The following is a 453243-nucleotide window of genomic DNA, read 5'->3' on the forward strand; positions in this document are numbered from 1 at the left end:
CCACCGGCAGCCACTGCGAACGCGGCAACATCAACGCCACCGTCGACTCCGGCCCCGCACCCGCCCCACGCAACACACGCGCCAACCGGTCCGACACCGCATCCAACTCCGCGTACGTCAGCCGCACATCCTCAAACACCACAGCCAACGCACCCGGACACTCCGCAACCCGCCGCGCAAACAACTCAGGCAACGACACCCACGGCACCTCCACCGCCGTGTCATTGAACCCCGAAACCAACTCCCCACGCTCACCCACCGACAGGACCTCAACCGACCCCACCCGCACATCCGGCGACGCCACGACCCCAGCCAGCAGACGAACAAACCGCTCCACCAGACACACCGCCGAAGAACGGTCAAACAAATCAGTCGCAAACTCCAAATGACAGTCCATGACCCCAACAGCCGACTCCCGCTCGGCGACTCGCAGCAGCAGATCGAACTTTGCTGTGTCCGCCTCGGCCACTTCAGCCGTGAGCGTGACGCCTGGGAGCTGGAGCTCAGCTTGGGTGTTGTTCTGGAAGGCGAGCATGACCTGGAAGAGCGGGTGCCTCGACATCGACCGCGCCGGGTTCAGCACCTCCACCAGGTACTCGAACGGCACGTCCTGATTGGCGTAAGCCGCCAGGTCCGTCTCCCGCACACGCTCCACCAACTCACGAAACGTCGGATCACCCGACACATCCGTCCGCAGCACCAACGTGTTCACAAAGAACCCGACCAGATCATCCAGCGCCTCATCCGTACGGCCCGCAATCGGCGAACCGATCGGAATGTCCGTCCCCGCACCCAACCGCGACAGGAGAGTGGCGAACGCAGCCTGGAGCACCATGAACACACTCGCGCCCGACTCCCGGGCCAGAGCGGCGAGCCCCGCGTGCAACTCCTCGTTCACCTCGAAGGCAACCCGGTCACCCTGGTAGGAGGCCACCGCAGGCCGCGGCCGATCCGTCGGCAGTTCCAACTGCTCCGGCACACCGGACAGCGTCTCGGTCCAGAACGCCAGCTGCCGGTTCAGCGCGCTGCCCGGGTCGGACTCCTCACCCAGCAAACCCCGCTGCCACAGTGCATAGTCCGCATACTGCACCGGCAGCGGTTCCCACGTCGCTGCCCGGCCTTCCACCCTCGCCTCGTACGCGGCCGCGACATCCCGCGCGAGCGGCGCCATGGACCAGCCGTCACCCGCGATGTGGTGCAACACCACCACGAGAACGTTGCTCTCCTCAGCCAGCTCGAAAAGGGCTGCGCGCAGGGGCAGTTCACGGGTCAGGTCGAAGCCCCGCCCGGTGAACTCGGCGACCAGAGCAGCCAGCGAGTCCTCCGTCGCCGGCTCTGCCTCCACCTCGATGAGATCGGCACCGGCACCACGGATGGCCTGGTAGGGAGTGCCGTCCGCCCCCTCCGGGAACACCGTCCGCAACGACTCATGCCGTACCAGCACGTCCTGCAGAGCCGCCGCCAACGCCTCGTGATCAAGCAGGCCATCCAGACGGAGCACGACCGGCATGTTGTACGTGGAGGCGTCCGTGCCTTCCAGGCGGTTGAGGAACCACATGCGCCGCTGGGCGAACGACAGCGGAATCTCCGTCGGCCGCTCAACCGCCGACAGGGCCGTACGAGCGGTGTCCGCCCGGCTAATGCGCTCAGCGAGATGAGCGACGGTGGGTGCCTCGAACAGGGCCTGCAGCGGCACCTCCACACCAAGAACCGTGCGAATCCGGCTCACCACCCGGGTGGCGAGCAGGGAATGCCCGCCCAGATCGAAGAAGCTGTCGTCGATCCCGACCGACTCCAGCCCCAGGACCTCGCCGAACACCACGCACAGCGCTTCTTCGCGTGCCGTGCGCGGCGCCCGGAATGCGGTCGTGGGGTCGTACTCAGGTGCGGGCAGGGCTCGGCGGTCCAGCTTCCCGTTCACCGTCAACGGCAGTGCGTCCAGGACGACCAGCGCCGACGGCACCATGAATTCGGGCAGACGCTTCCCCAGCGACGCGCGCAGTTCCGCTCCGTCAAGGGCGTGTCCGGGCGCCGGCACGACGTAGGCGACCAGGCGCTTGTCACCGGGCCGGTCCTCACGCCCGATCACGGCCACCTGGGCGACCTGCGGGTGAGCCGCCAGTGCCGCCTCAATCTCGCCGAGCTCAATACGGAAGCCGCGCAGCTTGACCTGGTGATCCGCACGCCCGGCGTATTCCAGGTTCCCGTCCGCACGCCAGCGCGCCAGATCGCCTGTGCGGTACATTCGCTCGCCCGCGGCAGCGAACGGATCAGCCACGAACCGCTCAGCGGTCAGCCCGGGCCGGTTCACATAGCCGCGGGCCAACTGCGCGCCTGTCACGTACAGTTCGCCCGCCACGCCGACAGGCACTGGCTGGAGCCAGGCGTCCAGCACGTAGACGCGCGAGGTCCCCTGCGGCCGACCGATCGGTACGGGGCCGTCCGGGAGGTCGGCGCCTGAAGCGATCCGGTACTCGGTGCAGTTGACGGTGGTCTCGGTGGGGCCGTAGGCGTTGAAGACCGTTGCCTTCGGGTGGCGCCGACGCCATGGGGTCAGGTCCGTTCCGGCCAGCGCCTCGCCCCCGACGACGAGCTCGGCCGACGGCGACTGATCGTCGGGGAGATCGTTGAGGAGCAGGAGGTGGCTGGGAGTCACCTTCATGAGCGTGGGCCCTGTGTGCGCCGACGCCGCTGCGGGCGCGTTCCCACCGGGGGCATCCTGATGGAACATGTCCACGATGCGTACGCATCCGCCGACGACCAGCGGCGTGTACATCGACGTGATCGCCATGTCGAAGGTGATCGGCGAGTGCAGAGCGGTGATCTCTTGCACGCTCGGATGGTTGACCGCCGCCCAGCACAGATAGGCAGCCAGTGCGCGGTGTTCGATCATCACACCCTTGGGGCGGCCCGTGGAGCCGGAGGTGTACATGACGTAGGCCCGGTGTGAGGCGAGCAGCGGCGTTGACAGCTCCTCTACCCGCAAGTCATGGGCGTGGTCGACATCCGTGGCCGCGTCAGGCGCGCCAGTATCCACCGTGACGACAGGCAGTCCCGGCGGCAGCGCGACGTCGCTGTCGGCGAGCGTGATGGCACAGACCGCGGCCGCGTCCTCGACCATGTAAGCGATGCGCTGCGCCGGGTAGTCCACGTCCAGCGGAAGGTATGCGGCGCCCGACTTCATTACCGCGATCAGGGTGACGATCCCGTCGGTCGATCTCGGCATGGCCACCGCCACCACGCGCTCCGGTCCCGCACCAAGCTCGATCAGGCGTCGCGCGAGCCGGTTGGCCCGGGCATTGAGTTCCGTGTACGTGAGGACCTCGCCGCCGCCGTCCACGGCCGGCGCGTCTGGCGTACGGGCCGCCTGCGCTTCGAACATCGCGGGGAAGGTCAGCGCGGGCGCGGTTGCCTCCCCGCTCGCCGAGCTCCACTCACCCAGCAGGCGCCGACGCTCCTGCGGGGCGAGGATCTCCGCCTGTGTCACGGGCCGGTCCGGGTCGGCGACCAGTGCGCGAAGCAGACGGACGAACCGGCTCGCCATCTCCTCGACTGTTTCGCGGTCGAAGAGGTCGGCGGCGTAACTCCACGTGCCGGTGATCCCCCCGGGATGACGTCCGGCCGTGGATGCCCCAGTAGCGGGGGTGGGGGCGAAGGTCTCGTCGAGGCTGAGGGAGAGGTCGAACTTCACTGCGCCCGAGGGTGCCTGCTCGACCGCGATATCAAGGCCGGCGAGGCTCAGGTCGGGCGGGGTGGTGTTCTGGAAGGCGAGCATGACCTGGAACAGCGGGTGCCTCGACATCGACCGCGCCGGGTTCAGCACCTCCACCAGATGCTCGATCGGCACATCCTGGTGCGCGTACGCCGCCAGGTCCGCCACACGCGCACGCTCCACCAGCTCGCGGAACGTCGGATCACCCGACACGTCCGTGCGCAGCACCAGCGTGTTCACGAAGAACCCGACCAGATCGTCCAGTGCCTCGTCCGTACGACCTGCGATCGGCGAACCGATCGGGATGTCCCTGCCCGCACCCAGCCTCGACAGCAGCACGGCCAACGCAGAGCGGACGACCATGAAGAGGCTCGCGCCCGTCTCCCGTGCCAGTTCCGTGAGACCTGCGTGGAGCTCCTCGTCGATCTCCACCGGAACACTGTCACCCCGGTACGAGGCGACGGCGGGCCTGGGGCGGTCCATCGGGAGTTCCAGCTGCTCCGGCGATCCCGCCAAGGTCTGCTTCCAGAAGGCGACCTGTCTGGCCATCAGGCTCTGCGGGTCGGATTCCTCGCCCAGCAGCTTCCGCTGCCACAGCGAGTAGTCCGAGTACTGAACCGGCAGCGAATCCCACGCCGGAGCACTACCTGCGACCCGTGCTTCGTACGCGGCAGCGACGTCCCGCGCGAGCGGTGCCATCGACCAGCCGTCACCCGCGATGTGGTGCAGGACCACGACGAGGACGTGAACGTTCTCGTTCACGGCGAACAGGTAGGCTCTCAGCGGCAGTTCGCGCGTGAGGTCGAAACCACGCGCCGCCCGGGCCGCGACGGCCGCCGCCAGCTCCTCCTCGCGTACGTGCTCGACCGGCAGCGGCACAGCGCCGGCGGCGTCGGCCACCTGCTGGAACGACGTGCCATCGGCGCCCTCCGGGAACACGGTCCGCAGGCTCTCGTGGCGCGCCACGACGTCGCCGAGAGCAGCCGCCATCGCTTGCTGATTCAGCGCTCCGGTGAGGCGGAGGGCGATCGGCATGTTGTACGCCGCCCCGGCCTCGCCCTCCAGACGGTTGAGGAACCACAGGCGCTGCTGCGCGAACGACAGGGGTACCTCGGCAGGCCGCCGTGCCGGCTCCAGAGCGGGCCGCGATGCCTCCGCCCCGCCGACGCGCTCGGCCAGCAAGGCCACGCTCGGAGCCTCGAAGAGGGCGCGCAGGGGCAGCTCCACTCCCATTTCCGTACGGATGCGGTTGACCAGGCGGGTGACCAGCAGTGAGTGCCCTCCCAGGTCGAAGAAGCTGTCCTCGATGCCCACCCGCTCCAGCCCGAGGACCTCGGCGAACAGGTCGCACAGCACCTGCTCCCGAGCGTCACGGGGCGCAGCGCCCGACACGACCGACGAGAAGTCGGGCACGGGCAGGGCCTTGCGGTCCAGCTTGCCGTTCACCGTCACCGGCAGCGCATCCAGCACGACCACCACCGCCGGGGTCATGAACTCCGGCAGTCTTTCGCCGACGAACTTCCGCACCGCGCCCGGGTCCACGCCCTCCACGCCGCCCGCGCCGCCCGCGCCCGCGACGGGAACGGCGTATGCCACCAGCCGGGCGTCGGCGTCGCCCTGGGCGTGCACCGCGACGACGGCCTGCTCCACCAAGGGGTGTGCAGCCACGGCCGATTCGACCTCGCCGAGTTCCACCCGGAACCCGCGGATCTTGACCTGGAAGTCCGTCCGCCCGAGGAACTCGATGTTCCCGTCGGCGCGCCAGCGCACCAGGTCACCGGTGCGGTACATGCGGGCGCCGGGCGGGCCGTAGGGATTGGCGACGAACCGCTCGGCGGTCAGGGCCTGCCGGTTCACGTAGCCCCGTGCGAGCTGGATACCGGACACGTACAGCTCCCCGGCGACTCCGGACGGGACGGGCCGCAGCTTCGCGTCGAGCACGTACGCGCGGGTGTTCCACACGGGGGCGCCGATCGGCACGCTGGAGGCGCCCGGCTCGTACCGGTACGGCCAGCGGGTGACGTCGATGGAGGCCTCGGTGGGGCCGTAGAGGTTGTAGAGGCGGGCCTCGGTCAGTGTCGTGCGGAACTTGTCGGCCAGCTCCAGGGACAGGGCTTCGCCGCCGAGGATGACGGTGTGCAGCGAGGAGCACGTGGCCGAGGCGGGCTCCGCCAGGAAGACGGCGAGCATCGACGGCACGAACTGGAGGGTCGTGACCCTTCGTGCCCGGATGACCTCGACCAGGTAGGCCGGGTCCCGGTGGCCGCCGGGCTTGGCGACAACGAGGGTCGCGCCGACCTGGAGGGCCCAGAAGAACTCCCACACCGACACGTCGAAGCCGGTCGGGGTCTTCTGCAGGATCCGGTCGCCCGCTCCCTGCGGGTGCTTGGCCTGCATCCACGCCAGCCGGTTCACGATCGCATCGTGCGGGATCATGACGCCCTTGGGGCGCCCCGTCGATCCGGAGGTGTAGATCACGTACGCGGGGTTCGACAGCGTCAGAGGGGCGTGCCGCTCCTCGTCGCGCACGTCGCCGTCCGGCCTGCCCGCGAGGGAGTCCTCGAAGCCCGGGGCGTCCACTACGACGGTCGACGCGTCCGCTGGCAGGAACGGCAGCGTGTCCCGCGTGGTCAGGACGCACACCGGCCGGGCGTCCTCGATCATGTAGGCGATCCGGTCGACCGGGTACTCCGGGTCGACCGGCAGGTACGCGGCGCCCGCCTTGACGGCGGCGTACACGGCGACGACCTGCTCGACAGAGCGCGGCAGCGCGAGCGCGACCAGGCCCTCGGGACCGGCGCCCCGGGCCATGAGGAGGCGGGCGAGCCGGTTCGCCCGGGAGTTCAGTTCGGCGTACGTCACCTCGACGTCGTCGTACACGACCGCGACGGCGTCCGGCGTACGCCGCACCTGCCGCTCGAAGAGGTCGGGCAGCGGGGCTTGGAGCACGTCGGCCCCCGTGTCGTTCCACTCCTCCAGGATCCGGGTGCGCTCGGCCGCGGAGAGGACGTCGAAGTCGCTGAGTGCCTGGTCGGGCCGGAGAACGGCGGCATGCAGCACGCGGACGAAGCGCGCCACCAGTTCCTCCACCGACGCACGGTCGAAGAGGTCCGTGGCGAACTCCAGTTCACCCGCGAGTCCCGCGCCCTGTTCCTGGTTCTCCGTGAGGTACATGCAGAGGTCGAAGCGGGCCGCGGGCGCCACCACGCCCAGGTCGGAACTAGTCGAGACGGTCAGGCCGGGCAGAGTGAGGTCCGCCCGGTCGTTGTTCTGCAGGACCAGCATGGTCTGGAAGAGCGGGTGGCGGGACATGGACCGCGTCGGGTTGAGCACCTCCACCAGGTGCTCGAAGGGCACGTCCTGATTAGCGTAAGCCGCCAGGTCCGTCTCCCGCACCCGCCCGATCAGCTCACGGAACGTGGGATCACCGGACAGGTCCGTGCGCAGCACCAGCGTGTTCACGAAGAACCCGACCAGATCGTCCAACGCCTCGTCCGTACGGCCCGCGACCGGCGAACCGATCGGAATGTCCGTCCCCGCACCCAGACGCGACAGAAGCGTGGCGAAGGCCGCCTGGAGCACCATGAACACGCTCGCACCCGACTCCCGCGCCAACCGGGCTAGCGAGGAACGGAGTTCGCCGTCGATCGCGAACGTAACCAGGTCGCCCCGGTAGGAGGCGACCGCCGGGCGGGGCCGGTCCGTGGGGACGGCCAGTTGCTCGGGAAGGTTGGCGAGAGCCGATGTCCAATAGCCCAGCTGGGAGTTGAGCACGCTGTCCGGGTCCGATTCGCTCCCGAGGGTCGCCTGCTGCCAGAGCGTGTAGTCGGCGTACTGGACGGGCAGCGGCTCCCAAGCCGGGAGGCGGCCCTCCGTTCGCGCCTCGTAGGCTGCGGCCACATCCCGGGCGAGCGGCGCCATGGACCAGCCGTCGCCCGCGATGTGGTGCAGTACCACCACCAGGACATGGGTTCGCTCGTCCTGTGCGTACAGGTGCGCGCGGAGGGGAAGCTCGGCGGTCAGGTCGAAGCCCCGACCGGTGGCCTCGGCGACCATGTCCACCAGGCCGTCCGGCGAGGTGGCCGTCGCCTCCAACGTGACACGTGCGCGCGTCCCGGACACCACTTCCTGGTAGGGGGTGCCGTCCGGGCCTTCCGGGAAGACCGTGCGCAGCGACTCGTGCCGCTGGACGACATCATTCAGAGCGGCTTCGAGCGCGTCACGGTTCAGGGTGCCGGTCAGTCGCAGGGCGATGGGCAGGTTGTACGTCGACGCCCCTGCCCCTTCGAGGCGGTTGAGGAACCACAGGCGCCGCTGCGCGAACGACAGCGGGATCTCTGCCGGACGCTCCATGACGACGAGTGCCGTGTGCGCCGCGTCCGCCTCGCTCAGGTGGCGGGTGAGCTGGGCGACGGTGGGCGCCTCGAACAGCGCCCGCAACGGGAGTTCGACTCCGAGGGTGGTACGGATGCGGCTCACGACACGGGTCGCGAGCAGGGAGTGGCCGCCGAGGTCGAAGAAGCTGTCGTCGATGCCGACCTTGTCCAGTCCGAGGACTTCGGCGAAGACCGCGCACACCACTTCCTCGCGTGGGTTGCGCGCAGCCCTGGAGGTCGCTGCCGACACGTACTCCGGTGCGGGCAGGGCCCGACGGTCCAGCTTGCCGTTCGCTGTCACCGGGAACGACTCCAGCACCATCACGGCCGCCGGCACCATGAACTCCGGCAGGTTCCGCTCGACGAAGCGCCGCAACTCCGCAGGGTCGACGGAGGTACCGGGGGCACTGACCACGTACCCAGCCAACCGCTTGTCGCCCGGCTGGTCCTCGCGCGCGATCACCTGCGACTGAACGACATCCGGGTGCGAGTTGAGAGCCGCTTCGACCTCGCCGAGTTCGACACGGAACCCACGGATCTTCACCTGGAAGTCCGCACGCCCCAGGAACTCCAGCGTCCCGTCCGCGTTCCAGCGCGCCAGATCACCCGTGCGATACATCCGCTCACCCGGCACGAACGGACTGGCCACGAACCGCTCAGCCGTCAGACCGGGACGATTCACATATCCACGCGCCAGCTGCACACCCGCCAGATACAACTCACCCACAACACCCACCGGAACCGGCAGCAGACCACCGTCCAGCACATACACCTGACTGTTCGCCACCGGCACACCGATCGACGGAAACACCGGCCACGACCCCGGCCCGCCGTCCAACGTCAACGCCGTGACCACATGCGACTCGGTCGGCCCGTAATAGTTGTGCAACCGCCGACCCGGCACCGAAGCAAAGAACTCCCGCACCCGCTCATGCACCGCCAGCGCCTCACCCGCCTGCGCCACATCCCGCAACCCAGACAACGACACACCCAGCTCAGCAGCCGCCTCCGCAACCGCCTCAACCATCGGCATCGGAGCAAACAGCTCACTCACCCGATGCGCCTCAAACCAGCGCACCAACTCCACCGGATTACGCCGCACCTCATCCCGCGGCACCACCAACGTCTTGCCCTGCCACAACGCCGAGAACATCTCCTGCGCCGCCGCATCAAAACTCAACGCCGCGAACTGACCCGTCCGCACCCCCACACCAGCCGGCATCACACCCGCATGCCACACCAGCAGATTCGCCAACGCACCAGCAGGAAACACCACACCCTTCGGACGACCCGTCGAACCCGACGTATAAATCACATACACCGGATGCTCAGGCCGCAGACCCACGACATCAACCGAACCACCCCCGACGCCCTCAAGCACATCCGCGAAACCAGGCTCATCGACAACGACCCGCGCGGCCCGCACACCCGACGGAACACCGTCCGCAACACCACTCGCCGTGACCACACACACCGGATCCGCATCCGCGAACATGTACGCGATCCGGTCCATCGGATACTCCGGATCCACCGGAAGATATGCCGCACCCGTCTTCACCACCGCCAGCAACGCCACCGGCAACCACTGCGAACGCGGCAACATCAACGCCACCGTCGACTCCGGCCCCGCACCCAACCCACGCAACACACGCGCCAGCCGGTTCGACACCTCGTCCAACTCCGCATACGTCAACCGCACATCCTCGAAAACCACGGCCAACACATCCGGGAACTCCGCGACCCGCCGCGCGAACAACTCCGGCAACGACACCCACGGCACCTCCACCGCCGTGTCATTGAAACCCCACACCAGCTGCCCGTACTCATCCGCCGACAGCACCTGCACAGAATGCACCCGCACATCCGGCACCACCGTGACCTGCGTCAGCAGACGAACAAAACGCTCCACCAACCGCTCGACCGACCCACGATCGAACAAATCAGTCGCGAACTCCAGGTGCCCTTCGAGCCCAAGCATCCGGCCATCCGCACCGAACCGCTCGCCCACGGAGAGCAGGAGATCGAACTTGGACGTCTGCGTGCCGAGTTGCTCGACCTTGAGGCCGAGTCCCCGGAGACGGAGGTCGGCCTGGTCGTTGTTCTGGAGGACGAGCATGACCTGGAAGAGCGGGTGGCGGGACATGGACCGCGTCGGGTTGAGCACCTCCACCAGGTGCTCGAAGGGCACGTCCTGATTAGCGTAAGCCGCCAGGTCCGTCTCCCGCACCCGCCCGATCAGCTCACGGAACGTGGGATCACCGGACAGGTCCGTGCGCAGCACCAGCGTGTTCACGAAGAACCCGACCAGATCGTCCAACGCCTCGTCCGTACGGCCCGCGACCGGCGAACCGATCGGAATGTCCGTCCCCGCACCCAGACGCGACAGAAGCGTGGCGAAGGCCGCCTGGAGCACCATGAACACGCTCGCACCCGACTCCCGCGCCAACGCAGCGAGCGACGCATGCAGCTCCGGCCCGACCTCGACCGGGACCGTGTCCCCACCGAACGTGGCCACCGCCGGCCTCGGGCGATCCGTCGGCAACTCCAACTGGTCCGGAACCCCGGCCAAGGTCTCCGTCCAGAAGGCGACCTGGCAGCTCAGCACACTCTCCGGATCAGACTCCTCCCCCAGCAACCCCCGCTGCCACAACGCGTAATCCGCGTACTGCACCGGCAACGGCTCCCACCCCGGGGCGAGCCCGCCCACCCGAGCCTCATACGCGGTCGCCACATCACGCGCCAGCGGAGCCATCGACCAACCGTCACCCGCGATGTGGTGCAGCACGAGGACCAGGACGTGTGACGTCTCGTGCCTGGTGAACAGGCAGGCACGCAGGGGCACCTCAGTGGTCAGATCGAAGCCGCGCGCGGCGAACGCGACGACGTCCCGCCGTAGAACCTCCTCGTCGCTGAGGACCGTGGTCAGGAGCGTGCCGACCTGGTGGGCGGGCAGCACGTTCTGGTACGGCTGTCCCGACGGATCCTCGGGATAGATCGTGCGGAGGGACTCGTGGCGCTCCGTGACGTCGGCGAGGGCCGCTGCCAGCACGCTGCGGTCCAGCGTGCCGTCGAGGCGCAGGGCGAAGGCGACGTTGTAGGTGGAGGCGTCGGTGCCCTCCAGCCGGTTCAGGAACCACATCCGACGCTGCGCGAACGACAACGGCACCACCGCCGGCCGCTCCACCGCCACCACACCGGCCCGCGCACCCTCCGCACGACCGATCCACTCCGCCAGCAACGCCACCGACGGCGCCTCGAACACAGCCCGCAGCGGCAACTCCACACCCAGCACCGCACGCACCCGACTCACCACACGAGTCGCCAACAGCGAATGACCACCCAGATCGAAGAAACTCTCCTCGACCCCCACCCGCTCCACACCTAGAACCTGAGCGAACACCCCGCACAACACGTCCTCACGCACCGAACGCACCGCACGCGAAACCGCACCACCACCGAACTCCGGAACCGGCAACCCCCGCCGGTCCAACTTCCCGTTCGCCGTCAACGACAGCGCCTCCAACACCACCACCACCGACGGCACCATGAACTCCGGCAGACGTTCGCCCAGTGCCCTACGCAGTTCGGCGCCGTCGGCCGCGTCACCGGGCTCCGGAACGGCGTAGGCGACGAGGTGCTGGTCGCCGTGCCGGTCATGGGTCACGACGGCGGCTCGGGCGATGCCCCGCAGTGCGGTCAGGGCTGCCTCGACGTCGCCGAGTTCGACGCGGAAGCCACGGATCTTCACCTGGGAGTCGACGCGTCCGAGGAACTCGACGGTGCCGTCGGCGCGCCAGCGGGCGAGGTCGCCCGTGCGGTACGTGCGTTCGCCGGGCGCGCCGTGGGGGTTCGCGACGAACCGCTCGGCTGTCAGGCCGGAGCGGTTCAGATAGCCGCGGGCGAGCTGGACGCCGGACAGGTAGAGCTCTCCCGCCACGCCCACGGGGACGGGCCGCAGGCGGCGGTCCAGGACGTACACGCGGGTGTTGGCCACCGGGCGGCCGATCGGCGCGCCCCCGGCTCCGGTTCCTTCCTGGTACTCCCAGGCGGTGACGTCGACCGCGGCTTCGGTGGGTCCGTAGAGGTTGACGAGACGGGTGTCGCCGAAGGTGGTGCGGAAGGCTCGGGCCAGGTGCAGGGGCAGGGCCTCGCCACTGCAGAACACACGGCGTACGGTGTCGGCGCAGCGCGCGGCGGTGGGCTCCGCCAGGAACACGGCGAGCATCGACGGCACGAAGTGGAGAGTGGTGATCCGTTCGGTGCGGATCAGGTGGGCGAGGTACGCGGGATCTTTGTGCCCACCGGGCTCGGCCAGGACGAGTGTCGCGCCGACCCGCAGCGGCCAGAAGAACTCCCACACCGACACGTCGAAGCCTGCGGGGGTCTTCTGCAGGACGCGGTCCCCGGGTCCCTGCGGATGGTCGTCCTGCATCCAGGCCAGCCGGTTGTCGATCGCCTCGTGTGTGATCAGGACGCCCTTGGGGCGCCCGGTGGAGCCGGAAGTGTGGATGACGTACGCGGGATGGGAGGGGAGCAGCGGTGCCGTGCGGTCGGCGTCGGTGAGGTCGGTGTCGGGGGCGCTGAGGAGTGCCGCCCGTGTCCCCGGGTCGTCGAGGAGGATGCGGTGGGTGTCCTCGGGGAGGAGGCCGGCCGTGGAGTCGCAGGCCAGCACGGTGACGGGCGTGGCGTCCGCGATGATGCCGTGGAGCCGGTCGAGTGGGTACTCGGGGTCCAGTGGGAGGTAGGCCGCGCCTGCCTTGACGGTCGCGTACATGGCGACGACGAGGTCCACGGATCGGGGCAGAGCGAGACCGACGGCGCTTTCGGGGCCCGCGCCGTGCGCGACGAGTAGCCGGGCGAGCCGGTTCGCGCGGCGGTTCAGCTCCGCGTAGGTGAGCCGCGTGTCCCCGTGGACGAGGGCCGTGGCGTCGGGTGTGCGCGCTGCCTGCCGCTCGAAGCGGGCGGACAGCAGGGCGCTACCGTCCGCGGGGTGGGCGGTCGCCGTGTCGTTCCATTCGTGCAGGACGCGTCGGCGGTCGTCGTCGGACAGGACGTCGACGCGGCCGGCCTGGGTCTGCGGGGCGGCGACGAGGGCGGTGAGGACACGCTCGAACCGCTCCAGGTGCTGGGCGACCTCGTCTGCCGTGTGCCGGGAGGTGTTCCCGTCGAGGTCGATCCGCAGGCCGCTCTCCCCGGTCCGGTCGTACACCGCGAACGACAGGTCGTCGACAGGGCCGTTGGCGAGGTTGTTCACCGTGGCGCGATGCCCCCCGAAGGACAGGTCGTCGTCGAAGGACATGACGTTGACCATGGGGCCGAAGAAGCGGCCGTCGCCCGGGGCCGCTCCGGTGTCGCGCAGCACGTCCTCGTGGCGGTAGCGCTGGTGGCGCAGTGCCGCCTTCATCTCGCGTGCGGTCTCGGCGACGGTCTGCCGGAACGTGTGGTGCGCGGGCACGGTCACGCGCAGGGGGACGATGTTGGAGACCATGCCGGGGGTACGGCGCGACGTCGCGCTCGTACGGGCCGTGACCGGGAAGCCGAGCTGGACGTCGGAGGAACCGGTCAGGCTCTGGAAGTAGACGGCCGTGGCGGCGGTGATGACGGCGGACCAGTGGGTCCTGGCCTCGCGCGCGACGGCGCGCAGTGCCTCCGTCGTGGCGGCCGGCAGGTGGGAGGTGATCCGTACGGTGGCCGGCGAGGGGGTCCCGTCGGGTACGGCGGTCCTGACGCGGGGCGCGGTGTGCGCGGCAGCGGCGGGCTCGTGGCCGGCGAGGCAGGCCGACCAGTGCTCACGGTCCCGTACGAAGGCGTCGGAGGCGCGATAGGCGTTCTCCTCGGCGAGGAGGTCGCCGAGGGACGCGAAGGGGGTGGCGGCGGGGGTGGCGCCGGTGATCAGTGCGTTGTATATGTCGGCGAGGCGGCGGGTGAACAGGGCGCCGCCGTAGCCGTCCATGGCGACGTGGTGGCTGCGCTGGTACCACAGGAAGCGGTCATCGGCGAGTTTCAGCAGGAGGAAGGTGTACTGGCAGTCGCCGTTCAGGAGGTCGAGGCGGCGGCCCAGGTCCGCACGGACGAGTGACTCGGCGGCCTTGTCGGGTGAGGGCTCCCCCGAGAGGTCGTGGAACACCGGGCCGGGGCCGTGCTCCGGCTCCAGGGTCTGGCGTATCTCTCCATTCTCCTCGCTGTAGGCGACCCGGAAGGTCTCCGTCTCCGCGAGGAGCTGGTCCATGGCCCGCCGGAAGACCGCCACATCGACGGGCCCGTCGATCTCGACACTCTGCGCCACGTTGTACTCAAGCTCCGTGACGCCCAGTTGATGGGCGAACCAGACACCCGACTGAGCGGCGGACAAGGGCCAGGACGAGCGAGTACCAGACACCTGAAGTCTTCCCCTGAAGTGAACGTGATTCCCCAGGGGATCTGTGGTCGGCGGCCCTGGGTGGCGGATCTGATCGTTGGGCACCGGGCCGCGACTGTGTGCAGTCCCGCAGCCTCGACGGCTGGGTTCGGTCCTCGCGCTAGGAACCGGCGGACATGGCCTCGCGCAGGTCCTTGGGCCGCATGTCCACCCAGTGGGTGTCGATGTACTCGATGCACTCCTGGCGCGGGGCTGCGTCGAGGACGATCCGCCAGCCGGCGGGCACGTCAATCGTGCCGGGCCACAGAGAGTACTGCTCCTGGTCGTTGATCAGGACCAGGTACGTTCCGTCTGCGTCCTCGAAGGGGTTGGTCATGCCGCAACCTCGTTCTGCTGAGCCGTGGATGGGTCCGACGACAGGGCGCAGCAGGAATGGCGAGCAACACCGTGGAAAGATGCCCGGTCAGACATCGATAGGGACGTGGACGCGTCCCCCTGATCCCCCGCAGCAGAAGCCCTGCCGGCGCCCTCTGTGAGGGGTTTCCGGACAGTCTTGACTACTTGACGGATGATCATAAGGATGTGTACGCGCCGCGTCAAGGGACATATGTTCGCCCCAGAAAGCGCACAGGTGTCGCTTAATTGACGAAGCGTCAAGGACAAGTGCACGTAGCCTCAAGGAGGTACCGGCGCCTTCGGGCAAGCGGGGTAGGGTGCATGCGAGAAACAGGGGGACAAGCGGGGTGGGCACGTCGAATGCAGCGCTGACCACATGTGAGAGCGGTGCCGTTTCGTACACGGTTTCGGCACGGACCGGTGTCGGGCACTCCCGGTGGTTGCGTCGTCACCGCCCCGCGGCCGTGGACCTGAAGGCACGTCTCGTCTGCTTCCCGCCGGCCGGCTCCGCCGCCAGCTTCTTCCGCTCGTGGCCCGAGTCGGTCCCGGCAGAGATCGACGTGGTGGCGGTCCAGTACCCCGGCCGGCAGGAACGGCTGGGAGAGGAGTGTGCCGGCTCCATGGACGAGCTCGCCGACGCGGTCGCCGCGGCTCTCGTGCCGCTGGCCGACCGGCCGTTGGCGATGTTCGGCCACAGCATGGGAGCCTCGGTGGCCTTCGAGGTGGCCGCCCGTCTTCAGAGCGCACACGGAATCGGTGGGATTCCGCTCTTCCTGGCCGCACGCGCGGCACCCCACCGGGTGCGGCCCCTGGACGTCGACTGCGACGACGATCAGGCCCTGATGCGGAAACTGGACGAGTTGGGGAGTCCGGACACGCACGTACTCGACGACCCGGAACTGCGTGAGCTGACCCTTCCCGCGATCCGCGGCGACTTCAGGATCTGCCGGACGTACCGTCACCCGGAGCCGCCCGCGGCACTGGACACCACCGCCGTCTTCTACCGCGGCTCCGCCGATCCGGGCACCGACGCGGACGACGTGAACGGCTGGTCCGACGTTATCCGCGGTCGCGTGCGCGAGGCGGTGCTGCCGGGTGGGCACTTCTTCGTCGTCCAGCACGAGCGCTTGCTCGTCCAGGACGTCACCCGGCATCTCTACGGCCTACTGGCCGGCTGACACCGGAAACGCGCGAAGCACCCGATCCGTAAACAGCGGTATGGGTGCCGACTCATTTCAACTCAACGATGAGGAATGAATCTGCGATGGTCACCCCAGAAGAACTCTTGGGCGCCCTGGGCAGTACAGCTGTCACTGACTCGTTTGCTCTTTATCACATAGCAACGTCTCACTCCTCCCGAGCAGCGGTCCTTCGCACGGCGGCGCTACATGGCGAGATCCGCCTCGTGGCGTCGAGCGTCGCACTGGCCGTCTCCTCCGCTATGCGCACCTGCTGGGACGACGAGTGCGACGCGGAGCACACGCAGTTGCCCGCCGGCGAGCTGCGCTCGTTCCACGAGCAAGGCGGGTTCGGCCTGCCCGTGGCTTCGGTGGCGGAGACCGTCACCGCGGGACAGTCCTACGCGAAGTGCGCCGACCACCGTCTGGTTGGTCCCGAGGTGCTCGCCTCGTGCTCCTCCAGCCTGCTCGCCGAAGCGCTGGGCGCACCGCTGCTGTCCACGGGTCGCGGCGCCTACTGTTACGGCCCCAAGTCGCCGGTCAGCGGCCGCACCGTCTACCTCGTGTGACCCTTGGCTCCCGGGGCAGCGGTTGTCAGCAGCCACACGCGCAGCTCACCGGTGCCGTGACGGGTTCGGCGTCGCAACGGGCCGGTCCCTGCCACGTCTCGTGGGTGGAGCCCTCGCGCGCAGCACTCGAAGCCGCCCGACATCTCCTCGACCTGTTCACCGAGTTCGGCCAGCGCGAGGGCGGCGCGAGTGACGCTGCAGCCTGGTCCCCCAGCAGTACATCACCATCGGCACGGACGGGTCGAGGAGCCGGGCGGCTCTAAGAGGACATCTCATTCGGCGTGTTCGATAGTCTGCGGTCGTGGACATCGTGGAGCGCCTGGTGCCGGATGAGCTGTGGGAGTTGTTCGCGCGGGTGGTGCCGCCATCCCCGACACGGCCTCAAGGTGGTGGCCGACGGCGGTACGGGGATCGCGAGGTGCTGGCCGCGATTGTGTTCGTGGCCACGTCAGGGTGCACATGGAAGCAGTTACCGCCATCCTTCGGCCCGTCGGGGCCGACCGCGCACCGCCGGTTCAGCGAATGGAGCAGGGCCCGGGTCTGGGCCAAACTCGCCGCAGACCAAGGTGCACGTCACCGCCACCGAGGTGCATCCTCCGCTGCCGCGGCCGCCACTGCTTCGCGTATTCCGCGACCGTCTGCTGACCGAGTTCCCGGCGAGCCTCGGCAACGGACGGCGCCGTCTTCTTTTTCTCCGCATAGATCTGCGTAAGGCGCTCGATCGCGTCATCCTGCGTGTCGTAGCCGACCTCTTCGCGCTGCTTGCCGAGAGCGTCCCGGAACCGACTCGTGTACGGGTGTGAGCAGCGGGTCAGCCTGGAACAACCGCACTCCTTGAAGAAGGACCCCATCCCACGAGCGAGCTGTCGAGCCACGTATCAAGCCTTCTGAGCGGGGCGCCGGGCGGCGCAGGAGGCCCCTGCCACAGGTGTAGGTCAGCATGCCGGACACCGTCCGGCCTGATGCTGACCTTTTGCTGACCCGAAGGCGGCGATCAGGGCCCTGACCTGCGGAAACACCCAAACGCTAGATCTTGGACTTGAACAGAGTACGCAGCACTTTGGACTCCTGTTTGAAGGCTCCCTGCCTGCTTTGTGCAGGTCAAGGGCGGTCTCGACTGTACACCGGGACACGCCGGTCGAGGATTGTGAGGAACATCGCTCCGCTCGGGCGAGACGGCTTCACGCCTGGGCTTTCGCGCCGCACCGGCGCCTGTTCAGGCAATCCTCTGGAAAAGCCCGGCGACTCATGCTGACCGGATGCTGACTTACCTGATGCGCCATCAAAGATGCGGAAGACCACTCTGCACACGGACGAAGTGCCTCCACGCACCCGCCTGTCGGGCACCGACATCGCTCTGGTTCGTGGAACACGGTCCCTTTGGCCATCGGCCGGTCGGCGCTCGACCGCCCCGGAAGCCGGCTCGCTGCCTGCCTCCCGCCCGAGGCGAAGACCAGGTCACGCGCCCCTGCGCACTTGCGTGCGCCGCTCCTCCCTTCCCTACGGTCCAGCCGATGGCGAACCGCGCTCGCACACCGTGAAGGAGAGCTGTTGAAGCCGACCGAGGAAGTGCTCCAAGACCTGACCCAGCCCTCGAACGTCTCCGTCCACTCGGACGACGCGCTCGTCGGGAAGGTGAAGGCCGCCATCGCGGCGGACGACGAGAAGCGCAAGGAGAATGAGGACGAGCCGCTCCGCCGGAAGCCCGCCCTCGTCCCGATCCTGCCGACGGAGCTGCCCTGGCAGTTCGAAATGACCCTCTGGGACGTGCTGCACACCCTCGCCCGGGCCACTGCCCTGTCGTGGCGTGGTGCGGGCCGGGGGCTGGCGGAACACTGGGGCGCACTCAAGTACACCCAAGCCCTGGCCGGCGGTCGTGACTCCTTCCTCGGCCTCACCGACGAAGGCCACCGCATCGCGGACCACTACAAGTCACTGCAGTCCGGCGAGCTCGGCATCGGCTTCGCGCTCACCCTCACCGAGCACATGCTGCGCAGCCGTTTCCCCGACCATTCGGTGACGATCGTCCCCGCCGACACGGCGTTACGCGCGGGCTGGGCCCTCACCAGCAGGGACAAGGGCGAGAAGGTGAAGTACCGCTACCGTCCCCAGTACTTCGCCGAGGTCTGGCAGCCGGGCGAGCCGTCTCTTGCCATCCCCCTCGCCTGCAAGGGCAACCACAGCGACTCCGCCACCTCCGCCGAGCAACTGGCCTCCGCCTCGGCCCACGCCGAAGCGGTCCACATCGGCGCGTGGAACGAGACACCTAGCCTGCTGTTCAGCACGCAGCTCCCGACGGACGGCGGCACGATGACCGTCCACGCCCTCCAGGCACCGGGCAGTGGTGGTCGGCTGTCCCCGGCAGAGGGCCGGGAAGCGAACCGGAACGCCCCGCCGTTCCAGGCGAACGTGATGCCGGACATCCACCCGCCGGCCGAGGGCCTGGTGGCACCGGAGCCCGTACGGGGCTGCCACGTGCAGCCGAAGGACTACGCCTGGTTCCAGGAGTCCCTGGCCCACACCACCGCGGCGAGCCTCATGGCCTTCACCGGCTCCGGCCACGCCACCGCCCGCCACCTGACCGACCGGCAGGGCCGCAAACGCTTCACCGGCCTCGAACACGCGGCCAGCATGAGCATCCAGGACGCCGCCCACACCCTCTTCGGCAACGAGTACGTCGGCACCGACCACGTCTTCCGCCTCAACGGCCCCCGCGTCGAGGCGTTCTCCGGCGTGGACAAGGAAGTCTTCCGACTTCTCGCCAGAGGCGATGTCGAGGAGTACCGCGCCCTCGTCCACGCGAGCCGCGGCGTCCGCCCCCGCCTCGCCTTCGACAAGAACTGGGGCGGCCCCGTCTCCGTCCACGCCGACGGCTCCGTCTTCGCCCTGCGTCTGCTGCCGGGGCAGAACGAGGAACCCTGCGCGCGCTCGTCTCGCTGACGCGCCTCTGAGACGACAGGTCCGTCCGGACGGCCTCTGGTCGGACGACCAAACCACCCGACGGCCAGGAGCGTGGGCCTCGACTCGCCGTGACGGTGTAGGCGCGGGCGATGCAGCGCATGGCCTCGCTTACCCGCCCCGAAGGACTGCTGAGTCACCCACGGCAGTGACCGAGCGGCGTACGAGCGGGCAATGGCCGGCGAGTCCACGTTGTACGCCGTATGGCCCGGGGAGTGGTCCAGCCGCCTTCTCGTGATCGACGATCTGGACGAATACGCCAAGGCTCACGGCATCAAGCACGATGTGCAGCGGACAGGACTGACCGAGCATGCACCGGTCCGGTGGACCGAGTCGGATGACAAGCGGATTCCTCGCAGCCCCTGCATCGGCAACGAGGCGTGCTGGACTGCGGGTGCAAGATCGATAGTCTCGGCGCTTTCGCCGAGCAGATGTGGGACGTCCATCGGGTGGAGCCGCTAAGGCGGACCCGAGGGCACCACGGCTCCTTCTGGGTCCGCCGCGCGAGCCTGGCCGTCTGGCCGGCCTCGGTCAGGCGCGTACAGACGGTCCGCGAAGTCCTCAGTTTCGGCGTCCGCCAAGGACAGTGGGGGTAGCCTCGCAACTCCGCCTTGCAACGATCGTAGTGCAGCTGGAACCACTCACGCCGGTCCATGTCGGCTATCTCTCGCTGCAAACGCTCCACACGTCTTGTGATGCCGACGTACACCCTGGGGGCATACCTCGAGTTGCGAAGCCTGCCTCCGGACACCTGTGATGGAGATCCATGTCGGCCACCCATCGCCGCGCGGTGCGGCCCTTCTTCCAACGATTGCAATCTTCGCAGGCCGGAACGGAGTTCCACCAGACGTCTGCCCCGGTATCGGCGATGGGCTTCTCGTGGTCAATCGTGGTAGCCGCGGAACGACCGCAGTAGACACACAAGCCCCGATGCGCCGTCAGGACCATGAGCCACTGCCGTGTCTTCTGCTTGCCTCGCTCTCCGCGACGGATCTTGTCCATCACACCCCCTCCGTTGCTGCAGGCTGATCAACGGCGATCGTAGGAGGCGGCACTGACATTCGAGAGCGAGCCGGACGTCGCGGTGGACGTCCGCGCTCCCCCGTCTCCGAGGCGGCGCGCGGGGCGACTTTTTCAAATCCAACCTCAGCACCGCCCCGACTCGATACCGTGTCGCTCCAGTCGACTGGCGGGGGCTCACATGAAGTATGGAGATGTCCACTACATGGCTGCGCGGGACGCCATGGTAGCGATTCTGAAGGGGTGGGCCCGGGAGGGCCGGACCGACACCTACAAGGCGCTGAGCGAGGCCGTGGCACCGGAGCACCGGGTGCACTATCACAGCCGGATGATGTCGCTTCTGCTGGCAGACGTCTGCCGCAGGGACAGCACCGGTCCCGAGCCGATGCTGTCAGCACTGGTAGTCAATGGATCCAGCCGGAAACCTTCCGACCAATTCTTCGAGCTGGCCGCTACCGAGTTCCACCGTCGGGACCCGGACTGGACATGGGAGTGGGAGCGGGATGCAGTGTTTGACCGTTACCGCAGCCCGGTTTCGCGGTGAGTCCACTGGGGGGTATCGCTCGGCTGCCATGCACATCCGCCGTGCAGGGCAAACACCCACCGTGCACGGCTCCAGGTTGGAACCCGCTGGCTACACCGCATCCTCTCGTGGCAACGGCGGTAAAGGAGATGGACGCGATGACCGCCTCTCAGGCGTTCTCGTCATGGATCCGTGCACCCAGATCCTCTGCCCACTCCAGCGCCCACGCCTTGAGTTCTTCGATCTGCCGGGGGGTGAGCCCGTACGCGGTGTAGTCCTCATCCTCGTACCAGTCCGCGCCGATCAGCCGGTCCCGGAGATCTTCGAGGCTGAACTCTTCGCGGGCGCGACGGCGGCCCAGGGATTCGAGGTCGGCGGTGGAGCGGTGACGGGAGGCAGCCTGGACGTCGATGAGGTCGCGGACGGTGCCGCGGTCGGCGAGGGCACGGACCTTGGTGCCGATCACGTCGTCGAGGGAAAGAACGGGGCCGTAGGGGGTCAGGGCAGGCGGAGCCCAGAACGCCTCCTTGAGGACGTCGACCTCGCACTCCTCGCCGGTGTCCGGATCGGTGACGAGGAACCGGCCGCTGAGCGGATCGGTCTGGACGTGCGTGGTTCGCCATCCGCGCGCGCTGAGGCCTGCTGTGAGTGACGCGACGATCTCCTGCATCGGAGCGGGGTTCTCGGTGGCGACGTCGAGGTCACGGCTGAAGCGTTCGACCAGGCCGTGGGCCTGAACGGCGTATCCGCCGGTAAGGACCAGTGGATAGGGGGAGCCGAGGTCGAGGATGTCGGCGAGGAGCCGCTCGTGGAGCGGAGTGAGCTTCACCCGGCGGTCGTGTCGGCCGGAGCGGTGCGGAGCAGCTCGGGGAAGGCGTCCTCCCAGACCTCGCGGATGTAGGGACTGATCAAGCGCCGCAGCACAGGCCACTGCTCGGTGAGCAGCCGGTGGTGCAGGAGGGCCACCAGGTCCTCACTCAGTCCTTCGGCGAGGACGGTCCGGTAGAGCGTCATGCGGGACTTCGGACGGTCCAGGCTGTAGCTCGTCCGCCCGGACCAGACGATGTGGAGCGGCAGATCCACGTTGCCCTCGACAGGGCCGGCCAGCTCCTGCAAGCGCTCGGGCAGTCGGCTGCGGTAGCGGTCCCGCAGCACCTCGGCGCGGGGTGCGGTGATCGTCGTGTCCATGCATCCAGTATCGCTGCTGGGAGGCGACGGCATGGCGGATACGGGCTCCCCCTGTCGTACGTACGGGTCGGGCGGCCGACCGCCCTCCCCTCGGACACCTCACCCAGTGGACGCCTAGCACATCATCGCCTACCCGCGCAAGCCCCAGGTGGCACGGCAACCGGCTGCCCCGCAGACCCGGAACCTGCCCCACTGCGGCGGCCCTCCGCGTGACCTACTCCGTCATGATCACCCGCGCCCGCGAGCGGGGACACGGCGTCACCTGGAGGGCGTGAGCGGCAGGTCGTCCGTGTAGGCGTTGACCGGCGGGGCGACGCGTTCGGCGCTTCGGACGTCGAGTGCGGCTTCCGCGGTCCTGGTGCCGAGCGCGCCGCGGGGGTGCCAGGTGCCGGTGACCGCCAGCCATGTGTTGGCGGGCGGGGCCTGGGTGCCGTACATCCGCACCTTCACGGTCTGCGAGTCGGCGGCGCAGCAAGTGAAGATGATCCGGGTCAGATACCAGCCGCCGCCGTGTCCGGCCGGGGTGGCGAAGCCGGTCATCTGGACGGTGCGTCCCTTGATGGCCCGGTCACGGTCCTGCTGGACCCGACCGGTGAAGTCGCCGAGGGTCACGGGCAGTGGTGAGGTCGCGGGCAGCGGGTCGAAGGCCTGCTGTTCCTTGACCGCCTTGTCGTTGGACCGCGCCGCCGTGTACGCGCCCAGTGCCGGCGGGGCGTAGAGGAGCAGGCTCAGCGCCGGGAAGAACAGCAGCCAGGCTACGCCGGGTACACGGGAGTGGTCGTGGTCGTGTGCATGGCCGACGTGTTCCGCTTCTTCGGCTTGTTCGGTGCGTTCCGTGTGTTCGGCGTCTTTCCCGGCCCGCACCGCGCTTGCCAGACCGAGGAGCAACAGCACAACCCCTGAGACGATCAGCAGCGGGCGCAGCCCCTCTTTCACATAGCGCAGGTAGAGATCGGTGAAGAGCGCGGCGTGCAGCAGGCCGATGCCGGTCAGGGCCAGGAGCAGTGCCTGTGCGGGGCGTTTCACAGCAGTGCCCCTCCGATCAGGGCGCTCGCGGAGATCGCCACGACGGTGGTCGCCGTGGAGAAGCGCCAGGCGAAGGCGCGGCCGAAGGTTCCCGCCTGCAGGGCGATGAGTTTCAGGTCGACCATCGGCCCGACCACCAGGAAGGCGAGCCGCGCGGTGGGCGAGAAGCCGGTGAGTGACGCCGCGACGAAGGCATCGGCTTCCGAGCAGACGGCGAGAACGACGGCGAGCCCGGCCAGGAAGAGCACCGACAGCCACGGGGAGGCGGAGAAGGTGTCCAGGACGGAACGCGGCACCATCACGTTGAAGGTCGCCGCGGCCATGGCGCCGAGGACGAGGAAGCCGCCGGCGTGCAGGAAGTCGTGCCGGCAGCCCTGCTGGAACTCCCGCCAGCGGCTGTGCCCGGGATGGTGGCCGGCGTGCCGGGCGGTGGGCCTGAGCCACTCCTCCCTGCCACGCCAGAGCCACAGCCAGCCCATCACGGCGGCGGTGGCGAGCGAGGCCAGCAAGCGGGCGGCGACCATCGCGGGGTTGCCGGGGAAGGCGACGGCGGTGGCAGTCAGCACGACCGGGTTGACCGCCGGCGCGGAGAGCAGGAAGGCGAAGGCGGCGGCCGGGGTGACACCGCGGCGGATCAGGCTGTTCGCCACGGGGACCGATGCGCACTCGCAGCCTGGCAGCACCACCCCCGCCGCGCCGGCCACCGGAACGGCGAACGCGGGCCGCTTCGGCAGCACGCGCGTGAACAGGTCGGCCGGCACGAACGCATTGATCGCGCCGGACAGTGCGGTGCCCAGCAGGAGGAAGGGAAGCGCCTGGACGGTGATGGCCAGGCACACGGTCCGCCAGGCTTGAACGGCCGGGTCGTTCAGCCGCACGGTGCCTGTGAGAAGAAGCAGAAGCGTCACGCCGACTGCGCTCGCGACGACGGCTGTGAAGGGCCACCGCGGTCGGCGGCGGGGCGCGATGGGGCCGGCGGAAGCGACTGCCACTCCTGCCACCCGGTCTACCAGTTCATCCGTTTTCTGCATGTTTACTCCGGATGTCGGTGTCTGACCGACCATAAGCCGAAGCCGAACCTCAACCCCGCCCACACGCCGCCCATGAGGAGGTAACACCAGAACGCATGAATCAACGTTCACATGGACATGGATTTCATTTTCACCTACCGTGGAGCCGTACCGACTCGGCGACGGCTCAGGGGTGATGCGCCATGGGCAGCAGGGCGACGCGGCAGCGGAAGGCGGTCCTGCACGCCCTTGCCGGGTGCCAGGACTTCGTGTCCGCCCAGGAGTTGCACGCCCTGCTGGCCGGCGCCGGCCACTCCATCGGCCTGACCACGGTCTACCGAGCCCTGCGGGACCTGGAGGCGGAGGGCGGCGTGGACGTCGTACGCGACGAAGTGGGCGGACGGCTGTACCGGCAGCGGCCGGCGGACGGCCACCGCCACTACCTGCTGTGCCGGGACTGCGGGCAGAGCCGGCCCGTCGGCTCCGACGTCGTGGAGGAGTGGGCGGCCGTGGTCGCCGCCGCGACCGGCTACGCCGCCGTCGAGCACACGGTCGAACTCACCGGCATCTGCACCGACTGCCAGCCCTCCGGAGACGAGCCGTCCGGAGACGAAGGAGAAGCGTCATGCCATGGGAGCCCCTGGGGCTGCGCCCCGGTCATCCCGCGCCGAGCCCGCAGCTGCGCGAGCTGAAGGAGTGCGTGCGCAACCTGCTGGGACTCGACGACGACACCGCCGTCATGATCCGCCAGCTGGCCTGTACCGAGCCGGGCTGCCCGCCGCTGGAGACCGTCGTCGTCGTGCTGCCGATGGAGGGTGCGGCCCGCCGCTGGACCCTGCACCAGCCCGCCGACCAGATCACCGAGCAAGACCTCCGGGCCGCCCTGCGCAACCCTGAACAGCACGACTAGGAGATCTACTTGACCACCCTGGAACCCTCCGAACCTCGCGATGAGCGGGTGCCCGTCACTGTCCTGACCGGCTTCCTCGGCTCCGGCAAGACCACCCTCCTCAACCGCATCCTCACCGAGAACCACGGCCTGAGGATCGCCGTCATCGAGAACGAGTTCGGCGAGGTCGGCATCGACGACGCCCTCGTGCTCGACGCCGAGGAAGAGATCTTCGAGATGAACAACGGCTGCATCTGCTGCACCGTGCGCGGAGATCTGATCCGCATCCTCGGCGCGCTGATGCGGCGGCGCGAGAAGTTCGACCACATCCTCATCGAGACCACCGGCCTCGCCGACCCCGCTCCCGTCGCCCAGACCTTCTTCATGGACGATGAAATCGCCTCCCAGCTGCGGCTGGACGCCATCGTCACCCTCGTCGACGCCGCGCACGTGCTCCAGCACCTCGATGAGGTGAAGCCGGACGGCGTGGAGAACGAGGCCGTCGAGCAGATCGCCTTCGCCGACCGCGTCGTCCTCAACAAGACCGACCTGGCGGACGAGAGGACGATCGCCGAGGTCGAGGCCCGCATCCGGTCGATCAATGCCCCGGTCCAGGTCCTGCGGGCCCAGCACGCCGCCATCGAGCTGCACCAGATTCTCGACGTGGGCGCGTTCGACCTGGAACGGGTGCTGGCCGACGACCCGGCCTTCCTGACCGACAGCGAGCACCAGCACGACACCACTGTCACCTCGGTGGGCATCGAGCTGAACGGCGAGCTCGACGAGGACCGGCTCAACGCCTGGCTCGGCCAGTTGCTGCGTACCAAGGGCGTGGACCTCTTCCGCTCCAAGGGCATCCTCGCCATCGCCGGAGCACCGAAGCAGTACGTCTTCCAGGGCGTGCACATGCTGCTCGACGGCACCTTCGGGCGCGACTGGCGGGAGGGCGAACCGCGCACGAACAAACTGGTGTTCATCGGCCGCGCCCTCGACCGGGAGGCCCTCGAGCGCGGTTTCGCCGACTGCCTGGCCTCGGCGGGAGCGGTCGCGTGAGTACGACGGTGCAGTCTCCGCCCACCTGGGACGTCGGCGTCGACGATGCACCCGTCGCCCTCAGCGCACGCGGCGGTCTGATCGCCGTCGCGGGCGCCGAGGGGACCGTGCAGGTTCTCGACGCCGCGCTGGGCGCCGAGGTCGGATCCTTTGGCCTTCCAGGCGGTGCGCTCAGGGTTGAGCTCGCCCCGGATGCGGGGCATGTGGTGGCGACCGGCCCCCTGGGGTACGCGCTGTGGCGCCGCTCCGACGGCCGTACGACGGTGCGGGAGTCCGGCGCCTGGTCGGCCGCCGCAGCCTGGGCCGACGACCACCGGGTCGCGGTCGCCTCCGGCCGTCGGGTGCTCGTACTCGACGCGGACGGCGACGAGTTGTGGCGGACGGAGCCCGCCGCGTCCACCGTCACCGACCTCGCCTGGATGCGGCAGGGGCGGCGCCTGGCCGTGGCCGCGTACGGGGCGGTGCGCTGCCACGAGCGGCACACCGAGACGCCGGTCGCCACCTACCCCTATGCGGGCTCGCACCTCGCGCTCGCCGTCGCGCCCACGGGGAGGTGGATCTGCAGCGGCAACCAGGACGCCTCCATCCACATCTGGCGCGCCCGCGACGGGGGCGAGCTGACCATGTCCGGCTACCCGGAGAAGGTCTCCCGCCTCGCCTTCGACGACACCGGCTGCTGGCTGGCAGCCGACGGCGCACCCGACGTGACGGTGTGGGACTTCTCCGGAAAGGGCCCGGAGGGCACGGCACCGCGCTCGCTGCGCCGCCACGAGACAGTGACGGCGCTCGCCTGGCGGCCCGGCGCTGGCGGGCACCTGGCCAGTGGCGGCACCGACGGGACCGTGGCCCTGTGGTACGCCACGTCCGGGCGGCCTCAGGCGCGTCTGCGGCCGGCTCGCGAGCTGAACGGGACCGGCGCCTCTGTCGCGGCACTGGCCTGGGCGGGACCGCACCTGCTGGCCGGCGCCTGGAGGGACGGCCGGATCCGGGCGTACGGCGTGCCGTCCCGGTCCGCGTTGTGAACCGGTCCGTGATCCGGGCGGCCGCTCCCCGGCCCTGCACGCTCGTCGTCTGCCGGGGGTGCTGCTGCGGCAACCCGCGCAGGCACCCCGGCACCGACCACGCCTGGCAACTGGATCGGCTGCGCGCCGGTGCGGCAGAAGGCGGCCTCCAGGTCCGTACGACGGACTGCCTCGGCCCCTGCGACCAGGCCAACGTCATCGTCGTCCAGCCCTCCACCACCGGCCGCCGGGCCGGCGGCCGCGCCGTGTGGGTCGGCTTCGCCATGGATGACGACAGCACCGACGACCTGCTGCGGTGGGCGCGGGCCGGCGGACCCGGAATCGCCGAACCGCCGCCCGCCCTGGCGCTCCAGCTCATCCGCCCGCCGCGCGAGTCCCGCGCCCGCGCACGCCGATGACGCCCGCGTCGGCGGCCGCGATGCCCTCGCGGCCGCCCGGCTCGACGAGCCCACCGCCACCTCCGCCGCCGCGACGCTGCAAGCCCACCGGTCACCGGAGTTCCGCGACTGCTGAGCACGTCAACAGTTGGCAACGATTTTCACTTAGGGGCGGGCAAGCGTGGTTTTGACATTCATTTTCATCTAGCGTGTGGCGTGAAAACGTCGCCCCCCCCTCTGCTGGAGGAACCATGCCCCCGTCCCCGTCCCGGTGCCTGGCGCTGATAACCGGCGCATCCCTGGCTCTTCTGGCAGGCTGCAGCAGCTCGTCGGACTCTGGAAGCGAAGGGAGCTCCGCAGCCGCCCGGACCTCCTCGTCGGCCGTCCCGGTGGTCGCCTCGACCGACGTGTACGGCGATATCGCCCGGCAGATCGGCGGCGACCACGTCGCGGTCACCTCGGTCATCACCGACCCCAGCCAGGACCCGCACTCCTACGAGGCCAGCACCCGGAACCAGCTGGCCCTGTCCAAGGCGAAAGTCGTCATCGAGAACGGCGGTGGCTACGACGAGTTCATGGACAAGATGCTCAGGAGCGGCGGCAACTCCTCCGCCCAGCTGATCAACGCGGTCAAGGTCTCCGGCAGGACCGCCCCCGAGGGCGGAGAACTCAACGAGCACGTCTGGTACGACTTCCCCGCCGTTGCGAAGATCGCCGACAGTATCGCCTCCGCCCTGGGCAAGGGCGACCCCGCGAACGCCGCCACTTTCACGAAGAACGCGAAGACGTTCAAGGCGAAGCTGAAGCCGCTGGAGGCGAAGGAAGCTCAGATCAAGCAGGAGCACGGCGGCGAGGGGGTGGCGATCACCGAACCCGTGCCGCTGTATGTGATCCAGGCGAGCGGCCTGGTCGACAAGACGCCCGAGGAGTTCAGCCAGGCTATCGAAGAGGGCGACGACGTCTCCCCCAAGGTCCTGCAGGAGACGCTGGCACTGTTCACCGGCAAGCAGGTCAAGGTGCTGGTCTACAACGAGCAGACCTCCGGCCCCCAGACGGAGAAGGCCGAGCGGGCGTCGAAGAACGCCGGCATCCCCGTCGTACCCGTGACCGAGACCCTGCCCAACGGCAAGGACTACATCGGCTGGATGACCGCCAACGTGGACGCGCTCGCGAGCGCGCTGGACAAGTGAGGCAGCCGGGCATGGCCTCCGTGCCCCGGGCCCGCTCAACAATCGGCACCACCGCCGTGATCAGCCTGCGCGGCGCCGCCTTGTCCTACGGCGAGCGCACACTGTGGCGGGGCCTTGAACTCGACGTACTCCCGGGCGAGTTCCTCGCCGTCCTGGGCCCGAACGGCGCGGGCAAGACCAGCTTCATCAGAGCCCTGCTGGGCCGGCAGCCCCTGTCCGCGGGGACACTGACCGTCCTCGGCCGGCCCGCACGCGAGGCCGCCCGGCACATCGGCTACGTCCCCCAGCAGGCCGCCCTGCCCTCCCAGGCCATGCTGCGGGCCCGCGATCTCGTCCGCTTCGGCATCGACGGACACCGCTTCGGCCCACGCCCGGGTACCAGGAAGATCCGGCACCGAGTGGACGAGATCCTCGACGCGGTCGGGGCGTCGGCGTACGCCGACGTCCCGCTCGGCCTGCTGTCCGGCGGCGAACGCCAACGCGTACGCATCGGCCAGGCTCTGGCCACCGATCCGCGCATCCTGCTGTGCGACGAACCGCTGCTCTCCCTGGACCTGCACCACCAGAGGGCCGTCACCGACCTCGTGGACGCCCGGCGCCGCTCGCACGGCACGGCGGTGGTCTTCGTGACCCACGAGATCAACCCGGTGCTCGGCCTGGTGGACCGGGTGCTCTACCTGGCCGGCGGCGGCCACCGGGTCGGCACTCCCGACCAGGTTCTGACCTCCGAGTCTCTGTCCACGCTGTACGGCACGCAGGTCGACGTCGTCCGCGTCCACGGCCGGGTCGTGGTGGTGGGAGCGCCCGACGCGCCCGCCGACCCGCACCCTCTCGAGACCGACCAGACCGACCAGACCGACGGAGTGCGCCCATGACGCTCGCCGACGGGATCTGGCACCAGGTCTTCGCCTTCGACCACTACGGCGAACTGCTGGCGCTGGTCCGCAACTCCCTCATCGCCGGCGTCGCGCTCGGCCTGGTCGGCGGCCTGGCCGGAGTCTTCGTCATCATGCGTGACCTGCCGTTCGCCGTGCACGGCATCAGCGAGCTGTCCTTCGCGGGCGCCTCGGCCGCGCTCCTGCTGGGGGCGAACCTCGTGGCCGGCTCGATCACCGGCTCGCTCCTCGCGGCCGGCGCGATCGGCGTCCTGGGCACCCGAGCCCGCGACCGCAACTCGGTGATCGGCATCATCATGCCGTTCGGCCTGGGGCTCGGTGTGCTCTTCCTCGCCCTCTACAAGGGCCGGGCGGCCAACAAGTTCGGGCTCCTCACCGGTCAGATCGTCGCCGTGGACACCCCGCAGATGACCTGGCTGCTCGGCACCTCTGCCGTCGTGCTCCTCACCCTCGCGGTCATATGGCGGCCGCTCGCCTTCACCAGCGTCGACCCCGACGTCGCCGAGGCCCGCGGGGTACCGGTGCGTGGCCTGTCGATCGCCTTCATGCTCGTACTGGGACTCGCGGTCGCCCTGTCGGTCCAGGTCGTCGGTGCACTACTGGTCCTCTCCCTGGTGGTGACACCTGCCGCGGCAGCCGCCCGCGTCACCGCCTCACCGGTCCTGCTGCCCCTGCTCAGCGTGGTCTTCGCCGTTGCCTCGATCGAGGGCGGCATCCTGCTCGCCCTGGGAAGCAGCGTCCCCATCAGCCCCTACGTCACGACCATCTCCTTCACCCTCTACGTCGTCTGCCGGCTTGTGGGCGGCTACCGCAGCCGACGGTGGGGAGCAGGGAGGCCGGCCTCCCCCGGACTCACCCACCCCGCACCCAGTTAGTAATGACTCTCATTTTCATGTAGCGTTCTGCGCGTCTACTCAGGAGGACCCCATGGCTGTTCCCAAGCGGAAGATGTCCCGCAGCAACACCCGTCACCGCCGCGCCCAGTGGAAAGCGGCCACGCCAACTCTCGTCCCGGTCACCGTCGACGGCGTCTCCTACCTGGTGCCGCAGCGCCTCGTGAAGGCGTACGAGCGCGGCCTGCTGCGCCCCGAGTGACTGATCTCTCGATGCCTTCCGAGTCTTCCGAGCCTTTCGGGCGACTGCCCGTCACCGTCCTGTCCGGCTTCCTCGGCGCGGGCAAGACCACCCTCCTCAACCATGTCCTCGGCAATCGCGAGGGCCTTCGCGTCGCGGTCATCGTCAACGACATGAGCGAGGTCAACATCGACGCCGCCCTGGTGCGCGGCGGCGAGGCGGCCCTGTCGCGTACCGAGGAACGACTGGTCGAGATGACCAACGGCTGCATCTGCTGCACCCTGCGCGACGACCTGCTTCAGGAGGTCGACCGGCTGGCGCGCGAGGGCCGTTTCGACTACCTGCTCATCGAGTCGTCCGGCATCTCCGAACCCATGCCGGTGGCCGCGACTTTCGCCTTCGCCCGCGACGACGGCGCCACCCTCGAAGAGGTGGCCCGTCTGGACACCATGGTCACGGTCGTGGACTCGGCGAACTTCCTGCGTGAGCTGACGACGGGCGACGAGCTCGTCGAGCGCGGCCTGGACCAGTACGAGGACGACGAACGCACCGTCAGCGACCTGCTCATGGACCAGGTCGAGTTCGCCGACGTCATCGTCCTCAACAAGCTCGACCTCGTCGACGAGGAGTCGGCCGGCCGGCTGCGCGCGACGCTCGCCCGCCTCAACCCGGCCGCGCGCCTCGTCCCGGCGGTCCACGGCCGGGTGAAGGCCGACGACGTACTCGGCACCCGGCTGTTCGACCTGGAACGGGCCCAGCAAGCGCCTGGCTGGGTGCGGGAGCTGAACGGCGACCACGTCCCCGAGACCGAGGAGTACGGAATCTCCTCTACCGTCTTCCGGGCCGGACTGCCTTTCCACCCCGGCCGGCTGTGGGCATTCGTGACCGAGGGACTCGACAGCGGCGCGTACGGGCGGATCCTGCGCTCCAAGGGCTTCTTCACGCTGGCCAGCCGGCCGCAGGTGACGGGCCTGTGGTCACAGGCCGGCTCGGTCGCACGTTTCGATCCCTCCGCCGCCCGTGACACCGACGGCCCCGAGTGCCAGGAACTGGTCTTCATCGGCACGCACCTGCGCGCTGACGCCCTGCACGCGGCACTGACCGACTGCCTCATGGCCGACGGTGAGACCCTGCCGCCCGGCGACCCGTTTCCCGCGTGGGACACCTACAACATCGACGGCACCTGCGAGCACGAACTCGTGTCGGCCGTCTGAGAACCCCGGGCCGGGCGGCGAACGCAGCCACGGCGCCGCCCGGCCCGGCACAGGCACTCGATGTGCCGGATCCTCACGCCGACTGCTGCACCTGCGGGCCGGGGCCCGGCCTGCGCACAGCCTCCGTCACCGGCATGCGGCTGTCCATGTGCCAGACGAAGTAGCGAGCGGCCGTCGTCGTCCAGGGCATCCCGTTCCTGTTGCTGGGCACGGTCGGTCGTCTCCGCCGCCATCGGCGCCTTCGTCCCCGAGCGGGACTTCAGCCGGCCACTCCCCCGCAATCAGGCCCTCGCCGTGCCCGTCGCGGGCGCCGCCGGTGCCGTACTGCCCGGGTGTGCGAATGCGGGTCCGTCCCGGTGGCCGGCAGCCTGATGCGGTGCGGGGTCGCCCCGGCCGCTGCCCTCTGGCCCGGCTCGTGGAGTCGCTCGCCACGGCCGTGGTGATGGGCTGGCTGTGGGCGCGCTTCGGGCGGGGAGGAGTGGCTTCGGCTGCGCTGCTGGGTGGCGTGGCGGGAGTGCGGACCGCACGGGAGGTGTCGGGCGGCGACGAGGAGGCGGGCCCACACGGCCACGGCAACGCGGACCCGCACGACGGCCACGGGCACGCGCACACCCACACGGCCGGCCCGCGCGTCGCCTGGCTGGCTGGCTGCTGGTCTCGTGGTGAGCGGCGGACGCGACGACGGTGAAGGTGCAGGTCCGCGGCGCGGATGCCCCCGGCCGGCGACAGGCGGGTAACGGTCACGGGAACCTGGCGTCCCAAGGGCGAGCTGGGCTCGGAAGGGGCCCGGCCCCCGAGTTGGACTCGAAGACGGTCGGCCAGGTCGGAGAGCCGTCGAACTCGTATGAGAGGCGGTGACGGCGCCGGGGCGATCCTTTGGGCCGTGCCGGCTACCGGGTGCCGTAGGGCAAGAGACCCATCTCCCGTGCGTTCTTGACGGCCTGTGCCATCTGCCGCTGCTGCTGACGCGTCACATGGGTCACCCTGCGGCTGCGGATCTTCCCGCGGTCGGAGATGAACTTCCGCAGCAGGTCGGTGTCCTTGTAGTCGACATAGGTGATGCCGGCGGCGTCCAGCGGGTTGACGCGCTGGCGCTTGGCGGTCTGCCGCCCGCTGCTCGTGCGTCGGGGCATGGTGGGTCGGTCCTCTCTGTCAGGTCACTGGGTCGAGCAATTCGTCGAAGGCGTGCGGGAGTTGTTGCCAGCCTTTCCTGCCGGCCGCGTACTCGTCGTCGGTGAGGAGGCACGAGTCGAGCAGGGTCAGCAGACCGTCGCGGTCCAGGCCGGGCGAGGTGAAGGTGAGGTACTGGCAGCGGTCGCCGTGTTCGGGGTGCCAGTCCAGGGAAGCGGCGAGACGGCGTTCGGCGGGCACCATCTCCCACGCGGCGTCCGGCAGAGCGGCCAGCCAGGGACCCACCGACTCCACGCACGGGGCACCTCCCGCGGCATCCCAGGACAGCAGGGTGTCGGGGCGGTCGGCCAGCCAGAAACGCCCACGGCTGCGCGCGGCGGCACAGGTCAGGTCCTCCAGAGCGGCGTACAGACGCTGCGGGTGGAAGGGCCGGGTGCGCCGCCAGACGAGGGTGGTCACGCCGTGTTCGTCGCACTCCTGCGGCAGCAGCGCGCATGCAGGGTGCAGGCGGGCCGCGGCCGCCGCCACGTCGAATCCCGCCAGCAGAGCGGACCCCAGGGCCCCGCCGTTCACGCCCACCTTTCGCGCACCCGGGGTGAGCTGGGCGAGCAGAGCACGGTCGGTGTCGTCGGCGCTCTCCCCTGACGAGCCGTCGTCGACGACGGCGATCACCGTCGGGTGCTCCAACTGCCGGGCGAAGGTGTCGGCGACGGTGCGCTGGTCGGTCGGCGCGGCGGCGAGGCCCACGTCCGCCAGATCGTCACCGCTGGCGAGGTACGGCAGGACGAGTGCCGGGTCGACCGCGGTGGCGACGCCCGTCAGCGTCAGCGTGGCCCCCGCGGCGGCGATCACCGCGGCCATCGCCTGGGGCTCGACCGAGTCCCACAGTTCCACGACCGCCAGCCGGTACCTGCCCTCGTGCGCGAGCCGCAGCAGTTCGGGAACCAGGTCCTCACGCAGGGCACAGCACGCGCAGTCGTTCACCAAGGGCGCCTCGCCGCGGCTCAGCAGACCGTCGGCGTCGCGGACCGTGCGGTGTACCGCGCTGTCGACGGCGGCCGTCAGGTCGTGGTGCAGCGCGACCGAGCCGGGGACCGTTCGCAGGATCTCCTCTACGGCGGCGCGGCGGGCGTCGGCATGCAGCCCCGCGACGATCGCGACCGGCAGCCCGCTCACCGCTCCCCCCGTCCGCGTCCGTAGCGCCGCTCGAAGCGCTCGACCCGCCCGGCGGTGTCCAGGACCCGCTGGGTGCCGGTGTAGAAGGGGTGGCTCGCCGAGGAGATCTCGACGTCGATGACCGGGTAGGTGTTGCCGTCCTCCCACTCGACGGTCCTGTCGCCGGTGGCCGTCGAGCGGGTGAGGAAGGCGAAGTCGGCGGCCCGGTCACGGAAGACGACCGGGCGGTACTCGGGGTGGATTCCGGGCTTCACAGCTCTCAGCGCTCCTCACGGAAGTCGACGTGGCGGCCGGCGACGGGGTCGTACTTGCGCAGCGTCAGCCGGTCGGGGTCGTTACGGCGGTTCTTGCGGGTCACGTACGTGTAGCCGGTGCCGGCGGTGGACCTCAGCTTGATGATCGGGCGGAGTTCGTTACGGGCCATGAACGGCACCATACACGAGATTGGTTTTCATTTTCATTTAGCTGCTAGTGTGCTGCCGTCACCGACCCACCGAGGAGGAACCCGTGTCCGCCCACTGCCAACTCACCGGCCGCCGACCCGGCTTCGGCCACCACATCTCCCACTCCCACCGGCGCAGCAAGCGCCGGTTCGACCCGAACATCCAGCGCAAGCGCTACTGGCTGCCCAGCGAGGGCCGGCACGTCCGCCTCACCCTGTCCGCCAAGGGCGTCAAGACGGTCGACCTGATCGGCGTCGAGGCAGCGGTGGCCCGCATCCGTGCCCGGGGAGGGAAGGTCTGATGGCGAAGAAGAGCAAGATCGCAAAGAACGAGCAGCGGCGCCTCGTCGTGGCGCGGTACGCCGCGCGGCGTGCCGCACTGAAGGCGATCATGGCGTCCCCCCGCAGCTCGGAGGACGAACGGACTGCCGCTCAGCGGGAGTTGCGTCGGCAGCCCCGTGACGCCAGTGCCACCCGCGTGCGCAATCGCGACGCCGTGGACGGGCGCCCCCGCGGCCACCTGCGCGCCTTCGGCCTGTCCCGCATCCGGGTACGCGAGATGGCACACGCGGTGAACTGCCCGGCGTGACCAAGAGCAGTTGGTGAGCGACGGCCACTCCGCTCACAGGGCGAGCCCCCTGAACCGCCGCAGCACCCACGCCGGCAGTGTGGGTGCTGCGGCAGGTCGGGGGGCTCGCCCACGCACAGCTGCCACTGGGAAGCCGGCGTGCTCTTCCCGGGCATCTCCACCGAGCACCTCACCACCGGCGTCTTCGCGAACAACACGGTGACCTACCCCCCGACCGGCGCCACCAGCAACGGCTCCTCCACCGACGACTTCAGCAGCGCCCGTTCGGCCTTTCACTGGTTCCAGCTCTCGTCGTACGGATCGCGCGGTGTCGGCACCGGTACCGCCTCGGTGACCCGCACATACGGGATCGGACGGTTGTTGACCGGGTCCCTGGTCCGCTTCGGGGTGTATGTGCCGGTCACCCGCAGCCAGGTGTCCGGTTGCAGGACCGGTGGGATGTCGCCCGTCAGGGCCAGCTTCACGGGCTGTGCGTCCGCGGCGCAGCAGTTCAGGGACATGCGGACCAGGAACGGTGCGCCCCGTGTGTCCAGGGCGACAAAGCCCGTGATCTGCACCTTTCGTGTGCCCAGTGACCGGCCGTGGTCGTACACCGCGCGGCCCGCGTAGTCGGCCAGGCTGATCGGGAGGGGGTCCGAGTCCGGAAGTTTCGCGTAGCCGTACGGCTGCTGCAACGCCGTACCGGCACGCATCGCGCTGAAGGAGCCGAGTGCCGGCGGCGCCACCAGGATCAGTGCGAGGAGGGGGATCAGGAGAAGCCACGCGACGCGTGGTTCTCGGTGCCCGTGACCGTGACCGTCCTCCGCACGATGGTCGTGCTGCTGGGCTTGCCCCCTCCGGCCTGTGAACTCGTACCACACCGTCGCCGCCGCTCCGGCTACGAGCACGGCCCCCGCCGCCAGCAGCAGCGGCCGCAACCCGGCCTTCACGTACCGCAGATACAGGTCCGTGCACCCGGAATGCAGGAGTACCGCGCCGACCAGGAACATGACCACCGCCTGGGCCTGCCTGTTCACCAGAGCACCACCCCGGTCAGGACCCCTCCCGCGACCGCCAGCACGAAAGTGGCCGGGGCGAAGCGGAACGCGAAACCGCGGCCGAAGGTACCCGCCTGCATCGCGAACAGCTTCAGGTCGATCATGGGGCCGACCACCAGGAACACCAGCTTCGCCGTCAGCGAGAACTGCGTCAGCGACGCCGCCACGAACGCGTCCGCCTCCGAGCAGATCGACAGCAGCACGGCCAGGACCGCCAACGCACCCACAGCGGCAAGGGGGTTGCCCGCCGCCGTGCGCAACCAGTCCGCCGGGACCACCGCCTTGAGCGTCGCAGCCGCCATCGCCCCCAGAACCAGGAAACCGCCCGCGTGCATCACGTCGTGCCGGACCGAGTCCCAGAACGCCGCGCCCTTCCTCTGCCCGTCGTATCTCGCGTGGGCCGGCGGACGCAGCCACTCCGTGCGGCCGAGTCGCTGCCACAGCCAGCCCATGGCGCACGCGACGAGCAGGCCGGCCGCGAAACGCCCCAGCACCATTTCCGGATGGCGCGGGAAAGCGACCGCCGTCGCCGTCAGCACAACCGGGTTGATCGCCGGCGCGGACAGCAGGAACGCGATGGCCGCGGCGGGCGTCACCCCACGACGCACCAGCGCACCCGCCACCGGGACCGACGCACACTCGCAGCCGGGCAGCACCGCGCCCGCCAGGCCCGCGACCGGCACGGCGAGCCCGGGGCGGCCGGGCAGTGCGCGGGCGAAGAACGAGGGAGGGACGAAGACCGCGAGCGCCGCGGACAGCAGGACGCCCAACACCAGGAAGGGCAGGGCCTGGAGCACCACCGCCACGAACACCGTCATCCAGCTCTGCATCACCGGAGCGGCGAGAGCCCTGCGAATCGGGCCCTGCCCCATGACGATGAGGAGCAGGACCGTGACCAGGACGACGGAGGAGTTCACATGCCGGCCGTCACCGGCCGTACGTTCCCCGCCGGCACGCTCACCCGCGGTGTCCGCCGGCCGGCCCCGGCCATCTGGCTCCTGCGTCATCGCGTCCCGGTCGTCCGTCCCGATGGTGGGGGCTGATCTCGTGGTGGCCACGGGTACGGCACCTCCGGCGGGCAGCGTTTGCGGGAATACCTCACCCTGACTACGGCGGCCACAGCACAGGCGTTCAACCGCGCTCATCATCGTGTGCACCGTGCGCTCGCGTGAACTCTGGATGAAGCGTCACCCGGGTTCCGTCAAGCCACGGTCGGGGCGAATTTCGGCCACGACTCCCCCAGCAGCAGCATATGAACGCCCCAGGAAAGGCAAAGGAACGTTCCGGTTTCAATTGCCGTCTTGTTGTCGTGGCCCCGACATTCATACGGTCTGCGCGGCCACGGTGCACACCCCGCGCCGAGGTCGTATCGCGCACCCCCCACAGCCCTTCCCGGTTCACCCACCATGCGGAGGACGTACGTTGCGCAGAACCGTTTCCCTCACCGCCGTGGCCACGCTCGCCACGGCCGCTCTGGCCCTGGCCGCCCCCGCCGGCCAGGCAGCCCAGTCCACCACCTCCCCGTCCCACGGGGTCACCGTCGCCCACGCCTGCGCCGCCCCGACGAAGAAGGGCGAGATGGCCTGCAACGCCCTGCAGGTCACCGCGGGCACCCCGAAATCGGCCCACGCCGAGAGCGCCCTGACCGCGGCCGCCGCTCCCTCCGGCTACGGCCCCGCCTCGCTGCAGGCGGCGTACAAACTGCCGTCCGCGAGCGCGGGTTCGGGCCAGACGGTGGCGATCGTCGACGCCTACGACGACCCGAACGCCGAGGCCGACCTCGCCGTCTACCGCTCCCAGTACGGCCTGCCCTCCTGCACCACCGCCAACGGCTGCTTCAAGAAGGTGAACCAGAACGGCAGCACCAGTTACCCGCGCGGCGACTCCGGCTGGGCCGAGGAGATCTCCCTCGACCTCGACATGGTCAGCGCGGCCTGCCCGAACTGCAAGATCCTGCTGGTCGAGAGCAGTTCGGCCAGCATGACCAACCTGGGCACGGCCGTGAACACCGCGGTGCGACTGGGTGCGAAGTTCGTCTCCAACAGCTACGGCGGCTCGGAGTCGTCGAGCGACGCGACGTACGACTCCTCGTACTTCAACCACCCGGGCGTCGCCATCACCGTGTCCTCCGGCGACAACGGCTACGGCGTGGAATACCCGGCCGCGTCCAAGTATGTGACGGCGGTGGGCGGCACGTCCCTGACGACCGCCTCGAACACGCGCGGCTGGACCGACACCGTGTGGAGCGGAGCCGGCTCCGGCTGCTCCGCCTACGACGCCAAGCCCAGCTGGCAGAAGGACACCGGCTGCGCCAACCGCACCGTGGCGGACGTGTCCGCGGTCGCCGACCCGAACACCGGCGTCGCGGTCTACGACAGCTACCGCTCGGCCACCGGCTGGATGGTCTTCGGCGGCACCAGCGCCTCGTCCCCGCTGATCGCGGCGACCTACGCCCTGGGCGGCGCCCCGTCCGCCGGCTCCACCCCGGCCTCCTTCCCCTACGCGCACACCTCGGCGCTGTACGACGTCACCAGCGGCTCCAACGGCAGCTGCGGCGGCTCCTACCTGTGCACCGGCACCACCGGCTACGACGGCCCGTCCGGGCTCGGCGTCCCCAACGGCACCGCCGCCTTCACCGGCTGAACGGCGCTGTGAACTGAGCCGGTCGGCAGTTCGCAGCATGCGGGGGACCAGGACCGCCGCCACCCTTTGGCGGCGTTTCTGGTCCTCCGCGACCGGGTCCGGAGTCGGCGACAGCGTCGGCGCGGGCCGCCGGCGCATCCAGTGGGATACCTGCGAGGAAAGCTGGGCCCGGGCGCGGACGTGACCTGCTCGCGGCGTCTGGCCGCTCGGGACGAAGCCGGGGTCGTGCCCAGTCCGGCGGCGGTCGGACCGGGACCACGGCAGGACCGTTCCCGTACCCTTCCCCAGAGCCGCCGCGCAGGAGCGGCTCCGGAGGGGGGACTGGCGACCGCGAGGGAGACGGCATGGGAACCGCTGACCGGCAGAGTGCTGGAGACTGGAACCGGGTCGGCGACCCGCCTCACCCCGGAGACGGCCGTGCGAGCGAGCAGAGCCACGCCTACGGGTACGGGTACGGGTACGGGTACGGGAATCCTCCTGAGCCGATACCTCACGCCGGCCACGGACCCGGCGCAGGCACGGGCCACCTCCCCTCCCAGGCGATTGACCACGGGCACGCACCAGTGACCGGCGCCGGACATGGCTCCGCTCACGGACACGGTCTGGACGCCGGCAGTCGGGCAGGGGCGCACACCCACGGACACAGCCACAGCCATGGCCCTGCCGCGCCCGTCTCCCGGCACCTGCGCAAGGTCATCGCGGCGATCCTGATCCCCTTCACCGCCGCGGTAGTGGTGGGGCTCGTGGTGCTGTGGCCGGGCGACGCCCCGCCGCACAAGCGCACTGGTGTCGGTTTCGACCAGCAGACCCAGCAGGCGACGGTCACCAAGGTCGTCGAAGTGAGCTGCAAGTCGGTGAACGCCTCCGCCGAGACCCCCACCGGCGACACCTCCACCGCCGAGGGCAACTCGGCACAGCAACAGGCGAACGGCACCTGCCACAAAGCCACGATCCAGGTCGACACCGGCAAGGACAAGGGCCGTACCTTCACCGAAATCGTGCAGCCCGACCAGCCGCGACAACTGCACCAGGGCGAGAAGGTCGTCGCCGCATACGAACCCTCCGCGCCCAAGGACCTGCAGTACTCGGTCGCCGACGTCAACCGGCGCTTCCCGATGGGCCTGCTGGCCGGCATCTTCGCCCTCGCCGTCGTCGTGGTCGGCCGGCTGCGCGGCGTGATGGCTCTGGTCGCGCTGGCCATCAGCTTCCTGGTACTGAACTTCTTCGTCCTGCCGGCGGTCCTGCAGGGCTCGAACCCGCTCCTGGTGGCGGTGATCGGGTCGAGCGCCATCATGCTGATCGCCCTGTACATGTGCCACGGCCTGTCGGCCCGCACCTCCGTGGCGGTGCTCGGCACGCTGCTCTCGCTGGCACTGATCGGCGTCCTGGGCTCGGCGTTCATCGGCTGGGCCGCCCTCACCGGCAACACCGACGACAGCACCGGCCTGATCCATGGCCTGTACCCGAAGCTCGACATGAGCGGTCTGCTGCTCGCCGGCGTCATCATCGGCTCGCTCGGTGTGCTCGACGACGTCACCGTGACGCAGACCTCAGCCGTCTGGGAGCTGCACGCCGCCAACCCTTCGATGGGCTGGCGCGGCCTGTACCGAGCGGGCATCCGTATCGGCCGCGATCACATCGCCTCCGTGGTCAACACGCTCGTCCTCGCCTACGCGGGAGCCGCCCTCCCCCTGCTGCTCCTCTTCTCCATCGCGCAGAGCGGCGTGGGCACGGTCGCCAACAGCGAGCTGGTGGCCGAGGAGATCGTGCGCACGCTGGTGGGCTCGATCGGCCTGGTCGCCTCGGTGCCGGTCACGACCGCGCTCGCCGCGCTGGTGGTGGCGGCCGACCGGCCCGGCCCGCAGGCGGAAGCGGTCACCGCCGGGGCTGGGGCGGCCGGCGGAGCGACTGCCGGCCGGCGCGGGCGTCGGCGGAAGCGTTGAGAGTACTTTCCTCAAGGGGGGTCCCGGCCAGGTGATCCAGTGCCTGGTCGGCCGCAGGATCGAGATCCATCCGGGATATCGAGTTGGGGGGCCGCCTCCATGAACGCCGGTTCGGCCGGCCCGAGGGCGACCGGATACAGTGCGCGAGACGGCAGCCCGGCCGGGGAGGGAAAGCGTGACCGACACCAGCAGCACCCAGCCCGCCGAGGGTCAAGCACAAACACCGCGGCCGAACCGACTACGCCGCCTGATGCGCTACATCCCCCTGATCGCGCCCGTCCTGCTGTGGGCCGTGCCCTGTTGCGTGCTCCTGTACACCGGCCAGCACTGGCCGCTGCCCGTCACGCTGGCCGGCACCCTCGTGTTCGCCCTCGGCCTGATCGGTATGCCGCTCGCGATGGCGCGTGGCCACGGCCGACGCCAGCAGGACCGGGCGGCGATCATCGGTGACACCCTGCTGGGCACGAGCTGGGTCCTGTTCACCTGGTCCGTTCTGCTCGGCGTCCTGTTGCGGCTCGCGCTGACCGTGGCCGGCGTCGGCGAGAGCCAGGACCGGGCCCGCATCGTCACCTGGGCCGTCCTCGGCGTGACCGCCGTACTGCTCGCCTGGGGGTACGCCGAGGCCCGCCGCGTGCCACGCGTGCGCCGACTCGACGTGCGACTCCCGCGACTCGGCGTGGGGCTGGACGGCACCCGCGTCGTCCTCATCACCGACACCCACTACGGCCCACTCGATCGCGCCCGCTGGTCGGCACGGGTGTGCGAGACGGTGAACACTCTGGAAGCCGACCTGGTCTGCCACACCGGCGACATCGCGGACGGCACCGCCGAACGCCGCCGCGCCCAGGCCACCCCGCTCGGCACCGTGCGGGCCACCCGGGCCCGGGTCTACGTCACCGGCAACCACGAGTACTACAGCGAGGCCCAGGGATGGGTCGACCTGATGGACGAGCTGGGCTGGGAGCCGCTGCGCAACCGCCACCTGCTCCTCGAACGCGGAGGCGACACCCTCGTGGTCGCCGGCGTGGATGACGTCACCGCCGAGTCCTCCGGCCTGGCAGGCCACCGTGCCCACCTCGCCGGAGCCCTGAACGGCGCCGACCCCGACCTGCCCGTCCTGCTCCTGGCACACCAGCCCAAGTTCATCGACCGGGCGGCAGCCGCCGGCATCGACCTCCAGCTCTCCGGCCACACCCACGGCGGCCAGATCTGGCCCTTCCACCACCTGGTCCGCATCGACCAGCCCGTCCTCGCCGGCCTCAGCCACCACGGAGCCCGCACCCTCCTCTACACCAGCCGCGGCACCGGTTTCTGGGGCCCGCCGTTCCGCGTCTTCGCCCCCAGCGAGATCACCCTGCTCGTCCTCCGCTCCCCGCACCTGCCCACGTCGCCGTAGCACGGGGCGGAACAACACATCCGCTTGGCGGTGCTCTCGAGCTGAGGGGGCGGCGTCGACAGATGACCAGGCTCGCCCGGTGGTGGAGCAGGCCCTGGGTGATCTACGAGTGTGAGGCGGGCACATCGGCGTTCTACGCGCTCACCCCCGGCCGACTGGGCGGTGAACCACCCCCACGGCCTCTGACCGGCAGCGACCCGGGACGGCGAAGCGCAGCATGCTCGCCGTCCCGTCGTCGTTCGCGCACGGTGCCGGCACCTGGCGATTCGTCCGAGCCGTGTCGGCGCCTCGCGACGGGACCGCCGCAAGGCTCCAAGGTCCCTCCGGCGAAACGAGGGACCGGTCGGCTCAGCCGCCGCTCTTGCGCCTGAACGACCGCTGGCTCGCAGCCGGGCCGTGCGCCGCGCGCACCTTCGACGCATCCGGGTTGGCGGCGACATCGGCCGCGTCCGCCTGCGCACCGCGCTTGCGCGCCAGGGCCTCACGGAACTTGCGCTTGAGGTCGTAGTTGCCGTCGCTGTCCGGCGCCAGAGGGGACGTCTCGGGGGCGGCCGGCTCCGAACCTTCCGGGGATACGGGTTCTGCGGTCATGGTGACCTCCTGGGTTCGGGGGTGAGCAAGCACAGCTTGTCATGCCGGGCGCGGTGCGGGGCGCCGGCAACATCATTCGGCTGTGTTCCGGCGGGTGTCAGGACAGTGGCCCTCAGCCGTTGCGGCGCACGAGGGCGGCCTTGCGGGCCTCGGCGAGCTTGCGGGCCTCGCCGGACTTTCGCGACTTGCCGCCGGCGCCCCGGGAGAGGTCCTTGCTGGTGCCGAGGCCTCGGAAGGGAGCGTTGGTGTTCTTGGGCCGGGGGACGGCGGGCCCGCCGTCGAGCGGGGTGCCGGAGGGAGCCTTGGCGCCGGTGATCCGGCTCAGCTCCGCCTCGCCCGAGCGCACCTTGGTGACGGTCGGCTCGATGCCGGCGCCGGCCAGCACCTGGCTCGTCTCACGCCGCTGGCCCGACAGCACGAGCGTGACCACTCTGCCGGACTCACCGGCGCGGGCGGTGCGGCCGGCCCGGTGCACATAGTCCTTGGGGTCGGTGGGCGGGTCGACATTGACCACGAGGTCGAGGTCGTCGACGTGCAGGCCACGGGCCGCGACATTGGTCGCCACCAGAACGGTGATCTGGCCGTTCTTGAACTGCGCCAGGGTCCGTGTGCGCTGCGGCTGGGACTTGCCGCTGTGCAGTGCTCCGGCGTGCACCCCGCTGGCCCGCAGATGCCGGGTGAGCAGGTCGACGCCGTGCTTGGTGTCGAGGAAGAGCAGTACGCGGCCGTCACGGGCGGCGATCTCCGTGGTGACGGCGTAGCGGTCGGGGCCGTGGACGACCAGAACGTGGTGTTCCATCGTCGAGACCGTGCCCGCGGACGGGTCGACCGAGTGGATGACGGGGTCGTGGAGATAGCGGTGGACCAGCTGATCGACGTCGCGATCCAGAGTGGCGGAGAACAGCATCCGCTGGCCGTCGGGGTGCACCTGGTCGAGCACATCGACCACCTGCGGCAGAAATCCCAGGTCGCACATCTGGTCGGCCTCGTCCAGCACGGTGATCCTCACCCGTCCCAGGCGGCAGGCGTTGCGCTCGATGAGGTCGTGCAGGCGTCCGGGGGTCGCGACGACGACCTCGGCTCCTTCACGCAGCGCGGCGACCTGCCGGCCGATGGACATGCCGCCGACGACGGTGGCCATCCGCAGCCGCAGCGCCTCGGCGTACGGCGCCAGCGCCGCGGTGACCTGTTGGGCCAGCTCCCGGGTGGGCACGAGGATCAGCGCGAGAGGCTGCTTCGGTTCGGCGCGCCGCCCGGCCGTACGTGTCAGCAGCGGCAGGCCGAAGGCGAGCGTCTTGCCCGATCCGGTGCGCCCACGCCCCAGGACGTCGCGCCCCTTCAGGGCATCGGGCAGTGTGGCGGCCTGGATCGGAAAGGGTTCGCGCACTCCGAGTCCGCTCAGGGTCCGCACCACCTCCACCGGCAGTTCAAGACCGGAGAAGGATGCGGCCGGGGGCAGCGCCGGAGTCGTGGCTCCGGGCTGGGCGGGACCGCCGTGAGCGATGCCGGAGTCGTCGCGATGCTTCATGAACAGCCTTCCGCAGGGGAACGTACCGAGGAAGGCCCGGCAGGCTTGAACAGCCCGCACACAAGCTGAACCGATCAGGCAGAATCGCCCACCGCGACGACCACGCAAACGCATGACACTAACACACGGCACAGCATCTCGCTGTGACGCGGATCACCGCTCCCGTGTCGATGCGGTTCGAGAGGTTGTCCCTGTCACCGCCGGACAGGGCATCGGCGTTTCGGCCAACCGTCTCCCGGCACGGCCTCTTGCGGGGCACGGGTCGGTGCATCGCGCACCTTCAGCGAACCGCTCCACCCCGGGCTGCGCAGCCCGACCGAAAGACATGTGTTCGAAACGCAGGCCACGTCGTTGGACTCGACGACCACAGCGACGAGCGTCCGACGGAGGCCTGCGTTGACATCAGCCGGATCACATCAAGGTGCGTCCCGCGACGCCGGGAAAAGGACGACAACCGACACGATCTCGAACGCGGAGCGCGAGCTGTACGGCGGACGACTCCGCTACGACCAGTCCTTCGTGCGTCACGAAGGGCCCTTGACGCGGCTGCGGTTCGGGCAGATGGCGGCCGCGCTGCCCCGCATGGTGGACATGGTGCTGCGGACCGGCCTGCACAGCGACCGGCGGGCGCTGGCCGGGGTCGTCGTGGCCCAGCTCGGGCAGGGCGTGACGGCCGCGTGGGGGCTGGTGGCGGTCAACAGCGTGCTCGCACGGCTGTTCGCCGACGGCCCGACCACGGACAAGCTGCGCGACGCTCTGCCGTCGCTGTCCGTGCTGGCCGTCACGGCAGTGGCCACGGCGCTGTTGTCGGCGTGGTCGACCGCCATGTCCGGGCGGCTGGAGCCGCAGGTGGAGCGCGCGGTCTCCGCCCGGTACTACGCGGCCGTCACGCATGTCGAGGTGGAGGCGACCGAGCGGCCGGAGATCCAGCGGGTCCTGGAGGCGGGGAGGTTCGGCACCGACTCCGCCCGCAACATGCTGCGGCTGTCGGTCGGCGTGGGCAATGTGGTGATCGGTATGGCGGCGGCCGCCGTCGTCCTGGCGTCGCTGCACTGGGCGCTGCTGCCGATGCTGCTGGCCGTCGCCCTGCCGAAGGGATGGGGAGCGGTCCGCTCGGCGCGCCGCGACTACATCTCACGCCTGAACTGGGTCGACCACCGGCGGGCGATCGCCTCCCTGCTGGCTTATCTGACCCGCCCGCACGCGGCCGGGGAGATCCGTGTGCACGCGGCGGGGACCAAGCTGCTGTCCGGCTACGAGGAGATGTCACGGCAGACGGAGGCCGAGCAGCGGCGGCTGGCCCGGGAACAGGCCGGGACGGATCTGGTCGCGGGCGCCTTCGCCGGGCTGGCGTCGCTGGCCTGCTACGGGCTGCTGTGGTGGCTGCTGGCCGGCGGTGGTCTGCCGCTGGCCGTCGGCGGGACGGCGGTGATCGCCATCCGCACCTCGACGGCACGGCTCACCTCCTTGGTGCAGCAGGTCAACCGGCTGTACGAGGAGCTGCTGTTCCTCACGGACACGGAGGACGCCATCGCGGTGGCGCGTGAGCACGCGATCCCGCTCACGGGTACGCCGTTGCCCACGCCCGTGCGGGAAGTGCGGGTGCAGGAGGTGTCGTTCACCTACCCGGGAGCCGACTCCCCTTCGCTGAAGGGGGTGAGTGTGCGGGTGCGGCGGGGTGAGGTGACGGCGCTGGTCGGGGCGAACGGCTCGGGCAAGACGACCTTGACCAAGGTGCTGGCCGGGCTGCTGCTGCCCACGGAGGGCAACGTCTGGTGGGAGGGCGAGTCGGGCGAGGCGGTCGAACTCCGTGCGGCGCACCGCGCCCAGGTCTTCGCCTCCGTCGGGATGCTGGCGCAGGACTTCCCGCGCTGGGAGATGACCGCCGCGGCGAACGTGGCCATCGGTGCCGGAGACCGCCCCCGTGACATGGACCGGGTCCGCGATGCGGCGCGGGAAGCGGAGGTGCTCGATCTGATCGAGGGCCTTCCGCACGGCTGGGACTCGATCGTGTTCAAGGGGTACGAGCGCGGCGTCCAGTTGTCGGGCGGGCAGTGGCAGAAGCTGGGGACCGCGCGCACGCGCTACCGTGACGCGCCGCTCCTGCTCGTCGACGAGCCGACGTCGGCGCTCGATCCGCACGCGGAGATCGCCGCGTTCGCCAAGCTGTGGTCCCTGGCCGCAGAAGGGCACGCGGTCGTGCTCGTCACCCACCGGCTGGCCGCGACCATGAACGCCGACCACATCTACGTCCTCGACCAGGGACGCCTCGTGGAAGACGGCACCCACGAGGAACTCATGGCCCGTGAAGGCGGCCGTTACCAGGGCATGTTCGCCGCCCAGGCCGCCCAGTACGGCCTCACCACACCAACCGCGGACGGCGTTCCGGCGCCACGGACCGGCTCGGTGCCGTAACGCGTCCCTTCGTGTCCCGCCACGCCGTCCGACGGCCCGTGCAAGCCCCCAGCGGCATCACGCCAGGGGGACCTGCCTGCCGCCACCGACCGGGCGGGCAGCCCCCGGCCCGCGGCCTTGCTGGTGTGCCGGCAGGCCGGGAAACGAACCCCTGTTCTGACCGAGTACGGTCTGGCTCGACGGGGCCGGGGGCGGTACTTTCAGCGGCGCTACGACCACGACGGGCCGTTCGGCCCGGCTCGCCACGACCCCGGCTGCCCGGCGCTCACCCCGCACTCGTACCGCCGACCACCGCCGCCGCCTGCGCGCGGTCCGCGGCCTCGGCGGCCCGCTCCAGGAGAGAAAGGTTCAGCGCCATGAGTTCCAGGATCCAGCCGACCGCCCAGGTCGACGAAGCCGCGACGATCGGGGACGGGACGACCGTCTGGGACCTCGCCCAGATCCGGGAGGACGCCCGGCTGGGCAGCGGGTGCATCGTGGGCCGGGGGGCCTACGTCGGGCCGGGTGTGCGGATCGGCGACAACGTCAAGCTGCAGAACTACGCCCTGGTCTACGAGCCCGCGGTGCTCGGCGACGGGGTGTTCGTCGGCCCGGCGGCCGTGCTCACCAACGACTGCTTCCCGCGGTCCGTGGACCCGCGGGGCCGGCTCAAGCGCGGGGACGACTGGGAGGCCGTGGCCGTGACCGTGGGCGAGGGGGCGTCGCTCGGGGCGCGTTCGGTGTGCGTCGCGCCGGTGCGCGTCGGGCGCTGGGCGCTGGTCGCCGCGGGGGCGGTGGTCACCCGGGACGTGCCGGACTTCGCGCTGGTGGCGGGCGTTCCGGCGCGCCGGATCGGCTGGGTCGGGCGGGCCGGCGTACGACTGGTGGAGCGGGACGGTGAGCCGGGCGGATGGGAGTGCCCGGAGACGGGCGCGCTGTACGACGAGAAGGACGGCGAACTTTTCGAGCGCGTGTGACTGTCTGATTTTCGCAAAACGCCAATCCTCGAACATCCGCAGGCATAACATGTGTCCGAACTGTGGAGATGGGGCACAGTGAGCACACAAACCAGCGCCCAGGGGGGGTACCGGTGGTGACCTCTGTGTCCGACGCGAGGAGCGAGCGCCGCTCCGACGCCTGACGTCCGATGATCGACATCCGTATTCGACGTCCGTAATCGATGCCCGTGATCGACGTCCGTGGCCGAGGCACGTGGTCGAGGTCCGTGATCGACGTCCTGACTCGGCGTCAGACGAACGGCGTTCGACGACGGGCGCTCGACGACCGGCGTCCGGCGTCTTCCTTCCGCCGTGCGGTCTTCTCCGTCCCGGCGATCACACGTAGGTGCACAACAGGGGGGTTGGTGTGTCCACACGATGACCACGACACGTCTCGCGGCGCTCGGTCAAGAGGAGCCGCAGCTGCTCACGCTCGCCGGGCGGCTCCTCGCCCTCGCCGAATCGGGGCTGCCGAAGATGCTGCTGCCCGGCGGTGAGGCGTTCGCCTTCACCATGGCGGGGCAGCAGCGCCCCGACGGCTCCTGGGCCCTTCAGCGGCGCGGGATCAGCACCCGGTACGCGGCCATCACCGCGCTCGGCGTCCGGTTCCTCCCGGAGGACCGCCAGCGTGCGGTGCTCGACGGCCGTACGGCGGAGGAGTTCGTCGGCCTGCTGATCGAGTCCCTGCCCGCGGTGACCAGCCTCGGTGACGCGGCGCTCATCGCGTGGGCCGCCGCCGACACCGGGCACCCCAAGCTCTCCGACGCCCTCGCCCGGGTCGAGGCCCTCGACGTAGCGGGCCGGCCGCAGTACACCGTCGAGGCGGCGTGGGTGCTGTCCGCGCTCGCCGCCGCCCGGGACACCGCCGACGTCGAGGCGCACTTCGGCGCCGCCCGCGACCGTCTGCTGCGCGCCCGCCTCGGCGACAGCCCGCTGTTCCTGCACGCCACCGGGCCCGGACTGGTGCCCTGGTACCGGGAGCACGTGAGCTGCTTCGCCGACCAGACCTACCCCGTGCAGGCCCTGGCCCGGGCGCACGCGAGCAGCGACGGCGGCGACGCCGAGGCGCTGGCCGCGTCCGAGGCGTGCGCCGCCCGCATCTGCGCGCTGCAGGGCGAGGGCGGGCAGTGGTGGTGGCACTACGACGCGCGCACCGGCCGTGTCGTGGAGGGCTACCCGGTCTACAGCGTCCATCAGCACGCGATGGCCCCGACCGCGCTGTTCGACCTCGCTGACGCCGGAGGCACCGACTTCGGCGCGGCGATCCGCAGAGGCCTGCGCTGGATGACGGACGTGCCCGAACTGGCCGGCGCCGCGCACCGGGAGCCGATGATCCTGGACGACCTCGGCGTCACCTGGCGCAAGGTCTTCCGGGGCGACCCGAAGAAGGCCGTACGCGCCGCCCGGGGGCTCGCCACCCGGGTCGCGCCGAACCTTCGGCTGACGGCCCTGGACCGGGTGTACCGGCCGCTGTCCGTGGACCGCGAGTGCCGGCCGTACGAGTTCGGCTGGATGCTGCACGCCTGGCTGGGGGGCCGTATATGAGCGCGCGTCAGTCCCTGTTCGGGATCGAGGTCGACCCGCTGACCATGGACGAGACCGTGGAGCGCTGCCTCGAGGCGGTGCGCGACGGGCGTCAGCTGGAGATCGGCGTGGTGAACGCCGCGAAGCTGGTGAACATGCGGCGCGACCCCCGGCTCGCCGACGCCGTCACCGGCTGCGATCTCGTCCTGGCCGACGGACAGGCCGTGGTGTGGGCCGGCCGGGTCCTGCGCGCCCCGCTGCCGGAACGGGTGGCCGGTATCGACCTGTTCCTGCGGCTGCTGGCCGAGGCGGAGACGGCCGGCCTCTCCGTGTACTTCCTCGGGGCGAAGGAGGAGGTGCTCGCCGAGATGCTGCGCCGGGTGGCGGTCCGCTTCCCCGGCCTGAAGGTCGCCGGCAGCCGCAACGGCTACTTCGACGACCGCGAGCAGGAGGCGATCGCGGACGGCATCGCCCGCAGCGGCGCCCGGATGCTCTTCCTCGGCATGACCTCGCCGAAGAAGGAGATCTTCACCGCCGCGCACGGCGCCCGCACCAGAGCCCGCGTCGTGCACGGCGTCGGCGGCTCCTTCGACATCCTGGCCGGCGTCACCAGGCGGGCCCCGAGGACCTGGCAGCGGTGGGGCCTGGAGTGGCTGTACCGCGCGCTGCAGGAGCCGCGCCGCCTGGGCCGGCGCTATGTCACCACCAACGCCTCCTTCCTTCTCATGACGGCGCGCGAGTTCGTCCGGCTCACCCCGTCGCCCGCTTCCGCGAACAGGAGTCACTGATGCGCGTCGTCGTGGTTGGACAGGGTTACGTCGGACTGCCGCTGGCCGTGCGGGCCGCCGAGGTCGGGCACGAGGTGATCGGCTACGACGTCGACGCCCGGCGGATCAAGAGCCTCGCCGCCGGTGAGTCCTTCGTCGAGGACGTCTCCTCGGAGCGGATCCGCGCCGCGCTGGACGACGGCAGCTACCGTCCGAGCGATCTGGCGCGTGACTGCGGCGGTTTCGACGTCGCCGTGGTCACGGTGCCGACCCCGCTGCACGAGGGCACCCCCGACCTGCGCTACATCAAGGAGTCGGCGGCCACCCTCGCCCGCTATCTGCGCCCCGGCGCCACCGTCGTGCTGGAGTCGACGACGTACCCCGGCACCACCGAGGAGCTGTTCGCGCCGATCCTGGAGGACGGCTCGGGCCTGAAGGCGGGCGCCGACTTCCACCTCGGCTACTCCCCCGAGCGGATCGACCCGGGCAACGCCGTCTGGGGCTTCCAGCAGACGCCGAAGGTGGTCTCCGGTGTCGACGCGGCGTCCCTGAAGGCGGTGCGGGACTTCTACGGGCAGCTCGTCGACACGACCGTTCCGGTGCGTTCGCCCAAGGAGGCCGAACTCGCCAAACTGCTGGAGAACACCTTCCGGCATGTGAACATCGCGCTGGTCAACGAGATCGCGATGTTCGCCCACCATCTGGACATCGACGTGTGGCAGGCCATCGACGCGGCCTCCACCAAGCCCTTCGGCTTCATGAAGTTCACGCCCGGACCGGGCGTCGGCGGCCACTGCCTGCCGATCGACCCCTCCTACCTGTCCTGGCGGGTGCAGCGCGAACTCGGCCAGTCCTTCCGGTTCGTGGAGCTGGCCAACGACATCAACAGCCACATGCCCGAGTACGTGGCGCGCCGCATCAGCGACCTGTTCAACCAAAGACGCCGGTCCGTGAACGGCTCGCGCATCCTGCTGCTGGGGCTGGCGTACAAGAAGAACACCGGTGACGCCCGGGAGTCGCCCGCGCTGCGCATCTCCCAACTGCTGCTCGACATGGGCGCCCAGGTCAGGGCGGCGGACCCGCACGTCGTGGAGGACCTGCCGGTGGACGCCCGGCTGGTGCGGGTCGAACCGGTGCCGGAGGAGCTGGCGGCCGCCGACGTGGTGGTCCTGCTCACCGACCACGACGGCTTCGACTACGAACTGATCGCCGAGTACGCCCCCTTCGTCCTCGACTGCCGTCGGCGGCTGACGGCCGGCCCCACGATCGAGGTGCTCTGAGACATGCGCGTCGTGTGTGTCGCGGGGGCGCGACCCAACTACATGAAGATCAAGCCGGTGATGGACGCGCTGGAGCGCCGGGGCGCGGAGGTCGTCCTCGTCCACACCGGTCAGCACTACGACCCGGCCATGAACGACGTGTTCTTCGCCGACCTCGGCATCCGGCCGCCCGACCGCTTCCTCGGCGTCGGCTCCGGCAGCCACGCCGAGCAGACCGGACGGGTGATGACCGCGTTCGAGCCGCTCCTGGACGAGGTGTCCCCGGACGTCGTCGTCGTGGTCGGCGACATCAACTCCACCCTGGCCTGCGCCCTGGTGACGGCGAAGGCCGGGCCGCTGCTCGCGCACGTCGAGGCCGGTCTGCGCAGCCGTGACTGGAGCATGCCGGAGGAGGTCAACCGGGTCGTCACCGACCGGGTCAGCGACTGTCTGCTGGCCCCCTCGCCGGACGCCGTGGACAACCTGCGCGCCGAAGGGTACCGGGACGACCAGGTCCACCTCGTCGGCAACGTCATGATCGACACGCTGCTGGCCAACCTGGACCGGGCCCGGACCTCCGGTGCCCTCGGCCGGTACGGGCTGACCCGGGGCGAGTACGGACTGGTCACGCTGCACCGGCCGGCCAACGTGGACGACCCGGAGGTGCTCGCCGGGCTGCTGAAGGCCCTGGGCGAGGTCGCCGGGCGCTGCCCGCTGGTGCTGCCGGTGCACCCGCGCGCGGCCGGCCGGCTGGCGGAGACCGGCGTGCCCGGGGGTGTCCGGCTGGTGCCGGCCGCCGGGTACCTGGACTTCATCGCCCTGCAGGAGGGCGCCCGGCTCGTGCTGACCGACTCCGGCGGCGTGCAGGAGGAGACCACCGCGCTCGGCGTGCCGTGCGTGACGCTGCGGGACAACACGGAACGGCCCATCACCGTCGAGCAGGGCACCAATGTGCTGGCCGGGCGGGATCCGGAGCGGATCGTGACCACCGTGCGCCGGGTGCTGGACGCCCCGCCCGCGCCGCGCCGGCCCGAGCTGTGGGACGGCCGCGCGAGCGACCGTATCGCCGAGGTCCTGCTGGAGGGAGGGACCGCGCGCACCCGGCCGCGGCCGACCGACCGGCCACTGCCCGTATGATCCGCCCGCACCCTATGCTCGGGGCACGTCGGGCCGCGAGGGGGGACCACCATGGATCTCGCTGAGATCTTCCGTGTCATGGGCAGGCGCTGGAAGGTGCTGTTGCCCGGACTGCTGCTGACCGCGGCGCTGATCGCGGCCGTGGCGCTGACGGTGCCGGTCACGTACCAGTCGCAGAGCACGGTGGTCCTGCTGAACTCGCAGAAGGCCACCGTCGCCTACGACGGCAACCCGTTCCTGAGCACGCAGACCTCGCTGACCGGCATGGCCGACAGCCTGGCCCGCAACCTGAACTCCGACGGCTCGCTGCGGGAGCTGAAGTCCCGGGGCGCGACCGGCACGTTCGAGGCGAAGCTCGCCGACAACGCGCAGGGGCCGCTGATGTGGCTCACCGTCACCGGCACCGACAAGGCCGGTGTCCTGTCCGCCGACCGTGTCCTGACGGCGTACGCCCAGGAGCGGCTGGAGCAGTTCCAGCGCCAGCAGCGGGTCGACCCGAAGGCCATGATCCGGATGACGGCGATCGTGCCGCCGCAGAACCCGGTGGCGCAGACCAAGACCCGGCTCGAGTACATGATCATGGCCGGGGTCCTGGGCCTGGTGCTGAGCCTGGTGGCCGTCTTCTTCGTGGAGGCGCGCCGCCGTCCGCGGGATGCGAGGCCCGCGCAGTCCGGGACCGGCGAGCCGGTCGTGGAGCAGACGATGGCCCTGCGGACCGCACCCAGTTGGTCCCGCTCGGCCGACAGCAGGTCCCCCGACAACAGGTCCGCCACGCAGCCGAGGGCCGGGCGGTCCGTCATGACCGCGGAGTCCGCCGCCGAGCCGCTCGACGAGGAGTCCGCGCATGGACAGCATGGACAGCGTCCGCACACCGGACAGCCGCACCGCTGAACCGGGCGGCACTCCCGCTCCCGCCTCCCTGGGCCACCAGGTCCGCTCCGCAGCCCGCTGGAGCCTGATCAACACCCTCGTCATGCGGCTGGGCAACTTCGCCACCGGCATCCTGCTGGCGCGCTTCGCGCTGGGACCGGCCGAGTGGGGTGTCTACGGCATCGCCCAGACGGTGCTGCTGGTCCTGCTGTCGGCGAACGAACTGGGCGTCAGCCTGGCCCTGGTGCGCTGGGAGGGCGATCCGCGCCGCTTCGCCCCCACCGTGCTGACCCTGGCCACCGCCTCCAGCGGCCTGCTGTACGCCGCCCTGTTCGCCGCGGCGCCGACGGTCGCGGTGCTGCTCGACTCGCCGGACGCCTCAGGTGTGCTGCGCGTGATGTGCCTGTGCCTGGTGATCGACGGCGTGGCGCAGGTGCCCGCCGCCATCCTCACCCGGGAGTTCGCCCAGGGCCGGCGGATGGTCGTCGACGCGCTCAACTTCGTCCTGAGCACCGCCGTGACCCTGGCGCTGGCGTTCGCCGGCGGGGGCGCGATGAGCTTCGCCTGGGGTGCGGTCGCCGGCAACGTCGCCGCCCTCGTCGGCTGCGCGCTGGCCGCGCCCGGCACCCTGCGGTTCGGCTGGGATCCCGTGCAGGCCCGGGCGCTGCTGAAGTTCGGGCTGCCGCTGGCCGGAGCCAGTCTGCTGGCGCTCGCCGTCGTCAACGTGGACACGCTGGTCGTCGGCTCCACCCTCGGCGGGGTGTCGCTCGGCTTCTACGTGCTGGCGTTCAACATGTCCGGCTGGCCGGTCCGGGTCATCTCCGAGGCGGCCCGGCGGGTCTCCTTCGCGGGCTTCTCCCGTCTCGCCGACTCCCCGCAGGCGCTCGCGCAGGGGTTCAGCCGCGCCCTGGGCGTCCTGGTCACCGGGACGGTCCCGCTGTGCGTGCTGCTCGGCGGCCTGGCCGCCCCGATCGTGCACCTGGTGTACGGCGGCACGTGGGTGCCCGCGGCGGCCGCGCTGCCCTGGCTGATGGCGCTGGGCCTGGTCCGCATCGGCTGCGAACTCGCCTACGACTGCCTCATCGCCGCGGGACAGCGCCGCTCGCTGATCCTGACCCAGGGCCTGTGGGTCGTCGCCCTGATCCCCGTCCTCGTCGCCGGGGCCCGTCTGAACGGCATCGTCGGCGTCTCCCAGGGCCATGTGCTGGTCGCCGCCGGTCTCGTCGTGCCCGCCTTCGCGCACGCGCTCGGCCGGGCCGGGATAGGTCTCGCTCCCCTCGCCCGTGCCTGCGCCTGGCCCTTCCTCGGGGGCGCGGTGATGACGCTGGTGGTCCTCGCCGCCAAACGGCTCCTGGGCGAGGGCCTCCTCGCCGTGTGTCTCACCGCCACGGCCGCGCTGGCGTGTTATGTGGTGTGTGTCCTGCCGAGCCGCCGTTTCCTGCTCGTCTCCCCTGCCCCGGAGACCGTATGACGAGGCTGCGCCTCCTGCTCGCCGGCCTGGCCCTCGTGCTGTGCGCCGCCTGTTCGCCGGCCGGCGACCCCGCTCCGGCCCCCTCCCCGGAGAGGGCGCAGGACGCCAAGCCGCCGCTTCCCGGGGAGGCCGGCTTCCCCGACGCCCGCACCACCGGCCCGCGCACCTCCCTCACCCCGCATTCCACGGGCGACATCAGCGTCAGGACCGACGGCACGGTCATCAGGGGCTGGGACCTCACCGGCTCCCTCGACATCTACGCCGACGACGTGACCGTCGTCGACTCGCGGATCACCTCCGCCAACTGGTGGGGGATCAACCTGCGCCCCGGGCACAGCGGCCTGAAGGTCCTGCACAGCACCATCACCGCAGTCCCCGGCAAGGGCCCGGACAACGGCGGGGTGGACTACGCCGTCTCCAACATGGGCACCAGCTCCGTCGAGGTCGGCTGGTGCGACGTCTCCGTGTTCGGCAACGCCCTGTCCATGGGCCAGGGTTACCTGCACGACAACTACGTCCACGACCTCGTGCCGTTCCGCAACACCGGCGGCGAGTGGCAGCACACCGACGCGGTGATCAGCGGCGGCGGCAACAAGGGCCGGCTGGTCGTGCGGCACAACACGCTGCTCAATGGCGTACCCGTCGACCGCGGGGCGTCCGCCGCGATCGGCCTGTTCGCCGACACCGGCCACGTCTCCCAGGTCACCGTCGACCGCAACCTGCTCGCCGGCGGCGCGTACGCGCTGTACGGGGGCGGGCCGGGCGCGACGCGGATCACCGTCACCGACAACGTCTTCTCCCGCCGCTACCACCGCAACTCCGGCGTCTACGGCGCCGTCACCGCCTGGAACGAGGGCGGGGCCGGGAACGTCTGGCGCGGCAACCGGTTCTCCGACGGCACCCCGATCGTCCCCAAGCCGGCCGGCTGAGGAAGGGGATCATGCGACACATCGTCCGCGCCCCCTGGGAGCTGCTCAAGCGCGCCTTCGGCTGGCTCGTCCTCTTCGAGCTGCGCAACAAGGTCCTGCTCGCCCCGTCCGCGCTGCGGCTGGGCCGTTTCGAGACGGCGGAGGTCCGCCGGCTCGCGGCCGCCGCCGACCCGCCCGCCGCGCTCGTCGCCACGGTCATCGCCACCCATCGCCGCCCCGACGCGCTGCGGGCGGCCGTCCGCTCCGCTCTCGCCCAGAGCGTGCGCGACCAGGTCGTGATCGTCGTCGACGACGGCGCCGGTCTCCCCGAACTACCCGACGATCCACGGCTGTTCGCGGTGTCGCTGGCCCGCAACAGCGGTGTGGCCGGCGTGGTGCGCAACGTGGGCATCCGCCTCACCCGCTCGCGGTACGTGGCGTTCCTGGACGACGACAACCTGTGGGAGCCGGACCACCTGGCGCGGGCGCTGGCCGCCCTGGAGTCCCCCGGTGGACCGGACGGCGTGTACACGGCGCTGCGCCGGGTCCTGCCGGACGGCACCGAACGCGACGTGCTGTCGGTGCCGTTCGACCGCCGCCGCTCCGCACGGGAGTCGTTCCTGGACACCAACGCGTTCGTCGCGCGCCGCACCAGGGCTCTGCGCTTCAGCCGGCTGCGGCGCACGCCGCAGGTGATGCCGCGCGAGGACTGGGAGCTCATCCACCGCTACAGCCGCGGCCACCGCGTGCGCCACGTGCCGCACGCCACCGTGCGGTACCTGGTGAATCCCGCGAGTTTCTACACGACGTGGTCCTCCTGAGGTCCCGGGGCCGCCCTCAGCGCGCCCGGGGTGAGGAGCGCGCGGGCGGCCGCGCGGCTGGCGGCGCGGCCCAGGAGGGCGCGTGAGGTCTCCCGCAGCAGCACGGCCCCACGGAAGCCGAGCGTCGCGAGCGGCCCGTGGCGTCGCCGGTACAGCCGCACCCGGTTGAGGGTGAGCAGCGTCCACAGCCAAGGCGACACCTGAGAGTCGCCGCCCAGGTGGACGGCCTCGGCGGCCGGTTCCAGCTGCGTGGCGTGTCCGAGGTCGCGTGCCCGCAGGCAGAACTCGGTCTCCTCCGAGTACAGGAAGAAGGACTCGTCCCACGGGCCGCACGCGGCGAGGCAGTCGGCCGAGACCGCCATGAGCGCGCCCGTCGCCCAGTCCGCGCGGGTGGGCCGCCGGTAGGCGCCGGGGTCGGTGACGAGTTCGCTCAGCGCCGGGAAGCGCCCGGCCCGGCGGTTGCCGATGACGGCCTCACCGAGGGCGCGCGGCACGCTCGACTCCCGGCGCAGCGAGGGGTGCGGGGTGTCGCGGCCCTCCTCGTACAGCAGGGGTACGGCGATGCCGACGCCGTCGCCGAGGCTGTCGACGAGGCGTCTGGCGCAGCCCCGCCGCATACGGATGTCCGGGTTGCAGATCAGGACGGCGTCGTGGCCGTCGGCGGCGGCCAGCGCCGCGTTGACGCCGGCGGCGTATCCGGCGTTGCGGCCGGTCTGCACGACGGTGGCGCCGGGGGCCAGGGTCTTGAGGACGTCGACGGTGTCGTCGGCGGAGTCGTTGTCGGCGACGACCAGCCGCCAGTCCAGGCCGGTCATGCCGTCCGGGAGCGCGGCGAGGAACCCGGGGAGCACCGCGGCGCTGTTCCAGGTGACGACGATGACGGCGACGCGGCTCATCGGGACTCCACGAGATCGGGAAGCCGGGCTTCGGCGGGCGTGCCGCGGTTCACGGCGGCGGCGGCAGCGGCCTCGCGCCGGATGAATCCGAGGTAGCTGCCGCCGGCGCCCAGCAGCAGGAAGAACATGCCGGCGAACATGGGGAAACTCAGCGAGTCGAAGGTGGCGCTGATGACCAGCGCGACCAGGGACGAGGCGAAGAACGCCTGCCCCAGTTCGCGGTCGGCCTCGGTGCGGGCGAGGCGCCGGATCGCGCCGCCCTGGTGGATGCCGGTGACGAACAGGGTGAGCAGGGCGAGGAGCCCGACCACGCCCATCTCGGCGAGGCCCAGCATGTACTGGTTGTCGGTGAAGAAGTACAGGTCCGGCGTGAAGGTGCCGAAGCCCCGCCCGAACAGCGGGTGTTCCTTCAGATACGGCACGATCGCGCTGTACTTGACGGTGCGGGCCTGGGTGCTGCTGTCGGAGTTGGACAGGAACGACGCGAACAGGCCCGTGATCGTGCCGATCAGCCCCGGGATGAGCACCTTGAAGACGGCGACGGACGCCGTCATCACGCCGATCGCGGCCCAGCGCCGGGCCGGCTTCCAGCGCACCACCATCACCGCGGCCACCAGCAGCAGGCCGATGATCGAGGTCCGCGACACCGACAGGGGCAGGGCGCCGGCCAGCAGCACCACCGGCGCCCAGCGGCGCCAGGCCCGCAGATGACGGCGTACCGGATCGAAGGCCTGCTGGATCGCGAAGGGCAGCAGGATCGCCAGCACCCCGGCGAACTCCAGGGGCTGGGCCGTGGTGGAGCGGGGCCGGGTGAAGGCGCCGCGGTCCATGACGGACACCTGGGCCACGCTGGTCTGCAGGCCGGGGATGTGCAGGGAGTCGGCGATGTTGGTGGCGGCGAAGAAGTCGTAGAAGCCGATCGCGGCGACGACGGACGCGAGGACCACCACCCGGCGTAGCAGCACGTCCAGCCGGCCGCGTTCCTGCACGGCCGCCGACGTCAGGACGACCAGCGACACCCACACCAGGTAGCCGATCAGCCCGCGGTCGGCGCCGAGGACCTCCTGGTGCGAGCTTTCCCGCATCGCGTCCGCGATGTACGCCAGGAGGACGGCCACCCCGAGCACGCCCACCGCGACCCGGGCGAGCCGGGTGCCCGGCGCGGGCAGGATGCGGCCGCCGAGCCAGGTCGCGAGGTACCACAACAGGCCGAGCAGGGCGAAGACGTTGGCCGGGGTGCCGACGCCGCCGAGCGCGGGCAGGGCGAGGTTGGAGGGGATGAAGAAGGCCAGCGAGAGATAGACGGTGAGGATCGCCGTGGCGTCGACGCGCCGGGCGAGCACACCCACCGGGGCGCGGGTCTCCTTCGCGCGGGGCTCCGTGCGCCGCCGGCGGCGGACCACCGCGACGCCCTCCATCAGGATCGACAGCAGGAACGCGCTGACGACGCCGAGGATGACGACGGCCGCGACGTCCTGGTAGCGGCTCTTCGCCTTCGCCACGGGCGTCTGCGGCAGCACGACGGGCGCCGTCTGCACGAGGTAGGCGGGCGGGACCTTGGCGGCTTCCTGGAGGGCGTCGAGTTGCTCACCGGCGAACGCGGTGAGGGTGTTGGTCTCCTCGAGCACCTTCGCCCGGTCGGTTCCGGTGACGCTGAGCGAGAGCAGCGGGCTCTCGCTCGCCGGCGCGAAGCCGGCCGTGTACGGATCGGTGACGCCCCGGCCGTGCAGCTCCTTCGCCGCGTCGCTGGATTCCAGGGTGCGGATCAGCACGTCGGCGGTGACGATCAGCGAACCGCCCGCGTTCGAGATGGGGTTGCCGAACGTCGGCGCCAGCCGGGCGACGGCCGAGGAGTCCAGCAGCGCGACCGAGCTCTGCGACTGGTAGGCCACGGGCACCGTCATGTACAGGTAGCCGCCGCCGAGCAGGCTGAGCAGGGTGAAGGGCACCATGAAGTACCAGCGTCTGCGCAGGATGGCCCATATCTCACCAAGGCTCACGTACCGTCCCCCCAATCGGTGGCATCGCGCCGCGCGCCCTGCCAGTATCGGGGGTGACGGAAGGATCTCCTATGTCGCCCGGGAACGTCGCCGACGCGCTGCTGCGGCGCTGGTACGTCGTGGTGGCCGCGCTGCTGCTGACGGCCGCCGGGGCCTGGCAGGTGGTACGTCCGGCGCCCCAGTACGTCGGCTCCGCGGTGGTCGTGCTCAAGCCGCCGGTGACCCGTAACCAGCCCAACCAGCTGACCAATCTGCAGCCGCCGCTCGCCCTGGTCTCCTACTCGGTGATCCAGCAGCTCCAGTCCCCCGCGGGTGACCGGGAGCTGCGCGCGGCGGGCGTCGGGGGGACCTATCACCTGGTGCCCCGCAACAGCGGCACCAGTGCCACGCCCCGCTATCTGATCCCGTCGCTCCAGGTGCAGGCGCAGGCGTCGGACTCCGGCTCCGCCGTGACGGCCGTACGCCGGGTCGTCGACGTCTACACCCGGCACGTCGAGGCGTTGCAGTCGTCCCAGGGCGTGTCCGGCGGGGCGCGGATCACCGCCTCGGTGCTGGTCTCGCCGAGCGCCGCCGAGGTGCGGGGCACGCCGAGCCGGGGTCTGGCGGGCGCCGCCCTGCTGGGTGTGGCCGGCGGTGTGGTGGGCGCGTTGTGGCTCGACCGGTATCTGATGGGCCGCCGCACGCTCACTCCCGGCCGGCACGCCGGTCCGCTTCCCGTGGCGCGGTGAGCGCGGCCGGTGGCGCGTCGGACGGCGCATCAGATGCCGCGGCGCTTCCACGACTCCCACCACAGCCGCTCCCGGCCGCGGTCGGCCACGGCCGACCACACCAGCGGCTGCAGATACGGCATCGCGGCCGGTCCGATCCGCCGTCGCAGCCGTAGCGCCCGGTACTCGGGCAGGGCCCGGTAGCCGGGCAGGCACTCCTCGGCGAACGCGACGCACGCGTCGACCGGGACGACGTCGGTACGGCCCCGGTCGTAGGCCCGGTAGGCGCGGCGCAGGGCGTAGCGGGCGAGCCGGGTGTGGACCTGCTCGGCGAGGCGGTCGCGGTGGGGCAGCCGGTCGGCGCACTTGGTGAGCACCGAGTCGAAGGCGACGAGGCGCTGCCGCAGGTCGTCGAGCTGGCCGCCGAAGTCGGTGGTGGACATGTTGTCGCCGTGGACGCGGTAGAAGGCCTGGTCGGCGCCGCGTATGTAGCCGACGTCGGCGTGCGCGGCGAGCCGCATCCACATCTCGATGTCGCCGGCGTGCGGGAGGGCCGGGTCGTAGCCGCCGACGGTGCGCTGGAGGCTGGTGCGGACGACGACCTCGGGTGAGGTGATGCAGCCGGTGCCTTCCCGGAAGCGGCGCTCCAGCCACCACTGGCCGGGGTAGACGACCGAGCCGGTGGAGCGGGAGCGGGCCTTCGGCAGGGGGCCGCCGTGCTGGAAGCGCAGCGGGCGGCCGTAGGCGAACCCGGCCTCGGGGTGGGCGTCGAGGAGGGCGGCGGCGCGGACCAGGGCGCCCGGGACGAGCCGGTCGTCGGCGGACAGCAGGGCGACGTAGTCGCCGTCGGCCCATTCCAGCAGGCCCTCGTTGTACGTGGCGATGTGGCCCTTGTTGGTCTCGTGGACGCGGACCTCGATCCGCGGGTCGGAGGCGGCCAGCTTCTGTGCGGCCTCGGCCGAGTCGTCGGGCGAGGCGTCGTCGATGATGAGGACCCGGACGTCCACGCCGTCCTGCTCGTCCAGGACGCTGCTGACGCAGTCGGCGAGGAAGTGGCCGTACTTGTAGCAGGGGATGACAACACTGACGGTGCTCATCGATGCGGCAGCCAATCCCCGGTGGTGGTCCGCGCGGCGCGGGCCACCACCGGTGCGCTCGGTCGGTCAGTTCTTCTTCTTGCGGACGGTCTTGCTGGTCAGGGTCCAGCTGTGGGACGTCACCGGGTGGCGGTGCTCGTCGCGGGCGTGGACCGTGACCGTGAACCGTGTGCCGTCCGGCAGCGGGGCCGACAGGTGGACGGACACCCGGTGCGTGGCCCGGTCGTAGGAGGTGACGGCCGTGACGTGGAGTTTCCTGGCGGCGGCTGCCGTGGGGCCCGGCAGGACGGTCACGGTCGCGGTGACGGAGGACAGGGCGGTCCCGGCGGGCAGGGCCGTGACGAGGGGGGCGCCCGCGTCGGCGGTGTGCGTCACCGAGGACGTGGTCACCTCCGAGGCGGTGGCCGGTGCGAGCATCCCGCTCGGGTTGTCGGCGGTGAAGACCGGGCCCACCCAGTAGTTCGCGGAGCCGTAGGAGCTGTTCGGGAAGGCCGGGTCGGCGCCGTAGCGGTACAGCCCGTTGTGGTGGGCGGTGGTGTCGGCGGTGGCGGTCAGCGGGTACGCCTGGTGGGCGGCCGTGAAGTAGCCGCCGTCGACGGCGTAGTTGCCGTGCGGGGCGTGGTAGGAGACGACGTACGGGGTGCCGGCCGTGACGGCCACCGGGGTGGCGAAGGTCAGCGTCTGCCAGCCGGAGGCCGACTCGTTGGTGAAGGTGCCGGTGGCGAGCAGTGTGCCGTCGTCGGTCCACAGGCTGCCGGTGTGGGTGCCGGTGTTGCCGGTGCCCTTGTAGAAGGTGACGCCGGTGATCCAGCCGGCCGTCGAGGACGTGAAGCGGGTGCCCAGTTCGACGGAGTTGGCGTCACCGCTCACGTCGGTGGTGGCGGGGACGGTGCCGGCGTTCCACAGGGTGCAGGGGCAGGTGACGGCGGGCGGGGTGGCACTGGTGGTGAAGCTCCAGGTCACCGGGTCCGCCATGGCGTTGCCCCACAGGTCGGTGGCCTGTACGGACGCGGTGTAGGTGGTGTGCAGGGCCAGCTCGGTCGACGGGGTGAAGGTCGCTTTGTTCGCCGAGGGGAGTGTGAGGGTGCCCGGGACGGCGGTGCCGTCGGGGTCCTTCACGGTGAAGGTGAGGTTGTCGGCGTCGACGGCCGCGTTGAAGGTGGCCGACACCGGTGCCGTGATCGATGTGCCGGCCGCCCCGGAGGTCGGGGACGTGGCGGTGACGGTGGGCGGGGCCGTGCTCGCGGTGGAGGTGTCGAGCACCGCGTCGACCCAGTAGTTGCTGCCGGAGGACGGTGAGGACGGGAAGGCGCTGGTGGAGGTGTACCGGTAGACGCCGTTGCCGCCGTCGGTGCCGGACTTCAGCGCCGTGAGCGGGGCGAGGCCGGCGTCGCTGTCGGTGAAGTAGCCGCCGTCGTAGGAGTATCCGCCGTTGGGGGCGAAGTAGGAGGCGACATAGGTGGTGTTGGCCTTGACGGCCACCGGGGTGGAGAAGTTCAGCTGCTGCCAGCCGGAGGCCGTCTCGCCGGTGAAGGTGCCGGTGGCCAGGCGGGTGCCGGAGGCGGTCCACAGGCTGCCGGTGTGGGCGCCGGTGTTGGCGGGCGACTTGTAGAAGCGGACGCCGGTGATCGAACCGGCCACCGTGGTGCGGAACTTGACGCCGAGCTCCACCGAGCTGCCGTCGCCCGCGTTGACCGTGCCGGGCACGGCCGAGGCCGGCCACACGGTGCAGGGGCAGGTCTGCGGGCCGACGGTCACCGGGAGGGTCGTGACGGCGCCGATGTTGACGCTGTCGTCGACCGCGCGGACCTTGATCGACGCCGCGCCCGGGGTGGTCGGCGTCCAGGTGTACTTCCAGGACGTGAGGCCGCTCGCGGCGTTCCAGGTCGTGCCGCCGTCCGTGGACACCTCCACTCGGGCGACGACTCCGCCGCCGGTGTCCGTCGCGGTGCCGGTGAGGGTGACCGGCTTCAGGGCCGGGAGGGTCGCGCCGGAGGCGGGGCTCGTCACGGTGAGGGCCGGTCCGGTGGTGTCGGTGGAGGCGCCGGTGGCGACGAGGTTGCTCTGCAGCGTCTTCGGCTGGACGCCCATGTCGGCGAGGACGTTCACGGTGGCCTGCTGCATGCGGGCGTCCTCGGTGACCACTGTGTCGGCGGGGTTGTAGGTGGGGACGTTGCTCAGGCCCCACGACCACTGCACGGTGCCCGACCCGAAGACCAGCGCCCCGGAGGTCTGGTCGCGGAAGGCGACGAGGTTGTGCGTCGCGGTGCCGTTGCCGTAGACGTTGCCCCAGTCCATGCGGAGCTTGCCGTCGTTGATGTCGACCGTCGTGGACGACAGGTCGATGGCCCCGGCCGGCCGGGTGCCGTTGGCGATGTCGCTGTCCCACTCGTAGCCGAGCGTGCCGGTCGGGAAGGTGGCGGTCTGGCTCGGCGTGAGGTTCGCGACGGAGGTGTTGCGCCACAGCCGGTTCCTGCCGTAGGAGCCGGGGACGGTGATGGCGTCGCTGCGGTAGCCGTTCACCGTGAACATGGAGCCGGTGAGGATGTTGGGCGGCTGGTAGGCCTGCCCGTACTGGGTGGAGGCGGGGTCCATCCAGGTGCCGGTCCAGATGCCGCTGGGGTCGGCGACGCCGTTGTTCTGCGCCATCTTGGTCATCTTGTAGCAGACCAGGGTGCGGTCGGCGGTGTTCGTGCCGTCGGTGCTGGGGGCGAGCCGGGTCTTCCAGAAGACCTCGTTGCCGCTGAAGAAGGCCTCTCGCACCCCGGCCTTGCGAGCCGCGAGCACGTTGGAGTACTGGCTCTGCGTCCAGTATTCGTCGTGGCCGGAGGACAGGTACACCTTGTGGTTCTTCAGCAGGGTGGCGCCGTTGGTGGACACGTCCACCCCGGACAGGTAGCTCACGTCGTAGCCGTTGCGCTCCAGCCAGGACAGCATCATGAACTCGGAGCCGTAGATGCCGTTGTCGCCGCCGATGTCCAGCGGCCGGTTGTAGCTGACCTCGTAGGCGCGGCCGTCCGGCGCGGGCCCCGCCCCGCCGTACAGGTCCTGGCCGCCGTAGTCGTTGTACGCCTGCCAGGTCTGGTCGCTGGTCTGCACGACGACGTCGGAGGTGCTGGAGTCCTTGCGGACGACGAACGGGTACGGCATCAGGCCGTCGCCGTCGGTCTGCGTGAGGTTCGCGATGTACAGGCCGGACACCGCGTCGCCGGGCACGGTCCAGCTCGCCGTCACCGGCCAGTTGCCGCAGTCGACCAGCCCGGTGGCGCTCTTGGTGGTGCAGCTCCGGGGGCCGGTGGTGTAGTTGGCCGGGTACGTCACGGCCGCCTGTGCCGCCGTCGACATCTCGCGGGCGCCGTCACCGCCGTACCAGCCCAGCCGGTAGATCTCGATGTGGTACGGGGTCTTCGACTGGACCTTGAACTGGACCGTGTCGCCCGCCTGGACGCTCTCCTTGGTGGTGAACCCCTTGATGTCGCCGTAGGCGTTGGCCGAGAACCAGTCGGACTTGGGGCTGCCGGGCTTGGAGTTCTCGCAGACGACCGGGTTCGAGCCCGCACCGCACGGATCGGTCACCGCCTGCGCGGGGACGGCCTGCGGGAGCACCGCCCATATCAATGCTGCCACGACGGCGAGGCGCCCGCCCCGTAGCCGTCTGCTCCAACTGTTCATGTGGACCTCTCAGCGGTGCTGTGCAGGACCGACCCGTGCGGTCGGGGTGGAGCCGGATGGTTCAGCTTGCGAGCGCCTCGGTGAGCGCGTCCACGACCCGCTGCTGCTGGCCGGGGGTGATCTGCGGGTAGAGCGGCAGCGACAGGATCCGCCCGGCGGCCCGCTCGGCGTTCGGGAAGTCGCCCGCGACATGGCCGAGATGGCGGTACGCCGGGGTGAGGTGGACCGGTTGCGGGTAGTGCACGCCGGCGCCGATGCCCTCGGCGTTGAGTTTGCCGACGACGTCGTCCCGGTCCGCTCCGCTGACCTGGACGACGTACAGATGCCAGACGTGGACGTTGCCGGGCTCCGTCACCGGAAGGGTCAGGCGGCCGGTGTCCGCCAGGGCGGCGAGCAGCGTGTCGTAGCGGGCGGCGGCCGCGCGGCGGGCCGCGTTGCCGTCCGCGAGGCGGGCCAGTTTCGCGCGCAGGACGACGGCCTGCAGCCCGTCCAGGCGGCTGTTGAAGCCGGGCACGTCGTGGCGGTACTTTGCGACGCCGCCGTGGTTGGCGATCGCGCGGACCAGGCCGGCGCGTTCCTCGTCGTCGGTGAGGACCGCGCCCGCGTCGCCGTAGGCGCCCAGGTTCTTGCCCGGGTAGAAGCTGGTGGCGGCGATGCCACCGCTGCCCGGTGTGCGGCCGTCACGGTCGGCGCCCTGGCACTGCGCCGCGTCCTCGACGACCCGGACGTGAGCGGGCAGCTGCCCGGCCAGAGCGGTGACGTCGGCCATCTGCCCGTACAGGTGCACGGGCACCACCGCGCGGGTGGCCGGGCCGACCGCGTCCAGCGCCGCCTGCGGGTCGAGCAGGTGGCTGCCGGGCAGGCAGTCCGCGAGGACGGGGCGGGCGCCGATCCGGGCGACGGCGCCCGCGGTGGCGATGAAGGTGTTGGCGGGCACCACGACCTCGTCGCCGGGCCCGACGCCGCTCGCGCGCAGGGCGAGTTCCACGGCGTCGGTGCCGTTGGCGACGCCCACGCAGTGCGCGACGCCGCCGAAGCCGGCGTACTCGCGCTCGAAGGAGTGGACCTCGTCGCCTCCGACGAACGCGGTGCCGTCCAGGACGCGGTCGAAGCCGGCCCGTACCTCGTCGGCGACCTCCGCGTGCGCCGCCTTCAGATCCACCAGCGGAATCCGGTTCATGCCCTGTGTCCCCCCATTGCTCTTGTCGCGAGTTCGTCCAGCGCCGGGGTGGCCGCTTCCCGCAGCCGCCGGGCCGGGCTCCCCACCCAGACCTCGCCCGGCGGTACGTCGCCGAGCACCGTGCTCCCCATCCCGATCTGCGACCACGCGCCGACGGTCGTGCCCTCCCGGACCAGGGCCCCGGAGCCCACATAGCTGCCCGTGGCCAGCCGCACTCCCCCGCCCAGGCGCACCCCGGCGGCGAGGGTGACGTAGTCCTCGACGACGTCGTCGTGGGTGAGGACGGTGTGCGGCATCACCGCGACGTGCGCGCCCACGTGGACGGCGGCCGTCAGCGCGCAGTGCGCGAGCAGCACCGAGCCGGGGCCGACGCGCGAGGTCGCCGACACGGCCGCGGCCGGATGGACCACGGTGGCGTAGCGGTCCTCGGGCAGGCCGAGGCGGCGCACCAGGCGGGCGCGGGCGCCGTAGTCGCGCGGGTTGCCCACGCACAGCACCACGCGGGCGTCGGGCAGGTCGTGCACCAGGTCCGAGCCGCCGAGGACGGGCACGCCGTCGACGTCGGTGCCGTGCAGGGCCGGGTTGTCGTCGAGGTGCCCGAGCAGCATGGCGTCGCCCGCGTCCCGCACGGCCTGCGCGGTCTCCCGGGCGAAGCCGCCGGCGCCGACGATCAGCAGCGTGTTCATCGTGCGGCCTGTTCCCGCAGGACCGCCACGACACGGTCCTGCTGGGCCTCGGTCATCGTGTGGAACAGGGGCAGGATCAGCGAGTCACGGCTGATGCGTTCGGTGACCGGCAGCGGCGCGCCCGGGTGGCCGGCGTAGGCGGGTTCGAGGTGGGCGGCCATGATGCCGCGGCGGGCGGAGACGCCGGCCGCGGCGAGCGCGGCGAGCAGGTCGTCCCGGCCGACGGGGAAACCGGGCTCCAGCAGCACCCAGTAGGACTGGAAGTTGCTCTCGCCGTACGCGGGGTCGCGCACCGGGGTCAGGCCCGGGACGTCGCGCAGCAATGCCTCGTAGCGGGCGGCCAGTTCACGGCGGCGGCTGATCATCGCGTCGAGTTTGCCGAGCTGGACCAGGCCGACCGCGGCCTGGATGTCCGTCATCCGGTAGTTGTAGCCGACCTCGAGATAGCTCTCCAGGACCGGCTTGTCGCTGGCGTGACGCTCGGCCGCCGAGGCGTTCATGCCGTGTTCGCGCAGCCGGCGCAGACGTGCCGCCCAGGCGGCGTCGTCGGTGGTGAGCATGCCGCCCTCGCCGGTGGTGACGATCTTGCGGGGGTGGAAGGACCAGGCCGCGATCAGCGCGCCCTGCCCGACGGGCTTGCCGCCGGCCGTGGAGCCGATGGCGCAGGCCGCGTCCTCGACCAGCGGCAGCTGCCAGTCGGCGCAGGCGGCGCGCAGGGCGTGCACGTCGGCGGGGACGCCGCCCTGGTGGACGACGAGGACGGCCCGGGTGCGCGGGGTGCGCACCGCGTCGACGGTGGTCGCGGTCAGGTTGCCGGTGGCCGGGTCCACGTCCGCGAACACCGGCTCGGCGCCGGTGTACCGGACGGCGTTGGCGGTGGCGATGAAGGACAGCGAGGGCACCACGACCTCGTCGCCGGGCCCGAGTCCGAGGGCGAGAAGGGACAGGTGCAGGGCCGTGGTGCAGGAGCTGACCGCGACGGCGTGCTCGGCGCCGGCCCGCTCGGCGAAGGCCCGCTCGAAGGCGGCGACCCGGGGGCCCTGGGCGACCCAGCCGGACAGCACGGCCTCGGAGGCCGCCCGGGCCTCCTCCTCGCCCAGCCAGGGGATCATCACGGGGATGCGGTCGGTGGTCACTTGGCCGCCTCCCGCTCCGCGCGCCACCACTCGACCAGGTCCTTGAGGCCGGTGCGCAGGTCGATGCGCGCGGTGAAGCCGAGCCGCTCGGCCGCGCGGGAGGTGTCGGCGAGGCGCCGGACCACTCCGTTCACCGTGCGGGTGGGGCCGTACTCGGGCTTCAGACCGGTGGCGCCCATCGCCTCCAGCAGGCCCTCGGCGAGCTCCTTCAGCGAGGTCTCCGTGCCGCTGGCGACGTTGAACACCTCGTCGGTGACGTCCGACTCGGCGGCCAGCACATTGGCGCGGGCGATGTCGCGGACGTCGACGAAGTCCATGGTCTGGCTGCCGTCGCCGAGGATCAGCGGCGGCTCGCCCGCCTCGATGCGTTCCATCCAGCGGATGAGCACCTCGGTGTACAGGCCGTGGATGTCCATGCGGGGGCCGTACACGTTGAAGTAGCGCAGGGCCACGTAGTCGAGCCCGTACATGGCGTGGAAGCTGCGCAGCATGCCCTCGTTGAAGGCCTTGGCGGCGCCGTAGAAGGTGTCGTTGTGGTACGGGTGGTGGTGCTCGGTCGTCGGGAAGGTCTCGGCCATGCCGTAGACGGACGCCGAGGAGGAGGCGACGACCTTGGGCACCCCGGCGTCGACCGCCGCCTCCAGGACGTTGAAGGTGCCGTCGACCATCACCTCGTTGGCGAGCCGGGGTTCCTCCGCGCACTGCGTGATGCGGATCGCGGCGAGGTGGAACACCAGGTCGGCGCCCTCGGTGACCTTGCGCACCAGGGCGGCGTCCCGGATGTCGCCCTCGACGACCTGCACGGTGCCGCCGCCCAGGGCCCGGGCGAGGTTGGCCATCCGCCCGCGCACGAAGTTGTCGAGCACGACGATCTCGCGGGCACCGCCCTCGGCCAGGAGGTCGACGAGGTTCGAGCCGATGGTGCCCGCGCCTCCGGTGACCAGGATCTTCTTGCCTCGTACGCTGCTCAACTGCTTTGCCCTCTCGCTGATGTGGAACGGCAGTACCCTGCGCTGCGACGGAGACGCCGGCGCCCGGCCCTTGACGGGAACGTCAGTGCCCGGCGCGCAGGCCGACGACGGCGCCCTTGAACTGCAGGCTCCGGGAGGCCGCTTCGAGGATGTCCAGCACCCGCAGACCCGCACGGCCGTCGGTCAGCGGCGCCCGCCGGTGCCGGATCGCGTCGGCGAACTCCTCGGCCATGCCGCGCAGCGCTTCGCGCTCGGCGATGGCGGGGGCGACCATGTCGCCGGAGCGGTACGAGACGAGCATGTCGCGGCGCTCGTCCGCGCCGATCTCCTGCGGCGCGGCCAGGTCCACGCCGCGGTCGTAGATCGCCACCCGCTGCAGCGGGTTGAGGTCGTCCCAGACCAGGGTGCGTTTGGCGCCACCCACCATGGTGGTGCGCACCTTGGTCGGGGAGAGCCAGTTGACGTGCACGTGGGCGATGGCCCCCGTGTTGAGCTGGAGCGTCAGATAGGCCACGCACGCCTGGCCGGCGCCGATCGGGTCCGCGCCGTGGGCGGCGACGGCGACCGGCTCGACGTGGTCGGGGAGGATGAAGTCCAGGATGGACAGGTCGTGCGGGGCCAGGTCCCACAGCACGTCGATGTCCTTCTGGACGAGCCCGAGGTTGATGCGGACGGAGTCGACGAAGTGGATCTCGCCGAGTTCTCCCGAGTGGACCGCCTCCCGGATACGGCCCACGGCGGGCGTGTAGCAGTAGGTGTGGTCGCACATCAGGGTCAGGCCGCGCTCCTGCGCCTCGTTCACCAGGCGCAGGCCGTCGGCGTAGGTGGCCGCGAGGGGTTTCTCCACGAGGACGTGCTTGCCGGCGCGCAGGGCGGCCAGGGCGATGTCGAGGTGGGTGCCGGCGGGCGTGGCCACGGCGACGGCGTCCACCGCCGGGTCGGCGAGGACGGCCGCGTAGTCGGCGGTGGCCTGCACGGTGGAGTAGGTGCCGAGGACCCGCTGGGCACGGTCCACGTCGAGGTCGCACAGCCAGCGCAGCCGGAACCGGTCGCTGGCCTGGAAGTTGCGGACGAGGTTGGGGCCCCAGTAGCCGGCCCCGACGACGGCGACCCCCAACGGCTCCTGCGTCACGGTGTTCCTCTTTCCCTGGCTCATCAGTGGGCCCCCGTGGTTCCGCTTGCCCTGGCTCATCAGTAGGCCCCCGTTCCGCGCACCACGGCCGAGCCGGTGCGCAGCAGGATCGACAGGTCCAGGCCCATCGACCAGTTGTCCACGTATCCGAGATCGAGCCGGACCGCCTCGTCCCAGGGCAGGTCGGAGCGGCCGCTGACCTGCCACAGCCCGGTGAGACCGGGTTTCACCAGCAGCCGGCGTTTGATGTCCGGCGTGTACTCCTCCACCTCGTGGGGCAGCGGAGGGCGGGGGCCGACGAGCGACATGTGGCCCTTGACCACGTTGATCAGCTGCGGCAGTTCGTCGAGCGAGCTGCGGCGCAGGAACGAGCCGACGCGGGTGACGCGCGGGTCCTGCTTCACCTTGAACAGCAGTCCGTCGCTGTTGCTGTTGAGGTGCTCCAGTTCGGCCCGCAGGGCGTCCGCGTCCTGCCGCATCGTGCGGAACTTCAGCATCGTGAACTGGTCGCCGTAACGGCCCACCCGCTGCTGGCGGTACAGGGCGGGCCCGGTGCTGTCCAGCCGGACGATCAGGGCGATCAGCAGCATCGGCAGCCCGAACAGCAGCAGCAGTGCCGCCGCGAGCGAACGGTCCAGCGTCTCCTTGGGCAGCCGGGAGAGCCGGGAGAGGTTCGGTGCCTGGACCCGCAGCAGCGGCACGCCGTTGGTGGGGCGCACGGCCAGGCGGGAGGCGGACACGTCGGTGAGGACGGGCGCCAGCAGGAAGTCGGCGTCGTGGACGGCGGCCGTCCACGACATGCGGCGCAGGACGGCGGCGTCGAACTCCGGTGCCGGGAGCACCACCACGGTGCCGATGCCCATGGCCCGTATGACGTCGTCCAGGTCGCCGGCGCCGCCGAGGACGGGCACTCCCAGCCGGCGGATCTGCGCGCTGTGGTCGGCGTCGCTCACGCACACGCCGGCGACGTGCAGGGCGCGCGCGCCGGCGGTGCGCCGCAGCACGGCGGTCAGCTCCAGGACCCCGCGCGAGGGCCCCACCAGGAGCGTCGCGCTGCGGTCGCGGCCCCGCGCCCAGCGCCGGTGCAGCCGGCGGCGCAGTGCGTAGCGCAGCGGGAGCGCGAGGGCGACGGCCGGCAACGCGGCCATGGCCATGTCGTGAAGGAACCCCGCGTCGTGGGTGAACAGCCAGCAGGTGCCCGCCAGCGCGGGCAGCAGGGCGGCGCCGCGCAGCACGCGCAGGTATTCCTCGGCCCCCAGACCGAGGGCGCCGCGCTCGTAGGTGCGGTGGGCGAGCATCGCCACGATCCACAGGGGCGGCAGCAGCAGCGCCACCGCCCAGCGGCCGTACGCCCCGTGGATCACCAGGGCGGCGGCCAGGGCCGCGGAGGCGTCCGCGACCAGCAGAGCTCTTCGGTACGTGCGTTCCCAGCGTCTTCGACGAGCATCTGGACGTCTATGTTCCACAACCAGGTGCTCATGCGTCATCTCAATGGTCATGGACCCCCCACCACCACATGCGCAGCTATGCCTGAGCCAACGAAAACCGGGCATGCGGTCGAGACCCGCAGCCGGGACTGAATCGGCGCCGTTGTGTCTCCTCAGCCCAACGGCACTGAAAAACAAGGGAGTTTCAGCGGTTCCCCAACCGCTTCGTGCCCCCCGCGTGTTGGCCGGCTGCCTGTTTCGGCATCCGGTGCACAACGCCGTTCCCTGACGTGCAGCCAGGGTCTGGTTCCCCTCCCAAACCGGTCCGGCGGACCTCAATCTAGACCACGGGACCCAGTCCCGGGAACAGTTGGACGAAACACGCAGCGCAGGGCCGTCACCCGGGGCATACTGCCCGCGTGACGAGCATCGTGATCCCGGCGCACAACGAGGCGCGCGTCCTCGGCCGGCTCCTGGATGCGCTGCTGGCCGATGCCGTCGAGGGCGAGACCGACATCGTGGTCGTGTGCAACGGGTGCACGGACGACACCGCGCGCGTCGCGGCCGCCCGCGGTCCGCGCGTGCGGGTGGTCGAGATCCCCGTCCCCTCCAAACACGCAGCGCTGCGGGCGGGCGACGACCACGCGCGTGGCTTCCCGCGCCTGTACGTGGACGCCGACGTCGTGCTCACGGCCGCCGACGTACGGGCCCTGACCGGGCCCCTGGACGACGGCACCGACGGCACGGCGCGGATCCTCGCCACCGCGCCGCGGCGGCACATCCCGCTGGCCGCCTGCGCCTGGCCGGTGCGCGCCTACTACCGGGTGTGGCAGCGACTGCCCGCGGTGCGCGAGGGGCTGTTCGGCCGGGGCGTCATCGCCGTCTCCGAGGCCGGGCACGACCGGATCGCCGCGCTGCCGCCGCTGATGGCGGACGACCTGGCCGCGTCGCTGGCGTTCGCCGCGCACGAGCGGCGCGTGGTCGGCTCGGCGCGGGTCGTGGTCCATCCGCCGCGCACCTGGCGTGACTTGATCAAACGGCGGATCCGGGCCGCGGTCTCCACCGCCCAGGCCGAGCAGCAGATACCGCGAGGAGCCTCGGCGCGCACCGGACGGTCGGACCTGACGTCACTGCTGCGCGCGGAGCCGTCGCTGCTGCCGGGGGTCGTGGTCTTCGTCGCCGCGGCGCTCGTCGCCCGCCGGGGCGCGCGCAGGGCCATCCGCGCCGGGGACTTCGGCACCTGGCTGCGCGACGAGAGCAGCCGGCGGAACTGAGCGCACCGGGAGTCCTGGCACATGTACCTCACCGACCGTTCCGCACCGGCGCAGGCGGACGCCGGCCCGGGCCGCATACGGGGCCGGCGGCCCGGGGTCGCCCCGGTGGTGCTCGTGCTCGGCACGGTCAGCCTCATCACCGACATCTCCTCGGAGATGGTCACCGCCGTGCTGCCGCTCTACCTCGTCAGCACGCTCGGCTTCAGCCCGCTGGGGTTCGGCACCCTCGACGGCATCTACAACGGCGTCAGCGCGCTGGTCCAGCTCACCGGCGGGCACCTCGCCGACCGGGTGCGCGGCCACAAGCTGATGGCCGGGCTCGGCTACGGCCTGTCGGCGCTGTGCAAGCCGCTGCTGCTGCTCGCCGGGAGCCTCGGCACGCTGGGCACGGTCCTGGCGCTGGAGCGGACCGGCAAGGGCCTGCGCACCGCGCCGCGCGACGCGATGATCTCCCTGTCCACGCCGGCCGCGTACCAGGGCCGGGCGTTCGGCGTGCACCGGGCGATGGACACCACCGGCGCGATGCTCGGCCCGCTGGCGGCCTTCCTCATCCTGCGCGCGGCGGCCGACGGCTACGACGCCGTGTTCGGCGTGAGCGCGTGCGTGGCCGCGCTCGGCGTGCTGGTGCTGGTGCTGTTCGTGCCGGGACGGCGGCAGGGGGCGCGGGCCGAACACCCGGATGAGGCCGACGCCGGGCGGCCTCCCGTCCGGCTGCGTGAGGCGCTCGCCCTGCTGCGCCTGCCGCGGCTGCGGGCGCTCGCCTGCTGTGCCGCGCTGCTGGGCCTGACCACCGTCAGCGACGCGTTCGTCTATCTGCTGCTGCAACGGCGGGCCGGGGTCGGCGACGCGTGGTTCACGCTGCTGCCGCTGGGCACCGCCGTCGTGTTCCTGCTGCTGGCCGTGCCGATGGGCACGCTGGCCGACCGGGTGGGGCGGCGCACGGTGTTCCTCGCCGGGCACCTGGCCCTGCTCCTCGCGTACGCCCTGCTGCTGTGGGCGCCGGCCACGCCGCTCCTCGCGCCGGTGGTACTCGCCCTGCACGGCATGTTCTACGCCGCCACCGACGGCGTCCTGCCGGCCGCCCTCGCCGGCGTGGTGCCGGAGCACCTGCGCGCCAGCGGTCTGGCCATCGTCGGCACCAGTCAGGCGCTGGCCCGCTTCTGCTGCTCGCTGGCCTTCGGCGCGGCGTGGACGGTGTGGGGCGACGGCGCGGCGCTGGCCGGTTCGGCGGTCGGCCTGCTGTGCTGCGCCGCCGTCGCGGGCCTGGTACTGCGGCCCGCGGACGGCCCCCGATGACCACGACACCCACCGGCACCACCCAGCCCACGACCGCGAGGACCGGGATGACACCGCTGCGCCGCCGCCTGTTCATCCTTCTCGCGGCGGTACTGCTGCTCGCCGGCGTCGGCACCGGCGTCGTCCTGCACGCCGCCGGCCGCGCCGACCGCGCCGGCCAGGAGCAGTCCGGCGGCCCCACCGTCACCGCGGGCGCGCCGGCGCTGGACCAGAAGGGCCGCCTGCTGTTCGTGAACGCGGCCGCCGGACCGCACCGGGGCGCTGTGGCCTCGGTACCGGCCGGCGAGCCGAGGGGCGGGCGGATCGCGGCGAGCCTGAAGTGCGTCCGCTTCTACGCGGCGGCCGGCACGGGCATCTGCCTCCAGACCAACCCGGGCGTCCTGAAACAGAGCAACCGCGCCCTGCTCCTGGACGCCCGGCTGCGCACCGTGCGCACGTTCCCGCTCGCGGGCACCCCGAGCCGCGCGCGCGTCTCGCCCAGCGGCCGCTTCGCCGCCTGGACCGTCTTCGTCTCCGGCGAGTCCTACTCGTCGGCCTTCTTCTCCACCCGCACCTCCGTGCTGGACACCCGCACGATGCGGCTCACGCCCAGCCTGGAGACGTTCTCCGTCGTCAAGGACGGCAAGCCGTACCACGCCTCGGACACCAACTTCTGGGGCGTCACGTTCGCCGCCGACGACGACACCTTCTACGCCACCCTCAACACCGCCGGCCACACCCATCTGGTCCGCGGGTCCCTCTCCCGGCGTACGGTGACCACCCTCGCCGAGAACGTGGAGTGCCCCTCGCTCTCCCCCGACGGGACCCGGGTCGCCTACAAGAAGCGGGTCCTGTCCGGCGCCTCGCTCTGGCACGAGTACGTCCTGGACCTCAGGACGCTGCGCCGGACGCCGCTCGCCGAACGCCACAGCGTCGACGACCAGGCCACCTGGCTCGACGACCGCACCCTCGCCTACGCCCTGCCCGCCGACGGCACGGTCGGCGGCAGCGACCTGTGGAGCGTGCCCGCGGACGGCACGGGAACCCCGCGGCTGCTGATCGCGGGGGCGTCGTCCCCGGCGCCGCTGTAGCACGCGCCCCGCTCGCGGGCCTCGCTGGAGGGGCGGGGATGCGGCTGCTTCGGTACGTTTCCGTTATGGGCATCGATGTCGACGCGTTCCTCCGTCGTCTGGCTCAAGAGCTCAGACCGCGGGCGGTGGAGTCGGCCGGCCTGCTGCTGCAACGCCTGAGCGTCGACATGCCCGACCTGTGGGAGCACGAGGAGATCGCCGCGCTCGCGCTGGAGGAGACGGCCGGGCACATCACCAGGTTCCTGGACGTGCTCGTAGGGCATATCGACGTGACAGAGGTCGAGGCGCCGCCCGAGGCGCTGGAGATCGCCCGCCAGGCCGCCCGGCGCGGCGTGCCGATCAGCCGGCTGCTGCGCTCCTACCGCCTCGGCAACATGATCCTCATCCAGCTGCTCCAGGGCGAGGCGGTCCGGCTCACCGACGACTGGGAGCTGATGAACGCCGCGGCCATGCGGCTGATCGGGGCGACCTTCGCGTACGTCGACCGCGGCTCGGAGCAGGTCGTCGCGGCCTACCAGGAGGAACGCGACCGGCGGCTGCAGCGACGTCTCCTGCTGGCCAACGAGGCCGGCCGGCGGATCGGGACGAGCCTGGACACCGCGCGTACCGCCGAGGAGCTGGCGGAGTTCGGCACCGAGGACTTCGCCGACCTCGTCACCGTCGACCTCCTCGACTCCCTGCTCCACGACGGCGACGCCCATCCACCGGCTCCGCCGACGCGTACGCCGGTGCTGCGCCGTATCGCGCAGCGTTCGGCGCTGGACGACGACGCGGACCTGCCGGTCGCGACCGGACGCACGCACACCTACCCGGCGGAGTCGGAACCCGCGCGCGCACTGGCCTCGGGACAGCCGCGTCTGCACCACGCCACGGCACCCGCGGCCGACCACAATTCGGCCCTGCTGCTCCCCCTGCGGGCCCGCGGCAACACCCTCGGCCTCGCCCAGTTCGTCCGCCGCCGCACCGCGGCCCCCTTCGACGACGACGACCTTCTGCTGGCGCAGGAGATCGCGTCGCTGGCGGCGGTGTCCATCGACAACGCCCGCCGGTACAGCCACGAGCGCACCACCGCGCTCACCCTCCAGCGCAGCCTGCTGCCGCAGCGCGCGGTGGAGCAGTCCGCCGTCGACACGGCGTCCCGCTATCTGCCGAGCGGTGCCCGGGCCGGCGTGGGCGGCGACTGGTACGACGTGATCCCGCTGTCGGGGGCGCGGGTCGCCCTCGTCGTCGGCGATGTCGTCGGGCGGGGTCTGCACGCCGCCGCCACGATGGGACGCCTGCGCACGGCCGTTCGGTCCTTCGCGGACATCGACCTGATGCCCGACGAACTCCTGACGCACCTGGACGACGTGGTCATCCGCCTGCAGCGCGAGGAGGCACGGGACGACGGCGAGTTGAGCGCCACCTGCCTGTACGCGGTCTACGACCCGGTGTCCCGCCTGTGCACGCTGGCCAGCGCCGGTCATGTCGTACCCGCGGTGGCAACTCCCCCTGGCACACGGGGTGTCGACGCCACCTGGTCGGTCGACTTCCCGGAGGTGCCGATCGGCCCGCCTCTGGGCCTGGGCGGACTCCCCTTCGAGACGGCCCAGTTCGAGCTGGCGGAGGGCAGCCTGCTGACCCTGTACACCGACGGCCTGATCCAGAGCCGTGGCCGTGACGTCGACTCCGCGCGCGCCGCGCTGTGCGACGCGCTCACCGACGGTCCGGACGCACCGGAGGAGATCTGCGACCGGCTGCTGGCCGCCGTGCTGCCCAGCAACCGCTCCGACGACGTGGCCCTGCTGGTGGCGCGGACCAGGGCCCTCGACCCCGGCCACGTCGCCACGCTGGACCTCCCCTCGGACCCGGCGGCCGTCGCCGGCGCCCGCGCCCGCACGGCCGAGACACTCACCGCCTGGGGGCTGGAGGATTTGTCCTTCGCCACGGAGCTGATCGTCAGCGAGTTGGTCACCAACGCGATCCGCTACGGCAAGGGCCCGATCCAGCTGCGGCTGATCCTTCAGTCCACGCTGACCTGCGAGGTCTTCGACGCGAACAGCACCTCGCCGCACCTGCGCCACGCCCGCACCTCCGACGAGGGCGGACGCGGGCTGCTGCTGGTCGCCCAACTCGCCGAGCGCTGGGGCACCCGGCACAGCCGCGAGGGCAAGGTCATCTGGGCCGAACAGACCCTGCCCACCGACGGCGCCCTCAGATGACCCCCTGCTCCGCCAAACTCCCGGCACGAACCGGACTCCGGCTCGGGTTCCTGCTGCCGAGCCACCCCAGGAGGAACGCCACCGGTACGGAGATCAGGCCGGGGGTGCGGAACGGATACCAGTTGATGTCCGCCCCCGGCAGCAGCGCGTACGCCGATCCGGAGACGGTGGGAGAGAACACCGTGAGGACGGCGCACAGCAGCAGCCCCCCGTAGACGCACCACAGCAGCCCTCTGTGGGTGAACCCCGGCCAGAAGACGAACGAGCAGCTCACCGGCACCCTCGGTGTGAACCTCATCGCGCACCCGCGCACGCTCACCGCGCTCGGTCCGGCGCTCGACGAGTGCATCGCCGAACTGCGGTACGGGACGGTCGCGTTGAACGCCTGGACCGGCGTCGGCTACCTCACCGCGACCGCCACCTGGGGTGCCTTCCCCGGCCACACCCTGGACGACGTGCAGAGCGGCATCGGCGTCGTGCACAACGCCCTGCTGCTGGACGGGCCCGAACGCACGGTGGTGCGCGGGCCGTTCCGGCCGGCGCCCCGCTCGGTGCTGCACGGGGAGATGGCCCTCTCCCCCCGGCCGCCGTGGTCCGTCACCAACCGGACCGCGGCCACCACGGGCCGACTGCTCGCCGACTTCGCGGCGGCGCCCCGCTGGTCGGCCCTGCCGAGAATCTTCGCCTCGGCGCTGCGCGGCTGATCCGGGCCGCGCAGCGCACCGCCGTACACTGCTGCCCCGCCGAGATCGCGTTCGAGGGAGTCCGTTGGTGCGTTCCTGGCTCTCCGAACGCCGGCGTGCGGCGATGAGTACGCTCACCGCCGGCGCCGTGCTCGTCCTCGCGCTGGTGCTGAACAGCGGGTCGGCGGGGATCGCGGGCGCGGACGTCGGCGTGCTGGTGATGTTCGTCTATCTCCTCTCCTACCTCACCGTCACGGTGACCGCCTTCTCCCTGGCGGCTCCGGAGCACATTCGCACCTGGGCCGACCGCACCACCCGGGGCACGCTGCTCCAGCGCTACGTGTTCGGGACGGCGCCCGGCCCCGGGGTGTCGATCTTCATCGCCGCGGCCGCGCTGGTGGTGGCGGTCGTGTGGCGGCCGGGCCACATCGGCTCGTCGCTGCCCCAGGCCCCGCGGGTGGTGGCGACCTTGACGCTCGTCGTGTGCGCCTGGGTCTGCGTGATGCTGTCCTTCGCGGTCGCCTTCCACGCGGACAACCTCGTGGAGGACGAGAAGGCGCTCGACTTCCCCGGCGAGGACTCCCCGGCCTGGGCGGACTACGTCTACTTCGCCCTGTCGGTCATGACGACGTTCGGCACGACCGACGTCAACGTCACCTCGCGGGAGATGCGCCGGACGGTGGCGGCGAACGCGGTCATCGCCTTCGTCTTCAACACGGTCACGGTGGCGAACCTGGTGGCCGCGCTGACCTAACCGCCCGTGTCCCGCCGGGCCCGGGCCGCCGTGATCAGGGCTTCCATCACCCGGTCGTCCCGCCCGGCCTCCGGATGCCACTGCACGCCCACCGCGAAACCGCCGGGGCCGGGCAGCTCGACGGCCTCGACAGTGCCGTCCTCGGCGTGGCAGCTCGCCGTCAGGCCCTCGGCCAGCTGGTCCAGGGCCTGGTGGTGGTAGGTCGGCACGGTGACGGCCCCGGCGAGCGCCGCGGCCAGCCGGGTGCCCGGCACCGGCTTGACGACGTGCCGGGCGAAGACTCCGGGCGGCCCGCAGTGGCCGCCGTGTCCGACCACGTCCGGCAGGTGCTGCACGAGGGTGCCGCCGAGGGCCACGTTGAGCAGTTGCATGCCCCGGCAGATGCCGAGCAGCGGGGTGCCCTGCGCGAGCGCGGCGCGGATCAGGGCGAGTTCCCAGGCGTCGCGGCGCTCGTGGGCGGGGCCGGTGCGCGGGTGGCGTTCGGCGCCGTAGCGGACGGGGTCGACGTCGGGGCCGCCGGCCACGACCAGGCCGTCCAGGCGGGCGACGGTCTCCTCGGCGGCACCCGGGTCGTCCGGCGGCAGCAGCGCCGCGAGCCCGCCGCAGCGCTGCACCAGCTCGTGGTAGCCGGCCGGGAGGACGGCGGCGGGCAGGTCCCACACGCCCCACCGCACGGAGGACTCGAGGTAGGTGCTGATGCCGATGACAGGCGTGGGCACGGGGTTCTTTCCTTCCGGGGCGCAGGGCGGGGATCAGTCGCGTTCGAGTTCGGCCTCGGCGGCCGCCAGCGCGGCGAATTCCTCCTCGGGGGCGGAGGCGACCAGACGGTGCCGACTGTAGAGGGCGAAGTAGACGAGGGCGACCGCGTACACGGCGAGCGCGATGAGCGCGGCGGTCTGGTCCACCAGGAAGGTCGCGTCGAGCGCGGCGCACGCCAGGACGAGGGCCACCGAGGAGGTCACGACGCCGCCGGGCGTGCGGTACGGCCGCGGCAGCCGCGGTTCGCGGCGGCGCAGCACGATGTGGGACAGCGCCATCAAGGCGTAGGAGATGGTCGCGCCGAACACGGCGACGTTGAGCATGCGCGCGCCGTCGCCGGTGCCGGCGGCGAGCGCGAAACCGAGCGCGCCGGGCACCAGCAGGCCGAGGTAGGGCGCCTTGCGGCGGCTGGTCAGGGACAGGAAGCGGGGCAGGTAACCGGCCCGGGAGAGGGCGAAGAGCTGGCGGGAGCCGGCGTAGATGAGGGAGAAGAAGGAGGCGACGAGCCCGGCGAGACCCGCGTAGTTCACGAACCGGCTCAGCGCGGTGGGCCCTCCGTCGCCTTCCAGCGCGGCGACCAGCGGATTGCCGGCGTCCTTGATCGCTGCGGAGCCGTGCGCCCCGGTCGCGGTGAGGAAGGTGACCAGCGCCAGGACGAGCAGGATGCCGATGGACAGGGCCATGGCCCTGGGCAGGGAGCGCGCCGGGTCCTTCGTCTCCTCGGCGGCCAGCGGCACCCCCTCGACGCCGAGGAAGAACCACATCCCGAAGGGGAAGGCCGCCCAGATGCCGAGGAGTCCGTACGGCAGCCAGGAGCCGGCGGCGAAGGCCGTGTGGTCGACGGGGATGTCGTCGAGCCGGCCGGCGTCGAACCGGGTGAGGGCCCCGACGGCGAAGACGATCAGGGCGGCGACCGCGATGCCGGTGACGACGAAACTGAAGCGCAGTGCCTCGCCGACGCCCCACAGGTGGATGCCGATGAACAGGGCGAAGCAGGCGAGGTACACGGGCCAGCCGGAGGTCAGTCCGAACAGGTGCAGGGACTCGACGTAGTCGCCGATGAAGATGGAGATGGCGGCCGGGGCGAGGACGTACTCGATGAGGATCGCGGTGCCCGTGAGAAACCCGCCCCAGGGACCCAGCGCCCGCCGGGCGAAGCCGTAGCCGCCGCCGGCGGTGGGCAGTACGGCGGCCATCTCGGCCTGCGAGAAGACCAGGCAGGTGTACATCACGCCCATCAGCAGGGCGGCGGCGGCCAGGCCGCCGAAACCTGCCTCGGCGAGGCCGAAGTTCCAGCCGGCGTAGTCGCCGGAGACGACGTAGGCCACGCCCAGGCCGGTCAGCAGCAGCCATCCGGCGCTGCCGCGGCGCAGGGTGCGCCGCTCAAGATAGCCGTCGTCCGGCGACGGGGGCGCTGTGGGGGAAGACGGTGTCAGGCGTGCGTCGGTGCCCTCGGTCATGGGCCGCTCCCTACCTCGATGAAAGGTACGGGTGCACACCTTTGCGCTCCGGACTGCCGAGCGCAAGCCCCTCAGCCTCTTCCTATACAAAGGTCTGTATGCATACCTTAGGGTCTCCGTCCGTACCGACAGGAGGCCGTTCCGTGGCTGACCGTACGCCCCCGCTCAGCGTCGACGACCTGGTGACACTCGTCGACACCGGGGAGATCCACACTGTCGTCCTCGCCTTCACCGACATGCAGGGAAGGCTCCAGGGCAAGCGGTTCGCCGCCCGCTTCTTCCTCGACGAGGTCCTCCACCACGGCACCGAGGGCTGCAACTACCTCCTCGCGGTGGACACCGACATGAACACCGTCGGCGGCTACGCCATGTCCTCCTGGGAGCGCGGCTACGGCGACTTCGCGATGCACGCCGACCCCACGACCCTGCGCCGCACGCCCTGGGACGCGGGGAGCGCGCTGCTGCTCGCCGATCTGGCCTGGCACGACGGCTCGGCGGTGGTGGCTTCCCCGCGCCAGATCCTGCGCCGCCAGCTGGACCGGCTCGCCGAGCACGGCTGGACCGCGTACGCGGGCACCGAGCTGGAGTTCATGGTCTTCAAGGACACCTATGAGGCGGCCTGGTCGCGCGGCTACCGCGAGATGACGCCCGCCAACCAGTACAACGTCGACTACTCGCTGCTGGGCACCGCACGCGTCGAGCCGCTGCTGGCGCGCATCCGGAACGAGATGGGCGCGGCCGGCCTGACCGTGGAGTCCGCCAAGGGCGAGTGCAACCTCGGACAGCACGAGATCGCCTTCCGCTACGACGAGGCGCTGACCACCTGCGACCAGCACAGCATCTACAAGACCGGCGCCAAGACCATCGCCGCCCAGGAGGGCGTGTCCCTCACCTTCATGGCCAAGTGGGACGAGCGCGAGGGCAACTCCTGCCACATCCACCTCTCGCTGCGCGACGAGGCCGGCCGTCCCGTCCTCGCGGGCGACGGGCCGTACGGGATGTCCCCGCTGATGGAGCACTTCCTGGCGGGACAGCTGGCGGCGATGCGGGACTTCACCCTGCTGTACGCGCCGAGCATCAACTCCTACAAGCGATTCCGCCCGGGCTCCTTCGCGCCGACCGCCGTCGCCTGGGGCCCCGACAACCGCACCTGTGCGCTGCGGGTCATCGGCCACGGCCCCGGGCACCGCCTGGAGAACCGGCTGCCGGGCGGCGACGTCAACCCTTATCTGGCGGTCGCGGGCTTGGTCGCGGCCGGGCTGTACGGCGTCGAGCACGAGCTGGCCCTGCCCGAGGCGTGCACCGGCAACGCGTACACGAGCGACGCCCGGCACGTGCCCGGCACCCTGCGGGAGGCCGCCGAGCTGTGGCGGTCCTCCCCGATCGCGCGGGCCGCCTTCGGCGACGAGGTGGTCGAGCACTACCTGAACATGGCCCGCGTCGAGCTGGACGCCTTCGACTCCGCCATCACCGACTGGGAGCGTTTCCGTTCCTTCGAGCGCATGTGAGGAACCCCTTGTCCGAACACTCCGCGCACGCCGGGCGCACCGCGCCCGCCGAGCACTCCCGACCCTCCGAGCCCTCCGAGCACGAGGTCGTCAATCCGGCGACCGAGGAGGTCGTCGCCACCGTCGCGGCCACCGGCGCGGCGGAGGTGGCTGAGGCCGTCGCCCGCGCCGCGCGCGCCCAGACCGCCTGGGCCGCGCTCGCGCCCGGCGACCGGGCCCGGCTGCTGCGCCGCTTCGCCGCCGTCATCGACGGCCATCTGGAGCAGCTGGCGGGACTGGAGGTCCTGGAGGCCGGCCATCCGATCGGCAACGCCCGCTGGGAGGCCGGCAACGCCCGCGACCTCTTCGACTACGCGGCCGGCGGCGTCGAACGCCTGACAGGCAGTCAGATCCCGGTGGCGGGAGGGCTGAACGTCACCTTCCACGAGCCGCTCGGGGTCGTCGCGGTGATCGCGCCGTGGAACTTCCCGATGCCGATCGCCTGCTGGGGCGTGGCCCCGGCGCTGGCCGCGGGCAACGCGGTGCTGCTCAAGCCCGCCGAGACGACGCCGCTGACGGCGATGCGGCTGGCCCGGCTGGCGCTGGAGGCCGGGCTGCCCGAGGGGCTGTTCCAGGTGCTGCCGGGCGCCGGACCGGTCACCGGCGCCGCGCTCGTCGAGCACCCGGACGTCGCCAAGGTGGTGTTCACCGGGTCCACGGCCGTCGGCAGGCAGGTGCTGGCGAGGGGCTCGGCGCAGCTCAAGCGGGTGACCCTCGAACTCGGCGGCAAGAGCCCGAACATCGTCTTCGCCGACGCCGACCTGGAGCAGGCCGCCGCCGCGGCCCCCGGTTCCTTCCTGGACAACACCGGCCAGGACTGCTGCGCCCGCAGCCGCATCCTCGTCCAGCGCGAGGTGTACGACCGCTTCCTCCAGCTGCTCGAACCGGCCGTCACGGCATGGCGGGTGGGCGATCCGGCGGACCCCGGGACGCAGATGGGCCCGCTGATCTCCGCCGCCCAGCGCGAACGCGTGCGCTCCTACGTCCCCGACGGCGCCCCGGTCGTCATCCGCGGCGAGGCCCCCGAGGGCAAGGGCTTCTGGTACCCGGCGACGGTCCTGGAGGGCCGCCCCGACGACCCGGCGGCCGTCGAGGAGATCTTCGGCCCCGTCGCCGTCGTCCTGCCCTTCGACGACGAGGCGGACGCCGTACGCCTGGCCAACGCGACCGACTACGGCCTGTCGGGCTCCCTGTGGACCCGGGACGTGGGCCGCGCGATCCGCGTCTCACGGGCGGTCGCCGCCGGGAACCTGTCCGTCAACTCCCATTCCAGCGTCCGCTACTGGACCCCGTTCGGCGGGTTCAAGCAGTCCGGCATCGGCCGGGAGCTGGGGCCCGACGCCCTCACCGCCTTCACCGAGACCAAGAACGTCTTCATCAGCACCGAGGAGAACCAACCGTGACCGAGTCCGCCATCTGCCGCCGCCTGGTCGGCCGTACCGTCGTCGTCACCGGAGCCGGCAGCGGCATCGGCCTGGCCAGCGCGCGCCGGCTCGCCTCCGAGGGCGCGCACGTCGTGTGCGCCGACATCGACGCGGCCGCCGGCAAGGCCGCCGCCGAGGAGACCGGGGGCCTGTTCGTGCAGGTCGACGTGACCGACCCGGAGCAGGTCGAAGCCCTGTTCAAGACCGCCTACGACACGTACGGCAGCGTCGACGTCGCCTTCAACAACGCGGGCATCTCGCCGCCCGACGACGACTCCATCCTGGAGACCGGCCTGGAGGCCTGGAAGCGCGTCCAGGAGGTCAACCTCACCTCCGTCTACCTGTGCTGCAAGGCGGCGCTGCCCTACATGCGCCGCCAGGGCAAGGGGTCGATCATCAACACCGCCTCCTTCGTCGCCGTCATGGGCGCGGCGACCTCGCAGATCAGCTACACCGCCTCCAAGGGCGGCGTGCTGGCGATGTCCCGGGAGCTGGGCGTGCAGTTCGCCCGGGAGGGCATCCGCGTCAACGCGCTGTGCCCCGGTCCGGTCAACACCCCGCTGCTGAAGGAGCTGTTCGCCAAGGACCCGGAGCGGGCCGCGCGCCGTCTGGTGCACGTGCCGGTGGGACGGTTCGCCGAGCCGGAGGAGATGGCGGCCGCCGTGGCGTTCCTCGCCAGCGACGACTCCTCCTTCGTCAACGCCGCCGAGTTCCTCGTCGACGGCGGTATCGCGGGCGCGTACGTCACGCCGCTGTAGGCCCTGCCCGCCGCCCCGGACGGCCGCCGGCCCGCTCGCGAGGCCGGCGGCCGTCCGCATGTTTCCGCAGCCCCGGCGTTCCGCACCCCCAGCAGGCGTATCCCATCTTCGGCAAGAGCCGTCGATGGCAGGTGGCCGGCGCGGCCCTGGCCCTGACCGCCAGGTCCCTTGGCCGCCGGCCGCCCGGCCGTGGCGCAGTCCACGCCGCGCGCGTGCCCGGTCCTCGCTCCCTCACCGGCCTGGTACGGCGACAACGCCTGCGGCACCTGCGCCCCGCCCGGCGCCGCGCAGGGCGGACCCGTATCCGTGCGCCACGACCGGCTACGGGCGTCCGGACGGGACGCGCGGCCCGGTGCTCCGTCAGGACGGTTCCGTCGTGCCGGACCAGTGGGACACGGTGCATCCGGAGGGCCTGTGAAAGACTGACGTGTTTCCCGTGCCTGTTCGGGCAGGGAAGAGACGACGTACAGCGAGTGGAGAAGCAGTCATGACCAACGTCCGCCTTTCGACGACGATGGGCGACATCGTCCTCAGCCTCGACGACGCCAAGGCCCCGAAGACGGTCGAGAACTTCCTGCAGTACCTGAACAGCGGCCACTACGCAGGAACGATCTTCCACCGGGTCATCAACGGTTTCATGATCCAGGGCGGTGGCCACGGCACCGACATGCGCATCAAGCCCGCCCCGCGCACGGTGGAGAACGAGGCGAAGAACGGCCTGAAGAACGTCAAGTACAGCGTCGCCATGGCGCGGACGTCCGCTCCGCACTCGGCGAGCGCGCAGTTCTTCATCAACGTCAGCGACAACGACTTCCTGAACTACCCGGGCCAGGACGGCTGGGGTTACGCGGTCTTCGGCGAGGTCGTCGAGGGCAAGGACGTCGTCGACGCGATCGCGCAGGTCCCGACGGGTGCGCAGGACGTGCCCAAGCAGCAGGTCGTGATCAACTCCGCCGAGGTCGTGCAGGCCTGAGGCCCGGCGTCACTCAGTACGGCCGGCCGGGCGCCGGGTCCTCCTGAAGCAGGGGGCGCAAGGCGCCCAGCACGGCACCCACGCACACGTCCCGCAGTTCGGCGCGGGTGCACGTCGGCTCGGTCAGCCAGTCGACGCACAGCACCTGGACGAAGACCAGCCAGCTCTTCAGGACGCCGGAGACGGCCTGCCGGGTGCCCGCGTCGGCGACCGGAAGGACGCCGAGCAGGCGCTCGCGCAGGGCGTCCAGCTCATCGGTCATGATCGTCTGGATCAGCCGGTCACCCGCCAGGACCCGGTTGGCCGCGAGGACGGTGTTGCGGTTCTCCGCGAAGTACGCGATGTGCACGTCCAGGCCCTGGGCCAGCTGGTCCGCCAGGTCCTCGGCGGGGTCGAGCCGGGTCAGGTCGAGCAGCCGCTCGGCGACCTGCCGGTAGAGCGCGGCGAACAGGTCCCGCTTGCTCGGGAAGTAGCGGTACAGCAGCGCGCGGGAGACGCCCGCGCGTTCGGCGACGTCCTCCATCAGCACCTCGTCGTAGGGGCGCTCGGCGAACTGCCGCGCGGCGACGGCGAGGATCTCGGCCCGGCGTTCGTCGGGGCTGAGGCGGCGGCGAGGGGACATGGGCGGCATGTTACTTGACATGTGTCTACTAGCGGCGCCTACCCTGAACGCATTACTGGACGTGTGTCTACTACGTGACGGGGGCGTTCGCCATGACCAGAGCCGGGGCGCTGCGGGGACTCGCCTGGACGATGGGGTACGCGTGCATGGCCATCGGCCTCTTCCACGTGCTGCTCGGCAACGCCGCGATCCCCGGCGCCGGTTCGGCGGGGCCGACCCTCGACAGTTTCGGGCGGTTCATGGGGGCGGTCTTCGCCGGGTACGGGCTGGCCTGGCTGTGGGCGGTGCGGCAGTCCCCCGTCCCGGCGGCCGTGGTCCGGGTGCTGACCGGGGTGTTCCTGCTGGGCGGGGCCGCGCGGCTGCTGTCCCTGGCCGTCGCGGGCCGGCCGCACTGGTTCCAGATCCTGCTGGCGGTCGTGGAACTGGGGCTGTCGCCGGTGCTGTTGTGGCTGGCGGACAGCGACGAGGCGGCGGTCACGGCGTGACATCCGGGGCCGGCCGGGGTCCGGGCGCGCTCTGCGAGAATGGACAGCCGGTCTGCGCAGCGCCGACGGCGCTCGTCTCGTCCTTGGAGAGCATGCACGGTGTCCCGACAGCACGGAACCCCCTCCCCCGCCGGGGGCCGCAAGCGCCCCGCCCCGTCCGCGCGCCGGGGCGCCGACGCCGCCGGGAGCGGACGTGGCGGTCGCCGGTCGCCGCAGGCCCCGTCGTCCCGGGAGGCGGCGCGGGGCAAGGAGGAGGCGTCCGGCGGCGCTGAACGGCCGCTTCCCGCGCCACGCCGGGCGGACCTGCAGGCCGACTGCGCGTCGTGCTTCGGGCTGTGCTGCGTCGCGCTGCCGTTCGCCCGCTCCGCCGACTTCGCCGCCGACAAGCCCGCCGGGAAGGCGTGCGGGAACCTCCAGGCGGACTTCCGCTGCGGGATCCACACCGACCTGCGGGAGCGGGGCTATCCGGGCTGCACCGTCTTCGACTGCTTCGGGGCGGGCCAGAAGGTCTCCCAGGTCACCTTCGGCGGCACGGACTGGCGCAGCGCGCCGGGCACGGCCGGGGCGATGTTCGCCGTGTTCCCGGTGATGCGGCAGCTGCACGAGCTGCTCCGGTACGTCACCGAGGCGCTCGGCCTCGCGGCGGCCCGGCCCGTCCACCGTGACCTGCGGCGCGCGTCCGGCCGTATCGAGGAAATCACCCGGGGCAGCGCCGAGGAGATCCGCGCGGTGGACGTGAACGCGTTGCGCGGCGAGGTGAACGAGCTGCTGCTGCGGGCCAGCGAACTGACGCGGGGCGGCCTGCCCGGCCGGCGCCGCGACCACCGCGGGGCCGATCTGATCGGGGCCCGGCTGGCCGGCGCCGACCTGCGGGGCGCCAGTCTGCGCGGCACGCTGCTGATCGCGGCCACCCTCCAGCGCGCCGACCTGCGCTCGGCCGACCTGATCGGCGCGGACCTGCGCGACGCCGACCTCTCGGGCGCCGACCTCTCCGGCGCGCTCTTCGTCACCCAGGCCCAGCTGAACGCGGCCAGGGGCGACGCGTCCACGCTCCTCCCGACGGGACTGGAACGACCGGGCCACTGGTGACGCGGGGAGCGGGTGCGGGGTGCCGGGGTTCCGGCGAACTGGGACCGCGCGCCCGCGGTTGCGGGGCCCACAAGACGTACGGCCCGCCCGCCATGCCGGGGTCCTGAAGACGTACGGGGCGCCCGCCATGCCGGGGTCCTGAAGACGGGCCGGCCGCCGGTGCCCGGGTCCCGGTGACGTGAGGCCCGGCCGCCGGTGCCGGGGCTCTGGTGACGTGACACCCGGCCGCCGGTACCGCAGCTCGGAGACGTAAGCCCCAGCCGCCGGCGCCAGGGCTCACGTGACGTGACACCCGGCCGCCGGTGCCGGGACTCAGGTGACCTGACACCCGGCCGCCGATACCGCAGCTCGGAGACGTAAGCCCCAGCCGCCAGCGCCCGGACCCAGGTGACATGACACCCCGCCGCCAGTGCCGCAGCTCCGGAGACGTAAGCCCCGGCCTCCGGTGCGGGGCTCCCGCGGCATAAGCCCCGGTCGCCGGCGTCGGTGGGTTCGGCCGTTCGGTGCGCTGGAGATGCGGCGGGCGGGCGGGCGCTGTTGACTGAAGTCACCGGCACCGCACCGGAATCCACGACTCCGGCCGGGTCGCGTCCGGAACCCCGAGACGGATCGCGGCCCGGCCGGTGCTCTCCTCCGACCGGGTGCACAGCCGCCCGGCGTCGCCCTCAGGCCACCGTCTCCCCCGTCAGCCGCTTGGCGGCCCCGGCCGCGCCCTCCGGCCGGGCGAACTGGGTCCGGTGCAGTTCGGCGTACCGTCCCTTTGCCGCCAGCAGCTCCTCGTGCGTGCCGCGCTCCACGATGCGGCCCGCCTCCACCACCAGGATCACGTCGGCCGTCCGCACCGTGGACAGCCGGTGGGCGATGACGACGGCGGTGCGGTCGGCGAGGGCTTCGGCCAGCGCCTCCTGGACGGCCGCCTCCGAGGTGTTGTCGAGGTGGGCGGTGGCCTCGTCGAGGATGACCACGCGCTGGCGGGCGAGCAGCAGCCGGGCGATCGTCATGCGCTGGCGTTCGCCGCCGGAGAGCCGGTAGCCGCGCTCACCGACGACGGTGTCCAGGCCGTCGGGCAGGGAGTGGACGAGGTCGTCCAGGCGGGCGCGGCGCAGCGCGTCCCACAGTTCGTCGTCGCTCGCCTCGGGGCGGGCGAGCAGCAGGTTGGCGCGGACGCTGTCGTGGAAGAGGTGGCCGTCCTGGGTGACCATGCCGACGGTGTCGTGCAGCGAGCGGAAGGTCAGGTCGCGGACGTCGGCGCCGCCGACTCTGACCGCGCCGGCGTCGGCGTCGTACAGCCGCGGCAGCAGTTGGGCGATGGTCGACTTGCCGGCGCCGGAGGAGCCGACGAGGGCGACGGTCTGGCCGGGTTCGGCGCTGAAGGAGATGCCGTGCAGGACCTCGGCGCCGCCGCGTGTGTCGAGGGCGGCCACCTCCTCCAGGGACGCGAGGGAGACCTGGTCGGCGGCCGGGTAGGCGAAGCGGACGTCGTCGAACTCGACGCCGACCGGCCCGTCGGGCACCTCGCGGGCGTCCGGCTTCTCCACGATCAGGGGCTTGAGGTCGAGCACCTCGAAGACCCGCTCGAAGCTGACCAGGGCGCTCATCACCTCCACCCGGGCCCCGGCGAGCGCGGTGAGCGGCGCGTACATCCGGGTCAGCAGCAGCGCGAGGGAGACGACGGCGCCCGCCTGCAGCGTGCCGCGCAGGGCGTAGAAGCCGCCGAGGCCGTAGACCAGGGCGAGGGCGAGCGCGGAGACCAGGGTCAGGGCGGTGATGAACGCGGACTGGGCGGTGGCGGTGCGGACGCCGATCTCGGCGACGCGCCGGGCGCGCAGCGCGAACTGCACCGACTCCTCCTCCGGCCGCCCGAAGAGCTTCACGAGCGTGGCACCGGGGGCCGAGAAGCGCTCGGTCATCCGCGTGCCCATCGACGCGTTCAGCGCTGCCGCCTCCCGCTGCATGCGGGCCATCCGGCTGCCCATCCGCCGGGCCGGGACCACGAACACCGGCAGCAGCACCAGCGCGAGCAGGGTGATCTGCCAGGACAGCGTCAGCATGACCGCGAGCGTGAGCAGCAGCGTGACCAGGTTGCTGACCACGCCGGACAGGGTGTTGCTGAAGGCGCGCTGGGCGCCGATGACGTCGTTGTTGAGCCGGGAGACCAGGGCTCCCGTACGGGTCCGTGTGAAGAACGCGACCGGCATGCGCTGCACATGATCGAACACAGCCGTGCGCAGATCGAGGATGAGCCCCTCGCCGAGCGTGGCCGACAGCCGCCGCGAGAGGATGCCCAGCGCGGCCTCGGCCACCGCGATGAGCGCGATGAGCAGGGCGAGGCGTACGACGTGGGCCGCCTCGCCGCCCGACACGATCGCGTCGACGACGCGTCCGGCGAGGATCGGGGTGGCCACGGCCAGCAGCGCGGTCCCCACCCCGAGCATCACGAACACGGCGATACGGCGGCGGTGCGGGCGGGCGAAGGCGCCGATGCGGCGCAGCGTCGCGAGGTCGAAGGGTCGCCGCTCCTGCTGAGCGGTCATGACGCTGTGCAACTGCGTCCAGGCGGTGGTTTCCATGCTCATGGACAGAAACGTAGAACCTCAATCATCGTTGAGGTCAATGTCCGCCGTCCGTCCCCCCGTTCGAAGGATCCGATGACCGTACGCAATGTGCCGTCCCCGCTTCCGCAACCCGCCGTTGGCGCGGTGCCGAGAACCTCTCCGGATGTGACCACCGTCTCCCTCCCCCCACTGCCGCAGGGACGACTCCCCCGTCGCGTCCCGGTCCGGCAGGTGCTGTGTCTGCTTCCGCTCCTGCTCGTCGCCGTCGTCGCCGTGCGGCACCGCGCCACGCTCGCCGAAGGGTTCGGCCAGCTGCGCACCGCCGAGTGGCCGTGGCTGCTGGCGGCGGCCGGCGCGACCTGTCTGACCTGGGTGGCGGCGTCCTTCACCCGGCAGGGTGCCCTCGTCGAACGGCTGCCCCGGCGGCGGCTGCTGGCCACCCAGTTCGCGGCCGGCGCCGCCAACCATCTGCTGCCCACCGGGCTCGGCGCGAGCGCGGTCAACCTGCGTTTCATGACGGTGTGCGGGGTGCCGCTGGCCCGCTCCTCGGCGGCCCTGGCCCTGTACATGCTCGCCGAGTCCGTGGGCAGGCTCGTCCTGCTGTCGGTGCTGCTGATCGCCTTCCCGGACGCACTGAGCGTCGGCACGCTGCTGCCCGGCGGCGCGCTGCTGCCGCTGGTGGCGGCCGCCGCCGCGCTGGCGCTGGCCGCGGGCGTGACGCTGGCCTGCGTACGGCGGCTGCGCACGGCGGCGTACGGCTTCCTGCGCACCGCGCTCGGCGAGGCCCGCTCGGTGCACACGCGCCCCGCGCGCGCCCTGGCGCTGTGGGGCGGCTCGCTGGCCTTCCCGGCGCTGCAGGCGGCGGGTCTGGTCCTGGTCGGGCAGGCACTGGACCTTCCCGTCCCGCCCGCGCACATCGCGGTGGCCTACCTCGCGGCGACCGTGGCGGTGGCGCTGGTGCCCACACCGGGCGGGGTCGGCTCGGTGGAGGCCGCGCTGGTGGTGGCCCTGGTCGCGGCGGGCGGTCCGGCGGCCGTGGCGACGGCGGCTGTGCTGGCCTACCGGATCCTCACCGTGTGGCTGCCTTTGCTGCCGGGTGCGCTGACGCTGGGAGCGCTGGTACGCCTGAAGGTGATCTGAGGGCGGCGACTCGCGAGTAACCTGCGGGTGTCGCCGTACAGCGCCGCCCAGAGGGGGGATCCGTCATGCCGGTCCGCGTCGAACGACGAGATCACGTCACCACGGTCGTCCTGTCCCGCCCCGAGGTGCGCAACGCCGTGGACGGGCCGACGGCCGCGGAACTGGCCGCCGCGTTCCGGGCCTTCGAGGCGGACGACGAGGCACGGGTGGCGGTGCTGTGGGGGGAGGGCGGCACGTTCTGCGCGGGCGCGGACCTGAAGGCGATGGGCGGGGAGCGTGGCAACCGGGTCTCCGAGGACGGAGACGGGCCGATGGGGCCGACCCGGATGCGGCTGTCCAAGCCGGTGATCGCCGCCGTCGCGGGGCACGCGGTGGCCGGCGGGCTGGAGCTGGCGCTGTGGTGCGATCTGCGGGTCGCCGAGGAGGACGCGGTGTTCGGCGTCTTCTGCCGCCGCTGGGGAGTGCCGCTGATCGACGGCGGCACGGTACGGCTGCCCCGGCTGATCGGCACCGGCCGCGCGCTGGACATGATCCTCACCGGCCGCCCGGTACCGGCTCGGGAGGCGTACGAGATCGGGCTGGCCACCCGTGTGGTCCCCACCGGCACCGCACGCGCCGCCGCCGAGGAACTGGCCGCCGTCCTGGCGCGCCTCCCGCAGGACTGTCTGCGCTCCGACCGCGCGGCGGTCCTGGACCAGGAGGGGCTGGACGAACGACAGGCGCTGCGCGTCGAACTCGCCCACGGGACAGGCGTGTTGCAGGAGGCGACGCGGGGCGCCGGCCGCTTCGCGTCGGGTGCGGGGCGGCACGGGTCGTTCGACGGCTGACCCGGCCCTCGGTACGGCACAGCCCTCGGTACGGCACAGCAGGGCCGCCCATGGGCTTGGCGCGCGCCCGTGTGCCTCCGCTTCCGGCTGCCGCCACCGGGCTGCGCTTCACAGAACTCCCGCTGCCGCGTGACCGGGTGTGGCTGCCCCGCACCGGACCGATGGTCACCGCGCGCGGTAGCCGCCGTCCACCCGGATGGCGGTGATGCCGCTGATGTACCGGCCGCCGCAGCGGTCCTGGGGCAGGACGAGCTGGGGTCCGGCCCGGTCCAGCGGCGCGCCGTCCGCCGCCACCGCGAGCAGGACCGGGGCCCGTCCGAAGTCCGGGTCGATCTCCGCCCAGGACAGGACGACGTGGTGGCCGTCGGTGCCGGTGAGGGCGATCAGGAAACGCAGCCGGTCCTTGCGGCGGGCCGGGTCGAACCCGGGACCGGCGGCGGACAGCACGTCGTGGAGCAGCGGGCCCTCGAACGTGTGGTCCTGCGTCCCGCTGGTGGCGCATTCGAAGCTGACCCGCGCCGCGTGCAGGGGCCAGGCGAGCAGATCGGACACGGTGATCCGCGCCGGACGCGCGAGATCCCCGGTCAACGCGACCTCGGCGACCGGTCCGGCCGCCGCGACGTCCGGTTCCGTCATGGATGGGCTCACGGAGTACCACCTCCCGGGGGACCGTACCCGTACGCCGGACGGAGGGAAACGCAGATGCCATCCAAACCGGCCGACTGGCGGCGCTTGTGCGATGGTACAAGTATGCCGAACGGCGCATGTGCGTCAGGGGTACCGGTGTTCCCCAGCGCCGGGGCCAGACGCCCTGGACGGGCACGGAAAGGGCGGTCAGGGGCCGTCGGAAGCGAACCGCGGCTGCTCTCCGCGTCCCCGCCCGGTGTCGAACTGCTGTCCCGGATACGGCAGGATGAGCGCTCGCGCCGCGCTCTGACGCCCCGTCGGGCGCGTGCGGCGCGCATCCCCGACACAAGCAGTTCGAGCAGGTGACAACGTGACGAGACCTCACATCCCGCCGTCGGCCGTGGACGACCGTCTTCCCGGAGGCGGCCGGTGAACCGCGCGCCGACCCTGGACGACCTGGTGCTGGCCGGCATCGCCCTGGCGGCGGGCCTGCTGGCGGCCTTCTTCTCCCGCACCCTGCTGCGCTGGCTGGCCAAGCACGCCAAGCGGACGAAGTGGAGCGGCGACGACGTCGTCGTGGACGCCCTGCGCACGGTGGTGCCCTGGGCGGCCGTCGCGGGCGGCGCCGCCGCGGCGGCGGCCGTGCTGCCGCTGACCCGGGCGGTGCAGCGGACCGTCAACCAGTCCCTGACCGTGTGGCTGATCTTCGTCGTGACCCTGTCGGCGGCCCGCGTCGTCGCCGGGCTGGTCCGCGCGGTGACCCAGTCGCGCTCCGGTGTCGCCGGGTCGGCGACGATCTTCGTGAACATCACCCGGGTGCTGGTCCTGGCGATCGGCTTCCTGGTGGTGCTGCAGACCCTCGGCGTCTCGATCGCGCCCCTGCTCACCGCCCTGGGCGTGGGCGGTCTGGCCGTCGCGCTGGCGTTGCAGGACACGCTCGCGAACCTCTTCGCCGGCGTCCACATCCTCGCCTCCAAGACCGTGCAGGTGGGCGACTACATCCGGCTGAGCAGCGGGGAGGAGGGCTACGTCGAGGACATCAACTGGCGGCAGACGACCGTGCGGGCGCTGTCCAACAACCTCGTCGTCATCCCGAACGGCCAGCTGGCCAAGACCAACATGACCAACTTCTCCCGGCCCGAGCAGGACCTGACGATCCTGGTGCAGGTCGGGGTGGCGTACGACAGCGACCTGGACCATGTGGAGCGGGTGACCAACGAGGTGATCGCCGAGGTGATGACCGGCGTCGCCGGGGCGCTGCCGGACCACGAGCCGACGATCCGCTTCCACACCTTCGGCGACTCGCGGATCGGCTTCACGGTGATCCTGGGCGTCGGGGAGTTCAGCGACCAGTACCGGATCAAGCACGAGTTCATCAAGCGCCTGCACAAGCGCTACCGCGCGGAGGGCATCCACATCCCGGCCCCGGCCCGCACGGTCACCCTCCAGCAGGGCCAGGCGACGATCCCGCACCAGCGCATCTCCGAGGACGCGCGGTCGGGTTCCCTCCCCGGGCAGTAGCCGCACCCCGAAGGGGCGCGGGGAACCGCGCGACCAGCCACGACGCACCCGCAGGCGCCAGACGACCGCCTCCGACCTCCCCGGATTGCGCACGGCCCCCCGAGGAGCGCTTACGCTCGGAAGCGGAATGACCTCCCCCACCAATCCCCACCACATCGACCGGCGGCTGGAAGCCCTCGCGCGCCAGCCGTTCCGGTCGAAGTTCCGGCTGCGCGGCCGCGACCGGGCCACCGCCGAGCTGAAGGGCCCGGCGACGATCCGCCGGCACGCCCACGACCTGATCGCGAAGCGGCTCGCGCCGGCCGAGCCGTACAAGGACGGCAAGCAGACGCCCTACCGCGGCCACCCGGTGTTCGTCGCCCAGCACGCGACCGCGACCTGCTGCCGCAGCTGCCTCCAGCGCTGGCACGGCATCCCCAAGGGCCGCGAGCTGACCCCCGTCGAGCGTGAGTACGTGGTGGAGGTGATCTGCCGCTGGATCGCGCGCGAGATGACCGGCGGTACCGGCCCGGACACGGTCCGCCGCGACTGAGCCGCCCGGCGGCCACGCGGCCGGGCGCGGACCGGGCCGCGGCGTGATTTCCGGCCAGGACCCTTGTCGAGCCGGACCGCATCACGAGATATCTTGATGTCGAGCAATGTTGCAGACGTGGAGCGGAGCACCCGGTGACTGACTCGACCATCATCTATACGCACACTGACGAGGCCCCGGCCCTGGCGACGTATTCCTTCCTGCCGGTGGTCCAGGCGTACGCCTCGCAGGCCGGTGTCGATGTGAAGACCCGCGACATCTCGCTGGCCGGGCGCATCATCGCCGTGTTCCCGGAGTACCTCACCGAGGACCAGCGCATCCCGGACGCGCTGACCGAGCTGGGCGAGCTGGCCAAGACGCCGGCCGCGAACATCATCAAGCTGCCGAACATCTCGGCGTCCATCCCGCAGCTCAAGGCCGCGATCGCCGAGCTGCAGGGGCAGGGCTACGCGCTGCCGAACTACCCGGACGAGCCGAAGACCGACGAGGAGCGCGAGATCCGCGCCCGCTACGACAAGATCAAGGGTTCCGCCGTGAACCCGGTCCTGCGTGAGGGCAACTCCGACCGCCGCGCCCCCGCCTCCGTGAAGAACTACGCCAAGACCCACCCGCACCGCATGGGCGCCTGGTCCTCCGAGTCCAAGACCGACGTGGCGACCATGGGCGAGAACGACTTCCGCTCCACCGAGAAGTCCGTGGTCGTCGAGCAGGACGGCACGCTGAGGATCGAGCTGGTGGCCGCCGACGGCACCACCACGGTGCTGCGCGAGTCCGTACCGGTCCTCGCCGGCGAGGTCGTCGACGCGTCCGTGCTGCGCGTCGCCGAGCTGCGCGAGTTCCTCGCCGCGCAGGTCGCCCGCGCCAAGGCGGAGGGTGTGCTGTTCTCCGTGCACCTGAAGGCCACGATGATGAAGGTCTCCGACCCGATCATCTTCGGTCACGTGGTGCGCACCTTCTTCCCTAAGACGTTCGAGAAGTACGGCGAGAAGCTCGCCGCCGCCGGCCTGACCCCGAACGACGGTCTGGGCGGCATCCTCAAGGGCCTGGACGCCCTGCCCGAGGGCGACGAGATCAAGGCGTCCTTCGAGGCCGAGCTGGCCGAGGGCCCGGAGCTGGCCATGGTCGACTCCGACAAGGGCATCACCAACCTGCACGTCCCCTCCGACGTGATCATCGACGCGTCGATGCCGGCGATGATCCGCACGTCCGGCCACATGTGGGGCGCCGACGGCCAGGAGCACGACGCCCTCGCCGTCATCCCGGACTCCTCCTACGCCGGCGTGTACCAGGCCGTCATCGAGGACTGCAAGGCCAACGGCGCGTTCGACCCGTCCACCATGGGCTCGGTGCCGAACGTCGGCCTGATGGCGCAGAAGGCGGAGGAGTACGGCTCCCACGACAAGACCTTCGAGATCGCGGCCGCCGGCACGGTCCGCCTCGTCGACGCCTCCGGTGCCGTCCTGATCGAGCAGAGCGTCGAGGCCGGCGACATCTTCCGCGCCTGCCAGACCAAGGACGCGCCGATCAAGGACTGGGTGAAGCTGGCCGTCACCCGCGCCCGCGCAACCGGCGACCCGGCCGTGTTCTGGCTGGACGAGGAGCGCGCCCACGACGCCAACCTGATCGCCAAGGTCAAGCAGTACCTGCCGGAGCACGACACCGAGGGCCTGGACATCCGCATCCTGTCCCCCGTCGAGGCCACCAAGCTGTCGGTGGAGCGCATCCGCCGCGGCGAGAACACCATCTCGGTGACCGGCAACGTCCTGCGTGACTACCTGACCGACCTGTTCCCGATCCTGGAGCTGGGCACCAGCGCCAAGATGCTGTCGGTCGTCCCGCTGATGGCGGGCGGCGGCCTGTTCGAGACCGGCGCCGGCGGCTCCGCGCCCAAGCACGTGCAGCAGCTGGTCAAGGAGAACTACCTGCGCTGGGACTCCCTCGGTGAGTTCTTCGCGCTCGTCCCGTCCTTCGAGCAGTTCGCCGAGGCCACCGGCAACACGCGGGCCAAGGTCCTCGCCGACACCCTCGACCGGGCCACGGCGACCTTCCTCAACGAGGACAAGTCCCCGACCCGTCGTGTCGGCGGCATCGACAACCGCGGCAGCCACTTCTACCTGTCCCTGTACTGGGCGCAGGAGCTGGCGCAGCAGAGCGACGACACCGAGCTGGCCAAGGCCTTCCAGCCGCTCGCGGAGACGCTGGCCGCGAACGAGCAGAAGATCGTCGAAGAGCTGAACGCCGTCCAGGGCAAGCCGGTCGACATCGGCGGCTACTACCAGCCCGACCCGGCCAAGGCCGCCGCGGTCATGCGCCCGTCGGCCACCTGGAACGAGGCCCTGGCGTCCCTGACCTGACACCGGCGCCCCACCGCCCCAACCGCCCCCGCCCCGCCCGCACACCACGCGGCCGGGGCGGAGGTGCGTACGGGCGCGGACGCGCTGCCGGGATGCTTTCCGGGGCAGGGATGCGCTGCCGGAGGCGTCTGCGGGGCAGATGCCCTGCCAGCGCCTACCCCCACGGAGCCCCGAACGGTCCGATCCGGTCCGGCCCGGTCCGGTCACTGAAGCCGATGGGCTACGAGACATGAGCGCACCCCACCCCTGTGGGCGCCCACCGGTGCGGGCGCCCACCGGTGCGGGCGCCCACCGGTGCGGGAACGCCCGGCGGGACAAGGTCCCCCCTGGGGCGAGCCCGAGCCCGCGGTCGGCCGCCGCCGAGCGGGCGCCCATCGGTGCAGGGACGCCCGCACAGCTCCCTGCGGCCCGCATGAGGACACGTCGGCGCACCGGCAGCGGGCCCGGCGGCGGGCCCGAGCACGTGCCGGCCCCCGGGGAAGCCAGCGTCCGCCGACGCGAGGACGCCCACGCCGCCGCCCGGCGGGGCAACGCCCCCTGGGGGCACGAGCACCCGCCGACTCCGCCGAGCAGGCACCTACCCGGCGGAAGGACACCCGCGCCGCCCCCTGCGGACCCCGTGAGGACACATGGGCGCGCCAGCGGCGGGAGGCCGGGCGTTCGCGGGCACGAGCGCACGCCGGCCCCCGGGGAAACCGGCGTCCGCCGACGCAAGGGGCCCACACCGCCGCCCGGCGGGGCAACGCCCCCTGGGGGCACGAGCACCCGCCGACTCCGCCGAGCAGGCGCCTACCCGGCGGAGGGGCACCCGCGCCCCCTGCGGACCCCCGTGAGGCCACATGAGCGCGCCAGCGGCAGGAGGCCGGGCGTTCGCGGACACGAGCGCGCAGGCCGGCCCCCGAGGAAGCCACCGTCGCCGACGCAAGGACGCCCACGCCGCCGCCCAGCTGGGGCGACACCCCCTGGAGGCACGAGCCCACACCGACTCCGCCGAGCAGGCACCTACCCGGCGGAGGGACACCCGCGCCACCCCCTGCGGACCCCCGTGAGGACACATGGGCGCGCCAGCGGCGGGAGCCGGGCGTTCGCGGGTACGAGCGCGTGCCGGCCTCCGCCGAGCCGGCGTTCGCCGGGGCGCGGGCACCCGCGCCGACCCGGCGGGTGCCCGTGAGGACACGTCGGCGCGCCGGCGGCCGGTAGGCCGGGCTCGAGGGCACGAGGACTCGCGCCTCCGCTGCGGGGCGGCGTAGGCGTGCCGTTTCCCTGCAGGGCTCCTTGGCGGTGTGCGATGTGGCACCTTGATCATGCACCCTGCCACCGACGACGTCCCCGGAGCCGCCCCATGACCCCAGTCGAGCCGTCCTTCGAGCTGCTGCCCGGAGCGGCCGCGTCGCCCGTGCTTCTGCATGTGCCGCACTCCGCGCGGGAGATACCCGGCGACGTACGCACCGGCATCGTGCTCGACGACGCCGCGCTCGCGCGGGAGCTGGACCACATCACCGACGCGCACACCGCCGAGATCGCCGAAGCGGCGGCCCGGCTGGCCGGCGTCACGCCGTGGCGGTTCGTCAACCGGATGTCGCGGCTGGTCGTGGATCCGGAGCGGTTCCCGGACGAGCGGGAGGAGATGACGGCCGTCGGCATGGGCGCCGTGTACACGCGGACCACGCACCGGGAGGTGCTGCGGCCCGACGGGCACGACCCCGAGCCGCTGCTGGAGCGGTACTTCCGGCCCTACGCGCAGGCCATGACGGAGGCCGTCGCGCAGCGGCTCGACGCCGTCGGGCGGGTCGTGATCGTCGACGTGCACTCGTATCCGACCGCTCCGCTGCCCTACGAGCTGCACGGCACCGGCGTGCGCCCGCCGGTGTGCCTGGGCACGGACGCCTTCCACACCCCGCCCGCCCTGCTGAAGGCGGCGCGCGAGGCGTTCGCCGGGTGCGGGGAGACGGGCCTGGACAGCCCGTTCAGCGGGACGTACGTGCCGTTGGACTTCTACGGCCGTGAACCGCGGGTCAGCGCGCTGATGGTGGAGATCCGCCGGGACACCTACATGAGCGAGCCGGGCGGACCCTCCGGGCCGGGCCTCGGCAAGCTCGCCGGCGCCCTGGCCCGTCTCGTGGACGCCGTCTCCGGCTGATCCGCGGCACGTTCCCGGTCAGGCCCGCAGCCACTCCGTGACGACCACGTCCCCGCCGGTCCGCAGCCGCAGTGCGAACGGCCCGGCGGGCGGCGCGGCGGCGGTGAAGCGGCCCATCGTGTCGGCCGTCAGCGCGGCGCCGGCGTGCGGTCCGGTCAGCACCTCCACGCTCGCCTGCTGCGGCGGCAGCACCTGCCCGTACAGCCCCTCGGCGCCCACCTCCACGTCGACCGTCAGCTCCCCCGCCTGGAAGGTCAGCATCCGCGGTGCGTCCGTCGCCCCGCGCACCGGCAGCGCGTCGGTCAGGGAGTCGAAGGTCAGCTCCGCGATCCGCGCGTCGAGGTCGTGCAGGGCGTAGGCCTCCACGGCGATCGCGCTCAGCGCGGCCGGCAGCGGGTCCAGCACGTCCGCGGCCGCGCGCAACTCCCCTTCCAGCCGGTCCAGTTCCTCTCCCTCGACCGGCCCCACACCGTCGCCCACCGGCCCGAAGCCGTCGTCGTCGTTCACCGTCCCGAAGCCGTCGTCGTCACCCACCGGCCGGAGGCCGAAGCCGTCGTTGTCGTTCACCGCACCCCCCGTGCGTCCAGTCGCGCCCGCAGCCGGCGCAGGCAGCGCTGGCGCAGCGGGCCGATGCTGCCCACGGCGATGCCGAGCGCCGCGGACACCTCCTGATAGCTGGGCGGCGGCGAGGCCATCAGCACCCGCAGCAGCCCCTGGCACCGCTCCCCCATCGCCCCCAGCTCCCGCCGCAGCCGACGGATGCGCTCGCTCTCGGCGGCGGCCTCCTCCGCCTGCAGCAGCGACTGCTCGGGCGTGTCCTCCTCGCTGGCTCGGTCCAGCAGGTGCGGATCGTCGGTCAGGGTGAGCCGTTGCAGACTCCTGATCACCTTCAGCGACTCGTGCCGCGCGGTGCTGGCCAGCCAGGCTCCCGCCTTGTCGGGCTCGCGCAGCCGCCCCAGGTGCTGGGCGAAGCGGAACCACACGGTCTGGTAGACCTCGTGCGCGTCGGCGTCCGAGAGCCGGTGCGCGCGCACCACGGACCAGACCAGCGGGCTGAGCCCTTCCACCAGCGCTTTCCAGGCCGCGCCGTCACCGTCGACGGCGGACCGGACCAGCGTGCCGACCTCTGCACGGTCCACGACTGCCCCACCCCTCGTGTACGGCACGTCATGGTACGCCGTACAGGTGGCCGCCCCGGCCGTCATGAGCCCGGGGCGGGCGCCGGGCGCCAGGTGGGCGGCCGCAGCGCGGGCACGTGCGCCCCGCGAACCTCGGCGAACTCTCGGTTGGCGGCGAGCAGTTGGGTCCGTGCGGTGCGCGGGTCGGTCTCCTTGCGGGCGTTCATGTGCGCGGCGACGAGCCCGGCGGCGACCGGGGTGGCGAAGGAGGTGCCGCTCCAGTGCGCGAGCCCCTCGAACATCACCTGGTCCGGCTTGGCGCCGGCGTCCCCGTCCTCGCTGAGCAGCCCGGTGTGGCCGGGCGTGGTGCAGGTGCAGGCGTAGGTGAAGCCGTAGCGGCAGGCATCGTAGGTGGAGTGGTGGTAGACGTAGGGAACGGGTGTGGTGAAGCCGGTGAAGGTGCTGGTGAGGCGCTCGCCGGGGGCGTAGGCCCGCACCCATGGGCCGTGGTTGGTGAAGCAGGCGCCGAACTCGCCGTCGTCGCGCAGCGCGCCGACGCTGAGCACCGCGTCCTCGAAACCGGGAACGGTGGCGTAGGCGGCGGGCCAGAACGGGCCGGCGCTGGAGTTGTTGCCGGCCGCGGCCACCAGCAGGGTGCGCTGCTCGCGCAGTTCGCGCATGAAGGCGTCGACGCCGAGCAGGCCGTCGGTGCGGCCGTTGGAGGTACCGGCCGACAGGCTGAGGATGTCGGGCCAGCCGTGCCGGTCGACGGCCTCGAAGAGCTTGTCGCCGAACTCGGACTCCAGGATGGCGCCGGCGTCGTTGAGGGTGCCGAGGACGGTGATGTCGGTGCTGGGAGCGACGGCGGCGACGAGCCCGGCGATGAACGTGCCGTGGCCCATGTACTGGCGCAGCACGCCCGACTCGTCGGTCTCCCGGGGATGCAGGTCGCCCCGGGTGTGGGCGAGGAGTGGGTGGGCGCGGTAGTCGTGGCTGAGACCGTTGTCGATCACCAGCACGCCCACGGCCCGCTCCGGGTCGTAATCGCCCCCGGCGGGCGCCGGGTTGGGGCCGGTGGCGCGTCCGGCGGGCACCGGCTCGTCGCCGGGGCAGGAGTTCACCGCGATGGACACCACGTGGTTGCGGCTGACCAGGCGGCGTCCGGTGCGGTCCTCGGCCTGCCGTACGGCGCGCAGCGCGTGGCCGACGACGGGGTCGCCGGGGTGGGTGCCCCGGCCGGGGTCGGCGACCTGGACGCGGGTGATGCCGGAGCGGCCGGCCCGCGGGCCCGCGCGCCGCACAGGGGCCGGGTCCAGGCCGTCGGTGGCGGTGAAGTGCGCGCGGACGGCGTCCTCGACGAACGCGGCGTCGTCGCCGTCGCGCACGAGGACGACGCCCTTTTCGAACACGAACTCCGCGGCGTCGTCCGGGCCCAGGGCCAGGGACACGCCCGGCATGGAGCGCTGGATCTGGTCGAACTGCTCCCGGAATCGCTGTGGTGGCATGTCGCGTCCTCCCCCTCGGGGCAACCGTCGTAGGTGAGAGTCGCCGGGTCCCCGACTGATACAGAGGCACACTGGTGGGGATGTGGTTCCCGGTCCCCTACCATCCCAGGGGTGACCTCGGGAAGCGACGCCGTGTTCGACCTGCTGCCGATGGTGTTCGCCGCCCCGCACGAGGCGCTGGCGCGGGCGCGGGAGGTGCTGGAGGCGGACCCCTGCCCGGTGCGCGCCTCCGTGGCGCACCAGGTGATCGGCATCTGGGAGCGGGACTGGGGCGATCTGCGTCTGGCGCTGCGTCATCTGCGGCGCGCCCGGGACCTCGCGGCGCGGGCGGAGCTCGCCGACCGGGAGGCGGACGTGCTGGCCACGCTCGGGGTGGCCCTGGTGCACGCGGGACGCACCCGGCAGGGCCTGGCGGCGCTGGAGCGGGGCGTCGAGCGCGGCAGCGGGCACATCAGGGCGCAGGTGCTGTTCCGCCGGGCCTACGCCCGCTGGGTGCTGGGCCGGCACCGCGAGGCGCTGGAGGACGTGCGCCGGGCGATACCCGTGCTGCGGCAGGAGAACGACGTCATCTGGACGGCGCGGGCGCTGACCCTGCGGGCCACCGTGCATCTGGCGCTGGGCTCGGTGGAGCGCGCGGACGCCGACTTCACCGCAGCGGAGGCGCTGTGGGAGACGACCGGCCAGGAGCACGACAAGGCCGACGCGGTGGAGAGCCGGGGGCTGGCGGCGTTCCGCGCAGGGGACGTGCCGGTGGCGCTGCGGCTTCTGGACGAGGCGGAGCAGCGGTACGCGGCGCTGGGCACGCCCACGTTCATGCTCGACATCCGGCGCTGCGAGGTGCTGATGGCCGCCGGGCTCGCGCCGGAGGCGCTGGCGGAGGCGGACGCGGCGATCTCGGCGCTGGACGGGATCGGCGGGCAGCCGACCCGCAAGGCGGAGCTGCTGCTGGCCGCCGCGCGGGCCGCCCGTCCGGCCGGTGACCCACACACGGCGATCGCCCGGGCCGCGGCGGCGGTACGGCTGTTCGCGGCGCAGCGGCGCCCGTGGTGGGAGGCGCACGCCCGGCTGGTGCTGATCGAGGCGCGGTTCGCCGCGGGGCGGCCCTCGGGGCGACTGGTGGCGGACGCGGCGCGGGTCGCCGAGCGGCTGGCGTCGTTCGGGGCGCCGGCCGCGCCGCAGGCGTCGCTGCTGGCCGGGCGGATCGCGCTGGCGCTGGGACGGCCGCAGGACGCCGAACGGCACCTGGCGCCGGCGGCGCGCAGCCGGCACTGCGGGCCGCCGCCGGCCCGGGTCACCGGCTGGGCGGCGCAGGCGCTGCGCGCACGGGCCGCCGGGTCGAGCCGGGGCGTGCTGCAGGCGTGCCGCAGCGGGCTCGCCGTACTCGACGCCTACCGGATGACGCTCGGCGCCTCGGAGTTGCGGGCCCGCGCCACCGAGCAGGGCGCGGAGCTGGCGGCGATGGCGCAGCGGGCGAGCCTGGACTCTGGCGGGCCGCGGCGTCTGCTGGAGTGGAGCGAGCGGTGGCGGGCGACCGCGTTGAGCGCGCCGCCCACCCGGCCGCCCGCCGATCCGGCGCTGCTGAGCGACCTGACCGCGTTCCGGGAGATCGCGGCCCGTGCGGAGGAGGCCCGCGGCGAGGGCCGGCCCGTGCCGGCGCTGGAGCGCGAACAGCGGCGCCTGGAGCGGGAGATCCGCTCCCGCACCCTGCGTCTGCGGGGGGACGCGCCCGGCGGCGCCGACCGGTTCGACGTGGGGCGGCTGCTGGAGCGGCTCGGTGACGGGCGGCTCGTCGAACTCGCCGTGGTGGACGGGCGGGTGCATGCGCTGCTGGTGGGACGGGGCCGGGTGCGGCGGTTCACGGCGGGGCTGCTCGCCGAGGCGGAGGCGGAGGCGGAGCATGTGCAGGCGGGGCTGCGCCGGCTCGCGCATCCCGGCGCCGCGGCCCGGCTGCCGGTGCTGCGCGCGGCGGGGCGGCGGCTGGAGGAGCTGCTGCTCGGCGAGGCGGCCCGGCATCTCGGCTCCGGCCCGCTGGTCGTCGTACCGCCCGGGCGGCTGCATCGCGTGCCGTGGGCGGTGCTGCCGTCGCTCACGGAGCGGGTGGTGAGCGTGTCGCCGTCGGCGAGCAGCTGGCTGCGCGCCCGCGGCACCGAGCCACCGGGTGACGGCCGGCACGTCCTGGTGCGCGGGCCGGGGCTGGCCACCGGCGGCGCCGAAGTGCCGGAGCTGGCCGGGCGGTACGGCGCGCCGACGCTGCTGGAGGGCGAGCACGCGCGCGCGGCGCGGGTGCTGGCGGAACTGGACGGCGCGGCCCTCGCGCACATCGCGGCGCACGGCGCCTTCCGCGCCGACAGCCCCCTGTTCTCGTCGCTGCGGATGGCCGACGGGCCGCTCATCGTGCACGACTTCGAACGTCTCGCGCGCAGCCCGTACCGGATCATCCTGTCCTGCTGCGACACCGCCCGCTTCGCCTCCGTCGGCGCGGACGAACTGCTCGGCCTGGTCACGGCGTTGCTGCCGCTGGGCACCGCCGGGGTGGTGGCGGCGAGCGCGCCGGTCAACGACGCGGCGGTGGTGCCGCTGATGCTCGCCCTGCACAAGGGCCTCGGTGCGGGTCTGTCGCTCGCGGAGGCGCTGCGCGACGCCCGCGCCGCCGTCCCGGACGACGCGGTGCACCAGGCCACGGGCTGGGCGTTCACCGCGTTCGGCGCGGCGTGACGGGGCGCTCGGCGGACTGCTGGTCGCGCGGCGGCTCGACCAGCCGCGGCAGGGCGTCGCGGTCGCCGGTGCCGAGGCGGGTGTAGGCGCTGTAGAGGTGGTTGCCTACGGTGCGCACGGACAGGGTGAGGCGCTCGGCGATCTGCCGGTTGCTCAGGCCGGCGGCGGCGAGGGTGACGATCTGCCGTTGCCGGGCGGTGAGTTCGCCGAGCACCAGCCCGGTCAGCGCCGGGGTGCGGGCGCCCGGGCAGCGGCGGGCGAGGGCGGCGGCCCGGGTCCGTGCGGTGCGGGCGGCGGCCCGGGTGCGTGCGGTGCGGGCGGCGGCCCGGGTGCGTGCGGTGCGGGCGGCGGCCCGGGTCGCGGTGTACGTGTACGGCCTGGGCGTGCGCCTCGGCCGCGAAGAGCAGGAAGCCGCGTTCCGCCAGTTCCTCGGCCACCCGGTCCAGGGCGGGGCCGTCCGCCCGGGCGAGGGCGGCCGCGTGCCGCGCGAAGACACCGCCCGGCGGGAGCAGCCCCAGGGCCCGCTCGGGTGCGCCGGGCCGGACGGCGTCGTAGGCGTCGCCGGGGCCGAGCAGCGCCAGGGCGGCAGCCTGCTCCCCCGCGGGCGGCGGCGCACCACGCGGAGGTCCCCCCGTCCGGCAGCGGCTCGCCCGACTGGGCCGCCGCCAGCGCGAGTTCGGTACGGCACCCCGGGTCGTCGGGGCTCAGCCGGGCCCACGCCGTCGCCTCGCGGAGCGCGCCGCGCAGACGGGCGAAGCGGGAGCGCAGGGCGGCGTAGGCGGCCGGGACGCCGGCGCCCTCGGTGGCGAGCCAGTCCCCCACCGGGGTCGGCAGCGCGGTGACGTCGTCGGTGTCGATACGGCGTTCCAGCGCGGCCGTCTCGGCCTTCAGCGCGAGGGCGAGGTCGTCCGCGGTCGGAGCCAGGCGGCGGGCGCGCAGCCGGCCGGCGGCGGCGCGCAGCACCGGACCGTGCAGCGGGTGGGTGAGGCGTACGGCGTCGTGCTCGTCGGCGTCGATCAGCCCGGCGGCCTCCAGGCGTTGGAGGGCCCGCAGGTCCAGGGCGCCCGCGTCCAGCGGCAGGGGCGCGGCGAAGGCGAGGCGGTCGAGCGTCTCACGCTCGTCGGGGCAGGCCCGGTCCAGCGGCGTCGCAGCGTACTCGCGAACCGCGGCGGTGACCGGCAGCGGGCCGCGCCAGGCCCAGGTGTCGGTGCCGGGCACGGGGGTGAGCCGCCCGTGCGCGCGCAAGGTGTCCAGCAGGCCGCGCAGCAGCCGCAGGTCGCCGTCGGCGAGCCGGTGCAGGCGGGCCGCGGTCAGCGGTTCCGGGGCGTGGTCGACGGCGGCCGCGAGCAGACGCGCGGTGTCCTCGGCGGGCAGCGGCGCGAGGACGAGGCGGGGACAGCAGGCCGCCGGTCCACAGCCGGGTGATCGGGGCCGGGACCGGGTGGCCGTCGGTGACGAGCACGAGCAGGCGGGTACGGCCGTGCAGGGCCAGCTGGTGGACCAGCGCGGCCGAGGCGCCGTCCAGCCACTGCGCGTCGTCGACGAGTAACTGCCGTACACCGCCCAGCCTGCGCAGCGCCTCGTAAGGGGACGCCGTGTCCGGCAGCAGCGGCGCGAACGCGCCGTAGGGCGTCTCCCGGGCGCCGGGCGTGGCGGGGATGCCGGCGATTCTCGCGCAGTCGGTTCCGCGTACGGCCTCGGCGGCCAGCCGGGTCCTGCCGCAGCCGGCGCCGCCCGTCACCACCAGCCCGGGCCGTCCACCGGCCAGTGAGCGGCGAACCACGTCCAGTTCGCCCTCCCGGCCGGTGAACGGCCAGGCCGGCCGGAGAGTCCGCGCGTCACGGTCGAAACTCGTCACGACAACAGGAGCACCCCTACTCGGCTCTGATACAGGACGACTTGAGCAGCCCCCGACTCAGGCGGCGGGGTGGGGGCGCCGGGCATGCTGGTGCCGTGACGACGAGCGCGCGGACGAGACGGCGGTGATGCGCTGCTGACGGCGCGGCGCCGCCCGGAGCGCCGCGCTCGCACCACAGTCCGGCACCGGGGGAAAAGCGGCCGGGGACGTCAACTTCGGGGGATAGTGTCTGTCAGACCCTGGCAGACACTACTTGGATGACGTCGCCGGCCGCTGCCGCGCTCACTCGTGTGCTTGATGCCCCACTCGCCGACCGCGTGCGCTGAGGTAGTCGCGATATGCCAAGCGACCCAGCGACGAGGTACGCCGGCCGGGCCGCTGCAACTGACGTTCAGGCCGTGCGCGGGATGATGAACCCCCGCACCGGCTTCGGGTCCGGGTCGCGTGACTCAGGCTGCTGTGCACGCTTCCACGCTGCCACCAGCTCTGCGTACCGCGGGTCGATCCACTCGGACATGCGGCCTCCCTTCAGCACGGAGGCTAGACCAAGCTGGCCATCACCGAGGACTGGCATGCGGAGTTGTGGCTGGACGACACGGAGACCGTGGCGTCGTACCTGCGGGTGTGGCACACACTGTCCGAGTCGGCGGTCTACGGGGCCGACGCGCAGAACGCCATCAACCGTGCCCGTCGCGCCCTCCAGCCGAGGTGAGGCTGTCGATGCGGCGCTCCTGCCGCTCGATCCTCCGGTCCAGTTCCTCGCGGACCTCCTTGAAAGCAGCGAGGTCGGCCTGCGGCGAAGAGGCCCGAGCCCAGCAGGGCGACGGCGCAGAGCAACGGGGCGATGATCCCTGCACCAACCTCCCACGCTCCGCTCCTGGATGATGACGTCTCCGGCCGCAGCCGTCCGGTCAGGGCCGCAGGGGGCGCGTGAAGATGACCATCGGCCGGCCGGGCCCGTCGTAGTCGTCCTCCACACGCGCTGCGAAGCCGAGGCCGCGGTGGAAGGCGATCGAGCCGCTGTTGCCGACGGAGGTGATCGCTTTCAGGCGGGCCGCGCCCTGCGCGCGGGCCGCCTCGGTGAACGCCTCGTACAGCCGTCGGCCGAGACCTGTGCCCCGGCTGTCGTCGCGGGTGGCGATCAGATGGACGTAGCCGGTGCGGTCCGGGGTCACGAAGCCCACCAGGTAGCCGCGGATGCCGTCGTCGGCGCGGGCCACCAGGCAGGTGGCGCCGAACTCCCGCACGAACACCGGCTGGTGCAGGGCGCGCAGGTCCCGCTCGCCCCAGTAGCGCGGGTGGTCCGCCACCACCTGTTGCAGGTCCGTCACCGTGGCCCGGGTGATGTGGAGTGTCATGGGCCGATCATGGCAGCCGGAGCCCGGTGGGCGCCGTGTGCGTCAGGAAGCCGCCCGTTCCTCCCGCTCGGTGTCGTCGGGGTGGGCGAGGCCGAGGTGGTCGCGCAGCGTGGTGCCCTCGTAGTCGGTGCGGAAGACACCCTGTTCCTGCAGGAGCGGGACGACGGTGTCGGCGAACTCGTCCAGGCCGCCGGGGGTGATGTGCGGGACGAGGATGAAGCCGTCGGAGGCGTCGGACTGCACGAACTCGTTGATCGCCGCCGCCACGGTGGCCGGGGAGCCGACGAAGTTCTGCCGGTTGCCGGTGTGGATGACGAGGTCGCGGATCGACCAGTTGTTCGCCTCGGCCAGCTCGCGCCACTCACGGGCGATGGCCAGCGGATCGCGGTACATGCGTACCTGGGCGCGGCCCCGGGCGATGTGGTCCTCACTGACGTCGGGGTCGACGTCGGGCAGCGGGCCGTCCGGGTCGTATCCGGACAGGTCACGGTTCCACACGAACTCCAGGTGGCGGATCGCGGTGGCGCCGCTGACCTGCTGCCGGCGCACCTCGCGGGCCGCCTGCTCGGCCTCCGCGTCGCTGTCGCCGAGCACGAAGGTCGCCGCGGGCAGGATCAGCAGCTGGTCGGGGCGGCGGCCGTACCGGGCGAGGCGGCGCTTGACGTCCTGGTAGAAGGAGCGGCCGGTCTCCAGGGTGCCGTAGCGGCTGAAGATGGCGTCGGCCTCGGCGGCGGCGAACTCGCGGCCCTCGTCGGAGTCGCCCGCCTGGAAGATGACCGGGCGGCCCTGCGGGGAGCGCGGGACGTTGAAGCGTCCGTGGATGTCGAAGTGGCGGCCCTGGTGCACGAAGGCGCCGGCCTTGGCGTCGGACAGGAAGGTGCCGGTGGCCTGGTCGGCGACGATCTCGTCGCCGCGCCAGGAGTCGAACAGCTCGTGGGCGGTGGCGAGGAACTCCTGGGCGCGGCTGTAGCGCTCCTCCTGCGGCAGGAAGCCGCCGCGGCGGAAGTTCTCGCCGGTGAAGGCGTCCCAGGAGGTGACGACGTTCCAGGCGGAGCGCCCGCCGGAGAGATGGTCGAGGCTGGCGAACTGGCGGGCCACCTCGTAGGGCTCGTTGAAGGTGGAGTTGATGGTGCCGGTCAGCCCGAGGTGCTCGGTGACGGCGGCGAGCGCGGCGAGCACGGTGAAGGTGTCCGGGCGGCCGACGACGTCCAGGTCGTAGATCTTCCCGGCGTGTTCGCGCAGCCGCAGGCCCTCGGCGAGGAACAGGAAGTCGAACTTGGCCCGTTCGGCGGTCTTCGCGAAGTGCACGAAGGAGTCGAACTCGATGTGGCTGCCGGCTTTCGGATCGCTCCACACGGTGGTGTTGTTGACGCCGGGGAAGTGCGCGGCCAGGTGGATCTGCTTCAGCGGCTTGGTCATGGCGGTGGATTCCCTCCGGCTCAGGCGGTGGCGTAGCGGTTGGCGGGGCGGGCGAGGCCCAGCAGGCCGCGCAGGGTGCCGGCCTCGTAGGCGCGGCGGAAGGCGCCACGGCGCTGGAGTTCGGGTACCAGCCCGCGGGTGATGGCGGGCAGGTCGTGCCCGGCGACGGCCGGCCGCAGCCGGAACCCGGTCAGTCCGGCCTCCTGGAACTCCTGGAGCACGTCGGCGAGTTGGGCGGGCGTCCCGGTGAAGATCCGCGCGTCACTGGTGTACGGCTCACCGGCCAGGGCGTCCAGACGCTCCCGGCGGGCGGCGGCCGCGCCCGGGTCGTCGTCCAGGAAGACCACCAGGTCGGCGAAGACGTGCAGCGGCTGACCGGCCCGCCCGGCGGCCTGCTGTTCGGCGCGGATCCCGGCGACGATCGCCCGGGCCTGCCCGGTGTCGTGCGGGGTGACGTAGCCGACGTCGGCCTGGCGGGCCACCAGCCGGTTGGGGACGGTCCAGTGGGCGAGCGCCGTGACGGGCGGCTGGCCCTGCGGAGGGCGGGGGGTGATGGAGGGGCCCTTGACGCTGAAGTGTCGGCCCTCGAAATCGATGTAGTGCAGCTTGTCCCGGTCGATGAACCGACCGGTGGTCACGTCCCGGATCTCCGCGTCGTCCTCCCAGCTGTCCCACAGCCGCCGTATCACTTCAACGTGGTCGGCGGCCTCGTCGAACAGCTCGGTCACCACGTCCCGCGCGGCGGGGCTGTCGTAGGCGTCGACGCGTTCGATGGTGCGGCGGCCGAAGTGGGCGGCCTCGGCGGGCCGGGCGGAGATCTGCACCCGCAGGCCGGCCCGGCCGGAACTGACGTGGTCCAGGGTGGCGATGGCCTTGGAGATGTGGAACGGCTCGGTGTGGGTGGTGACGACGGTCGGCACCAGGCCGATGTGCGAGGTGAGCGGTGCGACGCGGGAGGCGATCAGGACGGCGTCGAGACGGCCGCGGACCTGGTCGGTGCGCTCGTCGGGGTCGAGGAAGTGGGAGGACTGCGGGCCGAGGCCGTCCTCGAACGTCACGAAGTCGAGCAGACCGCGTTCGGCCTCGGTGACGAGGCCGGCCCAGTAGCCGGCGGTGAACAGGTCGCGGGGCCGCGCCACCGGCTCGCGCCAGGAGGCGGGATGCCAGCCGGTGCCGTCCAGGGCGACGGCAAGGTGCACGGGGGCAGAGGGAGTCGAGGACACGAGGATGCCTTCCTGAAGGTCTGTGGGACACGCCGGCCCCGGGGAGCGACGGGGCGCGGGCGCGGCGGAGGCCGTGAGGGCGGTCGGCCGGAGAGGTCCGGCGGCCGGGCGTCAGGCGCGACAGAGGGCGCCGGCCACGCGCAGCAGATCGATGTGCGGCCGGGTGTGGAGGCGGACGGCGCGCGGGCTGCGGAGCACGGGCGTCACCTCCGGGGTGCGGGGCGCGGCGGTTGCCGCCGCGCCGGGGTCGTCGTGGGTGCAACGCCCGCTGAGGGCAGGGCTGTTCCCGGTGTCAGGAGTTGTCCAGCGGCAGGCCGGGCGGGTTGATCCGCGCTGTGGTGACAGCTTCGTTGGACAGGTTCCAGGCCTTGAGCCACTGCGCGTACTGGCCGTTCTGGATGAGGTGGTTGATGGCGTCGGCGACCGGCTTGGCCAGCCCGCTGTCCTTCTTCGTGGTGGCGGCGATCAGGCCCTGCAGGGTGGCGCCGGCCCCGGAGAAGGTGCCCGCGGTGCGGGTCGCCTGCGGGGTCTTCGCGGTCTGGGTGACGTGGTAGGCGATGCCCGGGTTGGGGCCGAAGTAGGCGTCGATCTTGCCGCTGCTCAGGGCGAGGTAGGTGCTGTTGTGGTCCTGGTAGTACTTGACGGTGAGCTTCTTGCCCTCGCTCTGGAGCTTCTTCTTCCACTCCAGCAGGATCCGCTCCTGGTTGGTGCCGCTGCCGACGGCGACGGTCTTCCCGGCGAGGCCGCGGTAGTCGCCGTCGAACGTCCAGGGGTCGGCCTTGGGGACCTCGAAGGCGAGGTTGTCCTGCCGGTAGGAGGCGAACTCGTACTTTCGCTTGCGTTCCTCGGTGTCGGTGACGTTGGAGAAGAGCACGTCGGACTTGCCGCTGTCGAGGCCGACGAACATGTTCTCCCAGGTGGAGTTGCGCAGTTCGGGCTTGAGGCCGAGGACCGCGGCGACCAGCCGGCCGAGGTCGGGTTCGGCGCCGGTGAGGGTCTTCTGGTCGCCGCCGACGTAGGCCAGCGGCGGGAAGCCGGACGGCAGGGCGCCGACGCCGACGCGGAGGGTGCCGCGTTCGCGGATCGCGGAGGGCACCTCGGCGCTGAGGGATTTCACCTCGGTCACCTTCACGGTGGTCTCCTGGGCGGCGCCGTTGGACAGCCGCCCCACGGTCACCGTCCCGGCGGCGGCGCTGTCGGCCGTGGTGGCGGCCTCGCTGTCCCCGCCGCAGGCGGCGAGCGAACCGGCGAGCAGCGCGGCGGCGGTCGCGGCGGTGAGGCCGCGCAGCAGGTGGCGTCGGGTGGCGTGGCTGGTCATGGCTGTCCTTGTCGCTGGGTGAACGGGGTGAGCGGAGGGGGACGACGGCCGTGCGGTCATACGGCGGCCTCGTGGCGGGCGCGGGCGCGCAGGCCGGTGAGTCCGGCGCGCACGCGCTGCAGCGGGGTCGGCGGCAGGGAGCGGGCGGCGCCGCGGGCGTAGTGGCGTTCGACGTAGAACTGCACGACGGAGACGGCGCTGGTGAGCAGCAGGTACCAGACGGTGACGACGAGCAGCAGCGGCACGATGTCGCCGGGGTAGGTGGAGCCCATGGTCTGCGCGGCGCCGAACAGGTCGAGCAGGGAGACGTAGAAGACCAGGGAGGTGCTCTTGACGAGGCCGATCAGCTGGTTGACGTAGTTCGGGACGATGGAGCGCAGCGCCTGCGGCAGCACGATCCGGGTGAACTGGCGGCTCCTGGGCAGGCCGAGGGCGGCCGCCGCGTCGTGCTGGCCCTGGTCGACGGAGAGGATGCCGCCGCGGACCACCTCGGCGGCGTAGGCGGCTTCGTTCAGGCTGAGGCCGACGACGGCGACGACCATGTCGGTCGCCAGCCGGGACTCGTCGAAGGTGAGGAAGGCCGGCCCGAAGGGCACCCCGAGGCTGAGGGTCTTGTACAGGGCGGAGAAGTTGTACAGGAACAGCAGGACGACGATGAGCGGGATGGACCGCAGCGCCCAGACGTACGTCCAGCTGACCAGCCGCAGCACCGGGCTCCTGGACAGCCGGGCGAGCGCGAGCAGGATGCCGCCGAGCAGGCCGAGGACCGCGCTGCAGGCGGTGACCTCCAGGGTGATGAGGAGGCCGTCGAGGATGGCGGGCCGGGAGAACCAGTAGCCGAAGCGGTCCCACTGGTAGAAGCTGTTGGTGGCCAGCCCGTGCACGAACTGGGCGAGCAGGACGAGCACGACGGCGGTGGCGACCCAGCGTCCGGGATGCCGCAACGGCACGACCCGCGGCGGGTGTTGCTTCACTGACGGTACGTCGGCTACGGGCGCTTCGGCGAGGGAGACGGCGGCGCCTGGGAGTTGGCTCATGGTGGGCTCCGGCGGGGAGTCGGCGGCGCCCTCGGCCGTGGCGGGCCGCGCGTCACCGCGTCCGGGCGGCGCGGGACGGCTGCGCGGCGGACGGGGCGGTGGCGCGGAGGGCGCACGGTACCGGGGGCTCGGGCGGGCGACGGCACACCGCGGGTGCGGGTGCGGCGGAGGAGCGCGGGGCGGACGGCTGAGGGGTCAGCCCCGGCAGCGGGCTCGGCCCGGTGCGGTACACAGTGCGCTGTTGACGCGCAGGAGATCGACGGCCCGGTCGGCGACCAGCGGGTTCGCGTACGGCCGCACGCAGCCCACGGCGCGGCGGGCCGCCGTGCTGGGAGCTGCGTGCATCATGTCACCGTCACTGTTCCGGCCCTCGGGGGCCTCGCGCTTACCGAAACGTCATCCGGTCCGGTCGTCACCTGGGGCACCCCACCGCGGAGCGAGGGTTGCCGGCCAGCGAGCCAGGGCTTGTCGCTGACACTCATGACCGTTCTGGGCCGTAATTAAGACAGCTGACCGAACCGCTGTCAACGGCCGTCCGTCTGCTGGGACCTGGTGTGGCGGGCCCAGTCGAGGATCTGCACGGCGGACCCGGCGGCCTCCAGACCTCGGCAACGGGTATGGTGACGGCGGCCGATGGAGTCGAGGTCGAGGTGGGCGCCGAAGGCCGGGTGGGCGGCGAGGCGGCGGGCGTGGGACCACAGGGCGGGATGGCCGGCGATGCGCTGCACGGCGGCGGCGTCGAGGTGATGCCGGTGCACGGTGTCGAGTTGCACCAGCGCCACCCACAACTCGACGTCCCCTGCGGTGATTTGCTCCCCGAGAAGATATCCCTCCGGCCCGCTCAGCAGCCGCTCGGCGTCGTCCAGCGAGGTGAGCAGCGTACGCAGGGACGCCGACCGCTCCGCCGGGTCTGCGGTCGCCGATCCGGCGCGCTGGGCGGCCTCCTCGATGCCCTCGGTGCACAGCCGCTCCACGGCCTCGATCCGGGCGGCGCCGGCGCGCGGGTAGAGCGCGGGGTGGCCGGAGGCGAAGTGCCGGTCGAGGTCGCGCATGATGTCGCGGGCGTGCGTGCTGACGATCCGCCCGGACCAGTCGTCGCTGAGCACGGGCGCGAGGGCCGGGCCCGGGTAGCGGTGGGCGCTGGCCTCGTACAGCGGGCGCAGCGTGGCGTGACCGCCGTCGGAGCAGTCCGGGACGGCGGGCAGGAAGGTGACCGGACAGCTCTCGCCGAGCCCGAGCAGGCTGTGCGTGACGGCGATGCGCAGCCCGTCGGGGCACGCGGTCGACACGTGGAGCCGGTAACGACGAGGCACGGCGTAGTGCCCACTGCGCGCGTCACGCCCGATCCGCCCGCGGAAGGCGGACGCGGACGGCGCGGAGGGGTGGGCGGCGAGCGGTGCGAGGGACATGGGTCTCCCGGGGGTCGGGCGCGCGGGGGCGCACGGGGGGTGGCGGCGGGACGGCTACTGGGGGCTGCCGGACAAGGTCGGCGGCGCGCAGCACCCGGCGAGCGATCGATACGGCAGCCGACGGTGCCCGAAGCGACGGGTGGCACGCGGACCCGGCGGCCTGGAGCACACACGGGGCACCGACGCACGGAACGCGGTCGCTTCCCCGGCGAGGGCCGCGGGCGCAGGCTCAGCCGGCCGGGCTGATGGCGCTGCAGACGCGCAACAGGTCGATGTGACGGCGGGAAGTGAGCAGGGGCGAACGGCCCGCCCGGGCGTGGGCCGGGAGCGGTGCACGAGTCCTCATGCCATTCCCTACCTGTTCACTAGGATTCCCTGCCCTGGAGTGTCGACCGGCCACGACCCACCGTCAAGGGGGCGTCCATCGGTTGGTCAGCGGGCGGGAAGGCGCGGCACGCAAAAAGGGCCCCCGCGGACTCTCGCCCGCGAAGACCCTTCGCACCGTCGGGACGACAGGATTTGAACCTGCGACCCCTTGACCCCCAGTCAAGTGCGCTACCAAGCTGCGCCACGTCCCGGTGCGTCGCACGCGGTGGACCGCGTGATCACGCAGGTAAACCCTACCCCACCCGCGCGGGTGCTCCCGCCGGGCGGGCGGGGCGGTCAGCCGGCGCCCGTGTACGCCGCCGTCGTGCGGTCGGCGGCCGCCCGGGCCCGGCGTTCGTCCTCGCCGCTCGCCACGTTCGCCGCGTACCAGGCCTCACTGCTCTCGGTGGAGAAGCGGCGCCCCTCCTCGGAGGTCATCCACGCCATGCCCTCGGCCGGATCGACGGGCCGGCCGGTCCTCAGGTGAAGGGTGAGGCCGACCAGCATCCCGTCCCAGCCGACGCCGACCGCGCCGGGCCCGAACTCCGCCCACTTGGTGTCGTCGACGTGGGCGATGTGGTCCAGCTCGAAGCGGGCCCGCCCCTCCCCCTCCGGGGTCAGCCGCAGCTCGATCCAGCTGGTCTCGCCGCCGTACTCCCAGGTCGCGGTGAAGCCCCTGGGCGGGTCGCAGTGCTCGATCGTGCCGCCGGCCTGGCCCTGCAGCTGGAAGCGGCCGCCCTCGCGCAGGTCGCCCTCGACCGGCAGGAACCAGTGGGGGATGCGCTCGGGGTTGGTGCAGGCGTCCCAGAGGTCGTCCAGCGGGACGTCGTAGGTCCGGCTCACGGTCACCACGCGGGCCTCGCCCGCCTTGAGGTCGCGGCGGCCGACCGTGCGGCGCACGCTGCCGATCTGGTGGGTCACGTCGATCACGGGGTGCTCCTCGGGGGTTCGTCGGTGCCGCGCAGCCGGCGTTCGCGGCGGCGGCGGCGAGGTCGGTGGCGAGGTCGTCCAGGTGCGGGGTCCAGAAGCGGCGGAAGCGGTACAGCCCTACTCATCTAAGCAGTGGCTGAGGTGAGGGAGCGCGCTGACCGAGGTCGAAGCGGAAGCGGCGAGGGCCGGGCCGTAGCGCGTACGCTGCGGTCCGGCCCTCGCCGTGGGCTGTCCCCGGCTACCTGACGCTCACCCGGCGGGGCGCTGCGCCGTCCAGGTGGACGACCACCGTGCTGAAGAAGCGCTGGACGGCGTCGTCGACACTGCGGATGAAGCCGGACTCGGCGTTGCCCCGGCCGCTCCCCATGCCCTTGGACAGCGACAGACGGAAACCGGTGATCCGCACACCGCTGTCCTTCGGCACCATGTCGCCGGGCTCGGGACGCAACCGCTCCAGCGTGCCCCGTGGGCCGCCGGCGTCCGAGTCGACCAGGGTTTCGACATGCAGGTCCGCCGGCGCCTCGGCCAGCCGGCGCACCAGCCGCTTGGCCCAGGACAGCGGGTAGCCCTGCTCGGGTGCGGGGATCTCCATGGAGGTGCGCAGTTTGCCGGTCCTCAGGTCCGCGCTGATCGCGAGGACCCCGGGCGTGCCCTCGATGCGCAGTTCGGCGTGGAGGCGGCCGTCCAGACAGAGCTGGTCGGCGAGGAGGCTGCGGCGGGCCCGCGGGTCCGTGCCGCGCCGAGTGCGCTGCACGGGAAGCACCTTCTGGCCGAGTTCACCGCCCAGCCGCAGGCAGACCTGGCGGATCAGCCGCTCCCAGCTCTCCACCACCTCCAGCGCCCGCGGGTCGCCCTGGCACAGCGTCTCGTCGTCGATGCCGTTGCGCACCGGGACCCAGGCCGAGCCCATGTTCTGGAACCCGTGGCAGCCGGAGTTCTCGTGCTGGAGGTAGTGGAGCAGTTCCTGGAGCAGCCAGGCGTGCGCGGCGTTGCCGACGCCCTCGTGCCGGATGAGGAGTTGCGCCTGGTGCGCCACCTCGGCCCAGGACAGGTGCCACAGAGCGACCTTGTGCTTGCGGCGGCCGTCGATCTTGACGTCGACGAGCGGTGTGCCCTCCAAGGCCACGTCGTTGGAGAGCGTGATCACCGCCTCGTAGCCGCGGCGCGCGGCGATGTCCATGTACGCCTGGACCTGTTCGTCCTTCAGGGGGTTGCCGTTGGTCTTCGTCTCGACCAGTGCGGTCCACAGCTTCCCCGCGCGCTCCACGCGGATGACTCCGTCGGGGCGCCGGGGGGTGTCCCCGTGCGGCAGGGAGACCTCGGTGAACGTCTCCATGCGCCCGGCCGGGGCGCCGAACGCCGCGGTGAGCCTGCGGCCGAACTCCGGCACCTGGGCCATCACCGACAGCAGGACCGAGGTGGCGCGCATCTCGCGATCACGGTCGCTCTTGAGGGCGGACACGGGAAAGAGCCTGGCCTGCCTCCAGGCGTCGTTCTCGGCGAGCGTCTTCGCCGCCACCGTGGGCAGGGTGATCTTCTTCTTCGCCGTACGCGGCCGGGCGGACGGCTTCCTGGGGGCCGGACCGTCCGCGGGCTGGCGCGGTGCGGGCACCGCCTCCAGCGTCGCCTGCGCGGACGGCGTGGCCGTGGTGTCCTGCCGTTCGTCGCTGCCCGCGTCGTCGAGCACTGTGGCCGCCGAAGTCGCGTCCGGTTCCTCCGCGTCGTCGACGTCGACGCCGAAGTCGGTGGCCAGACCGGCGAGACCGCTGTCGTAGCCCTGGCCGACGGCCCTGAACTTCCACTCCTGCGCGCGCCGGTACAGCTCGCCGAAGATGACGGCGCTGACGGAGCCGGCGTCGTCGATGGTGAAGCGCAGGAGGTTCTCACCGGCCGCGTCGGCCAACGTCACCCGGACGTCGTCCAGTTCACCGAACCGGGCGCCCCGGTGGCGGCTCGCGGCGACGACGATCCGCTCGATGCCGGACGGCACCGCGGTCAGATCGAAGACGATGCGGTCCTCGCTGCCGCCCTCCGTCGGCGTCTTGCCGAGCAACTGCACGCTGCCGTCGGCGGCCACCGGGTTGTTGTAGAAGTAGAAGTCCGCGTCGCTGCGGACCTTGCCGTTCGCGTCCAGCAGCAGCACGGACACGTCCGCGTCCCCCTCACCGGACGGACTGGCCCACCCCAGCGCGACGACGACGGATCCCACGTCTTCGCTCAGGGCTGCCAGCGATACGTTCGAGCCCTTGATCATTTCGTACACAAAGCCCCCCAGCCACCGCGCGCTCCCGGCGCGCGGACATCCCCTGCCCTACGGGCCTATCGAGCGACACGGTGTGACATGCCGCAGGCAGATGACTGTAGTGCCCACGCAGCCGGCCCGGGGCAGCCCTCGGCAAACGAGGCGGGAGCGGCTGCCGGCTCTACTTGATGACCGCGTTCGCCACCACCACCACGAAGCCCAGCAGCGCGTCCACCGCTCCGATGGCGAAGGCCGTCGGCCAGCTGCGGCTGGACCAGCGGGCCGTTGTCAGGCCGAGGAGGAAGAGGAGGGCGATGTTGAGAGCGAACGCCGGGTATTCGACGCCGTCGGGCGGCCACCAGCCCCAGCCGGCTCCCGCCAGCACCAGCACCGTCGGCAGGACGGCGGTGACCAGGGGCCACTCGTCGACGAGGGCGCGCAGGGCGTCCCAGCGGCGGTGCGGGCCGCGCTCGGCGATGTAGTGGGCGTAGCCGTGGGCCAGCGCGGAGGCGAAGGCGGTGATCAGCAGCCACAGGGCGTCGTAGCGGCGGCTGTGCGCGGAGGAGTGCCCGTACTGGGTGAGGGCCGCGACCATGGAGCTGGCCAGGACGGCGCCGTAGACACCGCCGAAGAGGATCATCTCGCGCGGGTCGTGGCCGCGCGGCGCGGCAGCCGTCGGCGGGGAGTCGGGGTCGGCCATGCCCTCACGATCACCCGGGCCGCGGGCGCCTGCCACTTGCCCGGATGGGGCGGGGGGCGAACCAACGCGTGCACGGTGCGTGCACGGTGCGACGATGTGTCCACTCGGCCAGGGCGAACGCGCACGACGATGTGTCCGCTCGGCCGGGGCGAACGCGCACACTGTGTCCAGCACCGCCGTCGCAGCCGTGCCGCTAGGGTCGCCGCATGATCCACAGCTTCGCACTGCACGTCCCCGACGCCGACCTCACGCCGGAGCCGCTCGACCCCGCCCAGATCGTCTCCGGCTCTCCCGAGGTGACCGGCAAGGTCGTGTGGGAGTCCGAGGACGGGCGCCAGGTCCGCGGCGTCTGGCAGATCACCCCCGGCGTGGTCACCGACACGGAGGCCGACGAGATGTTCGTCGTCATCAGCGGGTCGGCCACCGTCGAGGTCGACGGCGGACCGACCCTGCACGTCGGCCCCGGCGACATGGCGGTCCTGCGCGAGGGCGACCGGACGACGTGGACGGTGCACGAGACACTGCGCAAGGTGTACGCGATCGGGCTGTGACGCCCCGGTCGGATAAGCTCCTCCCGCTTCAAGATCGAAGATTGAGCAGGGGGGTCCCATGAAGATCGTGAGCGGGCTGGCGGCGCTGCTGGTCCTGGGCGCCGCGGCGCCGGCGGCGAGCGCGGCGGAGCCGAAGAATCTCCAGGTCATGTCGTGGAACATGTGCGGCAGCCAACGCGACAGCTGGCACTGCGCCGGCACCGGCACGCCGGAGCAGAAGACCGATGTGGTCAAGTACCACGTCGACCACGACTATGTGCAGGCGGTGCTTCTTCAGGAGGTGTGCGAGGACGACCTCACCCTGCTGATGGGCAAGCTCGGCGCGGGGTGGAGCAAGAGCTTCGCCCCCTACAAGTGGTCGCAGGACGGTGCGACCTGGAACAGCCGATGCGGCAACGACGGTCCGGACGACCGCGCCGACCGGATAGGCACGGCCATCGTGATCAAGGCGGGGATGGCCGACGCCACCTCCTATCCCCTCACCCAGCCGCGGACCGGGCTGAACCAGCCCTTCCAGTGCGCCACCGCGACCTGGTGGAACGTCAGGCTGTGCACGGTGCATCTGTCGCGCGCCGGCGTGAATCCGGACCACCCCGACTGGGACTACCGCGACGACCAGCTCAAGGACATCAAGAACGTCACCGCCGGCTTCCCCAAGGTGGTCTTCGGCGGTGACTTCAACAGCCTGGCCCCAGACCAGCCGGGCAACACCGACGCGTGGATCTGGCCCGCGGACCTGTACTCCCGGGGACCCGGCACCCCGGGGTACGTGGAGTGCGACCAGGACGGCGCCTCCCGTACCGGGCGGCCCACGCACGACGGCGGATGGAAGATCGACTACCTCTTCAGCAGTGAGCCGCGACGCTGGTGCGCGGTCGCCGAGTCGGCCTTCTCCGACCATCACGTCATGATCGAAAGCGTCAGCGTCGCCTGACCGGACAGGGCTGCGCGTGCCCGGCGTCCGGCCCTAGGTGGGCTGTCCCGTCGTCCCCCGCACCTCCAGATGTGGCGTGGTCAGCTGGACGCGGGCGGAGCCTTCCCGGTGCTCGAAGCGTTGGAGCAGGCAGCGGGCGGCGCGCCGGCCCACCTCGTGGCCGGCGGTGTCGACCGTGGTCAGCCACACGTGCCGGAGCCGGGAGATGCTCGTGTTGTCGTAGCCGGCCACGGAGACGTCCCGCGGCACGTTCAGTCCCAGCTCCGCGGCCGCCGTCAGCACGCCGACCGCCGTCATGTCGTTGACGGCGAAGATGGCGGTGGGCCGGTCGGGGCGGCTGAGGAGCCGGACCGTGGCCCGGTAGCCGCCCTCCTCCGTCAGGTCCCCGGGCTCGGCCAGCTGTTCGATCCCGTGCGCTACCACCGCGGACGCGTAGCCCTTCCGGCGCAGTTCGCCGACCGCGCCGTGCCCTGCGATGTGGGCGATCCGGCGATGGCCCAGCGTGACGAGGTGCTCCACGACGAGCCGGGCGCCCCGCTCGTCGTCGCCCGCCACCACGTCCACGCCCGGCAGCACCGGTTCCCGCGCTCCCGCGACCACCACCGGGAGCCGTTCGGCCACCCGCGCGAGGCCGGCCGGGTCGGGCAGCGTACCGACCACGACCAGGCCGTCGACCCCGAGGTCCAGGAAGGGTTCGGCGAGGTCGTGGCCCGCGCGGCGGCCGAGGCGGGCGTCGGAGAGCAGCATCTGCAGGCCGGCCGTGTGCAGCACGGAGTTGAGACCGTCGAGCAGTTCCACGAACCAGGGGTTGCGCAGGTCGTGCAGGAGCACCCCGACGGTGCGGGAGCGTCGTTCGCTCAGGGTGCGGGCCGCCGCGTTGGGCCGGTAGCCGAGCTCCCGCACCGCCCGGAGCACCGCGTCCCGCTTCTCGGGGCGCACCTGGCCGGAGCCCCGCAGCACGAGCGAGACGAGCGACTTGGACACCCCCGCCCGCTCGGCCACGTCACGGATCGTCGGCTGCCTCATGACGTGGACCGTTCCATGAAGCCCCCGGGTTGTCAAAGGGCTTGACAGCGGCGGTGGGCCCGCACAATGTGGCGGAAGAAGCTGGTTGGAACGGTCCAAACGTGAGAGGGCTGTCATGGCACGCACGCTCGGGGTCGCCGTCGTCGGGTTCGGCTGGATGGGACGGGTGCACACGCAGGCGTACGCGCGCGTACTCCATCACTTCCCCCTCCTCGGCCTGCGTCCGCAGCTGGTCGCCGTCGCCGAGGAGGTGCCGGGGCGGGCCGAGGAGGCCGCCGCGCAGTTCGGCTTCGCCTCGACGACCCGTGACTGGCGTGAGGTGGCCGCCGATCCCCGGGTGGAGGCGGTCAGCGTCACCGCGCCGAACTTCCTGCACCGCGAGATCGGCGTCGCCATGGCCGAGGCGGGCAAGCACCTGTGGATCGAGAAGCCCGTCGGTCTCGGCGCCGACGACGCCCGCGCGGTCGCCGACGCGGTCGCCGAGGCCGGCGTGCGGGGCGCGGTCGGCTTCAACTACCGCAACGCCCCGGCCGTCGAGGCGGCCCGCGAACTGATCCGCTCCGGGGAGCTGGGCGCGGTCACACACGTCCGCATCCGGCTCTTCAGCGACTACGCCGCCCACCCCGACGGTGCCCTGACCTGGCGTTACGAGCGAGAGCGCGGCGGCAGCGGGGTGCTCGGCGATCTCGCCTCGCACGGCGCCGACCTCGCCCGGTACCTGCTCGGCGACATCGCCTCCCTGACCGCCGACACCGCGATCTTCGTCCCTGAGCGGGCGCGGCCCGCCGGCGCCACCGCCGGCCACGCGCGTGCGAGCGGCGGCGCGCCCGGCCCGGTGGAGAACGAGGACTACGTCAGCTGCCTGCTGCGCTTCGCCTCCGGCGCCCGCGGCGTGCTCGAGGCCTGCCGGGTCTCCGTCGGTGAGCAGAACGCCTACGGCTTCGAGGTGCACGGCACCCGGGGCGCCGTCTTCTGGGACTTCCGGCGGATGAACGAGCTGGGCGTCAGCCGCGGTACGACGTACCAGGACCAGCCGGTGAGCACGGTGTACGTCGGCCCGGGCGCCGGCGAGTACGGCGCGTTCCAGCCCGGCGCGGCCAACGCCATGGGCTACGACGACCTGAAGGTCATCGAGTGCCACCGCTTCCTGCGCTCGATCGCCGAGGACACCGCGTACGGGGCGACGCTCACGGACGCCGTGCACAGTGCGACCGTGCTGGACGCGATGGCCCGCTCGGCCGCGAGCGGGGCGTGGGTGACACTCTCCGGCCAGGACGCTCCCCCGCCAGGTACCGGCGTCACGCCTCCCGGGTGAGCGCCCGCAGCCGTCGTACGCCGTCGGCGAGGGCGTCGGCGACGTCGCGCGGCGGGATGTCCGCGCCGCCCGCGCGGCCCTGGCTCGTGGTCCGGGCCAGCAGCGGCAGCTCGACCTGCACGCCCGGGCCGCCGGACATGTTCACCGGGTTGCGCGGGTTGAGGCCGCGCAGGGCGGCGGGGATCAGCGCCAGGTCGGTGACCGGTTCGAACCGCGGCCGCAGCGTCTGAAGGCCGCCCGCCAGGAGCCAAGCCGCGCTCCGGCCGGCGCCGCCGAGGAAGATCGAGCGGGGGGTGGCCGTCCGCAGATGCCCGTGCAGCGACACGACGACGTCGACGTGGGTGAGGAAGTGGTGCAGCAGGGCGCACGGGGCGGCCGCCATCCGCGCCGAGGTGATGTGCACCGGTTCCCCGTCGCACTGCCGGAACACCAGCCGCGACGCACCGCACCGATCCGCCAGCTCGTCGGCGAGTTCGCCGGTGCCGCCCTCGACGCTCGCGTGCAGCGCGAGCAGGCCGATGCCGTCGCCCGGGGTGAGCGCGGCCGTGAAGTCCACGCCCTCGATCCTCACGCGCTCGGTCCGCGTGCGCCCGGCCCCGGTCATAGGGCGGCCTGCGGCGGCATGTTGAAGGGGGTGACGACCTGGATCGCCGACGGCAGGGTGGGCCCGGCGGGTGGCAGCGCGCCGTGGGCCCGCATCACCAGGTGGCAGGCCTCTCGCAGGTCATGGCGCAGGTCGTGGTGGAGGACCGCGGACAGGCGGTGGTCCCGCAGCAGGCGGGTGTTGTCGTGGTCGAGGTCGTGCGCGATGAACACGGCGCACGCGCGGCCGAGGTCGGCGAAGGCCTGCAGCGTGGCGATGTTGCCGCCGCCGATCGAGTACACGGCACGGATGTCCGGGTCGCGTTCCAGGGCGGCGCGCACCAGGTCGTACTGGGTGGCGTCGAGCCCCTGGCCCTCGGCGATCTCGACGAGGACGCGCCCGGGGTGCCGGGCGCGCATGGCGCTGCGGAAACCCATCTCGCGCTCCTCCTCGTTGCGGAAGAAGCCGCTGCTGAGGCTGGTGAGGACGTTGCCGGGCCGGTCGCCGAGCCACTGGCCCGTCAGATAGGCGGCGGTGGCGCCCGCGGCGCGGTTGTCGATGCCGACGTAGCCGACGCGGGTGCTGGCGGGCAGGTCGGTGGCGAGCGTGACGACGGGGATGCCGGCGGCGGTGAGACGGCCGACGGCGGCGGTGATCTCGGGCACGTCCGGCGCCTTGAGCAGCACCCCCTGGGAGCCCCGGCGGGCGATCCGGTCCAGGACGCGGACCTGTTCCTCGACCGGCCCGGTCTCGCGGAAGTGGAAGCGGGAGCGCAGCACGGCCGGGTGCAGGGACGGCAGCTCCGCCTCCAGGGCGGCGCGTACGGCGGTGGAGAACCGTTCCGGCGCCTGCATCACGATGTCGATCATGAAGGTGCGGCCGATCAGCCGGACCTGGGTGCGCTGCCGGTCCAGGTCGGCGATGGCCCGGTGCACCTCCTGCGCGGTGGACGCGCGGACCCCGCCGCGGCCGTTGAGCACCCGGTCGACCGTGGCCTCGCTCAGACCGGCCTGACGTGCGATCTCCTTGAGCGGGAAGGGGTGGCCCACGGTCGGCTCCTTGAGGGGTTTTTGATGGCTGCCTGCCGGTTGTTCGCCGTGTTTGTCCTGACAAGAATGACAGAGCCGCGTGACTCCGTGACCCGCACCTCGCGCCGTCGGCCACGCGTCACGTGATGAACGAAGGGACCGCGATGTCCGCCACCGCACCGCAGCGCGCCTGGCTGTCCGAGCCGGACTGCGACCTGACCGCCTTCCGCACCCTGATCGAGCGGACCACCGGCCCCGCCGACTGTCCGCACGCCGCCGCCGTCGAGCACAACGTGCCGCTCTACGACGCCGGGCAGCTCGGCTCCGGCCGCGAGATCCAGGCCGAGATCGTCCACGTCCTCGCCGACGGCCCCGGGATCGCCGTCTTCCGGGGCGCCTTCCCGGACCCGTCCGTCGTCGACCGGCTCACCGCCGTCTTCGAGGCGCTGATCGCCGAGCAGCGCGCCGCGGACCGGACGCCCAGTGACCACTTCGCACGCCCGGGCGCCAACGACCGGGTGTGGAACGCCCTCCAGAAGGCCGCGCTGCGCGACGCGGAGGCGTTCGCCGACTACTACGCGAACGACGTCGTGGCGCTGGCCTCGCGGGCCTGGCTCGGCCCCGGCTACCAGGTCACCTCCCAGGTCAACGTCGTCAACCCGGGCGGCGCGGCGCAAGACCCGCACCGCGACTACCACCTGGGCTTCCTCGCGAACGACACCGCCGCGGCCTATCCGGCGCACGTGCACCGCCTCTCCCCCGTGCTCACCCTGCAGGGCGCCGTCGCCCACTGCGACATGCCGGTGGAGTCCGGGCCGACGCTGTACCTGCCCTACTCCCAGCTGTACGAGCCCGGGTACCTGGCGTGGCGGCTGCCGGAGTTCCGGGCGTACTTCGCTGAGCACCATGTGCAGGTGCCGCTCGCCAAGGGCGACGCCGTCTTCTTCAATCCGGCCCTCTTCCACGCGGCCGGCACCAACCGCTCGGCGGACATCCGGCGCACGGCCAACCTGCTCCAGGTGTCCTCCGCGTTCGGCCGGGCCATGGAGAGCGTGAACCGCGAGGCCGTCGTCGACGCCGTCTATCCGGTGCTGCTCAAGCGCAAGGCCGACGGGGCGGGCGAGCAGTGGCTGGAGCAGGTGATCGCCGCGAGCGCCGAGGGCTATCCCTTCCCCACCGACCTGGACCGCGACCCGCCGGTGGAGGGGCTCGCGCCGCCCTCGCAGGCCGATCTGGTGCGCCGCGCGCTCGCCGAGGAGTGGAGCCCTGAGACACTTCGCGCCCAGCTGCGCGCCGGCGCCGAGCGGCGCACGAGCTGACGCGCGGATGAGGGAAGCCGACACGGAGACGAAGGGAGCCGGGGACAGGGATGGGACTGCTCGACGACAAGGTGGTGCTGGTCAACGGCGGCAGCCAGGGCGTCGGCGCGGCCGTCGCACGGGCCGCGGTCCGTGAGGGCGCGGTCGTCGCCGTCACCGGGCGCCGCCCCGAGCCCGGCGAGGCGCTGGTCGCGGAGCTCACGGCCGGCGGCGGCAAGGCGCTGTACGTGCGGGCCGACCTGGCCGACGCCGGGCAGGCCCGGGCGGCCGTGACCGCGGTGGTGGACGCCTGGGGCCGCGTCGACTGCCTGGTGAACTCCGCCGGGCTGACCGCGCGCGGCACGCTGCTCGACACCACGCCCGAGCTGTTCGACCAGCACATCGCCGTCAATCTCAAAGGGCCGTTCTTCGCGATGCAGGCGGCCGTCGCCGACATGCTGGCCCGCGGGGCGCCCGGCACGATCGTCAACGTCATCACGTCGTCGGCGCACGGCGGGCAGCCCTTCCTCGCGCCGTACGTGGCCGCGAAGGCGGGGCTCGCGGGGCTGACCCGCAACGTCGCGCACGCCCACCGCTACGACCGCGTCCGGATCAACGGCCTGAACATCGGCTGGACCGCGACCGAGGGCGAGGACGCCACCCAGCGGGCCTACCACGGGGCGGGTGACGACTGGCAGGAGCAGGCGGCGGCGCGGCTGCCGATGGGGCGGCTCGGCCGGCCCGACGAGATCGCCGACTTCGTGGTCTTCCTGCTGTCCGACCGGTCCGGGGTGGTCACCGGCTCGGTGATCGACTGGGACCAGAACGTCCTCGGCGGACTGGACTGACCGCCACACTCATCTTTCGTCGTCTCCAGGAGCATCATGCGTATCGGAATCCTCGGCCTCGGCCGCATCGGCGCCTTCCACGCCGAGACCCTGTCCGGGCTCGATGCCGTCGAGTCCCTCGTCGTCACCGATCCCCTGGCGGACGCCGCCAAGGCCGCCGCGGAACGGTTCGGCGCCGAGGTCGCCGACTCGCCCGAGGCGCTGCTGGCCTCCGGGGTGGACGGCATCGTCGTCGCGGCGGCCACCGACGCCCATCCGGCGCTGATCCGGGCCGGGGTGGCGGCCGGTGTGCCCGTGTTCTGCGAGAAGCCGGTCGCCCGCACCATCGCCGAGGGCGTCGAGGTGCTGCGCGCCGTGGAGGGCGGCGACGTGCCGGTCCAGATCGGCTTCAACCGGCGCTTCGACGCCGGGTTCGCCGCCGCGCGCGCCGCCGTCCGGTCCGGGGAACTCGGCACGCTGCACACCGTGCGGTCGACCACGCTGGACCCGGCGCCGCCGCCGGCCGCCTACATCGCCGCGTCCGGGGGCATCTTCCGGGACTGCTCCGTGCACGACTTCGACATCATCCGCTGGGTGACCGGCCGCGAGGTCACCGAGGTGTACGCCGTGGGCGGCAACCGGGGCGCCGACTACATCCGGCAGGCCGGCGACGCCGACACCACCGGCGCGCTGCTCACCCTCGACGACGGCACCATCGCGGTGGTGTCCAACTCCCGGCACAACGCCCGGGGTTACGACGTCCGCATGGAGCTGCACGGGTTCACGGACTCCCTCGCCGTCGGCCTCGACGACAAGCTGCCGCTGCGCTCGGCCGAGCCCGGCGTCACCTTCCCCTCCGGCGTCCCGCACGACTTCTTCATGGACCGCTTCGCCGCCGCCTACCGCGCCGAACTGGCCGCGTTCACCGAGCTGATCGCCGGGACCCGGCCCTCGCCGTGCACGATCGCGGACGCGCTGGAGGCGGGCTGGATCGCGGAGGCGTGCACGCTGTCCCTGCACGAGCACCGGTCGGTGACGCTCGCGGAGGTCCGCGACGCCTGAACCGTGACGGGACCGGGCCGGGCCGGGTGGCGGCCGAGGAGCGTGGCGCCTCAACTCCCGGCCGGCCCAGGGCAGGTGACCTCGACGACGCACTGCACCTTGACCCCGGCCCGGGCCAGGCCAGGTGACCACGAAGGCGCACGCACCTTGTCCCCGGCCGGTGTTCCGGCCGGGGCTCAGCCGTTGCCCTCCCCCGACGTCACCGCGCCGCCGGTTCCGCTGGCAGGTTGAAGACGTGGTTCGGGGAGACGATCTGTGTCACGGTCCGGCCGAAGAGGGTGCTGGGCTCCTCGCCCTTGTAGTTGATGTCGGTGTTGAGCACCACCACGACCGTCGCCTTGGCGGACGGCAGGTAGATGGTGAGGGACTCGTAGCCGGGCAGGGAACCGTTGTGCCCGATCCAGCCCTGCACGTTGAAGATGCCGAGTCCGTAGCCGGCGCCCGGGATGGTGGTCGCGGGTGTGATCAGCCGCTGCTTCTGCGTGGCGGGGCTGACCATGTCACCGCCGTTCGGCAGTTTGCCGGTGGCCACCGTGCGGGCCCACACCCGCAGGTCGTCCAGCTGGGAGATCATCGCGCCGGCCGCCCAGCCCCAGGAGGGGTTCCAGTCGGCGGAGTCCTCGACCTTCCCGGTCGCCGTCTGGTTGGTGTAGCCCTGCGAGTGCGGCGTCGGGAACTCGCTGCCGGTCGGGAACAGCGTGTGCTTCAGGCCGACCGGGTCGATGATCTTGTGCTGGATGTACTGGTCCAGCTTCTGCCCGCTCTGCTTCTCGACGACCAGGCCGAGCAGGACCAGGTTGGTGTTGCAGTAGTAGAACTGCCGGCCGGGCGGGAAGAGCACCGGGTGCTTGAAGGAGTAGGCGAGCAGTTGCTGCGGGGTGAAGGCGCGCTTCGGGTCGGAGGTGAGCGCTTTGTAGAAGCCCTCGTCCGCGGAGTAGTTGAACAGCCCGCTGCGCATGCCGGCCAGCTGCCGGATCGTGATCTTGTTGCCGTTGGGCACGCCGCTGATGTACTTGTCGATGGTGTCGTCGAGGCCGATCTTGCCCTGGTCGACGAGTTGCAGGACGGCCGTGACGGTGAAGGTCTTCGTCTCGCTGCCGATCCGCATGTACAGGTCGGGCGTCATCTTCCGGCCGGTGGACTTGTCGGCGACGCCGAAGGATTTGACGTACTGCCCCTTGTCGGGCGTCCACACGCCGACGGTCACGCCGGGGATGTTCGCCTGGTGCATCACCCGCTGTACGGCGACGTCGAGTTGCCGCCGCACGGCGGGCGTGAGCGAGCGGACGTCGTTGCCGGACGGGGACGGAGAGGTGGACGGGGACGCGGACGGGGACGCGGAGGTGGGCGACGCCCCGGTCGGGGACGGAGACGCCGAGCCGGGCGAGGCCGGCGAGGTCGCAGCCGACGAGGACGGCGAGCCGGGCGGATAGCCGGGCGGGGACGGCGGCGTGGGGGCCGCGGTCGGCTGTGCGACGGCCACGCCGGCCGCGGCCGGCGCCGCGAGGATGCCCAACGCGGCGGCGACGACCGCTGACCTGCGCAGTCGGGTGGAAGCGTACGACATGGGCCTGCTCCCCGGATCAACGGCGGGAGGGAACGTCCCGCGAACGTCGTGGAAGGCGGCGGGACAGCGGCCGCCGCACAGGCCGACGGCCCTGGTGTACCAGTGGCCCCATGGGTCACACCGGCTACCACCAGCATAGGAGCGCCCGCCCACCGCGTCCTGTCGGGCCGCGGGCGCTGCGCCGCCCCCTCCCCGGGGTGGGCTCAGGCCCCGCAGGAGCGCAGGAAGCGCCGGGTGCGGACCGCGATCGGCAGGGGCCTGTCGGGCTCGCAGGGGTACATGTCCTGCTCGACGATGGCGAACAGGTCCACGCCCAGCTTCTGCGCCGCCACCAGCACCGGCTCCAACTCCGGCACCCCGGACGGCGGTTCGCACATCACTCCACGCCGCACCGCCGGGCCGAAGGGCACCTCGTGCGCCACGACCTCGGCGAGGATCTCCGGGTCGACCTGCTTCAGGTGCAGATAGCCGATCCGCTCGCCGTAGGTCTCGATGAGCCGGACGCTGTCGCCGCCGCAGTAGGCGTAGTGCCCGGTGTCCAGGCAGAGGTTGACCAGCTCGGAGTCGGTGGAGTCGAGGAAGCGCTCGACATGGGCCTCGGTGTCGATGTGGGTGTCGGCGTGCGGGTGGACGACGATGTCCAGGCCGTACGTCTCCTTCACCTCGTGTCCGAGCCGTTCCATGCCCTTGGTGAGGTACGCCCACTGCTCGGTGGTCAGCTCCGGCGGCTCCAGGATCTCGGCGGTCTTGTCGTCGCGCCAGAAGGACGGGATGACGACGAGGTGCCGGGCGCCCATGGCCTGGGTGAGGGCCGCGACCCGGGCGACGTGCTCCCAGGTGGCGTCCCACACCGACAGGCCGCGGTGCAGGGCGGTGAAGACGGTGCCCGCGGACACCCGCAGGCCGCGGGCCCGGACCTCGTCGGTGAGCCGGGCCGGGTCGGTGGGCAGGTAGCCGTAGGGGCCGAGCTCGATCCATTCGTAGCCGGCCTCGGCGACCTCGTCGAGGAAGCGCTGCCAGGGCACCTGCGCGGGATCGTCGGGGAACCACACGCCCCAGGAGTCGGGGGCGGAGCCGACCCGGATGCGGCTCAGAGCAGCGGGCATGTCAGGGGGTTCCTTCCGGCGCAGGGGCCGCCGCGGGGGCGGAGAGGTCCGGCGTCTCGGGCAGCCCCTCCACGTCGACGCCCCGGACCTGCGAGAGTTCGTGCTTGAGGGCGGCGAGTTCGGTGCCGCCGGCCATGTGGTTGGTCAGTTCCTCGAGGCTGACCTCGCTGCGGGCGGCGGACAGCTCCAGGGTGCCCAGCCGCAGCACGTTGAAGTGGTCGCCGACCATGTAGGCGTGGTGGGGGTTGTGGGTGATGAAGATGACGCCGAGGCCGCGGTCGCGGGCGGCGGCGATGTACTTCAGGACCACGCCGGACTGCTTGACGCCGAGGGCGGCGGTCGGCTCGTCCAGGATCAGCACCCGGGCGCCGAAGTAGACGGCGCGGGCGATGGCCACGCACTGGCGCTGGCCGCCGGAGAGGGTGCCGATGGGCTGTTCCAGGTCGTCCAGGACGATGCCCATGTTGCGCAGCTCCTGGTCGGCCGTCTTCTTCATGCGGCCGATGTCGAGGCGGCGGACGGGCCAGGGGCCCTTGGTCATCTCGGACCCGAGGAAGAAGTTGCGCCACACCGGCATCAGCGGGACGGTCGCGAGGTCCTGGTAGACAGTGGCGATACCGCGGTCGAGGGCCTCGCGCGGGGTGGTGAAGCGCACCGGCTGCCCGTCCACGAGGAACTCGCCCTCGGTGTGCTGGTGCAGCCCGGAGATGATTTTGATGAGGGTGGACTTGCCGGCGCCGTTGTCGCCGAGGACGCAGGTCACCCGGCCGGGCAGGACGTTCAGGTCCACGCCGTGCAGGGCGCGGATGTTGCCGTAGGACTTGCCGGCCGCGCGCAGTTCGACGAGGGGGGCGTCCTTCTCGGGCACGGTGTCCGCGAGGATCGCGCCGTGGGTTCCGCTGGTGGTCATGTCACCTCACCTCCGTGTCGCGGTGCGCTGCACGTACAGGTTGATCAGGACCGCGCCGAGGAGCATCACCCCGAGGAAGGCCTTGAACCAGTCCGGGTTCCAGCCCGCGTACACGATGCCCTGGTTGACCATGCCGAACATGAACGCGCCGAAGACCGGGCCGATCGCGGAGCCGTAGCCGCCGGTGAGCAGGCAGCCGCCGATGACGGCCGCGGCGATGTAGATCAGCTCCTGGCCGACGCCCTCGCCGGACTGCACGGTGTTGAAGGAGAACAGGTTGTGCATGCCGACGAACCAGGCGCCGAAGCCTACGGTCATGAACAGCGTGATCTTCGTGAAGTTCACGGGTACGCCGACGGCCCGGGCGCTGTCCTTGTTGCCGCCGACGGCGAAGATCCAGTTGCCGTACTTGGTGCGCAGCAGCACCCAGGTGGCCAGCGCGGCGAAGACGAGCCACCACACCACCGTGACTTTCACCTGGACGCCGCCGACGTCGAAGGAGGAGGCGAAGACCTTTCTCGCCTGGTTGAAGCCGTCCATGTCGCTGATGTCGTCGGTGGCGACGTTGCCGGTGACGAGTTTGGTCACCGCGAGGTTGACGCCCTGGAGGATCAGGAAGGTGCCGAGGGTGACCAGGAAGCTGGGCAGCCCCGTTCTCACCACCATCCAGCCGTTGAAGGCGCCGATGCCGAGGGAGACGATCAGTGCCACGACCACGCCGCTCCACACGTTCATGCTCAGCTGGAAGCTCAGCATGCTCGCGGTGAGCGCCGAGGTGATGACCGCGACGCCGGCCGACAGGTCGAACTCGCCGCCGATCATGAGCAGTGCCACCGGCAGCGCCATGATGCCGATGGTCGACGACTGGTAGAGCACCGTGGCCATCGAGCTGCCCTGGCGCACGGTCGGCGCCGCGATCAGGAAGAAGACCAGGACGGCCACGGCGCCGAGGAAGACGCCGACCTCGGGCCGCGCGAGCAGCCGGAACACCAGGGAGCGCTGCCGGGTGCGGCCGTCGGACTCCTTGCGGCCGGGGGCCGGCGGTGTCCCCACCGCCGGCGCAGCCTGCTGGGTCATACGATCACCGGGTGCCCTTCGCGGCGAAGCCGGCGACCTGGTCGACGTTGGACTTGTCGACGAAGGCCGGGCCGGTGAGCACCGGCTGCTCGCCGCCGCCGCTGTAGTTGCCGTTGTTCTTGTAGAGCCACAGGGAGTCGACGGCCAGGTAGCCCTGGAGGTAGGGCTGCTGGTCGACGGCGAACTGGATGGTGCCGTTCTTGATGGCCTTGGTGAGGTCCTTGTTGAGGTCGAAGGTGGCGACCTTGGCCTTGCTGCCGGCGTCGCCGACCGACTGCACCGCGGTCAGCGCGAAGGGGGCGCCGAGGGTGACGACGTAGTCGATGCCGGTGTCCTGCTTGAGCTTGGCGGTGATCGTCGACTTCACGGACGGCATGTCGGTGCCGTTGACGTACAGGTTCTGCACGGAGCCGGAGAAGGTCTTCTTGACGCCGTCGCAGCGCTGGGTCAGGCCGATGTTGCCCTGCTCCTGGATGACGCAGACGGCGTTCTTGGCGCCCACCTCGTTGAGCTTCTTGCCGAAGGCCTCGCCGGCGACGGTCTCGTCCTGGCCGAAGAACTCCAGCAGGCCGAGCTTCTTCCAGTCGCTGACACCGGAGTTGAGCCCCACGACGGGTATGCCGGCGCTCGTGGCCTTGGCGACGGCGCCCTTCATGGCGTCCGGTTTGGCGAGGGTGACGGCGATGCCGTCGACCTTCTGGTCGATCGCGTTCTGCACCAGGTTGGCCTGGTTGCCGGCGTTGGGGTCGGCGGAGTAGATGAGCTTGATGTTGTCCTTGGCGGCGGCGGCCTCGGCGCCCTTGCGGACGATGTCCCAGAAGGTGTCGCCGGGCGACTGGTGGGTCACCAGCGCGACCGTCATCCGCGGAGTGCTGGCCTTGCCGGCGGAGGCCGCGGCCCCTCCTTCTTCGGCCTTCTTGCCGCCGGAGCTGCTGGAGCAGCCCGCGACGGCCAGGGCCGCCGCCGCGGCCAAGGCCACGACCGGGGCGAGTCTGCGGGAGTGAGAAGAGCGGTCCATCTTTCCTGCACCTCACTGTGCGACGTGTGCGACGGGGGAAAGGGAGGGGATCGGGAGCCCGGGTGATTCGGCTGTTGCGCTGGGACGGGATACAAGTCGCTGCGACGCCCGCTGTCAATACTTTGTTAAGACATCATTTCACAACAAGGTCCGAATGTAAGTACAAACTATTGACAGTGCCGGCTCCCGGCACCTACACCTGGGAGGCGGCAGGCACGCCGGTACGGGCCGATCCCTACCCCAGGGGCGCGGGCGTAGCCCTGACGCGGAAACGGAGCGACGTGTTGACTCTCAGCATCCCCGACCTCGTCACGGTTCGCGCGCGGCACCCGGAGGCCGTCGCCGAGGCCGCCGCCCGCCGCGTCCGACGGCCGCTGCTGAACGGCTCCGGCCGCCTGATGATCGTCGCCGCCGACCACCCGGCCCGCGGCGCGCTCGCCGTCGGCGACCGGCGCCTGGCCATGGCGAACCGGGCGGACCTGCTGGAGCGGCTGTGTACGGCGCTGTCGCGGCCCGGGGTGGACGGGGTGCTCGCCACCGCCGACGTCCTGGAGGACCTGCTGCTGCTCGGCGTGCTGGACGGCAAGGTCGTGATGGGCTCGATGAACCGCGGGGGGCTCGCGGGCGCCCGCTTCGAGATGGACGACCGGTTCACCGGGCACCGCGCCACCGACCTCGACCGGCTGCGCTTCGACGCCGGCAAGCTGCTGCTGCGCATCGACTACGACGACCCCGGCTCGCTCACCACGCTGGAGGCCACCGCCCGCGCCGTCGACGAGATGGCGGCCCTGCGCCTGCCGGTGTTCGTCGAGCCGTTCCTCTCCCGTCGGGTGGCCGGCCGGGTCCGCAACGACCTGGGCGCTGAGGCCGTCACCCGGTCCATCGCCATCGCCTCCGGCCTCGGCGGCACCTCCGCCTACACCTGGCTCAAGCTGCCCGTCACCGACGACCCCGACGACATGGGCGAGGTGCTGCAGGCCTCGACCCTGCCCGCCGTACTGCTCGGCGGTGACGTGGGCGACGACCAGGACGCCGCCTACGAGCGCTGGCGCAAGGCGCTCGGACTGCCCACCGTCCACGGCCTGGTGGTGGGCCGCTCGCTGCTCTACCCGGCCACGGGCAGCGTGGAGGAGGCGGTCGACACGGCCGTCGGTCTGCTGTGAACCGCCCGCCGGGGAAGCCTGTCGTAGGACGCGTGCTGTGAAACGGAGGAGTTCATGACGTACCACCTGCCCGCGGGCAAGGCGGCCGGCGGTCCCTACGCCGTCGACATCGGCCCGGAGAAGGCCGGCTGGGGGTACTCCGCCCTGCGGGTGCTGGAGCTGCCCGCCGGGGGTGCGCACACCTTCGACACCGGCGACAGCGAGTGGATCGTGCTGCCGCTCGCCGGCTCCTGCACCGTCGCCGTGGCCGACGACTTCGGTCACAGCACCTTCGCGCTGGCGGGCCGGGTGGACGTCTTCGGCTCGGTCAGCGACTTCGCCTACGCGCCGCGCGACGCCCGCGCCACCGTGACCTCCGCGGCCGGCGGCCGCTTCGCGCTGACCGGCGCCCGCTGCGCCCGCCGGCTGCCCGCCCGCTACGGCCCCGCCTCCTCGGTCCCGGTCGAGCTGCGCGGCACCGGCGCCTGCTCGCGCCAGGTCAACAACTTCGCGGCCGCGGGCGTCTTCGACTGCGACAAACTGATCGCGGTGGAGGTGCTGACCCCCGGCGGCAACTGGTCCTCCTTCCCGCCGCACAAGCACGACGAGCACCGCCCGGGCGAGGAGTCGGTGCTGGAGGAGATCTACTACTTCGAGTTCGCCGCCCACGGCAGTACGCCCGGTCTCGGCTACCAGCGGGTCTCGCCGTCCGGTCCGGGCCGGGAGACGGACGTGCTGGCCGAGGTCCGCGACGGCGACGTCGTGCTCATCCCGGACGGCTGGCACGGGCCGTCCATGGCGGTGCCGGGCCACCACATGTACTACCTCAACGTCATGGCGGGCCCCGGGGCCGAGCGGTCCTGGCTGATCTGCGACCACCCCGACCACGCCTGGATCCGCAAGACCTGGTCCGGGCAGAGCGTCGACCCCCGACTCCCCCTCTACACCGCACCGGAGACCTCCCGATGAGCGCCCGCACCCTCCGTCTGACCACCGCCCAGGCCCTGGTGCGGTTCCTCGCCGCCCAGTACACCGAACGCGACGGTGTGCGCCGCCGGCTGATCGCCGGCACCTGGGGCATCTTCGGTCACGGCAACGTGGCCGGGATCAGCCAGGCCCTCGTCGAGTACGGGGACGTCATGCCGTACCACCAGGGCCGCAACGAGCAGGCGATGGTGCACGCGGCCGTCGCCCGCGCCCGGCATCTCAACCGGCTGTCCGCCATGGCGGTGACGACGTCGATCGGGCCGGGTGCCACCAACCTCGTCACCGGAGCCGCCCTCGCCACGATCAACCGCCTGCCCGTGCTGCTGCTGCCCGGCGACTACTTCGCCGCGCACCCCGCCGACCCGCTGCTCCAGCAGCTGGAGCACCCGGTGGAGGCGGACGTGTCGGTCAACGACACCCTGCGCCCGGTCTCCCGCTACTTCGACCGGATCACCCGGCCCGAGGCCCTGATCGTGAGCGCGCTGCAGGCCGTGCGGGTGCTCACCGACCCGGCCGAGACCGGCGCGGTGACGCTGGCCCTGCCGCAGGACGTGCAGGCGGAGGCGTACGACTGGCCGGTGGAGTTCTTCGCCGACCGTGTGTGGTTCGTACGGCGGCCGGCGCCGGACCCGATCGAACTCGCCGAGGCCGTCCGTGAGATCCGGGCCGCGTCCCGCCCGCTGATCGTCGCGGGCGGCGGCGTCCACCACAGCGAGGCGGAGGAGGCGCTGCGCGCGCTGGTGGACGCCACCGGCATCCCGGTCGCCTCCACCCAGGCCGGGAAGGGCTCCCTGCGCTACGACCACCCCGCCGACGTCGGCGGCATCGGCCACACCGGCACGGCCGTGTGCGACGACCTCGCTCGCACCGCCGACCTGGTCATCGGTGTCGGCACCCGCTACTCGGACTTCACGACCGCCTCCGGCACCCTCTTCCAGAACCCCGGCGTGCGGTTCGTGAACCTCAACATCACCGCCTTCGACGCGCACAAGCTGGCGGCGCGCACACTGGTCTGCGACGCGCGCGGCGGTCTGGAGAAGCTGACGGCGACGCTCGCCGGGCACCGCGTGGACGCGGCGTACGAGGCGGAGTACCGGGCGGGCAAGGAGCGCTGGGAGCGGGTCGTCCAGAGCGCGTTGCACGCGCCGGACGACAGCGCGGTGCCGACGCAGACGCAGGTGCTCGGCGCGCTCGACGGGGTCGTCGGCGACACGGACGTGGTGATCAACGCGGCCGGTTCGCTCCCCGGTGACCTGCACAAGCTGTGGCGGGCGCGCAGCCCGCGCCAGTACCACCTGGAGTACGGCTACTCGTGCATGGGCTACGAGATCCCCGCCGCGATCGGCGTGCAGCAGGCGGCGCCGGACGCGGTGGTGTGGGCGCTGGTCGGCGACGGGACGTATCTGATGATGCCGACGGAGATCGTCACGGCGGTGCAGGAGGGGCTGCCGGTCAAGCTGGTGCTGATCCAGAACCACGGCTACGCCTCGATCGGCGGGCTGTCGGAGGAGACCGGTGGCGAGCGCTACGGCACCGCCTACCGTCACCGGGCCGCCGACGGCACGTTCACCGGGCCGCCGCTGCCGGTCGATCTCGCGGCGAACGCGGCCAGTCTCGGCATGGAGGTGCTGCGCGCCAAGACGGTGGCCGAGCTGCGTGAGGCGCTGGCCGCGGCGCGCACCGCGGACCGGCCGACCTGCGTGTACGTCGAGACCGATCCGGCGCCGACCGCTTTGGGAGCCGAGGCCTGGTGGGACGTGCCGGTCGCCGAGGTGGCGGGCCGTGAGGCGGCGGTGGCCGCCCGCGCGCGGTACGAGCAGCGGGTGGCGGACCGCCGCCGCCATCTGTGAGGGGGGTGTCATGACGCGGTCCCGCGCCGCGGGGTCCGGCACGGACGGGGTGGACTTCGACCTGGACCGGGCCAGTCCGGTTCCGCTCTACCACCAGCTGGCCCAGCAGTTGGAGGCGGCCATCGGGCGTGGCGTGCTCGTCCCGGGCAGCCTGCTGGGCAACGAGGTCGATCTGTCCGCCCGGCTCGGCCTGTCCCGCCCCACGGTCCGCCAGGCGATCCAGTCCCTCGTCGACAAGGGCCTGCTGGTGCGGCGCCGCGGGGTGGGCACCCAGGTGGTGCACCGGCAGGTCCGCCGCCCGCTGGAACTGAGCAGCCTGTACGACGACCTGGAGGCGGCCGGGCAGGGTCCCTCGACGCGGGTCGTGCGCAACGAGCGGGGTCCGGCGAGCGCGGAGGTGGCCGCGGCGCTGGGGATGGCCGAGGGCGAGGAGGTGATCGTGCTGGAGCGGCTGCGCCTCACGCACGGCAGGCCGGTGGCGCTGCTGTGCAACCACCTGCCCGCGAATCTGCTCGACCTGGACTCGGATCGGCTGGAGACGACGGGCCTGTACCGGCTGATGCGCGCGGCCGGCATCAGCCTGCACAGCGCGCGGCAACGCGTCAGCGCCCGCTCGGCGACGGCGGCGGAGGCGTCCCGCCTGGACGAGCAGCGGGGCGCGGCGCTCCTCACCATGCAGCGCACGGCGTACGACGACACCGGCCGCGCGGTCGAACACGGCACGCACGTCTACAGCGCGTCGCGCTACTCGTTCGACTTCGAGCTGCTGGTCCGCAAATAGGGGATCCGCGGCGGGCCGGGGGGCAGGGCGGGGTGTCCGGCCCGCCGTACTTGACGGGCCGCCGTGGGCGGAGCACAGTCGGGATATACGTCGTATACGTACATCTTATCGTGCGCGAAGGAGCCCGGTCCATGAGCGCACCGTCCACGATCCTGGTCACCGGCGGAGCCGGCTTCCTGGGCAGCCACACCTGCGTGGACCTGCTCGACCACGGCTACGAGGTGATCGTGGTGGACAACCGGGCTCCCGCCCTGCGAGAGATCCTCGCCCGCGTGGAGCGGCTCGCCGGCCGGTTCGTCGGCGCCGTGTACGAGCTGGACATCCGCGACCGCCGGGCGCTGTCGGCGGTGTTCGCGCGGCACGCCGTGGACGCGGTGGTGCACTTCGCCGCCCTGACCTCGGGCCGCGAGTCCCTGACCTCGCCCGTGGAGTACTACGACGTCAACCTCGGCGGCACCATGACGCTGCTGCACTCCATGCACGAACACGGCGTGCGCCAGCTGGTGTTCTCCTCCACCTGCGCCCTCTACGCGCCCGACGCGCGGGACGCGCTCGCCGAGAGCGACCCGGTCCGCCCGCAGGACCCCTTCGCGGCCTCCAAGTGGGCCTGCGAACAACTCCTCGCCGACGTCTGCCTGCGCCGCCCCGAATACACGGTGGTGTGCCTGCGCCACTTCACACCGGCCGGCGCCCATCCCAGCGGACTGCTCGGCGACGGCGGACCCGGCACCCGGGACTCCCTGGTGCCGGCGATGGCAGAGGTCGCCGTGGGCCGGCGCCCGCGCCTGCGGGTGTACGGCGGTGACTACCCCACCCGCGACGGCACCGCGGTCCGCGACTACGTGCACATCCTGGACACCGTCGAGGCGCACCGCCTTGCGCTGAACCATCTCGCCGACGCGCCGGGCCTGCACGTGTACAACCTCGGCAGCGGGCGGGGCTCCTCGGTGCTGGAGGTCGTCACCACGTTCTCCCGGCTGTGCGGCCGGCCACTGCCGTACGAGATGGCCCCGCGCCGCCCCGGGGACGCGGCGCGGCGGGTCGCGGACGCCGGGGCGATCGGCCGGGACTGGGACTGGAGCCCGAGCCGCGACCTGGACGACGTGTGCCGCGACGCCTGGCGCTTCCAGCGACTGCATCCGGTCGGCTACGGCGACTCCGCCCTCCCACCCGGCGCCGGGGAGGAGTGAGGACCGCACCGAAGATGCGGCCCGGCGTGCGGCGTGCCTAGGATCAGTAGGCAGTTGCACTCTCCAGGTTGACGCTTTTTCGCAGCCCGGTGTCCTCCGAGTTGGGAGGCGCTTGCCAGTGCTGCCGACCCGCCGGCTGCCGGCCGCTTACCTCGCGACGGTCCTCGTCGCCAGCTGTGTGTATCTGCTCGTGCCGGCTCTGCGGACCCCGCTGTGGGCGCTGATCGGGCTGGGCGGTGTGGCGGCCGTCCTCACCGGAGTCCGGAGCAACCGGCCGGCCGTGCGCTGGCCGTGGCTGGTGCTCGCCGCAGGGCTGCTGGCCTTCTCGGCAGGCGACACGTACTACAACGCTTCGGAGCAGTACTTCCACGCGTCCAACCCGTTCCCCTCCCCCGCCGACGCCTGCTATCTCGCCGTCTATCCGCTGCTGGCGGCAGGGTTGTTCGGGCTGGTCCGGCACCGCTGGGTGGGCCGCGACCTGCCCAGCCTGCTCGACTCGCTGATCGTCACCGCGGGGGTCGCGCTGCCGGTGTGGGTGTACCTGGTGCAGCCGCTGGCCGCCCAGGACGAGCTGACCTGGCAACAGCGGGCGATCAGCGTCGCCTACCCGCTCGGGGACCTGCTGGTCCTGGCGATGCTGGCCCGGCTGCTCGCCCCGAGCGCGGCCTCCGGCCCGAACCGGGCGGTGCAGTTGCTGGTGCTGGGCACCTTCACCCTGCTGTGCTTCGACATCGCCTACGGCTTCCTCCAGCTCAACGGCACCTGGCAGGCGGGCACGGTGCTGGACTCGGGCTGGGTCGTCTTCTACACCGCCTGGGGCCTGGCGGGCCTGCACCCTTCCATGGCGGAGCTCACCGCCGCCGACCCCCCGCCGCAGTCGCTGCTCCTGCGGTGGCCCCGGCTCATCCTGCTCACCGCCGCCACCCTGATCGCCCCCGCGCTGCTCCTCGTGGAGGAGCGGCTGGGCCGGGTGCGCGACGCGACGACGCTCGCCGTCTTCTCGACGCTGATGTTCCTGCTGGTGATCTTCCGGCTCACGGTCATGGTCGTGGCGCACCGCAAGGCGGTGGCCCGGGAGCAGACCCTGCGCGCGGCGACCGTCTCGCTGGTGGCCGCGATCGCCCCGCAGGATGTCGCGGCGGCGTGCGTCCGCGCGGTCGGCCGCCTGATCGGAGGGGACGTACCGCACCGCGCTGTGCTCCTCACCGCGCCGCAGGCCCGGGAGCTGTACGCCTCCCTCGGCCGGTCGCCCGCCCGGGTCGGCGCGGGGGAGCCGGCGCACCGCTCGCTCACCGTGCCCGTGGACCGGTTCGGCCCACGGTTCGCCACCCGGTTCAACGGCCTGCCCGGCACCCTGGTCTGCCCCATGGCGCCGCCCGACACCTCCGCGGACACCGAGCCGGCGGGCGCGCTGGTGGCGGCCGGCCCCGAGCGGCGGCTCAGCGAGGTCCGCAGCTCCCTGGAGATCCTCGCCTCGCACGCGGGGCTCGCCCTGGAGCGCGTGGCACTGCGGCGGGAGATCGTGCGCAAGGAGAGCGAGGCCTACTTCCGGACGCTGGTGCGCAACGCGTCGGACGTCATCCTCATCGTCGACGACGACACCACCGTGCGGTACGCCAGCCCCTCGGCCCTGGCGGTGTTCGGCCACAGCGACCTGACCGGGACGGCCCTGCGGGACCTGGTGGCGCCGGCCGACCGGGACCGGGTGGACCGCACCCTGGGGGCGCTGGGCCGGCACGGACGCCGGGAGGCGCACGACCACTGGTGGGTGCTGCGCGGCGACGGCCGCGTCGAGGTGGAGGTGCGGTGCAGCGACCTCAGACAGGACACCACCGTCGGCGGTCTGGTGGTCACCCTGCGGGACGTGACCGAGCAGCGGCAGCTGGAGCAGGAACTCACCCAGCGGGCCTTCCACGATTCCCTGACGGGTCTGCCCAACCGGGTGCTGCTGCTGGAGCGGACCGCGCGTGCCCTGCTGCGTGGCCGCCGGGAGTCCACGCTGACCTGCGTGCTCTTCCTGGACCTGGACGACTTCAAGACCGTCAACGACACCCTGGGGCACTCGGCAGGCGACCGGCTGCTGAAGGCCGTGGGCGAGCGGCTGGCACTCACCCTGCGCCGTACCGACACCGCGGCCCGGCTCGGCGGCGACGAATTCGCGGTGCTGATGGAGGACGCCCGGCAGCCGCTGGACGCCGAACTGCTCGCCGCCCAGTTGATCCAGGCGTTCAGCCGCCCCTTCCACCTGGCCGACGAGGCGGTCACCGTCTCCGCCAGCGTGGGCGTGGCCACCGCACTCGACAGCAGCGACGCCGAGGAGCTGCTGGCCCTGGCGGACATGGCACTGTACGCGGCGAAGGCGGCCGGGAAACGTCAGTGGCGCCGCTTCCTGCCCCAGCTGCGGGTGCGGGTGGCGCAGCGGCACGATCTGCTGGCCCATCTCGACGACGCGATCGCGCAGGAGCGGTTCGCGCTGTGCTACCAGCCCATCGTCGACCTCGGCGAGCCGATGCCGCAGGTGGTCGGATTCGAGGCGCTGGCCCGCTGGCCGCACTCGCCGAGCGGCCTGGTGCCGCCCGACCAGTTCATCCCGCTGGCCGAGGAGACCGGCCACATCACCCCACTGGGCGCCTGGGTACTGCGCAGCGCCGTCGCGGACATCGCCCGGCTGCAGCGCAGCATCCGGCCCGCCGACCCGCCGTACGTCAGCGTCAACGTCTCCGGCCGCCAGTGGCGGGACCCCGACTTCCTGGGGGCGGTGTGCCGGGCGCTGGACCTGGCGTCGCTCGCGCCGGACGCGCTGCAGCTGGAGCTCACCGAGTCGGTGCTGATGCAGCGGGACGAGCAGATCGACTCCGCGATCGGCCGGGTCAGGGACCTCGGGGTGCGCATCGCGGTGGACGACTTCGGCACCGGGTTCTCTTCGCTGCGCTATCTGCGGGAGTTCCCCCTCGACGTGCTGAAGATAGACAAGACGTTCATCGACGACCTGCCGCGCGACCCGCGGCAGGTGGCGCTCGTCGAGGGGATCGTCCGGATCGCCGACACGCTCGGACTCACGGTGATAGCCGAGGGCATCGAGCAGCAGGCGCAGCGCGAGCTGCTGGCCGGCATGGGCTGCCGGTTCGGGCAGGGCTACCTGTTCGCGCCGCCGATGTCGCTGGACGAGGGAGAGGCCGTGCTGCGGCGGACGGCCTCCATGATCGCGCCCCCGCGCACAGGGACGGCGGACGGCGTCCAGGCGGCCCGCACGGAGGCCGCAGCGGCGGCTGCGAGCGCTCCCCCGGCTGTCCCCCCGGCCGCCGGGAGCGTTCCTCCGGGTGCCCCTCCGGCCGCCGGGAGCGCTCCCCCGGGTGTCCCTCCGGCCGCGGGCACGGCGCACGAGAGCGACACCGCTGAAGCCGGGACCGCACGCGAGACCGGGGCCGCTGAAGCCGGGAACGCACGCGAGGGCGACACCACCGAAGCCGGGGCCACACGCGGGACCGGCGCGGCTGAAGCCGGGGCCCGCCGCGCCCGCCCGGCCGCCGGCCCCGGGCAGAGCTCGCTGGTCCCGGCGCCCCCGGCGAGCGCTCCGGCGTCGAGCGCGTCCCCGGCTCCGGGCGGCGGGACGGCGGCCGCGCACAGCGGGACAACCCTCGAGAGGGGACACACCACCATGCACAGAACCCCCGCCCCCTTGGCGCCGGTCCGGCGCGACCCCCGCTGGTCGGACCTCGACCGTCTGCGCCGCACGAGCCCGATGAGCGACGCGGTCCTGGACGAGGTGCGCGGCCGGCACATCCGCTGCGGCGAACACTGGCTGATCGACTTCGCGTCGTGCAACTACCTCGGCTTCGACCACGACCCGGAGATCATCGAGGCGATCGGACCGACCGTGCGGCGCTGGGGCACCCATCCGAGCTGGTCGCGCCTGCTGGGCAGCCCGCGGCTCTACCCGGACATCGAGGAGCGGCTGACCGCGCTGCTCGGCGCGGAGGACACCCTGCTGCTGCCGACGGCCACCCTCATCCACCACGCGGTGATCCCGTTGCTGGCGGAGCAGGGGGACGTGTTCGTGGAGGCCACCGCCCACCGCACGGTGTACGAGGGGTGCGTGTCGGCCCGGGGCCAGGGCGCGAGCCTGCACCGGTTCCACGCCGACCGGCCCGAGCAACTGGACGCGATGCTGCGGGACGCGCCGTCCGGCACGCCGCGTCTGGTGTGCCTGGACGGCGTGAACAGCATGAGCGGCAACGTGTACGACCTGCCGACGCTCGCCCGGATCTGCCGGCAGCGCGGCGCCACGCTGTACATCGACGACACACACGGCTTCGGCGTCATCGGCGAGCGCTCCCCCGACGAGCCGTGCCCCTACGGCTCACGCGGCAACGGGGTGGTCCGGCACACCGGTATGTCCTACGACGGGATCGTGCTGGTGGGCGGCTTCTCCAAGGCGTACTCGTCGCTGCTGGCCTTCCTGGCCCTGCCGAGCGCGCTGAAGGACCATCTGAAGATCGCGGCCGGCCCCTATCTGTACTCCGGCCCCTCGCCCACCGCCTCGCTCGCGACCGTGCTGGCCGGCCTGGACGTCAACGAGCGGCGGGGCGACGCGATCCGCGCCGATCTGCACCGCAAATCGGCACGCGTGCTGGACCTGGTGCACGCGCTGCGCCTGGACACACCGTGCGCGGGCGAGCTGCCCATCGTGGAGATCCCGCTGGCGGACCCGGACGGTCTTCCGGCGGTCGCGGACTTCCTGTGGGATCGCGGCGTCTACGTGACCCTCGCCGCCTATCCGCTGGTGCCACGCGGGCAGGTCGGCTTCCGCGCGCAGATCACGGCGCTGAACTCCGACGAGGACATCGACCGCCTCGGTGAGGCGCTGACCGCGCTGGACGCGCGGGGCGCGCTGCGGCACCGGGGCTGAGGCGGCGCCGATGTCGATCCGCAACGACGACGTGGACTGGGACGGCTGGCCCGTCGAGGACTACCTCGCCGAGAACTACCGCCAACTGCACCCGTGCGACGCCGCGGTCATCGCCCACCATGCCGCGTACTACGGCACCCTGCCCGCCGGGAGCCTGGCGCGCACGGTGGAGTTCGGCGCCGGTCCCAACCTCTACCCGCTGCTGCTGGCCTCCGCGGTCAGCGCGAGGATCGACGCGGTGGAGGCGGGCGCCGCCAATGTCGCGTATCTGCGGCGGCAGTTGGCCGCAGGTCCGGACGACAGCTGGAGCGACTTCCACGCGCTGTGCCGTCGGCTCGATCCGCGCATCGCGGCGTCGCTGCCGGCCGCGCTGGCCCGGGTGCGGGTGGTGCACGGCGACGTGCGGGCGCTGCCGTCCGGGGCGTACGAGCTGGCGTCGATGCACTTCGTGGCGGAGGGGGCGAGCGAGGACTTCGACGAGTTCGCCGCTTTCTGCGGGCACTTCGCGCGCTGTGTCGTGCCCGGCGGGCACCTGGTGGCGGCGTTCATGGAGAACCTGCCCACCTACCGCATCGGGGCGGCCTCGCGCTGGCCGGGCTGCCCGGTGGACTGCGAGCGCGTCACCAGGGTGTTCACGCCGCTGACCGAAGAGCTGGACGTCACGAGGATCGACGCCGATCCGACCCTGCCGGAGTACGGGGATACCGGGATGGTGCTGCTGACAGGGCGAACGCGGTCTCGGCCAGCGCGAGGTGACTGACGGCCATGGGGGCGTTGCCCAGTTGGCGGCCGGTGGCCGGGTCCCACTGTTCGGCGAGCAGTCCGACGTCGTTGCGGACGGCGAGGACGCGCTCGAACGTCTCCCGCGCCTCGAGGACATGGCCGGTCGCTGCGAGGGTATCCGCATGCCACAAGGAGCAGGAGACGAACGCTCCTTCACGACCGGCCATGCCGTCCACGGGGTGCACCCTTCGGCCGCCGGGTGCGTAGCGGTGCAGGAAGCCGTCCTCGTCGAGGGCCCGCAGGGCGTGGACCGTCCCGCGCACCCGTGGGTCCTGCGCGGGCAGGAAGCCGAGCCGCGGCATGAGCAGGGCGGTGGCGTCCAGCTCGGTGGAGCCGTAGGACTGCACGAAGGAGCCCTGTCGGGGGTCCCAGCCGTCCCGGCAGACCTGCCGGTGCACCTCCTGCCGCATGGCCCACCACTGCGGGGAGGAGCCGTTGCGGCCCAGCAGCTTGCCCATGCGCAGGGCCCGGTCGGCGGCCACCCACGCCATGACCTTGGAGTGCACGAAGTGGCGGCGCGGCCCGCGCACCTGCCACACGCCCTGGTCGGGCTCGCGCCAGTGCCGCAGCAGGTAGCCCATCAGCGCGTCGACCAGCTCCCACACATGGGCCGGCATCGGAATCCCGACCAGCAGGGACTGGTAGAGGGTGTCCAGTACCTCACCGTAGACATCGAGCTGGAACGACCCGTTGGCGCAGTTGCCGAACCTGACGGGCCGTGAGCCCTCGTAACCGGTCAGCCAGGGCGCCTCGGTCTCGCGCAGCAGCCGCTGCCCGCACACGCCGTAGACGCTCTGCAGGTCGGCGGGGTCGCTGGCGACGGTGCGCACCAGCCAGTCGAGCCAGGCCACCGCTTCCTCCCGGTAGCCGCTGCGCAGCAGGCAGGACAGGGTCAGCGTGGAGTCGCGCAGCCAGCAGTAGCGCTGGTCCCAGTTGCGCCCGCCGCCGACGCAACCGGGCAGCGAGGTGGTGGGGGCGGCGACGACGCCGCCGGTGGGGGCGTAGGTGAGGGCCTTGAGGGTGATCAGGGAGCGCACTACGGCGTCCCGCCAGGGTCCCTGGTAGCGGCAGCGGCCGGCCCAGTCGCGCCAGTGGTCGGCGGTCTCCTTCAGCAGGGTCTCCGCGGGGACGGCGAGCGACGGCGGCGGCTCCGTGAGGTGCGAGGGCGCCCACGCCAGGACGAGCGCGACCCGCCGGCCGGCGGGGACGGTGACCTCGGTGACGGTGGCGTGTTCGTCGCCGGACAGCCGCCCGTCGCCTTCGACGCGCAGCCACACCGCGTCCGGCCCTGCGACCGCGACGGTGCAGCCGGCGACCCCGCGCACCCAGGGCACGACGCGGCCCTGGTGGAAGCGCAGCCGCAGCTCGCTGCGCAGCGAGACCTCGCCCACGACGCCCTCCACGATCCGCACGAGGCAGGGCGTCGGCGAGCCGGGCGGCATGAAGTCCGTGACCCGCGCGACGCCGGTCGCGGTACGCCACCAGGTGTCCAGCACCAGGGTGTCCGGCCGGTAGGCGCGCCCGGCGCAGGTGCCGGGTCCAGCGGGGGCGACGCGCCAGAAGCCGTTGTCGGGCGTCCCCACCAGCGCGGCGAGACAGGCCGGCGAGTCGAAGCGGGGCAGGCAGAGCCAGTCGATGGAGCCGTCGCGGCCGACCATGGCCGCGGTGCCCATGTCTCCGAGCAGGGCGTAGTCCTCGACGGGGGTCATGGTGTCCTGCCTCCCACCGGGCCGTTGCGGGCGACGTGCGGCACCTGCGTGCGGCCGGCCCACCACCGGGCCACCACGCGCTCGGCCCCTTTGCCCTGGGCGGAGTAGTCCAGGGTCCGGACGCGGTCCGTCGGGGCCGGGAGCTGCGCCCAGACCCACCAGTGGACGCCCGCCCACCAGGGCAGCCCGGTGAACGTGCGCAGCAGTGCCTCGTAGCCGGCGGCCTGCTCCTCGGTGCCGGGTGTGACCGGGCCGGCATGCGCGCCGCGCACGCTGGAGTACCCGGCCTCCGCGAAGAGGACGGAGCGGCCGGTGCGGGCGGCGAACTCCCCGAGCGCGTCGCGGACGGGACGCCAGGCCCGGGTGAGCGTCTGCGTGTCCCGGTGCGGGCCCGCGGGCAGCGGCCAGTAGGCGTCCACGCCGATCAGATCGACCGCGTCCCAGAAGGCGACGTGCTCGTACTCCTCCAGTCGCGCCGCGTAGAGCAGCGAGCCGCCGTAGACGACACGGGTGCGGTCGACCAGCGCCAGCCAGCGGGCGCGGTCGTCCACCGTGCCCGCGAGTTCGGTGCCCACGGTGAACGCGTCGGCGCCGTAGCGGGCCGCGAGGCGGGCGTAGTGCGCGATGAACTCGGCGTAGGCGGCGAACCAGCGAGCGGGCCGGGCGGGGCGGATCGTGTCGCGGCAGCCGGCGTCGTCGAGGTCGAGGTGGGGTTTGAGCAGGGCGTTCAGGCCGTGTGCGTGGGCCAGGCGGATCATCCGCGCGACCCCTTCGTCGGTGGGGGTGACGCGGGTGGGGCGGATGAGGTCGGCGGTGGGGGTCGGCTGGTACCACGTGGGGGTGAGCTGCACCCAGTTGGCGCCCGACCGCGCGATCCGGCGCAGATGTTCGGCGGCGCGCGGATCGTCGTAGCCGTCGCGGACGTAGCTGGGCAGGGCGAAACCGCGCTGCCGTGGGAGGGTCCCGGGTGCCGGGACGGCTTCCGCGTCGTCCTGTCCGTGCAGGAAGGGGAGCTGCATGTCGGCCACCTCGCCGCCCCCGCCCTGGAAGTGCGGGGGTCGCCGTATCCGTATCGTGTACGTTTACGGCGTATACAGACAGGATGGCCCCGGGCACGCGTAAGGTCAAGTCACGAGGAGGCGGTCCATGGCGAAGAATCCCGACACCACCCCGGCACGGCGCGCCAGCGACCGGGGCCGTTACGGCCGGCTGACCCGGGAGCGGGTGCTGGCCAGCGCGCTGGAACTGGTCGACCGCGAGGGGCTCGGCGCCCTGAGCATGCGGCGGCTGGGCGCGGAACTCGGTGTCGAGGCGATGGCCCTGTACCGGTACGCGGAGGGCAAGGAAGCCCTGCTGGACGGCCTGGTCGAGGCCATGCACCTGGAGCTGCAGGAACGCCTGGACGCCGCGGAGCCGGCCCCGGACGACACGCCCGCCTGGCGCGCGGGCCTGCACCGCTTCGCCCGGACGCTGTACGACGTGTGCCTGGCCCACCCGCACGCGGTGCCGCTGCTGACGACCCGGCTGCTGGCCGTGCCGATGGCCCGCAGGCCGCTGCCGGTGCTCCGCAGCCACGAGCGGGTGCTCGCCCTGCTGGAGGAGGCCGGCCTGGACGAGGCCGCGAGCGCCGTGGCCTTCCAGGCCTGCGTCGCCTGGCTGCTCGGCTATGTCTCGGTCGAGCTGCGGCCCATGGTGGACAACCCCGACGAGCCCGACCCGGCCTTCCGGCTGGGCCTGCACCGTCTGCCGTCGCAGGAGCTGCCCACCCTGCGCCGCACCGCGCCGGCGCTCGCCGAACGGGGCGGGCCGGACGGGCTGGCGGCCGGGCTGGACGCCCTCCTCGACCGCTTCACCGGCAGCGGGCCGACCGGCCGCTGAGGCCGGCGCACCGCCCGCTGAGGCCGGCGCGCCGGTCGCGCTCCCGGTGTGGGCGGATCACCAGAGCTTGTCGATCCTGCCCGAGTGCAGCGCGATCCGGCTGTCGTGGAACGACGGCTCGGCCGCGCGGCTGCCGGCGGTGAAGAAGCAGGCCATCGTGACCTTGTCGAAGGCGGACCAGTCGCTGGGGAACGGCGAGTCGGCCGTCCCGCCGACCAGGACGGCGCCGGGCAGCCGCTGCCAGCCGGCGCTCTCGTAGAACGCCTGGAGCGGGCGGTCGCAGGTGAACAGGCCGACCTCCAGGCCCTGTCCGGCCATCGCCTCACGCGCGGTCCTCACCAGGTGTCTGCCGTGCCCCCGGCCGCGTGCCTCGGGCCGCGTGACCACCGTGCTCAGCCCGCCGGCCGCCCAGCGCCGCCCGGCGTGCGTGATCTTCTTGGTCAGCACGTCCAGCGCCGCCAGCACCGTGTCGCCGGACACGAGCAGCATGGACACCGGCCGCAGCGCGGGGTCGTGGACGGGCGCGAGGGACGCCGCCGACGCCTCGTCGGAGGACGGCCAGGCCTCCTCCTGCAACGCTCGTACCTGCCGCCGCAGCCCGGCCGGGACGGCCTCCTCGGGGTAGGTCACCACCATCGTTTCCGCGGGGACGGGGATCACCGCGCTCCTTCCGTCGGGGCCACCGTTCAGGGTAGCCGCATCCGCGATCACGCCGTCGGGACCGTCCCCGCGGACGGTCCCGACGGCGAGCCGTACGCCGCCCGCTGACGGTGCGTCGTCACCGCGCGGACGGCGCGCCCTTCGCGGTGGTGAGCACGGTGTGGATCAGCCGGGCTCCGGCGCGTGCCGTGCGGTCGTCCGCGTCCAGCGCCGGGTTCAGTTCGGCGACGTCGCACAGCGCCAGCTTCCCGCTGGCGGCGACGCGGGCGCAGACCCGCTCCACGACCTCCATCGCGACCCCGTACGCGGCCGGCGCGCTGACCCCGGGCGCCGTCGCGGCGGGCAGGACGTCGAGGTCGACGCTGAGATGGACGAGATCGCAGGAGGCGAGGAACTCCTCCACGAACCGGTCGGTGCCCAGCCGGTCGAGCAACCCGCACGCGGTGTCCGGCAGATACCGCACCCCGAGCCCCGCCGCCGTGCGGAACAGCCGCTCCGTGTTGCTGGGCCGGCTGATGCCGAGCACCCAGTAGTTCAGCGCCCGGCCGCGGTCGGCCTCGTCCCGCGCCATCTGCAGGAACGGGGTGCCGGAGCTGGGCACGGGGTCGTCGCGCAGATCGAAGTGGGCGTCGAGGTTCAGCACCCCGAGCCGCGCGCCGCCCCGCACCGCGCGGCTGGCGGCCAGGCCCTGGTAGCTGCCGTAGGCCACCTCGTGGCCGCCGCCGAGCACGACGACGGGGACGCCCCGGTCGACCAGCGGGGTGACCGCCCGGCCGAGCCGGCGCTGGCCCTCCTCCAGGTCGCCGTCGGTGACGGCGACATCGCCCGCGTCCAGGGCGCGCAGCGGGTGCGGGAGTGCCATGGAGGCCAGGGCGCGGCGCAGTGCGGAGGGACCATCCGCCGCGCCCTGGCGGCCTTGATTGCGACGGACGCCCTCGTCGCTGCGGAACCCGACCAACGCGGCGTCGTACGCGGGATTTTCGTCGTGCGTGGGGCTTCCGTCGTACGCGGGGCTTTCGTCGTACGCCGGGCTTTCGTCGCACGCCGGGCTTCCGTCGTACGCCAGGCTTTCCTCGGCGACGGCGGCTTCGCCGGGCACGACCGCGTGGTGCCAGCGCAGGGTGTCGGCGCCCGGTCCGTCGTCCCGGCCGGTCCAGGGCGCGGGCGCCACGTCGACGACAGGAGTCACGGCGGTGTACGGGGTGTCGCTCACTTCGGGTCCGTCTCCGCCATCGGGATGCGCACCCCGCGGTCCTTGGCGACCGAGGCGGCGTGCTCGTAGCCGGCGTCGACATGCCGGATGACGCCCATGCCGGGGTCGTTCGTCAGCACCCGCGACAGCTTCCGGGCGGCCAGTTCGGTGCCGTCGGCGATGCAGACCTGGCCGGCGTGGAGGGAGCGGCCCATGCCGACGCCGCCGCCGTGGTGGATGGACACCCAGGACGCGCCGGAGGAGGTGTTGACGAGCGCGTTGAGCAGCGGCCAGTCGGCGATGGCGTCGGAGCCGTCGAGCATCGACTCGGTCTCGCGGTACGGGGAGGCCACCGAACCGGAGTCGAGGTGGTCGCGGCCGATCGCGACCGGGGCGGACAGCTCCCCGGAGGCGACCATCTCGTTGAACTTCAGGCCCGCGCGGTGCCGTTCGCCGTAGCCGAGCCAGCAGATGCGGGCGGGCAGCCCCTCGAACGCGACGCGCTCGCCCGCCATCTTGATCCAGCGGTGCAGGTGCTCGTTGTCCGGGAACAGCTCCAGGACGGCCCGGTCCGTGGCCTCGATGTCCTTCGGGTCACCGGACAGGGCGGCCCAGCGGAAGGGGCCGAGGCCCTCCTCGAACAGCGGGCGGATGTGGGCCGGGACGAAGCCGGGGAAGGCGAAGGCGCGCTCGTAGCCGGCCTTGCGGGCCTCGTCGCGGATGGAGTTGCCGTAGTCGAAGACCTCGGCACCCTTGTCGAGGAAGCCGACCATGGCCTCGACGTGCCGGGCCATCGACCACCGGCTGCGCTCGGTGAACGCGGCCGGGTCCCGCTGCGCCAGCTCGTGCCACTCGGCCACGCTCACCCCGATGGGAAGATACGCCAGCGGGTCGTGCGCGGAGGTCTGGTCGGTGACGATGTCGATCGGCGCGTCCATCTCCAGCAGCCTCGGGAACACCTCGGCGGCGTTGCCCTCCAGGCCGATCGACAGTGCCCGGCCCGCCTCCTTGGCCTCGATGGCGAGGCTCAGCGCGTGGTCGAGGTCCTCGGCGGCGACGTCGAGGTAGCGGTGGGCGATCCGGCGCTCGATGCGGGTCGGGTCGACGTCGACGCAGATCGCGACGCCCTCGTTCATCGTGACGGCGAGCGGCTGGGCGCCGCCCATGCCGCCGAGACCGGCGGTGAGCGTGATGGTCCCGGCGAGGCTGCCGCCGAACTTCTTGCGGGCGACGGCGCCGAACGTCTCGTAGGTCCCCTGAAGGATGCCCTGGCTGCCGATGTAGATCCAGGACCCGGCCGTCATCTGGCCGTACATGGTCAGCCCCTGGGCCTCCAGGGAGCGGAACTCCTCCCAGTTCGCCCAGTCGCCGACGAGGTTGGAGTTCGCGAGCAGCACGCGCGGCGCCCACTCGTTGGTGCGCATCACGCCGACCGGCTTGCCGGACTGCACCAGCAGCGTCTCGTCGTCCTTCAGCGTTTTCAGGGTGCGCACGATCGCGTCGTACGCGGGCCAGTTGCGCGCGGCTTTGCCGGTACCGCCGTAGACGACGAGGTTCTCCGGGTGTTCGGCGACCTCCGGGTCGAGGTTGTTCATGAGCATCCGGAGCGCGCCCTCCTGCTGCCAGCCGAGGCAGTTCAGGTCGGTGCCGCGGGGGGCGCGGACGGTGCGGGAGTCCGGGGAAACGCCGGTCATGGTGCCTCCAGGGGAAGTCGCGTCCGGGCAGGCCGAAGGGCGAGCCGAACAGGCGGGAAGGGGGATGTTGCCGACAAGCTGAGGCCGGGGCGACACCCTCCATGACAGGCGACGCGGCGCCGCGGAACCAGCGTCCCGGTCCGGCTTTCTCGCATCCGAGACGGGTACGGCGTGAGGGGGGCGGGAACGCCGCCCGGAGCGAGGGCGTGCGCGGGAGGGCGGTCAGGACGGTCCGGCCTAGAATTCCGGCCTGACCCGAACACGACGAGGACGGTGAGCGGCTTGACCGCGAGGGATGCGGAGCTGGCCCGGCTGTACCAGGAGCGGACCGCCGGCTCGCTGCCCGCGTACCAGCGCGTGAAGGACCTCGTCACCGAGCAGATCGCCACCGGCCGGTGGCGCGAGGGCGACGCGCTGCCCTCGGAGAACCGGTTCGTCGAGTCGCTGGGTCTGTCCCGTATGACGGTCAACCGGGCGCTGAGGGAACTGAGCACGCAGGGGGTGCTGCGCCGGGTCATGGGCGTGGGCACCTTCGTGGCCCCGGGCAAGGGCACGTCCGCGCTGGTCGAGGTGCATGACATCGCCGACGAGGTCCGCGGACGCGGCCACCGCCACCGGGCGCGGGTGCTTCAGCTGTGCGAGGAGGAGGCGGGGCCCGATCTGGCCGCCCAGTTCGGGCTGGGCGTGCGGCACACCGTCTTCCGTTCCCGGCTGGTGCACATCGAGGACGGCGTGCCGATCCAGCTGGAGGACCGGTACGTGCATCCGCGGTTCGCGCCCGGCTATCTCGACCAGGACTTCACGCGGCGCACCCCGAACGCGTTCCTGTCCGAGGTGGCGCCGCTGGGCCGGGGCGAGCACATCGTGGAGGCCGTGCTGCCGTCGCCGGAGGAGGCGGGACTGCTGGGCATCGGGCGGTCCGAGCCGTGCCTGCTGATCCAGCGCCGCACCTGGTCGCAGGACGCGCTGGTGAGCGTCGCGCGCCTGCTGCATCCGGGGTCCCGCTACCGGTTGCAGGGCACGTTCGAGACGCGCTGAGGGGCCTGGCCCCGGCCCGCCGGCCTGTTCAGGGCGCGCGACCGGACACGGCCGCCGTCAGGCGCGCCGCCCCCTGGCGGAGCACCTCGCGGACGTACTCCTCCTCGTGCCGCGAGTAGTGCCGCCGCCAGGTGCTGCTGAGCGCGGCGACCGGCAGGGCGTTGTGGTCGAAGGCCGCGACCCCCACCGAACGGAACCCCTCCGACACCAGCTCGACCTCCTCCGACCAGCCCCGCTGCCGGTCCTGCGCGAGCAGGGCGAGCAGTTCGGTGAGCGAGCGGGGCCCCTTCCCGGTCCGGGTGACGAGATCGCCGGGGCGCGGGAACAGCGCCCGCACCTGGGCCGGCGGCGCGTACGCGAGGAGCGCCCGCCCGCTGGCCGTCAGATGGGCGGGCAGGCGCACCCCGATGTCGGTGACGAGGGCGCCGTCCACGTCCGCCGACCACCCGCTAGGCGGCCGCTCCTTGAGCAGGTACACGGTCTCGGCGCCGTACAGGACACCGAGATGGACGGTCTGCCCGAGGCGCGTGGCGAGCGTGCGCAGGACGGGTCGCGCCAGCCGCTCGAGCGGTTCGTGGCGCAGATAGGCGGAGCCGATCTCGAACGACGCGACGCCGAGCCCGTACGCCTGCTCCTTCGGCACGTACGACACGAAGCCGCGGTCCACGAGGACGTTCAGGATGTGGTAGGCGGACGAGCGCGGAATGCCCAGGTCACGGGCGAGCGCGGCGACCCGGACGGGGCGGGAGCGGCTGGCGAGATGCAGCAGGATGTCGAGCGCGCGCCCCACGGCGGGCGAGGTGCTGCTGGATGCGGTCGTCTGTCCGGTCATTGGTCCACCTCTTGACCCTCCTGTCTATACAGGAATATACAGGGGCCCTCCCCGACCGGTTTCCGTCGATGGCCGCAGCGCCACGCGGCGCCGGCCCGGTCTTCCCCGTCTGCACGCCCCGTCCCCCCGTCTGCACGTCTCCCCGTCCGCCCCGCCCCGGCCGTCCGTGTGCGGCCGCGGCCCGGACCGGGACGCCCCACCCAAGGAGGGTCTTTCCTTGAGCACCGTCAAGGCCGCACTGAGCAGGGGGCTCACCGCGCGGCACATCCGTTTCATCGCGCTGGGTTCCGCCATCGGCACCGGGCTGTTCTACGGCTCGTCGTCGTCGATCCAGGCCGCCGGGCCCGCCGTGCTGCTCGCGTATCTGATCGGCGGCGCCGCCGTCTTCCTGGTGCTGCGCTCGCTCGGCGAGATGGCGGTGAGTCAGCCGTGCGCCGGTTCGTTCGGAGAGTACGCGACGAAGTACCTGGGACCTTTCGCCGGGTTCGCGACCGGCTGGACGTACGCCTTCGAGATGGTCATCGTCGGCCTCGCGGACGTCACCGCGCTCGGTGTGTACATGGGCTTCTGGTTCCCGGGCGTGCCGCGCTGGATCTGGGTCCTGGCGGCCGTCGCCGTCGTCGGCGCGATGAACCTGCTGAGTGTGAAGGCCTTCGGCGAGCTGGAGTTCTGGCTCTCCCTCGCGAAGATCGTCGCCATCGTCGCCATGATCGTCGCCGGTCTGGCGATCCTCGTGTTCGGCATCTCCGGCGGCGGCGCGCACGCGAGCGTGTCGAACCTGTGGAGCAACGGCGGCTTCTTCCCGCACGGCGCCCACGGCTTCGTGATGTCGTTCGCCGTCGTCATGTTCGCCTTCGGCGGGACCGAGGTCATCGGCGTCACCGCGGGTGAGGCGCAGAACCCCGAGAAGACCATCCCGAGCGCCATCAACTCCATCCCGCTGCGGATCGTGCTCTTCTACGTCCTGACCCTCGCCGTGCTCATGTCGCTGTCGCCGTGGCAGCACGTCGGCGCCGAGGGCAGCCCGTTCGTGGAGATCTTCGCGAGCATCGGGGTGAAGTCCGCGGCGGCCGTACTGAACGTCATCGTGATCATCGCCGCCCTGTCCGCGATCAACAGCGACATCTTCGCCGCCGGGCGGGTCATGTACGGGATGGCCGAGCGCGGTCAGGCACCCGCCGTGCTGCGCAGGCTGTCGAAGAACGGCGTGCCGTGGACGACCGTCGTCATCATGATGGCGGCGCTGCTGCTGGGCGTGGTGCTCAACTACGTGATGCCGGGGCAGGTGTTCGTCGTCATCTCCTCCATCGCGACGTTCGCGACCGTGTGGGTGTGGCTGATGATCCTGCTGGCGCAGGTCAGGGCGCGCCGCGCGATGACGCCCGAGGAGGCGGCCCGACTGCGCTACCCGGCGCCGCTGTGGCCGTACGGGCAGATCGCCGCCGTCGTGTTCATGGTCGCCGTCCTCGTGCTGCTCGCGTTCTCCGCCGACACCCGCATCGCGCTGGTCGTCGGGGCGGTCTGGCTGGCGCTGCTGGGCGCGGTGTACGCGGTGTGGCTGCGTCCGCGGCTGCACGCCGCCACCGGCGCGGCGGCCGGCGAAACGTCTGGGATACCGGACACCAACTCCGCCGGGACCGTCGCGGCGCGGCGCTGACATGGGAGTTCATTAAGTCATGAACGTGGAAGTGAATGTCGGCCCCCTGTCCCCCGAAGACGTCGTCGCGGTCGCCCGCCATGACGCACCCGTCGTGCTCGCCCAGGACGCGCTGAAGGAGATCGCGCGCAGCCGTGAGGTCATCGAGGGCCTCGCGGACGACGTGGTGCCCCACTACGGGGTCTCCACCGGGTTCGGGGCCCTGGCCACCCGGCACATCCCGACCGCGCTGCGCGCGCAGCTCCAGCGCAGCCTGGTCCGCTCGCACGCCGCGGGCTCCGGGCCCGAGGTCGAGCGCGAGGTCGTCCGCGCACTGATGCTGCTGCGTCTGTCGACGCTCGCGACGGGCCGGACCGGCGTGCGGGTCGAGGTCGCCGAGACCTACGCGGCGCTGCTGAACGCCGGAATCACGCCGGTGGTGCACGAGTACGGCTCGCTCGGCTGCTCCGGCGACCTCGCGCCGCTCGCGCACTGCGCGCTCGCCGTCATGGGCGAGGGCAGGGTGCGGGACGCGCGCGGGGAGCTGCGGGACGCCGCCGACGCGCTCGCGGACGCCGGGATCAGCCCGGTGGTGCTCAGGGAGAAGGAGGGGCTCGCCCTCATCAACGGCACCGACGGCATGCTCGGCATGCTCGTCCTCGCCTGCCACGACCTGCGGGGCCTGGTGCGGGTCGCGGACATCACCGCCGCGATGAGCGTCGAGGGGCAGCTCGGCACGGACGCGGTGTTCGCCGCCGACCTCCAGGCGCTGCGGCCGCACCCCGGGCAGGCCGACAGCGCCGCCAACCTGCGGGCGCTGCTCGCCGGTTCGGGCATCGTGGCGAGCCACCGCGGTCCCGAGTGCACCCGGGTGCAGGACGCCTACTCGCTGCGCTGCTCGCCGCAGGTGCACGGCACCGTGCGGGACACGCTGACGCACGCCGAGCTCGTCGCCTCCCGTGAGCTGGCCGGCGCGGTCGACAACCCCGTCGTCACGCCCGACGGGCGGGTGGAGTCCAACGGCAACTTCCACGGGGCGCCGGTCGCCGCCGTACTGGACTTCCTCGCCATCTCGGTGGCGGACCTCGCGTCGATCTCCGAGCGGCGCACGGACCGGTTCCTGGACACCGCCCGCAACCACGGGCTGAACGCGTTCCTCGCCGACGACCCCGGCGTCGACTCCGGGCACATGATCGCCCAGTACACGCAGGCGGCGATCGTCTCGGAGCTGAAGCGGCTCGCCGCGCCGGCGTCGGTCGACTCGATCCCCTCCAGCGCCATGCAGGAGGACCACGTCTCCATGGGCTGGTCGGCCGGGCGCAAGCTGCGCCGCGCCGTGGACGGCCTCACCCGGGTCCTCGCCGTCGAGCTGTACACGGCCGCCCGCGCCCTCGACCTGCGCTCCCCGCTCGACCCCGCGCCCGGCACGGCCGCGGTGCGCGACGGTCTGCGCGAGGTCGTGGCGGGCCCCGGCCCCGACCGCTGGCTGGCGCCCGAGATCGAGGCCACGTTCGCGTACGTCTCGTCCGGCACCGCCGTGTCCAGGGCGGAGGCCGCGGTGGGCACCCTGGCGTAACCCGCCCGGCTCACCCTCCCGGCCCCGGCCCGCCACCTCGGCGGGCCGGGGCCGGACGCTTTCGCGGCGGCGTTCCGCCCTCAGTGCCCGGGACGCCGGGCCGTGATCACGTAGTAGTCGAGCAGACCGTCCCGGTACGTGCCGAGGAAGTTGCGCGGCCAGGTCGCGGGCAGGTCGACCCCGGCGAGGAAGTGGTCGAAGCCGGGCCACACCTGGTCACCGATCGACTCGGCTCGGACCTCGGCGAAGCCCGTGTCGCGCAGGGCGCCGAGGAACGCGGGCAGCGGGTGCGGCCGGTCCAGGCCGGTCGCGAAGCTGTCCAGGCGCTCGGCGAGGGCGGCGGCCTTCGCGGGGGCGGCGTCGGGTACGAAGAAGGTGGTGACGGCCAGCCGTCCGGCCGGCCCCAGCACCCGGGCGGACTCGCGCGCGAAGGCGGTCAGGTCTTGGAAGTGCTGCGCGGCCTCCACCGAGTACAGACGGTCGAACTCCCCGTCCCCGAACGGCATCCGCTCGGCGGCGCCCCGCACGAACCGCAGCCGCTTCGGCTCGCGCGCGAGCAGGTCGGCATGCGTGGCGCGGGCACGCGCCAGCTGCTCGGGGTGGACGTCCACGCCGGTCACCGCCGCGCACCCGAACTCGGTGAGCGCCAGCGCCGCGCCGAGCCCGAGCCCGCAGCCGACCTCGACGGCGCGGCTGCGCCCCGCCACGGGGGCGAGGGCGCGCAGCACACGCCGGTACAGATTCCGCTCGCTGCGCACCCGGTCCTCGGTGCTCAGCGGGCGGTCCAGCGGCATCCCCTGCCAGTCCCCGAAGTTGATGAACCCGCCCGCGAACGCGGGCACCGAACTCAGGTCCACGGGTCCGTAGACGTCCCGCACCGCCGGTGCGATGTCCTCGTCGGCCGCACCCACCTCGTAGTCGGTCATGCACGCATCGTAGGGACGCGAGGGCACGCGCGGAGGCGGACCGGGGGCCGGCCGCCCCGCCCGGAAGAGTCTCGGCGAGCCGCCCGCCGGGCCCCCGCCTCACCGCGGCGGGCTCCATGGCGTCCGTCAAGCCGCAGGTCACACCCCGGACGCCATGGCGGCCCGGTGATCCGTCTCGTATCCGAGACGTCGCGGAGGGCGTCCGTCCGCAGCGCCCGGGCGGACGTACGCTCGCGCCATGTCCGTCGTACCAGCCGCCGCACAGGTCCTCGCCATCCTCCGCTACCTCGCCGGTCAGGCCGGGCCCGTGCCCGCCGCGGCGATCAGCCGGGACGTCGGCCTGCCGCGGTCGACCACGTACCACCTCCTCGACACGCTCGCCCGCGAGGGATTCGTGGTGCATCTGCCGGAGGAGCGGCGGTACGGGCTCGGGGTCAGCGCGTTCGAACTGGGCTCTGGCTACAGCCGCCAGGCGCCGTTCGAACGCCTGGCGAGGGTGCCGCTCGCCCGGCTCGTCGACCGCACCGGGCACAACGCGCATCTGGCGGTGCTGCACGGCCGTGAGGTCGTCTATGTCATCGAGGAGCGCGCTCCCGGCCGTCCACCGCTGGTCACCGAGGTCGGCGTACGGCTGCCCGCCCACCTCACGGCCAGCGGCCGGGCCGTCCTGGCACGCCTGCCGGCGGCGCAGGTGCGGGCCCTGTTCCCGGACGCCTCGACGTTCGTGCGCCGCAACGACCTCGGACCGACGTCGCTGTCGGCGCTGCGCCACCTGCTGACGGAGGTACGCGCGCGTGGCTACGCGACGGAGGAGGACGAGATCACGACGGGCTTCTCCTCGGTGGCCGCCGCCGTGCTGGACCACAGCGCCCACCCGATCGCCGGGGTGGCGGTCACCTTCCCCGGCGGGCAGGTCGACGAGGCGCAGCGACTGCGGATCGCCGACGAGGTGGGCCGGGTCGCCCGCGAGCTGACCCGCCGGGTGGGCGGCGTGGCGGGCTGACGTGTGCTGCCCGGGGCATACGGGAAAGGCCGTTCCGGATCACTCCGAAACGGCCTTTCACCTGCGACTTCGCAAAGTCGGGACGACAGGATTTGAACCTGCGACCCCTTGACCCCCAGTCAAGTGCGCTACCAAGCTGCGCCACGTCCCGGCCGCGCCGACCCACGGCTGTCCCGCGTGATCGCGCGAACAGCACTTTACCCCACACCGGGGGCCGGGCCGAAGGGGGCACGGACCGCACGGGACAATCGAGCCATGGCAGGCACCGCGGACACGGACGGCACGGCATCCGGCGACGGCACCTCTCCCCTGCGCCCGGCCGGTGCCCGGGACCGGGACGGCGAGGGGCGGGCGCGCAACGCGCGGCCCCGGGACGGGCTGGGCCGGCCCCTGCCCTACGGCGCCCCCGGTGTGGCCCGGCAGCCGGAGGGGGTGGTGCGCGCCCCGGAGGAGTCCGTGGCCGAGGCGCAGGCGCTGCTGGACGAGGGCAAGCCGTTCCACGCGCACGAGGTGTTCGAGGACGCCTGGAAGTCGGGGCCGCCGGAGGAGCGGACGCTGTGGCGCGGGCTCGCCCAGCTCGCGGTGGGCCTCACGCACGCGGCACGCGGGAACGCCGCCGGCGGGGCGCGGCTGCTGCGGCGCGGGGCCGGCGCCGTCGAGGAGTGGGCGGCGGACACCGGCCGGGGGCGGCCGTACGGCATGGACCTGGGCTCACTCGCCGGGTGGGCGCGGGAGCTGGCCGCGGTGGTGGAGGCCGGCGGCGGGCCCGTCGACGCCCGGGAGTGTGCGCCCCGGCTGCGGTGACCGGCGGGCGGTGCGGTCACTGTCAGTGGCGTACGGCAGACTCGGGGCGTGCGAAAGATTCATGTCATCGGGATCGGTGCCGGCGATCCCGACCAGCTGACCCTGCAGGCGGTCAAGGCGCTGCGCGCCACGGACGTGTTCTTCGTCCTCGACAAGGGCGAGGTGAAGAACGACCTGGTGCGGCTGCGCCGGGACATGCTTCAGGCGCACATACCCGAGGGCGGCTACCGGGTGGTCGAGGCGCGCGACCCGGAGCGGGACCGCCGCGCAGGCGGCGCCGCGTACTCGCCGGCCGTCGGGGACTGGCGCAGCGCCCGCGCGGGCATCTACGAGCGGCTGATCGCCGAGGAGCTGGGCGAGGAGGAGACCGGCGCGTTCCTGGTGTGGGGCGACCCGGCGCTCTACGACAGCACGATCGCGATCCTCGACGAGGTGCTTCAGCGGGGCGCGGTCGCCTTCGGCTACGACGTCGTGCCCGGCATCAGCAGCGTCTCCTCGCTCGTGGCCCGGCACCGAACGGGACTGAACCGGGTCGCGCGGCCGGTGCAGATCACCACCGGGCGGCGGCTGGCGGAAGGCTTCCCGGACGGCGTGGACGACGTGGTCGTGATGCTCGACGCGCACCAGGCCTTCCGGAAGTACCTCGACCAGGACATCGACATCTACTGGGGCGCCTACCTCGGCACCCCGGACGAGATCCTCGCCTCCGGCCCGATCGCCGAGGCCGCCCCGCGCATCGAGCGGCTGCGGGCCGAGGCGCGGGAGCGCAAGGGGTGGATCATGGACACGTATCTGCTGCGCCGCAACCCGAAGGACACCTGACACACCCGCCCGGGCCACCGGGCCTACGGGGGCTGCCCACAGGTGCTGGCGGGCACGTCCGGCGACCTGTTCGGCCGCCAAGGTGGTCTTCCAGGTCTCGGCGCCACGGCACGGGACGCTGTGGGCGTACAACCTCGAACACCTGGGCCTGCATGCGGGCCTCGGTCACCCGCGGCTGAGCCCCAGCCGCTCCAGCACCGCCGCCACGTCCGGCACCGCCGTCACTCCCTCCGGCAGCGGCGGACGGCGTACGACCACCACCGGCAGGCCCAGCTCACGGGCCGCCGTCAGTTTGGCCGCCGTGGCCTCTCCTCCGCTGTCCTTGGTCACCAGGACGTCGATGCGGTGCTCCCGCAGAAGCGCTGTCTCGTCGGCCACGGTGAACGGGCCCCGCGCCAGGATCACCTGAAGCCGCGGCGGCAGCGAACCCTCGGGCGGCTCCACTGACCGTACGACGAAGTCGGTGTCCGTCAGGTGCGCGAAGGCGGCGAGGCCGAGGCGGCCCGTGGTGAGGAACACCCGGCGGCCGAAGCGGGGCAGTTCCCGCGCGGCCGCGTCCAGGGAGCCGACGGTGTGCCAGCGGTCGCCGGGGCCCGGACGCCAGCCCGGCCGGCGCAGTACCACCAGCGGCACGCCAGTCAGCGCGGCGGCGTCCGCGGCGTTCGCCGTGATGCCGGCGGCGAAGGGATGGGTGGCGTCGACGACCGCGCTCACCCCCTGCTCGCGCAGCCACGCGGCGAGCCCCTCAGCGCCGCCGAACCCTCCGACGCGCACCTCGCCGTCGACCGCTCCGGGCCGGGTCACCCGTCCCGCCAGCGAGGTCGTCACCCGCACGCCCGCACGCTCCGCGAGGGCGGCGGCGAGACGGCGGGCCTCGGTGGTGCCGCCGAGGATCAGGACGTGCGGGGTCGGCATGGCGTCGAGGGTACGAGGTGCCGGATCCGGGCCCGTCACCGGCTCTGCGCGGTACCCGCCCGGCGGCACCGTCGCCGGTGGCGAGGCGGTCGCGGCCGCGCCGGCGCGCGCCAGACCGGCCGGGCGGCCGAGGCGCCGGCCGGAGATGCACCGCCGCAGCGAGCGGATCTGCCGGGCGGCGATACCGGGCCGGACCGAGGACGTGGTCGCGGTGTACCACGCGGTCGCACGGCAGCAGATCCGCAACGACCCGGCGGCCCTGGAGCTGCTGACACGAGGCCGAAACGCCGCTGCCGCAGGTGCTCGGCGCCATGGGAGACCCCGAGGCCCGGGAGACGCTGCGCACCGCCCGCGACGCCCTCGCCGCGCCGCGCCGCGCCGCGCCGCGCCGAGAAGCCCACGGCAGGTCGAGGCGCCGGCCGCACTCGCCGCGCTCGACGAAGCCACGCCCCCATCGCCTGACGCGGAAACCCGGCGCCGCCCCCACCGCCTGACGCGGAAACCGGCGCCGCCCGGGTCGGCTAGCGCAGAAGCAGTTGCACGCCGCCCACCACCGTGGCCGCGATGACCAGTTGCTCGAAGAGTTTCTGGTTGATCCGGTGCACCGCCCACTTGCCGAGCAGCGCGCCGGGCACCACGAACACCGCCAGCGCCGCGTCCAGCAGCAGCGAGCGGCCGTCGATCAGGCCGAGGCCGGCGCTGAAGGGCACCTTGGAGACGTTGACGATGAGGAAGAAGAACGCCGACGTGCCCAGGAATCCCAGTTTCCGGAAGCCCGCCGAGAGCAGGTACAGGGACATCACCGGGCCGCCGGCGTTGGCGACCATCGTGGTGAAGCCGCCGAGGACGCCGTAGGAGCGGGCCTTGATCCGGCCCGCGCGGGTGGCGACCGCGTCCGGCTGGGCCGCCTGTTCGGCCGTGCGCCGGCGCCACACGGTCACCGCGGCCATGACCAGCAGGATCACACCGATCGAGACGCGTACGGCCCCGTCACCGGCCCACACCAGGAACAGCGTGCCGGCCACCACGCCCGCCGCGACCGCCGGGAACAGCCGCCACAGCGTCGGCCAGTGGGCGTGCCTGCGGTAGGTGAGCACCGCGAGCACGTCCCCGGCGATCAGCACCGGGAGCAGGACGCCGGTGGAGGCGCGGGCGGGCAGGACCGCCGCGAAGATCGCGAGGCTGACCGTGTTCGCCCCGCTCACGGCGGTCTTGGAGAAGCCCACGAGCAGCGCCGCGAAGGCCAGCGCGGCGAACCCCCAGCCGGATATGTGCCACAACGTCATCGTGTCCATGCGGAGACCGATGTTATGTCCTGACATCCGGCCGGCAGAAACCGCGTCGTCCCGTCAGGTGGCCGCCGGCCATTGTGGACCGGCGTTCAGCTCCCGGTCGCCGATGCCGTCGCGGACGGGCCCCGGTCCGCGGCGTACTGGGTGCGCAGCTCCCGCTTGAGCACCTTCATGCTCGGACCGAGCGGCAGCGCGTCGGCGAACTCCACGCGCCGCGGGTACTTGTGCCGGCCCAGGTGCTCCTTGGACCAGGCGGTGAGCGCGGCGGCGTCCGGGGAGGCGCCCGGCGCCGGGACGACGACCGCGCACACCTCCTCGCCGTGCAGTTCGTCCGGCAGGCCGATCACGGCGACCTGAGCGATGCCGGGGTGGCGCATCAGGACCTCCTCGACCTCGCGCGGGTAGACGTTGTAGCCGCCGCGGATGATGACGTCCTTCTTCCGGTCGACGATCCGCAGGAAGCCCTCCTCGTCCTTGGTGCCGAGGTCGCCGGTGCGGAACCAGCCGTCGACCACGGCCTCCGCGGTCGCCTCGGGGCGGCCGAGGTAGCCGGAGAAGACGTTGTGCCCGCGGATGACGACCTCGCCGAGCTCCCCGGGCGGCAGCAGTTCGATCCGGCCCTCGACCTCGGCGCGGGCGATCTCCACGTCCACGCCCCACAGGGGGTGCCCGATGGTGCCCGCCCTGGTGCCGAACCAGGGCTGGTTGACCGTCGCCGTCGGCGAGGTCTCCGACAGCCCGTACCCCTCGTAGATCCGCGCCCCGAAGGCGGCCTCGAACCGCTCCAGCACGGCGACGGGCAGCGAGGCGCCGCCGGAGATGCACACCCGCAGCGCGGGCAGCGCGGGCGCGTCGGCCGCCGCGGCGGCGAGCGAGACGAACATGGTCGGCACACCGTGGAAGGTGTTCACCCGCTCCGCCACCATGAGCTCGATCGCGCGGGCCGCGTCGAAGCGGGGCAGCAGCACGAGCGTGGCGCCCGCCCGCCAGGTGGAGTTCATCGACACCGTCTGCCCGAAGGCGTGGAAGAGCGGCAGCGCGCCGAGCGCGATGTCGTCGGGGCGGATGTCGTTGGCGTCGAAGGCGTTGACGGTCGCGTTCATCACCAGATTGAAGTGGCTGAGCACGGCCCCCTTGGGCACGCCGGTGGTGCCGCTGGTGTAGAAGACGACCGCCGGGTCGTCGGCGGCGCGGGTGACGTACGACGGCAGCGGCTCGGCGTCCGCCGCGAGCTTGTCGAACTCCTCGCCGAGGGTGACGACCCGCACGCCGGTGGCCTCCGCGGCGGCCCGCCCGGTCTCCGCCTGCGCCGGGTGGACCAGCAGCAGGGTGGCGCCGCTGTCGCGCAGGACGTGCTCGACCTCCGGTGCGGAGAGCAGCAGATGCACGGGGACGACGACCCCGCCGACCGCGGCGACGGCGTAGTAGGCGAGCGGGAACTCGGCGGTGTTGGGCGCCATCAGGGCGACGCGGTCCCCCGGCGTGACGCCGAGCCCGGCCAGCGCGCCGGCCTGGGCCAGCGCCTGCCGCCACACCTCGGCGAAGGTCAGCCGCCGCTCGCCCTCGATCAGGGCGGTCTTCTCCGGACGGCGCCGGGCGTTCTCGGCGAGGATGACGGCCAGGGAGAGGGTTGCCATGGAGTGTCGCTCCGATTCCTTGCGGCTCTTGTTACGGATCCCCGTCAGGGGGAGCCCCCCGTTCGGCTCCGTGGTACGGAGCCGGCGTTGCCTGTGCTCAGTGCCTCTCGACCAGCACCGCGCTGCCCTGGCCCACGCCGACGCACATCGTGGCCAGGCCGCGCTCGGCGCCCGTGCGGCGCATGCGGTGCAGCAGGGTGGTCAGGATGCGGGCGCCGGAGCAGCCGAGCGGGTGGCCCAGCGCGATGGCGCCGCCGCTGGCGTTGACCAGGCCGGGGTCGATGCCGAGCTGGTCCACGCAGGCGAGGGCCTGGGCGGCGAACGCCTCGTTGAACTCGGCCTCCTGCACCTCGCCGATGCTCCAGCCGGCCCGGGCGAGCACCTTGCGGGTGGCCGGGACGGGGCCGAGGCCCATGACGTCGGGGTGGACGCCGGCCGAGCCGCCGGCGACGTACTGGCCCATCGACTCCAGGCCCAGCTCGTTCAGCGCCTCCTCGCTGGCGAGGATCAGTCCGGCCGCGCCGTCGTTCATCGGGGAGGCGTTGCCCGCGGTGACCGTGCCGCCGGAGCGGAAGACAGGCTTCAGGCGCGCGAGCTTGTCGTAGGAGGTGTCCTCGCGGATGCACTCGTCGGCGTCGACGACCGTGCCGTCCGGCCGCCGGACGGGCAGGAGTTCGTCGTCGAAGTGGCCCAGTTTGCGTGCCTCGGCGGCGCGTTGGTGGCTGCGCAGCGCGAACTCGTCCTGCCGTTCGCGGCTGACGCCGTGGCGGGCGGCGACCTCCTCGGCGGTCTCTCCCATGGAGAGCAGGCCGTGCAGGTCCTTCATCGCCGGGTTCACCAGCCGCCAGCCGAGCCGGGTGTCGTACGTCTCCATGCGGTGCGGCAGGGCCTCGTCGGGACGGGGCAGGACGAAGGGCGCGCGGCTCATCGACTCCGAGCCGCCCGCGATCACGAGGTCGGCCTCGCCCGCCGCGATGGTGCGGGCGGCGGCGGTGACCGCTTCGAGGCCTGAGGCGCACAGCCGGTTGACGGTGGCGCCGGGCACGGTCTCGGGCAGGCCGGCGAGCAGGGCGGCCATGCGGGCGACGTTGCGGTTGTCCTCGCCGGCCTGGTTGGCGGCGCCCCAGTAGACGTCGTCGATCCGGGCGGGGTCGAGCGCGGGCACGTCGGCGACCAGGCCGCGGATCACGGCGGCGGCGAGGTCGTCGGGGCGGACGCAGGACAGCGCGCCGCGCAGCTTGCCGATGGGGGTGCGGCGGGCGGCCGCGAAGTGGACGGGACGCACGGAAGGACTCCTGACCGACGGCGCTGTGGACCAGCGAGCTCTTAATTAGCACTGCTAGTTTTGGACTATAGACCGCCGGGTGGCCGCCTGGGAAGATCCCCCCTCGTGAGCCGCACCGACCCCGGCGGAGGAGACATGGCCGAGTCCCGCGAGCACGTCCTGACCGGAACGCGCTCCACGATCGCCGCCCGCGAGTGGCCGAACCCGCGGGCCCGCTGCATCGCCCTCCTCGTGCACGGCTACGGCGAGCACATCGGCCGCTACGGCGGCCTCGCGGACGTACTCCTGGCGCACGGCGCGGCGGTGTACGGGCCGGATCACACCGGGCACGGACGGTCGGCGGGCGAACGGGTGCTGATCGAGGACTTCGAGGACGTGGTCACCGACGTGCACGCGGTGGCCGGGCTCGCGCGGGCCGCGCACCCCGGGCTGCCGCTGGTGCTGATCGGCCACTCCATGGGCGGCCTGATCGCCTCCCGCTACGCCCAGCGGTACGGCGGCGACCTGGCCGCGCTGGTGCTGTCCGGGCCGGTGATCGGCGCGTGGGAGACACCGGAGCGGCTGCTCGCGCACGCCGCCCGGCACGGCGAGATCCCCGACGTCCCGATCAGCCCGGCCGCACTCTCGCGCGACCCGGCGGTGGGGGCGGCGTACGCGGCGGACCCGCTGGTGTGGCACGGCCCGATGAAGCGGCCGACGCTCCAGGCGTTCGTGCGCACGCTGGAGACGGTGGCGAAGGGCGGTGACGTGGGAGCGCTGCCGGTGCTGTGGCTGCACGGCGACGACGACCGGCTGGTGCCGCTGCCGGGCAGCCGGATCGGCGTCGAGCGGCTGACCGCGGGCCGCGCGCCGACGGAGCGGGTGTACGCCGGCGCGCGGCACGAGGTGTTCCACGAGACGAACAAGGACGAGGTGTTCGCCGAGGTCACCGGCTTCCTGGACACGGTGCTCAGGTCGTCAGGCGGGTGAGGGCCGCTGCGGTCAGGGTCTGCACGCCCGGCAGCAGGACCCCGGGGTCGGGGGCGAACAACGGGCTGTGGTTGCCGGGGACGTTGGCGAACTTCTCGGCGAGTTCGCCGCCGGGGGCCGCCTCCCACACCGGGTCCGGCGTGGAGGTGACGTACCAGTAGTCGTACGGGACGCCCTCGGGTGCCAGCAGGGAGAAGTCCTCGCTGCCCATGGCCGGGCCGAAGTCGAAGACGGTGTGGTCGCCGAAGAGCGCCCGGTGCGCCGCGGCGATCTCCCCGTCCAGGACGGCGTCGTTGACGGTGTTCGGGTAGCCCGGGTGCACGGTCACCTCGGGCGGGACGGGGCAGCCGGCCGCCGCGCACTCGCCCTCCACGATCCGTCGCACCGCGGCCAGGACGCGTTCGCGTACCGCGGTGTTCTGGCTGCGCAGGTTCAGGGCGAGCCGGGCCTCGCCGGGGATGATGTTGTGCTTCGTGCCGGCGTGGAACTGGCCCACCGTCAGCACCGCCGACTCCTTCGCGGCCACCTCGCGGGAGATCACCGTCTGCAGGCGGGTGACGATGTACGCCGCCGTCACGACCGGATCGACGGTGGACTCGGGGCGTGAGCCGTGGCCGCCGACGCCGTGCACGACGACGTCGATGTCGTCGGCGGCGGACATGGTCAGGCCGGGGGTGTGCGGGTAGAACCCGGCCGGGCCGGGGGCGACGTGCTGGCCGAAGAGGACGTCGGGGCGCGGGAAGCGTTCGTGCAGACCGTCCGCGACCATCGCGGCCGCTCCCCCGCCGCTCTCCTCGGCGGGCTGGCCGACCACGACGAGGGTGCCGGACCAGGTGGCGCGGGCCGCCGCGAGCGCCTCGGCGGCCCCGGCCAGCCAGGTGACGTGCAGATCGTGGCCGCAGGCGTGCATCACACCGTCCACCGTCGAGGCGTACGGCAGCCCGGTCGCCTCCCGCACCGGCAGCGCGTCCATGTCGCCGCGCAGCCACACCACCGGCCCGTCGCCGTTGGCGAGCACACCCACCACACCGGTACGGGCGACGCCCTCGGTCACCTCGTATCCGGCCGCGCGCAGCCGGGCGGCGAGCCTGCCCGCGGTGCGGTGCTCCTGGAAGGCGAGTTCGGGATGGCGGTGCAGGTCGCGGTAGAAGTCCTCGAGCTCCGCGGCCTTCACCGCCTCGGACACCTCGCGCGTCAGTCGGGCCACCGCGGCCGGATCGGTCATGCTGCTGCCTCCTCGGGATCGGCTGCCGTGATTCTCGCGCCGGGCGAGGCCGGCTCCAAGGTGCCGCCGCCCGGACAAGCCGTACCGCGGGTGACGTTGAGGTGAAAATATGGAAACGGCGGGTCCGGTTCCATGTCTGCGCACGCTCCGCGTCATAAGTTGTGACACAGATCACCTGTGCGAAACGCGAGAGGACGGCGGTCACCGATGTCGGGAGTCCAGGACGAAGCTCTTGGCTCAGCAACAGCAACTTCCGGCTACACCCAGCGGCTCGCGCGGCTGGAGAAGGCCGGCATCCGGCGGCTGCTGCCCACCCAGGCCCCGTACCGGTGGAATCTGCGGCGGTTGCATCTGGGCCGCGTCCTCGACGTGGGCTGCGGGCTCGGCCGCAACCTGCTGAACTGCGGGCCCGAGAGCGTCGGCGTCGACCACAACGCCCACTCGGTGGCCGTGTGCCGTGAGCGGGGGCTGACCGCGTACACCCCGGAGGAACTGGCCGAGACGCCCGGCTGCGGTCCCGGCTCCTTCGACAGCCTGCTGTGCGCGCACGTCCTGGAGCACATGGACGAGGACCTCGCGCAGAGTGTGCTGGAGCAGTACCTGCCGCTGGTCAAGCCGGGCGGCGCGGTCGTGCTGATCACGCCACAGGAGGCCGGCTACCGCAGCGACGCCACGCACGTGCGCTTCGTCGGCTTCGAGGAGTTGTACCGGCACGCCAGACAGGCCGGGATCGCCGTGGCGCGGACGTACTCCTTCCCCTTCCCCCGGGCCGCCGGCTCGCTCTTCCCGTACAACGAGTTCGTGCTGGTCGGCCGGGTCACCCGCTGAGCGGCTGCGGCAGGTGCAGTACGCGGGCGATGGTGCGCAGGACGCCGTTGTCGTTGTTGGACGGAGCCAGATGGCGGGCGCGGGCGACGACCTCGGGGTGGGCGCCGGCCATCGCGAAGGACCACTCGGCGGCGTCCAGCATCTCCAGGTCGTTGAGGTAGTCGCCGAACGCCATGGTCTGGGCCGGGGTGATGCCGAGCTCGCGCTGCAGGCGGCGGACGGCGGCGCCCTTGTCGGCGGTGCGGTTCATCACGTCCACCCAGTGCTCGCCGGAGACGACGACGCTGTGGGTGGCGGTGAAGTCCGCGAGCCCGGGGGCGGTGCCGTGTTCGGCGGAGCCGAAGTCGTACAGGGCGACCTTGATGAAGTCGTCGTCGACGGCGGTGACGTCCGGCACGACGCGGTGCTCGGCGTAGTACTTGCGCACCTCGGCCAGGAACGGCTCGTCGGTGCGCTCGACGTACGCGGCCCGCTTGCCGCACAGCACGGTGCCGACGTCGACCCCGCCGGCCGCGAGACGGCGGGCCGCGCCGACGACACGGACGGCGTCCTCCCGCCGCAGCGGGTCGGAGCTCAGCTCGACGCCGTCGCGCACGACGTAGGTGCCGTTCTCGGCGATGAACACCATGCCGTCGGCGACGTCCGCGAACTCCCGCGCCAGGGTGGCGTACTGCCGTCCGCTCGCCGGGCTGAACAGCACGCCCCGCTCGCGCAGCAGCTCCAGCGTGCGCCACAGGCCGGGCGGGACCTGCTTGTCGTCGTCCAGGAGCGTGCCGTCCATGTCGGTGACGATCAGCCGGATGTCGGCGGGGGCCTCACCGGAGCGGTGCTCGGGGGTGCTGACGAGGGGCGCGCTGCTGTAGGGCATGTCCTGCTTTCGGTCGGGGAGCCTCCCTTCCACCCTACGGGAGGCACCGGCGCGCCCCTTGTCGCGATTCCCGGGACAGCGTGATCACCGGACGGCACAATGAGGCGGCGACGCCCGGTGCGACGAGGAGGATGCGATGACCACCCTTGCCGATCCGGTCCCGGGCGGGCGCCCCGGCGATGTGGAACGGGCCACCGCGTTGTCCGCCGAGCTGTCCGCGCGGGGCGTGCACGGGGTCGTGCTGGCGTATGTGGACACCGCCGGGGTGACCCGGATCAAGACCGTTCCGACCGCGAAGCTCGCCTCGGCGACGGCATGGGGCGTCGGCATGTCCCCGGTGTTCGACACCTTCCTCGCGGGTGACGGCATCGTCACCACCGACGTGCTCGGCTCCCCGGACGGCGATCTGCGGCTCTTCCCCGACCTGGACCACCTGACGGTGCTGGCCGGACAGCCGGGATGGGCGTGGGCGCCCGTCGACCGGATCACCCAGGACGGGGAGCGGCACCCCGGATGCAGCCGGACGTTCCTGCGCCGGATCACCGCCGGCGCGGCCCGGACGCACGGGCTGTCCTTCCGCGCCGCGATCGAGATCGAGTGGTCGGTGGGGCTGGCGTCGGCGCCGGACGGCGACTTCGTGGCCGCCGCCACCGGCCCGGCGTACGGCGCCGACCGGCAGGTGGAGCTGGGCGACTACCTCGCCGATCTGCTGGCGGCCTGCCACGCGCAGGGCGTCGACGTCGACCAGCTGCACCCCGAGTACGCCGCCGGGCAGTTCGAGATCTCCGTCGGCGCCGTCGACCCGGTGGCGGCGGCCGACCGCAGCGTGCTGGTGCGGCACACGATCCGCGCGGTGGCCCGGCGGCACGGGCTGCGGGTGTCGTTCGCGCCGGCCGTGCTCGCCGAGGGCGTCGGCAACGGCGGGCACGTCCACCTCTCCGCGTGGCGGGCGGGGAACAACCTGCACACGGGCGGCGAGGGCCGGTACGGGACGACGGCCGACGGCGAGTCCTTCGCGGCGGGTCTCCTCGGCCATCTGCCCGGCCTCACCGCCGTGACCGCGCCGAGCCCCGCGAGCTATCTGCGGCTCAGGCCCTCCCAGTGGGCGGGCGTGTTCACGGCCTGGGGTCTGGAGACCCGCGAGTGCGCCCTGCGGATGATCACCGGTACGGCGGGCCGCCGCGCGACGGACGCGAACCTGGAGGTCAAGCCCGTCGACCTGGCCGCCAACCCCTATCTCGCCCTGGGCTGTGTGATCGCCGCCGGGCTGGACGGCCTGTCCTCGGGCGCCGTCCTGCCCGAGGAGGTCACCGGTGATCCGGCGCTGCTGGCCGCCGAGGAGGCGGCGAAGCGAGGCGTGCGCCGGCTGCCGGTGTCGCTGACGGAGGCGGTGGAGCGGTTCCGGGCGGACGCGGTGCTGCGCGACGCGCTCGGTCCCGTCCTCGCGGACGCGGTCGTCGCCGTACGCGAAGGAGAGGTCGCCGCCGTGGCGGGGCTGGACGACGCGCAGGTGGCGGCGGCCTACCGGTGGCGGTACTGACCGTGGGCGCCGTCGCCGACGCGCTGGCCGCGCTGCCGCTGGTGGACCACCACTGCCACGGCGTCGTCGTGACCGACCTGGACCGGGCCGGTTTCGAGGCGCTGCTCACCGAGGGCGACCGCTGGCCCGGGATGTCGTCCTTCGACACGCCCGTCGGTCTCGCCGTGCGCCGGTACTGCGCTCCCCTGCTGGACCTGGAACGGCACGCTCCGGCCGAGGAGTATCTGGCGCGCCGGTCCGAGCTGGGCGCGCGCGAGGTGAACCGGCGCTTCCTCGCCGCCGCGCGCACCGGGGTGTTCTGCGTCGACACCGGTTTCGCCCCCGCCGGAGCCGCCGGCCCGGCCGAGGCGGCCGGAGCGACGGTGGCGTACGAGGCTGCCGGAGCGGTGCCGGCACACGAGGCGGTGCCGGCACACGAGGCGGCGGCGGAGTACGAGGGGGTGGCGGAGTACGAGGTGGCGGCGGAGTACGAGGTGGCGGCGGAGTACGAGGTGGTGCGGCTGGAGTCGGTCGCCGAGGCGGTGGTGGCGCGCGGGGTGGAGGCGGACGCGTACGCCGGCGCGTTCCGCGCGGCCGCGCGGGAGGCCGTGCGGCGGCCGGGCGTGGTCGCGGTGAAGTCGGTCGCGGCCTACCGCACCGGTTTCGCGCTGGACCCGGCCCGCCCCACGGACGCGCAGGTCACCGCCGCGGCCGCGGCCTGGCTGACGCACGGCGGCCGTCTCACCGACCCCGTTCTGGTACGGCATCTGCTGTGGACGGCCGTCGACCTGGGGCTGCCGCTCCAGCTGCACGTCGGCTTCGGCGACAACGATCTGCGGCTGCACCGCTCGGACCCCACGCTGCTCACGGACTGGCTGCATCTGACCGCCGGCACGATCCCCGTCCTGCTGCTGCACTGCTGGCCCTACCAGCGGCAGGCCGCGTACCTGGCCGCGGTGTTCGAGCAGGTCTACCTGGACGTCGGCCTCACCCTGCACCACGTCGGTCCGGCCCGCGCACGGGCGGTGCTGGCCGAGGCCCTGGAGATCACGCCGTTCCGCAAGCTGCTGTACAGCTCCGACGCCTGCGGTGTGGCGGAGTTCTACGCGCTCGGCGCGCTGGCCTTCCGGCGGGGCCTGGCCGAGCTGCTAGACGAGCGGCTGGCCGCCGACGAGCTGAGCCTGCCGGACGCGCTGCGCATCGCCGAGTGGGCGGGAGCACACAACGCCCGCCAAGTCTACCGCCTCCCCGGTCCCTCCTGAAAGTATGATCAAGCAATGTCTGACATGACCGAAACCACGCCCGGTTGGCTGTCCTCCGACGAGCTGGAGCAGGCGCGGGCGCGCATGCCGATCCTGTACGTGGAGGCCGTGCCCGTCCGGGTCGACGACAGCGGCGAAGTCGTCAGCATCGGCCTGCTGCTGCGCATCGGGCCGGACGGAACGGTCAGCCGGACGCTGGTCTCCGGCCGGGTCCTGCACCACGAGCGGGTCCGCGACGCCCTGCTGCGGCACCTGGAGAAGGATCTCGGGCCGGTGGCGCTGCCCCGCATCCCGGCCTCGCTGCAGCCCTTCACGGTGGCCGAGTACTTCCCCACGCAGGGCATCACGCCGTACCACGACCCCCGGCAGCACGCGGTGTCCCTCGCCTACATCGTGCCGGTGAGCGGGGACTGCCGGCCGCGCCAGGACGCTCTGGACCTGGTCTGGTTCGATCCGCACGAGGCGGCGTCGCCGGGCGTGCAGGGCGAGATGCCGGGCGGGCACGGCTTCCTGCTCCGTCAGGCCCTCGCCCATCTGGGCCTGCCGCACTGAGCCGCCGTATCCCGGGGGGACGCGCGCGGCGAATAACGCGTCGCGCCCCGGCCACGCCGTCCCTACCATGCGGGCCATGGCGAAAGCACCCGTGCTCACCCCCCGGGCGGACGACTTCCCGCGCTGGTACCAGGACCTGATCGGCAAGGCCGAGCTGGCCGACAACGGGCCGGTGCGCGGCACCATGGTCATCCGGCCGTACGGGTACGGCCTGTGGGAGCGGATGCAGCAGGACATGGACGCCCGCATCAAGGCGGCCGGCGCCCAGAACGCGTACTTCCCGCTGTTCATCCCCCAGTCGTATCTGACGAAGGAGGCCGAGCACGTCGAGGGCTTCGCGCCCGAGCTGGCCGTCGTCACCCACGCCGGCGGCAAGGAGCTGGAGGAGCCCGTCGTCGTCCGGCCCACCTCCGAGACGATCGTCAACGACTACTTCGCCAAGTGGGTGCAGAGCTACCGCGACCTGCCCCTGCTGATCAACCAGTGGGCGAACGTGGTGCGTTGGGAGCTGCGCCCGCGCATGTTCCTGCGGACGACGGAGTTCCTGTGGCAGGAGGGCCACACCGCGCACGCCACGTACGAGGAGGCCCGGGACTACGCCGCCCGCATCCACCGTGACGTCTACGCCGACTTCATGGAGAACCTCCTCGCCATGGACGTCGTGCCGGGACGCAAGACGGCCAGGGAGCGGTTCGCCGGCGCGATCAACACCCTCACACTCGAAGGCATGATGGGCGACGGCAAGGCCCTGCAGCTGAGCACCAGTCACGAACTCGGCCAGAACTTCGCCAAGGCCTTCCACATCCGGTACCTGGCGAAGGACGGCCGCCAGGAGTACGTCTGGCAGACCTCGTGGGGCTCCACCACCCGTATGGTCGGCGGGCTGGTGATGATGCACGGCGACGACGACGGCCTGCGCCTCCCGCCGCGGCTGGCCCCCGTCCAGGCGGTCGTCCTCGCGATCAAGGGGGACGAGGCGGTCCTGGCCACGGTGCGGGAGATCGGTGAGCGGCTGCGGGCGGCGGGCATCCGTGTGCACGTCGACGACCGCGCCGACCTGCCGTTCGGCCGCCGCGCGGTCGACTGGGAACTCAAGGGCGTGCCCGTACGGATCGAGGTGGGGCCCCGCGACCTGGAGAACGGCACCGCGGTGCTGGTCCGCCGGATCGAGGGCGGCAGGACGCCGATGCCGATCGGCGCGCTGCCGGTGATCCTGCCGAAGGTGCTGGAGGAGGACCAGGCGCTGCTGCTGGCGCAGTCCCGCCGGCGCCGCGAGGACCGCACCGTCGACGTGACCACGGTCGAGGAGGCGGTGCGGGCAGCGGCCACCGGCTGGGCGCGCATCCCCTGGGCCACGCTGGGGCCACAGGGCGAGGCGGCGCTCGCCGAGCAGGGTGTGACGGTGCGGTGCCTGGTCGCCGCGGACGGCTCGGTTCCCGACAGCGACGACCAGCCGGGCAACGTGGCTCTGGTGGCGCGCGCCTACTGACGGGCGCCCCCCTCGCGCTCTACTGCGGCCCGGGCCCTCGCTCCAGTTCCCCCCACACGATGAGCCGGTGTGTGTAGGCGCGGGTCAGCGGGTCGCGGTCCGCGCAGGTGGTGAGGGTGATCCGCGCCCTGTCGGGGGTGACGCCGGGCTTGCCCGGAACCGGCAGGACGACTCCCACGTCGGTCGGCTCGACGGTCCTGGTGCCGGTGACGCGGTAGGTGTACGTCCGCCCGCGCCATGCGACGGTGAGTGCGTCGCCGCGCACCAGTGCGTTCAGCTTCCGGAACGGCTCGCCCCAGCCCGTCCGGTGACCGGCGACCGCGAAGTTGCCGACCGCGCCGGGCAGAGCCGAGCCGGGATAGTGTCCCGGTCCCTTGGCCAGATCGGTCTGCGTGACGCCCTCGACGATCACCGGGTGATACGCGGAGCCGAATCTCGGGATGCGCAGGACGGCCAGCGCGGTTCCGTCCCGGGGGCCGGGCTCGGGCCGGGTGCGGGGGATGCGTGGTGTCCTGGCGGCGACGGCCGGTTCGTCGTGCCCGGCCGGGGGGTGCGCGAGCTGCGCGCGCAGGTCCCGCTGGGCCCGGCCGTAGGCCTGGTCGCGCTGCCAGTTCTGGAGCGTGGCGAGACCCGCGACCAGCAGACCGGCCAGGATCAGACCGATACCGAACAGACGGATCAGTGTCCGCATGGTGCCTCCGCCTCGGCGTCGTGGCGGGACCGCCGGACCGGCGGCCCCGCCTCGGGCTTTTGCCGGTGGTGCGGCCTAGGTGTCGTCGTTGTGCGTCCTGCGCGGGACCAGCCGCAGCACGGCGAATCCCGCCGAGACGAGGACGAACATCACGACCCAGAACCAGATGCTGTCCACCCCGCCGGTGACGGGCAGGACGCCCGCTCCGACGCCGGCGGACGCTGCGGTTCCCGCGCCTGTGTAGTCCGCCATGAGGTGCTCCTTTCGAACGCGAAGCGGCCGATACCACAGATGCGGACATACGGGCGGCTACGCGGAATAAGAGGACGTTCGGGGAAAGGGAAAGCACGCCGAAAGAAAACCCCGGCTCCATGGGAGTTGCGTGCTTTCGGAAAGTGAGAGAGCCGAACGACGCTAGATGTTGTTTACGTCGTATACATACAACTCTCTCTCCGTGACCCGCCGACGTCAAGACGAGCCGCGATCACCCGGGCGCCCGGGGCCCCGCGGCTCGGCGGGCCCGACGAGGCGGTCGAGCAGCGCGTCCAGTCCGGCGGCGAGAGCGGCCGGTCCGCCCGGCTCGGCGGCCGTGACGGCCCGCAGCTCGGGCAGTTCCTCCGGCGGGTCCATGAGGCACAGGTCCACCGCCGGATAGCCGTGGATCCAGGTGAGGCAGGCGCGGAACACCAGGGGGACACGGCGCTCGTCGAGCCCGGCCTCCCCCAGCAGGTCGAGCACCGCCACATGCTGCCGCTGGACGGCCGGCGGGCGACGGGCCGGCGGCGCCTCCAGCACCCGCGTGGTCAGCAGCGGCGCGGCCCGGGGGTGCGCCCGGCAGATCTCGTACGTCGTCCGGGCGACGCGGTGCAGGCCGGCGCGCCAGGACTCCTCCTCCACGGCGACCGGCCCTTCCCCGGCGGCCCGGCGCTCCTCCGGTTCGCCGCGCTCCTCCCGTTCGCCGCGCTCCTCCCGTTCGCGGTACAGCGTCTCGACCAGTCCGTCCAGCAGCTCGTCCTTGCTCGCCGCATGTCGGTAGAGCGCCATCGCCTCCACGCCGAGTTCGGCGCCCAGACGGCGCATGCTCAGCGCGGCGAGCCCCTCCCGGTCCACCAGTTCCAGGGCGCCGGCCAGCATGCGCTGCCGGCTCAGCCGGCCGTAACCGCCGCCCCGTCCTGTGGCCGCCATGCCGTACCTCCACGACCCTCGGCCCGCCTGGCTCGCGTTGACTGCGCACCCCCCTCGTTCCATAGTGTACGTATACGACGTAAACATACATACCTGGACCCATCTGGTACCCATCCGGCACTGCTCGACGGAGGGCGGACGACATGTCTCGCACCGAGGGCCACAGCTCTGTCACCGGCGTCCCGCACCAGGTGGTGGTGGTCGTCCCCGCCTACAAAGAGGTCCAGACCCTGCCGCAGGTGCTCGCCGCACTGGGCCGGCAGACGCATCCCGCGGACCGCGTCGTGGTGACCCTCGACCCGTACCGGGATCCGCGGACGACCGCCGAACTGGAGCGCATCGCCCGCCGCGCGGGCGCCGAGGTGCGCCACTCGGTCGGCAACCGGCACAAGAAGGCCGGCAATCTCAACGGGGCGCTCGGCGAACTGCTGCCCACCCTCGCGGACGACGACGCGGTCCTGGTGCAGGACGCCGACACCTACCTCGACCCGCCCTTCATCGAGGTGGCGTACGCCGCCCTGCTGCGCGACCACGGCGCCGTGGGCGGCACTTTCCGCGGCCGCGAGGGCGGTGGACTGTGCGGCGCGTTCCAGCGCAACGAATACGTCCGGTACGCCCGGGACACCGCACGCAAGCGGGGAAAGGTGCTGTGCCTGACGGGCACCGCCTGCCTGTTCCGGGTGGCGGCGCTGAGGGACGTCCTGGCCGCCCGCCGCGAGGGACGACTGCCGGCCGCCGACGGCGTCTACGACACCAAGGTGCTGACCGAGGACAACGAACTCACGCTCGCCCTCAAACACCGCGACTGGCGGGTCGTCGCCCCCTCCCACGCCACCATGACGACGGAGGTCATGCCGACCTGGGGCGACCTGGCCAGGCAGCGACTGCGCTGGAAGCGCGGGGCGCTGGAGAACCTCTTCGACTACGGGCTGACCCGCCACACCTGCGAAGGCTGGGTGCGACAGCTGATCGCGCTGCTCGGCGCGGCCGTGTCGGCCATCTACCTGGGAGCCGTCCTGTGGTACCTGGCCACCGGCGCCGGACTGCACATCGCACCGATCTGGCTGGCTCTCACCGGGTTCTACGCCATCGAGCGCGCGGTCACCGTGAAGGCCCGGGGCTGGCGGGTGGCCGCCACCTCGATGCTGGTCCTCCCCGAGTGGTTCTACGACCTCTTCCTGCAGGGCGTGCACATCCGGGCCCTGACGGAGTCGGCGCTGCGCCGGGAACGCACCTGGTAGACGCGGCGGTCGCCCGACGGCGGGAGCGACGTTGCCGGAAACGAAGGAGAGGCCGCTCCGGCAATCGCCGGAACAGCCTCCGCCTCGCGACTTCGCGAAGTCGGGACGACAGGATTTGAACCTGCGACCCCTTGACCCCCAGTCAAGTGCGCTACCAAGCTGCGCCACGTCCCGTTGCCCGTTTGACCTGGGGTTTCCCCCGGCCGTACGGACAGGGAAACAATACCGCACCCGCGTCGGTGGTCGCGCGCCCCTTTCCGGCGCGGCCGCCCCGGGAGCCTCGGAAGGCGGCCCAGAAGCCTCGGAAGACGGCCCTTGACCTCAAGTCCGCTTGAGGTTGCACGCTCGTCAGCATGACGATCACCGAGGAGGAGGTCCGCGGGTACGGCTACGCCGACCTGCCCGGACTCATGGGCCTGATGACCGGCGACGAGAAGCACGGGCCGGCCGCCACGTCCACGCTGGACGTGCTGTGGGTGCTCTACGACCGGGTGCTGAGGGTCGGGCCGGACCGGCTCGACGACCCGGCGCGGGACCGGTTCCTGCTGTCCAAGGGGCACGGGCCGATGGCGTACTACGCGGTGCTGGCCGCCAAGGGGTTCGTACCGGTGGACTGGCTGACCGGCTTCGGGGCGTACGACTCGCCGCTCGGGCACCATCCGGACCGGATGCTCGTGCCGGGCGCCGAGATCGGCAGCGGCTCGCTCGGGCACGGGCTGCCGATCGCCGTCGGCGCGGCGCTGGGACTGCGCGCGCAGGGGCTGCCTGATCCGGCGGTGTGGGTGCTGATCGGGGACGCGGAGCTGGACGAGGGCAGCAATCACGAGGCGATCGCGTTCGCCGGGCCGGCCGGGCTGGACCGGCTGCACACGGTCGTGATCGACAACGCCTCCGCCAGCCATGCCCGGCCCGGCGGCATCGCGGCCCGCTTCGAGGCGGCGGGCTGGTCGGCGGTGACCGTGGACGGCCGCGACCACGACGCGCTGTACGCCACGTTCACCGCACCCCATCCGGGCCGCCCGCACGTCGTGGTCGCCCGGGTCGAGCCGAAGTACGTCTGAACCCGGAAGGATGAGCGATCTCATGGAGACCATGCGCGAGCGGTTCGCCCCCGTGCTCACCCGGCTGCTGGACGAGGACGCACGGGTCGCCGTCGTGCTCGCCGAGATCGGCAAGGACGGTTTCGCCGAGGCGATGCGCCGCCATCCGGACCGGGTGGTCAACGTCGGCATCCGGGAGCAGTTGCTGGTCGGCGCGGGCGCCGGTCTGGCGCTGACCGGGCTGCGGCCGGTGGTGCACACCTTCGCCAGTTTTCTGGTGGAGCGGCCCTTCGAGCAGGTGAAGCTGGACCTAGGGCACCAGGGGCTCGGCGCCGTCCTGGTCAGCGCGGCCGCCTCGTTCGACTGGCCGGCGGGCGGGTTCACCCACATGGCGCCGGGGGACGTGGCGCTGCTTGACACTTTGGACGGCTGGACCGTGCACGTCCCCGGCCATCCGGACGAGGCCGAGGCCCTGCTGCGGCACGCTGTCGCCGCGGGCGACGACAAGGTGTACGTGCGGCTGTCGGTGCAGGCGAACGCCCTGGGGCGGCCCGTCGACGGGGAACGGTTCCTGACCGTGCGGGAGGGCCGCGCGGGGGTCGTCGTCGCCGTCGGACCGATGCTGGACGCCGTGGTCGAGGCGACCGAGGGCCTCGATGTGACCGTGCTGTACGCGACGACCGTGCGGCCCTTCGACCCAGCGGCCCTGCGCCGGGCGACCGAGGCGGCCCGGGCGGACGTCGTGCTGGTCGAGCCGTATCTGGCGGGCACCTCGACGGCCGCGGCGAACGACGCCCTGGCCGACCTGCCGCACCGCGTGCTGGGGCTCGGTGTCGGGCGGCGCGAGCTGCGGCGCTACGGGACGGTCCAGGAGCACGTGGCCGCGCACGGGCTGGACGCCGCCTCGCTGCGCGATCGGATCGCCGGGTTCCTGCGGCCGGCCGGCTGACTCAGCCGTGTCCCGTCGCCGCGACCGGACTTCGTGGCCGTTCCGTCGACGCGGCCAGGCATCGTGGGCCGTTCCGTCGGCACGGGCCGGACTGTCGTAGGCCGATCCGTCGCTACCGGCCGGGGCCTCGCCGGCCGATCCGTCGGCGCGGGCCGGGGCCTCGACGGCCGATCCGTCGGCGCGCCGGACGCGGCCGGGGTCAGCCGTGTTCCGTCCGCGCCGGCCGGAGCGGTCGGCGCGGACCCCGCCGAAGACGACGAGCCCGGCGAACGCGGCGGCGGTCGCGGCCATGGCGAGACCGACCGCGCCCGCGCCGTACCCGTGCTCGAGCAGTCCGGCGGCCAGGGCGACCGGCAGCATGGTGTCGCCGAGCCGGGCCACGGCCCGCGCGCCGAAGAACAGCGCGAAGTCCCGCGACCACACCCCTCCCGCGCCGCCCGCGCTGGCGGTTGCGGAGTCGCCGGCCCTGCCCGCGCCGCCCCCCGTCGCGGTCCCCGCGTCACCCATCCCAGGCCCTCCCCTCCCGGTGTTCTCAGGCAGCCGGAGCCCCCTCCGCTCCGGCTGCCGTCACTGCCGACGGATCATGCCACGCGCCACTGACAACGCCGTGGGGATTTTCGCCCCACGTGTCATTCCGGGGCCGACGGCCCCAATTCCGGGTAGGACTCGAGCAGTCGGGGCGGGGCCGCCTGGCGCCAGGAGTCGGCGAGGACGTCGCGCAGTTCTCGTTCGTCCTCCAGCGCTGCGAGTCTGACCCGGATCCAGGCGAACTGCGCCTCGTGCGCGGCGATCCAGAACTTCTCCGGCTCGGCCAGCACCAGTTCGTCCCGCTCCTCCTTCGGGCAGCGCACCGCCATGGAGGTCTCGTCCTCGGGCAGCGTGGCGAACATCTTTCCCGCGACCCGGAACGTGGGCATGCTCCAGGCGGTCTTCTCCGTCGTGTCCGGCAGGGACAGCGCGACACGGCGTACGTCTTCGGCATCCGGCATGGCAGGAACGGTAACCGCTGCCACTGACACTCACCCGCCGGCGCCGGCCGGCCCGACCTGCTTGTAATACAGGGTCGTCGGCCGCGGCACGCCGTCGGGGCTCGCCGCGTAGTCGGGGATCGTCCCGGCGCGTGTCCAGCCGGCCGAGCGGTACAGGGACTCGGCGCCGCTGCCGGTCTCGGTGTCCAGGTGCAGCAGGGTGATCCCGGCCGCGACGGCCGCCGCCTCGGCGGTGGCCAGCAGGGCGCGGCCGAGTCCACGGCCGCGGGCGCGGCGGTGGACCATCAGCTTGACGATCTCCGCGCGGTGGCGGCTGTTGGGCTTGTCGGGCAGGGCGAGGCTCACGGTGCCGGCCGGCCGTCCCGCGTCGTACGCGACCCACACCGTGAGCCGTCCGGCGGCCACCGCCTGTGCGCGCTCCCGCCACCACGCGACGGCCTCGGCCCGGTCCAGGGGCGCGAGGAAGCCGACGGAAGCGCCGCCGGCCACCGTGTCGATCAGCAGCTCCGCCAACTCCGGTGCCGCTGCGAGGACTTGGGAGTGGCTCAGGCGCTTCACGGCCGCACCACCGCCAGCAGGTAGCGCGCGCCGGTGTCGTCCGCGCACCGGAACCGCGTCGGTCCCCACACCCGCATCCGCAGGCAGTCACCGGCCCCGAGCCGGTGCGTGACGTCCTGCACGGTCACCTCCAGCGCGCCCTGAAGCACCCAGATGTGCTGTTCCAGGCCGGCGACGGGCGGACGGTCGTAGGCGAGGTCGGCGCCGGCGGCGAGCCTGCCCTCGACGAGTTCGCCGCGCAGCCCGGCGTGCGGCGGGGACACCGAGCGCCGTACGAAGGCGGCCGAGGGGTCCTCCCAGACGGGTTGGTCCTCCGCGCGCACGACGGCGGCGGGCTCCGCCTCGACCTCGCTGAGCAGCTGGGACATGGTCCGCCCGTAGACGTTGCACAGCCGGTTCAGCAGGGCGGCGGTGGGGCTGATCTCGGCCCGTTCGGCCCGCGAGAGGGTCGAACGGCTGATGCCGCAGCGTTCGGCCAACTCACCGAGCGACCAGCCCTGTTCGGCGCGCAGTTCGGCCAGCCGCACTCCGAGGCGCACGTCGACGTCGGCGCCCACGACTTCAGACTGTCTCATATCAGGGACGTTATCCCGGATATGAGACAGCCGTGTTACGGCGGCCTCACTCCCGTCCGAGCCCCGCCAGACGCTGGACCAGCGGTAGAAGCCGCGGTAGGCCGCCAGTAGCACCGTCCGGTCGACGACGTCCGGGCCGTCCCTGTCGAGCCCGAAGACGAAGCTGGCGTTGGTCAACGACGCCAACCTCGCCGGACACCGCAAGAACCAGAACGTCGGCACGGATGACGCGGCGGTGGTGCGCCGCCTGCACGACGCCGGCGTCATGGTCCGCCGAACGCCGCCTCGGTCAGAGCCGGAAGGATCATCGTCACGCGCATGACAGCACAGACTCGGTCATGCGCCGGCCGTTCCCCGCACTTGCGGGAACGACAGGGCCCCCAGGCCCTGTCGTTTGGAACAGGCCGACTGCGGCCTAGCCCTCGGCCGCCTCGGCCAGCGCGTCCAGGACCGGGCGGATCAGCGGGTGCTCCTCCGCGCCGCGGCGTACGGCGGCGAAGACGCGGCGGGTCGGGGGTGCGCCGTCGACCGGGCGGACGACGACGCCGGTGAGGTCCATGCCGCGCAGGGCGGAGCGCGGCACGAGGGCCACGCCGGCGTCGGCCGCCGCGAGGGCGACGACGGCGCGGAAGTCGTCGGAGGAATGCTCCAGGCGGGGCTGGAAACCGGCGTGCTCGCAGGCCAGGACGACGACGTCGTGGCAGGGGTTGCCGGGGTACGGGCCGATCCAGGGGTCCTTGGCCAGGTCGGCGAGGGGCACCTCGACGGCGTCGGCGAGGCGGTGGCTGACCGGGACGACCGCGTCGAAGGGCTCCGCGTAGAGCGGCATGTGCGTCAGGCGGGGGTCGTCGGCGGCCGGCGCGCCGCGGTACTCGACGGCGACCGCTACGTCGACCTGCCGGTCCAGCACCATCGGCAGGCTGGCGTCGCCCTCGGCGTCCTGGACGCGGATGCGGATGCCGGGGGCCGTCCCGGCGAGCCGGGCCACCGCGGGCGCGACGACCTGGGCGATGCCGGTGGCGAAGGCGGCGACGGTGACCGTGCCGGCCTGCCCGGAGCCATAGGCGGCGAGTTCCGCCTCGGCCCGCTCCAGCTGGGCGAGGACGGCGTTGGTGTGGCTGAGCAGGATCTCACCGGCCGGGGTGAGCCGTACGCCCTTGGCGCCGCGCTCCACCAGGCGGTGGCCGGTCTCCTGCTCCAGCGCGGTGAGCTGCTGGGAGACCGCCGACGGGGTGAGGTACAGCGCGGCGGCAGCCGCCGTCACCGTGCGGTGGTCGGCCACCGCACGGAGGATGTGGAGCCGCCGCGCTTCGATCACGGAATCGATTGTCTCAGGTCGGCCGGGCAGGTCAGCCGCACAGGTCAGCCGCGCTGCGCAGGAATCCGGGCCGGGCCCGGGGTCAGGCGCCCAGCTCCGCCCGCGCCGCCACGAACGCGTCCACGGCCCGGTTGACGTCGTCGGTGGAGTGCGCGGCGGACAGCTGCATGCGGATGCGGGCGGCGCCCTGGGGCACGACCGGGTAGGAGAAACCGATCACGTACACGCCGCGCTCCAGCAGCAGCTCGGCCATCCGGCCGGCCACGGCCGCGTCGCCGATCATCACGGGCGCGATGGCGTGGTCGCCGGGGAGGATGTCGAAGCCCTCCTCCGTCATCCGGCGGCGGAACAGCGCGGTGTTCTCGCGCAGCCGGACCCGCAGGTCGTCGGCCGACTCCAGCAGGTCGAGGACCTTCAGCGAGGCGGCCGCGATCACCGGGGCGAGCGTGTTGGAGAACAGGTAGGGCCGGGAGCGCTGGCGCAACAGGGCGACGATCTCGGCGCGGGCGGCGACGTAACCGCCGGAGGCGCCGCCGAGGGCCTTGCCGAGCGTGCCGGTGATGATGTCGACGCGGTCCATCACGCCGTGCAGCTCGGGCGTGCCGCGGCCGGTGGGGCCGACGAAGCCGACGGCGTGCGAGTCGTCGACCATGACCATCGCGTCGTAGCGGTCGGCGAGGTCGCAGATCTCCGCCAGCGGCGCCACATAGCCGTCCATGGAGAAGACGCCGTCGGTGACGATCAGGCGGCGCCTGGCGTCGGACGCCTCCTTCAGCTTGGTCTCCAGGTCTGCCAGGTCGCGGTTGGCGTAGCGGAAGCGGCGGGCCTTGGACAGGCGGATGCCGTCGATGATGGAGGCGTGGTTGAGGGCGTCGGAGATGACCGCGTCCTCCTCGCCGAGCAGCGTCTCGAAGACACCGCCGTTGGCGTCGAAGCAGGAGGAGTACAGGATCGTGTCCTCCTGGCCGAGGAACGCCGCGAGGCGCCCCTCCAGCTCCTTGTGGACCTCCTGGGTGCCGCAGATGAAGCGCACGGAGGCCATGCCGTAGCCCCAGCGGTCCAGCGCCGCGTGTGCGGCGGCGACGACGTCGGGGTGGTCGGCGAGGCCGAGGTAGTTGTTGGCGCAGAAGTTGAGGACCTCGCCGGGGCGGCCGCCCGCGCTCACGTTGACGGTCGCGGACTGCGGGGTGTCGATGACGCGCTCGGGCTTGTGCAGGCCGGCGGCGCGGATCTCGTCGAGGGTGGCGCGCAGGTCGTCGCGCACGGATTCGAACATCGGGGAAGCTCCTTGGAGTGCTCGCGGGGGAAGAGGCCGGGGCGGGATCACGCGGTCCAGTCGAGGATGACCTTGCCGCCCTTGCCGCTCGCGGCGTCCTCGAACGCCGCCTCGAAGTCGCGGTAGCCGTAGCGGCCGGTGATCACGGGGGCGAGGTCGAGGCCGCCCTCCAGCAGCACCGACATCGCGTACCAGGTCTCGAACATCTCCCGGCCGTAGATGCCCTTGAGGGTGATCATCGAGGTGACGATCCGGGCCCAGTCGACGGGGAACTCCTCGGCGGGCAGGCCGAGCATGGCGATACGGCCGCCGTGCGTCATGTTGGCGATCATGTCGCGCAGCGCCTCGGGCCGGCCGGACATCTCCAGACCGATGTCGAACCCCTCGCGCAGGCCCAGCTCACGCTGCCCGTCGGCGATCTGGTCCCGCGCCACGTTCAGGGCGAGGCTCACGCCGATCTTGCGTGCCAGTTCCAGGCGTTCCTCGCTGACGTCGGTGATGACGACGTGCCGGGCCCCGGCGTGCTTGGCCACGGCGGCGGCCATCAGGCCGATGGGGCCGGCGCCGGTGATGAGCACGTCCTCGTTGACGAGCGGGAAGGACAGCGCGGTGTGCACGGCGTTGCCGAACGGGTCGAAGATCGCGGCGACGTCGAGGTCGACGGGGACCCGGTGCACCCACACGTTGGACGCGGGCAGCGCGACGTACTCCGCGAACGCGCCGTCGCGGCCGACGCCGAGGCCGACGGTGGCCCGGCACAGGTGACGGCGGCCGGCCAGGCAGTTGCGGCACTTGCCGCACACCAGGTGGCCCTCGCCGCTGACCCGGTCCCCGGCGGCGATGTCGGTGACGTCGCGGCCGGTCTCGACGACCTCGCCGACGAACTCGTGGCCGAGCACGAGCGGCGTGCCGATGGCCTGCTGCGCCCAGCCGTCCCAGGCGCGGATGTGCAGGTCGGTGCCGCAGATGCCGGTGCGCAACACCTTGATCAGGACGTCTCCGGGGCCGATGGCCGGCTCCGGCACGTCCGTGAGCCACAGTCCGGGCTCCGCCTTCTCCTTGACCAGCGCCTTCACGCTACGGCTCCTGTGGTGCTCGGGCCCGGGCGCGGGCAGGCCGAAGAAGCCCGCGTGCGGGAAGAGGGATGGGAATGCGTTCAGCAATCTGCCGTATAGCGCACGCCGGGGTCCATCGAGCTTTTCTTAAGCGGCGTCACAGCTTTCCTTCACGCCTTCGGTCCAGTCGTCACACCGGCCCGTGCACGCATCACGGCCGGCGGTCACACCGGCCCGTGCACGCGCCGAGGTGCTCATCACGGCCGGCCGTCGCACCGGCCCGTGCATGCCTGGATCCCGCCGCCCGGGCAACCGTCGATCCGGCCCGTCCATGTGCCCCGTGGCCGGTCTTCACACCAGCCCGTGTTCGAGCCGCCCCGCGAGGTCGGCGGCCGCGGACTTGATCGTCTCCAGGCCGGCCTTGCCCCAGGTCCGTGGTGCGCGGTCGGCGACGCACACGGTGCCGAGGACCGTTCCGGTGGAGTCGATGAGCGGCGCGCCGAGGTAGGAGCGGATGCCGTACTCGTCGACGACCGGGTTGCCCGCGAAGCGCGGGTAGTCGGCGACGTCCTCCAGGGCCAGGGCACGGCGGCGCACGGCGACGTGCGGGCAGTACCCGTGGTCGCGCGGCAGGACCCGGCCGAGCGCGGGGCGTGGCGGCTCGCCCGGCGCGGGCGGCGGCGGGGGCGGCGCGTGCAGCCCGGCGAAGAACTGGGCGTCCGCGCCGAGGAAGTTGACCATCCCGAACGGCGCCCCGGTGAGGTCGGCGAGGTGGCCGGCGTAGGAGTCGAGGGCGGGCTCGGGCCGCTCGCCGAGGCCCAGCAGGCGCAGGCGGCGGGTGCGGGCGGGTCCGTCGCGGTCCTCGGGGGTGAGCAGCAGCCGGCCGACGGGGCTCGGCGGCTCGTACCTCATGGCCGTTCTCCAGCGGTCCGGGGGTGGTTCAGTCGATGATCTGGGGGCGTCACGGTCTCTCCTGTCAGGCGCCGCGGGTGGAGGCGGGGGCGACGGGGGCGTAGGCGATGAGGTGCCGCACCAGGGTGAGCAGGGTCTGCACGCTGGAGGCGGAGATCCGGGCGTCGCAGCGCACGACGGGGATCTCCGGGGAGAGGTCGATGGCGGCGCGGACCTCCTCGGGGTCGTAGCGATGGGCGCCGTCGAACTCGTTGACGGCGACGATGAACCCGAGGCCGCGTTCCTCGAAGAAGTCGACGGCGGCGAAGCAGTCCTGCAGCCGCCGGGTGTCGGCGAGGACGACCGCGCCGAGGGCGCCCTCGCACAGTTCGTCCCACATGAACCAGAATCTCTCCTGTCCGGGGGTGCCGAACAGGTACAGCACGTGCTCGGGGTCGAGGGTGATGCGGCCGAAGTCCATGGCGACCGTGGTCTCCATCTTGTTCTCGATGCCCACGAGGCTGTCGGTGGCCGCGCTGACGGTGGTGAGCAGTTCCTCGGTGCTGAGCGGGGCGATCTCGCTGACGGCGCCGACGAAGGTCGTCTTGCCGACCCCGAAGCCGCCGGCGACGAGGATCTTCAGCGCGGTCGGGAAGGGGTCGCCGTCGTCGTGGCCCGTGTCCGCGGGTGCGCCGGCCCGGTACGCGGGGTGGCCGCCGTGGCCGGAGCGGTCGTAGGACGTCTCAGAGCTGTCGTCGTAGTCCATCGAGCACTGCCTCCAGTAGGGCCCGGTCGGTGGGTTGGTGGTGGAACGCCGGTGGTCTGGTGGTGACCGCCCCGGTGTCCACGAGGTCGGACAGCAGCACCTTGGTGACCACCGCCGGCAGCTTCAGGTGGGCGGCGATCTCGGCCACCGAGAGGGGTGCCCGGCACAGGTCGAGTGCCTGCGCGTGTTCGGGGCCGAGATAGCCGAGGGGGGTCGCCCCGGTGGCCATCACCTGTGACATCAGGTCGAGTGCGACGCTGGGGCGGGTGCGCCCGTTGCTCACCGTGAAGGGGCGCACGAGCCGGCCGGCCGCGTCGTCGAGCCAGGGTCCTTCCCCGGCCGCCGCCACGCTCAAGGCCGCATCGCCGGGGGTTCGGCGGACTGCTGGCGGGGCGCGGTCACCAGGTAGGGGCGGACGCTCTTGACGAGCATGGCCATCTCGTAGCCGAGCACGGCGGCGTCCGCCTCGCGGCCGGCGAGCACGGCGAGGCAGGTGCCGGAGCCTGCGGTGGTGACGAACAGCAGCGTCGCGTCGAGTTCGACGACGACCTGCCGGACGTCGCCGCCGTCGCCGAAGCGCACTCCGGCGCTGCGGCCGAGCGAGTACAGGCCGGAGGCGAGGGCGGCCATGTGGTCGGCGCTGTCCACATCGAGCCCGTGCACGGACTTCACGAGCCCGTCGCAGGACAGCAGGACGGCGCTGCGGGTGTGGGGTACGCGCTGGACGAGGCCGCTCAACAGCCAGTCGAGGTCGGTTGCCTGGGCGGTCGGCGCATCGCTCGCCATGGTGGATCGACTCCTTGGGGTACGGGGTGGGGCGGGAGCGGTGGGGGTGGTCATCCGGCCGGTGCGCTCCCGTCGTGCCGGGTGGTGAGACGGTCGGGCGCGGCGGCGTCGCGGTGGTCCGGTGCGGTGGCGGGCATGCCGTCGCAGCGGTCCGGTGCGGTGGTGGGCATGCCGTCGCAGCGGTCCGGTGCGGTGGTGGGCATGCCGTCGCGGGTTCCGGGTGGCGCGGGCCGGTGCACGGCGTGCAGCCCGGGGTGCGGGGCGTGCGGGGCGTGCTGGGCCGGGAGGTGCAGGGCGGTGGGGCCGGCCACAGGTTCCGGGCGGGGGCCGGTGACCGGGTCGAGGCTCTGCTGGGCCTCGGCCAGGGTGATGCCGCGCTGGAAGGCGGCCATCAGACCCGGGTCGGGCCCGGCGGCGTCGTCCTCGGGGCGGGGCAGGGGGCCGCCGCGCAGTTGCGGGACGAGGTGTTCCTGGGCGCGGCGCCGCGGCAGCCCGGGTTTGCCCATGGTGCCGCGGACGACTCCGGCCCGCGGGAGCGGCGGGGCGCCCGCGATCTCCTCCACGGCCGCCCGGTCCTCGGGCCGGATGCCGGGCACGGCAGCGGCCGGGGTGGGCCGCTCCTGCTGCCGCCCGCGCACGGGCAACGGCGGAACACTCGCCTCGCGGGCGGCGCCGTCGGTACGGGCAGCGGGGCGTGCCGCGCGGTCGGCCAGGGGGGCGGCGGGCTGCTCGGGCGGGGGGTACGCGGACTGCTCGTCCCGCACGGATGCGGGCCGCTCGTCCCGCACGGACGCGGGCCGCTCGTCCCGCACGGACGCGGGCCGCTCCGACGGCGGCAACGCGGGACGGCGGGCGTCCGCCTCAACCGGTTGCCCGGTCAAGTGCCGTTCTCTCTCGGGTGGTTGGGAGCCGTTGAGCCGGTCTCCGTCCGTCTGCGGTAGAACCGGCGCGCCGTCGCCCGCACCGTCCGGGACGCCGGCGTGGGGTGCGCTCGCCGGTGCCGGATGCGGCTCGTGCGGCGGCACGGCGTACAGCCCGGTGGGGTGCGCCTGCTGCGGCGGTCCGGCCTGCTGCGGCGGTACGACGACGGGGTGCGCGCCGGTGCCGGAGTCGCGCCGCCCGCCCGTGACCGCCGGGCCGGCGCCGGTGCCGACGTCGTGCGGTCGGTGTCCGCCCGCCGGAACGGCGCCGGGCCCGCTGTCGGCGTCGGCGCCGAGCAGCGCCTGCGGGACGACGAGGACGGCCTGGACGCCGCCGTAGATGTTGGTCTGCAACCGGACCCGGATGCCGTGCCGACGGGCGAGCTGGGAGACCACGTAGAGCCCGATGCGGCCGTCGGCGAGCAGCCGGGCGACGTTGACCTGGTCGGGGTCGGCGAGGAGCTGGTTCATCCGCTGCTGTTCCTCGACGGGCATGCCGAGGCCGCGGTCCTCGACCTCGACGGCGAGGCCGGAGGTGACGAGGTTGGCGCGCAGCAGGACCTGGGTGTGCGGGGCGGAGAACACGCCGGCGTTCTCGACGAGTTCGGCGAGCAGGTGGATGACGTCGGCGACGGCGTGGCCGCGCAGGGTGCCCTCGATCGGCGGGACCAGTTTGACCCGTGAGTACTGCTCGACCTCGGCGATCGCCGAGCGCAGCACCTCGGTCATGGAGACGGGGTGACTCCACTGCCGGCGGGAGACGGCGCCGCCGAGCACGGCGAGGTTCTCGGCGTGGCGGCGGATGCGGGTGGCGAGGTGGTCGACGTGGAAGAGGCTCTTGAGCAGGTCGGGATCCTCGATCTCGTTCTCGAGCTCGTCGAGGATGGAGATCTCCCGGTGCACCAGGGACTGCAGCCGCCGGGCGAGGTTCTCGAAGACCTCCAGTTTCTGCTCGCTGCCGGTCTGGCTGGACAGCTGTGCGGCCTGGACGACGGCGGTGACGGCGCCGTCGTGCGCGCGGGTCAGGTCGGCGGCGAGCAGGTCGAGGTCGTCGGCGTCGGCTCCCGGTGCGCGGCGCTGCGGGGGCGCGGGCGGGGCCTCGCCGCGGCGCAGCGCGTCGACGAGGGCGCGCAGGTCCGCCTCGCCGCGCGCGCTGCTGCGGCGCAGGGCGCCGACCCGGTCGCCGACGGACCGGGCGGTGCGGTCGGCGGCGACGGCGGCGATGACGATGCCGGCGAGGGCGACGGCGGCCGCGCCGGCCAGCACGGCCCACAGGCCGGCGCCGGGGCGTGGTCCCGAGGTGCGGACGGTGAACAGCACGGCCGCGCAGGCGCTCAGGGCGACGGCGGTCGGCGGGAGCACGGCGAGGCGCAGCAGCTGCGGCCGTATGTGGGCCTCGGGGACGGAGGAGTGGGTGCGGACTGCCGGCCGCCCGTGCCGCCCGCCGCCCTCACGGCGGTCTGCGCGTGCGGCCGGTGCGCGGAGGTGAGACATCGGTGTCCTCGTACTGGGGTCCTGGTCCGTCGGGAGGGGTCGCCCGACGGACACTCACAGTAGTCGGCAACGCATCACATGCGAGAGGCAGTTGACAAAGTCCCGCGCACAGCATCCCGCTCTGGTATGAGGCTTCGTACGACAGACCGATAAGACCGCCCGGGATGTGAACAGTGGCGATCACCTATCGATCAGAGCTGCTCAGCAGCGGTCATGACGAAAGGGCGAGGGCCGGGAGGCATGTCACCTCCCGGCCCTCGCCCGGTTCGTTCTCTGTTCGGTCGGGCACCCGGTGGGGATCGCTCGCGACCGGTCCGCGGCCCCCTACAGCCCTCCCCTTGGCATCACTCAGTGTGAGGATTGGCGTCGGTGCGGGATCAGATCGCCGTCCGCACCCGTGCCGGCAGGCGGGCCGGGTCGAAGGCCGTGGCGGCGAGGGTGCCGTCGGCGGTGAGCAGACCGAAGACCGGGTACCCGGTGACGTCGAAGGCCTCGCCGAGCGGCCCGTCGCCCTCCTCGACGACGACGTGGGCCACCCCGGACAGGGCCGCGACCTGCTCACGCGCCTCCTCCGGCGTGCCGTGCACGACGGCCAGAACGCTGCGGCCGGTGCGGAGCGCGGTGGCGCGGGCCTGCTCCACGAAGAGGGGCAGCCGCTCCTTGCAGGCACGGCACTCGGGGGTGAAGAAGGCGAGCATGGTCTCGCCCAGACCGTCGCGGGTGATCCGCTCGCCGGTGGTGGTGACGGCGGAGAAGGAGGGCACGGTGGAGCCGGCGGGGAGGATCAGCCCGTCCACCACCTTGTCGGACTTCTCCGCGGCCTGCGCCCGCAGTTTGCGGATGACGCCGAAGGTGAGCAGCAGGTTCAGCAGACACAGCACGGCGAGCAGCACGACGGCGCTGACGAGGAAGGGCATGGGTGACTCCGTGGTCTCGTGTCATCGCCGGGCGGGGTGTCCGCCGCGGCGGTCCGGGAGGGCGAGCCGCCTGTACGGTGCGGCGGCCGGCGCCTACGGGGCGGATCTGCGGACGCGTCCCGGGGTGCGGGGGGCGCCGTCGTCGAAGAGCGAGCCCAGCTCGTCGGTGAAGATCACGAGCAGCGCGCCGGCCAGCGCGGCGAACGCCGCGACGAGCACACCGGCCGGCTGCCCCGGCGCCGGCGTCCCCGCGAGGGCCGCCGCCAGCCCGAAGCCGGCCAGGGCGAGCAGCACGGTGTTGCGCACCACGTGCCGGCGCCCCAGCGGCGTCGTCGACGCGCCGAAGCAGGCGCACGACGTCCGCGTCCCGGCGCGCAACGCCCGGACGACGCCGGCCGTGAAGGCGACGAGCAGCAGCAGGGCCAGCCCGAAGCCGAAGGCACCGCCCGGTCCCAGGGCGAGCAGCACCACCGCGGCGCACTCCCCCGCTACGACGGCCACCGCCACGGGACGCACGACGCGGGCCGGTACGCCCATGGCGCGGGCGGAGTCCTCGAAGCCGGTGAAGGCCTGGGCGCCGCGCAGTTTCCCGGTCGCCGAGGCCGCGAACACGATGCCGGCGAGAAGCCGGACAGCAAGCAGGGCGTATGCCACGAGCAGCCCTCACCTCTCTGGGACGACTGAGCCGGAGGCAATCTAACCCCAAGGCGACATGAGCAACAGTGTTCATTTCCCGCTCAAGAATTTCCGGTGAATGTGGAATCACTGCGTCAACTTTTGCGCCCTTGCGCTCAATTGGCCACAGGACTTAACTTCTGCCGCGGCCGGCCTCACCATGGCCGGCCTTCATTCCTAGACGGAGGTCCGCGATGACCCGTGTGATCGCAACGATGGGTGACAAGCTGCTCGGCATGCTCCTCGAGGAGGACCGGGCCGGCGCCTGCGTCCCGGAGCACGGCACGTTCTGCAAGTGCGTGAACCACGTCCGCTACGTCTACAGCTGTTCCGGCCCCTGCGTGAAGGACGGCAGCTGCTGACGTCGGGCCCAACGCGCCGATGAAGCACGCCGATCCACCGGCCGGTTCCCCGAAGGCCCCGCCGCCTCCGGGGAACCGGCTGCGGGCCCGCGCCGCGTGGGCGGCGATCGCCCTGCAGTTCCGCGGCGCACCCGCGGCCGCCGCGCTGCTGTTCGCCACGACCCTCTCCGTCGGCGTCCTGCCGGCGGCCGCCGCCTGGCTCACCAAGCTGCTGTTCGACGAACTCGGCCGCGGCGCGCACACCGACACCCACCGTGCCGTCGGCCTCGGGATCGCCGTGGCCGCGCTAGGCGCGCTGTCCGCCGTTCTCCTGCAACTCTCGGCCTACCTCGACGAGTTGGTGCGCAGGCGGCTGGTCGTCGAGGTCGAGCGCACTCTGTTCGCCAAGGTCGACACGTTCCACGGGCTGCGGCGGTTCGAGGACCCGGCGTTCCACGACCGGCTGCGGCTCGCCCAGCAGGCCTGCGAGGACGCGCCGCACAACATCACGATGTTCACGCAGGAGGCGGTGCGCGCGGTGGCCGCGATCGGCGCCTTCACCGGCGCGCTGCTCGCCGTGTGGCCGCCGATGGTGGGCCTGCTCTTCCTGGTCGGCGCCGCCGCCCTGCTCGCCCGGCTGTCGCTGGCGCGGCGTCAGGCAGTGGTCTGGGAACTGAGTTCGGCCCGGCTGCGGCGCCATCTGTTCTACCGCTCGCTGCTCACCGACCCGCGGGCCGCCAAGGAGATCCGGCTGTTCGGACTCGGCGGCTTCATGAACGGCCGGCTGGTGCGGGCGCTCGGCGACGCCACCGAGGCCCAGCTGGCGGTGGCCCGCCGCGGCGCCCTCGTGCAGTCGGCGTTCGCCGCGCTCAACGCGCTGGTCGCCGGGCTCGGCACGGTCCTCGTGGTGGTGGGCGCGGCCCGTGGCCGGTTCACCGTCGGCGACGTCACGCTCTTCGTCGCCGCCGCGGCGGGCGTGCAGGGGGCGTTCACCTCCATCGTGCTCCAGGCCGGCACGGCCGCCGAGGGCGTCCGGCTCTTCGGGCACTACCTCGACCTGCTCGACACCCCCGACGACCTGCCCGGCGGCGCCGGCCCGGTGCCGGCGCTCACCGGCAGTCTCGAACTGCGCGACGTGTGGTTCCGCTACGACCCGGCCGGCCCCTGGGTGCTGCGCGGGGTCAGCCTCACCCTCCCGGCGGGCACCGCGACGGGGCTCGTGGGCCGCAACGGCGCCGGCAAGAGCACCCTCATCAAGCTGATGTGCCGGTTCTACGACCCCGAGCGCGGCGCGATCCTGTGGAACGGCACGGACATCCGCACGATGGACGTGTCCGAGCTGCGCCGCCGGGTCGGTGTGACCTTCCAGGACTACATGACGTACGACCTTTCGGCGGCGGAGAACATCGGCATCGGCGACCTGCCGCACCGCGAGGACCGGGAGCGGATCCACGCGAGCGCGGCGCTCGCCGGCATCGACGGGACCCTGCGCAACCTGCCCGAGGGGTACGCGACCCAGCTCAGCCGGGTCCACCGGGGCGAGGACGACGGCGCCACGGGGGTCACGCTGTCCGGCGGGCAGTGGCAACGGGTCGCGCTGGCCCGCTCGTTGATGCGGCGCGACGCGGACCTGCTGATCCTCGACGAGCCCAGCTCGGGCCTGGATCCGGAGGCCGAGCACGAGGTGCACCGCACGCTGGGCCGGCACCGGCGGGGACGCACCGCGCTGCTGGTCTCCCACCGGCTCGGCGCGCTGCGGGCGGCGGACCGCATCGCCGTGCTGGTGGACGGCGAGATCGCCGAACTCGGCTCCCACGACGAGCTGATGGCCCGCCGGGACGGGCACTACGCCCGGCTGTTCACCCTGCAGGCGGCGGGCTACACCGCCCACGGCGACCGGGGCAGGACGACGGAGGCGGCACCGTGAGGCGCCCGCGCCACGAAGGCGGCACCTTGACGGGGACGTCGATGGGGAGGGGGACGGCGACGAGGGCGGGGACGGGGCGGACGCTGACGGCGCTGGCGGCGGGCGCGGTGCTGCTGCTCGGCTCGGTGCGCGCCCTGCGGACACGGCTCACGCTCATCAGGGTCACCGGATCGAGCATGAGCCCGGCCTTCGCGGACGGCGACCGGCTCCTCGTGCGCCGCACGCGGCAGGTGCGGCGCGGCGACGCGGTGGTCTTCCGCAACCCGATGCCCGCCGCCGAGGGCGGGGCCCGCCTGGACTGGCTGGTGAAACGGGTCGCCGCGCTGCCCGGCGATCCGGTGCCGGAGGCCGTGCGCGCCGCCGTCGGCGCCCCGCGGGGCGGGCGGGTGCCGCCCGGCGCCCTGGTCGTCCGTGGGGACGCCCCGCGCACCCAGGACTCGCGCCACTTCGGCTACGTCCCCGCGACGGCCCTCCTGGGCGTGGTCCTCACCGGCCGGCGCCGCTGAGGGCCTCGCCCGCGCCGATCGACGCCGCTGGGGGCCTCGCCCGTACCGGCCGGCGCGGCTGTGGCCCTCGCCCGTACCGCGAGGCGTCCGCTGCTCGGCCATCCACTCTCAGTCGTCGCCCACCAGGTCCAGTCCCCGCGCCGCCCTCAGTCCCAGGTCCGGGGCCGGCCAGCCACGGCTGAGGGTCTGGGAGACGCCGCGCCACCAGGGCCGGGTGGGCAGTTCGCCGCCCGGCTCGAAGGGCGCGCCCGGCACGGGCACCGCCACGGGCTGCCCGACCACCTCACCGGCCGCCAGCGTCCACTCCCCCGGCTCGGCCCACGGATGCGGGGCGAGGTTGAAGGTGCCCCAGTGGATCGGCAGCAGCGCCCCGTGCGGCGCGCCGCCCTGGAGGTCGAGGTGGGCGCGCACGCCCTCCTCGGGAGTCATGTGGATGTCCGGCCAGAACTCGCTGTACGCCCCGATCTGGATCATCGTCGCGTCGAACGGGCCGTGGTCGGCGCCGATGGCCTGGAAGCCGTCGAAGTAGCCGGTGTCGCCGCTGTGGTAGATCCGGTGCTCCTCGCCCGCGACGATCCAGGACGCCCACAGCGTGTGCTGGGTGTTGCGCAGGCCGCGGCCGCAGAAGTGGCGGGCCGGGGCCGCGGTCAGGGTGAGGGCGCCGACCTTGGTGTCCTCGTGCCAGTCCAGCTCGCGCAGCCGGCTCTCCGCGACGCCCCAGTGCTCCAGATGGGCGCCCACACCGAGCGGTACGGCGAAGAGCGTGTCCGTGCCGGCCAGCGCCTTGATCGTGGGCATGTCGAGGTGGTCGTAGTGGTCGTGGGAGATCACGACGACGTCGACCGGACCCAGGGCGGCGAGCGGCAGTGGCGCCGGGTGCAGCCGTCTGGGGCCGGCGAAGGGGAACGGCGAGCAGCGCTCGCCCCACACGGGGTCGAACAGCACCCGCTGCCCGTCGATCTCCGCGAGCACGCTGGAGTGCCCCATCCAGGTCAGCCGCAGCCCCGTCGCCGGCGGCCGGGCGAGGTCGGCGAGCGTGGTGGCGTGGACCGGGACCGTGCCCGTCGGGGAGCGCCGGGGGCGGGCCTCCTTGTCGAAGTACACCTTGGCGAAGTCCATGGCGGAGCCGGACGGGCGGGTGCGGGCGGCGCCGCCGGGGTTCACGAACACGCCGTCCTTGAAGTGGGGCGAACGACGGATGCGCGCCAGGCGCTCACCGGCCGGGTCGGCGCCGAAGGCCGCCGGCCTCAGCGCGCGCAGCCCGGTGCTCGTGGGACGGGAGCCGGTCACGGCACCTCCAGAAGAGTCGGGGCGTTCCATTATGGTCCGCCGGGCCGCCGACCACGGGGCGGCCCGGAACCAGGGGGTCGCCACCAGGGGTGCCGGACGGCGCCATCGGACCCGCACACCCGGACGCGGGCTTGATTTCACGGACGGCTTGTCCGATAACTCTGTCGTCGGCCCGACGGCAAATGACTCGTCGTCGGGGCCGACGGCGAGGCGGAGGGGCCGGGAGGACGGACGGGGGCCGGGAGGACGGACGCGCCGCCAGGGCAGGCCCGCGGAGCAGGTGCGCGCGGGCAGGCCCGCGGGGGCAGGTGCGCGCGGGCAGGTGCGCCGCGCGCACCGCGGGTGGACAATGCGGCGACCGTCCCCGGACGACGGCAGGGGGAGAGATGTCACAGCGCAGTGACCTCCAGCGGCGCAGGGCCACCCTGGAGGACGAGTGGACCCGCTGGGTGCCGCGGCTGAAGCAGGCGGGCCCCTCGCCCCGTGCCCGGACCCTGCGTCCGGAGGTCGGCGAGTCGTGGGTGCGCTCGCTGAGCAGCGTGGACCCGCACCGCGACAGCGCGCCGGCCGTGGCGGGGGATTCCGCCGCCCGCCGCTGGGCCCGTTCGCCGCTGCGCCGCCCGGTCGGCGACCTGGCCGGTGAGCTGCACAGCATCGCCGACGACGCGGGGTTCGTCACCGCGGTCACGGACGAGTCCGGCACCATCCTGTGGACCTGCGGCGGGCGCACCATGCGGCAGCGTCGAAGACGCTTCTGCAGTGTTCGGGTTCTCTCGGGCCAAGGGCTACGACTTGGTCCACGTCCTCGACAGCGGCGAACCCGAGTACAACGGCAACGACGACACACACCCCACAATCGGGACCCTCCCCGACTTGCCCCCACGGTGCGCTCGTCACTCGCCTTGTCAGTTGCCCGCGACCGTGCCCTGCGCGAAGTGGAGATAGCGTTCGACGGACCGGGCCAGAACCTCGTTCCCGTGAGAGGTGACGGCACGGTGCCACCAGGCGCCGTAGATACGCTCGAAGCGGTAGTCGGCGAGCAGATCCGCGGCGGCGCGAATTGCGTGGGGGCGCTCCGGAATGTGGTTGGCGTAGCTGTACATCAGGGTGACCCAGCGGCTGTCCGGGCAGACGTTGACCACGTCGCCGGTGAAGAGGGCGCCGTCGCCCGCGCTCCAGTGCAGGATCGCGCTGCCGGGGAAGTGAACTCCCGGGTTGATCAGGGTGAGTTCGTCGGTGAGTCGGAGTGTGCGGCCGCCCCAGAAGCGTACGGCCGGGTCCGGGCGGCCCACCCATTGGCGGTCCGCTTCGTGGAGATGGACCGGGGCGTCGAAGGCGTGGGCCCACTCCACCATGGAGGAATAGAAGTGGGGGTGGCTGATGGCGATGTGGTCGATGCCGCCGAGTTCCTCGATGGCCCTGACCATGGTGTCGTCGAGGTAGGGAGTGCAGTCCCATAGGACATTGCCGGCGGCTGTACGCAGGAGAAGGGCCCGCTGGCCGATGGCGAACTCGGGGGTGACGCCGATACCGAGAACGCCGGGGCCCTGCTCCTCGAAGTGGCCGGTGTGGCCCTCTTCGCGCAGTTCGGCCAGCGTCGTCCACCGCTGGCCTTCCGGGCTCACGTACTGCCGCTCGTCCAGGCAGACCGGGCAGTCGGGACGCGGCGCGGCGTACTGGGTACCGCAGGTGCGGCAGATCGGGGGCGTCGTGAGGACGTCGGCGTCAGCCACGGTTGGCTCCCGCGAGCTCGGTGAGGACGTCCGGGCGGCTCGGCCGCCAGCCCAGCTCTTCGACGGCCCGCCGCCCCGACACCACCTGGTCGAGCGCGAGTGCCTCGGCGAACGGCTCCCCGAGCGTCTCGGCGGCTTCCGGCTGCGGCCACGGCTCGGCGCGGCCGATGCCGCCCGCGGCGATGTCGGCGGCGGCCGCGATCGCAGCCGCCGGGACGGACTCCCATGCCACACCGTGCAGGAGGTCGCCCGAGTGACCCTTGGTCAGTGCGAGGACGTACAGCTCGGCGAGGTCGTCGATGTGCACCATCGGCCAGCGAGTCGTAACCGGACCCACGTAGCGGCCGGTCCCGTGCTCCCGGGCCCAGCCGGTCATCAGGCCGGGGATGCCACCGTCGCGCCCGTAGACGATGCCCGGGCGTATCACCACGGCCCGCACGTCGTCCTCGGCGGCGGCGAGCACGCGCTGCTCGATCAGCGGCCGGTAGCCGACGATCGCGATGGGGTTGGTGTCTGCGTCCTCGGTCAGAGTGGTGCCCGAGGTGGCGCCCAGGACCCAGACGCCGCTGGTGTAGACGAATGCACGGCCGGTGCCGCGCAGCGGAGCGAGCAGCGCCTCCAGGGCGGCGGTGTCCACCGCCTCGTCGCCGGTCGGCGTGGCCAGGTTCACGACCGCGTCCACGTCGTCCGTCACCGCCGCGCGCAGGGAGGCCGGGTCGGCCAGATTGCCGACCCGCACCGGTGTGTCCGGATGCAGTGCGGCCGCGTTCTTCACCAGCGGCACGACGTCGTGGCCCTCCAGGGTCAGCTTCGACACGACCGCGGAGCCGATGTAACCGGTGGCGCCGAGTACCAGAACCTTCATGAACCCTCCCAAGCCACTGTTCCCGAACAGGAGAACCGTAGGAAGCGCGCCCCCGATCGCGGATCCGTCGAACGACCTGGTCGCGTACCGGCAGGCGCAGGTGACGAGGTCGACCGGAGCTTCGGGGTCGACTGGTTTACGGGGATGACGGGGTGAGCGGATGTCAGCCCAGGTCGAGCGCCCCCAAGGCGGCCCGCGAGGTCACACCGAGCTTCGGGTAGGCGTTGGACAGGTGGTAGCCGACCGTGCGTGGGCTGAGGAACAGGCGCGCGCCGATGTCGCGGTTGCTCAGGCCGGTCGCCGCGAGCAGGACGACCTCCTTTCCTGCGCGGTCAGTTGGTCGACGTGGTGCGCGCCCGCTGCCGAAGCGGTCGGGGCGACACCGACTGCCCGCAGCTCCGTCCGGGCCCGGCCCGCCCACGCGCCAGCTCTCATGCTTTCGAACGACTCCAGGGCCATGGTCAGCTCCTCCTTGGCCGCTGCCCGGCGCCTGCCACGGCGCAGCCACTCCCCGTACAGCAGTCGGGTGCGTGCCTGCTCGAAGGGGCGGCCGTCCCCCTCGTGGGCGGCGAGTGCCCGCTCGTAGAACTCCTCCGCCCTCGCGTCATCGTCGGCGAGCAGGGCGCGGCAGCGCAGCTCGACCGCCCCTGACCACGTGGTCCCGGTGGCCCGGGCCCAGCGCGCGAACCGGTCCGCGGCCGGCCCGGCGTCGGCTGCCCGGTCGATCCGGACGGCGGCCTCCACCTGGTCGGGCAGGCTGTGCACGCAGACCATGAGGTGCCCGTGCGGACCGCCGGTCAGTGCGGTGAAGCGCTGCATCGCCAGGTCGTAGCGGCCGCGCCCGAGGTCGAGCAGGCCCTGCGCCCTGGTCAGCCAGACGGGGATCGGCTCGACGCCGGGGCACGGGTACTCCCCCGCCCACTCGACGGGACCCTGCCGGTTCCCGCCCTCTCGGCCTTCGCTCCCTTTCGGTCCGTCCATGCCGCCAGGGCCCTGTCCGTCGAGCGCCTCCAGCACCGCCAGGACACCGCTGAGCATCGTGGCGAGATGGCGCTGACCCGTGTCGCAAGCGATCTCCAAACCCTCGACCGCCGTCGTGTACGCGTCCCGGTGCCGCCCCAGGAACAGCCGCAGCCGCGCAAGCCGCAGCAGCACCCGCGCCAGTACCCCGACGGCACCCTGCGCACGGCACTCCCACTCCAGGGCCACGGCCTCGTCGTGCACCGTCCGGTACTCGCCGAGCAGCATGTCCCAGCCGTGCAGCCGCACTTGATCGGTCAGGCTGCGCTCCTGCCGGGTCCGCACGACGTACGTGGCGAACTCACGTATCGCCGCGGCCCCGCTCGCCTGGTCACCCGTCAGCATGTCGAGCACTCCCGCGGCTCCACGCTCTACGGGATGGCCGCCGAAGTCCAGAGCAGCAACCCGCGCCTGGGTGTCCCGGGCGGCGACGACCGGGTCCGGCGCGTCCCAGGCCATCGCGGCCGACTCGAACAGCAAGCGCGCCCCCTTGGCGGGACAGCGCGCCGTCACCTGGGCAGCCGCCTCGACGAGCAGCAGCCGCGCCGACTCGGCACGGCCCCGCTCCCGTTCGAGGGCTGCACGGACGCTGGCGATCCGGGCGACTGCCGACGGGCTGCTCACCGGACCCGCCTCGTCGGCGAGGGCCTCGGCGAGTTCCGCCTGTCCGGCTTCGGCCGCGGCGGCCGAAGCGGCGGCCAGGCGCAGTGACCGGGCCTCCCGGTCCTCGGTCAACCGTGCGGCCCGTCGATAGGCGGCGGCGACCGCGGCCTGGCCGCCCCGCGAGCGGAACAGCTTGGCGCTGCGCTCCAGTTCGGCTGCAACCACCTCGTCGTAGCCGACGGTCGCCGCGGCCAGGTGCCAGGCCCGGCGGCCCATGTCCCCGGCGGCCGATGTCGCTTCGGCGAGCGCCCGGTGCGCGGATGTCCGCTCGGTCAGCACCGCTCCCTGGTACGCCGCAGCGCGCACCAGGGGATGCCGGAACGCCAGCCGGTGCCCGGACACCCGCACCAGGTCCGCTGCCTCCGCGGGCCCGAAGTCCCAGGCGGCCGCGCCCAATCGTTCCGCTGCCGCGACCACCAGAGCCACATCACCGGTGTCGTCGGCCGCGGCGACCGTCAGCAGCGACCGGGTCGGCTCGGGCAGCGCCCTGATCCGCTCGTCGAAGATCCGCCGCACCCGCCACGAAGCCGGCAACACGGCCATTTCCCGGGCGTCCAGCGGCTCGCTCCCCTTCCGCTGGGCCGTCGTCAGGGCCCCCAGAAGCTCGACCAGGGCGAGCGGATTACCCTGCGCGAGGCCGACGATGCGGTCGCGTACGACCGCATGCAGATTGGGCGCACGGCGGGTAAGGAGAGCCGCGCCCTCCTCGTCGGTCATGGGCCCCAGGCGCAGCATCGGCACGCCGGGCGCACCGTCGAAGACCGTGGACTCCTCGTGGGCGGCGAACACCATGGCCACCCGCCCCATACCGAGCCGACGGGCCGCGAACAGCAGCGCGTCCATCGTCTCCAGGTCCAGCCAGTGCGCGTCGTCGACCAGAACCACGACCGGACGTTCCTCGGCCAGCTCGTCGAGCAGGCTCAGCGTCGCGGCTCCGACGAGGAAGCGGTCGCCCGCGGGCGGGGCGTCCAGGGCGATCACCCCGCGCAGTGCCCGCAGTTGATGTTCCGTCAGGCAGCTCGCACGGTCCAGGGTGCCCCGAAGAAGCACCTGTAGACCGGCATACGGCAGTGCCGCCTCCGACTGGACGCCCGTGCACCGCAACAGTCGGCCTCCGTCCGCTGCCGCCACAGCACACTGGTCGAGCAGCGCCGTTTTGCCCGACCCGGACTCCCCCAGGACCACCACGGCCCCACCCCGGCCGGCCCGCGCTCCCCTCAACAAACCTTCGATGACAGCGCGTTCACAGTCCCGGCCGCTGAGATCGAAAGGTCTCAGGTCGGCGCCATCCGCCAAGACCGCGTCGGTCATCGGCGCTCTTCCCCTCTTTCGGACGCCTCACCGCCAGGGTGGGCGTGGTCGACGATGTCGTGGGCACCGCCGTCGGCGTCGGCGCAGCCCTATGCGTGGCGCCGGCCACGGGCGAGCGCCCGCCCACCTGCTCAACCATGCGTACCTTGGCGGGACATGCCCCGTTTCGTACCCGCCGATGGGCTGCCATTCCCTCCCTCGGCGCTGGACGAGCGCGGCGCACGACGTACACGATCAACTTGTTTCAGCCATCGGGAATGATCGCCATATACTTCCCGGGCTCGACGACCATGGGGGATGTCGGGCGGGGACACGGGGGCGTCATGGAGCTGCGTGACATCGAGATCTTTCTGGTGCTGTCCGAGGAACTGCACTTCGGCCGGACCGCCGAGCGGCTCCGGGTTTCCCAGGCCCGGGTCAGTCAGGCCATCAGGACACAGGAACGACGCATAGGTGCCGCGCTCTTCGAGCGCACCAGCCGTACCGTGCGCCTGACCGAAGTGGGACGCCAACTGCGCGACGACCTGCAGCCGGTCTACGCGGGCCTGCACGCGTCCCTGGAACGCGCCCGGCTCGCCGCCCGCGGCGTCACCGACCGGATCCGCATCGGCATGATGCCGTTCAACGTCGCCGACCTCCACTTCTACTGGAAGGCTTTCCGGTCGCGGCATCCCCAGTGGGAGCTGGAGATCCGCCAGTTGGTGTATATCGACCCGTTCGCCCGGCTTCGCAACAAAGAGTTCGACGTCCTGGTCGTCTGGCTGCCCGTCGAGGAGCCGGACTTCACCATCGGGCCCGTCCTGATGAGGGACCCCCGAATCCTCGCTGTTACGGCCGAGCACCCACTCGCGCAGCGCACCTCGGTACGGCTGGAAATGTTCGCCGACTTCCAGCACGCCATGCCGCCCGACATTCCTCAGTACTGGGAGGACGGCTATCTACCCTTCAACACACCGCGGGGACGGCTGATCGAGCGCGGTCGGCCCACGACCAACGCCGAAGACATGATCAACCAGGTGGGCATGGGCGAGACCATCCACGGCTTCCCCAGCCATGTCACCCGGCACTGGGGCATGCCGAACATCAGTTGGATACCCGTCCCCGACCTGGCGGCCCTGTCCTACGTCCTCATCTGGCGGACCGAGTCCGAGAACGAGGCGATCCGCGCCCTCGCCGACACGGTCCGCGAACTCGGCGCTTTCCAGTTCTGACGCGCCGCCCGGGTGCTCGTGGCAGTGCCTGAACAGTGGCCCGGACCGCTCGAGTGCGCCTGTGACCCGGAGCCCGCGACGGTACGTCGGCTGCCGAGCAAGGTGCGCCGTCACGTGACGGCCAGACGCGTCGACCGCTGGGCGACCTCGTCGATCGCGGCGGCCACGATATCGGCGTCCCGGGCGAGGACGCGCGCAGGACGGCCGGTCGCGGTGGCGAATACGGTCACCTGGGCGTTGTCCGCCGCGGCCCGTGCGGCGGCCCCGATCACGCGCGTCCGTTCGTGGGACGCCCCGGGGTGCCCGCCGCTCCCGACGACGAAGGTGGTCGGACAGCGCAGGGCCGCGAAATCGGCCGCGAGTCCGCCGTTCACCTCGTCCGTCGCGATGATGGCCTCCGCCCTCTGCCGGGGGGACAGCCCGGGGGCACCGCCGAGCCCGGCCACGACGCGCGTGAACCGGCCGGATCCGCGGAACGCTTCGCGCACACGGTCCTTGCCGGCCTCGTCGAGCAGCGAGACCGGATAGGCGCCGTCGACGAGGACCAGGCCACCCACCAGCTCCGGGTACTCCGCCGCGTAACACACGGCGATCGTCGCGCCGTGGGACCAGCCGACCAGGATCGGCTGCCGGAGCACCGTCGCCTCGATCACCCGGTCGACGTCGTCGATCGCGTCACGCACCGCGAAGTCCGCGCAAGGTCCCGATCCGCCGCTCGCGCGGTCGTCGAACGTGATGGTGCGGTATCTGCCGCCCAAGCGGTCGATGACCCGGTTCCACTGACGCCGTGTGGAGAAGCCTCCGTTGAGGAAGAGCAGCGGGGGTCCGTCGCCCAAGGAGTCGACACCGCGCAGGCGGATGTCCACTGCCGCGACCGTGAACTCTCGTGACATGCGAACGGGCCTTTCCTTTCTCGTAGTGGTGGGACTGAGTCGGCCTGTTCCGGATGTACGTTGCCGGGTCAGCACACGGCGGGCAGGTCGACTTCCACGGGTTCTAGGGCTTCTCCGGGCACGGTGCTCTGCGCGAAGGCGACGAGCCACCGGCCGTCGGCCTTCGTCATGAGGTGGAGCGCGGTGCCCGGCGCCACACCGGGACAAGCCGCCACCAGCGACGCCCAACGGCGGCCGGCCTCGCTCGACTCCCGGCATCCGCGCCGGCCCCTGCCCTCGCGGTGCCGGGAAAGCAGGTTGTCCGGGGCAGCACCTGGCGCGCGAAGACGCCGATCTCGTCGATGCCGGTCAGTGCGGTGCCGTACGGGATCGACCAGAAGGCGTCGTGCCGGAAGAGCCCCACAAACGCGTCGGGCAGCGCGTTCTGTTGGGCGTGCTCGAACTCGGCGACCAGCGCCACGATGGCGTCCACGTCCTCCTGGGCAGCGCTGGCACCGGCGACTTGTGGCTTCATGGAGGCTTCCTCAGTGGTAGTCGGCGGCCGATCCCCGGAAGAGCGATGCCGCGGTCTCGGCCATGGAGAGATCGGAGGACCTTCCGTCGACCGGCCCCGTCATGCGCGCGGCCGATGGACGGGAACCCGGACGTGACGGCGTCAGGCCGCTGTGCCCCGGGTGCGCCAGACCGTGACCGTGGTGATCAGGCCGACCACCGCGGCGCCCCAGAGCGCGACATCGAGACCGGCGGCGTCGACGGCGAGGCCGCCGAACAGGGCACCGAGAGCGACCGCCAGATTGAACACCGAGGTGTTCAGAGCGGTGGCGGCCTCGGCTTCGCGGGGCGCCGACTGCAGGATCCAGGTCTGGACGCTCACCGGCACTCCGCCGAAGGCCAGACCCCAGCCGATCAACAGCACGATCCCGCCCGCGGGGCTGGTCCCGACGAGCGGGAAGAGCGCCAGGATCAGGGCGAGCGAACAGCCGATCATCATGACCACGCGCCGCACATCGCGCCCCACGACCGCACCGGCGAGGAAGTTGCCCAGGATGCCGGCGACGCCGAACACGAGGAGCAGCGGGCCCACCATGCTCTGGCTGATGCCGGAGATCTCCCGCAGGGCGGGGCTGACGAAGGTGAACGCCGCGAAATGTCCTCCCACCAGCAGGAATGTGGTGACTACTCCGGTGCGGACGGCGGGGTTTCGGAACTGCGCCGCGAGCGTGCTCAGCCGAACGGGAGCGCGGGCGGGCAGCGACGGCAGGAGGAGAAGCAGCGCGATGACCACGAGCAGGCCGAGGCCGCCAACGGTGGCGAACGCGGTCCGCCAACTGCTGAACTCCCCGATGAGCGTTCCGGCCGGGACGCCCAGCACATTGGCGGCCGTGGCACCGCCGAAGACGAGGGCGGTGGCCCGACCGACATAAGCGGTGGGCACCATGCTCACGGCGATACCGGCCGCGAGCGCCCAGAACCCACCGATGCTGATGCCGATGAGGAATCGCGAGACGAGCAGCTCAGCGAAGTCGGAGGTCAGTACGGACAGCACGTTGGCGGCGGCCATCAGAGCCAGCAGGGCGATCAGGACGGTGCGCCGATCGGCCCGCCGGATGAGGACGGGCAGCAGCGGCGCGGTGGCGGAGGCGACAAGACCCGGCACGGTGACCAGCAGTCCGGCGGTCCCCTCGGAGACGTCCAACGAGCCGCCGATGGGAGTGAGCAGCCCCATCGGCAACTGCTCGGCCGTCACCATGGCGAAGGTGCCGACAGCCACAGCCACCAGGGCGAGCCATCTGCGCAGGGGCACGGAGGAAACCGAAGGTCCGGGCTCCGACGTCGGTGCGGAGCCGGCGGATCTTCGGGCGGATTCGGCCGTGGACAAGAGGAACTCCTTGAGGGTGTGGTGAGAGAGGAGAATGCGCGGGCCGCGAGCGTGGGCAGTGCGGAACTCACGGCCGGGTGACGGCGACGGTGTCGCGGGTCCCCCACAGGTCGAGCGCCTCGTATTGGGGTCGCCACCGGCGCATGTACACGTGGTGCGCGTGCTTGGGCAGGAGCTGGTCCAGGACCGAGGTGACGGTCCGCTCATCGGCGCCGTCCAGGAGCCAGGGCAGGAACCGCGCCGCACACGGTTCGATCCGGCGCGCGTGGGCGCGTCCGAAGAGATCCCACTGCTCCTGGCTCAGGACGGCCTGAACCAGCGGGAGGACGGTTTCCTCCTCATGGTCGAGGTGCTTGTCGAGGCCGGTGACCAGGCCGTCGGCGAGCTCCCCGAGAAGGTCCGGCCCGATGTGGACGTCGGTCAATCCGTCGTCGACCGCTCCGACGAGAAAGACGAGGGCGGCGTGCTCGGCCTCGATCGCCTCCAACCGCGTCAGGTCGAAGGGCCGACCGGCCAGCGCCTGCCGCAGCGGGGGCCACAGCGCCTCGTCCTCGGCGGCTTGATGGGCGTGCAGGGCGCTCTGGAACATTCCCCAGCCCGGGGCCACGCGCAGCACACGCCGGAGACCGGCACGATGGACGGCGACGGCCCGGGCGACGTGCCCCAATTCCCTGCGCAGCGCGTTGTGCACCGCGTAGGTCACGGTCATGTCGAGCCTCTCGCTCACGTGGGTCCAACTCCTGGGCTTCAAAGACTGATTGGGTGTCAGGAACCCCGACGGCACGCGTCGTCCCTGACACGAACCAGCGTCCCCCGAGGCCACCCCAGGATCAACGCAGACTTCGTGAGCCGATCGATAACTCAGCGGTTATCAATGCCCCTTAGCTGTCCGCAACGCGCTTTAGACCGGGACGTTTTCGGACGGGTTGAACGGGCTGCCATGGCCGGGCACGATCAGGTCCGCCGCGGCGAGCACCCGCAGGCGGGAGTTTCGCAGGACTTCACGGTCCGGGGCCACCGGGTCGTCCGCCGGGCCGTTCTCGTGCCACCACAGGTCACCCGCGAAAGCCACCACGCCCTCGCCCGTGCCCGCCAGCAGCGTGATGTCCTCGGGACTGTGGCCCGGGGTACGGATCAGGCGCAGGGACGGGGTGAGTTCGTAGCCCTCGGCATCCCGATTCGTCCACTTGTCGTCCAGGTACTCCACCTTGTGGTCGTGCACCCGGGCACGCCCGAAGAGACCCACGTTCATGGTGTTGTCGGGGTGGTGGTGGCTGAGGACGACGTCGGTGATGTCCTCGGGGGCGAGGCCCAGTTCCGCGAGCGGCCCGAGGATGTCATCGCGGCTCGCCACCATGCCCGGGTCGAAGATCACGTGTCGTCCCGCATCGGAGACATAGGAAACGGTCGCGGCGACCCCGGGGCCCGTGGAGCCCACGTAACCGGTGGTCAGTACCTTGAAAGCGGCGCTGCGGCCGAGCGGTGCGTCTGTCATGACCACAATCCTGCGGGGACCGGCGAGGGTTGACGAGTGGCACTCCTGCCCATGATCGCAGGATTCGTGCCAGCGGACTGCCACACTGCACTCATGCCGCCTTTCACGTCTGTCGCCGCGTACGTCCCTCCCGGCGTCGGCATGCTCGCCGTGGGCATCGTCTCCGAGGTGTTCGGCCCGCACGGAGCGGCCCTGCCCGGCTTCGACTTCGCGCTGTGCGCCGACCGGCCCGGAGAGGTGGCCGCGGACTGCGGAGTACCGCTCTCCGTCACGCACGGCTTGGACCGGCTCGCCGCAGCAGACCTCGTCATCGCCCTGCCCGGCGCCGGCTTCCGCATACCGCCCGCCCCGCCCGTACTCGACGCGTTGCGGACCGCGCACGCGCGCGGAGCCGTGGTCGCGGCCCACTGCGTCGGTACGTTCGCACTCGCCGCCGCCGGACTGCTCGACCAGCGGCGGGCAACCACCCACTGGCGGTTCGCCGAACTCCTCGCCGGTCGGTTTCCCGGGGTCACCGTCGAACCCGACGCCCTCTACATTGACGAGGGCACCATCGTCACGGGCGCCGGAGCCGCCGCGGGCTTCGATCTGTGCCTGCACCTGCTGAGGCGGGAGTATGGCGCCGCGCAGGCCAACGCCATCGCCCGGGACATGGTGCTGCCCGCCCACCGGGACGGCGGACAGGCCCAGTACCTGGCCACGCCCGTCCCCGAGGACGGCTGCGACGTACGGCTGGCAGAGGTCCTCGCATGGGCCCGGGAGAACCTCCACCAGCCGCAGTCCGTAACGGAGTTGGCGCTCCGCGCCACGATGAGCAAACGCACCTTCGCCCGCCGCTTCACCGCCGCGACCGGCACCACCCCGCACGCCTGGCTGCGCCATCTGCGGCTGAGCAGGGCGGAGGAGCTGCTGGAGACCACGGACCTCCCCGTCGAGGAGATCGCTCGCCAGGTCGGTTACGGCAGTGCGGCCGTATTGCGGGAGCAGTTCGTACGACGCCGGGGCGTACCACCCCGCTCCTACCGGCAGGCGTTCACCAGCGCGCCCCGCTGACCCGCGGCATCTCAGCGCTTTGGTCAAGCCGCCGCGGACCTCCACGGCGGGCCGGCATGCCGCCATGAGGTAATGCCACGGCCCATTCGGTGGGTGACCGCGGATGCCGCCTACGGCTTCTTCAAGGGCTGGCGGTCCGAGCTGGAGCGGGCGGACGTCTTCCACGTCATGGACACGACCCGGCACGACACCGTGGTCACCCGCTGGGCGATCGACCACCCCGTCCACGACCTGTTCAGCGGCCTGGCACGGCAGAAATGGAAACGCCGTTCCTGCGGCAGCGGGGCGCACGGCCTGCGGATCTACGACTGGGCACGCGTCGAGGTGCGGCCCTGGCACCGTCACCGTCGCAGTACCAGGGCGTCCGCTTCCTGCTGTGCTCCCGGGTCATGACCGACGAGGAGTGGGCGCGCGTGGCGGCCGAACCGCCGCTGCCGACCGGGGCGGACACCCAGGGCTGAGCGCGCGGGGCCGGGCAATCGAGGTGCCCGGCCCCGGGCGCTGCACTAGGGTGAACAGCCGTGGCGAGAGTGCGGTTGAGCGTGGCGGAGCGGCGGGAGGAGATCCTGCGGGCCGCCGTGGAGCAGATCGAGGAGCGGGGCGTGGCGGCGGTGCGGATCGCCGACGTCGCCCAGGCGCTCGGAGTGAGCAACGCGCTGGTGCTGTACCACTTCTCCACCAAGGAGAAGCTGGTCGCGGCGGCCTTCGCGTACGCCGCCGAGTCCGACCTCGCCCGGCTGCGGGAGCTGCTCGGCCGCCGTACCACCGCGCTGCGCCGGCTGCGCGCGGCGGTGCGCTGGTACGCGCCGACCGGGCAGGCCAAGGGCTGGCGGCTGTGGATCGAGGGCTGGTCGGCGGCGCTGCGCGAGCCGCCGCTGCGCCAGGTGGGCCGCGACCTGGACCGGCAGTGGAAGGCGGCGCTGGCCGAGGTCGTCGCCGAAGGGGTGGCCGCGGGCGAGTTCAGCTGCCCCGACCCGGCCGCCGCGGCGCTGCGGCTGACGGCTCTGCTGGACGGGCTGGCGGTGCAGCTGACCGCGTACGGCGGCACGGTCTCGCGCATCCGCGCGCAGGAGTGGGTCGATGAGGCGCTGGCCCGTGAACTCGGGCTGACCCGGGAGGCGTTGACCGCGCAGGCGCGGTGAGCGGCACCACCGCGGGGGTGCGGCGGCGCGGTGGGAAGGGGCCTCGTAGAGTCCCGGGGTGAACCAACTGCACACACCCGATCCCCATCTGCCCATGCTGACCCGGGCGCAGGCCGACCGGCTGCGCTCCCTGGCCGTCGGCCACCTCGGCGCCCGGCACGGCGACGAAGTCGTCGCCGACGGCGCGGACGTCCTGCACGGCGGTCGCCGCAGCCCCCTGACGACGCTGGCCCAGCGCTGCCGCGACATACCCGAGGAACACTGGCCCGAGCTGGTCCGGCTCCACTTCGAGCGCCTGGAGAACGCCTCGAGCGGCGGCGAGGACGCCGCAGAGCTGCTGCGCGGGACACGGCTGCGGCTGCTGCCCGACGACGCGTTCCCCGAGGAGGCGGCGGGCAGCTTCCACTACGTACGCCCGGTCGCCGACGGTCTGCTCGCGGCCCTCGCCCTGGACACTCCGGAGTCGGTGCGCATCCTGCACGACGGTGACGTGGCCCGGGTGGGCGCCGAGCAGCTGTGGGCGGCGGGCCGGGCCAACCTGCTCGCCGAGCCCGTGCGGCACGAGGAGGTGCGCACCGCGACGGGGGCGGTGCTGCACTCGGTGTACGGCGACTCGCACTTCGTCGCGAGCAGGGCGCTGGCGCTGCCGGAGCTGGTGCGGGAGGTGACCGGCCGGGAACTGCCCGAGGCCGGCGCGCTGGTGGCCGTACCGACGCGGCATCTGCTGGCGTTCCATCCGATCGAGGACGGCACGGTCGTGGACGCGGTCAACGACCTGGGCGCCTACGCGCTGGGCGCCTGCCAGGACGGGCCGGGCTCGCTCACCCCCCGGCTGTACTGGTGGCACCGGGGCCGGCTGGTGTGTCTCACCCACATCGACCAGGAGACGCGGTCGCTGTCCGTGCGGGCCCCGCAGGAGCTGCTGGAGCTGATGAAGCGGCTGCGCGGGGACCAGGACGGCCCCTCCCCCTTCGCGGCGGCGCTCGCCCATGCTCACGCACAGGCCGCCGACGACCCCGCCGCGGTGAAGCTGGAGAGCTGGGAGGCGTGGGTACGCGCCATGCAGGAGGGCTCCGCGCTGTTCGAAACGCCGGACGCTCCGCAGGGCGACGGCCGGGCCTGGCTGGAGGCGTTCTGGCTGGCGCTGGTGTGCCGGGAGGGCGAGCGGCTGACGCGGCTGAGCCAGGTCCCGGTGGACGTGCTGCGCCGGGCCGGCGACGCGGACGACTACCTCTTCCACTGGATCGGCACGCTGCAGGCCTTCATCCTGCGGCGCCCCATGGACGAGGTCGCCGACCGCCTCGTCACCACGATCCGGACGTCCGACCCGCAGGTGGCGACCCGTACGCCGGGCGAGTTCCTGAACCTGGTCGACTACCAGCCGATCGCGCTGTTCCACCGGTTCATCGCCCGTGACCAGGAGAAGTTCGCCGCCGCCCTCGACGAGGCGCTCGCGCACCACGCCCGCTACTGGCAGGGCTCCGGCGACCCGCGTGCGCTGGTCGCCCTCGGCCCGCTGGCGCTGGCCTCACTGGCCCACGACGCGGGCTTCCCGGTGGACACCTCGTCGCCGTATCTGCCCCAGCACCTCGTGCGGGGGTCGTGGTACGGGGAGTTCCCGACCTGACGGCCGGGCGAGGGGCGGCCGCCGGTGTGCGGTCCGCCCCTCGCCGGGCGGCTCAGGCGACGGCCGCGATCCGCAGCTTGATGTCGTCCGGGGACAGCGTGCCCTTGGCGGTCACATGGTCGCCGGAGGACTCGCCGCGCAGCCGACGGCCGATCCACGGCACCAGGTACTCGCGCGCCCAGTGGACGTCGTCGCGCCGCACCTCGAGCGTGCCGCGGGGCGGCAGCGGCGGCCAGGGCTGCTCGGGGTCGGCCGGGATCCGCAGGCCGAGCGCCTGTCCGGCCCGCAGCGCCACGCGCGTGTGCCCCTCGGGCGACAGGTGCAGCCGGTCGTCGTCCCAGGCGCGGCGGTCCTGCACGGACTTCAGCGACCACAGGTCGAGCACCGGGCAGCCGTAGCGGTCGGCGATGGCCCGGACGTGCCCGTTGTAGGTGGCGATCTTGCCGCGCAGGTGCTTGAGCAGCGGCACGCCCCGGGTGTCGAAGCCGGTCGTCACCATGACCGTGCCGGCCGCGGCGGAAAGCTGCGCGACCGCCTTCTCGAACCGCTCGGCGACCTCGTCGGGGTCGGTGCCGGGGCGGATGATGTCGTTGCCGCCGGCACAGAACGACACCAGGTCGGGGGCGAGTTCGAGGGCCGTCGGGACCTGCTCGGCCACGATCTGGTCCAGGAGTCTGCCGCGCACCGCGAGGTTGGTGTAGGTGAAGTCGCCCTCGGGCCGCCGGTCGGCGAGGAGTACGGCGAAACGGTCGGCCCAGCCCACGAACTGACCGTCGGGCCCGGGGTCGCCGACGCCCTCGGTGAAGCTGTCCCCCACCGCTACGTACGACCCGATCACTGCTCTGCTGTCACTCTTCGAATCGTCTGCCACAGCAGGCCATGATTCACCCTCGAATGTGACCTACGCGACCGTAGGCAGGGGTTGACGGTCGGTGAGATAAGCCACTCCGCGAGTCCGGCGGAGCCGGGAATAAGTGATCCGCCGGGTCGGCGTGGCCTGTTGCGGACACACCGGAGGCCGGGCACCCGTGGATCGGGGCCCGGCCTTGGTGGCGTGTCAGACGGGTGGCCGCCGGGGCGGCGCGGGGTCAGCCGACGGTGACGCCGTGGGCGCGCAGGTAGGCGACCGGGTCCACGTCGGAGCCGTAGTCCGGCGTGGTGCGGATCTCGAAGTGCAGGTGCGGGCCGGTCACGTTGCCGGTCGCGCCGGACAGGCCGAGCTGCTGGCCCATGGTCACGGTCTGGCCGGCCGAGACGGAGAGCTGGGACAGGTGGGCGTACTGGGCGTAGTAGCCGTCGTTCAGCTTGATGACGACCTGGTTGCCGTAGGCGCCGCCCCAGCCGGCGGTGACGACGGTGCCCGCGCCGACGGCCTTGACGGTGGTGCCGGTCGGGACGACGAAGTCGACGCCGGTGTGGTAGCCGCTGGCCCACATGCTGCCGGGGGTGTGGTAGGCGGTGCCGATGGTGGCGCCGCTGACCGGGAGGGTGAAGCCGGTGGCCGTGCTCGTCGACTGGGCGGGCTTGGCGGCGGGCTTGGCGGCCTCGGCGGGCTTGGCGGGCTTGGCGGCGGCCTTGTGCGCGGGCGCCTCGCTCTTGTGCGACGGGGCGGCCTGGTGCGCCGCGGCGGCCTTCTTGCCGAGGGTCAGCTTCAGGCCGGGGTGGATGAGCGACGGGTCGCTGCCGACGGCCTCGCGGTTGTCCTCGTACAGCTTCTTCCAGCCGCCGGCGACGTGCTGCTCGCCGGCGATCTTCGACAGGTAGTCGCCGGACTTGACGGTGTAGACGCGCACGCCGGACCGCTCCGCCTGCTTCCCGGCGGACGGCAGGTTCTGGACGGCCTTGCCGGACACCGACTGGGCGGCGGTCTGCGGGGTGGCCGCGTGTGCGCCGGCGGCGCCGATGAGCGGCAGCGCGAGCGCGGCGCCGCCGGTGCCGGCGACGGCGAGAGTGCGGGCGAGACGCTGGGTCTTCGGACGACGGTGCTTACCCTTTGCGGGCATGGCGCTTTTCCTCTCCGGCGCCTGCGAGGTGAGCTGTCGGGTTCGGGCTGGAGATGCCCGGCCGCGCCTGGGCGCGGCTTCACCCCATAGCCGTTCCGGGAACCGGAACAGGCGTCGTACCTGTGGGTCCCCCGCTCCTGCCGTGCGTCGGGTGGGTGGGTGCGGTGCGCCGGACGGCGGCAGGATTCGGCGTCCGTCCGGATTCGGTGGGGAACGTAAGCGAGCAGGACGCGCAGGGACAAGCGAATGGTTGCGTGAAGGGGCGTTTGCCGTGATCCAATGAGGGAATTCGCCGTCACACTGTGTGTATTCGGGCCGCCTTCGGTTCGTCAATTCACCAGGAAATCCCTCGTCATTACGTGAACATGACGTACGACGGACGGTCACGGTTATGACCCTCCTCACGCGTCCGTATTCCAGGGGCCCTCATTTCCTTGCGAGTTGGAAGGAAGGCCCTAATTCGGGCAGAAAGCCCAGAAGTGACGTGAGCGGATAACCGGCCCATTCGTCCGCCGCCGTCCGGAGGCGGGGACAACCGGTTGCCCCGGGAACCGATGTCGTATCGTCAAAGGGCAGCCCGTCGGCCATTCGAGCCGCGTCGGCGGGCACGAGCGGGAGGAGCCCTTCGTGACGCAGCAGGTGCCGTCGACCGAACCCGAGCTGACCGGAGTGCGCAACTTCCGAGACGTGGGCGGGCTGCCCACGGTCGACGGACGGCGGGTCCGGCACGGGGTGCTGTTCCGCAGCGGCCACCTCGCCCACGCGACGCCCGAGGACGCGGTGTACCTCTCCTCGCTGGGGCTGCACACGATCTTCGACTTCCGCAACGAGGCCGACCAGAGGCTGGAGGGCCCGGACGTCGACCTGCCGGGCGTGCGCAACGTCAACCTGCCGCTGTCGGACCCGGCGGACGGCGCCGAGTTCTGGAAGATGGTCCGCGACGGCGACCTCGACCAGCTGCGCGGCATCCTCGCCGACGGCAGGGGCGCGAACCGGATGATCGCCTCCTACCGCACGATCATCAAGGAGCGCACCGGCGAGCACTCCCGGGTGCTGCACGCGCTCGCCGAGGACAGCGTCCCGGCCCTGATGCACTGCGCCGCGGGCAAGGACCGCGCGGGCCTGTCGATAGCGGTCACCCTGCTCGCCCTGGGCGTGGAGAAGGACGCCGTCGTCGAGGACTACCTGAAGTCCAACGAGAAGCACCGCCGCTACAAGGTGCGCCGCAGCGGCTCGGCGCAGTCGGCCTACACCCCCGAGGTCATGGAGCTGCTCAGCCCGCTCTTCGACGCGCGCGCCGAGTACCTCACGGCGGCCATGGAGACCATCGAGGAGACCTGGGGCGGCGTCGACGCCTACCTGGAGCAGGGCCTGGGGATCACCCCCGAGACCCGGGAGCGGCTGCGGGCGCGGCTGCTCGACTGAAGCCCCCGGCGCCGGCCGGGGGCGCCTACTGGCCGGACCCCAGCTCGAACAGCAGCCAGATGAACCCGGCCAGGAGGTGCCCGACGGCGATGTAGATGATGAGCCGGATCCACAGGGTCCGGGGGAACTTCTCCTCGAAGTCGCTCATCGTGCCTCTCCAGGGTGGGCGGGCCCCAGGCACAGCGTGGCCGTGGGGCTCTGCAGCAGTGTGTGGACGAACAGGAGCTCGAGACCGCCGGGGTCCTCCGCGGCGATCCGGTGCGGGGTCAGCGAGTCGAAGTGCGCGCTGTCACCCGGGCCGAGCCGGTGGGTGGTGTCCCCGAGGCGCAGCCTGAGCCGTCCGGCCAGGACGTACAGCCACTCCTCCCCGGGGTGCACCCGCACGATGTCGCCCTGCGCGCCGTAGGGCACCTGCACCCGCAGGGCCTGCATGCCGCGGCCGGGCGCGCCGGCCTGCCAGTACGTCCAGCCGCCGGCCGCGCTCGGCTCCATGTCCACGGCGCGCACGACGGCGTCCCGCTCGGCGACGCTCTCGCCGAGCAGCTCGGAGACGGTCGTACTGTAGATACGGGCCAGCGCGAGCAGCATCGGCAGTGAGGGCTGGCGCCGGCCGGTCTCCAGCCGGGACAGATGGGCCGGGGACAGTCCGGCGGCGCGGGCGGCGGCCTCCAGGGTGAGGCCGGCGCGGCGGCGCAGGGACCGCAGCTGCGGGGCCACCGCGGGCAGGTCGCCCGCCGGTTCCGCGGGGGACTCGGAGGAGCTCATGGCTCCATTCAGCCGCAGGCTTGCCTCTGCGGCAAATTTCTTGCCTCAGAGGCAAAGCCCTGCGCGTACGGCTACCGGTTCGTCACGGCCTGCTTGATCAGCGTCTTGCCGAAGTCCCACATCAGCCCGTTGCCGCTGTGCGCGTCGTCCATCACGGCGGTGAAGGCGTCGACGAAACGGTCCACGTCCGCCTCGTCGATGATCAGCGGCGGGATCAGCTTGATCACCTCCAGGTGGTCGCCGGAGACCTGGGTGAGGATCCGGTGCCGCTGGAGCAGCGGCACGACGACCATCTGCGCGAACAGGCCTTTGCGGGCCGCCTGGAGCATGGTCCAGCGGCTGCGCAGCTTCAGCGACGTGGGCCGGCCGAACTCGATGCCGATCATCAGCCCGCGGCCGCGGACGTCGGCGAGCAGTTCGTACTTCTCCCTCAGCGCGGCCAGCCGGGACCTCAGCAACTCCCCCGTCGTGCGCACTCCGGCGACGATCTGCTCCTGCTCCATGACCGACAGCACGGCGAGGCCGCACGCCATCGCCTGGGCGCCCGAGCCGAAGCTCGCCGAGTGGACCAGGACGCGGTCCATGGACGAGTAGACCTTCTTGAAGATCCACTCCTTGCCGAGGGTGGCGCCGACCGGTACGTAGCCGCCGGAGAGGGCCTTGGCGACGCAGACCAGGTCGGGTTCGACGCCGTCCTCGTGCTGGTAGGCGTAGAAGTCGCCGGTGCGGCCGAGACCGGTCTGCACCTCGTCGGCGATCAGCAGCGCCTTGTGCCGGCGCAGCAGCTCCTGCGCGGCGCGCAGATAGCCGGGCGGAGCCTCGTGCACGCCCTTGCCCTGGATCGGCTCGACGATCAGGGCGGCGACATCGCCCTCGCGCAGCTCCCGCGCGAGGGCGTCGAGGTCACCGAGCGGGACGGCCGTGTCGGGCAGCAGCGGGGCGAAGCCGTCCCGGAAGCCGGACTCGCCGTTGACCGACAGCGAGCCGGTGGTCAGCCCGTGGAAGGCGTGCTCGCAGTACAGCACGCGCGGCTTGCCGGTGGCGTACCGGGCGAACTTCAGGGCCGTCTCGACGGCCTCGGTGCCGCTGTTGCCGAAGAACACCCGGTCCAGGTGCGGGCTGTGCGCGAGCAGCCGTTCGGCGAGCAGGCCGGGCAGCGGCTGGCAGTCGAAGCGGGTGAGGTCGGCGAGGTCCAGGTCGAGGACGTCGTGCAGCGCCTTGCGGACGGCGGGGTGGTGGCGGCCGAGGCCCATCACTCCGAACCCGGCGAGCATGTCCAGGTAGTCGTTGCCCTCGGCGTCGAAGAAGTGGGCGCCCTCGGCCCGCTCGTAGACCTTGTCGAAGCCGATGGTGCGCAGCATGCGCGGGAGCTGCGGATTGAGGTGGCGCGCGTGCAGCTCGTAGCGTTCGGCTCCACGCTCGGCGAGCAGGGCGCCGAGGTCGAACTCCGTGGTCATTCACTCTCCTTGACTGGGCCGTCGAGCTCCCTCACGGCCAGACTCGCGCTGATCCGGCCGGCCACCTCCACCGGCGTCAGGCCGATGTCGGCCAGCACCTCACCGCGCTTGGCGTGGGCGAGGAACTGCTCCGGGACGCCGAAGCGCCGTACCGGCACATCCACGTCGGCGTCGCCGAGCGCGAGGGCCACCGCGCTGCCGACGCCCGCCGCGCGGCTGTTGTCCTCGACGACGGCGACCAGGCGGTGTTCGGCCGCGAGGCCCGGCAGCGCCGGGTCGACGGGCTTGACCCAGCGCGGGTCGACGACCGTGCAGCCGATGCCCCGGGCCGCCAGCAGCTCCGCGGCCTTCAGGCACACCGGCGCCATCACGCCGACCGCGACGAGGAGGACCTGCGGGCTGTCGGCCGAGCGGTGCAGCACGTCGAGACCGCCCACGCGGTCGATCGCCGGGATCGACGCCCCGACGGACTCCTTCGGGAAGCGGACCAGGGTCGGCGCGTCGTCCACGGCGACGGCCTCGCGCAGCTGGGCGCGCAACTGGTCGGCGTCGCGCGGCGCGGCGATCCTGAGGCCGGGCACGACCTGGAGGACAGACATGTCCCACATGCCGTTGTGGGAGGGCCCGTCGACCCCGGTGACGCCGGCCCGGTCGAGGACGAAGGTGACCCCGCAGCGGTGCAGGGCGACGTCCATCAGCAGCTGGTCGAAGGCGCGGTTGAGGAAGGTGGCGTAGACGGCGACGACCGGATGCAGTCCGCCGGTGGCCAGGCCCGCCGCGGAGACGGTCGCGTGCTGCTCGGCGATGCCCACGTCCCACACCCGGTCCGGGAAGCGGGCGGCGAACCCGCCGAGCCCGACCGGGTGCAGCATGGCCGCCGTGATCGCGACGACGTCGTCCCGCTCCTCGCCGATCCGCACGATCTCGTCACCGAACACCGAGGTCCACGAGGGCCCGTCGGAGGGGACGAGCGGCGCGCAGGTGAGCGGGTCGATCACGCCGACGGTGTGGAAGTGGTCCTCCTCGTTCTTCAGGGCGGGTTCGTAGCCGCGCCCCTTGACCGTGAGGCAGTGCACCAGCACCGGGCCGTGGAACCGCTTGGCGCGCCTGAGCGCCGACTCGACGGCCCGGATGTCGTGCCCGTCGATCGGGCCGACGTACTTCAGGCCCAGGTCCTCGAACATGCCCTGCGGTGCGAAGGCGTCCTTGAAGCCCTTCTTCGCGCCGTGCAGGGACTCGTAGATCGTGTTGCCCACGACGGGTGTGCGCAGCAGCACGTCCTTGCCCCAGGCGAGGATCTTCTCGTAGGAGTCGGTGGTGCGCAGGGTCGCCAGGTGGTTGGCGAGGCCGCCGATGGTGGGGGCGTAGGAGCGCTCGTTGTCGTTGACGACGATGATCAGCGGCCGGTCCCTGGCCGCCGCGATGTTGTTCAGCGCTTCCCAGGCCATGCCGCCGGTCAGCGCGCCGTCGCCGATCACCGCGACGACGTGGCCTTTCTCCCCCCGCACCTGGCGGGCCTTGGCGAGGCCGTCGGCCCAGCCGAGCGCGGTGGAGGCGTGGCTGTTCTCGATGACGTCGTGCTCGGACTCCTCGCGTGAGGGGTAGCCGGACAGGCCGCCCTTGCCGCGCAGCTTGGAGAAGTCCTGACGTCCCGTCAGCAGCTTGTGGACGTAGGACTGGTGGCCGGTGTCCCACAGGATGCGGTCGGCCGGCGACTCGAAGACCCGGTGCAGGGCGATGGTCAGTTCCACCACGCCCAGGTTGGGCCCGAGGTGTCCGCCGGTTCTGGTGACCGCCTGCACCAGGAACTCGCGTATCTCTTCGGACAGTGCGCCCAGTTCCGCCTCGGACAGCGCCTTCAGGTCGCGTGGTTGCCGGATGCTCTCCAGGATCGTCACGCTCGGGCCCCCTCTCGGTCCGTGCCGTATGTCAACTCACCGTCACTGCCGGTTTCCCGGCGGCGGGTGCGGAGCCCTCCCGCTCCATCTGCTCGGCGATCTTCATCGCCTCCTCGATCAGGGTCTCGACGATCTTCGACTCGGGCACGGTCCGTACGACCTCGCCCTTGACGAAGATCTGGCCCTTGCCGTTGCCGGAGGCGACGCCGAGGTCGGCCTCCCGCGCCTCGCCGGGGCCGTTGACCACGCACCCCATCACGGCCACCCGCAGGGGGACTTCCATGCCGTCCAGGCCGGCCGTGACCTCGTCGGCGAGCTTGTACACGTCGACCTGGGCGCGGCCGCAGGACGGGCACGAGACGATCTCCAGCCGGCGCTCCTTCAGCCCCAGGGACTGCAGGATCTGGATGCCGACCTTGACCTCCTCGGCGGGCGGCGCGGACAGCGACACCCGGATGGTGTCGCCGATGCCCTGGGAGAGCAGCGCGCCGAAGGCGACGGCCGACTTGATGGTGCCCTGGAACGCCGGGCCGGCCTCCGTCACCCCCAGGTGGAGCGGGTAGTCGCACTGCTCGGCGAGCTGACGGTAGGCCTCGATCATCACTACGGGGTCGTTGTGCTTGACCGAGATCTTGATGTCGCGGAAGTCGTGCTCCTCGAAGAGGGACGCCTCCCACAGGGCCGACTCGACCAGGGCCTCGGGGGTCGCCTTGCCGTATTTCTGGAGCAGGCGCCCGTCCAGCGAGCCGGCGTTGACTCCGATGCGGATCGGCGTGCCGTGGTCCTTCGCGGCGCGCGCGATCCGACCGACCTGGTCGTCGAACTTCTTGATGTTGCCGGGGTTGACGCGCACGGCCGCACACCCGGCCTCGATGGCGGCGAAGACGTACTTCGGCTGGAAGTGGATGTCGGCGATCACCGGGATCTGCGACTTGCGGGCGATCGTGGCGAGGGCGTCGGCGTCGTCCTGGGTGGGGCAGGCCACCCGCACGATCTGGCAGCCGGAGGCGGTGAGCTCGGCGATCTGCTGGAGCGTGGCGCCGATGTCCGACGTACGGGTCGTGGTCATCGACTGCACCGACACCGGCGCGCCGCCCCCGACCGGCACCGGCCCGACCTGGATCTGCCGCGACACACGCCGCGCGGCGACCGGCCGGACCGGTACCTCGGGGACCCCCAGGGAGACGGTGGTCACCGCCTCACTCCCGGTTCCCTGAGACGGTCTCGCGCATGGCGCGCAGGGACTCCTTGAGCGATCCCATGGTGGCCAGCACGGCGGTGGGCTCGTAGCCGCAGTGCGCCATGCAGTTGGCGCAGCGCGGGTCCTTGCCGCGGCCGTACTTGTCCCAGTCGGTCTCCTCGATCAGCTCGCGGTACGTCGGCACATAGCCGTCGCTCATCAGGTAGCAGGGGCGCTGCCAGCCGAACAGCGAGTAGTTGGGGATCGCCCAGGCGGTGCACGGGAAGTCGACCTTGCCCTCGAGGAAGTCGAGGAACAGCGGGGAGTGGTTGAGCCGCCACTTCTTGCGGTTGCCGCCCGCGAAGGCCTTCTTGAACAGCTCGCGGGTCTGCTCGACGCCGAGGAAGTGCTCCTGGTCGGGGGCCTTCTCGTAGGCGTAGGCGGGCGAGATCATCATCTCGTCGACCTTCAGGTCGTCGTTGAGGAAGTTGAGCACCTCGATGATGGTCTGCGGAGTGTCGGTGTTGAAGAAGGTGGAGTTGGTGGTGACCCGGAAGCCGCGCCGCTTGGCCTCCTTGATGGCCTCCACCGCCTCATCGAACACGCCCTCCTTCGCCACGGACTCGTCGTGCCGCTCGCGCAGCCCGTCGATGTGCACGGCGAAGGCGAAGTAGGGGGAGGGCGTGAACTTGTCCATCTTCTTGCGCAGCAGCATGGCGTTGGTGCACAGGAAGACGTATTTCCGCTTGGCCACCAGCTGGCGCACGATCTCGTCGATCTGCGGGTGCATCAGGGGCTCACCGCCCGCGATGGACACCATCGGCGCACCCGACTCCAGCACGGCGCCCACGGCCTGCGCGACCGGCATGCGCTGCTTGAGCACGCCCGCCGGATGCTGGATCTTGCCGCAGCCCTCGCACTTGAGGTTGCAGGCGAAGAGCGGTTCGAGCTCCACGATCAGCGGGAACTTGTCCCGCTTGCGCAGCTTCTGTTCGGCGAGATAGGTAGCGACCTTGATGGACTGGCGCAACGGCATGGCCATCGGGCTCACCTCCGGGGGAGCAGCACATTACGGTGCCATTCGAAGAAAGTAGGCAATACGGACCGAAGAACGCGGAAAGCCGATATTCCACCGCGTACCGTGCCGATCCGGACGAGTTCATGTTCTGGAGCGTCCACGACCACCCGGACGGCCGCAACCGGGCGCTCGCCCGCCCGCACGGCGCTGAAGAGGGTGGCCGCCGACTCCATGTCCACGGCGATCGCACCGCCGGCGGCGAGCGCGGACCGTTCGGCGCCGCGTACGACGTGGTCGGAACCGGTGAGGGGGCCGGTGTGGACGGTGCGCCCGGGCAGGGTCCGGGAGAGTTCCTTCACGAGCAGTTCCGTGCCGACGCAAGCGACGGTCGAGCGAGGGTCCCGGGTCTCCTCGGCCACGACGAGGTCGCCGGGGTGCATTCCGGGGGCGAGGCCGGCGCAGAAGCCGGTGGCGAGGACGGCGGCGTCGGCCAGCGCCGGGCCGGTCAGGGCCCGGTCGACCGCGCGCTCGGCCGCTTTCGGTCCCATGCCGGTGCGCAGCACGGTGACCGGCCCGCCCGCCCCGCTCCTGTCGCCGGCGCGCAGGGCGAGGTGCTCGATGCCGAGCGCGCAGGCGATCAGCAGCGGGGCCGGGGCGGGCTGGGTGCTCATCAGGTCCCCTTGGCCTCGGCGCGGACCCGGTGTGCCGGAAGCCGGTCGGCGAAGGGCTCGCCGTGGACGTAGCGGCCGAGCGCGGTGAGCGGGAACACCTGCCGGTACAGGTGGTAGTTGATGGAGAAGTCCCAGGGGAAACCGGTGCCGGTGAAGTACGGCTCGTCCCAGGTGCCGTCCTCGCGCTGTGCCGAGGCGAGCCAGGCGATGCCCCGCTCGACGGCCGCCGAGTCCCTCTCCCCCGCCGCGAGCAGCGCCATCAGCGCCCACGCCGTCTGGGATGCGGTGGAGGCGCCCTTGCCGCTCCACTCCTTGCTGTCCTTGTAGGAGCGCAGGTCCTCGCCCCAGCCGCCGTCGTCGTTCTGCACGGACTCCAGCCAGGTCACGGCCCGCCGGATCGCGGGGTGCGAGCCGGGCAGGCCGGCGGCGGTGAGCGCGGGCACGACGGACCCGGTGCCGTAGACGTAGTTGACGCCCCAGCGGCCGAACCACGAGCCGTCCGGCTCCTGTTCGGCGAGCAGCCACTCGATGCCGCGCCGGGTGCGCGGGTCGTGGGCGAGCCCCTCGACGGCGAGCATCTCCACGACGTGCGCGGTGACGTCGGCCGAGGGCGGGTCGATGACCTCGCCGAAGTCGCAGAACGGCAGCCGGTTGGGGAAGGGGCTGGTGTTGTCGGCGTCGAAGGCGCCCCACGCGCCGTTCCTCGACTGCATGCCGAGGTTCCAGCGCACGCCGCGGGAGATGGCCTTCTCGACGCGCTCCGGGTCGTGGTGCGTGACGCGGCGCAGCGCGAGGACGACCTCGGCGGTGTCGTCGATGTCGGGGTAGTTGTCGTTGTGGAACTCGAACGCCCAGCCGCCGGGCGGGAGTCCGGGCCGCTTCACCGACCAGTCGCCGGGACGCACGATCTGCTCGCCCAGCATCCAGTCGGCGGCCTTGACCAGCTGCGGGTGGTCGGCGGGCACGCCGGCGTCGGCGAGCGCGATGGTCGCCAGGCACGTGTCCCACACCGGCGACTGGCACGCCTCGATCATCCGCGCGCCGTCCTCGCGCCACACGGCGAAACGGTCCAGCGAGGCGAGGCCCTCGCGCATCACCGGATGCTGGAGGTCGTAGCCGAGCAGGTGCAGCGCGATGACCGAGTACACGGCCGGGGGCTGGATGCCGCCCCAGCAGCCGTCGTTCTCCTGGCGCTCGATGATCCAGCGGGCGGCGGTGTTCATCGCGGCCCTGCGCAGCCGCTTGGGCACGACCTTGCGCAGGGCGTGCAGACCCTTGTCCAGACGCTGGAAGGCGCCGTCCCAACTGGCCACGGGAGCAAGGGGCGTGGGCGGGTTGGGGTTCGCCGGGTCGGTGTGCAGCTCGTCCAGCGGGAAGGGCGCGGGGCGCACCGGGCGCTTGGCGGAGACGATCGTGAGCGGCACGATCGTCTGCCGGGCCCAGCAGCCGAAGTCGTAGATGTTGAGGGGCAGCCAGTGCGGGAACCAGATGAGTTCCGGCGGGAGTTCGGGCAGGTCCTCCCACTTCCACCAGCCGAACAGGGCCAGCCAGATCCGGGTGAAGACGCGGGCCGCGGCGATGCCGCCCTGCTCGCGGATCCAGGCGGAGGCCCGGGCCATGTGGGGGGCGTCGGGCGCGTCGCCGGCCAGCCGCAGGGCGACGTAGGCCTCGACGGTGGCGGACAGGTCGCCGGGGCCGCCGTAGAAGGTGGCCCAGGTGCCGTCCTCGCGCTGCTCGCCGCGGATGAACAGGGCGGCGGCGCGGGTCGTGGCCTCGTCCTGGATGCCCAGGAACTGACGGAGCAGCAGGTCCTCGGCGTCCATCGTGACGTTCGTCTCGAGGTCGCCCTTCCACCAGCCCTCGGCGTCCTGCGTGGAGAGCAGGTGATGAGTGGCGCGCTGTACGGCGCGGATGGCGGCTTCGTGCACCCCGGCCGCCCCGGGGGTGTGGGTGTCGGTGTCGCTGGCCGCGGCAGCGCGGGACGGCAAGGTCGCCCCGGTGCTTCCGTCGGTCGTCGCTGTCATGGCTTCCCCTTCGTGCAGTCGTGCGAGTCGTGCTGCTGTGGGTCCGCCGTCGGCCGGTGCTCGTGTGCCGGAGCACCCGGCCGGCGACTACGCGAGGCTGGTTGTTCGCCCGATAGTGATCATCTCTTTCGTACGACGACGAAGTCGGCGAGCGCCGTGAACTGCTCCCGCACCCGGTCGGGCATGTCGACGGCGTCGAGGGCTTCGATGGCGACGGTGTGCTGGCGGCGCGCCTCCTCGGCGGTCCACTCACGGCCGCCGGCCTCCTCGATGAGGCGGGCGCGGGCCGCGAACTCCTCCTCGGAGAAGTTCTCGAAGTCGCTCGCCTTGGCGTCGGCGGCGAGGAGTTCGCCGAGCTGCTCGGAGGCGGCGCCGCCCGCCGCGAGGGCGGCCACGACGGGCAGGGACTTCTTGCGCTGGCGCAGGTCGCTCCAGGTCTGCTTGCCGGTGGCGTCGGGGTCGCCCCAGATGCCGAGGAGGTCGTCGACGGCCTGGAAGGCCAGGCCGAGGTGGTAGCCGTACTTCTCCAGCGTGTCCGCGGTGCGCTCGTCGGCGCCGCCGAGGACGGCGCCGATGGAGCTGGCGCAGGCGAGCAGGGCGCCGGTCTTGTTGCCCTCCATCTCCAGGCACTCCTCGACGCTGACGCGGTCGCGGTGCTCGTAGGAGATGTCCTGCGCCTGACCGTCGATCAGGGACCGGGAGGCGGTGGTCAGGCGGCGCGTGGCGCGCCCCGCGTCGGTCGTGCCGAGCTCCAGCAGCACCTCGTTGGCCAGCGCGAACAGGGCGTCGCCGACCAGGATGGCCTGGGCGGGGCCGTGCACCTTCCACACGGTGTCGCGGTGGCGGCGCTGCTCGTCGCCGTCCATCAGGTCGTCGTGCAGCAGCGAGAAGTTGTGGACGAGTTCGACCGCGACCGCGCCGGGGACGCCGGTCTCGGGTGCCGCCCCGGTCACCTCGGCGGACAGCACGGCCAGGGCGGGGCGGACCGCCTTGCCGCCGTCGCCGGAGGACGGGTTGCCCGCCGCGTCGATCCAGCCGAAGTGGTAGGCGGCGACGGTGTCCATGGGAGGCGCCAGGCGGTCGACGGCCGCCCTCAGTACCGGCGTGGCCAGTGTCCGGCCGCGCTCCAACAGCGCGGCCACGTCCACCTCGGTGGCACGAGCGGCCGTCGAGGCCGGGGGGACAGGGGGCACAGTTACTCCTCTTGTTGCGGTACCGGGGGTGCGGGGACCTGCCGCGCCGCGCTCACCGAGCATCACGCCGCCTCCTCGAGAGCGAAGAGACGGCGGGGGCGGGGCCGGCCCAGGGCGCCGAGGGCGGCCTCCGCCGCGCTCACACCGCTGCGGACCGCACTCTCCATGGTCGCGGGCCACCCGGTGGCGGTCCACGCTCCGGCCAGGTACAGGCCGGGGGTTCTGGTACGGGCGCCGGGCCGCAGCCGCCCGACGCCGGGGGTGGGAGCGAACGTGGCGGTGCGCTCCCGGGTCACGAAGAAGTCCCGCACCGCGGCGCCGCGCGTGCCCGGCAGCAGCCGCTCCAGTTCGGGGAGGTACCGTGCGCGCAGCTCGGCGACGGGCAGGTCGATCTCGTCCTGCACGGCCGACTGGGACAGCGCCAGGTACTGGCCCGAGCGCAGCCCGGAGGCGTCGGTGCGGTCGAAGACCCACTGCACCGGTGAGCCCAGCGCGGTGAGGAAGGGCGCGTCGAGCACCGTGCGGTCGTAGACGACGTGGACGTTGAGGATCGGTGCGGTACCGATCCGCAGCAGCTCCTCGGGGGCGTCGAGGGCGCCGGGCGGCAGCAGGTCGTGGGTCTCGCGCTGCGGTACGGCGAGGACGACGGCGTCCGCGGTGAGCGTCTCACCGGGGACCTGAACGCTCAGGCGCCCGTCTCCGTCTTCGGTGACGGAGGTGACGCGGGTACGGACCTCGGTGCGCACGCCCGCGGAGTCGAGCGCCTTGCGGGCCAGCCGGTCGTGCAGTTCGCCCAGGGGGACGCTCGCCCAGCCGATGTCGGCCGCGCCCGGCTCGGACAGCAGACCGGTCTTGAACACCATCGCGGCGAGCGCCAGGGAGGCGTCGGAGGCGACCGCGTTGAGGGTGGCGACCCCGACCAGGTCCCACAGCGCCTCGACGGCACGCGGCGACTGGCCGTGCGCGGCCAGCCAGCTGCCGAAGTCCTGCGTGTCCAGGGCCGGGTCGGTGAGGTCGAGTCCCTTGAGGGCGAGCGCGGCACGCCCGACCTTCAACCGCTCGGCGAGCGAGAGGTGCGGGTAGGTGGCGAGGCTGCGCCCCAGGTGGAGCGGTACGGGCAGGGCGTCGCGCCGCAGCCGGCCGAGCCGGCGCCCCGCGGGCTTGTCCAGGTCGACCACGGGCACGTCGAGGCGGTTCTGCAGCGGGGCCAGCGCGGCGCCGTCGATGCGGTCGAGGAACCAGCGGTAGGCGGTGCAGCAGCGCAGGTAGACGTGCTGGCCGTTGTCGACGGTGAGGTCGCCGCGCTGGAAGGAGAAGGCCAGGCCGCCGAGTCTGGGTCTGCCCTCCAGCAGGGTGACGCTCAGGCCGGCGTCGGCGAGGGCGAGCGCCGCGGTGATGCCGGCGAGTCCGCCGCCGACGACGACGGCGCTGCGTCCGGAGCCGGCCGGTCCCGGGGTGTCCGTCCGCGGCCCCTCGGGCCGCCTCCCGTCGCTCATCGCGCCCCCTCCCCCGCGGCCGTGCCGTGCCGTTCGAAGGCCGCGCGGGAGGCCGTCGCCGTCAGGGACGCCGTCGCGCGAGGAAGGGTTGCCTGCCGCATACCGCCGTCCGGGGTGCGATCCATCAGACGCGCCTCCTGACGGTCTGCCGGGAGATGTGCCGGGCGTCCAGTCCGGACAGGCCGCGCACGGCGACGTAGGCCTTCTCGTGCCCGGGCAGCGAGACGCGGCCGCGCAGGACGGCCTCGGGTTCGCGCTCGATGCGGTCCAGCAGCCGGCGGTAGATGCCGGCCATCGCGGCCACGCAGGCCCCACTGCGCCGGTCGAGCATGGGCAGCAGCCGGTAGCCCTCGGCGAAAAGGGCGCGGGCCCGTCGCACTTCGAAGTGCACGAGGCCCGCGAAGTCGGAGCCCTCCGGTGGCGTCGGCCCCTGGAACCCGGCGGAGCAGCCGAATTTGGCGAGGTCGTCGGCGGGCAGATAGGTGCGGCCGCCCTCGGCGTCCTCGCGGACGTCTCTGAGGATGTTGGTGAGCTGCAGCGCGAGCCCGAGCGTGTCGGCGTACTCCGGCGCGCGCTCGGCGCCGCGCGCCCCCGGTTCGGTGCCGAACACGCCGAGCGAGAGGCGGCCGATGGCGCCCGCCACGCAGCGGCAGTACACCTTCAGGTCGTCCCAGGTCTCGTAGGTCTCGCCGCGCACGTCCATCAGGACGCCGTCGATCAGCTCGTCCAGGCCGCCCAGCGGGATCGGGAACTGCGCGGCGGCATGGGTGAGGGCGACCGCGACCGGGTCGGTGTCGTCCTCGGCGACCTCGCCGGCGCGGATACGGCCCAGCACCGCCCGCGTCTCCTCCAGCCGCGCCGCCTTCACGTCGTCGCCGAGCGCGCCGTCGCCGATGTCGTCGACGCGGCGTGAGAACGCGTACAGCGCCGACATCGCGCGCCGCTTGGGCGTGGGCAGCAGCCGGATGCCGTAGGCGAAGTTGCGGGCCTGCTGTCCGGTCACGGCCTCGCAGTAGCGGTAGGCGGCGAGTACCGGTGCGGACACGTGTGACGGAGGCTCCACGGTCCGGATCACCCCTCTCCTCGCAGAGTCACGCCCATCTCGCGCAGCAACTGGACCTTGCCGGGCTTGGGAGGGCCGGGAAGTACGTCGTATTCAGCGGCGGCGATCGCGTCGATCGCCGCCCTTCCCCCCGCCACGAACCCCGCGAGCAGCAGTTTCAGCCTGCCGTGGACGCTACCCACCAGGGGGGCGCCTTCATTCAGCAGCCGGCGGGCGCGTTGCGCTTCGAACGCGACCAGCGCGCGCACCGATGCGCCCGCGCTCGCGGCGGCGAGATCCGTCTCGCTGACATGAAAGCGTTTCATGTCCTCGGCGGGCAGGTAGACACGGTCGTGGCCGAGGTCCTCGGCCACGTCCTGGAGGTGCTCGACGATCTGCAGGGCCGTGCAGATCTCATCGGAGCGGCGGATCCGCTCGGGCGTCTCGGTGCCGGTGACGGCGAGCACCAGGCGGCCCACGGGGTTGGCGGACAGTTCGCAGTAGGCGAGGAGGTCGTCGTAGGTCTCGTAGCGGGTGACGAGCTGGTCCTGGCGGTTGGCCGCGATCAGGCCGAGGAAGGGCTCGGGGGTGAGCGCGCGGCGGCGGACCGTGCGCCGGAGCCGGAGCAGCAGGGGGTGACGGGGCGTGGAGTCGAAGACGCGCCGCAGGTCGGCCTCGAAGGCGTCCAGCAGGACGAGACGGTCCTCGGCGTCGCGGTCCGGCACACCGAGCAGCTGCGCGTCGGCGCCGCCGGGGGCGAGGTCGCCGTCGCCGATGTCGTCGACCAGACGGGCGAAGCCGTAGACGGCCATGAGGTCCTCGCGCCAGGCCCGGGGCAGGAAGAAGGGGGCCACGGGGAAGTTCTCGTCCGCGGCCTTGGCGAGGGTGCCGCGCTCCGGATCCGTAGGGGGACGCGCCGTCGCCGTGTCCGTCACCGCCGGCTGCCCGGGGCGGGGACGGCACATGCTGCGCCCAGCTGGGGAGTTTCCGTAGCCATTGCCGTCACATCTCCCGTTCTACACCGCGGACCCGATACACACTATTTCGGACACGCCGCCCGACCCCTCGCGCGGCGTCTCCGGCGGAGGGTGTCGCGCAGTATCTCCCCACTTGCCGCCTTTGGGGACTGCTCCAGCTTACGTTGTACAACGCAGCGCGGACCCCCGGGGTGTCCTGCGCATCACAACAACACACCGATTACCGCCAAGATTCCTGACAGCGGCCGGAGTTGACGCTTCCTTTGCACGGCGAGGGCCCCGCCGGACGGATTCCGGCGGGGCCCTGGAGCAGGCAGGTCACTTGCCCGTGAACTTCTCGTACTCCTTGAGGACCTCTTCGGTGGGGCCGTCCATGCGCAGTTCGCCGCGTTCCAGCCACAGCACCCGGTCGCATGTGTCACGGATGGACTTGTTGCTGTGACTGACCAGAAACACCGTGCCGGCCTCCTTGCGCAGCTCCCGGATGCGCTCCTCGGAACGCTTCTGGAACTTCGCGTCACCGGTGGCCAGCGCCTCGTCGATCATGAGCACGTCGTGGTCCTTGGCGGCCGCGATGGAGAACCGCAGGCGGGCGGCCATACCGGAGGAGTACGTGCGCATCGGCAGGGTGATGAAGTCGCCCTTCTCGTTGATGCCGGAGAAGTCGACGATGTCCTGGTAGCGCTCCTTGACCTCCTCGCGGGACATGCCCATGGCCAGGCCGCCGAGGATGACGTTGCGCTCGCCGGTCAGGTCGTTCATCAGCGCCGCGTTCACACCCAGCAGGGAGGGCTGGCCGTCGGTGTAGACCCGGCCCTTCTCGCAGGGCAGCAGCCCGGCGATGGCGCGCAGCAGCGTCGACTTGCCGGAGCCGTTGGAGCCGATCAGGCCGATGGCCTCGCCCTTGTAGGCGACGAACGACACGCCGCGCACGGCGTGCACCTTGCGCACGCCCCGCGCGGCGTCGTCGGAACCTCGCTTGAGTATGCGGCTCAGGGCGGCGGTCGCGCTGCCCTTGCCGCCCTTCGCGCCGTTGACGCGGTACACGATGTGCACGCCGTCCGCGATCACCGTCGGGACGCGTTCGGTGCTCTGCTGCTCAGCCACGGCCGTACCTCTCCTCCGCCTTCCAGAAGTACACGAAGCCGCCCACGGCGAACAGCACGGCCCAGCCGCCGGCCGCCGCCCAGACGTGATCGGGCAGGTTGCCCGCGCCGTAGCCGTCGATCAGCGCGAAACGCATCAGGTCCATGTAGACCGCGGTCGGGTTCCACTGCAGGACCGTGGAGATCCAGCCGGGCTTGTTGGCGAGCATGACCGGGATCGAGAACATCACGCCGGACGCGTACATCCAGGTGCGCATGATGAACGGCATGAGCTGCGCCAGGTCCGGGGTCTTCGCACCGGCCCGCGCCATGATCAGCGACAGTCCGGTGTTGAAGCAGAACTGCAGCAGGAGTATGGGAATGATCAGCAGCCAGGACAGGTCCGGGTAGCTGCCGAAGCCGATCGCGAAGACGAACAGCACGATCATCGAGAACAGCAGCTGCTGGAGCTGCTGGAGCGAGAACGAGATCGGCAGCGAGGCGCGCGGGAAGTGCAGCGCGCGCACCAGGCCGAGGTTCCCGGAGATCGCGCGGACGCCGGCCATCACCGAGTTCTGCGTGAACGTGAAGACGAAGATGCCGGTGACCAGGAACGGGACGTACACCTCGCGGGACATGCCCCGGTCGGCCCTGAGGATCAGACCGAAGATCAGGAAGTACACGGCCGCGTTCAGCAGCGGGGTGGCCACCTGCCAGAGCTGCCCCAGCTTGGCCTGGCTGTACTGGGCGGTCAGCTTGGCCGAGGAGAAGGCCATGATGAAGTGGCGCCGGCCCCACAGCTGACGGACGTAACCCGGCAGCGGAGGACGGGCGCCGCTCACGGCCAGCCCGTACCGGGCGGCGAGCTGCGCCGCCGTGAGGCCCTCGTCGGGCGACGGCGCCGCGCTCACCGCGACTCCGCCGTCATGCGTTGTCTCACTCACAGTGGAAACTTTCGTCTTCGTTTCGATGCGCAGCCTGTGCGGGCTGGGCACGCGCCGGAGGCCGGGGTCGGGCCCGTCGGCGTGCCGTCGGGAACGAGCTTCTCAGATGATGGGGGGCCGGCCCAGCCGGGTCAGCCGCCACACCGTACGCCACCGCATGGGGCGGCGGGGACCGCACGAGGTGGTCCAGCCCTCGCGGAAGCCGCCGAGCCAGGCCTTCAGTGCGGGCCGGGACGGGCGACGGGCCAGCGTGAGCAGCAGCCACACCCCGAGATAGACCGGAACGAGGGGGGCGGGGAGGTTGCGGCGGGCCAGCCAGACACGGTTGCGGGCGACCATGCGGTGGTAGACCGCGTGCCGCGACGGTGCGGTCGTCGGGTGGTACAGCACCATGTCGGACCGGTAGTCGATCATCCAGCCGGCGTCGAGGGCCCGCCAGGCCAGGTCGGTTTCCTCATGCGCGTAGAAGAACGCGTCCGGCAGTCCGCCGACCTCGGCGAAGACCTTCGTGCGGACGGCGTTCGCGCCGCCGAGGAAGGTGGTGACGCGCGAAGAGCGCATCGGGTCCGCGGCGCGCAGCCGCGGCACGTGGCGGCGCTGGGTGACGCCGGTGTCCGGGTCGGCGATGCGGAAGCTGATGATGCCGAGCTTGCCGTCGGCCGTGAACGCCTGCCGGCACAGCTCGGCGGTGTCGGTGCGGGCGAGCAGACCGTCGTCGTCGAGGAAGAGCAGGATGTCGACGTCCCGGCCGCCGGGCCCGAAGGCCTCGATGCCGACGTTGCGGCCGCCGGGGATGCCGAGGTTCTCCGGCAGCTCGATCGTGCGCACGCCCGCGGGGACGTCCGGCACGGGTGCGCCGTTGCCGACGACGACCACCTCGACCCGGTCGCCGTCCTGCTTCGCGACCGAGTCGAGCAGCGCCCGCAGCTCGTCGGGGCGGTTGCCCATGGTGATGACGACCGCGCCGACCTTCAGCGGGGCGCTCATCGCAGCCTTCGCGACGCGAGCACCGACACCAGGTGCAGCAGCGTCTGCAGCAGCGCGATCCCGGCGAGTACGGCGGTGCCGAGACGGGTGAAGAACAGGTCGCCGCGGGCCTGGTCCACGATCGCCAGCACCAGGATCAGCAAGGACGCCTCGATGCCGAGGATCAGCCGGTGGAACTTCAGCGCCGCGGCGGCCTTGCGGGCCAGCGCCATGCCGGAGGAGCGCAGCTCGGCCGCCGTCTCCTGCACGGGCGGCAGGCCGGCCTGGTGACGGGCCACGCCGACCAGGTCGGTCTCGGCCTTGATCAGGATCGCGCCGAGCGCGGCGAGGGTGCCGAGGAACGCCCACAGCCAGTCGATACGGCCGCTGCCGAACAGGTCGGCGGCGCGCAGCCCGAGGCCGACCAGGACGGCGGCGTCGGTGAGGTAGGCGCCGACCCGGTCCAGGTAGACGCCGCCCAGCGAGTACTGCTGCTTCCAGCGGGCGATCTCGCCGTCGACGCAGTCCAGCAGCAGGTACAGCTGGACCGCCACCACGCCGAGGACCGCGCCCGGAATCCCGGGCACCAGCAGCGCCGGGGCCGCGAGCACGCCGCAGACGGTCATCAGGTAGGTGAGCTGGTTGGGCGTGACCCTGGTGTTCACCAGGTAGCGGTCGATCCGCAGGGACACCTCGCGCATGTAGAGGCGGCCCGCCCAGTGCTCACCGCTGCGCCGGTCCTTGACCCCGGCGGGGTGCACGACCGGGCGGAGTTCAGCTACCGATGGCCTTGACATAGTCGGCGTAGACGTCCTTGATCTGTTCGGTCGTGAGGTCGAGGTGTTCCAGGATCGTGTAGCGGCCGGGACGGGTCTCCGGCGCGAACTCCACGACCTTGACGAACTCCTCGGTCGTGAAGCCGATCTCGGTGGGCAGCACGGGCAGCCCGTGCCGGCGCAGCACCTGGGCCATGTGGGCCGACGCCTCGTGCGCGCCGCGCAGGTACATCGCGAAGCTCGCGCCGAGACCGCACTGCTCGCCGTGGCTGGCGGCCCGCTTGGGGTACAGCAGGTCGAAGGCGTGGTTGATCTCGTGGCAGGCGCCGGAGGACGGCCGCGAGTCACCCGAGACGGACATGGCGATGCCGCTGAGCACCAGGGCCTCGGCGAGGACCTGCAGGAAGTCGTTGTCGCCGATGCCGCCGGGGTGGCGCAGCACGGCCTCGCCCGCCTGCCGGGCCATGGCCGCGGCCAGACCGTCGATCTTCTCGCCGTTGACCCGGTTGGCCAGCTCCCAGTCCGCGACGGCGGAGATGTTGGAGACGGCGTCGCCGATGCCGGAACGCACGAAGCGGGCCGGGGCCTCGCGGATGACGTCCAGGTCGATGACGACGGCGATCGGGTTCGGCACACCGTAGGAGCCGCGGCCAGCGTCGTTGTCGAGGGTGGCGACCGGGGAGCACAGGCCGTCGTGCGCGAGGTTGGTCGGCACAGCGACGAGCGGCAGCCCGACGCGCGCCGCGGCGAACTTGGCACAGTCGATGATCTTGCCGCCGCCGAGGCCGACGACCGCGTCGTAGTGGCCGCTCTTCATCTCGCCGGCCAGCCGGATCGCGTCGTCCAGGGTGCCGCCGCCGACCTCGTACCAGGTGGCGCCGGGCAGCGTGGGCGCGATGCGCTCGCGCAGCCGGGCGCCGGAGCCGTTGCTGACGGCGACGGCGAGCCGCCCGGAGTGCGAGATCCGCTCGTCGGCGAGGACGCCCGCCAGGTCGTCGAGGGCACCCGGGCGGATGTCCACGACGACCGGCGTGGGGATCAGCCGGGTCAGTACTGGCACGCGATCACACGCCCCTTGGCGAGGTCCTCGTGGTTGTCGATCTCGACCCACTTGACGTCGCCGATCGGCGCCACGTCGACCTGGAAGCCGCGGTTGACGAGCTCCTGGTAACCGTCCTCGTAGTACAGCTGCGGGTCGCGCTCGAAGGTGGCCTTCAGCGCGTCGGCCAGCTCGGCGGCCGCGTCGCCCTCGATGAGGGTGACGCCGATGTACTCGCCGGTCGCCTCGGCCGGGTCCATCAACTTGGTGATCTTCTGGACGCCCTTGGCGGGGTCGACGACGACCTTCATCTCCTCCTCGGCGAGGGACTTCACGGTGTCCAGCGCGAGGATGATCTTCTTGCCGTCGCCGCGGGCGGCGAGCAGGGTCTTCTCGACGGAGACCGGGTGCACGGTGTCGCCGTTTGCGAGGATCACGCCGTCCTTGAGGGCGTCACGGCCGCACCACAGGGAGTAGGCGTTGTTCCACTCCTCGGCCTTGTCGTTGTCGATGAGGGTGATCTTCAGGCCGTACTTGGCCTCCAGAGCCTCCCTGCGCTCGTACACGGCTTCCTTGCGATAGCCGACGATGACCGCGGCCTCGGTGAGCCCCACCTCGGCGAAGTTGCCGAGGGTGAGGTCCAGGACGGTGAGGCTGTCCTCGGCGCCCTCGGGCCCGACCGGCACCAGCGCCTTGGGCAGGGTGTCGGTGTAGGGGCGCAGACGCCGTCCGGCGCCGGCCGCCAGCACGAGGCCGATCATGCGGGTTCTCCTTCGTCGTGTACGGCGGGTGCGCCGCCCTGGTGGGCGGCCACCCAGAAGCGGATGCTCTCGACGAGCACCAGCAGGGCGATGATCACGGCCGCAGCCGTGAGCGCGACCTTGAACTGCGGGGCGGTGAGCAGCGCGGCCAGTACGGCGACCAGCAGCGTCCGCCCCTCCTGTCCCCCGGTGGCGCGCACCAGCCAGGCAGGGGGCGCGCCGGCGTTGCCGCGGATGCGGTACACCGTGTCGTAGTGATGGTAGGCGACGGCCGCCACCAGCCCGAAAGCCGCCGGAAGCGCCCCGTTCACATCCGCTTTCGCGGCCAGCGCGAGCACGGTGACGTATTCGGCGACGCGGAAGAACGGGGGGACGAGCCAGTCGAGCGGGCCGGTGAGAGGGCGGGCCACGGCGAGCGCGGAGGTCAGGACGTAGCCGGCGGCCGCGAGGGCGGGCCACACCGTGCCATGGCCGGCGAGGGCCGAGACGGCCACGACCGCGGCGCCGCCCAGCAGGGCGACGGCGGGGACGGCGAAGCCGGGCAGCCGCGTGGGCAGCATGCGGGCGAGACCGTGGGCGAGCGGGCCGGAGTCGGCGAGGTCCGCGAGCGCACGCGCCGCGCGGTCGGTGCGCCGGGCGGTCCTGCCGGCCAGGGAACGCAGCACCCGGCCGGCCGTGGTGTACACGGAGGCGAAGGCGCAGCCGACGAGCAGGGCGTAGAAGGTGATGCGCGGGGTGGTGACGGCGGTGAGGAGCGCGATCATGGCCCAGCGCTCACCGATGGGCAGGATGATCATCCGGCGCAGCCACAGCGTCCACCCGACGACGTCGAGCCGGTCGGTCGGCGCGGCGGGCCCCGCCGGCCCGGCTCCGGTCGTGGCGGGGGCCGCGTCGTCGGTGGCCTCATGGAAGGCGAAGTCGACCATGTGCCGGCCGGTCTGCAGGATCATCGCGCCGAGCGCGAGGGCCCATACGTCGTCACCGCCGCGGGCGGCGCCGAGGGCGAGGCCCGCGTAGTAGGCGTACTCCTTGGCCCGGTCGAAGGTGGCGTCCAGCCAGGCGCCGAGCGTGGAGTACTGCAGCGAGTAGCGGGCGAGCTGGCCGTCGGTGCAGTCGAGCACGAAGGACGCGATGAGCAGGACGGCGGCCGCGACGAAGCCGACGCGGGTGCCGGTGGCCGCGCAGCCGGCGGCGATCAGCGCGGTCAGCAGGGAGGCGGTGGTGACCTGGTTCGGGGTGAGTCCGCGCCGGGCGCACCAGCGGGCGATGTAGCGCGAGTACGGGCTGATGAAGAAGGTCGTGAAGAAGCCGTCGCCGGCCTTCACGGCCGACTTCAGGCGTACGGCCTCCTCGTCGACGGCGGCGACGGCCTGCCGCGCCTCGTTGCGGGCCTGCGGGTCGGCGGGTACGGCGGCGACGAGGCTGCCGAGCGCGGGGCGGTGCACGTCGGTGCCCTCGGCGACGAGGGCGGCGGTGACGCGGTCGGCGAGGCCGGCGACAGCGGTGTGAGTGGTGCCGCCCGGGGTGCCCGGGGTGTCGCCGCACGCGGAGGTCTCGCGGGCCATCGCCCGGGTGAGGGCCTGGCGGCCCGCGGGCTGGGCGGTGACGGCGCCGGGGATCGCGGCGAGCGGGAAGCGGGGGTCGGCGAGGCCGAGGCGCAGGGCGTGCAGGTGGCCGACGAAGCGGGAGTCCACGACGGCGACGCGCTGGTCGCCGGGGACGGAGGCGAGCAGTGACTCGGCGTCGGCGGCGTCGGAGGCGAACCGCACCTCGAAGCCCAGCGCCCGCAGATCGTCCTCGATCGACGCTCCGGGAACCGGCTGGCCGGTGAGGATGGCGGTCGACAACCGAACTCACTCCCTGAACACCGGCGCGCCGGGCGCCGGTCGTGTGCATGATGGGGGGGGGCGCCGCTGGCTGCACCAGGCGGGCGGCATGTCGGCAGAGGCTATCGGATGCCGCGCAGCGCGCGTTCACCGCCCGTTCAACACCTGCTCGACGCGGACTGCACCGCCCTTTGCCGCGATCATCATCGACGATCAAACCCCCACCCCACAAACCGCCCCCACCAGACCCCCACATCGGGGGACATACCACCGGGCGCTCCGCGGGTACCGGGGGACGCCGGGGACGCCGGGGACGCCGGGCGGAGTGAGGCGGGAGCCACGCGCCGGGCCGTGGGGGGCCAGCCGTGAGGGGAGCTCGGGTCTACGGGAGCGGCGCCGCACTCAGGCCGGGCGCGAGCGGCGCGACCGGTGACGGGGCCGGGTCCGCGAGGCCGCGTGAACGGCCAGGCGGGACCGCGCCGGTCCAGGGTGCCGGGGCGTTCCGCCGCAAACCCTGCACCGCGCGGCTTCCGCCGCCCCGGGCCCCGGCCGACCCGCGCCCCGCGGGCCCGGCCCGGCCCTCGCCCCCCGGGACCCCGTCCGGCCCCCGGTCCGCCGGGCCCCGCCCCCCAACGCGCCGGACCCCGTCCGGCCCCCGCCACACCGGACCGCATCCGGGGCCGACCCGCCGGGTCCGGGTGGCGCGTCATGTCGCGGCCACTCCCTGCGGAGCAGCTCGCAGGCTTCTGACCTGGGGTTCGTTTGTGCAGGTCAGGGCATATGACAACGGTGTTCAGTGCCGCGTTGCCCGATACCCCCCGCCCGTAGTTGACTGGGGGCTCGGGCGTTCACAGGAGGAGTTTCATGGGGGCTGGGCACGATCACGCGCACGGTCACGGCGGGCACGCGCACACCGCCGGGACGGCGACCGCGGCGTACCGCGGGCGGCTGCGTGCCGCGCTCGGGATCACGCTCACCGTGATGGTGGTCGAGATCGTCGGCGGCCTGCTTGCCGACTCCCTCGCGCTGGTCGCCGACGCCGCGCACATGGCCACCGACGCCCTCGGACTCGGCATGGCCCTGCTGGCGATCCACTTCGCGAACCGTCCGCCCAGCGGGCACCGCACCTTCGGCCTGGCCCGCGCCGAGATCCTCGCCGCGCTCGCCAACTGCCTGCTGCTGCTCGGCGTGGGCGGCTACGTCCTCGTCGAGGCCATCCAGCGCTTCGTCACCCCCGCCGCGACCGAAGGCGGCCTGACCATCGTCTTCGGTCTCGTCGGCCTCATCGCCAACAGCGTCTCGCTCGCCCTGCTGATGCGCGGCCAGTCGGAGAGCCTCAACGTGCGCGGCGCCTTCCTGGAGGTCGCCGCGGACGCGCTCGGCTCGGTCGCGGTGATCATCGCCGCCGGCGTGATCCTGCTCACCGGCTGGCAGGCCGCCGACCCGATCGCCTCGCTGGTCATCGGTCTGATGATCGTCCCGCGGACCGTCAAGCTGCTGCGCGAGACCCTGGACGTGCTGCTGGAGTCGGCGCCGAAGGGCGTGGACATGGCGGAGGTGCGCACGCACATCCTGGCCCTGGACGGCGTGGAGGACGTTCACGACCTGCATGCCTGGACGATCACCTCCGGCCTGCCGGTGCTGTCCGCGCACGTCGTGGTCAGCACCGAGGTCCTCAGCGCGATCGGCCACGAGAAGATGCTGCACGAGTTGCAGGAGTGTCTCGGCGGCCACTTCGACGTGGAGCACTGCACCTTCCAGCTGGAGCCGGGCGGCCACGCGGAGCACGAAGCGCGTCTGTGCCACTGAGCGCCCCCGCCGCCGCGCCCCGCGTCACCCGGAAAGGACGGTTCCGCAGCCGTCGCCCCGGGCAACATCAACCACCGGGCCCCCTTCCGGCGACCGGGCGGTAACGGCCGCGGTCCGCGTCGGCGCGTGACATGCGGGCGCGCCGCCAAGCACCGGGAGTGCCGGATGCGTACGGCAGACTGGGGCCGTAGGACGATGCGAAGGATGGGTATGCCGATCACACCTGCCACCGCGACGCACACCTCGTCGTCGAACGGCACCGCGGATGCGATTTTGCTGGAACTGGTCGACGAGAACGGCGTGACGATCGGCACCGAGGAGAAGCTCGCCGCCCATCAGCCCCCCGGGCAGCTGCACCGGGCGTTCTCGGTGTTCCTCTTCGACGAGACCGGCCGGCTGCTGCTCCAGCAGCGGGCGCTGGGCAAGTACCACTCGCCCGGCGTCTGGTCGAACACCTGCTGCGGCCACCCCTACCCCGGTGAGGCGCCCTTCGCCGCCGCCGCCCGGCGCACGTACGAGGAGCTGGGCGTGTCGCCGTCGCTGCTCGCCGAGGCCGGCACCGTGCGCTACAACCACCCGGACCCGGCGTCGGGCCTGGTGGAGCAGGAGTACAACCACCTGTTCGTCGGGCTGGTGCAGTCCCCGCTGCGTCCGGACCCGGAGGAGGTCGGCGCGACGGCCTTCGTGACCCCCGCCGAGCTGGCCGAGCGCCACGCGAAGGACACGTTCTCGGCCTGGTTCATGACCGTGCTGGACGCGGTGCGTCCGGCGGTCAGGGAGCTGACGGGCCCGAGCGCGGGCTGGTGAGGGCCGCCCCGGTCCGGTGAGGGCCCAGCCGGGCCCGCCGGGTCCGGTGAGGGCCGTCCGGTCCGGTGAGGGCCGTCCGGTCCGGTGAGAGCCGTCCGGGCCGGTGGGCGCACGCCGCCGGGCCGGTCGAGGAACGTTACGGCAGGCGCGCGGGCGTGAGCGGCAGGGCCGCCCAGATCACCTTGCCGCCGCTCGCGGTGTGCTCCACGTCGCACACCCCGCCCGCCTCCCGGGTGATCTCGCGGACCAGCAGCAGCCCGCGCCCGCCGAGCTGACCGTGATCGGCCTCCAGGGCGGTGGGGCGGTAGGGGTGGTTGTCCTCCACGGACACCCGCACCCATTCCGCGCCGACCGCCACCTCCACGGCGAGCATCGGCGACAGCAGCGCCGCGTGCCGGACGGCGTTGGTCACCAGCTCCGAGACGATCAGCAGCAGTCCCTGCAGCAGGTCGGAAGTGACCGGGACGCCCTGGCGGTACAGCAGGTCCCGCACGGCGTGCCGGGCCTGCGGTACGGAGGCGTCGACAGCGGGGGCGGTGAACCGCCACACGCCCTCGTACGGCAGCGGGTCCCGTCTCGGCGGGCCGGCGGGAGTGTCCGTCCCGCCCGCTGGGCGGGGGGCGGACCCGCGCCCGTGATCGTCCATCGTCCGGTCGCCACCTCTGCGCTCGATTGTCACCACACGTCGAGTGTTGGGAACACGTCGCTCGCCTCCGCACAGGTGACCAGAAGTAGGCACATATCGAGCGTTCGTGACCGTTGGCGTATGACACGGTCAGATGTGGGACTGCTCGTGTCCCCGTCCTGCCGTCTTCCGGAACTCTTCGGGTTGTACGGGTTCCGCGGGGCCGTCCCCCGGATTCGCCGGCGGGGTCTTCGCCCAGCGTGGGACGTTTCACCTCGCCTCCGTGCGCGGTCTCACTCCCGGCACCGCCCGCGCGGCTCCGCACCGCCGATAGCATCCGGCGCATGGAGCCCGAGCTGTATCACAGCGTCACCGACGCGGTCGCCACCGTCGTCATCCGCCATCCGGCCAAGCGCAACGCCATGACGGCGGAGATGTGGCGGGCGCTGCCGCCGCTGCTGGACGGCCTGGCCGCCGATCCGCAGGTGCGCGTCCTGGTGCTGACCGGCGAGGGCGGCACCTTCTGCGCGGGCGCCGACATCTCCACGCTCCAGGGCTCCCCCGAGGAGGCCCAGCGTCTGGCGGTGCTCGCCGAGGAGGCGCTGGCCGCGTTTCCCAAGCCGACGCTGGCCGCGGTGCGGGGCCACTGCGTGGGCGGCGGCGCCCAGCTCGCGGCGGCCTGCGATCTGCGGTTCGCGGAGCAGGGGGCGCTGTTCGGGGTGACGCCCGCGAAGCTGGGAATCGTCTACCCGGCCTCCGCCACCCGCCGGCTGGCCGCGCTGGTCGGCCCGGCGACCACGAAGTACCTGCTCTTCTCCGGTGAGTTGATCGACGCCGAGCGGGCCCTGCGCACCGGCCTCGTCGACGAGTTGCTGCCCGAGGGCGAACTGGACAAGCGGATCGCCGAGTTCAGCCGCGTCCTGGCCGCCCGCTCGCAGCTCACGCAGGCCGCCGCCAAGGAGTTCGCGAACGGCCGCGCCGACCGCGAGGACCACTGGGCGCGGCAGGCGCGCGGCAGCGGCGACACCGCGGAGGGCGTCGCCGCGTTCCTGGAGCGGCGCGCTCCGCGCTTCACCTGGACTACGTCAGGCTGAAGCGGCTCGCGGTGCGGAACTCCTCGACGAGGTGCGCGGGCGCCTTCTCGGGCGACCCGGCGTCGTAGGGCGGCTGCGGGTCGTACTCGGTGAGCAGTTGCACGGCCTGGGCGTGCTCGTCGCCGGCGATCCGGCCGACCAGGGCGAGCGCCATGTCGATACCGGAGGAGACCCCGGCGGCGGTGACGTACTTGCCGTCGAAGACCACCCGCTGCCCGGCGGGTTCGGCGCCGTACTGCCGCAGCAGGTCCAGCGCGGCCCAGTGGCTCGTGGCGCGCCGGCCCCGCAGCAGGCCGGCGGCGCCCAGCAGCAGCGACCCGGAGCACACGGAGGTCGTCCACGTGCTCGTCGCGTCGGCCGCGCGCAGCCACTCGGCCAGGGCCTCGTTCGCCGCCTGCGCGAACGTGCCGGGGCCGCCCGCCACCACGACGACGTCGGGGCTGGGCACCTCGCGCAGGGCGCGGTCGGCGGTGACGGCGAGGAACCCGGTGTCGGCACGGACGGCGCCTGCTTCCTCGGCGACGAAGTCGACGTGCGCGTCCGGCAGGCGGCTGAGGATCTCGTAGGGCCCTACGGCGTCGAGGGCGGTGAAGCGGTCGTAGACGACCAGGGCGATCTGCATCAGGGTCCCTTCAGAGGGTGGTGGCGGGGCGGAACCGGCGGCGGTACTCCGCCGGGGAGGCGCCGAGGGCCTTGACGAAGGCGCGTCGCATGGCCTCCGGGGTGCCGTAGCCGCTGGCGCGGGCGACCTCCTCCACGCCGTCGCCGGTGTCCTCCAGCAGGCGGCGGGCGTGTTCGAGGCGGACGCGATCGACGTACCGGCCGGGTGTCGTGCCGGTCTCGGCCTGGAACGCGCGCGTGAAGTGACGCGGCGACAGCCGGGCGCGGGCCGCGAGGGCGTCCACGCCGAGGTCGGCGTCCGGGTGCTCGGTGATCCAGTGCTGCACCTCGCGCAGCGGCTCGCGGGAGGCGGTCTGCGCGGCGAGCTGGGCGCTGAACTGCGCCTGGTTGCCGGGCCTGCGCAGGAAGACGACGAGATGGCGGGCGATGGTGAGCGCCGCTTCCCGGCCGAGGTCCTCCTCGACCAGGGCGAGGGAGAGGTCGATGCCGGAGGTGACGCCCGCGGAGGTGCTCACGTGGCCGTCGCGGACGTAGATGGGGTCGGGGTCGACCTGGACGGCCGGGTGGTCCCGGGCGAGCTTGGCGCAGTACGCCCAGTGCGTGGTGGCGCGGCGGCCGTCGAGCAGGCCCGCCCGGGCGAGGAGGATCGCTCCGGTGCACACGGAGACCAGGCGCTCGGCCCGCGGTCCGTGCCTGCGCAGCCAGTCGACCAGGTGGGGGTCGGGGCTGCGGGTGCCCTGCCCGCCGGGGACGAGCAGGGTGTGCGGGTCGGGTGTGTCCTCCAGCGCCTCGTCCGGTACGAGGAGCAGGCCGCTGGAGGAGCGCACGGGGGCGCCGCCCGGGGACGCCGTACGCAGGCGGTAGCTGCCCGGGGTCTGTTTCTCCGCGCCCGTGAAGACCTCCAGGGGGCCGGTGACGTCGAGGCTCTGCACGCCGTCGAAGAGCAGGAAGAGAACGGTTCGCTGCGCCATGCCGACGATTCTTCGGGAGCCGGGCGATGGCGGCAACGACGAATTTCCCACCTTTTCGGCCATGACGGGGGGCGAGCGAGACGCGTGGCTGGAGTAGATACCGACTGGTCGGTAACGTGCTCGCATGACTACCGCTGTCCTCGCACCGCGCGCCGGCCGCCGCTGCCACAACGCGCTGAACACGCTGCACGCCACGCACTACTTCGCGCCCGAGCTGGGGAGGGAGCTGGGCGCGCTGGGCGTCTCGCACCCCCGCGCGGTGAACTTCGCCGTGCGCGCGGCGGCGCTCGGCCCGGTGGGCGCCGGCACGGTCGCCGCCGCCTTCTACAACTACCGGTACGACCTGGTCGCCGAGCACGTGCCCGCGGTGTGGGCGAAGGCCGCGCCGGCCGAGGTCCTCGCGGCACGCGCGCGTGCCGTCGACGGCTCGCTGCGCCGGCTGCTGGGTGAGGAGGCGATCGCGTCGGACGAGATGGCGGAGGCGGCGCGGCTGGCGCTGCGGGCCGCCGAGGCCTGTTCCCGCCCCGCGCGGCCGCTGTACGCCGCCCACGCCGACCTACTGGTGCCCGAGGAGCCGCACCTGGCGCTCTGGCACGCGGCGACGCTGCTGCGCGAGCACCGCGGCGACGGTCACCTCGCCGTGCTGCTCGCGGCCGAGCTGGACGGCCTGGAGGCCGTGGTGACCCACACCGCGACCGGCAAGGGCATGACCCCGGACTGGGTGTTCACCACGCGCGGCTGGACCTGGGCCGACTGGGAGGCGGCCCAGGGACGGCTGCGCGAGCGCGGCCTGCTCGACCCGTCCGGGGAGCTGACCGAACGGGGCGCGGCGCTGCGCGCGGACATCGAGGAGCAGACGGACCGGCTGGACCAGGCGCCCTACGAACACCTGGGCGCGCAGGACGTCGCGCGCCTCACGGACCTCGCCGGCACCTTCGCCCACACCGCAGCCGTCGCGGGCGCCTTCCCCGCGGACCTGGTCGGCAAGGGCTGAGCCGTCGGGCCGGGACCGCCGGCAGGGAGGCCACCGCCTGGCCGACCGACCTCACACGCACCCCGCCCTCCCCGGCCGACCCGGGCCCGCCGCAGGCGGAGACCGGCCACCCGCAGACGCCCGCCCACACCCACCGCCCACGCGTGCGCCTTCCCGGCGGGCCTGGTCGGCAAGGGGGGAGCCGTCGGTTCCGGCATGGGCGGACGGTGGCGCGGTACCCGGTCCGGGACAGGAGACCGGACGAACGAAGGGGATCCACGTGTTGCGCGCGATCGCAGACGTACTGCGCCAGATCGGCTCGGCGGTGGGCACGGTGGTGACGCTGCCGTTCCGCGCCGTGGCCCGCCTGTTCGGCGGCGCCTCGGGCACGGCCCGGGGACATGGGGCGTGAGCCAAGGGACGGGGCGGGCCGGTGAGTCGGTGACCACCGCGGGCCAGTGAGGCGCGACCGCCGCCCGTCCGCCCCGGCTTCGCTCGTCCCCGCCCCGCCCCGGCCCCGGTCGTCCCCGCCCGCCCCGGCTCGCGGTCCCGCCCCGCCGGGGCCACGCCCTGATCCACCGTTGTCGGTGCCGCCTGCCACAATTGCCGCGCAACCCGATGTGGATAAGGCGGTACGGGATCGTGACGACACCCCTCGTAGGGTCCATCGAAGGCAGGATCGCCGAGGAGCTCGGCGTACGGGAGCGGCAGGTGAAAGCCGCCGTGGAGCTGCTCGACGGCGGTTCGACGGTGCCCTTCATCGCCCGCTACCGCAAGGAAGCGACGGAGATGCTCGACGACGCGCAGCTGCGCACGATCGAGGAGCGGCTGCGCTATCTGCGGGAGCTGGAGGAGCGTCGCACCGCGATCCTGGAGTCGGTGCGCGAGCAGGGCAAGCTCACCGGGGAACTCGAGGCGCAGATCCGCGGCGCCGAGACCAAGGCGCGGCTGGAGGACATCTACCTGCCGTACAAGCCCAAGCGGCGCACCAAGGCGCAGATCGCCCGCGAGGCGGGTCTGGAGCCGCTGGCCGAGGGGCTGCTCGGCGACCCGTCCGTCGACCCGCTCGCGGCCGCCGCGGCCTTCGTCGACGCCGACAAGGGCGTCGCCGATCCGCAGGCCGCCCTGGACGGCGCCCGCGCGATCCTCACCGAGCGGTTCTCCGAGGACGCCGACCTGATCGGCGAGTTGCGCGAGCGCATGTGGGTGCGGGGCCGGCTGGCCGCGAAGGTGCGGGAGGGCAAGGAGGAGGCGGGCGCCAAGTTCGCCGACTACTTCGACTTCGCCGAGCCGTTCACGGAGCTGCCCTCGCACCGCGTTCTGGCGATGCTGCGCGGCGAGAAGGAGGACGTCCTCGACCTCGTCCTGGAGCCGGAGGAGCCCACGGACGGCCCGTCGTCGTACGAGGGCATCGTCGCCGCGAAGTTCGGGATCGCCGACCGCGGGCGGCCCGGCGACAAGTGGCTGAAGGACACCGTCCGCTGGGCCTGGCGCACCCGCCTCCTCGTCCACCTCGGCATCGACCTGCGGCTGCGGCTGCGCACGGCCGCCGAGGACGACGCCGTGGGCGTCTTCGCGGCCAACCTGCGCGACCTGCTGCTCGCCGCCCCGGCGGGCACGCGCGCGACGCTCGGCCTCGACCCCGGTTTCCGCACGGGCGTCAAGGTCGCCGTCGTCGACGCCACCGGCAAGGTCGTCGCCACGGACGTCATCCATCCGCACGTGCCGGCGAACCGGTGGGACGAGGCCATCGCCAAGCTGGCCCGGCTGGCCAAGGAGCACGCGGTCGAGCTGATCGCCATCGGCAACGGCACCGCGTCCCGCGAGACCGACAAGCTCGCCGGTGAGCTGATCACCAAGCACCCGGAGCTGAACCTCACCAAGGTGATGGTGTCGGAGGCCGGCGCCTCGGTGTACTCGGCGTCCGCGTTCGCCTCGCAGGAGCTGCCCGACATGGACGTGTCGCTGCGCGGCGCGGTGTCCATCGCGCGCCGGCTGCAGGACCCGCTGGCCGAGCTGGTGAAGATCGACCCGAAGTCGATCGGTGTGGGCCAGTACCAGCACGACCTGTCCGAGGTGAAGCTGTCCCGCTCGCTGGACGCGGTCGTGGAGGACTGTGTGAACGGCGTCGGGGTCGACGTGAACACCGCCTCCGCTCCCCTGCTGGCCCGCGTCTCCGGCATCACCTCCGGGCTCGCCGAGAACATCGTCGCGCACCGCGACGCCAACGGCCCCTTCACCTCCCGCGCCGAGCTGAAGAAGGTGCCGCGGCTCGGCCCGAAGGCGTACGAGCAGTGCGCGGGCTTCCTGCGCATCCGCGGCGGCAGCGACCCGCTGGACTCCTCCAGCGTGCACCCGGAGGCCTACCCGGTGGTGCGCCGCATGGTGAAGAACACCGGGCAGGAGGTCGCCTCCCTGATCGGCAACACCTCGGTGCTGCGCTCGCTGAGGCCGCAGGAGTTCGTCGACGACACGTTCGGTCTGCCGACCGTCACCGACATCCTCAAGGAGCTGGAGAAGCCCGGCCGCGACCCGCGTCCCGCCTTCAAGACGGCCACCTTCAAGGAGGGCGTGGAGAAGATCTCCGACCTCGGCTCCGGGATGGTCCTGGAAGGGGTCGTCACCAACGTGGCCGCCTTCGGCGCCTTCGTCGACGTCGGCGTCCACCAGGACGGCCTGGTGCATGTCTCCGCGATGTCGAAGACGTTCGTCAAGGACCCGCGCGACGTCGTCAAGCCCGGCGACATCGTGAAGGTGAAGGTCCTCGACGTCGACATCCCGCGCAAGCGGATCTCGCTGACCCTGCGACTCGACGACGAGGCGGCGGCCCCGCAGGAGAAGTCCGCCCCGTCCGGCGGCGGCCGGCAGCGCGGCGGGCGCCCGCCGCAGCAGCGCCAGGGCCGTGGCGGCGGTGGTGGCGGCGGTGCCGGTAGCGGCGGCGGTGGCCGCCAGGCTCCGGCCCCGGCGAACAGCGCCATGGCCGACGCGCTGCGCCGCGCGGGCCTGCTGGGCGGTGACAAGAAGGGCCGCCGTTAGGCCGTTGTCGGTGCGCCCGGTTCCGCTCCGGCAGGGGCGGGGCCGGGCGCCCTCGTACAGTGGCCGTATGACCACTTCCCGTGTGTTCACCTGGGACGTGCCGGCGAGCGGCGGGTACGAGACCGCCTGGGTCGACTGCGGCCAGGGCGCCCTGCACGCCCGGGGCCGGGCGGTCGGCACGACACCGGAGCCGTACTGGATCTCCTACGAGCTTCAGACCGCGGAGGACTACGTCACGCGGCGGCTGCTGGTGACCGCGGAGACCGCCGCACGCACCCGGACGCTGGAGCTGCGGCACGACGGCCGGGGCGGCTGGAGCGCGGACGGTGAGCCGCTGGCTGCGCTGGCCGGCGCGCTGGACTGCGACCTCGGGCTCAGCCCGCTCACCAACACCATGCCGGTGCTGCGGCACGCACTGCACCGGGCGGCCGGCGAGCAGGAGTTCCTGATGGCCTGGGTGTCGGTGCCGGACCTGGTGGTACGCCCCTCCCGGCAGACGTACACCCACCTGGCCCGGCTGTCCGGCGGCGGCGGCCGGGTCCGCTACGCCTCCGGCTCCTTCCGCAGCGACCTGGAGATCGACGCGGAGGGGTTCGTCGCCCACTACCCACAGCTGGCGACACGGCTCGCGGCGGAGTGAGCGGACGTGCGTCAAACCGGCCCCAGTCAGGCCCTGCCTAGCGCTCCGTCACCTTGCCGGCGGCGACTTCCAGGCGGCGGGTGACGTGGACCGCGTCCAGCATGCGGCGGTCGTGGGTGACCAGGAGCAGGGTGCCCTCGTAGGCGTCGAGGGCGGACTCCAGTTGCTCGATGGCCGGCAGGTCGAGGTGGTTGGTCGGCTCGTCGAGGACGAGGAGGTTGACGCCGCGGCCCTGGAGCAGCGCCAGTGCCGCCCGGGTGCGCTCGCCCGGGGACAGGGTCGCCGCTGGACGCACCACGTGGCCGGCCTTGAGGCCGAACTTGGCGAGGAGCGTGCGGACCTCGACCGGCTCGGTGTCGGGGACGGCCGCGCAGAACGCGTCCAGCAGGGCCTCGGGCCCGTGGAACAGCTTCCGCGCCTGGTCGACCTCGCCGACCAGCACCCCGGAGCCGAGCGCGGCGTGCCCGGCGTCCAGCGGGACACGGCCGAGCAGGGCGGCGAGCAGCGTGGACTTGCCGGCGCCGTTCGCGCCGGTGACCGCCACCCGGTCCGCCCAGTCGATCTGGAGGGAGACCGGGCCGAAGGTGAAGTCGCCGCGCCGGACCTCGGCGTCGCGCAGAGTCGCCACGACCGCGCCGGAGCGCGGAGCCGCCGCGATCTCCATGCGCAGGTCCCACTCCTTGCGCGGCTCCTCGACGACGTCCAGCCGTTCGATCAGCCGCTGGGTCTGGCGGGCCTTCGCGGCCTGCTTCTCGCTGGCCTCGCTGCGGAACTTGCGGCCGATCTTGTCGTTGTCGCCGGCCTTGCGCCGGGCGTTCTTCACTCCCTTGTCCATCCAGGAGCGCTGGGTGCGCGCCCGGTCCTCCAGGGCGGACTTCTTGTCGGCGTACTCGTCGTAGTCGTCGCGGGCGTGCCGGCGGGCGACCTCGCGCTCCTCCAGGTAGGCGTCGTAGCCGCCGCCGTAGAGGTTGATCTGCTGCTGGACGAGGTCGAGTTCGAGGACCTTGGTGACCGTGCGGGTGAGGAACTCGCGGTCGTGGCTGACGACGACCGTGGCCGCGCGCAGCCCGCTCACGAAGCGTTCGAGTCGCTCCAGGCCGTCCAGGTCGAGGTCGTTGGTGGGCTCGTCGAGGAGGAAGATGTCGTAGCGGGACAGCAGCAGTGAGGCGAGGGAGGCGCGGGCCGCCTGGCCGCCGGACAGGGATGTCATCGGCTGGTCCAGGCCGACGGCGAGGCCGAGGGAGCCGGCGACCTCCTCGGCGCGCTCGTCGAGGTCGGCGCCGCCGAGGGCGAGCCAGCGTTCCAGGCTGGCCGCGTACGCGTCGTCCGCGCCGGGCGCCCCGTCGACCAGGCCCTGGGTGGCCTCGTCCATGGCGAGCTGGGCGGCGGCGACGCCGGTGCGGCGGGCCAGGAACTCCCGCACGCTCTCCCCCGGCCGGCGCTCCGGTTCCTGCGGCAGGTGGCCCACGGTGGCCGTCGGCGGGGACAGGCGCAGCTCCCCGTGCTCGGGCGGCAGGAGCCCGGCGAGGAGGGTGAGCAGCGTGGACTTGCCCGCGCCGTTGGCGCCGACCAGCCCGATCACGTCGCCGGGCGCGACGACGAGGTCGAGCCCGGAGAAGAGCGAGCGGTCGCCGTGCCCGGCGGCGAGGTTCTTGGCGACGAGAGTGGCAGTCATCAGGGCGCCGATCCTAACGGCCGCCGGTGACAGCGGCGCGGCCCGTGGGGGTACGGCGCCGGTCAGCGCAGGGCCTCCACCAGGACGTCGCCCGGGGTCCGGGCCACGATCCAGGCCTTGCCCGTCAGCGCCCGGGCGTCCAGCGGGATGCGATGGCTGCCGGGTTCGAGGATGCCGTCGAAGACGTCGTGGGTGCGGGTGCGCGAGAGCCGGTCCACGCGGTACGCCGTCAGCCGCACCCGGCACGGTGAGGTGACCTCGACGCCCGCCTCGCCCCCGGCGGCGGTCAGCCGGGTCAGCCGGCGCCGCTCCACGGGGCTGTCGTCCAGGGCGTGCTCGATCTGCGCGACGAGCAGCGGCACGATCGGGGCCTCGGCGACCAAGTGGGCGACCGGCACACCGGCGGACTCGAACGCACGGCGTACGGCGGCCCGTTCGGCCTCGCCGACGCCGCGGCCGAACGCGACGGCGCCGTAGCCGCGCAGTTCCTCGGCGGGCACGCCGTCCACGTCGTGGGCGATGTCGGCGCCGACGCCGATGGTGCGCAGCGCGGCGGCGAGCTTGGCGAGCAGCGCGACGCGGGCGCCGATGAGCAGCACCCGCCGGCGGCTCGGGTCCGGCAGCGCGGCCAGGGCCGCCCGGTACTGCCCGCCGCGGAACCGGAACGGCCCTATGCCGTGGTAGCCGTCGCGTTCCAGGTCGACGTCGTCGCGGGTCTGCCAGGCGAAGTCCCGCCAGACGTAGTCGTCGCCGTCGCGTTCGATGACCGCGGTGACCGCCCCGCAGGCCAGGTCGGCGCACTCGGGGCAGCCGTAGATGACGTACCGGCCGCCGGGCAGCGGCGCGTCGGCCTCGCGCAGCAGGCCGCGTATCTGCTCGGTGAAGATGGCGGGCGGCACGTCGGAGGCGAGCGGGGAGACGGCGTCGAGGTCGCAGAGCTGGAACAGCAGCGGGCGGCCGTCGACGACGAAGTCGAGGAAGTCCCGGTGGGCCTGGTGGCCGCCGTCGGCGAGGACGAAGCCCGCGCGGGTCGCCGGGGCCAGGCCGAAGGTCGCGTACGCGGCAGACATGCCGTGAGTCTTCCCGCGTCGTCACGGATCTGAGCGCGGCATGACACATTCGGCTACGGTCCCGGTGTGGAGAGTGAGCGCGGGGACGACGTGATCGTGGTCGGTGGCGGGGTGGTGGGCCTGACGACCGCCGTGGTGCTCGCCGAGCAAGGCCGGCGGGTGCGGGTGTGGACGCGGGACCCGGTGGAGCGGACGACGTCGGCGGTCGCCGGTGCGCTGTGGTGGCCGTACCACATCGAGCCGGTGGCCTCGGCGCGGACGTGGGCGCTGCGCTCCCTGGACGTGTACGAGGAGCTGGCACAGCGACCGGAGGCGACCGGCGTTCGCATGGTCGAAGGGGTGCTGGGCGAGAGCGAGCTGGACGAGGTCGCCGGGTGGGCGGCCGCGCGGCTGCCGGGGCTGCGCGCCTCGACGCCGCAGGAGTACGCCGGGTCGGGGGTGTGGGCACGGCTGCCGCTGATCGACATGGCGGTGCATCTGCCGTGGCTGCGGCGGCGGTTCACGGCGGCGGGCGGGATCGTCGAGGAGCGTACGGTGTCCGGCCTCGACCGGGTGCCGGCCCCGGTGGTGGTGAACTGCACCGGTCTGGGCGCCCGTCGGCTGGTCCCCGATCCGGCGGTGCGGCCGGTGCGCGGGCAGCTGGTCGTGGTGGAGAACCCCGGCGTGCGCACCTGGCTCGTCTCGACCACGGCCGACGGCGAGTTGGCCTATCTGCTGCCGCACCCGGACCGTCTGCTGCTCGGCGGCACCGCGCAGGACGGCGACTGGTCCACCGAGCCCGACCCGGCCGTGGCCGAGGCGATCGTGCGGCGGTGCGCGGCGCTGCGGCCGGAGGTGGCCGGGGCGCGGGTGCTGGAGCACCGGGTGGGGCTGCGGCCCGCCCGGCACGCGGTCCGCCTGGAGCGGGAACGGCGGCCGGACGGGCGGCTGGTGGTGCACAACTACGGGCACGGCGGCGCGGGCGTCACCGTGGCGTGGGGCTGTGCGCAGGAGGCGGCCGCACTGGCCGCCCCCTCCTGAGGCTCCCTGGTGAGGGTCAGGGCACGCGCGGGGTGTTCCGGGGCCCGCGCACGCCCTCCAGTGGGGTCGGATGCGGGGCGGGGGTGGCCGCTGCGGCCGTGGCGCGGGCGAAGGCTCCGGCGCCGCCGACGAGCGGGAGCCGGGCGGAGGTCCGGGCCAGGTCGAGGGTGAGGGCCGGGGTGGTGGACGGCGGGTCGATGAGGTCCTTGTCGGTGCCGGCCACGATCAGCGCCAGCCGGTGTCCCTCGGGTACGACGTGGTCGGTCGCCGCGAGATCGACGGTGATCGTGTACGCCCGGCCCGGGACGAGCGGCGCGCCCTTGCCGGGATCGGCCCAGGTGCCGAGGTCGGCCCAGCCGCGGCTGACGACGGTGTAGCCGACGTCGGTGGTCTTGGCCCGCGTCTCCTTGAAGCACGCGCTGTCGCCCGCGGTGCTCGCGCCCCAGCAGGTGCGGTCGGTGAGGGTGGTGATGCCCTCGGCGGCGTCGGCGTAGTCCCGGATGGTGGCGGGGCCGACGTCGACGAGGACGGCCGACAGATGGGCCGTGGCGGTGGTCGGGGTCGCGGTGACGGTCACCGTCGAGGAGCCGGACAGACGCAGGTCGCGGGTGAGCGGGGCGGTGGTGAAGCCGGCCTTGTCGGGGGTCGGCCGGTCGAGCTGCGCGGCCCAGTCGGTCTCGCTGTGCGTCGGGTCGTCGGTGAAGGCGGCGGTGCCGCCGGCCGGGCGCAGGCCGAGGGTGCCGACGCCGGGCTGGGCGCCCGGGGCGGGCCGCAGGGTCGTGAGCCGGGTGCCGTTCGGCGGCCAGACGGGCGAGGTGACCCAGTGGTCGGGCCCGCGTTCGATGTCGGCCATGGGTTCGCGGTCGATGCCGTTGTCGTAGCCGAGCAGTTCGTGGTCGAACCAGCGGTGCAGGGTGTCGACCCATGCGGCACGGCGGAAGTCGAAGGGGTCGACGTGACCGGTCTGGGAGAGCCAGATCTTGCGCTGGACGCCGTTCTTCGCGAGGGCGTCCCACCACTGGCCGAGGTGCTTGGTGCGCACGTTGAGGTCCTGCATGCCGTGCACGAGGAAGACGCTGGCGCGGACCTTCTTCGCGTCCTTCACGTAGTCGCGTTCGGTCCACAGCCTGGTCCAGTCGCCGCTGCGGGGCGCGCCCGCGACCAACTTCTGCTGTACGGCGGCGCACCTGGCGCGGGCGTCGGGGCTCTCGACGTAGTCGGACAGCCACTCGGGGCCGGAGTCGTACAGCGGGGCGCCCTGCTGGAAGTAGTAGTCGTACCAGGAGGAGATCGCGCTGATCGGGACGATGGTCTTCAGGCCCTTGACGCCGGTCGCGGCGACGCCGTTGGCGATGGTGCCGTCCCAGCTCTTGCCGATCATGCCCGTGCGGCCGTTGGTCCAGTCGGCACGGACGGCGGTGTTCCCGGTGCGGGAGGTGTACGCCTTCGCGCGGCCGCCCAGCCAGTCGATCACGGCCTTGGCGGAGAGGACGTCGGAGCGGCCGCCGACGTCGACGCAGCCGTCGGAGCGGCTGGTGCCGGCGAGGTCGACGCCGATGACCGCGTAGCCGCGCGGGACGAAGTAGTTGTCGTAGAAGAGCGGCATCTGGACGACGTCGCCGTGCGCGTCGTAGGTCTTCTGCTGGCTCTCGTTGCCGCGGCCGCAGCAGGAGTAGTAGGGGCTGGCATCCATGATGACGGGCACCTTGCGGTGCTGCGCGGCCGGCTCGCGGGGCCGCACGATGTCCGCGGCAACGCGGTCGGTGCGGCCGTCGCCGTCGAGTCCGGTGTCCACCCAGACGGCTTCGCGGATGGCGTGCGCGTACGAGTAGACGGGCCGGCTCTCGCGCGGGGTGCCGTGCGCGGCGGCCGGGGTGAGGAGGGCGGCCACCAGGGCGGCGACCGCGGCTGTCACGAGCGTTCTTGTGGTCGTGAAGCGCGTGCGTTTCGGCATGCGCGGACGGTACATCGGTCAACTCCCGTACAGAAGAGCGCACACGGGGGCCTGTGAGCAATGCCGCGCGGGCAGGCGGTGAGGAGCGTCGCACACCTTCGGTCATGACGGCTGAATGGCGATCGTGTGACAGGAGGGGCCATGGACATGACCGGGGGCGGAGGGACTCAATAGGGTCGAACGAACTTCGGTCCCCTACGACTTGGAGCTTTCGTGCACCGCAGAATCATCGCGCCGGGCGCACTGGCCGCCGCCTCCGTCCTGCTGGCGATCCCGGCATCGGCGGCGGGCTTCTCCCCCGGCGCCCCGGGCATCGGCGACCCCTACTACCCGGCCTACGGCAACGGCGGATACGACGTCTCCCACTACGACCTGAGGCTGAAGTACCAGCCGGCCACCGACGAGTTGGAGGGCACGGCGACGATCCTGGCGCGGACCACGCAGGATCTGTCGCGGTTCGACCTGGACTTCCTGCTGGACGTGAGCGAGGTCCGGGTCAACGGGGCCAAGGCCTCCTTCACCACGTCCGGCGAGCACGAGCTGGTGATCACGCCGAGGACGCCGCTGCCGAAGGGGACGGCGGTCACCGTCGTCGTGCGCTACAGCGGGGTGCCGTCGTCGAAGAAGGCGTACGGCTTCACGAGCTGGCACCGCACCCCGGACGGCGGCATCGGGGCGAACGAGCCGGAAGCGGCCTGGTGGTGGTTCCCGAGCAACGACCATCCGCTGGACAAGGCCACCTACGACGTGTCGGTACTCGTGCCCGACGGGACGCAGGCCCTGTCCAACGGCACCCTGCAGTCGACGAGTTCCAAGCTCGGCTGGACGCGGTGGAACTGGCGCGAGAACAAGCCACAGGCCACGTATCTGGCCACCTTGGCGCTGGGCAGGTTCGACATCACCACGTCCACCTCCGAGGGCGGCGTCCCCGTCGTCAACGCCTACAGCAAGGACCTCGGCGACAACGACGGCGCGGCGCGGGCGAGCGTGGAGCGCACCGGGGAACTCGTCGACTGGCTGAGCGGCTACTTCGGCCCCTACCCGTTCTCGTCGGCGGGCGGCTATGTGCCCAACACGACCACCGGGTACGCGCTGGAGACCCAGACCCGCGTCTACTACAGCCCGCGGCAGTTCGCGAACGGCGCCAACACCTCCGTCGTCGTGCACGAGCTGGCCCACCAGTGGTGGGGCGACAGCGTGTCGCTCAAGAGCTGGAAGGACATCTGGATCAACGAGGGCTTCGCGCGGTACGCGCAGTGGCTGTGGTCGGAGCACGAGGGTGAGGGCACCGCGCAGGAGCTCGCGGACTACACGTACGCCTCGCACCCGGCCGACGATCCCTTCTGGACCGTGAAGCCGGGCGACCCGGGCCCGGACAACCAGTTCGACACCGCGGTCTACGACCGGGGCGCGCTGGCCATCCAGGCGCTGCGCAACGAGGTCGGCGACGACGCCTTCTTCAGGATCCTGAAGGGCTGGCCGCAGCGGTACGCCTACGGCAACGCGTCGGTGGCCGACTTCCAGCGCTACGCCGAGCAGGTCTCCGGCAAGCCGCTGGCGGCCCTCTTCGACACCTGGCTGTACGAGCCGGTGAAGCCGAGCGCGCCCGCGGCCCACGCGAAGTCGTCGGCGCGCACCACGACGGCTCCGGCCCAGCCGAAGTCGTGGAAGAAGATCGCCGCGACGAACGAGGTGCACGGGCACTGAGCGCACGGCGGAGGCCGGCACGGCAGGCGTGACGCCGGGCCGGCCGGCCGGCGCGGGGCGGGTGACGCCGGGCCGGCGGGCCGACGCGGGGTGGGTGCCGCCGGGTCGGCGGGCCCGACGCGGGGTCGGCGGACCGGCGCCGGGCGGGTGACGCGGGGTCGGCCGGTCGACGCGGGGCGGGTGACACCGGGACGGCTAGCCGGTGACGGGTTCGGCCTCGGCCGCACGGGCCAGGAGTTCGGTGCGGCCGAGGGGGGACGTGCGGGTCGCCGGGACCGTGCAGGCGTGGGCGCCGGCCAGCGTGCCGTAGAGGGCGCAGCGCCGGGGTGGCTCGCCGTTCAGGAAACCGAAGAGGAAACCGGCGGCGAAGGCGTCGCCCGCGCCGTTGGAGTCCACCACCGGTGCGGGCGGCGCCGCCGCGGGTATGCGGGTCAGCGTGCCGTCGGCCAGCACGTGGGCGCCCTCCGCCCCGGCCGTCGCGACCGCGAGGCGGGCCCGGCCCTTGTCGGCGATGCGGCGCAGGGTGCGCTCCGGGTCGGTCAGCGCGGCAGCGGACAGGAAGACGATGTCGGCGCCGAGGGCGAACGGCTCGTGGTAGGGGTTCTCGCCGTCCCAGTCGTGCAGGTCGGTGGAGATGGTCACGCCGGCCGCGCGCAGCACCGGCAGGGCGTCGGCGCACGGCTGGGTGATGCACACGTGCGCGTGCCGGGCGGTGGCGGCGAGGCCGCGGACGGTGTCCTCGGGCAGCCGGTCGCCGGGGCGGCTGCGGCTGGTGTCGTACAGCGACAGGCCGCGGCCGTCCGGGCCGACCAGGTTCACCGCGCGTTTGGTGCCGGCCGGCTGCGGAATCGCGGTGAGCGCGATGCCGTGCTCGCGGTGCAGGGCGCGCACCAGGTCGCCCTCCGGGTCGTCACCGAGCAGATCGGCGTGGTGGACGGCGAGGCCCAGGGCGGCCAGGCCGAGCGAGACGAAGTCGCCGGTCTGCCCGGCGCGGGTGCGGATACCGGAGTCGATCATGTAACTGTCGGCATACGGCAGCGGCAGCTCGGGCACCTGGACGATCGTGTCCACCCCGGCCCCGCCCAGCACGAGAACGTCGAGGTCCCGGCTCACTGCGCCTCCCCGTGGTCGTACACCGTCACGGCGACTTCCCGCTTCACCAGCCGCTCGATGATCAAGGGCTCCACGCGGGACCACCGTCCGCCGGCGAGGCCGCAGCCGATGCGGGGCATGTGGACGGACGCTCCGAGGCCGAGGGCCTGGTCCGCGACGCGGGTCAGCGCCGCGTCGATGGCCTCGTAGCGGACCGGGACGCCCTTGCTGCCCGTCCGGGTGCCCCGCTGGCCGATCATGTTGGCCACCCAGACCTGCCGCTCGACCTGGACGAATTGCACGGAGCCGAGACCGAAGTCGTTCGCCGCGCGGTCGCGGTGCCAGGCGCGGTAGGCCTTCTCCGGCTCCGGCCAGCGCCGCGAGAGCGCCAGCACGAAACCCTTCCCCCAGCCCCCCATGTCGTTGCAGACGTGGGCGATCAGCTTGACGCCCTTGACCGGCGGCGCGGTGGCGTCACCCCGGACATATGCGATCTCCGACATGACGCCACCCTAGGGGGTGCCACTGACAGTGCCGCTGACAGTGGCCATGGCCTGCTACTGCGTGACTTCGCGCTCCGCGTTCTGGGCCACGCGGCGGCGGACGGCGAACCAGCCGGCGACCAGGAGCACCCCGATCGCGGGGATCAGCAGCAGCGTCTTGCGGCCGACGTCGGGGTCGTTCCACATCATGCCGAGGCAGGCCAGCAGGAACGCGACCGTGGCGATCTCGGTGACGGGGCTCCCCGGCAGACGGAAGTGCGGCCGGGTGACCAGGCCCGCCTTGGCCCGGCGCACGAAGACCAGGTGGCAGATCATGATGATCACCCAGGTGCTGATGATGCCGAGGGAGGCCACGTTCAGCACGATCTCGAAGGCCTGGCTCGGGACCAGGTAGTTCAGCCCCACACCCAGCACGCAGATGCCGCAGGTCAGCAGGATGCCGCCGTAGGGCACCTGGCTGCGGCTCATGACGCGGGTGAACTTCGGCGCCGAGCCCGCCATCGCCATGGAGCGCAGGATGCGGCCCGTGGAGTACAGACCGGAGTTCAGCGAGGACATGGCCGCGGTCAGGACGACGAGGTTCATCACGTCGCCGGCCGCCGGCACGCCGATCTTCGACAGCACGGTCACGAAGGGGCTCTGGTCACCGGAGTACACCGACCCTGGCAGCAGCAGCGCCAGCAGCACGACGGAGCCGACGTAGAACAGGCCGACGCGCCACATGATCGAGTTCACCGCGCGCGGGACGATCTTCTCCGGCTCGGAGGTCTCGCCGGCCGCGACGCCGACCAGCTCCAGCGCGGCGTAGGCGAAGATCACGCCCTGCATCACCAGGACGACCGGCATCACGCCGTGCGGGAAGACGCCGCCGTGGTCGCTGATCACGCTGAGGCCGGGCGTGTGACCGCCCACCTTGTGCTGGGTGGCCAGCAGGAAGATGCCGATCAGCATGAAGGCGACGAGCGTGACCACCTTGATGATCGAGAACCAGAACTCCATCTCGCCGAAGATCTTCACCGAGATCAGGTTCACGGTGAGCACCACCGCGAGCGCGATCAGCGCCAGCACCCACTGCGGGACGGGCGTGAACAGACTCCAGTAATGCGTGTACAGCGCGATCGCGGTGATGTCGGCGATACCGGTCGTCGACCAGTTCAGGAAGTACATCCAGCCGGCGACGTACGCGCCCTTCTCGCCGAGGAACTCGCGCGCGTACGACACGAAGGATCCCGAGGAGGGGCGGTAGAGGACCAGCTCGCCCAGCGCGCGCACCACGAAGAAGGCGAAGACGCCGCAGACGAGGTAGGCCAGCGCGAGGGCGGGGCCCGCGTTGTGCAGCCGGCCGCCGGCGCCCAGGAAGAGGCCGGTGCCGATCGCGCCGCCGATCGCGATCATGTTGACGTGGCGGTGCTTGAGGTCCTTGCTGTAACCGGCGTCGCCCGCGTCCGCGGGCGTAGCGGTCGCCGCGGGGTGTGCGGCGGCCTGTGCCGTGTGCACGGCTTCCTTGCTCACGGGTGGTTCCACTCTCTGGTGCGGCCCGAGCGGGTTGCCCTCGGGACTCGTACGTGGCTCGGCCCGCACCACCCCCTCACGGCACAGACCAAGGCAGCAGCTTCCCAGGTGGATCACTTCTCATGCGATGGTCCATGTCACAGAGCGGTTCTTCTCACATGGGGTTCACACCTCGTTCACCAGGGCGGACGACCGGTCCGCTCTTCGCCCGACGGGTGTCACAGCACCGGTGAGACAGTGATACTGCTGCACATGACGACCACCGAGGAGCCGACCCTCACGATCGACGAGCTGGCCGCCCGCGCGGGCGTCACCGTCCGCACGGTCCGTTTCTACAGCACCAAAGGTCTGCTCCCGCCGCCGGTGCTGGGCCCGCGCCGGGTCGGCCGCTACGGCGCCGGTCATCTCGCCCGGCTGGCGCTGATCGAGGAACTGCAGCGACAGGGCATGACGCTCGCCGCGATCGAGCGGTATCTGCGGCAGCTCCCGGCCGACCTGAGCGCCCGCGACCTCGCCCTGCACCGGGCGGTGGTGGCGTCCTGGGCGCCGGACACCGTGGAGTCGGTGAGCCGGGAGGAGCTGGAGCGGCGGGCGGGCCGCGTGCTCGGCGACGAAGAGCTGCGGCGGCTGACGGCCATGGACGTGGTCGCGCCGGACGGAGCGCAGGACGGTGACGCGTTCCGCGTCGACGCCGGGCTGCTGCGGCTCGGCGTCGAGCTGCTGGACGTACCGCTGTCGCAGGAGACGGTGCTCGCCGCCCGCACCGCGCTGATCGAGCACTCCCGCGCGGCCGCGCGGGAGCTGTCGGGGCTGCTGCGGGCCGCGGTCGCCGACCGCGGCCCGCAGGACGTGAAGTCGCTGTCCGCCCATATGCACCCGCTGGTGGTGCAGGCCCTGCTCACCACCTTCCAGCGGTCCCTGCGGGAGGAACTGCGGGAGTGGCTGGACAGCGCCGACGAGTGATACGGCGGCTGCGATACGGCCGCTCAGCGCCCGTCCGTGAAGGTCTCCCCCTTCTCCGCCTTGTCCACCAGCAGCGCCGGCGGCGTGAAGCGCTCGCCGTAGCGCTCGGCCAGCTCACGCGCGCGTGCCACGAAGCCGGGCAGACCACCGTCGTAGCCGTTGATGTACTGCAGCACGCCGCCCGTCCAGCCGGGGAAGCCGATGCCGAGGATCGAGCCGATGTTGGCGTCGGCGACCGAGGTGAGCACCCCCTCCTCCAGCAGCCGGACGGTGTCCAGCGCCTCGGAGAACAGCATGCGCTCCTGCATGTCACGGAAGGGGATCTCGCGCCCCTCCCGCGTGCTGTGCTTGCCCGGGGTGCGACCCCCGGAACCCCCGAAGTGCTCGCGCAGGCCCGGCCACAGGCGCAGCCGCTTGCCGTCCTCGCCGTACTCGTAGAAGCCCGCGCCGCCGCTGCGGCCGGTGCGGCCGAACTCGTCGACCATGCGGTCGATGACGGCCTCGGCCGGGTGCGCCGTCCAGGTGCCGCCCGACTCCTCCACGGCACGCTTGGTCTCGCTCCGGATCTTGCGCGGCAGGGTCAGCGTCAGGTCGTCCATCAGGGACAGCACCTTGGCCGGGTAGCCGGCCTGGGCCGCGGCCTGCTCGACGGACGCGGGCTCGATGCCCTCGCCGACCATGGCCACACCCTCGTTGATGAAGTGCCCGATGACCCGGGAGGTGAAGAAGCCGCGCGAATCGTTGACGACGATCGGCGTCTTGTTGATCTGCCGGACCAGGTCGAAGGCGCGGGCGAGGGCCTCGTCGCCGGTGCGCTCGCCCTTGATGATCTCCACCAGGGGCATCTTGTCGACCGGTGAGAAGAAGTGCAGACCGATGAAGTCGCCCTGCCGCTCCACGCCCTCGGCGAGCGTGGTGATGGGCAGCGTGGAGGTGTTGGAGCACAGCAGCGCGTCCGGCGCGACGACGGACTCGATCTCCTGGAACACCTTGTGCTTGAGCGCGGTGTCCTCGAACACGGCCTCGATGACGGCGTCGCAGCCCGCGAGGTCGGCGGCGTCGGCGGTGGGCGTGATGCGGGCGAGCAGCGCGTCGGCCTTCTCCTGCGTCGTACGGCCCTTGGCGACGGCCTTGGCGCACAGCTTCTCGGAGTAGCCCTTGCCCTTGACGGCGGCTTCCAGGGCGACGTCCTTGAGGACGACGTCGATGCCGGCGCGGGCGCAGGAGTAGGCGATGCCGGCGCCCATCATGCCGGCGCCGAGCACGGCGACCTTGCGGACCGTGCGCGGCTCGACGCCCTTGGGCCGGTTGGCGCCGGAGTTGACGGCCTGGAGGTCGAAGAAGAACGCCTGGATCATGTTCTTCGAGGTCTGGCCCGCGGCCAGTTCCACGAAGTAGCGGGCCTCGATGATCTGCGCGGTCTCGAAGTCGACCTGGGCGCCCTCGACGGCGGCGGCGAGGATGTTGCGCGGGGCCGGGTAGGGGGCGCCGCCCGTCTGCTTGCGCAGACTCGCGGGGAAGGCGGGCAGGTTGGCGGCGAACTTCGGGTTCGACGGGGTGCCGCCGGGGATGCGGTAGCCGGGGCGGTCCCAGGGCTGCTGGGACTCGGGGTGGGCGTCGATGAAGGCGCGGGCCCGCGCGATCAGTTCCTCGCGGCTGTCGACGACCTCGTCCACGAGGCCGTTGTCGAGGGCGCGGCGCGGGCTGTACTGGGTGCCCTGGAGGAGGACCTTCAGCAGGGCGTCGGTGATGCCGAGCAGCCGGACGGTGCGTACGACGCCGCCGCCTCCGGGGAGCAGGCCGAGGGTGACCTCCGGGCAGCCGATCCTGGAGCCGGGGGCGTCCAGGGCGACGCGGTGGTGGCAGGCCAGCGCGATCTCGTAGCCGCCGCCCAGGGCGGCGCCGTTGAGCGCGGCGACGACGGGCTTGCCGAGGGTCTCGATGCGGCGCAGGTTGCGCTTGATGGCCATGCCGCCGTCGAAGAGGTCCTGGGCGGTGTCGGGGGTGACGCGGATGAGGTCGCGCAGATCGCCGCCGGCGAAGAAGGTCTTCTTGGCGGAGGTGACGATGACGCCGCGGATCGAGTCCTTCTCGGCCTCCAGGCGGTCGGCGACCGCGCCGAGCGAGTCGCGGAACGCCTGGTTCATGGTGTTGGCGGACTGGTTCGGGTCGTCGAGGACGAGGGTGACGACACCGGTGTCGTCCTGTTCCCAGCGGATGGTGGTGGGCTCAGTGCTCATGGAAGCTGCTCCGTGATGGTCCGTGGTGATCCGTTGGGAAGGTCAGATGCGCTCGACGACGGTGGCGACGCCCATGCCGCCGCCCACGCACAGGGTGGCGAGGCCGTAGCGCTTGTCCTGGCGCTCCAGTTCGTCGACGAGGGTGCCGAGGATCATCGCGCCGGTCGCGCCGAGCGGGTGGCCCAGCGCGATGGCACCGCCGTTGACGTTGACCTTGTCCAGCGACAGGCCCATGTCCTTCACGAAGCGCAGCACGACCGCGGCGAACGCCTCGTTGATCTCGACGAGGTCGATGTCGTCGATGGTCAGCCCGGCCTTGGCGAGGGCCTTGCGGGTGGCCGGGGCGGGGCCGGTGAGCATGATGGTGGGCTCGGAGCCGGACACCGCGGCGGAGACGATCCGGGCGCGCGGGGTGAGGCCGTACCGCTCGCCGACCTCCTTGGAGCCGATGGCGACGAGGGAGGCGCCGTCGACGATGCCGGAGGAGTTGCCCGCGTGGTGGACGTGGTCGATCTGCTCCACCCAGTGGTACTTCTGCAGCGCGACGGCGTCGAAGCCGCCCAGTTCGCCGATGTCCGCGAAGGACGGCTTGAGCTTGGCGAGGGAGTCGGCGGTGGTGCCCGGGCGCAGGTGCTCGTCGTGGTCGAGGACGACGAGGCCGCTGCGGTCCTTCACGGGCACGACGGACCGCTCGAAGCGGCCCTCCTTCCAGGCGGTGGCCGCACGCTCCTGGGACAGCGCCGCGTACTCGTCGACGTCCCGGCGGGTGAAGCCCTCGATGGTGGCGATGAGGTCGGCGCCGATGCCCTGCGGCACGAAGTTGGTGGCGAGGTTGGTCATCGGGTCGTTGAACCAGGCGCCGCCGTCGGAGGCCATCGGCACCCGGGACATCGACTCCACGCCGCCCGCGAGGACCAGGTCCTCCCAGCCGGAACGGACCTTGGCGGCGGCCAGGTTGACCGCCTCCAGACCGGAGGCACAGAAGCGGTTCTCCTGCACGCCGGCGACCGTGTCGGGCAGGCCGGCGGCGATCGCGGCGATCCGCGCGATGTCGGAGCCCTGGTCTCCGACCGGACCGACCACGCCGAGCACGATGTCGTCGACCGCCGCCGGGTCCAGGCCCGGGAAGCGGGCGCGGATCTCGTGGATGAGGCCGACGACCAGGTCGACGGGCTTCGTGCCGTGCAGGGAGCCGTTCGCCTTGCCGCGTCCGCGCGGGGTGCGGATCGCGTCGTACACGTACGCTTCGGTGCTCACGAGGAGGCCTTTCGCTGAGGGTGGGAGGACGGCGGGGGCAGCAGTTCGGGTACGTCCCAGTCGCGGGCCACGTCGGCGGTGTCGGCGCCGGGCCGCGCGGGGCCGCTGCGGACGGTGGTCGGCGTCGCGGAGAAGCGGGGCGCCGGGGCCGGCTGGGTGATGCCGCCGTGGTCGGTGAAGGTGGAGCGGGCGGCGAGGTGGGGGTGGTGCGGGGCCTCGCGGAGCGAGAGCACGGGCGCCACGCAGGCGTCGGAGCCCTCGAAGACGGCCGTCCACTCGGCTTGGGTGCGGGCTGTGAAGCGGGCGGCGACCGCCTCGCGCAGTTCGCCCCAGCGAGCGGCGTCGTGCCGGGCCGCGGCGTCGCCTTCGAGGCCGAGCAGGTCCGTGAACGCGTCGTAGAACCGCGGCTCGAGCGCGCCCACCGCCATGTACCGGCCGTCGGCGGTCTCGTAGGTGCCGTAGAAGGGGCAGCCGCCGTCGAGGAGGTTGGCGCCGCGCCGGTCCTGCCAGCCGCCGGCCGCGAGCATGCCGTGGATCATCGCCGACAGATGGGCGGTGCCGTCGACGATCGCGGCGTCGACGACCTGCCCGGTGCCGTACGCTCGCGCGTGGTGCAGTGCGGCGAGGAGGCCGACGACGAGGTAGAGGGAGCCGCCGGCGTAGTCGCCGAGCAGGTTGGCCGGCGGCGGGGGCGGCTGGTCGGGGCTGCCGATCATGCCGAGGGCGCCGGTGACGGCGATGTAGCCGATGTCGTGACCGGCGCGGTGGGCGAGGGGGCCGTCCTGGCCCCAGCCGGTCATGCGGCCGTAGACCAACTTGGGGTTGCGGGCGTGGCAGGGCTCGGGTCCCACGCCGAGGCGCTCGGCGACGCCGGGGCGGTAGCCCTCGATGAGGAGGTCGGCGCGGGCGGCCAGGGCGAGGACGCGCTCCGGGCCGTCGGCGGCCTTCAGATCGACCACCACCGAGCGCTTGTTGCGGTTGGTGACGTCGTACGCCGGGTCGATCCCGAGGCCGGGGCCGCCGGGCCGGTCGACGCGGACCACGTCGGCGCCGAGGTCGGCCAGGAGCATGGCGGCGAACGGGCCGGGGCCGATGCCGGCCAGCTCCACCACGCGCACGCCGGTCAGCGGCCCGGGCCCGGGCGCCGTCGGTACCGGACCGTCGGCGGGCGTCGTCGGTGCCGTGGCCATCCAGCCCCCTCGCTGTGACACAACCGATGTAACACCAGTGATGCTAAGAATGTGTTCCACCGGGCACAAGACCCGGGCGAGCAAGCGCTTAGCCAATTATGGACAGGATGCGACGGGAGTGCGGCTCACCCGGCGTCCAGCTCGGTGACGAGCCGCTTGGGCGCGATGGTGCGGTAGCTCTCCTCCACCCAGTCGCACAGCAGTTCGGCGGCCGGGGCGCCGGGTTCCTCCAGCGGGATGCGCACCCAGCCCGCTCTGCCCAGGCCGTACCCGGCCGGCTCGCCGCCCGGGGAGGTCAGGGCATGCGTGTGGGCCGACTCGTCCGTGAGCTTCACGGTCAGCGCCGGGGGGTAGCTGCCGTCGTCGACGCCGAGGAAGGCGAACACCTTCCTGTTCACCTTGACGACCGTCTCACCCCAGGGGAACTCCTCGGCCGCACCCGGCAGGGAGAGGGCGAACGCGCGTACTTTCTCCCACTTCCTGTGGGCACTTCTGGCCACAGCCATCCGTCACCTCCGGCCTCGCCGTCCGCTCGCGCACTCCTCACGCTAGCCTCGGCCACCGACAGCGGCGCGGCCGAGCGAACCGACGGCAGGCTGCCGAACGAATCGAGGGGTGTCATGAGCAGGCTGCCGAACGAGGCGAGGGTGTCATGAGCAGGCCGACCAGGACCGACCGTCCGTACGACATCGTGCTCTTCGGAGCCACCGGCTTCGTCGGGACGCTCACCGCGGAGTACCTCGCCGCGCACGCGCCCGGCGACCTGCGCTGGGCCGTGGCGGGACGCGACACGTCGAAACTGGAGCGGCTGCGGGAGCGGCTGCCCGGCGGCGAGCGGATCGGGGTGCTGCGGGCCGACGTCGCCGACGCGGCGTCGCTGCGGGAGCTCGCCGGGCACGCGCGCGTGGTGGCGACCACGGTCGGGCCGTACATCCGTTACGGCGAGCAGCTCGTCGCCGCCTGCGCGGAGGCCGGCACCGACTATCTCGACCTCACCGGCGAGCCGGAGTTCGTGGACCTGATGTACGTCCGGCACGACGCACGCGCGCGGGAGACGGGTGCGCGCCTGGTGCACGCGTGCGGCTTCGACTCGGTGCCGCACGATCTGGGGGTGCTGTTCACAGTGGGGCAGCTGCCGCCGGACGTGCCGCTGACCGTGGACGGATTCGTGTCCGTCGACGCGGCCTTCTCGGGCGGCACGCTGGCCTCGGCGCTGAACCAGTTCGCTCGCGGGCGGCAGATGCTGGCGGCTGCCCGGGACCGCGCGCGGCACGAGCCGCGGCTGGTGGGCCGCCGGGCCACCGCCCCGATCGGCGTGCCGCACTACGCGCGCGAGATCGGCGCGTGGGCGCTGCCGCTGCCGACCATCGACCCGCAGGTCGTCCAGCGGTCGGCGCGCTCCCTGGACCGCTACGGTCCCGACTTCCGCTACCGCCACTACGCGGCCGTGCGCCGGCTGCCGGTCGCGGCCGGCGGGGTCGCCGCGGTGGGCGCGGTCGCGGTGGCCGCGCAAGTGCCGCCCGCGCGGCGCTGGTTGTCGGACCGGGTGCGGCCGGGCGAGGGACCGGACGCCGAGAAGCGGGCCCGCAGCTGGTTCCGGGTGCGTTTCGTCGGCGAGGGCGGCGGCCGGCGCGTCTTCACCGAGGTGTCGGGCGGCGACCCCGGCTACGGCGAGACCGCGAAGATCTTCGCCGAGGCGGCCCTGTCGCTGTCCTGCGACGACCTGCCGCCGACGTCCGGGCAGGTCACCACGGCGGTGGCGATGGGCGAGGCGCTGACCGAACGGCTCCGGGCCGCGGGGATCGTCTTCCGGGTCGCGGCGCACCGCTGAGGCGCGCGGCCGGTCCGGGCCCGGCGGCGCCCTACAGCGTCCAGGTCGCCACCGTGTAGATCATGGCGCAGATCCAGGCGAGGCCGGCGAGCGCGCCGAGGACGAGCGCGGCGTTCACCGCGCGCTCGACGGGCCGGGCGGGCTGGGTGCGGGGCCTGGGTGCGCGATGTGCCGTCATACGGGTCAGCCTTCCGGCCGCCGGGCCGCGGCACATCCGTACGCGTACTCAGCCCGCGTACTCAGGTGCACCCCGCTTTGAGACTTTCACCGGCGACAGGGCAGCCGTCCCGGCCTTGCCATCGGCGAAAGTCTCACCGGGCACGTCAGTGAAACGATGGACGGCATGAAGTTCCTTCTCGACATCACCCTGGACGAGGCGGCGAGCAGCGAGGACAAGGCGCGGGAGCTGAGCCGGATGCTGCGGTACTGGGCCGGCAACGTCCACCACTACCCGCTGGAGACCGGCGACGGGGCGGCCGTGTACGACTCGGCCTACAAGGAGGTGGGCGCCTGGCGGGTCGTCGCCTCCTGAAGCGCCCGGCGGCACAGCGCGTCGGCCCGGCGGGTCGTCTCCGGCAGCCGGTAGGCCGGTGTCAGCGCCAGCGTGTGCGCGCAGGCGCCGGCGAGGCTCACGCGGTGGCCAACGGACACGAAGACCGGCTTGACGCCGTCGCGGGTGCGCAGTGCCCGGCCCACCTCCTCCTGCCCGGCCAGCAGCGGCGAGGAGGAGCCGCGCGGCGCGTCCGGCTCGTCGTGGGTGAAGGTGAACGGGTTCTTGGCGACGCCGATGGTGGGCAGCCCGGTGAGCACACCGAGGTGGCTGGCGAGCCCGAAGCGGCGCGGGTGGGCGAGGCCGTAGCCGTCGCAGACGACCAGCCCGGGCGGGCAGGGCAGGGCGGCGAGGGCGGCCAGCACCGTGGGCATCTCGCGGAAGGCGAGCAGCCCGGGCACGTAGGGGAAGGAGACCTGGCCGACGGCGGTGGCCTCGGCGACGACGCCGAGGGTCGCGGCGTCCAGGACGACGGCCGCAGCGGCGACGACGTCGCGTTCGTCGTCGTAGGCCACGTCGACGCCGGTGACGTGGCCGGTGCCGGGCAGCGGCCCCGGCTCGTCGAGCACCACCCGCGCGCGCAGTCGGTCCTGCACGGCCCGGGCCTCTTCCTCGGTCGCGGGCCAGCCCGCCGGGATGCGTACGGTCGTCATGATGGCCCTGAGCCTACGGTGCCGCGGCGGCCCGGCGTAGGCTCCTGATCATGTTCGTGATGGAGCTGATCTACACCGCCCCGCTCGAGGCCGTCGACGCCGTCCTGAAGGACCATGTCGTGTGGCTGGACGAGCTGTACGCCCAGGGCCACGTCCTGGCCTCCGGACGCAAGGAACCCCGCGATGGCGGGGTGATCATCGCCGTCGCGGGGGACCGCGCGCAGATAGAGGCGATCGCCGCGGGCGACCCCTTCGTCGCCGCGGGCGTCTGCGAGTACCGCATCACCGAGTTCATCGCCACCAAGACGGCGCCGGAGCTGGAACGCCACCGCGAGACCCTCGGCTGAGCGGTACCGCTCACTTGCCGAGGGCGCGCTGCAGCTCGCTCTTGTTCATGTTCGAACGGCCGGAGATGTCCCGGCGCTTGGCCTCCTCGTACAACTGGTCATAGGTCTGGCCCTGGGAGCCCTGGCCCTTGCCGGACCGCTGGCCGCCCCGCTTGCCGGACGACATGTCCTTGGTGGAGGTGCGGCTGGCGGTCTTGGACTCGCCGGAGCGGGCGCGTTCCTTGTTGACGGTCCGTGCGGCCATCTCCTTGGCGCGCCCGGTGCTCGCGCCGCGTTCCTCGGCGCTCTCCTTGATGTGTTCGTACTGGCGTTCCCGCTTGGGGCTGGAACCGCGTGGCATGTGCGTTCACTTCCTTCCGGATGCGGTCCCCGAGTACCCCCATTGGACCCGAATCCGCTCTCCGGGGCCTGTTTCAGGGCTCCATGCGGGCCACGCGCCCCTGCTCGCCCGCGGCCCAACACGCCCGGTCCGCCGTGCAGTCCACGGTGTCGTACGACCCGGTGTCGACGATGCGCCAGGTGCGCCCGCCGTCGGTGGTGAGGTCGGTGCCGGTGGGCCCGACGGCGAGGGCGGCGCCGCGGCTGTGCGGGAGCCAGGCGGCGCCCGAGCGGTAGGCGGGCGGCGGCCGGTCGGCCGGGCGCCAGGTGCGGCCGCCGTCGGCGGTCACCGCGGCGGCGAGCGGGGAGGACTGCTCGGGGCGGTAGTCGCCGCCGACGGCCAGTCCGTGGGCGCGGTCGCGGAAGGCGAGCGCGAAGACGCCGCGGGCCGGGTCGCCGGCCGGGACGGGGGCGTCGGCGGCCGTCCAGGTCAGGCCGCGGTCGGCGGAGTGCAGCACGCGCGCGTGGGCGGCTCCGCCGGTGGCCAGCCAGACGTCCTTCGGGCCGGAGGTGACCAGGCACTGGCCGCTCGCCGCGAACCCCGCCTCGCCGTCGAGCGCGGCGGGCATGCCGCGCGCGGGCAGCACCGTCCAGGAGCGGCCGCCGTCACGGGTGGACAGGATGCGGAACCGCCCGTCGACGGGGTCGCTCATCGCCAGGCCGTGCCGGGGGTCGAAGAAGGCCAGGCAGTCGTAGAAGGCCTTCGGGTCGGTGTTGCGGAAGGACTCCGTCCAGGTCACGCCGCCGTCCTCGGTGCGGTACACGCGGGACGCCTCGCCCTCGCCGATCGCCAGCACGACGGCCCGGCGCGCGTCGAACGCCTCCACATCGCGGAACTGCAGCTCGCCGGCGCCCGGCGGGGAGACGTTGCGCCAGCTCGCCCCGCCGTCGGTGGTGCGCAGCACGGTCCCCCCGGTGCCGGCCACCCACGCGGTGTACCGGTCCACGGCCGCCAGCCCGCGGAAGCGGACGCTGGGCGCACCGGTGTCCTTGACCGCCCAGTGCGGCGTCCGGTGCTGCGGCCCGTGCGGCGTCCGGTCCGTGCCGTCGTGCGCCTGTGCCGGGACGGCCGCCAGCGCGGCGAGCACCGCGGCGCACAGCGTCGCCGAGGCGGTGCTGCGGCCCGGGCGCCCCTTGGGTCCCTTGCTCCTCATGGCCCTCGCGATCCTCATGGCGGGCGAAGCTAGCCCACCACCCCGGTGCCGTCCAGAGCACCTCCCGCCCCAACTGGCCTCGCCCGCACGCCGGAAGCAGTCGGCCACCGGCCCGCACAGAAGCAGTCGGCCACCGCGGTGCATGAAGGCGGTGACAGAGGTCACTCGCTCTGTGTGTGCACGGATCGGCCGGTTCCGTCGTCTCTTGAGGTGACCGGCCTCATCCACCTCCTGCGTCCGTCCATCCGTCCAGCCGTCCCAAGGGAGCCAGGCGTTGTCCACCGTCATCGAGCAGCCCGTTCAGGCGCGTCTCGTCGCCGCCGCGCCCCGGATGCCGAACATCCCCGCCACGCTGCACTACGACCGCCGGGACCCGTTCGCGGTCCGGATGACCTTCCCCGCGCCGGCCACCCTGGAGGGCGTGGAGGTCTGCTGGACCTTCTCCCGTGAGCTGCTCGCGGCCGGCCTGGAGGGCCCGGAGGGCCACGGCGACGTCCGGGTGCGGCCGTACGGCTTCGACCGCACGGTCCTGGAGTTCCACGCCCCCGAGGGCACCGCCGTCGTCCATGTCCGCACCGGTGAGATCCAGCGCTTCCTGCGGGCCACGAGCGAGCTGGTGCCGGTGGGCCTTGAGCACCTGCAGCTCGACCTGGACCACGGCCTGGCGGAGCTGATGCGGGACGCCTGCTGAGCGACGTACGCGCGCGTGGGCGTACGGTGGCCGTTTAATTCGTTGACAGCCCCACACCCTGCTCCCTACGCTGGACAGCGGTCCTGTTGCCGTCGATTGGAGAAGGACGTTGCTCGTCTGAGGTCCTGAGACACCGCGCCCCACCCGTCAGGTGTGTGCGTAGCGTGCGACCTCGGCATACGAGCCGTCCCCCGGCACAGGGCTTCGCTGTTCCCCTCGCGCCGTTCCGGATTCTCAGCGGTTGCCGTCTCGCGGTGTCTCGATATGCGTTTGTCCCTTCCTTCCGCATACGAGCAACCGCGAGGCCCCATGTCCGTATCCCTCACCTGTACCTCCCTGTCCTTCGCCTGGCCGGACGGCACGGTCGTCTTCGACGGCCTGGACGCGTCGTTCGGCCCCGGCCGCACCGGGCTGGTCGGCGTCAACGGGTCCGGGAAGTCCACCCTGCTGAAGCTGATCGCCGGGGAGCTGGCCCCCACCGGCGGCGCCGTGCGCGTCGCCGGGGAGATCGGCCATCTGCCGCAGAACGTCACGCTCGACACGGCGCTGCGCGTCGACCAGGCGCTCGGCATCGCCGCGCAGCGTGCCGCGCTGCACGCCATCGAGGCCGGTGACGCCGCCGAGGAGCACTTCGAGACCATCGGCGACGACTGGGACGTCGAGGAGCGCGCACTCGCCACCCTCGGCGAACTCGGCCTGGGTCACGTCGCGTTGGACCGCACCATCGGCGAGGTCTCGGGCGGCGAGTCCGTGCTGCTGCGGCTGGCCGCGCTGCTGCTGCGCCGACCGGAGGTGCTGCTGCTGGACGAGCCCACCAACAACCTCGACCTGTACGCCCGCCGTCGGCTGTACGCGGCCGTGGAGTCCTGGCCGGGCGTGATGGTCGTGGTGAGCCACGACCGCGAACTGCTGGAGCGGGTCGACCGGATCGCCGACCTGCGCGGCGGGGAGATCGCCTGGTACGGCGGCAGCTTCTCCGCCTACGAGGAGGCGCTCGCCGTCGAGCAGGAGGCCGCCGAGCGCATGGTGCGCGTGGCGGAGACCGACCTGCGCAAGCAGAAGCGCGAACTGGTCGACGCCCAGGTCAAACTGGCCCGCCGCAAGCGGTACGGGCAGAGGATGTGGGACCAGAAACGCGAGCCGAAGATCGTCATGGGGGCGCGCAAGCGCGCGGCACAGGAGTCCGCGGGCAAGCACCGCATCATGCACGAGGAGAAGCTCGCCGAGGCCAGGGAGCGGCTCGACGAGGCCGTGGAGGCCGTACGGGACGACGACGAGATCCGCGTCGAGCTGCCGTACACGGCCGTACCCCCCGGCCGCGGCGTGCTGACCCTGCGGGACCTCCGGCTGGCTTACGGCGCGCGCGTCGAGGGCGGCTTCGATCTGCACGGTCCCGAGCGGATCGCGCTGATCGGGCGCAACGGCGCCGGCAAGACCACGCTGCTGCGCACGATCGCCGGGGAACTCGCGCCGGTGTCGGGCGAGGCGACGGCGCATGTGCCGCTGCGATTCCTGCCGCAGCGCCTCGACGTCCTGGACGACGAGCTGACCGTCGCCGAGAACGTGGCCCGGTTCGCGCCGGGCGCCACCAACAACCGGATCCGGGCGCGGCTCGCCCGCTTCCTGTTCCGGGGCGCCCGCGCCGACCAGACGGCGGCCACGCTGTCCGGCGGCGAGCGTTTCCGCGCGGCCCTGGCCGCGTTGATGCTCGCCGAGCCCGCCCCGCAGCTGCTGCTGCTGGACGAGCCGACGAACAACCTCGACATGGCGAGCGTCCGTCAGCTCACCACCGCGCTGGAGTCCTACGAGGGCGCGCTGATCGTGGCCGGCCACGACCTGCCGTTCCTGGAGTCGATCGGCATCACCCGCTGGCTGCTGCTCGACGGCGAACTGAAGGAAATCACGCCAGAAGCTGTCGGGTATCCCGCCTAGCGTCGCTGTCATGCGCGACTACATCACCCTCACCGGAGCCAGGGAGAACAACCTCAAGGACGTCGCCCTCCGCATCCCGAAAGGCCGGCTGACCGTGTTCACCGGCCTTTCGGGATCGGGCAAGTCGTCGGTCGTCTTCGACACGATCGCCGTGGAGTCGCAACGCCAGCTGAACGAGACGTACACCTGGTTCGTGCGCAACCGGCTGCCCAAGTACGAGCGCCCGCGCGCGGACTCCATCGAGGACCTGTCCCCCGCCATCGTCGTCGACCAGCGGCCGGTCGGCGGCCACTCGCGGTCCACCGTCGGCACGATGACCGACGTCTACGCGGTGATCCGGGTGCTGTTCTCCCGGTGCGGCACCCCGAGCGCCGGCGAGGCGACGGCGTACTCCTTCAACGACCCCTCCGGCATGTGCCCCGAGTGCCACGGGCTGGGCCGCACGGTACGGCCCGCCTGGGACCGCATCCTCGACCCGGCCCGCTCCCTCGCCGGCGGTGCGATCCTCTTCCCGCCGTTCGCCGCGGGCACCTGGCAGGGGCAGACGTACACGAACACGGCGGACCTGGACGTGCACAAGCCGGTCGGCGAGTTCACCGACGCCGAGCGGGAGTTCCTGCTGCGCGGGCGCGGCACGCGCATGAACGTCGACAACACCGGCGGATCGCGGGACATCGGCTACGAGGGCCTGGCCGACCGCTTCGAGCGGCTGTACCTGAACCGGGACCTGTCCGCGCTGAGCACCCGCACCCGCGAGACGGTGGAACGCTTCCTCACCGAGGACACCTGCCCGCGCTGCGCGGGCGCCCGCCTCAACGAGGCCGCGCTGGCCACCCGGATCCGCGGCCGGTCCATCGCGGACTGCACCCGGATGCAGGTGAGCGACCTCATCGCCGTACTGAAGGAACTCGACGACGATCCGCTCGCCGCGCCGATCGCGCGGGCCGCCGTCACGGCGCTGGAGCGGATCGAGGCGATCGGCCTCGGTTATCTCAGCCTCGACCGGGAGACGGCGACACTGTCCGGGGGCGAGGGGCAGCGGCTGAAGACCGTGCGGCACCTGGGCTCCAGCCTCACCGGGATGACGTACATCTTCGACGAGCCCAGCGTCGGGCTGCACCCGCGCGACGTCCACCGTCTCGGCGACCTGCTGCTGCGGCTGCGCGACAAGGGAAACACCGTGCTGGTCGTCGAGCACGACCGGGACGTCATCGCGCTGGCCGACCACGTCGTCGACATGGGTCCCGGGGCCGGCACGGAGGGCGGGCGCGTGGTGTTCGAGGGCACGCCGCGTGCGCTGGCCGCGGTGCCGACGGCGACCGGGCGCGCTCTGCTGCGCCGTACGACGCTCAAGCCGCGGGTGCGGCGGGCGGGCGGCGGACTGTGGGTGAAGGGCGCGCGCCGGCACAACCTGCGGGAGGTGACGGTGGAGTTCCCGACCGGGGTGCTGACCGCGGTCACGGGGGTTGCCGGGTCGGGGAAGTCGACCCTGGTGGCGGAGTTCACCGCCGCCCACCCGGAGGCCGTGGTGGTCGACCAGTCGTCGATCGGGATCTCCGCGCGGTCCACACCGGCGACGTATCTGGGGATCATGGACACGGTACGACGGCTCTTCGCGAGGGCGACGGGCAGCGAGCCGGGCCTGTTCAGCTTCAACTCCACGGGCGCCTGCCCGGCGTGCGAGGGGCGCGGGGTGCTGTACACGGACCTCGCGTTCATGGACCCGGTGACGACCACGTGCCCGGACTGCGCGGGCCGGCGCTTCCGGGAGGAGGTGCTGCGGCTGACGGTGGGCGGCCGCTCGATCGCCGACGTGCTGGCGATGACGGCCGAGCAGGCGCTCGGTTTCTTCACCGACGGCGCGGTGCGGCGGCGCCTGCACGCGCTGCACGACGTGGGCCTCACCTATCTGCCGCTCGGGCAGCCGCTGTCCACGCTGTCCGGCGGCGAACGGCAGCGGCTGAAGCTCACGACCCGCCTGCACCGCACCGGCACCGTGTACGTGCTGGACGAGCCCACGACCGGCCTGCACATGGCGGACGTGGACGGGCTGCTCGCGCTGCTGGACCGGCTGGTGGACGGCGGCAACACGGTCGTGGTCGTCGAGCACAGCCTGGACGTGGTGGCCCACGCCGACTGGGTGATCGACCTGGGCCCGGACGGCGGCCGCGACGGCGGCCGGATCCTCTTCGAGGGCACCCCACGGCAGTTGCTCACCGACCGCACCTCGATCACGGCGGAGTACCTGCGAAGGGCGACGGGCTGACGACGGGGACGGCGCGGCGTGGGGGCGGGCTGACGGCGCGGACGGCGCGGCGGCGGGGACGGGCTGACGGCGCGGTGCCGGGGCCGGGCTGACGACGGGGACGGCGCGGCGGCGGGGCCGTGAAGTTCCCCGCGGGCCCCGGGGTCCCCGGTCCCTGGGGCGGGTTCGGGGGCCCGGGGGTGGTCCGGGCTGCCGGAGACTGCTGTGGGGACGGGCGAGGGCGTGGTCCAGGCGGCCGGCCGGGGGCCGGCGCCGGGCCGTGCTCAGGTTGGCTGGGGCGGCCGGGAGGCCAGCGGGGCAGGACGGTCGAGGTAGCGCCCGAAGGCCGTCGAGGCGAGTTCCACGGCGGCCGGAGACGGCTGAGGACCGGCCAGGATGGCCGGAACCTTGGACGGCCCGGGTGCGGCGAGGCGGCCGGGAAAGGCCCGGGCGTCCGCGCGTGACCCGGGAGGGGTCGGGTGGCCCGGAGGGGCCCGCGTGGCCCGGATGCTGCCGCGTGGCCCGGGTTAGGTCGGGTGGCCCGGGTGGGGTCGGGTGGTCCGGGTGGGGCCGCGTCGCCCGAATGAGGCCGCGTGGCCCGGGTGAGGCCGCCTGGCCCGGGTGGGGCCGCGTGGCCCGGACAGGGCCCGAGGCGCCGAGGGGCTGGTCCAGATCGGCGAGCGGGGCCGGAGGCGGCTCGGGCGACGGCCGGGTGCGGTCCCCGACGGCCGTGCGCCGGGAGGCGGGACGGGCGGGCAGGCGGGGCGCGGCGTGTGGGGCGTATCGGGGTTACGCCCTGGTAACCCCTCCCCACCCGGGGTTTCGCCGAGTGCGCCTCGCCCTGCATCATGGCGGACCGGTGCCCCATCATGGCCCTGTGGAATCACCCGCCGATACGGAGACCGCGCTCGTGCCCAGCAAGAAGGCCCTCGTCCGCCGCCCCAGCCCCCGCCTCGCCGAAGGCCTGGTGACGCACATCGCGCGGGAAAAGGTGGACGCCGAGCTGGCCGTCGAGCAGTGGGAGGCCTACGTCGCCGCGCTCGGCGCGCACGGCTGGGAGACGATCGAGGTCGACCCGGCCGACGACTGCCCGGACTCCGTGTTCGTCGAGGACACGGTGGTCATGTACAAGAACGTCGCGCTGATCACCCGCCCCGGCGCCGAGTCCCGCCGTCCGGAGACCGCCGGCGTCGAGGAGGCCGTGGCGCGGCTCGGCTGCTCGGTGAACTGGATCTGGGAGCCGGGCACGCTGGACGGCGGCGACGTGCTCAAGATCGACGACACGATCTACGTCGGCCGGGGCGGGCGCACCAACGCGGCCGGGGTGCAGCAGCTGCGGGCCGCTTTCGAACCGCTGGGCGCGCGCGTGGTCGCCGTACCCGTGAGCAAGGTGCTGCATCTGAAGTCGGCGGTGACCGCGCTGCCGGACGGCACGGTGATCGGGCACATCCCGAAGGTGGACCGGCCGGCGCTGTTCCCGCGGTTCCTGTCGGTGCCGGAGGAGTCCGGCGCGCACGTGGTGCTCCTCGGCGGCGCGAAGCTGCTGATGGCGGCGAGCGCACCGAGGACCGCGGACCTGCTCACCGATCTCGGTTTCGACGTGGTCGCGGTGGACATCAGCGAGTTCGAGAAGCTGGAGGGTTGTGTGACTTGCCTCTCGGTACGGTTGCGGGAACTGTATGCGTGACAGGTGACGGCGTCACCCGTTCGGCCCCGGGATCTGCGAGTTCCGGGGCTGCGATGCATCCCCGGCGGGCCGGGCGCAGCCATCCTGATCAGCATTGTTTACGAGGCCCTTAACCTACGGTTACGTAACCTACGGAGTCGTAGCCTACGATTCCGTAAGTTCCGGTGCCGCACCGCCGGAGGCTTCCGCTCCGTTACGTCCCCCTGGAGTATCCGTGACGATCACCTCGCCCCACCTCGGCAGTTCCGCCGCCTGGACCGACGCCCGGCTGCTGTACGCACTCGAGGAAGTGGTCGAGAAGGAACTGAACCGGCATCTGCAGGTCGCCAAGGACTGGATGCCGCACGAGTACGTGCCGTGGAGCGACGGCCGTAACTTCCCCGGTCTCTTCGAGGACGGCGAGGCCTGGGACAAGGAGCAGTCCAAGGTCACCGAGATCGGCCGGATCGCGCTCGTGGTGAACCTCCTGACCGAGGACAACCTGCCGAGCTACCACCACGAGATCGCCACGCTCTTCGGCCGGGACGGCGCCTGGGGCACCTGGGTGCACCGCTGGACGGCCGAGGAGGGCCGGCACGGCATCGTGATGCGGGACTACCTGCTCGCCTCGCGCGCGGTGGACCCGGACAAGCTCGAGCAGTTCCGCATGGCGCACATGAGCGAGGGCTTCGAGTCCGACAACCGGCACTCGATGCTGCACTCGGTCGCGTACGTCGCCTTCCAGGAGCTGGCCACCCGGATCTCGCACCGCAACACCGGCCACCAGTCCGGTGACCCGGTGTGCGACCGCATGCTGGCGCGCATCGCCACCGACGAGAACTTGCACATGGTCTTCTACCGCAACCTGCTCAAGGCGGCCTTCGACATAGCGCCGGACCTCACCATGCAGGCGGTGCGGGACGTGGTGGTCGACTTCCGCATGCCCGGCCACGGCATCCCCGGCTTCGAGCGGGCCGCGGCGCAGATGGCGATCGGCGGCGTGTACAACCTGCGCATCCACCACGACGACGTGATCCAGCCCGTCCTGCGCCACCTGAAGGTCCTGGAGATCGACGGCCTCGGCCCCGAGGGTGTGAAGGCCCAGGAGGAACTCGGCCTCTACCTGGACGGCCTGAACGACGAGGCGACGAAGTTCGACGAGAAGCTGGCGGCGCGCCGGGCACGGCTGGCCGCCCGCGCCGCGGGCGCCTGACACACCCGATGTGACACGGCGGGTCCCCGGCCGGTGCAGGCCGGGGCCGACCCCGGTGCGGGCCAGGCGAATTGCCGGTGGGTTCCGGGCCGTCCTGCGGCATCATGTCGTCGGCTCAGATGGCCCCGGACGAGCGGACGCGGCGCGTCCGCGACGATCCGGGCCCGGGCCGGGAGCGCGACCGGACGACCTGATCCGGAACCGGCGTGTGCGCCGGAGCACGGCGTACGACTGCCTCTGCGCTGCGGCCGGGCGCGCCCGAGGATCTCATCGGCAGGGCCCCCCGCGAGCCGTACCGATTTTCGATTCCCCCGGCGGGGACGTGCCGTGCGGTGGACTGGACGGCCGGTCACGGAGCGGTGCGGCGCAGGGCCTGGCGTTCCTTCTCGGACATCCCGCCCCAGACGCCGAAGCGCTCGTCGTGCTCCAGGGCGTGGTCCAGGCAGGCGGAGCGGATCGGGCACAGGCCGCAGATGCGCTTGGCCTCGCGGACGGAGCTGCCGGGCTCGGGGAAGAAGAAGTCGCCTCCGGTCTGCGCGCACAGCGCCTCCTGCTGCCAGGCGAGTTCGGGCATGACGATCGTGTCGATGTACATGGCCGAGAGCGTGCCGTGCGGCGCAAAACGTTCGATCAACGCCGGATCAACGCCTCCCCCAGACCTCCGGCCACCCGATGATGCCCCCGTCGCCCGGTGGCGCGCACGGCGGCGCGCGGGACGGTGTTGCGGCGGCGATTGTCAGTGGGCGGTGCAAGACTCGGCAGAGCAGACAACGGGACCTTCGAAGGAGGGTGACGATGCTCACCACCCGTTTCGTCAACGGCGCTCCGAACTGGATCGACGTCGGCACGGCCGACCTCGAGGGCGCCACGCGCTTCTACGGCGCCCTCTTCGGCTGGCGGTTCCAGCCGGCGGGGCCCGACGCCGGTGGCTACGGCTTCTTCCAGCTGGACGGGAAGACCGTCGCCGGCGGCATGCAGGTCACCCCTGAGCAGGGCCCGCCGGCCTGGACGGTGTACTTCCGAAGCGGGAACGCCGAAGCCACCGCGAAGGCCGCCGAGCAGGCGCACGGCAGCGTGCCGTTCCGTCCCGTGGACGTGATGGGCGAGGGCACCATGGCGGTTCTCGCCGACCCGGCCGGGGCCCGGTTCGGGCTCTGGCAGCCGGGGCGCACACAGGGCGTCGACGTGGCCGGTGAGAGCCGTTCCCTGACCTGGGTGGAGCTGTACACGGCGGACATGGCCGCGGCGGCCGCCTTCTACCACGCGGTACTGGGCCTGGAGACCTCGGCGGTGCCCTTCCCCGGGGGCACGTACACCTGTGTCAATCCGGCCGAGGGCGGCGAGGACGCCATGTTCGGCGGGATCGTCGCCCTGGCGGACGACCCGTCGGAGACGGAGGCGCACTGGCTGCCCTACTTCGAGGTGCCGGACGTGGACACGGTCGTCGCCACGGCGCAGCAGCTGGGCGGGACGGTAGGGGTGCCGGCCATGGACGTGGAGGGCGTCGGCCGGATGGCCAGGCTGGCCGACCCGTACGGGGCCCGGTTCGCGGTGATCAAGAGCGCCCAGCGGCAGGAGTGACGGCCGCGCGCGGCCCCGCGCCCGCCGCGTCCCGCCTGTTCCGCTGTCGCCCCTGTCCCGCCTGCCCCGCCTACGCCGACGCGCGGCGCACCAGTGTCGTGGGCAGCACCACGCCGGGCGACCCGTCCACCGCACCGGCCGGCGTCGCGGCGCCGGCGCGGTCCGGACCGCCCAGCAGCAGGCGGGCCATCAGCCGGCCCATCTCCTCGATGTCCTGACGGACCGTCGTCAGCGGCGGGTCGGTCTGCTCGGCGACGGTGACCATGTCGTCGAAGCCGATGACGGCGACGTCGTCGGGGACCCGCCGCCCGTGCTCGCGCAGCACGCGCAGCGCGCCGGCGGCGCTGAGGTCGTTGCCGGCGAAGACGGCGTCCAGGTCGGGGCAGCGGTGCAGCAGCGTGCGCATGGCGCGCTCGCCGCCGGCCGCGGTGAAGTCGCCCTCGGCGACGAGGGAGGGGTCCGGATCGCCCAGCGCGTCCCGGTAGCCGTCGAGGCGGTCCGCCGCCGACGTCTGGTCGAGGGGCCCGGTGATGTGGGCGACGCGGCCGCGGCCGAGGGCGAGGAGATGGCGGACGGCCGCTCGGGCGCCGCCCCGGTTGTCGCTGTCGACGTAGAAGGCGCTGCGGTCGCCGTCGCGCCAGCCCGGGCGGCCGCCGAACACCGTGGGGACGCCGGCGTCGTGGATCAGGCCGGGCAGCGGATCGTCGAGGTGCAGCGAGAAGACGAGCGCCCCGTCGACATGGCCGCCGGCGAGGTAGCGGGCGACGCGTGCGTGGTCGTCGCGTCCCTCGGTGAGCAGCAGCACGAGCTGGTTGTCGTGTGCGGTCAGCTCCCGGCTGATGCCGCGCAGTTGCAGCGCGAAGAAGGGGTCGGCGAAGACGCGGGTCTCGGGTTCGGCGATGACGACGGCGACGGCGTCGTGCCGCCGGGTGACCAGGCTGCGGGCGGCCTGGTTGGGGACGTAGCCGAGTTCGTCGACGGCGCGCCGGACCCGCTCCACGAGGTGCGGTCTGACCCCGTCGCCGCCGTTGACCACCCGGGACACCGTCGCCCGGGACACCCCGGCCCGCGCGGCGACGGCCTCCAGCGTGGGGCGCGGGGCTGTCTGGGTCACGTCGGGCTCCTCGGCGGCGGGCTGCGGCCCAGGATAGCCCCGGGCGCGGCGCGGACGGAGGTGCAGCCGCCTCGTCCAGGCCGGCGAGGCGGGCCCGGAGCGGGGCGCCCGCCGCACCCGGCACCCGTGCGGGACCGATGGTCAGTGCAAGGGTGTGGCCGCTGGGGCCGAGCCGCTGGAGGACACGGCCGGCTGAGCCGGGCGGGCGCGCGAGAGCACGACCGCCTGGGCCGGGGCGCTCACGTGCGCGGCCGCCTAGGAGGGTGTGCCGGTCTCGTCCGTCGGCTGTACGCGGCGGGCGCGGCTCGGCTGGACCCGCTTGGGCTCGCCCGGCATCTTCGGGTACTCGGGCGGATAGGGCAGGTCGCCGAGGCCGTGGTCGTGCTCGTCCTTCGTCGCCAGGTCGAGCAGCGCCTCCAGGGAGTAGCGGTGGTCGTCCATGTCGGCGTGGACGTCGCCGAGTTCGGCGAAGCGGGCCGGCATCGTCACGAGGTCGAAGTCGCGCGGGTGGGCGACGCCGACCTCGTCCCAGCGCAGGGGCGCCGAGACAGGGGCGTGCGGGCGGGGCCGTACGGAGTATGCGGAGGCGATGGTGCGGTCGCGGGCGGTCTGGTTGTAGTCGATGAAGATGCGCTCACCGCGCTCCTCCTTCCACCACTTGATGGTGACCTGCTCGGGCATCCGGCGTTCCATCTCCCGGCCCACGGCGATCGCGGCGCGGCGCACCTGGGTGAAGGTCCAGCGCGGTTCGATGGGCACGAAGACATGCAGGCCACGGCCTCCGGACGTCTTGGGGAAGCCGCGCAGGCCGCCGAACTCGTCGAGCACGGCGCGCAGTTCGTGGGCGGCGCGGGCCGCGTCGTCGTAGTCGGTGCCGGGCTGCGGGTCGAGGTCGATGCGCAGTTCGTCGGGGCGGTCGACGTCGTCGCGGCGTACCGGCCAGGGGTGGAAGGTGAGCGTGCCGTACTGCGCGGCCCACAGCACGGCGGCCTCCTCGGTGGGGCACATCTCGTCGGCGCTGCGGCCGCTGGGGAAGGTGATGTGAGCGGTGGGGATCCAGTCGGGCATGCCCTTGGGGGCGCGCTTCTGGTAGAACCACTCGCCGGTCACGCCGTCCGGGTAGCGCTCCAGCGTGGTGGGGCGGTCGCGCAGGGCGCGCAGGATGCCGGGGCCGACGGCCTGGTAGTAGCGGGCGAGGTCCAGCTTGGTGAAGCCGCGCTCCGGGAAGAAGACCTTGCCGGGGTTGGACAGCCGTACGGTCCTGCCGCCCGCTTCGAGTTCCACCGCGTCACCCATGCGGCCACGGTAGGCGCAGCCCGCACACTTCGCATACCGGATGAATCACCCAAGGGCGGTCAGGATGACCGGGCGGGCATTCGGGACGAATCGTACAGTCGGAGCATGGACCTGCCCGTCATGCCGCCCGTGAAGCCGATGCTCGCCAAGTCCGTCGCGAAGATCCCGCCCGGTATGCAGTACGAGGCGAAATGGGACGGGTTCCGGGCGATCGTGTTCCGCGACGGGGACGAGGTCGAGCTGGGCAGCCGTACCGGCAAGCCATTGACCAGGTACTTCCCCGAGCTGGTGGCGGCGCTGAAGGAGCAGGTGCCCGAGCGGTGCGTGCTGGACGGGGAGATCGTGATCGCCCTGGAGGGCCGGCTCGACTTCGACGCGCTGACCGAGCGCATCCACCCGGCCGACTCGCGGGTGCGGATGCTGGCGGAGCGGACCCCGGCCTCCTTCGTGGCGTTCGACGTGCTGGCGCTCGGCGACGAGTCCGTGACCGGCATGCCGCAGACCGACCGGCGGGCGCTGCTGGCCGAGGCGCTGGCCGGCGCGACGCCCCCGGTGCACGTCGCCCCGGCGACGACGGACATCGAGGTGGCCGAGCGATGGTTCGAGGAGTTCGAGGGGGCGGGCCTGGACGGGGTGATCGCCAAGCCGCTCACCCTGCGCTATCTCCAGGACGAGCGCGCCATGTTCAAGATCAAGCACGAGCGGACGGCGGACGTCGTCGTCGCCGGTTACCGCTTCCACAAGTCCGGCCCGGTCGTGGGCTCCCTGCTGCTGGGCCTCTACGACGACAAGGGGGCGCTGCAGCATGTGGGGGTGTCGGCGGCGTTCTCGATGAAGAGGCGCGCCGAACTGGTGGACGAGCTGGAGCCGCTGCGCATGGAGGATGTCACGGGCCATCCGTGGGCGGCGTGGTCGCAGGAGGCGGCGCACGAGACGGCGCGGCTGCCGGGGGCGCCGAGCCGCTGGTCGGGCAAGAAGGACCTGTCCTGGGTGCCGTTGCGGCCGGAGCGGGTGGTGGAGGTGGCGTACGACCACATGGAGAACGGGGCGCGTTTCCGGCACACGGCCCGCTTCCGCCGCTGGCGCCCGGACCGGACGCCGGAGAGCTGCACCTACGCGCAGTTGCAGGAGCCGGTGCGCTACGACCTCGCCGAGGTCCTCGGCGGCTGACCTCCGGTCCTCGGCGACTGACCGCCCGCGCGGGGCGGCCAAGCCTCCGCGGCGACCGGTCCGTGCCTCCACAGCGACCGATCCGGCAGCGACCGCGCAGCACAGGGCGCCAACTCCCCTGCGCTGCCCGCAACTCCGGCGGCGCTGCCCGCAACTCCGGCGGCGCTGCCCGCAACTCCGGCGGCGCTGCCCGCAACTCCGGCGGCCGCTCAGGCACCGGCCTCTCGCGGCCCTTCAGGCACGCGACCCTCGCGGCCGCCCACCGGCTCACCGTTCGCGGGTCACGGCTTCAGCAGGACCTTCACCGCCCCGTCCTGCTTCTTCTGGAACATCTCGTAGGCGTGCGGTGCCTCGGACAGCGGCAGCCGGTGGGTGGCGAAGTCGTCGACGCCGAGCGGATCCTCGTCCGTGAGGTACGGCAGGATCTCGTCGGCCCAGCGGCGCACGTTGGCCTGGCCCATGCGGATCTGGATCTGCTTGTCGAACAGGGTCAGCATCGGCAGCGGGTCGGCCATGCCGCCGTAGACGCCGACGAGGGAGAGCGTGCCGCCGCGGCGGACCAGTTCGATGGCGGTGTGCAGGGCCGCGAGCCGGTCGATGCTGAAGCGCTCCATCAGCGGGCCCATCAGCTTGCGCGGCATCAGCGAACTCGCCTGCTGGGCCAGCTTGGCGGCCGCGCTGCCGTGCGCCTCGGTGCCCACCGCGTCGATCACGGCGTCGGGTCCGCGGCCGTCGGTCTGGTCGCGGATGGCGGTGACCAGTTCCTTCTCGTTGTCGAAGCTGCTCAGGTCGAACGTCTCCACGCCCCGCTCCTTCGCCCGGCGCAGCCGGTCCGGGACGAGGTCCACCCCGAACACCCGCCCGGCGCCGCGCACCTGGGCGACACGGCAGGCCATGTCGCCGATCGGGCCGAGCCCGAGCACGGCGACGCTGCCACCCTGCGGGATGTCCGCGTAGGCGACGGCCTGCCACGCGGTGGGCAGCACGTCGGAGAGGTAGACGAAACGGTCGTCGGGCGGCCCGTCGGGGATCTTGATCGGCCCGAACTGGGCCTGCGGGACCCGCAGATACTCGGCCTGCCCGCCGGGCACCGAGCCGTAGAGGCGGGTGTAGCCGAAGAGGGCGGCGCCCATGCCCTCGCCGGAGACCTGGGTGGTCTCGCACTGGGTGGGCAGCCCGTTCAGGCACATCCAGCAGTCGCCGCAGGCGATCTGGAACGGCACCACGACCCGGTCGCCGGCCATCAGGTCCGGCACTCCGGCACCGACCTCCTCGACGATGCCGATGGGTTCGTGCCCGAGGATGTCGCCGGGCGTCATGAACGCGGTCAGCACCTCGTACAGATGCAGGTCGGAGCCGCACAGCCCGGAGGAGGTGACGCGGATGACGGCGTCCGTGGGTTCCTGGATCGTCGGATCGGGCACCGTCTCCACCCGCACGTCCCGCTTGCCCTGCCACGTCACTGCCTTCATCGCGCCGGCTCCCTCCGCCGTGGGTGCGCATCCGGAACCGCTTCCGGGTACCCGGGCGGCCCCTGGCGAACCGTGAGGGGCGGTTCCGCTGAGCCGATCGGCGCAGCCGGCCCGACCGGGGCAGGACAACCGGGTATGTCCACTGATGATCCGATGATCCGACAACGGGCATTCGATGACAGGTCTGGGCGGGTGGCGACGGTGGGCACAGGACGTGGAGCGCGCGCACGACGCGCGGTGACGACGGCGGCGCTCGCGGCCGTCACGCTGACGACCGCGGCGGCCGCGGGCTGCAGCGCGGGACGCGGCGCGGCCGACGACGGACGCGACCAGGGGCGTGGGACGGCGACGGCCCCCTCGCCCAGCGGCGAGGGCACGAGACCCACGCCGAGCGGGCAGGGGCAAAGACCCACGTCGAGCGGCCGGGAGACAGGAACCACGCCCAGCGGTCAGACCTCGGCCCCCTCCCCCAGCGGCCAGGAGACCACCCCGGGTTCCGTGGTCGCGGTGAAGATCGACAACTCCCGGGCGGCCCGGCCGCAGACCGGCCTCGACGCCGCGGACATCGTCTACGTCGAGCAGGTCGAGGGCGGGCTGAGCCGGCTGATGGCGGTCTACGCGACGTCGGTGCCGTCGGTCGTCGGCCCGGTGCGCAGCGCGCGGGAGTCGGACCTGGAGCTGCTGCGCCAGTTCGACCGGCCCACGCTCGCCTTCTCGGGCGCCCAGAGCAAACTGCTGCCGCTGATCGACCGGGCCCCGCTGCGGGCGGAGACCCCGGGCCGTACCCGGGGCGCCTTCGAACGAGGCGCCGGCCGCCCCGCGCCGCACAACCTCTTCCTGCATCCGCGCGCCCTGCTGAGCCGTGAGCCCGGCGCGGCCGCCCTGACCACGGGCTTCCGCTTCGGCGCCGCACCCGCGGGCGGGCATCCGCTGGCGTCGCGCACCGTGCGCTTCCCGCTCGCCACCTTCACCTTCACCTGGTCGCCGGACCGGCACCGTTATCTGGTCGCCATGGACGGCGCGTCCGCCGTGACGACCGACGCGGGGCCGATGGCGCCGGCGACGGTCGTCGTGCAGTACGTCAAGGTGCACCCGTCCGACTTCCACGACTTCCTCGGCCACCCCACGCCGTACACGGAGACGGTCGGCGCGGGGGCGGCGACGGTGATGCGCGACGGGCGGGCCTACCGGGCCACCTGGAAGCGCCCGGCGGCGACTGAGGGCACGCGTTTCGAGACGAACGACGGCAAGCCGATGACCTTCGCCCCCGGCCAGGTCTGGGTGGTCCTCGCCAAGGCGGCCTGACCGGTACGCACAGCCCCCTCGCCTCAGGGCTGCCCCGTGCCCCGGCCGCCCGACTGCCCCCGGCCGCCCGACTGCCCCCGGCCGCCCGACTGCCCCCGGCCGCCCGACTGCCCCCGGCCGCCCGGCTGCCCCCGGCGGCCCGGCGGCCGCCGTCCGCGCCGGTCAGCTCTGCGACGCCGCGACCGGCTCCGCGGGGTGGCGCAGTCCCTCCGCCGCGTCGGCGACGCGGCTGATCAGGTCGAGGAACAGGGACTGCTCGTCGGCGGACAGGGGTGCGAGGAAGACCTGGTTCATCCGCGCGGTGCGCACGGTGAGCTTGCGGTGCGTGCGCAGGCCGTCGTCCGTCGGGCGCAGCAGGGAGCGGCGGCCGTCCTGCGGGTCGCGCACCTTGTCGATCAGACCGCGTCTGCCGAGCCGCGCGATCACCTCGGCGATGGTCGAGCGGTCCAGCCCCACCCGCTCCCCCACCGTGCGCTGGTCCAGGCCCGGTTCCCCGACGAGCGCGTTGAGCACCGCGAACTGCGGTGACGTGATCTCCTCCGAGACCATGGTGTTCCAGAGCAGGTAGTGGGCCTGCTGGAGCCGCCGGGCGAGGTGCCCGGGATGCGTCGAGAGGTCCACCGCGGCCATGTGCGCTCCCGTGGTCGTTTTCGTTGGTGTACTGAACGATACCCGGCCACTCCCCCTCTGTCTTCGGCCATGGTTTCGGCAAACGGCAGGCCTTGACGGGTTCACCGTCCGGTGGCAGCGTGAGGGGCACCTCGCTGAAATACTCAGTGCGCTGACTAAATGGAGGGCTTCCCCGATGGACAAGGTGGTCGCCTCGGCCCTGGAGGCGGTGGGTGACGTGCCGGACGGCGCGTCGCTCGCGGTCGGCGGGTTCGGGCTGAGCGGTGTGCCCAACGTGCTGATCCAGGCGCTGTACGAGCGCGGGGTCGGCGACCTGAGCGTCGTGTCGAACAACTGCGGCGCCATGGAGACGGGTCTCGCGGTGCTGCTGGCCGCGGGGCGGATCGCCCGGGTGACCGGCTCCTACATCGGCGGGAACAAGGAGTTCGCCCGGCAGTATCTGGCCGGGGAGCTGGAGCTGGAGCTGATCCCGCAGGGCACGCTGGCGGAGCGGCTGCGCGCGGGCGGCGCCGGGATCCCCGCCTTCTACACACCGGCCGGGGTGGGCACCCAGGTCGCCGAGGGCGGCCTGCCGTGGCGCTACGACGGCTCCGGCGCGGTCGCGGTGGCGTCGCCGCCGAAGGAGGTCCGCGAGTTCGACGGCACCGAGTACGTGCTGGAGCGCGGTATCCGCACCGACTTCGCGCTGGTGCGGGCGGCGAAGGGCGACCGGCACGGGAACCTGGTGTTCAGCAAGTCCACCCGGAACTTCAACCCGCTGGCGGCCATGGCGGGACGGGTCACCGTCGCCGAGGTCGAGGAACTGGTCGAGCCCGGCGCCCTCGACCCCGACGCGGTGCACGTGCCCGGCATCTTCGTGCAGCGGGTCGTGGCGCTGACCGCGCGGCAGGCGGCGGACAAGAAGATCGAGCAGCGGACGGTGAGCAGCTGATGGCCTGGACGCGTCAGGAGATGGCCGCCCGCGCGGCACGGGAGCTGAGGGACGGGCAGTACGTCAATCTCGGCATCGGCCTGCCGACACTGATCCCGAACCACCTTCCGCCGGGCGTGGAGGTCGTCCTCGAATCCGAGAACGGCATCCTGGGCACGGGCCCCTACCCCACGGACGACCAGGTCGACCCGGACCTGATCAACGCGGGCAAGGAGACCGTGACCGTGCTGCCGGGCGCCTCCTTCTTCGACTCGGCGCTGTCGTTCGCGATGATCCGCGGCGGGCACATCGATGTCGCCGTGCTCGGCGCGATGCAGGTGTCCGCCGGTGGCGATCTGGCCAACTGGGCCGTCCCGGGCAAGCTGGTCACCGGAATCGGCGGCGCGATGGACCTGGTGCACGGGGCCCGCACGGTGATCGTGGTGATGACCCACACCGCCAAGGACGGCAGCCCGAAGATCCTCAAGCAGTGCACGCTGCCGCTCACGGGCAAGGCGTGTGTGAACCGGGTCATCACCGACCTGGGCGTCCTGGACGTCACGGACGACGGCCTCGTACTCGTGGAGACCGCTCCCGGTGTGACCGTTGACGAGATCACCGACAAGACCGACGCCCCGCTCACCGTTCCGGAGAATGCGCTGTGAACCCGGTGTACATCGTCGACGCCGTCCGCACCCCGTTCGGCAAGTACAACGGCGCCCTCGCCGCTGTCCGCCCGGACGACCTGGCCGCGCACGCCCTGCGGGAACTCCTGGCCCGCACCCCGCGGCTGGACCCGGCCCGCATCGACGACGTCTACCTCGGCAACGCCAACGGCGCCGGCGAGGAGAACCGCAACGTCGCCCGTATGGCCGCCCTGCTCGCCGGCCTGCCCACCGGCGTCCCCGGCGTCACCGTCAACCGCCTGTGCGCCTCGGGGCTCGAGGCCGTCGTCCAGGCCGCCCGCGCCATCGCCGTCGGTGACGCCCATATCGCGGTGGCCGGCGGCGTGGAGTCCATGACCCGCGCCCCCTATGTGCTGCCCAAGAGCGACACACCCTTCCCGGCCGCGCACACCGAGGTGTACTCGACCACGCTCGGCTGGCGGATGGTCAACCCGGCGATGGACCCGCAGTGGACCATCCCCCTCGGGGAGAGCGCGGAGCTGATCGCCGACAAGCACAAGATCACCCGCGAGCAGCAGGACGAGTACGCCCTGCACAGCCACCGCAAAGCCGCCCACGCCCAGGCGCAGGGCCTCTTCGACGCCGAGATCACGCCCGTCCCCGTCCCACAGCGCAAAGGCGACCCGGTCCTCTTCGCCGCCGACGAATGCGTACGCCCCACCGCCTCGCTGGAGGCGATGGCCAAGCTGAAGCCGTCGTTCCGGAAGGCGAGCGCGGCGGGACGGGGGTCCCCCCGGCCGGAGACCGGCGCAGGCACGGTGACGGCCGGCAACGCCTCCCCGCTGAACGACGGCGCGGCCGCCCTCCTCCTCACCGACGAGGAGGGCCTGAAGGCCCTCGGCCGCGAGCCGCTGGCCCGGGTCTCGGCCACCGGCGTCTGCGGCATCGACCCGCGGTTCTTCGGCCTCGCTCCCGTCGAGGCCGTCAACCGGGCTCTCGCAAAGGCCGGGAAGACGCACGCCGATCTCGACGTCCTCGAACTCAACGAGGCGTTCGCCGCGCAGGTCCTCGGCTGTCTCGCCGAATGGCCGGAGCTCGATCCGGCCGTGCTCAACCCGCAGGGCGGCGCCATCGCCCTGGGCCACCCGCTCGGCGCCTCCGGCGCCCGCCTCGCCGGCACTGTCGCCCACCAACTCGCCCGCCGAGGCGGCGGAATCGGCGTCGCCACCCTCTGCATCGGCGTCGGCCAGGGCCTCGCCCTCCTCCTCGAACGCCAGTAGCTCCCACCATCCCGGGGACCCCCATGACTCTCACCCAGCACGACATCGACCAGGAGATCGCGGTCGAGCGCGCCGCGTACGAGAAGCGGCTCGCCGACGGCGCGCCCGTCGAGCACCACCCGCGGCGCGACTACGCCCCGTACCGCTCCTCCGTCCTGCGTCACCCCCAGCAGCCGCCGGTCACCATCGACGTCACCCAGGACCCGGAGCTGGTGGAGCTGCACTCCCCCGCCTTCGGCGAACGCGACGTCACGGAGATCGACAACGACCTCACCCGGCAGCACACCGGTGAGCCGATCGGTGAGCGCATCACCGTCTCGGGGCGGCTGCTCGACCGCGACGGACGCCCGCTGCGCGGCCAGCTCCTCGAGATCTGGCAGGCCAACTCGGCCGGCCGCTACGCCCACCAGCGCGAGCAGCACGACGCGCCCCTCGATCCGAACTTCACCGGCGTGGGCCGCGCTCTCACCGACGACGAGGGCCGCTACCACTTCACGACGATCCAGCCCGGCCCGTACCCGTGGCGCAACCACGTGGGCGCCTGGCGGCCGGCGCACATCCACTTCTCGCTCTTCGGCACGGCGTTCACGCAGCGGCTCGTGACGCAGATGTACTTCCCCAACGACCCGCTCTTCCCGTACGACCCGATCCTGCAGTCCGTGACCGACGACGCCGCCCGGCAGCGGCTGGTGGCGACCTACGACCACGCTCTGTCGGTGCCGGAGTTCTCCCTCGGCTACCGCTGGGACATCGTGCTGGACGGCCCGAACGCCACCTGGATCGAAGAAGGACGCTGAGCCGACATGACGAAGATCGACACGAGCCGGCCGGAGACCGTGCTGCCCACGCCGTCGCACACGGTCGGCCCCTTCTACGGGTACGCGCTGCCCTTCCGCGGCGGCGAGGAGATCGCCCCGCTCGGCCACCCGGACACCGTCACCGTGCACGGTTACGTCCTCGACGGCGAGGGCGGGCCGCTGCCCGACGCGTTCGTGGAGCTGTGGGGTCCGGACCCGGACGGGAACATCCCGCGGGTGGACGGCTCGATGCGGCGCGACCCGGCGACCGGTGGTCATCTGGGCCGCAACGGTGTGGAGTTCACCGGCTGGGGCCGGATGCAGACGGACACCAACGGCCACTGGTACGCGCGCACGCTGCGGCCCGGGGCACGCGGGCGCAGTGCGCCGTATCTGAGCCTGTGCGTGTTCGCCCGGGGCCTGCTGGTGCACCTGTTCACCCGGATCTACCTGCCCGGCGACGGCGCGGCGCTCGCCGCCGACCCGCTGCTCGCCCAGGTGGGCGACCGGCGCGACACGCTGATCGCCGGGGACGAGGGGAACGGGACGTACCGTTTCGACATCCGCCTTCAGGGCGAAGGCGAGACGGTCTTCCTGGAGTTCCCGTGACATCCGAGGCAACGGACACCGGCCTGCTCGCCCCCGGCTGGGCCGGCTCCCCGGCGGCCGCGGCGACGAGCGACGCCGCGTTCCTGCGCGCGCTGCTCGACGCCGAGGCCGCCCTCACCCGCGCCCAGGCCGCCCTCGGGCTCGCCCCGCGGCCGGCCGCCGCCGCGGTCACCGAGGCAGCCGCCGACGCGGGCGCCTTCGACATCGCCTCGCTGGCGAAGCGGGCCCGCGGCGGCGGGAATCCGGTGATCCCGCTGGTCGCCGACCTGACGAAGGCGGTCGGCGAGGAATACGGCCCCTACGTCCACCGGGGCGCGACCAGCCAGGACCTCATGGACACCGCCGCGATGCTGGTCGCCGCGCGCACCCTCGGCCTCGTCCTCGGCGACCTGGCCCGCACCGAGCGGGCGCTGGCCCGGCTCGCCGCGGAGCACCGGGACACGCCGATGCCGGGGCGGACCCTCACCCAGCACGCCGTGCCGACGACGTTCGGGCTGAAGGCGGCCGGATGGCGGTCGCTGGTGCTGGACGCGCGGGACCGCGTGTCGGCCGTACGGGACGCTCTGCCCGCGCAACTCGGGGGCGCCGCCGGGACGCTGGCCGCCTTCACGGCGTACGGCGCCCAGGACGCGACCGCGCTGCCCGCGCTCTACGCGCGCGAACTCGGGCTGCGGGCACCGCTGTTGCCGTGGCACACGCTGCGCACTCCGGTCGCCGACCTCGCCGGGTGCCTGGCGTTCACCGCCGGGGCGCTGGGCAAGGCGGCCGTGGACGTCCTCACCCTGTCCCGCACCGAGATCGCCGAGGTGGCGGAGGGCAGCGGCGGCGGTTCGTCGGCCATGCCGCACAAGGCGAACCCGGTGCGCGCCACGCTGATCGCGTCCGCCGCGCGGCGCGCCCCGCAGCTCGCGGCCACCCTGTACGGTGCGACGGCCGCCGGGGACGAGCGGCCGGCCGGGGCCTGGCACGCGGAGTGGGAGCCGCTGCGGGACCTGCTGCGCCTGGTGGGCGGCGCGGCCCGGGACGCCGCCGAACTGACCGAGACCCTGCGGGTCGCCCCGGGCGTGATGCGCGCCCACCTGGACCTCACCCACGGTCTGATCGTCTCCGAGCGGCTGTCCGCGGAGCTGGCGCCGCTGCTCGGCCGCGCCCGCGCCAAGGAGCTGCTCACCACGCTCGCCCGGCGCACCACCGAAGAGGACCGCCCCCTCGGCGAACTCCTGGCCGAACAGCCCGAGTTGAAGGGCCTCGACCTGGACGAGCTGACCGACCCCGCCCGTTACACCGGCTCCGCCGGAGCCCTCACCGACCGTGCGCTGGAGCGACGTTGACCGAGAAACTCCTCAACCACCTCATCGAAGGGCCCGCTTCCGCTCCCCCGCTGCTGCTGGGCCCCTCGCTCGGCACGTCGTACGCCCTGTGGGACGCCGTCGCGCCGGAGCTGTCGATCGGCCGTCGCGTGGTGCGCTGGGACCTGCCCGGACACGGCGGGTCGGCCGCCGGACTGATCGGTGCGGGCGCCACCGTCGCCGATCTGGCCGGCCTGGTGCTCGCGCTCGCCGACTCCCTCGGCATCGACCGGTTCGCGTACGCCGGGGTGTCGCTGGGCGGCGCGGTCGGGCTGCACCTCGCCGTGCACCACCCCGAGCGCCTCTCCTCCCTGGCCGTGATGTGCTCCTCCGCGCACTTCAACGGGGCGAGCCCCTGGCGGGCGCGGGCCGAGCGGGTGCGGCGCGAGGGGCTCGACTGGCTCGTGGAGAGCGCGGACGCCCGCTGGTTCACCCCCGGCTTCACCGTGCCGCGTCTGGTGCGCGACCACCGGGAGGCCGACCCGCAGGCGTACGCCGCCTGCTGCGACGCGCTCGCCGCGTTCGACCTCACCGGCCGGCTCGCCGAGATCTCCGTACCGACGCTGCTGATCGCGGGCCGGGAGGACCCGGCGACGCCGCCCGCCCATCTGCGCGAGATCGCGGACGCGGTCGCGGGGTCGACACTGGTGGAGCTGCCCGGGGCCTCGCACCTGGCGCCCGCGCAGTGCCCGCGGGCGGTGCTCACCGCGCTGCGCGCGCACCTCGGCGGCGGGGCGCGGCTCGGCATGGCGGTGCGCCGCGAGGTGCTCGGCGACGCGCACGTGGACGGGGCGCAGCAGCGGCAGACGCCGTTCACGGCACCGTTCCAGGACTTCATCTCCCGCTACGCGTGGGGCGAGATCTGGACCGACCCGACGCTGTCCCGCCGCGAACGCAGCATGATCACCATGACCGCGCTGGTGGCGCACGGCCACTACGACGAGCTGGCCATGCATGTGCGGGCGGCGCGGCGCAACGGGCTCACGCCGGAGGAGATCGGCGCGGTGCTGCTCCAGACGGCCGTGTACTGCGGGGTGCCGGCGGCGAACTCGGCCTTCGCGACGGCGCAGCGGGTCCTCGCGGAGGAGGACGAGGACTGAGGACGCCCTGCCGGCCGGCTGAAGGAGCCTGCGGGTGCCCGGCCGCCCGCCGAGGGAATGCCCTGCCGGCCGGCCGAGGGGGTGCCCTGCCGGTGGGCGGAGGGTGCCCCTGCTGGTCGTAGGCTCGGCCGCACCTCCCGCGGGGTGTGCGGTCGGCCTACGGTGGGGGCATGTCCACTGTTCTGGTCACCGGGGCGACCTCGGGTCTCGGGCGGTACGTCGCCTTCGAGCTGGTGCGTGCGGGGCACCGCGTCCTCGCGCACGGGCGCGACGCGGACCGCACCGAGCGGCTGGCCGCCGAGCTGCGCACGCTGGGCGACGCCGAGGGCTACGTCGCCGATCTGGCCTCGCTGGCACAGGTGCGTGAGCTGGGCGCGCGGGTCGCCGCCGCCCGCCCGGACCTCGATGTACTGATCAACAACGCGGGGGTGGGCGCCGGTTCGCCGGGCGGCGGCCGGGAGGTCAGCGCCGACGGCCACGAGCTGCGGCTCGCGGTCAACTACCTGGCGCCGGTCGCCCTGACCCGCGCCCTGCTGCCGGTGCTGCGGCGGAACGCCCCCGCCCGGATCGTCAACGTCGGCTCGGCCGGGCAGGAACCCCTCGACCCCGGCGACCCGGAACTGACCCGCCGCTACAGCGGCACGTCGGCGTACTGCCGCAGCAAGTTCGCGCTGGCCGCGCACACCTTCACGCTCGCCGAGGAGCTGGCGGGCACGGGCGTCGCGGTGAACGTGCTGCACCCCGCCACCTACATGGACACCGCGATGGTCCGCGAGGCGGGTGTGTCGCCGTGGAACTCCGTCGCGGACGGCGCGCCCGGCGTGCTCGCCCTGGCGACCGGGGACCTGGCGAACGGGGGCCTGGCGGGCGGGGACCCGCCGAGCGGGGGCCTGGCGAGCGGGGCGGCGGGCACGGGCGGCTACTTCGACGGGACGCGTCCGGCGCGGGCGCACGAGGCGGCGTACGACCCTCGGGTGCGCGAGCGGCTGGCCGCGGTGACGGAGCAGCTGCTCGCGCTGTGACGGAACGGCGGGCTCACGAGCGCGAGGCCCGGCGCCGCGCCGCTCATCAGCTGACGCGGCTCAGCCCGCGGACCGTGGCCAGTGCCTGCGTCGCCCGCTCGGCCAGCCCGTCCGCGCCGCACGAGCGGGCCAGCGCCAGGCCGCGCTCCAGCTCGGCCTCGGAGCGGGCCAGGATGCCGTGGTCGATCCGCGCGGCGGCGTGCTCGTACTGGGCGGGCGAGGCCGCCAGACAGGTGACCGCCTGCGCGGCCAGGTCGACCGCGCGGCGGCCGGTCTCCAGGGCAGCCGCGCAGCGCAGCGCCTCGCCGATGGCGGTGTCGGTGCCGAAGCGCTCGGCACGCCGGCGGGCGTCGGCAGCCAGCCGGGCGGCGCGGGCCGGGTCCTCGGCGGCCAGCGCCAGGGCCAGGTCGCCGGCCGAGGGCACCATCACCGGGTTGTGGTGGCCGCGCGCGGCGGCCGCCTTCTCCGCGGCTTCCAGTTCGTTGATGCCGTCCTTGACGCGTCCGACGGCCAGCAGCAGCCGGCCGCGCACCGAGCGCGGGTCGGGCAGCACGATCGTGGACGGATACGGCGGGGCGAAGTCGTACTGCTCGGCGATCGACCAGGCCTCCTCGGTGTGGCCGCGGGCGAGCAGGGTGTCGACCAGGTTGCAGGTCGCCGACCAGTACAGGGGCAGGCCGCGGCCGACGCGTTCGGCGAGCCGCAGCGCCTCGCGCAGGGACTCCTCCGCCTCCCGCAGCCGGCCGCGCCTGCGGTGCCCGAGGCCGACGTAGGCGTGGGCGAGGGCGAGGTGGCCGCCGCTCCAGCCGGCGGACTCGTAGGCGCGCAGCGCTTCGGTGAAGAGGGCCTCCGCGCGATCGAGGCGGTCGGTGTAGGCGTAGGCGCTCGCCAGCATCATCGGCAGTTCGAGGCCCCACTGGGCGTCGGTCCAGCCGAGTCCGGGGGCGAGGCGGCCGTTGACGAGGGCGCGGTCGCAGACCTCGACGACCTCCTCGGCGTTCTCGCCGCGGCTCATGGCGTCGAAGCCGCGCAGGATGAGCAGGGCGCGCTCGGAGTTGTCCCGGCCGGTGCAGGTGCGGGCGAGGTGGGCGAGGCGCTCGGAGCGGCCCGGGGTGGGCGCCTCACCGGCGTGGATGCCCTCCCACATGAACTGCACGGCCTGAAGGCGCAGCCGCACCGGCCCGTCCGGCATCCGGGCGGCCTCCGCCTCGACGGTGCGGACGGCCTCCTCCAGCTGGTCGTTGTGGAGCAGGGCCTGCGAGAGGCGTACGACGGCATCGACCCGGACGTCGTCGCCGAGGCCCGGCAGGGCGAGGGCCTGCCGCAGGTGGCCGATGGTCGTCGCGGGGGCGGTGAGCAGGGTGGCGCAGCCCAGTTCGAACAGCACGCGCGCCCGTACCTCGGGCAGCGGCGGCTCCTCCAGGGCGCGTTCCAGGCAGCGGCGGGCGGCGTCGGGGGCGCCGACGGCGAGGTGTTCGCGGGCGGCCTCGCGGAGCTGGTCGACGAGTTCCTCGTCGTCGTCCGGGTGGACCTGGAGCAGATGGCGGGAGGCGGCCGCGGGGCCGAGGCCGAGGTCGGTGACGAGCTGGGCGGCGATGCCGTGCATGGCGCGGCGCAGGGCGTCGGGGATGGAGTTGTAGACGGCGGTCGCGATCAGCGGGTGGACGAACTCCAGGGCGCCGTCCCGTGCGGGGCCGGCGGCCGGGTCGGGCGCGGTGAGGATGCGCGCGCTCTTGAGGAGTTCGGCGCAGCGGACGGCGTCCTCGCGCTTCATCGTGGCGAGCCTGGAGACCAGGTCGACGGTGATGGCGTCGCCGAGGATGGCGGCGGCCCAGGCGAACCGGGTGGCGTCTATGCCGAGTTGTTCGAGGCGGGTGACCAGGCCGCCGCCGCGGGCGGAGCGGTTGAGGTCGCGCAGTTCGGCGGCGGAGGACTCGGCCGGCACGAGTTCGCTGTCGCGGACCTTGGCGAGCAGTTCGACGGTCTCGTAGGGGTTGCCGCCGGTGACGGCCCACACCTCGCGGCAGAACGGGGCGTCGGCGTGCGCGCCGAGTTCGGCCCGGGTGAGGCCGGCGACGGCTTCGGGGGTGAGGGCGCTGAGGACGGCGGCGGGCCGTCCGGCGGCGGCGACGGCCTCCAGCAGGCGGGCGCTCTGTCCGGCGATCTCGCCGGGCCTGCGCGCGACGACCACGAGGACGGGCAGGTCGTCGAGGCGCTCGGTGAACGCGGCGAGCCAGCGCAGCGTCTCCTGGTCGGCCCAGTGGGCGTCGTCGATCAGCAGCACCAGCGGCCAGTCCCGGGTGGCGAGACGGCGTACGGCGACGACGAGCCCGTCGCACACGCCCTGCGGGTCGGCGTTGCCCTCCCCGGGCTCCGCTATGCCGAGGGCGGGGCCTGCTATGTCGTACCAGTCGCCGAGGTACTCGCGGGCCTCCTCCGGGAGCATCGGGACCAGCGCGGGTTGCAGCAGCTGGCGTACGACGTTGAAGGGGACGGAGCGCAGGGTCTCGCCGCCGCGGGCCGACCAGACGGTGCAGCCGCGTGCCTCGGCCAGCCGGCGGGTCTCGGCGAGCAGCGCGGTCTTGCCCAGGCCCGCCTCGCCCTGCAACACCAGCAGGGTGCCGGAGGACGTCCGGTCCGCGCACAGGTCGTCCACCGCCCGTGCGACGGCGGCGAGTTCCTGATCGCGCTCCCACAGGGAAGCCGAGGCGGCCGCCATGGGCCGTACCTCCGTCATCCCGCTACCTCCCCAGTCGCCCGAACGACGTACTGACGTCGAGCCTAGCCCCCTCGCCCACCGAACGGTGCGCCGTCACCGCAGGTGTTGCCGCGGAGAGTGAAAGGGAGTATGGGGGACGCCACCGGGGCCTGCGACGCGCGACGCCACCGTCAACGGAAGACACACGTCCGAGAATTGACGCGAAACCGACCGAATATTGACGCCGGGGTGCCGGGAGGGGTGGCCACGGGGGGTCGGCGACAGGGCGGAGTTGGTCGGCTGGGGGCGTGGACCGCGGGCCGGGGTTGGAGGTGGGCGGCGGGGCCGGGGCGGTCGCCAGGGGGGGTTGACGGCGGGCCGGGGGCCGGTCGCCTGAGGGTGTGGGCGGCGGGCCGGGATTGGGGGCGTGGACGGCGGGGTCGGGCGGGGCCGGTCGCCTGAGGGCGAGGACGGCGGGGTCGGGGGCCGATCGCCTGAGGGCGCGGACGGCGAGCCGGTGTTGGGGGCGCGAACGCGGGCCGGGGGCCGGTCGCCTACGTGGCGTGGACGGCGAGCCGGGGCCGGGCGCCTCCGGCGGGCGGGCTGGGCTCGGGGACCGCGGGCCAGCGAGGGCCTCTCGGCCGAGTCGGGCACAGACACCGGGCGGACGGGCTGTGCACGTGCACCTGGGGCACGCTGGGCGTGGTCGTGTTGCCGCGGCGGAACCCCCGCTGCCCCACGGACGGACCGCCGCGACGCCCCGGGCGGACGGGCTGGGAGTGAGGTATCGCGAAGCAACACCCCGGCCGAGAGCCCTGGACGGCAAGGCGGGGTGCCGTCAGTCGAGCAGGCAGGCTGGGCGCGGGCCCCGCGCAGCGGAGACATACGCAGGCACCCCCGGCGTAGCTACCCGCAATGCCCCGGGCCCGAGGCCCGGGGACGACGCGGCCGGCGAAGAGGGCCCGGGTCGTTTGATGGGCGCAGGCGGGCGGGGTGTGGGGGCATCAGGCGGCTCGGCTGGGCGCGGGAGTTCCCGGCGGCCGGAGTGGTGGGGGTTGGTGTGGGGGTTCTCATCCCTCTTTCAGGGTGGGCTCATACGGTGGGGGCATGACGCAGGTGACTCCTCCCGGGTGGTATCCCGACCCCGGGCAAAGCAGTGACGGTCCGGCATCCGAACGCTGGTGGGACGGCGGGGCGTGGACGGACCGGACGCGCCCGGCGGGGACGGCCGCCGCCTGGGGTCCCGCCGGGCACGCAGCGGCCGCCGAGCCGGGCGCGCAGGCCCCGGCTGATCCGTTGGGCCGGCCGGCACCCGTCGGCCCAACGGACCAGCCGGGGTACGCGGGCGCTTCCGCCCACCCGGGCCTCCCGAACCAGGCGGCGTATCCGGCATATCCGACGTACCCCGCCTATCCCGGGCAGCCGGCCGCCCGGCGTGGGCGGCGCGGGTTGCGGATCGGTATCGCCGTCGCCGCGGCCGTCGTCGTGCTGGCGGGCATCGGTGTCGGGGTCTACGCCCTGACCGACGACGGCGGCGGCACCAGCCGGCGCACCGACGCGCACCAAGGGCAGCCGGGGCCCGACGGCCGTGAAAGCGGCCCGGGCAAGCGCGGTGAGGGCGGTGACGGCGGCCAGGCGCCGTCCCCGGGGCAGAGCGAGGCGCCGAAGATCGACAGCGGGTCGGCGACCGACGTGGCCAGCGGCGTCAGCCTGCCCATCCCGGACGGCTGGTACGGCCAGGAGTACGCCGCCGGCGCCGCGGTGACCTCCGACTCCTCCTACCCGTGCCCGGGTGACGCCTCGCAGACGTGCACCAAGGGCGGCGCGTACGTGGCGCCGGCGGCGCTGCTGGGCGTGCGGGGCACCACCGCGGAGGAGGTGGCCAAGGCGGACATCGGGAAGAACGCGGAGGAGTCCTACGGCGGTGCCTCCTACGGCGCGATCACCTCGCACCAGGTGCTCGCCTCGCAGGCGGTCACCGTGGCCGGGCAGAAGGGATACCTGGTCCGCTGGAAGGCGGTCACCAGCAAGGGCGCCGACGGTTACGTCGAGTCCCTGGCGTTCCCCTCCCCGGCCGCTCCGGGGACGATCGTCCTGGTCCGCTTCGGGGTGGACGCCGACCAGCAGGTGTCGGTCATCGACGAGATCACCCGGGGGATCAGGCAGGCGAGCGGCGGGGGCAGCGGGCAGAGCGTCTGACACCCGCGCGCGGACAGCGATACGGCCGGGTGGGACCCCCCTCCGCTCAAGAGGGATCCCACCCGGCCGGGGTGCGCGCCGCCCCCGTCCCCACGGTGCGGCGCGGTCAGGTCACCGTCCAGTCATCCCATGGACGGCGGCCTGAGTCTTCAGGTGAGGCCGAGTGCCGGGAGCACGACGGCCTCCACGAACCGGACCAGGTAGTCGGAGTCCGCGTACTGCCCGTCGATGACGGGCCGCACGCGCAGGACGCCGTACAGCTGGACCGGGACGAACTCCAGCGCCGGGTGGTCCGCGGCGATCTCGCCGCGTTCGACACCGCGGCGCAGGATGGCCCGCAGCGCCTCCATCTCCGGCTCGACGAGCGCCTCGCGCAGGGCCGTGCGCAGCTCCTCGTCCTGCATCACCGCGTGCCCCAGGGCCTGGAGCAGGCTGGTGTCCGGGCCGGACCAGGCGCCGGCCTGCCGGGCCGCCTCGCGCAGGTCCCGGGCCACCGAACCGGAGTCGATGCCGGCGAACCGGCAGGCCCGGTTGGAGCGCAGCGCGGCCGCCACGAACTGCGGCTTCGTCTTCCACTGCCGGTACAGCGTGGACTTGCTGCACCGGGTGCTGGCGGCGATGCCCTCCATGGTGACGGCGTCGTACCCGCACGCCCGGATCTGGTCGAGGACGGCGTCGAAGAACTCCTGCTCGCGCTCCGGCGTGAGCTTGGAGCGGCGCGACGCGGCGACCGTCTCCGGTCCGTCCGCGGCCTGCGACGTCATCGGGGCTTCACCTCGCTGGGATCCGTGGGGCGCTGACTTCCAGTGTGTCGCACCTCAATCGATACGCCAGTGTACCGGTACTCCAACGTATCGGTACACTGGCGTATCGGTACGCAGTCGTATCGATGAGAACCACCGCACCACCGTCAGTGAAGGGGCCGGGGGATGAACGCCCGCACCGAGCCTGAAGAAGCAGAGCCGGAAGAAGCCGAGCCCGGGCAGGCAGAGCCGGGTGACATAGCCGCGCGTACGGCACGGCCGCCGCTCCTGCGCGAGCTGCTGCTCGTCGCCGGGCTCTTCCTCGTCTACAAGTTCGGCCGGCAGCTGGCCACCGGCCACACCGGTGAGGCCTTCCGCGACGCCCATCACGTGTGGGACCTGGAGCGGACCCTCCATCTGCCGGGCGAGGGCGCGGTGCAGTCGCTGCTGCTGCACGGCGACACGCTGATCCACGTCGCGAACACCTACTACGCGAGCGTGCACTTCCCCGTCACGGCCGCCTTCCTGATCTGGCTGTACCTGCGCCGCCCGGCCCACTACGTGTGGGCCCGCCGGGTCCTGGCCGTGCTCACCGCCGCCGCGCTGGTGCTGCATCTCACGTTCCCGCTGGCCCCGCCACGGATGCTCGCCGCCACCGGACTGATCGACACCGCGCGGGTCTACGGCCCCTCCGTGTACGGGCCGCCACAGAGCGACCACCTGTCGAACCAGTTCGCGGCGATGCCGTCGCTGCACTTCGGCTGGGCCCTGATGGTGGCGATCGGCCTGATCGCCGCGACGCGCTCACGGTGGCGCTGGCTGTGGCTGCTGCACCCCGCGCTGACCCTGCTCGTCATCGTCGGCACCGCCAACCACTACTGGCTGGACGCGATCGTCGCCACGGCCCTGCTCGGCGCCGCCCTCGCGGTGATCCACCTGCCGCACCGCACGGCGACGACCGCCGGACGGGGGCGCGAGCAACTGCCGCCCGCCGAGCAACTGCTGCCCGCCGAAGAGCGCGAACTCGTGGGGGTGTCCCGATGAACGCCGCCCTGCTGGCCGTCGTGCTCTCGCTGTTCTCCGCCGTCGCCTACGCCACCGCGGCCGTCGCCCAGGAGCGGCTGGCGTCCCGGGCGTCCGGCGCCGGGCTGCTGCACATGCTGGGCAGCGGCGCCTGGTGGTGGTCGGTCGGACTGAACGCCGGCGCGGCGCTGCTGCACGTCGTCGCTCTGAAGTACGGCCCGCTCACCGTCGTACAGCCGCTCGGGGCACTGACCCTGGTGGCGGCGGTGCCGCTGGGGGCGCGGCTGGCGGGGCGGCGGGTCAGCGCGATCGAGTGGCGGGGCACCGGCTTCACGCTGCTCGGGCTCGGGGCGATCCTCGTCACCGCGTCGGGTCCCGCGCCGGCGGACGTGCTGAGCGTGCCGGAGGCGCTGGCGGTCGCGGGTGCGACGGCGGCGCTGATCGGAGCGCTGTCCAGGCCGGGCGCCCGGCCCGGTCTGCGGCACGCGACGGCGTCCGGGCTGGCCTCGGGTGTCGCCTCCGCGCTCACCCAGACGGTCACGGTGGCCGCGACGGACCACTCGGGGCCGCTGCTCAGCGTGCAGGTGATCGGCGTGGCGGTGCTGGTCGCGGCGTTCGCGACGGGCGGGCTGCTGCTGTCGCAGACGGCCTACCGGGGCGGCCTCGGCGCTCCGCTGGCGGTGGTGACGCTGGCGAACCCGGTGGCCGCCGCGGTGATCGGGCTGGCCCTGCTGGGCGAGCGGCTGCAGGGCGGGGTGCTCGGCATCCTGCTCGCGGTCGCGGGCGCGGGATGCGCGTCGTGGGGTGTGCTGCTGCTGTCCCGGGCGACCCCGCAACCGGCCGAGACGCCCGCGCAGGGACCGGCAAGGGCACCGGCACCCGCACACGCACACGCACCCGCACCCGCACCCGCACCCGCACACGATGAGCACCCGGTGGCCGCAGTCCTCGCCCTCGACCCGAACGCGGCGGTGCCCCGGCCGACGAGCGAACCGGGGCAGCTGAGCGTGCTGTGAGGCAGTGACGTCCGCGCCTCAGCCGAGGCCGCGGGAGTCCTGCTTCAGCGCCGTGTCGACGGTCAGGGCCGTCGCGACGACGAGGCTGAGCAGCGGGTCCGGCAGCTGGTAGTGGATCTGCAGGACGTAGTTGTCCGCGGTCGTGAACATCGTCTTGGCGAGGCCTTCCCAGGTCTTCGTGATCCGGGCCACCTCGTTGTCCGCGTGGTCGACGATCGCGAAGTTCCACGCGCGCCAGTTCTCCGCCTTGATGGCGCCGACCTTCTGGCCGTTCACCATCATCGCGAAGTTGATCTTCCCGAAGACGTTCTGCTGGACGATCTCACCGACGGGCGTGCCGTCCGGGCGCTCGACGATCACCCGGGACTTGAAGATCTTGCCGGGGCGGGTCAGCAGCATCACCGGCTGGCCGTAGGCGTCGCGGATCTCCAGCTTGACCTTCATGAACTGGTCGATGCTGTAGAGGAACCGGACGATCTTGCGCAGGACGCTCTGACCGACCTGGACGACCGCGCCGAGTTCCCGGCCGTGCTGGTCCATGACCTTGTACTCGTTGGTCAGCTCGATCAGCTTGGCCTTCTGGTTCACCACCAGGACCGGCTCGGAGAAAAGGGTCCCGCCGCCGGCGCCGCCCCCGGCGACACCGGCCTGCTGCTGGACCTGGCGCTGGACGCGCGGGTCGGGACCGGCCTGCTGGGCCGGCACCTGCGGGGCGGCCTGGACCTGGACCTGGGGGTGGCCCTGGTCCTGGGGCCGGCCCTGCTGGTCGGCGTGGGTGTGCTCGGTCCACTGGGTACCGTCCCAGTACCGCAGCGTCTGCTGCGCCCCGTGCGGGTCGGGGTACCAACCTGCAGGTGTGTTCGAATGCGTGGTCACCGGGGCACACTATCGCGCACCGGCCGGAAAGCAACCGTCGTCCGCAGGCCCGCCGCCCCGGTGCTCAGGGGCGGCGGGCGTCCGTCCTCCGAGGGCCCGTCAGACGGTCGCGATGGCCGGGTCGCTGACCCCCGGCTGCCCGTTCTCGACATGTCCGGCGAACCGCCGCAGATAGGCCGCGTCGCCGTCGGCCGTCACGGTCAGGTCGTACCAGCGCCGGCTCGCCGTGAGGTCGACGAGCTGCTTCACGGTGGCGCCCGGGCGCACGCTCACCGACCGCTTGGCGCCACCGTAGCCGTCGGTCACCGTCAGACTTGCGGTGCCGGAGCCGGAGTTGGTGAAGGTCAGCTCCAGATTGTCCCCGCTGGGCCGGGCGGTGACCTCGGGACCGGTGACCTTGTTGCGGCCCTTGAAGGCGCGCAGGAAGCCGTTCGGGCCGTGCACGGTGAGGTCGTAGGAGCCGCTGGAGTACACCGAGTTCCAGGTGTCCGCAAGGGACTTGCCGGCCTCGGTGGTGTACGTCCAGGGGCCGTCGGTGCGGTTGCCGGAGGTGACGAGGAAGGCCGCGCCGGCGGCGGCTCCGGAGGCGAAGGTGAGGGTGAACTTCCCGGCCGCCGCGTCGACGGAGCCGTCCACGGCCGGGGCGTACTTCAGCGGGCGGGCCGGCCGCAGCCCGCGCTCCTGCTTGGGCAGCGCTCCGGTGGCGGGCGGGGTGGGCTTGTAGTCGGGGTGGCGCAGGCGGTCAGGCGGCTGGTAGCCGGCGGTGTCGGGCAGCGCGGTCGGCCGGGTGTCCGGGGCGGAGAAGTCGAAGGCGGAGGTCAGGTCGCCGCAGACGGCCCGCCGCCAGGGCGAGATGTTCGGCTCGCGCACGCCGAAGCGGTTCTCGATGAACCGGATGATGGAGGTGTGGTCCATCGTCTCGGAGCAGACGTAGCCGCCCTTGCTCCAGGGGGAGACCACCAGCATGGGCACGCGCTGGCCGAGCCCGTAGGGGCCCGCGACATGGCTCGCGTCGCCCTTGAAGACGTCGAGGGAGACGTCGACGGTCGACTTGCCCTGCGCGGCGGAGCCGGGCGGGAACGGCGGTATCAGGTGGTCGAAGAAGCCGTCGTTCTCGTCGTAGGTGATGAACAGCGCCGTCTTCGCCCACACCTCCGGGTTGGAGGTGAGCGCGTCCAGCACCTGGGCGACATACCAGGCGCCGTAGTTGGCCGGCCAGTTCGGGTGCTCGGTGAACGCCTCGGGGGCGGCGATCCAGGACACCTGGGGCAGCCTCCCGGCCGCCACGTCGGCCTTGAGCTGGTCGAAGTAGCCCTCACCCTTGCGGTAGTCGGTGCCGGTGCGGGCCTTGTCGTACAGCGGGTCGCCGGGGGCGGCGTTGCGGTACTGGTTGAAGTAGAGCAGCGAGTTGTCGCCGTAGTTGCCGCGGTAGGCGTCCGAGATCCAGCCCCAGCCGCCGTTCGCGTCGAGGCCGTCGCCGACGTCCTGGTAGATCTTCCAGGACACCCCGGCCTTCTCCAGGCGTTCGGGGTACGTCGTCCAGCCGTACCCCTTCTCGTCGTTGCCGAGCACGGGACCGCCGCCCGTGCCGTCGTTGCCGACGTAGCCGCTCCACATGTAGTAGCGGTTGGGGTCGGTGGAGCCGATGAAGGAGCAGTGGTACGCGTCGCAGATGGTGAAGGCGTCGGCGAGCGCGTAGTGGAAGGGGATGTCGCCGCGGTTCAGGTACGCCATCGTGGTGGAGCCCTTGGACGGCACCCACTTGTCGTACTTGCCCCCGTCGAAGGCGGCGTGCCCGTCGTTCCAGCCGTGCGGGAGGTCCTGGAGGAACGCCATGCCCAGGTCGTCGGCGTCCGGGTGGAACGGGAGGATGTCCTTGGTGCCGTCGGACTGGTACCAGACGGACTTGGCGCCGGGCCGGGTGGTGACCGGACGGGGGTCGCCGAAGCCGCGGACGCCTCTGAGGGTGCCGAAGTAGTGGTCGAAGGAGCGGTTCTCCTGCATGAGGACGACGATGTGCTCGACGTCCTCCACGGACGCCGTGCGGTGGTTCGCCGGGAGGGCGGCGGCCCGCTGAATGCTGGAGGACAGCGCGGTGAACGCCGTGGTGGCGCCCGCTAGTTGGAGGAAGCGACGCCGGTTCACTTCGGACATGGGGGGACAGACCTCTCGCCTGGCGGCGGCAACTCGCCGCTGAATGACGGAACGTGCGCGGAGCGAGTGTTCCAAGAGCATCAAACGTCAGGGAAGGGTCTGGTGGCACTCATGTGAACTCCTCACCACGTCAGGTGTGCGGAACCGGCCACACGGGGAAGTCGCGATCATGACAGGGACACAGACGACGGCACCGACCAGGACAAAACGCCCCGTACGGCAGCTTCTTGCAGCATCAGTGGGCAATGCCGTCGAGTGGTACGACTGGTACGCCTACACGTTTCTGGCGACCTACATCGCGCAGGCGGTCTTCCCCAAGGGCACGGGGAACTCCCTGGTGCCGCTGCTGTCGACGTTCGCCGTGTTCGCCGTCGGCTTCTTCATGCGCCCCGTGGGCGGCCTGGTCATGGGCGCGATCGCCGACCGGCGCGGACGCCGGGCCGCGCTGACGGTCACCATCCTGCTGATGGGCGGCAGCAGCCTGCTGGTCGGCCTCACCCCGGCCTACGCCTCGTCCGGCCTCCTGGCGCCGGTGGTGCTGGTCGCGGCCCGGCTGCTGCAGGGACTGTCGGTGGGCGGTGAGTTCGCCGCCTCGACCACCTTCCTGGTGGAGTCCGCCGGGCCCGGCCGGCGCGGCCTGTTCTCCAGCTTCCAGTACGTCTCCACCACCGCGGGGCAGCTCGTCGCCTCCGGGATCGCGACGCTGCTCGTGGACACGCTCGCCGAGTCCTCGATGGACGGCTGGGGGTGGCGCGTGCCGTTCTGGCTCGGCGGCCTGTTCAGCCTGGTCGGGTTCTGGATCCGGCGCGGCGCCGAGGAGACCCGCAGCACCGAGCAGCAGCGCGCGCCGCGGCCCGGTCTGTTCGAGGCGCTGCGCCGCCATCCGCGCGAGTCGCTGCGCATCGCCGGCATCACCGCGGGCGGCACCCTCGCCTACTACACCTGGACGTCGTACCTGCCCACCTACGCCGAACTCGACGCGGGCGTCACGAAGTCGGACGCGCTGCTCGCCGGGACGATCTCGCTGGCGTTCTTCGCGCTGCTCCAGCCGCTCGGCGGGCTGCTCTCCGACCGGCTGGGCCGCCGCCCCCTGCTGCTGTTCTTCGGGCTGGGCTTCGCGCTGCTGTGCGTGCCGCTGCTGCACGCGCTGCGCGACTCCTTCACCGTCCTGCTGCTGGTGCAGTGCGCGGGCATGGTCCTGCTGACCGGCTTCACCTCCATCAGCGCCGCCGTCAACGCCGAGGTGTTCCCGCCCCGGGTGCGCGCGGCCGGCATCGGCTTCCCCTACTCCCTCACGGTCGCCCTCTTCGGCGGTACCGCGCCGTACGTCGGCACGCTGTTCAAGCAATGGGGGCAGGCGGGCCTGTTCCCCTGGTACGTCGCGGTGCTGTGCCTGGTGTCCTCGCTGGTGTACCTGCGGCTGCCGGAGACCGCCCACCGCGAACTCGCCCGCTGACGCCGGACGGTCACACCCGGCTGCCGGTCGCCGTGTCGGCGGAGAGCCGCTGGGCGAGGTAGATGGGAAGGACGGAGAGCAGGACCAGGACCGCCGCGACCACGTTCACCACCGGGGCCTGCTGCGGGCGGGTCATGTTCTCGAAGATCCACAGCGGCAGCGTCTGCACGCCGGGCCCGGCGGTGAACGTGGTCACCACGATCTCGTCGAAGGACAGCGCGAACGCCAGCAGTCCGCCCGCCAGCAGCGCGGTGCGCACCAGCGGGAAGGTGACGTCGGCGAGGGCGCGGAAGGTGTGCGCGCCGAGGTCGGCGGCGGCCTCCTCGTACGACCGGGAGGTGCGGCGCAGGCGCGCCACCACGTTGTTGAACACCACGACGATGCAGAAGGTGGCGTGCCCGACGATCACGGTGAACAGGCCGAGGCCCACGCCGAGCGGTTCGAGCACCGTGGAGAAGGCCGAGTTGAGCGCGATGCCGGTGACGATGCCGGGCAGCGCGATCGGCAGGACGACGACGAAGGACAGCGCGTCACGGCCGAAGAAGCGGTACCGGGCGACGGCGAAGGCGATCAGCGTGCCCAGCACCAGGGCGATCGCGGTCGCCCCGAGGCCGGCCTTCACCGACACCCACAGCGCCGCGCGGGCCCCGGAGTTCGCCCAGGCGAGCGACCACCAGTGCAGGGTCAGCCCGGGCGGCGGCCAGCTCGCGCTGCGGTCCGGGTTCAGGGAGTTGACCAGGACCAGCAGCAGCGGGACGTAGATCACCGCGAAGCCGAGCCCGGCGGCGACACGCAGCGCGATGCGCGCGGGACGGGACAGTCGCACGAGTCGGACACCTCCTCTACAGGCTGCTGAGCGCACCCGTGCGGCGCATGGCCAGCAGGTACAGCACGATGACGACGACGGGAACCGTGCCGAGGGCCGCGGCCATGGGCAGGTTGAGTTCGATGTTGGAGTACACGAGGTTGCCGATCAGCTGGGTCTTCCCGCCGACGATCTGCACGGTGATGTAGTCGCCGAGGCTGAGCGAGAAGGTGAAGACGGACCCGGCGGCCACGCCCGGCAGCACCATCGGCAGGATCACGGACCGGAAGGTCCGCCAGGGCCGGGCCCCGAGGTCGGCGGAGGCGTCCAGCAGGGCGCCGGGCAGCTGCTCCAGCGCGGTGTGGACCGGCAGGATCATGTACGGCAGCCACAGATACGTCAGGGTCAGCACCGTCGCCGGCAGCCCGAACCCCGGGCCGGCCAGGCCGAAGGGCCGCAGCATCCAGTCGGCGAGGCCGCCCTCGGACAGGATCAGCCGCCAGGCGTACACCTTGACGAGGTAGCTCGCCCACAGCGGGGTGAGGATCGCGACCACCAGCAGCGGCCGCCACTTCGGCCGGGCGACGCGGGCGGTGTAGAAGGCGAGCGGGAACGCGATCACCGCGCAGGCCGCGGTGACGGCGAGGGCGACGCCGATGCTGCGCACGATCACCTGGCGGAAGACCGGGGTGGTGAGCAGTTCGCGGAAGTTGTCGGTCGAGAAGACCTTGACGACCTGGGAGGTGAAGGAGTCCGTCGTCCAGAACGCGGAGACGAACAGCACGGTGAGCGAGCCGAGGTAGAGCACGGCCAGCCACAGCAGCGGGGCGGTCAGCAGCAGGGACAGCCGCAGGCGGGGGCGCCGGTGCAGCGTCCCGGCGAGCCGCCGGACGGTGTCGCGTCCGGCGGCCTCGGAGGTGACGGCGGTCATGGCGTCAGCCCTTGATCTCGGTCCAGGCCTGGACCCACTTGGCGTACGGCACGCAACGGACGTCCGTGCGGCCGTCCAGGCACTGCTCGATGGGGGTGTTCCAGAAGGCGATGTTCTTCCAGTAGCCCTCGTCGGCGGCGTGGTACACCGTGCAGAAGTTCTTGTCGCTGGTCAGGGCGCACGCCTTGGAGTTGGCCGGGGCCTCGCCGAAGTACTCGGCGACCTGGGCGTTGACCTTGGGCGAGACGATCCAGTCGAGCCACTTGTAGGCGCAGGTGGGGTGCTTGGCCTTGGCCGAGACCATCCAGGTGTCGGACCAGCCGGTGGAGCCCTCCTTGGGCACGAACGCCTTGACCTTGGCGCCCTCGTCGGCGGTGAGGTTGGCGATCACCTGCCAGGTGGTGCCGACGACGGAGTCGCCGCTCTTGAAGGCGGAGACCTCCTTGAGGTAGTCGCTCCAGTACTCGCCCACGTTGGCGTTCTGCTTCTTCAGCAGGTCCACAGCCGCGTCGAACTGCTTCTGGTCCAGCGCGTAGGGGTTGGTGATCTTCAGGTCCGGCTTGGTGGCCTTGAGATAGAGCGCCGCGTCGGCGATGTAGATGGGCGAGTCGTACGCGGTGACGTGGCCCTTGTACGTGGCCGCGTCGTCGAAGACGGCCGCCCAGGAGGTCGGGGCGGGGCTGACCTTCTGGGTGTTGTACATCAGCAGGTTGGCGCCGCGGCCGTGCGGGATGCCGTACATCGTGCCGTCGACGGAGTTCCAGGCGCCGTTCTTCAGGCCGCTGAAGATGTCCTTGTAGTTGGGGACGAGGGCGGTGTTGACGGGGGCGGCGTCGCCGGAGGCGATCAGGCGCAGCGAGGCGTCGCCGGAGGCGGAGACGGCGTCGTACTGGCCGGTCTTCATCAGCTTGACCATCTCGTCCGAGCTGGCCGCGACCTTGGAGTGGACCTGGCAGCCGGTCTGCTTCTCGAAGTCGCCGACCCAGTTCACCTTGGGGTCGTTGGAGCCGTCCTCGACATAGCCGGCCCAGGCGATCAGGTTGACCTGGCCCTCCGGTGCGCCGAGCTTGGCGGGGGCCTTGAGGTCGGGCGGGTTGAGGCCGCCCGCGCCGGCCTTGGTGCCGGAGGAGCCGCAGGCGGTGGCGGTGAGCAGCAGCACGGCGGCGGCCGCGGCCTTCCATGCGGGGGTGAAGCGCACGACGTACTCCTGGAAGGTCAGTTGGGGACGTGGACGGCGTGGCGGCGGTGCCACTGGAGGCGGACCCGGGTGCCGCGGTAGGCGGCGACGTCCTCGGAGGAGGTCTCGAGGTTCTGCTGGAGGGCGGTGAGCCGGCCGCCGGTGTCGAGGTCGACGAGGAAGCGGGTGGCGTCGCCCAGGTAGACGACCTCGGCGACGGTGCCGGTCGCGGAGGAGTGCTCCGGCTCGTCGGCGCCGTCGGCCTCCTTGAGGACACGGATCTTCTCGGGGCGGATGCTGTAGGTGCCCGGGGCGCCGACGATGCGGTGCGCCGACTCGCCGTCCAGCAGGTTGGAGGTGCCGACGAAGGAGGCGACGAACGGGGTCGCGGGGCGTTCGTAGATCTCGGCGGGGGTGCCGACCTGTTCGATGCGGCCCTGGTGGAAGACGGCGATGCGGTCGCTCATCGTCAGGGCCTCCTCCTGGTCGTGGGTGACGAAGACGAAGGTGATGCCGACCTCGCGCTGGATCGCCTTGAGCTCGACCTGCATCTGCTCGCGCAGGCGCAGGTCGAGGGCGCCGAGCGGCTCGTCGAGCAGCAGCACCCGGGGGCGGCCGACGAGGGCGCGGGCGAGGGCGACGCGCTGGCGCTGGCCGCCGGAGAGCTGGGCGGGGCGGCGCTTGCCGTAGCCGTCCAGGCGGACCTCGGTCAGGGCCTTGCGGGCGCGGACCAGGCGTTCGGCCTTGGGGACCTTGCGGATCTTCAAGGGGTAGGCGACGTTCTGCTCGACCGTCATGTGCGGGAAGAGGGCGTAGTCCTGGAAGACGGTGTGCACATCGCGTTCGAAGGGCGCGCGGCGCGTCACCTCCTGCCCGGCGAGTTCGATCCGGCCCGCGGTGGGGGTCTCGAACCCGGCGATCATGCGCAGGACCGTGGTCTTGCCCGAGCCGGACGGGCCGAGCATGGAGAAGAACTCCCCGTCGCGGATCTCCAGGTCGACCCCGGCCACGGCGGTCGTGTCGCCGAACGACTTCCGCAGCTCCTGCAGCCGGACGGCCGTCCCTGCGGCGGGCTCCCCGGGAGTCCCGCCGGCCTTCCCCTCAAACATCCCCTCCATGGGCGGGAACCTTTCTGGCGCCTTCGAGCGTTGACCGTTGGAGCGAAAACATATGAAGTCATAGTTCAAAGCTCAAGGCCCCCTTAGGGTAAAGCTTGAGTCAACGCACAAGGTGGTGGCCGTGAAACAGCAACAGAGCACGGGCGGCGCCCGCTCGGCCGTCTTCGCGCCGGTCGACAGCCGGGCCCGGGTGGAGACGGTGGTCCGCCGGCTCGGCGACGCCATCGAGCTCGGCCTGCTCGCCGACGGCGAGCAGCTGCCCGGCGAGAGCGAGCTGGCCGGGCAGCTCGGCGTGTCCACGGTGACCCTGCGGGAGGCGCTGATGGCGCTGCGCCAGCAGGGTCTGGTCACCACCCGGCGCGGCCGGGGCGGCGGCAGCTTCGTCTCCCTGCCGGGCGTGCCCGCCGAGGAGCGCCTGCGGGCCCGGCTGCGGGGCTGGAGCACCGAGGAACTGCGCGACCTCGGCGACCACTGGGCGGCGCTGTCGGGCGCGGCGGCCCGGCTGGCGACGCAGCGCACCGAACCGGAGGACCTGACGCAGCTGCGGCGCACGGTGGAGGAGTTCACCGCCGCCGAGGACGCGGCCGCCCGCGCCCGGATGTACGGCCGCTTCCATGTGGAGCTGGCCGCCGCCGCGCAGTCCGCCCGGCTGACCCGCGAACAGGTCGCGCTGCAGACGGAGATCGGGGCGCTGCTGTGCCTGGTCCTCGGTGACGACGCGGGCGTAAGTCGTGAAGAAGTCGCGGACCGTCACCGCGCCGTGATCTCGGCGGTGCAAGATGGGGCCCACGACTCGGCCGGAGCGCTGGCCGAGCGGTGCGTACGGGAGTCGACGGCACGGCTGATCGCCGTACGGCTCGCCCTGTAGGCCTGTCACGGCCCCGGCTGCTGGAGGGCGCCATGAGCTCGAGCCCCGGCCTCGTCGCCACCGCTCCGCCGGCGCCGGAACCCGGCGCCGCCCGGCGGGTGGCCCACCGGGTGGGCGGCGCCCTGGAGGCGGTGTTCACGGCGGTCGCCGCGACCGCCGACGACACGGCGGCCCTGCTGAGCACGGTGGCCGCGGCCGGCCGCCGGCCGACCAGCGCGGACCTCGCCGCACTGCGGTCCGCTCTCCATCTACGGCTGCGGCGGCAGGAGTTGGTCTCGGGCGTCGGCTTCGTCGCGGCGCCGGGGCTGCTGGCGGACGTGCCCGGGTGGCTGGAGTGGTGGCAGTGCGGGCCCGAGGGGGACGTACGGCCGCTGCTGCCGGACCTGGACCCGGAGCAGTCGGCGTACTCGGACTACACGCACTGGGACTGGTTCGCGCTGCCCCGCGACACCGGGCGCCGGGCGGTGGCCGGACCGTATGTCGACTACCTCTGCTCGGACGAGTACAGCCTGACGCTGTCCGCGCCGGTGACGGTCGGGGGCCGCTTCGTCGGCGTGGCCGCGGCGGACGTCTACCTGCGCCACTTCGAGGCCGCGGTGCTGCCTTCGCTGCGTGCCCTGCGGGCGCCGGCCCGCCTGGTCAACGCGCGCGGCAGGGTGGCCGCCTCCGCCGACCCCGCCCATCTGGCCGGTTCCCTCACCAAGGGCCCGGACTTCGCGGGGGCGCTGGAACACGGCCGTGAGGTCACGCTGCCGGGCCTGCGGCTGCTGCCGTGCGGTGAGGTACCCCTGCTGCTGGCGCTGGCACAACGCTGACCCCGAGCAGGGCGATGCATGCCGAGCGGTGCCGGGCGGAGCCGAGCCGAGCGGTGCCGAGCGGAGCCGGGCGGAGCCAAGGCGGTACCGGGCCGGCGTCAGCGGGGCGTGATGCCCGGCGGGGACACCGGCTCGACAGGACACCGGCGCGGGCGGGCGGCACGAATCCGGGCGGGGACCACACGCTGACCGCCGGACCGCCCCGGCGTCCCCTCCCCCGGTCGCCGGGCGCCGTCGGCGACCTGAACGCCGGCGGTGTCCGGTCAGGCGCCGGGGGTGGGGACCACCGTGAGGTGGGCCGCCGAGCGGACCCGGCGGCGGCCGCGAGGGGGCGGAGCCGTGCGGCGGGGCTCGCGCAGCACCAGGGTCAGCCGGGTGCAGTCCATCTCCCGCAGCACCGGCGTGGTCTCGTCGATCAGCCGGCACTCGGTGGCGCCCCGGCGCGGATCGGGGTGCAGCAGGGGCCGCACCGCCCCGTCCTGCCGCAGGCCCGCTTCACCCACGGCGCGCATCCAGTGCGGCAGCCCCTGCCGGAACGCGGCCTCCATGATCGGGTCCTGGGCGATGTCCTGGCGCACGGCCTGCAGCACCGGATCGTGCGCGTGCCGCTCCAGCGCGCTGCGGAACTGGGCCAGCATCGGCAGGCACCAGCTCGTCTCGTGGTCGCCGAGGACGGTACCCGCGTCCGGGTGGAAGAGCACGAAACGCAGGAAGTTGTCGCCGGGCATCGCCGTCGGATGCGGGGCGACCGCCCGGAAAAGTGACTGATAAGCGGTGTTGGCCAGCACGACGTCCCAGCGGTGGTCCACCACCAGGGACGGCAGCGGCAGCGCAGCCATCAGCGTGGCGCAGTCCTGGAGATAGGCGTGCGTCTCGGGAGAGTCGGGGACGGGCCGCGGCGCCGGCCGCTGCCCACCTGCCTGATATGCCATCGGGAGGTCACCCCTTATGACTCTGCGGCCCTTCACGCGGCGCCTCGATCCTGGTGCCCGGACACTTGCCGTGTCAACTATCGTGGCATTCCGCGCTCGTTGACGGCTGAAATTGGCCACAGTTGTGGCGAGACCTGGATGGAAGTTCGAACCAGCGGATAATCTCCGGGCAGTTCACGACTGCCGGTGCGGAACGACACGCCTGTGAGAGGGCCGTGAGAGACGTGGGAGACCTGTCGGTGACGGATGGCTTCGAGGTTCCGGACGCCACTCCGTCCGCTGTGCTGTCCGCCGTCGTCACCCGGGTCGGCGCACTCGCCGACCGGCTCGGCGTGCCGCACTCCGAGGTGTTCGACACCGCCCGCCTGTCCGTGGCCTGCGGTGTCCCCGAGTCCGTGGTCAAGACCCTGCTCAGCGGTTTCCCGGCGGGCGAGCCGGATGTGCAGGCGCGGTTCCTGCAACGCCTGGACCTGCTGCGCCGCACCCGGCTCAAGCCCAACGGCCGCCGCTACACCCAGCAGGAGATCGCCGACGGCGCCGGCATGTCGCGGCAGCAGGCGGGCGCGCTCATCAACGGCGACCGGCGCCCCACGATGGAGCACTGTGACGCCCTGCAGCGCTTCTTCCGGGTGCACGCGGGCTTTCTGACCGCGGAGGACCCCGAGGCGCTCGCGGGTGCGCTGCAGCGCACCGAGCAGGACCTGCTGCAGCGGCTCGCCGACCGGGAGCGGGCGGCGGCCGCGGCCGCGGAGGACCCGCTGGAGCGGCTGCTGCAGGACCACGGGGTACGCGGGATCGCCTGGCGGGCCGCGCAGCTGCCCACCGACCAGCACCGCGACAAGGTCGCCGAATGGCTGGACATGCTTCTGGAGAGCGTCAAACGGCCCGAGTCGTGAACCGGGGGAGGACCGTGGGCATCGCCAGGGACATGCGCCGCCTGTGCGGCGCGCTGGTGACCGAACTCGACCTGCCGGCACCGGCCCCGCCGGTCGAGCTGTACACCGCGCTGTGCGCGGCGATGGGCCGGCGCCGGGGCCGCCCCGTGCGGCTGCGCACGGCCGCGTTCCCGCCCGGGACGGCCAGCGGGCTGTGGCTCGACATGGCCGACCAGGACCTCGTCGTGCTGGAGGAACGCACCGCGCCCGACCACCAGTTGGTGATCCTCGGGCACGAGCTGTGGCACATGCAGGCCGGGCACAGCGGTCACACCGTCGACGGCGTTCCGGTCGCCGCCCGGCTGCTGGGCGACGGCGCCGGCCTTCAGGCGACGGTCCGTTCGATGGCCGCGCGCACCCGGTTCGACGAGGCCGAGGAGCAGGAGGCGGAGGCCTTCGGCCTGCTGCTGGCCAGCCGGTGCCGCACCTGGCTGGCGGGTTCGGCACTGCGCGCCCCGGTGCAGCGGGACCGCCTGGCGGGCCGCATCGAGGCGTCCCTCGGCTACCTGGGCCCGCAGGCCTAGGGAACGTCCCGGCGTGGCGCCCGGGTGGTACCGGAGCGCGGCTGGGCCCGATTGTCAGTGGGGGACGGCAAGCTGGGTCCCATCACGCCGACACGGGGAGGGCCGATGCCGACCACCGTACTGACCGACCGCGAGCGCACCGCCGTTCAGGCCTATCTGCGGCTGCTGCACACCGTCCGGGCCGTCCACGACGACGGGGCGGGCCCCTACGGGGTGCCCGGCGCGCCGCCGGTCCCGCCCGCGGTCCTGGCCGAGGCGGAACGGGCGCTCGCCGAGGCGGGCCTGGCGGGCAACGAGGAGGCGTTCTTCCACCTGCTGCGCGGCTGGTACCCCTGACCGGGCCGGCGGACGGCACAGCGGTCAGCGGGGTGCCCACAACGCGACACCCGCACCCCCGAACTGCCGGCGGGCCGTCCCCGCGCGCTGCCGCGTCCCTCCGGCGCGGCGCGGCCTCACGCGTGCGGCACCGTGACGGCCGTGGCGAGCAGGCCGCGGCCGGCCGTCCAGCGGCCCTCGAAGTGCCGTACGACCCGTCCGCCCACTGACGGGCCGGGGACGAGGAGTTCGGCGCGCAGGGTGCCGTGCCGGCCGCCGCCGGGGTCGGGCCGGAGGTCGATGTCCGCCTCCGTGAAGTCCAGCCACCGGCCGGTCAGCGGGAACCACGCCTTGTAGACGGACTCCTTGGCGCTGAACAGCAGCCGGTCCGCGTGCAGCCCGGGCAGCGCGACGGCCAGCTCCGCCAGGCGCCGCCGCTCCGCAGGCAGCGACACCGTGGGCAGCACCCCGTCGGGCAGCGGTCCGTGCGGCTCGGCGTCGATGCCGAGCGAGGCCAGGTCGGCGGCGGCGACCAGCGCGGCGGCGGCATAGCCGTCGCAGTGGGTCATGCTGCCGGTCACCCCATGGGGCCAGCGCGGCGCGCCGCGCTCCCCGGGCAGCAGCGGCTGCGGCTCCACACCGAGCTTGTCCATCGCGCGCCGGGCGCACGCCCGTACGGCGGCGAACTCGCGGCGCCGCTTGGGCACCGCCTGAGCGACGACGGCCGCCTCCTCGGGGTGCAGCAGTGCCTCGTCGGCGGCGTCGAGGTCGTAGGTCTCGACGACGACGACGCAGGACGGCAGCAGTTCCTCGATCACGGCCGGCCCACCTCCGCCGGGAGGACACGGCGCAGTCGTCCCGGTGGCTGGGGGCGCTTGCGCCACTCGCGCGGGTAGCCCACGGAGACCTCCTCGAAGCGGACGCCGTCCTGGTGGGTGGTGCGTGGGATGTGCAGGTGGCCGTAGACCATCGCGGCGACGTCGAAGCGGCGGTGCCAGTCGGCGGTGAGCGTGGTGCCGCACCACATGGCGAACTCGGGGTACCAGAGCACCTCGGTCGGGTGACGGTGCAGCGGGTAGTGGTTGACGAGCACCACGGGCAGCCCGTCGGGCAGCTCGGCCAGCCGCCGCTCGGTCTGCGCCACCCGGGCCCGGCACCAGTCCTCGCGGGTCGGGTAGGGGTCGGGGTGCAGCAGGTGTTCGTCGCTGCAGACGACCCCGGTCCCGTGCGCGTAGGCCAGGCCCTCCTCCTTGGTGGCGCAGCCGGCCGGCAGGAAGGAGTAGTCGTACAGCAGGAACAGCGGGGCGACGGCCACCGGTCCGCCGGGGCCCTCCCACACGGCGTAGGGGTCCTCCGGGGTGAGGACGCCGAGGTCGCGGCAGACGTCGACGAGGTGCTCGTAGCGGGCGACGCCGCGCAGCGCGACCGGGTCGCTCGGATGGGTCCACAGCTCGTGGTTGCCCGGCGCCCACACCACCTGGCGGAAGCGGCTCGCGAGGGTCTTCAAGGCCCAGCGGACGTCGGCCACGGCCTCCGAGACGTCACCGGCCACCAGGAGCCAGTCGTCGTCGGTCTCCGGGCGCATCTCCTCCACCAGCGCCCGGTTCTCCGGGTAGCCGATGTGCAGGTCGCTGATGGCGAGCAGCCGGCCTCCGGCCGGGGCCCTCGATGTCACGTGCCTTCCCCCTCCGTCACACGAACCCCACCACCAGAACACATCCGCAGGCGGCGGACAAGAGCGGCCCCGGACAGGTGCGCGCCGGGCGCCGGGCGGCGGCCGGACCTGCCCGGACAGCCGTAACACACGCGTTGCACGCGGGGCCCCGGGAAAGCCGTATGATCCCCCCGACACCACCGCCGAGGCTCCCCTGAACGCAGGGCGGTTCGGTGTCCCTCCCTCTCTCCTGCCCGGGCACGGGCCACCGAGCCCTGCCCGCTTGCCCTGAAAGGCGGCCTGCATGGTCTCTCGCGTACGCGTCTGGCTCAACCGCACGTACGCGGAGAACGTGTTCTTCATGGATCAGCTGCGGCGAAATCCCGACGACCGGGCCGTGGAGATCCACGCCACCCACGGCGACCCCGACTCCCCGGTGCTGGCCGCGGCGGACACCGCCGAGCTGGAGCCGGACCTGTCGTCGGCGGCGTACGTCGAGTACGCCCTGGACCAGTGCCGGCGGCGTGGCATCGACGTGTTCGTGCCCCGGCTGCACCAGGCGGCGATCGCGGCGCAGCGCGCGGAGTTCGCCGCGGTGGGCACGGCGCTGCTCGCGCCGACGCCGGAGGCCGTCGCCGTCTTCGAGGACAAGGTGGTCGCCTACGAGGCCGTGCAGGCGATCGGGGTGCCGGTGCCGCCGTGGTGGCGGGTGCGGACGGCGGACGAGTTCGTCGCCGCGGTCGAGGAGTTGGAGGGGGCCGGGCACCAGGCGTGCTTCAAGCCGGCGTCCGGGGCGGGCGGGGTGGGCTTCCGGGTGGTGAGCCGCGCGCCCTTCTCGCTGGTCCAGCTCAGCGGCTTCCCGAGCCCGTATGTGAACCTCGACCTGGTCGTGGACGCGCTGCGGCGGGCCGGGGAGCCGGTGGACTGGCTGGTGATGCCGCGGCTGGAGCAGCCGGAGGTGTCGGTGGACTGCCTCACCGGTCCCGACAACCGGATCCGGTTCGCCGTCGGCCGTACCAAGAACGGCCGCCGGCGGGGCTTCACACGGCACGAGCAGTGGCTGGAGCCGGCGCGGCGCATCGCGGAGGGCTTCGGGCTGCACCACCTGTCCAATGTGCAGTTCCGTATGTTCGGCGACCGGCCGGTGCTGATGGATGTCAACACGCGCCCCGCGGGCGGGCTGCACCAGCTGTCACTGTGCGGGGTGAACGTGCCGTGGGCGGCGGTGAAGCTGGCGCTGGGCGACGACCCGGGGCTGATCGAGCCGCCGTTCCTGGGGCCGGACTACACGGTGGTGGCAGGGCCGCGGGCGCTGCGGTCGGTCACGCTGCCGGCGCAGCGGGTCGACTCCGTCGACGTGCGGGCGGGCGAGGCACTGCCTTTGTAGCCCCGGCCCCGGGCCGCCGCCGGTCCCGCACGTTGCGGCGCCCCCGCTGTCGCCGCATGCCCCTCGCCTCCCCCACCGGTATGGACCAATTCTGTTCAGAGCCTTGACGGGCAGATTGGTCCATACCAAATTGGTGCGCGCACCACCCCCGCACATCCGTGCACTCCCGAACACCCCCATTCCTTCAGGGAGATCGCGTGCGCTCCACACCCCCCGGACGCCCCGTGCGTCGCCTCCTCGCCCTGCTCGGCTCCGGCGCCCTCGCGCTGGCCGGCGCCATCGCCCTGCCCGGTACCGCGCAGGCGGCCAACATCCTCGGCAACCCCGGCTTCGAGTCCGGCGCCCTCTCCCCCTGGTCCTGCACCGGCAACCTCGGCTCGGTCGTCTCCTCCCCCGTGCACGGCGGCGGCAAGGCCCTCACCGGCGCGGTGACGTCCGGCGACATCGCCAAGTGCAGCCAGACCGTCTCCGTACAGCCCAACACCACGTACACCCTCGACAGTTGGGTGCGCGGCTCCTACGTCTACCTGGGCGTCGACGGCGGCGCCTCGACGTGGACGTCGTCGCCGTCGGCGTACAGCCGGCTGTCGGTGTCCTTCACCACCGGCGCCTCCCAGACCAGCGCCACCGTCTACGTCCACGGCTGGTACGCGCAGGGCACCTACTACGCCGACGACTTCAGCCTCGACGGTCCGGGCGGCGGCACCGGCGGCTCGGACACCCAGGCGCCGACCGCGCCCTCGGGACTCACCTCCACCGGCAAGACGTCCTCCAGCGTGTCGCTGACGTGGAACGCCTCGACCGACAACGTCGGCGTCACGGGTTACGACGTCTACAGCGGCGCGAACAAGGTGGCGAGCGCGTCCGGCACCAGCGCCACGGTCAGCGGCCTGTCGGCGAGCACGAGTTACACCTTCACGGTGAAGGCGCGTGACGCGGCCGGGAACGTCTCCGGCGCCTCCAACGCCGTCACGGTCACCACGGCCGCCGGCACCGGCGGAGGCGGAGGCGGCTTCAAGCAGGCCGCGCCGTACCTGTACGAGGGCTGGGGCGACCCGCCGAGCCCGACCACGGTGATGAGCGCGACGGGCGTGAAGTGGTTCACGATGGCGTTCGTGCTGGACTCGGGTGGCTGCACCCCCTCCTGGGACGGGCAGCGGGCGCTGACCGGAGGGCCCGACCAGTCCGCCATCAACGCGATCCGCTCCGCCGGCGGTGACATCGTCCCCTCGTTCGGCGGCTGGCAGGGCAGCAAGCTCGGCGCCAACTGCTCCTCCGCGAGCGCCCTCGCCGGGGCGATCCAGAAGGTCATCGACGCCTACGGCCTGAAGGCGATCGACATGGACATCGAGAACACCGACGAGTTCGAGAACGAGGCCGTCCAGGCGAAGATCCTCACCGCGCTGAAGACGGTCAAGGCGAACAACCCCGGTCTGCGGACCATCGTGACCTTCGGAACGTCGACCACCGGTCCCACGTACTACGGCAACCGGCTCATCGAGCAGGCCAAGTCGCTGGGCGCCGACATCGACGTCTTCACCATCATGCCGTTCGACTTCGGCGGCGGCTCCGACATGTACGGCAACACGGTGAACGCGGCCGAGGGCCTGAAGGCCAAGCTGAAGTCCACCTTCGGGTGGGACGACGCCACCGCTTACTCCCACATCGGCATCTCCGGCATGAACGGGCTGTCCGACCAGCAGGAGAGCACCACGCCGCAGATCTGGACCCAGATCCGCGACTGGGCGAACTCCCACCACATCGCCCGGCTCGCCTTCTGGTCCGTCAACCGCGACCGGCCCTGCCCGGGCGGCGGCGTGGCGGAGAACTGCTCCGGCATCAGCCAGACGAACTGGCAGTTCACGTCCATCACGGCCGGCTTCACCGGCTGATCCCACCGCTCCCGTCCCCTCGTTCCCCCCGGCCTGCGGCGCCGGGGGGAACTTTTTTTCCTCAGGGGTGTATCAGACGGCGGCCCCGGTGCTCTCCATACCGGGGAACGGGGGAAGCACCACAGGATCCCGGACGGGGGAAACCCGGGATCCCGACGGGGGAAGCACGGGGGATCGGGCCGGCCGGCCGCTGCACACGGGGGAGCGGCCGGCCGGGCCCGCAGCCGGTGCCGGGCCGCCGGGTCAGGTCAGATACGCCAGCCCCGGGTGGACGGCCCGGTAGCCGTCGAGGAGGCGTCGGGCCACGGTCACCGAGTCGACCAGCGGGTGCAGCGCGAACGCCTTCACCGCGGTCGTACGGGATCCGGACGCGGCCGCGGCGAGCACCTCCCGTTCGACGGCCTTGACCGCGCACACCAGCCCGGTGGCATGGCCGGGCAGCGGGTCGACCGTCACCGGGTGGGCGCCGTTCGCGTCGACCAGGCAGGGCACCTCGATCACCGCGTCGGCGTCCAGCGCGGCCAGGGTGGAGCGGTTGCGGACGTTGAGGATCAGCGTGGTGCGCTCGTCGCGGGCGATGGCCCTCATCAGCGCCAGCGCCACCTTCTCGTAGCCGCCGGACAGGTCGTCGGCGTCGCGCTCGCCCGCGCCGGCCGCTTCCCGGTTCTCCGCCATGTACGTCGCCTCGCGCTCGGCGCGGGTGCGGTTCCAGGCGGCGAGGGCGGGGGTGGCCGGGTCGCGCACCTCGTCGTAGAAGCGGGCCTGCTGGTCGTGCAGGAAGGCGCCGCGGGTGCGCTCGGCCTGCTGGTAGGCGGCGACGGTCTCGCGGTTGAAGTAGTAGTAGTGCAGGTACTCGTTGGGGATCGCGCCCAGCGAGCGCAGCCACTGCGCGCCGAACAGCTTGCCCTCCTCGAAGGAGGTGAGCAGCGCGTCGTCGCCGAGCAGCCGGGGAAGTTCGTCGCGCCCGGCCACGCGCAGGCCGCGCACCCAGCCGAGGTGGTTGAGGCCGACGTAGTCGATCCACGCCCGCGCCGGGTCCGCGCCGAGCACCCGGGCGATACGCCGGCCGAGGCCGACCGGCGAGTCGCAGATGCCGATGACCCGGTCCCCGAGATGGCGGGACATGGCCTCGGTGACCAGCCCGGCCGGGTTGGTGAAGTTGATGACCCAGGCGTCAGGCGCCACAGCGGCCACGCGGCGGGCGATGCCGTCGGCGACCGGCACCGTGCGCAGCCCGTAGGCGATGCCGCCCGCGCCGACCGTCTCCTGGCCGAGGACGCCCTCGGCCAGCGCGACCCGTTCGTCGTCGGCGCGGCCCGCGAGGCCGCCGACGCGGATCGCGGAGAAGACGAAGTCGGCGCCGCGCAACGCCTCGTCGAGGTCGGTTGTCGTCGTCACGCGGGGTGCGCCGGGGACGGCCGCCGCCTGCTCGGCCAGCACCCGGGCCACGGCAGCAAGCCGGCCGGCGTCCACGTCGTGCAGGACCACCTCGGTGACCCGGCCCTCGGCGCGGTCCGTGAGCAGCGCCCCGTACACCAGCGGCACCCGGAATCCGCCGCCGCCCAGAATCGTCAGCCTCATACCGCTCCCACCTCGTCCACCACGCCGGAACCCTACCCGGCCGTACCGGCCGGCCGGGGTTCACCGTCCGCGGTGCGTGCGGCGGGTCGGCGGGGCGCGCATCCTGCCGCGGCGAGGTTTCCCAGGCAGCGTTCGCATGCGTCACGGATGCGCGTCGGCGCTCCGGCTCGCCGCGATCGTCGAGCGCAGGGGGAACGCGATCAGCAGTGCGGCAGCGACCAGCAGCGCGCTCGCCCACAGCGGCCCGAGGTCGCCGAGTCCGGTGCCGAGGGTGGTCGCGGCGACGAGCGGCCCGACGGCGGCGCCGACGTTGAGCGCGGCGGTCGCGTAGGAGCCGGCCAGGGTGGGGGCTCCCGCCGCCTCGTAGAGGACCCGCGTGATCAGCGTGCTGCCCACCGCGAACGACAGGGCGCCCTGCACGAAGACGAGGGCGAGCAGCGCGACCGGCCTGCCGGCGAGCACGGCCAGGGCCGGCCAGCCGATGAGCAGCAGCGGGCCGCAGACCGCGAGGACCAGACCGGGGCGCCGGTCGGACAGCCGTCCGGCGCCGGTGACGCCGGCGAAGGAGCCCGCCCCGAAGAGTACGAGAGCCACGGAGATCCACAGCTCGTCCAGCCCGGCGGTGCCGGTCACGAGGGGGGCGAGGAAGGTGAGGCTCGCGAAGGTCGCCGCGTTCACCAGCGCCCCGAGCAGCATGACCAGGAGCAGCCGCGGGCCGGCGAGTTGGGCGAGCTCCTTCCGCAGGGCCGGCCCGCCGGTCCGGTCCGCCTCCGCACGGCGCGCCGGGATGCCGGTGAGGATGCCGATGGCGGCGGGCAGACAGAGCGCGGCGACCGCCCAGAACGTGGCCCGCCAGCCGAGAAGTGTGCCGAGTACCGATCCCGCGGGGACGCCGGCGACCGTGGCCACCGTGGTGCCGGAGAGCAGTACGGCGAGCGCGCGTCCCTTCCTGTCGGGCGGGACCAGCGCGGCGCCGGTGGTCACGGCCACGGCGAGGAAACCGGCGTTCGCCACCGCCGCGACCAACCGGGTCGCGAACAGGACCGGGAAGCCGGAGGTGGCGGCGCCCACGGCGTGGGCCGCCAGGAACACGAGGACGAACCCGAGCAGACTCGACCGCGCGGGCCATGCGCGGGCGAGGACCGCCATGAGCGGGGCCCCCGTGATCATGCCGATCGCGAAGGCCGTGGTGAGGGTGGCGGCTGTCCCGACGGTGACATGGAGGTCGGAGGCGATGTCCGGCAGGAGGCCGGCGAGCATGAACTCCGAGGTGCCCATGGCGAAGACCGCCATGGCGAGCAGATACAGCGGAAGAGGCATCGAGTGGCTCCGGGGCGAGGAGAAGCAGGAGAACGTCATCCCGTCACCGCGGCCGGCCCCGCGGGCACGCTCGCCGGGCCGCGGTGCGCGGCGCGACGGCAGAGGTGCGAACTCAGTGGTGCAGGGGGCTGACGGCGTGACCGAAAGCCCCCACCCTGTCCGACTCAGGACTCGACATGGTCCGCACGCTACCGGTGCGACGCCCGCCGGGGCACCTCGGCTTCCCGGGCACGGCCGGCGTCGGCGCGGTCGTGGGGCGCGCGCCCGCGCCGGGACAGGGCACCCGGGGCCTTCATCCCGTTCGCCGTATTCGCGAGTCGAACTCCCGGCCGCGCCAAGGACTTTGTTGCATTCAACCTCTTGACGGCCGCAGTGGCGGAGAGCACATTGGCCGCACCTGAGAGCGCTCTCAAAACGGCATCCGCTTCCGACTCCGAGAGGCACCCCCCATGACCGAATCCCCCGGCGCCCGCAGACCCCGCCCACTGCGGCGGGCCCTTCTCGCCGCGCTCGGCACCCTCGGCCTGGCCGCCGCCGCGGCGGGCATCGCCGTCCCGTCCGCGGACGCCGCCGCCCCGGCCCCGCCGTCCGGCTGGAACCGCGTCTTCCTGGACGACTTCGACGGTCCCGCCGGCTCCGGCGTCAACACCGCCAACTGGCAGTACGACACCGGCACCTCCTACCCCGGCGGCGCCGCCAACTGGGGCACCGGCGAGGTCGAGACGATGACCAGCAGCACGAGCAACGTCTCGCTCGACGGCGGCGGCAATCTGCGCATCACCCCGCAGCGGGACGCCTCCGGCCGCTGGACGTCCGGCCGCATCGAGACCGCGCGCACCGACTTCCAGCCGCCGGCCGGCGGCAAGCTGCGCGTCGAGAGCCGTATCCAGATGCCGAACGTCACCGGCACCGCCGCCGAGGGCTACTGGCCCGCCTTCTGGGCCCTGGGCGCGCCCTACCGGGGCAACTACCAGAACTGGCCCGGCGTCGGCGAGCTGGACATCATGGAGAACGTGCAGGGCCTGAACAAGACGTGGGCCACCATGCACTGCGGCACCAGCCCCGGCGGCCCGTGCAACGAGACCACCGGCATCGGCAACTCCATCGCCTGCCCGAACACCACCTGCCAGTCCGGCTTCCACACGTACGCGATGGAGTGGGACCGTTCGGTGAGCCCGGAGGCGATCCGCTTCTCGGTCGACGGCGTCGTCTACCACACGGTGACGGCGAACCAGATGGACGCCACCACCTGGGCCAACGCCACGAACCACGGCTTCTTCGTCATCCTCAATGTGGCCATGGGCGGCGGCTTCCCGGACGCGTTCGGCGGCGGACTGGACGGCGACACCCAGCCCGGCCATCCGATGGTCGTGGACTACGTCCAGGTGCTGACGTCCGGTGGCGGCGGCACCACCACTCCCCCGCCGTCCGGCAACCGCGACGCCTACAGCCCCGTACAGGCCGAGTCCTACGACAGCCAGTCCGGCACGATCACCGAGGCGACCTCCGACAGCGGCGGCGGGCAGAACATCGGCGCCGTGGCGAACGGTGACTGGGCCCTGTACAAGGGCGTCAACTTCGGTTCCACGGCGGCCCGGCAGTTCTACGCCCGGGTGGCCAGCGGCGCCGCGTCCGGCGTGAGCGGCCTGGTCGAGGTGCGCCTGGACAGCCGGAGCAACGCCCCGGTCGGCAGCTTCGCCCTGGCCAACACGGGCGGCTGGCAGTCCTGGCGGACGGTGCCGGCGAACATCAGCGGCGTCACGGGCGTCCACGACGTCTATCTGACCTTCACCAGCGGCCAGCCGGCCGACTTCGTCAACGTGAACTGGTTCGACTTCGGGCACTGACCGGCCCGAACTGCCCGGCCGGACGGCGGCGTCCGGCCGCGGCACGGGACCGTGAGGCCCGTACCCCCCGCCACGAGACATGAAGGGGCAGGCGTGGCACGGCCGTTCGCCCCGCGGTCCGCCGCCCGGCGCGCCCCCGGGACGGGCATGGCATCCTGTGTCGGCACAGGACGTCACGGGATGCCGGACGACGAGGCGGACGTCCGGGGGGTCGGGGTAGATCGATGAAGCTCTGCTTTCTGGTGGAGGAGCAGTACCGCCACGACGGCATGCCGGTCGAGGTGATCCGCCAACTGACGTCCTGGGGACACCAGGTGGACGTGGTGCGGCCGGGCGGCTCGCTGCTGCGCATGACGGAGGCACTGCAGGGCGCGGGGCACGACGCCTGGATACTCAAGACGGTCTCCGGCGGCCCCGGGCTCACCCTGCTGGAGGCCGCCGCCGCGGCCGGGACGACGACGATCAACGACGCCCGCTCGATCCGCGGCGTCCGGGACAAGGCGCTGGCCGCGTCGATCGGCCGCGGCAGCGGGCTTCCGCTGCCGCCCACGTACGCGGCGGCCCGGCCCGACATGCTGGCGCAGATACCGGAGTCGGAGTACCCGATCGTGGTCAAGCCCGCCGACGGCAGCTCGGGGCGGGCCGTGCACCTGGTGAGGTCACCGGACCGCCTCACGGCCATGGTTCCGGAACTGGCGGCGGAGGGCCTGCTCATCGCCCAGCCGTACGTGCCCAACTCGGGCGTCGACGTCAAGGTGTACTGCGTCGGCGGCGAGCTGTACGCGATCGAACGCCGCTCCCCGCTCCACCCCGACCACGCGGTCCGCGAACGCCGTGTGCCGCTGACGGCCGAGGTGGCCGCCATCGCCGCCCTGGCCGGAGCGGTCTACGGTCTCGATCTGTACGGCGTGGACGTGGTGCTGGGGCCGGACGGCCCCGTGGTCGTCGACGTGAACGACTTCCCCAGCTTCCGCCAGGTCCCCGACGCGGCCGCGCGGGTGGCACGGGCCGTGCTCGGGCTGGCGGCCGGCGGGAGCCGGGCCGCCGCACCGGCCGAGCCCGCCCGGCCGCGCATGCCGGAGCAGCGGGAGCGCTCCGGGGGCGCCGCGTCGCTCGCCGGATCGGCCACCTCCTCGGCCGCGACGACCGCGCCGCCGCCGCGTTCCGGCCCGGCACACGTTCCGGTGGCGGCGGGCAGGACCGTATGAGGATCGGCCTGATCACCTCAGATCCGGGCCATCCGCTGCTGGTCGCCGCGACCGCGCTGCTCGCCGGAGAGCACACGCTGTGGACGCTGGACCCGGAGACGGCGGGGCCGCCCGAACCGCCGGAACCCCTTGCCGACGTGTATCTGCTCAAGGCGCGCACGCCGCAGGCGATCCGCCTCGCCCGTGCGCTGGAACTGCGCGGGGCCCGGGTGCTGAACTCGGCTGCCGCGACCGCTCTGTGCCAGGACCGCGCGGCGATGGCCGAGCACGCCCGGCGGGCCGGCCTGCCGTTCGCGTCCACCCGCACCCACCCCACGCTCGCCCGGCTCGCCGAAGGGCCCGCACTCTGCGGCCCGGTGGTGGTCAAGAGCCGGCACAGCCGCAAGCACGACGTGGTGGCCCGCGTCGACAGCGGCGGCCACCTGCGGGAGCTGGCCGCGGCGCACCCCGGGGAACCGGTGGTGGTGCAGGATTTCGCTCCCAACAGCGGCTGGGACCACAAGCTGTGGGCGATCGGGGAGCGGACCTTCGCGGCGCTGCGCCGCTCCGAGCTCTCGCCCGAGGGCCGGGGCCCCACCGTGCCGCTCGCCCCTGACAGCCTGCCGCCCGGCTGGGCCGCCCTGGTTCACCGGGTCGGCGAGGTCTTCGCCCTGGACGTCTACGGCGTGGACGTCATCGACACGGGCGACGGCGTCCCCCTGATCGTGGACATCAACGCCTTCCCCGGCGTCCGCGACCAGCCCGGCGCCCCGCAGGCCCTGGCCGCCCTCGCCCTGTCGGCCGGTGCCTGACACGCCATCCGGCGATCGTTGCGCGCGGCGATCCGGTGACCGCTGCGCGCCGGGGCCGGTGGGCACGGCATCGCCCAGCCCGGTGCGAACGGCAGCCCTACCGCAGCTCCGCCCGGAACGCCGCCGGCGTCTGGTCGGTGTGCTGGTGGAAGAACTTGGAGAAGTTCGCCGCGTCGGGGAAGCCGACCGCCGCGCCGACGCGGCCGATGGGCAGATCGGTGTGGGCCAGCAGCCGCTTGGCCTCCAGGACGACCCGTTTGTCGATGAAGCCCTTGGGCGTCTGGCCGGTGGCGGCGCGCACCGCGCGGACCAGGGTGCGGCGGGAGTAACCGAGGGCGTCGGCATAGGCGCTGACGCTGTGATTGGTGGCGAAGCCGTCTTCCACCGCGTCCCGGAAGCGGGTGAAGGTGGTGTCGCTCTGCAGCCGGGCCGCCTCCGCGGAGCTGGCGGCGAGATGCGCGAGGCGCAGCAGGAACGCGGTCAGGGTGTGCCGCAGCACCGCCGCGTGCAGGCTCAGCGGGAGGGTGCCGGTGTCCTCGTACTCGCGCCGGAGCTGTTCCAGGGCCGAGCGCAGTCCCGTGAGCTGGGCCGGGGCGGGGTGCAGCAGGGGCGGCAGGTCGTAGCGGTACAGGCCGGTGGCCTCGACGGTGGTGCGGGGCAGGAAGCCGGGCTGCATGGTCAGGACGGTTCCGCGGTACCCGCTCTCCTTCGAGAAGCGGTGGACCTGGCCCGGGCGGATCCACAGGACGTCACCGGCGTTCGCCTCGTACTCGGCGAAGTCGACCATGTGGCGGACGGGGCCGTGCGTGAAGAGCATGACCACGTGGAAGTCGATGCGGTGGACGCGGTCGAGAGGAGCCTCGGAGTGCCAGGTGCGACCGCTGCCCATCGGGCCGACCTGCATGCCCACACCGCCGACGCTCAGATCGACCGGGAAGGGGAACGTTCTGATCCCGTCCACGTCCTCACCGGCGTCGCCGTCTTGCCTGGTTGTGTCCGCCATGTCCTTCTCGTGCCGTCCGGGTGCGCTCTCGGTGTCCCACTTTCACCACAGGCTGACACACGCAGACCTTCCGGCGGAAAAGTCAGACTTTTAAGTTTGAACACGTCAGAGCATAAGCAGCGCTTCTTGCGAGGACTTCTTGAAGATGAGCACGCACACACCCGACACCCTCGAGTGGACCGACCTCGACCGGCGTGCCGTCGACACCGCGCGGCTGTTGGCCGCGGATGCCGTGCAGAAGGTCGGCAACGGCCACCCCGGCACCGCGATGAGTCTGGCCCCGGCGGCGTACACGATCTTTCAGAAGGTGATGCGGCACGACCCCGCGGACCCGGAGTGGACGGGCCGTGACCGTTTCGTCCTCTCCCCCGGCCACACGTCGCTGACCCTCTACACGCAGCTCTACCTCGCCGGGTACGAGCTGGAGCTGGACGACCTGAAGGCGTTCCGCACGCAGGGCTCGAAGACGCCCGGCCACCCCGAGTACGGGCACACCGCCGGTGTGGAGACCACCACCGGCCCGCTCGGCCAGGGCGTCGCGAACGCCGTCGGCATGGCGATGGCCGCCCGCTACGAGCGCGGTCTGTTCGACCCCGAGGCCCCGGCCGGCGAGTCCCCCTTCGACCACACGATCTGGGCGATCGTCTCCGACGGAGACCTCCAGGAGGGCGTCTCCGCCGAGGCGTCCTCCCTGGCCGGGCACCAGAAGCTCGGCAACCTGGTCTTCCTCTACGACGACAACCACATCTCCATCGAGGGCGACACCGCGACGGCGTTCTCCGAGGACGTGCTGAAGCGGTACGAGGCCTACGGCTGGCACACCCAGCGCATCGAGCCCGCCGACGACGGCGACATCGACGTACCCGCCCTGTACGCCGCCCTGAAGGCCGCGCAGGCCGAGACCGGGCGGCCGTCGATCATCGCCATGCGCACGATCATCGCCTGGCCCGCCCCGAACGCGCGCAACACCGGGGCCGCCCACGGCTCCGCGCTCGGCGAGGACGAGGTCGCGGCCACCAAGCGCGTCCTCGGCTTCGACCCCGAGCAGACCTTCCAGGTCGACGCCGACGTCCTCGCCCACACCCGCGCCGCCCTGGACCGGGGCGCCGACGCGCACGCCGCCTGGGACAAGCAGATCGCCGTCTGGCGCGAGGAGCAGCCGGAGCGCGCCGAACGGTTCGACCGGATCGTCGCCGGCCGGCTCCCCGAGGGCTGGGAGGAGGCGCTGCCGGTGTTCGAGGAGGGCAGGGCCGTCGCGACCCGCGCCGCCTCCGGCAAGGTCCTGCAGTCGCTGGGCGGGGTCGTCCCGGAGCTGTGGGGCGGCTCCGCCGACCTGGCCGGCTCCAACAACACCACCATCGACAAGTCGTCGTCGTTCCTGCCCGAGGGCAACCCGCTGCCGGAGGCGAACCCGTACGGCCGTACCGTCCACTTCGGGATCCGCGAGTTCTCCATGGCGGCGGAGATGAACGGCATCGCCCTGCACGGCAACACCCGCGTCTACGGCGGCACCTTCCTGGTGTTCTCCGACTACATGCGGAACGCCGTGCGGATGGCCGCGCTGATGCAGCTGCCCGTGACGTACGTGTGGACGCACGACTCGATCGGCCTCGGTGAGGACGGCCCGACGCACCAGCCGGTGGAGCACCTCGCCTCACTGCGGGCCGTTCCGGGCCTGAACGTCGTCCGCCCGGCCGATGCCAACGAGACCGCGACGGCCTGGGCCGAGATCCTGAAGAGGCACGCCACCCGTCCGGCCCCGCACGGGCTCGCGCTCACCCGCCAGGGCGTGCCGACGTACGCGCCGAACCCGGACGCGGCCAAGGGCGGCTATGTGCTGCGCGAGTCGTCCACGAAGATCCCGGAGGTGATCGTCATCGCCACCGGCTCCGAGGTACAGCTCGCCGTCGCCGCGCGGGAGCGGCTGGAGGCCGAGGGGATCGGCACGCGTGTGGTGTCGATGCCGTGCGTGGAGTGGTTCGAGGAGCAGCCGCGCGAGTACCGCGAGTCGGTCCTGCCGCCGGCCGTGAAGGCACGGGTCGCGGTGGAGGCCGGGATCGGCCTGACCTGGTACCGCTACGTCGGCGACGCCGGGCGCGTCGTGTCCCTGGAGCACTTCGGCGCCTCCGCCGACGCCACGGCCCTGTTCGCCGAGTACGGCTTCACCCCCGAGAACGTCGCCGCAGCAGCCCGGGCTGTGTTCCGCGCGACCACCGAGCCGGCCGCCGCGCGCGGTTGATCCGAACGCCAGAAGGAAGATGATCACTGTGACCGAAGCAACCGCCCCCGCGGTAGCCCTCCAGCGCCTGTCCGACGAGGGCGTGTCGATCTGGCTGGACGACCTCTCGCGCACCCGCATCGACAGCGGCAACCTCGCCGAGCTCGTCGCCACGAAGCACGTCGTCGGCGTCACCACCAACCCCTCGATCTTCCAGGCCGCCATCGGCTCCGGTGAGGGCTACGAGGCCCAGCTCGCCGAGCTGGCCGTGCGCGGCGTGACGGTCGACGAGGCGGTGCGCATGATGACCACCGCCGATGTGCGGGCCGCCGCCGACGTGCTGCGCCCGGTGTACGAGGCGACCGGCGGCCGCGACGGCCGGGTCTCCATCGAGGTCGACCCCCGCCTCGCGCACCACACGGCGGCGACGATCGCCGAGGCCAAGCAGCTCGCCTGGCTGGTGGACCGCCCCAATGTCATGATCAAGATCCCGGCGACCAAGGCCGGCCTGCCCGCCATCACCGAGGTGATCGCCGAGGGCATCAGCGTCAACGTCACGCTGATCTTCTCCCTGGAGCGCTACCGCGCGGTGATGGACGCCTACCTGGCGGGCCTGGAGAAGGCCGCCGCGAAGGGCCTGGACCTGTCCACGGTCCACTCCGTGGCGTCCTTCTTCGTCTCCCGCGTGGACGCCGAGATCGACAAGCGGCTCACCGTCCTCGGCACCGGCGAGGCCCTCGGGCTCAAGGGCCGCGCCGCCCTCGCCAACGCCCGCCTGGCCTACGCCGCCTACGAGGAGGTCTTCGCCGGTGAGCGCTGGCTGGCCCTGGCCGGTGCAAGGGCGCACAAGCAGCGCCCGCTGTGGGCGTCGACCGGCGTGAAGGACCCGGCGTACAAGGACACCCTGTACGTGGACGAGCTGGTCGCCCCCGGCACCGTCAACACCATGCCGGAGGGCACCCTGAACGCCGTCGCCGACCACGGCGAGATCACCGGTGACACGGTGAGCGGCGGCTACGCCCAGGCCCGCGCCGACCTCGCCGCGGTGGAGAAGCTCGGCATCTCCTACGACGCGGTGGTGCAGAAGCTGGAGGACGAGGGCGTCGCCAAGTTCGCGACGGCCTGGCAGGACCTGCTGACGGCCGTGGCGAAGGCCATGGACAGCAAGGGGGTGGCAGCGTAAATGACCGCGACTCCGCTGATGGAACTGACCGCTGCGGCCGCCGGCTGGGCCAACCCGCTGCGCGATCCGCGCGACCGCCGGCTGCCGCGGATCGCGGGCCCCTCGGGGCTCGTCATCTTCGGCGTGACCGGCGACCTGTCCCGCAAGAAGCTGATGCCGGCGGTGTACGACCTGGCCAACCGCGGTCTGCTCCCGCCGGGCTTCTCGCTGGTCGGCTTCGCGCGCCGGGACTGGGAGGACCAGGACTTCGCGCAGGTCGTGCACGACGCCGTCAAGGAGCACGCCCGCACCCCCTTTCGTGAGGAGGTGTGGCAGCAGCTGTCGGAGGGCATGCGGTTCATCCCGGGCGATTTCGACGACGACACCGCCTTCGACCAGCTGCGCCAGACGGTCGAGGAGCTGGACGCGGCCCGCGGCACCAGCGGCAACTACGCCTTCTACCTCTCGGTGCCGCCGAAGTTCTTCCCGAAGGTCGTCCAGCAGCTCAAGAAGCACGGCCTGGCGGACGGCCCGGAGGACTCCTGGCGGCGCGCCGTCATCGAGAAGCCGTTCGGTCACGACCTCGCGAGCGCCCGTGAGCTGAACGCGATCGTGCACGAGGTGTTCGAGCCGGACCAGGTGTTCCGCATCGATCACTACCTGGGCAAGGAGACCGTCCAGAACATCCTGGCGCTGCGCTTCGCCAACCAGATGTTCGAGCCGATCTGGAACCGGTCCTACGTCGACCACATCCAGATCACGATGGCCGAGGACATCGGCATCGGCGGCCGTGCCGGCTACTACGACGGCATCGGCTCGGCCCGCGACGTCATCCAGAACCACCTGCTCCAGCTGCTCGCGCTGACCGCGATGGAGGAGCCGGCCGCCTTCGACGCCGAGTCGCTGCTGACGGAGAAGCTGAAGGTCCTCAGGGCCGTACGGCTGCCCGACGACCTCGGCGAGCACACGGTCCGCGGCCAGTACGCGCCCGCCTGGCAGGGCGGCGAGAAGGTACGCGGCTATCTGGAGGAGGACGGCATCGACCCGGGCTCCACCACCGACACCTACGCCGCGGTCAAGCTCGGTATCGACAACCGCCGCTGGGCCGGCGTGCCGTTCTATCTGCGCACCGGAAAGCGGCTGGGCCGCCGGGTCACCGAGATCGCGGTGGTCTTCCAGCGCGCTCCCCACTCCCCCTTCGACTCCACCGCCACCGAGGAGCTGGGCCAGAACGCCATCGTCATCCGGGTGCAGCCCGACGAGGGCGTGACCGTCCGGTTCGGTTCGAAGGTGCCGGGCACCTCGATGGAGATCCGGGACGTGACGATGGACTTCGCCTACGGCGAGTCCTTCACGGAGTCCAGCCCCGAGGCGTACGAGCGCCTCATCCTGGACGTGCTGCTCGGCGACGCCAACCTGTTCCCGCGCCACCAGGAAGTGGAAGAGTCCTGGAAGATCCTCGACCCGATCGAGGGCTACTGGGCCACACACGGCCGGCCGGCGCAGTACCCGTCGGGCAGCTGGGGACCCGAGGAAGCGGACGAGATGCTCGCACGAGACGGACGGAGCTGGCGCAGGCCATGAGGATCGACCTGACCGACACCACGGCAAGCAAGGTCAACAAGGCCCTCGTCCAGGGGCGCCGTGCCATCGGCACCCCGGCGGTGGGTATGGTCCTGACGATGGTCATCGTCACGGACGAGGAGAACGCCTACGACGCGATCAAGGCGGCCGAGGAGGCCTCGCACGAGCACCCCTCGCGCACCCTGGTCGTCATCAAGCGGCACGCCCGCACCCCGCGCGACCGCCAGGCCTCCCGGCTGGACGCCGAGGTCCGGGTCGGCTCGGAGGCCGGCACCGGCGAGACGGTCGTGCTGCGCACCTACGGCGAGGTGTCCGACCACGCCGACTCCGTCGTCCTGCCGCTGCTGCTGCCGGACGCCCCGGTCGTCGTGTGGTGGCCGGTGGACGCGCCGGACAACCCGTCGAAGGACCCCCTGGGCGCGCTGGCGCAGCGCCGCATCACCGACCTGTACGCGGTCGAGAACCCGCTGCGGATGCTGGAGACCCGGGAGCGCACCTACGCGCCCGGCGACACCGACCTGGCCTGGACCCGCCTGACGCCGTGGCGCTCGATGCTGGCCGCCGCCCTGGACCAGGCCCGCGCGAAGGTGATCTCGGCGACCGTCGAGGCCGAGGCCGACAACCCGGCCGCGGAGCTGCTGGCGCGCTGGCTGGAGGCCCGCCTCGGCGTCACCGTGGACCGGGTGGTCACCGCGGGCCCGGTCGTCACGGCCGTCCGCCTGGGCACCACCGACGGCGAGATCGTCATCGACCGTCCCGAGGGCCCGCTGGCCACGCTGACCCTGCCCGGCCAGCCCCCGCGCACCCTGGCGCTGAAGGTCCGCGCCACCTCCGAACTCATCGCCGAGGAGCTGCGCCGCCTCGACGCCGACGAGATGTACGCCGTCGCCCTGCGGGGCGAGGGCGAGGGCACTAAGGAGACCGTCGTACATGTCTGAGACCCCGTTGCTGACCCGGCGTCCCGAGTGGACCGCTCTGGAGGACCACCGCGCCGAGTGGCAGGCCCATCTGCGGGAGCTGTTCGCGAGCGACCCGGGGCGCGCCGAGCGGTACGTGGTGCGCGTGGGTGACCTGCGCATCGACTACTCCAAGAACCTGATCACGGACGAGACGCTCGCCCGGCTCCAGGAACTGGCCACCGCGACCGACGTGTTCGGGCTGCGCGACGCCATGTTCCGCGGGGAGAAGATCAACGTCACCGAGAAGCGTGCGGTGCTGCACACCGCGCTGCGCGCCCCGCGGGACGCCGTGATCGAGGTCGACGGCGAGAACGTGGTGCCGAAGGTGCACGCCGTCCTCGACAAGATGAGCGCCTTCGCCGAGCGGGTCCGCTCCGGTGAGTGGACCGGTCACACCGGCAGGCGCATCCGCAACGTCGTCAACATCGGCATCGGCGGCTCCGACCTGGGCCCGGCGATGGCGTACGAGGCGCTGCGCTCCTTCACCGCCCGCGAGTTGACGTTCCGCTTCGTCTCCAACGTGGACGGCGCCGACCTGCACGAGGCGCTGCACGGCCTCGACCCGGCCGAGACGCTGTTCATCGTCGCCTCCAAGACCTTCACCACGATCGAGACGATCACCAACGCCACCTCGGCCCGCGCCTGGCTCCTTCAGGGCCTGGGCGGCGAGGACAAGGCGGTGGCCAAGCACTTCGTCGCGCTGTCGACGAACGCGGAGAAGGTCGGCGAGTTCGGCATCGACGTCGACAACATGTTCGAGTTCTGGGACTGGGTCGGCGGCCGCTACTCCTACGACTCCGCGATCGGCCTGTCGCTGATGATCGCCATCGGCCCGGACCGCTTCCGGGAGATGCTCGACGGCTTCCACACCGTCGACGAGCACTTCCGCACCGCGCCCGCCGAGGCCAACGCCCCGCTCCTGCTGGGCCTGCTGGGCATCTGGTACGGCGACTTCTTCGACGCCCAGTCGCACGCCGTGCTGCCGTACAGCCACTACCTGTCGAAGTTCACCGCGTACCTCCAGCAGCTCGACATGGAGTCCAACGGCAAGTCGGTGCAGCGCGACGGGCGCCCGGTGGAATGGCAGACCGGCCCGGTCGTGTGGGGCACGCCGGGCACCAACGGCCAGCACGCCTACTACCAGTTGATCCACCAGGGCACCAAGCTGATCCCGGCCGACTTCATCGGCTTCGCCCGCCCGGTCGCCGAGCTGAGCGACCGGCTCAAGGCCCAGCACGATCTGCTGATGGCCAACTTCTTCGCCCAGACCCAGGCCCTCGCCTTCGGCAAGACCGCCGACGAGGTGCGCGACGAGGGCGTGGCCGAGGAGCAGGTCACGGCCCGCACCTTCCAGGGCAACCACCCCACCACCACGATCCTGGCCCCCGAGCTGACCCCGTCCGTGCTCGGCCAGCTGATCGCCCTCTACGAGCACAAGGTGTTCGTGCAGGGCGCGGTCTGGAACATCGACTCCTTCGACCAGTGGGGCGTGGAGCTGGGCAAGGTCCTCGCCAAGCGGGTCGAACCCGCCCTCACCGAGGGCGCGGACGTACCCGGTCTCGACCCGTCCACCGCAGCCCTCGTCGCGGCCTACCGCGACCTCAAGGAAGTGAAGTAACCATGCAGATCGGTCTTGTTGGTCTCGGCAAGATGGGCGGCAACATGCGCGAGCGTCTGCGCAACGCCGGCCACGAGGTCGTCGGGTACGACACCAACCCCGAACTCTCCGACGTCGACAACCTGGTCGAACTCGCCGACCGGCTCGCCGCGCCGCGCGCGGTGTGGGTCATGGTCCCGGCCGGCGCCGTCACCCAGAACGTCATCGACCAGCTGTCGGGCATCCTCAAGCCCGGCGACACCGTCATCGACGGCGGCAACTCCCGCTGGACCGACGACGAGAAGCACGCCGAGGAGCTCGCCAAGCGCGGCATCGGCTTCGTCGACGCGGGCGTGTCCGGCGGCGTGTGGGGCCTGAAAAACGGCTACGCGCTGATGGTCGGCGGCGAGAAGGAGCACGTCGAGCGCCTCAAGCCGATCTTCGACGCGCTCAAGCCGGAAGGCCCCTACGGCTACGTCCACGCGGGCAGCGTCGGCGCCGGGCACTTCGCGAAGATGGTCCACAACGGCATCGAGTACGCGATGATGCAGGCGTACGCCGAGGGCTGGGAGCTGCTGGAGAAGGTCGACTCCGTGGACAACGTCCGCGAGGTCTTCCGCTCCTGGCAGGAGGGCACGGTCATCCGTTCCTGGCTGCTGGACCTCGCCGTGAACGCCCTCGACGAGGACCCGCACCTGGACAAGCTGCGCGGTTACGCCGAGGACTCCGGCGAGGGCCGCTGGACTGTGGAGGCGGCCATCGACAACGCGGTGCCGCTGCCCGCGATCACGGCCTCCCTGTTCGCCCGGTTCGCCTCCCGGCAGGACGACTCGCCGCAGATGAAGATGATCGCGGCGCTGCGCAACCAGTTCGGCGGCCACGCCGTCGAGTCGTCGAAGAAGGTCTGACCTCGTGGGGGACCTTCTCCTGGTCCGCCACGGCGAGACCGAGTGGAGCCTGACGGGACAGCACACCGGCTTCACCGACCTGCCCCTCACCACCCACGGTGAGGAGCAGGCCAAGTCCCTGGCTCCGCTTGTGTCCGGGCGGCCCTTCGCGCTGGCTCTCACCAGCCCGCTGCGGCGGGCCGTCCGCACGGCGGAACTCGCGGGCGTCCTCGGCGCCGTACCGGATCAGGATCTGCACGAGTGGGACTACGGGGCGTACGAGGGTGTCACCACGGTCGACATCCACCGCACCCGCCCCGGCTGGGACCTGTGGACCGACGGCGTCCCGCCCGGCGACAGCCGTGGTGAGTCGCCGGACGAGGTAGGGGCGCGAGCGGACCGGGTACTGGCCCGGGTGGTTCCCGCGCTGGACGCCGGCGACGTCGTCCTGGTCGCCCACGCCCACTTCCTGCGCGTGCTGACAGCTCGCCGCCTGGGCCTGCCGCCGTCGCAGGGGCGGCTGTTCCAGCTGGCGACCGGCACGCTCAGCCGGTTGTCGACGGAGCACGGGCGACCGGTGCTCGCGGAGTGGAACGTGCGGGCGTAAAGGCGCGGTTGACAGTTCGGGATCAGCCCGCCAGAGTCGCGGCCGATGGAGATCAACGATCTGACACCGGCGGAGCGGCGCGTCTGGCGGGCTTTCCCGTCCGGGGAGCCCGTCGACTTCCGCGAGGCGGCGGACGAGGACGCGGCGGACGGGGGCAGCTGGGGAGCCCACCGCACCCTGCGTGCCTCGGTGCTGCGTGCCCTCCTGGTCGACGGCTCGCGACAGCCCGGCCGGATACCGGCGCTGAAGGTGGCGGGCGCCCGCATAGTCGGGGAGCTCGACCTGCGGTACGGCACCACGGACCAGGCCGTACGGCTCAGCCAGTGCTCCTTCGACACTGCCCCGCATCTGTACGGGGCCGGGCTGCGGCAGCTCAACCTGAGCCGATCCTGTCTGCCCGGCCTCACCGCGGCCACCCTCAGCACCCAAGGCGTCCTGCGGCTGACCGGCTGCCGGTTCCTGGGACCGGTGCGACTGGGAGGAGCCCAGATCGGCGGAGCACTGTTCATGGAGGAGGCCCGGTTCACCGCGCCGGACCCCACCGAGCCGGCGCTCCAGCTCAACCACGCCGCGATCGGCGAGGACATCGTCGCCGTGGGGATCACCGTGCAGGGCGAACTCCGGCTCGACGGCGCGACGGTGGCCGGGTCCGTCAACATCGACGACGCGGTCCTGAACCATGCCGGGCACACGGCGCTGCAGGCGGAGAAACTGTCGGTGGGAGCCGACTTCCGCGGCATGCGCCTGACGGCACGCGGCCTGGTGGAACTGCGCGGCGCGCGCATCCCCGGTCAGCTGAACCTCGCCTACGCGCGACTGGCCAACGCCGGCGGCATGGCCCTGCGGCTCAGCAGCAGCGTCATCGGCGAACTGTGGCTGCGCGAAGCCGCCCCGGTGCAGGGTTCGCTCAATCTCCGCCGGGCGCAGGTGGACATGGTGCACATCGCTCCGGAGACCTGGCCGGACTCCGTCCTGCTCGACGGACTCACCTACGGGGTGCTGGCCCCACGCGAACCCGTCCAGCGGCGCCTGCCCGTGCTGGAGCGGGACGGCGACGGCTATGTCCCCTTCTCCTACGAGCAGTTGACCGCCGCCTACCGGCGCACCGGTGACGACCACGCCGCCCGGCTCGTGCAGCTCGCCAAGCAGCGCCGCCACCGCCGCACCCTGCCCTGGTACGGCCGGCTGTGGGGCCTGGTCCAGGACGTCACCGTAGGCTACGGCTTCCGTCCGCTGCGGGCCGCCGTGTGGCTTCTGTCGCTGCTCGCGGTCGGCTCGGCCGTCTTCGCCCTGCATCACCCCGCACCGCTGAAGCCGGGTGAGGCGCCGCCGTTCCAGCCGGTGTTCTACACCCTCGACCTGCTCCTGCCGGTGCTCTCCTTCGGGCAGGAGAGCGCCTACGCCCCCTCGGGCTGGTACCAGGCGCTGTCCTATGCCCTGGTGCTCGCCGGCTGGTTGCTGGCCACCACCGTGGTCACCGGCGTGACCCGCGCCGTCAGCCGCCAGTGAGGGCGTGTGCCGTGTGCTGCGCGGCCAGCCGCACCGGCGCGTTGGCCGCGCCGTAGCCCTGGTAGCCGCCGTCGCGCTGGACCAGTTCGAAGAAGACGTGGCCGACGGTGCGCGTGTAGCAGTGGCGGAACTCGCCGCCGTGCGCGTCGCGGTCGTAGAGGATGCCGAGGTCGCGGTAGGCGGCCAGGTCCTCCTCGGGCAGGTCGAAGCGGGCGGCCAGGTCGTCGTGGTAGTTCGCGGGCACCGGCAGCAGCCGGCCGCCCGCCGCGCGGAAGCGGCGCGCCGCGGCGACCACGTCGTCGCAGGCCAGCGCGATGTGCCGGGCGTGCGCGGTGGCATCGCCGGGGGCCGCGCCCACGGTGAGGGCGAGGCGGACACCGCCGTCGGCGGTGGCGACGGCGCGGCTGCGCATCAGGCCGTAGGGGTCGGCCAGGTCCACGCTCTCCTGGGCGTCCAGGCCGAGGACGGAGCGGTGGAAGAGGGCGGCCTCGTCGAAGTGGTGCCAGGGCTGGGTGAGCGCGAGGTGGTCGACGGCGCGGATGCCGGTGTCCCGTGAGGCCGGAGCGAGGTCGGCGAAGTCGGCGCGCCAGTCGGGGAGTTCGGGGGATCGTCCGGTCGCGCAGAAGAACAGTTCCGTGCCGTCGGGTGCGGCCACCGCGTCCAGCGGCGCGTCCTCGGGGGCGCGGCGGCGGGGCAGCACGGGGGCGAGCAGGGCCTCGGCGCGGCGGGCGGCGCCGGCCGGGTCGGGTGAGGTGAGGCCGATCGCGGCGAGCCGGGTGCCGTCGCGGCGGGCGGCCTGGCCGGTGTTGAGCAGGATCCGGGCCTCACCCTGCTCCCACAGGTCGACCGGCTTGCCCCGGTGCCGGGCGGTGCGGGTGAAGCCGAGCGCGCCGAGCACCGCGGCGGCGGGCGCGGGGTCGGGGGTGAGGAGTTCGGCGAAGGCGACACCGGTGGGGACGACGGGCGCGGGCAGCGAGCCGGCGCCCGTCTCCTCCTGGAGGACCAGCAACGAGCGGCGGCCGTCGACGGCGGTGGGGCCGGGGTCGGCCTGCCGGAAGACGTCGTTGAACACCTCCAGGGACAGCGGGCCCGCGTACCCGGTGCGCAGCACGTGCCGGACCAGGCCGGCGACGTCGAAGGCGCCCTGGCCGGGGAAGCAGCGGTGGTGGCGGCTCCACTGCAGGACGTCCATGGCCGGGCGGGGCGCGTCGGCGAGCTGGAGGAAGAAGATCCTCTCCCCCGGGATGTCCTCGATGCCCTTCGGGTCGGAGCCGCGCGAGAGGATGTGGAAGCTGTCCAGGCAGGTGCCGAGCGCCGGGTGGTCCGCCGCCTCGACGATCCGCCAGGCGTGGTCGTACGTCGACACGTGCCGTCCCCAGGCGAGCGCCTCGTAGGCGACGCGGACGCCGTGGTCCTGGGCGAGGTCGGCGAGCTGGGCGAGCTGGGCGGCGGCGAGGGCGTCGTCGTCGACGGCGAGCGGGTGGACGCTGGAGCAGACGAGGACGGTCCCGGCGCCGAGCCGGCGCATCAGCTCGAACTTGTGCCGGGCGCGGCGCAGGGCGCGCGTGAACTCCTCCTCGGGCAGCGCCTCGATGTCCCGCATCGGCTGGTAGAGGTCGATGCTCAGCCCGAGGTCGGCGCAGCGGGCGCGGATCTCCTCGGGGGTGAGGGGGCTCGCGAGCAGGTCGTTCTCGAAGATCTCGACGCCGTCGAAGCCGGCCCGGGCGGCGGCGGTGAGCTTCTCGGTGAGGGAGCCGCTCAGGCAGACGGTGGCGATACAGGTGCGCATCGGTGGCCTCACGGGGTCGTGGTGGTGGCGGCGCCGGTCAGCGCGGCGAGGTCGGCGAGCATCGCCGCACTGCCGGGTTCCCGCCCGGTGAACAGGCGGAACGCGTCGGCGGCCTGGAAGGCGGCCATGCCGCCGCCGTCGAGGGTGGCGCAGCCGATCGCCCGCGCGGTGCGCAGCAGCTCGGTCTGCAGGGGGCGGTAGACCACCTCGGCGACCCACAGGCCGGGGTGCAGCAGTTCGGCGGCGAGCGGCAGGCCGGGATGTGCGGCCATGCCGGTGGGGGTGGCGTGGATGACGCCGTCCGCGCCGGTGAGCAGCGCGGGCAGTTCGTCGGGGCCGGCGGCGGCCGCACGGCCGGCGCCGAAGTGCCCGGCGAGGGACGCGGCGAGGGCGGCGGCGCGCTCCGGCCGGGCGTCGACGAGGGTGATCCGTCCGGCGCCGAGGGTGAGCGCGGCGTGCGCGACGGCCGCGCCGGCGCCGCCCGCGCCGAGCTGCACGACCCGCTCCAGCGGGGCGTCGGGCAGGCCACGGGCGAAGGAGGCGGCGAAGCCGGTGACGTCGGTGTTGTGGCCGACGGCCCGGCCGCCGTCGAAGACGACGGTGTTGACCGCGCCGAGCGCCTCGGCCTGCGGGTCCAGGGCGTCGAGGTGGGGAATCACCAGCTGCTTGCAGGGGTGGGTGATGTTGAGCCCGTCGTAGCCGAGGTCGCGGGCGGAGCGCACCAGGCCGCCGACCGCCTCGGGCCCCAGTCCCAGCGTGTCGAGATCGAGGAGCCGGTACAGGTAGCGCAGGCCCTGACGGTCCGCCTCCCGCTGGTGCAGCGCCGGGCAGAGCGACGGGCCGATGCCGGAACCGATCAGTCCGACGAGAAAGGAGTCACCGGGCACTGCTGACCTCCGGAGGGAAAGCACGAGAAGCTAATGTACGAACCAGTACGTTAGCTATATCAGCCGAGCGCCCCCGCGAAAAGCCCCGACCCAGAGCCCACCCGCCGCCTTCTACAATCTGCGGCACTGGCCCAACGCACCGGGGGAAGCCCATGACCAGCGTCGACGAACCGGCACGCACCGGCGGACGCACCCGCGACGCCGCCCGCACCCGGGCCGAGATCCTCGATGTGGCGACCCAGGAGTTCGCCCGGGCCGGCTACGACGGGGCCCGCGTCGACGAGATCGCCGCCCGCACCCGCACCACCAAGCGGATGATCTACTACTACTTCGGCGGCAAGGAGCAGCTGTTCACGGCCGTGCTGGAGCGGGCGTACGCGGTGATCCGAGAGGCCGAGCAGCAGCTCGACGTCGAGCATCTCGACCCGGTCGCGGCCATCCGGCGGCTGGCGGAGCTGACGTTCGACCACCACGAGCAGCACCCGGACTTCATCCGGCTGGTCAGCATCGAGAACATCCACGAGGCCGGGCACATCGCGGCCTCGCAGAAGCTCGGCCGAATCGGCTCACCGGCGCTGGACGTCATCCGCCGCATCCTGGCCGGCGGCCGGCGCTCGGGCCTGTTCACGGCCGACGTCGACGCCGTCGACCTGCACGCGATGATCAGCGCGTTCTGCTTCTTCCGGGTCTCCAACCGGCACACGTTCGGGGCGCTGTTCGACCGCGATCTGCTCGACCCGGCGGAGCGGGAGCGCTACCGGACCATGCTGGGCGACATGGTGATCGCGTACCTGACGGCGGAGCGCGCCGGCGACTGAGTCCGCGGGCCGCTGCGGCGACGCCGGCTCTTGACAGCGGGGAAACACGGGCGCAACATCGCTTGCCATCGCGACTAACTATCCAGTGGGTTAATTAGCCGCAGATCCGGCTCCCCACGCGCTCCCCCGTTGTCCCGCGTTGCCCCCGTTGTCCCGTGTTGCCACGCGTTGTTCCGCGTTGCCCCGCGTTGTTCCGCGTTGTCTCGCGGTTTCCGCTCACCCCGTTCCGTTCCGCCTACGGTGGAGTCCCCCCGAAGGAGCACGCCGTGTCCGTCCCCGCCGCACCGCACGACGCCACCGCCCCGCCCGGCCAGGCCAGGAAGGCGGCGGCCGCCGCCTGGATCGGCAGTGCCCTCGAATACTTCGACTTCTTCATCTACGGCAGTGCGGCCGCGCTGATCTTCCCGCGGGTCTTCTTCGACTCCTCCGACCCGGCGACCGCGACCCTGCTCTCGCTCGCCACGTTCGGTGTCGCCTACGCCGCCCGTCCGATCGGCGCGCTCTTCCTCGGCCACATCGGCGACCGGCTGGGCCGTAAGAAGATCATGGTGTTCACGCTGATCTTGATGGGCGTCTCGACGTTCCTGATCGGCTGTCTGCCCACCCGGGCCCAGGTCGGCGGCCTCGCCCCGGTGCTGCTGGTGGCCTGCCGCGTGCTCCAGGGCCTCTCGGCCGCCGGTGAGCAGGCCAGCGCCAGTTCGATGACGCTGGAGCACGCGCCGCCGGGCCGGCGCGGGTTCTTCACCAGCTTCACCCTCAGCGGCACCCAGGGCGGCCAGCTCATCGCCACGCTCGTCTTCCTGCCGATCGCCGCGCTGCCCGAGGACCAGTTGCTGTCGTGGGGCTGGCGGGTGCCGTTCTGGCTGAGCATCGTCGTCGCGGTGGTCGGCTACCTGGTGCGCCGCCGGCTGGCGGAGACGCCGGCGTTCACCCGGCAGGCGGCGAGTGAGGGCGTGGTGAAGCTGCCGCTGGCGGTCCTCGTGCGCGAGCACTGGGCGGACGTCCTGCGGGTGATCGCGGGCGCGCTGATCGCCTCCGTCAGCACGATCTTCACGGTGTGGGCGCTGGCGTACGCCACCAGCGACGCGGTGGGGATGAACCGCTCCGGGATGCTGTGGGTGGGTGCGCTCGCCAACCTGGTGGCGCTCGCCGCGATCCCGCTGTGGGCGCGGCTGTCGGACCGGATCGGCCGCCGGCCGGTGTACCTGATCGGCGCGGTGGGCAGCGCGGTGACGATGGCGCTGTACCTGTGGGCGATCTCGACCGACTCCTACCCGCTGACGCTGGTGTCCGGCGTCCTCGCGTTCGGGGTCGTCTACAGCGCCGCCAACGGGGTGTGGCCCGCGTTCTACGGCGAGATGTTCTCCACCCGGGTGCGGCTGTCCGGCATGGCCGTCGGCACCCAGACCGGGTTCGCCATCGCCGGTTTCGCGGTGACGTTCGCCGCGCGGATCGCCGGGCCGGGCGGGGACGACTGGGCGGCGGTGGCACTGTTCACGGCGGCGCTGTGCGTGCCGCCGGTGATCGCCGCGCTGTCGGCGCGTGAGACGCACCGGGTGCCGACGGAACTGCTCGGCGAGCGGCCGCTGTCCCGGGCGGCCCAGCAGGAGACGGTGACGGCCTGACCCCCGATGCCCGCTGGGCCCCGGAGCCGTACCGACGGCGACCGGGGCCCGGCACCGTGCGGAGGGGGGCGTGCTACCGCCGCGGGTGCCGTGGGGCGGCGCTACGGCCGCGGATGCCGTGGCTCGTACAGCCCGATCTCGCCGCCGCCCGGCAGCCGGAACCCGGTGAGACGGCCCCAGGGCGCCTGCACCACGGGGCTGAAGTCGACGCCTTTGCCGGCGAGTTCGGCGATGGTCGCGGTCAGGTCGTCGCACATCAGCATCAGCTCGTGCGACGGTTCGCCGTCCGCCGGATGACAGGCCACCTCCGCGGGCGGCATCCGGAAGATCAGCCAGCCGCTGCCGGCGTCGACGTGCGGCCACCCCAGCACGTCCCGGAGAAAGGCCCGGTCGGCTTCCGCGTCCCGGCTGTACAGCACCACGTGCGCCCCATTGATCACCTCTGGGAGGCTAGCGCCTGCCCTGGAGGATCGGCCCGATGACGCGCGGCCCGAACGGCACGCTCAGCCCGCCTCCGGCCGCCCTCGGGCTCACTCGCCCGTGATCTCGACGGTGGGGTGCGCGGACAGTGCGCGCAGGAAGTCGTGCGCGTCGAAGACCGCACCGGCGGAGGCGACCCCGGCCCTGCGGGTCCGTCCCGTCAGGATGCGGTCGACCGCCTCCACGACGAGCGGCGCGGTGACGGCGTAGATGTCCCGCCCCCTCGCCACGGCGCGCCGCTCACGACCGCCGGAGCGCACGACGACGTCGACGAGGAAGGTCTGTGCCGACCGCCCCCGCTCGTCCGTCGGCGCCGGGGCGGGCGCGTCGGGGTCCACGACGTCCCGGGCCGCCTCGACCGTCATGTAGGTGCGCACCTCGGGGATGGAAAGGTGGCTGGGGAGGGTGATGACGTCCGCCATCGTGAACTCGCCGATGACCGCGCGGGGACCGGTCGGTGCGGGGAACGCCCACTCGAGGGTCGGCGGATCGTCATGGCGGTGCTCCAGCCGCCCGTTCGTGTACACGATGCGTGCGCTGCCCCGCCGCTGCCGGGACACCGCGCTCGACGCACGCGTACCGGCCGTGGGGTGCCAGCTGTTCAGCGCGTACGCGATGTGCGCCTCGTCCGCCGCCGTCCAGTCGCCCATCGCCGCGGTGGCCAGCAGGTCGCCGAAGCCGCCGTAGAAGGCCATCGCCGGGACGATCACCGCGCCCGCGGCCCGCGCGCGGTCGGTGAAGTGCGTGAAGGTGTCGGCGTTGGCCTCGATCTCGGCTGCCACGTCCACGTAGGGAATCCCGGCACGCAGAGCCGCCTCGATCAGCGGAGCGGCGGTCGCGGCGAACGGCCCGGCGCAGTTGATCACGGCCGCCGCGCCGGCCAGGGCACGGTCGAGGGCGGCCGCGTCGTCGACCGGCGCCGGCCGGACCTCGAGCCCCGGATGGGCGGCCGCCCGCAGCTTCCCGGCGTCGCGGCCGCAGAGGACGGGGACGAATCCGCGGTCCAGCAACTCGGCCACCACGAACCGGCCGGTGTGCCCGTACGCCCCGTACACGGCCACCCTCTGCCCCGCTGCCATGACGCTCTCCTCCGCTTGAACGGTCAACTGTGCTCATCCTGTCGGCCGCCGTGCACCCCTCGCGAGTGTCGGGAACGACATCACCCGTACAGTTCCGGACATGGATCCGAGGGCGGGAACGGTCGCACTGGCGGTGACCGACGGCATGTTGCACTTCGAACTGTCCGTGGCGTACGAGGTGTTCGGCTCCGCTCCGGCCACGGTGCCCGGGCCCTGGTACGACGTGGCCGTCTGCGGCCCGGCCGCCGTACGGGTCGGCCGCTTCCTGCTGGAGCCCGACCACGGCCTCGACCGGCTGGCCCACGCGGACACGGTGATCGTCCCCGGGTGGGCCGACGTCGACGTGAGTCCGCCCGCCGGCCTCGTGCGTGCGGTGCGCGCGGCGCACGCGGCGGGAGCACGCGTCGCCTCGCTGTGCACGGGAGCGTTCGTGCTGGCCGCGGCCGGGCTGCTGGACGGCAGGCGCGCGACCACGCACTGGGCGCACACCGCCGCGCTGGCCGCCCGCCATCCGGCGGTCGAGGTCGATCCGGACGTGCTGTACGTCGACAACGGCAGCGTGCTCACCTCCGCCGGCAAGGCCGCCGCGCTGGACCTCTGCCTCCACCTCGTCCGCCTCGACCACGGTTCGTCGGTCGCCAACGCGGTGGCCCGGCGCCTGGTCGTGCCGCCGCACCGCGAGGGCGGCCAGGCTCAGTTCGTGACCACGCCGGTCCCGGCACCGGGCCGTCATCCGCTCGCCGGTCTCCTGCCCTGGGCGCTGGAGAACCTGGACCGTCCGCTGACCGTCGAGGACCTGGCCCGCAAGGCGCGGATGAGCTCACGCCATCTCGGCCGCCACTTCCGGTCGCTGACGGGGTCCACCCCGCTGCAATGGCTGCTGACCCAGCGGATCCGCCTCGCGCAGGAGCTGCTGGAGACCACCGACGGCACGGTCGACGCCATCGCGGCGGCCACCGGCATGGGCACCGCCACAACGCTGCGCCGGCACTTCAGCCACCGGGTCGGCGTGCCCCCGGACACCTACCGCCGCACCTTCCGCCGCCGCAGCGGCTCCCCGTCCGCCCCGCGCTGAACTGATCCGGCACCGGCGCTCGAAACTGGTGGCCACCGCGGCCTGGCGGCGCAAGCGGCTGCTGCTGACCGCGATGGCCGGCTTCGCCCACACCGTGACCGCCGTCTCCGCGAACCACCCGCTCACCCTGGCGGCCCGGTTCCTCGCCGGTGTGGCGGCCGGGCTCGCCTAGGCCCTGCTCGCCGGATACGCCCGCACCCTGGCGCCACCGCGCTGCGCGGCCGGGCGGTCGCGGTGGTGACGACCGGCATCGTCACGCTGGTCTTCGTGCTCGCGCACGCCGTGCTGTACGCCTACATCGCCGCGTTCCTCGACCGGTCCGGCATGGGCGGCTCGGCCGGCGCGGGGCTGCTGGTGTTCGGCGCGGCGTCCCTGGTGAGCATCCGGTACGTCGGCGCCCGCGTCGACCGCCGGCTGCGCGTGCTCAGCGTGGCGGCCACGCTGCTGGTCGCCGGGCCGCGGCCGCGCTGAGCCTCTTCGCCGACGTCCCGACGCTGGTGTACGTCGCGGCCGGGCTGTGGGGCCTCGGCTGGGGCGGTGTGCCGACGCTGCCGCAAACCGCCGCGGCGGAGGCGGGCGGGACGCGTGCCGACGCCGCGCAGGCGGTGTTGGTCACGCTGTGGAACGCGGCGATGGCGGCCGGCGGTGTCCTCGGCGGCCTGCTGCTCGACCGGTTCGGCGCGGACGCCTTCCCCTGGACGGTGCTCACGCTGATGGCGCCGGTGCCGGCGGTGGCGGCGGGAGCGCGCCGGCACGGTTTCCCTGCCGGCTGACACCGCCGCCTACCGGGGTGCCGCCGCGGCATCCAGCAGGGGGCCCAACTCCTCCACGACCGTGTGCAGCGCGCGGGTGTCGCGTTCGCTGCGGGCGAGGAGGATGGCCCCCTCCAGCGCGCTGATCATCAGCGTGGCCAGGGAGCGGGCCCGGTCCGCGGGCACGCCCATGCCGGCCAGCGCCTCCGCCACCGCGCTGGTCCAGGTGGCGAACGCCCCGGCCGTGGCCTCGCGGGTCGTCGTTCCGGACGCCGAGCAGTCGACGGTGGCCGCGGCGACCGGGCATCCCGTGGCGAAGCCCCCGCTCTCGTACTCGTCGATCCACTGGCGCGCCATCGCCGCGAACAGCCCGCTGGGCGTGGGGTCGTCGAGCCGCGCGAGGAAGCGGGGCACGCGCCGGGCAGCGTACCGGCCGGCCCAGCCGACGGCCTCGTTGACGAGCTGTTCCTTGCCGCCGGGGAAGTAGTGCTGGAGCGAGCCGCGGGGCGCCTCGGCGTGCGCGGCGACGTCGCGCATCCCGGTCGCGCCCACGCCGTCGCGCCGGATGAGCTGGGCCGCGCTGAAGACCATCCGCTCCCGTGGTCCCGGTCCGGACCCCGTCATCTCCGACCTCCTGAAACCGTTCGCCGAGCCTGCGCCCAGGGTAGGGCCGGACGGCCGGCTATGACGACGGTCATGGAGGAGCGCTACTATGACGGCTGTCATAGCGAGTGCGGAGGAGGGCGGACGCATGCACGTCGGCTTCATCGGTCTCGGCGTCATGGGGCAGCCGATGGCGCTGCGTCTGGCCGCCGCCGGAACCCCGCTGACCGTGTGGAACCGCACGCCGGCCCGCGCCGAACCGCTGCGCGCGGCCGGCGCCACGGTGGCCGCCGACGCCGCCGAGGTGTTCGCCGGGGCCGACGCCGTGCTGCTGATGCTGGCCGACGAGACGGCCGTCGACGCCGTACTCGCCCGTCACAGCGGTGACTTCGCCGCGCGGGTGGCCGGACGGACGGTCGTCCACATGGGCACCACCTCCGCCGCGTACTCCCGCGCCCTGGAGGCGGAGGTGCGCGCGGCGGGCGGGCGGTACGTCGAGGCCCCCGTCTCCGGATCGCGGGTGCCGGCCGAGCAGGGCCGGCTGGTGGCGCTGCTGGCGGGCGAGGAGGATGCGGTGTCCGCCGTACGTCCGCTGCTGGCGCCGATGTGCCACCGGACGTTCGTGTGCGGTGCCGCCCCGAACGCGCTGCTGATGAAGCTGGCCGTGAACCTCTTCCTGATCACCCAGGTGACCGGACTGACCGAGGCGTTCCACTTCGCCGCGCGGCACGGGCTGGACCACGCTCTGTTCCTCGACGTACTGGACGCCGGGCCCATGGCCAGCGCGGTGTCCCGGATGAAGGCGCCCAAGCTGCTGGCCGGGGACTTCGCGGTGCAGGCGGCCGCGCTGGACGTCCTGAAGAACAACCGGCTGATCGCCGAGGCCGCCCGCACCCGAGGGCTCGCCTCACCGCTCCTCGACGCCTGCCACGCACTGTTCGAGGAGACGGTGGCCCTCGGGCACGGCGGCGCCGACATGATCGCCGTCCTGCGCGCGATCGAGGCGCGGACGGAGGCACCGGCCGAGGCGTCGAGCGACGCGATGATGGACGCGCCGACCGTTACCGCTACCGAGGCGCGGACCGTAGCGCCGGCCGAGGCGCAGAACAAGGCGCCGGCCGAAGGCTGATCAGCCGGCGCCGTCAGCCGTCGTTGGCGCCCTTGGGGATGCCGTACGCCCGCTCCACCGGCAGCCGCAGGACCAGGCGGCGGTCGCGGACCATCGCGGCACGGTAGTCGTCCCAGTCGGGATGCTCGCCCGCGACGGCGCGGTAGAGACGGACCAGTTCCTCCACGGTCTCGTCGTGCGGGTCCTGCGCCACCGGCGTCAGCTCGGCGGTCGCCTCGACGACCGTGTAGGCCCAGCGGTCGGCGCTGGTGACGTGGTACGACGCGCGCGGGTCCCGGCGCAGGTTGCGCGTCTTGGCGCGGTCGTCGGTCAGCGAGATCCGGACGACCCGCTCGTCGGGGTCGTAGTGGTGGCTGACGTTCGACAGTTGCGGACGTCCGTCGCGCTTGAGGGTGACCAGCACCCCTCCGCGCTGCTCGGAGAGGAGGGCGAGCAGCGCGTCCTGTGTCGTGTCGTGTGTCATGTGGGGTCAACTCGCCGGAGGCGCGACGCATTCCCACCGAGTAGACACTGTCTACGCCCTGCTGGTAGACACTGTCCATGACCACTGATCCCGAACCGGCCGATCTGCGGACCCGTCTCGTCGACGTCGGTGTGGACCTGGTCGCCCGCGAGGGCGTCCAGGCGCTGACCCTGCGGGAGATCGCCCGGCGCGCCGGCGTCTCGCACGGGGCGCCGCGCCGCTGGTTCCCCACCCATCTGGAGCTGCTGTCCGCCATCGCCCGCCGCGGCTTCGGCGAGCTGGCGGCCCACGTCGCGGCGCTGGACACCGGGGGCTCCGCGCGCTCCCGCGTGGAGCAACTCGCCCGCGTCTACCTGGACTTCGCCCGGGAGCAGCCCGGCATGTACGAGCTGATGTTCCGTCACGACCTGCTGGAGAGCGGGCATCTGGGGCTCCGGGAGACCAGTCTGCCGCTGTTCGGCGTGCTCGTGGACCTGGTGGGCCGGGCCCGGCCGGACGCCGACGCGCGCACGGCCGCGGCCGCGCTGTGGGCGAATCTGCACGGCATCGCCCAGCTGTGGCGCTGGGGCAGCCTCCCCCTGGCCGTCGGCAGCGAGGACGTCACCCCGCTGCTCAGCCACGCACTCGACGCCCACCTCGGCTCCGGGACGGCCCGGTGAAGCGGCGGGCCGCCCTCGTGTGCAGCGTCGCGGGCGCGGTGATCGTCGCCCTGGACGGCACGGTCCTCACCGTCGTGCAGCCCGCCCTCGGCGCGGACCTGCACGCGTCGGCCGGCCAGGTCCAGTGGACCAGCACCGGCTACCTCATCGCGGTGGCCGGCCTGCTGGTGCTCGCCGGACGGCTCGCCGACCTGTACGGGCACCGGCGCGTCTTCGCCGTCGGCATGCTCGGCTTCGGCGCGGCCTCGGCGGCGATCACGGTGGCCCCCGGCGTGGGCTGGGTGGTCGGGCTGAGGATCGTCCAGGGCGTCTTCGGGGCCCTCCTGCAGCCGGCCACGCTCGGCATGCTGCGCGCCGCCTACCCGCCGGACCGGCTGCGCGGGCCGCTCGCCGTGCGCACGGCGGCCATCGGCCTGGCGGCAGCGGCGGGACCGCTGGTCGGCGGGGCGCTGACGACGGCGGTGGGCTGGCGGGCGGTGTTCCTCGTCAACGTCGTACCGGCGGCGGTGTTCGCGCTCCCGGCCCTGGCCGGCCGAGAAGCGGACGCACCCCGCCGCGAGCACCCGGCGCCCCGCCTCGACCTGCCAGGGGCCGCGCTGCTCGCGCTCTGTCTGGCCGGTTCGGTGGACGCCCTCGTCGCGCTCCCTTCCGGGTGGACACCGGCGCGTGGGCTGGAGCTCGCGGCGGCGGCGGGCGCGGCGGTGGCCTTCGTACGCCATGAGCGTCGTACCCCCGCGCCGCTGGTGCCCGCCGACGCGGTCCGCGCACCCGGTGTCCGCGCCGCGCTGGGGATGCTGGTGGCCGCGTCGGCGGCCCTCCAGGGCGCTCTGTTCACGTGCGTCTACGTCCTCCAGCGCGGCCTCGGCCTGGATCCGCTGCACTGCGCGCTGACCGCCCTGCCGCTGGCCGCGCTGATGATCCTGGCCGCGCCCGGGTGCGCCGTGGCGCTGCGCCGGGCCGGTGCCCGCCGCACGACCGCCGCCGCGCTGACCGCGCTCGCGCTCGGTCTGCTGGTTCTCGCCCGCGCTTCTGGCCCGCTCGCCTTCGGTGCCGGGTTCGCGCTGCTCGGCGCGGGTTTCGGCACGGTGATGGTGGCGGCCACGCACGTCGTCGTACGGCAGGCGGCCGCGCGGTCGGCGGGGGTGGCGGGCGGCCTTCAGCAGACGGCGCTGAACATCGGGCCGGTCCTGGGCGTGGCCACCGCGACCACCCTGTGGTCGGTGGCCGGACCGCGGGTGCCGCTGCTCGTCCTGGCCGCGGTGGCGGCGGTCACCGCGGTGGCGGCGCGGGCGCTGCCGGGGCGGGACGCCGGGCCGGGGGCGGCGGCGACAAAGGGAGCAACGGGGGTGGAGGCGGCAACGGCGGCGGAGGCGGCGGGAGCACCTGCGGCGGCGGAGGCGACGGAGGTGGCGGGGGCGACGGAGGTGGCGGGGGCGGTGGAAGTGGCCGGGACGCATCCCGCCTCTTCCGGCCCGCGGTGACGTCTGACGGCCGGCCGGCGGGGTATGCCGGTGGAGGGACCTTTGCGACGAAGGACACGCGATGGCACTGCTGCGGCAAGAGGTCGAACCGGGTGAGGCCGGGCTGGACGCGAAGGCGCTGGAACGGCTCGACCAGCGGGTCGCCCGCCTCGTCGAGGAGGGCCGGCTGCCCGGGTTCCTGATCTGCGTCGCGCGCGCGGGGCGCGTCGCGCACCTCACCTGCCACGGTCTGCGCGACCTCGCCGCCGAGGCCCCCGTCGAGCCGGACACGCTGTGGCGGATCTACTCCATGACCAAGCCGGTCACCGCCGTCGCCGCGCTGCTGCTGGTGGAGGAGGGCCGGCTGGCGCTCGACGACCCGCTGGAGCGGTATCTGCCCGTGTTCGCCGCACCGCGCGTGTACGTCGGCGGCGAGGGCCCGGACGTGCGGACCCGGCCGGCCGCGGCTCCCCTCCTGATCCGCCACCTGATGACCCACACCGCCGGTCTGACCTTCGGCTTCTACCACACGCACCCGGTGGACGCCCTCTACCGGGCGGCGGGTCTGGAGTCGTCGGTCCGGCCGGGCTCCGACCTCGCCGAGACGATCGAGGTGTACGCGAGCCTGCCGCTGCAGTTCGACCCGGGCACGCAGTGGAACTACTCGGTGGCCTCCAACGTGCTCGGCCGGGTGATCGAGGTGGTCTCCGGTCAGCCGCTCGACGCGTTCTTCGCCGAGCGGATCTTCCGCCCGCTCGGCATGACCGACACCGGCTTCCACGTGACCGGCGAACAGGCCCCGCGACTGGCGGAGTTGTACGGCGACGCGGACGACGGCGGCATCACGCCGATCCCGGGACTGCCGGTGCGCGGACGGCCCCGGTTCCTGTCCGGCAGCGGCGGCCTGGTGACGTCGGCGCCCGACTGGCACCGCTTCATGGAGATGCTGCGCCGCCACGGCGAACTCGACGGCGTACGTCTGCTCGCGCCTCGGACGGCGGCGGAGATGACCCGCAACCAGCTGCCGGGCGGCGCCGACCTGAGGTCCTTCGGCAGCCGCCCGGCGCACGACGAACCCGGCAACGACGGCGTCGGGTTCGGCCTCGGCGTGTCCGTCGTCGTCGACCCCGCCCGCACCCTGGCACCGGCCGGACCCGGCACCTACGGCTGGAGCGGGGTGGCGACGACGACGTTCTGGGTGGATCCGGGCCGGGAGCTGACCGTGCAGTTCCTGACCCAGCTGCGGCCCAGGCGGTCGCTGCGGCTGTTCCCGGAGCTGAGACGGCTCGTCCACGAGGCGGTCGCCGACTGAGCCGGGCCCGGGTCGGTCAGGACCAGTGGGCCACCGCGTCCAGGTGCGGCAGGTGGTGGTCCATCCGCTCCCGCTTGGTGCGCAGATAGGTGATGTTGTTCTCGCACGGCGGGATCAGCAGCGGCACCTGCTCGGCGACGCCGATGCCGTGCGCCACCAGCGCCTCGCGTTTGAGCGGGTTGTTGGACATCAGCCGCACCGAGTCCACGCCCAGGTCGCGCAGCATCCCGGCGGCCACGCCGTAGTCGCGGGCGTCCACCGGCAGCCCCAGCGCCAGGTTGGCCTCGACGGTGTCCAGGCCCTCCGCCTGCAACGCCATCGCCCGCAGTTTGGCCAGCAGTCCGATGCCCCGGCCCTCGTGACCCCGCAGATACAGCACGACACCGCTGCCCTCGGCGACGACCGCGCGCAGCGCCGCGGCCAGCTGGTCGCCGCACTCGCAGTGCCGGGAGCCGAACGCGTCCCCGGTGAGGCACTCCGAGTGCAGCCGGGTCAGGACGTTCTGTGTGCCGAGATCGCCGTGCACGAGCGCGACCTGCTCCTCGCCACGGTCGTGGTCCAGGAAACCGATCGCCTGGAACACGCCGTACGCCGTCGGCAGGGGGGCGTTCACGACGCGTTCCACACCCGTGCGCCGGTCCTGCTTCTCGCCGAGGACGCCGAGGGGCGCCGTGCTGTTCTCTGTCATGATCTGATTCCTCAGCTCTGTACGAAAGGCCGTGAAAACATGAGTGGTTCGGGCTCGGTGACGGCGGGAGACGGTCCGGTGCCGGCGGGTCACGGTCTGCTGCCCGCCGACACCACGGAAGACGTACGGGCGCGGGCGGCGGACGGTTCAGCACGGGTCGCCGTCCTTCCCGTCGGCAGCCACGAGCAGCACGGCCCGTACCTTCCGCTGGCGACGGACACCCTCGTCGCCTGTGCGATCGCCCGGGAGCTCGCCGCCGCGTACCCGGTGCAGCTCCTGCCGCCGGTGACGATCTCCTGCTCGCACGAGCACGCCGGGTGGCCGGGCACCGTCAGCATCTCCGCGGTGACCCTGCACGCGGTGGTCCGGGACATCGCCGCCTCGCTGCGCCGCTCCGGCGTCGAGGCCCTGGTCGTCGTCAACGGCCACGGCGGCAACTACGTACTCGGCAACGTCGTCCAGGAGGCCTCCGCCCGCGGCGAGCGCATGGCGCTCTTCCCGGCCCCGGAGGACTGGGAGGCGGCCCGTGTGCGGGCGGGCGTGGCCACGTCGCTGCTCACCGACATGCACGCGGGAGAGATCGAGACGTCCGTTCTGCTGCACGCTCACCCCGAATTCGTCCGGCCCGGATACGAGTCCGCCGACGTCGTCTGCGACGACCGCCGGCATCTGCTCACCGTGGGCATGTCGGCCTATACGGCTTCCGGCGTCATCGGCCGTCCTTCGCTGGGCTCGGCCGGCAAGGGCAGGGAGCTGCTGGCGAGCCTCGCGGACTCCTTCGGTGCGTACTTCGCGCTGCTGACGGCGGCCGCGGAGGGGTAGCCGCGCGCGGGAAGCATCAGCACACCGGGCAGGGCGGCGGCGAGGCACAGCACGCCGTAGACGACCGCGACGGCCAGCCCGGTGTCCGCGCCGAGTCCGGCGGCGCCGAACGCCCACGCGGTCACGCCCTCGCGCGGCCCGAACCCGCCGACGTTCAGCGGCAGTCCCATCGCGAGCAGGGCGAGGACGGCGAGCGGCAGCAGGGTGACGAGGGGGGTGCCGGGCGCGGCGGCCCGGGCCGCGAGGGCGAACGTCGCCAGGTGCCCGGCGAGCACCACCACCGAGGAGAGCAGCACGCCGGGCCCGTTGCGCCGCGACAGCAGCCCCTCGCGGGCCTCCGCCAGCGCCGCCCGCGTCGCCCGCGCGCGCCGGGCGGGCTCACCGGGTGCGCGGTTCATGCGGACGGCGAGCCCGACGGCCAGCGCTCCCACGGCGGCGAGGGCGGCGAGCGGGACGGCGTGCCGTACGTCGCCGCGGACCGGGGAGGGCACGACGAGCAGTACGAACAGTCCGGCCACGGTCAGCACGATCTGCCCGGCGGTGCGTTCCAGCACGACCGCCCGCACGCCTCTTCCCACGTCACCGGCGCTGCGCCCGTGCCGCACCGCGCGGTGCACGTCGCCGAGGACACCGCCGGGCAGGGCGGCGTTGAGGAACAGCGCGCGGTAGTAGCCGGCGAGGGCGGTGCCGAAGGGCAGGCGGATGCCGAGGCCGCGCGCCACGAGCGCCCAGCGCCAGGCGCTGCACGCCGTGGTGACCCCGCCGATCCCGACCGCCAGGGCCAGCGTCGGCACGTCGATCCTGCGCAGCCCGTCGAGAAAGGCCCCGGTCCCGAGCCGCCAGACCAGCAGCCCGACGATCAACACCCCGGCGAGCGTGCCGAGGTGACGGCGGAGGGAAGGGGACGGACGCGGTGCGGGCCGGGACGACGGCACGCCCGGGACGGCCCCGGCGGAACCGCCACGCCGGGCTCCGGCCGCCGAGAGGACCGCACGGGGCGTCCCCGCCGCCTGCCCGGGGCGTGCCACGCCAGCGCCGGAGGCGGGCTCGGGGGCCGCCACGGACGAGCCTGCGCGGCCGTCCACCACCCCCACCTGGACCGAACCTGCGCGAGCCTTGCCGGCTCCCGGCCCGACCGAGCCTGCGTAGCCGTCCCCCACCCCCGACCCGACCGAGCCTGCGTGAGCCTTGCCGGTTCCGGGCCCAGCCGAGCCTGCATGGCCGTCCCCCGCACCCACCTGGGCCGAACCTGCGTGGCCCCTGCCGGTTCCGGGCCCGGCCGAGCCTGCGCGGCCGTCCCGCGCCCCCGACCCGACCGAACCTGCCCGAGCCTTGCCGGTTCCGGGCCCAGCCGAGCCTGCATGGCCGACCCCCGCACCCACCTGGACCGAACCTGCGCGGCCGTCCCCCGCCCCCGCCCCAACCGAGCCGCCGTCACCGTCCCCGGTCGTCGAACCGACCGCTCGCGTGGCCGGGACCGCGCCGGTGCCGGGGCGTGGCGCCGTCACGTCGGCGAGGGCACCGGGGCCGGCGTCGGTGCGTCCCGGTCGGGGTCCCGGCCCGTCCGCCTCGGGCGCCAGGGCGACAGCCGCCGGGGCGGTGGCTTCGCCGCGGCCGGCGGCCGGGCGGTCCGTACCGGCCCTCATGACGCGCCGCCGTCGGTGCGGGGCAGGGCCAGCAGGTCGCAGTGCTGGACCACCGCGCGCAGGGCGCCCGCCGCCAGCGACGTCAGCCGGTCCGCCAGGTAGGCGCGGGCCCGTTCGGCCAGCTCCGGGCGTTGTTCCACGGCGGCGCCGACCCAGCCGCGCAGCCACTGCGCCGTCAGCTCCGGGTCGCCGGGCCCCAGGTGCCAGGGGCTCGGGCGGACCCGCACGGTGGCGCCGTGCGCGGCGAACGCCTCGCAGGCCGCGGTGACCGCGTCGGGGCCGAGCAGCCCGGTGCGCCGCTGGTGGTCGTTGAAGGCGGCGGTGATCTCCGCGTCCAGGGGGTCGCCCGGGGTCAGCTCCACCTGTCCGGCGACGGAGAGGGTGAGCAGCGCCGGGCAGCCGGCTCCGGCGCACGCGGCGGCGAGCGCGGCGACCTCCTCGCGGGTCAGCATGTCCAGCAGCGCGGACGCGGTGACCAGCCGGGCGCCGGCCAGGGCGTCCGGGGTGAGCCGGGCGACGTCGCCGCGCCGGGTCTCCACGGTGACCCGGCTGCCGTCGGCGGCGGCGCGCGGGGCGCCGGCCGCGGCGAAGTGCAGCAGGTAGGGGTCGCGGTCGTGCAGGACCCAGTGCTGGGGGCCGTCCAGCCGGGGCGCCAGCCAGCGGCCCATCGAACCGGTGCCGCACCCCAGGTCGTGGATCACCAGGCCGCCGGACCGGCCGGGCCGGCCGGTGATGCGGTGACGCAGCGGTTCCAGGAGCGCCTCCGCCCGCGCCGCGGCGTCGACGGGCTCCCGCAGCCGCAGCCACTCGGGCGCGTACCGGGGCGGCTCCTGCGGTGCGCCGGGCCGCAGCCGCAGGGTGGCCCGCTCCCCCGGCGCGCCCACGGGCCCGGCGCCGGGGATCACGGCGTCGGTTGCCGGCTGTGTCATGACGGCCTCCCGGTCGGTGCCGGGAGCCTGCCGAGGACGGCGGCCAGGCGCTGTGCGGTGGTGCCCCAGCCGCTCAGGGCGGCCCGGCGGGCGCGCGCGGCGGCCTTGAGGCGCCGGCGCAGCTCCGGGTCGCCGAACCAGGCGCGCAGGGCCGTGGCGAGGGCGGCGGGGTCGTCCGGGGGGACGAGGAGGCCGGGCCGGGTGCCGTCGGGGGCGCGGCCGAGCGCCTCGGGCAGGCCGCCGACGTCGGTGGCCAGCACCGGGACACCGCGCGCCAGGGCCTCGGTGACCGCCATGCCGTAGGTCTCGCCGGAGGAGGCGAGGACCATCAGGTCGGCGGCGGCGTAGGACGCGTCGAGGGCGGCGGCCGTGCGCGGCCCGGTGAGGCCGACGCGGTCGTCGAGGCCGTACGAGCGGATCGACGACCGTACGCGGGAGACGTAGGCCGGGTCCTGGGTGATCCCGCCGACCAGTTCGCAGCGGAACGGCAGGCCGGTGACCTGGGCGAGGGCCTCCACCAGCCGGTGCTGGCCCTTGCGCGGGGTGACGGCGGCGACGCACAGCAGGCGGGAGACGCCGTCGGTGCCGGGCGCGAGGGGGGCGATGTCGGCGCCGGGGGCGGCGACATGCACCGCGTCCGGGGCGAGGCCGTGGTGGGCGACGAGCCGGCGTCCGGCCCACGCGCTGGTGGCGATGACCGCCGGTACGGCCCGCAGCACAGCCCGCTCCCGCGTGTCCAGGTCGGCGGCGACGGCCGGGTCGAGGCCGGTCTCGTCGCCGAGCGGGAGGTGCACGAGGACGGCGAGGGACAGCCGCCGTGCCGCCGGGACGACGATCTCCGGTAGGCCGCAGGCGACCAGTCCGTCCAGCAGGACCACCGAACCGTCGGGGATCTCCCGCAGGGTGCGGTCCAGTCGGGCGCGGGCGGCGGCGTCCGGGCGGGGCCAGACGCCGGCCGCCAGGTGGGCGTGCGGCTGCCAGCCGAAGCCGGGCAGGTCCAGGCTCACGCGCCGGTCGTAGGCGTTGCCGCCGCTGGGCGCCGCCGGGTCGTCGACGCCGGCCGGCATCACGAAGTGCGCGGTGCGCAGGGACATGGGGATGATCCCGCCGTCGGTCGGGGGCGCGGGCTGCGCGGGTATGTGGGCGAGCCGCTTCTTCAGCGTCGTCGTGGTCTTCCGCGTCGTCGTGTTCTTCCGCGTCGTCGTGCCGGTCACAGCGCACGCTCGTAACTCGCCCACGCCACATGGGACTCGTGGAGGGTGACGCCGAGGGCGGCGATGCCCCGGGCGCCCTCGCCCAGCGCGCCCTTGTGGACGCGTTCGGCGAGGCGGTCCGCGATGACCTTGGCGAGGAACTCCGTGGAGGTGTTGATCCCGGCGAAGTCGGGCTCGTTGTCGAGGTTGCGGTAGTTCAACTCGCCGACGACCGCGCCCAGTTCGCGGGTGGCCAGTCCGATGTCGACGACGATGTTGTCGTCGTCCAGCTCCTCGCGCCGGAAGGTGGCGTCCACCAGGAACGTCGCCCCGTGCAGGCGCTGTGCGGGCCCGAAGACCTCGCCGCGGAAGCTGTGGGCGATCATGATGTGATCGCGGACGGTGACACTGAACAACGGACGACCCTCCAGGTGCGGCGCGTCGGCCCCCGGCCGATGGCCGCCGGGGATGCCTTCCAGTACGGCTCCTTCCTCCCCCGTGTTCAGCGTCTGTCACCCTTTTCACTCGGGTCGGGCGCTCGCTCCGGCGTAGCGGATCCGGTGGCACAGCGCCGGGACCTCCCCCGATGCGAGCCGGGGCAGCACCTCGGGCAGCTCCTCGAAGGCGGACTCGCCGGTGACGAGGGCGTCGAGGGCGGGGTCGGCGAGCAGGTCGAGGGCGAGGGCGAGGCGGTCGCCGTAGGAGCGGGAGGCGCGGGCCGGGGAGACGGTGCCGACCTGGCTGGCGCGGATCGTCAGGCGCCGGGAGTGGAAGGCCTCGCCGAGCGGGAGCCGGACCGCGCGGTCGCCGTACCAGCTCAGTTCGACGACCGTGCCCTCGGCGGCGAGGAGTTCGAGCGCGCGGGTGAGGCCCTGTTCGGTGGCGCTGGCGTGCACGACCAGGTCGCAGTCGCCGAGCGCGTCCCCGGGCGTGGCGAAGCCGACGCCGAGCGCCTCGGCGGTGCGGGCGCGGCCAGGGTCGGTGTCCACCAGCTGGACGCGGACGCCCGGGAAGCGGGCGAGCAGGGCGGCGACCGAACAGCCCACCATGCCGCCGCCGACCACCGCGATCCGGTCCCCGACCAGCGGCGCCGCGTCCCACAGCGCGTTCACGGCGGTCTCCACGGTGCCGGCCAGCACAGCCCGCTCGGCCGGCACGCTGGCGGGGACGACGGTGAGGGCGGCCGCCGGAACGACGTACCGCGTCTGGTGCGGGTACAGGCAGAAGACGGTACGGCCGGTCAGTTCCGCCGGCCCCTCCTCGACCACGCCGACGTTGAGGTAGCCGTACTTCACCGGGCCGGGGAAGTCGCCCTCCTGGAACGGCGCGCGCATCGCCGCGTACTGGCTCGCGGGCACCCCGCCGCGCAGGACGAGGGTCTCGGTGCCGCGGCTGACCCCGCTGTAGAGCGTGCGCACCACCGCCTCCCCCGCCGCGGGTTCCGGCAGGGCGACGTCGCGGATCTCGCCGGTCCCGGGCGAGCGAAGCCAGAACGCGCGTGCTGAACGGCTCATCGGCATCCTCCTGAACGATCGGAAGGCGGTGCACGTACCGGCATGTGCACAGGCCGCGCACAGTACGCGGCGTTGATCGACTCTGTCACTCGGCCGGAGGGTGTTCGGTGGCCCTGAACAACATGTACGCGGCAAGGCCGGTCCAGCAGGAGCCCGCCGTGGGTGCGGGCGTGCAGCTGGTGTTGCTGGCCCTGCTCGGCGCGGCGATAGGCCTCGGTCCGGTGGGGTGGGTGACCGGGCTGGTGTTCGCCGTCATCAGCTGGGCGGTGCTGTCGCGGGCCCTGCACCGCTCCGGGCTGGACTCCTTCGGCCCCGCCAACCGCGTGACCCTCGGCCGGGCGACCCTGGTCGGCGGGGTGACCGCGCTGGTCGCGGACTCCTTCGAGAGCGCGCCGCCGGTGACGCTGTTCGTCGCGCTGACGGCGGTGGCGCTGCTGCTGGACGGCGTGGACGGCAAGGTGGCCCGCCGCACCGGCACCACGACCGCGCTGGGCGCCCGCTTCGACATGGAGGTCGACGCGTTCCTGATCCTGGTGCTCAGCGTGTACGTGGCACTGGACTTCGGCCCGTGGGTGCTGCTGATCGGTGCGATGCGCTATGTGTTCGTCGCCGCGGCCCGGGTGTGGCCCTGGCTGACCGCCCCGCTCCCGCCGAGCACCGCCCGCAAGACGGTGGCCGCGCTCCAGGGGATCCTTCTGCTGCTCGCGTCCTCCCGCCTGCTGCCGGGCACGGCGGGCATCGGGGTGGTGCTGCTGGCGCTGGGGCTGCTGACGTGGTCCTTCGGCCGGGACGTGGTGTGGCTGTGGCGGTGCGCGCACCGCGTGCCGGACACGGTGCCGGTGCACCCGCAGGAGCTGGACCTCGCCGCACGCTGACGCTCACGTCCGGGTGTTCACGTCCGGGTGTTCACGCCCGGGTGTTCACGTCCGGTGGGGCGCGGGGCGCTCCTCACGTCCCGCGAGGCGTCACCATCCCGGATACCGCTCCCACCACCGCGGGTCCCAGGCCGGTACGAACTCCATGCCGCTGGGTGAGTCGTCGAGTTCCAGGGTCATGTCGCGGGCCAGCGTGTCCAGGACCCAGGCCAGTTCGTGACGGCTGATCAGGTCGGCGGGCAGGGCCTCGACCCCGTGGACGGCCCCGAGGAGCGCGCCGGTCACGCAGGCGACGGAGTCTCCGTCGGGGGCCGCGGCGGCGAAGGTGAGGGCGGTGCGGATGTCGGCGCGGCCGGGGAAGGAGGCCGCCGCGTAGATGCCGCCCAGCAGGGCCGCGGGGGCGGTGGCGTCCGGGGCGAGCCGGGCCAGGTGGCCGGGGTGTGCGGGCTCGTCGGCCGCGCGGCTGAGGGCCGCCGTCAGCAGGGCGTGCTCCTGCTCGGTCACCGGGCGGTCCTTGGCCGGGAGGGCGGTGAGGCCCGCGTGCAGCGCTTCCCGTACGGCCTCGTCGGGTCGCGCCGGCGTATGGGTCAGGCAGTGGTGGGCGAGGAAGGCCGCGTGCACGGTGGCGCTCTGCGCGGCCGGGTCGCCGTGGGTGAGCGCGGCGAGTGCGGCGGCCTGGGCGACGCCGCCGGGGCCGGTGGCCGCGACCGGGAGCGTCCGGGTCAGCGCGTGGCAGCCCCGGCTCGCGGTGGCCATCCCCGGTTCGCCCCGCTCGATGCGGGACAGGGCCGTCACCGTCGCCGGTGCGCTGCCGCGCCGTTCGGCCAGCGCGGGCACGTCCGCGAGCCAGCCGTCCGGCCAGGGCTTGTGGTCGTACGGATTCCAGCGGCGCCGCATCGCCTCGCGGGCGATGCCCTGCAGGTGGGCCCAGCGGCTGTAGGCGTGCAGGACCACTCCGGGCGCGTAGCAGATGCCCTTGTGGTTGCCGCGGACCTGGGCGCGGATGATGCCCTCGGCGGTGAAGCAGGCCAGTTGCGTACTGACGCCGGCGGGCAGCGAACCGGCGGCGGGCAGCGTGCCCCGCGCCGCCCCCAGGGTCTCTCCGATCGCCAGGCCGAGCATCAGCCCGCGGACGCGGGACTGCCGGGCGAAGAGTTCCCGCTGGGGGTCCTTGGCGTGGGGCAACGCTGCGCGCCTCTCTTTCATCGGGGGAAGAGCCGGTGGCGGTGTCAGAGACCGGCCCGCTCCAGCAGCACGGGCAGCGCCTCCGGTTTCACCTTCTGCACCGACCGCACCTGCCCGAGACCCAGCTGCCCGCGGCCCACCGGGTCGCGGGACAGCGCCTTCGTCGCCTCGGTGAGCAGGGTCGCGCCGACGAGGTAGGAGACCTCGGGGTCGTCGGGGTCCTGCCAGGGTTCCTCGTCGACCTCGCCCACCGCGCAGACCGCCGCGTCGGGCTGGGTGAAGAAGAACCAGAGCCGGTCCCCCGGCTTCATGCGGTTACGGCGGCTGAGCCACAGCTCCAGTTCGGGCTCCTCCTCGGCCAGTTGCCGGATCGTCTCCCGGTCGGTCGGTTCACCGTCCAGCATGTCCAGTTGAGGATTGAGGATGTAGATCCAGTCCGCCACGGCTCTCCCCTCGGTCAGAACGCCCGGTCCGCGACCGCGCGCACGCAGCGCCCCATGGTGCCAGGCGCATGGCCCTGGTGCGAACTTGGTTTCGAACACCGGACATCGACCGGGCTTCGGCACCGGAGGGAGACGTCGACGGCGGAGACGGCCATGGCGCCGACGCCGGGGCGGCCGGCGTTCGCACGGCCGCCCGCACCACCGCTCCGGACAGCCGCACGCACACGACGGTGCCGCCTCCCTGGCCGCCGGCCACCGGCGGCCCCCCACCCCCGCAAAGGGCGCGAGACCGCCGGCGGTCCGGGTCACGCGGGCGCGTACCCCGTCGGACGGGCCGTGAAGGTGCCGCGGCCCTGGGTGCGGCTGCGCAGGCGGGTGGCGTAGCCGAACAGTTCGGCCAGCGGCACCGTCGCCGTCACCACCGCCGCGCCGCCGCGGGTGCCGGACCCGGTGACCCTGGCCCGGCGCGCCGCGAGGTCGCCGAGGACCGCGCCGACCGCGTCCTCGGGCACGGTCACCGTGACCTCGGCGACCGGTTCGAGCAGCAGCATGCCGCAGCCGCGCAGCGCCTCGCGCAGGCCGAGCCGGCCGGCCGTGCGGAAGGCCATCTCCGAGGAGTCCTTCACGTGCGTGGACCCGTCGGTGAGCGTCACCTTCAGCCCGGTCACCGGGTGCCCGGCGAGCGGGCCGCCCTCGGCCAGCGCGTCCCGGCAGCCGGCCTCGACCGCGCGGACGTACTCCTGCGGCACCCGGCCGCCCACCACGGTGGACGCGAACGCGAAGCCGGTGGTGCCCGGGCCGCCCGACAGCGGCTGCACGTCGAGCACGACGTGCGCGAACTGGCCCGCCCCGCCGTCCTGTTTGACGTGCCGGAAGACGACGCCGGTCACCCCTCGGGCGACCGTCTCGCGGTGGCTGACCCGCGGGCGGCCCGTGGTGATCTCCAGCCCGTGGGCGAGGCGCAGTTTCTCCGCCGCGACCTCCAGGTGGAGTTCGCCCATGCCGGACAGGACCGTCTGGCCCGTCTCGGGGTCGGTGCGGATCACCAGGGACGGGTCCTCCTCGGCCAGCCGGGCCAGTGCGGCCGACAGCCGTTCGGTGTCGGTGCCGCGGCGGGCCTCGACGGCCACCGAGACGACGGGTTCGGCCACGCCCGGCGGTTCCAGCACGATCGGCGCGCCCGGCGCGCACAGGGTCGCGCCCGCGCGGGCCGACTTCAGGCCGACGACGGCGACGATGTCGCCGGCGGCCGCCCGTTCGACCGCGGCGTGCCGGTCGGCCTGGACGCGCAGGATGCGGCCGACGCGCTCGGTGCGGCGTGCGGTGGCGTCCCACACGGTGTCTCCCTTCTCCAGTGTTCCGGCGTACACGCGCAGGTAGGTCAGGCGTCCGGTCGCCGTGGCGGTCACCTTGAACGCCAGGGCGGTGAACGGGGCGGCGGGGTCGGCGGGGCGCTCCTGGCCGTCCTGCGTGCCCCGGACCGGGGGCCGGTCGGCCGGTGAGGGCAGGTAGGCGACCACGGCGTCCAGCAGCGGCTCGATGCCCCGGTCGCGGTAGGCGGAGCCGCACAGCACGACGACGCCGTCACCGCTGACGGTGAGGTCCCGCAGCGCTTTGACGAGGGTCGGCGCCGAGAGGGTCTCCCGGTCGCAGAACTCCTCCAGCGCCGCCGGATGCCGTTCCGCCACGGCCTCCTCCAGGATCCGGCGCCGCCGCCGTGCCTCGTCGAGGACCGCGTCCGCAACCGGGCCCTCGGTGACCGACTCACGGCCTTCGGACCAGGTCAGGGAGCGCATCCGGACCAGGTCGACGACGCCGGTGAAGGAGTCCTCCGCACCGAGCGGCAGCTGCACGACCAGCGGCGTGGGGTGCAGCCGCGCGCGGATCGAGGCGACGGCCGCGTCCAGGTCGGCGCCCGCGCGGTCCATCTTGTTGACGAACGCGATCCTGGGCACGCCGTGCCGGTCGGCCTGCCGCCACACGGACTCGCTCTGCGGCTCCACGCCGGCCACCGCGTCGAACACGGCCACCGCCCCGTCCAGCACCCGCAGCGAACGCTCCACCTCGTCGGCGAAGTCGACGTGTCCCGGGGTGTCGATCAGGTTGATCCGGTGGCCGTCCCAGGCGCAGCTGACGGCCGCGGCGAAGATGGTGATGCCGCGGTCGCGTTCCTGCGGGTCGAAGTCGGTGACGGTGGTGCCGTCGTGTACCTCGCCGCGTTTGTGCGTGGTGCCGGTGGCGTACAGGATCCGCTCGGTGACGGTGGTCTTGCCGGCGTCGACGTGGGCGAGGATGCCCAGGTTGCGGACGGCGGTGAGCGGGTGGGTGAGGTGACGGTCGAGTGCGGTGCGCACGGCCCTGTTGCCTTTCGGTGGGATGCGGTGCAAGAGCAGCGCGATTCCCCCGCGACGCACGGATGTGACGGAGCGTCAGATCCGGGTCGCGGGCCTCCGGTGCCGGCCGCGCAGCGGGCACCGGACGGCACGAGACACGAGGATCACCTCGTAGCGGGTGCGGGGAGCGGCGGCAGCGGTGCGGTCGCGCATGGCCTGCTCCCCTCACTCGTCATCAATCCCGGCGAGCGCGCCACCTCTCGTGGCGCGCGTCGTGCGGCGAGTCTAGGGAGTCCCGCGAGAGCCGGGCATCTGATTTTCCGTCAGGCCGCGGGTGTGTAGAAGTGGGCGCGTACCCGGCGCAGCCAGGCGTCGGCAGCGGTCTCGTCGGGGCGTTCGGGCAGGGCGCTGGGCGTGCTGGCGAAGGCGTCCTCGTAGTGACGCAGCAGCGGCTGTGCGGCAGACGGGTCGGCGGCGACGCGCTCGCCGAAGGCGTGGTAGGCGGCGGGGTCGTCGACGCGGACGGTCAGCGCGCCGGTCGCGTACAGCTCGAAGCCCTGCACGCACAGCCGCCGCAGGTGCCGGGCGTGCTTGGCGACGCGCGCGGGAGGTGCGGTGCCCTCGGCCCGGTTGACGAGCTTGCGGAACTGCTGGGTGGCGTAGCCGAGGTAGGCGTCGCGTACCCGTCGGGCGCTGAGGAGGGAGGAGCGCAGGGCGATGAGTTCGTCGCCGAGCGGGGTGCGCACCTCGTACAGCTCGTCCGGCAGCCACACCAGTTCCATGACGGTCGGGTTCCCGCTGAGTGCCAGCCGGCACCACTTGCCCGCCTCGTGCAGGGTGCGGTCCGGTGCGGTGGTGACGTGGGACTCCTTGGGCTGCCGCAGGCCGTGCAGCTCCTCGGTGGGGGCGGCGAACAGGCCGAGCCGGTCGATGTCGGAGTCCTCATGCGCCAGGCCGTACGCGGTGGAGCCGACGATGCCGGACAGCAGGACGTATCTCTCGCTCACAGGTCCCCCCGGATGGTGGTGCGCTCCGCCATCATGCCTCGCGCGGCCGGCGGCCGGCCTCGCATTTTTCCGCGGGCGGGTTCCGTGGGCGGGGGCCTCCGGGACGCGTGCTTCCGCTGACGGGGGCAAAGAAAAAGACCCCTGTCGCACAGGGGTCTCACTGGTGTCCGAGGGGGGACTTGAACCCCCACGCCCGATAAAGGGCACTAGCACCTCAAGCTAGCGCGTCTGCCATTCCGCCACCCGGACAAGGTGTCTGCCGCCCGGCCGGGGGCATCCCCGCGGCGACGAGGACAACCATACCAAGGTTTCGCAGTGCCTTTCACCTGCGTATCCGTGCGGTGGGCGCCGTGCGGGCGGGGCTCGGGCGGGCCGTCACCGAGGGCGCGCGGGCGGTCACTCCTCGCCGGTCGCGAGCGTGCGCAGCGCCCGGACGAGCGTCGCCGCCGTGTCCTCGTCCAGGACGGCGAGGAAGCGCCGCTCGGCGGCACGGCGGGCCTCCTCCGCGCGGCGCAGGCAGTCATGGCCGGCCTCGGTCAGCTCGACGATGTTCTTGCGGCGGTCCTGGGGGCTGCGCCGGCGCCCCACCAGGCCATGGTCCTCCAGCCCGTCGACCAGCGACACCATCGTCGTGCGGTCGACGCCGAGCCGGGCCGCCGCCTCCACCTGCGACAGCGGTTCACCTGAGGCGAGGACGACCAGGACGGCCAGCTCATGCCCGTCCACGCCGTGGGGTGCCAGGGCCTCGGCGGAGACACGGGCGAAGCGGGCCTGTGTGTGCTTGAGGAGGTAGCCGAGCCGGGAGTCGAGCGGCGCGGGCTGCTGATCACTGACCATGCCCCGACTGTATTCCCGAAACTGACTGTCAGCACCCCTGATTATTTATTAAGCTGATCGTCATGACTACTGTGCGATTCGGTCTGAAGACCACCCCCATGCACGTGCCCTACGAGGACATCCGCCGCGTCTGGCTCGAGGCCGACGCCGTGCCGTCTACGAGGGCTGGACGCTGCTCAGCGCGCTCGCCGCGCAGACCGAGCGGCTGCGGCTCGGGCTGCTGGTGACCAGCAACCGGATCCGGCCGCCCGCCCTCCTCGGCAAGATGGCGTCCACCCTGGACGTGATCTCCGGTGGCCGGCTCGTCCTCGGGCTCGGCGTCGGAGGCACACGGCAGCCGCCCGGCGCGGGCGGGATGGCCGGGCCGAATCCGGCGATCGCGGAGTACGAGGCGTACGGGCTCGACCTGGTGCCGCCCGCCGAAGGCATCGCCCGGCTCGCGGAGAGCGCCGAGATTCTGAAGCGGATGTGGACGCGGGACGTCTTCGACTTCGAGGGCCGCCACTACCGGCTCAAGGGCACGCGCAACGAGCCCAAGCCCGTACAGCGGCCGGGTCCCCCGCTGCTCATCGGCGGCTGGGGCACCCGGCTGCTGCGGCTGGTGGCCGAGCACGCGGATGCCTGGAACATCCCCGGGCCGCCGCACCACAGCGTGGACTTCGTCGCCGAACGGTCCCGCGTCCTCGACGCCCACTGCGCCGACCTCGGGCGCGACCCGGACGAGATCGTGCGATCGGTGCAGCTGCTCGTGTCGTACGACGACCCGGCGGCGACCCGCGCGACGGTCGCCGCCCTGGTCGCCGCCGGGATGAACCACATCGTGCTCAGCCTGCCCCGGCCCTACCCGGTCGGGGTCGCCCGGTGGCTGGCCGACGAGATCATCGCGAAGTGGCGGAGCTAGGGGCGTGGTCGGCGGGGTGGGCTCCGGGCGTACGCGCTGGCGGGCGGGGTGTCGATGGTGGCGGCGGCGATCGCGTTGCTGCTGCGGCAGCCGGGGCGGGCGTCCACCGGCTGAGACCGGCGCTCGACACCTGGGGAGGGGCCTCCCCCGTGACGCCGGGGAGGCCCCTCCTCATGGGGTGCCCTACTTGCGGCGCAGGGCGGCCAGGTTGCGGTAGCCGACCGCCGCGTGTGCGAGGGACTGCCCCGGGTCGGTAGCGCTGGGCGCGTTGTCCTGCTCGACCATCGGGTTGTGGTAATTGCGGTGGCCGACGCGGGAGAAGAACGTCGTGTAGTCGATCACGCCGGTGCCGAACGGGACCATGTCGTAGCCCATCCCGTTGGTGGCGTTGACCACGCCGTCCTTGGCGTGGAAGAGCGGGTAGCGCTTGTCGTAGCGCTCGACCAGACCGGCCGGGTCGAAGATCTTCGTCTGCGTGGAGCCGTCATGGGCGGTGTAGGTGCGGAACTTGTACTGCGCCACGTGCGCCCAGAAGACGTCCATCTCCAGCCACACCAGCCGCGGGTCGGTGACGGTGAGGAAGTACTCCAGCTTGCGCAGGCCGGAGCTGCGTGTGGGCCGGCCCTGGGCGTCCAGCGGGCCGCCGTCCAGCAGGAAGCCGTAGGCCGCGTCGTGGTTGTGGGTGTACAGCTTGATCCCGGCGGCGCGGGCGATCTCCCCGAGGGCGTTCCACTTGTCGGCGGCCGCGTCCCAGTCGGACTTGACGGCGCTGGAGGTGGGGTCGCCACCGGTGCCCATGTGCGCCATGCCGAGGATGTTCGCGATCTCCAGGTGCTTCTTGAAGGTGTCGAGATCGGCGCCGGTCAGCGGCCAGGACGGCGGGATGAAGCCGTGGTTGCCCTGGGCGCGCAGCCCGAAGTCGTCCAGCCAGCCGCGCAGCAGCCTGGCGCCCTGCACGGACTCCAGGTTGGCGCCGCCGGGCGCGTTGGCGTGCTGGCCGTAGCCCGCGAACTCCACCTGCCGGTACCCGAACCGGGCGAGCTGCTCGAACACCGCGCGGAAGCCGGAGGGCAGGGTGGTGGTCAGCGGGTCGCGGCCGATGGCGTCGCGGACGGTGTACAGGATGATGCCGCGCTTGTCGGCGGGCACCAGCTCGTGCCCCTTGGCGGTGGCGCCGTCGGCGGCCGCCGGGGTGGCGGCGTGCACGGGGGCAGCGCCGAGGACGGGGGCGGCGATCGCGCCGGCCGCGACGGCGGTGCAGGTGCTCAGGAACGAGCGGCGGCCGATGCCGAGGGAGCGGCGCAGCTGGTCGTCGGGGGTGCGGATGTCGTTCACGGGTGCCTCTCTTCGCCATGGTGATCCGGTCCGTCGAGACCGGCAAGGTGGAGCAGGAGGGACTTCACGTCGGTGGCCGCGACACGGTCACCGACGGCGCGGGGGGTGGAGCACAGGACGAGCGGACCGTCGTCGTCGCTCGTGGGGAGGCGGCCGTGGCTGCCGCGCACGGGTGCCGGGTCGAGGGGCACGACCGCCATGCGGTAGCGCAGGCCGAGCTTCTTGCGGGCCAGGGCGCCGGCCGCGCGGAGCTTCACATACGGGTCGAGCGGATCCATGAACAGCTCGGCCGGGTCGTAGCCGGGTTTGCGGTGGATGTCGACGAGCCGCGCGAAGTCGGGGGCGCGGGCGTCGTCGAGCCAGTAGTAGTACGTGAACCAGGCGTCCTCCTCGGCGACGGCGACGAGCTCGCCGGCGCGGGGGTGGTCCAGTTGGTGGGCCTTCTTGCCCTCGTCGTCGAGCAGGTCGGCGAGGCCGGGCAGGCCGTCGAGGGCGGCGCGGGTGGCGGCGAGGTCCTCGGGGCGGCGGACGTAGACGTGGGCGATCTGGTGGTCGGCGACGGCGAAGGCGCGCGAGGCCATCGGGTCGAGGTACTCCATGCCGTCCTGGGTGTGCACTTGGAGCAGCCCGGCTCGGCGCAGGGCGCGGTTGATGTCGACGGGGTGGCGCACCGGGGTGATGCCGTACTCGGACAGGGCGAGCACGGTGCGGCCCTCGGCGCGGGCGTCGTCCAGCAGCGGGGCGAGGGCGGCGTCGAGGTCGGCGGCGGCGCGGTGGGAGCGCGGATCGTCGGGGCCGTGACGCTGGAGGTCGTAGTCGAGGTGGGGGAGGTAGCAGAGCGTGAGGTTCGGCCGGCGGGTGCGGTTGATGTGCCGGGTGGCGTCGATGATCCAGCGGCTGGAGGTCAGGTCGGCGGTGGGGCCCCAGTAGTGGAAGAGCGGGAACGTACCGAGGGCGTCGGTGAGTTCGTCGTGCAGGGCCGGCGGCCAGGTGTAGCAGTCGGGTTCCTTACGGCCGTCGGCGTAGTACACCGGGCGGGGGGTGACCGTGCAGTCGGTGTCGGCGCCCATGGCGTACCACCAGCAGACGTTCGCGACGGTGTAGCCGGGGTGGGCGCGGCGGGCGGCGTCCCACACCTTGTCGCCCTCGATCAGCGCGTTGTGCTGCCGCCACAGCAGGACGTCGCCGAGGTCGCGGAAGTACCAGCCGTTGCCGACGATGCCGTGTTCGCCGGGGTGGGTGCCGGTGAGGAAGGTGGCCTGGGCGGAGCAGGTGACGGCGGGCAGGACGGTGTCCAGAGGGGCGCGCGAGCCGGCGTCGGCGAGGGCTTTCAGGCGCGGCATGTGCTCCAGCAGGCGGGGGGTGAGGCCGACGACGTCGAGGACGAGGAGGGGGATCGGCTCGGTGGTGCTCATGGCAGCTCCTTCAGGCCGAGGTCCGTCAGCAGGTCGCGGGCCAGGGTGAGTTCGGCGGCGATGCCGTCGACGAGCCGGTCGCGGGTGCGTGGGCGCAGCCCGGGCGGCAGTGCCTGCCAGGTGTAGGTCTCGACCTCCAGGTGGCGGGTGAGCGGGTGGGGTCCGCCGGCCAGGCAGGCCAGGGCGGCCTTGAGGACGGGCAGGGTGGAGGTGAGCGGCGGGGCCGGGTCGGCGTGCAGCGGCACGTGGAAGTGGGCCCGCCAGGGTGTGGCGTCGGGCAGCGTGCCGCCGGTCAGGGCGTCGCCGAGGTCGTCCGAGCCGCGCAGGCCGGTGGCGGTCCGGGTGCGGGTCTGGTGCAGGAAGCGGGGCTCGGCGAACCGGGCCAGCGCGGTCCGCACCTCGGGCCGGTGCGGCTGCTCGGCCTGCAGGGCCGCGGACAGCTGGGACTTGATGATGGGGACGCCTGCCGCGGTGAGGGCGGTCAGTGCGGTGTCCGGGTCCTCGAAGGAGGTCGCGAGGTGGCACGTGTCCACGCACACGCCGATGCGGGGATGGTGGATCGCGGCGAGCGGGGCGAGGGCGTCCCCGGTGGTCTCGACGACGCATCCCGGCTCGGGCTCCAGACCGATCCGCACGCTGCGTCCGGTCAGCTCCTCCAAGGCGTCGAGGCGTTCGCCGAGCACGCGCAGCGCGTCGAGCCCGCGGTCGGTGTCCGCCGCGGTGCGCCAGGCGAGCGGCAGGGTGGAGATGCTGCCCTCGGTGACGTCGTCCGGGAGCAGGGCGGTGAGGATGCGGGCGAGGGCGGTGGTGTGGTCGAGGCGCTCGGGTGCGGACCAGTCGGGGCGGTACACGCGGTACTTGACCTCGCCGGCGCCGAACCCCTCGTACGGGAAGCCGTTGAGGGTGACGACCTCCAGGCCGCGCCGGTCGAGTTCGTCGCGCAGGCCGCGCAGTGCGGCCGGGTCGGCGGCCAGGGCGCGGGCGGCGTCACGGGCGAGCCACAGGCCGATGCCGAGGCGGCGGCGCACCGGCTCGCAGTGGTCGCGCAGTTGCGCGAGGACGCCGTCGAGGGTCTCGGCCGGGTGGACGTTGGTGCAGTAGGCGAGGTGGACCGTGGAGCCGTCGGGGTGGCGCAGGCGCATCGGCGTCACTCCCCGCCGCGCAGCACGGAGTTGCCCGCGTGGGTGGGTCCGGTCGTGGTGACGTCGAGGGCGAGGCGGCCGCTTTGTCCGTAGAACGCGACCGGGTTGCGCCACAGCACGCGGTCCACGTCGTCCTCGGTGAACCCTTCCTTCAGCATCAGATCGGCGACCTTGCGGGTCTTCAGGGGGTCGCTGCGGCCCCAGTCGGCGGCCGAGTTCACCAGTACCCGCTCGGGGCCGTGGGAGCGCAGGAGGGCGACCATGCGGGCCTCGTCCATCTTGGTGTCCGGGTAGACGGAGAAGCCGAGCCAGCAGCCGCTGTCCTTGGCCTCCTTCACCGTGGTCTCGTTGAGGTGGTCGACCAGGACCCGCTCGGGCGTCAGCGCCGACTCGCGTACGACGTCGAGGGTGCGGCGCAGCCCGGCGAGTTTGTCGCGGTGCGGGGTGTGCACGAGGGCGGGCAGGCCGTGGTCGGCGGCGAGCTGGAGCTGGACGGCCAGGGCCTTGTCCTCGGCCGGTGTCATCGCGTCGTAGCCGATCTCGCCGACGGCGACCACGCGGTCCTTGACGAGGTAGCGGGGCAGTTCGTCGAGGACGGGGGCGCAGCGCGGGTCGTTGGCCTCCTTGGGGTTGAGGGCGATCGTGCAGTGGTGGGCGATGCCGTACTGGGCGGCGCGGAACGGCTCCCAGCCGAGCAGCGAGTCGAAGTAGTCGTAGAAGGTGGCGGGCGCGGTGCGGGGCTGGCCCAGCCAGAACGCGGGCTCGACCACGGCGCGCACACCGGCGGCGCGCATCGCCGCGTAGTCGTCGGTGGTGCGGGACGTCATGTGGATGTGCGGGTCGAAGATGCGCATCAGCCGTCTCCCTCCTCGGTGGTGGCGAGCACGCGGCGCAGGTCGTCCGGGACGGCACGGCCGGCGGCGGTGCGTTCGGCGGCGTAGTCGCGCAGCATGCGGGCGAGTTCGGCGTCGCCGCGGGCGCGCCGGTCCAGGTCGGTGACCGCGTCCACGGACACGCCGGTGAACAGGCACTTCAGTACGGCGTGCCGCCAGCCGTGCGGATCGAGGTGGCGGGCGGCGTACGGGCCGACGGCGGCGGCCAGCAGCCGGGTGTCGTTGGTGCGCAGCGCGTCCTCGACCAGCGGCAGGGCGTCCGGGCCGGGGACGAGGCCGGGCAGGGCTCGCAGCACGGCGAGGCGTTCCTCGGCGGTGCCCTGGTGGTAGACGCGGGCGAGGGCGGGCGGGCCGGGGCGGGCGGCGGCGAGGATGAGGGCGCGGGCGGCTTCCGCGTGCTCGGGTCCGCAGCGCCGCCCGGCCTCGGCCAGGCGCAGTTCCCACACGGAGATCGGACCGTGCGCGCCGGGGTGCGCGGTGGCCTCGTCCAGGGCCTGGTCGAGCCAGGCGCGGGCGGCGCCGGGGAGACGGTCGCGCAGGTCGTCCGCGGTGAGGTGGGTCATGAGGTGCTCCCTTGTGCGTGCCTGAGGTAGGGCAGGGAGAGTGCCGCGAGGTGCGGGCCGGCGTGGGAGTGGCGGGGCAGTTCGACGACGGTGAGGCCCTGGTAGCCGCTGTCGGAGAGGGCGGCGAGGACGGGCGGGAAGTCGATCTCGCCGTCACCGAAGGGGAGGTGTTCGTGGACGCCTCGGCGCATGTCCTCGATCTGCACGTGTCGCAGCCACGGGGCGGCGGCCCGGACGCAGTCGGCGGGCGGCAGCGGCTCCAGGCACTGGCAGTGGCCGATGTCGAGGGTGAGGCCGAGGGGTTCGGGGTCGCCGAGGGTGCGGCGCAGACGGTGGAAGTCGTCGAGGGTGGCGAGGAGGTGGCCGGGTTCGGGTTCCACGGCGAGCGGGACGCCGGCTGCGGCGGCCGCGTCCAGCACGGGCGCGAGGGACTCGGCGAGCCGCTTCCAGGCCGTGTCCTCGTCGGTGCCGTCCGGTGTGACGCCGCTGAAGCAGTGCACGGCGTGCGCGCCGAGGTCGGCGGCGATCCGTACGGCGCGCAGCAGCAGGTCGGTGCGGCGGGCCCGGTCGTCGGGGTCGGCGTCCAGCAGGGAGGGGCCGTGTTTGCGGCGCGGGTCGAGGACGTAGCGGGCGCCGGTCTCCACGGTGACGCCCAGGCCGAGTGCGGTGAGCCGGCGCGCGATCCGGCGGGTGCGCGCGGCCAGGCCCGGGGCCAGCGGGTCGAGGTGCATGTGGTCGAGGGTCAGGCCGACGCCGTCGTAGCCGAGGCCGGCGAGCAGGGCGAGGGCGTCGTCGAGGCGCAGGTCGGCAAGGCCGTTGGTGCCGTATCCGAAGCGGAGGCTCATGTGATGCTCACCCGCTTGGCGAGGCGCGCGCCGAGCGGGGCGAGCGCGGCGACCAGCAGCGCGCTGCCGCGGGCGCCGGAGCGGGCGGCCAGCGCCGCCTGGAGCGGAACGGTGGCGCGGATCCCTGCGCCGACGGCGCGCTGGGTGAGCGGGGGCGAGGGGTTGAGGGCGGCGTGGGTGTAGGGGCGGGCGGCGGTGGCGGCGTAGAGGGCGGTGAGGGCGGCGGTGAGTGCGGGGCCCGGCAGTCCGCGGGTGGCTGCGTCGCCGCGGGCTGCCGGGAGACGGTGGGTGAGCAGGGCGGTCGTGGCCAGGGCGGCCAGGGGGGCCGCGGTGGAGCCGCCGCGGGTCTCGGTGCGGGAGACGGTCGTGACGGCGAGGGTGTGCGTGGCGAGCAGCGCCGCCGACGGCAGGGCCGACCGGGTGCGGCCCGCGGTGGCGGCCGCGCCGAGCAGCAGGTCGAGGGCGCGGGCCGCCGCCATGGCCGCGGGACCGGCCGGGGTGTGCTTCAGGACGAGGTCGTACGCCCAGACGGTGGCCGCGAGCGGCGCGGCGACGGTGAGGGCGGGGCGGCCGGCGCGGGCCGCGAGGCCGAGGCCGGCCGCCGTGAGCGCACCGGCCGCTGTGAGGGCCGCGGCGGGGCGGACGCGGCCGGACGGCAGCGGCCGGTGCGGGCGGTCCACGGCGTCCTCGGCGCGGTCCGCCCAGTCGTTGAGGGCCATGCCGGCCTCGTACAGGCACACGGAGGCGCCGGCGGCGAGGAGCGTGCGCCGGTCCGGCCGTACGGCGGCGGCCGCGGCGCCCGCCAGGACGTCACCGGGGACCGTGCACAGGGCGGGCAGCCTCAGCAGCTCGGCCCAGGCGCGCAGGCGGGGGCTCACCGCTGTCCCCCGCCGAGCCGCTCGCCGAACCGCAGCAGCGCCGCGTACTGCTCTGCGAGCGCCGCCGGGCCGTCTCCGACCGGGTCCTTGAAGTAGAAGCCGAGACCGCTCAGCGGGCCGCGCAGGCCTGCCTCGTGGGCGCGGGCGGTCAGCCGGGCGAGGTCCAGGACGAGGGGTGCGGCGAGGGCGGAGTCGCAGCCCTGCCAGATGGTCTGCAGGACCATGCGGGTGCCGAGGAAGCCGTCGAAGGCGACGTGGTCCCAGGCGGTCTTGAAGTCGCCGAGGGCCGGTACGTCGTCGATGTGCGTCTCGCCCTGCGGCACGGCGCCGAGGGTGTCGGTGAGGACGCGTTCCTTGCCGGCGTTCTTGGCGGCCGCGGCGGCCGGGTCGGCGAGGGCCGCGCCGTCGCCGCCGCCGAGCAGGTTGGCGCCGGACCAGGCCCGCACGGTGAGCGCGCGCTGGGCGAACATCGGCCCGAGCACGGAGCGCAGCAGCGTCTGCCCGGTCTTGCCGTCCCGTCCGGCGTACGGCAGCCCGCTCGCCGCGGCCTCGGCGGCCAGCGCCGGGTGGTGCAGGCCGGTGGAGGGGGTGAAGTTGACGTAGGGGCAGCCGGCGCGCAGGGCGGCGGCCGCGTAGAGGGAGCTCGGGGGCAGCTCGCCGCCGGTGGGCGCCGGTTCGGTGGAGGCGACGTTCACGACGACGACCCGCGCGAGTTCGTTGTGCTCGCGGAAGTCCCGCAGGTCGTCGGCGAACGTGCCGATCAGCCGGTCCGCGGGCCCGGTGTCACCGGTGAGGGGGCCGCCGGGCCGGATCTCCCGGTCGGCGGCGGCCAGTTCGGCGGCGACCGCCGACGGCAGGCCGTGCGGGAGCACCCCGGCCGCGGCCAGGTGCTCGGCCCGCTTGGGCAGCGGGCAGTCGACGGTGTCGTGGCCGCCGAAGACCAGGGAGCCGAGCGGGGGCAGACCGGCCGCGGCGAACTGCGCGGTCTCGGTGACCATCCCGGTGGGCGGGTGCAGGCCCGCCGTCAGCGCGGCGCAGCCCGCCACCACCGTGGTGGCGACCGAACCGCGGGCGCCGATCAGCCAGACGCCCGTGCGGGGCGGGGTGAGGGACGCGGACATGGGCAGCCTCCTTGTCGCGTGCGAAGAACCCTTGACGGGTGGGGAAGCGGCGGGCGGGGGTCCGGCGTCCCCCCCCCGCCGCCGCTCAGTCGCCCTGGGCGGGCAGTTCCTTGATCCGGATGTCGCGGAAGGACACCTCGTCACCGGCTCCGTGGTTCTGGACGCCGATGTGCCCGTCCGTGAGGCTCCGGGCCGGATCGGTGTTGGTGAAGTCGTTGATCTGCACGCCGTTGAGCCACACGCGCAGGCGTTCGCCCTGCACGCGGATCTCGTACGTGTTCCACTCCCCCGGCGGGTTCAGCGCACGGTCGCGCTTCTTCAGGTCGGCGGAGCGGAAGCCGTAGACGGACCCGGTGGTCTTCTCCGGGACGTCGGTGGCGTCGATCTGGACCTCGTATCCGTTGTTCACGGCCGACCACGGGTCGTCCGAGGGCGGGAAGCCCACGAACACACCGGAGTTGTCGTCGCCGGCCGTCCTCCAGTCGAGCTTCAGGGAGTACGACCCGAAGCTCCGGCCGGCGTACCAGAGCAGGCCGAGGCCGCCGGACGAGGTGAGCGTGCCGTCGTCGGACAGGGTGAAGGAGCCCGGCCCGGCCTGCCGCCAGCCCTCCAGCGAGGTGCCGTCGAAGAGCGGCCGGTAGCCGTTCTCCGGCCGGCAGTCGGCCTGCGCGGCGCCGATCGCGTACCGGATGCCGCCCAGCAGGTGCTGCCGGAAGGCGGGGTCGGCGTAGGACTCCTTGGTGTGGCCGCCGCCGGTGTAGAAGGCGCGGCCGCCCTGGTACTCCTGGCACCAGGCGATCGGGTGGTCGCCGTTCATGGTGCCGCCGCTGTACGACGACTCGTCCAGCGAGGCGAGGATGTGCGCCCGCTCGCGGGGATCGGAGCGGTAGTTGTACCACTCGTCGGTGCGGTTCCAGGTGGGGCCGAGGTGGGCGGTCGCCGGGTGCGCCCGGTCCTCGACCTGGACGGTGGCGGGCTGGATCGCCGGGTGCGACTGGAAGTAGGCGCCGGCGAGGCCGCCGTAGAAGGCCCAGTCGTACTCGGTGTCGGCGGCGGCGTGGATGCCGACGTAGCCGCCGCCGCGGTGCACGTAGTCCTCGAAGGCCCGCTGCTGTGCGGCGTTGAGGACGTCCCCGGTCGTGGACAGGAACACGACGGCGGCGTACCGGCGCAGGTTGCCCGGTGTGAACGCGGCCGCGTCCTCGGTGGCGTCGACCGTGAAGCCGCCGCTCGCGCCGAGCTGCTCGACCGCGGCCACGCCGTCCAGGATGGAGTCGTGGCGGAAGCCGGCCGTCTTGGAGAAGACCAGCACCCGCTCTGCGTGGTCGCCGGGCTGGGAGGTCGCCGGTCCGGTGGCGCAGCCGAGCAGCAGCACGGCACTCGCGGCGGCGGTGGTGACTCTGCCGACGGTTCGCATGACGCCTCCTCTCAGCCGGTGGTGAAGGTGAAGTCGTCCACGTCGAACAGGGCTCCGGTGCCGCCCTTGAAGACCAGGTAGAGCGTGGTGGTGGCGCGCGGGGCGCGGGACAGCGGGGCGCTGACGTCCTGGAAGGTGTCCCAGCCGCCGGTGACCGGGACGGCCGCCGTGCCGAGCAGGGTGCCGGTCGGGGAGCCGGCGCGCACCTCGAGGGTGCCGCCCGCGCCGCCGGAGGAGACCCGGGCGGTGATCTTCGTGGCGTTGCTCAGGGCGTAGGGCGTGAAGGAGATCCAGTCGCCGTTGTCGATGTCGCCGACGGCCCTGCCGCCGTGCGCGGTGTCCTTGGCGACGACGCTGACGCCGGAGCTGTCACCGAAGTGCTCGGCCTGGCGGTGCTTGGGCTGGGTGACGTGCCGGGCGTGCGTGGTGAGCGGGGCCTGGCCGCCGCCTCCGTTGTCGGTGTACTGGGCGTCGAAGACTCCGAAGATGTTGGCGTCCTCGTCGTGGCCGCCGTCGGCGCTGGTCTGGATGGTGCCGGAGCAGCCGGTGGCGGAGGTGAGCGGGTGGCCGTGGCTGTCGTGGCCGAGGACGAAGGTGACGGTGACCTTGGAGCAGTCGATCCCCCGGCCGTCCTCGGGGTCGGTGACCTTCACCTTGAACGGGATGGCGACGCCGAAGCTGAACAGCTGCCCGTCCTGCGGGAGTTCGAGGGTGACGGTGGGCGCGGTGTTGCCGACGACGATCTGCACGCTCGCGCTGCCGGTGCGGCCGGTGGGGTCCTTGGCGGTCAGCGTCGCGGTGTAGGTGCCGTTCGTCTTGTACTTGTGGGTGGGGTTCGCCTCGGTGGACTTGCCGCCGTCGCCGAAGTCCCAGCTGTACGTCAGGGCGTCGCCGTCCTGGTCGGTGGTGCCGGCGGAGGAGAACTGCACCTTCAGCGGCGCCTGCCCGTTGGTGCGGCTCGCGGCGGCCTGCGGGACCGGTGAGTGGCCGTCGGTGGCGTTCTCGATGCGGTACAGCGCGGAGTTGTCGTCGCCGCCGAACCACGAGAGGCCGTAGTCGAGGACGTACAGGGCGCCGTCGGGGCCGAACGCCATGTCCATCACCTGGGTGCCGGTCCAGGGGAAGGGGTTGATGGACTGCACGGTGCCCGCGTCGTCGGTGACGATCCGCTTGATCCAGCGGCGGCCGAACTCACCGGCGAAGAAGTTCCCGTCGTAGGCCTCGGGGAACTTCACCGGCGAGTCGAGCGCCGGGTCGTAGTGGTAGACGGGGCCGCCCATCGGGGACTCGGAGCCGGAGCCGAACTCGGGGACGGAGCCGTTGTCGTAGGGGATCCAGGCGGGCTGCGCCGGGGGCAGGTCGGTCAGGCCGGTGTTGTGCGGGGAGGTGTTCTTCGGCGCGTCGCAGTCGAAGGCGGCGCCGGAGGTCTTCGTCGCGAAGTCGTAGTCGACGTAGGCGTCGTTGGCGCCGGTGCAGTACGGCCAGCCGAAGTTGCCGGGGCCGGTGACGCGGGCGAACTCGACCTGGCCTGCGGGGCCGCGGCCCGGGTTGGCGGAGCCGGCGTCGGGGCCGTAGTCGCCGACGTAGAGGGTGCCGGTCTTCTTGTCGACGCTGAACCGGAACGGGTTGCGGAAGCCCATGGCGTAGATCTCGGGCCGTGTCTTCGCCGTGCCGGGCGGGAAGAGGTTGCCGTCGGGGATGGAGTAGGAGCCGTCGGCGTTCACCTTGATGCGCAGGATCTTGCCGCGCAGGTCGTTGGTGTTGCCGGCGGTGCGCTGGGCGTCGAAGCCGGGATTGCGGCCGTCGCGCTCGTCGATCGGGGTGTAGCCGTCGGACTGGAAGGGGTTGGTGTCGTCGCCGGTCGACAGATAGAGGTTGCCGGCCGCGTCGAAGTCGATGTCACCGCCGACATGGCAGCACAGACCGCGGGTGGTGGCGACGTCGAGAATCTGCTTCTCGCTGGCCAGGTCCAGGGTGCCGTCGGTCTTCAGCACGAACCGCGAGAGCCGGTTGACGCCGTCGAAGGGCGCGAAGTCGGCGGCGGTGCCGTTCTCGGGGGCGTCGCCCGCGGGGGTGTTCAGCGGCGGCGCGTAGTACAGGTAGACGAACCGGTTGCTGGTGAAGTCCGGGTCGATGCCGACGCCCTGGAGTCCCTCCTCGTCGTGCGCGTACACGGCGAGCTTGCCCGCGAGCCTGGTGTTGCCGGCGGCGTCGGTCAGACGCAGTTCGCCGTCGCGGGAGGTGTGCAGGACGGAGCGGTCAGGCAGGACGGCGAGCGACATGGGCTCGCCGACCTCCGCCTCGCCCTTGGCGAGGGTGACCTGCTGGAAGTCCTCGGCGGCGAGGGCCCGTTGATCGGCGACGGCTGCGCCGGCCGGGGGTGTGGTGAGGGTGAGCGTGGCGCCGGCGAGCAGGGCGCCGCCGAACAGGGCGAGTGCCGTGCGCAGACGTGAGCGAGGGGATCTGGTGGTGCGGTCGTTCCCGTGCACGAATGCCTCCAGTAAGGGGCTGGTTGTACGGGCGGGTGCGAACGCCGGGATGCGCCGTCATCCCGGAGAAGGGACGAGAGGTCAGTTGCCGAACGCCGCGTCGAAGGACGCCGTCGGGGGTTCGAAGTCGTACGCCTTGAGGCGGGTCAGGGCCTCGGGGGCGCCCTGGAGCCGGTCCATGCCGGCGTCCTCCCACTCGACGGAGACCGGGCCCTGGTAGCCGATGGAGCGCAGCATGCGGAAGACGTCCTCCCACGGGACGTCGCCGTGGCCGGCGGAGACGAAGTCCCAGCCGCGCCGCGGGTCGCCCCAGGGCAGGTGGGAGCCGAGGCGGCCGTTGCGTCCGTCGAGGCGCTTGCGGGCTTCCTTGCAGTCGACGTGGTAGATCCGGTCGCGGAAGTCCAGAAGGAAACCGACCGGGTCGAGGTCCTGCCACACGAAGTGGGAGGGGTCGAAGTTCAGGCCGAACGCGGGCCGGTGGCCGACCGCTTCGAGAGCGCGGTGGGTGGTCCAGTAGTCGTAGGCGATCTCGCTGGGGTGGACCTCGTGCGCGAACCGTACGCCCTCGGTGTCGAAGACGTCCAGGACCGGGTTCCAGCGGTCGGCGAAGTCCTGGTAGCCGCGCTCGATCATCGACTCGGGCGCGGGCGGGAACATCGCGACCAGGTGCCAGATCGCCGAGCCGGTGAAGCCGATGACGGTGTCGACGCCGAACGCGGCCGCGGCGCGCGCGGTGTCCCGCATCCGGGCGGCGGCCCGCTGCCGTACGCCTTCCGCGTCCCCGTCACCCCACACCTCGGCGGGCAGGATCGCCCGGTGGCGTTCGTCGATGATGGCGTCGCACACGGCCTGGCCGACGAGGTGGTTGGAGATCGCCCAGCAGGTCAGTCCGTACTTGTCCAGCAGGGCTCTCCTGGAATCGAGGTACGACGGGTCGGCGAGGGCCTTGTCCACCTCGAAGTGATCGCCCCAGCAGGCGAGTTCGAGGCCGTCGTAGCCGAAGTCGCGGGCGAGACGGCAGACCTCTTCGAGGGGCAGGTCGGCCCACTGGCCGGTGAACAGCGTGAACGGACGCGGCATGACGGTGAGTTCTCCTCTGGTCCTCAGAGCGCGACGGGTGTGTAGACGGAGTTCTTCTCGGCGCTCTCCTCCACGGCCGCCAGCACGCGCTGCACCTGCAGCCCGTCGGCGAAGGAGGGTTCGGGGCGACTCCCCTCCGCGATCGCGTGGACGAGGTCGCGGGCCTGGTGGACGAAGGTGTGCTCGTAGCCCAGGCCGTGGCCGGGCGGCCACCAGGCGTCCAGGTAGGGGTGGCCGGGTTCGGTGACGAGGATGCGGCGGAACCCCGCGTGCTCGCCGGGTTCGGTGCCGTCGTGGTACCAGAGCTCGTTGAGCCGCTCCAGGTCGAAGAAGAGGGAGCCGCGCTCGCCGTTCAGCTCGATGCGCAACGCGTTCTTGCGGCCGGTGGCGTACCGGGTGGCCTCGAAGGAGGCCAGGGCGCCGGAGGTGAACCGGCCGGTGAACAGGGCCGCGTCGTCCACGGTGACCGTGCCGGTGCGGGCCGCGGCGCTCCCCGCCGACAGCCCGCGTACGGCCCCCTCGGGCAGCGGGCGTTCCCGCACGAACGTCTCCGTCAGCGCGGACACCCCGGCCAGCTGCTCGCCCGCGAGGTACTGGGCGAGGTCCACGATGTGCGCGCCGAGGTCGCCGAGCGAGCCGGAGCCGGCCTGCTCCTTGCGCAGCCGCCAGGTCAGCGGGAAGGCCGGGTCCACGAGCCAGTCCTGGAGATACGTCACCCGCACGTGCCGCAGGGCGCCGAGCCGGCCCTCGGCGACCATGCGGCGGGCCAGCGCGGTCGCCGGGACCCGGCGGTAGTTGAAGCCGACCATGGCGATCAGGCCGCGCGCCTCGGCCTCCCGCGCCGCGCGCACCATCGCCTCGGCCTCGGCGACCGTGTTGGCGAGGGGCTTCTCGCACAGCACGTGCTTGCCGGCGGCGAGCGCGGCGAGCGCGATCTCGGCGTGGCTGTCGCCGGGAGTGCAGATGTCGACGAGGTCGATGTCGTCGCCCTCGATCATCTCCCGCCAGTCGGTGACGGCCGCCGCCCAGCCGTGCCGGTCGGCCGCCGTGCGCACCGCCGTGGCGTCCCGGCCGCAGATCACGGCCAGTTCCGGGCGGTGGGGCAGGTCGAAGACCCGGTCCACGGTGCGCCAGCCCTGGGAGTGGGCGGCGCCCATGAAGGCGTAGCCGACCATCCCGACGCGCAGCGGCGGTCTGTCCCGGCCCGCTGAGCCGGCCGGGCTCGCCGGGCTCTGGTTCCCGTCTGACTGCTGCGGCTGTGCCATGGGGTAAGTCCTCCGTCCTCGTCTGACGACGTCGTGGCGGTGCGGTGGGGGGTGCGGGGCCGGGCCCTGCCGTTGCGTTCACCCCGGCGTGGCGGGGGCTCTCGGTCAGCGGAAGCCGGTGGGCATGTACTGGTCGACGTTGGTCTTGTCGACGACGGCCGAGTAGAGCGTGATCGACGACGGGATCTCGTACTCGGCGAGGCCGCCGACGCCCTTGCCCTGGCCGAGGGCGCGGGCCAGGTCGATGGCGGAGGCGGCCATCGTGGGCGGGTAGAGCACGGTCGCCTTCAGCACGCCGTTGTCCTGCTTGATGGCCTGGAAGGCGGACAGCGCGCCCGCCCCGCCGACCATCAGGAAGTCGTCGCGGCCGGCCTGCTCGATGGCGCGCAGTGCGCCGACGCCCTGGTCGTCGTCGTGGTTCCACAGCGCGTCGAAGCCCGACTGGGCCTGCAGCAGCTGGGCCATCTTGGCCTGCCCGGACTCCACGGTGAACTCGGCGGCCTGGCGGGCGACCTTGCGGATGTTCGGGTAGTTCTTCAGCGCGTCGTCGAAGCCCTGGGTGCGCTGCTTGGTCAGTTCCAGGTTGTCCAGGCCGGCCAGCTCGACGACCTTGGCGTCCGGCTTGCCCTTGAGCTTGTCGCCGATGTAGTGGCCGGCGCTCAGGCCCATGCCGTAGTTGTCGCCGCCGATCCAGCAGCGGTAGGCCTGCGGGGTGTTGAAGACGCGGTCGAGGTTGACCACCGGGATGCCGGCGCCCATCGCCTTCAGGCCAACCTGGGTGAGGGCCTTGCCGTCGGCGGGCAGCACCACCAGCACGTCGACCTTCTTGTTGATGAGGGTCTCGATCTGGCCGATCTGCTGGGCGGTGTCGTTGGAGCCCTCGGTGATCTCCAGGGTGACGTCGGCGTACTTCTTCGCGCGGCTCTTGGCGTTGTCGTTGATGGCGTTGAGCCAGCCGTGGTCGGCCTGCGGTCCGGCGAAGCCGATGGTGACGTGCCGGCCGGGCTTGTCGTCGGCGGCCGGCCTCGCGTCCGCGGCCGGCTTGGAGTCCTTCGGCTCGTTGCTGGTGCAAGCCGTGAGGAGGGCTCCGGCGGAGACCGCGGCGGATCCGAGGAGCAGTCCTCTGCGGGTGGGCAGCTGGGGCATGACGGGGAACCCTTTCCTCAGGTCGTGCTTGCACTACGGCGCTGGACCAGCACGGCGGCGACGATGATCGCTCCCTTGGCGATCTGCTGGACATCGCTCTGCAGGTTGTTCAGGGCGAAGATGTTGGTGATCGTGGTGAACACCAGGACGCCGAGCACGGAGCCGGTGATGGTGCCGCGGCCCCCGCTGAGCAGGGTTCCGCCGATGATGGCGGCGGCGATGGCGTCGAGTTCGTAGAGGTTGCCGTTGGTGTTCTGGCCGGAGCCGGACAGCACGATCAGCAGGAAGGCGGCGATGCCGCAGCACAGCCCGGACAGCAGGTAGAGATACAGCCGCTGGCGGCGGACGTCGATGCCGGCGAGCCGGGCCGCCTCGGCGTTGCCGCCGACGGCTACGGTGCGGCGGCCGAAGGTGGTGCGGTTCAGCAGCAGCCAGCCGAGGATCGTCACGAGTGCGAAGACCAGCACCAGCGGCGGGATGCCGAGGACGTAGGAGTCGCGTTCGCCGAGGCTCAGGACGCCGTCGATGGTGACGATCTGCGTCTTGCCGTCGGTGATCTGCAGGGCGAGGCCGCGGGCGGAGGCCAGCATGGCGAGAGTGGCGATGAACGGGACCATCCGGCCGTACGCGATGAGCAGGCCGTTGACCAGGCCGCAGCCGAGGCCGACGACCATCGCGGTGAACAGGATGCCGGCGAAGCCGAACTCCTGCGTGGCGAGGGTGGTCGCCCACACGGAGGCGAGGGCGACGATCGCGCCGACGGAGAGGTCGATGCCGCCGGAGGTGATGACGAAGGTCATGCCGACGGTGACGACGCCGATCACCGATGCCTGGGTGAGGACGAGTTGGAGGTTGCGGGTGTCGAGGAACTCCTCGGGCTTGGTGACGCCGCCGATGACCACGAGCACGGCGAGCACGCCGAGCAGGGACAGGGTGCGGACGTCGGCGCGGGCCAGCAGGGCGCGCCAGGCGGGGAGTCGGACCGGCGGGATCTTCGAGGTGCCGTCCCGCGGCGGGGAGACGTGCTGCGTCATGACGCCGGGCTTCCTTCCATGACGAGGTCGAGGACGCGGTGTTCGTCGAGGTGCCGGGCGGGCGCGGTGTGCACGACCCGCCCCTCCCGCAGGACGAGGACGCGGTCGGCGAGGCCGAGCACCTCCGGCACCTCGCTGGAGACGAGGAGCACCGCGAGGCCCTCCTCGGCCAGGCGCCGTATCACCGCGTACAGTTCGGCGCGCGCGCCGACGTCGACGCCGCGGGTGGGCTCGTCGAGCAGCAGGACACGGCAGCCGCGCAGCAGCCAGCGCGCCAGAACCGCCTTCTGCTGGTTGCCGCCGGACAGGGTGCGCACCGGCACGGACGGGTTGTCGGGCCGCAGGGACAGCTCGCGGACGGCGGCGCGGGCGGCGCCGCTCTCGGCTCCGCGGTCGATCCAGCCGCCGCGGGAGAAACGGGACAGCGAAGAGACGGAGACGTTGCGGGTGACGGACTCCAGCATCAGCAGCGCCTGCGCCTTGCGCTCCTCGGGCGCGAGCCCGAGGCCTGCGCGGACGGCGGCGCGGACGCTGCCGGGCCTGAGCGGGCGGCCGTCGACACTCACCTGACCGGCCGTCGGCCTGCGCGCGCCGTAGACCGTCTCCAGGATCTCCGAGCGTCCCGAGCCGACGAGCCCGGCGAGACCGACGATCTCCCCGGCGTGCACGTCGAGGTCGAGTGGCGCGAACTCGCCGTCCCTGGCGAGGCCGCGCACCTGGAGCACCGGGGTGCCCGCGGGCGGCTCGGCCGGCCGCTCGGGGAAGACGTACTCCACGTTCCGGCCGGTCATCAGGGCGACGACGTCCCGGGTCGGGGTCGTCTTCGCGGGCAGTCCGCCCGCGACGGCGCGCCCGTCCTTCAGCACGGTGACGCGGTCACCGATGCGGCGGATCTCCTCCAGCCGGTGCGAGATGTAGACGACGGCCACACCCTCGGCGGTGAGGTCGCCCACGATCCGGAAGAGGTTGTCCACCTCGTCCGGGTCGAGCGCGGCGGACGGCTCGTCCATCACGATCAGCCGTACGTCGTGCGACAACGCCCGCGCCATGGACACGATCTGCTGCTGGGCGGCCGACAACTCCCCCACCAGACGCCCCGGGTCGATCTCCGGGTGACCGAGTCGCTTGAGCAGCGCGGCCGTTGTCTCCTTGGCGGCCTTGCGCCGTACGACGAATCCGGCGGCCGTCGGCTCGTGGCCGAGGTGGACGTTCTCCGCCACGGACAGGTGCTCCACCAGGTCGAGTTCCTGGTAGATGGTGGCGATGCCGAGACGCATGGCGGCGATCGGCGAGCGCAGGGTGACCGGCTCGCCGCGCCAGTGGATGGTGCCGGTGTCGGGCTGGTGAGCTCCGGCGAGGACCTTGATGAGGGTGGACTTGCCGGCGCCGTTCTGGCCGAGCAGGCAGTGCACTTCGCCGGCCTGGACGCCCAGGTCGACGCCGTCGAGGGCCCGGACGCCGGGGAAGGACTTGGTGATGCCGGACATGCTGAGCAGCGGTGGTTGCGGTGCCATGCGGATTCCCCTCGGCGGGCGTGCGGGCCGGGTCAGGGTGGTTCGGGGCAGGGCGGATCGAGGCGGGGCGGGTGGAGGCAGGGCGGATCAGCGCGGGTGGGCGGAGGCAGGGCGGATCGAGGCAGGGCGGAGCGGAATGTGAATGCGGTGGAGCAGGACAGGGCGGTTCCGGGCAGGGCGGAGCTGAGCGCTGTGCTGGTGCGCCGGCGGGGGGCGGCGGCGAGGCGGGGCGGAGGCCGGGGCCTACGCGGGTGAGAACAGGTGGTCGCTGATCAGCCGGGCCGCGCCGATGACTCCGGCGACGGGTCCCAGCTCCCCCAGGACGATGGGCAGGTTTCCGGTCGCCAGCGGCAGCGACTGGCGGTAGACCTGGGTGCGGATCGCGGCGAGCAGGGTGTGGCCGAGTCCGGTCACCCCGCCGCCGATCACCACCAGGCCCGGGTTGAAGAAGCTGACCAGGCCGGCGATGACCTGGCCGGTGCGGGTGCCGCCCTCCCGGATGAGGTCGAGGGAGGTGGCGTCACCGGCGGACGCGGCCGCGGCGACGTCGGCGGCGGAGAGCGTGCCGCCGGTCTCCAGCCGCGACGCCAGTTCCGGCGACAGCCCCTGGCGGGCGGCGTCGGTGGCGTCACGGGCCAGGGCGGCGCCGCTGAAGTGGGCCTCCAGGCAGCCGCGGTTGCCGCAGGCGCACGGACGGCCGTCGGCCACGGCCTGGATGTGGCCGATGTCGCCCGCGCTGCCCGTCACCCCGCGGTGGACGTCGCCGCCCACCACGATGCCGCAGCCGATGCCGGTGCCGATCTTGACGCAGAGGAAGTCGCCCACGGAGCGTGCGACGCCCGCGTGCATCTCCCCCATCGCCATCAGGTTCACGTCGTTGTCGACCATGACGGGGCAGCCCAGTTCCTGGCTGAGCGCCTCCCGCACGGGGAAGCCGTCCCAGCCGGGCATGATCGGCGGAGCCACCGGGACGCCCTCGGGGAAGCGGACCGGCCCCGGGACGCCGATGCCGGCGCCGTCGAAGCCCTCCGCGAGCCCGGAGTCACGCAGCTTCGCCGCCATGGACAGCACCTGCTCGAAGACGGCGACGGGTCCCTCGCGGACGTCCATGGGCTGGTTGAGGTGGCCCAGGACCTCCAGCTCGGCGTTGGTGACGGCGACGTCGATCGAGGTCGCGCCGATGTCGACGCCGAGGAAGCGCAACTGCGGGTTGAGCCGGACGTTGTGCGAGCGGCGCCCGCCGCGCGAGGCGGCGAGTCCGTCGGCCACGACCAGGCCCGTCTGCAGCAGCCGGTCGACCTCCACGGCGAGCTTGGACCGCGAGAGGTCGATCTGATCGCCCAGCTGGGCGCGGGAGTTGGGTCCCCCGTCGCGCAACAGCTTCAGCAGCTGAGCCTGATGCGTGTTCGCGGGTCGCTCGGTCATGCGCCTCACGTGCCCCTCCCCGCCTCAAATCGGCCACCGTTGTCGGGCTTTGGAGGGGAACGTAGCAGTGACGGTTGAATGTGGGAAGAAGTTGCGCACGGATTCCCGCAGGCTTTCTCCACTCACAGGACAAAGAGCGGGGCGGGAACGGGGCGGGAACTTCCGTCGCGCAAAGCCGCGTTACTGGTGGCGCCTGGGATGACAGGCGTCCGGCGGTCACCCAGGAGGCGACCGCCGGCACTGGGGCGGGAGACGACGTCGGCCCCTCAAGGAGGCGACGACGGCCGCTTAAGGACACCGGGTCAGGTCGACGCCCGCTCGTGGTACGAGCGCCGGGTGTGCTCGGTGTGGTCGCGCATCAGCCGGGTGGCGCGCTGCTCGTCGCCCTCGGCGATCGCGGCGATCAGCTCCCGGTGCTCGATCCAGGACTGCTGCCCGCGCTGACGCGCCACCGGCGTGTAGTACCAGCGCACCCGGCGGTCCACCTGCGCGGCGAGGTCGGCGAGGACCGTGTTGCCGGCCAGCTCCATGATCGTGGCGTGGAAGCGGGCGTTGAGCGCTACGGCGGCGTCGACGTCGTCCGCCGCTACGGCCTCCACCCCCTGCGCGCACAGCTCCTCGAGGCGGGCGACGCCGTCGCCGTCGGCTGCCGCGGCGGCGAGCCGGGCGGCCTCGGCCTCCAGCAACGTGCGGACGGTGAGCAGCTGGTCGGCCTCCGCCTCCGTCGGCTCATGGACGAACGCGCCCTGGGCGGGCCGCAGATCGACCCAGCCCTCGGTGTTGAGCCGCTGCAGCGCCTCACGCACCGGCTGCCGGGAGACCCCGAGATGCCCGGCGAGTTCGCTCTCCACCAGATGCTGGCCGGGCTGCAGGGCACGCGTGGTGATGAGTTCGAGCAGGGCCTCGTAGACACGCTCGCGCAGCGGGCCGGGCCGCTCCAGTCGGGGTACCGCACCCTGCGGCAGACCGGTCGACAACTTCGCTCCCCCTCGCGGGACTCGGCGGGATCTCGGTGGGACGGCACGCGCAGCAGACCATCAGTGTCGGAGGACCATCAGGATCGATTGTCTTTCGTCTACAGTCTACGGCGCACAACAGGCGCCGTGGCGTGCGGCCCTCCCGCTCGAGCGCCCCCTCAAGGGCAGCGCACGACCTGCCCGGCGTACGACAGGTTGCCGCCGAAGCCGAACAGCAGCACCGGGTCGCCGGTCCTGATCCGCCCCTGCTCGACCAGCTTGGCCAGGGCCATCGGAATGCTCGCGGCGGAGGTGTTGCCGGAGTCGGTCACATCGCGGGCGACGACGGCCTGTGCGGCGCCGATGCGCGCGGCGAGCGGTTCGATGATGCGCAGGTTGGCCTGGTGGAGGACGACGGCGGCGAGGTCCCGCGGGGCGATGCCGGCGCGTTCGCAGGTCTGCCGGGCCAGCGGCGGCAGCTGGGTCGTCGCCCACCGGTAGACGGCCTGCCCTTCTTGCGCGAACCGGGCCGGCTGACCCTCGATGCGTACGGCGTGCCCCATCTCGGGCACCGATCCCCACAGCACGGGGCCGATGCCGGGCTCCTCCCCGTCGGCGCAGGCCTCGACCACCGCCGCCCCGGCCCCGTCGCCGACCAGGACGCAGGTGCTGCGGTCGCTCCAGTCGGCCACGTCGGACATCTTGTCGGCGCCGATGACGAGCGCCCGCCGGGCCGCGCCCGCGCGAACGGTGTGGTCGGCGGTGGCCAGGGCGTGGGTGAAGCCGGCGCACACCACGTTGACGTCCATCGCGGCCGGTCGCGGGATGCCGAGGCGGGCGGCGACGCGGGCCGCGGTGTTCGGGGAGCGGTCGATGGCGGTGGAGGTGGCGACCAGGACGAGGTCGATGTCACCGGGTGTGAGGCCGGCCGCCGCGAGCGCCTTGGCGGCGGCGTGCGCGGCGAGTTCGTCGACGGGCTCGTCGGGCCCGGCGATGTGCCGCGTGCGGATGCCGACCCGGCTCCTGATCCACTCGTCGCTGGTGTCGACCAGGCCGGCGAGGTCCTCGTTGGTGAGCACCTTGGCGGGCTGGTAGTGGCCGACGGCGGCGATCCGTGAGCCGTTCATCTGGAGGGTCCCCCTCGTTGGCTGGACAGCGGGCCCCTCAGTCTGATCAGTGACTCACGGGTACGAGGGCAGGCGAAGCGACAGGAATCGGACGCGGGTGTTGTCGGCTTCCGTCAGACGCTCGGCCACCGGACGGGGCTCGCGCCACGGGGCGCGGCTCGCCCGAATTCGCGCCACCCGGCGGGGCCCGCCCGAAGCCGCGCCACCCGGCGGGGCCCGCCCGAAGTCGCGCCACCCGGCGGGGCTCGCCCGAAGTCGCGCGTCTGGGCGGGTCTCGCCCGGGCGCGCGCGGCCGCCCGACCGGTCTCGGCCCCTCGCCCGGAGTCGCGGGCCTATCCGAGCGTGTGACCGCCATTGATCTTGATGCGCTCACCCGTCACGAAGGCCGCTTCCGGTGACGCGAGGAACGCGACCGCGGCGGCGACGTCGTCCGGGCGGCCCATGCGTCCCAGTGGCACGTCGGCGGTGCAGGCGGCCAATGACTCGGGGTCCGCCGAGGCGTGCCGTTCGACCGGGATCCAGCCCGGCGCGACGGTGTTCACCGTGATGCCGTGCGGGCCGAGCGCGCGGGCCCAGCACTCGGTCAGGCTGTGATGGGCGGCCTTGGCGGCCACGTACGCCGACATGTCGGGGAGGGCTCGCTCCAGCACGTCCGAACCGATCTGGATGATGCGGCCGCCACCGCGCTCGCGCATGGCCGGCAGCACCGCCTGCATCAGCAGCGTCGGGCTCTTGACGAAGAACGTGAGCTGGGCGAGGTGGTCGTCCCAGGTGACCGCCGCAGGGTCCAAGGGGGCTGCGGATGTCATGGCGCCCACCCTAAGGAGTCCGCACGCGGGGGGGGAGGGCGCTTCGGGACAGCAGGCGCTGCGCAGACCCCTCGCCCACCGATCGCCGTCGAGCACGACGCGCCGCTGCCCGACTCGGCGTGCGTGTACTGCGGCAACTGCGTCGAAGTGTGCCCGACGGGGGCGCTGTCGTTCCGGTCGGAGTTCGACCTGCGCGCCGCCGGGACGTGGGACGAGGCGCGGCAGACCGCGACGACGACGGCGTGCGCGTACTGCGGAGTGGGCTGCAATCTCACCCTGCGCGTACAGGACAATGAGATCGTGAAGGTCACCTCGCCGCTCGACAACCCGGTGACCCACGGCAACCTCTGCATCAAGGGGCGCTTCGGCTACCAGCACGTACAGAACCGGGACTGACCGGGACGGATGGGGATCATGGGACGAGTGACGGAACGACGCAAGGTGATCCGCGTACGGGACGGAGCGGTCTCCACCCGCCCGGACACGCTCGTCGCCGAGGAGCCCCTGGAGATCCGGCTCGACGGCAAGCCCCTCGCCATCACGATGCGCACCCCCGGCGACGACTTCGCGCTGGCGGCGGGTTTCCTGGTCAGCGAGGGCGTGCTGGCGGAGCGGTCCGAGCTGCTGAACATCGTGTACTGCGCGGGCGCGACGGAGGACGGTTCGAACACGTACAACGTCGTCGACGTCCAGACGGCCCCGCACGTGGTCGTCCCCGACATCACCCTGGAGCGCAACGTCTACACGACGTCCTCCTGCGGCCTGTGCGGCAAGGCGAGCCTGGACGCCGTGCGCACCACGGCCCGCTGGCCCATCGCGGACACGCCCCCGGTGCGGGTGACGCCGGAGCTGCTGGCGAGCCTGCCCGACCGGCTGCGCGCCGCCCAGCGGGTGTTCGACCGGACCGGTGGGCTGCACGCGGCGGCGCTGTTCACGGAGGACGGCGAGCTGCTGGACGTACGCGAGGACGTCGGCCGGCACAACGCGGTGGACAAGCTGGTCGGGCGTGCCCTGCAGAACGGGGACCTGCCCCTGTCCCGCACGATCCTCCTGGTGTCCGGGCGGGCATCCTTCGAGCTGGCGCAGAAGGCGGTGATGGCGGGCATCCCGGTGCTGGCGGCGGTGTCGGCGCCGTCGTCGCTGGCGGTGGACCTGGCGGCGGAGACGGGCCTGACGCTGGTGGGGTTCCTGCGCGGCGCCTCCATGAACGTGTACGCGGGCGAGGACCGCATAACCCTCAAGGCCACGGCCGGCCAGGGCTGAAGCCCCTCCCCGCCTCAGCCCCCCTCCCGCGCCGCAGGACCCCGCCTCAGTCCGCCCCCCGCGCCACGGGACCCCGTCTCACTCCGCCTCCCGCGCCACGGGACCCCTCCTCACTCCGCCTCCCGCGTTCCGCTGACCCGGACCAGCATCTCCACGAACCGCTCCCGCTCGTCCGCCGGCAGCGGCTCCAGCAGTTCGGCGTTGGCCGCGCGGGCCGCCTCCTCGCACCGCCGGAGCATCCGCTCGCCGTCCTCCGTGAGCCGGACGGCGTTCTTCCGGCGGTCCTTCGGGTCCGGTGCGCGTACGACCAGGCCGGCGGACTGCAGGTCGTTGAGGACGCCGACCAGGTCCTTCGGGTCGAGGCCCACGCCGCGGCCCAGGTCGGCCTGCGCGACCGGGGCGAGGTCGCTGACGGCGGAGAGCACCACGTGGTGCCACATCTTCAGGCCCTGCGCGGCGAGCGCCTCGGCGACCAGGGCGCGCCCCCGCGCGGCGGCGCGCCCGAGCAGCCAGCTGGGCAGGGAACGGATCGCGGGCAAGGGTGCTTCGGCCATGCGGGCAGCCTATCCAGCAAACCATTGGACTTCCCAACGACCCCCGTATACGTAGGGCCTCCCAATGAATTCATGGGTGTTCCCAACGATTTCCGGAGGTCGCCGTGCGCCGCATCCGATACGACCGCCCCGGCGGCCCCCTGTTCCTTCAGGAGGCCCCCGTCCCCGAGCCCGGCCCCGGCGAACTGCTCGTGCGCTGCGAGGCGATCGGCGTCACCCTCCCCGTCGTCCGCAAGGTCGCCGAGGCGGCGGAGCCCATCGCGCTCGGCGGCGAGATCGCCGGTGAGGTCGTGGCCGTCGGCGAGGGGGTGACCCGATGGGCGCCCGGCCACCGGGTGACCGGGCTGTGCTTCGGCCACGGCTACGCCGACTTCGCGGTGCTGCAGGACGCGATGGCCTCGCCGGTCCCGGACACCGCCACGGCCGTCGACGCCGTCGCCCTGGTGCGCAGCGGCCTCGTCGCGTACGGCGCCCTGGACGCGGCCCGCCCCGAGCCGGGCGAGACGGCGCTGATCACGGCCGCCGCGAGCGGCGTCGGCCATCTCGCCGTCCAGCTGGCCCGGATACGCGGCGTGGCCCGGGTCACCGGAGCCGTCTCCGCGTCGGCCAAGGCCGGTTTCGTGCGCGCACTCGGCGCCGACGAGGTCGTCGGGTACGGCGACGACAGCTGGGGCGAGCCGGCCGACTACGCGCTGGACGCCGTCGGCGGTGAGCTGCTCACCCCGGCCCTGGCCGCGCTGGCCCCCGGCGGCCGGCTCGTGGCGTACAGCTCGGGCGGCGGGACCGTCCAGGCGTACGACCTGCTGGTGGGCGCCAAGTCCGTCATCGGGTTCCAGATGGCGCGCATCGCCCGCGGCCGGCCGGCGCTGTACGAGCAGTGGCGCGAGGAACTGTGGCGGCTGTTCACGGACGGCTCCCTGAGGCCCGCCGTGCACGGGGAGTTCGCGCTCGCCGACGCCGGAAAGGCGCACGAGGTGATACAGACACGGGCGAATCTGGGCAAAGTCGTTCTGATCCCCTGACGCCGCTCGCTGGAGACGAGGCCCCCGCCATGCCCGCACGTCACCGGACCCGTCTCAGCTCTCTCACGGCCGCCGTCTGTACGGCGGCCGCCGCACTGTCCGCCCCGCCCGCTCCCGCACAGGGCCACCCCAGGCCGCAGTTCGCCCAGCAGGTCCTCTTCACAGCGGCCGCCGCTTCCGGTTACGCCTGCTTCCGCATTCCGGCGCTGGTGCGGACGAACGCCGGCACCCTGCTCGCCTTCGCCGAGGGCCGGGTCCGCACCTGCGGGGACGCCGGTGACATCGACATCGTCGTCCGGCGCTCCACCGACGGCGGCCGCACCTGGGGTCCGCTGACGGTCGTCACCGACGGCGGCGGCGACACGCACGGCAACCCGGCGCCCGTCGTCGACCGCACCACCGGCCGCGTCCTGCTCGCCGAGACCCACAACACCGGCCGCGCCGACGCCCGCGGTTGCGCCGCCCCCTGCGACCGCACCCCGCACCTGCAGTACAGCGACGACGACGGCCGGACCTGGTCGGCGCCGCGCGCCCTCGGCGGCGGCGTTCGGCCGCCGCGCTGGAACTCCTGGTACGCCACCGGTCCCGGGCACGGTGTGCAGCTCACCCGGGGCCCGCGCACCGGCCGGCTCGTCGTCGGCGTCAACGCCGAGACCTGGGCGCAGGGCCGGGTCACCGCCAACCACGCCGCGCTGATCGTCAGCGACGACCACGGCGCCCACTGGCGCGTCGGCGCCACCGACACCTGGCCCGTCGCCGCCGACGGCGCCTTCCGGCAGAAGCCCTCCGAGCTGAGCCCGGCCGAGCGCGCCGACGGCACGCTGCTGGTCAGCGGCCGCGAACAGGACGGCACCGACCTCGGCCACCGTACCCAGGCCGTCAGCCGTGACGGCGGCGACAGCTTCACCGCCCCTTTCCGGGCCCTGCCGGACCTGTACGCGCCGCAGGTCCAGGGAGCCGTGCTGCGGCTGGGCGATCGCGTCCTGCTGGCCTGCCCCGGCGACCCCGACCGCCGGCGCACCCTGCTGATCCGCTCCTCCTACGACGGCGGCCGCACCTGGGAGAGCGCCGACCGCGGCACCGTCGTCACCCGGGACCGGGCCGGCTACTCCGACCTGGCCGAGGTCGCCCCCGCCACCGTCGGCCTGCTCTACGAGGGCGGGAGGGCCGACGCCCGCGAGGAGATCCGCTTCGCCCGCTTCACCGGGGACTGGCTGACCCCGCGCCGCGCCCCCGACCCGGTCACCCCCGACCTGGCCCCGCACGCCCGGCCCGCCGCGGTCCTCGGCCACCCCCGCGGGACGGCCGGCGTGCGCGGCGGAGCCCTGGAGTTCGACGGAGTCGACGACGCCGTGCGGCTGCCGTACCGCCCCCGGCTGCCGCTCGGCGCCCGCGACTTCACGGTGTCGCTGTACTTCCGCTACACGGCGACGGCCGGGGAGCAGCCGCTGGTGTCGATGGGCGGGTCCGGTGCGGGGCAGCCGCAGGTACGGGTGGGCGGTGAGCCGGCGCAGAACCGTGTCGTGGGCCTGATCACCGTGCGGCAGGGGACTGCGGCGCCGCGGACCGTGTACGTGCGGACGGCGCGCGCGTACAACGACGGCCGGTGGCACCGTGCGGTGCTGCGCCGGGGCGGCGGCCGCCTGTCGCTGGCCGTCGACGGCGCGGAGTCCTCCGTCGCCGCTCCCCCGGGCTCGGTCAGCCGCACCTCGCCGTTCGGTGTGCACCTCGGTCAGCGCATGGACGGCAGGGCTTTCCTCACCGGCGCGCTCGACGAGGTGCGCGTCTGGGGCCGGGCGCTGACCGACGCGGAGCTGACGCGGCCGGTGGTGCCGGGCTCAGCGCAGGGCACGGTGCTGTCGCTGCCCCTGGACCGGGTCGGCGGCTGAGCTCTCGGCGTCCTCCTCGGGGTCGTGGGAGCGGCGCTTGGCGATCACCGCGCACACCATCAGCTGCATCTGGTGGAACAGCATCAGCGGCAGCACGGCCAGCGAGGCCTGCGGGCCGAACAGCACGCTCGCCATGGGCAGCCCGGACGCCAGCGACTTCTTCGAGCCCGCGAACTGGATCGCGATCCGGTCCGCGCGGCCGAAGCCCAGCGCCTTCGCGCCGTACCAGGTCAGCAGCAGCATCACCGCGAGCAGCACGGCCTCGACGACGAGCAGCCCGCCCAGGCGGAGGGGGCTGACCTGGTGCCAGATGCCGCGGACCATGCCCTCGCTGAACGCGGTGTACACGACGAGCAGGATCGAACCCCGGTCGACCAGTCCGAGCACCTTCTTGTGCCGGGTGACGAAGCCGCCGATCCAGCGGCGCAGCACCTGCCCGGCGAGGAACGGCACCAGCAGTTGCAGCACGATCTCGACCAGCGAGTCGGCGGAGAAGCCGCCCGCGCCGCTGCCCAGCAGACCGGCCGCCAGCAGCGGGGTGACGACGATGCCGACGAGGGAGGAGAAGGAGCCGGCGCAGATCGCGGCGGGCACGTTGCCGCGGGCGATGGAGGTGAAGGCGATGGAGGACTGGATGGTGGAGGGCACCAGCGTGAGGAAGAGCAGGCCCTGGTAGAGCGGCTGGGTGAGGAAGACCGGGACCAGCCCGCGGGCGGCCAGGCCCAGCAGCGGGAAGATCACGAAGGTGCAGGCCAGGACGGTGCCGTGCAGCCGCCAGTGCTTGAGGCCGTTCAGCGCCTCGCGGGTGGACAGGCGGGCGCCGTACAGGAAGAACAGGAACGCGATCGCCGCGGTGGACGCGCCGGAGGCGACGTCGGCGCCCGCGCCGCGCGCCGGGAGCAGCGCGGCCAGCCCCACCGTGCCGAGCAACAGCACGATGTACGGGTCGATCGGCATCCAGCTCGGCCACTGCAGGCGTTTCACGGTGCTCCACGTGCTTCGTCGTCGGTGCGCGCGGGGCCGCACGGCCCCTCCTGTGCGTGGGCCCGGAGGCCCCGCTTCCATCCTGCTCCCCCGCGCCGTGATCGGGAATCCCGTATACGGCTCTGACTGTCATCGCGTTCCATGATGAGCGGCTAGGGTGGCAGGCGTGTACGACCCTTCCCAGCTGCGCACTTTCCTCGCGGTGGCGCAGACGCTGAGCTTCACGCAGGCCGCGCGCCGGCTCGGGCTGCGCCAGTCGACGGTCAGCCAGCACGTGCGGCGGCTGGAGGACGCCACCGGGCGCACGCTGTTCACGCGGGACACCCACGCGGTGGAGCTGACGGAGGACGGCGAGGCGATGCTGGGCTTCGCGCGCCGGATCCTTGAGGTGCACGAGCAGGCGACGGCGTTCTTCACGGGGACCCGGTTGCGCGGCAGGCTGCGGTTCGGCGCGTCGGAGGACTTCGTGCTGACCCGGCTGCCGGAAATCCTGGAGGGGTTCCGGCACGACCACCCCGAGGTCGATCTGGAGCTGACGGTGGAGCTGTCCGGCACGCTGCACGAGCAGCTCGCGGCCGGGAAGCTGGACCTGGTGCTGGCCAAGCGGCGCCCGCAGGATCCGCGCGGGGAGCTGGTGTGGCGCGACGACCTGGTGTGGATCGGCGCGGAGCGGCTGCGCCTGGACGCCGACCGGCCCGTCCCGCTGATCGTCTACCCGCCGCCCGGCATCACCCGGGCGCTCGCCATGGAGGCGCTGCAGCGGGCCGGGCGCCCGTGGCGGATCGCCTGCACCAGCGGCAGCCTGAACGGCCTGATCGCGGCGGCCCGCGCCGGCCTCGGGGTGATGGCGCACTCCCGCGGCCTGGTCCCGCCCGGCCTGGTGCGCGTCCCGGACCGGGCCGGCCTGCCGGAGCTGTCCGGCGTCGACTTCGTCCTGGTGCACGGCCACCGCCGCCCCTCCGCACAGGACGCAGCCGACGCCCTCGCCGCGGCGATCCTCGCGGGCGGCGACCGCTTGCAGCGCCGCGGACGGACCGGCGTCGGACAGCCCTGACCTCGCAGCGGCCCGGGTGGGACGCCGGTCCGCTTCCCCGCGCGGCCGGCGTCCCGCAGTGACGGAAACCGGGGCGCACACGCTGACCGAAGTAGGCCCCGACCGCCTGCCGCCCCGCCCGGCGAACCGGTCGTACAGATTCGGTGGAGATCGGGCTGCCGAAACTTACGGAACCGTCGGTTTTCTGTCCGACCCTTCCGCATGTGCGCCCATTTTCGTCGCGTGGCCGGCGGGGACCCGGACAGCGCCCGTGGCGGTCGCCCCTCCCGTCCCGCCGCCGCGTGGGGTAGCTTTCACGGCGCTGCGCGGGCGCCAGGGACGAGCCGGGCGCCGGGAACGGGGAGCGGGGAGCGGGTTTGCGCGAGTACACCAACCCTCCGTTGGCGCTGTCGCCGCCGGCGGGCGGTCTGGCCGACGTCGTCTTCCGGCATGCCGAGACCGATCCGCTGCACGTCGCGCTGGGCCGCAAGGACGAGTCCGGGCGGTGGCGGGACGTGACCGCGGCGGAGTTCCGCGACGAGGTGCTGGCGCTGGCCAAGGGGCTGCTGGCGAGCGGCATCCGGTTCGGCGACCGGGTCGCGATCATGTCCCGCACCCGCTACGAGTGGACGCTGTTCGACTTCGCGCTGTGGACGATCGGCGCCCAGGTGGTGCCGGTGTACTCGACCTCCTCGGCCGAGCAGTGCTTCTGGATGCTGTACGACTCCGAGTGCACGGCGGCGATCGTGGAGCACGAGGACCACGCGATGACCATCGCCACCGTCATCGACCGGCTGCCGAGGCTGCGCCGGCTGTGGCAGCTGGACTCGGACGCCGTGCAGGAGCTGTACGACGCCGGCGCCCACGTGGAGGACGACGTGGTGCACCGGCACCGCGAGGCGGTCACCCCGGAGTCGGTCGCCACGATCATCTACACCTCCGGCACCACGGGCCGCCCCAAGGGCTGTGTCATCTCGCACGGCAACTTCATGTTCGAGGCGGACACGGTCATCGGGCGCTGGGAGCCGGTGTTCCACTCCAAGAAGGGCGACGAGGCGGCGACGCTGCTGTTCCTGCCGCTGGCGCACGTCTTCGGGCGGATGGTGCAGGTCGCGGCGATCCGCGGCAAGGTCCGCTTCGGCCACCAGCCGCAGCTGAACGCGGCCGCGCTGCTGCCGGACCTGCAGGCGTTCAGACCGACGTTCATCCTGGCCGTGCCGTACATCTTCGAGAAGGTGTTCAACGCGGCGCGGCGCAAGGCGGAGAAGGACGGCAAGGCGGGGCCGTTCGAGAAGGCCGTCGAGGTGGCGGTGCGCTACGCCGAGGCGGTCGAGGCGAAGGCGTGGGGCAGCGGGCCCGGTCCGTCGGCGGGGCTGCGCATGCAGCACCAGTTCTTCGACAAGCTGGTGTACGCGAAGGTGCGCGCGGCGATGGGCGGCCGGCTCCGCAACGCGATGTCCGGCGGCTCGGCGATGGACCGCCGGATGGGTCTGTTCTTCGCGGGCGCCGGCGTGCAGATCTACGAGGGCTACGGCCTGACCGAGTCGACGGCGGCGGCCACCGCGAACCCGCCCGAGCGCACCCGCTACGGCACGGTGGGGCAGCCCATCCCGGGCGTGACCGTGCACATCGCCGACGACGGCGAGATCTGGCTGCGCGGCGGGAACGTCTTCCAGGGCTACCTCAACAACCCCAAGGCCACCGACCAGTCCCTGCACGACGGCTGGCTGGCCACCGGCGACCTCGGCTCGCTGGACGAGGACGGCTATCTGACCATCACCGGCCGCAAGAAGGAGATCCTGGTCACCTCGGGCGGCAAGAGCGTCTCGCCGGGTGTGCTGGAGGAGCGGGTGCGCGAGCATCCGCTGGTCAACCAGTGCATCGTCGTCGGCAACGACCGCCCGTTCATCGCCGCCCTGGTCACCCTGGACCAGGAGGCCGTCGAGCACTGGCTGCAGATGCGCAACAAGCCCCGGCTGACCGCGTCGGAACTGGTGCGCGACGCCGATCTGGAGACCGAGGTGCGCCGCGCGGTCGTGGCGGCGAACACCCTGGTCTCGCAGGCGGAGTCGATCCGCACCTTCCGCATCCTCGCCCAGCCCTTCACCGAGGAGCACGGCCTGCTCACGCCGTCGCTGAAACTGAAGCGCAAGGCGATCGAGAGCGCCTACGCCCGCGAGGTGGACGCGCTGTACCAGGTGTGAACCCGCGCACGGACGACGACGGATTTCGTGGTCAGGAATGCATCACGGCCGGTGACCGTTGACGATGTGCGTACCACCTGACGGACAACCGAAGGATCAAGAGCTCGTGAGCAGCAAGGTCCCCCCGATCACCCTCAACAACGGCATCGAGATGCCCCAGCTGGGCTTCGGCGTCTGGCAGGTGCCGGACGACGAGGCGGAGCGGGCCGTCGCCACCGCCCTGGAGGCCGGGTACCGCAGCATCGACACGGCGGCGATCTACGGCAACGAGAAGGGCACCGGCAAGGCCATCGCCGCCTCCGGTCTGCCCCGCGAGGACGTCTTCGTCACCACCAAGCTCTGGAACAGCGAGCAGGGCTACGACTCGACGCTGCGCGCGTTCGACACCTCCCTGGCCAAGCTCGGCCTGGACTACGTCGACCTGTACCTGATCCACTGGCCGCTGCCGTCCAAGGACGCCTACGTCGACACCTACCGGGCGTTCGAGAAGCTGCACGCCGACGGCCGCATCCGCGCGATCGGCGTGTCCAACTTCCTGCGGCCGCACCTGGAGCGGCTGATCGACGAGACGTCGGTGATCCCGGCGGTCAACCAGATCGAGCTGCACCCGCACCTCCAGCAGCGCGCCGCCCGGGAGTACCACGCCGAGCAGGGCATCGCCACCGAGGCCTGGTCGCCGCTCGGCTCGGGCAAGGGCATCCTGGAGATCCCGGCGCTCGTGGCGATCGCCCAGAAGCACGACCGCACCCCCGCCCAGGTGGTGCTGCGCTGGCACCTCCAGCTCGGCAACGTCGTGATCCCGAAGTCCGTGACGCCGTCGCGGATCAAGGAGAACATCGAGGTGTTCGACTTCAGCCTGGACGACGAGGACCTCGCCGCGATCAGCGCGCTCAACGAGGACCGGCGCCTGGGCCCGGACCCGGCGGCGTTCGACGTGGTCTGAGCGTCCGCGCACGCGTCACCGCACCGCCGTCACCCGATCACCACGCCGCCCCCGGACACGCCGTCCCGGGGCGGCGTGGCGTATCCGCGGCGAGCGGCCGCCCGGGTGCTAGCGTCCCTGACCCGTGTACTCGTTTCCCACAGCGCGTAACCGGCCCCGCCGTCTCCCCCGCTCCGCGGCAGCCGCCGCCGTCCTCGCCGCCGGTGTCCTCCCGGCGCTCGCCGGCCGCGGCTTCGGCGTGGTCTTCGCCCACGAGGGTTCCGTGCCCGCCGCCGACCTGCTCGCCAAGGTGCGCTCCTGCAAGCAGGTGTCGCACGGCGCCTACCGCACCGACCAGGACAAGGCCCCGAGCGTCCCGGTGTGCGGGGCGAAGGGCGCCGTGTTCTTCACCGCCGACATGGACATCGACTGCGACGGCCGCCCCACCGAGCGGTGCAGCAGGGCCACCGACCCCTCGTTCCAGGACGACACCGCGTTCCACCAGTCCGACGGCAAGCCGCCGCGCGCCGACCACGTGCCGTTCGTCGTCGTCCCCGGCGCGAGTGACATCTGGGACTACCGCGCGTCGGGCGTACGGGGCGGCGGCGTGGCGGCGGTGATCCACGACGACCAGGTCGAGTACGCCGTCGTCGGCGACGTGGGCCCGAAGCAGATCATCGGGGAGGCGTCGTACGCCACGGCGCAGGCCCTGGGCCTGGACCCCGACCCGGTGCACGGCGGCACCGACGCCCCGGTGACCTACATCCTGTTCACGAACTCCCAGGCCGCGCCCTTCGAGAGCCACAACGCGGCGGTGACCCTCGGCGAGCAGCTGGCCCGGGACTTCCTGAAGAACAACTGACGTTCTCCTCCCGTCAGTTGGGCTGGCCGATGGGCCGTACGACGACGGTGTTGACGTCGACCCCGGCCGGCTGGCGGATCGCCCAGACGACCGAGTCGGCGATCTGGTCGGCGCTCAGCAGGTGGCCGGGCGGCAGACTGCCGTAGGAGTCCCAGAACGGCGTCTCCACCCGGCCCGGCGCCACCAGGGTCACGCCGACGCCGTACTCGGTGACCTGGCGCCGGGTGTTCTCCGCGAGCCCGGTCACCGCCCACTTCGTCGCCCCGTACAGGTTGCCCGGCGTGTTGACGAACCCGGCGACGCTGCCGACCAGCACGATCCGGCCGCGGGTCTCCTTGAGGGCGTCGACGGACGCCCGGATCAGCAGCGCCGGCCCCAGCACATTGGTCAGCACCATCTCCTGCCAGCCCGCAGGATCACCCTCGGCGACCGTGTCGTGGGTGGCGAAACCGGCGTTGGCGACGACGGTGTCGATCCGGCCGTACGCCTTGAGCGTGCGCGCCACGGCGTCCTGCACGTCGGCGTACTCGGCGGCGCTGCCCGCGACCGTCAGCAGCCCCTCGGGCTCGCCCAGCCCGGCGGCGAAGTCGCGCAGCCGCTGCTCACCGCGCCCGGTGACGGTCACCCGCCACCCGTCGTCGAGCAGCCGCCGCGCGACGGCCGCCCCGATGCCCGTGCCGCCGCCGGTGATGAGTGCGACCGGAGAGTCGGTCATGACAAGCCCCCTGAGATGTCGTCCTTCGTGAACGACGGGGAGTCCATCAGTTGGAGCGCACTCGATGTCAAGGACGGTCGGTCAGTACGGGCGGACCGCGGTGTGGACCGTGTGCGCGGCGAGGACGAACAGGTCCGGGCGGTGGTGGACGCTCGCCGGGTCGGCGGGGTCGAGAAGGCGGTCCAGGGTGGCGCGGTCCTCCGCGTCCAGGCCGTCGCCGACGGTCTCCCGCAGCCGGCCGAGGGCGGTGACGACATGCGCGCGGGCCCGGTCGGGCACGGGGGCCGGGATGTCGAGCAGGAAGGTGCGGGTGCGGGTGTGCTTCAGGCCGGCCGCGGTGAGCAGCGCCGGCCAGTCCTCGGTCACGGCGACGCTGCCGGGCAGGTCGGCGCGCATCCGGGCGAAGCGGTCCTCCTGGAGCGCGTCCAGCCGTGCCTGCAGACCGGGGCGGCCGAAGCCGATGTCGCGGGGCAGATGGCGGGGCGGCAGCCCGCCCTCCAGCAGGGCCAGCGTCCCGCCGGGGGCGAGCCGTTCGGCGAAGGCGGCCAGGGCGGCGCGCTGGTCGCCGAGGTGGTGCAGGCTGCGGCTGGCCCACAGCAGGTCGGCGGGGTAGTCGAGGTCGTCCAGGGCCTCGGGCAGGTCCCCCGCCAGGGTGGCGAAGCGGTCGGCGACGCCGGTGCGCCCGGCGCGGGCCCGGGCGCGCTCCAGCAGCGGCGCGGAGCCGTCCGCGGCCAGCACCCGCGCGCCCGGGAACGCCTCGGCGAACAGGCAGGACACCACGCCGGGCCCGCTGCCCGCGTCGACGATCAGCCCCGGCTCGGTCACCTCCTTACCCAGCCAGGCCAGCGCGCGCTCGTACAGCGGCGTGAACAGCTCGGCCTCGGACTCCAGGTACGCCGCCATCTCGGCCCAGTCGATGTCGGCGCCGTGGTCGTGGCCGTGGGCGGCCGCGGGGTGGTGGTGCTCGTGTGCCATGGTGGTCAGCCTCTCGTCCGGATGCCGCCAGGGTGCGCCGACGCACCGCACGGCGGCCAGCGCTGTTGCCGGGACGGCAAAAATGAGGTGCGCGCGCGGGCCGGTGAAGCCCACCATGACGCGGTGGACGACGAGATGCTGACGCGGTTCGTGCGGGACGGGTTCGTGAAGATCGAGGGAGCCGTCCCGCCGCGGGTCGCGCAGGACTGCGCGCGGCTGCTGTGGCGGGAGACGGGCTACGACCCCGACGACCCGGGCACCTGGAAGGACCCGGTGGTGTGGGTGGGCGGGATGGCCCAGGGGCCGTTCGCCGCCGCCGCCAACACGCACGTCCTGCACGAGGCGTTCGACCTGCTGGTCGGGGTGGGGCGCTGGCAGCCGCGGTACTCGCTCGGCACCTTCCCGCTGCGGTTCCCGCACGCGGAGGAGCCGGACGACGCCGGCTGGCACATCGAGGGCAGCTATCTGCCCGAGGGCGCCGCGCACTTCCACACCAACGTGCACTCGCGGGACCGGGCGCTGCTGATGCTGTTCCTGTTCAGCGAGGTCACCGAGGCGGACGCGCCGACCCGGATCAGGGTCGGCTCGCACCTCGACGTGCCCGCGGTCCTCGAGCCCTACGGCGAGGCCGGCGCCTCCTTCCTGGAGCTGGGTCCGCGCGTGGACGCCGCGTCGGCGCACCGGCCGCTCGCCTGTGCGACGGGGCGGCCGGGCGACGTCTATCTGTGCCATCCGTTCCTGGTGCACGCCGCCCAGCCGCACCACGGCGACCGGCCCCGGTTCCTGGCGCAGCCGCCGCTGCACCCGGCGGAGCCGGTGACGCTCCGGCGGCCGGACGGCGACTACTCGGCGGTGGAGTTCGCGATCCGCCGGGGCCTGGGCGAGGCGCCCTGACCCCGGCGGTCACGCTCGGGGCCGGCTCCCCAACGGCCGGTCCCGAGCGGTCCCTCACCGCGCTACGGCAGCGGCGGGTAGGCGCTGCGCATCAGCTGCCGGCCGGAGCGGGAAATCTGCCTCTACGGCCCTCCTACCGGGGGAGCGGACAGATGCCGGCCGTTGGTCGCCGCCCGCGCCGGGAAGGTGGCCGGGTCTACACCGGCTTGCGGAACGCCCGCAGCGTGAACACCGGGTCCGGGCGCGGCCGGTCCTGGTCGGGCAGCTCGGCCAGCCGGGCCGCGTAGCGTTCGGTGAGGGGCCGGCCGGGCGGCAGCGTGACGAACCAGCCGCGGCGCAGGTCGGCGATCGTACGGCGCGGACTGCGGCCCTGGCCGCGTCCGGTGAAGTGGGCCCGGCCCGCCGGGACGAGGCCGTGCTCGGCGGCGTACTTCTCCACGCGGTCCGCGGCGTCGCGGGCCTCGCTGGGGGGCCGGGAGGCGAGGACGGCGTCGATGTCGCTGCCCACGTTGTGCGCGGCGGCCTTGTCGACCGTGGTGACGTACACCCCGCCGGGTGCGAGGACCCGGGCGCACTCGGCGACGACGGCGCGCACGTCCTCGGGCGTGGCCAGCAGGTGCAGCAGCCACACGCCGGCGACGGCGTCGAACGCGGCGCGCGCGAAGGGCAGACGGCGGGTGTCGGCGCGGACGACGGCGCCGGGCAGCCGGGCGGCCGCGTACCGGGTCATGGTGTGCGCCAGATCGGCGCCGGTGACCGCGAGGCCGGGGCGGCCGGCGGACAGCCGGCGGGTGACGATGCCGGTGCCGCAGGCGACGTCGAGCATCCGGTGCGCGGTCGGCGGTATGAGGCTCAGCACGGCGTCCGCCGCCGCGGCCGCCCTGGGTTCGCCGCCGCGCGAGGCGTCGTAGCGCTCGGCTTCCTTGTCGTAGTCCAGCACGGCCGGCTCCCCTCCTCGTCCCCGTGTGTGCGGTCAGTCGGCGCTGTGGCCCGGGGCCAGGTCCTGGACGCGGCGCGCCAGCTCGAAGTCGAGCTCGGTGACCGCGCCGCCCGCGCTGTGCGTGCTCACCGTGAGGGAGACGGTGTTGTAGCCGAGGGTCAGGTCGGAGTGGTGGTTCAGCTCCTCCTGCACCTGCGCGATGTGGATGACCATCGCGGTCGCCGCGAAGTGGGAGGCCAGCCGGTAGGAGCGGGCGAGACGGTCCCCGTCGAGGGACCAGCCCGGCAGCTCCGCCAGCCGGTCCTCGATCTCCTTCTGCGACAGCGGTTCGACGGCCATGCCGGGCTCCCTTCAGCGATGTCGCGTACGCGTCCAGCCTGCCACAACGCGGCACGGCGAGCGCCTGCTGACGCGGGCCGTCCGGCAGCGAACTCCGCCGGGCGGCCGAGCGCCTCCCCGAGCGCCCCGCCCGGCGGCCTTCGGCTACGGTCGTGACATGACCCCCGTCGCGTCCCGCATGGCCGCCTCCCCCGCCTCCCCCGCCGGTCAGGGCGTCGGCCCGCTGCTGCGGGCCTGGCGGGTGCGGCGGCGGATCAGTCAGCTGGAGCTGGCGCTGCGCGCCGACTCCTCCGCCCGGCACGTCTCCTTCATCGAGACGGGCCGTTCCCGGCCGAGCGAGGAGATGGTGCTGCGGCTGGCGGAGCACCTGGAGGTGCCGGTGCGCGAGCGCAACGCGCTGCTGCTGGCGGCCGGTTACGCGCCGCGCTACCCGGAGACGCCGCTGGACGACCCTGCGCTCGACGCGCTGCGGGACGGCATGGAGCGGCTGATCCGCGGCTACGAGCCGTATCCGGCGCTGGTGCTGGACGGGCTGTACCGGGTGCGGGCGGCGAACCGGGGTGTCGCGATGTTCCTGGACGGGGTGCCGGAGGAGCTGCTGCAACCCCCGCTGAACGCGATGCGGTTGACGCTGCACCCGGAGGGCATGGCGCCGCGCATCCGCAATCTGCGGGAGTGGCGCGGCCATCTGCTGGAGCAGATGCGGCGGCAGATCGCGCTGCAGCGCTCCGAGGAGCTGCGCGCACTGTACGAGGAGGTGGCGGCCTACCCGGTGGAGCCGGACTCGCCGGACGACGCGGAAGCCGAGGAGCCCCACCCGTACTTCGCGCTGCCGCTGCGCTTCGAGCACGAGGGCCGGGTGCTGTCGTTCATCTCGTCGATCTCCACGTTCAACACACCCATGGACGTCACGGTCGCCGAACTGGCCATCGAGACGTTCCTCCCGGCCGACCCGGCGACCGTGAAGTACCTGCACTCGCTGGGCACCTGACGACGGATCGATCCGGCCATCCGCCGCTCCGCCGGGGCTCCGCGCGTGACAGACTGGCCCGCGTGCTTCGGCTGCTTCGGCGCGTAGGGGAGGCGTGGCGTGAGTGAGCGGCGGCCCGCACCCACGGTGGGCCAGGTGGTGCTCGGCAGGCGGTTGCAGGAACTGCGGGAGGCGGCCGGCCTCAAACGCGAGGAGGCCGCGCAGGTGCTGCGCGTGGCGCCGGCGACCGTGCGGCGGATGGAGACGGCCGAGGTCGCGCTGAAGATCCCGTATGTGCAGGTGCTGCTGGGGACGTACGGGGTCGGCGCGGCGGAGGCCGAGCAGTTCGTGGCGCTGGCGGAGGAGGCCAACCGGCCCGGCTGGTGGCAGCGCTTCCACGATGTGCTGCCGGACTGGTTCAGCCTGTTCGTCAGTCTCGAGGGCGCGGCGCGGCTGATGCGTTCCTACGAGCCGCACTTCGTGCCGGGGCTGCTGCAGACGCCGGCCTACGCGCGTGCCGTGCTGGAGTCCGGCACGATCGGGCGGCGCAGCCCGGCGGCCACGGAGCGGCACGTGACGCTGCGCATGGAGCGGCAGCGGCTGCTGGAGCGCCCGGACGCGCCTCATCTGTGGGTGGTCATGGACGAGACGGTGCTGCTGCGCCCGGTGGGCGACGACCCCTCGATCATGCGGGAGCAACTGGAGAAGCTGCTGGAGTTCGGCGAGCGCGACAAGGTCACGCTGCAGATCGCCGAGTTCGCGGCCGGTCCGCACCCGGGGACGTACGCGCCGTTCTCCCTGTTCCGGTTCGCGGAGCCGGAACTGCCCGACATGGTGGTCTCCGAGTACCTCAGCGGCGCGCTGTACCTGGACTCCCGCTCGGAGGTGGCGGTGCACCTGGAGGTGCTGGACCATCTGACCGCGCATGCCGCGTCGGCCGAGCGCACCCGGCGGATCCTCGCCGCCCACCTGGACGGGCTGGGCGCTCGGTCCTGACCCGTACGGGTGCCCTGAACAGGTGCGCGTCCGCGTCCGCCCCTAGCGTCGAGTCCAAAGGGCGGCCGACCCGAAGGAGACGCGCCGATGCCCTCGGACTCCGTGCTGTACCAGGCGGCCGCGCTCTGCCTGACCTACCCCGACGAGGACCTGTTCGCCCGGCTGCCGCTGCTGCGCGAGGCGGCCCCGCAGCTGCGGGAGTTCACCGACCACGCGGCCGCCACCGAGCCGCGGGACCTGGCCGCGCACTATGGGCAGGTCTTCCATCTGAACGACCGGCACAGCCTGTTCCTGAGCTGGTGGCGCGACGAGGACACCCGGCGGAGCGGGGTGCCGCTGGACCGTTTCAAGGAGCGGTACCGGGCGCACGACCTGGAGCTCGCCGACGAGGAGCTGCCGGACTTCCTGCCCGCCGTGCTGGAGTTCACCGCCCGCACCGGGGACACCGGCCTGCTGACCGATTCCCGCGACGCCCTGGAGCAGCTCCGGGCGCGGCTGACCGCCTTCGGCACCCCGTACGCGGCCGTCCTGGACGCCGTGTGCGCCGCGCTGCCGCCCCGCGCCGAGGTGCGCCGATGACCGTGGTCACCGGCCTCCGGCGACGGCACTCCGTGGTCAGGTCTGTCCGACGGCCGTCAGATCCACGTCCTTCGTCTCGCGGTACCGGACGAACGACACGGTGCTGAGCAGGCAGAGGGCAGCCACGTACCAGCGGTACCAGTCGGCGTGGCCGTGCGTGGCGAGGTACTCGTTCAGGTAGGGCGCGGTGCCGCCGAACAGGGCCACCGTCAGGGCGTACGGCAGCCCGACGCCGCTGGACCGCAGGGCTGTGGGGAACATCTCCAGCGTCGCCACCGGCCCGGCGGCGGCGTAGCAGCCGAACAGCAGCAGCGCCGCCGTCATCACCGCGAACAGCCGCACGGCCGAGCCCGACAGCGCCCCCAGGAACAGCGGTGTCAGACAGACGAACCCGCAGCCGAACACCAGCAGCAGGGGACGGCGCCCGAACCGGTCGGCGGCCATGCCGAGCAGAGGAAGGACCGCCATGAACACCACCTGGGCGGCGACGCCGGCCCACAGCGCGGCGTTCGCCGGCATCCCGTACCGCAGCTGGGCGTACACCGGCAGGTAGGAGGCGAAGGTGTAGTAGACGACGGTCGCACCCAGCGTGAAACCGACCACACGGACCGCGGCGCGCGGGTGCCTGCGCATCGCCTGCCACGCAGGGTTGCGCGGCCGCTCCCCCGCCGTGCCGAAGACGGGCGTCTCGTCCATCCGCCCGCGCAGATACCAGCCGTACAGGGCCAGCAGCGCCCCCAGCGCGAAGGGGACGCGCCAGCCCCAGCTGCCCAGCTGTCCCGCGGTGAGCGTGGCGTGCAGCAGCAGTGCGACCAGGGTGGCCGCGAGCGTGCCCAGCGTGGTGCTGATGTAGACGGCGCTCGAGTACAGGCCGCGGCGCCCGGGCGGCGCCGTCTCGTTGACGTACGTGCCCATCGCCGCGCCCTCACCGCCGGCGGACAGTCCCTGCACCGCCCTGGCCACGATCAGCAGCGCGGGGGCCAGGACGCCGACGGACCGGTAGGGCGGGATGAGCGCGATCAGAAGACTGCCGCCCCCCATCATCAGCAAGGACAGCCGCAGCGCGGCGCTGCGCCCGCGGCGGTCGCAGTACGCGCCGATCAGCGCCCCGCCGAGCGGCCGGAACAGGAACCCGACGGCGAACACCGACAGCGTCCTCAGGACGTTCGTGGCCGTGTCGCCGGCCGGCTGGAGCCGCGCCCCGAGCAGCGCGGCGAACGTGACGAACGCGCCCCAGTCGAACCACTCCATGGCGTTGCCGACCGAGGCGACGGCCAGCCGGCGCAGCCCGCCCCTCCTCGTTTCCGCCGAAGTCCTGGTGATGGTAAGGGTGTTCACGATTCCGCCCCGGTCTTCCTGGTCGTCTCGATGTGCTGGGGTGCCGGTGACGGGCCGCTGGCGAGTCGGGTACGTACGTCCTCGGCCTCGGCGGCGCCGATCTCGGTGAACACCGCCAGGGCCCGCGACCAGTGTCCGGCCGCCCGCGCGTGGTCGCCGGCGAGGGCCGCGACGGTGCCCAGGACGTCCTCGGCCCTGGCGACGTTGAGGCGCTGCGCCGTCGGCTGGGACAGGGCGAGTGCCCGTTGCGCGCACTCCTCGGCGCGGCCCGGGTCGTCCAGGCTCAGGTACAGCGGGGCCAGTTCCAGCAGGACCTTGCTGCGGGCGACGCGGTTGCCGTTCGATTCGGCCAGGGAGCGGGCCGCCTCGGCGTGTGCCCGTGCCTCGTCCCGGCCCAGAAGCCGGTCGACGACGGCGAGGCGCGCCAGCGCGTACGCCTCGCCGTCGACGTAGCGGATCTGCCGGGCTCCCTCGAGCGCCGTGCCCGCGTAACGGGCCGACTCCGGCAACGCGTCGAGACCGGCGCTGATGGCCGACAGCAGACACAGCGTCTGCACCTCGTAGGTGCGGTCGCCGCACTCCTGGAACGAACTCAGGGCCCGCTGCGCGGACTCGAGCGCGGTCTCCAGCCGGCCGAGGTCCAGGTCGACCAGTGCGAGCCCGTACAGCGAGATGCTCCTGTCGTAGGAGGAGTCGATGGACTCGGACGCCTTCAGCGCGCGCGTGAAGCAGGACCGTGCCTCGGACAGCTCCCCGGTGGCCTGGCGCACCAGGCCCAGGTTGCGCAGGCTGTAGGAGCTGATGTGGTGCAGCCCGAGCGTGCCGGCGGTGGCCAGCGACGCCGTGAGGAACTCGGTGGCACGGACCATGTCGCCCTGCGTCCAGTGGATGAACCCCAGCAGGCCCTTGGTGGTGGCCTCCAGGCGGGGCGAGAGGATGCTGTGCGAGACGTCGAGCGCTCGCCGTGCCGCCTCCTCGGCCTGGGCGCCCCGGCCCAGGCTGAGGTGGGCGAGGCTCATGTTGTTGAGCGTGGCCGCGACCTCTTCGGCCATGCCGAGCCGGTCGTGCAGCGCGAGGCTCTTCTCCTGGTGCGCGATGGCCCGTTCGTAGTCGCCCAGGGTGTTGTGCAGGTTGGCGAGGCTGCGGTGCATCGCCGCGACACCGGGCTCGTCGTCCAGGGACTCGGCGGCGGACAGGCCGATGCGTGTCGTCTCGTCCCACTCGGTGCGGTACTTGCCCGTCCAGAAGAAGCCGCGCAGCGCGTCGGCCAGGTGCCAGGACAGGTGGTGCGGGCCGTGGGTGCCGAAGTGGCGCACACAGGCCATGAGGTTGCGCCGCTCGGCCAGCAGCCAGGCCATCGCGTGGGTCTCGTCCCGGAACCGTGGCGCGTCGAACGTCGCGTGCGTGCGGGCCGGTTCGGCGAGCCGGACGAACTCCGAGTACAGCACGTCGGCGGCGGCGCACGCGCCCGCGAGGTACCACCCGCCGAGCCGCTCCAGCGCCTCGGCCCGCTCCTGCGCGGAGTTCTCCTCGAGCGCGCGGTCCTGCGCGTACTCGCGCAGCAGGTCGTGGAACTGGTAGCGGCCCGGAGCGGTCTGCTGCAGCAGGCTGGCGGTCTCCAGCCGGCTCAGACCGGACCGCGCCTGCGCCTCGCTGATGTCGGCGAGCACGGCGACGGCCGCGGGAGTGAAGTCGGAGCCGGGGAACAGCCCGGCGAGCCGGAAGGCGGCGCGGTCGTCCGGCGTCATGGCGTCGTAGGACAGGGCGATGGCCGTGGAGACGGCGGACGTGGTGTCTCCGTCGACGGAGAGGGCGGCGAGGCGGTTGCCGCGCCGCAGCCGCTCCAGATAGGCCTCGGTCTGCCCTCCGGGGGCGCTGATGAGGTTGGCCGCGGCGATCCGCAGGGCGAGCGGCAGGTACGAGCACAGCGCGGCCACTTCGTCCACCACGTCCGGCCCGATCGGCACGTTGGCCTGCCCCACCATGCCGGTGACCAGCTCGGCGGACTCCTGCGGGCTGAGCGTGCCGACGCCGATCACCTGGGCGCCGTGCGTCACCGCCAGGGAGCGCAACTGCCGCCTGCTGGTGATCAGTACGGAGCATCCGGCGTCCCCCGGGATGAGCGGGAGCACCTGCTCGGCGCTGGAGGCGTTGTCCAGCACCACCAGGACGTTCTTCCCGGTCAGCTTCGAGCGGTAGAGGTTCGCCTGCTCCACGGGGTCGACCGGGATCTGGTCCGCCGGCACACCGAGGCTGCGCAGGAACTGCGAGAGCACCTGGTCCGGAGGAAGGGGCGCATACGCGGCGCCCCGCTCGTAGCCGCGCAGGTTGACATGGAGCTGCCCGTCCGGGAACGCGGAGCGCACTCGCCTGCCGAGGCACACCGCCAGCGCCGTCTTGCCCACACCGGGCGGCCCGGACAGGACCACGACGGGAACCCCGGTACGGCCCGGCACCGGGGGAAGGACCGCCTCCACCCGGGCGCCGATGTCATCACGCCCGACGAACCCCACAGCGAGCGGAGGCAGCTGGGCGGGCACGGTGACGACCCGGTCCGTGCCGGGGCGGGGCCCGTCCGGGGCCGCCAGCGAGGGGTCCGACTCGAGAATGCCGGTGTGCAGCGCGCGAAGCCGCTCGCCGGGCTCGATGCCGAGCTGCTCCACCAGTTCGCGACGCGCCTGCTGATAGACGTCCAGTGCCTCCGCCTGCCGCCCCGAACGGTACAGGGCGAGCATCAGCAGGCTCCAGAAGTTCTCCCGCAGCGGATTGTCCATCGCGGCCGTGCGCAGTTCCTTGACCAGCTGCGCGTGCCGGCCGAGGTGGAGCTCCGACTCGAAATACGCCTCCAGCGCGCCGAGGCGCTCGTCCTCCAGTGCCGACACCTCGTCCCGGCGCAACGAGTCCGAGGGAATGTCGGCGAGCGGCGCCCCGCGCCACACACTCAGTGCCTCGCCCAGGAGGCGCGCCCGCTCATCCGGCGCGGTCGTCTGCTGTGCGGTCAGCACCAGGCGGCGGAACCGGGTCAGGTCGAGTTCGTCCTCGCGCACGTCGATGCGGTAGCCGCCGGCCACGGTCTCCACCAGGCTCGCGTCGCCGAGCAGCAGCCGCAGGCGGCGTACGTAGGTGTGCAGCGTCCCGCGCGGGTTCGACGGCTTGCGCTCGTCCCACAGCCAGTCGGCGAGGCGGTCGTTGTCGACCACCGCGCCGGCCCGCAGCAGCAGGGCGGCCAGGAGTACCCGGAGTTTTCCGGAATCCATGACCTTTTCATGACCGGCGATTGACGCGGAGAGTGGTCCGAGGATGCCGAAGCTGTTCCCGTCACGGTGCGCGGCGGCACTCTGCGACGGGACGAATCCCGTTCTTTCCATGTGCGGTTCTTGCCTTCCCCCATAGGCTGTGCACAGCCTTCCCCGTCACGCGCACCGCGTCATTGCGGAAATACGCCCTCGAGGGTTTGGTCGGGCTGTGCGGTTGACAGAGTAAGGGAGACCGGTGACACCCCGGTGACCGCGGGTTGTTCGGTAGATCACACGGAGAACTCCTCGGCGACGCGACGCGTGGGCGTTTCGGGTCTTTCGTCACGCCCGCTCATTCTGTTCCCGTGAACCAGCGGATCGCCGTCGTCAGCGGGTCCGCCGACGCCGGGTCGAGAGGGAAAACGGGACGCGGGCTGCGCAGAGCCCGCAGGAATTCCCTCTGCGCCTGCGCACTGGCGGTGCCGCCGCCCGGGGGTGCGGGCTCGTCCCCCGGTGGCGGTACGGCATCGGCGGGCGCGGGCGGGTGCGGGCGAGCGTCACCGGCATCCGGCGCGTACGGCGGCGATGCGTGCCGGCTCGTACCGGACGGGAAGCAGGTGGCCGACGCCGCGCCCACCCGTGCTCTCGGCTGCGGGTGCGCGGAAGCGGTCCGGCCCGTCGGGCGACGACGCATCAGGTCTCCTTCGTGCCCGGCTCAGACGTGCCCGGCTCAGACGTGCAGGACGTGCCGGCCGGTGTGATCCGACGGGTGGGACCGGCGCAGGTGGTCGACGATCAGCTCGCGGATCGCCGGCGACCAGTGCGGGGGGAAGATGTGGCCCATGCCGGCGATGCGCCACAGGCGCGCGCGGGGAATCACCCGGCGCAGTTCCTCACCGTGCTCCGGCGGGAAGACCGGGTCCTGCTCGCCGTGCACGACGAGCGTCGGCACATCGAGGGCGGGGAGGCGGCCGGTGAGCGGGGGCGTACGGTCCAGGGCCGTCAGGTGGCGCCCGGAGGTGTCGGGCAGTTCCCCGCGGGACATCACACGCCGGACCAGGTCCTCCCAGTAGACCCGGTCGAACGGCACGGCGGGCCCCACCAGGACCCGCCAGCCGTCGACCGCTGCGGCCAGGGACTCCTCGGGACCGCGCGGCGGCGACGCGCAGAGCCGGGCGACCCGGTCCACCATCGCCGGACGCGGACCGGGCAGACCGGTACGCGGCGGCAGCCGCACATCACCGTTCGCATCCGGGGAGCTGGACAACAGCACCAGCGACCGCACGAGTTCGGGCCGTTCCAGGGCGAGCAGCTGGGCCACCATGCCGCCGAACGACTGGCCCACCACGTGCGCCCGGCCGAGCCCGAGGCCGACGATCACCTCGGCGGCGTCCGACGCCGGCACCGAAAGGTCGTACTCCGCCTCGGACTTGCCCGATCTGCCGGTGTCCCGGTGGTCGTAGCGGACGACGAAGTAGCCGTCCGCGGCCAGCAGTCGGCACAGTTCGTCCGGCCACACGATGCCGGGCACCGTACCGCCCATCACCAGCAGCAGCGCCGGATCACCGGGGCTGCCGAACGTCTCCGTCCACAGCCGCAGTCCGTCCCGCGTCGTGATTGGGCTCTCCACCGGGCTGTTCTTCCCCTTGGTAGTGTGCGGCAGGACCGCCGATCACCGTCCCTGGGGGAACACATGACCCGCGCCCGCTCGGCACTTGTCCTGATTGATCTGCAACGGTGGATCGTCGACATGCCGTGGCAGCCGATCGGCGGTGAGGCGGTGGCCGACGCGTGCGCAAGGCTGCGCGAGCACTTCGCGAACGCCGGCTCCTCGACCGTCGTCCTCGTCCGGTACGTGCGGGCCGACGGCGCCGACGGCGGCATCGGCGCCGCACCCAACCAGCTGGTCCCCGCCTGCGCACCGCGCACCGGCGACCACGTGGTGACGAAGAACGGCCTCGACGCCTTCGAGGGCACCGATCTGCACGACGTCCTGCGCCGCGAGGAGATCACCGAAGTGGTGGTCGCCGGGCTGTCCACCGCCCACGGTGTGGCGGCCACCGCCGCGACAGCGGTGCGCCTGGGCTATGACGTGGTCGTCGTCTCCGACGCCACCGCCAGCGTGGACGAGGCGCAGCACCGCGAGGCGCTCGACCGGCTCACCGCGCTCGGCGCGCGCACCGCCCCGTCGGCGGACCTCCTGCCCGCGCAGGCTGCCGGGCACTGACCCGGCGGCCTGCGGTGGGGCCGCTACTGGTAGCTGACCGACGTGGGCTTGACGACGTACACGATCCGGTGTTCGGCGTCCGGCGGCGGGCCGTCCAGCTTCATGCCGTACCGCTCGGCGAGCTGCGCGAAGAACTCGGCGGAGGAGTCGTCGTCGATCCGGACCACCTCGCCGCGGATCTCCAGGTAGCGGTAGGGCTGCTCCGGGTCGTTGACCGAGACCGCGACCTGGGGGTTCGCCGTGATGTTCTTGTACTTGTAACGGATCGTGGTGTTGGTGAAGCGGATGTACTCGCCGTCCCACGAGAACCACATCGGGTTGACCTGAGGTCCGCCCGCCCGGCGGATCGTGGCCAGGTGGCCGAAGAGCGGCCGTTCCAGCAGGTCCCGGTGACTGTCCGGAATGAGACTCATGCCGTGTGTGCCTTCACTTTCTCTTGTTCCTCGTGCCGGGTCCCCAGCAGGGGCCGGAACAGGTCGGTCAGGCGCGCCCGCATCGCTGCGGCGTCCCTGGTGGTCATGTCCACGTGGCCGTCCGGCCGGGCGAGCACCAGGGCCGGCCGGCCGCGGTGTGCCACGGTACGGATGTCGAGGACCACGTCGAGCCGGTCCGCGCACCACCGTGTCAGCTCCCGCGTCTCCTCGTCCGGCTGCCCGGCGACGATCACCGTGTGCCGCAGGTCGTCGAGGCGGCCGCGCAGCGGCTGCGGCACCAGCGCGCCGGGCACGAATCCCGCGGCCTTGCCTCCGGCCGCGGCTTCGGCGCGGTACTTCGTCCGCAGACCGGCGAGCCAGGGTATGTAGGCGATGTCGAACAGGCGCAGGGCGGAGGCGACCCGCAGCGCGTTGTCCCGCAGCACGACCTGGTGCCGCTTGCGCAGCAGCCACAGCCTGGTCTGCACGTCGGCCTGACGCACCACTGCGCGCGCCACCTCCCCGCGCTCGCCGGCATAGGTGTCCAGCAGCTGCTGCGCGCTGCGCCCGTGCCAGACGAGTGCGAGCTTCCACGCCAGGTTGTGGGCGTCGTTGACGCCGGTGTTGAGCCCCTGACCGCCTGCCGGGCTGTGAATGTGCGCGGCGTCCCCGATCAGGAAGACGCGGCCGACCCGGGTCGTCTCGGCGTGCCGGGCGTGCACGTTGAAGACGCTGATCCAGTCGGGGTCGCTCAGCCGGATGCCGCCCGGCCCGCGCTCGTCGACCAGGCGCTGTACCGCCGCGAGGCCGATGTCCTCCTGGGTGACTCCGGGGGGCGCCGAGGTGAACACGCGCCAGCGCCCGTCCGGCAGACCGCACGCCACGAGGATGCCCCGGGGCGAGCAGAAGTAGTGCGTCATGCGGTGGTCGAAACGCGTGTCGACCCTCACGTCGGCCACCACGAACCGCAGTTCGTACGTGGAGCCCTCGAAGCCGACGCCCAGGTGTCCGCGGACGGTGCTGCTCGCCCCGTCCGCTCCCACCAGGTAGGCGAACTCCTCCTCGCGTTCGGTGCCGTCCGGGCCGCGCAGCCTGGCCCGCACCCGGTCGCCGAGCTGTTCGAAGCCGAGCAGTTCGGTCGCCCATTCCACGGCGCCCCCGGCGGTGGCGAGGTTGGCCCGCAGCACCTCCTCGATGTCCGGCTGCGGACAGATCAGCGGCCGGGTCCGGGGACGGTAGCGCAGGTCTGCGATGACCTTTCCGTCGGAGTAGTACCGCATCTGCGACTGGGGCAGCGCGCGGGCGGCGAGCAGGTCCTCCCCTCCGACCCGGTGGATCAGCTCGACGGTCCGCGGCCACAGGCCCAGCGCCTTGGACAGGGTGGAGGGGCCGTCGGCCTTGTCCACGCAGCGGACCGGTACGCCACGCCGGACGAGTTCGGTCGCCGCGGTCAGTCCGGCCGGCCCCGCCCCGGTGACGAGGACCGGCAGCGAACCCGCCGGGGTGGTCATACGGCGGCCTTCTCGGCGGCGGGCTCGGCGGGCTCGGCCTGCTGGGCGGGCTCGCGCAGCATGACGCCCACCAGCACGGCGCTCGCGGCGCAGATGGCGGCGACCACCCACAGGACGAGGTGCAGACCGTCGGTGTAGCTGCCGGTCAGCAGGTCACGGAAGCCGGAGCGGGCGGAGCCGGCGACGGTGCCGGCGGCTCCGGCCAGGTCACCGCCGATCACGCGGTCGGCCAGGGCGCCCGCGTCGGCGCCCCGCGCGCCGGGTACGCCCGGCAGGCCGTCGGCGATGTGCGAGCGCGTCGAGTTGAGCAGCACGGCGCTCATCACGGCGATGGCGAACGCCTCACCGGCCAGGCGCATCGTGTTGAACATGCCCGCGGCGGCACCCGCCTGGGCGGGCTCCACGGACGTGATGGCGACGCCGTCGACGAGACCGGCCGTCATGCCCATCGAGACGCCGAGCAGCAGCAGCGGACCGGCCAGCGAGGCCACCGACACGTCGGGGGCGATCAGCGTGAGCCAGCCGGCGCCCACCGCGGCGACCACGAGGCTCAGGGTGAGCACGAGCCGGGTGGAGACCCCGTTCTTGACCAGCTTGCTGACGACGAGCGGCGCCACCAGGACGGGCAGGGTGAGCAGCATCATCGTGGCGCCCGAGGCGTTGATGCTCATGCCCGCCGCTCCGGTGAAGTACGTCGGCAGGAGCACCAGCAGACACACGAAGCTGAAGGACAGCGCGACGGGGATCAGCGAGACCGCCATGAAGCGGCCCTCCCTCAGCAGCGAGAGCTGGAACATGGGCTGCCGCTGGCGCAGTTCGGCGACGGCGAACAGGGCCATCAGCACGGCCGCGGCGGCGAACAGCAGCAGCGTCGTACCACTGGTCCAGCCCTGCTGCGGGCCCTGGACGATGGCGAACATCAGGCAGAACAGCGACAGGGTGAAGGTCGTGGTGCCGGCCCAGTCGACCTTGGTCGCTGCGGGGTTCCTCGACTCGGGCATCACCGGCACCGCGACCAGCACGATCACGGCGACGACCAGGTGCGACAGGAACACCGCACGCCAGCCGAAGGCGTTGACGAGCGCACCCGCGGTCGAGGGGCCGAGCGCCAGACCGGCGCCGGCCGACGAGCCGAGGACCGCGAAAGCGCGGGCCTGCGCGGCGCCCTGGAACGTCGTGGCGAGCATCGCGGCGCCCGCCGTCATCACCGCGGCGGCCCCGAGTCCGGCGAGCGCACGGGCCACGTCGAGCACGACGATGCTCGACGTCACGGCGCTGGCCAGGCTGGACAGGGCGAACAGGACGGTACCGGCGGCGAACATCCGCCGCCGGCCCAGGATGTCCGCGAGCGAGCCGCAGCCGAGCATGAAGCAGGCGAAGGCGAGGTTGTAGGCGTTGACCACCCACTGCAGCGGCGCGAGCCCGACGTGGAGCGTGGAGCTGATGTCCGGCAGGGCGACGGAGGTGCCGGTCAGCGAGGCGGGCAGGACCAGGACGGCGAGACACACCGCGGCGAGAGTGAGCGTCGGATTACCGCGTGCGGTGTCCGGACGGGCCGTGCTCATGAAGCGTTTCCCTTTCGTGGGGGGGGTGATGGGGGTGTGCGGAGAAGGAGGGTGAGGCGGGTCAGCGGGCGGGCCGGGCGACGACGGCGCAGGTGAAGCCGAATCCTCCGCCCGCCGAGATCGCGAGGGCGATGTCGCCGGGTGCGAGCAGTTCCTGCTCGCGGATCGCCGTCAGGTTCGCCGCCATGTCACCGGCGCCCAAGTGGCCGGTGCGGGCGCCCAGTTCGACGATCTGCGCCTTGGTCAGGCCTTCGACCGCCGGATGGTAGGTCTCCCGCCGGACCTTGATGCCGACCCGGGGAAGAGCAAGGACGCGGAGGCGCGGGTCGTCCAGGCCGATGCCGGCCTCTTCCAGCGCCGTGGTGACGATGGTGCGCAGCGCATTCCGGGCCCCGCTGTAGAAGCCGTCGAGGCCGACGTCGGTGATGTACGCCTTCTTCGTGCGCCTGACGTCGATCCGGTCGCTGAGCCACCGGGCGGCCGGGGTGAACTCGTCCCGGCCGCGGTGCAGCCCTTCGGCTTCCGAGACCGCGGCGCTGGACAGCCCCAGCAGGGTGAACTCGTCGACGCTGTCGTCGCGTTCGTGCAGCAGCAGGGCGGTGGCTCCGTCGCCGTAGAAGACGCCGTAGTCGCCGGCCCAGCGATCGAACCCCTCGTCGGGGAACCGGTCGCCGGTGGTGACGAGCGCGGAGCCCGTGGCGGGGTCGGCCAGCAGCCGGGACGCGGCCGCTTCGAGGGCGGTTCCGCCGCCGTTGCACATCACCTGGATGCCCAGGGGCACCCCGCGCACCGCGCCGACGCGGTGCGCCACGTAGTGCGCGGGCGACCAGAAGTCGTGCCCCTGGTGGTGGATCCAGGCGTGGGTGGTGAAGCCGAGGTCGGCCCCGTCCCAGCCGGCGGCGGCGAGCGCGTCCCGGGCCGCCGCCACCGCCATGTCCGGTGCCGAGTCCGTGTCCGCGACCGGGACCTCGGTGACACCGGTGTTCACCAGGTCCTGGTCGCCGATCCTGCCGCGGGCGAGGGCGTCCTGGGCGGTTTCGACCGTCTGCGGCAGCCAGGTCGTGACGGCCCGGATCCCCAGCCCGTTACCGAGTCGCATCTGTGAGTTCCTCCGTGCTGGACGTGGACGAAGCGGATGGGGGCGGTGGCGTGGAGGCAGCCGGCCGGGCAGGCCGGCCGGGGGCCGGGTCCGCGGCGGCGCTCCCCTGTGCCGCCGCCGCGGGCCCGACGGCTGCGGGGAGCCTCGCCCAGCCGTTGCGGCCGGCGTGCTCCACGAGCACCGGGTCGCCCCCGACGACCCCGGCCCGGCCCACACTGGCCAGCAGCGGCAGGTCGGAGGCGTGATCGCCGTAGGCCACACACCCCTCGGGGCGTGCCCCCGAACGGTCCATCAGGGCGCGGGCGGCCGTGGCCTTCCCCTCACCGATCACGGTGCTGAGCACCTCGCCCGTGTAGCGGCCGGCGACCACCTCGGGCTCGCTGCACAGCACGTGGTCGGCGCCGAGGTACTCCGCGATGGGCTCGAGGCAGGCCCGGAACGAACCGGAGACCAGAGCGATGCGGTATCCCCCGGCCTGGAGCCGGCGCAGTTCGCGCACGGCTTCCCGGTGGAAGAACCCGGCGCGCCGGTGGGCGCCGGCGAACCAGCGCCGCCCGCTCTCGGCGACCGCCGCCGGCTCCATCCCGGCGTAGTTGCGGAAGTAGGCCCGGTTGGTCTCCTCGCGGGGCACGCCGGCCCGTGCCGCGCGCGTCAGGGCGTCCGAGGCCGCCCGGTAGCGCTCCTGGTCGGCGAGATGGAACTCCAGGAAGGAGAACATGCTCTTGAGGCCTATGAGCGTCTCGTCGACGTCGAAGAACGCGATCCGGACCGGCCGCGCGGGGCTGCTCACCTGTTCGCTCCGAAGGAGTCGGCTGGTGCCGCTCATGGGCTCAGTACCTGCTTCCCTGGGCCGGGGGCAGCGCGTCGAGGTCGGCCAGGTCCTGCGCCGTGAGGTGAACCTCCGCCGCGGCCAGGTTCTCCCGCAGATAGCGGGAGTTCTTCGTGCCGGGGATCGGCACCACCCGTTCGCCCTGGGTGAGCGTCCAGGCGATGGCGACCTGGGCGGGCGTGACCGCACGGCGGTCGGCCACCTCGCGGACCACGTCGACGATGCGCTGGTTGGCCTCCATCGCGGCGCGGTGGAAACGCGGGTGGGCGGCGCGGAAGTCGCTGTCCTCGAACTGGTCCGCGTGCAGTGTCCCGGTGAGGAAGCCACGGCCCAGCGGAGCGAACGGAATGAAGCTCGCTCCCACGCTCTCGCACCAGCCGACCACGCCGCCCGCCTCGCCCTCCAGGGCGTCGCGCGTCCACAGCGACAGCTCGGACTGGACGGCGGTCACCGGGTGGATGGCGTGCGCCTCCCGGGCCTGTGCCACGGTCGGCTCGGACAGGCCGAGCCAGCGCACCTTGCCCTGTTCGACGAGTTCCGCCATCGCGCCCCAGGTCTGAGCCAGCGGTACGGCCGGGTCGATGCGGTGGACGTAGTACAGGTCGATGACGTCGGTGTTCAGCCGCCGCAGGCTGGCGTCGACCGCCGCGCGCAGATAGGCCGGGGAGTTGTCACGGTGGGCCTGCCGCGCCTTCAGGTCGTCCAGGACGATGCCGAACTTCGTCGCGACGACGGCCTCGTCCCTGCGGCTCGCGACGGCTCTTCCCAGCAGCGTCTCGTTGTGGCCGGCCCCGTAGAGGTCGGCCGTGTCCAGCAGGTTGCCGCCCAGGTCGAGTGCCTCGTTGATGACCCGGATGGACCGTTCGTCGTCCCGGGCGGACTCCTGGTAGAGCCAGCTCATGCCCATGCACCCGAGGCCGACGCTGCCGATTTTGATGTCCGTGTTGCCCAGATTCCTCAGGCGCACTTCTTCCTCCCTCTGTTGTCAGGTGGCCGCGAGTACGAGTGCGGCGTTGTGCCCGCCGAATCCGAGTGACGTGCTCACCGCGACCTTCAGGTCCGCCTTGGCCGCCGTGCCCGTCGCAATGTCGAGGTCGATCTCGGGATCGAGCTCGGTGAGGTTGGCCGTCGGAGGGACCAGCCGCTGGTGCAGGGCCAGCGCGGTGAAGGCGGCCTCGATGGCGCCGGCCGCCGCCAGCGCGTGCCCGGTGACGCCCTTCGTCGAGGTGACCAGCGGGCGCTCGCCCAGTACCCGGCGCAGCACGCGCCCCTCGGTGACGTCGTTGAGCGGAGTGGACGTGCCGTGCGCGTTCACGTGGTCCACGTCGCCCGCGCCGACCCCCGCGTCGGCGAGTGCGGCGCGCAGCGCACGTTCCATGCCCGCACCGCTCGGGTCGGGGGCGGTGGCGTGGTGTGCGTCGGACGACCAGCCGAAGCCCACGACGTCGGCGTACACCCGCGCACCCCGCGCCCTCGCGTCCTCGGGCCGCTCCAGTACGAGGATCCCCGCGCCCTCCGCGGCGACGAAACCGTCACGGGTCACGTCGAACGGCCGGGACGCGGCGGCCGGGTCCTCACGCCGCCCCGACAGCCCGCCCATCCGGGTCAGGCCGGTGATGGTCGCGGGTGTCAGCGCGGCCTCGGCCCCTCCGGCGAGCACCACGTCGCAGGTGCCGGACCGCAGCAGATCCCGGGCCAGGCCGATCGCGTTGCTCCCTGACGCGCAGGCGGTGGACGTGACCATGCTCGGCCCGTACGCCTTGACGTCGATGGCCAGGTGGCCGGCGACCATGTTCGACATCCCCATGGGGACCGTCAGCGGGGAGACGCTTTTCGGCCCGTCCCGCAGGAACCGGCGGTGCTGCTCCTCCCAGGTGGCCGTGCCGCCGAGGGAGTTGCCGACGATGACACCGACCCGGGTGCCGTCCCAGCTCTCCGGGTCGAGGCCCGCGTCGGCCACCGCCTGACGGCAGGCCACGATCGCCAGCTGCGTGAAGCGGTCCAGGCGCCATGCACTGCCCGGCCCGAGCAGTGCCCCGGCGTCGAAGCCGGGCACACGGCAGGAGAAGTCGACCGGGAGACCGGCGAGTTCGGGATCGAGGGCGGCGGTCGGCCGACCGGAGACCACCCGTTCCCAGCTCGACCGGGTGTCGAGGCCGGCCGCGGTCACGAGTCCGAGACCCGTGATCGCCACGGCCCCCTTGGACGAGTCGGTCACGCCCGCACGCCCTGGGACTCGATGAGCTCGACGGTCTCGGCGATCGTCGTCTCGCCCTGGAGGAGGTCGTCGCCGAGGTCGGTCCCCAGCTCCTTGTTGAGGATCATGGTGAGCTCGATCAGTGCGAGCGAGTCGAGGCCGAGATCCTTGTAGCTGATGCCCGCTTCGACCTTCCCGGCGGGCACGCCGAGCTGGGTGACGAGGAGACCGGTCAGCTTTTCGTGTATCGCGCTCATGGTTTCGCCTTCTTCTTCGGTGCGTCGTCGTCTGGGACGGGTGGTCCGGCCGGCGTTCGCGGGTCACGGACCCGAGCCGGCTAGCCCGCGTGGGCGAGTTCGGCCGGGGCGGGGGTGTAGGGCAGTGGTTCGACGGACAGTTCGGGGAATTCCAGAGCCGCGGCTCCCCAGGTGAGGCCCCCGCCGAAGCCGCACAGCAGCAGCCGGTGGCCGGGGGTGACCGAACCCGTGGCCACCGCGTCCGTCAGCGCCAGCGGGATGGAGGCGGCGACGGTGTTGCCGACCCGGTCGAGGTTGGCGACCACCTTCTCCTCGGGCAGGCCGAGGTCCGCGCCGACGGCCGACAGGATGCGGATGTTCGCCTGGTGGGCGACGAGCCGGTCGACCGATTCGACCGGCCAGTCGAGGCGTCTCGCCAGGCGCCGCGACGATTCGCTCATCCGTGTCACGGCGTTGCGGAACACCGAGCGGCCCTGCATGGCGAAGAACGCGTCGCCCGGCTCGGCGAGCCCCTTCGAGCGATGCTCGGACCCGCCGCCCGGCACGGTGATCAGGTCGGCCTGGGAGCCGTCACTGCCCAGGTCGAATCCGAGCAGCGCCCCGCGTTCCCCCTGGTGACCGGCGCGCAGCAGCACGGCCCCCGCGCCGTCCCCGAAGATCGCCCTGGTCGTACGGTCCTCGGGGGCGAGGATGGTGGAGAAGGTGTCGGCGCCGATCACCAGCGCGCTGTCGGCGACCCCCGCGCTGATCATGCTCGACGCGGTGGCCAGCGCGTACACGAACCCCGTGCACACGGCCGCGACGTCGAATGCGGGGATCTCGCCGAGCCCGAGGCGGCTGGCCACCTCCGGCGCGGTGGCCGGACACGGGTGGTCCGGGGTGCTGGTGGCGAGGACGAGGAGGTCCACCCGGTCGGCGCCCGCCGAACCCAGGGCCCGCGCCCGCGCCTCGACCGCCACCCCCGAGGTGGACAGGCCCGGCGGGACGACGAACCGCTGCCGGATGCCGGTCCGTGTGGTGATCCATTCGTCGCTGGTGTCGAGCTCCCGGGCGAGGTCGTCGTTGGTGACGCGGTTCGGCGGCAGCCAGCCGCCGAGCCCGGCCAGCACCGCCGCTCGTGCGCTCACCGGGCCCTCCGGTGCGAGGCGGGTACGACCGCGGTGTCCACGGTGCCGGACGCGATCTCCTCACCGTTCTGCCGGAAGGCGACCCGGAAGGTCCGGATTCCGTCGCTCTTGTCGCCGGGGGTCGCGCTGACCGTGGTCGGCGCGTCGAGTTCGGCGAACTTGCTGAAGCCGAGGTCGAAGCCGGCCATCGTGGTGGCGTCCGCGGGCCGCCCGAGGAGCCTGGCGCCGCAGAGCAGGGCTGCCTGCCGCGCGGCCTCCGTGAGCACCATCCCCGGCAGGTGGTCCTGCGCGTGGTCGAACATGCTCGGGTTGTCCGTGGGGATCCGTACGCCGGCGACGATGCCGTCACCGTCGCGCACCGGGTCGGTCAGCAGGGCGTTCACGGGGCTCACGCGCCCGACGTCTCGCGCGTCGACCGTCGCCGGGACCGCCGCGACGTCGTCGGACGAGACGGGCGGGCTGCCGCGCCGCTTCGACCGGATGACGGAGTAGGCCGCCGAGGACACGTAGCCGACCGCCATGCGCACCTCGCCGACCTCCTGGCCGAGGAGGAGGAAGCGCATGTCGTAGGTGGCGGAACGCGCGGGTGCGCCGGCCCCGGCGGGGCGGTCCGTGGTGACCTCCATGGTCAGCTCCGCCGGGTCTCCGGAGTGCGCGTGGAACAGGCCCGGCAGCCGCATCGACCACGACTGGAGGACGAATTTCGTGTCGTCGTCGACGCCGAGGTGACGGTGGGCGCCGCAGGTCTCGGCCTGGCGGGCGCACTCCAGGAGGAGCATCGGGTCGACGACCGCGTGTCCGGCGTGATCGGTGAAGTAGGCGTGAGAGGAGGGGAGTTGTGCGCCCGCGAGAAAGCGCTGCCCGTCCACGGCCGCGGTGTCGGTGAGGAAGACTTCCGACAGGGCCCGGCGGTGGAGCAGGCGCCGGTCGACCGACCGGACGAACCCGAGCTCCTGAAGACCGGGGGTGAAGGCACTTGTGGTCACCGTCATCGGTGGGTAGCCCCTCTCTCAAGAACGCGGCGTTCCCCTCACCGGCGTTCTCGGCATCTCGTGGTGTTTCACCGCTGGACGATCGCGTCCGCGGCTGATGCGGAGAAAACTAGCCACGGCTTCTTTCGCCCCGCTGTCGGAGCGTGTAAGGGGCCTGACGTGAGGGGCCGGACCGCCGGTCCGCTGCGGCGGGCACGCGGAGGAAGGGCGTTCGGCGAGGAACGATCCGGGACCGGAAACGACGGCGCGGACCGTCCCCGAGGTCCGGGGGCGGTCCGCGCCGGTGTGCGGGGTGCGGGCTCAGGCGAGCTTCGCGTCCAGGGTGATCGGGACGGCCTTCAGCGCCTGGCTGACCGGGCAGTTGGCCTTGGCGTCCTGGGCGGCGGCGACGAAGGCGTCGTTGTCGATGCCGGGGACGGTGCCCTCGACGGTGAGGTGGATGCCGGTGATGCCCTCACCCGGCTGGAAGGTGACGTCGGCCGACGTGACGAGCTTGGTGGGCGCGTTGCCCGCCCCGGCCAGGGCGTGCGAGAGGGCCATGGAGAAGCAGCTGGAGTGGGCGGCGGCGATCAGCTCCTCCGGGCTGGTCTTGCCGTTCGCCTGCTCGGCGCGCGACGGCCACGACACCGGCTGCTGACCGATGCCGGAGGAGTCGAAGGTGACGACACCGTTGCCCTCGAGCAGGTTGCCTTCCCAGACGGTGTGTGCGGAACGCGTGGTGGCCACGTTTCTTCCTTTCGCGTGTGGTCCCGCCCAAGCGGGTTTCCCTAGGGCTCCATCCGATCACATTTCCCCTCGCCGCACGCGCAGGGCCGGCCCCTCACACCGTCCTGCGCTGCCGCCGCGCCGCGAGCCACGCGTACACCGGGACGCCCGCGAAGAGGAACAGCACGCCCTGGTAGACGGCCGCGTACCCGGCGCCCGCGACGAGCCAGAGGGAGAAGCCGAAGGCGAGCGCGGCGAGGACCGCGTCGCGCACCAGCCGCGCCCGGTCGACCTGCTCGCCCCGGGCGAGGTGGTGGATCTGCGCGGCGGTGGCCAGCAGGTACGGGACGGTCGCGGTGAAGGTGGTGACCAGGACGAGCACCTCGAAGACGCGTGCCGAGCCGGCCGTGTAGTTGTAGATCGTCAGCAGGGAGGCGAGGACGACCGTGACGCCGACGCCGACGGTCGGCACACCGCGCCGCTTGCGGGTGAACGCGGCCGGGAACAGCCCGTCCCGGGCCGCCGCGTACGGTGTCTGGGCGCTCAGCAGGGTCCAGCCGTTGAGGCAGCCGGTCATCGACACGAGGGCGGCGAGCGCGACGGCCCAGCCGCCCCAGGAGCCGCCGAACATGGCGTTCACGGCGTCGGAGAACGGGGCGGTGGAGTGCACCAGCCTGTCGTGGGCGACCGTGCCGAACACCGCGAGCGTGCCGAGCAGATAGACCAGGGCGGCGCCGGCGGTGCCGATCACGGTGGCGCGGCCGACGTTGCGGCGCGGGTCGCGCACCTCGCCGGCGCTGACCGCGGCGGACTCCACGCCCAGGTAGGAGAAGAGCAGGATCGCGGCGGACGCGGAGATCGCGCCGAGCGTGCTGCCGCCGCCCGCCCGGAAGGGCCCGAGGTTGTGCGCGTCGAAGTGGAACAGGCCGCCGACCGCGACGAGCAGCAGCGGCGCGAACTTCAGCACCGTGGAGATCAGCTGCACGGCGCCGACGTACCGGCTGCCGGCGAAGTTGGACAGGGCGGGCAGCCACTGGATGGCCAGCGCGGCCAGGCACGCGCTCCACTTGTGGTCGTTCACCGGGATCAGCACGTCGAGGTAGCCGACGGCGGCGACGGCGAGGGCCGCGTTGGAGACCCAGGTGGTGATCCAGTACGCCCAGGCGGCGAGGAAGCCGGCGAAGTCGCCGAAGGCCTCGCGGGCGTAGACGTAGGGGCCGCCGGTGCGCGGGTCGCGCTGGGCGAGCCGGCCGAAGACCAGGGCCAGCGCGATCGCGCCGAGCGTCAGGACACCGAAGGCGAGCAGACTGACGGTGCCGAAGGGGGCCACGGAGGCCGGGAGGAGGAAGATGCCGCCGCCGATGATGTTGCCCATGACCAGGGCGGTGGCGACGGGGAGCCCGAAGCGCCGGGCGTGCTTCTCGGGTGCCGACGCGGGCCGGGGTGCGGTCGCCTCGGGGGCCGGAGCCTGGACGGATCCGGTGTCGTGCATGGGGTGGTGCGCCTCTCGTCGTGCTGGTGCCCGGGATCGCCGGGCGGCCCGCCCGGTGGCCGAGCCGGTGTCCGGGATCGCCGGACGACCGACCATGGTCGGTCACCGGTTCGAGACGCTCCAAATCACGCGCTTTTGTCCTGTACGGCCGGGTCGGGCACCGCAAAAGGTGCGCTCTCCAGCACCTCGGACCGGGAATCGTCCACCGGCACCTGGGGGCCGTCCGTCTCGCGCAGCCAGCGCCGCAGCACCCGGTGGACGTGCTCGGCGCCGACGAGGTCCACCCCGTCGGCCACGGGCGGGGACAGCGCCAGGGGCGACAGCAGGAAGGGCCGGCTCTGGGCGCCGCCGAGCCCGCCGTGGGAGCCGATCTGCTCCTCGAAGGCGAGCACCTCGCCGTCGGCGGGATCGTGGAAGGAGTTGACCATGATGTCGGCGGTGTGCGGGAAGGAGTGGGTGCGGCGCACGGCGTCGGCGGCGCCGGGCCCGAAGGGAGCGAGCGGCCCACAGCCGTCCTGCAACTCCGCGACGGGTGTCTCGGCCCCCCGCGCGCCGAGCACCACCCCGCCGTGCTCCGCGCTGCGCACGAGCAGGAAGCCGATGCCGGGATGGTTGGCGAGGGCCGGCAGCAGCGCGGGGTGGCGGGCGTCGATCTCCTCCCGGGTCATGCGGTGGGGGACGTCCGGGAAGGAGACCAGGCCGAGGTTGCCGGACGCGAGCACGACCGGCTCGGATCCCCGCCCGGGCGGCCGGTACTCCTCGCCGCCCTCCTCCACGGGACGGCGCAGCGCGGCACGCACGGCGTTGCGGGCCTCGGCGCCGCTCGGGGTGTCCCCTGCCCGAACGAAGCCGAGGGCCCGGGGAAGGGTCCGCCGGGCGCGGCGCGGCACGGGCAGCCCGCAGCCGGCGCGCACCAGCTCACCGAGGGTGAGGCCGTAGCGGGAGCGGAACGTCTCCCCGGGACTCTGCCCGTGATCGGACAGCACGACGATCCGGTACGGCCGGGGGGCGTGCTCGGCGGCCTTCTCGACGAGCGCGAGGGACCGGTCGAGCCGCTGCAGCACCTTCTCGGCGTCCCGGCTCGCCGGGCCGGAGTGGTGGGCGACCTCGTCGTAGGCGACGAGGTCGGCGTAGACGGCGGTGCGGCCGGCCAGCAGGTCGCCCATGACGGCGGCCACGACGACGTCGCGTTCGACGACGGTGGCGAAGGCGCGCACGAAGGGGTAGAGGCCGCCGCGGCCGACCCGCGGCTGCTGCTTGCGCAGCCGGGCCCGGACGGACTGGCCGACCTCCCGTCCGGCCTCGGCGAAGAAGGAGAGGGCGGTGCGGACGGCGTTGGCCGGGTCGGAGAAGTAGGCGAAGTACCCGGCGCGGGAGCGGTTGGCGCGGCCGATACGGGCGGACACGGACAGCACGAGGGCGTTCTCGTCGGCCCCGCCGCTGAAGAGGTTGCCGCGGCTGGCGCCGTCGGCGGTGAGCAGCCCGCCGTCCCGGGTGCGGCCGACGGCGCGGCGCTGGAGCTCCGCGGCGGAGGAGGGCCGGTTGCAGACCATCACCTCCCGCGTGTCCTTCTCGTACCAGCGGAAGGCGGGCACGTCGTGGTTGGAGCCGTGCAGGATGCCGAGCTGGCTGGCGCCGGTCTGGCTGGACCAGTCGGTGCGCCAGGGGATGAGCCGGTGGGTGGGCTCGCCGAGCCAGCGGGCGACGGTCGGCATCAGCCCCTTGGCCACGGCGCTACGGAGCACGTCGTGGCCGACGCCGTCGAGCTGGAGGAAGACGGTGCCGGGCCCGGACGGGCAGGGCGGCCCGTGCCGGCGCCGGCGGGTGGCGAGCCGCAGCAGCCGGCGCCGGTAGGCGTCGTCGTCGCGCACCGCGAGGGCGGCGCCGGTCGCGGAGGCCACGGCGGACATCACGGCGGCGACGATGACGGCGGTCTCGGGAGCGGCAGCGCTGTCGCCGGACGGATTGATCCGCAGGGCGAGCCACAGCAGCGACCCGTTGAGGAAGAACACCAGCAGCCCCAGCAGCAGGGCCGGCACGAGCAGCAGCAGCCGTACGAGCAGCGGCCACACCAGAGCCGACAGCAGGCCGAACGCCCCGGCCCCGAGCGCGGCGGTCACGGCGATCCGGGTCGCGCTGTCACCGTCGGCGGACTGCAACTGGAAGTCGGGCAGCAGCCCGGCGAGCACGAGCATGGTCACGGTGGACGCCGCCCAGACCACGGCACTGCGCCCCACCTGCCCGGCGACCCTCGCCCAACGCCCACCACCCAGCAAGCCCCACGCCTCCCTTCCCCGACCCGCACCCGGCGCGGGCCCACCCCGTACACCCTGTCATACCGGTCATACCGGCGTGCCCGGGGTGGGGCGGGGTGGAGGGATGCGGCGGGCGCGTGGCGGGGGGATGCGGGCGGGCGCGTGGCGCGGGCGGCCCAAGCGCCCGCGGCGACCAGCCCTGCCGAGAGCGAACATCCTTGGATCCGGGCCGTGTTGTGTGATAGCTGGGAGAACACATCCCGGCTCCCGGAGGCTGCCATGAGCGCCGAGCACACGAACACCCTGTACGAGGCTGTGGGTGGCGCCGACGCGCTGCGCCGGCTCTCCAGGACGTTCTACGAGGAGGTCCTGGCCGACCCCTTCCTCGCACCCGTCTTCGCCGACTTCACCGCCACCCATGTGGAGCACGTGGCCGTGTGGCTGGCGGAGGTCTTCTCGGGACCGGCCGTGTTCACGGCGGAGCACGGCGGGCACCAGGCCCTGCTCCGTGCCCATCTGGGGCTCGGCATCACGGAGGAACAGCGGGTGCGCTGGATGGAGCTGATGACGGCGGCCGTGGAGAAGGAACTGCCGGACGACGACCTGCTGCGCCGCAGGGTGGTGGAGTACTTCGACTGGGGCACGCGGATCGCCAAGGACGTGTCGGCCTCGGCACCGGACACGGACCTGGGCGCCCCCGGCCCCACCCCGCGCTGGGGCTGGGACGGCCTCGCCTGACCCGCCACCGCAGGTGCGGTCGGCCCTCCCCGGCCCACCGCGCTGCGGCGGAGCCGTCAGCGGCCGTCGTACCCGGCTGTCGGCATCGACAGCCGCCGATGCACCCGCGCCTTCATCTGCGCGTCGTACGCGGGCTCGGCGCTGCCGACCGTCTCCACCCGCACCCCGCGCCGCGCGCACTCCGCGGTGAACTCCTCCACCGAGGACAGCGCGGACTCCAGCACCCGCCGGCTCGGCGCGACGAACACGTCGCGCCCGGCCCGCACGCCGTCCCACAGCACGCAGTGATCGGCCCGCAGCCCCCGGACGAGCAGCTCGCGCGCGACGACGTAGCCGCGTTCGGCGGCCCAGCGGGCGCACATCGCGAACTGGCTGCGGGAGTCCACCAGAAAGGGGTCGCTGTCCAGCTCCTCCAGCGGCGTCAGGCCGGCGATCGACGTGACGCGGACCTGGGCCGAACGGCCGAAGGCACCCCGTACCTCTCCCATGGCGTCCCCCTCACCTCAGGGTTTCGCCGCCGACCCTACTCCTGCCCGTAGGCTTCGGGGGAGTCGCGCGAAGGAGGCATTGAGGTGGCGGTGGAGATCACCTGGTGGGGTCACGCCACCTGCACGGTGGAGGACTCGGACACCCGTGTGCTCACCGATCCGCTGTTCGCCCGCCGGCTGGCGCATCTGCGGCGCCGCCGCGGGGCGCTGCCGCCGCCGGACGCCTGGCGCGCGGACGTCGCACTGGTCTCCCATCTGCACGCCGACCACCTCCACGTGCCCTCCCTCGGGCGGCTCGCGCCGGGCACGCGCCTGCTGGTGCCCCGAGGCGCCCCGCGCGCCGTCCCGGGGCTGCGGCGCCTGACGCATCTGCACGTGCGCGAGATGGCGGCCGGCGACGAGATCCGGGTCGGCGATCTGGTGATCCGCGCGGTGCCGGCCGAGCACGACGGCCGCCGGCTGCCGTTCGGACCGCACCGCTCCCCCGCGCTGGGGTACGTCGTCGAGGGCGAGGCGCGCACCTACTTCGCCGGGGACACCGGGCTGTTCGAGTCGATGGCGAAGGAGGTCGGCCCGATCGAGGTGGCGCTGCTGCCGGTGGGCGGCTGGGGGCCGTACCTCGGGGAGGGGCATCTGGACGCGGGACGGGCGGCGCAGGCGCTGGCCCGGCTCGCGCCGCGCTGCGCGATACCCGTGCACTACGGCACGTACTGGCCGATCGGGATGGACGCGGTGCGCCCGCACGAATTCCATGCCCCCGGCGAGGAGTTCGTGCGGCTCGCGGCCCGCTGGGCCCCGGACGTGACCGTGCACCGGCCGGCGCACGGCGAGAGCGTGCGGCCGGCGGTCGGCCCGTGAGCTGGCTGGCCGCGGCGGTGACGGCGGTGCCGGCCCAGTCCACGCAGCAGGCGCTCGGCTATCCGTCGCTGTTCCTGCTGGTGTTGATCGGGGCGCTGGTGCCGGTGGTCCCGACGGGCGCGCTGGTGAGTTCGGCGGCGGTGGTGGCCTTCCACCAGACGGCGCCGTTCTCGCTGGCGCTGGTCTTCGTCACCGCCTCGCTGGCCGCCTTCTGCGGGGACGCCGCGCTGTACTGGCTGGGCCGGCGCGGGATGCGCTCGCACAGCGGCTCGCGCTGGCTGGAGGCGCTCCGCGCGCGGGCGCCGCAGGAGCGGCTGTCGCAGGCGCAGGAGAAGCTGGCGGAGCACGGGGTGGCGGTGCTGGTGCTGTCCCGGCTGGTGCCGGCGGGCCGTATCCCCGTGATGCTGGCGTGTCTGCTGGCGAAGTGGCCGCTGCGCCGTTTCGCCCGCGGCAATCTCCCGGCCTGTCTGGCGTGGGCGGTGACGTACCAGGTGATCGGCATCCTCGGCGGTTCGCTGTTCCCCGAGCCGTGGGAGGGCGTGGTCGCGGCGATCACGCTGACGATCGTGGTCAGCGCGGCCCCGGCCCTGTGGCGCCGGCTGCGCGGCACGCCGGCCCGCTAGCCCGCTGGCACGCCGGCCCGCCGGCCCGCTGGCCGGGAGCCTCAGTCGCCGGCTTCCAGCACCCGCGACGCGCCGACCGCCAGGTCCCACAGGTCGTCGCGGTCGAGCCCGGCCCTGTCCCACGCCTCGCGCACCCGCGTCAGCGGTTCCAGGACGGGTTCCGCGGAGAGGATGAACGTCCCCCAGTGCATCGGGGCCATGGCGCGCGCGCCGAGGTCCCGGGCGGCCTGGACGGCCTCTTCCGGGTCGCAGTGGACGTCGCTGAGCCACCAGCGCGGGTCGTAGGCGCCGATCGGGAGCAGGGCGAGGTCGATACCGGGGTAGCGGCGGCCGATACGGCTGAACCAGTGGCCGTATCCGGTGTCGCCGGCGAAGTACAGCCGCCGGCCGTCGGGCGCGGTGAGCACCCAGCCGCCCCACAGGCTGCGGCAGGTGTCGGTGAGCGTGCGTTTGGACCAGTGGTGGGCCGGGACGAAGTCGAAGCGGACCCCGGACAGTTCGGCGCCCTCCCACCAGTCCAGCTCGGTGACGCGGGTGAACCGGCGCCGCTGGAACCAGCCTCCGAGCCCGGCGGGGGCGAACACCGGGGTGTCGCGGGGCAGTCGGCGCAGCGTGGGCGCGTCGAGGTGGTCGTAGTGGTTGTGGCTGATGACGACGGCGTCGACGCGCGGCAGCGCCTCCCATTCCACGCCGACCGGCGTGATGCGGGCCGGGGTGCCGAGGATGCGGCGCGACCAGACGGGGTCGGTGAGCACGGTCAGCCCGCCGACCTGGACCACCCAACTGGCGTGCCCCGCCCAGGTGACGGCGAGGGTGCGGGCGTCGACGCGGGGCAGCGGGGCGGGCGCGTAGGGCAGGCGGGGGATGTCGGCCAGGCCCTCCTTGCCGGGGCGGACCGCGCCCTCGCGGGCGAAGCGGGCGATGGCCTTCAGGCCGGGCAGCGGTGCGGTGAGCCGGTCGTGGAAGGTCCGCGGCCACACCCGCCGCTCCCCCAGCGGGCGGGGTTCGGCCAGCGGCGGGAACGGCGGCGCGAAGGAGGATGAGGACGAGGACGCGGGGGTGTCGGATGCCGGGGGCTGGGGGCCTGGGGCGTGGGGGGACGGGGCGTGGGGGGACGGGGGCGGCGTCGTGGACGTGACTGGGAGCCGGGACGGCGTCGTGCTCGTGACCGTGCCGGTGGCCGGCGACTCGGACTGCTGCGTCATCGAGGAGGCTCCCATCGCTGGGCGTCGTCGCGGAGGTCGTCGAAGACGGACCGCACCGTGCTCAACGCGCGGTGCACGTGTGGCAGTTCCAACGGTGCGGGGGACGTGAGGCATTGCGCGCGTTCGGCGTCCGTGCCGCCCAGCAGCGGTCCGGTGGCCAGCCGCACGCGCAGCGCGGCGAGGTCGTCTCCGAAGCGGTGGCCGCCCGGCGCGGGCATCCCGAGCCGGGCGGTGAGGTAGTCCTCCAGGTCCTGGGCGTCGCTCACCCCGTGCCCGGAGAGCGCGGTGCGCAACGGGCCGAGGTCCACGTACAGATGACGGCCGGCCTGCGGCGGGCGGGCCAGGGCGCCCGCGGCGACGACGGTGTGGTGCACCGCGGCGGCCACGCGCGCGTGCAGCGTCACGGTGGCCGCCAGGCGGGTGGCGACCGGCTCGGGTTCGCTCAGCGCGTACGCGGCGGCGGCCGCGACGGGTGCGGCGATACGGGCGCCGAGCGCGGTGAGGATGTCCAGCACGCGCGCGTACAGCCCGCCGCCGCGGCCGTCGGCGGGGAACCGGGCGATCGCCGCGGGCCAGCCGGCCGGGAGCAGCGCGCCGGCCAGGTCGGTGACGACGGTGACCTGTCCGGGCAGCATCTCGGCGGGGCTGAGCAGCACGGTGCGGTGCCGGGCGTGCAGGGTGTCGCGCCAGGTCTCGTCGCTGACCAGGTGCAGTCCCTCGCCGGCGGCGGCCTCCACCGTCTCGTGCAGCAGCTCCGGCGGCGCGACGCTGCCGGTCGGGTCGTCGGCGGGCGACAGCACCAGCAGCCGCGGATCGCCCCCCTCGGCTCGCACCCGGCGGACGGTCTCCAGCAGGGCGTAGGGGTCGGGCACGCCGCCGGACTCGGCGGCGGTCGGCACATGGAAGACGGGTCTGCCCAGCACGCGCGCGTACGGGCCCCACCAGGCGGCGCAGGGCCGCGGCACCAGGACGTCACCGCCGAGGGCCGCGGTCAGCGCGAGCAGCAGCGCGGGCGCGCCGGGCGCGGCGGCGACGTGGCAGGGCTCGACGGCAAGGCCGCGCCGTTCCCAGTAGCCGCAGGCCGCCTCGGTCACGTCGGGTGAGCCGCCCACGGGTTCGGCGGCGGCCCGGTCGGCGGCGGCGCAGACGCGGGCGGTCAGTTCGGGGAGCACCGGCAGTCCGGTGCCGGGCAGTGGGGGGCCGTAGCGGACGGGGCCGTGCCCTTCGGGGTCGGTCCGCCGCATGCGTGCCTCCGCGCAGTCGCTCATGCCGTGGGGCGGGCCGGTGCCGTGTCACCGCCTCGCCGCCCGGGTACCCACGTCGTGCGCCCCCCATGGCTCGGGGTGCGGGTCGCGCCGGTCACATCGGCCGCTCGGCTCAGGGGTGGTCCTGCTCCCGCCGGCGCAGCCGGTGCGCCGTGGCGCCGGCCGCGCCCAGGATGAGCAGGCCGCCGGCCACCAGGGCGGGCGCCGAGGTGGTGAAGGTGCCGCCCTCGCCCGCCTGCACCCCGTGCTCGATCGCCGGGGGCCGCCCGGTGGGCTGCTGCCGGCCGGGTTCCTGGGCGGGCGGCGACAGCTTGTCCCCCTTGCCTCCGACGTCTTCCCGGCCGCCCTGGTCTCCCTGGTCTGACTGGTCTGCCGGGCCTGCCTTGTCGCCGCAGGGCGTGAGGTACGGCTCGGGGCAGGCCGGGGCGGCGGTGGCGCCGTGGGAGGCGGAGCCGTGGGCGACGTCGAATGTGGTGGTCCAGGACCGGCCCTTTCCGCCCGGCGGCGCCGGGCAGGTGCCGTCCACGGTCCAGCCGGCGCCGGGTCCGCCGCCGGTCAGGCCCTCGAAGTCCGCGGCGGACGCGATCTTCGCGGTGCCCTTGTAGACGGGCCCGGACAGCTCGTCGTCGCCGCCGGGCACCTTCTGCAGCTTCACGGTGCCGTCCGCGAAGGCCGCCTCGGAACTGGCGTCGATGCTCTGGGGCGCGGGCCCGCCCGTCGGGTCGCAGGTCACGGACACGGTGACGGTGCCGCCCGGTTCCACCGAGGCGGGACTGATCTGTGCTGCCGGTGCGGCCGCGTCGCCCGGGCCGGCCTCCACGGCCGTGTCCAGGGGGTCGGCGGGGTCGGCCGGGTCATCCGCGGCCACGGCCGGTGCGGCACCGGCCAGCACGACCAGCGCGGCGACGGACAGGGCACGGGCGGTGCGGCGCATGGGGAGAACTCCTTCGGCCGTACGACTGCGGGCACGGGGGTGTCGTGCCGTACAGCCATGACAGCCCGCCCTGTCGCAGGACGCGCGCGGCCGGACCCCATTGGGGGGACGGACGAGAGCCGACGGAGTGATTCAGCCGGCCTCATGTGCAGCGCCGGCAGGGGCGCGGGGAACCGCGCGACCAGCCACCGGCCACCCGCACCCGGAAAACGGACAAGCACCCCCACGCGGCGCTACTCCGCCAACACATCATCCCGCAGCCGCGTCACGCACCGGCTGATCAGCCGGGACACATGCATCTGCGAGATCCCCAGCTCCTCCGCGATCCGGCTCTGCGTCATGTCCCCGAAGAACCGCATGTGGAGGATCGCCCGCTCCCGCTCCGGCAGCGCCGCCAGCCGCGGCCGCACCGCCTCGCGGTCGACGACCCTGTCCAGCGCCGCGTCGGGTGAGCCGAGCGTGTCGGTCAGCGCGTAGCCGCCCTCGGCGCCCTGCATCTCCGCGTCCAGGGACAGCGCGGTGAAGCTCTCCAGCGCCTCCAGTCCGGCCTTGACGTCCTCCTCGCTCAGTTGTGTGCGCTCGGCGATCTGCTCGACGGTGGGCCGGCTGCCGGAGCCGGTGGACAGGTCCCGGAGGGCGGCGCGGACCCGGTTGCGCAGGTCCTGGACGCGGCGCGGCACATGCAGGGTCCACATGTGGTCGCGGAAGTGGCGCTTGATCTCGCCGGTGATGGTGGGCACGGCGTAGCTCTCGAAGGCGTTGCCGAGCTCGGGGTCGTAGCGGTCGACGGCCTTGACCAGGCCAAGGGCGGCGACCTGGCGCAGGTCGTCGTAGGACTCGCCGCGGTTGCGGAAGCGTCCGGCGAGGCGCTCGGCCATCGGCAGCCAGGCCTCGGTGATCTCGGCGCGCAGGGCGTCACGCTGCGGCCCCGGCGGCAGCGCGGCGAGCGTGCGGAAGGCCTCGCCGGTGTCGGGGGCGTCGTCGTGCGGGTGCGTGCCGGTTCGGGTTCGCATGGTGCGTCGCTCTCCCCTGGGTGCTCTGGGTGGACGGTCACCGAGGGAATGCGGCAGGCCCGGACGGGGTACGCCGGGGCCACGTGCAGCCGTTCCCACGGACGTGCCTCCGTTCCGAAGCACTGTGATCCTGCGCCTGCCCTCGCCCCCGGCGGGCAAACCCGGGCGCAGGTTTTCCGGTGTGCCTGCGGGTGACTCGTCCCGTGCTGACGCTCACCCAAGCCCGTACGACCCGAAGCCCGTGCGACCTGAAGCCTGTGCGACCTGGAGGTCCTTCATGAGCAGCAAGGTGTCCGACTACGTCCTCGAACGGCTGCGCGACTGGGGCGTGGAGTGCGTCTTCGGTTATCCGGGTGACGGCATCAACGGGCTGCTCGCCGCCTGGGGACGCGCCGAGGACAGGCCTCGCTTCATCCAGTCCCGGCACGAGGAGATGTCCGCGTTCGAGGCGGTCGGATACGCCAAGTTCAGCGGTCGTCTGGGGGTGTGCGCGGCGACGTCCGGGCCCGGCGCGATCCACCTGCTGAACGGGCTGTACGACGCGAAGCTGGACCATGTGCCGGTGGTGGCGATCGTCGGCCAGACGCACCGCACCGCGATGGGCGGCTCCTACCAGCAGGAGGTCGACCTGCACACGCTCTACAAGGACGTCGCCTCCGACTTCGTGGAGACGGTGACGGTGCCCGAACAGCTGCCGAACGTGCTGGACCGTGCGATCCGCACCGCGTACGCGCGCCGGGCCCCTACGGCTGTGATCATCCCCGGTGACGTGCAGGAGCTGGAGTACTCGCCGCCGGGGCACGCGTTCAAGATGGTGCCCTCCAGCCTGGACCGCAGCTCGTGGACGGCGGTGCCCTCGGAGGAGGCGCTGCGGCGGGCGGCGGAGGTGCTGAACGCCGGCGACAAAGTGGCGATCCTGGTCGGCCAGGGCGCGGCACACGCGCGTGCGGAGGTGCAGCACATCGCGGAACTGCTCGGCGCGGGCGTGGCGAAGGCGCTGCTCGGCAAGGACGTCCTCAGTGACGAACTGCCGTACGTCACCGGCTCGATCGGCCTGCTGGGCACCCGGGCGAGCTATGAGCTGATGCGGGACTGCGACACGCTGCTGACGATCGGCTCGTCGTTCCCGTACTCGCAGTTCCTGCCCGAGTTCGGCAAGGCCCGGGCGGTGCAGATCGACATCGACCCGCACATGGTGGGCATGCGTTACCCGTACGAGGTGAACCTGGTCGGTGACGCGAAGGCGACGCTGGACCGGCTGATCCCGATGATCGACTCGGGGCGCGGCCGGGAGTGGTTCGACACGGTGTGCGACAACGTGCAGCGCTGGCAGCAGGTGATGGAACGGCGCGCGCACCTGTCGGCCGATCCGATCAACCCGGAGTACGTCGCCGCCGCGCTGGACCCGCTGCTGCCGGACAACGCGATCATCACCTCCGACTCGGGGTCGACCGCGAACTGGTACGCCCGGCACATCACGATGCGCGGCACCATGCGCGGGTCGCTGTCCGGCACGCTGGCCACGATGGGCCCCGGGGTGCCGTACGCGATCGGTGCGAAGTTCGCCCACCCGGACCGGCCGGTGGTGGCGCTGGTCGGCGACGGGGCGATGCAGATGAACGGCCTCGCCGAGATGATCACCGCGGCGAAGTACGCCGACCGCTGGGAGGACCGGCGGATGGTGGTGGCCGTGTGGAACAACCAGGACCTCAACCAGGTGACGTGGGAGATGCGGGCCATGGAGGGCGCGCCGTCCTTCGTTCAGTCGCAGGCGATCCCGGACGTGCAGTACGCGGCGTTCGCCCGTTCGCTGGGACTGACCGGCGTGCGGGTGGAGAAGCCGGAGGACGTGGAGGCGGGCTGGCGGGCCGGTCTGGAGGCCGACGGTCCGGCGGTGATCGAGTTCCTCACCGACCCCGCGGTGCCGCCGATCCCCCCGCACGCCACCTGGGAGCAGATGGAGGCCACGATCGCGTCGATCCTCAAGGGCGACGCCGATCGGGGCTCGATGGTCAAGCAGGGCTTCAAGGCGAAGGTGCAGGAGTTCCTGCCGGGCCGCGAGAAGAAGTGACCGCCGAAAGGAGCGGGACATGCAGCGAGGCAGCGACCGGATGAGCGTCCACCGCGACAACGAGAGGAAGCACGAACTCCAGGGTCTGCTCAGGTCCGGCCACCCGACCCGGACCGAGGAGTGGCACGACCCGGAACCGGCTGCCGACGACGACCCGGAGGTCTGGGGCGGCCCGGTGGCGCCCGGCGGTCTCGGTTCCTCCCTGGAGACGGTGCGGCTGGAGCTGGCCCGGATCCTGGGCCGCGGCTCCTTCCCGGCCTCACTTCATGAACTGATCGGTGTACTGCGCCGCAACAACGCGCCGGACGCGCTCGTGGACGCGCTGGAGGGCCTGCCCCGCAAGGCGCACTACGGCAACGTCCAGCAGCTGGCCGAGGCGGTCACCGGCACACCGTCGACCCGCACGAAAGGATGATCATGCGTATCGCTTTCCTGGTGGCCCCCGAGGGCGTCGAACAGGTCGAGCTGACCGACCCGTGGCAGGCGGCGAAGGACGCCGGGCACGAACCGGTCCTGGTGTCGACGAAGCCGGGTGAGATCCAGGCGTTCAACCACCTGGACAAGGCCGACACCTTCCCCGTCGACGAGGTCGTCCAGGACGCCTCCGCCGGTTCCTTCGGCGGGCTCGTGCTGCCCGGCGGCGTCGCCAACCCGGACTTCCTGCGGATGGACGACAAGGCTGTGGCGTTCGTCAAGGACTTCTTCACGCGGGGCCTTCCGGTCGCCGCGATCTGCCACGCCCCGTGGACGCTGGTCGAGGCCGACGTCGTACGGGGGCGGGTGCTGACCTCCTGGCCGAGCCTTCAGACGGACATCCGCAACGCGGGCGGCAGCTGGGTGGACGAGCAGGTGAAGGTCTGCGACCACGGGCCGAACAAGCTGGTCACCAGCCGCAAGCCGGACGATCTGAAGGCGTTCCGCGAGACGTATCTGGAGGTGTTCGCGCAGGAGTCCGGACAGGCCGCCTGAGTGACGGCGGGCCCGGCGGGCCGCCTCGCCCGTGCCGGGCCCGCCACAGCGGAGACAGACCCGTGCCGGCCGCCGGGCAGGCGGCCGGCACGAGCCCCGGCGTCATCGGGTCAGGAGCGGGGAGTCGCCGACTCCCCGCTCCCGCGTTCCCGGGCGCCTTCCCGGGTACGGCCGGCCGCGACGGGACGGCTCGGGTTGCGGCGCAGGAACTCGCCCTCGAGTTGCGCCATGCGTTCGTTGTGGGCGCGCAGCGCGTCGTTCGAGCCGTACAGCAGGGTGTCGTGACGCGTGCGGTGGATGGTCTCCAGCTCCCTCATCAGCTGCTGGTCGTCCAGTCGCTCTGGGTCGACTCCGCTCATGGTGGCCCCGTCCGGTCGGTCGTGTTCGTGTCTGCGGTCCGGGTACCCGCCCGGTGAGCACTACCCCCGAGCGCATCACGGGAGGGAGCCATGGATCTCGCCTTTCTGCATCCACTCTATGAACACTCCGGCCCCTGGGCCTCCGTCTACCTCGAGCTGTCCCGCCATGCGGAGGACACGGCGCACGAACGGGAACTGACGGCTCAGGCCGTGGCGCGGGAGCTGGCCGGACAAGGAGCGGACGAGGCGACCTGCCGTGCGGTGCGCGATGCGGTGGACGAGTTGCGCCATGCGAGTGATCCGCACGGCCGCGCGCTGTTCGCGCGCGACGGTGAGGTGGTGCTGGATCCGCCGCTGGCACGGCCGCCGGCGCGGGGCAGCTCCGCGCAGTGGGCTCCGCTGCCGCGGGTGTCGCCGCTGCTGGAGCTCGCCGGGGAGGACCCGGTGTGCGTGGTGGCGTACGTCGACCGCAAGGGCGCGGACTTCGAGCTGCGCTCGGGCCTCGGCAGCCAGGAGGCCGGCTCGGTCAGCGGACGGCAGTGGCCGGTGCACCGCACCAGCTCGGTCGACTGGTCGGAGCGGCATTTCCAGCTGCGGGTGGAGAACACCTGGGAACACAACGCGGCGGAGATCGCCGACGCGCTCGCGGTGTGCCAGGAGGAGACCCGCGCCGACCTGCTGATCCTGGTGGGTGACGTGCGGGAGCGGCGCGCCGTGCACGAGCGGCTGCCGCAGCGGCTGCACGGGAGTGTCGTCGAGGCCGATCACGGCAGTGGCAGCCGGCTGCTCGACGGGGAGGTGGAGCGGGCGCGCGCGGAGCATGTGCGGCGGCGGGCGCAGGAGGACCTGGACCGTTTCCTGGCCGCTCGCACGACCGGCGGCGAGGGCCGCACGGCCGCCGTGGAGGGCGTTCCCGCGCTGGTGGAGGCGGCCCGGGAGCACCGTATCGACGAGCTGCTGATCCGTCCGGACGGCCCGGACACCCACCGCGAGGTGTGGATCGGCGAGGACCCCGACCAGCTGGCGGTCCGCCGCACCGAGCTGAAGACGCTCGGTGAGCAGCACTCCTGGTCGGCGCGGGCGGACGACGCCCTGCTGCGCTCGGTGGTGACGACGGGCGCCCCGGCCGTGTCGGTCACCCCGGCCCTGCCGGAACACGCCGACGACACCCCGGCGGGCGGCCTCGGCGCGCTGCTGCGCTGGAGCTGAGGCACCACACCGGACGAGCGACGGGTACCGCTGACCGCGGCTAGCGCGCCCGCTCCACCCGTCGTTCGTCCCACACCGGCTCCGGGGTCTCGCGGAGCCTGCCGTCCGAGCCGAAGACCAGGTAACGGTCGAAGGAGCGGGCGAACCAGCGGTCGTGGGTGACGGCGAGGACCGTGCCCTCGTACGCCTCCAGGCCCTCCTGGAGGGCTTCGGCCGACTCCAGGTCGAGGTTGTCGGTGGGCTCGTCCAGCAGCAGGGCGGTGGCCCCGGCGAGTTCCAGCAGCAGGATCTGGAAGCGGGCCTGCTGGCCGCCGGAGAGACGGTCGAAGGTCTGCTCGGCCTGCTGAGTCAGCTCGTAGCGGCGCAGCCGGGACATCGCCGCGCCCCGGTCCTGGGAGTGCTCCGTCCACAGGATGTCCAGCAGCGTGCGGCCCATCAGCTCGGGGTGCGCGTGGGTCTGCGCGAAGTGCCCCGGCACGACCCGCGCGCCCAGCTTCCACTGTCCCGTGTGCGCCACGTCCCCACCGGCGAGCAGCCGCAGGAAGTGCGACTTGCCGGAGCCGTTGGAGCCGAGGACGGCGACCCGTTCGCCGTAGAAGACCTCCAGGTCGAACGGCTTCATGAGGCCGGTGAGTTCGAGGGCCTCGCAGGTGACGGCGCGTATGCCGGTGCGGCCGCCCCTCAGACGCATGGTGATGTCCTGCTCGCGGGGCGGCTCGGGCGGCGGACCGGCCTCCTCGAACTTGCGCAGCCGGGTCTGCGCCGCCGCGTAGCGGGAGGCCATCTCATGGCTGACGCTGGCGGCCTGCCGCAGATTCAGCACCAGCTTCTTCAGCTGGGCGTGCTTCTCGTCCCAGCGGCGGCGCAACTCCTCGAAGCGGGCGAAGCGTTCCCGGCGGGCCTCGTGGTAGGTGGCGAAGCCGCCGCCGTGCACCCACGCGTCGGCGCCGGCCGGCCCGGGCTCGACCGAGACGATCTTCTCGGCGGCGCGGGAGAGGAGTTCACGGTCGTGTGAGACGAACAGGACGGTCTTGCGGGTCTCCCGCAGCCGTTCCTCCAGCCAGCGCTTGCCGGGCACGTCGAGATAGTTGTCGGGCTCGTCGAGCAGCAGTACCTCGTCGGTGCCGCGCAGCAGCGCCTCCAGCACCAGCCGCTTCTGTTCGCCGCCGGACAGTGTGCGCACCTGCCGGTACTGCGCCTTGTCGTACGGCACGCCGAGCGCGGCCGTGCTGCACATGTCCCACAGCGTCTCGGCCTCGTAGCCGCGCACCTCGGCCCAGTCGGCGAGGGCCTGCGCGTACTGCAGCTGGGCGGCCTCGTCGTCGACGGTGAGCAGGGCGTGCTCGGCGGCGTCGACGGCGGCCGCGGCCTCGCGGATGCGGGGCGGCGCGACGGAGACCAGCAGGTCGCGTACGGTCGTGTCGTCCCGTACGGACCCGACGAACTGCCGCATCACGCCGAGCCCGCCGCTGACGGTGACGCTCCCGCCGTGCGGTTTCAGCTCGCCGGAGATCAGCCTGAGCAGTGTGGTCTTCCCGGCCCCGTTCGGGCCGACGAGCGCGACGGCGGCGCCTTCGCCCACCCGGAAGGACACGTCACCGAGCAGTGCCCTCCCGTCGGGGAGGTAGTACTCCAGGTGCGCGGCTTCCAGATGTCCCATGGGCAGGCATTCTCCGGTGCGGTACCGAGCGAGGGCAAACTCTTATGGCGGGGGCCGGGTGCGGCCCCGGCGGGCCGCGTCACTCGGGGCCCGCGTGCGGCGACGGCGGACCGCGTCAGTCGGGGTAGGTGGTGCGGCCCCGGCGGGCCGCGTCACTCGGCGGCCGGGACGGCCTCTCCCGTCGGGCCCGCCTCGCCCGAGGGCACCACCGTCTCGTCCGCCCAGGTCAGGGCCGTCCAGCCGGCGGACGGGCTGCCTTCCAGGAGCACCACGCCGGTGTTGTGCAGGGGGTGCGCGGCGGCGAACTCGATGTCCACGTTGGCCGCGCGGGCCGCGGTCCACAGACGGATCACGGCGCCGTGGCTGACCAGCGCGACCGTCCCGGCGCCGGTCGCCGCGGCTTCGGCGACCACGTCGTCGTAGCGGGCCAGTACCTCCTCGCCGCTCTCGCCGCCGGGCACGCGCAGCGCGGTGTCTCCGGCCGCCCAGGCGAACACGGTCTTCATGTACAGCTCACCCTGGGGGCTGTCACCGGGCAGCATCTCCAGGTCGCCGGCCGTGACCTCCCGGATGCCGTCGCGGACGCGCACGTCGAGGCCGCGGGCGGCGGCCAGCGGGGCGGCGGTGAGCCGGGTGCGGACCAGGGTGGAGGCGTAGAGCGCCGTGATGTCCTCGCCCGCGAGCGCGTCCGGCAGCGCGGCGGCCTGCTGTTCGCCGAGGGCCGTCAGTCCGGGTCCGGGTGCCGCCGTGTCCAGCAGGTGCCGCACATTGGACGGGGTCTCGGCGTGGCGGACGAGCAGCAGACGCATTCGGCGGTCCTCCGTGCGGTGTCCCCCCTGGTCGGCAACGGCCACTTCAGGGTAACCGCCAGGTATGAGTCCCGATGTCGACCTCACCTCGCCCCGGTCCGAAGGGCACCGCCTGCGGCAGAAGCTGCTCGCCCTGGACTGCCGTCTCTTCGAGTTCGCCGCCGAGCGGCACTGGCCGGCCGCCGAGCCGGTGCTGCCCCGGCTGAGCCGCAGCGCCAACCACGGACTGCTCTGGTTCGCGACGGCGGCCGCCATCGCGGCGAGCCGCACTCCCCGGGGCCGCCGGGCCGCCGCGCGCGGCGTGGCCTCGCTCGCGCTGGCCTCGCTGACCGTCAACACGCTCGGCAAGCGCTCGGTGCGCCGCGACCGGCCGGTGCTGGACCCGGTGCCGCTGGTGCGGCAGCTGAAGCGGCAGCCGATCACCACGTCCTTCCCGTCGGGCCACGCGGCGTCGGCGGCCGCGTTCGCGACCGGGGTGGCGCTTGAGTCCCCCGCCTGGGGCGCGGCCGTGGCGCCGGTGGCGTTCTCGGTGGCGATGTCCCGGGTGTACACCGGCGTGCACTTCCCGAGCGACGTGCTGGCCGGCGCGGCCCTCGGCGCGGGCGCCGCCTTCGCGGTACGCGGCCTGGCGCCCACCCGGGGACAGCTGGCGCCGCCGGCCCGGCCGCGTGCGGACGCCCCGGCACTGCCGGACGGGCAGGGCCTGGTGCTGGTGGCGAACACCGCGGCGGGCACCGCCGACCGGGTGCGGGCGCTGCGGGACGCGCTGCCGGCCGCGGAGGTCGTGGAGTGCGCGCCCGAAGACGTGCCGGCGGAGCTGGAGAAGGCGGCGGCACGGGCGGTCGCGCTCGGCGTGTGCGGCGGCGACGGCACGGTGAACACGGCCGCCGAGGTCGCCCTGCGCCACGGGCTGCCGCTGGCGGTGCTGCCCGGCGGAACCCTCAACCACTTCGCCCTCGACCTGGGCCTGGAGGACGCCCGCGACCTCACCGGGGCGCTGACGCGGGGCGAGGCGGTGCGCGTGGACGTGGGCCGGTTCACCTCCGGTGAGCAGCGCGGCATCTTCGTCAACACGCTCAGCCTCGGCGTGTACCCGGAGCTGGTGACCGAGCGGGACCGCTGGGCGCACCGCATTGGCGATTGGCCGGCCGGGGTGCTGGCGGCGCTGCGCGTGCTGCGCGCCGACCGGCATCCGCTGGAGGCGGAACTGGGCGGCCGGCCGCGCCCGCTGTGGCTGCTGTTCGTCGGCAACGGCACCTACCACCGCATGGGGCTCACCCCGGGCCGCCGTCTGGACCTGGCGGACGGGCAGCTGGACGTGCGGGTGGTGCACGGCGGGCGTCACCCGGCGCTGCGGCTGCTGGCCGCCGCCGTCGCGGGCCCCCTCACCCGGTCTCCCGCGCACGCCGCGGTGCAGGTGCCCCGGCTGCGGCTGGCCGGCGTCACCCCGGGCACCCTGCTCGCGTACGACGGTGAAGTGGCCGAGGTGCAGGGGGAGGTGACGGTGGAGAAGCTGCCGCGGGCGCTGACCGTCTATCGTCCCGTCCCCACTCGCTGACGCACCGTCAGTCCATATAGCAATACGCGTATCTCATCATGCGGCCGACGCGCGTACCGTGGCGAGCACCGGCCGGGGGTGTCCGGACCGGGCTCGACGAGGAGGGCACAGCCATGCCGGAAGCGCAGGAGACGGCCGTCTACACGCACGGGCACCACGCGTCGGTGCTGCGATCGCACACCTGGCGCACCGCCGCCAACTCGGCGGCCTACCTGCTCGGCTCGCTGAAGCCCCACATGAAGGTCCTGGACATCGGCTGCGGCCCGGGCACCATCACCGCCGACCTGGCCGCGCTGGTCCCCGACGGCCACGTCACCGGCGTCGACCGGGCGGCGGGCGTGCTGGAGAAGGCCCGGGCCGAGGCCGCCGGGCGGGGCCTGACGAACGTCGACTTCGCCACCGCCGACGTGCAGGCCCTGGACTTCCCGGACGACACCTTCTGCGTGGTCCACGCCCACCAGGTGCTGCAGCACGTCAGCGACCCGGTGCGGGCACTGCGCGAGATGAAGCGGGTCACGCGGCCCGGCGGCTTCATCGCGGTCCGCGACGCGGACTACGCGGCGATGACCTGGTACCCGCAGCTGCCCGGACTGGACGACTGGCTGGCGCTGTACCACCGGGTCGCCCGCGCCAACGGCGGCGAACCGGACGCGGGGCGCCGGCTGACGGCGTGGGCACGCGCGGCGGGCCTGGCCGACGTGACGGCGACCTCCAGCACCTGGACGTTCGCCACGGCCGAGGAGCGGGAGTGGTGGAGCGGTCTGTGGGCCGAGCGCACGACGGCCTCCGCCTTCGCCGGGCAGGCCGTCTCCGACGGGCACGCCACCGAGGCACAGCTGACCGCGGCGGCGGCTGCCTGGCGGGAATGGGGAAAGAACGAGGACGGCTGGTTCGCGGTGCTGCACGGCGAAATTCTGTGCCGAAAGGAAGTCTGAATCGCCTTTTTCGGGTAACCCGGGAAGCAGGAGGTTCAGACTATGGTTCCCATCCTGCTGGTACTGCTTCTGGCGATCGTCCTTTTCGGTCTCGGATTCGCAGTGAAGGTGCTGTGGTGGATCGCGCTGGCGGTTCTGGTTGTGTGGCTGCTGGGATTCCTGCTGCGGAGCACGGGCGCAGCGGGCGGCAGGGGCCGCTGGTACAGGTGGTGAGACAGCCGGGTGAGTGACCCGGGGGCTTCCCCGGGACTCAGTCCCGGGGAAGCAGCGGTCCGAGCGGCCCGAGGTCCAGATTCAGGTCCTCGGGCCGCAGTCCGTAGCGGTCCCGGAGTTCCGCCATGCGGTCCTCCAGCAGCATCAGGGTCAGCCCGATGCGCTCCTCCTGGTCCTCGGTCAGGCCGCCCTCGTCGAAACGGCGCACGGCCTGCCGCTCCATGAGCTGACGCAGCAGCTCCACGACGGTCAGGACGAGCTTGACCAGGTCCCGTTCCACCGTGTCGGGATCGAGGTCCATACGACGGTCGGTCACGGCAGCTCCTTGCGCGCGGCGACCAGCGGGTCGAACGGCGAGGGCACCTGGGCGTTCACCGAGCTGATCAGCGCGTTGAGGTCGATGCGCACCAGATCGACGTCGGCGATGCGCAAAGTGATGTCCCCCGTGATCACCACCCCGCCGGCCAGCAGCCGGTCGAGCAGGTCCACCAGGGCGATCTCACGGCGTTCGACGACGGTCACGCCGATCCCTCCCCCACCGGCCGCGGCGTCTCCACGAACGAATAGGCCGCCCAGGGGCCCGTGAGTTCCACACGCATTCCCGGGACGTCGTCCTTCGTCCGGTCCACGAGTTCCACGAATTCCTCCGACGCCGCCCGCGGCACCAGGTAGGCCGCATTGAGCACATTGCGTCCGGTCGACCCGGAAAGCGCCGGGTTCTGCGGCGCGTGCACCCGGGAATCCTCGGCGTGCGCCGAAAGGGACTCGTGCAGCCGCGTGGCGAATTCCTCGGCCTTTTGCCACATGTCCTCGTGCGCCCTCGCGCGCATGCTGCGCCGGCGCAGATAGTCCCGCCCCGACGGGATGGGCGCCGCCCCGGAGTCTTCCTCGGAGTCGGGCCGCGGTGACGGGGTCGCGCGCTGGGCGTCCTCGCCCTGCGCCTCCGCGTACACCTTCACACCCCACTCGACCTTGCCCTGGAGCCGGTCCAGGGTGCGGCGGAAGTCGCGCTCACGCGCCTCCATCATGGTGCGCACCCCGCTGTCGTCGTGGAAGACGGTGCCCAGGCGCAGCGGCAGCGGCGTGGTGACCACGGTCAGCGCGTCGATCACGCCCTGGTGGGCGCGGGCGGTCGCGGTCACCCAGTCGAGATCCTCCAGGTGCGCCCGCAGCGGCTCCTCGGCGAAGTCCCGCGCCGGGACCTCGCTGTAGACGGCGACCAGCCCGTGGTGGGTCAGATGCCGGGGCGGTGCGCCGCCGACCCCCGTCAGCTGCGCCTGGAGGGGCGCGCTGAACGGGCGGCACACGGCGTACACGTAGCGCAGTCCGGTCATGGGGCCTCCTCCTGGCCGCGTCCGGGCTCCAGCTCCGCCAGCCGGGCCCGCAGCTCGGCGTTCTCCCGGGTGAGTTCGTCGCGCCGGGCTCGGCTGGAGAGCGCCGGGTCGGTCTCCCACCAGTCGATGCCCATCTCCTTGGCCTTGTCCACCGAGGCGACGATGAGCCGCAGCTTGATGGTGAGCAGTTCGATGTCGAGCAGGTTGATCCGGATGTCGCCCGCGATGACGATGCCCTTGTCCAGGACGCGCTCGAGGATGTCGGCGAGGTTGGCTCCGCTGCCGCTGCCGTAGGGCTCGGGCATGCGGCCGGACATGGGGCTGGGTGTGGTCATCGCCGGCTCCCGGAGTACTCGTCCTCGTCCTCCTCTTCTTCCTCGTACTCGTCATCGGCGTCCTCGGCGCCCTCGTCCTCGTAGCCCTCCTCGGGCTCGTCCTCGTCCTCCTCCTCGTCCTCTTCCTCGTCGTACGGCTCCTCGTCCTCCTCCTCGTCCGCGGGGGCCTGCTGGTCCTCGTCCTCGGCGGTTTCCTCGTCGTCGTACTCGTCCTCGGCCTCGTCGCCTTCCGCCTCGTCGCCTTCGGCCTGCTTGCCTTCCGGCTCCTCGCCCTCGCCTTCGGTCTCGTCGCCTTCCGCCTCCTCGGCCTCCAGCGCCTCCTCGTGGCTGCGGACGACCTCGCCGTCCTGGATCTCGCCGCGCCAGCCCTCGTCCGCCTCTCCCTTGAGGGTGATGTAGCGGGCGTAGTTCTTCAGGTCGAGGCGGACCCGGCGGCCCTGGGCGCGCCAGATGTTGCCGGTCTTCTCGAACAGGCCGGAGGGGTAGTACTCGATCACCAGCAGGACGCGGGTGAGGTTGTCCGCCAGCCGGTGGAAGGTGACCGCGCCCTTGGTGCTGCCCTTGGCGCCCTCCGACGTCCAGGTGATGCGGTAGTCGGGGACCTGCTCGGTGGTCGTGGCCTTCCAGCTGCGGCTGGACCAGAACACCTTCGCCTGCCAGTCGGAGTGGGTGTCGTCGGCGCGGCTCGCGCTCTTGACGCCCTTGGCGAAGGTGCCGAAGTCCTGGTACCGGGTCCACTGGTCGTAGGCGGTGCGCAGCGGCACACCGACGTCGATGTGCTCGATGATCACCGTCGGCTTGTTGCCGGCCTTGCCCTTGCCGCCCTTCTTGCCGCCGCCGCCGAGACCCTTCAGCTTGTCCATCACGCTGTCCTTGGCGTGTGAGGCGCCGAGTTCCAGGGCACTGCGCACCGGGCCCTTGCCCTCGGCGATCTTGCGTCCGCCCTCCAGCGCCAGCTTGGCGAAGCCCGGGCTGTTGCCCTCGGCGATGTCGTTGAGTTTCCCGGTGGTCTCACCGAGCTTGCGCCCGACGCCGCTGAGCATCCGGGTCGCCTGCGCGGCGAGGTAGTCCTGCAGCTCGGCCTTGAGCCGGTCGGCGGCCTCGCTGTGCGCCAGGTCGCTGAGCGGGTTCTTGCCCGCCCCGTCGCCGGCGGTGCCTGCCGCGCCACGCGCGGCCGAGCCGGCCGCTCCCAGGGTCTCGGTCATCGTTCACCGCCTCCCTTCGCCTGCTGATCCCGGCCGGCCGTCTTCGCGGCCGGCTTGCGGGCCGAGGCGGTCTTCTTCGCGGCGGCGCCGTGGCCCGGCGCCTTCTTGGCGGCCTTCTTGGCGGGAGCCGCCTTCTTCGCCGGGGCGTTCTTCGCCGGGGCCTTCTTGGCCGCCTTCTTCGCCGGCCGGTCCGACCTCGCCGTCTTCTTCGCCGGGGCGTCGCGCTCGTCGCGCGGCTCCTCCTCGTCGTCGGCGCCCTCGTCCCGGCCCTCGCCGTCGTCCTCGAACTCCTCGTCCTCGTCGTCGTCCCGCTCGGAGCGGCCGGAGCCGCCGGAGAGCTGGTCGCGCATGTCGGCGGTACGGGAGTGCAGCCGGTCGGCGAGGGCGCCGATCTGCCGCTCGACGAGAGCGCCGGAAGCCGCCTTGCCGACCCCGCGCAGGTCCCCGCGCAGCTGGTCCCCGATCTCCTTGACCTGGGGATTGTTCTTGAGCTGCTGATTGACCAGGTCCGCGACCATGCGCGGGCTCAGGTTCATTTTCTTGCCGGCGACCATACCCCCGACGGCGAGCGCCAGCTTCGCCTTCTTGGTACGTCCGAGGACGTACCCTGCCCCTATCGCGAGGCCCAGTCCCACTCGGTTCATTGTGCTGTCCACTCACCTGTTCCCGCGCTCGCGCGCGTCGCAGTCTCCAGCCGGTCGAGCAGTTCGTCCTCCTGCCGGTCGAACTCCTCCTCGGTGATCTCTCCGGCTTCCAGCTGTTCCTCCAGGCGGGCCAGCTCGGTCCGGATGGTGGCGGGGTCGTAGTAGATCCGCTCCGCTTCCTGGAGCACCTGTTTGATCACCCAGCCGCCGCCGCGCACCGGAGCGAACGGCAGCAGCAGCACCTCACCGAGCAGGCCCATGCCCTCACCCCTCTTCGGTCTCCGCGCTGCCGGCCAGGGTGGCCGTGTGCTCGGCCGGGCCCGGGTCGACGAAGCTGTAGGGCGGCAGCGGGCCGTTGACGCGGATCTCCAGCTGCGGCATGTCCGTGCGGGCCTGCTCGACGGCGGCCAGGAACTGCTCGGCGCTGTCCTTCTCCACCAGGTAGGACGTGTTGGCCAGCCAGCCGGTGGACTCCGGGCCCGCGCTGACCGCGTCGGCGAGCGGCTCCAGGAGCCGCTGCAGCACCGTGCCGTCCTCGGCCTCCTTGGCCTTCACGGCGGCGGCGACCAGCTCGCCGAGGCGCAGCTTGTCGTCGTAACTCCCGCCGCCCGACTTCCGGTTGGCCTCGGCGAGGCTGCGGATCTCCGGGCTCTCGGACATCACCCGGTGCAGGACCGCCTCCTCCACGTGGTTGGCCTTGACGTTGTACTCGACGCGGCCGTCGAGCGCGCGCAGGCGTTCCTTGTAGTGGTCGGCGCGCTCGGTGAGCACCGCGGTGACGGTGTCGTCGTCCGGGGCGACGCTGCCGAACCGCATGGGCAGCACGCAGCCGCCCGATCCCGCCTCGCCGAGCACGGTCTGGTGGGCGAGCAGGTCGCGCCGCTTGGGGCGCAGCCCCTCGGGGGCGTCGCTGACGACGGCCGCCAGCTCGCCGGCCCTCAGGATGCGGACCGGCCGGGCGGGCTCGCCCACGCCGTCCATGCCGTCAGGGAGCTTCGGGTGGGAGCTCGCCGCGATGCCGTAGACGTACGTGCTCACTCCTGCTCCTCCTTCCGGCGGGACGCCGTGCTCTTGCGGGGACGCCGCCGCTCGGTGTCACCCTCCTCGCGTGCCTGGTTGAACGCGTCGGAGATGGTCTGCGCGGCGCCGGACAGGGCGCCCTTGGACTTGCCGCGCGCACCGGACTCGGTGATCTCTCCGACCAGGTCGGGCAGGCCGGGGTCCCTGTGCGGCCCCGCTTCCAGGTCGAGCCGGTTGCACGCCTCGGCGAAGCGCAGGTAGGTGTCGACGCTGGCCACCACGACCCGTACGTCGATCTTCAGGATCTCGATGCCGACGAGGGACACCCGCACGAACGCGTCGATGACAAGCCCCCTGTCGAGGACGAGCTCGAGAACGTCGTAGAGACCGCTGGTGCCGCCTCCGCCGCCGGACTGCTGTGCCGGGACAACGGTCATACCGACCGTGCCTCCTTCTGTCGTGATCGTGTGTGTTCGGTCGTCGGGAGCGGTGGTCTACCGGCCGCCTCGGGCGTCGGCCCGGCCCCGCTCGTAACGACGGACCTTGCGGTATCCGGTGAGCTCACCTTCGGGATCCAGTTCCACGTGGTAGCTCGCCATCAGGCTCATCGTGTCGGGCACCCGGGCGAGTTCGAGGACCTCGACCTCCAGCTCCCAGCCGTCCTGCGTCTGCTCGAAGGACGACACGGACTCCGGATTCATACCGGTCAGCTCTGCCAGCTGGGCCCGCGCGTTGCGCAGCACCTCCATCGGGCTCAGCCGCTGTTCGGCGGGTTCCCGCTCCTGGGCGGTCGGCCGCTCTTCGGATTCGTTCGGTGAATTCTGCGAATCTCGCGTGTCTTTTGTGTTCGCCATGGCCACCTCTCTCCTCCGTGTGGCCGCTCGTTCCATGGCCAAACCTTCACGGTGGCAGGGCCCGCCGCAGGAGCGCTTTCGCTCGCCCAGCGTGTCCGGTCAACCGCGCAGCGCATCCAGTCGCCGCCGGGCCGGCCCCAGCGCGCGGCCGCGCCTCATCACCCCGGCCCACGGGTTGGTGCGGGCCTGGTCGACGGCGTCGGCGATGGTCCAGCGGCGGGCGTCGACCCCGGCGTCGTCGAGCTGGTCCCAGGTGAGGGGCACCGCGACGGGCGCGCCGGGCAGGGCGCGCACGGTGAAGGGGACGACGGCGGTCTGCGCGTACCCGTTGCGCTGGACGTCGAGGTAGAGCCGCTCGCCGCGGTCCTTCTTGCGGGCGGCGGTGGTGAGCCGGCCGGGGTGCTCGGCGGCCAGCAGCTCGGCCGCGTCGCGCGCGAACTGCCGTACGGTGTCGAAGTCCTGATGGCCGGCCAGGGGCACGACGACGTGCACTCCTCGCGATCCGGTGGTCATCGGGGCCGAGGGCAGACGCAGGTCGTCGAGCAGGCCGCCCAGCCACCGGGCGGCCTCCAGGACGGCCTCGAAGTCGTCGCCGGACGGGTCGAGGTCGAAGACCATCCGGTCCGGCGTGTCGATACTGCCGGTGCGGGAGAGCCAGCGGTGAAAGGTGAGACAGGCCTGGTCGGCGAGGTAGACAAGGGTGGAGGTGTCGTCGCACACGGTGTGGCAGACCGTGCCGTCCTCCTTCGGCAGCTCGACACGGGTGATCCACTCCGGATAGTGCTCCGGAGTGTTCTTCTGCATGAACCGGGGCCCGTCGACGCCGTCCGGATGCCGTTCGAGCATCAGCGGCCGGCCGCGCAGATGCGGCAGCATGAACGCGGCGACGGACCGGTAGTAGTCGACCAGATCGCCCTTGGTGTACTCCTTCGCGCCCGGGCCGCCGGGGAAGAGGACCTTGTCGGGCCGGTGCACCGGCACACTGCGGTGCCCGGCCCGCACCGTCCGCGTCTCGTCGCGGTCGCTCACCGCACGACCGCCTCCCCCACCAGCAGCCGCCCGGCCGCCGCGATGGACTCGGCGTCGATGCCGGAGGCGTGCAGCTGCTCCTCGGGCGTGGCCGATCCCGGCATGTTGCGCACCCCGAGCCGCACCAGCCGCGGCACGGGACGCCCGTCGGCGAAGGCCTCCGCCACGGCGTCGCCGAGGCCGCCCTCGGGATGGTGGTCCTCGACGGTGAGGAGGCAGCCGGTGTCCTCGGCGGCCCGCCACAGCGTCTCGGTGTCGACGGGCTTGACCGAGTACAGATCGATCACGCGCGCGGCGATGTCCTGCGCGGCCAGCGCGTCCGCGGCGGCGAGCGCCTCGGGCACGGTGACCCCGGCGGCGACGATCGTCAGCCGGTCACTGCCGGAGGAGCGCAGCACCTTGCTGCCGCCGACGGGGAACTCCTCGTCGGGCCCGTACAGCACCGGGCTCTTGCCGCGCGAGGTGCGCAGATAGCGGATGCCGTCCAGGTCGGCCATGGCGGCGGTCAGCTTCGCCGTCTGGTTGGCGTCGCACGGGTACAGGACGGTGGAGCCGTGCACGGCCCGCATCATCGCCAGGTCCTCGACGCCCATCTGGGACGGCCCGTCCTGCCCGATGGAGACGCCGGCGTGGGAGCCGACGAGATTGATGCCGGATCCGCTGATGGCCGCCATGCGCACGAAGTCGTGGGCGCGGGTGAGGAAGGCGGCGAACGTGGAGGCGTACGGCACCCAGCCGCGCGCGGCGACTCCGACGGCGACCGCGACCATCTGCTGCTCGGCGATGTAGCACTCGATGTACCGCTCGGGGTGCTCCTTGCCGAACAGCTCCGCCCGCGTGGAGTCGCCGACCTCGCCGTCGAGCGCGACGATGTCGCCGCGCCCGTGTCCGAGGGCGGCGAGGGCCTTGCCGTACGCGTCCCGCGTGGCGGCCTCCTCGCCCTTGTCCCAGCGGGGCAGCTCATAGGGCGAGCTGGTCGCGGACCGCACCACGGTGACGGTCGGCGGCTCGTGCACCTGCACCCGCAGGTCGCGCACCCCGCCGAGCTGTGCGATGGCCTCCTCCGCCTCCGGCAGCGGCTTGCCGTGCAGTCCCTCGCGGTCCTCGACGCCCTCGACGCCCTTGCCCTTGAGGGTGCGGGCGATGATCGCCGTGGGCTGCCCTGCGGTGGACAGGGCTTCGCCGTAGGCGCGGTCGACGGCGTCGACGTCATGGCCGTCGATCTCGATGGTGTGCCAGCCGAACGCCCTGAAGCGGCGGGCGTAGGCGTCGAGGTCGTGGCCGTGCCGGGTGGGTCCGCGCTGCCCGAGCCGGTTGACGTCGACGATCGTGATCAGGTTGTCGAGGTGCTCGTGGCCGGCCTGCTCGGCGGCCTCCCACACCGACCCCTCGGCGAGTTCGCTGTCGCCGGTGAGGACCCACACGCGGTAGCCGTCGTGCTCCAGCCGCTTGCCGGACAGCGCGATGCCGACCCCCACGGGCAGGCCCTGACCGAGCGAACCGGTGGCGGTCTCCACCCAGGGCAGCCGCTGCGGGGTGGGGTGCCCTTCGAAGCGGCTGCCGAGCGTGCGGAAGGTCAGCAGTTCCTCGTCGCCGATCGCCCCGGCCGCCTTGTACGCGGCGTACAGCAGGGGCGAGGCGTGGCCCTTGGAGAGCACGAAACGGTCGTTGCCGGGATGGTCGGGCCGGTCGAAGTCGTAGCGCAGGTGGTGGGCGAGCAGGACGGCCATCAGATCGGCCGCGGACATCGAGGACGTCGGATGCCCGGAGCCCGCTGCGGCGGCCGCGCGCACGCTGTCCACGCGCAACTGCTGGCCGAGTTCGACGAGTTCACCGGTGTTCATGAGTCTCCTTGAGCGTCGGGATCGGTTGGGTCGGTGCGCCGGAGGGGACCGGGCGCGGGACGGTCCTGCTCGGGGGCGTGGGAACCGGGCCGCTGGGCGGGCGCGGCCTCCTGCCGCTTCGGCCCCCCGGGCGTGCGGGCCTGCTCCGGCGAAGCCCGGTCCAGGGGCATCGACCAGGACCGTACGAGCCCCAACTGGACGCCCTGGCGCGGCAGTACGGTGTCGAGCAGCCAGTCGGCGGCGACGCGCACCCGGTTCCCGGGCATCGCCGCGAGGTGGTAGCCGCGGGTGACGAGACCGGCGACGGGCCCCGACAGCGGAACGCCCAGCGGGTTGGCGGAGGCCTGCGCGCCGCCGAGGTCGACGACGAACCCCAGGTCCCGGTGCCGGTAGGAGCGCAGTGCGCCGCCGGTCAGCGAGGCGGCGACGTTCCGCGCGGCGGCCTTCCCCTGCCGCCACGCGTGCTGCGCGGTCATCGGGGTGTACGCCCCCGGCTCGTCGAGATCCGGTACGGCGGCGGCGTCACCGCAGGCGAAGACCTCGGGCCGCCCCGGCACCCGGAGGGTCGGCTCGACGAGCAGCCGTCCGCGCTCCAGCGGCAGGCCCAGCGACTCGGCGAGCGGATCGGGCCGGACGCCGACGCACCACACCAGGGTGCGGGTGCCGACGAACTCGCCGTCGGTGAGCAGGACACCCCGCTCGGTGGCCTCCTTCACGGAGGTCCCCATCCGCACGTCCACGCCCCGCTCGCGCAGCACCCGGCCGGCGGTGCGCGACAGGCGCTCGTCCAGCTCGGGCAGGACCCGTTCGGCGAGGTCGAGCAGCAGCCAGCGGGGGCGCATGCCGTGACGCGAGGGGTGCTCGCGCACCAGCGCGTCGGTGAAGAGCTGCCCCTGCGCGGCGACCTCGGTGCCGGTGTACCCGGCGCCGACGACGACGAACGTGCAGCGGGCGGCGCAGGCGTCGGGATCGTCACCACCGGCGGCCAGCTCGACCTGCCGGATGACGTGATCACGCAGGTAGAGCGCCTCGGGCAGCCCCCGGAAGCCGTGGGCGTGCTCAGCGACGCCCGGGACGGGCAGCAGCTTGTTGACACTGCCGGCGGCCAGCACGAGCCGGTCGTACGGCAGGGCACCACTCTCGCCCTCCGGCCCGGTGCAGTGCACGGTCCGCGCGTCGAGATCGACCCGCCCGACCTCCCCGAGCACCAGCCGCACACCCCGCAGGGTCCCGGCCAGCGACACGGTCACCCGGCGCGCCTCGAGTATCCCGGCGGCGACCTGCGGCAGCAGGGGCAGGTAGAGGAAGTAGTCGGTCGGGTTGACGAGCGTGATCTCGGCCCGCCCACGGGCCATCCGCCCCAGCACCCGAGCGGCCCGGTACCCGGCGAACCCCCCACCGACGATCACCACCCGCGGTCGACCCACAACACCCCACACCCTCCACATCCCACGCACAACGAACCGCCCTCCCGCGTTTCCCTCCGGGGGTGGACCAAACGTGACCGCCCCGGCGCCCCACCGGGGCGAGGGGCAACGCCCGGTCGCCCTGCCCGGGCGAGGGGCGAGGCCCGGTCGCCCTGCCCGGGCGAGGGGCGAGGCCCGGTCGCCCTGCCCGGGCGAGGGGCGAGGCCCGGTCGCCCTGCCCGGGCGAGGGGCGAAGCCCCGGCGCCCCGCCCAGGCCAGGGGCTGAGCCCCCGCGCCATAGCGGGGGCGAGGGCCCGGACCGGGGAAGGCGCGCGGGAGGCCCCCCTCCGGGGTCCGGGGCGGAGCCCCGTGACGTTGCCTCTTGCGCAAGCGACGCGGGTGGGCGGGTGGGCAAACACCCCCGGGGTCCGGGGCGGAGCCCCGTGACGGTGCCTCCTGCGCAAGCGAGACGGGTGGGTGGGTGGGCAAACACCCCCCAGGGTCTGGGGCGGAGCCCCAGGCAACCGCACCCCCGTCCCGTTGCACCGGCGGAGCCCTGGGTACTCGTCGCCCGACCACGCACCCCACCCCCACCTCGCGGAGGCACCGCCCATGCCCCAGTACGGCTACTTCCTCTCCTGCGAGCAGTACGGCCCCGCGGAGCTGATCGAGCAGGCCCGGATGGCCGAGCAGGCCGGTTTCCAGGCGCTGTGGATCTCGGACCACTACCACCCGTGGAACGACGCGCAGGGCCAGAGCCCGTTCGTGTGGTCGGTGATCGGCGCCCTCTCCGAAGCCGTGTCCCTGCCCATCGAGACGGCGGTCACCTGCCCCACCGTCCGCATCCACCCCGCCGTCGTCGCGCAGGCCGCCGCGACCAGCGCGGTGATGACGAACGGCCGCTTCCGCCTGGGCGTGGGCACCGGCGAGGCCCTCAACGAGCACATCGTCGGCGGCCCGTGGCCCCCGGCGCACGTACGCCTGGAGATGCTGGAGGAATCCATCCAGGTGATGCGCCGCCTGTTCACCGGCGAGGAGGTCAACCACCACGGCACGCACTACACCGTGGAGAACGCCCGCCTGTACACGGTCCCCGACGAGCCCGTCCCCATCGACATCTCCGGCTTCGGCCCGGCGGCCGTCAAGCTGGCCTCCCGTGTGGGCGACGGCTACATCACGGTCGCTCCGGACGCGTCGATGGTGGAGCAGTACCGCAAGGGCGGCGGCGGAGCGAAACTCGTCAGCGGCGGCACCAAGGTCTGCTACGACACCGACAAGGACGCCGCTGTCCGCACGGTCCACCGTCTGTGGGCGAACGAGCAGCTGCCCGGCGAACTCAGCCAGGTGCTCCCCTCCCCCAAGCACTTCGAGCAGGCCCAGCAGCTCGTCACCGAGGACATGGTGCGCGAGAACCGGGTGTGCGGCGACGACGTGGACGAGCACGTCGCCGAGCTGCGCCAGTTCGCCGACGCCGGCTTCGACGTCGTCTACGTCAACCAGATCGGCCCCGACATGCGCGGCTTCTTCGACTTCTACCGCACCAAGGTGCTGCCGCAGCTCACCCACTCCTGAGACGCCCGACGGGCCGCGGCCCCGGCCGGGCGGACAGCCTGCCCGGGGCCGCGGCCCGTTGCCTCCGTGAGGCGCACAGGACGCGTGACGTGGTCGCGGATGTGGTCGCGTGAGGCGTCACGCCCGACGCCGGGGCGATGAAGGATCGCCGTCGTCAGGACGCGTTACGGCGCCACCCGCGGCCCCCGCTCCCGTTGCCTCCGCCCCCGTTGCCCCCGTCTCCGGGACGCCCGCGCCGGGAGCGACGGGCGGCATCGGCGGGTACGGAGGGGTCGCGGCGGGTACGGGCGCGGACGGCTGCGTGGCGCCGGCGGCGTACCCGGCCGCCCGCTCGGGGCCGGGGCGGGCCGGGGACGGCCGGGCGGCGGCGCGCAGCGCGTAGGCGGCGGCGCCCAGGACCGCGGCGGTGATCAGCGCGGCGGCCCAGGCGGGCAGAGCGAGAGCGAGCGCCAGTCCCACGGCGAGCGAGACGGCCGCGCCCGCGTACAGCGCGGCCGCGCCGGACCCTGCGTACAGCAGGGCGGTGCGGCGCCGTTCGCGCGTCTGCCGCCGCAGTTCGTCGCGCACGGTCTCGCGGGCCACCTGCGCCAGCTCGTCGACCAGGTGTTTGTCCAGATGCTCCAGGTGATCCAGCGGTTTCATGACGGTTCGGGTACCCGGCGCCACTGCGGCGTAACGGCGTGCAGTCGGCGGGAGCGGCGGCCCCCGGTCGCGGCGCCCGGAGGAAACGATCACCGGTCCGCGTGCGCCCAACTAGGCTCTGCCGTATGGAGATCCTTGGTGCCACACTCCGTGTCTGCGTCGACGACCTCGATGCCGCCGTCCCCTTCTACGAGCGGCTCGCGGGCGGCAGAGCCCTCCGCCTCGAGCGGGGCGGCGTCCAAGTCGCCGCCATCGGCTGCTTCTTGCTGATGAGTGGCCCGGCGACGGAGATCGAGGTGCTGCGCAAGGTGGCGGCGACGATCGCGGTGGCCGACGTCGACGAGGCGCACAGCGTCCTCACCGAGCTGGGCGCGCAGATCGTGGCCGGCCCGGTGCCGACGCCGGCGG

Annotated in this window: 404 protein-coding genes, 4 tRNA genes, 12 pseudogenes and 2 riboswitches (1 of these 422 only partly in view); of the genes and pseudogenes, 179 read left to right on the forward strand and 241 right to left on the reverse strand. The window is 72.8% G+C overall.

What is annotated here, in order from left to right; genetic code table 11:
- Positions 1-14551, reverse strand: a 14551-nt coding sequence (locus AC0B9F_RS05880) for an amino acid adenylation domain-containing protein (RefSeq protein ID WP_471999017.1), incomplete at its 3' end; no start/stop codon positions are given.
- Between the two features lie 55 nt (positions 14552-14606).
- On the reverse strand, positions 14607-14822 hold the full coding sequence (locus AC0B9F_RS05885; RefSeq protein ID WP_099919400.1) for an MbtH family protein: 216 nt from the start codon (positions 14820-14822) through the stop codon (positions 14607-14609).
- 484 nt (positions 14823-15306) lie between these two features.
- On the opposite strand from AC0B9F_RS05885, the gene AC0B9F_RS05890 reads away from it, so the two are divergent.
- Positions 15307-16020, forward strand: coding sequence for a thioesterase II family protein (locus AC0B9F_RS05890; RefSeq protein WP_471999018.1), 714 nt, complete (start codon positions 15307-15309; stop codon positions 16018-16020).
- A 227-nt stretch (positions 16021-16247) separates the two neighbouring features.
- The gene (locus tag AC0B9F_RS05895) at positions 16248-16589 is read left to right on the forward strand and encodes a hypothetical protein (RefSeq protein ID WP_471999019.1); all 342 of its coding nucleotides are present in this window, start codon (positions 16248-16250) and stop codon (positions 16587-16589) included.
- Positions 16590-16614: 25 nt separating this feature from the next.
- On the opposite strand, the pseudogene AC0B9F_RS05900 reads toward AC0B9F_RS05895, so the two are convergent.
- Positions 16615-16856 (reverse strand): annotated as a pseudogene (locus tag AC0B9F_RS05900) (rhodanese-like domain-containing protein); the annotation flags it as partial.
- 34 nt (positions 16857-16890) lie between these two features.
- Here AC0B9F_RS05900 and AC0B9F_RS05905 point away from each other — a divergent pair.
- The 3 genes and pseudogenes from AC0B9F_RS05905 to AC0B9F_RS05915 all read left to right on the forward strand — a co-directional run.
- Positions 16891-17142, forward strand: a pseudogene (locus AC0B9F_RS05905) (transposase); the annotation flags it as partial.
- A gap of 13 nt (positions 17143-17155) precedes the next feature.
- Complete coding sequence (locus tag AC0B9F_RS05910) at positions 17156-17392, forward strand: hypothetical protein (protein ID WP_472000928.1); 237 nt, start codon at positions 17156-17158, stop codon at positions 17390-17392.
- Between the two features lie 748 nt (positions 17393-18140).
- Positions 18141-19529, forward strand: coding sequence for a hypothetical protein (locus AC0B9F_RS05915; protein WP_471999020.1), 1389 nt, complete (start codon positions 18141-18143; stop codon positions 19527-19529).
- Positions 19530-20207: 678 nt separating this feature from the next.
- Here AC0B9F_RS05915 and AC0B9F_RS05920 read toward each other — a convergent pair.
- Positions 20208-20549 carry an HNH endonuclease gene (locus AC0B9F_RS05920; protein WP_471999021.1) on the reverse strand — a complete coding sequence of 114 codons (342 nt, stop codon included), beginning with the start codon at positions 20547-20549 and terminating at the stop codon, positions 20208-20210.
- A gap of 223 nt (positions 20550-20772) precedes the next feature.
- Here AC0B9F_RS05920 and AC0B9F_RS05925 point away from each other — a divergent pair, with 223 nt between their 5' ends.
- A complete protein-coding gene (locus tag AC0B9F_RS05925; protein WP_471999022.1) occupies positions 20773-21111 on the forward strand; it encodes a hypothetical protein in 339 nt (112 codons plus the stop codon).
- Positions 21112-21259: 148 nt separating this feature from the next.
- Here AC0B9F_RS05925 and AC0B9F_RS05930 read toward each other — a convergent pair whose 3' ends face one another.
- The 4 genes from AC0B9F_RS05930 to AC0B9F_RS05945 form a co-directional block, all read right to left on the reverse strand.
- The gene (locus tag AC0B9F_RS05930; RefSeq protein ID WP_471999023.1) at positions 21260-21919 is read right to left on the reverse strand and encodes a nucleotidyl transferase AbiEii/AbiGii toxin family protein; all 660 of its coding nucleotides are present in this window, start codon (positions 21917-21919) and stop codon (positions 21260-21262) included.
- On the reverse strand, positions 21916-22278 hold the full coding sequence (locus tag AC0B9F_RS05935) for a hypothetical protein (protein ID WP_471999024.1): 363 nt from the start codon (positions 22276-22278) through the stop codon (positions 21916-21918). The genes AC0B9F_RS05930 and AC0B9F_RS05935 overlap by 4 nt, the downstream gene beginning before the upstream one ends.
- Positions 22279-22536: 258 nt before the next feature.
- The gene (locus AC0B9F_RS05940; RefSeq protein WP_471999025.1) at positions 22537-23304 is read right to left on the reverse strand and encodes a TIGR03943 family putative permease subunit; all 768 of its coding nucleotides are present in this window, start codon (positions 23302-23304) and stop codon (positions 22537-22539) included.
- Entirely contained in the window at positions 23301-24203 is a 903-nt protein-coding gene (locus AC0B9F_RS05945) for a permease (RefSeq protein WP_472000834.1), read from the reverse strand. Before AC0B9F_RS05945 ends, AC0B9F_RS05940 begins: the two co-directional genes overlap by 4 nt.
- Before the next feature lie 314 nt (positions 24204-24517).
- Here AC0B9F_RS05945 and AC0B9F_RS05950 point away from each other — a divergent pair, with 314 nt between their 5' ends.
- The 10 genes from AC0B9F_RS05950 (at position 24518) to AC0B9F_RS05995 (ending at position 32029) form a co-directional block, all read left to right on the forward strand.
- Positions 24518-25006 carry a Fur family transcriptional regulator gene (locus tag AC0B9F_RS05950; protein ID WP_471999026.1) on the forward strand — a complete coding sequence of 163 codons (489 nt, stop codon included), beginning with the start codon at positions 24518-24520 and terminating at the stop codon, positions 25004-25006.
- Positions 25007-25014: 8 nt separating this feature from the next.
- The gene (locus AC0B9F_RS05955) at positions 25015-25224 is read left to right on the forward strand and encodes a hypothetical protein (protein ID WP_471999027.1); all 210 of its coding nucleotides are present in this window, start codon (positions 25015-25017) and stop codon (positions 25222-25224) included.
- A 9-nt stretch (positions 25225-25233) separates the two neighbouring features.
- Positions 25234-26256: a CobW family GTP-binding protein gene (locus tag AC0B9F_RS05960; RefSeq protein WP_471999028.1), complete on the forward strand. Its 1023-nt coding sequence runs from the start codon at positions 25234-25236 to the stop codon at positions 26254-26256.
- Positions 26253-27278 (forward strand): WD40 repeat domain-containing protein, encoded by a 1026-nt coding sequence (locus AC0B9F_RS05965; RefSeq protein ID WP_471999029.1) that lies wholly within the window; start codon positions 26253-26255, stop codon positions 27276-27278. The genes AC0B9F_RS05960 and AC0B9F_RS05965 overlap by 4 nt, the downstream gene beginning before the upstream one ends.
- On the forward strand, positions 27275-27676 hold the full coding sequence (locus AC0B9F_RS05970) for a (2Fe-2S) ferredoxin domain-containing protein (protein WP_471999030.1): 402 nt from the start codon (positions 27275-27277) through the stop codon (positions 27674-27676). Before AC0B9F_RS05965 ends, AC0B9F_RS05970 begins: the two co-directional genes overlap by 4 nt.
- A gap of 230 nt (positions 27677-27906) precedes the next feature.
- Positions 27907-28845, forward strand: a complete 939-nt coding sequence (locus AC0B9F_RS05975; protein WP_471999031.1) for a metal ABC transporter solute-binding protein, Zn/Mn family — start codon at positions 27907-27909, stop codon at positions 28843-28845.
- Positions 28846-28856: 11 nt separating this feature from the next.
- The gene (locus AC0B9F_RS05980; RefSeq protein ID WP_471999032.1) at positions 28857-29720 is read left to right on the forward strand and encodes a metal ABC transporter ATP-binding protein; all 864 of its coding nucleotides are present in this window, start codon (positions 28857-28859) and stop codon (positions 29718-29720) included.
- The gene (locus AC0B9F_RS05985) at positions 29717-30616 is read left to right on the forward strand and encodes a metal ABC transporter permease (protein WP_471999033.1); all 900 of its coding nucleotides are present in this window, start codon (positions 29717-29719) and stop codon (positions 30614-30616) included. The genes AC0B9F_RS05980 and AC0B9F_RS05985 overlap by 4 nt, the downstream gene beginning before the upstream one ends.
- 52 nt (positions 30617-30668) lie before the next feature.
- Positions 30669-30836: a 50S ribosomal protein L32 gene (rpmF, locus tag AC0B9F_RS05990; protein WP_471999034.1), complete on the forward strand. Its 168-nt coding sequence runs from the start codon at positions 30669-30671 to the stop codon at positions 30834-30836.
- 11 nt (positions 30837-30847) lie between these two features.
- Entirely contained in the window at positions 30848-32029 is a 1182-nt protein-coding gene (locus tag AC0B9F_RS05995) for a GTP-binding protein (RefSeq protein ID WP_471999036.1), read from the forward strand.
- Positions 32030-32102: 73 nt separating this feature from the next.
- Here the strand turns inward: AC0B9F_RS05995 and AC0B9F_RS06000 are convergent, their stop codons facing one another.
- Positions 32103-32240 (reverse strand): hypothetical protein, encoded by a 138-nt coding sequence (locus tag AC0B9F_RS06000; RefSeq protein ID WP_471999037.1) that lies wholly within the window; start codon positions 32238-32240, stop codon positions 32103-32105.
- On the opposite strand from AC0B9F_RS06000, the pseudogene AC0B9F_RS06005 reads away from it, so the two are divergent.
- Together AC0B9F_RS06005 and AC0B9F_RS06010 are read left to right on the forward strand one after the other, a co-directional pair.
- A pseudogene (locus AC0B9F_RS06005) lies at positions 32200-32520 on the forward strand (permease); the annotation flags it as partial. The gene AC0B9F_RS06000 and the pseudogene AC0B9F_RS06005 sit on opposite strands and share 41 nt — an antisense overlap.
- Entirely contained in the window at positions 32406-32717 is a 312-nt protein-coding gene (locus AC0B9F_RS06010) for a hypothetical protein (RefSeq protein ID WP_472000930.1), read from the forward strand. The pseudogene AC0B9F_RS06005 and the gene AC0B9F_RS06010, both read left to right, overlap by 115 nt.
- Positions 32718-32919: 202 nt before the next feature.
- Here the strand turns inward: AC0B9F_RS06010 and rpsR are convergent, their stop codons facing one another.
- Genes rpsR through rpmG form a run of 4 tightly spaced genes read right to left on the reverse strand, consistent with a single transcriptional unit; the run spans position 32920 to position 34760 of the window.
- Positions 32920-33162, reverse strand: a complete 243-nt coding sequence (gene rpsR / locus AC0B9F_RS06015) for a 30S ribosomal protein S18 (protein ID WP_471999039.1) — start codon at positions 33160-33162, stop codon at positions 32920-32922.
- A 19-nt stretch (positions 33163-33181) separates the two neighbouring features.
- Complete coding sequence (locus tag AC0B9F_RS06020; protein ID WP_472000837.1) at positions 33182-34327, reverse strand: GTP-binding protein; 1146 nt, start codon at positions 34325-34327, stop codon at positions 33182-33184.
- 5 nt (positions 34328-34332) lie between these two features.
- A complete protein-coding gene (locus AC0B9F_RS06025) occupies positions 34333-34590 on the reverse strand; it encodes a type B 50S ribosomal protein L31 (protein ID WP_471999040.1) in 258 nt (85 codons plus the stop codon).
- 5 nt (positions 34591-34595) lie between these two features.
- Complete coding sequence (gene rpmG / locus AC0B9F_RS06030; RefSeq protein WP_017949758.1) at positions 34596-34760, reverse strand: 50S ribosomal protein L33; 165 nt, start codon at positions 34758-34760, stop codon at positions 34596-34598.
- A gap of 83 nt (positions 34761-34843) precedes the next feature.
- Between rpmG and rpmB the strand changes: the two genes are divergently transcribed.
- On the forward strand, positions 34844-35080 hold the full coding sequence (gene rpmB, locus AC0B9F_RS06035; protein WP_471999041.1) for a 50S ribosomal protein L28: 237 nt from the start codon (positions 34844-34846) through the stop codon (positions 35078-35080).
- A pseudogene (gene rpsN, locus AC0B9F_RS06040) lies at positions 35080-35384 on the forward strand (30S ribosomal protein S14). Before rpmB ends, rpsN begins: the two are co-directional and overlap by 1 nt.
- 255 nt (positions 35385-35639) lie before the next feature.
- Here the strand turns inward: rpsN and AC0B9F_RS06045 are convergent.
- Positions 35640-36383 (reverse strand): TIGR03943 family putative permease subunit, encoded by a 744-nt coding sequence (locus tag AC0B9F_RS06045; protein ID WP_471999043.1) that lies wholly within the window; start codon positions 36381-36383, stop codon positions 35640-35642.
- On the reverse strand, positions 36380-37411 hold the full coding sequence (locus AC0B9F_RS06050; protein ID WP_472000838.1) for a permease: 1032 nt from the start codon (positions 37409-37411) through the stop codon (positions 36380-36382). Before AC0B9F_RS06050 ends, AC0B9F_RS06045 begins: the two co-directional genes overlap by 4 nt.
- Before the next feature lie 415 nt (positions 37412-37826).
- On the opposite strand from AC0B9F_RS06050, the gene AC0B9F_RS06055 reads away from it, so the two are divergent.
- The 3 genes from AC0B9F_RS06055 (at position 37827) to AC0B9F_RS06065 (ending at position 42386) form a co-directional block, all read left to right on the forward strand.
- The gene (locus tag AC0B9F_RS06055) at positions 37827-39047 is read left to right on the forward strand and encodes a S53 family peptidase (protein ID WP_471999045.1); all 1221 of its coding nucleotides are present in this window, start codon (positions 37827-37829) and stop codon (positions 39045-39047) included.
- 344 nt (positions 39048-39391) lie between these two features.
- The gene (locus AC0B9F_RS06060) at positions 39392-40990 is read left to right on the forward strand and encodes a YibE/F family protein (protein ID WP_471999046.1); all 1599 of its coding nucleotides are present in this window, start codon (positions 39392-39394) and stop codon (positions 40988-40990) included.
- A gap of 175 nt (positions 40991-41165) precedes the next feature.
- Entirely contained in the window at positions 41166-42386 is a 1221-nt protein-coding gene (locus AC0B9F_RS06065) for a metallophosphoesterase (RefSeq protein ID WP_471999048.1), read from the forward strand.
- A gap of 348 nt (positions 42387-42734) precedes the next feature.
- On the opposite strand, the gene AC0B9F_RS06070 is transcribed toward AC0B9F_RS06065, so the two are convergent.
- Both AC0B9F_RS06070 and AC0B9F_RS06075 read right to left on the reverse strand, forming a co-directional pair.
- Positions 42735-42977: a DUF5302 domain-containing protein gene (locus AC0B9F_RS06070; RefSeq protein WP_471999050.1), complete on the reverse strand. Its 243-nt coding sequence runs from the start codon at positions 42975-42977 to the stop codon at positions 42735-42737.
- 112 nt (positions 42978-43089) lie between these two features.
- On the reverse strand, positions 43090-44505 hold the full coding sequence (locus AC0B9F_RS06075; RefSeq protein WP_471999052.1) for a DEAD/DEAH box helicase: 1416 nt from the start codon (positions 44503-44505) through the stop codon (positions 43090-43092).
- A 537-nt stretch (positions 44506-45042) separates the two neighbouring features.
- On the opposite strand from AC0B9F_RS06075, the gene AC0B9F_RS06080 reads away from it, so the two are divergent.
- From AC0B9F_RS06080 to AC0B9F_RS06125, 10 genes are all read left to right on the forward strand, one after another.
- On the forward strand, positions 45043-46920 hold the full coding sequence (locus tag AC0B9F_RS06080; RefSeq protein ID WP_471999054.1) for an ABC transporter ATP-binding protein: 1878 nt from the start codon (positions 45043-45045) through the stop codon (positions 46918-46920).
- A gap of 356 nt (positions 46921-47276) precedes the next feature.
- Complete coding sequence (locus AC0B9F_RS06085; protein WP_471999056.1) at positions 47277-47876, forward strand: acyltransferase; 600 nt, start codon at positions 47277-47279, stop codon at positions 47874-47876.
- Positions 47877-48275: 399 nt separating this feature from the next.
- Positions 48276-49442: a hypothetical protein gene (locus tag AC0B9F_RS06090; protein ID WP_471999058.1), complete on the forward strand. Its 1167-nt coding sequence runs from the start codon at positions 48276-48278 to the stop codon at positions 49440-49442.
- Positions 49439-50209, forward strand: coding sequence for a WecB/TagA/CpsF family glycosyltransferase (locus AC0B9F_RS06095; protein ID WP_471999060.1), 771 nt, complete (start codon positions 49439-49441; stop codon positions 50207-50209). The genes AC0B9F_RS06090 and AC0B9F_RS06095 overlap by 4 nt, the downstream gene beginning before the upstream one ends.
- Entirely contained in the window at positions 50209-51468 is a 1260-nt protein-coding gene (locus tag AC0B9F_RS06100; RefSeq protein WP_471999062.1) for a nucleotide sugar dehydrogenase, read from the forward strand. The genes AC0B9F_RS06095 and AC0B9F_RS06100 overlap by 1 nt, the downstream gene beginning before the upstream one ends.
- A gap of 3 nt (positions 51469-51471) precedes the next feature.
- On the forward strand, positions 51472-52584 hold the full coding sequence (wecB, locus tag AC0B9F_RS06105; protein ID WP_471999064.1) for a non-hydrolyzing UDP-N-acetylglucosamine 2-epimerase: 1113 nt from the start codon (positions 51472-51474) through the stop codon (positions 52582-52584).
- Between the two features lie 51 nt (positions 52585-52635).
- Positions 52636-53475 carry a YveK family protein gene (locus tag AC0B9F_RS06110; RefSeq protein ID WP_471999066.1) on the forward strand — a complete coding sequence of 280 codons (840 nt, stop codon included), beginning with the start codon at positions 52636-52638 and terminating at the stop codon, positions 53473-53475.
- Positions 53429-54925 carry an oligosaccharide flippase family protein gene (locus AC0B9F_RS06115; RefSeq protein WP_471999068.1) on the forward strand — a complete coding sequence of 499 codons (1497 nt, stop codon included), beginning with the start codon at positions 53429-53431 and terminating at the stop codon, positions 54923-54925. Before AC0B9F_RS06110 ends, AC0B9F_RS06115 begins: the two co-directional genes overlap by 47 nt.
- A complete protein-coding gene (locus tag AC0B9F_RS06120) occupies positions 54922-55854 on the forward strand; it encodes a hypothetical protein (protein ID WP_471999070.1) in 933 nt (310 codons plus the stop codon). The genes AC0B9F_RS06115 and AC0B9F_RS06120 overlap by 4 nt, the downstream gene beginning before the upstream one ends.
- An 11-nt stretch (positions 55855-55865) precedes the next feature.
- The gene (locus AC0B9F_RS06125) at positions 55866-56654 is read left to right on the forward strand and encodes a glycosyltransferase family 2 protein (protein ID WP_471999071.1); all 789 of its coding nucleotides are present in this window, start codon (positions 55866-55868) and stop codon (positions 56652-56654) included.
- Here the strand turns inward: AC0B9F_RS06125 and AC0B9F_RS06130 are convergent.
- Both AC0B9F_RS06130 and AC0B9F_RS06135 read right to left on the reverse strand, forming a co-directional pair.
- On the reverse strand, positions 56633-57550 hold the full coding sequence (locus AC0B9F_RS06130) for a glycosyltransferase family 2 protein (protein ID WP_471999073.1): 918 nt from the start codon (positions 57548-57550) through the stop codon (positions 56633-56635). The genes AC0B9F_RS06125 and AC0B9F_RS06130 overlap by 22 nt on opposite strands.
- Complete coding sequence (locus AC0B9F_RS06135; protein WP_471999075.1) at positions 57547-59550, reverse strand: O-antigen ligase family protein; 2004 nt, start codon at positions 59548-59550, stop codon at positions 57547-57549. Before AC0B9F_RS06135 ends, AC0B9F_RS06130 begins: the two co-directional genes overlap by 4 nt.
- Positions 59551-59621: 71 nt before the next feature.
- Between AC0B9F_RS06135 and AC0B9F_RS06140 the strand changes: the two genes are divergently transcribed.
- Positions 59622-60278 (forward strand): hypothetical protein, encoded by a 657-nt coding sequence (locus AC0B9F_RS06140; protein WP_471999077.1) that lies wholly within the window; start codon positions 59622-59624, stop codon positions 60276-60278.
- A gap of 29 nt (positions 60279-60307) precedes the next feature.
- Here the strand turns inward: AC0B9F_RS06140 and AC0B9F_RS06145 are convergent, their stop codons facing one another.
- The 8 genes from AC0B9F_RS06145 to AC0B9F_RS06180 form a co-directional block, all read right to left on the reverse strand.
- Complete coding sequence (locus AC0B9F_RS06145; protein ID WP_471999079.1) at positions 60308-61354, reverse strand: glycosyltransferase family 2 protein; 1047 nt, start codon at positions 61352-61354, stop codon at positions 60308-60310.
- Positions 61355-61420: 66 nt separating this feature from the next.
- A complete protein-coding gene (locus AC0B9F_RS06150) occupies positions 61421-64981 on the reverse strand; it encodes a DUF4082 domain-containing protein (RefSeq protein ID WP_471999080.1) in 3561 nt (1186 codons plus the stop codon).
- 106 nt (positions 64982-65087) lie between these two features.
- Positions 65088-66206, reverse strand: coding sequence for a DegT/DnrJ/EryC1/StrS family aminotransferase (locus tag AC0B9F_RS06155; RefSeq protein WP_471999082.1), 1119 nt, complete (start codon positions 66204-66206; stop codon positions 65088-65090).
- Complete coding sequence (locus AC0B9F_RS06160; RefSeq protein ID WP_471999084.1) at positions 66203-66892, reverse strand: acetyltransferase; 690 nt, start codon at positions 66890-66892, stop codon at positions 66203-66205. The genes AC0B9F_RS06155 and AC0B9F_RS06160 overlap by 4 nt, the downstream gene beginning before the upstream one ends.
- Positions 66889-68028, reverse strand: a complete 1140-nt coding sequence (locus AC0B9F_RS06165) for a DegT/DnrJ/EryC1/StrS family aminotransferase (RefSeq protein WP_471999086.1) — start codon at positions 68026-68028, stop codon at positions 66889-66891. Before AC0B9F_RS06165 ends, AC0B9F_RS06160 begins: the two co-directional genes overlap by 4 nt.
- Complete coding sequence (locus tag AC0B9F_RS06170; RefSeq protein WP_471999088.1) at positions 68025-68999, reverse strand: NAD-dependent epimerase/dehydratase family protein; 975 nt, start codon at positions 68997-68999, stop codon at positions 68025-68027. Before AC0B9F_RS06170 ends, AC0B9F_RS06165 begins: the two co-directional genes overlap by 4 nt.
- Positions 69000-69081: 82 nt before the next feature.
- Positions 69082-70155, reverse strand: coding sequence for a Gfo/Idh/MocA family protein (locus AC0B9F_RS06175; RefSeq protein ID WP_471999090.1), 1074 nt, complete (start codon positions 70153-70155; stop codon positions 69082-69084).
- A gap of 35 nt (positions 70156-70190) precedes the next feature.
- A complete protein-coding gene (locus AC0B9F_RS06180) occupies positions 70191-71630 on the reverse strand; it encodes a sugar transferase (protein ID WP_471999091.1) in 1440 nt (479 codons plus the stop codon).
- A gap of 347 nt (positions 71631-71977) precedes the next feature.
- On the opposite strand from AC0B9F_RS06180, the gene AC0B9F_RS06185 reads away from it, so the two are divergent.
- From AC0B9F_RS06185 to AC0B9F_RS06200, 4 genes are all read left to right on the forward strand, one after another.
- Positions 71978-72832, forward strand: coding sequence for a glycosyltransferase family 2 protein (locus tag AC0B9F_RS06185; protein ID WP_471999093.1), 855 nt, complete (start codon positions 71978-71980; stop codon positions 72830-72832).
- A 21-nt stretch (positions 72833-72853) separates the two neighbouring features.
- Positions 72854-74128 (forward strand): MFS transporter, encoded by a 1275-nt coding sequence (locus tag AC0B9F_RS06190; RefSeq protein WP_471999095.1) that lies wholly within the window; start codon positions 72854-72856, stop codon positions 74126-74128.
- Positions 74129-74175: 47 nt separating this feature from the next.
- Positions 74176-75198, forward strand: a complete 1023-nt coding sequence (locus AC0B9F_RS06195; protein ID WP_472000840.1) for a TolB family protein — start codon at positions 74176-74178, stop codon at positions 75196-75198.
- Between the two features lie 65 nt (positions 75199-75263).
- Positions 75264-77399 (forward strand): ATP-binding SpoIIE family protein phosphatase, encoded by a 2136-nt coding sequence (locus tag AC0B9F_RS06200; protein WP_471999097.1) that lies wholly within the window; start codon positions 75264-75266, stop codon positions 77397-77399.
- Here the strand turns inward: AC0B9F_RS06200 and AC0B9F_RS06205 are convergent.
- Positions 77392-77673 carry a hypothetical protein gene (locus AC0B9F_RS06205; protein ID WP_471999099.1) on the reverse strand — a complete coding sequence of 94 codons (282 nt, stop codon included), beginning with the start codon at positions 77671-77673 and terminating at the stop codon, positions 77392-77394. The two genes, AC0B9F_RS06200 and AC0B9F_RS06205, sit on opposite strands and share 8 nt — an antisense overlap.
- On the opposite strand from AC0B9F_RS06205, the gene AC0B9F_RS06210 reads away from it, so the two are divergent.
- Together AC0B9F_RS06210 and AC0B9F_RS06215 are read left to right on the forward strand one after the other, a co-directional pair.
- Positions 77639-78103 (forward strand): hypothetical protein, encoded by a 465-nt coding sequence (locus AC0B9F_RS06210; protein WP_471999100.1) that lies wholly within the window; start codon positions 77639-77641, stop codon positions 78101-78103. The genes AC0B9F_RS06205 and AC0B9F_RS06210 overlap by 35 nt on opposite strands.
- A 103-nt stretch (positions 78104-78206) precedes the next feature.
- On the forward strand, positions 78207-78836 hold the full coding sequence (locus AC0B9F_RS06215) for a DUF1345 domain-containing protein (protein ID WP_471999101.1): 630 nt from the start codon (positions 78207-78209) through the stop codon (positions 78834-78836).
- Here AC0B9F_RS06215 and AC0B9F_RS06220 read toward each other — a convergent pair.
- Together AC0B9F_RS06220 and eat are read right to left on the reverse strand one after the other, a co-directional pair.
- The gene (locus tag AC0B9F_RS06220) at positions 78833-79555 is read right to left on the reverse strand and encodes a gamma-glutamyl-gamma-aminobutyrate hydrolase family protein (RefSeq protein WP_471999103.1); all 723 of its coding nucleotides are present in this window, start codon (positions 79553-79555) and stop codon (positions 78833-78835) included. The genes AC0B9F_RS06215 and AC0B9F_RS06220 overlap by 4 nt on opposite strands.
- 33 nt (positions 79556-79588) lie before the next feature.
- A complete protein-coding gene (eat, locus tag AC0B9F_RS06225) occupies positions 79589-81055 on the reverse strand; it encodes an ethanolamine permease (protein ID WP_471999104.1) in 1467 nt (488 codons plus the stop codon).
- A 143-nt stretch (positions 81056-81198) separates the two neighbouring features.
- On the opposite strand from eat, the gene AC0B9F_RS06230 reads away from it, so the two are divergent.
- The 4 genes from AC0B9F_RS06230 to AC0B9F_RS06245 all read left to right on the forward strand — a co-directional run bounded on the left by AC0B9F_RS06230 (position 81199) and on the right by AC0B9F_RS06245 (position 85757).
- Positions 81199-82563, forward strand: a complete 1365-nt coding sequence (locus AC0B9F_RS06230; protein ID WP_471999106.1) for a glutamine synthetase family protein — start codon at positions 81199-81201, stop codon at positions 82561-82563.
- 8 nt (positions 82564-82571) lie between these two features.
- Positions 82572-84005 carry an aldehyde dehydrogenase family protein gene (locus AC0B9F_RS06235; protein WP_471999108.1) on the forward strand — a complete coding sequence of 478 codons (1434 nt, stop codon included), beginning with the start codon at positions 82572-82574 and terminating at the stop codon, positions 84003-84005.
- Positions 84002-84784, forward strand: a complete 783-nt coding sequence (locus AC0B9F_RS06240) for a 3-oxoacyl-ACP reductase (protein ID WP_471999109.1) — start codon at positions 84002-84004, stop codon at positions 84782-84784. The genes AC0B9F_RS06235 and AC0B9F_RS06240 overlap by 4 nt, the downstream gene beginning before the upstream one ends.
- A gap of 487 nt (positions 84785-85271) precedes the next feature.
- Positions 85272-85757 (forward strand): peptidylprolyl isomerase, encoded by a 486-nt coding sequence (locus tag AC0B9F_RS06245; RefSeq protein ID WP_471999110.1) that lies wholly within the window; start codon positions 85272-85274, stop codon positions 85755-85757.
- Between the two features lie 13 nt (positions 85758-85770).
- Here the strand turns inward: AC0B9F_RS06245 and AC0B9F_RS06250 are convergent, their stop codons facing one another.
- On the reverse strand, positions 85771-86379 hold the full coding sequence (locus tag AC0B9F_RS06250; protein WP_471999111.1) for a TetR/AcrR family transcriptional regulator: 609 nt from the start codon (positions 86377-86379) through the stop codon (positions 85771-85773).
- A 92-nt stretch (positions 86380-86471) separates the two neighbouring features.
- Here AC0B9F_RS06250 and AC0B9F_RS06255 point away from each other — a divergent pair, with 92 nt between their 5' ends.
- Positions 86472-86864 (forward strand): DUF4345 domain-containing protein, encoded by a 393-nt coding sequence (locus AC0B9F_RS06255; RefSeq protein ID WP_471999112.1) that lies wholly within the window; start codon positions 86472-86474, stop codon positions 86862-86864.
- Positions 86865-86963: 99 nt separating this feature from the next.
- The gene (locus AC0B9F_RS06260; protein WP_471999114.1) at positions 86964-87953 is read left to right on the forward strand and encodes a pentapeptide repeat-containing protein; all 990 of its coding nucleotides are present in this window, start codon (positions 86964-86966) and stop codon (positions 87951-87953) included.
- A gap of 665 nt (positions 87954-88618) precedes the next feature.
- Here the strand turns inward: AC0B9F_RS06260 and AC0B9F_RS06265 are convergent.
- Entirely contained in the window at positions 88619-90523 is a 1905-nt protein-coding gene (locus tag AC0B9F_RS06265) for an ABC transporter ATP-binding protein (protein ID WP_472000841.1), read from the reverse strand.
- A gap of 150 nt (positions 90524-90673) precedes the next feature.
- Between AC0B9F_RS06265 and AC0B9F_RS06270 the strand changes: the two genes are divergently transcribed.
- Both AC0B9F_RS06270 and AC0B9F_RS06275 read left to right on the forward strand, forming a co-directional pair.
- Positions 90674-91648: a lysylphosphatidylglycerol synthase transmembrane domain-containing protein gene (locus AC0B9F_RS06270; RefSeq protein WP_471999116.1), complete on the forward strand. Its 975-nt coding sequence runs from the start codon at positions 90674-90676 to the stop codon at positions 91646-91648.
- Between the two features lie 65 nt (positions 91649-91713).
- On the forward strand, positions 91714-92475 hold the full coding sequence (locus AC0B9F_RS06275) for a crotonase/enoyl-CoA hydratase family protein (protein ID WP_471999118.1): 762 nt from the start codon (positions 91714-91716) through the stop codon (positions 92473-92475).
- A 165-nt stretch (positions 92476-92640) separates the two neighbouring features.
- Here AC0B9F_RS06275 and AC0B9F_RS06280 read toward each other — a convergent pair whose 3' ends face one another.
- Entirely contained in the window at positions 92641-93111 is a 471-nt protein-coding gene (locus tag AC0B9F_RS06280; protein WP_472000842.1) for a molybdopterin-dependent oxidoreductase, read from the reverse strand.
- Positions 93112-93531: 420 nt separating this feature from the next.
- Here AC0B9F_RS06280 and AC0B9F_RS06285 point away from each other — a divergent pair, with 420 nt between their 5' ends.
- From AC0B9F_RS06285 to AC0B9F_RS06300, 4 genes are all read left to right on the forward strand, one after another.
- Entirely contained in the window at positions 93532-94623 is a 1092-nt protein-coding gene (locus AC0B9F_RS06285; RefSeq protein ID WP_471999119.1) for a mechanosensitive ion channel family protein, read from the forward strand.
- Positions 94624-94750: 127 nt separating this feature from the next.
- On the forward strand, positions 94751-95155 hold the full coding sequence (locus tag AC0B9F_RS06290; protein WP_471999121.1) for a DUF4186 domain-containing protein: 405 nt from the start codon (positions 94751-94753) through the stop codon (positions 95153-95155).
- Positions 95156-95289: 134 nt separating this feature from the next.
- Positions 95290-97509, forward strand: coding sequence for an NADP-dependent isocitrate dehydrogenase (locus AC0B9F_RS06295; RefSeq protein WP_471999123.1), 2220 nt, complete (start codon positions 95290-95292; stop codon positions 97507-97509).
- A 1342-nt stretch (positions 97510-98851) separates the two neighbouring features.
- Positions 98852-99649, forward strand: a complete 798-nt coding sequence (locus tag AC0B9F_RS06300) for an N-formylglutamate amidohydrolase (protein WP_471999124.1) — start codon at positions 98852-98854, stop codon at positions 99647-99649.
- Positions 99650-99667: 18 nt separating this feature from the next.
- Here AC0B9F_RS06300 and AC0B9F_RS06305 read toward each other — a convergent pair whose 3' ends face one another.
- The 3 genes from AC0B9F_RS06305 to AC0B9F_RS06315 all read right to left on the reverse strand — a co-directional run bounded on the left by AC0B9F_RS06305 (position 99668) and on the right by AC0B9F_RS06315 (position 102272).
- The gene (locus AC0B9F_RS06305) at positions 99668-100156 is read right to left on the reverse strand and encodes a hypothetical protein (RefSeq protein ID WP_472000844.1); all 489 of its coding nucleotides are present in this window, start codon (positions 100154-100156) and stop codon (positions 99668-99670) included.
- A gap of 56 nt (positions 100157-100212) precedes the next feature.
- Positions 100213-100788: an RNA polymerase sigma factor gene (locus tag AC0B9F_RS06310; RefSeq protein WP_471999126.1), complete on the reverse strand. Its 576-nt coding sequence runs from the start codon at positions 100786-100788 to the stop codon at positions 100213-100215.
- 62 nt (positions 100789-100850) lie between these two features.
- A complete protein-coding gene (locus AC0B9F_RS06315; RefSeq protein WP_471999127.1) occupies positions 100851-102272 on the reverse strand; it encodes a S8/S53 family peptidase in 1422 nt (473 codons plus the stop codon).
- Positions 102273-102422: 150 nt separating this feature from the next.
- On the opposite strand from AC0B9F_RS06315, the gene AC0B9F_RS06320 reads away from it, so the two are divergent.
- Entirely contained in the window at positions 102423-104987 is a 2565-nt protein-coding gene (locus AC0B9F_RS06320; RefSeq protein ID WP_472000846.1) for a CHAT domain-containing protein, read from the forward strand.
- Here the strand turns inward: AC0B9F_RS06320 and AC0B9F_RS06325 are convergent.
- The 3 genes from AC0B9F_RS06325 to AC0B9F_RS06335 form a co-directional block, all read right to left on the reverse strand.
- Positions 104965-105201 (reverse strand): response regulator transcription factor, encoded by a 237-nt coding sequence (locus AC0B9F_RS06325; protein WP_471999129.1) that lies wholly within the window; start codon positions 105199-105201, stop codon positions 104965-104967. The genes AC0B9F_RS06320 and AC0B9F_RS06325 overlap by 23 nt on opposite strands.
- A gap of 8 nt (positions 105202-105209) precedes the next feature.
- Positions 105210-106547, reverse strand: a complete 1338-nt coding sequence (locus AC0B9F_RS06330; protein WP_471999131.1) for a hypothetical protein — start codon at positions 106545-106547, stop codon at positions 105210-105212.
- Between the two features lie 689 nt (positions 106548-107236).
- Positions 107237-107362 carry a hypothetical protein gene (locus AC0B9F_RS06335; RefSeq protein WP_471999133.1) on the reverse strand — a complete coding sequence of 42 codons (126 nt, stop codon included), beginning with the start codon at positions 107360-107362 and terminating at the stop codon, positions 107237-107239.
- A gap of 39 nt (positions 107363-107401) precedes the next feature.
- On the opposite strand from AC0B9F_RS06335, the pseudogene AC0B9F_RS06340 reads away from it, so the two are divergent.
- Positions 107402-107557, forward strand: a pseudogene (locus tag AC0B9F_RS06340) (transcriptional regulator); the annotation flags it as partial.
- 199 nt (positions 107558-107756) lie between these two features.
- Here AC0B9F_RS06340 and AC0B9F_RS06345 read toward each other — a convergent pair.
- The 13 genes from AC0B9F_RS06345 to AC0B9F_RS06405 all read right to left on the reverse strand — a co-directional run bounded on the left by AC0B9F_RS06345 (position 107757) and on the right by AC0B9F_RS06405 (position 118847).
- The gene (locus AC0B9F_RS06345) at positions 107757-108203 is read right to left on the reverse strand and encodes a GNAT family N-acetyltransferase (protein WP_471999135.1); all 447 of its coding nucleotides are present in this window, start codon (positions 108201-108203) and stop codon (positions 107757-107759) included.
- A 42-nt stretch (positions 108204-108245) separates the two neighbouring features.
- Positions 108246-109622 carry an NtaA/DmoA family FMN-dependent monooxygenase gene (locus tag AC0B9F_RS06350; RefSeq protein WP_471999137.1) on the reverse strand — a complete coding sequence of 459 codons (1377 nt, stop codon included), beginning with the start codon at positions 109620-109622 and terminating at the stop codon, positions 108246-108248.
- A 20-nt stretch (positions 109623-109642) separates the two neighbouring features.
- A complete protein-coding gene (locus AC0B9F_RS06355) occupies positions 109643-110845 on the reverse strand; it encodes an LLM class flavin-dependent oxidoreductase (protein ID WP_471999139.1) in 1203 nt (400 codons plus the stop codon).
- Positions 110846-110956: 111 nt separating this feature from the next.
- Positions 110957-111052 (reverse strand): putative leader peptide, encoded by a 96-nt coding sequence (locus AC0B9F_RS06360; protein WP_471999140.1) that lies wholly within the window; start codon positions 111050-111052, stop codon positions 110957-110959.
- A gap of 85 nt (positions 111053-111137) precedes the next feature.
- A complete protein-coding gene (locus AC0B9F_RS06365) occupies positions 111138-112163 on the reverse strand; it encodes an ABC transporter substrate-binding protein (protein WP_471999142.1) in 1026 nt (341 codons plus the stop codon).
- 56 nt (positions 112164-112219) lie between these two features.
- Positions 112220-113200 carry an amino acid ABC transporter permease gene (locus AC0B9F_RS06370; RefSeq protein ID WP_471999143.1) on the reverse strand — a complete coding sequence of 327 codons (981 nt, stop codon included), beginning with the start codon at positions 113198-113200 and terminating at the stop codon, positions 112220-112222.
- A 195-nt stretch (positions 113201-113395) separates the two neighbouring features.
- Positions 113396-113545: a hypothetical protein gene (locus AC0B9F_RS06375; RefSeq protein WP_363263988.1), complete on the reverse strand. Its 150-nt coding sequence runs from the start codon at positions 113543-113545 to the stop codon at positions 113396-113398.
- Between the two features lie 31 nt (positions 113546-113576).
- A riboswitch (SAM riboswitch) is annotated at positions 113577-113686 on the reverse strand.
- A 38-nt stretch (positions 113687-113724) separates the two neighbouring features.
- Positions 113725-114609, reverse strand: a complete 885-nt coding sequence (locus AC0B9F_RS06380) for a glutathione S-transferase C-terminal domain-containing protein (RefSeq protein ID WP_471999145.1) — start codon at positions 114607-114609, stop codon at positions 113725-113727.
- Between the two features lie 229 nt (positions 114610-114838).
- On the reverse strand, positions 114839-114955 hold the full coding sequence (locus tag AC0B9F_RS06385) for a putative leader peptide (protein ID WP_471999147.1): 117 nt from the start codon (positions 114953-114955) through the stop codon (positions 114839-114841).
- 158 nt (positions 114956-115113) lie between these two features.
- A tRNA-Pro gene (locus AC0B9F_RS06390) sits at positions 115114-115187 on the reverse strand.
- Between the two features lie 85 nt (positions 115188-115272).
- Positions 115273-115905, reverse strand: a complete 633-nt coding sequence (locus tag AC0B9F_RS06395) for an SRPBCC family protein (protein ID WP_471999149.1) — start codon at positions 115903-115905, stop codon at positions 115273-115275.
- 238 nt (positions 115906-116143) lie between these two features.
- Positions 116144-118159: a TerD family protein gene (locus tag AC0B9F_RS06400; protein ID WP_472000848.1), complete on the reverse strand. Its 2016-nt coding sequence runs from the start codon at positions 118157-118159 to the stop codon at positions 116144-116146.
- Positions 118160-118328: 169 nt separating this feature from the next.
- Positions 118329-118847 (reverse strand): hypothetical protein, encoded by a 519-nt coding sequence (locus AC0B9F_RS06405; RefSeq protein WP_471999151.1) that lies wholly within the window; start codon positions 118845-118847, stop codon positions 118329-118331.
- Positions 118848-119053: 206 nt separating this feature from the next.
- Here AC0B9F_RS06405 and AC0B9F_RS06410 point away from each other — a divergent pair, with 206 nt between their 5' ends.
- Together AC0B9F_RS06410 and AC0B9F_RS06415 are read left to right on the forward strand one after the other, a co-directional pair.
- Complete coding sequence (locus tag AC0B9F_RS06410) at positions 119054-119398, forward strand: cupin domain-containing protein (protein WP_471999153.1); 345 nt, start codon at positions 119054-119056, stop codon at positions 119396-119398.
- A 58-nt stretch (positions 119399-119456) separates the two neighbouring features.
- The gene (locus AC0B9F_RS06415) at positions 119457-120332 is read left to right on the forward strand and encodes an endonuclease/exonuclease/phosphatase family protein (protein WP_471999155.1); all 876 of its coding nucleotides are present in this window, start codon (positions 119457-119459) and stop codon (positions 120330-120332) included.
- 33 nt (positions 120333-120365) lie between these two features.
- Here the strand turns inward: AC0B9F_RS06415 and AC0B9F_RS06420 are convergent, their stop codons facing one another.
- A complete protein-coding gene (locus tag AC0B9F_RS06420; protein ID WP_471999157.1) occupies positions 120366-121358 on the reverse strand; it encodes a LacI family DNA-binding transcriptional regulator in 993 nt (330 codons plus the stop codon).
- Between the two features lie 115 nt (positions 121359-121473).
- Between AC0B9F_RS06420 and AC0B9F_RS06425 the strand changes: the two genes are divergently transcribed.
- On the forward strand, positions 121474-122673 hold the full coding sequence (locus AC0B9F_RS06425) for a Gfo/Idh/MocA family protein (protein WP_471999158.1): 1200 nt from the start codon (positions 121474-121476) through the stop codon (positions 122671-122673).
- Here the strand turns inward: AC0B9F_RS06425 and AC0B9F_RS06430 are convergent.
- Complete coding sequence (locus AC0B9F_RS06430) at positions 122657-123229, reverse strand: poly-gamma-glutamate hydrolase family protein (RefSeq protein ID WP_471999160.1); 573 nt, start codon at positions 123227-123229, stop codon at positions 122657-122659. The two genes, AC0B9F_RS06425 and AC0B9F_RS06430, sit on opposite strands and share 17 nt — an antisense overlap.
- 44 nt (positions 123230-123273) lie before the next feature.
- Positions 123274-124305 carry a LacI family DNA-binding transcriptional regulator gene (locus tag AC0B9F_RS06435; protein ID WP_471999161.1) on the reverse strand — a complete coding sequence of 344 codons (1032 nt, stop codon included), beginning with the start codon at positions 124303-124305 and terminating at the stop codon, positions 123274-123276.
- 143 nt (positions 124306-124448) lie between these two features.
- On the opposite strand from AC0B9F_RS06435, the gene AC0B9F_RS06440 reads away from it, so the two are divergent.
- The 3 genes from AC0B9F_RS06440 to AC0B9F_RS06450 are packed head-to-tail and all read left to right on the forward strand — an operon-like array spanning position 124449 to position 127471.
- Positions 124449-125603, forward strand: a complete 1155-nt coding sequence (locus tag AC0B9F_RS06440) for a phytanoyl-CoA dioxygenase family protein (RefSeq protein ID WP_471999163.1) — start codon at positions 124449-124451, stop codon at positions 125601-125603.
- Positions 125604-125653: 50 nt separating this feature from the next.
- Positions 125654-126430 carry an SDR family oxidoreductase gene (locus AC0B9F_RS06445; RefSeq protein ID WP_471999165.1) on the forward strand — a complete coding sequence of 259 codons (777 nt, stop codon included), beginning with the start codon at positions 125654-125656 and terminating at the stop codon, positions 126428-126430.
- 36 nt (positions 126431-126466) lie between these two features.
- Positions 126467-127471, forward strand: coding sequence for a Gfo/Idh/MocA family protein (locus tag AC0B9F_RS06450; RefSeq protein ID WP_471999167.1), 1005 nt, complete (start codon positions 126467-126469; stop codon positions 127469-127471).
- 199 nt (positions 127472-127670) lie between these two features.
- On the opposite strand, the gene AC0B9F_RS06455 is transcribed toward AC0B9F_RS06450, so the two are convergent.
- From AC0B9F_RS06455 to AC0B9F_RS06475, 5 genes are all read right to left on the reverse strand, one after another.
- Positions 127671-129038, reverse strand: coding sequence for a serine hydrolase domain-containing protein (locus tag AC0B9F_RS06455; protein WP_471999169.1), 1368 nt, complete (start codon positions 129036-129038; stop codon positions 127671-127673).
- Positions 129039-129241: 203 nt separating this feature from the next.
- Positions 129242-130144: a sugar phosphate isomerase/epimerase family protein gene (locus AC0B9F_RS06460; RefSeq protein ID WP_471999171.1), complete on the reverse strand. Its 903-nt coding sequence runs from the start codon at positions 130142-130144 to the stop codon at positions 129242-129244.
- A 1-nt stretch (position 130145) separates the two neighbouring features.
- The gene (locus AC0B9F_RS06465) at positions 130146-131054 is read right to left on the reverse strand and encodes an ATP-binding cassette domain-containing protein (RefSeq protein ID WP_471999173.1); all 909 of its coding nucleotides are present in this window, start codon (positions 131052-131054) and stop codon (positions 130146-130148) included.
- Between the two features lie 6 nt (positions 131055-131060).
- Positions 131061-132131 carry an ABC transporter permease gene (locus AC0B9F_RS06470; protein WP_471999175.1) on the reverse strand — a complete coding sequence of 357 codons (1071 nt, stop codon included), beginning with the start codon at positions 132129-132131 and terminating at the stop codon, positions 131061-131063.
- Between the two features lie 4 nt (positions 132132-132135).
- The gene (locus AC0B9F_RS06475; RefSeq protein WP_471999177.1) at positions 132136-133149 is read right to left on the reverse strand and encodes a sugar ABC transporter substrate-binding protein; all 1014 of its coding nucleotides are present in this window, start codon (positions 133147-133149) and stop codon (positions 132136-132138) included.
- Between the two features lie 284 nt (positions 133150-133433).
- Between AC0B9F_RS06475 and AC0B9F_RS06480 the strand changes: the two genes are divergently transcribed.
- From AC0B9F_RS06480 to AC0B9F_RS06510, 7 genes are all read left to right on the forward strand, one after another.
- Positions 133434-134312, forward strand: a complete 879-nt coding sequence (locus tag AC0B9F_RS06480; protein WP_471999179.1) for a Cgl0159 family (beta/alpha)8-fold protein — start codon at positions 133434-133436, stop codon at positions 134310-134312.
- A gap of 54 nt (positions 134313-134366) precedes the next feature.
- Positions 134367-135260: a 5-deoxy-glucuronate isomerase gene (gene iolB, locus AC0B9F_RS06485; protein WP_471999180.1), complete on the forward strand. Its 894-nt coding sequence runs from the start codon at positions 134367-134369 to the stop codon at positions 135258-135260.
- Positions 135257-137128 carry a 3D-(3,5/4)-trihydroxycyclohexane-1,2-dione acylhydrolase (decyclizing) gene (gene iolD / locus AC0B9F_RS06490; RefSeq protein WP_471999182.1) on the forward strand — a complete coding sequence of 624 codons (1872 nt, stop codon included), beginning with the start codon at positions 135257-135259 and terminating at the stop codon, positions 137126-137128. The genes iolB and iolD overlap by 4 nt, the downstream gene beginning before the upstream one ends.
- Positions 137129-137138: 10 nt before the next feature.
- Positions 137139-137909 carry a GntR family transcriptional regulator gene (locus AC0B9F_RS06495; protein WP_471999184.1) on the forward strand — a complete coding sequence of 257 codons (771 nt, stop codon included), beginning with the start codon at positions 137139-137141 and terminating at the stop codon, positions 137907-137909.
- Between the two features lie 131 nt (positions 137910-138040).
- Positions 138041-139099: a UDP-glucose 4-epimerase GalE gene (gene galE, locus AC0B9F_RS06500; protein WP_471999186.1), complete on the forward strand. Its 1059-nt coding sequence runs from the start codon at positions 138041-138043 to the stop codon at positions 139097-139099.
- Positions 139100-139217: 118 nt separating this feature from the next.
- Entirely contained in the window at positions 139218-144008 is a 4791-nt protein-coding gene (locus tag AC0B9F_RS06505) for an aminotransferase class I/II-fold pyridoxal phosphate-dependent enzyme (RefSeq protein ID WP_472000850.1), read from the forward strand.
- Between the two features lie 10 nt (positions 144009-144018).
- Positions 144019-144768, forward strand: a complete 750-nt coding sequence (locus tag AC0B9F_RS06510; RefSeq protein ID WP_471999188.1) for a class I SAM-dependent methyltransferase — start codon at positions 144019-144021, stop codon at positions 144766-144768.
- Here the strand turns inward: AC0B9F_RS06510 and AC0B9F_RS06515 are convergent.
- Both AC0B9F_RS06515 and AC0B9F_RS06520 read right to left on the reverse strand, forming a co-directional pair.
- Positions 144668-146500, reverse strand: coding sequence for a glycoside hydrolase family 15 protein (locus AC0B9F_RS06515; protein WP_471999190.1), 1833 nt, complete (start codon positions 146498-146500; stop codon positions 144668-144670). The two genes, AC0B9F_RS06510 and AC0B9F_RS06515, sit on opposite strands and share 101 nt — an antisense overlap.
- The gene (locus AC0B9F_RS06520; RefSeq protein WP_471999192.1) at positions 146497-147519 is read right to left on the reverse strand and encodes a glycoside hydrolase family 113; all 1023 of its coding nucleotides are present in this window, start codon (positions 147517-147519) and stop codon (positions 146497-146499) included. Before AC0B9F_RS06520 ends, AC0B9F_RS06515 begins: the two co-directional genes overlap by 4 nt.
- A gap of 127 nt (positions 147520-147646) precedes the next feature.
- On the opposite strand from AC0B9F_RS06520, the gene AC0B9F_RS06525 reads away from it, so the two are divergent.
- The gene (locus tag AC0B9F_RS06525; protein ID WP_471999194.1) at positions 147647-148378 is read left to right on the forward strand and encodes a TetR/AcrR family transcriptional regulator; all 732 of its coding nucleotides are present in this window, start codon (positions 147647-147649) and stop codon (positions 148376-148378) included.
- A 57-nt stretch (positions 148379-148435) separates the two neighbouring features.
- On the opposite strand, the gene AC0B9F_RS06530 is transcribed toward AC0B9F_RS06525, so the two are convergent.
- The 3 genes from AC0B9F_RS06530 to hutU all read right to left on the reverse strand — a co-directional run bounded on the left by AC0B9F_RS06530 (position 148436) and on the right by hutU (position 151924).
- Positions 148436-149038 (reverse strand): GNAT family N-acetyltransferase, encoded by a 603-nt coding sequence (locus tag AC0B9F_RS06530; RefSeq protein WP_471999196.1) that lies wholly within the window; start codon positions 149036-149038, stop codon positions 148436-148438.
- Between the two features lie 118 nt (positions 149039-149156).
- Positions 149157-150251 (reverse strand): formimidoylglutamase, encoded by a 1095-nt coding sequence (gene hutG / locus AC0B9F_RS06535; RefSeq protein ID WP_471999198.1) that lies wholly within the window; start codon positions 150249-150251, stop codon positions 149157-149159.
- Positions 150248-151924 (reverse strand): urocanate hydratase, encoded by a 1677-nt coding sequence (gene hutU, locus AC0B9F_RS06540; RefSeq protein ID WP_471999201.1) that lies wholly within the window; start codon positions 151922-151924, stop codon positions 150248-150250. Before hutU ends, hutG begins: the two co-directional genes overlap by 4 nt.
- Before the next feature lie 282 nt (positions 151925-152206).
- Between hutU and hutC the strand changes: the two genes are divergently transcribed.
- Entirely contained in the window at positions 152207-152962 is a 756-nt protein-coding gene (gene hutC, locus AC0B9F_RS06545; protein ID WP_471999203.1) for a histidine utilization repressor, read from the forward strand.
- 28 nt (positions 152963-152990) lie between these two features.
- Here the strand turns inward: hutC and AC0B9F_RS06550 are convergent, their stop codons facing one another.
- Positions 152991-153794: an IclR family transcriptional regulator gene (locus tag AC0B9F_RS06550; RefSeq protein ID WP_471999205.1), complete on the reverse strand. Its 804-nt coding sequence runs from the start codon at positions 153792-153794 to the stop codon at positions 152991-152993.
- 217 nt (positions 153795-154011) lie between these two features.
- On the opposite strand from AC0B9F_RS06550, the gene AC0B9F_RS06555 reads away from it, so the two are divergent.
- Together AC0B9F_RS06555 and hutH are read left to right on the forward strand one after the other, a co-directional pair.
- Positions 154012-155451 (forward strand): amino acid permease, encoded by a 1440-nt coding sequence (locus AC0B9F_RS06555; RefSeq protein WP_471999206.1) that lies wholly within the window; start codon positions 154012-154014, stop codon positions 155449-155451.
- Positions 155452-155470: 19 nt separating this feature from the next.
- Positions 155471-157006: a histidine ammonia-lyase gene (gene hutH, locus AC0B9F_RS06560; RefSeq protein WP_471999208.1), complete on the forward strand. Its 1536-nt coding sequence runs from the start codon at positions 155471-155473 to the stop codon at positions 157004-157006.
- A gap of 80 nt (positions 157007-157086) precedes the next feature.
- On the opposite strand, the gene AC0B9F_RS06565 is transcribed toward hutH, so the two are convergent.
- Positions 157087-157932: a class I SAM-dependent methyltransferase gene (locus AC0B9F_RS06565; RefSeq protein ID WP_471999210.1), complete on the reverse strand. Its 846-nt coding sequence runs from the start codon at positions 157930-157932 to the stop codon at positions 157087-157089.
- A gap of 238 nt (positions 157933-158170) precedes the next feature.
- Between AC0B9F_RS06565 and AC0B9F_RS06570 the strand changes: the two genes are divergently transcribed.
- Positions 158171-158935, forward strand: coding sequence for an IclR family transcriptional regulator (locus tag AC0B9F_RS06570; RefSeq protein ID WP_471999211.1), 765 nt, complete (start codon positions 158171-158173; stop codon positions 158933-158935).
- A 77-nt stretch (positions 158936-159012) separates the two neighbouring features.
- On the opposite strand, the gene AC0B9F_RS06575 is transcribed toward AC0B9F_RS06570, so the two are convergent.
- Positions 159013-159086, reverse strand: a tRNA-Pro gene (locus tag AC0B9F_RS06575).
- 104 nt (positions 159087-159190) lie between these two features.
- On the opposite strand from AC0B9F_RS06575, the gene AC0B9F_RS06580 reads away from it, so the two are divergent.
- Entirely contained in the window at positions 159191-159739 is a 549-nt protein-coding gene (locus tag AC0B9F_RS06580; RefSeq protein WP_471999213.1) for a DUF309 domain-containing protein, read from the forward strand.
- Between the two features lie 48 nt (positions 159740-159787).
- A complete protein-coding gene (gene cobF / locus AC0B9F_RS06585) occupies positions 159788-160561 on the forward strand; it encodes a precorrin-6A synthase (deacetylating) (protein ID WP_471999214.1) in 774 nt (257 codons plus the stop codon).
- Positions 160562-160726: 165 nt separating this feature from the next.
- Here cobF and AC0B9F_RS06590 read toward each other — a convergent pair whose 3' ends face one another.
- The 4 genes from AC0B9F_RS06590 to AC0B9F_RS06605 form a co-directional block, all read right to left on the reverse strand.
- A complete protein-coding gene (locus AC0B9F_RS06590) occupies positions 160727-161476 on the reverse strand; it encodes a cobalt-precorrin-6A reductase (RefSeq protein ID WP_471999216.1) in 750 nt (249 codons plus the stop codon).
- 521 nt (positions 161477-161997) lie between these two features.
- Complete coding sequence (locus AC0B9F_RS06595) at positions 161998-162771, reverse strand: sulfite exporter TauE/SafE family protein (protein ID WP_471999217.1); 774 nt, start codon at positions 162769-162771, stop codon at positions 161998-162000.
- A gap of 86 nt (positions 162772-162857) precedes the next feature.
- The gene (locus AC0B9F_RS06600) at positions 162858-164405 is read right to left on the reverse strand and encodes a long-chain-fatty-acid--CoA ligase (protein WP_471999219.1); all 1548 of its coding nucleotides are present in this window, start codon (positions 164403-164405) and stop codon (positions 162858-162860) included.
- Positions 164406-164502: 97 nt separating this feature from the next.
- Entirely contained in the window at positions 164503-165690 is a 1188-nt protein-coding gene (locus AC0B9F_RS06605; RefSeq protein WP_471999221.1) for a thiolase family protein, read from the reverse strand.
- A 135-nt stretch (positions 165691-165825) separates the two neighbouring features.
- Between AC0B9F_RS06605 and AC0B9F_RS06610 the strand changes: the two genes are divergently transcribed.
- On the forward strand, positions 165826-166659 hold the full coding sequence (locus AC0B9F_RS06610; RefSeq protein ID WP_472000851.1) for an alpha/beta hydrolase: 834 nt from the start codon (positions 165826-165828) through the stop codon (positions 166657-166659).
- Here AC0B9F_RS06610 and AC0B9F_RS06615 read toward each other — a convergent pair.
- Positions 166640-167884, reverse strand: coding sequence for an amidohydrolase (locus AC0B9F_RS06615; RefSeq protein WP_471999223.1), 1245 nt, complete (start codon positions 167882-167884; stop codon positions 166640-166642). The two genes, AC0B9F_RS06610 and AC0B9F_RS06615, sit on opposite strands and share 20 nt — an antisense overlap.
- Positions 167885-168091: 207 nt before the next feature.
- On the opposite strand from AC0B9F_RS06615, the gene AC0B9F_RS06620 reads away from it, so the two are divergent.
- The gene (locus AC0B9F_RS06620; RefSeq protein ID WP_471999225.1) at positions 168092-168712 is read left to right on the forward strand and encodes a class I SAM-dependent methyltransferase; all 621 of its coding nucleotides are present in this window, start codon (positions 168092-168094) and stop codon (positions 168710-168712) included.
- Here the strand turns inward: AC0B9F_RS06620 and AC0B9F_RS06625 are convergent.
- Entirely contained in the window at positions 168702-169580 is an 879-nt protein-coding gene (locus AC0B9F_RS06625; RefSeq protein WP_471999227.1) for a Cof-type HAD-IIB family hydrolase, read from the reverse strand. The two genes, AC0B9F_RS06620 and AC0B9F_RS06625, sit on opposite strands and share 11 nt — an antisense overlap.
- A gap of 136 nt (positions 169581-169716) precedes the next feature.
- Here AC0B9F_RS06625 and AC0B9F_RS06630 point away from each other — a divergent pair, with 136 nt between their 5' ends.
- The 4 genes from AC0B9F_RS06630 (at position 169717) to proS (ending at position 174402) form a co-directional block, all read left to right on the forward strand.
- Positions 169717-171120, forward strand: coding sequence for a type I glutamate--ammonia ligase (locus AC0B9F_RS06630; RefSeq protein ID WP_471999229.1), 1404 nt, complete (start codon positions 169717-169719; stop codon positions 171118-171120).
- Positions 171117-172361 carry an amidohydrolase family protein gene (locus tag AC0B9F_RS06635; protein ID WP_472000854.1) on the forward strand — a complete coding sequence of 415 codons (1245 nt, stop codon included), beginning with the start codon at positions 171117-171119 and terminating at the stop codon, positions 172359-172361. Before AC0B9F_RS06630 ends, AC0B9F_RS06635 begins: the two co-directional genes overlap by 4 nt.
- 15 nt (positions 172362-172376) lie before the next feature.
- Positions 172377-172913, forward strand: a complete 537-nt coding sequence (locus AC0B9F_RS06640; RefSeq protein WP_471999231.1) for an NUDIX hydrolase family protein — start codon at positions 172377-172379, stop codon at positions 172911-172913.
- Between the two features lie 76 nt (positions 172914-172989).
- Complete coding sequence (gene proS, locus AC0B9F_RS06645) at positions 172990-174402, forward strand: proline--tRNA ligase (protein WP_471999233.1); 1413 nt, start codon at positions 172990-172992, stop codon at positions 174400-174402.
- A 19-nt stretch (positions 174403-174421) separates the two neighbouring features.
- Here the strand turns inward: proS and AC0B9F_RS06650 are convergent, their stop codons facing one another.
- The 3 genes from AC0B9F_RS06650 to AC0B9F_RS06660 all read right to left on the reverse strand — a co-directional run bounded on the left by AC0B9F_RS06650 (position 174422) and on the right by AC0B9F_RS06660 (position 176278).
- Positions 174422-175093, reverse strand: coding sequence for a class E sortase (locus AC0B9F_RS06650; RefSeq protein ID WP_471999235.1), 672 nt, complete (start codon positions 175091-175093; stop codon positions 174422-174424).
- A 75-nt stretch (positions 175094-175168) separates the two neighbouring features.
- Positions 175169-175345, reverse strand: a complete 177-nt coding sequence (locus tag AC0B9F_RS06655; protein WP_471999237.1) for a hypothetical protein — start codon at positions 175343-175345, stop codon at positions 175169-175171.
- 216 nt (positions 175346-175561) lie between these two features.
- A complete protein-coding gene (locus AC0B9F_RS06660; RefSeq protein ID WP_471999239.1) occupies positions 175562-176278 on the reverse strand; it encodes a TetR/AcrR family transcriptional regulator in 717 nt (238 codons plus the stop codon).
- A 143-nt stretch (positions 176279-176421) separates the two neighbouring features.
- Here AC0B9F_RS06660 and AC0B9F_RS06665 point away from each other — a divergent pair, with 143 nt between their 5' ends.
- Positions 176422-177519, forward strand: coding sequence for a glycosyltransferase family 2 protein (locus AC0B9F_RS06665; protein ID WP_471999240.1), 1098 nt, complete (start codon positions 176422-176424; stop codon positions 177517-177519).
- Positions 177520-177619: 100 nt separating this feature from the next.
- On the opposite strand, the gene AC0B9F_RS06670 is transcribed toward AC0B9F_RS06665, so the two are convergent.
- A tRNA-Pro gene (locus AC0B9F_RS06670) sits at positions 177620-177693 on the reverse strand.
- A 179-nt stretch (positions 177694-177872) separates the two neighbouring features.
- On the opposite strand from AC0B9F_RS06670, the gene AC0B9F_RS06675 reads away from it, so the two are divergent.
- A complete protein-coding gene (locus tag AC0B9F_RS06675) occupies positions 177873-178580 on the forward strand; it encodes a transketolase (protein ID WP_471999242.1) in 708 nt (235 codons plus the stop codon).
- A gap of 22 nt (positions 178581-178602) precedes the next feature.
- Positions 178603-179508 (forward strand): transketolase family protein, encoded by a 906-nt coding sequence (locus AC0B9F_RS06680; protein ID WP_472000856.1) that lies wholly within the window; start codon positions 178603-178605, stop codon positions 179506-179508.
- Positions 179509-179724: 216 nt separating this feature from the next.
- On the opposite strand, the pseudogene AC0B9F_RS06685 reads toward AC0B9F_RS06680, so the two are convergent.
- The 14 genes and pseudogenes from AC0B9F_RS06685 to AC0B9F_RS06750 form a co-directional block, all read right to left on the reverse strand.
- Positions 179725-180015 (reverse strand): annotated as a pseudogene (locus AC0B9F_RS06685) (MFS transporter); the annotation flags it as partial.
- A gap of 122 nt (positions 180016-180137) precedes the next feature.
- Positions 180138-180497 carry an MmcQ/YjbR family DNA-binding protein gene (locus AC0B9F_RS06690; protein WP_471999244.1) on the reverse strand — a complete coding sequence of 120 codons (360 nt, stop codon included), beginning with the start codon at positions 180495-180497 and terminating at the stop codon, positions 180138-180140.
- A 30-nt stretch (positions 180498-180527) separates the two neighbouring features.
- The gene (locus AC0B9F_RS06695) at positions 180528-181055 is read right to left on the reverse strand and encodes a GNAT family N-acetyltransferase (RefSeq protein WP_471999245.1); all 528 of its coding nucleotides are present in this window, start codon (positions 181053-181055) and stop codon (positions 180528-180530) included.
- Complete coding sequence (locus AC0B9F_RS06700) at positions 181052-181630, reverse strand: helix-turn-helix domain-containing protein (protein WP_471999247.1); 579 nt, start codon at positions 181628-181630, stop codon at positions 181052-181054. Before AC0B9F_RS06700 ends, AC0B9F_RS06695 begins: the two co-directional genes overlap by 4 nt.
- 415 nt (positions 181631-182045) lie before the next feature.
- Positions 182046-182948, reverse strand: coding sequence for a LysR family transcriptional regulator (locus tag AC0B9F_RS06705; protein WP_471999249.1), 903 nt, complete (start codon positions 182946-182948; stop codon positions 182046-182048).
- 82 nt (positions 182949-183030) lie between these two features.
- Positions 183031-184224, reverse strand: a complete 1194-nt coding sequence (locus tag AC0B9F_RS06710; RefSeq protein WP_471999250.1) for a glycine C-acetyltransferase — start codon at positions 184222-184224, stop codon at positions 183031-183033.
- Between the two features lie 47 nt (positions 184225-184271).
- Positions 184272-185300: an L-threonine 3-dehydrogenase gene (gene tdh, locus AC0B9F_RS06715; protein ID WP_471999252.1), complete on the reverse strand. Its 1029-nt coding sequence runs from the start codon at positions 185298-185300 to the stop codon at positions 184272-184274.
- A 330-nt stretch (positions 185301-185630) separates the two neighbouring features.
- Positions 185631-186191, reverse strand: a complete 561-nt coding sequence (locus AC0B9F_RS06720) for a GAF domain-containing protein (protein WP_471999254.1) — start codon at positions 186189-186191, stop codon at positions 185631-185633.
- A 64-nt stretch (positions 186192-186255) separates the two neighbouring features.
- Positions 186256-186936: a GTP-binding protein gene (locus AC0B9F_RS06725; RefSeq protein ID WP_471999256.1), complete on the reverse strand. Its 681-nt coding sequence runs from the start codon at positions 186934-186936 to the stop codon at positions 186256-186258.
- The gene (locus tag AC0B9F_RS06730; protein WP_472000858.1) at positions 186914-187285 is read right to left on the reverse strand and encodes a DUF742 domain-containing protein; all 372 of its coding nucleotides are present in this window, start codon (positions 187283-187285) and stop codon (positions 186914-186916) included. The genes AC0B9F_RS06725 and AC0B9F_RS06730 overlap by 23 nt, the downstream gene beginning before the upstream one ends.
- A 2-nt stretch (positions 187286-187287) precedes the next feature.
- Positions 187288-187722 (reverse strand): roadblock/LC7 domain-containing protein, encoded by a 435-nt coding sequence (locus tag AC0B9F_RS06735; RefSeq protein WP_471999258.1) that lies wholly within the window; start codon positions 187720-187722, stop codon positions 187288-187290.
- 50 nt (positions 187723-187772) lie between these two features.
- Positions 187773-190136: a sensor histidine kinase gene (locus AC0B9F_RS06740; protein WP_471999259.1), complete on the reverse strand. Its 2364-nt coding sequence runs from the start codon at positions 190134-190136 to the stop codon at positions 187773-187775.
- A 377-nt stretch (positions 190137-190513) separates the two neighbouring features.
- Positions 190514-191053, reverse strand: coding sequence for a TlpA family protein disulfide reductase (locus AC0B9F_RS06745; protein ID WP_471999260.1), 540 nt, complete (start codon positions 191051-191053; stop codon positions 190514-190516).
- 93 nt (positions 191054-191146) lie between these two features.
- On the reverse strand, positions 191147-191707 hold the full coding sequence (locus AC0B9F_RS06750) for a MauE/DoxX family redox-associated membrane protein (protein WP_471999261.1): 561 nt from the start codon (positions 191705-191707) through the stop codon (positions 191147-191149).
- Between the two features lie 215 nt (positions 191708-191922).
- Here AC0B9F_RS06750 and AC0B9F_RS06755 point away from each other — a divergent pair, with 215 nt between their 5' ends.
- Genes AC0B9F_RS06755 through AC0B9F_RS06765 form a run of 3 tightly spaced genes read left to right on the forward strand, consistent with a single transcriptional unit; the run spans position 191923 to position 194502 of the window.
- Positions 191923-192090 (forward strand): hypothetical protein, encoded by a 168-nt coding sequence (locus AC0B9F_RS06755; RefSeq protein WP_471999263.1) that lies wholly within the window; start codon positions 191923-191925, stop codon positions 192088-192090.
- 19 nt (positions 192091-192109) lie between these two features.
- A complete protein-coding gene (locus AC0B9F_RS06760; RefSeq protein ID WP_471999264.1) occupies positions 192110-193996 on the forward strand; it encodes an ABC transporter ATP-binding protein in 1887 nt (628 codons plus the stop codon).
- A 41-nt stretch (positions 193997-194037) separates the two neighbouring features.
- The gene (locus tag AC0B9F_RS06765; RefSeq protein ID WP_471999266.1) at positions 194038-194502 is read left to right on the forward strand and encodes a S26 family signal peptidase; all 465 of its coding nucleotides are present in this window, start codon (positions 194038-194040) and stop codon (positions 194500-194502) included.
- Positions 194503-194610: 108 nt separating this feature from the next.
- Here AC0B9F_RS06765 and AC0B9F_RS06770 read toward each other — a convergent pair whose 3' ends face one another.
- From AC0B9F_RS06770 to AC0B9F_RS06790, 5 genes are all read right to left on the reverse strand, one after another.
- Positions 194611-195792 (reverse strand): MBL fold metallo-hydrolase, encoded by a 1182-nt coding sequence (locus AC0B9F_RS06770; protein WP_471999267.1) that lies wholly within the window; start codon positions 195790-195792, stop codon positions 194611-194613.
- A 905-nt stretch (positions 195793-196697) separates the two neighbouring features.
- A complete protein-coding gene (locus AC0B9F_RS06775) occupies positions 196698-197525 on the reverse strand; it encodes an MBL fold metallo-hydrolase (protein ID WP_471999269.1) in 828 nt (275 codons plus the stop codon).
- A complete protein-coding gene (locus AC0B9F_RS06780) occupies positions 197518-198390 on the reverse strand; it encodes an NAD-dependent epimerase/dehydratase family protein (RefSeq protein WP_471999270.1) in 873 nt (290 codons plus the stop codon). The genes AC0B9F_RS06775 and AC0B9F_RS06780 overlap by 8 nt, the downstream gene beginning before the upstream one ends.
- A 163-nt stretch (positions 198391-198553) precedes the next feature.
- A complete protein-coding gene (locus tag AC0B9F_RS06785; RefSeq protein WP_472000861.1) occupies positions 198554-198700 on the reverse strand; it encodes a helix-turn-helix domain-containing protein in 147 nt (48 codons plus the stop codon).
- On the reverse strand, positions 198679-201384 hold the full coding sequence (locus AC0B9F_RS06790) for an AAA family ATPase (RefSeq protein ID WP_471999271.1): 2706 nt from the start codon (positions 201382-201384) through the stop codon (positions 198679-198681). The genes AC0B9F_RS06785 and AC0B9F_RS06790 overlap by 22 nt, the downstream gene beginning before the upstream one ends.
- A gap of 323 nt (positions 201385-201707) precedes the next feature.
- On the opposite strand from AC0B9F_RS06790, the gene AC0B9F_RS06795 reads away from it, so the two are divergent.
- Complete coding sequence (locus tag AC0B9F_RS06795) at positions 201708-202595, forward strand: LysR family transcriptional regulator (protein ID WP_471999273.1); 888 nt, start codon at positions 201708-201710, stop codon at positions 202593-202595.
- Between the two features lie 110 nt (positions 202596-202705).
- Here AC0B9F_RS06795 and AC0B9F_RS06800 read toward each other — a convergent pair whose 3' ends face one another.
- From AC0B9F_RS06800 to AC0B9F_RS06820, 5 genes are all read right to left on the reverse strand, one after another.
- A complete protein-coding gene (locus AC0B9F_RS06800; RefSeq protein WP_471999275.1) occupies positions 202706-203488 on the reverse strand; it encodes an alpha/beta fold hydrolase in 783 nt (260 codons plus the stop codon).
- A gap of 166 nt (positions 203489-203654) precedes the next feature.
- Positions 203655-204002 carry a hypothetical protein gene (locus AC0B9F_RS06805; protein WP_471999277.1) on the reverse strand — a complete coding sequence of 116 codons (348 nt, stop codon included), beginning with the start codon at positions 204000-204002 and terminating at the stop codon, positions 203655-203657.
- A 141-nt stretch (positions 204003-204143) separates the two neighbouring features.
- Positions 204144-205292 carry an MFS transporter gene (locus AC0B9F_RS06810; protein ID WP_471999279.1) on the reverse strand — a complete coding sequence of 383 codons (1149 nt, stop codon included), beginning with the start codon at positions 205290-205292 and terminating at the stop codon, positions 204144-204146.
- A gap of 142 nt (positions 205293-205434) precedes the next feature.
- Complete coding sequence (locus tag AC0B9F_RS06815; protein ID WP_471999280.1) at positions 205435-206094, reverse strand: hemerythrin domain-containing protein; 660 nt, start codon at positions 206092-206094, stop codon at positions 205435-205437.
- Positions 206095-206268: 174 nt separating this feature from the next.
- Positions 206269-206862, reverse strand: coding sequence for an MBL fold metallo-hydrolase (locus tag AC0B9F_RS06820; protein ID WP_471999282.1), 594 nt, complete (start codon positions 206860-206862; stop codon positions 206269-206271).
- 93 nt (positions 206863-206955) lie between these two features.
- Between AC0B9F_RS06820 and AC0B9F_RS06825 the strand changes: the two genes are divergently transcribed.
- The 4 genes and pseudogenes from AC0B9F_RS06825 to AC0B9F_RS06840 all read left to right on the forward strand — a co-directional run bounded on the left by AC0B9F_RS06825 (position 206956) and on the right by AC0B9F_RS06840 (position 210684).
- A complete protein-coding gene (locus AC0B9F_RS06825) occupies positions 206956-207915 on the forward strand; it encodes a GlxA family transcriptional regulator (RefSeq protein WP_471999284.1) in 960 nt (319 codons plus the stop codon).
- 81 nt (positions 207916-207996) lie between these two features.
- Positions 207997-208266, forward strand: a pseudogene (locus tag AC0B9F_RS06830) (IS701 family transposase); the annotation flags it as partial.
- A gap of 170 nt (positions 208267-208436) precedes the next feature.
- Positions 208437-209057 carry a TetR/AcrR family transcriptional regulator gene (locus AC0B9F_RS06835; protein ID WP_471999286.1) on the forward strand — a complete coding sequence of 207 codons (621 nt, stop codon included), beginning with the start codon at positions 208437-208439 and terminating at the stop codon, positions 209055-209057.
- A 58-nt stretch (positions 209058-209115) separates the two neighbouring features.
- Positions 209116-210684, forward strand: a complete 1569-nt coding sequence (locus AC0B9F_RS06840; RefSeq protein ID WP_471999287.1) for an immunity 49 family protein — start codon at positions 209116-209118, stop codon at positions 210682-210684.
- 52 nt (positions 210685-210736) lie between these two features.
- Here the strand turns inward: AC0B9F_RS06840 and AC0B9F_RS06845 are convergent, their stop codons facing one another.
- Complete coding sequence (locus AC0B9F_RS06845) at positions 210737-211522, reverse strand: SGNH/GDSL hydrolase family protein (protein WP_472000862.1); 786 nt, start codon at positions 211520-211522, stop codon at positions 210737-210739.
- A gap of 250 nt (positions 211523-211772) precedes the next feature.
- Positions 211773-212687: a M23 family metallopeptidase gene (locus tag AC0B9F_RS06850; protein WP_471999289.1), complete on the reverse strand. Its 915-nt coding sequence runs from the start codon at positions 212685-212687 to the stop codon at positions 211773-211775.
- A gap of 5 nt (positions 212688-212692) precedes the next feature.
- Positions 212693-212848, reverse strand: a riboswitch (cyclic di-AMP (ydaO/yuaA leader).
- 466 nt (positions 212849-213314) lie between these two features.
- On the opposite strand from AC0B9F_RS06850, the gene AC0B9F_RS06855 reads away from it, so the two are divergent.
- On the forward strand, positions 213315-214112 hold the full coding sequence (locus AC0B9F_RS06855; protein ID WP_471999291.1) for a tyrosine-protein phosphatase: 798 nt from the start codon (positions 213315-213317) through the stop codon (positions 214110-214112).
- A gap of 25 nt (positions 214113-214137) precedes the next feature.
- Here the strand turns inward: AC0B9F_RS06855 and AC0B9F_RS06860 are convergent, their stop codons facing one another.
- The 20 genes from AC0B9F_RS06860 to AC0B9F_RS06955 all read right to left on the reverse strand — a co-directional run bounded on the left by AC0B9F_RS06860 (position 214138) and on the right by AC0B9F_RS06955 (position 235251).
- Positions 214138-214260 carry a DUF6126 family protein gene (locus AC0B9F_RS06860; RefSeq protein WP_471999292.1) on the reverse strand — a complete coding sequence of 41 codons (123 nt, stop codon included), beginning with the start codon at positions 214258-214260 and terminating at the stop codon, positions 214138-214140.
- On the reverse strand, positions 214257-214877 hold the full coding sequence (locus AC0B9F_RS06865) for a helix-turn-helix domain-containing protein (protein ID WP_471999293.1): 621 nt from the start codon (positions 214875-214877) through the stop codon (positions 214257-214259). Before AC0B9F_RS06865 ends, AC0B9F_RS06860 begins: the two co-directional genes overlap by 4 nt.
- 71 nt (positions 214878-214948) lie before the next feature.
- Positions 214949-216334, reverse strand: a complete 1386-nt coding sequence (locus AC0B9F_RS06870; protein WP_471999294.1) for an aspartate aminotransferase family protein — start codon at positions 216332-216334, stop codon at positions 214949-214951.
- A complete protein-coding gene (dxs, locus tag AC0B9F_RS06875) occupies positions 216331-218232 on the reverse strand; it encodes a 1-deoxy-D-xylulose-5-phosphate synthase (RefSeq protein WP_471999296.1) in 1902 nt (633 codons plus the stop codon). Before dxs ends, AC0B9F_RS06870 begins: the two co-directional genes overlap by 4 nt.
- Before the next feature lie 31 nt (positions 218233-218263).
- Positions 218264-219427, reverse strand: a complete 1164-nt coding sequence (gene ispG, locus AC0B9F_RS06880) for a flavodoxin-dependent (E)-4-hydroxy-3-methylbut-2-enyl-diphosphate synthase (RefSeq protein ID WP_471999297.1) — start codon at positions 219425-219427, stop codon at positions 218264-218266.
- Between the two features lie 4 nt (positions 219428-219431).
- Positions 219432-220454, reverse strand: coding sequence for an adenosyl-hopene transferase HpnH (gene hpnH / locus AC0B9F_RS06885; protein WP_089107242.1), 1023 nt, complete (start codon positions 220452-220454; stop codon positions 219432-219434).
- A gap of 5 nt (positions 220455-220459) precedes the next feature.
- Entirely contained in the window at positions 220460-221101 is a 642-nt protein-coding gene (locus AC0B9F_RS06890; RefSeq protein ID WP_471999300.1) for a phosphorylase family protein, read from the reverse strand.
- Positions 221101-223125 (reverse strand): squalene--hopene cyclase, encoded by a 2025-nt coding sequence (gene shc / locus AC0B9F_RS06895; protein ID WP_471999302.1) that lies wholly within the window; start codon positions 223123-223125, stop codon positions 221101-221103. The genes AC0B9F_RS06890 and shc overlap by 1 nt, the downstream gene beginning before the upstream one ends.
- Before the next feature lie 119 nt (positions 223126-223244).
- Positions 223245-224381 (reverse strand): polyprenyl synthetase family protein, encoded by a 1137-nt coding sequence (locus tag AC0B9F_RS06900; RefSeq protein ID WP_471999303.1) that lies wholly within the window; start codon positions 224379-224381, stop codon positions 223245-223247.
- A complete protein-coding gene (gene hpnE, locus AC0B9F_RS06905) occupies positions 224381-225814 on the reverse strand; it encodes a hydroxysqualene dehydroxylase HpnE (protein WP_471999306.1) in 1434 nt (477 codons plus the stop codon). The genes AC0B9F_RS06900 and hpnE overlap by 1 nt, the downstream gene beginning before the upstream one ends.
- Positions 225811-225939, reverse strand: a complete 129-nt coding sequence (locus AC0B9F_RS06910) for a DUF6380 family protein (protein ID WP_471999308.1) — start codon at positions 225937-225939, stop codon at positions 225811-225813. The genes hpnE and AC0B9F_RS06910 overlap by 4 nt, the downstream gene beginning before the upstream one ends.
- Entirely contained in the window at positions 225939-226889 is a 951-nt protein-coding gene (gene hpnD / locus AC0B9F_RS06915) for a presqualene diphosphate synthase HpnD (RefSeq protein WP_471999309.1), read from the reverse strand. Before hpnD ends, AC0B9F_RS06910 begins: the two co-directional genes overlap by 1 nt.
- The gene (gene hpnC, locus AC0B9F_RS06920) at positions 226886-227821 is read right to left on the reverse strand and encodes a squalene synthase HpnC (protein ID WP_471999311.1); all 936 of its coding nucleotides are present in this window, start codon (positions 227819-227821) and stop codon (positions 226886-226888) included. The genes hpnD and hpnC overlap by 4 nt, the downstream gene beginning before the upstream one ends.
- 330 nt (positions 227822-228151) lie before the next feature.
- A complete protein-coding gene (locus AC0B9F_RS06925; protein WP_471999313.1) occupies positions 228152-228940 on the reverse strand; it encodes an ABC transporter ATP-binding protein in 789 nt (262 codons plus the stop codon).
- Entirely contained in the window at positions 228933-229862 is a 930-nt protein-coding gene (locus AC0B9F_RS06930; protein ID WP_471999315.1) for an ABC transporter permease, read from the reverse strand. Before AC0B9F_RS06930 ends, AC0B9F_RS06925 begins: the two co-directional genes overlap by 8 nt.
- 102 nt (positions 229863-229964) lie before the next feature.
- Positions 229965-230849, reverse strand: coding sequence for a glycosyltransferase family 2 protein (locus AC0B9F_RS06935; protein ID WP_471999317.1), 885 nt, complete (start codon positions 230847-230849; stop codon positions 229965-229967).
- Positions 230846-231589: a CDP-alcohol phosphatidyltransferase family protein gene (locus AC0B9F_RS06940; RefSeq protein ID WP_471999319.1), complete on the reverse strand. Its 744-nt coding sequence runs from the start codon at positions 231587-231589 to the stop codon at positions 230846-230848. The genes AC0B9F_RS06935 and AC0B9F_RS06940 overlap by 4 nt, the downstream gene beginning before the upstream one ends.
- A 13-nt stretch (positions 231590-231602) precedes the next feature.
- Complete coding sequence (locus AC0B9F_RS06945) at positions 231603-232664, reverse strand: iron-containing alcohol dehydrogenase family protein (protein ID WP_471999321.1); 1062 nt, start codon at positions 232662-232664, stop codon at positions 231603-231605.
- Complete coding sequence (locus tag AC0B9F_RS06950; RefSeq protein ID WP_471999323.1) at positions 232652-233404, reverse strand: phosphocholine cytidylyltransferase family protein; 753 nt, start codon at positions 233402-233404, stop codon at positions 232652-232654. Before AC0B9F_RS06950 ends, AC0B9F_RS06945 begins: the two co-directional genes overlap by 13 nt.
- Complete coding sequence (locus AC0B9F_RS06955; protein ID WP_471999325.1) at positions 233401-235251, reverse strand: DUF5941 domain-containing protein; 1851 nt, start codon at positions 235249-235251, stop codon at positions 233401-233403. The genes AC0B9F_RS06950 and AC0B9F_RS06955 overlap by 4 nt, the downstream gene beginning before the upstream one ends.
- Positions 235252-236094: 843 nt before the next feature.
- Between AC0B9F_RS06955 and AC0B9F_RS06960 the strand changes: the two genes are divergently transcribed.
- Entirely contained in the window at positions 236095-237039 is a 945-nt protein-coding gene (locus AC0B9F_RS06960; protein WP_471999327.1) for a cation diffusion facilitator family transporter, read from the forward strand.
- Between the two features lie 210 nt (positions 237040-237249).
- Positions 237250-237846 (forward strand): isopentenyl-diphosphate Delta-isomerase, encoded by a 597-nt coding sequence (gene idi, locus AC0B9F_RS06965; RefSeq protein WP_471999329.1) that lies wholly within the window; start codon positions 237250-237252, stop codon positions 237844-237846.
- 136 nt (positions 237847-237982) lie between these two features.
- Here the strand turns inward: idi and AC0B9F_RS06970 are convergent, their stop codons facing one another.
- Positions 237983-238492: an ATP-binding protein gene (locus tag AC0B9F_RS06970; protein WP_471999331.1), complete on the reverse strand. Its 510-nt coding sequence runs from the start codon at positions 238490-238492 to the stop codon at positions 237983-237985.
- Between the two features lie 323 nt (positions 238493-238815).
- Between AC0B9F_RS06970 and AC0B9F_RS06975 the strand changes: the two genes are divergently transcribed.
- On the forward strand, positions 238816-239565 hold the full coding sequence (locus tag AC0B9F_RS06975; RefSeq protein ID WP_471999333.1) for an enoyl-CoA hydratase/isomerase family protein: 750 nt from the start codon (positions 238816-238818) through the stop codon (positions 239563-239565).
- Here the strand turns inward: AC0B9F_RS06975 and AC0B9F_RS06980 are convergent.
- Positions 239552-240187 (reverse strand): DJ-1/PfpI family protein, encoded by a 636-nt coding sequence (locus AC0B9F_RS06980; RefSeq protein ID WP_471999335.1) that lies wholly within the window; start codon positions 240185-240187, stop codon positions 239552-239554. The two genes, AC0B9F_RS06975 and AC0B9F_RS06980, sit on opposite strands and share 14 nt — an antisense overlap.
- 10 nt (positions 240188-240197) lie before the next feature.
- On the reverse strand, positions 240198-241157 hold the full coding sequence (locus tag AC0B9F_RS06985; RefSeq protein WP_471999337.1) for a GlxA family transcriptional regulator: 960 nt from the start codon (positions 241155-241157) through the stop codon (positions 240198-240200).
- A gap of 124 nt (positions 241158-241281) precedes the next feature.
- Between AC0B9F_RS06985 and AC0B9F_RS06990 the strand changes: the two genes are divergently transcribed.
- The 4 genes from AC0B9F_RS06990 (at position 241282) to AC0B9F_RS07005 (ending at position 245806) form a co-directional block, all read left to right on the forward strand.
- Positions 241282-242151, forward strand: coding sequence for an SCO6745 family protein (locus AC0B9F_RS06990; RefSeq protein WP_471999339.1), 870 nt, complete (start codon positions 241282-241284; stop codon positions 242149-242151).
- 259 nt (positions 242152-242410) lie between these two features.
- Positions 242411-242542: an LPFR motif small protein gene (locus tag AC0B9F_RS06995; protein ID WP_471999341.1), complete on the forward strand. Its 132-nt coding sequence runs from the start codon at positions 242411-242413 to the stop codon at positions 242540-242542.
- 230 nt (positions 242543-242772) lie between these two features.
- A complete protein-coding gene (locus AC0B9F_RS07000; protein WP_471999343.1) occupies positions 242773-245166 on the forward strand; it encodes a Tex family protein in 2394 nt (797 codons plus the stop codon).
- Between the two features lie 67 nt (positions 245167-245233).
- Positions 245234-245806, forward strand: coding sequence for a putative glycolipid-binding domain-containing protein (locus AC0B9F_RS07005; RefSeq protein WP_471999346.1), 573 nt, complete (start codon positions 245234-245236; stop codon positions 245804-245806).
- A gap of 37 nt (positions 245807-245843) precedes the next feature.
- Here AC0B9F_RS07005 and AC0B9F_RS07010 read toward each other — a convergent pair whose 3' ends face one another.
- Entirely contained in the window at positions 245844-247481 is a 1638-nt protein-coding gene (locus AC0B9F_RS07010; protein ID WP_471999348.1) for an ABC-F family ATP-binding cassette domain-containing protein, read from the reverse strand.
- Positions 247482-247543: 62 nt separating this feature from the next.
- Complete coding sequence (locus tag AC0B9F_RS07015) at positions 247544-248551, reverse strand: oxidoreductase (RefSeq protein WP_471999350.1); 1008 nt, start codon at positions 248549-248551, stop codon at positions 247544-247546.
- A 66-nt stretch (positions 248552-248617) separates the two neighbouring features.
- On the opposite strand from AC0B9F_RS07015, the gene AC0B9F_RS07020 reads away from it, so the two are divergent.
- Positions 248618-249571: an FAD-dependent oxidoreductase gene (locus AC0B9F_RS07020; protein WP_471999352.1), complete on the forward strand. Its 954-nt coding sequence runs from the start codon at positions 248618-248620 to the stop codon at positions 249569-249571.
- Between the two features lie 16 nt (positions 249572-249587).
- On the opposite strand, the gene AC0B9F_RS07025 is transcribed toward AC0B9F_RS07020, so the two are convergent.
- Positions 249588-251525: a Xaa-Pro dipeptidyl-peptidase gene (locus tag AC0B9F_RS07025; protein ID WP_471999354.1), complete on the reverse strand. Its 1938-nt coding sequence runs from the start codon at positions 251523-251525 to the stop codon at positions 249588-249590.
- A 213-nt stretch (positions 251526-251738) separates the two neighbouring features.
- Between AC0B9F_RS07025 and AC0B9F_RS07030 the strand changes: the two genes are divergently transcribed.
- On the forward strand, positions 251739-253232 hold the full coding sequence (locus AC0B9F_RS07030) for a M1 family metallopeptidase (RefSeq protein WP_471999356.1): 1494 nt from the start codon (positions 251739-251741) through the stop codon (positions 253230-253232).
- A 195-nt stretch (positions 253233-253427) separates the two neighbouring features.
- On the opposite strand, the gene AC0B9F_RS07035 is transcribed toward AC0B9F_RS07030, so the two are convergent.
- Genes AC0B9F_RS07035 through AC0B9F_RS07045 form a run of 3 tightly spaced genes read right to left on the reverse strand, consistent with a single transcriptional unit; the run spans position 253428 to position 256339 of the window.
- A complete protein-coding gene (locus tag AC0B9F_RS07035; protein WP_471999358.1) occupies positions 253428-254345 on the reverse strand; it encodes an adenosine kinase in 918 nt (305 codons plus the stop codon).
- The gene (locus AC0B9F_RS07040; protein WP_471999361.1) at positions 254342-254827 is read right to left on the reverse strand and encodes a macro domain-containing protein; all 486 of its coding nucleotides are present in this window, start codon (positions 254825-254827) and stop codon (positions 254342-254344) included. The genes AC0B9F_RS07035 and AC0B9F_RS07040 overlap by 4 nt, the downstream gene beginning before the upstream one ends.
- A gap of 54 nt (positions 254828-254881) precedes the next feature.
- Positions 254882-256339 (reverse strand): amino acid permease, encoded by a 1458-nt coding sequence (locus AC0B9F_RS07045; RefSeq protein WP_471999363.1) that lies wholly within the window; start codon positions 256337-256339, stop codon positions 254882-254884.
- 252 nt (positions 256340-256591) lie between these two features.
- Here AC0B9F_RS07045 and AC0B9F_RS07050 point away from each other — a divergent pair, with 252 nt between their 5' ends.
- Complete coding sequence (locus AC0B9F_RS07050; protein WP_471999365.1) at positions 256592-257302, forward strand: MerR family transcriptional regulator; 711 nt, start codon at positions 256592-256594, stop codon at positions 257300-257302.
- Between the two features lie 23 nt (positions 257303-257325).
- Here the strand turns inward: AC0B9F_RS07050 and AC0B9F_RS07055 are convergent, their stop codons facing one another.
- The 4 genes from AC0B9F_RS07055 to AC0B9F_RS07070 form a co-directional block, all read right to left on the reverse strand.
- Positions 257326-259542 (reverse strand): 3-hydroxyacyl-CoA dehydrogenase NAD-binding domain-containing protein, encoded by a 2217-nt coding sequence (locus tag AC0B9F_RS07055; RefSeq protein WP_471999367.1) that lies wholly within the window; start codon positions 259540-259542, stop codon positions 257326-257328.
- 42 nt (positions 259543-259584) lie between these two features.
- A complete protein-coding gene (locus AC0B9F_RS07060) occupies positions 259585-260799 on the reverse strand; it encodes an acetyl-CoA C-acetyltransferase (protein WP_471999369.1) in 1215 nt (404 codons plus the stop codon).
- Positions 260796-261989, reverse strand: a complete 1194-nt coding sequence (locus AC0B9F_RS07065) for a CaiB/BaiF CoA transferase family protein (protein ID WP_471999371.1) — start codon at positions 261987-261989, stop codon at positions 260796-260798. The genes AC0B9F_RS07060 and AC0B9F_RS07065 overlap by 4 nt, the downstream gene beginning before the upstream one ends.
- A 125-nt stretch (positions 261990-262114) precedes the next feature.
- Positions 262115-262495, reverse strand: coding sequence for an MmcQ/YjbR family DNA-binding protein (locus tag AC0B9F_RS07070; RefSeq protein WP_471999373.1), 381 nt, complete (start codon positions 262493-262495; stop codon positions 262115-262117).
- A gap of 146 nt (positions 262496-262641) precedes the next feature.
- On the opposite strand from AC0B9F_RS07070, the gene AC0B9F_RS07075 reads away from it, so the two are divergent.
- Positions 262642-263820 (forward strand): saccharopine dehydrogenase family protein, encoded by a 1179-nt coding sequence (locus AC0B9F_RS07075; RefSeq protein WP_471999375.1) that lies wholly within the window; start codon positions 262642-262644, stop codon positions 263818-263820.
- A gap of 31 nt (positions 263821-263851) precedes the next feature.
- Here the strand turns inward: AC0B9F_RS07075 and mmpA are convergent, their stop codons facing one another.
- A complete protein-coding gene (gene mmpA / locus AC0B9F_RS07080; protein ID WP_471999376.1) occupies positions 263852-263998 on the reverse strand; it encodes a morphogenic membrane protein MmpA in 147 nt (48 codons plus the stop codon).
- A 165-nt stretch (positions 263999-264163) separates the two neighbouring features.
- Here mmpA and AC0B9F_RS07085 point away from each other — a divergent pair, with 165 nt between their 5' ends.
- On the forward strand, positions 264164-264352 hold the full coding sequence (locus AC0B9F_RS07085) for a hypothetical protein (protein WP_471999378.1): 189 nt from the start codon (positions 264164-264166) through the stop codon (positions 264350-264352).
- Here the strand turns inward: AC0B9F_RS07085 and AC0B9F_RS07090 are convergent.
- Positions 264313-265023 (reverse strand): endonuclease V, encoded by a 711-nt coding sequence (locus AC0B9F_RS07090; RefSeq protein WP_471999381.1) that lies wholly within the window; start codon positions 265021-265023, stop codon positions 264313-264315. The genes AC0B9F_RS07085 and AC0B9F_RS07090 overlap by 40 nt on opposite strands.
- 50 nt (positions 265024-265073) lie before the next feature.
- Between AC0B9F_RS07090 and AC0B9F_RS07095 the strand changes: the two genes are divergently transcribed.
- On the forward strand, positions 265074-265370 hold the full coding sequence (locus AC0B9F_RS07095) for a YciI family protein (protein ID WP_471175479.1): 297 nt from the start codon (positions 265074-265076) through the stop codon (positions 265368-265370).
- A gap of 10 nt (positions 265371-265380) precedes the next feature.
- On the opposite strand, the gene AC0B9F_RS07100 is transcribed toward AC0B9F_RS07095, so the two are convergent.
- Both AC0B9F_RS07100 and AC0B9F_RS07105 read right to left on the reverse strand, forming a co-directional pair.
- The gene (locus tag AC0B9F_RS07100) at positions 265381-265710 is read right to left on the reverse strand and encodes a plasmid stabilization protein (protein WP_471999386.1); all 330 of its coding nucleotides are present in this window, start codon (positions 265708-265710) and stop codon (positions 265381-265383) included.
- Positions 265711-265783: 73 nt separating this feature from the next.
- Positions 265784-266902 (reverse strand): WD40/YVTN/BNR-like repeat-containing protein, encoded by a 1119-nt coding sequence (locus AC0B9F_RS07105; RefSeq protein WP_471999389.1) that lies wholly within the window; start codon positions 266900-266902, stop codon positions 265784-265786.
- A gap of 274 nt (positions 266903-267176) precedes the next feature.
- Between AC0B9F_RS07105 and ssgD the strand changes: the two genes are divergently transcribed.
- The 5 genes from ssgD (at position 267177) to AC0B9F_RS07130 (ending at position 274649) form a co-directional block, all read left to right on the forward strand.
- The gene (gene ssgD / locus AC0B9F_RS07110) at positions 267177-267593 is read left to right on the forward strand and encodes a spore wall synthesis regulator SsgD (RefSeq protein ID WP_471999391.1); all 417 of its coding nucleotides are present in this window, start codon (positions 267177-267179) and stop codon (positions 267591-267593) included.
- A gap of 309 nt (positions 267594-267902) precedes the next feature.
- The gene (locus AC0B9F_RS07115; protein ID WP_471999393.1) at positions 267903-269525 is read left to right on the forward strand and encodes an ABC-F family ATP-binding cassette domain-containing protein; all 1623 of its coding nucleotides are present in this window, start codon (positions 267903-267905) and stop codon (positions 269523-269525) included.
- A gap of 10 nt (positions 269526-269535) precedes the next feature.
- A complete protein-coding gene (locus tag AC0B9F_RS07120; RefSeq protein WP_471999396.1) occupies positions 269536-271791 on the forward strand; it encodes an ATP-binding cassette domain-containing protein in 2256 nt (751 codons plus the stop codon).
- 889 nt (positions 271792-272680) lie between these two features.
- Positions 272681-273457 (forward strand): dimethylargininase, encoded by a 777-nt coding sequence (gene ddaH / locus AC0B9F_RS07125; RefSeq protein WP_471999398.1) that lies wholly within the window; start codon positions 272681-272683, stop codon positions 273455-273457.
- 214 nt (positions 273458-273671) lie between these two features.
- Positions 273672-274649, forward strand: a complete 978-nt coding sequence (locus AC0B9F_RS07130) for an acyl-ACP desaturase (RefSeq protein WP_471999401.1) — start codon at positions 273672-273674, stop codon at positions 274647-274649.
- Positions 274650-274998: 349 nt separating this feature from the next.
- Here the strand turns inward: AC0B9F_RS07130 and AC0B9F_RS07135 are convergent, their stop codons facing one another.
- Positions 274999-275244, reverse strand: coding sequence for a WhiB family transcriptional regulator (locus AC0B9F_RS07135; RefSeq protein WP_471999404.1), 246 nt, complete (start codon positions 275242-275244; stop codon positions 274999-275001).
- Between the two features lie 200 nt (positions 275245-275444).
- Here AC0B9F_RS07135 and AC0B9F_RS07140 point away from each other — a divergent pair, with 200 nt between their 5' ends.
- Positions 275445-276230 (forward strand): VOC family protein, encoded by a 786-nt coding sequence (locus AC0B9F_RS07140; protein WP_471999406.1) that lies wholly within the window; start codon positions 275445-275447, stop codon positions 276228-276230.
- 70 nt (positions 276231-276300) lie between these two features.
- Here AC0B9F_RS07140 and AC0B9F_RS07145 read toward each other — a convergent pair whose 3' ends face one another.
- Positions 276301-277344 carry a LacI family DNA-binding transcriptional regulator gene (locus AC0B9F_RS07145; RefSeq protein ID WP_471999410.1) on the reverse strand — a complete coding sequence of 348 codons (1044 nt, stop codon included), beginning with the start codon at positions 277342-277344 and terminating at the stop codon, positions 276301-276303.
- A 255-nt stretch (positions 277345-277599) separates the two neighbouring features.
- Positions 277600-278640, reverse strand: a complete 1041-nt coding sequence (gene ligD, locus AC0B9F_RS07150; RefSeq protein ID WP_471999412.1) for a non-homologous end-joining DNA ligase — start codon at positions 278638-278640, stop codon at positions 277600-277602.
- Positions 278641-278745: 105 nt separating this feature from the next.
- Here ligD (AC0B9F_RS07150) and AC0B9F_RS07155 point away from each other — a divergent pair, with 105 nt between their 5' ends.
- Positions 278746-279810, forward strand: a complete 1065-nt coding sequence (locus AC0B9F_RS07155) for an ATP-dependent DNA ligase (RefSeq protein ID WP_471999415.1) — start codon at positions 278746-278748, stop codon at positions 279808-279810.
- Positions 279811-280091: 281 nt separating this feature from the next.
- Here AC0B9F_RS07155 and AC0B9F_RS07160 read toward each other — a convergent pair whose 3' ends face one another.
- Positions 280092-281282: a zinc-dependent alcohol dehydrogenase gene (locus AC0B9F_RS07160; protein WP_471999418.1), complete on the reverse strand. Its 1191-nt coding sequence runs from the start codon at positions 281280-281282 to the stop codon at positions 280092-280094.
- A gap of 192 nt (positions 281283-281474) precedes the next feature.
- Between AC0B9F_RS07160 and AC0B9F_RS07165 the strand changes: the two genes are divergently transcribed.
- Positions 281475-282587 (forward strand): DUF3048 domain-containing protein, encoded by a 1113-nt coding sequence (locus AC0B9F_RS07165; protein ID WP_471999421.1) that lies wholly within the window; start codon positions 281475-281477, stop codon positions 282585-282587.
- A 162-nt stretch (positions 282588-282749) separates the two neighbouring features.
- Here the strand turns inward: AC0B9F_RS07165 and AC0B9F_RS07170 are convergent, their stop codons facing one another.
- Positions 282750-283217: a MarR family winged helix-turn-helix transcriptional regulator gene (locus AC0B9F_RS07170; protein ID WP_471999423.1), complete on the reverse strand. Its 468-nt coding sequence runs from the start codon at positions 283215-283217 to the stop codon at positions 282750-282752.
- A gap of 175 nt (positions 283218-283392) precedes the next feature.
- Here AC0B9F_RS07170 and AC0B9F_RS07175 point away from each other — a divergent pair, with 175 nt between their 5' ends.
- From AC0B9F_RS07175 to AC0B9F_RS07210, 8 genes are all read left to right on the forward strand, one after another.
- Positions 283393-284148: a CoA transferase subunit A gene (locus AC0B9F_RS07175; protein ID WP_471999425.1), complete on the forward strand. Its 756-nt coding sequence runs from the start codon at positions 283393-283395 to the stop codon at positions 284146-284148.
- Positions 284148-284792, forward strand: a complete 645-nt coding sequence (locus AC0B9F_RS07180; RefSeq protein ID WP_471999428.1) for a CoA transferase subunit B — start codon at positions 284148-284150, stop codon at positions 284790-284792. The genes AC0B9F_RS07175 and AC0B9F_RS07180 overlap by 1 nt, the downstream gene beginning before the upstream one ends.
- Positions 284789-286033: a thiolase family protein gene (locus AC0B9F_RS07185; protein ID WP_471999431.1), complete on the forward strand. Its 1245-nt coding sequence runs from the start codon at positions 284789-284791 to the stop codon at positions 286031-286033. The genes AC0B9F_RS07180 and AC0B9F_RS07185 overlap by 4 nt, the downstream gene beginning before the upstream one ends.
- A gap of 23 nt (positions 286034-286056) precedes the next feature.
- Positions 286057-286830: a protocatechuate 3,4-dioxygenase subunit beta gene (gene pcaH / locus AC0B9F_RS07190; RefSeq protein ID WP_471999434.1), complete on the forward strand. Its 774-nt coding sequence runs from the start codon at positions 286057-286059 to the stop codon at positions 286828-286830.
- A gap of 6 nt (positions 286831-286836) precedes the next feature.
- Positions 286837-287439: a protocatechuate 3,4-dioxygenase subunit alpha gene (pcaG, locus tag AC0B9F_RS07195; RefSeq protein ID WP_471999437.1), complete on the forward strand. Its 603-nt coding sequence runs from the start codon at positions 286837-286839 to the stop codon at positions 287437-287439.
- Positions 287436-288770, forward strand: a complete 1335-nt coding sequence (gene pcaB / locus AC0B9F_RS07200) for a 3-carboxy-cis,cis-muconate cycloisomerase (RefSeq protein WP_471999439.1) — start codon at positions 287436-287438, stop codon at positions 288768-288770. The genes pcaG and pcaB overlap by 4 nt, the downstream gene beginning before the upstream one ends.
- Positions 288767-289888 (forward strand): bifunctional 3-oxoadipate enol-lactonase/4-carboxymuconolactone decarboxylase PcaDC, encoded by a 1122-nt coding sequence (pcaDC, locus tag AC0B9F_RS07205; protein WP_471999442.1) that lies wholly within the window; start codon positions 288767-288769, stop codon positions 289886-289888. The genes pcaB and pcaDC overlap by 4 nt, the downstream gene beginning before the upstream one ends.
- 170 nt (positions 289889-290058) lie before the next feature.
- The gene (locus AC0B9F_RS07210) at positions 290059-290910 is read left to right on the forward strand and encodes an SDR family NAD(P)-dependent oxidoreductase (RefSeq protein WP_471999445.1); all 852 of its coding nucleotides are present in this window, start codon (positions 290059-290061) and stop codon (positions 290908-290910) included.
- 46 nt (positions 290911-290956) lie between these two features.
- On the opposite strand, the gene AC0B9F_RS07215 is transcribed toward AC0B9F_RS07210, so the two are convergent.
- Positions 290957-293647 (reverse strand): ATP-binding protein, encoded by a 2691-nt coding sequence (locus tag AC0B9F_RS07215; RefSeq protein WP_471999447.1) that lies wholly within the window; start codon positions 293645-293647, stop codon positions 290957-290959.
- Positions 293648-294715: 1068 nt separating this feature from the next.
- On the opposite strand from AC0B9F_RS07215, the gene AC0B9F_RS07220 reads away from it, so the two are divergent.
- Positions 294716-295807, forward strand: coding sequence for a DUF2510 domain-containing protein (locus tag AC0B9F_RS07220; RefSeq protein ID WP_471999450.1), 1092 nt, complete (start codon positions 294716-294718; stop codon positions 295805-295807).
- Between the two features lie 149 nt (positions 295808-295956).
- On the opposite strand, the gene AC0B9F_RS07225 is transcribed toward AC0B9F_RS07220, so the two are convergent.
- Positions 295957-296571: a TetR/AcrR family transcriptional regulator gene (locus AC0B9F_RS07225; RefSeq protein WP_471999451.1), complete on the reverse strand. Its 615-nt coding sequence runs from the start codon at positions 296569-296571 to the stop codon at positions 295957-295959.
- Between the two features lie 165 nt (positions 296572-296736).
- On the opposite strand from AC0B9F_RS07225, the gene AC0B9F_RS07230 reads away from it, so the two are divergent.
- Both AC0B9F_RS07230 and AC0B9F_RS07235 read left to right on the forward strand, forming a co-directional pair.
- Positions 296737-297594: a phosphatase PAP2 family protein gene (locus tag AC0B9F_RS07230; protein ID WP_471999455.1), complete on the forward strand. Its 858-nt coding sequence runs from the start codon at positions 296737-296739 to the stop codon at positions 297592-297594.
- Positions 297591-298589 (forward strand): DMT family protein, encoded by a 999-nt coding sequence (locus AC0B9F_RS07235; protein WP_471999457.1) that lies wholly within the window; start codon positions 297591-297593, stop codon positions 298587-298589. The genes AC0B9F_RS07230 and AC0B9F_RS07235 overlap by 4 nt, the downstream gene beginning before the upstream one ends.
- Positions 298590-298607: 18 nt before the next feature.
- Here AC0B9F_RS07235 and AC0B9F_RS07240 read toward each other — a convergent pair whose 3' ends face one another.
- Both AC0B9F_RS07240 and AC0B9F_RS07245 read right to left on the reverse strand, forming a co-directional pair.
- Positions 298608-299465 (reverse strand): LURP-one-related family protein, encoded by an 858-nt coding sequence (locus tag AC0B9F_RS07240; RefSeq protein ID WP_471999459.1) that lies wholly within the window; start codon positions 299463-299465, stop codon positions 298608-298610.
- Between the two features lie 99 nt (positions 299466-299564).
- A complete protein-coding gene (locus AC0B9F_RS07245; protein WP_471999461.1) occupies positions 299565-301619 on the reverse strand; it encodes a phosphocholine-specific phospholipase C in 2055 nt (684 codons plus the stop codon).
- 169 nt (positions 301620-301788) lie between these two features.
- Between AC0B9F_RS07245 and AC0B9F_RS07250 the strand changes: the two genes are divergently transcribed.
- The gene (locus AC0B9F_RS07250; protein ID WP_471999462.1) at positions 301789-303075 is read left to right on the forward strand and encodes an MFS transporter; all 1287 of its coding nucleotides are present in this window, start codon (positions 301789-301791) and stop codon (positions 303073-303075) included.
- A 10-nt stretch (positions 303076-303085) separates the two neighbouring features.
- Here the strand turns inward: AC0B9F_RS07250 and AC0B9F_RS07255 are convergent, their stop codons facing one another.
- Genes AC0B9F_RS07255 through AC0B9F_RS07270 form a run of 4 tightly spaced genes read right to left on the reverse strand, consistent with a single transcriptional unit; the run spans position 303086 to position 307097 of the window.
- Positions 303086-303901 (reverse strand): ABC transporter permease, encoded by an 816-nt coding sequence (locus AC0B9F_RS07255; protein WP_471999464.1) that lies wholly within the window; start codon positions 303899-303901, stop codon positions 303086-303088.
- Positions 303902-303917: 16 nt separating this feature from the next.
- On the reverse strand, positions 303918-304811 hold the full coding sequence (locus AC0B9F_RS07260) for an ABC transporter permease (protein WP_471999466.1): 894 nt from the start codon (positions 304809-304811) through the stop codon (positions 303918-303920).
- Between the two features lie 4 nt (positions 304812-304815).
- Positions 304816-306009, reverse strand: a complete 1194-nt coding sequence (locus AC0B9F_RS07265; RefSeq protein ID WP_471999468.1) for an ABC transporter substrate-binding protein — start codon at positions 306007-306009, stop codon at positions 304816-304818.
- 17 nt (positions 306010-306026) lie between these two features.
- Complete coding sequence (locus tag AC0B9F_RS07270; protein WP_472000864.1) at positions 306027-307097, reverse strand: ABC transporter ATP-binding protein; 1071 nt, start codon at positions 307095-307097, stop codon at positions 306027-306029.
- Between the two features lie 130 nt (positions 307098-307227).
- On the opposite strand from AC0B9F_RS07270, the gene AC0B9F_RS07275 reads away from it, so the two are divergent.
- Together AC0B9F_RS07275 and AC0B9F_RS07280 are read left to right on the forward strand one after the other, a co-directional pair.
- Positions 307228-307974 (forward strand): FadR/GntR family transcriptional regulator, encoded by a 747-nt coding sequence (locus AC0B9F_RS07275; protein WP_471999471.1) that lies wholly within the window; start codon positions 307228-307230, stop codon positions 307972-307974.
- A gap of 32 nt (positions 307975-308006) precedes the next feature.
- A complete protein-coding gene (locus AC0B9F_RS07280) occupies positions 308007-308789 on the forward strand; it encodes a cache domain-containing protein (protein ID WP_471999475.1) in 783 nt (260 codons plus the stop codon).
- 263 nt (positions 308790-309052) lie between these two features.
- Here the strand turns inward: AC0B9F_RS07280 and AC0B9F_RS07285 are convergent, their stop codons facing one another.
- Positions 309053-309721, reverse strand: coding sequence for an MmyB family transcriptional regulator (locus AC0B9F_RS07285; RefSeq protein ID WP_471999477.1), 669 nt, complete (start codon positions 309719-309721; stop codon positions 309053-309055).
- A gap of 239 nt (positions 309722-309960) precedes the next feature.
- Between AC0B9F_RS07285 and AC0B9F_RS07290 the strand changes: the two genes are divergently transcribed.
- From AC0B9F_RS07290 to AC0B9F_RS07300, 3 genes are all read left to right on the forward strand, one after another.
- Positions 309961-310617, forward strand: coding sequence for a helix-turn-helix domain-containing protein (locus tag AC0B9F_RS07290; RefSeq protein ID WP_472000866.1), 657 nt, complete (start codon positions 309961-309963; stop codon positions 310615-310617).
- Positions 310618-310649: 32 nt separating this feature from the next.
- Complete coding sequence (locus tag AC0B9F_RS07295) at positions 310650-311180, forward strand: toxin-antitoxin system, toxin component (RefSeq protein ID WP_472000868.1); 531 nt, start codon at positions 310650-310652, stop codon at positions 311178-311180.
- Between the two features lie 105 nt (positions 311181-311285).
- The gene (locus AC0B9F_RS07300; protein WP_471999478.1) at positions 311286-311516 is read left to right on the forward strand and encodes a hypothetical protein; all 231 of its coding nucleotides are present in this window, start codon (positions 311286-311288) and stop codon (positions 311514-311516) included.
- A gap of 116 nt (positions 311517-311632) precedes the next feature.
- Here the strand turns inward: AC0B9F_RS07300 and AC0B9F_RS07305 are convergent, their stop codons facing one another.
- Both AC0B9F_RS07305 and AC0B9F_RS07310 read right to left on the reverse strand, forming a co-directional pair.
- A complete protein-coding gene (locus AC0B9F_RS07305; protein ID WP_471999480.1) occupies positions 311633-312313 on the reverse strand; it encodes a 4'-phosphopantetheinyl transferase family protein in 681 nt (226 codons plus the stop codon).
- Positions 312310-313170 (reverse strand): metallophosphoesterase family protein, encoded by an 861-nt coding sequence (locus AC0B9F_RS07310; protein WP_471999483.1) that lies wholly within the window; start codon positions 313168-313170, stop codon positions 312310-312312. The genes AC0B9F_RS07305 and AC0B9F_RS07310 overlap by 4 nt, the downstream gene beginning before the upstream one ends.
- Positions 313171-313453: 283 nt before the next feature.
- Between AC0B9F_RS07310 and AC0B9F_RS07315 the strand changes: the two genes are divergently transcribed.
- Together AC0B9F_RS07315 and AC0B9F_RS07320 are read left to right on the forward strand one after the other, a co-directional pair.
- Entirely contained in the window at positions 313454-314536 is a 1083-nt protein-coding gene (locus tag AC0B9F_RS07315; protein WP_471999485.1) for an ATP-grasp domain-containing protein, read from the forward strand.
- 197 nt (positions 314537-314733) lie between these two features.
- On the forward strand, positions 314734-316428 hold the full coding sequence (locus AC0B9F_RS07320) for a carbohydrate binding domain-containing protein (RefSeq protein WP_471999487.1): 1695 nt from the start codon (positions 314734-314736) through the stop codon (positions 316426-316428).
- Positions 316429-316671: 243 nt separating this feature from the next.
- Here AC0B9F_RS07320 and AC0B9F_RS07325 read toward each other — a convergent pair whose 3' ends face one another.
- Together AC0B9F_RS07325 and AC0B9F_RS07330 are read right to left on the reverse strand one after the other, a co-directional pair.
- Positions 316672-318009, reverse strand: a complete 1338-nt coding sequence (locus AC0B9F_RS07325) for a 6-phospho-beta-glucosidase (RefSeq protein WP_471999489.1) — start codon at positions 318007-318009, stop codon at positions 316672-316674.
- Positions 318010-318150: 141 nt separating this feature from the next.
- Positions 318151-319329 (reverse strand): Cmx/CmrA family chloramphenicol efflux MFS transporter, encoded by a 1179-nt coding sequence (locus AC0B9F_RS07330; RefSeq protein WP_471999490.1) that lies wholly within the window; start codon positions 319327-319329, stop codon positions 318151-318153.
- Positions 319330-319778: 449 nt separating this feature from the next.
- Here AC0B9F_RS07330 and AC0B9F_RS07335 point away from each other — a divergent pair, with 449 nt between their 5' ends.
- The 3 genes from AC0B9F_RS07335 to AC0B9F_RS07345 all read left to right on the forward strand — a co-directional run bounded on the left by AC0B9F_RS07335 (position 319779) and on the right by AC0B9F_RS07345 (position 323175).
- Positions 319779-321176, forward strand: coding sequence for a glycoside hydrolase family 16 protein (locus AC0B9F_RS07335; protein WP_471999492.1), 1398 nt, complete (start codon positions 319779-319781; stop codon positions 321174-321176).
- 224 nt (positions 321177-321400) lie between these two features.
- The gene (locus AC0B9F_RS07340) at positions 321401-322384 is read left to right on the forward strand and encodes an ATP-grasp domain-containing protein (RefSeq protein ID WP_471999494.1); all 984 of its coding nucleotides are present in this window, start codon (positions 321401-321403) and stop codon (positions 322382-322384) included.
- Positions 322381-323175, forward strand: a complete 795-nt coding sequence (locus AC0B9F_RS07345) for an ATP-grasp domain-containing protein (protein ID WP_471999495.1) — start codon at positions 322381-322383, stop codon at positions 323173-323175. The genes AC0B9F_RS07340 and AC0B9F_RS07345 overlap by 4 nt, the downstream gene beginning before the upstream one ends.
- Before the next feature lie 97 nt (positions 323176-323272).
- Here the strand turns inward: AC0B9F_RS07345 and AC0B9F_RS07350 are convergent, their stop codons facing one another.
- Positions 323273-324178, reverse strand: coding sequence for a helix-turn-helix domain-containing protein (locus AC0B9F_RS07350; protein ID WP_471999496.1), 906 nt, complete (start codon positions 324176-324178; stop codon positions 323273-323275).
- A 145-nt stretch (positions 324179-324323) separates the two neighbouring features.
- Between AC0B9F_RS07350 and tkt the strand changes: the two genes are divergently transcribed.
- The 8 genes from tkt to AC0B9F_RS07390 are packed head-to-tail and all read left to right on the forward strand — an operon-like array spanning position 324324 to position 334701.
- Positions 324324-326417, forward strand: coding sequence for a transketolase (gene tkt / locus AC0B9F_RS07355; RefSeq protein WP_471999498.1), 2094 nt, complete (start codon positions 324324-324326; stop codon positions 326415-326417).
- A gap of 19 nt (positions 326418-326436) precedes the next feature.
- Positions 326437-327579, forward strand: a complete 1143-nt coding sequence (gene tal, locus AC0B9F_RS07360; protein ID WP_471999500.1) for a transaldolase — start codon at positions 326437-326439, stop codon at positions 327577-327579.
- Complete coding sequence (gene zwf / locus AC0B9F_RS07365; RefSeq protein WP_471999502.1) at positions 327580-329142, forward strand: glucose-6-phosphate dehydrogenase; 1563 nt, start codon at positions 327580-327582, stop codon at positions 329140-329142.
- The gene (gene opcA / locus AC0B9F_RS07370) at positions 329139-330080 is read left to right on the forward strand and encodes a glucose-6-phosphate dehydrogenase assembly protein OpcA (RefSeq protein WP_471999504.1); all 942 of its coding nucleotides are present in this window, start codon (positions 329139-329141) and stop codon (positions 330078-330080) included. The genes zwf and opcA overlap by 4 nt, the downstream gene beginning before the upstream one ends.
- Positions 330073-331719: a glucose-6-phosphate isomerase gene (gene pgi, locus AC0B9F_RS07375; RefSeq protein ID WP_471999506.1), complete on the forward strand. Its 1647-nt coding sequence runs from the start codon at positions 330073-330075 to the stop codon at positions 331717-331719. The genes opcA and pgi overlap by 8 nt, the downstream gene beginning before the upstream one ends.
- Before the next feature lie 2 nt (positions 331720-331721).
- Positions 331722-332606: a phosphogluconate dehydrogenase (NAD(+)-dependent, decarboxylating) gene (gene gnd / locus AC0B9F_RS07380; RefSeq protein ID WP_471999509.1), complete on the forward strand. Its 885-nt coding sequence runs from the start codon at positions 331722-331724 to the stop codon at positions 332604-332606.
- Positions 332607-332610: 4 nt separating this feature from the next.
- The gene (locus AC0B9F_RS07385; RefSeq protein WP_471999510.1) at positions 332611-333192 is read left to right on the forward strand and encodes a histidine phosphatase family protein; all 582 of its coding nucleotides are present in this window, start codon (positions 332611-332613) and stop codon (positions 333190-333192) included.
- A 45-nt stretch (positions 333193-333237) separates the two neighbouring features.
- Positions 333238-334701 (forward strand): membrane-associated oxidoreductase, encoded by a 1464-nt coding sequence (locus AC0B9F_RS07390; RefSeq protein WP_471999512.1) that lies wholly within the window; start codon positions 333238-333240, stop codon positions 334699-334701.
- On the opposite strand, the gene AC0B9F_RS07395 is transcribed toward AC0B9F_RS07390, so the two are convergent.
- A complete protein-coding gene (locus AC0B9F_RS07395) occupies positions 334688-336490 on the reverse strand; it encodes a bifunctional sugar phosphate isomerase/epimerase/4-hydroxyphenylpyruvate dioxygenase family protein (protein WP_471999514.1) in 1803 nt (600 codons plus the stop codon). The two genes, AC0B9F_RS07390 and AC0B9F_RS07395, sit on opposite strands and share 14 nt — an antisense overlap.
- Before the next feature lie 8 nt (positions 336491-336498).
- On the reverse strand, positions 336499-337377 hold the full coding sequence (locus AC0B9F_RS07400; protein WP_471999516.1) for a shikimate dehydrogenase: 879 nt from the start codon (positions 337375-337377) through the stop codon (positions 336499-336501).
- Positions 337378-337529: 152 nt separating this feature from the next.
- Between AC0B9F_RS07400 and AC0B9F_RS07405 the strand changes: the two genes are divergently transcribed.
- Together AC0B9F_RS07405 and AC0B9F_RS07410 are read left to right on the forward strand one after the other, a co-directional pair.
- Complete coding sequence (locus tag AC0B9F_RS07405; protein ID WP_471999519.1) at positions 337530-338195, forward strand: TetR family transcriptional regulator; 666 nt, start codon at positions 337530-337532, stop codon at positions 338193-338195.
- A gap of 266 nt (positions 338196-338461) precedes the next feature.
- Positions 338462-339820, forward strand: a complete 1359-nt coding sequence (locus tag AC0B9F_RS07410; RefSeq protein WP_471999521.1) for an MFS transporter — start codon at positions 338462-338464, stop codon at positions 339818-339820.
- Positions 339821-339921: 101 nt separating this feature from the next.
- Here AC0B9F_RS07410 and AC0B9F_RS07415 read toward each other — a convergent pair whose 3' ends face one another.
- A complete protein-coding gene (locus tag AC0B9F_RS07415; protein ID WP_471999524.1) occupies positions 339922-340260 on the reverse strand; it encodes a VOC family protein in 339 nt (112 codons plus the stop codon).
- 90 nt (positions 340261-340350) lie between these two features.
- A complete protein-coding gene (locus tag AC0B9F_RS07420) occupies positions 340351-341379 on the reverse strand; it encodes a saccharopine dehydrogenase family protein (protein ID WP_471999527.1) in 1029 nt (342 codons plus the stop codon).
- A 100-nt stretch (positions 341380-341479) separates the two neighbouring features.
- Here AC0B9F_RS07420 and AC0B9F_RS07425 point away from each other — a divergent pair, with 100 nt between their 5' ends.
- Together AC0B9F_RS07425 and AC0B9F_RS07430 are read left to right on the forward strand one after the other, a co-directional pair.
- A complete protein-coding gene (locus AC0B9F_RS07425) occupies positions 341480-342454 on the forward strand; it encodes a helix-turn-helix domain-containing protein (protein ID WP_471999529.1) in 975 nt (324 codons plus the stop codon).
- Between the two features lie 31 nt (positions 342455-342485).
- Positions 342486-343227 (forward strand): annotated as a pseudogene (locus AC0B9F_RS07430) (MFS transporter); the annotation flags it as partial.
- 9 nt (positions 343228-343236) lie between these two features.
- Here AC0B9F_RS07430 and AC0B9F_RS07435 read toward each other — a convergent pair.
- Complete coding sequence (locus AC0B9F_RS07435) at positions 343237-343830, reverse strand: TetR/AcrR family transcriptional regulator (protein WP_471999531.1); 594 nt, start codon at positions 343828-343830, stop codon at positions 343237-343239.
- Positions 343831-343957: 127 nt separating this feature from the next.
- Here AC0B9F_RS07435 and AC0B9F_RS07440 point away from each other — a divergent pair, with 127 nt between their 5' ends.
- Positions 343958-344938: an NAD(P)-dependent oxidoreductase gene (locus tag AC0B9F_RS07440; protein WP_472000871.1), complete on the forward strand. Its 981-nt coding sequence runs from the start codon at positions 343958-343960 to the stop codon at positions 344936-344938.
- A 13-nt stretch (positions 344939-344951) separates the two neighbouring features.
- Here AC0B9F_RS07440 and AC0B9F_RS07445 read toward each other — a convergent pair whose 3' ends face one another.
- Entirely contained in the window at positions 344952-345401 is a 450-nt protein-coding gene (locus AC0B9F_RS07445) for a PPOX class F420-dependent oxidoreductase (protein WP_471999533.1), read from the reverse strand.
- Between the two features lie 77 nt (positions 345402-345478).
- On the opposite strand from AC0B9F_RS07445, the gene AC0B9F_RS07450 reads away from it, so the two are divergent.
- From AC0B9F_RS07450 to AC0B9F_RS07460, 3 genes are all read left to right on the forward strand, one after another.
- The gene (locus AC0B9F_RS07450; RefSeq protein WP_471999535.1) at positions 345479-346060 is read left to right on the forward strand and encodes a TetR/AcrR family transcriptional regulator; all 582 of its coding nucleotides are present in this window, start codon (positions 345479-345481) and stop codon (positions 346058-346060) included.
- Entirely contained in the window at positions 346057-347541 is a 1485-nt protein-coding gene (locus AC0B9F_RS07455) for an MFS transporter (RefSeq protein WP_471999537.1), read from the forward strand. The genes AC0B9F_RS07450 and AC0B9F_RS07455 overlap by 4 nt, the downstream gene beginning before the upstream one ends.
- Positions 347542-347602: 61 nt before the next feature.
- Entirely contained in the window at positions 347603-348832 is a 1230-nt protein-coding gene (locus tag AC0B9F_RS07460) for a serine hydrolase domain-containing protein (protein WP_471999539.1), read from the forward strand.
- Between the two features lie 16 nt (positions 348833-348848).
- On the opposite strand, the gene ribA is transcribed toward AC0B9F_RS07460, so the two are convergent.
- Positions 348849-349520: a GTP cyclohydrolase II gene (gene ribA / locus AC0B9F_RS07465; protein WP_471999541.1), complete on the reverse strand. Its 672-nt coding sequence runs from the start codon at positions 349518-349520 to the stop codon at positions 348849-348851.
- Between the two features lie 39 nt (positions 349521-349559).
- On the opposite strand from ribA, the gene AC0B9F_RS07470 reads away from it, so the two are divergent.
- Positions 349560-350342: a creatininase family protein gene (locus tag AC0B9F_RS07470; protein WP_471999543.1), complete on the forward strand. Its 783-nt coding sequence runs from the start codon at positions 349560-349562 to the stop codon at positions 350340-350342.
- A gap of 104 nt (positions 350343-350446) precedes the next feature.
- Here AC0B9F_RS07470 and AC0B9F_RS07475 read toward each other — a convergent pair.
- From AC0B9F_RS07475 to AC0B9F_RS07495, 5 genes and pseudogenes are all read right to left on the reverse strand, one after another.
- Positions 350447-351988: pseudogene (locus tag AC0B9F_RS07475) on the reverse strand (lysylphosphatidylglycerol synthase transmembrane domain-containing protein); the annotation flags it as partial.
- Positions 351985-352917: a methyltransferase domain-containing protein gene (locus AC0B9F_RS07480; RefSeq protein ID WP_471999545.1), complete on the reverse strand. Its 933-nt coding sequence runs from the start codon at positions 352915-352917 to the stop codon at positions 351985-351987. The gene AC0B9F_RS07480 and the pseudogene AC0B9F_RS07475, both read right to left, overlap by 4 nt.
- Entirely contained in the window at positions 352914-354131 is a 1218-nt protein-coding gene (locus AC0B9F_RS07485; protein ID WP_471999547.1) for a glycosyltransferase family 4 protein, read from the reverse strand. Before AC0B9F_RS07485 ends, AC0B9F_RS07480 begins: the two co-directional genes overlap by 4 nt.
- A complete protein-coding gene (locus tag AC0B9F_RS07490) occupies positions 354128-354526 on the reverse strand; it encodes a 6-pyruvoyl trahydropterin synthase family protein (protein ID WP_471999550.1) in 399 nt (132 codons plus the stop codon). Before AC0B9F_RS07490 ends, AC0B9F_RS07485 begins: the two co-directional genes overlap by 4 nt.
- Positions 354527-354631: 105 nt before the next feature.
- The gene (locus tag AC0B9F_RS07495; protein ID WP_471999552.1) at positions 354632-355624 is read right to left on the reverse strand and encodes a zinc-dependent alcohol dehydrogenase; all 993 of its coding nucleotides are present in this window, start codon (positions 355622-355624) and stop codon (positions 354632-354634) included.
- 107 nt (positions 355625-355731) lie between these two features.
- Here AC0B9F_RS07495 and AC0B9F_RS07500 point away from each other — a divergent pair, with 107 nt between their 5' ends.
- Positions 355732-356499, forward strand: a complete 768-nt coding sequence (locus AC0B9F_RS07500) for a CDP-alcohol phosphatidyltransferase family protein (RefSeq protein WP_471999554.1) — start codon at positions 355732-355734, stop codon at positions 356497-356499.
- A gap of 90 nt (positions 356500-356589) precedes the next feature.
- Here AC0B9F_RS07500 and AC0B9F_RS07505 read toward each other — a convergent pair whose 3' ends face one another.
- From AC0B9F_RS07505 to AC0B9F_RS07530, 6 genes are all read right to left on the reverse strand, one after another.
- A complete protein-coding gene (locus AC0B9F_RS07505; protein WP_471999556.1) occupies positions 356590-357684 on the reverse strand; it encodes an ADP-ribosylglycohydrolase family protein in 1095 nt (364 codons plus the stop codon).
- Positions 357685-357728: 44 nt separating this feature from the next.
- Positions 357729-358127: a hypothetical protein gene (locus tag AC0B9F_RS07510; RefSeq protein WP_471999558.1), complete on the reverse strand. Its 399-nt coding sequence runs from the start codon at positions 358125-358127 to the stop codon at positions 357729-357731.
- A 305-nt stretch (positions 358128-358432) separates the two neighbouring features.
- A complete protein-coding gene (gene fusA, locus AC0B9F_RS07515) occupies positions 358433-360481 on the reverse strand; it encodes an elongation factor G (protein WP_471999561.1) in 2049 nt (682 codons plus the stop codon).
- Positions 360482-360783: 302 nt separating this feature from the next.
- Positions 360784-361467, reverse strand: a complete 684-nt coding sequence (locus AC0B9F_RS07520; protein ID WP_471999564.1) for a nucleotidyltransferase domain-containing protein — start codon at positions 361465-361467, stop codon at positions 360784-360786.
- A 161-nt stretch (positions 361468-361628) separates the two neighbouring features.
- Positions 361629-361716, reverse strand: a tRNA-Leu gene (locus AC0B9F_RS07525).
- Positions 361717-361863: 147 nt separating this feature from the next.
- Entirely contained in the window at positions 361864-362304 is a 441-nt protein-coding gene (locus tag AC0B9F_RS07530) for a MarR family winged helix-turn-helix transcriptional regulator (protein ID WP_471999567.1), read from the reverse strand.
- A gap of 62 nt (positions 362305-362366) precedes the next feature.
- On the opposite strand from AC0B9F_RS07530, the pseudogene AC0B9F_RS07535 reads away from it, so the two are divergent.
- Positions 362367-363205 (forward strand): annotated as a pseudogene (locus tag AC0B9F_RS07535) (LLM class flavin-dependent oxidoreductase).
- Positions 363206-363388: 183 nt separating this feature from the next.
- Here the strand turns inward: AC0B9F_RS07535 and AC0B9F_RS07540 are convergent.
- From AC0B9F_RS07540 to AC0B9F_RS07630, 19 genes and pseudogenes are all read right to left on the reverse strand, one after another.
- On the reverse strand, positions 363389-364540 hold the full coding sequence (locus AC0B9F_RS07540; RefSeq protein WP_471999569.1) for a sugar phosphate isomerase/epimerase family protein: 1152 nt from the start codon (positions 364538-364540) through the stop codon (positions 363389-363391).
- The gene (locus AC0B9F_RS07545) at positions 364537-365955 is read right to left on the reverse strand and encodes a nucleotide pyrophosphatase/phosphodiesterase family protein (protein ID WP_471999572.1); all 1419 of its coding nucleotides are present in this window, start codon (positions 365953-365955) and stop codon (positions 364537-364539) included. Before AC0B9F_RS07545 ends, AC0B9F_RS07540 begins: the two co-directional genes overlap by 4 nt.
- Positions 365952-367097, reverse strand: coding sequence for a metabolite traffic protein EboE (eboE, locus tag AC0B9F_RS07550; RefSeq protein ID WP_471999573.1), 1146 nt, complete (start codon positions 367095-367097; stop codon positions 365952-365954). Before eboE ends, AC0B9F_RS07545 begins: the two co-directional genes overlap by 4 nt.
- A 5-nt stretch (positions 367098-367102) precedes the next feature.
- Entirely contained in the window at positions 367103-367951 is an 849-nt protein-coding gene (locus tag AC0B9F_RS07555; RefSeq protein ID WP_471999575.1) for a TatD family hydrolase, read from the reverse strand.
- Positions 367951-368565: pseudogene (locus tag AC0B9F_RS07560) on the reverse strand (EboA domain-containing protein); the annotation flags it as partial. The gene AC0B9F_RS07555 and the pseudogene AC0B9F_RS07560, both read right to left, overlap by 1 nt.
- Entirely contained in the window at positions 368550-369398 is an 849-nt protein-coding gene (locus tag AC0B9F_RS07565) for a sugar phosphate isomerase/epimerase family protein (RefSeq protein WP_471999577.1), read from the reverse strand. The gene AC0B9F_RS07565 and the pseudogene AC0B9F_RS07560, both read right to left, overlap by 16 nt.
- Positions 369395-370276 carry an SCO3242 family prenyltransferase gene (locus tag AC0B9F_RS07570; RefSeq protein WP_471999579.1) on the reverse strand — a complete coding sequence of 294 codons (882 nt, stop codon included), beginning with the start codon at positions 370274-370276 and terminating at the stop codon, positions 369395-369397. Before AC0B9F_RS07570 ends, AC0B9F_RS07565 begins: the two co-directional genes overlap by 4 nt.
- Positions 370273-371397 (reverse strand): inositol-3-phosphate synthase, encoded by a 1125-nt coding sequence (locus AC0B9F_RS07575; RefSeq protein ID WP_471999581.1) that lies wholly within the window; start codon positions 371395-371397, stop codon positions 370273-370275. The genes AC0B9F_RS07570 and AC0B9F_RS07575 overlap by 4 nt, the downstream gene beginning before the upstream one ends.
- An 85-nt stretch (positions 371398-371482) precedes the next feature.
- Positions 371483-372814 carry a ThuA domain-containing protein gene (locus tag AC0B9F_RS07580; RefSeq protein ID WP_471999583.1) on the reverse strand — a complete coding sequence of 444 codons (1332 nt, stop codon included), beginning with the start codon at positions 372812-372814 and terminating at the stop codon, positions 371483-371485.
- 11 nt (positions 372815-372825) lie between these two features.
- Positions 372826-375303, reverse strand: coding sequence for a PQQ-dependent sugar dehydrogenase (locus AC0B9F_RS07585; protein WP_471999585.1), 2478 nt, complete (start codon positions 375301-375303; stop codon positions 372826-372828).
- An 81-nt stretch (positions 375304-375384) separates the two neighbouring features.
- Positions 375385-376383, reverse strand: coding sequence for a sugar phosphate isomerase/epimerase family protein (locus tag AC0B9F_RS07590; protein WP_471999586.1), 999 nt, complete (start codon positions 376381-376383; stop codon positions 375385-375387).
- A 23-nt stretch (positions 376384-376406) separates the two neighbouring features.
- Positions 376407-377648 carry a Gfo/Idh/MocA family protein gene (locus tag AC0B9F_RS07595; protein ID WP_471999589.1) on the reverse strand — a complete coding sequence of 414 codons (1242 nt, stop codon included), beginning with the start codon at positions 377646-377648 and terminating at the stop codon, positions 376407-376409.
- Positions 377649-377753: 105 nt separating this feature from the next.
- Positions 377754-378794: a substrate-binding domain-containing protein gene (locus tag AC0B9F_RS07600; protein ID WP_471999593.1), complete on the reverse strand. Its 1041-nt coding sequence runs from the start codon at positions 378792-378794 to the stop codon at positions 377754-377756.
- Between the two features lie 17 nt (positions 378795-378811).
- Positions 378812-379828, reverse strand: coding sequence for an ABC transporter permease (locus AC0B9F_RS07605; protein WP_471999596.1), 1017 nt, complete (start codon positions 379826-379828; stop codon positions 378812-378814).
- The gene (locus AC0B9F_RS07610; protein WP_471999598.1) at positions 379825-381342 is read right to left on the reverse strand and encodes a sugar ABC transporter ATP-binding protein; all 1518 of its coding nucleotides are present in this window, start codon (positions 381340-381342) and stop codon (positions 379825-379827) included. Before AC0B9F_RS07610 ends, AC0B9F_RS07605 begins: the two co-directional genes overlap by 4 nt.
- A gap of 243 nt (positions 381343-381585) precedes the next feature.
- Entirely contained in the window at positions 381586-382767 is a 1182-nt protein-coding gene (locus AC0B9F_RS07615) for an ROK family protein (RefSeq protein ID WP_471999600.1), read from the reverse strand.
- A gap of 302 nt (positions 382768-383069) precedes the next feature.
- Complete coding sequence (locus tag AC0B9F_RS07620; protein WP_471999602.1) at positions 383070-383744, reverse strand: GntR family transcriptional regulator; 675 nt, start codon at positions 383742-383744, stop codon at positions 383070-383072.
- Positions 383745-383902: 158 nt separating this feature from the next.
- Complete coding sequence (locus AC0B9F_RS07625) at positions 383903-384850, reverse strand: beta-ketoacyl-ACP synthase III (protein WP_471999605.1); 948 nt, start codon at positions 384848-384850, stop codon at positions 383903-383905.
- A gap of 332 nt (positions 384851-385182) precedes the next feature.
- Entirely contained in the window at positions 385183-385659 is a 477-nt protein-coding gene (locus tag AC0B9F_RS07630; RefSeq protein ID WP_471999607.1) for an SDR family NAD(P)-dependent oxidoreductase, read from the reverse strand.
- Positions 385660-385740: 81 nt separating this feature from the next.
- Here AC0B9F_RS07630 and AC0B9F_RS07635 point away from each other — a divergent pair.
- A pseudogene (locus AC0B9F_RS07635) lies at positions 385741-386055 on the forward strand (4Fe-4S binding protein); the annotation flags it as partial.
- Positions 386056-386073: 18 nt separating this feature from the next.
- Positions 386074-386922, forward strand: coding sequence for a formate dehydrogenase accessory sulfurtransferase FdhD (gene fdhD / locus AC0B9F_RS07640; RefSeq protein WP_471999610.1), 849 nt, complete (start codon positions 386074-386076; stop codon positions 386920-386922).
- Positions 386923-387032: 110 nt separating this feature from the next.
- Here the strand turns inward: fdhD and AC0B9F_RS07645 are convergent, their stop codons facing one another.
- Complete coding sequence (locus tag AC0B9F_RS07645) at positions 387033-387476, reverse strand: MarR family winged helix-turn-helix transcriptional regulator (RefSeq protein WP_471999612.1); 444 nt, start codon at positions 387474-387476, stop codon at positions 387033-387035.
- A gap of 104 nt (positions 387477-387580) precedes the next feature.
- Between AC0B9F_RS07645 and AC0B9F_RS07650 the strand changes: the two genes are divergently transcribed.
- Together AC0B9F_RS07650 and AC0B9F_RS07655 are read left to right on the forward strand one after the other, a co-directional pair.
- On the forward strand, positions 387581-388498 hold the full coding sequence (locus tag AC0B9F_RS07650; protein WP_471999614.1) for a quinone oxidoreductase family protein: 918 nt from the start codon (positions 387581-387583) through the stop codon (positions 388496-388498).
- Between the two features lie 29 nt (positions 388499-388527).
- Positions 388528-390387, forward strand: coding sequence for an exo-alpha-sialidase (locus tag AC0B9F_RS07655; protein ID WP_471999618.1), 1860 nt, complete (start codon positions 388528-388530; stop codon positions 390385-390387).
- On the opposite strand, the gene AC0B9F_RS07660 is transcribed toward AC0B9F_RS07655, so the two are convergent.
- Positions 390337-391371 carry a bile acid:sodium symporter family protein gene (locus AC0B9F_RS07660; protein ID WP_471999620.1) on the reverse strand — a complete coding sequence of 345 codons (1035 nt, stop codon included), beginning with the start codon at positions 391369-391371 and terminating at the stop codon, positions 390337-390339. The genes AC0B9F_RS07655 and AC0B9F_RS07660 overlap by 51 nt on opposite strands.
- 166 nt (positions 391372-391537) lie before the next feature.
- Here AC0B9F_RS07660 and AC0B9F_RS07665 point away from each other — a divergent pair, with 166 nt between their 5' ends.
- The 4 genes from AC0B9F_RS07665 (at position 391538) to AC0B9F_RS07680 (ending at position 396392) form a co-directional block, all read left to right on the forward strand.
- Entirely contained in the window at positions 391538-392425 is an 888-nt protein-coding gene (locus AC0B9F_RS07665; protein WP_471999623.1) for a LysR substrate-binding domain-containing protein, read from the forward strand.
- Between the two features lie 356 nt (positions 392426-392781).
- Positions 392782-394608, forward strand: coding sequence for an AMP-dependent synthetase/ligase (locus AC0B9F_RS07670; protein ID WP_471999626.1), 1827 nt, complete (start codon positions 392782-392784; stop codon positions 394606-394608).
- A 106-nt stretch (positions 394609-394714) separates the two neighbouring features.
- Positions 394715-395551 (forward strand): aldo/keto reductase, encoded by an 837-nt coding sequence (locus AC0B9F_RS07675; RefSeq protein WP_471999628.1) that lies wholly within the window; start codon positions 394715-394717, stop codon positions 395549-395551.
- Positions 395552-395675: 124 nt separating this feature from the next.
- On the forward strand, positions 395676-396392 hold the full coding sequence (locus AC0B9F_RS07680; RefSeq protein WP_471999630.1) for a glycoside hydrolase family 75 protein: 717 nt from the start codon (positions 395676-395678) through the stop codon (positions 396390-396392).
- 13 nt (positions 396393-396405) lie between these two features.
- On the opposite strand, the gene AC0B9F_RS07685 is transcribed toward AC0B9F_RS07680, so the two are convergent.
- On the reverse strand, positions 396406-397107 hold the full coding sequence (locus AC0B9F_RS07685; RefSeq protein WP_471999632.1) for an SDR family oxidoreductase: 702 nt from the start codon (positions 397105-397107) through the stop codon (positions 396406-396408).
- Between the two features lie 81 nt (positions 397108-397188).
- Positions 397189-398082 (reverse strand): class I SAM-dependent methyltransferase, encoded by an 894-nt coding sequence (locus tag AC0B9F_RS07690; RefSeq protein ID WP_471999633.1) that lies wholly within the window; start codon positions 398080-398082, stop codon positions 397189-397191.
- A gap of 135 nt (positions 398083-398217) precedes the next feature.
- Here AC0B9F_RS07690 and AC0B9F_RS07695 point away from each other — a divergent pair, with 135 nt between their 5' ends.
- The gene (locus tag AC0B9F_RS07695; protein ID WP_472000872.1) at positions 398218-398976 is read left to right on the forward strand and encodes a phytanoyl-CoA dioxygenase family protein; all 759 of its coding nucleotides are present in this window, start codon (positions 398218-398220) and stop codon (positions 398974-398976) included.
- A 196-nt stretch (positions 398977-399172) separates the two neighbouring features.
- Here the strand turns inward: AC0B9F_RS07695 and AC0B9F_RS07700 are convergent, their stop codons facing one another.
- Positions 399173-399916 (reverse strand): class I SAM-dependent methyltransferase, encoded by a 744-nt coding sequence (locus tag AC0B9F_RS07700; RefSeq protein WP_471999635.1) that lies wholly within the window; start codon positions 399914-399916, stop codon positions 399173-399175.
- 33 nt (positions 399917-399949) lie between these two features.
- Entirely contained in the window at positions 399950-400255 is a 306-nt protein-coding gene (locus tag AC0B9F_RS07705) for a 4a-hydroxytetrahydrobiopterin dehydratase (protein ID WP_471999637.1), read from the reverse strand.
- 157 nt (positions 400256-400412) lie between these two features.
- On the opposite strand from AC0B9F_RS07705, the gene AC0B9F_RS07710 reads away from it, so the two are divergent.
- The 3 genes from AC0B9F_RS07710 (at position 400413) to narJ (ending at position 402800) form a co-directional block, all read left to right on the forward strand.
- Positions 400413-401246 (forward strand): helix-turn-helix domain-containing protein, encoded by an 834-nt coding sequence (locus AC0B9F_RS07710; protein WP_471999639.1) that lies wholly within the window; start codon positions 400413-400415, stop codon positions 401244-401246.
- 99 nt (positions 401247-401345) lie between these two features.
- The gene (locus tag AC0B9F_RS07715) at positions 401346-402221 is read left to right on the forward strand and encodes a helix-turn-helix domain-containing protein (RefSeq protein WP_471999641.1); all 876 of its coding nucleotides are present in this window, start codon (positions 401346-401348) and stop codon (positions 402219-402221) included.
- Positions 402222-402308: 87 nt separating this feature from the next.
- On the forward strand, positions 402309-402800 hold the full coding sequence (gene narJ, locus AC0B9F_RS07720; protein ID WP_471999643.1) for a nitrate reductase molybdenum cofactor assembly chaperone: 492 nt from the start codon (positions 402309-402311) through the stop codon (positions 402798-402800).
- Positions 402801-402836: 36 nt separating this feature from the next.
- Here narJ and AC0B9F_RS07725 read toward each other — a convergent pair whose 3' ends face one another.
- The 3 genes from AC0B9F_RS07725 to AC0B9F_RS07735 form a co-directional block, all read right to left on the reverse strand.
- A complete protein-coding gene (locus tag AC0B9F_RS07725; RefSeq protein WP_471999645.1) occupies positions 402837-404138 on the reverse strand; it encodes an MFS transporter in 1302 nt (433 codons plus the stop codon).
- Positions 404135-407395, reverse strand: coding sequence for an AfsR/SARP family transcriptional regulator (locus AC0B9F_RS07730; protein ID WP_471999647.1), 3261 nt, complete (start codon positions 407393-407395; stop codon positions 404135-404137). Before AC0B9F_RS07730 ends, AC0B9F_RS07725 begins: the two co-directional genes overlap by 4 nt.
- A gap of 709 nt (positions 407396-408104) precedes the next feature.
- Complete coding sequence (locus AC0B9F_RS07735) at positions 408105-409004, reverse strand: alpha/beta fold hydrolase (protein ID WP_471999649.1); 900 nt, start codon at positions 409002-409004, stop codon at positions 408105-408107.
- Positions 409005-409067: 63 nt separating this feature from the next.
- Here AC0B9F_RS07735 and AC0B9F_RS07740 point away from each other — a divergent pair, with 63 nt between their 5' ends.
- A complete protein-coding gene (locus AC0B9F_RS07740; RefSeq protein WP_471999650.1) occupies positions 409068-409601 on the forward strand; it encodes a cysteine hydrolase family protein in 534 nt (177 codons plus the stop codon).
- A gap of 23 nt (positions 409602-409624) precedes the next feature.
- Here the strand turns inward: AC0B9F_RS07740 and AC0B9F_RS07745 are convergent, their stop codons facing one another.
- From AC0B9F_RS07745 to AC0B9F_RS07805, 13 genes are all read right to left on the reverse strand, one after another.
- Positions 409625-410014 (reverse strand): PPOX class F420-dependent oxidoreductase, encoded by a 390-nt coding sequence (locus AC0B9F_RS07745; RefSeq protein WP_390743604.1) that lies wholly within the window; start codon positions 410012-410014, stop codon positions 409625-409627.
- Positions 410011-411525, reverse strand: a complete 1515-nt coding sequence (locus AC0B9F_RS07750) for an FAD-dependent monooxygenase (RefSeq protein WP_471999652.1) — start codon at positions 411523-411525, stop codon at positions 410011-410013. Before AC0B9F_RS07750 ends, AC0B9F_RS07745 begins: the two co-directional genes overlap by 4 nt.
- Positions 411522-413090 carry an MFS transporter gene (locus AC0B9F_RS07755; RefSeq protein ID WP_471999654.1) on the reverse strand — a complete coding sequence of 523 codons (1569 nt, stop codon included), beginning with the start codon at positions 413088-413090 and terminating at the stop codon, positions 411522-411524. Before AC0B9F_RS07755 ends, AC0B9F_RS07750 begins: the two co-directional genes overlap by 4 nt.
- Positions 413091-413151: 61 nt before the next feature.
- Positions 413152-414189 carry a beta-ketoacyl-[acyl-carrier-protein] synthase family protein gene (locus tag AC0B9F_RS07760; RefSeq protein ID WP_471999656.1) on the reverse strand — a complete coding sequence of 346 codons (1038 nt, stop codon included), beginning with the start codon at positions 414187-414189 and terminating at the stop codon, positions 413152-413154.
- Positions 414176-415015 (reverse strand): HAD family hydrolase, encoded by an 840-nt coding sequence (locus AC0B9F_RS07765; RefSeq protein WP_471999658.1) that lies wholly within the window; start codon positions 415013-415015, stop codon positions 414176-414178. Before AC0B9F_RS07765 ends, AC0B9F_RS07760 begins: the two co-directional genes overlap by 14 nt.
- A gap of 4 nt (positions 415016-415019) precedes the next feature.
- Positions 415020-415985 (reverse strand): aldo/keto reductase, encoded by a 966-nt coding sequence (locus AC0B9F_RS07770; protein WP_471999660.1) that lies wholly within the window; start codon positions 415983-415985, stop codon positions 415020-415022.
- A gap of 18 nt (positions 415986-416003) precedes the next feature.
- The gene (locus tag AC0B9F_RS07775) at positions 416004-417236 is read right to left on the reverse strand and encodes a beta-ketoacyl-[acyl-carrier-protein] synthase family protein (RefSeq protein ID WP_471999662.1); all 1233 of its coding nucleotides are present in this window, start codon (positions 417234-417236) and stop codon (positions 416004-416006) included.
- Entirely contained in the window at positions 417233-417472 is a 240-nt protein-coding gene (locus AC0B9F_RS07780; RefSeq protein WP_471999664.1) for an acyl carrier protein, read from the reverse strand. Before AC0B9F_RS07780 ends, AC0B9F_RS07775 begins: the two co-directional genes overlap by 4 nt.
- A gap of 80 nt (positions 417473-417552) precedes the next feature.
- The gene (locus tag AC0B9F_RS07785; protein ID WP_471999666.1) at positions 417553-418599 is read right to left on the reverse strand and encodes a beta-ketoacyl-ACP synthase III; all 1047 of its coding nucleotides are present in this window, start codon (positions 418597-418599) and stop codon (positions 417553-417555) included.
- Positions 418596-419591 carry an AfsA-related hotdog domain-containing protein gene (locus AC0B9F_RS07790; protein ID WP_471999669.1) on the reverse strand — a complete coding sequence of 332 codons (996 nt, stop codon included), beginning with the start codon at positions 419589-419591 and terminating at the stop codon, positions 418596-418598. The genes AC0B9F_RS07785 and AC0B9F_RS07790 overlap by 4 nt, the downstream gene beginning before the upstream one ends.
- A 300-nt stretch (positions 419592-419891) precedes the next feature.
- Positions 419892-420317, reverse strand: coding sequence for an OsmC family protein (locus tag AC0B9F_RS07795; protein ID WP_471999671.1), 426 nt, complete (start codon positions 420315-420317; stop codon positions 419892-419894).
- 94 nt (positions 420318-420411) lie between these two features.
- The gene (locus tag AC0B9F_RS07800) at positions 420412-421788 is read right to left on the reverse strand and encodes an amino acid permease (protein ID WP_471999673.1); all 1377 of its coding nucleotides are present in this window, start codon (positions 421786-421788) and stop codon (positions 420412-420414) included.
- A 125-nt stretch (positions 421789-421913) separates the two neighbouring features.
- A complete protein-coding gene (locus AC0B9F_RS07805) occupies positions 421914-424061 on the reverse strand; it encodes a phage holin family protein (protein ID WP_472000873.1) in 2148 nt (715 codons plus the stop codon).
- A 261-nt stretch (positions 424062-424322) separates the two neighbouring features.
- On the opposite strand from AC0B9F_RS07805, the gene AC0B9F_RS07810 reads away from it, so the two are divergent.
- A complete protein-coding gene (locus AC0B9F_RS07810) occupies positions 424323-424781 on the forward strand; it encodes a group II truncated hemoglobin (RefSeq protein ID WP_471999675.1) in 459 nt (152 codons plus the stop codon).
- A 56-nt stretch (positions 424782-424837) separates the two neighbouring features.
- Here the strand turns inward: AC0B9F_RS07810 and AC0B9F_RS07815 are convergent, their stop codons facing one another.
- Positions 424838-425269 carry a hypothetical protein gene (locus AC0B9F_RS07815; RefSeq protein WP_471999677.1) on the reverse strand — a complete coding sequence of 144 codons (432 nt, stop codon included), beginning with the start codon at positions 425267-425269 and terminating at the stop codon, positions 424838-424840.
- A gap of 84 nt (positions 425270-425353) precedes the next feature.
- Between AC0B9F_RS07815 and AC0B9F_RS07820 the strand changes: the two genes are divergently transcribed.
- Both AC0B9F_RS07820 and AC0B9F_RS07825 read left to right on the forward strand, forming a co-directional pair.
- Positions 425354-426127 carry an MBL fold metallo-hydrolase gene (locus AC0B9F_RS07820; RefSeq protein WP_471999679.1) on the forward strand — a complete coding sequence of 258 codons (774 nt, stop codon included), beginning with the start codon at positions 425354-425356 and terminating at the stop codon, positions 426125-426127.
- A complete protein-coding gene (locus AC0B9F_RS07825; protein ID WP_471999681.1) occupies positions 426124-426750 on the forward strand; it encodes a DedA family protein in 627 nt (208 codons plus the stop codon). The genes AC0B9F_RS07820 and AC0B9F_RS07825 overlap by 4 nt, the downstream gene beginning before the upstream one ends.
- A gap of 41 nt (positions 426751-426791) precedes the next feature.
- Here the strand turns inward: AC0B9F_RS07825 and AC0B9F_RS07830 are convergent, their stop codons facing one another.
- The 4 genes from AC0B9F_RS07830 to AC0B9F_RS07845 all read right to left on the reverse strand — a co-directional run bounded on the left by AC0B9F_RS07830 (position 426792) and on the right by AC0B9F_RS07845 (position 431167).
- Complete coding sequence (locus AC0B9F_RS07830) at positions 426792-427955, reverse strand: MBL fold metallo-hydrolase (RefSeq protein WP_471999683.1); 1164 nt, start codon at positions 427953-427955, stop codon at positions 426792-426794.
- Positions 427952-429199, reverse strand: coding sequence for an aminotransferase class I/II-fold pyridoxal phosphate-dependent enzyme (locus AC0B9F_RS07835; protein ID WP_471999685.1), 1248 nt, complete (start codon positions 429197-429199; stop codon positions 427952-427954). The genes AC0B9F_RS07830 and AC0B9F_RS07835 overlap by 4 nt, the downstream gene beginning before the upstream one ends.
- A gap of 133 nt (positions 429200-429332) precedes the next feature.
- Entirely contained in the window at positions 429333-430154 is an 822-nt protein-coding gene (locus AC0B9F_RS07840; protein ID WP_471999687.1) for a hypothetical protein, read from the reverse strand.
- A 233-nt stretch (positions 430155-430387) separates the two neighbouring features.
- A complete protein-coding gene (locus AC0B9F_RS07845) occupies positions 430388-431167 on the reverse strand; it encodes an RNA polymerase sigma factor SigF (protein ID WP_471999689.1) in 780 nt (259 codons plus the stop codon).
- Between the two features lie 277 nt (positions 431168-431444).
- Here AC0B9F_RS07845 and AC0B9F_RS07850 point away from each other — a divergent pair, with 277 nt between their 5' ends.
- The 3 genes from AC0B9F_RS07850 to AC0B9F_RS07860 are packed head-to-tail and all read left to right on the forward strand — an operon-like array spanning position 431445 to position 434207.
- Positions 431445-433238, forward strand: coding sequence for a thiamine pyrophosphate-requiring protein (locus AC0B9F_RS07850; RefSeq protein ID WP_471999691.1), 1794 nt, complete (start codon positions 431445-431447; stop codon positions 433236-433238).
- A 19-nt stretch (positions 433239-433257) separates the two neighbouring features.
- Complete coding sequence (locus AC0B9F_RS07855) at positions 433258-433653, forward strand: DUF2795 domain-containing protein (protein ID WP_471999693.1); 396 nt, start codon at positions 433258-433260, stop codon at positions 433651-433653.
- Positions 433654-433655: 2 nt separating this feature from the next.
- Positions 433656-434207, forward strand: a complete 552-nt coding sequence (locus tag AC0B9F_RS07860) for a type 1 glutamine amidotransferase domain-containing protein (RefSeq protein WP_471999694.1) — start codon at positions 433656-433658, stop codon at positions 434205-434207.
- Positions 434208-434317: 110 nt separating this feature from the next.
- Here AC0B9F_RS07860 and AC0B9F_RS07865 read toward each other — a convergent pair whose 3' ends face one another.
- On the reverse strand, positions 434318-434566 hold the full coding sequence (locus tag AC0B9F_RS07865; protein WP_471999696.1) for a DUF6158 family protein: 249 nt from the start codon (positions 434564-434566) through the stop codon (positions 434318-434320).
- A gap of 90 nt (positions 434567-434656) precedes the next feature.
- Here AC0B9F_RS07865 and AC0B9F_RS07870 point away from each other — a divergent pair, with 90 nt between their 5' ends.
- On the forward strand, positions 434657-435775 hold the full coding sequence (locus AC0B9F_RS07870) for a baeRF2 domain-containing protein (protein WP_471999698.1): 1119 nt from the start codon (positions 434657-434659) through the stop codon (positions 435773-435775).
- Positions 435776-435815: 40 nt separating this feature from the next.
- On the opposite strand, the gene AC0B9F_RS07875 is transcribed toward AC0B9F_RS07870, so the two are convergent.
- Positions 435816-437435: an ABC-F family ATP-binding cassette domain-containing protein gene (locus AC0B9F_RS07875; RefSeq protein WP_471999700.1), complete on the reverse strand. Its 1620-nt coding sequence runs from the start codon at positions 437433-437435 to the stop codon at positions 435816-435818.
- A gap of 152 nt (positions 437436-437587) precedes the next feature.
- Positions 437588-438244 carry a histidine phosphatase family protein gene (locus AC0B9F_RS07880; RefSeq protein WP_471999703.1) on the reverse strand — a complete coding sequence of 219 codons (657 nt, stop codon included), beginning with the start codon at positions 438242-438244 and terminating at the stop codon, positions 437588-437590.
- Positions 438245-438308: 64 nt separating this feature from the next.
- Between AC0B9F_RS07880 and AC0B9F_RS07885 the strand changes: the two genes are divergently transcribed.
- The 3 genes from AC0B9F_RS07885 to AC0B9F_RS07895 all read left to right on the forward strand — a co-directional run bounded on the left by AC0B9F_RS07885 (position 438309) and on the right by AC0B9F_RS07895 (position 440950).
- Complete coding sequence (locus AC0B9F_RS07885; RefSeq protein WP_471999706.1) at positions 438309-439802, forward strand: phosphatase PAP2 family protein; 1494 nt, start codon at positions 438309-438311, stop codon at positions 439800-439802.
- A 113-nt stretch (positions 439803-439915) separates the two neighbouring features.
- Entirely contained in the window at positions 439916-440737 is an 822-nt protein-coding gene (locus tag AC0B9F_RS07890; RefSeq protein ID WP_471999709.1) for a class I SAM-dependent methyltransferase, read from the forward strand.
- 42 nt (positions 440738-440779) lie between these two features.
- Positions 440780-440950, forward strand: a complete 171-nt coding sequence (locus tag AC0B9F_RS07895) for a hydrophobic protein (protein ID WP_363261920.1) — start codon at positions 440780-440782, stop codon at positions 440948-440950.
- Between the two features lie 37 nt (positions 440951-440987).
- Here the strand turns inward: AC0B9F_RS07895 and AC0B9F_RS07900 are convergent, their stop codons facing one another.
- The 13 genes from AC0B9F_RS07900 to AC0B9F_RS07960 form a co-directional block, all read right to left on the reverse strand.
- The gene (locus AC0B9F_RS07900; protein ID WP_472000875.1) at positions 440988-441251 is read right to left on the reverse strand and encodes a gas vesicle protein K; all 264 of its coding nucleotides are present in this window, start codon (positions 441249-441251) and stop codon (positions 440988-440990) included.
- An 11-nt stretch (positions 441252-441262) separates the two neighbouring features.
- A complete protein-coding gene (locus AC0B9F_RS07905; protein WP_471999712.1) occupies positions 441263-441472 on the reverse strand; it encodes a gas vesicle protein in 210 nt (69 codons plus the stop codon).
- Entirely contained in the window at positions 441469-442284 is an 816-nt protein-coding gene (locus AC0B9F_RS07910) for a GvpL/GvpF family gas vesicle protein (RefSeq protein WP_471999715.1), read from the reverse strand. Before AC0B9F_RS07910 ends, AC0B9F_RS07905 begins: the two co-directional genes overlap by 4 nt.
- Positions 442281-442619, reverse strand: coding sequence for a gas vesicle protein (locus AC0B9F_RS07915; RefSeq protein ID WP_471999717.1), 339 nt, complete (start codon positions 442617-442619; stop codon positions 442281-442283). The genes AC0B9F_RS07910 and AC0B9F_RS07915 overlap by 4 nt, the downstream gene beginning before the upstream one ends.
- A complete protein-coding gene (locus AC0B9F_RS07920; protein ID WP_471999720.1) occupies positions 442616-443824 on the reverse strand; it encodes an SRPBCC family protein in 1209 nt (402 codons plus the stop codon). Before AC0B9F_RS07920 ends, AC0B9F_RS07915 begins: the two co-directional genes overlap by 4 nt.
- Positions 443821-444468: a DNA primase gene (locus tag AC0B9F_RS07925; protein ID WP_471999722.1), complete on the reverse strand. Its 648-nt coding sequence runs from the start codon at positions 444466-444468 to the stop codon at positions 443821-443823. The genes AC0B9F_RS07920 and AC0B9F_RS07925 overlap by 4 nt, the downstream gene beginning before the upstream one ends.
- The gene (locus AC0B9F_RS07930) at positions 444465-444728 is read right to left on the reverse strand and encodes a gas vesicle protein GvpG (protein ID WP_471999724.1); all 264 of its coding nucleotides are present in this window, start codon (positions 444726-444728) and stop codon (positions 444465-444467) included. Before AC0B9F_RS07930 ends, AC0B9F_RS07925 begins: the two co-directional genes overlap by 4 nt.
- 4 nt (positions 444729-444732) lie before the next feature.
- Positions 444733-445506 carry a GvpL/GvpF family gas vesicle protein gene (locus AC0B9F_RS07935; protein WP_471999726.1) on the reverse strand — a complete coding sequence of 258 codons (774 nt, stop codon included), beginning with the start codon at positions 445504-445506 and terminating at the stop codon, positions 444733-444735.
- Positions 445503-445925: a gas vesicle structural protein GvpA gene (locus AC0B9F_RS07940; RefSeq protein ID WP_471999728.1), complete on the reverse strand. Its 423-nt coding sequence runs from the start codon at positions 445923-445925 to the stop codon at positions 445503-445505. The genes AC0B9F_RS07935 and AC0B9F_RS07940 overlap by 4 nt, the downstream gene beginning before the upstream one ends.
- A 57-nt stretch (positions 445926-445982) precedes the next feature.
- Entirely contained in the window at positions 445983-446342 is a 360-nt protein-coding gene (locus tag AC0B9F_RS07945) for a gas vesicle protein GvpO (RefSeq protein ID WP_471999730.1), read from the reverse strand.
- Between the two features lie 99 nt (positions 446343-446441).
- The gene (ligD, locus tag AC0B9F_RS07950; protein WP_471999732.1) at positions 446442-447371 is read right to left on the reverse strand and encodes a non-homologous end-joining DNA ligase; all 930 of its coding nucleotides are present in this window, start codon (positions 447369-447371) and stop codon (positions 446442-446444) included.
- Complete coding sequence (locus tag AC0B9F_RS07955; RefSeq protein ID WP_471999734.1) at positions 447368-449215, reverse strand: transketolase; 1848 nt, start codon at positions 449213-449215, stop codon at positions 447368-447370. Before AC0B9F_RS07955 ends, ligD (AC0B9F_RS07950) begins: the two co-directional genes overlap by 4 nt.
- Positions 449212-450642: an NAD(P)/FAD-dependent oxidoreductase gene (locus AC0B9F_RS07960; protein WP_471999735.1), complete on the reverse strand. Its 1431-nt coding sequence runs from the start codon at positions 450640-450642 to the stop codon at positions 449212-449214. Before AC0B9F_RS07960 ends, AC0B9F_RS07955 begins: the two co-directional genes overlap by 4 nt.
- 591 nt (positions 450643-451233) lie before the next feature.
- Between AC0B9F_RS07960 and AC0B9F_RS07965 the strand changes: the two genes are divergently transcribed.
- On the forward strand, positions 451234-452193 hold the full coding sequence (locus AC0B9F_RS07965; RefSeq protein WP_471999738.1) for an LLM class F420-dependent oxidoreductase: 960 nt from the start codon (positions 451234-451236) through the stop codon (positions 452191-452193).
- A gap of 117 nt (positions 452194-452310) precedes the next feature.
- On the opposite strand, the gene AC0B9F_RS07970 is transcribed toward AC0B9F_RS07965, so the two are convergent.
- Complete coding sequence (locus AC0B9F_RS07970) at positions 452311-452835, reverse strand: phage holin family protein (protein ID WP_471999740.1); 525 nt, start codon at positions 452833-452835, stop codon at positions 452311-452313.
- A gap of 125 nt (positions 452836-452960) precedes the next feature.
- On the opposite strand from AC0B9F_RS07970, the gene AC0B9F_RS07975 reads away from it, so the two are divergent.
- Positions 452961-453243, forward strand: partial view of a VOC family protein gene (locus tag AC0B9F_RS07975; protein ID WP_471999742.1) — the 5' portion only. Its footprint extends 68 nt past the window's final position; only the first 283 of its 351 coding nucleotides appear in the window; it begins with the start codon at positions 452961-452963; the stop codon falls past the right edge of the window.

The sequence above is a fragment of the Streptomyces sp. NPDC097129 genome, from assembly GCF_055668065.1.

Bases quoted from the DNA above. Each gene is read 5' to 3' on its own strand.
- AC0B9F_RS05885 (WP_099919400.1), bottom strand. From the start codon at position 14,822: ATGACCAACCCCTTCGAGGACGCAGACGGAACGTACCTGGTCCTGATC.
- AC0B9F_RS05920 (WP_471999021.1), bottom strand. From the start codon at position 20,549: ATGGACAAGATCCGTCGCGGAGAGCGAGGCAAGCAGAAGACACGGCAG.
- AC0B9F_RS05925 (WP_471999022.1), top strand. From the start codon at position 20,773: ATGGCTGCGCGGGACGCCATGGTAGCGATTCTGAAGGGGTGGGCCCGG.
- AC0B9F_RS05935 (WP_471999024.1), bottom strand. From the start codon at position 22,278: ATGGACACGACGATCACCGCACCCCGCGCCGAGGTGCTGCGGGACCGC.
- AC0B9F_RS05950 (WP_471999026.1), top strand. From the start codon at position 24,518: ATGGGCAGCAGGGCGACGCGGCAGCGGAAGGCGGTCCTGCACGCCCTT.
- AC0B9F_RS05975 (WP_471999031.1), top strand. From the start codon at position 27,907: ATGCCCCCGTCCCCGTCCCGGTGCCTGGCGCTGATAACCGGCGCATCC.
- AC0B9F_RS05980 (WP_471999032.1), top strand. From the start codon at position 28,857: ATGGCCTCCGTGCCCCGGGCCCGCTCAACAATCGGCACCACCGCCGTG.
- AC0B9F_RS05985 (WP_471999033.1), top strand. From the start codon at position 29,717: ATGACGCTCGCCGACGGGATCTGGCACCAGGTCTTCGCCTTCGACCAC.
- rpmF (WP_471999034.1), top strand. From the start codon at position 30,669: ATGGCTGTTCCCAAGCGGAAGATGTCCCGCAGCAACACCCGTCACCGC.
- AC0B9F_RS05995 (WP_471999036.1), top strand. From the start codon at position 30,848: ATGCCTTCCGAGTCTTCCGAGCCTTTCGGGCGACTGCCCGTCACCGTC.
- rpsR (WP_471999039.1), bottom strand. From the start codon at position 33,162: ATGCCCCGACGCACGAGCAGCGGGCGGCAGACCGCCAAGCGCCAGCGC.
- rpmG (WP_017949758.1), bottom strand. From the start codon at position 34,760: ATGGCCCGTAACGAACTCCGCCCGATCATCAAGCTGAGGTCCACCGCC.
- AC0B9F_RS06050 (WP_472000838.1), bottom strand. From the start codon at position 37,411: ATGACGCAGGAGCCAGATGGCCGGGGCCGGCCGGCGGACACCGCGGGT.
- AC0B9F_RS06060 (WP_471999046.1), top strand. From the start codon at position 39,392: ATGGGAACCGCTGACCGGCAGAGTGCTGGAGACTGGAACCGGGTCGGC.
- AC0B9F_RS06070 (WP_471999050.1), bottom strand. From the start codon at position 42,977: ATGACCGCAGAACCCGTATCCCCGGAAGGTTCGGAGCCGGCCGCCCCC.
- AC0B9F_RS06075 (WP_471999052.1), bottom strand. From the start codon at position 44,505: ATGAAGCATCGCGACGACTCCGGCATCGCTCACGGCGGTCCCGCCCAG.
- AC0B9F_RS06085 (WP_471999056.1), top strand. From the start codon at position 47,277: ATGAGTTCCAGGATCCAGCCGACCGCCCAGGTCGACGAAGCCGCGACG.
- AC0B9F_RS06090 (WP_471999058.1), top strand. From the start codon at position 48,276: ATGACCACGACACGTCTCGCGGCGCTCGGTCAAGAGGAGCCGCAGCTG.
- AC0B9F_RS06095 (WP_471999060.1), top strand. From the start codon at position 49,439: ATGAGCGCGCGTCAGTCCCTGTTCGGGATCGAGGTCGACCCGCTGACC.
- AC0B9F_RS06100 (WP_471999062.1), top strand. From the start codon at position 50,209: ATGCGCGTCGTCGTGGTTGGACAGGGTTACGTCGGACTGCCGCTGGCC.
- wecB (WP_471999064.1), top strand. From the start codon at position 51,472: ATGCGCGTCGTGTGTGTCGCGGGGGCGCGACCCAACTACATGAAGATC.
- AC0B9F_RS06110 (WP_471999066.1), top strand. From the start codon at position 52,636: ATGGATCTCGCTGAGATCTTCCGTGTCATGGGCAGGCGCTGGAAGGTG.
- AC0B9F_RS06115 (WP_471999068.1), top strand. From the start codon at position 53,429: ATGGACAGCATGGACAGCGTCCGCACACCGGACAGCCGCACCGCTGAA.
- AC0B9F_RS06120 (WP_471999070.1), top strand. From the start codon at position 54,922: ATGACGAGGCTGCGCCTCCTGCTCGCCGGCCTGGCCCTCGTGCTGTGC.
- AC0B9F_RS06125 (WP_471999071.1), top strand. From the start codon at position 55,866: ATGCGACACATCGTCCGCGCCCCCTGGGAGCTGCTCAAGCGCGCCTTC.
- AC0B9F_RS06130 (WP_471999073.1), bottom strand. From the start codon at position 57,550: ATGAGCCGCGTCGCCGTCATCGTCGTCACCTGGAACAGCGCCGCGGTG.
- AC0B9F_RS06140 (WP_471999077.1), top strand. From the start codon at position 59,622: ATGTCGCCCGGGAACGTCGCCGACGCGCTGCTGCGGCGCTGGTACGTC.
- AC0B9F_RS06145 (WP_471999079.1), bottom strand. From the start codon at position 61,354: ATGAGCACCGTCAGTGTTGTCATCCCCTGCTACAAGTACGGCCACTTC.
- AC0B9F_RS06155 (WP_471999082.1), bottom strand. From the start codon at position 66,206: ATGAACCGGATTCCGCTGGTGGATCTGAAGGCGGCGCACGCGGAGGTC.
- AC0B9F_RS06160 (WP_471999084.1), bottom strand. From the start codon at position 66,892: ATGAACACGCTGCTGATCGTCGGCGCCGGCGGCTTCGCCCGGGAGACC.
- AC0B9F_RS06175 (WP_471999090.1), bottom strand. From the start codon at position 70,155: ATGAGCCAGGGAAAGAGGAACACCGTGACGCAGGAGCCGTTGGGGGTC.
- AC0B9F_RS06180 (WP_471999091.1), bottom strand. From the start codon at position 71,630: ATGACCATTGAGATGACGCATGAGCACCTGGTTGTGGAACATAGACGT.
- AC0B9F_RS06190 (WP_471999095.1), top strand. From the start codon at position 72,854: ATGTACCTCACCGACCGTTCCGCACCGGCGCAGGCGGACGCCGGCCCG.
- AC0B9F_RS06195 (WP_472000840.1), top strand. From the start codon at position 74,176: ATGACACCGCTGCGCCGCCGCCTGTTCATCCTTCTCGCGGCGGTACTG.
- AC0B9F_RS06200 (WP_471999097.1), top strand. From the start codon at position 75,264: ATGGGCATCGATGTCGACGCGTTCCTCCGTCGTCTGGCTCAAGAGCTC.
- AC0B9F_RS06215 (WP_471999101.1), top strand. From the start codon at position 78,207: ATGAGTACGCTCACCGCCGGCGCCGTGCTCGTCCTCGCGCTGGTGCTG.
- eat (WP_471999104.1), bottom strand. From the start codon at position 81,055: ATGACCGAGGGCACCGACGCACGCCTGACACCGTCTTCCCCCACAGCG.
- AC0B9F_RS06245 (WP_471999110.1), top strand. From the start codon at position 85,272: ATGACCAACGTCCGCCTTTCGACGACGATGGGCGACATCGTCCTCAGC.
- AC0B9F_RS06250 (WP_471999111.1), bottom strand. From the start codon at position 86,379: ATGTCCCCTCGCCGCCGCCTCAGCCCCGACGAACGCCGGGCCGAGATC.
- AC0B9F_RS06255 (WP_471999112.1), top strand. From the start codon at position 86,472: ATGACCAGAGCCGGGGCGCTGCGGGGACTCGCCTGGACGATGGGGTAC.
- AC0B9F_RS06265 (WP_472000841.1), bottom strand. From the start codon at position 90,523: ATGGAAACCACCGCCTGGACGCAGTTGCACAGCGTCATGACCGCTCAG.
- AC0B9F_RS06275 (WP_471999118.1), top strand. From the start codon at position 91,714: ATGCCGGTCCGCGTCGAACGACGAGATCACGTCACCACGGTCGTCCTG.
- AC0B9F_RS06280 (WP_472000842.1), bottom strand. From the start codon at position 93,111: ATGACGGAACCGGACGTCGCGGCGGCCGGACCGGTCGCCGAGGTCGCG.
- AC0B9F_RS06290 (WP_471999121.1), top strand. From the start codon at position 94,751: ATGACCTCCCCCACCAATCCCCACCACATCGACCGGCGGCTGGAAGCC.
- AC0B9F_RS06300 (WP_471999124.1), top strand. From the start codon at position 98,852: ATGACCCCAGTCGAGCCGTCCTTCGAGCTGCTGCCCGGAGCGGCCGCG.
- AC0B9F_RS06315 (WP_471999127.1), bottom strand. From the start codon at position 102,272: ATGCCACCACAGCGATTCCGGGAGCAGTTCGACCAGATCCAGCGCTCC.
- AC0B9F_RS06320 (WP_472000846.1), top strand. From the start codon at position 102,423: ATGGTGTTCGCCGCCCCGCACGAGGCGCTGGCGCGGGCGCGGGAGGTG.
- AC0B9F_RS06335 (WP_471999133.1), bottom strand. From the start codon at position 107,362: ATGTCCGAGTGGATCGACCCGCGGTACGCAGAGCTGGTGGCAGCGTGG.
- AC0B9F_RS06345 (WP_471999135.1), bottom strand. From the start codon at position 108,203: ATGACACTCCACATCACCCGGGCCACGGTGACGGACCTGCAACAGGTG.
- AC0B9F_RS06350 (WP_471999137.1), bottom strand. From the start codon at position 109,622: ATGACCAAGCCGCTGAAGCAGATCCACCTGGCCGCGCACTTCCCCGGC.
- AC0B9F_RS06365 (WP_471999142.1), bottom strand. From the start codon at position 112,163: ATGACCAGCCACGCCACCCGACGCCACCTGCTGCGCGGCCTCACCGCC.
- AC0B9F_RS06370 (WP_471999143.1), bottom strand. From the start codon at position 113,200: ATGAGCCAACTCCCAGGCGCCGCCGTCTCCCTCGCCGAAGCGCCCGTA.
- AC0B9F_RS06375 (WP_363263988.1), bottom strand. From the start codon at position 113,545: ATGCACGCAGCTCCCAGCACGGCGGCCCGCCGCGCCGTGGGCTGCGTG.
- AC0B9F_RS06380 (WP_471999145.1), bottom strand. From the start codon at position 114,609: ATGTCCCTCGCACCGCTCGCCGCCCACCCCTCCGCGCCGTCCGCGTCC.
- AC0B9F_RS06385 (WP_471999147.1), bottom strand. From the start codon at position 114,955: ATGAGGACTCGTGCACCGCTCCCGGCCCACGCCCGGGCGGGCCGTTCG.
- AC0B9F_RS06400 (WP_472000848.1), bottom strand. From the start codon at position 118,159: ATGATCAAGGGCTCGAACGTATCGCTGGCAGCCCTGAGCGAAGACGTG.
- AC0B9F_RS06405 (WP_471999151.1), bottom strand. From the start codon at position 118,847: ATGGCCGACCCCGACTCCCCGCCGACGGCTGCCGCGCCGCGCGGCCAC.
- AC0B9F_RS06410 (WP_471999153.1), top strand. From the start codon at position 119,054: ATGATCCACAGCTTCGCACTGCACGTCCCCGACGCCGACCTCACGCCG.
- AC0B9F_RS06415 (WP_471999155.1), top strand. From the start codon at position 119,457: ATGAAGATCGTGAGCGGGCTGGCGGCGCTGCTGGTCCTGGGCGCCGCG.
- AC0B9F_RS06420 (WP_471999157.1), bottom strand. From the start codon at position 121,358: ATGAGGCAGCCGACGATCCGTGACGTGGCCGAGCGGGCGGGGGTGTCC.
- AC0B9F_RS06425 (WP_471999158.1), top strand. From the start codon at position 121,474: ATGGCACGCACGCTCGGGGTCGCCGTCGTCGGGTTCGGCTGGATGGGA.
- AC0B9F_RS06440 (WP_471999163.1), top strand. From the start codon at position 124,449: ATGTCCGCCACCGCACCGCAGCGCGCCTGGCTGTCCGAGCCGGACTGC.
- AC0B9F_RS06445 (WP_471999165.1), top strand. From the start codon at position 125,654: ATGGGACTGCTCGACGACAAGGTGGTGCTGGTCAACGGCGGCAGCCAG.
- AC0B9F_RS06450 (WP_471999167.1), top strand. From the start codon at position 126,467: ATGCGTATCGGAATCCTCGGCCTCGGCCGCATCGGCGCCTTCCACGCC.
- AC0B9F_RS06455 (WP_471999169.1), bottom strand. From the start codon at position 129,038: ATGTCGTACGCTTCCACCCGACTGCGCAGGTCAGCGGTCGTCGCCGCC.
- AC0B9F_RS06460 (WP_471999171.1), bottom strand. From the start codon at position 130,144: ATGCCCGCTGCTCTGAGCCGCATCCGGGTCGGCTCCGCCCCCGACTCC.
- AC0B9F_RS06465 (WP_471999173.1), bottom strand. From the start codon at position 131,054: ATGACCACCAGCGGAACCCACGGCGCGATCCTCGCGGACACCGTGCCC.
- AC0B9F_RS06470 (WP_471999175.1), bottom strand. From the start codon at position 132,131: ATGACCCAGCAGGCTGCGCCGGCGGTGGGGACACCGCCGGCCCCCGGC.
- AC0B9F_RS06475 (WP_471999177.1), bottom strand. From the start codon at position 133,149: ATGGACCGCTCTTCTCACTCCCGCAGACTCGCCCCGGTCGTGGCCTTG.
- iolB (WP_471999180.1), top strand. From the start codon at position 134,367: ATGACGTACCACCTGCCCGCGGGCAAGGCGGCCGGCGGTCCCTACGCC.
- iolD (WP_471999182.1), top strand. From the start codon at position 135,257: ATGAGCGCCCGCACCCTCCGTCTGACCACCGCCCAGGCCCTGGTGCGG.
- AC0B9F_RS06495 (WP_471999184.1), top strand. From the start codon at position 137,139: ATGACGCGGTCCCGCGCCGCGGGGTCCGGCACGGACGGGGTGGACTTC.
- galE (WP_471999186.1), top strand. From the start codon at position 138,041: ATGAGCGCACCGTCCACGATCCTGGTCACCGGCGGAGCCGGCTTCCTG.
- AC0B9F_RS06510 (WP_471999188.1), top strand. From the start codon at position 144,019: ATGTCGATCCGCAACGACGACGTGGACTGGGACGGCTGGCCCGTCGAG.
- AC0B9F_RS06515 (WP_471999190.1), bottom strand. From the start codon at position 146,500: ATGACCCCCGTCGAGGACTACGCCCTGCTCGGAGACATGGGCACCGCG.
- AC0B9F_RS06520 (WP_471999192.1), bottom strand. From the start codon at position 147,519: ATGCAGCTCCCCTTCCTGCACGGACAGGACGACGCGGAAGCCGTCCCG.
- AC0B9F_RS06525 (WP_471999194.1), top strand. From the start codon at position 147,647: ATGGCGAAGAATCCCGACACCACCCCGGCACGGCGCGCCAGCGACCGG.
- hutU (WP_471999201.1), bottom strand. From the start codon at position 151,924: ATGACCGGCGTTTCCCCGGACTCCCGCACCGTCCGCGCCCCCCGCGGC.
- AC0B9F_RS06550 (WP_471999205.1), bottom strand. From the start codon at position 153,794: ATGACCGGACAGACGACCGCATCCAGCAGCACCTCGCCCGCCGTGGGG.
- hutH (WP_471999208.1), top strand. From the start codon at position 155,471: ATGAACGTGGAAGTGAATGTCGGCCCCCTGTCCCCCGAAGACGTCGTC.
- AC0B9F_RS06565 (WP_471999210.1), bottom strand. From the start codon at position 157,932: ATGACCGACTACGAGGTGGGTGCGGCCGACGAGGACATCGCACCGGCG.
- AC0B9F_RS06570 (WP_471999211.1), top strand. From the start codon at position 158,171: ATGTCCGTCGTACCAGCCGCCGCACAGGTCCTCGCCATCCTCCGCTAC.
- AC0B9F_RS06580 (WP_471999213.1), top strand. From the start codon at position 159,191: ATGGCAGGCACCGCGGACACGGACGGCACGGCATCCGGCGACGGCACC.
- AC0B9F_RS06590 (WP_471999216.1), bottom strand. From the start codon at position 161,476: ATGCCGACCCCGCACGTCCTGATCCTCGGCGGCACCACCGAGGCCCGC.
- AC0B9F_RS06595 (WP_471999217.1), bottom strand. From the start codon at position 162,771: ATGGACACGATGACGTTGTGGCACATATCCGGCTGGGGGTTCGCCGCG.
- AC0B9F_RS06600 (WP_471999219.1), bottom strand. From the start codon at position 164,405: ATGGCAACCCTCTCCCTGGCCGTCATCCTCGCCGAGAACGCCCGGCGC.
- AC0B9F_RS06610 (WP_472000851.1), top strand. From the start codon at position 165,826: ATGGCCGAGTCCCGCGAGCACGTCCTGACCGGAACGCGCTCCACGATC.
- AC0B9F_RS06615 (WP_471999223.1), bottom strand. From the start codon at position 167,884: ATGACCGATCCGGCCGCGGTGGCCCGACTGACGCGCGAGGTGTCCGAG.
- AC0B9F_RS06620 (WP_471999225.1), top strand. From the start codon at position 168,092: ATGTCGGGAGTCCAGGACGAAGCTCTTGGCTCAGCAACAGCAACTTCC.
- AC0B9F_RS06625 (WP_471999227.1), bottom strand. From the start codon at position 169,580: ATGCCCTACAGCAGCGCGCCCCTCGTCAGCACCCCCGAGCACCGCTCC.
- AC0B9F_RS06630 (WP_471999229.1), top strand. From the start codon at position 169,717: ATGACCACCCTTGCCGATCCGGTCCCGGGCGGGCGCCCCGGCGATGTG.
- AC0B9F_RS06640 (WP_471999231.1), top strand. From the start codon at position 172,377: ATGTCTGACATGACCGAAACCACGCCCGGTTGGCTGTCCTCCGACGAG.
- proS (WP_471999233.1), top strand. From the start codon at position 172,990: ATGGCGAAAGCACCCGTGCTCACCCCCCGGGCGGACGACTTCCCGCGC.
- AC0B9F_RS06650 (WP_471999235.1), bottom strand. From the start codon at position 175,093: ATGCGGACACTGATCCGTCTGTTCGGTATCGGTCTGATCCTGGCCGGT.
- AC0B9F_RS06655 (WP_471999237.1), bottom strand. From the start codon at position 175,345: ATGGCGGACTACACAGGCGCGGGAACCGCAGCGTCCGCCGGCGTCGGA.
- AC0B9F_RS06660 (WP_471999239.1), bottom strand. From the start codon at position 176,278: ATGGCGGCCACAGGACGGGGCGGCGGTTACGGCCGGCTGAGCCGGCAG.
- AC0B9F_RS06665 (WP_471999240.1), top strand. From the start codon at position 176,422: ATGTCTCGCACCGAGGGCCACAGCTCTGTCACCGGCGTCCCGCACCAG.
- AC0B9F_RS06675 (WP_471999242.1), top strand. From the start codon at position 177,873: ATGACGATCACCGAGGAGGAGGTCCGCGGGTACGGCTACGCCGACCTG.
- AC0B9F_RS06680 (WP_472000856.1), top strand. From the start codon at position 178,603: ATGGAGACCATGCGCGAGCGGTTCGCCCCCGTGCTCACCCGGCTGCTG.
- AC0B9F_RS06690 (WP_471999244.1), bottom strand. From the start codon at position 180,497: ATGCCGGATGCCGAAGACGTACGCCGTGTCGCGCTGTCCCTGCCGGAC.
- AC0B9F_RS06700 (WP_471999247.1), bottom strand. From the start codon at position 181,630: ATGAGACAGTCTGAAGTCGTGGGCGCCGACGTCGACGTGCGCCTCGGA.
- AC0B9F_RS06710 (WP_471999250.1), bottom strand. From the start codon at position 184,224: ATGTTCGAATCCGTGCGCGACGACCTGCGCGCCACCCTCGACGAGATC.
- AC0B9F_RS06720 (WP_471999254.1), bottom strand. From the start codon at position 186,191: ATGAGGTACGAGCCGCCGAGCCCCGTCGGCCGGCTGCTGCTCACCCCC.
- AC0B9F_RS06725 (WP_471999256.1), bottom strand. From the start codon at position 186,936: ATGGACTACGACGACAGCTCTGAGACGTCCTACGACCGCTCCGGCCAC.
- AC0B9F_RS06735 (WP_471999258.1), bottom strand. From the start codon at position 187,722: ATGGCGAGCGATGCGCCGACCGCCCAGGCAACCGACCTCGACTGGCTG.
- AC0B9F_RS06740 (WP_471999259.1), bottom strand. From the start codon at position 190,136: ATGTCTCACCTCCGCGCACCGGCCGCACGCGCAGACCGCCGTGAGGGC.
- AC0B9F_RS06745 (WP_471999260.1), bottom strand. From the start codon at position 191,053: ATGCCCTTCCTCGTCAGCGCCGTCGTGCTGCTCGCCGTGCTGTGTCTG.
- AC0B9F_RS06755 (WP_471999263.1), top strand. From the start codon at position 191,923: ATGACCCGTGTGATCGCAACGATGGGTGACAAGCTGCTCGGCATGCTC.
- AC0B9F_RS06760 (WP_471999264.1), top strand. From the start codon at position 192,110: ATGAAGCACGCCGATCCACCGGCCGGTTCCCCGAAGGCCCCGCCGCCT.
- AC0B9F_RS06765 (WP_471999266.1), top strand. From the start codon at position 194,038: ATGGGGAGGGGGACGGCGACGAGGGCGGGGACGGGGCGGACGCTGACG.
- AC0B9F_RS06780 (WP_471999270.1), bottom strand. From the start codon at position 198,390: ATGAAGGTTCTGGTACTCGGCGCCACCGGTTACATCGGCTCCGCGGTC.
- AC0B9F_RS06790 (WP_471999271.1), bottom strand. From the start codon at position 201,384: ATGACCGACGCGGTCTTGGCGGATGGCGCCGACCTGAGACCTTTCGAT.
- AC0B9F_RS06795 (WP_471999273.1), top strand. From the start codon at position 201,708: ATGGAGCTGCGTGACATCGAGATCTTTCTGGTGCTGTCCGAGGAACTG.
- AC0B9F_RS06800 (WP_471999275.1), bottom strand. From the start codon at position 203,488: ATGTCACGAGAGTTCACGGTCGCGGCAGTGGACATCCGCCTGCGCGGT.
- AC0B9F_RS06805 (WP_471999277.1), bottom strand. From the start codon at position 204,002: ATGAAGCCACAAGTCGCCGGTGCCAGCGCTGCCCAGGAGGACGTGGAC.
- AC0B9F_RS06820 (WP_471999282.1), bottom strand. From the start codon at position 206,862: ATGACAGACGCACCGCTCGGCCGCAGCGCCGCTTTCAAGGTACTGACC.
- AC0B9F_RS06825 (WP_471999284.1), top strand. From the start codon at position 206,956: ATGCCGCCTTTCACGTCTGTCGCCGCGTACGTCCCTCCCGGCGTCGGC.
- AC0B9F_RS06850 (WP_471999289.1), bottom strand. From the start codon at position 212,687: ATGCCCGCAAAGGGTAAGCACCGTCGTCCGAAGACCCAGCGTCTCGCC.
- AC0B9F_RS06860 (WP_471999292.1), bottom strand. From the start codon at position 214,260: ATGAGCGACTTCGAGGAGAAGTTCCCCCGGACCCTGTGGATCCGGCTC.
- AC0B9F_RS06865 (WP_471999293.1), bottom strand. From the start codon at position 214,877: ATGAGCTCCTCCGAGTCCCCCGCGGAACCGGCGGGCGACCTGCCCGCG.
- AC0B9F_RS06870 (WP_471999294.1), bottom strand. From the start codon at position 216,334: ATGACCACGGAGTTCGACCTCGGCGCCCTGCTCGCCGAGCGTGGAGCC.
- hpnH (WP_089107242.1), bottom strand. From the start codon at position 220,454: ATGGCCATGCCGTTGCGCCAGTCCATCAAGGTCGCTACCTATCTCGCC.
- AC0B9F_RS06890 (WP_471999300.1), bottom strand. From the start codon at position 221,101: ATGAGCACCCAGCCCGCCCCGGCCCCGCTGCTGATCGCCTGCGCGCTC.
- shc (WP_471999302.1), bottom strand. From the start codon at position 223,125: ATGACAGCGACGACCGACGGAAGCACCGGGGCGACCTTGCCGTCCCGC.
- AC0B9F_RS06900 (WP_471999303.1), bottom strand. From the start codon at position 224,381: ATGCTCGGTGAGCGCGGCGCGGCAGGTCCCCGCACCCCCGGTACCGCA.
- hpnE (WP_471999306.1), bottom strand. From the start codon at position 225,814: ATGAGCGACGGGAGGCGGCCCGAGGGGCCGCGGACGGACACCCCGGGA.
- AC0B9F_RS06910 (WP_471999308.1), bottom strand. From the start codon at position 225,939: ATGGATCGCACCCCGGACGGCGGTATGCGGCAGGCAACCCTTCCTCGC.
- hpnC (WP_471999311.1), bottom strand. From the start codon at position 227,821: ATGTGCCGTCCCCGCCCCGGGCAGCCGGCGGTGACGGACACGGCGACG.
- AC0B9F_RS06935 (WP_471999317.1), bottom strand. From the start codon at position 230,849: ATGAGCGCCCCGCTGAAGGTCGGCGCGGTCGTCATCACCATGGGCAAC.
- AC0B9F_RS06950 (WP_471999323.1), bottom strand. From the start codon at position 233,404: ATGATCGGCCTCGTGCTGGCGGCCGGCGCCGGACGGCGTCTGCGCCCC.
- AC0B9F_RS06960 (WP_471999327.1), top strand. From the start codon at position 236,095: ATGGGGGCTGGGCACGATCACGCGCACGGTCACGGCGGGCACGCGCAC.
- idi (WP_471999329.1), top strand. From the start codon at position 237,250: ATGCCGATCACACCTGCCACCGCGACGCACACCTCGTCGTCGAACGGC.
- AC0B9F_RS06970 (WP_471999331.1), bottom strand. From the start codon at position 238,492: ATGGACGATCACGGGCGCGGGTCCGCCCCCCGCCCAGCGGGCGGGACG.
- AC0B9F_RS06975 (WP_471999333.1), top strand. From the start codon at position 238,816: ATGGAGCCCGAGCTGTATCACAGCGTCACCGACGCGGTCGCCACCGTC.
- AC0B9F_RS06980 (WP_471999335.1), bottom strand. From the start codon at position 240,187: ATGCAGATCGCCCTGGTCGTCTACGACCGCTTCACCGCCCTCGACGCC.
- AC0B9F_RS06985 (WP_471999337.1), bottom strand. From the start codon at position 241,157: ATGGCGCAGCGAACCGTTCTCTTCCTGCTCTTCGACGGCGTGCAGAGC.
- AC0B9F_RS06990 (WP_471999339.1), top strand. From the start codon at position 241,282: ATGACTACCGCTGTCCTCGCACCGCGCGCCGGCCGCCGCTGCCACAAC.
- AC0B9F_RS07005 (WP_471999346.1), top strand. From the start codon at position 245,234: ATGACCACTTCCCGTGTGTTCACCTGGGACGTGCCGGCGAGCGGCGGG.
- AC0B9F_RS07010 (WP_471999348.1), bottom strand. From the start codon at position 247,481: ATGACTGCCACTCTCGTCGCCAAGAACCTCGCCGCCGGGCACGGCGAC.
- AC0B9F_RS07015 (WP_471999350.1), bottom strand. From the start codon at position 248,551: ATGTCTGCCGCGTACGCGACCTTCGGCCTGGCCCCGGCGACCCGCGCG.
- AC0B9F_RS07025 (WP_471999354.1), bottom strand. From the start codon at position 251,525: ATGCCGAAACGCACGCGCTTCACGACCACAAGAACGCTCGTGACAGCC.
- AC0B9F_RS07040 (WP_471999361.1), bottom strand. From the start codon at position 254,827: ATGTCGGAGATCGCATATGTCCGGGGTGACGCCACCGCGCCGCCGGTC.
- AC0B9F_RS07050 (WP_471999365.1), top strand. From the start codon at position 256,592: ATGACGACCACCGAGGAGCCGACCCTCACGATCGACGAGCTGGCCGCC.
- AC0B9F_RS07055 (WP_471999367.1), bottom strand. From the start codon at position 259,542: ATGAGCACTGAGCCCACCACCATCCGCTGGGAACAGGACGACACCGGT.
- AC0B9F_RS07065 (WP_471999371.1), bottom strand. From the start codon at position 261,989: ATGGCCACGGCACCGACGACGCCCGCCGACGGTCCGGTACCGACGGCG.
- AC0B9F_RS07070 (WP_471999373.1), bottom strand. From the start codon at position 262,495: ATGGCTGTGGCCAGAAGTGCCCACAGGAAGTGGGAGAAAGTACGCGCG.
- AC0B9F_RS07075 (WP_471999375.1), top strand. From the start codon at position 262,642: ATGAGCAGGCCGACCAGGACCGACCGTCCGTACGACATCGTGCTCTTC.
- mmpA (WP_471999376.1), bottom strand. From the start codon at position 263,998: ATGACGGCACATCGCGCACCCAGGCCCCGCACCCAGCCCGCCCGGCCC.
- AC0B9F_RS07085 (WP_471999378.1), top strand. From the start codon at position 264,164: ATGAAGTTCCTTCTCGACATCACCCTGGACGAGGCGGCGAGCAGCGAG.
- AC0B9F_RS07090 (WP_471999381.1), bottom strand. From the start codon at position 265,023: ATGACGACCGTACGCATCCCGGCGGGCTGGCCCGCGACCGAGGAAGAG.
- AC0B9F_RS07095 (WP_471175479.1), top strand. From the start codon at position 265,074: ATGTTCGTGATGGAGCTGATCTACACCGCCCCGCTCGAGGCCGTCGAC.
- AC0B9F_RS07100 (WP_471999386.1), bottom strand. From the start codon at position 265,710: ATGCCACGCGGTTCCAGCCCCAAGCGGGAACGCCAGTACGAACACATC.
- AC0B9F_RS07105 (WP_471999389.1), bottom strand. From the start codon at position 266,902: ATGAGGAGCAAGGGACCCAAGGGGCGCCCGGGCCGCAGCACCGCCTCG.
- AC0B9F_RS07115 (WP_471999393.1), top strand. From the start codon at position 267,903: ATGTCCGTATCCCTCACCTGTACCTCCCTGTCCTTCGCCTGGCCGGAC.
- AC0B9F_RS07120 (WP_471999396.1), top strand. From the start codon at position 269,536: ATGCGCGACTACATCACCCTCACCGGAGCCAGGGAGAACAACCTCAAG.
- AC0B9F_RS07135 (WP_471999404.1), bottom strand. From the start codon at position 275,244: ATGTACATCGACACGATCGTCATGCCCGAACTCGCCTGGCAGCAGGAG.
- AC0B9F_RS07140 (WP_471999406.1), top strand. From the start codon at position 275,445: ATGCTCACCACCCGTTTCGTCAACGGCGCTCCGAACTGGATCGACGTC.
- ligD (WP_471999412.1), bottom strand. From the start codon at position 278,640: ATGGGTGACGCGGTGGAACTCGAAGCGGGCGGCAGGACCGTACGGCTG.
- AC0B9F_RS07155 (WP_471999415.1), top strand. From the start codon at position 278,746: ATGGACCTGCCCGTCATGCCGCCCGTGAAGCCGATGCTCGCCAAGTCC.
- AC0B9F_RS07160 (WP_471999418.1), bottom strand. From the start codon at position 281,282: ATGAAGGCAGTGACGTGGCAGGGCAAGCGGGACGTGCGGGTGGAGACG.
- AC0B9F_RS07170 (WP_471999423.1), bottom strand. From the start codon at position 283,217: ATGGCCGCGGTGGACCTCTCGACGCATCCCGGGCACCTCGCCCGGCGG.
- AC0B9F_RS07175 (WP_471999425.1), top strand. From the start codon at position 283,393: ATGGACAAGGTGGTCGCCTCGGCCCTGGAGGCGGTGGGTGACGTGCCG.
- AC0B9F_RS07180 (WP_471999428.1), top strand. From the start codon at position 284,148: ATGGCCTGGACGCGTCAGGAGATGGCCGCCCGCGCGGCACGGGAGCTG.
- pcaH (WP_471999434.1), top strand. From the start codon at position 286,057: ATGACTCTCACCCAGCACGACATCGACCAGGAGATCGCGGTCGAGCGC.
- pcaG (WP_471999437.1), top strand. From the start codon at position 286,837: ATGACGAAGATCGACACGAGCCGGCCGGAGACCGTGCTGCCCACGCCG.
- AC0B9F_RS07210 (WP_471999445.1), top strand. From the start codon at position 290,059: ATGTCCACTGTTCTGGTCACCGGGGCGACCTCGGGTCTCGGGCGGTAC.
- AC0B9F_RS07215 (WP_471999447.1), bottom strand. From the start codon at position 293,647: ATGACGGAGGTACGGCCCATGGCGGCCGCCTCGGCTTCCCTGTGGGAG.
- AC0B9F_RS07220 (WP_471999450.1), top strand. From the start codon at position 294,716: ATGACGCAGGTGACTCCTCCCGGGTGGTATCCCGACCCCGGGCAAAGC.
- AC0B9F_RS07225 (WP_471999451.1), bottom strand. From the start codon at position 296,571: ATGACGTCGCAGGCCGCGGACGGACCGGAGACGGTCGCCGCGTCGCGC.
- AC0B9F_RS07230 (WP_471999455.1), top strand. From the start codon at position 296,737: ATGAACGCCCGCACCGAGCCTGAAGAAGCAGAGCCGGAAGAAGCCGAG.
- AC0B9F_RS07235 (WP_471999457.1), top strand. From the start codon at position 297,591: ATGAACGCCGCCCTGCTGGCCGTCGTGCTCTCGCTGTTCTCCGCCGTC.
- AC0B9F_RS07245 (WP_471999461.1), bottom strand. From the start codon at position 301,619: ATGTCCGAAGTGAACCGGCGTCGCTTCCTCCAACTAGCGGGCGCCACC.
- AC0B9F_RS07250 (WP_471999462.1), top strand. From the start codon at position 301,789: ATGACAGGGACACAGACGACGGCACCGACCAGGACAAAACGCCCCGTA.
- AC0B9F_RS07260 (WP_471999466.1), bottom strand. From the start codon at position 304,811: ATGACCGCCGTCACCTCCGAGGCCGCCGGACGCGACACCGTCCGGCGG.
- AC0B9F_RS07270 (WP_472000864.1), bottom strand. From the start codon at position 307,097: ATGTTTGAGGGGAAGGCCGGCGGGACTCCCGGGGAGCCCGCCGCAGGG.
- AC0B9F_RS07280 (WP_471999475.1), top strand. From the start codon at position 308,007: ATGAGCTCGAGCCCCGGCCTCGTCGCCACCGCTCCGCCGGCGCCGGAA.
- AC0B9F_RS07285 (WP_471999477.1), bottom strand. From the start codon at position 309,721: ATGGCATATCAGGCAGGTGGGCAGCGGCCGGCGCCGCGGCCCGTCCCC.
- AC0B9F_RS07295 (WP_472000868.1), top strand. From the start codon at position 310,650: ATGCGCCGCCTGTGCGGCGCGCTGGTGACCGAACTCGACCTGCCGGCA.
- AC0B9F_RS07300 (WP_471999478.1), top strand. From the start codon at position 311,286: ATGCCGACCACCGTACTGACCGACCGCGAGCGCACCGCCGTTCAGGCC.
- AC0B9F_RS07315 (WP_471999485.1), top strand. From the start codon at position 313,454: ATGGTCTCTCGCGTACGCGTCTGGCTCAACCGCACGTACGCGGAGAAC.
- AC0B9F_RS07325 (WP_471999489.1), bottom strand. From the start codon at position 318,009: ATGAGGCTGACGATTCTGGGCGGCGGCGGATTCCGGGTGCCGCTGGTG.
- AC0B9F_RS07330 (WP_471999490.1), bottom strand. From the start codon at position 319,329: ATGCCTCTTCCGCTGTATCTGCTCGCCATGGCGGTCTTCGCCATGGGC.
- AC0B9F_RS07335 (WP_471999492.1), top strand. From the start codon at position 319,779: ATGACCGAATCCCCCGGCGCCCGCAGACCCCGCCCACTGCGGCGGGCC.
- AC0B9F_RS07340 (WP_471999494.1), top strand. From the start codon at position 321,401: ATGAAGCTCTGCTTTCTGGTGGAGGAGCAGTACCGCCACGACGGCATG.
- AC0B9F_RS07345 (WP_471999495.1), top strand. From the start codon at position 322,381: ATGAGGATCGGCCTGATCACCTCAGATCCGGGCCATCCGCTGCTGGTC.
- AC0B9F_RS07350 (WP_471999496.1), bottom strand. From the start codon at position 324,178: ATGGCGGACACAACCAGGCAAGACGGCGACGCCGGTGAGGACGTGGAC.
- tkt (WP_471999498.1), top strand. From the start codon at position 324,324: ATGAGCACGCACACACCCGACACCCTCGAGTGGACCGACCTCGACCGG.
- tal (WP_471999500.1), top strand. From the start codon at position 326,437: ATGATCACTGTGACCGAAGCAACCGCCCCCGCGGTAGCCCTCCAGCGC.
- zwf (WP_471999502.1), top strand. From the start codon at position 327,580: ATGACCGCGACTCCGCTGATGGAACTGACCGCTGCGGCCGCCGGCTGG.
- opcA (WP_471999504.1), top strand. From the start codon at position 329,139: ATGAGGATCGACCTGACCGACACCACGGCAAGCAAGGTCAACAAGGCC.
- pgi (WP_471999506.1), top strand. From the start codon at position 330,073: ATGTCTGAGACCCCGTTGCTGACCCGGCGTCCCGAGTGGACCGCTCTG.
- gnd (WP_471999509.1), top strand. From the start codon at position 331,722: ATGCAGATCGGTCTTGTTGGTCTCGGCAAGATGGGCGGCAACATGCGC.
- AC0B9F_RS07390 (WP_471999512.1), top strand. From the start codon at position 333,238: ATGGAGATCAACGATCTGACACCGGCGGAGCGGCGCGTCTGGCGGGCT.
- AC0B9F_RS07395 (WP_471999514.1), bottom strand. From the start codon at position 336,490: ATGCGCACCTGTATCGCCACCGTCTGCCTGAGCGGCTCCCTCACCGAG.
- AC0B9F_RS07405 (WP_471999519.1), top strand. From the start codon at position 337,530: ATGACCAGCGTCGACGAACCGGCACGCACCGGCGGACGCACCCGCGAC.
- AC0B9F_RS07420 (WP_471999527.1), bottom strand. From the start codon at position 341,379: ATGGCAGCGGGGCAGAGGGTGGCCGTGTACGGGGCGTACGGGCACACC.
- AC0B9F_RS07425 (WP_471999529.1), top strand. From the start codon at position 341,480: ATGGATCCGAGGGCGGGAACGGTCGCACTGGCGGTGACCGACGGCATG.
- AC0B9F_RS07435 (WP_471999531.1), bottom strand. From the start codon at position 343,830: ATGACGGGGTCCGGACCGGGACCACGGGAGCGGATGGTCTTCAGCGCG.
- AC0B9F_RS07440 (WP_472000871.1), top strand. From the start codon at position 343,958: ATGCACGTCGGCTTCATCGGTCTCGGCGTCATGGGGCAGCCGATGGCG.
- AC0B9F_RS07445 (WP_471999533.1), bottom strand. From the start codon at position 345,401: ATGACACACGACACGACACAGGACGCGCTGCTCGCCCTCCTCTCCGAG.
- AC0B9F_RS07450 (WP_471999535.1), top strand. From the start codon at position 345,479: ATGACCACTGATCCCGAACCGGCCGATCTGCGGACCCGTCTCGTCGAC.
- AC0B9F_RS07460 (WP_471999539.1), top strand. From the start codon at position 347,603: ATGGCACTGCTGCGGCAAGAGGTCGAACCGGGTGAGGCCGGGCTGGAC.
- ribA (WP_471999541.1), bottom strand. From the start codon at position 349,520: ATGACAGAGAACAGCACGGCGCCCCTCGGCGTCCTCGGCGAGAAGCAG.
- AC0B9F_RS07470 (WP_471999543.1), top strand. From the start codon at position 349,560: ATGAGTGGTTCGGGCTCGGTGACGGCGGGAGACGGTCCGGTGCCGGCG.
- AC0B9F_RS07480 (WP_471999545.1), bottom strand. From the start codon at position 352,917: ATGACACAGCCGGCAACCGACGCCGTGATCCCCGGCGCCGGGCCCGTG.
- AC0B9F_RS07495 (WP_471999552.1), bottom strand. From the start codon at position 355,624: ATGAGCCGTTCAGCACGCGCGTTCTGGCTTCGCTCGCCCGGGACCGGC.
- AC0B9F_RS07530 (WP_471999567.1), bottom strand. From the start codon at position 362,304: ATGGTCAGTGATCAGCAGCCCGCGCCGCTCGACTCCCGGCTCGGCTAC.
- AC0B9F_RS07545 (WP_471999572.1), bottom strand. From the start codon at position 365,955: ATGAGCACCACCGAGCCGATCCCCCTCCTCGTCCTCGACGTCGTCGGC.
- eboE (WP_471999573.1), bottom strand. From the start codon at position 367,097: ATGCGCCTGCGCCACCCCGACGGCTCCACGGTCCACCTCGCCTACTGC.
- AC0B9F_RS07555 (WP_471999575.1), bottom strand. From the start codon at position 367,951: ATGCGCATCTTCGACCCGCACATCCACATGACGTCCCGCACCACCGAC.
- AC0B9F_RS07565 (WP_471999577.1), bottom strand. From the start codon at position 369,398: ATGAGCCTCCGCTTCGGATACGGCACCAACGGCCTTGCCGACCTGCGC.
- AC0B9F_RS07575 (WP_471999581.1), bottom strand. From the start codon at position 371,397: ATGTCCGCGTCCCTCACCCCGCCCCGCACGGGCGTCTGGCTGATCGGC.
- AC0B9F_RS07580 (WP_471999583.1), bottom strand. From the start codon at position 372,814: ATGCGAACCGTCGGCAGAGTCACCACCGCCGCCGCGAGTGCCGTGCTG.
- AC0B9F_RS07590 (WP_471999586.1), bottom strand. From the start codon at position 376,383: ATGCCGCGTCCGTTCACGCTGTTCACCGGCCAGTGGGCCGACCTGCCC.
- AC0B9F_RS07595 (WP_471999589.1), bottom strand. From the start codon at position 377,648: ATGGCACAGCCGCAGCAGTCAGACGGGAACCAGAGCCCGGCGAGCCCG.
- AC0B9F_RS07600 (WP_471999593.1), bottom strand. From the start codon at position 378,794: ATGCCCCAGCTGCCCACCCGCAGAGGACTGCTCCTCGGATCCGCCGCG.
- AC0B9F_RS07605 (WP_471999596.1), bottom strand. From the start codon at position 379,828: ATGACGCAGCACGTCTCCCCGCCGCGGGACGGCACCTCGAAGATCCCG.
- AC0B9F_RS07610 (WP_471999598.1), bottom strand. From the start codon at position 381,342: ATGGCACCGCAACCACCGCTGCTCAGCATGTCCGGCATCACCAAGTCC.
- AC0B9F_RS07615 (WP_471999600.1), bottom strand. From the start codon at position 382,767: ATGACCGAGCGACCCGCGAACACGCATCAGGCTCAGCTGCTGAAGCTG.
- AC0B9F_RS07625 (WP_471999605.1), bottom strand. From the start codon at position 384,850: ATGAACGGCTCACGGATCGCCGCCGTCGGCCACTACCAGCCCGCCAAG.
- AC0B9F_RS07630 (WP_471999607.1), bottom strand. From the start codon at position 385,659: ATGACATCCGCAGCCCCCTTGGACCCTGCGGCGGTCACCTGGGACGAC.
- fdhD (WP_471999610.1), top strand. From the start codon at position 386,074: ATGGGACGAGTGACGGAACGACGCAAGGTGATCCGCGTACGGGACGGA.
- AC0B9F_RS07645 (WP_471999612.1), bottom strand. From the start codon at position 387,476: ATGGCCGAAGCACCCTTGCCCGCGATCCGTTCCCTGCCCAGCTGGCTG.
- AC0B9F_RS07655 (WP_471999618.1), top strand. From the start codon at position 388,528: ATGCCCGCACGTCACCGGACCCGTCTCAGCTCTCTCACGGCCGCCGTC.
- AC0B9F_RS07685 (WP_471999632.1), bottom strand. From the start codon at position 397,107: ATGACCGACTCTCCGGTCGCACTCATCACCGGCGGCGGCACGGGCATC.
- AC0B9F_RS07690 (WP_471999633.1), bottom strand. From the start codon at position 398,082: ATGGCACACGAGCACCACCACCCCGCGGCCGCCCACGGCCACGACCAC.
- AC0B9F_RS07695 (WP_472000872.1), top strand. From the start codon at position 398,218: ATGCTGACGCGGTTCGTGCGGGACGGGTTCGTGAAGATCGAGGGAGCC.
- AC0B9F_RS07705 (WP_471999637.1), bottom strand. From the start codon at position 400,255: ATGGCCGTCGAACCGCTGTCGCAGAAGGAGATCGAGGACCGGCTGGCG.
- AC0B9F_RS07710 (WP_471999639.1), top strand. From the start codon at position 400,413: ATGACCCCCGTCGCGTCCCGCATGGCCGCCTCCCCCGCCTCCCCCGCC.
- narJ (WP_471999643.1), top strand. From the start codon at position 402,309: ATGCCCTCGGACTCCGTGCTGTACCAGGCGGCCGCGCTCTGCCTGACC.
- AC0B9F_RS07730 (WP_471999647.1), bottom strand. From the start codon at position 407,395: ATGGATTCCGGAAAACTCCGGGTACTCCTGGCCGCCCTGCTGCTGCGG.
- AC0B9F_RS07740 (WP_471999650.1), top strand. From the start codon at position 409,068: ATGACCCGCGCCCGCTCGGCACTTGTCCTGATTGATCTGCAACGGTGG.
- AC0B9F_RS07745 (WP_390743604.1), bottom strand. From the start codon at position 410,014: ATGAGTCTCATTCCGGACAGTCACCGGGACCTGCTGGAACGGCCGCTC.
- AC0B9F_RS07750 (WP_471999652.1), bottom strand. From the start codon at position 411,525: ATGACCACCCCGGCGGGTTCGCTGCCGGTCCTCGTCACCGGGGCGGGG.
- AC0B9F_RS07755 (WP_471999654.1), bottom strand. From the start codon at position 413,090: ATGAGCACGGCCCGTCCGGACACCGCACGCGGTAATCCGACGCTCACT.
- AC0B9F_RS07760 (WP_471999656.1), bottom strand. From the start codon at position 414,189: ATGCGACTCGGTAACGGGCTGGGGATCCGGGCCGTCACGACCTGGCTG.
- AC0B9F_RS07765 (WP_471999658.1), bottom strand. From the start codon at position 415,015: ATGAGCGGCACCAGCCGACTCCTTCGGAGCGAACAGGTGAGCAGCCCC.
- AC0B9F_RS07780 (WP_471999664.1), bottom strand. From the start codon at position 417,472: ATGAGCGCGATACACGAAAAGCTGACCGGTCTCCTCGTCACCCAGCTC.
- AC0B9F_RS07790 (WP_471999669.1), bottom strand. From the start codon at position 419,591: ATGACGGTGACCACAAGTGCCTTCACCCCCGGTCTTCAGGAGCTCGGG.
- AC0B9F_RS07800 (WP_471999673.1), bottom strand. From the start codon at position 421,788: ATGCACGACACCGGATCCGTCCAGGCTCCGGCCCCCGAGGCGACCGCA.
- AC0B9F_RS07810 (WP_471999675.1), top strand. From the start codon at position 424,323: ATGAGCGCCGAGCACACGAACACCCTGTACGAGGCTGTGGGTGGCGCC.
- AC0B9F_RS07815 (WP_471999677.1), bottom strand. From the start codon at position 425,269: ATGGGAGAGGTACGGGGTGCCTTCGGCCGTTCGGCCCAGGTCCGCGTC.
- AC0B9F_RS07830 (WP_471999683.1), bottom strand. From the start codon at position 427,955: ATGACGCAGCAGTCCGAGTCGCCGGCCACCGGCACGGTCACGAGCACG.
- AC0B9F_RS07835 (WP_471999685.1), bottom strand. From the start codon at position 429,199: ATGCGGCGGACCGACCCCGAAGGGCACGGCCCCGTCCGCTACGGCCCC.
- AC0B9F_RS07840 (WP_471999687.1), bottom strand. From the start codon at position 430,154: ATGCGCCGCACCGCCCGTGCCCTGTCCGTCGCCGCGCTGGTCGTGCTG.
- AC0B9F_RS07845 (WP_471999689.1), bottom strand. From the start codon at position 431,167: ATGCGAACCCGAACCGGCACGCACCCGCACGACGACGCCCCCGACACC.
- AC0B9F_RS07850 (WP_471999691.1), top strand. From the start codon at position 431,445: ATGAGCAGCAAGGTGTCCGACTACGTCCTCGAACGGCTGCGCGACTGG.
- AC0B9F_RS07855 (WP_471999693.1), top strand. From the start codon at position 433,258: ATGCAGCGAGGCAGCGACCGGATGAGCGTCCACCGCGACAACGAGAGG.
- AC0B9F_RS07860 (WP_471999694.1), top strand. From the start codon at position 433,656: ATGCGTATCGCTTTCCTGGTGGCCCCCGAGGGCGTCGAACAGGTCGAG.
- AC0B9F_RS07865 (WP_471999696.1), bottom strand. From the start codon at position 434,566: ATGAGCGGAGTCGACCCAGAGCGACTGGACGACCAGCAGCTGATGAGG.
- AC0B9F_RS07870 (WP_471999698.1), top strand. From the start codon at position 434,657: ATGGATCTCGCCTTTCTGCATCCACTCTATGAACACTCCGGCCCCTGG.
- AC0B9F_RS07875 (WP_471999700.1), bottom strand. From the start codon at position 437,435: ATGGGACATCTGGAAGCCGCGCACCTGGAGTACTACCTCCCCGACGGG.
- AC0B9F_RS07880 (WP_471999703.1), bottom strand. From the start codon at position 438,244: ATGCGTCTGCTGCTCGTCCGCCACGCCGAGACCCCGTCCAATGTGCGG.
- AC0B9F_RS07885 (WP_471999706.1), top strand. From the start codon at position 438,309: ATGAGTCCCGATGTCGACCTCACCTCGCCCCGGTCCGAAGGGCACCGC.
- AC0B9F_RS07890 (WP_471999709.1), top strand. From the start codon at position 439,916: ATGCCGGAAGCGCAGGAGACGGCCGTCTACACGCACGGGCACCACGCG.
- AC0B9F_RS07895 (WP_363261920.1), top strand. From the start codon at position 440,780: ATGGTTCCCATCCTGCTGGTACTGCTTCTGGCGATCGTCCTTTTCGGT.
- AC0B9F_RS07900 (WP_472000875.1), bottom strand. From the start codon at position 441,251: ATGGACCTCGATCCCGACACGGTGGAACGGGACCTGGTCAAGCTCGTC.
- AC0B9F_RS07910 (WP_471999715.1), bottom strand. From the start codon at position 442,284: ATGACCGGACTGCGCTACGTGTACGCCGTGTGCCGCCCGTTCAGCGCG.
- AC0B9F_RS07915 (WP_471999717.1), bottom strand. From the start codon at position 442,619: ATGACCACACCCAGCCCCATGTCCGGCCGCATGCCCGAGCCCTACGGC.
- AC0B9F_RS07920 (WP_471999720.1), bottom strand. From the start codon at position 443,824: ATGACCGAGACCCTGGGAGCGGCCGGCTCGGCCGCGCGTGGCGCGGCA.
- AC0B9F_RS07925 (WP_471999722.1), bottom strand. From the start codon at position 444,468: ATGAACCGAGTGGGACTGGGCCTCGCGATAGGGGCAGGGTACGTCCTC.
- AC0B9F_RS07930 (WP_471999724.1), bottom strand. From the start codon at position 444,728: ATGGGCCTGCTCGGTGAGGTGCTGCTGCTGCCGTTCGCTCCGGTGCGC.
- AC0B9F_RS07940 (WP_471999728.1), bottom strand. From the start codon at position 445,925: ATGACCGTTGTCCCGGCACAGCAGTCCGGCGGCGGAGGCGGCACCAGC.
- AC0B9F_RS07945 (WP_471999730.1), bottom strand. From the start codon at position 446,342: ATGGCGAACACAAAAGACACGCGAGATTCGCAGAATTCACCGAACGAA.
- AC0B9F_RS07955 (WP_471999734.1), bottom strand. From the start codon at position 449,215: ATGAACACCGGTGAACTCGTCGAACTCGGCCAGCAGTTGCGCGTGGAC.
- AC0B9F_RS07965 (WP_471999738.1), top strand. From the start codon at position 451,234: ATGCCCCAGTACGGCTACTTCCTCTCCTGCGAGCAGTACGGCCCCGCG.
- AC0B9F_RS07970 (WP_471999740.1), bottom strand. From the start codon at position 452,835: ATGAAACCGCTGGATCACCTGGAGCATCTGGACAAACACCTGGTCGAC.